This window comes from Erythrobacter sp. JB1-7, assembly GCF_057365015.1.
Window position 1 is genome coordinate 342,487 of sequence record NZ_CP200291.1, and the last position, 451,467, is coordinate 793,953.

452 protein-coding genes, 3 tRNA genes, 1 other RNA gene and 9 pseudogenes (2 of these 465 cut by a window edge) are annotated in these 451,467 nt (G+C 58.0%); 205 read left to right on the forward strand and 260 right to left on the reverse strand.

The genetic code is table 11. The annotated features are described in order from the left end of the window. Positions 1-325: the start of a putative bifunctional diguanylate cyclase/phosphodiesterase gene (locus tag AC0V6W_RS01660; RefSeq protein ID WP_486146523.1), read on the reverse strand. The gene continues 1,883 nt to the left of window position 1, outside the view; 325 of the gene's 2,208 nt are visible here — the first part of the coding sequence; it begins with the start codon at positions 323-325; its stop codon lies off the left edge, out of view. A 268-nt stretch (positions 326-593) separates the two neighbouring features. On the opposite strand from AC0V6W_RS01660, the gene AC0V6W_RS01665 reads away from it, so the two are divergent. Continuing rightward, entirely contained in the window at positions 594-2,291 is a 1,698-nt protein-coding gene (locus tag AC0V6W_RS01665; protein WP_486146525.1) for a PHA/PHB synthase family protein, read from the forward strand. Positions 2,292-2,433: 142 nt separating this feature from the next. Next, on the forward strand, positions 2,434-3,300 hold the full coding sequence (locus AC0V6W_RS01670; protein ID WP_486146527.1) for an alpha/beta fold hydrolase: 867 nt from the start codon (positions 2,434-2,436) through the stop codon (positions 3,298-3,300). 25 nt (positions 3,301-3,325) lie between these two features. Here the strand turns inward: AC0V6W_RS01670 and AC0V6W_RS01675 are convergent, their stop codons facing one another. After that, positions 3,326-4,285: a glycerophosphodiester phosphodiesterase family protein gene (locus AC0V6W_RS01675; RefSeq protein ID WP_486146529.1), complete on the reverse strand. Its 960-nt coding sequence runs from the start codon at positions 4,283-4,285 to the stop codon at positions 3,326-3,328. Positions 4,286-4,552: 267 nt separating this feature from the next. On the opposite strand from AC0V6W_RS01675, the gene AC0V6W_RS01680 reads away from it, so the two are divergent. Then, the gene (locus AC0V6W_RS01680) at positions 4,553-4,759 is read left to right on the forward strand and encodes a hypothetical protein (RefSeq protein ID WP_486146531.1); all 207 of its coding nucleotides are present in this window, start codon (positions 4,553-4,555) and stop codon (positions 4,757-4,759) included. Between the two features lie 120 nt (positions 4,760-4,879). On the opposite strand, the pseudogene AC0V6W_RS01685 reads toward AC0V6W_RS01680, so the two are convergent. The 7 genes and pseudogenes from AC0V6W_RS01685 to AC0V6W_RS01715 all read right to left on the reverse strand — a co-directional run bounded on the left by AC0V6W_RS01685 (position 4,880) and on the right by AC0V6W_RS01715 (position 12,732). Further along, a pseudogene (locus AC0V6W_RS01685) lies at positions 4,880-5,976 on the reverse strand (DUF2855 family protein). Between the two features lie 36 nt (positions 5,977-6,012). After that, positions 6,013-6,636, reverse strand: coding sequence for a glutathione S-transferase family protein (locus tag AC0V6W_RS01690; RefSeq protein ID WP_486146533.1), 624 nt, complete (start codon positions 6,634-6,636; stop codon positions 6,013-6,015). Between the two features lie 19 nt (positions 6,637-6,655). Continuing rightward, positions 6,656-7,783, reverse strand: a complete 1,128-nt coding sequence (dnaN, locus tag AC0V6W_RS01695; protein WP_486146535.1) for a DNA polymerase III subunit beta — start codon at positions 7,781-7,783, stop codon at positions 6,656-6,658. Between the two features lie 187 nt (positions 7,784-7,970). Beyond that, positions 7,971-8,735: a 3-oxoacyl-[acyl-carrier-protein] reductase gene (gene fabG, locus AC0V6W_RS01700; RefSeq protein WP_486146537.1), complete on the reverse strand. Its 765-nt coding sequence runs from the start codon at positions 8,733-8,735 to the stop codon at positions 7,971-7,973. 72 nt (positions 8,736-8,807) lie between these two features. Continuing rightward, complete coding sequence (locus AC0V6W_RS01705) at positions 8,808-10,751, reverse strand: beta-propeller domain-containing protein (RefSeq protein WP_486146539.1); 1,944 nt, start codon at positions 10,749-10,751, stop codon at positions 8,808-8,810. A 75-nt stretch (positions 10,752-10,826) separates the two neighbouring features. Then, the gene (gene fabD / locus AC0V6W_RS01710) at positions 10,827-11,765 is read right to left on the reverse strand and encodes an ACP S-malonyltransferase (RefSeq protein WP_486146541.1); all 939 of its coding nucleotides are present in this window, start codon (positions 11,763-11,765) and stop codon (positions 10,827-10,829) included. A gap of 133 nt (positions 11,766-11,898) precedes the next feature. Continuing rightward, positions 11,899-12,732, reverse strand: a complete 834-nt coding sequence (locus tag AC0V6W_RS01715; RefSeq protein WP_486146543.1) for an LD-carboxypeptidase — start codon at positions 12,730-12,732, stop codon at positions 11,899-11,901. A gap of 55 nt (positions 12,733-12,787) precedes the next feature. Between AC0V6W_RS01715 and AC0V6W_RS01720 the strand changes: the two genes are divergently transcribed. The 5 genes from AC0V6W_RS01720 (at position 12,788) to AC0V6W_RS01740 (ending at position 17,743) form a co-directional block, all read left to right on the forward strand. Continuing rightward, positions 12,788-14,212, forward strand: a complete 1,425-nt coding sequence (locus AC0V6W_RS01720; protein WP_486146545.1) for a Mur ligase family protein — start codon at positions 12,788-12,790, stop codon at positions 14,210-14,212. Further along, the gene (locus AC0V6W_RS01725) at positions 14,209-14,481 is read left to right on the forward strand and encodes a hypothetical protein (protein ID WP_486146547.1); all 273 of its coding nucleotides are present in this window, start codon (positions 14,209-14,211) and stop codon (positions 14,479-14,481) included. The genes AC0V6W_RS01720 and AC0V6W_RS01725 overlap by 4 nt, the downstream gene beginning before the upstream one ends. A gap of 84 nt (positions 14,482-14,565) precedes the next feature. Further along, positions 14,566-16,110 (forward strand): class I adenylate-forming enzyme family protein, encoded by a 1,545-nt coding sequence (locus AC0V6W_RS01730; protein WP_486146549.1) that lies wholly within the window; start codon positions 14,566-14,568, stop codon positions 16,108-16,110. A gap of 50 nt (positions 16,111-16,160) precedes the next feature. Then, a complete protein-coding gene (gene trhO / locus AC0V6W_RS01735; protein WP_486146551.1) occupies positions 16,161-17,093 on the forward strand; it encodes an oxygen-dependent tRNA uridine(34) hydroxylase TrhO in 933 nt (310 codons plus the stop codon). Beyond that, entirely contained in the window at positions 17,090-17,743 is a 654-nt protein-coding gene (locus tag AC0V6W_RS01740) for a glutathione S-transferase (protein ID WP_486146553.1), read from the forward strand. Before trhO ends, AC0V6W_RS01740 begins: the two co-directional genes overlap by 4 nt. 18 nt (positions 17,744-17,761) lie before the next feature. On the opposite strand, the gene AC0V6W_RS01745 is transcribed toward AC0V6W_RS01740, so the two are convergent. Both AC0V6W_RS01745 and AC0V6W_RS01750 read right to left on the reverse strand, forming a co-directional pair. Then, positions 17,762-18,403, reverse strand: coding sequence for a glutathione S-transferase family protein (locus AC0V6W_RS01745; RefSeq protein ID WP_486146555.1), 642 nt, complete (start codon positions 18,401-18,403; stop codon positions 17,762-17,764). Positions 18,404-18,413: 10 nt separating this feature from the next. Beyond that, on the reverse strand, positions 18,414-19,361 hold the full coding sequence (locus AC0V6W_RS01750; protein WP_486146557.1) for a DUF808 domain-containing protein: 948 nt from the start codon (positions 19,359-19,361) through the stop codon (positions 18,414-18,416). A 197-nt stretch (positions 19,362-19,558) separates the two neighbouring features. Between AC0V6W_RS01750 and rpsF the strand changes: the two genes are divergently transcribed. The 8 genes from rpsF to AC0V6W_RS01790 all read left to right on the forward strand — a co-directional run bounded on the left by rpsF (position 19,559) and on the right by AC0V6W_RS01790 (position 26,108). After that, positions 19,559-19,924: a 30S ribosomal protein S6 gene (gene rpsF / locus AC0V6W_RS01755; RefSeq protein ID WP_486146559.1), complete on the forward strand. Its 366-nt coding sequence runs from the start codon at positions 19,559-19,561 to the stop codon at positions 19,922-19,924. Beyond that, positions 19,924-20,148: a 30S ribosomal protein S18 gene (gene rpsR, locus AC0V6W_RS01760; RefSeq protein ID WP_034904833.1), complete on the forward strand. Its 225-nt coding sequence runs from the start codon at positions 19,924-19,926 to the stop codon at positions 20,146-20,148. The genes rpsF and rpsR overlap by 1 nt, the downstream gene beginning before the upstream one ends. Before the next feature lie 13 nt (positions 20,149-20,161). Next, positions 20,162-20,839: a 50S ribosomal protein L9 gene (gene rplI, locus AC0V6W_RS01765; RefSeq protein ID WP_486146561.1), complete on the forward strand. Its 678-nt coding sequence runs from the start codon at positions 20,162-20,164 to the stop codon at positions 20,837-20,839. Between the two features lie 46 nt (positions 20,840-20,885). Beyond that, a complete protein-coding gene (locus AC0V6W_RS01770; RefSeq protein ID WP_486146563.1) occupies positions 20,886-21,929 on the forward strand; it encodes a hypothetical protein in 1,044 nt (347 codons plus the stop codon). A gap of 9 nt (positions 21,930-21,938) precedes the next feature. After that, entirely contained in the window at positions 21,939-22,601 is a 663-nt protein-coding gene (locus AC0V6W_RS01775; RefSeq protein ID WP_486146565.1) for a Fe2+-dependent dioxygenase, read from the forward strand. Positions 22,602-22,675: 74 nt separating this feature from the next. Continuing rightward, entirely contained in the window at positions 22,676-24,130 is a 1,455-nt protein-coding gene (locus AC0V6W_RS01780) for an AMP nucleosidase (protein ID WP_486146567.1), read from the forward strand. A 113-nt stretch (positions 24,131-24,243) separates the two neighbouring features. Beyond that, the gene (locus tag AC0V6W_RS01785; RefSeq protein WP_486146569.1) at positions 24,244-24,606 is read left to right on the forward strand and encodes a hypothetical protein; all 363 of its coding nucleotides are present in this window, start codon (positions 24,244-24,246) and stop codon (positions 24,604-24,606) included. Continuing rightward, a complete protein-coding gene (locus AC0V6W_RS01790) occupies positions 24,603-26,108 on the forward strand; it encodes a methyl-accepting chemotaxis protein (RefSeq protein ID WP_486146571.1) in 1,506 nt (501 codons plus the stop codon). Before AC0V6W_RS01785 ends, AC0V6W_RS01790 begins: the two co-directional genes overlap by 4 nt. A gap of 37 nt (positions 26,109-26,145) precedes the next feature. On the opposite strand, the gene AC0V6W_RS01795 is transcribed toward AC0V6W_RS01790, so the two are convergent. From AC0V6W_RS01795 to trmD, 12 genes and pseudogenes are all read right to left on the reverse strand, one after another. Further along, on the reverse strand, positions 26,146-26,406 hold the full coding sequence (locus AC0V6W_RS01795; RefSeq protein ID WP_486146573.1) for a type III secretion system chaperone family protein: 261 nt from the start codon (positions 26,404-26,406) through the stop codon (positions 26,146-26,148). Beyond that, a complete protein-coding gene (locus tag AC0V6W_RS01800; protein ID WP_486146575.1) occupies positions 26,403-26,654 on the reverse strand; it encodes a hypothetical protein in 252 nt (83 codons plus the stop codon). Before AC0V6W_RS01800 ends, AC0V6W_RS01795 begins: the two co-directional genes overlap by 4 nt. Continuing rightward, complete coding sequence (locus AC0V6W_RS01805) at positions 26,651-27,574, reverse strand: DUF4019 domain-containing protein (RefSeq protein WP_486146577.1); 924 nt, start codon at positions 27,572-27,574, stop codon at positions 26,651-26,653. The genes AC0V6W_RS01800 and AC0V6W_RS01805 overlap by 4 nt, the downstream gene beginning before the upstream one ends. Beyond that, positions 27,574-29,088: a YbjN domain-containing protein gene (locus tag AC0V6W_RS01810; RefSeq protein ID WP_486146579.1), complete on the reverse strand. Its 1,515-nt coding sequence runs from the start codon at positions 29,086-29,088 to the stop codon at positions 27,574-27,576. The genes AC0V6W_RS01805 and AC0V6W_RS01810 overlap by 1 nt, the downstream gene beginning before the upstream one ends. Positions 29,089-29,150: 62 nt before the next feature. Beyond that, on the reverse strand, positions 29,151-29,918 hold the full coding sequence (locus tag AC0V6W_RS01815; RefSeq protein ID WP_486146581.1) for an alpha/beta fold hydrolase: 768 nt from the start codon (positions 29,916-29,918) through the stop codon (positions 29,151-29,153). Beyond that, positions 29,915-30,358, reverse strand: coding sequence for a GFA family protein (locus tag AC0V6W_RS01820; protein ID WP_486146583.1), 444 nt, complete (start codon positions 30,356-30,358; stop codon positions 29,915-29,917). Before AC0V6W_RS01820 ends, AC0V6W_RS01815 begins: the two co-directional genes overlap by 4 nt. Next, complete coding sequence (locus tag AC0V6W_RS01825) at positions 30,355-31,005, reverse strand: DsbA family protein (RefSeq protein ID WP_486146585.1); 651 nt, start codon at positions 31,003-31,005, stop codon at positions 30,355-30,357. Before AC0V6W_RS01825 ends, AC0V6W_RS01820 begins: the two co-directional genes overlap by 4 nt. A 21-nt stretch (positions 31,006-31,026) precedes the next feature. After that, complete coding sequence (locus AC0V6W_RS01830) at positions 31,027-31,599, reverse strand: aspartate-semialdehyde dehydrogenase (protein WP_486146587.1); 573 nt, start codon at positions 31,597-31,599, stop codon at positions 31,027-31,029. Continuing rightward, on the reverse strand, positions 31,599-32,624 hold the full coding sequence (locus AC0V6W_RS01835; RefSeq protein ID WP_486151432.1) for an aspartate-semialdehyde dehydrogenase: 1,026 nt from the start codon (positions 32,622-32,624) through the stop codon (positions 31,599-31,601). The genes AC0V6W_RS01830 and AC0V6W_RS01835 overlap by 1 nt, the downstream gene beginning before the upstream one ends. A gap of 83 nt (positions 32,625-32,707) precedes the next feature. Beyond that, positions 32,708-34,993 carry a S9 family peptidase gene (locus AC0V6W_RS01840; protein WP_486146589.1) on the reverse strand — a complete coding sequence of 762 codons (2,286 nt, stop codon included), beginning with the start codon at positions 34,991-34,993 and terminating at the stop codon, positions 32,708-32,710. A gap of 172 nt (positions 34,994-35,165) precedes the next feature. Then, positions 35,166-35,534 (reverse strand): 50S ribosomal protein L19, encoded by a 369-nt coding sequence (gene rplS / locus AC0V6W_RS01845; RefSeq protein WP_486146591.1) that lies wholly within the window; start codon positions 35,532-35,534, stop codon positions 35,166-35,168. Then, a pseudogene (trmD, locus tag AC0V6W_RS01850) lies at positions 35,531-36,369 on the reverse strand (tRNA (guanosine(37)-N1)-methyltransferase TrmD). Before trmD ends, rplS begins: the two are co-directional and overlap by 4 nt. Before the next feature lie 68 nt (positions 36,370-36,437). Here trmD and AC0V6W_RS01855 point away from each other — a divergent pair. Further along, a complete protein-coding gene (locus tag AC0V6W_RS01855) occupies positions 36,438-36,869 on the forward strand; it encodes a hypothetical protein (protein WP_486146593.1) in 432 nt (143 codons plus the stop codon). Positions 36,870-37,267: 398 nt separating this feature from the next. Here the strand turns inward: AC0V6W_RS01855 and AC0V6W_RS01860 are convergent, their stop codons facing one another. The 7 genes and pseudogenes from AC0V6W_RS01860 to AC0V6W_RS01890 form a co-directional block, all read right to left on the reverse strand. Then, entirely contained in the window at positions 37,268-38,230 is a 963-nt protein-coding gene (locus AC0V6W_RS01860; RefSeq protein ID WP_486146595.1) for a carbon-nitrogen hydrolase family protein, read from the reverse strand. Beyond that, positions 38,227-38,583, reverse strand: coding sequence for a hypothetical protein (locus tag AC0V6W_RS01865; RefSeq protein WP_486146597.1), 357 nt, complete (start codon positions 38,581-38,583; stop codon positions 38,227-38,229). Before AC0V6W_RS01865 ends, AC0V6W_RS01860 begins: the two co-directional genes overlap by 4 nt. A gap of 44 nt (positions 38,584-38,627) precedes the next feature. After that, positions 38,628-39,143, reverse strand: coding sequence for a ribosome maturation factor RimM (gene rimM, locus AC0V6W_RS01870; RefSeq protein ID WP_486146599.1), 516 nt, complete (start codon positions 39,141-39,143; stop codon positions 38,628-38,630). A 107-nt stretch (positions 39,144-39,250) separates the two neighbouring features. Beyond that, the gene (gene rpsP, locus AC0V6W_RS01875; protein ID WP_486146601.1) at positions 39,251-39,781 is read right to left on the reverse strand and encodes a 30S ribosomal protein S16; all 531 of its coding nucleotides are present in this window, start codon (positions 39,779-39,781) and stop codon (positions 39,251-39,253) included. A 46-nt stretch (positions 39,782-39,827) separates the two neighbouring features. Then, positions 39,828-41,325 (reverse strand): annotated as a pseudogene (gene ffh, locus AC0V6W_RS01880) (signal recognition particle protein). A gap of 160 nt (positions 41,326-41,485) precedes the next feature. Beyond that, positions 41,486-41,561 (reverse strand) — tRNA-Ala (locus AC0V6W_RS01885). Between the two features lie 96 nt (positions 41,562-41,657). Beyond that, positions 41,658-41,999, reverse strand: a complete 342-nt coding sequence (locus AC0V6W_RS01890) for a TIGR02300 family protein (protein ID WP_486146603.1) — start codon at positions 41,997-41,999, stop codon at positions 41,658-41,660. Positions 42,000-42,149: 150 nt separating this feature from the next. Here AC0V6W_RS01890 and aroA point away from each other — a divergent pair, with 150 nt between their 5' ends. Beyond that, on the forward strand, positions 42,150-43,469 hold the full coding sequence (gene aroA / locus AC0V6W_RS01895; protein ID WP_486146605.1) for a 3-phosphoshikimate 1-carboxyvinyltransferase: 1,320 nt from the start codon (positions 42,150-42,152) through the stop codon (positions 43,467-43,469). On the opposite strand, the gene AC0V6W_RS01900 is transcribed toward aroA, so the two are convergent. Next, positions 43,466-44,080, reverse strand: coding sequence for an NIF family HAD-type phosphatase (locus AC0V6W_RS01900; protein WP_486146607.1), 615 nt, complete (start codon positions 44,078-44,080; stop codon positions 43,466-43,468). The two genes, aroA and AC0V6W_RS01900, sit on opposite strands and share 4 nt — an antisense overlap. Here AC0V6W_RS01900 and AC0V6W_RS01905 point away from each other — a divergent pair. The 6 genes from AC0V6W_RS01905 (at position 44,079) to AC0V6W_RS01930 (ending at position 49,210) form a co-directional block, all read left to right on the forward strand. Continuing rightward, complete coding sequence (locus AC0V6W_RS01905) at positions 44,079-44,354, forward strand: CBU_0592 family membrane protein (protein WP_486146609.1); 276 nt, start codon at positions 44,079-44,081, stop codon at positions 44,352-44,354. The genes AC0V6W_RS01900 and AC0V6W_RS01905 overlap by 2 nt on opposite strands. Beyond that, a complete protein-coding gene (locus AC0V6W_RS01910) occupies positions 44,351-44,572 on the forward strand; it encodes a hypothetical protein (protein WP_486146611.1) in 222 nt (73 codons plus the stop codon). Before AC0V6W_RS01905 ends, AC0V6W_RS01910 begins: the two co-directional genes overlap by 4 nt. Further along, complete coding sequence (locus tag AC0V6W_RS01915; protein WP_486146613.1) at positions 44,569-45,195, forward strand: (d)CMP kinase; 627 nt, start codon at positions 44,569-44,571, stop codon at positions 45,193-45,195. Before AC0V6W_RS01910 ends, AC0V6W_RS01915 begins: the two co-directional genes overlap by 4 nt. A 455-nt stretch (positions 45,196-45,650) precedes the next feature. After that, entirely contained in the window at positions 45,651-47,360 is a 1,710-nt protein-coding gene (rpsA, locus tag AC0V6W_RS01920) for a 30S ribosomal protein S1 (protein ID WP_486146615.1), read from the forward strand. A 107-nt stretch (positions 47,361-47,467) separates the two neighbouring features. After that, positions 47,468-48,223 (forward strand): hydroxyacylglutathione hydrolase, encoded by a 756-nt coding sequence (gene gloB, locus AC0V6W_RS01925; protein ID WP_486146617.1) that lies wholly within the window; start codon positions 47,468-47,470, stop codon positions 48,221-48,223. Positions 48,224-48,229: 6 nt separating this feature from the next. Beyond that, positions 48,230-49,210, forward strand: a complete 981-nt coding sequence (locus AC0V6W_RS01930; RefSeq protein WP_486146619.1) for an NADPH:quinone oxidoreductase family protein — start codon at positions 48,230-48,232, stop codon at positions 49,208-49,210. A gap of 63 nt (positions 49,211-49,273) precedes the next feature. On the opposite strand, the gene AC0V6W_RS01935 is transcribed toward AC0V6W_RS01930, so the two are convergent. The 8 genes from AC0V6W_RS01935 to AC0V6W_RS01970 all read right to left on the reverse strand — a co-directional run bounded on the left by AC0V6W_RS01935 (position 49,274) and on the right by AC0V6W_RS01970 (position 56,082). Then, on the reverse strand, positions 49,274-49,807 hold the full coding sequence (locus tag AC0V6W_RS01935) for a F0F1 ATP synthase subunit B family protein (RefSeq protein ID WP_486146621.1): 534 nt from the start codon (positions 49,805-49,807) through the stop codon (positions 49,274-49,276). Beyond that, a complete protein-coding gene (locus tag AC0V6W_RS01940; protein WP_486146623.1) occupies positions 49,800-50,291 on the reverse strand; it encodes a F0F1 ATP synthase subunit B family protein in 492 nt (163 codons plus the stop codon). The genes AC0V6W_RS01935 and AC0V6W_RS01940 overlap by 8 nt, the downstream gene beginning before the upstream one ends. An 84-nt stretch (positions 50,292-50,375) precedes the next feature. Next, positions 50,376-50,603 carry a F0F1 ATP synthase subunit C gene (locus tag AC0V6W_RS01945; RefSeq protein ID WP_486146625.1) on the reverse strand — a complete coding sequence of 76 codons (228 nt, stop codon included), beginning with the start codon at positions 50,601-50,603 and terminating at the stop codon, positions 50,376-50,378. Positions 50,604-50,646: 43 nt separating this feature from the next. Continuing rightward, positions 50,647-51,411, reverse strand: coding sequence for a F0F1 ATP synthase subunit A (locus tag AC0V6W_RS01950; RefSeq protein WP_486151434.1), 765 nt, complete (start codon positions 51,409-51,411; stop codon positions 50,647-50,649). A gap of 116 nt (positions 51,412-51,527) precedes the next feature. Beyond that, entirely contained in the window at positions 51,528-51,878 is a 351-nt protein-coding gene (locus AC0V6W_RS01955; protein ID WP_486146627.1) for an AtpZ/AtpI family protein, read from the reverse strand. A gap of 226 nt (positions 51,879-52,104) precedes the next feature. Then, positions 52,105-52,494: a YdbL family probable chaperone protein gene (locus tag AC0V6W_RS01960; protein ID WP_486146629.1), complete on the reverse strand. Its 390-nt coding sequence runs from the start codon at positions 52,492-52,494 to the stop codon at positions 52,105-52,107. Between the two features lie 64 nt (positions 52,495-52,558). Continuing rightward, on the reverse strand, positions 52,559-52,747 hold the full coding sequence (locus AC0V6W_RS01965; RefSeq protein WP_486146631.1) for a YnbE family lipoprotein: 189 nt from the start codon (positions 52,745-52,747) through the stop codon (positions 52,559-52,561). A 77-nt stretch (positions 52,748-52,824) separates the two neighbouring features. Then, positions 52,825-56,082, reverse strand: a complete 3,258-nt coding sequence (locus AC0V6W_RS01970) for an intermembrane phospholipid transport protein YdbH family protein (RefSeq protein WP_486146633.1) — start codon at positions 56,080-56,082, stop codon at positions 52,825-52,827. Here AC0V6W_RS01970 and radC point away from each other — a divergent pair. After that, the gene (radC, locus tag AC0V6W_RS01975) at positions 56,069-56,917 is read left to right on the forward strand and encodes a RadC family protein (protein ID WP_486146635.1); all 849 of its coding nucleotides are present in this window, start codon (positions 56,069-56,071) and stop codon (positions 56,915-56,917) included. The genes AC0V6W_RS01970 and radC overlap by 14 nt on opposite strands. Before the next feature lie 6 nt (positions 56,918-56,923). Here the strand turns inward: radC and AC0V6W_RS01980 are convergent, their stop codons facing one another. Next, on the reverse strand, positions 56,924-59,119 hold the full coding sequence (locus AC0V6W_RS01980; RefSeq protein WP_486146637.1) for an FAD-dependent oxidoreductase: 2,196 nt from the start codon (positions 59,117-59,119) through the stop codon (positions 56,924-56,926). Between the two features lie 112 nt (positions 59,120-59,231). Further along, positions 59,232-62,048, reverse strand: a complete 2,817-nt coding sequence (locus AC0V6W_RS01985; protein WP_486146639.1) for a DUF3857 domain-containing protein — start codon at positions 62,046-62,048, stop codon at positions 59,232-59,234. A gap of 67 nt (positions 62,049-62,115) precedes the next feature. Here AC0V6W_RS01985 and AC0V6W_RS01990 point away from each other — a divergent pair, with 67 nt between their 5' ends. The 10 genes from AC0V6W_RS01990 (at position 62,116) to AC0V6W_RS02035 (ending at position 70,504) form a co-directional block, all read left to right on the forward strand. Beyond that, positions 62,116-62,247: a hypothetical protein gene (locus AC0V6W_RS01990; RefSeq protein WP_486146641.1), complete on the forward strand. Its 132-nt coding sequence runs from the start codon at positions 62,116-62,118 to the stop codon at positions 62,245-62,247. 50 nt (positions 62,248-62,297) lie between these two features. After that, complete coding sequence (gene purB, locus AC0V6W_RS01995) at positions 62,298-63,608, forward strand: adenylosuccinate lyase (RefSeq protein WP_486146643.1); 1,311 nt, start codon at positions 62,298-62,300, stop codon at positions 63,606-63,608. A gap of 139 nt (positions 63,609-63,747) precedes the next feature. Next, positions 63,748-64,116 carry a LapA family protein gene (locus AC0V6W_RS02000; RefSeq protein WP_486146645.1) on the forward strand — a complete coding sequence of 123 codons (369 nt, stop codon included), beginning with the start codon at positions 63,748-63,750 and terminating at the stop codon, positions 64,114-64,116. Continuing rightward, the gene (gene pyrF / locus AC0V6W_RS02005; protein WP_486146647.1) at positions 64,113-64,787 is read left to right on the forward strand and encodes an orotidine-5'-phosphate decarboxylase; all 675 of its coding nucleotides are present in this window, start codon (positions 64,113-64,115) and stop codon (positions 64,785-64,787) included. The genes AC0V6W_RS02000 and pyrF overlap by 4 nt, the downstream gene beginning before the upstream one ends. 20 nt (positions 64,788-64,807) lie before the next feature. Further along, positions 64,808-65,455: a phosphoribosylanthranilate isomerase gene (locus AC0V6W_RS02010; RefSeq protein WP_486146649.1), complete on the forward strand. Its 648-nt coding sequence runs from the start codon at positions 64,808-64,810 to the stop codon at positions 65,453-65,455. Beyond that, a complete protein-coding gene (gene trpB / locus AC0V6W_RS02015) occupies positions 65,452-66,687 on the forward strand; it encodes a tryptophan synthase subunit beta (protein WP_486146651.1) in 1,236 nt (411 codons plus the stop codon). Before AC0V6W_RS02010 ends, trpB begins: the two co-directional genes overlap by 4 nt. Positions 66,688-66,991: 304 nt before the next feature. Beyond that, positions 66,992-67,387, forward strand: a complete 396-nt coding sequence (locus AC0V6W_RS02020) for an endonuclease domain-containing protein (protein WP_486146653.1) — start codon at positions 66,992-66,994, stop codon at positions 67,385-67,387. Then, the gene (trpA, locus tag AC0V6W_RS02025; protein ID WP_486146655.1) at positions 67,387-68,169 is read left to right on the forward strand and encodes a tryptophan synthase subunit alpha; all 783 of its coding nucleotides are present in this window, start codon (positions 67,387-67,389) and stop codon (positions 68,167-68,169) included. The genes AC0V6W_RS02020 and trpA overlap by 1 nt, the downstream gene beginning before the upstream one ends. Beyond that, positions 68,166-69,017, forward strand: a complete 852-nt coding sequence (gene accD / locus AC0V6W_RS02030; RefSeq protein ID WP_486146657.1) for an acetyl-CoA carboxylase, carboxyltransferase subunit beta — start codon at positions 68,166-68,168, stop codon at positions 69,015-69,017. Before trpA ends, accD begins: the two co-directional genes overlap by 4 nt. Positions 69,018-69,034: 17 nt before the next feature. Continuing rightward, positions 69,035-70,504, forward strand: a complete 1,470-nt coding sequence (locus tag AC0V6W_RS02035; protein WP_486146659.1) for a bifunctional folylpolyglutamate synthase/dihydrofolate synthase — start codon at positions 69,035-69,037, stop codon at positions 70,502-70,504. Between the two features lie 96 nt (positions 70,505-70,600). Here the strand turns inward: AC0V6W_RS02035 and AC0V6W_RS02040 are convergent, their stop codons facing one another. Next, positions 70,601-71,896 carry an AmpG family muropeptide MFS transporter gene (locus AC0V6W_RS02040; protein WP_486146661.1) on the reverse strand — a complete coding sequence of 432 codons (1,296 nt, stop codon included), beginning with the start codon at positions 71,894-71,896 and terminating at the stop codon, positions 70,601-70,603. A 3-nt stretch (positions 71,897-71,899) separates the two neighbouring features. Continuing rightward, entirely contained in the window at positions 71,900-73,669 is a 1,770-nt protein-coding gene (locus AC0V6W_RS02045) for an AmpG family muropeptide MFS transporter (RefSeq protein ID WP_486146663.1), read from the reverse strand. An 83-nt stretch (positions 73,670-73,752) separates the two neighbouring features. Between AC0V6W_RS02045 and AC0V6W_RS02050 the strand changes: the two genes are divergently transcribed. Genes AC0V6W_RS02050 through rsmD form a run of 3 tightly spaced genes read left to right on the forward strand, consistent with a single transcriptional unit; the run spans position 73,753 to position 76,402 of the window. Further along, positions 73,753-74,973 (forward strand): aromatic ring-hydroxylating oxygenase subunit alpha, encoded by a 1,221-nt coding sequence (locus AC0V6W_RS02050; RefSeq protein ID WP_486146665.1) that lies wholly within the window; start codon positions 73,753-73,755, stop codon positions 74,971-74,973. A 20-nt stretch (positions 74,974-74,993) separates the two neighbouring features. Next, positions 74,994-75,797, forward strand: a complete 804-nt coding sequence (locus tag AC0V6W_RS02055; RefSeq protein WP_486146667.1) for a pseudouridine synthase — start codon at positions 74,994-74,996, stop codon at positions 75,795-75,797. 29 nt (positions 75,798-75,826) lie between these two features. Next, positions 75,827-76,402 carry a 16S rRNA (guanine(966)-N(2))-methyltransferase RsmD gene (rsmD, locus tag AC0V6W_RS02060; RefSeq protein ID WP_486146669.1) on the forward strand — a complete coding sequence of 192 codons (576 nt, stop codon included), beginning with the start codon at positions 75,827-75,829 and terminating at the stop codon, positions 76,400-76,402. A gap of 34 nt (positions 76,403-76,436) precedes the next feature. Here the strand turns inward: rsmD and AC0V6W_RS02065 are convergent, their stop codons facing one another. After that, positions 76,437-76,928 carry a hypothetical protein gene (locus tag AC0V6W_RS02065; RefSeq protein ID WP_486146671.1) on the reverse strand — a complete coding sequence of 164 codons (492 nt, stop codon included), beginning with the start codon at positions 76,926-76,928 and terminating at the stop codon, positions 76,437-76,439. An 81-nt stretch (positions 76,929-77,009) separates the two neighbouring features. On the opposite strand from AC0V6W_RS02065, the gene AC0V6W_RS02070 reads away from it, so the two are divergent. Beyond that, on the forward strand, positions 77,010-77,162 hold the full coding sequence (locus AC0V6W_RS02070; RefSeq protein WP_486146673.1) for a hypothetical protein: 153 nt from the start codon (positions 77,010-77,012) through the stop codon (positions 77,160-77,162). A gap of 74 nt (positions 77,163-77,236) precedes the next feature. Then, on the forward strand, positions 77,237-79,582 hold the full coding sequence (locus tag AC0V6W_RS02075; protein WP_486146675.1) for an ATP-dependent helicase: 2,346 nt from the start codon (positions 77,237-77,239) through the stop codon (positions 79,580-79,582). A 7-nt stretch (positions 79,583-79,589) separates the two neighbouring features. Here the strand turns inward: AC0V6W_RS02075 and AC0V6W_RS02080 are convergent, their stop codons facing one another. The 5 genes and pseudogenes from AC0V6W_RS02080 to AC0V6W_RS02100 all read right to left on the reverse strand — a co-directional run bounded on the left by AC0V6W_RS02080 (position 79,590) and on the right by AC0V6W_RS02100 (position 83,374). Further along, complete coding sequence (locus AC0V6W_RS02080) at positions 79,590-80,051, reverse strand: hypothetical protein (RefSeq protein WP_486146677.1); 462 nt, start codon at positions 80,049-80,051, stop codon at positions 79,590-79,592. Positions 80,052-80,360: 309 nt separating this feature from the next. Then, the gene (locus tag AC0V6W_RS02085) at positions 80,361-80,576 is read right to left on the reverse strand and encodes a hypothetical protein (RefSeq protein WP_486151687.1); all 216 of its coding nucleotides are present in this window, start codon (positions 80,574-80,576) and stop codon (positions 80,361-80,363) included. Positions 80,577-80,607: 31 nt separating this feature from the next. Next, a pseudogene (gene trhA, locus AC0V6W_RS02090) lies at positions 80,608-80,997 on the reverse strand (PAQR family membrane homeostasis protein TrhA); the annotation flags it as partial. A 61-nt stretch (positions 80,998-81,058) separates the two neighbouring features. Then, positions 81,059-82,483: a DEAD/DEAH box helicase gene (locus AC0V6W_RS02095; protein ID WP_486146678.1), complete on the reverse strand. Its 1,425-nt coding sequence runs from the start codon at positions 82,481-82,483 to the stop codon at positions 81,059-81,061. Between the two features lie 222 nt (positions 82,484-82,705). Next, entirely contained in the window at positions 82,706-83,374 is a 669-nt protein-coding gene (locus AC0V6W_RS02100) for a hypothetical protein (RefSeq protein ID WP_486146680.1), read from the reverse strand. Positions 83,375-83,533: 159 nt separating this feature from the next. Between AC0V6W_RS02100 and AC0V6W_RS02105 the strand changes: the two genes are divergently transcribed. Both AC0V6W_RS02105 and AC0V6W_RS02110 read left to right on the forward strand, forming a co-directional pair. Continuing rightward, positions 83,534-84,997: an FAD-binding oxidoreductase gene (locus AC0V6W_RS02105; RefSeq protein WP_486146681.1), complete on the forward strand. Its 1,464-nt coding sequence runs from the start codon at positions 83,534-83,536 to the stop codon at positions 84,995-84,997. Positions 84,998-85,138: 141 nt separating this feature from the next. Further along, complete coding sequence (locus AC0V6W_RS02110; protein ID WP_486146683.1) at positions 85,139-85,912, forward strand: SapC family protein; 774 nt, start codon at positions 85,139-85,141, stop codon at positions 85,910-85,912. A 234-nt stretch (positions 85,913-86,146) separates the two neighbouring features. Here AC0V6W_RS02110 and AC0V6W_RS02115 read toward each other — a convergent pair whose 3' ends face one another. Continuing rightward, positions 86,147-87,205, reverse strand: a complete 1,059-nt coding sequence (locus AC0V6W_RS02115) for an N-formylglutamate amidohydrolase (RefSeq protein WP_486146685.1) — start codon at positions 87,203-87,205, stop codon at positions 86,147-86,149. A gap of 156 nt (positions 87,206-87,361) precedes the next feature. Here AC0V6W_RS02115 and cpdR point away from each other — a divergent pair, with 156 nt between their 5' ends. The 4 genes and pseudogenes from cpdR to AC0V6W_RS02135 all read left to right on the forward strand — a co-directional run bounded on the left by cpdR (position 87,362) and on the right by AC0V6W_RS02135 (position 91,508). Further along, entirely contained in the window at positions 87,362-87,751 is a 390-nt protein-coding gene (gene cpdR, locus AC0V6W_RS02120; protein ID WP_486146687.1) for a cell cycle two-component system response regulator CpdR, read from the forward strand. 102 nt (positions 87,752-87,853) lie between these two features. Beyond that, positions 87,854-87,928, forward strand: a tRNA-Val gene (locus AC0V6W_RS02125). Between the two features lie 421 nt (positions 87,929-88,349). Beyond that, positions 88,350-89,571 (forward strand): annotated as a pseudogene (locus AC0V6W_RS02130) (NADP-dependent isocitrate dehydrogenase). Between the two features lie 166 nt (positions 89,572-89,737). After that, a pseudogene (locus tag AC0V6W_RS02135) lies at positions 89,738-91,508 on the forward strand (cation:proton antiporter domain-containing protein). 30 nt (positions 91,509-91,538) lie between these two features. Here the strand turns inward: AC0V6W_RS02135 and alaS are convergent. The 5 genes and pseudogenes from alaS to smpB all read right to left on the reverse strand — a co-directional run bounded on the left by alaS (position 91,539) and on the right by smpB (position 99,580). Continuing rightward, complete coding sequence (gene alaS, locus AC0V6W_RS02140; RefSeq protein WP_486146689.1) at positions 91,539-94,217, reverse strand: alanine--tRNA ligase; 2,679 nt, start codon at positions 94,215-94,217, stop codon at positions 91,539-91,541. Positions 94,218-94,546: 329 nt separating this feature from the next. Further along, positions 94,547-95,611 carry a recombinase RecA gene (gene recA, locus AC0V6W_RS02145; RefSeq protein WP_486146691.1) on the reverse strand — a complete coding sequence of 355 codons (1,065 nt, stop codon included), beginning with the start codon at positions 95,609-95,611 and terminating at the stop codon, positions 94,547-94,549. 183 nt (positions 95,612-95,794) lie between these two features. Beyond that, a pseudogene (locus AC0V6W_RS02150) lies at positions 95,795-98,234 on the reverse strand (response regulator). A gap of 175 nt (positions 98,235-98,409) precedes the next feature. Next, positions 98,410-98,931, reverse strand: coding sequence for a DUF2062 domain-containing protein (locus AC0V6W_RS02155; protein WP_486151436.1), 522 nt, complete (start codon positions 98,929-98,931; stop codon positions 98,410-98,412). 166 nt (positions 98,932-99,097) lie between these two features. Next, entirely contained in the window at positions 99,098-99,580 is a 483-nt protein-coding gene (gene smpB, locus AC0V6W_RS02160; RefSeq protein ID WP_486146693.1) for an SsrA-binding protein SmpB, read from the reverse strand. Positions 99,581-99,721: 141 nt separating this feature from the next. Between smpB and AC0V6W_RS02165 the strand changes: the two genes are divergently transcribed. After that, complete coding sequence (locus AC0V6W_RS02165; RefSeq protein ID WP_486146694.1) at positions 99,722-101,722, forward strand: alpha/beta hydrolase family protein; 2,001 nt, start codon at positions 99,722-99,724, stop codon at positions 101,720-101,722. 17 nt (positions 101,723-101,739) lie between these two features. On the opposite strand, the gene dapA is transcribed toward AC0V6W_RS02165, so the two are convergent. Continuing rightward, a complete protein-coding gene (gene dapA / locus AC0V6W_RS02170; RefSeq protein ID WP_486146695.1) occupies positions 101,740-102,621 on the reverse strand; it encodes a 4-hydroxy-tetrahydrodipicolinate synthase in 882 nt (293 codons plus the stop codon). A gap of 97 nt (positions 102,622-102,718) precedes the next feature. Between dapA and AC0V6W_RS02175 the strand changes: the two genes are divergently transcribed. The 10 genes from AC0V6W_RS02175 (at position 102,719) to AC0V6W_RS02220 (ending at position 111,294) form a co-directional block, all read left to right on the forward strand. Beyond that, the gene (locus AC0V6W_RS02175; RefSeq protein WP_486146696.1) at positions 102,719-104,698 is read left to right on the forward strand and encodes a lytic transglycosylase domain-containing protein; all 1,980 of its coding nucleotides are present in this window, start codon (positions 102,719-102,721) and stop codon (positions 104,696-104,698) included. Positions 104,699-104,704: 6 nt separating this feature from the next. Next, positions 104,705-105,187, forward strand: coding sequence for a transcription elongation factor GreB (greB, locus tag AC0V6W_RS02180; protein ID WP_486146698.1), 483 nt, complete (start codon positions 104,705-104,707; stop codon positions 105,185-105,187). Beyond that, positions 105,180-105,665, forward strand: a complete 486-nt coding sequence (locus AC0V6W_RS02185; protein ID WP_486146700.1) for an invasion associated locus B family protein — start codon at positions 105,180-105,182, stop codon at positions 105,663-105,665. The genes greB and AC0V6W_RS02185 overlap by 8 nt, the downstream gene beginning before the upstream one ends. A 56-nt stretch (positions 105,666-105,721) precedes the next feature. Further along, complete coding sequence (rlmN, locus tag AC0V6W_RS02190; RefSeq protein ID WP_486146702.1) at positions 105,722-106,981, forward strand: dual-specificity RNA methyltransferase RlmN; 1,260 nt, start codon at positions 105,722-105,724, stop codon at positions 106,979-106,981. Between the two features lie 158 nt (positions 106,982-107,139). Next, complete coding sequence (locus AC0V6W_RS02195) at positions 107,140-107,520, forward strand: hypothetical protein (RefSeq protein ID WP_486146704.1); 381 nt, start codon at positions 107,140-107,142, stop codon at positions 107,518-107,520. Positions 107,521-107,623: 103 nt separating this feature from the next. Further along, complete coding sequence (locus AC0V6W_RS02200; RefSeq protein WP_486146706.1) at positions 107,624-108,220, forward strand: class I SAM-dependent methyltransferase; 597 nt, start codon at positions 107,624-107,626, stop codon at positions 108,218-108,220. Between the two features lie 276 nt (positions 108,221-108,496). Next, positions 108,497-109,060 carry an MOSC domain-containing protein gene (locus AC0V6W_RS02205; protein ID WP_486146708.1) on the forward strand — a complete coding sequence of 188 codons (564 nt, stop codon included), beginning with the start codon at positions 108,497-108,499 and terminating at the stop codon, positions 109,058-109,060. Beyond that, the gene (locus AC0V6W_RS02210) at positions 109,057-109,848 is read left to right on the forward strand and encodes an SDR family oxidoreductase (RefSeq protein ID WP_486146710.1); all 792 of its coding nucleotides are present in this window, start codon (positions 109,057-109,059) and stop codon (positions 109,846-109,848) included. The genes AC0V6W_RS02205 and AC0V6W_RS02210 overlap by 4 nt, the downstream gene beginning before the upstream one ends. Beyond that, the gene (locus AC0V6W_RS02215; protein WP_486146712.1) at positions 109,845-110,537 is read left to right on the forward strand and encodes a cytochrome b/b6 domain-containing protein; all 693 of its coding nucleotides are present in this window, start codon (positions 109,845-109,847) and stop codon (positions 110,535-110,537) included. Before AC0V6W_RS02210 ends, AC0V6W_RS02215 begins: the two co-directional genes overlap by 4 nt. Then, on the forward strand, positions 110,530-111,294 hold the full coding sequence (locus AC0V6W_RS02220; protein WP_486146714.1) for a molybdopterin-dependent oxidoreductase: 765 nt from the start codon (positions 110,530-110,532) through the stop codon (positions 111,292-111,294). The genes AC0V6W_RS02215 and AC0V6W_RS02220 overlap by 8 nt, the downstream gene beginning before the upstream one ends. Here AC0V6W_RS02220 and AC0V6W_RS02225 read toward each other — a convergent pair. Continuing rightward, entirely contained in the window at positions 111,291-111,728 is a 438-nt protein-coding gene (locus tag AC0V6W_RS02225) for a DUF1801 domain-containing protein (RefSeq protein ID WP_486146716.1), read from the reverse strand. The genes AC0V6W_RS02220 and AC0V6W_RS02225 overlap by 4 nt on opposite strands. Before the next feature lie 83 nt (positions 111,729-111,811). On the opposite strand from AC0V6W_RS02225, the gene AC0V6W_RS02230 reads away from it, so the two are divergent. Then, the gene (locus AC0V6W_RS02230) at positions 111,812-113,059 is read left to right on the forward strand and encodes a class I SAM-dependent methyltransferase (RefSeq protein WP_486146718.1); all 1,248 of its coding nucleotides are present in this window, start codon (positions 111,812-111,814) and stop codon (positions 113,057-113,059) included. A gap of 9 nt (positions 113,060-113,068) precedes the next feature. Here AC0V6W_RS02230 and AC0V6W_RS02235 read toward each other — a convergent pair whose 3' ends face one another. Then, a complete protein-coding gene (locus AC0V6W_RS02235; RefSeq protein WP_486146720.1) occupies positions 113,069-114,457 on the reverse strand; it encodes an acyltransferase family protein in 1,389 nt (462 codons plus the stop codon). Positions 114,458-114,583: 126 nt separating this feature from the next. Here AC0V6W_RS02235 and AC0V6W_RS02240 point away from each other — a divergent pair, with 126 nt between their 5' ends. The 3 genes from AC0V6W_RS02240 (at position 114,584) to AC0V6W_RS02250 (ending at position 117,467) form a co-directional block, all read left to right on the forward strand. Then, positions 114,584-115,801: an argininosuccinate synthase gene (locus AC0V6W_RS02240; RefSeq protein ID WP_486146722.1), complete on the forward strand. Its 1,218-nt coding sequence runs from the start codon at positions 114,584-114,586 to the stop codon at positions 115,799-115,801. A 1,062-nt stretch (positions 115,802-116,863) separates the two neighbouring features. After that, the gene (locus AC0V6W_RS02245; protein WP_486146724.1) at positions 116,864-117,409 is read left to right on the forward strand and encodes a septal ring lytic transglycosylase RlpA family protein; all 546 of its coding nucleotides are present in this window, start codon (positions 116,864-116,866) and stop codon (positions 117,407-117,409) included. Then, a complete protein-coding gene (locus tag AC0V6W_RS02250; protein WP_486151438.1) occupies positions 117,384-117,467 on the forward strand; it encodes a hypothetical protein in 84 nt (27 codons plus the stop codon). The genes AC0V6W_RS02245 and AC0V6W_RS02250 overlap by 26 nt, the downstream gene beginning before the upstream one ends. A 39-nt stretch (positions 117,468-117,506) precedes the next feature. Here the strand turns inward: AC0V6W_RS02250 and AC0V6W_RS02255 are convergent, their stop codons facing one another. Then, a complete protein-coding gene (locus tag AC0V6W_RS02255) occupies positions 117,507-117,899 on the reverse strand; it encodes a hypothetical protein (RefSeq protein WP_486146726.1) in 393 nt (130 codons plus the stop codon). A gap of 355 nt (positions 117,900-118,254) precedes the next feature. On the opposite strand from AC0V6W_RS02255, the gene AC0V6W_RS02260 reads away from it, so the two are divergent. Beyond that, complete coding sequence (locus AC0V6W_RS02260) at positions 118,255-119,421, forward strand: O-antigen ligase family protein (protein WP_486146728.1); 1,167 nt, start codon at positions 118,255-118,257, stop codon at positions 119,419-119,421. A gap of 9 nt (positions 119,422-119,430) precedes the next feature. Next, positions 119,431-120,243, forward strand: coding sequence for an FkbM family methyltransferase (locus tag AC0V6W_RS02265; RefSeq protein ID WP_486146730.1), 813 nt, complete (start codon positions 119,431-119,433; stop codon positions 120,241-120,243). Here AC0V6W_RS02265 and AC0V6W_RS02270 read toward each other — a convergent pair. Next, the gene (locus tag AC0V6W_RS02270) at positions 120,179-121,180 is read right to left on the reverse strand and encodes a hypothetical protein (RefSeq protein ID WP_486146732.1); all 1,002 of its coding nucleotides are present in this window, start codon (positions 121,178-121,180) and stop codon (positions 120,179-120,181) included. The genes AC0V6W_RS02265 and AC0V6W_RS02270 overlap by 65 nt on opposite strands. Before the next feature lie 863 nt (positions 121,181-122,043). On the opposite strand from AC0V6W_RS02270, the gene AC0V6W_RS02275 reads away from it, so the two are divergent. Further along, positions 122,044-122,919 carry a hypothetical protein gene (locus AC0V6W_RS02275; protein ID WP_486146734.1) on the forward strand — a complete coding sequence of 292 codons (876 nt, stop codon included), beginning with the start codon at positions 122,044-122,046 and terminating at the stop codon, positions 122,917-122,919. Between the two features lie 35 nt (positions 122,920-122,954). Here the strand turns inward: AC0V6W_RS02275 and uvrA are convergent, their stop codons facing one another. The 6 genes from uvrA to AC0V6W_RS02305 form a co-directional block, all read right to left on the reverse strand. Then, positions 122,955-125,978: an excinuclease ABC subunit UvrA gene (gene uvrA, locus AC0V6W_RS02280; protein WP_486146736.1), complete on the reverse strand. Its 3,024-nt coding sequence runs from the start codon at positions 125,976-125,978 to the stop codon at positions 122,955-122,957. A 223-nt stretch (positions 125,979-126,201) separates the two neighbouring features. Continuing rightward, positions 126,202-127,608 carry a hypothetical protein gene (locus AC0V6W_RS02285; RefSeq protein ID WP_486146738.1) on the reverse strand — a complete coding sequence of 469 codons (1,407 nt, stop codon included), beginning with the start codon at positions 127,606-127,608 and terminating at the stop codon, positions 126,202-126,204. A gap of 39 nt (positions 127,609-127,647) precedes the next feature. After that, the gene (locus AC0V6W_RS02290; protein ID WP_486146740.1) at positions 127,648-128,031 is read right to left on the reverse strand and encodes a GCN5-related N-acetyltransferase; all 384 of its coding nucleotides are present in this window, start codon (positions 128,029-128,031) and stop codon (positions 127,648-127,650) included. A 310-nt stretch (positions 128,032-128,341) separates the two neighbouring features. Then, complete coding sequence (locus AC0V6W_RS02295; protein WP_486146742.1) at positions 128,342-129,118, reverse strand: ABC transporter ATP-binding protein; 777 nt, start codon at positions 129,116-129,118, stop codon at positions 128,342-128,344. Then, on the reverse strand, positions 129,115-130,155 hold the full coding sequence (locus tag AC0V6W_RS02300; RefSeq protein ID WP_486146744.1) for a FecCD family ABC transporter permease: 1,041 nt from the start codon (positions 130,153-130,155) through the stop codon (positions 129,115-129,117). Before AC0V6W_RS02300 ends, AC0V6W_RS02295 begins: the two co-directional genes overlap by 4 nt. Beyond that, the gene (locus AC0V6W_RS02305) at positions 130,130-131,065 is read right to left on the reverse strand and encodes an ABC transporter substrate-binding protein (RefSeq protein ID WP_486146746.1); all 936 of its coding nucleotides are present in this window, start codon (positions 131,063-131,065) and stop codon (positions 130,130-130,132) included. The genes AC0V6W_RS02300 and AC0V6W_RS02305 overlap by 26 nt, the downstream gene beginning before the upstream one ends. A 260-nt stretch (positions 131,066-131,325) precedes the next feature. Here AC0V6W_RS02305 and AC0V6W_RS02310 point away from each other — a divergent pair, with 260 nt between their 5' ends. The 15 genes from AC0V6W_RS02310 (at position 131,326) to AC0V6W_RS02380 (ending at position 149,187) form a co-directional block, all read left to right on the forward strand. Continuing rightward, the gene (locus AC0V6W_RS02310) at positions 131,326-132,660 is read left to right on the forward strand and encodes a cell wall hydrolase (protein WP_486146748.1); all 1,335 of its coding nucleotides are present in this window, start codon (positions 131,326-131,328) and stop codon (positions 132,658-132,660) included. Positions 132,661-132,865: 205 nt separating this feature from the next. Next, entirely contained in the window at positions 132,866-133,351 is a 486-nt protein-coding gene (locus tag AC0V6W_RS02315) for a hypothetical protein (RefSeq protein ID WP_486146750.1), read from the forward strand. Between the two features lie 80 nt (positions 133,352-133,431). After that, positions 133,432-135,399: a putative bifunctional diguanylate cyclase/phosphodiesterase gene (locus tag AC0V6W_RS02320; RefSeq protein ID WP_486146752.1), complete on the forward strand. Its 1,968-nt coding sequence runs from the start codon at positions 133,432-133,434 to the stop codon at positions 135,397-135,399. Positions 135,400-135,708: 309 nt separating this feature from the next. After that, the gene (gene mdh / locus AC0V6W_RS02325; protein ID WP_486146754.1) at positions 135,709-136,671 is read left to right on the forward strand and encodes a malate dehydrogenase; all 963 of its coding nucleotides are present in this window, start codon (positions 135,709-135,711) and stop codon (positions 136,669-136,671) included. 31 nt (positions 136,672-136,702) lie between these two features. After that, positions 136,703-137,161, forward strand: coding sequence for a hypothetical protein (locus AC0V6W_RS02330; protein ID WP_486146756.1), 459 nt, complete (start codon positions 136,703-136,705; stop codon positions 137,159-137,161). A 67-nt stretch (positions 137,162-137,228) separates the two neighbouring features. Further along, positions 137,229-137,696 carry a hypothetical protein gene (locus AC0V6W_RS02335; protein ID WP_486146758.1) on the forward strand — a complete coding sequence of 156 codons (468 nt, stop codon included), beginning with the start codon at positions 137,229-137,231 and terminating at the stop codon, positions 137,694-137,696. Continuing rightward, on the forward strand, positions 137,696-138,961 hold the full coding sequence (locus AC0V6W_RS02340) for a hypothetical protein (protein WP_486146760.1): 1,266 nt from the start codon (positions 137,696-137,698) through the stop codon (positions 138,959-138,961). The genes AC0V6W_RS02335 and AC0V6W_RS02340 overlap by 1 nt, the downstream gene beginning before the upstream one ends. Then, positions 138,958-139,848: a succinate--CoA ligase subunit alpha gene (gene sucD / locus AC0V6W_RS02345; RefSeq protein ID WP_486146762.1), complete on the forward strand. Its 891-nt coding sequence runs from the start codon at positions 138,958-138,960 to the stop codon at positions 139,846-139,848. The genes AC0V6W_RS02340 and sucD overlap by 4 nt, the downstream gene beginning before the upstream one ends. Before the next feature lie 63 nt (positions 139,849-139,911). Then, positions 139,912-142,716 carry a 2-oxoglutarate dehydrogenase E1 component gene (locus tag AC0V6W_RS02350; RefSeq protein ID WP_486146764.1) on the forward strand — a complete coding sequence of 935 codons (2,805 nt, stop codon included), beginning with the start codon at positions 139,912-139,914 and terminating at the stop codon, positions 142,714-142,716. Between the two features lie 30 nt (positions 142,717-142,746). Then, entirely contained in the window at positions 142,747-143,964 is a 1,218-nt protein-coding gene (odhB, locus tag AC0V6W_RS02355; RefSeq protein WP_486146766.1) for a 2-oxoglutarate dehydrogenase complex dihydrolipoyllysine-residue succinyltransferase, read from the forward strand. Positions 143,965-144,074: 110 nt separating this feature from the next. Beyond that, complete coding sequence (gene lpdA, locus AC0V6W_RS02360; RefSeq protein WP_486146768.1) at positions 144,075-145,496, forward strand: dihydrolipoyl dehydrogenase; 1,422 nt, start codon at positions 144,075-144,077, stop codon at positions 145,494-145,496. Positions 145,497-145,511: 15 nt separating this feature from the next. Continuing rightward, a complete protein-coding gene (locus AC0V6W_RS02365) occupies positions 145,512-146,492 on the forward strand; it encodes a Rossmann-fold NAD(P)-binding domain-containing protein (RefSeq protein WP_486146770.1) in 981 nt (326 codons plus the stop codon). 120 nt (positions 146,493-146,612) lie between these two features. Then, on the forward strand, positions 146,613-147,701 hold the full coding sequence (locus AC0V6W_RS02370; RefSeq protein ID WP_486146772.1) for a serine hydrolase domain-containing protein: 1,089 nt from the start codon (positions 146,613-146,615) through the stop codon (positions 147,699-147,701). Between the two features lie 152 nt (positions 147,702-147,853). Beyond that, positions 147,854-148,552, forward strand: coding sequence for a PepSY domain-containing protein (locus tag AC0V6W_RS02375; protein ID WP_486146774.1), 699 nt, complete (start codon positions 147,854-147,856; stop codon positions 148,550-148,552). Then, positions 148,549-149,187 (forward strand): trimeric intracellular cation channel family protein, encoded by a 639-nt coding sequence (locus tag AC0V6W_RS02380; protein ID WP_486146776.1) that lies wholly within the window; start codon positions 148,549-148,551, stop codon positions 149,185-149,187. Before AC0V6W_RS02375 ends, AC0V6W_RS02380 begins: the two co-directional genes overlap by 4 nt. A gap of 140 nt (positions 149,188-149,327) precedes the next feature. Here the strand turns inward: AC0V6W_RS02380 and AC0V6W_RS02385 are convergent, their stop codons facing one another. The 7 genes and pseudogenes from AC0V6W_RS02385 to rpsM all read right to left on the reverse strand — a co-directional run bounded on the left by AC0V6W_RS02385 (position 149,328) and on the right by rpsM (position 155,373). Continuing rightward, entirely contained in the window at positions 149,328-150,356 is a 1,029-nt protein-coding gene (locus tag AC0V6W_RS02385; RefSeq protein ID WP_486146778.1) for a hypothetical protein, read from the reverse strand. Positions 150,357-150,556: 200 nt separating this feature from the next. Further along, positions 150,557-151,102 carry a hypothetical protein gene (locus AC0V6W_RS02390; RefSeq protein ID WP_486146780.1) on the reverse strand — a complete coding sequence of 182 codons (546 nt, stop codon included), beginning with the start codon at positions 151,100-151,102 and terminating at the stop codon, positions 150,557-150,559. Positions 151,103-151,314: 212 nt separating this feature from the next. Continuing rightward, on the reverse strand, positions 151,315-152,724 hold the full coding sequence (locus AC0V6W_RS02395) for a serine hydrolase domain-containing protein (protein WP_486146782.1): 1,410 nt from the start codon (positions 152,722-152,724) through the stop codon (positions 151,315-151,317). A 104-nt stretch (positions 152,725-152,828) separates the two neighbouring features. After that, positions 152,829-153,263: a 50S ribosomal protein L17 gene (gene rplQ, locus AC0V6W_RS02400; RefSeq protein WP_486146784.1), complete on the reverse strand. Its 435-nt coding sequence runs from the start codon at positions 153,261-153,263 to the stop codon at positions 152,829-152,831. Between the two features lie 92 nt (positions 153,264-153,355). Continuing rightward, a pseudogene (locus tag AC0V6W_RS02405) lies at positions 153,356-154,412 on the reverse strand (DNA-directed RNA polymerase subunit alpha). Positions 154,413-154,550: 138 nt separating this feature from the next. Next, the gene (rpsK, locus tag AC0V6W_RS02410) at positions 154,551-154,943 is read right to left on the reverse strand and encodes a 30S ribosomal protein S11 (protein ID WP_486146786.1); all 393 of its coding nucleotides are present in this window, start codon (positions 154,941-154,943) and stop codon (positions 154,551-154,553) included. Between the two features lie 61 nt (positions 154,944-155,004). Continuing rightward, positions 155,005-155,373 carry a 30S ribosomal protein S13 gene (rpsM, locus tag AC0V6W_RS02415; protein ID WP_486146788.1) on the reverse strand — a complete coding sequence of 123 codons (369 nt, stop codon included), beginning with the start codon at positions 155,371-155,373 and terminating at the stop codon, positions 155,005-155,007. A gap of 536 nt (positions 155,374-155,909) precedes the next feature. Between rpsM and AC0V6W_RS02420 the strand changes: the two genes are divergently transcribed. Continuing rightward, complete coding sequence (locus AC0V6W_RS02420; protein WP_486146790.1) at positions 155,910-157,352, forward strand: H-type lectin domain-containing protein; 1,443 nt, start codon at positions 155,910-155,912, stop codon at positions 157,350-157,352. 23 nt (positions 157,353-157,375) lie between these two features. Here AC0V6W_RS02420 and AC0V6W_RS02425 read toward each other — a convergent pair whose 3' ends face one another. The 24 genes from AC0V6W_RS02425 to rplC all read right to left on the reverse strand — a co-directional run bounded on the left by AC0V6W_RS02425 (position 157,376) and on the right by rplC (position 170,938). Beyond that, the gene (locus AC0V6W_RS02425; RefSeq protein ID WP_486146792.1) at positions 157,376-158,095 is read right to left on the reverse strand and encodes an SRPBCC family protein; all 720 of its coding nucleotides are present in this window, start codon (positions 158,093-158,095) and stop codon (positions 157,376-157,378) included. 95 nt (positions 158,096-158,190) lie between these two features. Next, positions 158,191-158,835, reverse strand: a complete 645-nt coding sequence (locus AC0V6W_RS02430) for an adenylate kinase (protein ID WP_486146794.1) — start codon at positions 158,833-158,835, stop codon at positions 158,191-158,193. Between the two features lie 69 nt (positions 158,836-158,904). Beyond that, on the reverse strand, positions 158,905-160,269 hold the full coding sequence (secY, locus tag AC0V6W_RS02435) for a preprotein translocase subunit SecY (RefSeq protein WP_486146796.1): 1,365 nt from the start codon (positions 160,267-160,269) through the stop codon (positions 158,905-158,907). A gap of 117 nt (positions 160,270-160,386) precedes the next feature. Beyond that, positions 160,387-160,890, reverse strand: a complete 504-nt coding sequence (rplO, locus tag AC0V6W_RS02440) for a 50S ribosomal protein L15 (RefSeq protein ID WP_486146798.1) — start codon at positions 160,888-160,890, stop codon at positions 160,387-160,389. A 142-nt stretch (positions 160,891-161,032) separates the two neighbouring features. Continuing rightward, positions 161,033-161,893 (reverse strand): O-fucosyltransferase family protein, encoded by an 861-nt coding sequence (locus AC0V6W_RS02445; RefSeq protein ID WP_486146800.1) that lies wholly within the window; start codon positions 161,891-161,893, stop codon positions 161,033-161,035. Between the two features lie 140 nt (positions 161,894-162,033). After that, entirely contained in the window at positions 162,034-162,210 is a 177-nt protein-coding gene (gene rpmD, locus AC0V6W_RS02450) for a 50S ribosomal protein L30 (RefSeq protein WP_486146802.1), read from the reverse strand. Positions 162,211-162,216: 6 nt separating this feature from the next. Continuing rightward, positions 162,217-163,008 (reverse strand): 30S ribosomal protein S5, encoded by a 792-nt coding sequence (gene rpsE / locus AC0V6W_RS02455; protein WP_486146804.1) that lies wholly within the window; start codon positions 163,006-163,008, stop codon positions 162,217-162,219. Continuing rightward, positions 163,008-163,352: a 50S ribosomal protein L18 gene (rplR, locus tag AC0V6W_RS02460; protein ID WP_486146806.1), complete on the reverse strand. Its 345-nt coding sequence runs from the start codon at positions 163,350-163,352 to the stop codon at positions 163,008-163,010. The genes rpsE and rplR overlap by 1 nt, the downstream gene beginning before the upstream one ends. A 1-nt stretch (position 163,353) precedes the next feature. Next, complete coding sequence (rplF, locus tag AC0V6W_RS02465; protein WP_486146808.1) at positions 163,354-163,887, reverse strand: 50S ribosomal protein L6; 534 nt, start codon at positions 163,885-163,887, stop codon at positions 163,354-163,356. Beyond that, positions 163,887-164,282 (reverse strand): 30S ribosomal protein S8, encoded by a 396-nt coding sequence (gene rpsH, locus AC0V6W_RS02470; protein WP_486146810.1) that lies wholly within the window; start codon positions 164,280-164,282, stop codon positions 163,887-163,889. The genes rplF and rpsH overlap by 1 nt, the downstream gene beginning before the upstream one ends. Positions 164,283-164,293: 11 nt before the next feature. After that, positions 164,294-164,599, reverse strand: coding sequence for a 30S ribosomal protein S14 (gene rpsN / locus AC0V6W_RS02475; RefSeq protein WP_486146812.1), 306 nt, complete (start codon positions 164,597-164,599; stop codon positions 164,294-164,296). A gap of 57 nt (positions 164,600-164,656) precedes the next feature. Continuing rightward, entirely contained in the window at positions 164,657-165,235 is a 579-nt protein-coding gene (gene rplE, locus AC0V6W_RS02480; protein WP_486146814.1) for a 50S ribosomal protein L5, read from the reverse strand. Beyond that, positions 165,228-165,545, reverse strand: a complete 318-nt coding sequence (gene rplX / locus AC0V6W_RS02485; protein WP_486146816.1) for a 50S ribosomal protein L24 — start codon at positions 165,543-165,545, stop codon at positions 165,228-165,230. Before rplX ends, rplE begins: the two co-directional genes overlap by 8 nt. Positions 165,546-165,547: 2 nt before the next feature. After that, entirely contained in the window at positions 165,548-165,916 is a 369-nt protein-coding gene (gene rplN / locus AC0V6W_RS02490) for a 50S ribosomal protein L14 (RefSeq protein ID WP_142788596.1), read from the reverse strand. Positions 165,917-165,989: 73 nt separating this feature from the next. After that, entirely contained in the window at positions 165,990-166,292 is a 303-nt protein-coding gene (rpsQ, locus tag AC0V6W_RS02495; RefSeq protein WP_486146819.1) for a 30S ribosomal protein S17, read from the reverse strand. Between the two features lie 10 nt (positions 166,293-166,302). Further along, positions 166,303-166,521, reverse strand: coding sequence for a 50S ribosomal protein L29 (gene rpmC / locus AC0V6W_RS02500; protein WP_486146821.1), 219 nt, complete (start codon positions 166,519-166,521; stop codon positions 166,303-166,305). Then, positions 166,521-166,958 carry a 50S ribosomal protein L16 gene (gene rplP, locus AC0V6W_RS02505; RefSeq protein ID WP_486146823.1) on the reverse strand — a complete coding sequence of 146 codons (438 nt, stop codon included), beginning with the start codon at positions 166,956-166,958 and terminating at the stop codon, positions 166,521-166,523. The genes rpmC and rplP overlap by 1 nt, the downstream gene beginning before the upstream one ends. A 25-nt stretch (positions 166,959-166,983) precedes the next feature. Continuing rightward, complete coding sequence (gene rpsC, locus AC0V6W_RS02510) at positions 166,984-167,679, reverse strand: 30S ribosomal protein S3 (RefSeq protein WP_486146825.1); 696 nt, start codon at positions 167,677-167,679, stop codon at positions 166,984-166,986. Between the two features lies 1 nt (position 167,680). Then, complete coding sequence (rplV, locus tag AC0V6W_RS02515) at positions 167,681-168,064, reverse strand: 50S ribosomal protein L22 (RefSeq protein ID WP_486146827.1); 384 nt, start codon at positions 168,062-168,064, stop codon at positions 167,681-167,683. Continuing rightward, complete coding sequence (gene rpsS, locus AC0V6W_RS02520; RefSeq protein WP_486146829.1) at positions 168,064-168,339, reverse strand: 30S ribosomal protein S19; 276 nt, start codon at positions 168,337-168,339, stop codon at positions 168,064-168,066. Before rpsS ends, rplV begins: the two co-directional genes overlap by 1 nt. Before the next feature lie 6 nt (positions 168,340-168,345). Then, positions 168,346-169,182: a 50S ribosomal protein L2 gene (gene rplB / locus AC0V6W_RS02525; RefSeq protein WP_486146831.1), complete on the reverse strand. Its 837-nt coding sequence runs from the start codon at positions 169,180-169,182 to the stop codon at positions 168,346-168,348. Further along, entirely contained in the window at positions 169,182-169,493 is a 312-nt protein-coding gene (locus AC0V6W_RS02530) for a 50S ribosomal protein L23 (protein ID WP_486146833.1), read from the reverse strand. Before AC0V6W_RS02530 ends, rplB begins: the two co-directional genes overlap by 1 nt. Then, positions 169,493-170,131 carry a 50S ribosomal protein L4 gene (rplD, locus tag AC0V6W_RS02535; RefSeq protein WP_486146835.1) on the reverse strand — a complete coding sequence of 213 codons (639 nt, stop codon included), beginning with the start codon at positions 170,129-170,131 and terminating at the stop codon, positions 169,493-169,495. The genes AC0V6W_RS02530 and rplD overlap by 1 nt, the downstream gene beginning before the upstream one ends. A 3-nt stretch (positions 170,132-170,134) precedes the next feature. Beyond that, positions 170,135-170,938, reverse strand: coding sequence for a 50S ribosomal protein L3 (gene rplC, locus AC0V6W_RS02540; RefSeq protein WP_486146837.1), 804 nt, complete (start codon positions 170,936-170,938; stop codon positions 170,135-170,137). 77 nt (positions 170,939-171,015) lie between these two features. Between rplC and AC0V6W_RS02545 the strand changes: the two genes are divergently transcribed. Further along, the gene (locus AC0V6W_RS02545; protein WP_486146839.1) at positions 171,016-171,153 is read left to right on the forward strand and encodes a hypothetical protein; all 138 of its coding nucleotides are present in this window, start codon (positions 171,016-171,018) and stop codon (positions 171,151-171,153) included. A 56-nt stretch (positions 171,154-171,209) separates the two neighbouring features. Here the strand turns inward: AC0V6W_RS02545 and rpsJ are convergent, their stop codons facing one another. The 7 genes from rpsJ to AC0V6W_RS02580 all read right to left on the reverse strand — a co-directional run bounded on the left by rpsJ (position 171,210) and on the right by AC0V6W_RS02580 (position 178,024). Beyond that, entirely contained in the window at positions 171,210-171,521 is a 312-nt protein-coding gene (gene rpsJ / locus AC0V6W_RS02550; protein WP_061924928.1) for a 30S ribosomal protein S10, read from the reverse strand. A gap of 314 nt (positions 171,522-171,835) precedes the next feature. Then, positions 171,836-173,011, reverse strand: a complete 1,176-nt coding sequence (tuf, locus tag AC0V6W_RS02555; RefSeq protein WP_486146842.1) for an elongation factor Tu — start codon at positions 173,009-173,011, stop codon at positions 171,836-171,838. 95 nt (positions 173,012-173,106) lie between these two features. Then, positions 173,107-175,236: an elongation factor G gene (gene fusA / locus AC0V6W_RS02560; RefSeq protein WP_486146844.1), complete on the reverse strand. Its 2,130-nt coding sequence runs from the start codon at positions 175,234-175,236 to the stop codon at positions 173,107-173,109. 109 nt (positions 175,237-175,345) lie between these two features. Next, the gene (gene rpsG, locus AC0V6W_RS02565) at positions 175,346-175,816 is read right to left on the reverse strand and encodes a 30S ribosomal protein S7 (RefSeq protein WP_486146846.1); all 471 of its coding nucleotides are present in this window, start codon (positions 175,814-175,816) and stop codon (positions 175,346-175,348) included. A 173-nt stretch (positions 175,817-175,989) separates the two neighbouring features. Then, entirely contained in the window at positions 175,990-176,361 is a 372-nt protein-coding gene (rpsL, locus tag AC0V6W_RS02570; RefSeq protein ID WP_067108793.1) for a 30S ribosomal protein S12, read from the reverse strand. A gap of 476 nt (positions 176,362-176,837) precedes the next feature. Further along, entirely contained in the window at positions 176,838-177,332 is a 495-nt protein-coding gene (locus AC0V6W_RS02575; RefSeq protein WP_486146848.1) for a Pycsar system effector family protein, read from the reverse strand. Between the two features lie 2 nt (positions 177,333-177,334). Further along, positions 177,335-178,024 carry an adenylate/guanylate cyclase domain-containing protein gene (locus AC0V6W_RS02580; RefSeq protein ID WP_486146850.1) on the reverse strand — a complete coding sequence of 230 codons (690 nt, stop codon included), beginning with the start codon at positions 178,022-178,024 and terminating at the stop codon, positions 177,335-177,337. Positions 178,025-179,057: 1,033 nt separating this feature from the next. Between AC0V6W_RS02580 and AC0V6W_RS02585 the strand changes: the two genes are divergently transcribed. Together AC0V6W_RS02585 and AC0V6W_RS02590 are read left to right on the forward strand one after the other, a co-directional pair. After that, positions 179,058-179,285 (forward strand): hypothetical protein, encoded by a 228-nt coding sequence (locus AC0V6W_RS02585; RefSeq protein WP_486146852.1) that lies wholly within the window; start codon positions 179,058-179,060, stop codon positions 179,283-179,285. After that, positions 179,282-179,938: a hypothetical protein gene (locus AC0V6W_RS02590; protein WP_486146854.1), complete on the forward strand. Its 657-nt coding sequence runs from the start codon at positions 179,282-179,284 to the stop codon at positions 179,936-179,938. The genes AC0V6W_RS02585 and AC0V6W_RS02590 overlap by 4 nt, the downstream gene beginning before the upstream one ends. A 12-nt stretch (positions 179,939-179,950) precedes the next feature. On the opposite strand, the gene AC0V6W_RS02595 is transcribed toward AC0V6W_RS02590, so the two are convergent. The 4 genes from AC0V6W_RS02595 to AC0V6W_RS02610 all read right to left on the reverse strand — a co-directional run bounded on the left by AC0V6W_RS02595 (position 179,951) and on the right by AC0V6W_RS02610 (position 182,485). Further along, entirely contained in the window at positions 179,951-180,508 is a 558-nt protein-coding gene (locus tag AC0V6W_RS02595) for a GNAT family N-acetyltransferase (RefSeq protein WP_486146856.1), read from the reverse strand. Between the two features lie 488 nt (positions 180,509-180,996). Further along, positions 180,997-181,413: a DUF4345 family protein gene (locus AC0V6W_RS02600; protein ID WP_486146858.1), complete on the reverse strand. Its 417-nt coding sequence runs from the start codon at positions 181,411-181,413 to the stop codon at positions 180,997-180,999. Further along, a complete protein-coding gene (locus AC0V6W_RS02605; protein ID WP_486146860.1) occupies positions 181,410-181,982 on the reverse strand; it encodes a methyltransferase family protein in 573 nt (190 codons plus the stop codon). Before AC0V6W_RS02605 ends, AC0V6W_RS02600 begins: the two co-directional genes overlap by 4 nt. An 11-nt stretch (positions 181,983-181,993) precedes the next feature. Beyond that, positions 181,994-182,485 carry a methyltransferase family protein gene (locus AC0V6W_RS02610; protein ID WP_486146862.1) on the reverse strand — a complete coding sequence of 164 codons (492 nt, stop codon included), beginning with the start codon at positions 182,483-182,485 and terminating at the stop codon, positions 181,994-181,996. A gap of 82 nt (positions 182,486-182,567) precedes the next feature. Between AC0V6W_RS02610 and AC0V6W_RS02615 the strand changes: the two genes are divergently transcribed. Then, positions 182,568-183,008 (forward strand): MerR family transcriptional regulator, encoded by a 441-nt coding sequence (locus AC0V6W_RS02615; protein WP_486146864.1) that lies wholly within the window; start codon positions 182,568-182,570, stop codon positions 183,006-183,008. 215 nt (positions 183,009-183,223) lie between these two features. On the opposite strand, the gene AC0V6W_RS02620 is transcribed toward AC0V6W_RS02615, so the two are convergent. After that, entirely contained in the window at positions 183,224-184,057 is an 834-nt protein-coding gene (locus tag AC0V6W_RS02620; RefSeq protein ID WP_486146866.1) for a LysR family transcriptional regulator, read from the reverse strand. Between the two features lie 109 nt (positions 184,058-184,166). On the opposite strand from AC0V6W_RS02620, the gene AC0V6W_RS02625 reads away from it, so the two are divergent. After that, positions 184,167-184,706, forward strand: coding sequence for a hypothetical protein (locus tag AC0V6W_RS02625; protein ID WP_486146868.1), 540 nt, complete (start codon positions 184,167-184,169; stop codon positions 184,704-184,706). Between the two features lie 168 nt (positions 184,707-184,874). Further along, complete coding sequence (locus tag AC0V6W_RS02630) at positions 184,875-185,495, forward strand: hypothetical protein (RefSeq protein ID WP_486146870.1); 621 nt, start codon at positions 184,875-184,877, stop codon at positions 185,493-185,495. A 19-nt stretch (positions 185,496-185,514) separates the two neighbouring features. On the opposite strand, the gene AC0V6W_RS02635 is transcribed toward AC0V6W_RS02630, so the two are convergent. From AC0V6W_RS02635 to AC0V6W_RS02660, 6 genes are all read right to left on the reverse strand, one after another. Further along, a complete protein-coding gene (locus tag AC0V6W_RS02635; RefSeq protein WP_486146872.1) occupies positions 185,515-186,303 on the reverse strand; it encodes a LysR family transcriptional regulator in 789 nt (262 codons plus the stop codon). A gap of 602 nt (positions 186,304-186,905) precedes the next feature. Next, positions 186,906-187,322, reverse strand: a complete 417-nt coding sequence (apaG, locus tag AC0V6W_RS02640; RefSeq protein WP_486146874.1) for a Co2+/Mg2+ efflux protein ApaG — start codon at positions 187,320-187,322, stop codon at positions 186,906-186,908. A 183-nt stretch (positions 187,323-187,505) separates the two neighbouring features. After that, positions 187,506-188,591 carry an Rv3169 family protein gene (locus tag AC0V6W_RS02645; RefSeq protein WP_486146876.1) on the reverse strand — a complete coding sequence of 362 codons (1,086 nt, stop codon included), beginning with the start codon at positions 188,589-188,591 and terminating at the stop codon, positions 187,506-187,508. 1 nt (position 188,592) lies between these two features. Next, positions 188,593-189,681, reverse strand: a complete 1,089-nt coding sequence (locus AC0V6W_RS02650; protein ID WP_486146878.1) for a phosphotransferase — start codon at positions 189,679-189,681, stop codon at positions 188,593-188,595. Between the two features lie 11 nt (positions 189,682-189,692). Next, positions 189,693-190,313, reverse strand: coding sequence for a DsbA family protein (locus AC0V6W_RS02655; protein ID WP_486146880.1), 621 nt, complete (start codon positions 190,311-190,313; stop codon positions 189,693-189,695). Between the two features lie 65 nt (positions 190,314-190,378). Beyond that, on the reverse strand, positions 190,379-191,893 hold the full coding sequence (locus tag AC0V6W_RS02660) for a SulP family inorganic anion transporter (RefSeq protein ID WP_486146882.1): 1,515 nt from the start codon (positions 191,891-191,893) through the stop codon (positions 190,379-190,381). Between the two features lie 231 nt (positions 191,894-192,124). Between AC0V6W_RS02660 and AC0V6W_RS02665 the strand changes: the two genes are divergently transcribed. Then, complete coding sequence (locus AC0V6W_RS02665; RefSeq protein WP_486146884.1) at positions 192,125-195,520, forward strand: amidohydrolase family protein; 3,396 nt, start codon at positions 192,125-192,127, stop codon at positions 195,518-195,520. Positions 195,521-195,607: 87 nt separating this feature from the next. Here the strand turns inward: AC0V6W_RS02665 and AC0V6W_RS02670 are convergent, their stop codons facing one another. Beyond that, the gene (locus AC0V6W_RS02670) at positions 195,608-196,825 is read right to left on the reverse strand and encodes a trans-sulfuration enzyme family protein (RefSeq protein WP_486146886.1); all 1,218 of its coding nucleotides are present in this window, start codon (positions 196,823-196,825) and stop codon (positions 195,608-195,610) included. Positions 196,826-196,867: 42 nt separating this feature from the next. Beyond that, positions 196,868-197,425: a TetR/AcrR family transcriptional regulator gene (locus AC0V6W_RS02675; RefSeq protein WP_486146888.1), complete on the reverse strand. Its 558-nt coding sequence runs from the start codon at positions 197,423-197,425 to the stop codon at positions 196,868-196,870. Positions 197,426-197,504: 79 nt separating this feature from the next. Between AC0V6W_RS02675 and AC0V6W_RS02680 the strand changes: the two genes are divergently transcribed. Both AC0V6W_RS02680 and AC0V6W_RS02685 read left to right on the forward strand, forming a co-directional pair. Then, the gene (locus tag AC0V6W_RS02680; RefSeq protein ID WP_486146890.1) at positions 197,505-197,903 is read left to right on the forward strand and encodes a hypothetical protein; all 399 of its coding nucleotides are present in this window, start codon (positions 197,505-197,507) and stop codon (positions 197,901-197,903) included. A gap of 53 nt (positions 197,904-197,956) precedes the next feature. Next, positions 197,957-199,297 carry a phospholipid carrier-dependent glycosyltransferase gene (locus AC0V6W_RS02685; protein WP_486146892.1) on the forward strand — a complete coding sequence of 447 codons (1,341 nt, stop codon included), beginning with the start codon at positions 197,957-197,959 and terminating at the stop codon, positions 199,295-199,297. A gap of 51 nt (positions 199,298-199,348) precedes the next feature. Here the strand turns inward: AC0V6W_RS02685 and AC0V6W_RS02690 are convergent, their stop codons facing one another. From AC0V6W_RS02690 to AC0V6W_RS02715, 6 genes are all read right to left on the reverse strand, one after another. Next, positions 199,349-199,654, reverse strand: a complete 306-nt coding sequence (locus AC0V6W_RS02690; RefSeq protein ID WP_486146894.1) for a GIY-YIG nuclease family protein — start codon at positions 199,652-199,654, stop codon at positions 199,349-199,351. Between the two features lie 42 nt (positions 199,655-199,696). Then, positions 199,697-200,791 (reverse strand): glycosyltransferase, encoded by a 1,095-nt coding sequence (locus tag AC0V6W_RS02695; RefSeq protein ID WP_486146896.1) that lies wholly within the window; start codon positions 200,789-200,791, stop codon positions 199,697-199,699. 9 nt (positions 200,792-200,800) lie between these two features. Next, a complete protein-coding gene (leuB, locus tag AC0V6W_RS02700; RefSeq protein ID WP_486146898.1) occupies positions 200,801-201,859 on the reverse strand; it encodes a 3-isopropylmalate dehydrogenase in 1,059 nt (352 codons plus the stop codon). Between the two features lie 7 nt (positions 201,860-201,866). Continuing rightward, positions 201,867-202,469, reverse strand: coding sequence for a DNA repair protein RecO (gene recO, locus AC0V6W_RS02705; RefSeq protein ID WP_486146900.1), 603 nt, complete (start codon positions 202,467-202,469; stop codon positions 201,867-201,869). A 15-nt stretch (positions 202,470-202,484) separates the two neighbouring features. Further along, positions 202,485-202,736 carry an accessory factor UbiK family protein gene (locus AC0V6W_RS02710; protein ID WP_486146902.1) on the reverse strand — a complete coding sequence of 84 codons (252 nt, stop codon included), beginning with the start codon at positions 202,734-202,736 and terminating at the stop codon, positions 202,485-202,487. 248 nt (positions 202,737-202,984) lie between these two features. Continuing rightward, positions 202,985-203,533 carry a TspO/MBR family protein gene (locus AC0V6W_RS02715; protein WP_486146904.1) on the reverse strand — a complete coding sequence of 183 codons (549 nt, stop codon included), beginning with the start codon at positions 203,531-203,533 and terminating at the stop codon, positions 202,985-202,987. A 445-nt stretch (positions 203,534-203,978) separates the two neighbouring features. Here AC0V6W_RS02715 and AC0V6W_RS02720 point away from each other — a divergent pair, with 445 nt between their 5' ends. Both AC0V6W_RS02720 and AC0V6W_RS02725 read left to right on the forward strand, forming a co-directional pair. Next, positions 203,979-204,248, forward strand: coding sequence for a hypothetical protein (locus AC0V6W_RS02720; RefSeq protein WP_486146906.1), 270 nt, complete (start codon positions 203,979-203,981; stop codon positions 204,246-204,248). Between the two features lie 111 nt (positions 204,249-204,359). Next, positions 204,360-205,016: a DUF6969 family protein gene (locus AC0V6W_RS02725; protein ID WP_486146908.1), complete on the forward strand. Its 657-nt coding sequence runs from the start codon at positions 204,360-204,362 to the stop codon at positions 205,014-205,016. 129 nt (positions 205,017-205,145) lie between these two features. On the opposite strand, the gene AC0V6W_RS02730 is transcribed toward AC0V6W_RS02725, so the two are convergent. Then, a complete protein-coding gene (locus tag AC0V6W_RS02730) occupies positions 205,146-205,919 on the reverse strand; it encodes a TlyA family RNA methyltransferase (RefSeq protein WP_486151441.1) in 774 nt (257 codons plus the stop codon). Positions 205,920-206,118: 199 nt separating this feature from the next. Between AC0V6W_RS02730 and AC0V6W_RS02735 the strand changes: the two genes are divergently transcribed. From AC0V6W_RS02735 to AC0V6W_RS02750, 4 genes are all read left to right on the forward strand, one after another. Further along, positions 206,119-206,520 (forward strand): hypothetical protein, encoded by a 402-nt coding sequence (locus AC0V6W_RS02735; RefSeq protein WP_486146910.1) that lies wholly within the window; start codon positions 206,119-206,121, stop codon positions 206,518-206,520. Between the two features lie 624 nt (positions 206,521-207,144). Further along, entirely contained in the window at positions 207,145-208,224 is a 1,080-nt protein-coding gene (locus AC0V6W_RS02740) for a branched-chain amino acid aminotransferase (RefSeq protein ID WP_486146912.1), read from the forward strand. Between the two features lie 35 nt (positions 208,225-208,259). Further along, positions 208,260-208,637, forward strand: coding sequence for a SpoIIAA family protein (locus AC0V6W_RS02745; RefSeq protein ID WP_486146913.1), 378 nt, complete (start codon positions 208,260-208,262; stop codon positions 208,635-208,637). 22 nt (positions 208,638-208,659) lie between these two features. After that, complete coding sequence (locus tag AC0V6W_RS02750; protein WP_486146915.1) at positions 208,660-209,088, forward strand: SpoIIAA family protein; 429 nt, start codon at positions 208,660-208,662, stop codon at positions 209,086-209,088. A 29-nt stretch (positions 209,089-209,117) separates the two neighbouring features. Here the strand turns inward: AC0V6W_RS02750 and AC0V6W_RS02755 are convergent, their stop codons facing one another. Continuing rightward, positions 209,118-211,172 carry an NAD(+) synthase gene (locus AC0V6W_RS02755; RefSeq protein ID WP_486146917.1) on the reverse strand — a complete coding sequence of 685 codons (2,055 nt, stop codon included), beginning with the start codon at positions 211,170-211,172 and terminating at the stop codon, positions 209,118-209,120. Positions 211,173-211,345: 173 nt separating this feature from the next. Here AC0V6W_RS02755 and yghU point away from each other — a divergent pair, with 173 nt between their 5' ends. From yghU to AC0V6W_RS02770, 3 genes are all read left to right on the forward strand, one after another. Continuing rightward, complete coding sequence (gene yghU / locus AC0V6W_RS02760) at positions 211,346-212,203, forward strand: glutathione-dependent disulfide-bond oxidoreductase (protein WP_486146919.1); 858 nt, start codon at positions 211,346-211,348, stop codon at positions 212,201-212,203. Positions 212,204-212,278: 75 nt separating this feature from the next. Next, a tRNA-Gln gene (locus AC0V6W_RS02765) sits at positions 212,279-212,353 on the forward strand. A gap of 263 nt (positions 212,354-212,616) precedes the next feature. After that, positions 212,617-213,870, forward strand: a complete 1,254-nt coding sequence (locus AC0V6W_RS02770; protein ID WP_486146921.1) for a P-loop NTPase family protein — start codon at positions 212,617-212,619, stop codon at positions 213,868-213,870. Between the two features lie 60 nt (positions 213,871-213,930). Here the strand turns inward: AC0V6W_RS02770 and AC0V6W_RS02775 are convergent, their stop codons facing one another. The 8 genes from AC0V6W_RS02775 to AC0V6W_RS02810 form a co-directional block, all read right to left on the reverse strand. Next, positions 213,931-214,509, reverse strand: coding sequence for a recombinase family protein (locus tag AC0V6W_RS02775; protein ID WP_486146923.1), 579 nt, complete (start codon positions 214,507-214,509; stop codon positions 213,931-213,933). A 588-nt stretch (positions 214,510-215,097) separates the two neighbouring features. Further along, positions 215,098-215,337 carry a hypothetical protein gene (locus tag AC0V6W_RS02780; RefSeq protein ID WP_486146925.1) on the reverse strand — a complete coding sequence of 80 codons (240 nt, stop codon included), beginning with the start codon at positions 215,335-215,337 and terminating at the stop codon, positions 215,098-215,100. A gap of 115 nt (positions 215,338-215,452) precedes the next feature. Then, entirely contained in the window at positions 215,453-215,725 is a 273-nt protein-coding gene (locus AC0V6W_RS02785; protein ID WP_486146927.1) for a hypothetical protein, read from the reverse strand. 915 nt (positions 215,726-216,640) lie between these two features. Then, positions 216,641-216,808, reverse strand: coding sequence for a hypothetical protein (locus AC0V6W_RS02790; protein WP_486146929.1), 168 nt, complete (start codon positions 216,806-216,808; stop codon positions 216,641-216,643). A gap of 22 nt (positions 216,809-216,830) precedes the next feature. Beyond that, entirely contained in the window at positions 216,831-217,025 is a 195-nt protein-coding gene (locus tag AC0V6W_RS02795) for a hypothetical protein (RefSeq protein ID WP_486146931.1), read from the reverse strand. Between the two features lie 116 nt (positions 217,026-217,141). Continuing rightward, entirely contained in the window at positions 217,142-217,921 is a 780-nt protein-coding gene (locus AC0V6W_RS02800) for a hypothetical protein (RefSeq protein ID WP_486146933.1), read from the reverse strand. 475 nt (positions 217,922-218,396) lie between these two features. After that, on the reverse strand, positions 218,397-218,681 hold the full coding sequence (locus tag AC0V6W_RS02805; protein ID WP_486146935.1) for an antA/AntB antirepressor family protein: 285 nt from the start codon (positions 218,679-218,681) through the stop codon (positions 218,397-218,399). Between the two features lie 153 nt (positions 218,682-218,834). Continuing rightward, complete coding sequence (locus AC0V6W_RS02810; RefSeq protein WP_486146937.1) at positions 218,835-220,277, reverse strand: tyrosine-type recombinase/integrase; 1,443 nt, start codon at positions 220,275-220,277, stop codon at positions 218,835-218,837. A gap of 219 nt (positions 220,278-220,496) precedes the next feature. On the opposite strand from AC0V6W_RS02810, the gene AC0V6W_RS02815 reads away from it, so the two are divergent. Continuing rightward, positions 220,497-220,748: a hypothetical protein gene (locus AC0V6W_RS02815; RefSeq protein ID WP_486146939.1), complete on the forward strand. Its 252-nt coding sequence runs from the start codon at positions 220,497-220,499 to the stop codon at positions 220,746-220,748. A gap of 123 nt (positions 220,749-220,871) precedes the next feature. Here the strand turns inward: AC0V6W_RS02815 and AC0V6W_RS02820 are convergent, their stop codons facing one another. From AC0V6W_RS02820 to AC0V6W_RS02855, 8 genes are all read right to left on the reverse strand, one after another. Beyond that, positions 220,872-221,048 carry a C1orf53 family protein gene (locus AC0V6W_RS02820; RefSeq protein ID WP_486146941.1) on the reverse strand — a complete coding sequence of 59 codons (177 nt, stop codon included), beginning with the start codon at positions 221,046-221,048 and terminating at the stop codon, positions 220,872-220,874. Positions 221,049-221,095: 47 nt separating this feature from the next. Continuing rightward, positions 221,096-221,857 (reverse strand): SDR family NAD(P)-dependent oxidoreductase, encoded by a 762-nt coding sequence (locus AC0V6W_RS02825; RefSeq protein ID WP_486146942.1) that lies wholly within the window; start codon positions 221,855-221,857, stop codon positions 221,096-221,098. 63 nt (positions 221,858-221,920) lie between these two features. Further along, positions 221,921-222,886 carry an NAD(P)/FAD-dependent oxidoreductase gene (locus tag AC0V6W_RS02830; protein WP_486146944.1) on the reverse strand — a complete coding sequence of 322 codons (966 nt, stop codon included), beginning with the start codon at positions 222,884-222,886 and terminating at the stop codon, positions 221,921-221,923. A 10-nt stretch (positions 222,887-222,896) separates the two neighbouring features. Next, positions 222,897-223,883, reverse strand: a complete 987-nt coding sequence (gene egtD, locus AC0V6W_RS02835; protein WP_486146946.1) for an L-histidine N(alpha)-methyltransferase — start codon at positions 223,881-223,883, stop codon at positions 222,897-222,899. 4 nt (positions 223,884-223,887) lie between these two features. Beyond that, on the reverse strand, positions 223,888-225,189 hold the full coding sequence (gene egtB, locus AC0V6W_RS02840; protein ID WP_486146947.1) for an ergothioneine biosynthesis protein EgtB: 1,302 nt from the start codon (positions 225,187-225,189) through the stop codon (positions 223,888-223,890). A 181-nt stretch (positions 225,190-225,370) separates the two neighbouring features. Then, positions 225,371-226,441, reverse strand: coding sequence for a sensor domain-containing diguanylate cyclase (locus AC0V6W_RS02845; RefSeq protein ID WP_486146949.1), 1,071 nt, complete (start codon positions 226,439-226,441; stop codon positions 225,371-225,373). Positions 226,442-226,542: 101 nt separating this feature from the next. After that, on the reverse strand, positions 226,543-227,928 hold the full coding sequence (locus tag AC0V6W_RS02850) for a class II 3-deoxy-7-phosphoheptulonate synthase (RefSeq protein ID WP_486146951.1): 1,386 nt from the start codon (positions 227,926-227,928) through the stop codon (positions 226,543-226,545). Positions 227,929-228,083: 155 nt separating this feature from the next. Beyond that, complete coding sequence (locus AC0V6W_RS02855) at positions 228,084-231,080, reverse strand: M16 family metallopeptidase (RefSeq protein ID WP_486151443.1); 2,997 nt, start codon at positions 231,078-231,080, stop codon at positions 228,084-228,086. 109 nt (positions 231,081-231,189) lie between these two features. Here AC0V6W_RS02855 and AC0V6W_RS02860 point away from each other — a divergent pair, with 109 nt between their 5' ends. The 7 genes from AC0V6W_RS02860 (at position 231,190) to AC0V6W_RS02890 (ending at position 235,751) form a co-directional block, all read left to right on the forward strand. After that, on the forward strand, positions 231,190-231,771 hold the full coding sequence (locus tag AC0V6W_RS02860) for a NifU family protein (protein WP_486146953.1): 582 nt from the start codon (positions 231,190-231,192) through the stop codon (positions 231,769-231,771). Between the two features lie 23 nt (positions 231,772-231,794). Then, a complete protein-coding gene (locus tag AC0V6W_RS02865) occupies positions 231,795-232,403 on the forward strand; it encodes a malonic semialdehyde reductase (RefSeq protein WP_486146955.1) in 609 nt (202 codons plus the stop codon). Between the two features lie 84 nt (positions 232,404-232,487). Next, positions 232,488-233,156 carry a tRNA (adenosine(37)-N6)-threonylcarbamoyltransferase complex dimerization subunit type 1 TsaB gene (tsaB, locus tag AC0V6W_RS02870; RefSeq protein WP_486146957.1) on the forward strand — a complete coding sequence of 223 codons (669 nt, stop codon included), beginning with the start codon at positions 232,488-232,490 and terminating at the stop codon, positions 233,154-233,156. Then, positions 233,153-233,626 (forward strand): GNAT family N-acetyltransferase, encoded by a 474-nt coding sequence (locus AC0V6W_RS02875; protein WP_486146959.1) that lies wholly within the window; start codon positions 233,153-233,155, stop codon positions 233,624-233,626. The genes tsaB and AC0V6W_RS02875 overlap by 4 nt, the downstream gene beginning before the upstream one ends. A gap of 129 nt (positions 233,627-233,755) precedes the next feature. Further along, the gene (locus AC0V6W_RS02880) at positions 233,756-234,190 is read left to right on the forward strand and encodes a Ros/MucR family transcriptional regulator (RefSeq protein ID WP_486146961.1); all 435 of its coding nucleotides are present in this window, start codon (positions 233,756-233,758) and stop codon (positions 234,188-234,190) included. A 199-nt stretch (positions 234,191-234,389) separates the two neighbouring features. Beyond that, positions 234,390-234,812 carry a Fur family transcriptional regulator gene (locus tag AC0V6W_RS02885; RefSeq protein ID WP_486146963.1) on the forward strand — a complete coding sequence of 141 codons (423 nt, stop codon included), beginning with the start codon at positions 234,390-234,392 and terminating at the stop codon, positions 234,810-234,812. A 3-nt stretch (positions 234,813-234,815) separates the two neighbouring features. Then, the gene (locus AC0V6W_RS02890; protein ID WP_486146964.1) at positions 234,816-235,751 is read left to right on the forward strand and encodes a lysophospholipid acyltransferase family protein; all 936 of its coding nucleotides are present in this window, start codon (positions 234,816-234,818) and stop codon (positions 235,749-235,751) included. 16 nt (positions 235,752-235,767) lie between these two features. Here the strand turns inward: AC0V6W_RS02890 and AC0V6W_RS02895 are convergent, their stop codons facing one another. The 8 genes from AC0V6W_RS02895 to AC0V6W_RS02930 form a co-directional block, all read right to left on the reverse strand. Further along, a complete protein-coding gene (locus AC0V6W_RS02895) occupies positions 235,768-236,607 on the reverse strand; it encodes a LysR family transcriptional regulator (protein WP_486146966.1) in 840 nt (279 codons plus the stop codon). Between the two features lie 137 nt (positions 236,608-236,744). Beyond that, positions 236,745-237,671 carry a hemolysin family protein gene (locus tag AC0V6W_RS02900; RefSeq protein ID WP_486146968.1) on the reverse strand — a complete coding sequence of 309 codons (927 nt, stop codon included), beginning with the start codon at positions 237,669-237,671 and terminating at the stop codon, positions 236,745-236,747. A gap of 18 nt (positions 237,672-237,689) precedes the next feature. Next, positions 237,690-238,178, reverse strand: a complete 489-nt coding sequence (gene ybeY, locus AC0V6W_RS02905) for an rRNA maturation RNase YbeY (RefSeq protein WP_486146970.1) — start codon at positions 238,176-238,178, stop codon at positions 237,690-237,692. 255 nt (positions 238,179-238,433) lie between these two features. Then, positions 238,434-239,267 (reverse strand): EamA family transporter, encoded by an 834-nt coding sequence (locus tag AC0V6W_RS02910; protein WP_486146972.1) that lies wholly within the window; start codon positions 239,265-239,267, stop codon positions 238,434-238,436. A 39-nt stretch (positions 239,268-239,306) separates the two neighbouring features. Further along, positions 239,307-240,365: a PhoH family protein gene (locus tag AC0V6W_RS02915; protein WP_486146974.1), complete on the reverse strand. Its 1,059-nt coding sequence runs from the start codon at positions 240,363-240,365 to the stop codon at positions 239,307-239,309. 140 nt (positions 240,366-240,505) lie between these two features. After that, on the reverse strand, positions 240,506-241,867 hold the full coding sequence (miaB, locus tag AC0V6W_RS02920) for a tRNA (N6-isopentenyl adenosine(37)-C2)-methylthiotransferase MiaB (protein ID WP_486146976.1): 1,362 nt from the start codon (positions 241,865-241,867) through the stop codon (positions 240,506-240,508). Between the two features lie 34 nt (positions 241,868-241,901). After that, positions 241,902-242,840: a hypothetical protein gene (locus AC0V6W_RS02925; RefSeq protein WP_486146978.1), complete on the reverse strand. Its 939-nt coding sequence runs from the start codon at positions 242,838-242,840 to the stop codon at positions 241,902-241,904. A gap of 70 nt (positions 242,841-242,910) precedes the next feature. Next, positions 242,911-243,372, reverse strand: a complete 462-nt coding sequence (locus AC0V6W_RS02930) for a peptidylprolyl isomerase (protein WP_486146980.1) — start codon at positions 243,370-243,372, stop codon at positions 242,911-242,913. Between the two features lie 230 nt (positions 243,373-243,602). Between AC0V6W_RS02930 and mgtE the strand changes: the two genes are divergently transcribed. Together mgtE and AC0V6W_RS02940 are read left to right on the forward strand one after the other, a co-directional pair. Beyond that, the gene (mgtE, locus tag AC0V6W_RS02935; protein WP_486151445.1) at positions 243,603-245,045 is read left to right on the forward strand and encodes a magnesium transporter; all 1,443 of its coding nucleotides are present in this window, start codon (positions 243,603-243,605) and stop codon (positions 245,043-245,045) included. A gap of 72 nt (positions 245,046-245,117) precedes the next feature. Further along, positions 245,118-245,510 carry a DUF1489 family protein gene (locus AC0V6W_RS02940; protein ID WP_486146982.1) on the forward strand — a complete coding sequence of 131 codons (393 nt, stop codon included), beginning with the start codon at positions 245,118-245,120 and terminating at the stop codon, positions 245,508-245,510. Between the two features lie 198 nt (positions 245,511-245,708). On the opposite strand, the gene AC0V6W_RS02945 is transcribed toward AC0V6W_RS02940, so the two are convergent. The 8 genes from AC0V6W_RS02945 to AC0V6W_RS02980 form a co-directional block, all read right to left on the reverse strand. Beyond that, on the reverse strand, positions 245,709-246,251 hold the full coding sequence (locus AC0V6W_RS02945; protein WP_486146984.1) for a hypothetical protein: 543 nt from the start codon (positions 246,249-246,251) through the stop codon (positions 245,709-245,711). Between the two features lie 6 nt (positions 246,252-246,257). Then, positions 246,258-246,926: a cytochrome b/b6 domain-containing protein gene (locus tag AC0V6W_RS02950; protein WP_486146986.1), complete on the reverse strand. Its 669-nt coding sequence runs from the start codon at positions 246,924-246,926 to the stop codon at positions 246,258-246,260. Between the two features lie 27 nt (positions 246,927-246,953). Then, positions 246,954-247,457, reverse strand: coding sequence for a c-type cytochrome (locus AC0V6W_RS02955; protein ID WP_486146988.1), 504 nt, complete (start codon positions 247,455-247,457; stop codon positions 246,954-246,956). Positions 247,458-247,580: 123 nt separating this feature from the next. Then, positions 247,581-248,396, reverse strand: a complete 816-nt coding sequence (locus AC0V6W_RS02960; protein WP_486146990.1) for an SDR family NAD(P)-dependent oxidoreductase — start codon at positions 248,394-248,396, stop codon at positions 247,581-247,583. 24 nt (positions 248,397-248,420) lie between these two features. Next, positions 248,421-249,284, reverse strand: coding sequence for a DUF1295 domain-containing protein (locus tag AC0V6W_RS02965; RefSeq protein WP_486146992.1), 864 nt, complete (start codon positions 249,282-249,284; stop codon positions 248,421-248,423). Positions 249,285-249,307: 23 nt separating this feature from the next. Continuing rightward, the gene (locus AC0V6W_RS02970; protein ID WP_486146994.1) at positions 249,308-250,003 is read right to left on the reverse strand and encodes a DsbA family oxidoreductase; all 696 of its coding nucleotides are present in this window, start codon (positions 250,001-250,003) and stop codon (positions 249,308-249,310) included. Positions 250,004-250,014: 11 nt separating this feature from the next. Further along, positions 250,015-250,920, reverse strand: a complete 906-nt coding sequence (gene nudC / locus AC0V6W_RS02975) for an NAD(+) diphosphatase (protein WP_486146996.1) — start codon at positions 250,918-250,920, stop codon at positions 250,015-250,017. Continuing rightward, positions 250,920-252,248, reverse strand: coding sequence for a serine hydrolase domain-containing protein (locus tag AC0V6W_RS02980; RefSeq protein ID WP_486146998.1), 1,329 nt, complete (start codon positions 252,246-252,248; stop codon positions 250,920-250,922). Before AC0V6W_RS02980 ends, nudC begins: the two co-directional genes overlap by 1 nt. A 149-nt stretch (positions 252,249-252,397) precedes the next feature. On the opposite strand from AC0V6W_RS02980, the gene AC0V6W_RS02985 reads away from it, so the two are divergent. After that, entirely contained in the window at positions 252,398-252,619 is a 222-nt protein-coding gene (locus AC0V6W_RS02985) for a hypothetical protein (protein WP_486147000.1), read from the forward strand. Between the two features lie 22 nt (positions 252,620-252,641). On the opposite strand, the gene AC0V6W_RS02990 is transcribed toward AC0V6W_RS02985, so the two are convergent. After that, a complete protein-coding gene (locus AC0V6W_RS02990; RefSeq protein ID WP_486147002.1) occupies positions 252,642-253,688 on the reverse strand; it encodes an A/G-specific adenine glycosylase in 1,047 nt (348 codons plus the stop codon). A 29-nt stretch (positions 253,689-253,717) separates the two neighbouring features. Here AC0V6W_RS02990 and AC0V6W_RS02995 point away from each other — a divergent pair. From AC0V6W_RS02995 to AC0V6W_RS03010, 4 genes and pseudogenes are all read left to right on the forward strand, one after another. Then, a pseudogene (locus AC0V6W_RS02995) lies at positions 253,718-254,283 on the forward strand (DUF721 domain-containing protein). Beyond that, the gene (locus tag AC0V6W_RS03000; RefSeq protein WP_486147004.1) at positions 254,280-255,068 is read left to right on the forward strand and encodes a DsbA family protein; all 789 of its coding nucleotides are present in this window, start codon (positions 254,280-254,282) and stop codon (positions 255,066-255,068) included. The pseudogene AC0V6W_RS02995 and the gene AC0V6W_RS03000 overlap by 4 nt, the downstream one beginning before the upstream one ends. Positions 255,069-255,170: 102 nt before the next feature. Next, positions 255,171-255,935 (forward strand): thioredoxin domain-containing protein, encoded by a 765-nt coding sequence (locus AC0V6W_RS03005; RefSeq protein ID WP_486147006.1) that lies wholly within the window; start codon positions 255,171-255,173, stop codon positions 255,933-255,935. A 24-nt stretch (positions 255,936-255,959) separates the two neighbouring features. Beyond that, entirely contained in the window at positions 255,960-259,382 is a 3,423-nt protein-coding gene (locus AC0V6W_RS03010; protein WP_486147008.1) for a chromosome segregation SMC family protein, read from the forward strand. A gap of 9 nt (positions 259,383-259,391) precedes the next feature. Here the strand turns inward: AC0V6W_RS03010 and AC0V6W_RS03015 are convergent, their stop codons facing one another. The 5 genes from AC0V6W_RS03015 to rpmF all read right to left on the reverse strand — a co-directional run bounded on the left by AC0V6W_RS03015 (position 259,392) and on the right by rpmF (position 262,624). After that, the gene (locus AC0V6W_RS03015; protein WP_486147010.1) at positions 259,392-259,814 is read right to left on the reverse strand and encodes a MerR family transcriptional regulator; all 423 of its coding nucleotides are present in this window, start codon (positions 259,812-259,814) and stop codon (positions 259,392-259,394) included. Positions 259,815-259,864: 50 nt separating this feature from the next. Continuing rightward, a complete protein-coding gene (locus AC0V6W_RS03020; protein WP_486147012.1) occupies positions 259,865-260,164 on the reverse strand; it encodes an integration host factor subunit alpha in 300 nt (99 codons plus the stop codon). A gap of 138 nt (positions 260,165-260,302) precedes the next feature. Continuing rightward, positions 260,303-261,307 carry a beta-ketoacyl-ACP synthase III gene (locus AC0V6W_RS03025; protein WP_486147014.1) on the reverse strand — a complete coding sequence of 335 codons (1,005 nt, stop codon included), beginning with the start codon at positions 261,305-261,307 and terminating at the stop codon, positions 260,303-260,305. Next, positions 261,304-262,413: a phosphate acyltransferase PlsX gene (gene plsX, locus AC0V6W_RS03030; protein WP_486147016.1), complete on the reverse strand. Its 1,110-nt coding sequence runs from the start codon at positions 262,411-262,413 to the stop codon at positions 261,304-261,306. Before plsX ends, AC0V6W_RS03025 begins: the two co-directional genes overlap by 4 nt. A 31-nt stretch (positions 262,414-262,444) precedes the next feature. Beyond that, entirely contained in the window at positions 262,445-262,624 is a 180-nt protein-coding gene (rpmF, locus tag AC0V6W_RS03035) for a 50S ribosomal protein L32 (RefSeq protein ID WP_486147018.1), read from the reverse strand. Between the two features lie 237 nt (positions 262,625-262,861). On the opposite strand from rpmF, the gene AC0V6W_RS03040 reads away from it, so the two are divergent. Then, complete coding sequence (locus AC0V6W_RS03040) at positions 262,862-263,242, forward strand: MAPEG family protein (protein ID WP_486147020.1); 381 nt, start codon at positions 262,862-262,864, stop codon at positions 263,240-263,242. Between the two features lie 177 nt (positions 263,243-263,419). On the opposite strand, the gene AC0V6W_RS03045 is transcribed toward AC0V6W_RS03040, so the two are convergent. The 3 genes from AC0V6W_RS03045 to AC0V6W_RS03055 all read right to left on the reverse strand — a co-directional run bounded on the left by AC0V6W_RS03045 (position 263,420) and on the right by AC0V6W_RS03055 (position 265,350). Continuing rightward, a complete protein-coding gene (locus tag AC0V6W_RS03045) occupies positions 263,420-264,082 on the reverse strand; it encodes an MBL fold metallo-hydrolase (protein ID WP_486147022.1) in 663 nt (220 codons plus the stop codon). Between the two features lie 72 nt (positions 264,083-264,154). Continuing rightward, on the reverse strand, positions 264,155-264,583 hold the full coding sequence (locus AC0V6W_RS03050; protein WP_486147024.1) for a DUF3617 domain-containing protein: 429 nt from the start codon (positions 264,581-264,583) through the stop codon (positions 264,155-264,157). A 56-nt stretch (positions 264,584-264,639) separates the two neighbouring features. Next, the gene (locus AC0V6W_RS03055; RefSeq protein WP_486147026.1) at positions 264,640-265,350 is read right to left on the reverse strand and encodes a LexA family transcriptional regulator; all 711 of its coding nucleotides are present in this window, start codon (positions 265,348-265,350) and stop codon (positions 264,640-264,642) included. A gap of 169 nt (positions 265,351-265,519) precedes the next feature. On the opposite strand from AC0V6W_RS03055, the gene AC0V6W_RS03060 reads away from it, so the two are divergent. Both AC0V6W_RS03060 and AC0V6W_RS03065 read left to right on the forward strand, forming a co-directional pair. Beyond that, positions 265,520-265,777, forward strand: coding sequence for a hypothetical protein (locus AC0V6W_RS03060; protein WP_486147028.1), 258 nt, complete (start codon positions 265,520-265,522; stop codon positions 265,775-265,777). Then, positions 265,770-266,261, forward strand: a complete 492-nt coding sequence (locus AC0V6W_RS03065; protein WP_486147030.1) for a hypothetical protein — start codon at positions 265,770-265,772, stop codon at positions 266,259-266,261. The genes AC0V6W_RS03060 and AC0V6W_RS03065 overlap by 8 nt, the downstream gene beginning before the upstream one ends. Positions 266,262-266,280: 19 nt before the next feature. On the opposite strand, the gene AC0V6W_RS03070 is transcribed toward AC0V6W_RS03065, so the two are convergent. The 12 genes from AC0V6W_RS03070 to fsa all read right to left on the reverse strand — a co-directional run bounded on the left by AC0V6W_RS03070 (position 266,281) and on the right by fsa (position 277,076). Further along, on the reverse strand, positions 266,281-267,717 hold the full coding sequence (locus AC0V6W_RS03070) for an aldehyde dehydrogenase family protein (protein ID WP_486147032.1): 1,437 nt from the start codon (positions 267,715-267,717) through the stop codon (positions 266,281-266,283). Positions 267,718-267,724: 7 nt separating this feature from the next. Next, positions 267,725-268,099, reverse strand: a complete 375-nt coding sequence (locus AC0V6W_RS03075; RefSeq protein WP_486147034.1) for a hypothetical protein — start codon at positions 268,097-268,099, stop codon at positions 267,725-267,727. After that, positions 268,096-269,772 (reverse strand): acetolactate synthase large subunit, encoded by a 1,677-nt coding sequence (locus AC0V6W_RS03080; protein WP_486147036.1) that lies wholly within the window; start codon positions 269,770-269,772, stop codon positions 268,096-268,098. The genes AC0V6W_RS03075 and AC0V6W_RS03080 overlap by 4 nt, the downstream gene beginning before the upstream one ends. Before the next feature lie 92 nt (positions 269,773-269,864). After that, the gene (locus tag AC0V6W_RS03085) at positions 269,865-270,803 is read right to left on the reverse strand and encodes a D-2-hydroxyacid dehydrogenase (RefSeq protein WP_486147038.1); all 939 of its coding nucleotides are present in this window, start codon (positions 270,801-270,803) and stop codon (positions 269,865-269,867) included. Positions 270,804-270,813: 10 nt separating this feature from the next. Then, entirely contained in the window at positions 270,814-271,170 is a 357-nt protein-coding gene (locus tag AC0V6W_RS03090; RefSeq protein WP_486147040.1) for a hypothetical protein, read from the reverse strand. 64 nt (positions 271,171-271,234) lie between these two features. After that, positions 271,235-272,680, reverse strand: a complete 1,446-nt coding sequence (gene cysS / locus AC0V6W_RS03095; RefSeq protein ID WP_486147042.1) for a cysteine--tRNA ligase — start codon at positions 272,678-272,680, stop codon at positions 271,235-271,237. 154 nt (positions 272,681-272,834) lie between these two features. Further along, positions 272,835-273,494: a nitroreductase gene (locus AC0V6W_RS03100; RefSeq protein WP_486147044.1), complete on the reverse strand. Its 660-nt coding sequence runs from the start codon at positions 273,492-273,494 to the stop codon at positions 272,835-272,837. Continuing rightward, entirely contained in the window at positions 273,491-273,790 is a 300-nt protein-coding gene (locus AC0V6W_RS03105; protein WP_486147046.1) for a type II toxin-antitoxin system RelE/ParE family toxin, read from the reverse strand. The genes AC0V6W_RS03100 and AC0V6W_RS03105 overlap by 4 nt, the downstream gene beginning before the upstream one ends. Next, positions 273,787-274,074 (reverse strand): ribbon-helix-helix domain-containing protein, encoded by a 288-nt coding sequence (locus tag AC0V6W_RS03110; RefSeq protein WP_486147048.1) that lies wholly within the window; start codon positions 274,072-274,074, stop codon positions 273,787-273,789. The genes AC0V6W_RS03105 and AC0V6W_RS03110 overlap by 4 nt, the downstream gene beginning before the upstream one ends. An 84-nt stretch (positions 274,075-274,158) precedes the next feature. Continuing rightward, positions 274,159-274,572, reverse strand: a complete 414-nt coding sequence (locus AC0V6W_RS03115; protein WP_486147050.1) for an SMI1/KNR4 family protein — start codon at positions 274,570-274,572, stop codon at positions 274,159-274,161. After that, positions 274,569-276,413: a cobaltochelatase subunit CobT gene (gene cobT / locus AC0V6W_RS03120; protein ID WP_486147052.1), complete on the reverse strand. Its 1,845-nt coding sequence runs from the start codon at positions 276,411-276,413 to the stop codon at positions 274,569-274,571. The genes AC0V6W_RS03115 and cobT overlap by 4 nt, the downstream gene beginning before the upstream one ends. Positions 276,414-276,422: 9 nt before the next feature. Then, positions 276,423-277,076: a fructose-6-phosphate aldolase gene (gene fsa, locus AC0V6W_RS03125; RefSeq protein WP_486147054.1), complete on the reverse strand. Its 654-nt coding sequence runs from the start codon at positions 277,074-277,076 to the stop codon at positions 276,423-276,425. 183 nt (positions 277,077-277,259) lie between these two features. On the opposite strand from fsa, the gene AC0V6W_RS03130 reads away from it, so the two are divergent. Then, positions 277,260-277,937, forward strand: a complete 678-nt coding sequence (locus AC0V6W_RS03130) for a DUF2490 domain-containing protein (protein WP_486147056.1) — start codon at positions 277,260-277,262, stop codon at positions 277,935-277,937. A gap of 16 nt (positions 277,938-277,953) precedes the next feature. Here the strand turns inward: AC0V6W_RS03130 and AC0V6W_RS03135 are convergent, their stop codons facing one another. After that, positions 277,954-278,658: a DUF4197 domain-containing protein gene (locus tag AC0V6W_RS03135; protein ID WP_486147058.1), complete on the reverse strand. Its 705-nt coding sequence runs from the start codon at positions 278,656-278,658 to the stop codon at positions 277,954-277,956. A gap of 56 nt (positions 278,659-278,714) precedes the next feature. Between AC0V6W_RS03135 and AC0V6W_RS03140 the strand changes: the two genes are divergently transcribed. The 3 genes from AC0V6W_RS03140 to AC0V6W_RS03150 all read left to right on the forward strand — a co-directional run bounded on the left by AC0V6W_RS03140 (position 278,715) and on the right by AC0V6W_RS03150 (position 283,531). Then, positions 278,715-280,895, forward strand: coding sequence for a primosomal protein N' (locus AC0V6W_RS03140; protein ID WP_486147060.1), 2,181 nt, complete (start codon positions 278,715-278,717; stop codon positions 280,893-280,895). 15 nt (positions 280,896-280,910) lie between these two features. Beyond that, positions 280,911-282,488 carry a cryptochrome/photolyase family protein gene (locus tag AC0V6W_RS03145; protein ID WP_486151447.1) on the forward strand — a complete coding sequence of 526 codons (1,578 nt, stop codon included), beginning with the start codon at positions 280,911-280,913 and terminating at the stop codon, positions 282,486-282,488. A 293-nt stretch (positions 282,489-282,781) separates the two neighbouring features. After that, positions 282,782-283,531 carry a hypothetical protein gene (locus AC0V6W_RS03150; protein WP_486147062.1) on the forward strand — a complete coding sequence of 250 codons (750 nt, stop codon included), beginning with the start codon at positions 282,782-282,784 and terminating at the stop codon, positions 283,529-283,531. A 64-nt stretch (positions 283,532-283,595) separates the two neighbouring features. On the opposite strand, the gene AC0V6W_RS03155 is transcribed toward AC0V6W_RS03150, so the two are convergent. Next, on the reverse strand, positions 283,596-284,360 hold the full coding sequence (locus AC0V6W_RS03155; RefSeq protein WP_486147064.1) for a siderophore-interacting protein: 765 nt from the start codon (positions 284,358-284,360) through the stop codon (positions 283,596-283,598). 114 nt (positions 284,361-284,474) lie between these two features. Here AC0V6W_RS03155 and AC0V6W_RS03160 point away from each other — a divergent pair, with 114 nt between their 5' ends. The 3 genes from AC0V6W_RS03160 to AC0V6W_RS03170 all read left to right on the forward strand — a co-directional run bounded on the left by AC0V6W_RS03160 (position 284,475) and on the right by AC0V6W_RS03170 (position 287,128). Next, positions 284,475-285,119: a glutathione S-transferase family protein gene (locus tag AC0V6W_RS03160; RefSeq protein ID WP_486147066.1), complete on the forward strand. Its 645-nt coding sequence runs from the start codon at positions 284,475-284,477 to the stop codon at positions 285,117-285,119. Between the two features lie 9 nt (positions 285,120-285,128). Further along, the gene (locus tag AC0V6W_RS03165; protein WP_486147068.1) at positions 285,129-285,914 is read left to right on the forward strand and encodes an SDR family NAD(P)-dependent oxidoreductase; all 786 of its coding nucleotides are present in this window, start codon (positions 285,129-285,131) and stop codon (positions 285,912-285,914) included. 167 nt (positions 285,915-286,081) lie between these two features. Next, positions 286,082-287,128 carry a fatty acid desaturase gene (locus tag AC0V6W_RS03170; protein ID WP_486147070.1) on the forward strand — a complete coding sequence of 349 codons (1,047 nt, stop codon included), beginning with the start codon at positions 286,082-286,084 and terminating at the stop codon, positions 287,126-287,128. 11 nt (positions 287,129-287,139) lie between these two features. Here the strand turns inward: AC0V6W_RS03170 and AC0V6W_RS03175 are convergent, their stop codons facing one another. After that, on the reverse strand, positions 287,140-288,204 hold the full coding sequence (locus tag AC0V6W_RS03175; protein WP_486147072.1) for a bifunctional transcriptional activator/DNA repair enzyme AdaA: 1,065 nt from the start codon (positions 288,202-288,204) through the stop codon (positions 287,140-287,142). Positions 288,205-288,211: 7 nt separating this feature from the next. On the opposite strand from AC0V6W_RS03175, the gene AC0V6W_RS03180 reads away from it, so the two are divergent. Beyond that, positions 288,212-289,945, forward strand: a complete 1,734-nt coding sequence (locus tag AC0V6W_RS03180; RefSeq protein WP_486147074.1) for a trypsin-like peptidase domain-containing protein — start codon at positions 288,212-288,214, stop codon at positions 289,943-289,945. Between the two features lie 106 nt (positions 289,946-290,051). Continuing rightward, positions 290,052-291,548 carry a S1 family peptidase gene (locus tag AC0V6W_RS03185; RefSeq protein WP_486147076.1) on the forward strand — a complete coding sequence of 499 codons (1,497 nt, stop codon included), beginning with the start codon at positions 290,052-290,054 and terminating at the stop codon, positions 291,546-291,548. A 22-nt stretch (positions 291,549-291,570) separates the two neighbouring features. On the opposite strand, the gene AC0V6W_RS03190 is transcribed toward AC0V6W_RS03185, so the two are convergent. Beyond that, a complete protein-coding gene (locus tag AC0V6W_RS03190) occupies positions 291,571-292,398 on the reverse strand; it encodes a TauD/TfdA dioxygenase family protein (RefSeq protein ID WP_486147078.1) in 828 nt (275 codons plus the stop codon). A gap of 238 nt (positions 292,399-292,636) precedes the next feature. On the opposite strand from AC0V6W_RS03190, the gene AC0V6W_RS03195 reads away from it, so the two are divergent. The 7 genes from AC0V6W_RS03195 (at position 292,637) to AC0V6W_RS03225 (ending at position 300,700) form a co-directional block, all read left to right on the forward strand. After that, entirely contained in the window at positions 292,637-293,191 is a 555-nt protein-coding gene (locus tag AC0V6W_RS03195; RefSeq protein WP_486147080.1) for a F0F1 ATP synthase subunit delta, read from the forward strand. Between the two features lie 12 nt (positions 293,192-293,203). Then, entirely contained in the window at positions 293,204-294,733 is a 1,530-nt protein-coding gene (gene atpA, locus AC0V6W_RS03200; RefSeq protein ID WP_486147082.1) for a F0F1 ATP synthase subunit alpha, read from the forward strand. 13 nt (positions 294,734-294,746) lie between these two features. Continuing rightward, a complete protein-coding gene (locus AC0V6W_RS03205; protein ID WP_486147084.1) occupies positions 294,747-295,616 on the forward strand; it encodes a F0F1 ATP synthase subunit gamma in 870 nt (289 codons plus the stop codon). 362 nt (positions 295,617-295,978) lie between these two features. Beyond that, entirely contained in the window at positions 295,979-297,436 is a 1,458-nt protein-coding gene (gene atpD, locus AC0V6W_RS03210; protein WP_486147086.1) for a F0F1 ATP synthase subunit beta, read from the forward strand. Between the two features lie 9 nt (positions 297,437-297,445). After that, positions 297,446-297,703 carry an ATP synthase F1 subunit epsilon gene (locus AC0V6W_RS03215; RefSeq protein ID WP_486147088.1) on the forward strand — a complete coding sequence of 86 codons (258 nt, stop codon included), beginning with the start codon at positions 297,446-297,448 and terminating at the stop codon, positions 297,701-297,703. 328 nt (positions 297,704-298,031) lie between these two features. Continuing rightward, positions 298,032-300,209 carry a prolyl oligopeptidase family serine peptidase gene (locus AC0V6W_RS03220; RefSeq protein ID WP_486147090.1) on the forward strand — a complete coding sequence of 726 codons (2,178 nt, stop codon included), beginning with the start codon at positions 298,032-298,034 and terminating at the stop codon, positions 300,207-300,209. Positions 300,210-300,424: 215 nt separating this feature from the next. Then, positions 300,425-300,700, forward strand: coding sequence for a DUF1153 domain-containing protein (locus tag AC0V6W_RS03225; protein ID WP_486147092.1), 276 nt, complete (start codon positions 300,425-300,427; stop codon positions 300,698-300,700). Positions 300,701-300,721: 21 nt separating this feature from the next. Here AC0V6W_RS03225 and AC0V6W_RS03230 read toward each other — a convergent pair whose 3' ends face one another. From AC0V6W_RS03230 to glmU, 4 genes are all read right to left on the reverse strand, one after another. Then, positions 300,722-301,372, reverse strand: a complete 651-nt coding sequence (locus tag AC0V6W_RS03230; RefSeq protein ID WP_486147094.1) for an SOUL family heme-binding protein — start codon at positions 301,370-301,372, stop codon at positions 300,722-300,724. Positions 301,373-301,441: 69 nt separating this feature from the next. Next, positions 301,442-301,729 carry an HNH endonuclease gene (locus AC0V6W_RS03235; protein ID WP_486147096.1) on the reverse strand — a complete coding sequence of 96 codons (288 nt, stop codon included), beginning with the start codon at positions 301,727-301,729 and terminating at the stop codon, positions 301,442-301,444. Continuing rightward, a complete protein-coding gene (locus tag AC0V6W_RS03240; RefSeq protein ID WP_486147098.1) occupies positions 301,713-302,378 on the reverse strand; it encodes a hypothetical protein in 666 nt (221 codons plus the stop codon). Before AC0V6W_RS03240 ends, AC0V6W_RS03235 begins: the two co-directional genes overlap by 17 nt. A gap of 9 nt (positions 302,379-302,387) precedes the next feature. After that, positions 302,388-303,740, reverse strand: a complete 1,353-nt coding sequence (glmU, locus tag AC0V6W_RS03245; protein ID WP_486147100.1) for a bifunctional UDP-N-acetylglucosamine diphosphorylase/glucosamine-1-phosphate N-acetyltransferase GlmU — start codon at positions 303,738-303,740, stop codon at positions 302,388-302,390. 104 nt (positions 303,741-303,844) lie between these two features. Between glmU and AC0V6W_RS03250 the strand changes: the two genes are divergently transcribed. From AC0V6W_RS03250 to AC0V6W_RS03260, 3 genes are all read left to right on the forward strand, one after another. After that, positions 303,845-304,552, forward strand: a complete 708-nt coding sequence (locus AC0V6W_RS03250) for an HAD-IA family hydrolase (protein WP_486147102.1) — start codon at positions 303,845-303,847, stop codon at positions 304,550-304,552. 131 nt (positions 304,553-304,683) lie between these two features. Further along, positions 304,684-305,613 (forward strand): SDR family NAD(P)-dependent oxidoreductase, encoded by a 930-nt coding sequence (locus AC0V6W_RS03255; protein WP_486147104.1) that lies wholly within the window; start codon positions 304,684-304,686, stop codon positions 305,611-305,613. A gap of 34 nt (positions 305,614-305,647) precedes the next feature. Continuing rightward, positions 305,648-306,070: a hypothetical protein gene (locus AC0V6W_RS03260; protein WP_486147106.1), complete on the forward strand. Its 423-nt coding sequence runs from the start codon at positions 305,648-305,650 to the stop codon at positions 306,068-306,070. Between the two features lie 6 nt (positions 306,071-306,076). Here AC0V6W_RS03260 and AC0V6W_RS03265 read toward each other — a convergent pair whose 3' ends face one another. From AC0V6W_RS03265 to AC0V6W_RS03285, 5 genes are all read right to left on the reverse strand, one after another. Continuing rightward, positions 306,077-306,439, reverse strand: coding sequence for a DUF2794 domain-containing protein (locus AC0V6W_RS03265; protein WP_486147108.1), 363 nt, complete (start codon positions 306,437-306,439; stop codon positions 306,077-306,079). Then, a complete protein-coding gene (epsC, locus tag AC0V6W_RS03270) occupies positions 306,439-307,149 on the reverse strand; it encodes a serine O-acetyltransferase EpsC (RefSeq protein WP_486147110.1) in 711 nt (236 codons plus the stop codon). Before epsC ends, AC0V6W_RS03265 begins: the two co-directional genes overlap by 1 nt. Positions 307,150-307,214: 65 nt before the next feature. Further along, positions 307,215-307,862 carry a P-loop NTPase family protein gene (locus tag AC0V6W_RS03275; protein ID WP_486147112.1) on the reverse strand — a complete coding sequence of 216 codons (648 nt, stop codon included), beginning with the start codon at positions 307,860-307,862 and terminating at the stop codon, positions 307,215-307,217. 20 nt (positions 307,863-307,882) lie between these two features. After that, entirely contained in the window at positions 307,883-308,626 is a 744-nt protein-coding gene (locus tag AC0V6W_RS03280; protein WP_486147114.1) for a hypothetical protein, read from the reverse strand. Continuing rightward, complete coding sequence (locus tag AC0V6W_RS03285) at positions 308,532-309,191, reverse strand: hypothetical protein (protein WP_486147116.1); 660 nt, start codon at positions 309,189-309,191, stop codon at positions 308,532-308,534. The genes AC0V6W_RS03280 and AC0V6W_RS03285 overlap by 95 nt, the downstream gene beginning before the upstream one ends. A 69-nt stretch (positions 309,192-309,260) precedes the next feature. Between AC0V6W_RS03285 and purM the strand changes: the two genes are divergently transcribed. The 3 genes from purM (at position 309,261) to AC0V6W_RS03300 (ending at position 312,663) form a co-directional block, all read left to right on the forward strand. Further along, positions 309,261-310,358 carry a phosphoribosylformylglycinamidine cyclo-ligase gene (purM, locus tag AC0V6W_RS03290; RefSeq protein WP_486147118.1) on the forward strand — a complete coding sequence of 366 codons (1,098 nt, stop codon included), beginning with the start codon at positions 309,261-309,263 and terminating at the stop codon, positions 310,356-310,358. After that, a complete protein-coding gene (gene purN / locus AC0V6W_RS03295; protein ID WP_486147120.1) occupies positions 310,351-311,340 on the forward strand; it encodes a phosphoribosylglycinamide formyltransferase in 990 nt (329 codons plus the stop codon). The genes purM and purN overlap by 8 nt, the downstream gene beginning before the upstream one ends. Before the next feature lie 75 nt (positions 311,341-311,415). Beyond that, positions 311,416-312,663, forward strand: coding sequence for a sulfotransferase family protein (locus AC0V6W_RS03300; RefSeq protein WP_486147122.1), 1,248 nt, complete (start codon positions 311,416-311,418; stop codon positions 312,661-312,663). Between the two features lie 129 nt (positions 312,664-312,792). On the opposite strand, the gene ndk is transcribed toward AC0V6W_RS03300, so the two are convergent. The 5 genes from ndk to AC0V6W_RS03325 form a co-directional block, all read right to left on the reverse strand. Continuing rightward, positions 312,793-313,215, reverse strand: a complete 423-nt coding sequence (ndk, locus tag AC0V6W_RS03305) for a nucleoside-diphosphate kinase (protein ID WP_486147124.1) — start codon at positions 313,213-313,215, stop codon at positions 312,793-312,795. 166 nt (positions 313,216-313,381) lie between these two features. Continuing rightward, on the reverse strand, positions 313,382-313,870 hold the full coding sequence (locus tag AC0V6W_RS03310; protein WP_486147126.1) for a hypothetical protein: 489 nt from the start codon (positions 313,868-313,870) through the stop codon (positions 313,382-313,384). A 47-nt stretch (positions 313,871-313,917) separates the two neighbouring features. Then, positions 313,918-314,352 carry a DNA polymerase III subunit chi gene (locus AC0V6W_RS03315; protein WP_486147128.1) on the reverse strand — a complete coding sequence of 145 codons (435 nt, stop codon included), beginning with the start codon at positions 314,350-314,352 and terminating at the stop codon, positions 313,918-313,920. Further along, on the reverse strand, positions 314,349-314,483 hold the full coding sequence (locus AC0V6W_RS03320) for a DUF2256 domain-containing protein (protein ID WP_486147130.1): 135 nt from the start codon (positions 314,481-314,483) through the stop codon (positions 314,349-314,351). Before AC0V6W_RS03320 ends, AC0V6W_RS03315 begins: the two co-directional genes overlap by 4 nt. 37 nt (positions 314,484-314,520) lie before the next feature. Beyond that, the gene (locus tag AC0V6W_RS03325) at positions 314,521-315,978 is read right to left on the reverse strand and encodes a leucyl aminopeptidase (RefSeq protein ID WP_486151449.1); all 1,458 of its coding nucleotides are present in this window, start codon (positions 315,976-315,978) and stop codon (positions 314,521-314,523) included. A gap of 144 nt (positions 315,979-316,122) precedes the next feature. On the opposite strand from AC0V6W_RS03325, the gene AC0V6W_RS03330 reads away from it, so the two are divergent. From AC0V6W_RS03330 to rsmA, 4 genes are all read left to right on the forward strand, one after another. After that, positions 316,123-318,567, forward strand: coding sequence for an LPS-assembly protein LptD (locus tag AC0V6W_RS03330; protein ID WP_486147132.1), 2,445 nt, complete (start codon positions 316,123-316,125; stop codon positions 318,565-318,567). A 193-nt stretch (positions 318,568-318,760) separates the two neighbouring features. Then, entirely contained in the window at positions 318,761-320,038 is a 1,278-nt protein-coding gene (locus AC0V6W_RS03335) for a peptidylprolyl isomerase (RefSeq protein WP_486147134.1), read from the forward strand. A gap of 2 nt (positions 320,039-320,040) precedes the next feature. Next, positions 320,041-321,072, forward strand: coding sequence for a 4-hydroxythreonine-4-phosphate dehydrogenase PdxA (pdxA, locus tag AC0V6W_RS03340; protein WP_486147136.1), 1,032 nt, complete (start codon positions 320,041-320,043; stop codon positions 321,070-321,072). Then, complete coding sequence (gene rsmA, locus AC0V6W_RS03345) at positions 321,065-321,892, forward strand: 16S rRNA (adenine(1518)-N(6)/adenine(1519)-N(6))-dimethyltransferase RsmA (RefSeq protein ID WP_486151451.1); 828 nt, start codon at positions 321,065-321,067, stop codon at positions 321,890-321,892. Before pdxA ends, rsmA begins: the two co-directional genes overlap by 8 nt. Positions 321,893-321,901: 9 nt before the next feature. Here rsmA and AC0V6W_RS03350 read toward each other — a convergent pair whose 3' ends face one another. Continuing rightward, a complete protein-coding gene (locus AC0V6W_RS03350; RefSeq protein WP_486147138.1) occupies positions 321,902-324,010 on the reverse strand; it encodes a malate synthase G in 2,109 nt (702 codons plus the stop codon). A 127-nt stretch (positions 324,011-324,137) separates the two neighbouring features. On the opposite strand from AC0V6W_RS03350, the gene AC0V6W_RS03355 reads away from it, so the two are divergent. The 4 genes from AC0V6W_RS03355 to AC0V6W_RS03370 all read left to right on the forward strand — a co-directional run bounded on the left by AC0V6W_RS03355 (position 324,138) and on the right by AC0V6W_RS03370 (position 327,984). Beyond that, positions 324,138-325,343: a hydrolase gene (locus AC0V6W_RS03355; protein ID WP_486147140.1), complete on the forward strand. Its 1,206-nt coding sequence runs from the start codon at positions 324,138-324,140 to the stop codon at positions 325,341-325,343. Further along, positions 325,340-326,356, forward strand: coding sequence for an arginine N-succinyltransferase (locus tag AC0V6W_RS03360; RefSeq protein ID WP_486147142.1), 1,017 nt, complete (start codon positions 325,340-325,342; stop codon positions 326,354-326,356). Before AC0V6W_RS03355 ends, AC0V6W_RS03360 begins: the two co-directional genes overlap by 4 nt. Further along, the gene (locus tag AC0V6W_RS03365) at positions 326,353-327,603 is read left to right on the forward strand and encodes an N-succinylarginine dihydrolase (protein WP_486147144.1); all 1,251 of its coding nucleotides are present in this window, start codon (positions 326,353-326,355) and stop codon (positions 327,601-327,603) included. Before AC0V6W_RS03360 ends, AC0V6W_RS03365 begins: the two co-directional genes overlap by 4 nt. A 126-nt stretch (positions 327,604-327,729) precedes the next feature. Beyond that, a complete protein-coding gene (locus AC0V6W_RS03370; protein WP_486151453.1) occupies positions 327,730-327,984 on the forward strand; it encodes a hypothetical protein in 255 nt (84 codons plus the stop codon). Between the two features lie 96 nt (positions 327,985-328,080). Here the strand turns inward: AC0V6W_RS03370 and AC0V6W_RS03375 are convergent, their stop codons facing one another. The 4 genes from AC0V6W_RS03375 to mscL form a co-directional block, all read right to left on the reverse strand. Next, a complete protein-coding gene (locus AC0V6W_RS03375; RefSeq protein ID WP_486147146.1) occupies positions 328,081-328,401 on the reverse strand; it encodes an NUDIX domain-containing protein in 321 nt (106 codons plus the stop codon). A 29-nt stretch (positions 328,402-328,430) separates the two neighbouring features. Further along, positions 328,431-329,108: a hypothetical protein gene (locus AC0V6W_RS03380; protein ID WP_486147148.1), complete on the reverse strand. Its 678-nt coding sequence runs from the start codon at positions 329,106-329,108 to the stop codon at positions 328,431-328,433. Between the two features lie 162 nt (positions 329,109-329,270). Further along, positions 329,271-329,615: a transfer-messenger RNA gene (ssrA, locus tag AC0V6W_RS03385) on the reverse strand. Positions 329,616-329,648: 33 nt separating this feature from the next. Then, positions 329,649-330,074 carry a large conductance mechanosensitive channel protein MscL gene (gene mscL, locus AC0V6W_RS03390; RefSeq protein ID WP_486147150.1) on the reverse strand — a complete coding sequence of 142 codons (426 nt, stop codon included), beginning with the start codon at positions 330,072-330,074 and terminating at the stop codon, positions 329,649-329,651. A 163-nt stretch (positions 330,075-330,237) separates the two neighbouring features. On the opposite strand from mscL, the gene AC0V6W_RS03395 reads away from it, so the two are divergent. From AC0V6W_RS03395 to AC0V6W_RS03420, 6 genes are read left to right on the forward strand one after another with little or no spacing between them, the layout of a single operon-like run. Then, on the forward strand, positions 330,238-330,840 hold the full coding sequence (locus AC0V6W_RS03395) for a LemA family protein (RefSeq protein ID WP_486147152.1): 603 nt from the start codon (positions 330,238-330,240) through the stop codon (positions 330,838-330,840). 6 nt (positions 330,841-330,846) lie between these two features. After that, positions 330,847-331,362: a TPM domain-containing protein gene (locus AC0V6W_RS03400; RefSeq protein ID WP_486147154.1), complete on the forward strand. Its 516-nt coding sequence runs from the start codon at positions 330,847-330,849 to the stop codon at positions 331,360-331,362. Continuing rightward, the gene (locus tag AC0V6W_RS03405; protein WP_486147156.1) at positions 331,359-332,246 is read left to right on the forward strand and encodes a TPM domain-containing protein; all 888 of its coding nucleotides are present in this window, start codon (positions 331,359-331,361) and stop codon (positions 332,244-332,246) included. Before AC0V6W_RS03400 ends, AC0V6W_RS03405 begins: the two co-directional genes overlap by 4 nt. 3 nt (positions 332,247-332,249) lie before the next feature. Continuing rightward, positions 332,250-332,924 (forward strand): TPM domain-containing protein, encoded by a 675-nt coding sequence (locus tag AC0V6W_RS03410; protein ID WP_486147158.1) that lies wholly within the window; start codon positions 332,250-332,252, stop codon positions 332,922-332,924. Positions 332,925-332,949: 25 nt separating this feature from the next. Beyond that, on the forward strand, positions 332,950-333,516 hold the full coding sequence (locus tag AC0V6W_RS03415; RefSeq protein WP_486147160.1) for an NUDIX hydrolase: 567 nt from the start codon (positions 332,950-332,952) through the stop codon (positions 333,514-333,516). Between the two features lie 20 nt (positions 333,517-333,536). Beyond that, entirely contained in the window at positions 333,537-334,319 is a 783-nt protein-coding gene (locus AC0V6W_RS03420) for an SDR family oxidoreductase (protein WP_486147162.1), read from the forward strand. A gap of 116 nt (positions 334,320-334,435) precedes the next feature. On the opposite strand, the gene AC0V6W_RS03425 is transcribed toward AC0V6W_RS03420, so the two are convergent. From AC0V6W_RS03425 to AC0V6W_RS03440, 4 genes are read right to left on the reverse strand one after another with little or no spacing between them, the layout of a single operon-like run. Next, a complete protein-coding gene (locus AC0V6W_RS03425) occupies positions 334,436-334,642 on the reverse strand; it encodes a PspC domain-containing protein (protein WP_486147164.1) in 207 nt (68 codons plus the stop codon). Beyond that, positions 334,639-334,785 carry a hypothetical protein gene (locus AC0V6W_RS03430; protein ID WP_486147167.1) on the reverse strand — a complete coding sequence of 49 codons (147 nt, stop codon included), beginning with the start codon at positions 334,783-334,785 and terminating at the stop codon, positions 334,639-334,641. Before AC0V6W_RS03430 ends, AC0V6W_RS03425 begins: the two co-directional genes overlap by 4 nt. A 40-nt stretch (positions 334,786-334,825) precedes the next feature. Next, the gene (locus tag AC0V6W_RS03435; protein WP_486147169.1) at positions 334,826-334,939 is read right to left on the reverse strand and encodes an enoyl-CoA hydratase; all 114 of its coding nucleotides are present in this window, start codon (positions 334,937-334,939) and stop codon (positions 334,826-334,828) included. A gap of 34 nt (positions 334,940-334,973) precedes the next feature. Then, positions 334,974-335,087, reverse strand: coding sequence for an enoyl-CoA hydratase (locus AC0V6W_RS03440; RefSeq protein WP_486147171.1), 114 nt, complete (start codon positions 335,085-335,087; stop codon positions 334,974-334,976). A 244-nt stretch (positions 335,088-335,331) separates the two neighbouring features. Here AC0V6W_RS03440 and recF point away from each other — a divergent pair, with 244 nt between their 5' ends. Further along, positions 335,332-336,432, forward strand: a complete 1,101-nt coding sequence (gene recF / locus AC0V6W_RS03445; RefSeq protein ID WP_486147173.1) for a DNA replication/repair protein RecF — start codon at positions 335,332-335,334, stop codon at positions 336,430-336,432. On the opposite strand, the gene AC0V6W_RS03450 is transcribed toward recF, so the two are convergent. Further along, positions 336,429-337,151: an arylesterase gene (locus AC0V6W_RS03450; RefSeq protein WP_486147175.1), complete on the reverse strand. Its 723-nt coding sequence runs from the start codon at positions 337,149-337,151 to the stop codon at positions 336,429-336,431. The two genes, recF and AC0V6W_RS03450, sit on opposite strands and share 4 nt — an antisense overlap. 63 nt (positions 337,152-337,214) lie before the next feature. Here AC0V6W_RS03450 and AC0V6W_RS03455 point away from each other — a divergent pair, with 63 nt between their 5' ends. Continuing rightward, positions 337,215-337,961 (forward strand): ABC transporter ATP-binding protein, encoded by a 747-nt coding sequence (locus AC0V6W_RS03455; protein ID WP_486147177.1) that lies wholly within the window; start codon positions 337,215-337,217, stop codon positions 337,959-337,961. Further along, positions 337,958-340,495 (forward strand): ABC transporter permease, encoded by a 2,538-nt coding sequence (locus AC0V6W_RS03460; protein WP_486147179.1) that lies wholly within the window; start codon positions 337,958-337,960, stop codon positions 340,493-340,495. The genes AC0V6W_RS03455 and AC0V6W_RS03460 overlap by 4 nt, the downstream gene beginning before the upstream one ends. Positions 340,496-340,564: 69 nt before the next feature. On the opposite strand, the gene AC0V6W_RS03465 is transcribed toward AC0V6W_RS03460, so the two are convergent. After that, positions 340,565-340,972: a DUF805 domain-containing protein gene (locus AC0V6W_RS03465; protein WP_486147181.1), complete on the reverse strand. Its 408-nt coding sequence runs from the start codon at positions 340,970-340,972 to the stop codon at positions 340,565-340,567. Between the two features lie 154 nt (positions 340,973-341,126). Next, positions 341,127-343,733 (reverse strand): TonB-dependent receptor, encoded by a 2,607-nt coding sequence (locus AC0V6W_RS03470; RefSeq protein ID WP_486147183.1) that lies wholly within the window; start codon positions 343,731-343,733, stop codon positions 341,127-341,129. A gap of 350 nt (positions 343,734-344,083) precedes the next feature. On the opposite strand from AC0V6W_RS03470, the gene typA reads away from it, so the two are divergent. The 6 genes from typA (at position 344,084) to AC0V6W_RS03500 (ending at position 350,376) form a co-directional block, all read left to right on the forward strand. Then, positions 344,084-345,919: a translational GTPase TypA gene (gene typA / locus AC0V6W_RS03475; RefSeq protein ID WP_486147185.1), complete on the forward strand. Its 1,836-nt coding sequence runs from the start codon at positions 344,084-344,086 to the stop codon at positions 345,917-345,919. A 109-nt stretch (positions 345,920-346,028) separates the two neighbouring features. Next, on the forward strand, positions 346,029-347,846 hold the full coding sequence (locus AC0V6W_RS03480; RefSeq protein WP_486147187.1) for a gamma-glutamyltransferase family protein: 1,818 nt from the start codon (positions 346,029-346,031) through the stop codon (positions 347,844-347,846). Between the two features lie 107 nt (positions 347,847-347,953). After that, positions 347,954-348,355, forward strand: coding sequence for a thioredoxin family protein (locus AC0V6W_RS03485; protein ID WP_486147189.1), 402 nt, complete (start codon positions 347,954-347,956; stop codon positions 348,353-348,355). Between the two features lie 23 nt (positions 348,356-348,378). Continuing rightward, positions 348,379-349,098 carry a cytochrome c biogenesis CcdA family protein gene (locus AC0V6W_RS03490; protein ID WP_486147191.1) on the forward strand — a complete coding sequence of 240 codons (720 nt, stop codon included), beginning with the start codon at positions 348,379-348,381 and terminating at the stop codon, positions 349,096-349,098. A 58-nt stretch (positions 349,099-349,156) separates the two neighbouring features. Beyond that, on the forward strand, positions 349,157-349,558 hold the full coding sequence (locus AC0V6W_RS03495; RefSeq protein ID WP_486147193.1) for a VOC family protein: 402 nt from the start codon (positions 349,157-349,159) through the stop codon (positions 349,556-349,558). A gap of 80 nt (positions 349,559-349,638) precedes the next feature. After that, a complete protein-coding gene (locus AC0V6W_RS03500) occupies positions 349,639-350,376 on the forward strand; it encodes an extensin family protein (protein WP_486147195.1) in 738 nt (245 codons plus the stop codon). 209 nt (positions 350,377-350,585) lie between these two features. Here the strand turns inward: AC0V6W_RS03500 and AC0V6W_RS03505 are convergent, their stop codons facing one another. The 7 genes from AC0V6W_RS03505 to AC0V6W_RS03535 all read right to left on the reverse strand — a co-directional run bounded on the left by AC0V6W_RS03505 (position 350,586) and on the right by AC0V6W_RS03535 (position 356,861). Next, positions 350,586-351,206, reverse strand: a complete 621-nt coding sequence (locus AC0V6W_RS03505; protein WP_486147197.1) for a response regulator transcription factor — start codon at positions 351,204-351,206, stop codon at positions 350,586-350,588. A gap of 174 nt (positions 351,207-351,380) precedes the next feature. Beyond that, complete coding sequence (locus AC0V6W_RS03510) at positions 351,381-352,115, reverse strand: proteasome-type protease (RefSeq protein ID WP_486147199.1); 735 nt, start codon at positions 352,113-352,115, stop codon at positions 351,381-351,383. Beyond that, entirely contained in the window at positions 352,112-352,936 is an 825-nt protein-coding gene (locus tag AC0V6W_RS03515; protein ID WP_486147201.1) for a transglutaminase family protein, read from the reverse strand. The genes AC0V6W_RS03510 and AC0V6W_RS03515 overlap by 4 nt, the downstream gene beginning before the upstream one ends. Before the next feature lie 11 nt (positions 352,937-352,947). Continuing rightward, positions 352,948-353,892, reverse strand: coding sequence for an alpha-E domain-containing protein (locus AC0V6W_RS03520; protein ID WP_486147203.1), 945 nt, complete (start codon positions 353,890-353,892; stop codon positions 352,948-352,950). A 16-nt stretch (positions 353,893-353,908) separates the two neighbouring features. Continuing rightward, positions 353,909-355,360 carry a circularly permuted type 2 ATP-grasp protein gene (locus tag AC0V6W_RS03525; RefSeq protein ID WP_486147205.1) on the reverse strand — a complete coding sequence of 484 codons (1,452 nt, stop codon included), beginning with the start codon at positions 355,358-355,360 and terminating at the stop codon, positions 353,909-353,911. A 79-nt stretch (positions 355,361-355,439) separates the two neighbouring features. Beyond that, on the reverse strand, positions 355,440-356,237 hold the full coding sequence (locus AC0V6W_RS03530; RefSeq protein ID WP_486147207.1) for an esterase/lipase family protein: 798 nt from the start codon (positions 356,235-356,237) through the stop codon (positions 355,440-355,442). An 84-nt stretch (positions 356,238-356,321) separates the two neighbouring features. Beyond that, the gene (locus AC0V6W_RS03535; RefSeq protein ID WP_486147209.1) at positions 356,322-356,861 is read right to left on the reverse strand and encodes a DUF3617 domain-containing protein; all 540 of its coding nucleotides are present in this window, start codon (positions 356,859-356,861) and stop codon (positions 356,322-356,324) included. A 110-nt stretch (positions 356,862-356,971) separates the two neighbouring features. On the opposite strand from AC0V6W_RS03535, the gene uvrB reads away from it, so the two are divergent. From uvrB to AC0V6W_RS03550, 3 genes are read left to right on the forward strand one after another with little or no spacing between them, the layout of a single operon-like run. Continuing rightward, positions 356,972-359,167, forward strand: coding sequence for an excinuclease ABC subunit UvrB (gene uvrB / locus AC0V6W_RS03540; protein WP_486151455.1), 2,196 nt, complete (start codon positions 356,972-356,974; stop codon positions 359,165-359,167). A gap of 48 nt (positions 359,168-359,215) precedes the next feature. Then, a complete protein-coding gene (locus AC0V6W_RS03545) occupies positions 359,216-360,733 on the forward strand; it encodes a S10 family peptidase (protein WP_486147211.1) in 1,518 nt (505 codons plus the stop codon). Next, positions 360,730-361,431: a hypothetical protein gene (locus tag AC0V6W_RS03550; protein WP_486147213.1), complete on the forward strand. Its 702-nt coding sequence runs from the start codon at positions 360,730-360,732 to the stop codon at positions 361,429-361,431. The genes AC0V6W_RS03545 and AC0V6W_RS03550 overlap by 4 nt, the downstream gene beginning before the upstream one ends. Here AC0V6W_RS03550 and AC0V6W_RS03555 read toward each other — a convergent pair. Beyond that, entirely contained in the window at positions 361,316-363,478 is a 2,163-nt protein-coding gene (locus tag AC0V6W_RS03555) for a protein-disulfide reductase DsbD family protein (protein WP_486151457.1), read from the reverse strand. The two genes, AC0V6W_RS03550 and AC0V6W_RS03555, sit on opposite strands and share 116 nt — an antisense overlap. A 72-nt stretch (positions 363,479-363,550) precedes the next feature. On the opposite strand from AC0V6W_RS03555, the gene AC0V6W_RS03560 reads away from it, so the two are divergent. Then, entirely contained in the window at positions 363,551-364,777 is a 1,227-nt protein-coding gene (locus AC0V6W_RS03560) for an FAD-dependent monooxygenase (protein WP_486147215.1), read from the forward strand. A 15-nt stretch (positions 364,778-364,792) separates the two neighbouring features. On the opposite strand, the gene AC0V6W_RS03565 is transcribed toward AC0V6W_RS03560, so the two are convergent. From AC0V6W_RS03565 to hemC, 3 genes are read right to left on the reverse strand one after another with little or no spacing between them, the layout of a single operon-like run. Beyond that, positions 364,793-365,743: a hypothetical protein gene (locus AC0V6W_RS03565; RefSeq protein WP_486147217.1), complete on the reverse strand. Its 951-nt coding sequence runs from the start codon at positions 365,741-365,743 to the stop codon at positions 364,793-364,795. A gap of 57 nt (positions 365,744-365,800) precedes the next feature. Next, a complete protein-coding gene (locus AC0V6W_RS03570; protein WP_486147219.1) occupies positions 365,801-366,514 on the reverse strand; it encodes a uroporphyrinogen-III synthase in 714 nt (237 codons plus the stop codon). Next, the gene (hemC, locus tag AC0V6W_RS03575; RefSeq protein ID WP_486147221.1) at positions 366,511-367,461 is read right to left on the reverse strand and encodes a hydroxymethylbilane synthase; all 951 of its coding nucleotides are present in this window, start codon (positions 367,459-367,461) and stop codon (positions 366,511-366,513) included. Before hemC ends, AC0V6W_RS03570 begins: the two co-directional genes overlap by 4 nt. A 44-nt stretch (positions 367,462-367,505) precedes the next feature. Here hemC and tsaD point away from each other — a divergent pair, with 44 nt between their 5' ends. The 9 genes from tsaD (at position 367,506) to AC0V6W_RS03620 (ending at position 377,447) form a co-directional block, all read left to right on the forward strand. Next, on the forward strand, positions 367,506-368,585 hold the full coding sequence (gene tsaD, locus AC0V6W_RS03580; protein ID WP_486147223.1) for a tRNA (adenosine(37)-N6)-threonylcarbamoyltransferase complex transferase subunit TsaD: 1,080 nt from the start codon (positions 367,506-367,508) through the stop codon (positions 368,583-368,585). Beyond that, the gene (locus AC0V6W_RS03585; protein ID WP_486147225.1) at positions 368,582-369,577 is read left to right on the forward strand and encodes an NAD(P)H-dependent glycerol-3-phosphate dehydrogenase; all 996 of its coding nucleotides are present in this window, start codon (positions 368,582-368,584) and stop codon (positions 369,575-369,577) included. The genes tsaD and AC0V6W_RS03585 overlap by 4 nt, the downstream gene beginning before the upstream one ends. Before the next feature lie 73 nt (positions 369,578-369,650). After that, positions 369,651-371,138 (forward strand): lipopolysaccharide biosynthesis protein, encoded by a 1,488-nt coding sequence (locus AC0V6W_RS03590; protein WP_486147227.1) that lies wholly within the window; start codon positions 369,651-369,653, stop codon positions 371,136-371,138. 113 nt (positions 371,139-371,251) lie between these two features. Continuing rightward, entirely contained in the window at positions 371,252-372,967 is a 1,716-nt protein-coding gene (locus AC0V6W_RS03595) for a vWA domain-containing protein (protein ID WP_486147229.1), read from the forward strand. A gap of 196 nt (positions 372,968-373,163) precedes the next feature. Continuing rightward, positions 373,164-373,742, forward strand: coding sequence for a helix-hairpin-helix domain-containing protein (locus tag AC0V6W_RS03600; protein ID WP_486147231.1), 579 nt, complete (start codon positions 373,164-373,166; stop codon positions 373,740-373,742). A gap of 64 nt (positions 373,743-373,806) precedes the next feature. Continuing rightward, positions 373,807-374,172 (forward strand): response regulator, encoded by a 366-nt coding sequence (locus AC0V6W_RS03605; RefSeq protein ID WP_486147233.1) that lies wholly within the window; start codon positions 373,807-373,809, stop codon positions 374,170-374,172. A gap of 189 nt (positions 374,173-374,361) precedes the next feature. After that, positions 374,362-375,537, forward strand: coding sequence for an acyl-CoA dehydrogenase (locus AC0V6W_RS03610; protein ID WP_486151459.1), 1,176 nt, complete (start codon positions 374,362-374,364; stop codon positions 375,535-375,537). Between the two features lie 242 nt (positions 375,538-375,779). Continuing rightward, complete coding sequence (maiA, locus tag AC0V6W_RS03615) at positions 375,780-376,415, forward strand: maleylacetoacetate isomerase (protein WP_486147235.1); 636 nt, start codon at positions 375,780-375,782, stop codon at positions 376,413-376,415. A gap of 21 nt (positions 376,416-376,436) precedes the next feature. Then, positions 376,437-377,447 carry a fumarylacetoacetate hydrolase family protein gene (locus tag AC0V6W_RS03620; protein WP_486147237.1) on the forward strand — a complete coding sequence of 337 codons (1,011 nt, stop codon included), beginning with the start codon at positions 376,437-376,439 and terminating at the stop codon, positions 377,445-377,447. 72 nt (positions 377,448-377,519) lie between these two features. Here AC0V6W_RS03620 and AC0V6W_RS03625 read toward each other — a convergent pair whose 3' ends face one another. The 6 genes from AC0V6W_RS03625 to AC0V6W_RS03650 form a co-directional block, all read right to left on the reverse strand. Beyond that, positions 377,520-378,626, reverse strand: coding sequence for an S-(hydroxymethyl)glutathione dehydrogenase/class III alcohol dehydrogenase (locus tag AC0V6W_RS03625; protein ID WP_486147239.1), 1,107 nt, complete (start codon positions 378,624-378,626; stop codon positions 377,520-377,522). 64 nt (positions 378,627-378,690) lie between these two features. Next, on the reverse strand, positions 378,691-379,338 hold the full coding sequence (locus AC0V6W_RS03630) for an alternative oxidase (protein WP_486151461.1): 648 nt from the start codon (positions 379,336-379,338) through the stop codon (positions 378,691-378,693). 201 nt (positions 379,339-379,539) lie between these two features. Continuing rightward, positions 379,540-380,622: an alanine dehydrogenase gene (ald, locus tag AC0V6W_RS03635; RefSeq protein ID WP_486147241.1), complete on the reverse strand. Its 1,083-nt coding sequence runs from the start codon at positions 380,620-380,622 to the stop codon at positions 379,540-379,542. 191 nt (positions 380,623-380,813) lie between these two features. Continuing rightward, positions 380,814-380,936 (reverse strand): hypothetical protein, encoded by a 123-nt coding sequence (locus AC0V6W_RS03640; protein WP_486147243.1) that lies wholly within the window; start codon positions 380,934-380,936, stop codon positions 380,814-380,816. Positions 380,937-381,142: 206 nt separating this feature from the next. Further along, on the reverse strand, positions 381,143-382,312 hold the full coding sequence (locus AC0V6W_RS03645; RefSeq protein ID WP_486147245.1) for an alpha-hydroxy-acid oxidizing protein: 1,170 nt from the start codon (positions 382,310-382,312) through the stop codon (positions 381,143-381,145). Between the two features lie 60 nt (positions 382,313-382,372). Then, the gene (locus AC0V6W_RS03650; protein WP_486147247.1) at positions 382,373-382,762 is read right to left on the reverse strand and encodes a thiol-disulfide oxidoreductase DCC family protein; all 390 of its coding nucleotides are present in this window, start codon (positions 382,760-382,762) and stop codon (positions 382,373-382,375) included. 113 nt (positions 382,763-382,875) lie between these two features. Here AC0V6W_RS03650 and AC0V6W_RS03655 point away from each other — a divergent pair, with 113 nt between their 5' ends. The 8 genes from AC0V6W_RS03655 to AC0V6W_RS03690 all read left to right on the forward strand — a co-directional run bounded on the left by AC0V6W_RS03655 (position 382,876) and on the right by AC0V6W_RS03690 (position 393,736). Continuing rightward, positions 382,876-384,102: an efflux RND transporter periplasmic adaptor subunit gene (locus tag AC0V6W_RS03655; protein ID WP_486147249.1), complete on the forward strand. Its 1,227-nt coding sequence runs from the start codon at positions 382,876-382,878 to the stop codon at positions 384,100-384,102. A 2-nt stretch (positions 384,103-384,104) separates the two neighbouring features. Next, positions 384,105-384,845, forward strand: a complete 741-nt coding sequence (locus tag AC0V6W_RS03660; protein ID WP_486147251.1) for an ABC transporter ATP-binding protein — start codon at positions 384,105-384,107, stop codon at positions 384,843-384,845. Continuing rightward, positions 384,845-386,131: an ABC transporter permease gene (locus tag AC0V6W_RS03665; RefSeq protein ID WP_486147253.1), complete on the forward strand. Its 1,287-nt coding sequence runs from the start codon at positions 384,845-384,847 to the stop codon at positions 386,129-386,131. The genes AC0V6W_RS03660 and AC0V6W_RS03665 overlap by 1 nt, the downstream gene beginning before the upstream one ends. A gap of 35 nt (positions 386,132-386,166) precedes the next feature. Further along, positions 386,167-387,516 (forward strand): alkaline phosphatase PhoX, encoded by a 1,350-nt coding sequence (locus AC0V6W_RS03670; protein WP_486147255.1) that lies wholly within the window; start codon positions 386,167-386,169, stop codon positions 387,514-387,516. Positions 387,517-387,665: 149 nt separating this feature from the next. Continuing rightward, on the forward strand, positions 387,666-390,938 hold the full coding sequence (locus AC0V6W_RS03675) for a WD40/YVTN/BNR-like repeat-containing protein (protein ID WP_486147257.1): 3,273 nt from the start codon (positions 387,666-387,668) through the stop codon (positions 390,936-390,938). A gap of 19 nt (positions 390,939-390,957) precedes the next feature. Continuing rightward, positions 390,958-391,488, forward strand: coding sequence for a PepSY domain-containing protein (locus AC0V6W_RS03680; RefSeq protein ID WP_486147259.1), 531 nt, complete (start codon positions 390,958-390,960; stop codon positions 391,486-391,488). Positions 391,489-391,594: 106 nt separating this feature from the next. Continuing rightward, entirely contained in the window at positions 391,595-392,824 is a 1,230-nt protein-coding gene (locus tag AC0V6W_RS03685) for a methylaspartate ammonia-lyase (protein ID WP_486147261.1), read from the forward strand. Positions 392,825-392,944: 120 nt separating this feature from the next. After that, positions 392,945-393,736 carry an IclR family transcriptional regulator domain-containing protein gene (locus AC0V6W_RS03690; protein WP_486147263.1) on the forward strand — a complete coding sequence of 264 codons (792 nt, stop codon included), beginning with the start codon at positions 392,945-392,947 and terminating at the stop codon, positions 393,734-393,736. Positions 393,737-393,754: 18 nt separating this feature from the next. Here AC0V6W_RS03690 and AC0V6W_RS03695 read toward each other — a convergent pair whose 3' ends face one another. The 4 genes from AC0V6W_RS03695 to AC0V6W_RS03710 are packed head-to-tail and all read right to left on the reverse strand — an operon-like array spanning position 393,755 to position 397,144. Beyond that, the gene (locus tag AC0V6W_RS03695; protein ID WP_486147265.1) at positions 393,755-395,158 is read right to left on the reverse strand and encodes an FAD-dependent oxidoreductase; all 1,404 of its coding nucleotides are present in this window, start codon (positions 395,156-395,158) and stop codon (positions 393,755-393,757) included. Between the two features lie 3 nt (positions 395,159-395,161). Continuing rightward, positions 395,162-395,788 (reverse strand): zinc-binding dehydrogenase, encoded by a 627-nt coding sequence (locus AC0V6W_RS03700; protein WP_486147267.1) that lies wholly within the window; start codon positions 395,786-395,788, stop codon positions 395,162-395,164. A gap of 32 nt (positions 395,789-395,820) precedes the next feature. Continuing rightward, complete coding sequence (locus tag AC0V6W_RS03705; protein WP_486147269.1) at positions 395,821-396,270, reverse strand: alcohol dehydrogenase catalytic domain-containing protein; 450 nt, start codon at positions 396,268-396,270, stop codon at positions 395,821-395,823. Positions 396,271-396,310: 40 nt separating this feature from the next. Next, complete coding sequence (locus AC0V6W_RS03710) at positions 396,311-397,144, reverse strand: isocitrate lyase/PEP mutase family protein (protein WP_486147271.1); 834 nt, start codon at positions 397,142-397,144, stop codon at positions 396,311-396,313. A gap of 158 nt (positions 397,145-397,302) precedes the next feature. Here AC0V6W_RS03710 and AC0V6W_RS03715 point away from each other — a divergent pair, with 158 nt between their 5' ends. Together AC0V6W_RS03715 and AC0V6W_RS03720 are read left to right on the forward strand one after the other, a co-directional pair. Beyond that, positions 397,303-397,653 (forward strand): hypothetical protein, encoded by a 351-nt coding sequence (locus AC0V6W_RS03715; protein ID WP_486147273.1) that lies wholly within the window; start codon positions 397,303-397,305, stop codon positions 397,651-397,653. Between the two features lie 5 nt (positions 397,654-397,658). Further along, positions 397,659-398,753: a class I SAM-dependent methyltransferase gene (locus tag AC0V6W_RS03720; protein WP_486147275.1), complete on the forward strand. Its 1,095-nt coding sequence runs from the start codon at positions 397,659-397,661 to the stop codon at positions 398,751-398,753. A 7-nt stretch (positions 398,754-398,760) separates the two neighbouring features. Here AC0V6W_RS03720 and AC0V6W_RS03725 read toward each other — a convergent pair whose 3' ends face one another. Next, positions 398,761-399,921 (reverse strand): FAD-dependent monooxygenase, encoded by a 1,161-nt coding sequence (locus AC0V6W_RS03725; protein ID WP_486147277.1) that lies wholly within the window; start codon positions 399,919-399,921, stop codon positions 398,761-398,763. Beyond that, complete coding sequence (locus tag AC0V6W_RS03730) at positions 399,918-401,501, reverse strand: FAD-binding oxidoreductase (protein ID WP_486147279.1); 1,584 nt, start codon at positions 401,499-401,501, stop codon at positions 399,918-399,920. The genes AC0V6W_RS03725 and AC0V6W_RS03730 overlap by 4 nt, the downstream gene beginning before the upstream one ends. Before the next feature lie 120 nt (positions 401,502-401,621). On the opposite strand from AC0V6W_RS03730, the gene AC0V6W_RS03735 reads away from it, so the two are divergent. The 7 genes from AC0V6W_RS03735 (at position 401,622) to AC0V6W_RS03765 (ending at position 409,009) form a co-directional block, all read left to right on the forward strand. Then, on the forward strand, positions 401,622-402,974 hold the full coding sequence (locus AC0V6W_RS03735; protein WP_486147281.1) for a spinster family MFS transporter: 1,353 nt from the start codon (positions 401,622-401,624) through the stop codon (positions 402,972-402,974). After that, positions 402,961-404,457: an aldehyde dehydrogenase family protein gene (locus tag AC0V6W_RS03740; RefSeq protein ID WP_486147283.1), complete on the forward strand. Its 1,497-nt coding sequence runs from the start codon at positions 402,961-402,963 to the stop codon at positions 404,455-404,457. The genes AC0V6W_RS03735 and AC0V6W_RS03740 overlap by 14 nt, the downstream gene beginning before the upstream one ends. Positions 404,458-404,465: 8 nt before the next feature. Next, positions 404,466-405,293: an alpha/beta fold hydrolase gene (locus AC0V6W_RS03745; protein WP_486147285.1), complete on the forward strand. Its 828-nt coding sequence runs from the start codon at positions 404,466-404,468 to the stop codon at positions 405,291-405,293. A gap of 18 nt (positions 405,294-405,311) precedes the next feature. After that, positions 405,312-405,836 (forward strand): cupin domain-containing protein, encoded by a 525-nt coding sequence (locus AC0V6W_RS03750; protein WP_486147287.1) that lies wholly within the window; start codon positions 405,312-405,314, stop codon positions 405,834-405,836. A gap of 1 nt (position 405,837) precedes the next feature. Beyond that, the gene (locus AC0V6W_RS03755) at positions 405,838-406,839 is read left to right on the forward strand and encodes an ornithine cyclodeaminase family protein (RefSeq protein WP_486147289.1); all 1,002 of its coding nucleotides are present in this window, start codon (positions 405,838-405,840) and stop codon (positions 406,837-406,839) included. A gap of 89 nt (positions 406,840-406,928) precedes the next feature. After that, positions 406,929-407,807 carry an alpha/beta hydrolase family protein gene (locus AC0V6W_RS03760; RefSeq protein WP_486147291.1) on the forward strand — a complete coding sequence of 293 codons (879 nt, stop codon included), beginning with the start codon at positions 406,929-406,931 and terminating at the stop codon, positions 407,805-407,807. Between the two features lie 257 nt (positions 407,808-408,064). Next, the gene (locus tag AC0V6W_RS03765; protein ID WP_486147293.1) at positions 408,065-409,009 is read left to right on the forward strand and encodes a serine hydrolase domain-containing protein; all 945 of its coding nucleotides are present in this window, start codon (positions 408,065-408,067) and stop codon (positions 409,007-409,009) included. Here the strand turns inward: AC0V6W_RS03765 and AC0V6W_RS03770 are convergent, their stop codons facing one another. The 3 genes from AC0V6W_RS03770 to AC0V6W_RS03780 are packed head-to-tail and all read right to left on the reverse strand — an operon-like array spanning position 409,010 to position 411,407. After that, positions 409,010-409,699, reverse strand: a complete 690-nt coding sequence (locus AC0V6W_RS03770) for a glutathione S-transferase family protein (protein WP_486147295.1) — start codon at positions 409,697-409,699, stop codon at positions 409,010-409,012. After that, positions 409,696-410,430 carry a glutathione S-transferase family protein gene (locus AC0V6W_RS03775; RefSeq protein ID WP_486147297.1) on the reverse strand — a complete coding sequence of 245 codons (735 nt, stop codon included), beginning with the start codon at positions 410,428-410,430 and terminating at the stop codon, positions 409,696-409,698. Before AC0V6W_RS03775 ends, AC0V6W_RS03770 begins: the two co-directional genes overlap by 4 nt. Further along, on the reverse strand, positions 410,427-411,407 hold the full coding sequence (locus AC0V6W_RS03780) for a phytanoyl-CoA dioxygenase family protein (RefSeq protein WP_486147299.1): 981 nt from the start codon (positions 411,405-411,407) through the stop codon (positions 410,427-410,429). Before AC0V6W_RS03780 ends, AC0V6W_RS03775 begins: the two co-directional genes overlap by 4 nt. A gap of 188 nt (positions 411,408-411,595) precedes the next feature. On the opposite strand from AC0V6W_RS03780, the gene AC0V6W_RS03785 reads away from it, so the two are divergent. From AC0V6W_RS03785 to AC0V6W_RS03805, 5 genes are all read left to right on the forward strand, one after another. Further along, positions 411,596-412,801, forward strand: a complete 1,206-nt coding sequence (locus AC0V6W_RS03785; protein WP_486147301.1) for an FAD-dependent oxidoreductase — start codon at positions 411,596-411,598, stop codon at positions 412,799-412,801. Next, the gene (locus tag AC0V6W_RS03790) at positions 412,801-413,571 is read left to right on the forward strand and encodes a maleate cis-trans isomerase family protein (protein ID WP_486147303.1); all 771 of its coding nucleotides are present in this window, start codon (positions 412,801-412,803) and stop codon (positions 413,569-413,571) included. Before AC0V6W_RS03785 ends, AC0V6W_RS03790 begins: the two co-directional genes overlap by 1 nt. A 13-nt stretch (positions 413,572-413,584) precedes the next feature. Beyond that, a complete protein-coding gene (locus tag AC0V6W_RS03795; protein ID WP_486147305.1) occupies positions 413,585-414,505 on the forward strand; it encodes a polysaccharide deacetylase family protein in 921 nt (306 codons plus the stop codon). Positions 414,506-414,717: 212 nt separating this feature from the next. After that, positions 414,718-415,338 carry an alpha/beta fold hydrolase gene (locus tag AC0V6W_RS03800; protein WP_486147307.1) on the forward strand — a complete coding sequence of 207 codons (621 nt, stop codon included), beginning with the start codon at positions 414,718-414,720 and terminating at the stop codon, positions 415,336-415,338. Continuing rightward, complete coding sequence (locus AC0V6W_RS03805; RefSeq protein ID WP_486147309.1) at positions 415,331-416,077, forward strand: SDR family NAD(P)-dependent oxidoreductase; 747 nt, start codon at positions 415,331-415,333, stop codon at positions 416,075-416,077. Before AC0V6W_RS03800 ends, AC0V6W_RS03805 begins: the two co-directional genes overlap by 8 nt. Before the next feature lies 1 nt (position 416,078). On the opposite strand, the gene AC0V6W_RS03810 is transcribed toward AC0V6W_RS03805, so the two are convergent. Continuing rightward, complete coding sequence (locus AC0V6W_RS03810; protein ID WP_486147311.1) at positions 416,079-416,426, reverse strand: aldehyde dehydrogenase family protein; 348 nt, start codon at positions 416,424-416,426, stop codon at positions 416,079-416,081. Continuing rightward, entirely contained in the window at positions 416,423-417,592 is a 1,170-nt protein-coding gene (locus tag AC0V6W_RS03815) for an aldehyde dehydrogenase family protein (RefSeq protein ID WP_486147313.1), read from the reverse strand. The genes AC0V6W_RS03810 and AC0V6W_RS03815 overlap by 4 nt, the downstream gene beginning before the upstream one ends. Before the next feature lie 187 nt (positions 417,593-417,779). Here AC0V6W_RS03815 and AC0V6W_RS03820 point away from each other — a divergent pair, with 187 nt between their 5' ends. Continuing rightward, positions 417,780-419,642 carry an AMP-binding protein gene (locus AC0V6W_RS03820; RefSeq protein WP_486147315.1) on the forward strand — a complete coding sequence of 621 codons (1,863 nt, stop codon included), beginning with the start codon at positions 417,780-417,782 and terminating at the stop codon, positions 419,640-419,642. 81 nt (positions 419,643-419,723) lie between these two features. Here AC0V6W_RS03820 and AC0V6W_RS03825 read toward each other — a convergent pair whose 3' ends face one another. From AC0V6W_RS03825 to AC0V6W_RS03855, 7 genes are all read right to left on the reverse strand, one after another. Next, positions 419,724-422,081: a TonB-dependent receptor gene (locus AC0V6W_RS03825; RefSeq protein WP_486147317.1), complete on the reverse strand. Its 2,358-nt coding sequence runs from the start codon at positions 422,079-422,081 to the stop codon at positions 419,724-419,726. 370 nt (positions 422,082-422,451) lie between these two features. Then, positions 422,452-422,748 (reverse strand): hypothetical protein, encoded by a 297-nt coding sequence (locus AC0V6W_RS03830; protein ID WP_486147319.1) that lies wholly within the window; start codon positions 422,746-422,748, stop codon positions 422,452-422,454. Beyond that, the gene (locus AC0V6W_RS03835; RefSeq protein ID WP_486147321.1) at positions 422,748-423,794 is read right to left on the reverse strand and encodes a class I SAM-dependent methyltransferase; all 1,047 of its coding nucleotides are present in this window, start codon (positions 423,792-423,794) and stop codon (positions 422,748-422,750) included. The genes AC0V6W_RS03830 and AC0V6W_RS03835 overlap by 1 nt, the downstream gene beginning before the upstream one ends. Further along, positions 423,791-425,155 carry an MFS transporter gene (locus AC0V6W_RS03840; protein ID WP_486147323.1) on the reverse strand — a complete coding sequence of 455 codons (1,365 nt, stop codon included), beginning with the start codon at positions 425,153-425,155 and terminating at the stop codon, positions 423,791-423,793. Before AC0V6W_RS03840 ends, AC0V6W_RS03835 begins: the two co-directional genes overlap by 4 nt. Before the next feature lie 68 nt (positions 425,156-425,223). Next, a complete protein-coding gene (locus AC0V6W_RS03845; RefSeq protein ID WP_486147324.1) occupies positions 425,224-425,646 on the reverse strand; it encodes a hypothetical protein in 423 nt (140 codons plus the stop codon). Between the two features lie 2 nt (positions 425,647-425,648). Further along, on the reverse strand, positions 425,649-426,539 hold the full coding sequence (locus AC0V6W_RS03850; protein ID WP_486147325.1) for a serine hydrolase domain-containing protein: 891 nt from the start codon (positions 426,537-426,539) through the stop codon (positions 425,649-425,651). A gap of 114 nt (positions 426,540-426,653) precedes the next feature. Beyond that, positions 426,654-427,679 (reverse strand): PLP-dependent cysteine synthase family protein, encoded by a 1,026-nt coding sequence (locus tag AC0V6W_RS03855; protein WP_486147326.1) that lies wholly within the window; start codon positions 427,677-427,679, stop codon positions 426,654-426,656. A 105-nt stretch (positions 427,680-427,784) separates the two neighbouring features. On the opposite strand from AC0V6W_RS03855, the gene AC0V6W_RS03860 reads away from it, so the two are divergent. The 5 genes from AC0V6W_RS03860 to AC0V6W_RS03880 all read left to right on the forward strand — a co-directional run bounded on the left by AC0V6W_RS03860 (position 427,785) and on the right by AC0V6W_RS03880 (position 431,140). After that, positions 427,785-428,258, forward strand: a complete 474-nt coding sequence (locus AC0V6W_RS03860) for an Lrp/AsnC family transcriptional regulator (RefSeq protein ID WP_486147327.1) — start codon at positions 427,785-427,787, stop codon at positions 428,256-428,258. Between the two features lie 87 nt (positions 428,259-428,345). After that, on the forward strand, positions 428,346-429,035 hold the full coding sequence (locus AC0V6W_RS03865; RefSeq protein ID WP_486147328.1) for a hypothetical protein: 690 nt from the start codon (positions 428,346-428,348) through the stop codon (positions 429,033-429,035). Between the two features lie 4 nt (positions 429,036-429,039). Beyond that, positions 429,040-430,017 (forward strand): quinone oxidoreductase family protein, encoded by a 978-nt coding sequence (locus AC0V6W_RS03870; RefSeq protein WP_486147329.1) that lies wholly within the window; start codon positions 429,040-429,042, stop codon positions 430,015-430,017. Then, complete coding sequence (locus tag AC0V6W_RS03875) at positions 430,014-430,544, forward strand: YybH family protein (protein ID WP_486147331.1); 531 nt, start codon at positions 430,014-430,016, stop codon at positions 430,542-430,544. Before AC0V6W_RS03870 ends, AC0V6W_RS03875 begins: the two co-directional genes overlap by 4 nt. Further along, complete coding sequence (locus AC0V6W_RS03880; RefSeq protein ID WP_486147333.1) at positions 430,541-431,140, forward strand: carboxymuconolactone decarboxylase family protein; 600 nt, start codon at positions 430,541-430,543, stop codon at positions 431,138-431,140. Before AC0V6W_RS03875 ends, AC0V6W_RS03880 begins: the two co-directional genes overlap by 4 nt. Before the next feature lie 19 nt (positions 431,141-431,159). Here the strand turns inward: AC0V6W_RS03880 and AC0V6W_RS03885 are convergent, their stop codons facing one another. From AC0V6W_RS03885 to AC0V6W_RS03935, 11 genes are all read right to left on the reverse strand, one after another. Further along, a complete protein-coding gene (locus AC0V6W_RS03885) occupies positions 431,160-431,465 on the reverse strand; it encodes a YciI family protein (protein WP_486147335.1) in 306 nt (101 codons plus the stop codon). Between the two features lie 23 nt (positions 431,466-431,488). After that, entirely contained in the window at positions 431,489-432,283 is a 795-nt protein-coding gene (locus AC0V6W_RS03890; protein WP_486147337.1) for a hypothetical protein, read from the reverse strand. Beyond that, positions 432,280-433,194 (reverse strand): VOC family protein, encoded by a 915-nt coding sequence (locus AC0V6W_RS03895; RefSeq protein ID WP_486147339.1) that lies wholly within the window; start codon positions 433,192-433,194, stop codon positions 432,280-432,282. The genes AC0V6W_RS03890 and AC0V6W_RS03895 overlap by 4 nt, the downstream gene beginning before the upstream one ends. After that, entirely contained in the window at positions 433,191-433,967 is a 777-nt protein-coding gene (locus tag AC0V6W_RS03900; protein ID WP_486147341.1) for an enoyl-CoA hydratase/isomerase family protein, read from the reverse strand. Before AC0V6W_RS03900 ends, AC0V6W_RS03895 begins: the two co-directional genes overlap by 4 nt. Then, positions 433,964-434,833: a polysaccharide deacetylase family protein gene (locus AC0V6W_RS03905; protein ID WP_486147343.1), complete on the reverse strand. Its 870-nt coding sequence runs from the start codon at positions 434,831-434,833 to the stop codon at positions 433,964-433,966. The genes AC0V6W_RS03900 and AC0V6W_RS03905 overlap by 4 nt, the downstream gene beginning before the upstream one ends. Positions 434,834-435,064: 231 nt before the next feature. After that, positions 435,065-435,877 (reverse strand): SDR family NAD(P)-dependent oxidoreductase, encoded by an 813-nt coding sequence (locus tag AC0V6W_RS03910; RefSeq protein WP_486147345.1) that lies wholly within the window; start codon positions 435,875-435,877, stop codon positions 435,065-435,067. 3 nt (positions 435,878-435,880) lie between these two features. Then, on the reverse strand, positions 435,881-436,189 hold the full coding sequence (locus AC0V6W_RS03915; RefSeq protein ID WP_486147347.1) for an REDY-like protein HapK: 309 nt from the start codon (positions 436,187-436,189) through the stop codon (positions 435,881-435,883). A 5-nt stretch (positions 436,190-436,194) separates the two neighbouring features. Next, a complete protein-coding gene (locus AC0V6W_RS03920) occupies positions 436,195-437,355 on the reverse strand; it encodes an amidase (RefSeq protein WP_486147349.1) in 1,161 nt (386 codons plus the stop codon). Positions 437,356-437,363: 8 nt separating this feature from the next. Then, positions 437,364-438,731 (reverse strand): phenylacetate--CoA ligase family protein, encoded by a 1,368-nt coding sequence (locus AC0V6W_RS03925; RefSeq protein ID WP_486147351.1) that lies wholly within the window; start codon positions 438,729-438,731, stop codon positions 437,364-437,366. Beyond that, positions 438,728-440,029, reverse strand: a complete 1,302-nt coding sequence (locus AC0V6W_RS03930; RefSeq protein ID WP_486147353.1) for an MmgE/PrpD family protein — start codon at positions 440,027-440,029, stop codon at positions 438,728-438,730. The genes AC0V6W_RS03925 and AC0V6W_RS03930 overlap by 4 nt, the downstream gene beginning before the upstream one ends. Then, entirely contained in the window at positions 440,026-441,255 is a 1,230-nt protein-coding gene (locus AC0V6W_RS03935) for an MmgE/PrpD family protein (RefSeq protein ID WP_486147355.1), read from the reverse strand. Before AC0V6W_RS03935 ends, AC0V6W_RS03930 begins: the two co-directional genes overlap by 4 nt. A gap of 41 nt (positions 441,256-441,296) precedes the next feature. Between AC0V6W_RS03935 and AC0V6W_RS03940 the strand changes: the two genes are divergently transcribed. Further along, complete coding sequence (locus tag AC0V6W_RS03940) at positions 441,297-442,049, forward strand: GntR family transcriptional regulator (RefSeq protein ID WP_486147357.1); 753 nt, start codon at positions 441,297-441,299, stop codon at positions 442,047-442,049. A gap of 5 nt (positions 442,050-442,054) precedes the next feature. Here the strand turns inward: AC0V6W_RS03940 and AC0V6W_RS03945 are convergent, their stop codons facing one another. The 5 genes from AC0V6W_RS03945 to AC0V6W_RS03965 are packed head-to-tail and all read right to left on the reverse strand — an operon-like array spanning position 442,055 to position 446,944. Further along, entirely contained in the window at positions 442,055-443,137 is a 1,083-nt protein-coding gene (locus AC0V6W_RS03945; protein WP_486147359.1) for a CaiB/BaiF CoA transferase family protein, read from the reverse strand. Between the two features lie 6 nt (positions 443,138-443,143). Further along, complete coding sequence (locus AC0V6W_RS03950; RefSeq protein WP_486147361.1) at positions 443,144-444,346, reverse strand: CaiB/BaiF CoA transferase family protein; 1,203 nt, start codon at positions 444,344-444,346, stop codon at positions 443,144-443,146. A gap of 27 nt (positions 444,347-444,373) precedes the next feature. Further along, on the reverse strand, positions 444,374-445,561 hold the full coding sequence (locus AC0V6W_RS03955; protein ID WP_486147363.1) for an acyl-CoA dehydrogenase family protein: 1,188 nt from the start codon (positions 445,559-445,561) through the stop codon (positions 444,374-444,376). Positions 445,562-445,605: 44 nt separating this feature from the next. Next, on the reverse strand, positions 445,606-446,115 hold the full coding sequence (locus AC0V6W_RS03960; RefSeq protein ID WP_486147365.1) for a MaoC family dehydratase: 510 nt from the start codon (positions 446,113-446,115) through the stop codon (positions 445,606-445,608). After that, the gene (locus tag AC0V6W_RS03965; RefSeq protein WP_486147367.1) at positions 446,108-446,944 is read right to left on the reverse strand and encodes an HpcH/HpaI aldolase/citrate lyase family protein; all 837 of its coding nucleotides are present in this window, start codon (positions 446,942-446,944) and stop codon (positions 446,108-446,110) included. The genes AC0V6W_RS03960 and AC0V6W_RS03965 overlap by 8 nt, the downstream gene beginning before the upstream one ends. 143 nt (positions 446,945-447,087) lie before the next feature. On the opposite strand from AC0V6W_RS03965, the gene AC0V6W_RS03970 reads away from it, so the two are divergent. Both AC0V6W_RS03970 and AC0V6W_RS03975 read left to right on the forward strand, forming a co-directional pair. Continuing rightward, positions 447,088-448,035: a DUF1838 family protein gene (locus AC0V6W_RS03970; protein ID WP_486147369.1), complete on the forward strand. Its 948-nt coding sequence runs from the start codon at positions 447,088-447,090 to the stop codon at positions 448,033-448,035. 35 nt (positions 448,036-448,070) lie between these two features. Next, positions 448,071-449,537 carry a flavin monoamine oxidase family protein gene (locus AC0V6W_RS03975; protein ID WP_486147371.1) on the forward strand — a complete coding sequence of 489 codons (1,467 nt, stop codon included), beginning with the start codon at positions 448,071-448,073 and terminating at the stop codon, positions 449,535-449,537. A gap of 85 nt (positions 449,538-449,622) precedes the next feature. Here the strand turns inward: AC0V6W_RS03975 and AC0V6W_RS03980 are convergent, their stop codons facing one another. After that, on the reverse strand, positions 449,623-451,467 hold the 3' portion of the coding sequence (locus AC0V6W_RS03980; protein WP_486147373.1) for a TonB-dependent receptor. Its footprint extends 651 nt past the window's final position; 1,845 of the gene's 2,496 nt are visible here — the last part of the coding sequence; its start codon lies beyond the right edge, outside the window; the stop codon is at positions 449,623-449,625.

The following is a 451,467-nucleotide window of genomic DNA, read 5'->3' on the forward strand; positions in this document are numbered from 1 at the left end:
GCGCCGCAAACAGGAACCGCAAAGGCCGCTGCGCCTCGTCGCGCTCTGCCTCGTTATCCTCTTCGAATAAATCTGAAGCCTGCTGACCAAGCACGTCGCATTCTTCGAGCTCCAGTTTCTCCAGCGCAGCCGGAGTCATATACGTGATGCGGCCTTCGGCATCGCTCGCCCAAAACCATCCGAGCCCGGATGTCTCAAGACTGTCAAGCAAAGCAACACGGCGCGCCTGATCCTTCAGCGCAATAGGGTTGAACGCAGCTGGTTCATCCGCCGCCTCGGCCGGCGGCTCAGATCCTTTGGTAAGACGCGAAAGCAGGCTCGCCATTGTCAACTTATGCCTTGATCTGGAGGAACACTCAGTTTTGCCGGACGGGCGATAACGTGGAAGGATTTAGAAACCGTAATCCTGACTGAACCTTTTATCCGCATGCCTATCCTGGCGGGTGCGCTGTGAGCGACCGGGTTGAAATAGCTGGCATTGAGCGGCACAAGGAACCCAAAGAAGATGTTTGCGTAGAACAAGCACGATAAGCACTAAGGGCGAGTGACAAAGATCACCGCCCGCACGGGCCTGTAATGGCAGAGGGGACATAATGGCGCACGAAACAGTCAAGTTGGAGAACGAAGCAGCCCAATCCACCAATGCGCTGGGCCCGCTGGTGGGCGTTGCGCGTGAGGATTTTGTCAGCGCGGTTGCGTTGTTATTGCGCGAGACGGCTTCGGATCCCGGCAGGATCATGCGCCATGCTCAAACCATGGGTGAGGACATGGTCAAAATCATGACCGGCAAAAGCGAGCTTGCCCCCCATCCCAAAGACAAACGTTTCATGGACCCCGCCTGGCAGTTCAACCCGTTTTTCAGAGCCGGCGCGCAATATTACCTCGCCGTGCAAAAGGGGATCAGCGGCTGGATCGAAGAGCTGGAACTGGACGATCTGGAACGCAACCGCGCCAATTTCATCTCAAACATCATAATCGACAGCCTTGCCCCGACCAACACGCTGGCTGGCAATCCGATTGCGCAAAAGCAGATCATCAATTCAGGCGGCTTGTCGCTGATAAAGGGTCTGCAAAACGCCTATAACGATATCGTCCATAACAAAGGCATGGTGAGCCAGGTGGACAAGCGCCCGTTTAAGCTGGGCGAAAACATCGCGACATCCAAAGGCAATGTCGTCCACCGCACTGAAATGTACGAGCTCGTGCATTATGCACCGACCACGGATGAGGTTTACGCCACCCCGCAGCTCACCATCCCTCCGCAGATCAACAAGATGTATATCAACGATCTGTCGCCGGAAAAATCGGTGGTGAAATGGCAGGTTGATAACGGCATTCAAACCTTTGTCATTTCCTGGCGCAACCCGTCCAAGGAGCAAGGCAAGTGGGATATGGCGGACTACATCGCTTCTTGCGAAGAAGCCTTGGAGATCGTGTCCGAAATTACCAGTTCAAAGAAAGTCAACGTATCTGCCGGGTGTTCGGGCGGGCAGACCGCATCGGTGCTTGCCTCCAAGCTGGCAGCGACCGGTAATGACATCCTGGGCACGCTGACTTTGATGGTGTGCGTGCTGCATCCCAAGGCCACCGATATCGAGGCCGGATCGCTGGTCAGCCAGAACGGCATTCAGCTCGCCAAGCAGCGTGCGGCGAAGAAAGGCGTTATCAAAGCCGATGATCTGGCGCGCGGCTTTGCCTGGCTGCGGCCCAATGATCTCATCTGGAATTATGTCATCAACAATTACCTGCTGGGTATGGACCCGCCAGCCTTCGATGTGTTGTTCTGGAATGCGGATGCGACCAATCTGTCCGCCAGCCTGATGGGCGATTTTCTGACGCTGTATGAGGAATTGGCCTTTTCCACGCCCGGCAACACTGAAATGGCAGATCACAAGATTGACCTTACCAATGTGACCGCCGATCTGTTCATCCTTGGCGGGGTGACCGATCATATCACGCCGTGGAAAGCGACATATCGGTCAACCCAGCTGTTTGGCTCAAAAGATGTGACCTATGTGCTCAGCCAATCGGGCCATATGCAGGCGATCTTGAACCCGCCAACCAATCCCAAGGCGAAATATTTCGTCCAGAAAAAGCGCGGCAAATTGCCGGAAACCGCAGATGAATGGCTGCAGGGCACCGAAGAGGTTAAAGGCAGCTGGTGGCCGTTATGGATGGAATGGATCCAAAAACGCTCTGGCACCAAAAAAGCCGCTCCCAAAACTGTTGGCAGCAAAGCGCATCCCCCGCTCGAAAGCGCGCCGGGACTCTACGTTGTCGAAGAAGTCTGATATAACCGTTTCATATTAACGCGTTTACAGCTTGTGGAGAGCATCCTCGTTAGGGATCATCGAGGGTGCTCTCCAACCCGAAAAGGGCCTTATGGCAGGGATCGCCAGGGGTGCTGGAGACGCTGAAAAAGGACGGGAAAACGTGTCAGACGGTATGAAAAATGCGCATGTCAGCATGCGCGAGGTTGGCGGGCGGACGCTACGGACTGCTACGTGGCGGCTCGATAAACCGGGCGATCATCCACCCATTTTGTTCTTTAACGGGATCGGCGCCAATATCGAAGCGGTGGCTCCGCTCGCAGACGCTTTGCCCGAACGCGCCTTTATCATGTTTGACATGCCGGGCGTTGGCGAATCGCCCGATCCGCTGATGCCGTATAACCCCTTCACGATGAGCTGGACGGCGGCGCAATTGCTCGATCAATTGGGCGTTGGCACGGTTGATGTCATGGGCATAAGCTGGGGCGGAGGCATGGCGCAGCACTTTGCCATGCAGCATTCAGGCCGCACACGCCGCGTGGTGCTGATCGCGACCAGCGCAGGCATGCTGATGATGCCGGGCAGTCCGAAAGCACTCACCAAAATGGCCAATCCGCGCCGCTATATCGATCCCGATTTCATGATCGCCAATTTCGAAACGCTGTATGGCGAAGGGCTTGGCAAATCTTCGGGCAAAGGCGGGCATATGTCGCGGCTGAAGCCCCCTTCCCCGCGCGGTTATATGTATCAGCTTTTGTGCATGCTGGGCTGGTCGAGCGCGCCTGCGCTGCCGTTTTTGATGAAGCAGGACACGCTCATCATGATGGGCGATGATGATGCGATTGTGCCGCTGGCTAATGGCAAATTCCTCGACATGCTGATCCCCAATTCAGAATTGGTGGTGATGGAAGGCGGCGGACATCTGTTCCTGCTGAGCCACAAGGAAGAATGCGTGGCCGCGATGCGCGAATTCCTCGATCGTCCGGCAACCAGCGAAGAAGCCGAACGGGCCGAAAAACAGGCTGCGTAAAAGGCGGTGGTTTACAGGGGCGGTCTTACCGGCTGACCCCGCATCGCCCTGATACTGGCAATCGTTTGGCTGCCTCCAACGCTTTGGCAGCTGCGCGCGGGCGGTCCGTGGCGAGGATATCGACCCCGCCCTCGCCCAATTCTGCGTAACGTTCATCGGTTCCGAAGCGGCCGATCACATTGTCGATGGACGCAGGCGAGCGGCCCAAAGTGCCAAAGATCACTTCAACATCTGCCTCGTCCAAGGCTCGGTATAAATCAGGTTTGGGGGTGCGCGTGCCGGTAAAAGCGACAATGCGGTCTGCGGGAATGCCAGCAGAAACGGCAGCGGCCAGATCATCGGCATCGCTTATCGAAAACGAGATCAACATTTCAGGGGCAAGCGCATGCAGTTCTTGCGCCGCTTTGGTGGTGTAGGCGATCAGGATAACCGCATCAGCCATGCCGGCAGCGCGGATCATATAGATCACCGCTGCGTAATTCGCGGTCCGTTTGAAATCCACTTGCAGCACTGTGCGCCCGCGTGCCCATTCCAATGTCTGGGCCAAAGTGGGCACGCGGTAGGGTGTTTGCCATCCCGCTTCATCGACCAGGTTCAGCTGCTCAATATAGCTCCACTCACGCTCGGTCACTTTGCCAGTGCCCGTGGTGGTCCGGTCAAGCGTGCGGTCATGCATCAGATAATGCACGCCGTCGCTGCTCTGCGCGACATCAACCTCCATAATGGCGGGGATCGCGGTGAGGACGGCGTCCATCGTCTCAATCCCGTTTTCCGGCAATCCGGCAGATGGCCCGCCCCGATGCGCAGAGATCAGCGTTGTCTCTTCAGCCTCGAAGCAATCGAGCATCGCCGAAAGCCCCGTTTGCGGGACAAGCCGCCATGTCTGGTGCGCTTTTTCGGAGCGGTCCGGGGCTTGCGCAATCGCAGCAGGCGTGGCGGCAAAGGTCACAGCGGCAGCGAGGGGCGCCAAGAGGTATAGATGCATGGAAGCGGTGCCTTTTGCGAATCGAATACAGTCTTACGCGGCTATCTGGTGCGGGCGCGAATTGATCAACCTGCAATCAGCAGAGCAACGATAAAGGCAGCTACAAGGCCGCAAAAACAAACCAAAATGTAAAGAAATGTTTCAGCGTCAATATTCTTGCGCGCGTCCATTAAACCTTCATGAAATCGCCGTAACGGTGCTTTTTGACGCGGAACCGTGTTGAATTGGGACACAATGATGGCTATCGAGTGTCTAAAGGAGATCAAAATGAAGAAAACTGCTCTTATGCTCGGCGCTGTTGCACTTGCGGGTGCACCTGTTGCCGCTCAAAGCCTTCCGGTCGTTGCACCGGTCATCGATGGTGAAAACCTCGGCGGCGGCGCTGAAGGCGTGCTGATCGCAGCCCTCATCGCCGGTATTGTTGGCCTCGTTGTCCTCGCAGCAAGCGATGACGATCAGCCCACCAGCCCGTAAGGCTCACGAAATTGCCGGGCTGCTTTGACGCAGCCTACAATTGAAAGGCCCCCGCCAGATGCACTTTGTGCGCTGCCGGGGGCCTTTTCGCATCTGCAATCGGCACGGTGATGCGGGTTTTCACGGCTGGATGACAATGCCCTGCGCCGGATCAACCGAACCGCCCAGCATCTCAAGATAGACATCGCGGGCCTGCTCCAGCCCAGCGCGCGTATCAATCGTGACGCTCGCCGCAGCAACATCCAAAAACCCGCGCCAGCTTTTCGCGACCAATTCCGCGCCGCCCTGGTGCCCGTGCTCCTTGAAGAACGCAACCATGTGATCAGGCGCAAAGAACAAAGTGGGCTTGGGCCCGGGAAGGCCTTCTGCCCCGCCCATGCCTGGCCCGCGCTCTTCAATGTGGGTTGCGCCCACAAGGCATGAATATTTGAGAGTTGCCTCAAAATGAGTATGCAAGTTCGCCAATACTTTCGCATTGCCGGCAAAATCCACCGTCACGCTGGGCGCGATGACCATGCGGCCAATCTCGTCATAGCCAAACACCTTGTCATAAAGCCCCGTCTTCTCGACAAAGTCGATATTGCCGGGCGATGTCAGGCCGATACGCTTGATACCGGGAGAGTTTTGCTTTGCCACGCTGGCAAGGCCCATGGCAGTTTTGGAAGACGCACTGGTCAGGATCACCTGCTCAGCTTCAAACCAGCCTTCGTTGCGCATGAAATATTCGATCAGAAAGCCCGTTTTGAACAAAGGTCCAAAGATCATCCGCTCTGCTTCGTGCGCAGGATCGTGCTCAGGATCAGCAGCAAGGCGCGAATACTGATTATAGACCGGGCTCATCGGCTGGCGATAATCAACCGTGTCGGTAAAACCTGACGCGCTGATTTTGCCCGGCACGACATCCAGATGGCTCGCCATGGGCAGATAGCCATAGACGCGCTCTCCCTCTGCGATTTCCGGGCAATTGCTCTGGGTAACCTTCGCGTGCCCCCACATCGGCACAATGCCAAGGCCTTCCGGATCATCAGCGCGCGGGGGAAGAAATTCCAATAGCCAAAGCCATCGCCCACCACGGCATAGGTGATGTTGTTGGCCGTGACGGAGAAGCTTTCCACTTGCATCCGCACCGCCCCTTCGCCCAGCGGACCAAGATCGGCAGAGGCAAGCTCTGCGTGAGTGAGTTCGGTTTTGCGGACGTGGACCTGTGTGAGTGTCATTGCGCTGTCTCTCCTGTTTCGCCCCGTCCTAGCCGATCAGCTTTCGGTTTCCCAGCGGGTTGCCTGAATAGAAGCGCGTTTTTCGCAATCCCCCAGCCATTCCATCAAAGCCTCGCATTGGCCAATGCCCACACCGCCCTGAGGGGTCAGTTGGAGGGAGCGCATCACGGGGTAAAGGAACACATCGGCCATGGTGAAGCCAAGCGGCAGCCACGCGCCATCGCGCTGCAATTCCGCCTCGCAAAAACCCAATGCGCGGCTGATCTGCGGGAGAGCCGCGTTCATTTTCTCCGGGTCAATTGGCTGGCCGGCAAAGCGGTGCATGATCCACGGCATAACCAGCCCGCGTTCAAACAGCGGAAACAGGTAATTGTTGGCAATCGCGATCCATTTGTCGCATGCCGCGCGCGTGGCGGGGTCTGCGGGCTGCAACGCCCCGCCATTATGCGCATTGTCGATATAGCAGGCGATCGCGGCGCTTTCGATCAGTTCAAGCCCATCAATCTCCACCACAGGGACTTTGCCAAAGGGATGACGATTGGCAGGCGAATGCGCCGCCGTTGCGATGGTTTCGTGGGTTACGCCCGCTTCCTCGCACGTGATCTGAACAATGCGCGTATAGGTCGAAGTGACCGTGCCAAAGATGCGGGCCTGCGCCATAGTGCAGGTGAGCGAACCGCTACACCCGCATCGGCATCAGAACATACAAAGCAGGCGAGCTTTCATCCTTGCGGATCAGCGTCGGCGCGCCTGCATCGGCGAGGTGCAGTTCAACCTCGTCGCTGTCGATCTGATCGAGGATGTCTTTCAGGTAATTGGCGTTAAAGCCAATCTCGAACCCGTCCGACTGATATTCGGAGGCCAATTCCTCGGTCGCGGTGCCATTGTCAGGCGATGTCACAGACAAAGTAACCTTGTCCGTATCCAGCCCCATTTTCACCGCGCGCGTTTTTTCGGTCGCGATGGTGGCGACCCGGTCCACACCTGCGAACAGCAGCTTGGGATCGACTTTCAAAAGCTTGTCATTGCCCGTGGGGATAACGCGGCTGTAATCGGGGAACGTGCCATCGATCAGCTTCGAAGTCAGCACCACGCCCCCTTCACCGCCAAGAGTGAAACGGATCTTGCTCGCCGAAAGGTCAATCTGCACCGCGCCGTCCATTGCCTCATCCAGCAATTTGCGCAATTCGGCGACCGCTTTGCGCGGCACGATGACATCGGGCATGCCCTCTGCGCCATCAGGGCGTGCCAAGGTGAAGCGCGCGAGCCGGTGGCCATCGGTTGCCGCCGCTTTCAAAACAGGCGCGTCTTCATCGGTGACGTGCAGGAAGATGCCATTGAGGTAATAGCGCGTTTCCTCGGTTGAAATCGCGAACCGGGTGCGGTCGATCATTTCAGCCAATGTCTTGGCCGGAAGCTCGAACGAGGTCGGCAAATCACCTTCGACAATCACGGGGAAATCGTCGCGCGGCAGGGTCGGCAGTTTGAACCGCGAACGCCCGGCTTTGATCTCCATCCGGTTTTCTGCGGTTTCAAGGCTGACCTGGCTGCCATCGGGCAGTTTGCGAGCGATATCGAACAGCAGATGCGCGGAAACCGTAATGGCACCAGCGCTTTCCACGCCCGATGCGCTCATCGTTTCGATCACTTGTAGATCGAGATCGGTCGCCATGACTTTCACATCGCCGCTATCCGATGCCTCAATCAGGACATTGGACAGGATCGGAATGGTGTTGCGGCGTTCAACCACCGATTGAACATGGGAGAGACACCTAAGAAGCGTCGCGCGTTCGATCGTAGCCTTCATCAGCTTTGCCTATCGTTTGTGTTGCATTGGGGCTGTGACCGATGGAATCGATCCCGCCCCAAGGGAATTCATTCCAAAACCTTAGCGCCGATAACAATACGGGCAAGTTTGTAGCTTTACGAGGGGGAATTGCGCTGGGGATAAGGGGGCGGATTGCGCCTCTTGTTCCCCTTCACACCCAGCCGGATCACCCCGTCATCGCCATTCCGCCATTAACGTGCAGCGTTTGGCCCGTGACGTACCCTGCCTCGCGGCTGGCGAGATAGACAGCGGCTGCACCAATATCATCGCCCTCGCCCATTTTACCGGCTGGGATGCGCGCATTGATTGCCGCCTGCTGCTTTTCGTCGAGAGCCGATGTCATGGCCGTGCGGATAAAACCGGGGGCAAGGCAATTGGCAGTGATCCCGCGCGATGCGACTTCCTGCGCAAAGCTCTTGGTCATGCCGGTAAGGCCAGCCTTGGCGGCGGCGTAGTTCATTTGCCCTGGATTGCCCGTCGTGCCCACCACGCTGGTGATGTTGATGATCCGGCCAAAGCGCGCTTTCATCATCGGCCGGGCACTGGCGCGCATCAGGCGAAAGGCTGCTTCCAGGTTCAATTGGATCACCTGATCCCATTCCTCATCCTTCATCCGCATCGCCAGATTATCGCGCGTGATCCCGGCATTGTTGATGAGGATATCAATCCCGCCAAGCGTATCGAGCGTGGCGGGGATCAATTCCTCGACCTGAGCGGCGTCAGACAGATTGCACGTAATCTCAACATGATCGCCAGCTTCGGGTGAGCCCACTTCGCTGATTAGCTGTTCGCGAAAGGTGCGCAGCTTATCCCCGTTGGACCCTGACAAAGCGATCCGCGCGCCTTGCCCTGCAAGCGCCATTGCAATCGCCGAACCAATCCCGCCGGATGCGCCGGTAACCAGCGCGTTCATGCCTGTAAGATCGAACAAATGTGCCTCCATAAATGCATGTTCGCCCTGTTGCGCGCATGGAGGCACGCGGTCAACCGGGGAGCATGCCTGTCACCGGGCAAAGTTGATGCGTTTAATCTCCCGCATCGCCCCGCCTGCGATCTCGCCTTCGACAATCTGATCACCCATCAGCGCAAAGATGCGTGTGCCGATAAAGATCGGGCGGGCATTGCCGTACCAATCGGTGCAGGATGCCTTGCAATCGCCTTCATCGGCCAAATCCTGCATCTTTTGCGCCTCAGCCAGTGTCGTCGCATCAGGCACAGTGTCAAGTTCGCCAATAGGGGCCAGTTTGCCGTCCTCGCGCGACAGGAACGTCATGGCTGTCGATGACCCGAGAAATTCAAAGTCATACCCGTCCAATTCCTTGTTCACCGGCAGCGCCATTACGCCATTGCCGCTTTCTGCCGCATTGGCATCGGGCCGCCAGAAAAACGCATGGCTGCGGTTTTCGCCTTCATCGGTGGCGGGCAGCAGGCTGGTTGTGCCGCGCTTTGCAGGCTTTGCTGCCTCACTCAGTTCAATCGCGGTAAAGCCGAGCTGATTGTCCTTGTCCTGCCCGATCACCACCCCATCAGAGCCAAGCCGGTCAATCCGGCTGATACCGTGCGGCAATTCGATCCGCTGCGCCCAGCCTGCATCAAGCGGAGTGACATACACCTCAGGCGTTTCCCCTTCGCTGCGGTAACGCGCGCCAGAGTAAAGCAAATGCCGCCCGACATAGCGGTTTTGAACGCGCCAGCCATCGGGGCTTGGCAGACTGCGAAACAGGCCCTGCGGCAAGTTTTCTGAGCCACTGCCCATTGCGTCCAATGGCACGCGCACAAGGGCTGTATCGCCTTCGGAAAATTCACTGTCCCACATGGTTGCCCCGATGGAACTGGTGCCCGCAAAAGTGAACTCGCCGCGGGTCAGGACAAACAGGCTATCGGTGTCATCATCCTCATGGAAGGAAAACTGATCAATCGGTGCGCCCTGCACGCCCATCGCTGTCATGTCTGAACCATCATAGGGGACGCGGTAAAGCACATGGCCTTCTTTCTGATCAGTCCCGCGCCAGCGCCAACCCGCGCGCCCTTCTTCCGTCCAAAGATAAGCGGCATCCTGCGCAAAGTAATACTCGGCTGAATAGGTGCCCAGCACGGCGCGCGACGTGCAGGTCAGCTCCGGCTCCAGCACATCGCAGCGCGTGAAACCGTGCATCAGGTTAGCAGCCGGCGACACATCGCCCAGCATGCTCGCCGACAGCCCCATATTTTCAGGCACCAGATTGTCGCCCACTTTAACGCGGGTTCCATCGGGCAATCGCCGCTCCAAAAAGGGAAGCGTTTCGCGCCAGTTTTCACGAAACGGGCTTGGGGAATAGCTCCACAATTCGCCGTCAATCATGCGGGTCGCGTAATTTCGCGATGAATAATAATCGAAACTCGTCAGATAGTGCGTGTCGATATAAGACAGCGCGCCCGCATCTGACAATTTGAAACGCGAGATTTCGGTGCCGCCTTCGCCATAGGAATAACCGATGACGACGACCATGCCGTTCGACAGCAGCATTTCATCATACCACGTGTCACCGGGTGTGGGATCATCGGGCGGGAAGGCATCGATGCTGGAGACTTTCTCCAAAGCGCCCTCGCCGTGCCGCACAACATAAACGCGGCCCCGGCGCAGAATGACGAGGAATTCGCCGGTGGCTTTGACAATGCCGCCTTCGTCTATGCCTGCTTCTTGGTTGTTGGTGATCGCGACTTCTTCAACGCGAGAACCCGTGACGACGATTGACTCATCCTCTGCATATGATTGAGGCCGGGACGCGATCAGCCGTTTTTCCTCACGCTTCTGTGCGGCGATATAGGCGTCTACTTCAGCCGCATTGGCAAAGGTCGGGATGCTGCCCGGATTGCGATCAGGATCAGGCAGGCTGGCGCAGGCCGATAATCCGGCCAACAATCCGGCTGCGAACAAAGCAATTCGTGCAGGTCTTAAAATCGCCATTTGCCCCTCCCCAGTTGCTATGGGGAGAAGTAACGCAAACTTACCTGAATGCAAAATGTATCAGACGCTTAGGCCTTAGCTCAGCGATTTGGCGAAAGCCTCGATTTCTTCCATCGTGATAAGGCTGGTGGTTTGCGCATCGCCTGCGATCTTGCGGATCATGGGGGAGAGCACTTTGCCGCCCAGTTCGACAAAGCTCTCGATACCATCTGCATGCATCTGCGCCACGCTTTCACGCCAGCGCACGCGGCCTGTGACCTGCTGGACGAGCAGTGCGCGCTCTTCATTCGGATCAATGACTTTGGCAGCGGTCACATTGGCGTAAAGCGGGACAGCAAAATCAGCGAGTGGCGTTTGGGAAAGCGCTTCTCCCATACGGTCAGCGGCGGGCTGCATGAGCGAACAATGAAACGGTGCCGATACCGGCAAAAGCACGCCGCGTTTGATGCCGTGTTCTTTGACCAGCGCGGCGGCGCGTTCAATCGCGCCCTTGTGGCCGGAGAGCACGACCTGCCCCGGATCATTGTCATTGGCGATCTCGCACACCTCACCTTGAGCAGCAGCATCGGCCAGCGCGCTTGCCTTTTCGATATCAGCGCCCAGCAATGCCGCCATCGCGCCCACGCCCACGGGCACAGCCGCCTGCATCGCCTGCCCGCGCAGTTTCAGCAGGCGCGCGGTCGTCGCCAGATCAAACGCTCCGCTTGCGCACAAGGCGGTGTATTCGCCCAGCGAATGGCCCGCGACCGCTTGCGCTGTATCGGCAAGGCTGACGCCAAAATCGGTTTCAAGCACGCGCAAGGTTGCCATGGCATTGGCCATGATGGCTGGCTGTGCATTTTCGGTAAGAGTCAGTTGATCCTCTGGCCCGTCCGCCATGATCGCGGACAGTTTTTGCGACAAAGCATCATCCACTTCGGCGAAAACATCGCGGGCCGCCTGGCTGGCGGCGGCTAGGTCTGTGCCCATGCCGACTTTTTGGCTGCCTTGTCCGGGGAATACGAAAGCTTGCATGCGTTATTCTCTTTGGCTGTTCCGGGCCGCCCGCTCCCTCCACCCTTCCACCCGGAATATTTTCGGATACAATCCGGGTGGAAGGGTGGAGGGAGCGGGCGGCTTGGGGTTCTGAACAAAAGTCCCCTTTCGCCTAAGGCCGGGCAGCTGGCCCTGCAAGTCCAAAAGGCACCACATGATTATCCGCCGTGTGCCCAATACGCGCGCGGCCCAGATAGGGGATTCCTGCCCGGTCGCACCAGAACTGCGCTATCTCATCAAGGCTTTGCCCAAATTCAACGTCATTTTCAGGCACGTCGGAAACCTCGCCCAATCGCAGCCCTGCAATGCGCCCTTTCAGGCTGCCGGAAAGGTGAAAAAACAGCCGATCAACCGCATAGATATGCTCGCTCACTTCCTCCACCATCACCACATGACCGGACAGATCCGGCATCAAAGATGTGTTGGCGATCATAGCCAGAGTGTAGAGATTGAACGCGGCGGCAGGCGTTGCGCCGTTAAGGCTGGGCTCCAGCCCCGAATTGTCCCCGCCAAACCACCGGAGCACGCGCCGCACCGCTTCGCGTCCGGTTTCAGACCGGGCGCTGACCGGCATTGACCCATGCACGCTTTGCCCGATGCCAGCGCGGTACAGCGCGGCAAGCATATATCCGCAATCTGAAAAGCCCACATAGGTTTTGGCGCGCGCCGCTTCATTCATGCGCACCACTGCGGCTTCGGCGATGCGGTTGGAGCCATAGCCGCCGCGCGCAAACCACACCGCATCAAAAGCGGGATCATTCGCACATTCCAGAAACGCGGTAAGCCTTCGCAGATCATTTCCGGCAAAATGCCCTTCGCGTTCAAAGCACTGTTCGTGAAAGGTCACGCGGTGCTGGGGAAATTCGGCAGCGACCAGTTCTTCCAATGCATCAGCGGAACCGCGCGAAATCCCTCTTGCCGGGGCACAAATTGCAATATTTGTCATGTCATCAGCCTATGTCGCTTGTCAGCGTTAACGCAAGCCCATAACCGTATGCGCCATGACAGCTAAGCCGGAACGTGACGATATAACTGGGTGCCCCTTGTTCTTTTGCGGGATCGGCGGGTCGGGTATGTTGCCGCTTGCCCAGATTGCGCGGGGCATGGATCACGATGTTGCAGGCTCTGATCGCAGCTATGATCAGGGGCGCACGCCTGCCAAGTTTGAATGGCTGGCAGAAAATGGCTTTTCCCTGTCGCCGCAGGATGGAAGCGGAATTGCTGAGGGCCAGATCCTGATCGCCTCTGCCGCCGTAGAAGACACGGTGCCCGACGCCGCGCGCGCAAAAGAGCTTGGCCTTGCCCGCATGACGCGGGCTGAATTGCTGTCCGCTTTCTTCAACGATGCTGGCTATTCCATCGCAGTCGGCGGCACATCGGGCAAATCAACCGTGACAGGCATGATCGCATGGATTTTGTGCGAAGCCGGCTTTGACCCCACAGTGATGAACGGGGCGGTGATGAAAAACTTCATCTCGCCCAGCAATCCCTTTGCCAGCGCGCGGATCGGCAGGCGCGAAGTGTTTGTGAGCGAAGTGGATGAAAGCGATGGCTCCATCGCGCTGTATCGCCCAACCATCGGCGTGCTGCTCAATGTCAGCCTCGATCACAAATCCATCGAGGAATTGCGCGTCTTGTTTGGCGATTATGTCGCGGCATCAGGATGCGCGGCGATCAATTTCGACAATGAAGAAGCCCGCATGCTGGCCGCGCGCGCGCATAAATATATCAGCTTTGGGATCGAGAACACCGAAGCTGATCTGGCGATAGAGCCCGGCTCGATTGAGGAAACCGGCTTTGGCATCAGCGCCGCCATTGTCGACACTCGCAAGAAAGAGGCCTTTGCGCTCGAACTGCCAATGCCGGGGCGGCACAATCTGTCGAACGCGATGGCGGCGATTGCAGCAGTGAATGCCGCCGGCGTGGATGTGCAAAAGGCGGCCCATGCGCTTGCCTCTTTTGCAGGGCTGGCCCGCCGGTTTGATGTGGTGGGGACCAGCGCATCGGGCATTACGGTGATCGATGATTTCGGCCACAATCCGGAAAAATGCGCGGCCACATTGCGCACTTTGAAAGCGGCCGAGGGGCGCGTGATCGCGTTCTTCCAGCCGCATGGATATGGCCCCTTGAAGCAGATGGGCGATGAACTCGCAGCGGTATTTGCCGATCTGCTTGATACAGATGATGTGACGATCATGTGCGATCCTGTCTATTTTGGCGGCACAGTCGACCGCAGCGAAGGGACCGAGCGGATCATCGCCTTGATCAACGGCGCAGGCGGATCTGCTGAGCACATCCCGGACCGCGCGGATTGCGGCGCGCGCATGGCTGCTATGGCAAAACCGGGGGACCGCATCGTCATAATGGGCGCGCGCGATGATACGCTGAGCAGCTTTGCCAAAACCGTGTTTGAGCAATTGCCATGACCCTATACGCCGCCGCTGTGCGCCATGCGTGGTGGATGGCCGGATCGCTGGTGGTTGCGATCCTGTTTGTATTGGTGGTGGACCGTTTCTTTGGTCATTCTACCTTTGCTTTTGCCGCCGCGATCATTGGTCTGGTGGCGGCAAACAGAAGGATGCTGGGATTCAACTGCTCCACTTGCGGCAAAAACCTGTTTTTTCGCGGCATGTTCGTGGTGCCGTGGCCCAATCGGGTCTGCGGGCGATGCGGGACGGTCCTTGACGAGGCGTAATCGCGCGCGCCCTCACCCGCCCTCAAAAACGCGCATGGTGAGCCGGCCCATCCCGCATTAACTTTCGCGCCAAAGGAGAGAGCCATGGCGCCCCGCCCCCATTCCCACCCTCGCGATTTCTCGCTCGATACGCTGCTGCGCGTCAATGCTGCCCAATACGCGCCGCGAGAGGCGTGCGTGGATGGCGCCCAGCGGCTGACTTATGCGCAGCTTGATGTGCGGGTAGAACGGCTTTCGCATTGGCTGCTGGCGCGCGGGATTTCCTGCGGGGACAGGGTCGCGCTATTGTTAACCGATGGCGCGCCTTACCTCACCGCTTTGCTGGCCTGCGGGCGTATCGGCGCGATCGCAGTGCTGCTCAATTGGCGGCTTGCGCCTGGTGAACTTGGCTGGATCATCGGTAATGCGCAGCCTTCGATGACATTTGTGAACCCGCGTTTTGCCGATCTGCTGGCTGAAAGCGCGCCGGGGGAAACCATCGTGGTGGATGAAGCGCACGGCAAAGACGGCCTGTTTGAAAGCATCGTAAGCGCGCCTCAGCCTGCGCAACCTCTGCCCGATCTGCCGCCCGAACGCCCGCTTTATATGATGTATACCAGCGGCACGACGGGAAAGCCCAAAGGGTGCCTTCAGGCTGGCAGCGCGGTCGCGTCTTCGGCGATGGGATTTGCAGTGCGGCGCGCCTTTACCAAGGAGGAGCGGCTGCTTTCGATCAATCCGCTGTTTCATGTTGTGGGCATGCAGCAGATAGCCGCCATGCTCGCCTGCGGGGGATGCAGCGTGTTTTCCGGACGCGATATGGGCTCTGCAGAGGTGCTTGATCTGATCCACCGCGAACACTGCACCACCACCAGCGCCTTTCCTCAGATCAGCTTTCCCTGGTTCGAAATGGACGCAGTGCGCGGCGGGGTGATGCCGCTTACCAAATACACTGGCGGGTCTGGCATGGGTAAGCCGCAGATCTATGAAGGGTTTGAAAAGCAGTGGGATTGCCGCGTTGTGGGCGGATATGGCCAGACAGAAGTGTGCGGCTTTGCCACCTTTATCGACTATCCCGATATGCTCGAACATCCCCGCTCTATCGGCTGGCCGATGCCGCATGTGGAAATGGCTATTCTCGATCCCGAAGGCAACCAATTGCCCCCCGGCGAGGAAGGCGAGATTGGCCTTCGCGGTCCTTCTGTCATGCTGGGTTATTGGCGCAATGAAGCCGCGAGCGAGGCGGCGCTGGGCCATGGCTGGCTGCGCACGGGCGATTTGGGCCGGATGGATGAACGCGGGCTTGGCTATCTGCTGGGGCGAGCAAAAGAGTTGATCAAGACGGGCGGCGAAAACGTCTATCCGGCGGAAGTCGACGCGGTGTTTGCCGACATGCCCGAAGTTCTCGACGCGGGCTGTGCAGGCGTGCCTGACAAGAAATGGGGCGAAGCGGTGAAGGCTTTTGTTGTGCTGAAACCGGGCGCGCATTTGACGCGTGAGGAGATTACCGCGCGGTTCAAAGGCAAAATCGCCGGATACAAACGCCCGCGTTACATCGAATTTGTCGATCAGCTGCCGCGCGATCCGCTGGGTAAATTGCTGCGCCGCGACCTGTCAGCGCGCCCTGTAAGCGAAGATCAAGCCGCCTGAGCGGCGCACGCTCTTGTCGCGAAGCCCTGCGCCGGGTTAGGGGCGGCATTATGCCAACGCCTGAATTGCCCATCCAAGTCGCCGCGCTGTACCGCTTTGCCCCGTTTGCTGATCCTGCAGCCTTGCAGGCCCCATTGCAGGCGGTGTGCAAAAAAGCGGGCACGGCAGGCACCGTTTTGCTCGCCGGCGAAGGGATCAACGGCACAATTGCAGGCGCACCCGAAGCGGTCACCCAAGTGCTCGATCATATTCGCACCCTGCCCGATTGCGATGAATTGGATGTGAAATTCTCCTATGCCAAAACCATGCCTTTCAACCGTATGAAAGTCCGGCTGAAACGCGAAATTGTGACCATGGGAGAACCCGGCATTGATCCGCGCGCCAGCGCCGGGCGCTATGTCGATCCGCACGATTGGAACGCACTCATATCCGATCCCGACACCATCGTGATCGACACCCGCAATGATTACGAAGTTGATCTGGGCACATTTGACGGCGCGATAAACCCGCAAACTGCAGCTTTCGGCGAATTTCCGGGCTGGTTTCGCACCCACCGCGAAGAATTGCTCAGCGGCAAAAAGAAAGTCGCGATGTTTTGTACAGGCGGAATACGCTGCGAAAAATCCACCAGCTTTCTGCGATCAGAAGGGGTGGAGGATGTCTATCATCTGCATGGCGGCATTCTCAAATATCTCGAAAATGTGCCCGCTGATGAAAGCCTGTGGCGGGGCGATTGCTTTGTATTTGATGAGCGGGTGACGGTGAAACACGGGCTTGAAGTGGGCGAATATTCGCTATGCCGCGCCTGCCGCTATCCTATCAGCGATGAGGACAAGGCATCGCCCGATTATGCCGAAGGCATTTCGTGCCCACTGTGCATTGAAACCAAAACCGATGCGCAGCGCGAGCGATATGCAGAACGCCAGCGGCAGATGGAACTGGCCCGCCGCCGCGAAAGGGCAAAGAGGACGGCGGACAAATGAACGCGGCTCCCATCCTCTACAGCTTTCGCCGCTGCCCTTATGCGATGCGCGCGCGCATGGCGCTATGGACCGCTGGCATCACAGTGGAACTGCGCGAGGTAAAGCTGGCCAATAAGCCCCCGGAACTGCACGAGGCATCCGCCAAGGCGACAGTGCCCGTTCTGGTCTTGCCGGATGACACGGTGATTGATGAAAGCCTTGGCGTGATGCGCTGGGCGCTGGCCAAGAACGATCCAGATGGCTGGCTGGGCCATGATGATGCTGCTGTCATTGAGCAAAACGATGACGCATTCAAACACCATCTTGATCGGTACAAATACCCCGTTCGCTACCCGGAAGAAAACGGCGGCGATGAAACCGCGTTTCGGCTGCACCACCGCGCAAAAGGGCTGGCGATCCTTGAGCGGTTGGATGCGCAATTGGCGGGGGGCAAAAACCTGTTTGGCCCCCGCTCCACTTTTGCTGACATCGCCCTGTTCCCGTTCATTCGGCAATTCGCCAACACGGATCGCAGCTGGTTCGACGCGCTTGACCTGCCGCATTTGCAAAGCTGGCTAGAGGGGCATCTGGCATCGGATCTGTTCAAGGCGGTCATGCCCAAATTTGACCCCTGGAAAGCGGGCGATGAACCGATTTTCTTCGGGCCATAGCCAGCTTGTTGGTCAGCGCTATGCCTCCAGCGCCAATCGCCCCTTCTCCTCGCGTTCAAACGCGCGCTGATAAGCGGGGCGCTGGGTCAGGCGCGCGCGGTACGCTTTAAGGCTTTCGGGCACCCGGTCATCCAGCCCGACATTCTGCGCCAGGATCAGCGCATAGCCCACGCAGATATCCGCCACGGTGAAACGGTCCGCGCACAGATATTCGCGCGCCTCCAGCCGCCGCTCAGCCTTTATCAGGCGTTTTTCAAACCATTTGGCATAAGCCTCGCCCGCCTCTGCCCAGCCCTTGTCTTTTTCGAAGATAGCAAAGCGCATATAGACCGTTTGCGGAAACGTGATCGTGGCGTCCGCATGATAGGTGAAATCGAGGTACGCGGCATAATCCGCTTCTCCCGGCGCGATCACAAGATCGCTGGGACCGCCGCGCGTGGCAAGGTAGTGCGCAATCGCGCAGCTTTCGCTCATCTGCGCATCTCCATCCACCAGCAGCGGAACTGTGCCCAGCGGATTGGTTTCAAGATATTCGGGCGCAAGAAAACGCGGCGGAAACGGCAGGATTTTAAGCTCGATATCTACGCCTGCTTCTTCTGCTGCCCATGTTGCACGAAGGCCGCGCGACCGGGCGCAGGTGTATAGGATTGGCTTTGTCATACGCGCCGCCTTAATGCGCCTCAGCGTGTCCTACACCCATTACTTTATGCAGGACAAACGCGATCACGGCCCCCAAAGCAAGGCCGAGGACGGCAGAGATAAAGGCATAGGTGAACCAGCCAGCAATGCCCGATAATGCGCCGGTGACGCCTTTCACCCAATATTCCGCGCCGTGGGCGATGTCATAAAACAGGTCAAAGCCAACCTCGTGCGTGCCGTGAACGATAATGCCGCCGCCCACCCACAGCATCGCGACCGTACCGATCAGCGACAGTGAGGTGAGCAGAACAGGGACGAATGCGACCAGCCCTTCGCCAAATGTCTTGGCCGCAGCATTGTCACGGCCGGCCAGAGACAGGCCGATATCATCCAGCTTTACGATAATGGCGACCGCGCCGTAGACGATGACAGTCACAGCAACGCCCACCAAAGCCAGCGCAAGGCCGCGTTCCCACCATGTTGGCAAGTCCAGTTCATTCAGCACAATCGCCATGATTTCGGCTGACAGAATGAGGTCAGTGCGCACCGCGCCTGCAATGCGCTGTTTCTCAAACGCCACCGGGTCTTCGATCACATCTTCGACCGTTTTACCGTGCTTTGCCCCGCCCAGCTTCTCCATCACTTTTTCCGCGCCCTCATAGCACAAGAAAGCGCCGCCCAGCATCAATATCCAAATGATCGCCCAAGGGAGAAATTCAGACAACAGGATCGCACCGGGCAGCAGGATCACCAGCTTGTTAAACAGGCTTCCTTTGGTGATCGCCCAAATGATCGGCAATTCGCGCGCCGGCGATAATCCGGTGACGTAACTGGGCGTGACCGCGGCATCATCTATGATAACGCCCGCCGTTTTGGAGCCTGCGCGGCTGGCGGCGACAGCGATATCATCTGCCGACGCGGCAGCCGTGCGCGCAATCACTGCGACATCATCCAACAAAGCGACCAATCCTGATGGCATATTCACTAATCCCCTTTGCGCCTGTGAGACCCGCGATAAAGCGGTGCGTTCCAAAAGGAAAGAAACCTTGCATTGCAGCGGCAACACGTTATGTGCGCGCTTCTGCTTTTAACCGGGCGGAACCAAGAAAGCCGGAGGGGCCCCGTCATCCGGACGGACAAGCCAGCGATCGGCATGCAATATAAGGAACGCGAAGTATGGCTCATTATGAGCATATCTTCCTCGCGCGTCAGGATTTGAGCCAGGCTCAAGTTGATGCGCTGGCGGCCACGGCGACCGAAATCGTCGAAGCGAATGATGGCAAAGTCACCAAAACGGAGACATGGGGCCTCAAATCGCTTGCCTACAAAATTGAACGCAACCGCAAAGCGCACTTTGTGATGCTGAACATTGATGGTCCGGGCAGCGTTGTTGCTGAACTGGAACGCCAGACCCGAATCAACGAAGACGTGATCCGCTATATGACCATCCGTGTCGAAGAGCACGAAGATGGCCCATCCGTGATGATGCGCAAGAATGAACGCGACCGCAAACGCCGGTCTGACCGTGAGGAGCGCGACTGATGGCCCGCCCGTTTTTCCGCCGCCGCAAATCCTGCCCGTTTTCGGGTAACGATGCCCCCAAGATCGATTACAAAGACGTGCGCCTGCTTCAGGGTTTCATGTCTGAACGTGGTAAGATTGTGCCTTCGCGCATCACCGCCGTTTCTGCCAAGAAACAGCGCGAACTTGCCAAAGCCATCAAGCGCGCTCGCCATATCGGCCTGCTGCCCTACATCGTGAAATAAGGGAGAAGACACAATGGATATTATTCTCCTCGAACGCGTTGAGAAACTCGGCACCATTGGCGATGTTGTCAGTGTTAAAGACGGCTATGCCCGCAACTTCCTGCTGCCTCAGAAAAAAGCCCTGCGCGCCAATGACGCGAACAAGGCTGTCTTTGAAGCAAACCGTGAACGGCTTGAAAAAGACAACGCTGAAAAGCGCGGTGAAGCTGAAAAAAGCGGTGAAAAGGTTGCCGGCGCAGAAGTCGTGCTTATCCGTGCCGCATCAAACACTGGCCAGCTGTACGGCTCGGTCAATGTTCGCGACATGGTTGCAGGGCTTGAAGCTCAGGGCCACGCAGTCAACAAAAAACAGGTCATCATGGGCGCGCCGATCAAAACGATCGGCATGCACGATGTGACCGTGGCGCTTCACCCCGAAGTGCATGTGACGGTGAAAGCCAATGTCGCCCGCTCTGACGACGAAGCTGAACTGCAAAGCCAGGGCGTCGACGTGCTCGCGCAGATGTTCGCAGACGAACAGCGCGAAATCGAAGAAGCCGCTGATGCCAACCGCATCGATCCCAACCTTGAGCCGGGCGAAATCCCTGCAGAATTGCTGGAAGAAGGTGTTTCAACACCCGAAGACACCAGCGAAGCAGAAGCTCTGGTTGAGGCAACCGATCACAAAACCGAAGAGAGCGACGACGCGTAAATTCGCGCCAAGTTTTCTTTGCTGAACACGAAAGGCCGGTATCCCGATGACATTTCAATCGGATGCCGGTCTTTTTGCGCACACACTTGATGTGGCGAACGACCGCGTTCTGGTGGTCACCATGCGCGAGGCGGATTATCGCAGCGCCAGTTTCCTAGACAATCGCCTGCTGCAACCTACAGGCGGCCAACCTGCCCTGCCGATGCAATGGGCATCGTGGGACCAATTGGAAAGCGCCTCTGCCGGCATCCGCGATGATGCGCAGTTCATTTTTCACATCGGCCATGTCGGTTCAACGCTGATTGCCCGCTTGCTGGGTGAGGCGGCAGATACGCTGGCCCTGCGCGAACCGCAGATATTGCGCCAGTTTGCAGAGCTGTCCCCGCTGGAAGGGTTGCCGCATTCGCCGTGGGAGCCGGGAAAGCTAGACCAACGCCTGCAACTGGCGCTGCGCTGGTTATCGCGCACATTCGGCGCCGATCAGCGCGCTTTGGTAAAAGCCACAAGCTTTGTCAGCGATATCGCGCCGCGCATACTCGCAGGCGGTGATGTAGGGGCGCGCAAAGCGGTGTTTCTGACGCTGTCACCTGAACGGTATATCCAGACGATCCTTGCAGGAGAGGCCTCGCGCCAGGAATTGGCGGCTTTGTCTGCCGCCCGCCTCCAACGGCTGAATACGCGGCTGAGCGCGGCGGGCGGTCCACCGATCAATCTTTGGGAATTGGACGAAGCGAAGCGAGCTGCAATGGCCTGGGCATGCGAAATGACGGCCCTTGATGCAGCGCATTCAGACCGCGCCTTGTGGGTGAATTTCGACAGTTTCCTCAAAGACCCCGCCCCCGCCCTTGTGCAGATGGCGCAGTTTTTAGACATAGGCCTGGATGCAGATACAGCGCAGACGCTCACCACAGGCCCGATCATGCAGCAATATTCCAAAGCGCCAGAGCACGGGTATTCCGCCCAATTGCGCGAAGATGTGCTGGCCGATGCAGCGCGCACGCACGGCGCGCAGATCACAGCAGCACTTGATTGGCTCCAAAGTCAGGCAAACACGCATCCCATCATTGCAGCCGCGCACGAGCGGGCCTAAACACTCCCCATGTTCAGATTGATCGAAAACGTGCTGTCTGATGCGCAGCTGACCCAATTGCGCCAGATCGCAGCGCAGGCGAAATTCGTGGATGGCAAAATCAGCAATCCGCACAATAAAACCAAAAACAACCTGCATATGCATGATGAGCAATTGCAGCAGAACGCTGTGAACATCATGGCGCAGGCCTTGTTTGGCTGCGAGGATTTCGTCAATTTTGCTGTCCCTGCGCAATTCGCGCCGCCGCTTATCACGCGGTACACCAAGGGAATGAAATACGGGCTGCATCCCGATTCCACCGTGATGCAAATCGGCAATGTCTCGATCCGTTCGGATGTGTCGTGCACTCTGTTTCTCAACGATCCAGCCGATTATGATGGCGGCGCGCTGCGCATCCAGCTTGGCAGCGAAAGTGTCCGGGTAAAGGGGCCAGCAGGCTCTGCCGTGGTGTATCCATCATCCACGCTGCACGAGGTGGAAGAGGTGACCAAAGGCGAACGTCTGGTCGGCCTGACTTTCATCCAGAGCCAGATCCCCGACACGCATCACCGCGAATTGCTGTATGAACTGGGCGAAGTGGCAGCGCTCGAAGGCAATGGGATGAGCCATGAAAATTACACCCGGCTGCAAGCGGTGCAATACAACCTGAAACGAATGTGGCTGCGCGGTTAGCATTCTTGCGGGAAATTCGCGCAATCAGAATGCAGGCTTTGTAACATTCGCATTTCGCAGCTAAGGCCTGCGCGATGATTTCAATACCCGATATTCTCGCTGAGCTTCAAAAACACTATGACGATGCCGTCGATGCCCTGCGCAAAGATGTGATCGCCTATGGCCACGATGGGATTGTCCCGCCGCCTGAACGGCGAAAGGATGGCAGCTATGCCTATCCACAGATCACTCTCACTTATGCCGGGCTTGAGGCAGCAGACAGCGATCCTGACGCGGCAGACCGCAGCCGCGCATTTGGACGGCTGGAGATTGTCGGCACATATACCACCACAATCACCCGGCCCGATCTGTTCGCATCCTATCTGACTGAGCAATTGGAGCTGATTTCGGCAGCGTTTGACGTGGAAGTCACCGTTGAGCGATCCCGGCAGGAAATCCCCTTCCCCTATGTGCTCGATGGTAAAGCGGGCGCGGCGATGGTGGGGATTGCCCCGCAGGAAATCGCCGCGTTCTTTCCCTCAACCGATTTGGCGCTGATCGGCGATGAACTGGCCGATGGGATCGAATTTGACGAGGCGCAGGATATGCCCCTGTCGCTGTTCGATGGGCTGCGCACCGATTACTCGCTCGCTCGGCTGGCGCATTACACTGGCACCAATGTCGAGGATTTTCAGGACTTCATCCTGTTTACGAACTATCACCGCTATGTCGATGAATTTGTTAACTGGGGTGCCAAGCAGATCGGCACTGATGGCTATACCGGGTTAACCGGTGCGGGCGGTCTGGATATCACCATGCCGGTTGACGATGCGCAGCACCAATTGAGCGATACGGCATGGCGGCGGCACCAGATGCCCGCTTATCACCTGATGCGTGAGGATGGTCAGGGCATCACTCTTGTCAATATCGGGGTTGGCCCTTCCAATGCCAAAACGATTTGCGATCACCTCGCTGTATTGCGCCCTCATGCGTGGATGATGATCGGCCATTGCGGCGGGGTGCGTTCCAGCCAGAAGATCGGCGATTTCGTTCTTGCCCATGCTTATCTGCGCGATGACCATGTGCTCGACAATGTGTTGCCGCCCGAAATTCCAATTCCCCCCATTGCCGAGGTTCAAGTTGCACTTGCCAGCGCCGCAGAGGATGTTTCGGGCACGCAGGGCGCTGATCTGAAACAGCGGATGCGTACCGGCACGGTCGTCACCACCGATGATCGCAATTGGGAACTGCTTTATGCCAGCAGCGCGAAACGCTTCTCGCAAAGCCGCGCCATCGCGATCGAAATGGAAAGCGCCACGATAGCCGCGCAAGGATACCGTTTCCGTGTGCCCTATGGCACGTTGCTATGTGTGTCGGACAAGCCGCTGCATGGCGAGATCAAGCTGCCGGGCCAGGCGAACAAGTTTTATGAAGAGGCGATTGCCGCCCACTTGCAAATCGGTCTGGAGGCGTGTGCCCGGCTGCGCGCCGAAGGAGACCGGTTGCACAGCCGCAAATTGCGCGCCTTTAATGAACCGCCATTCCGATAGGGCCAAGATGGACAATCGCCCAACGCAGCGCGGGTCCCTATCTGCAAGGCTACGCAGTGCCCCTTAGGCAGAGACGAAGGCTACCCTAACCAAAAAGCGGGCACATGCCGGACATGATCTGGCCGCCCCCACATTTGACTCAGCCGAAATCGGCCACCACGGCGCCGTCTCAGCTGTCCAGATGGATCGGCACGGCGGGGCAAGGCGGGCTTACCCTGCTTGCATTTGTCGCTATTGCCTATGCACCGCGCAGTGGTCAGCCTGTGCTTGTGGTGCCAATTGATCAAACGGGCAAAGCCGCGCTAATCGGCGCATTCTCGCAGCCAGAAACACGCATCCTTGCACGCGCAAAATGGGCCGATGGCTTTATCGTATCCGGATGGGATCGCCAGTTTGCTCAAGAACTGCTGAACAATCACATCATCATTCTGAACGCCAACGCGCCCGGTTGCGGGCAGGTGCAACGCGCATCATGATGTTTTCAGACATTTCCGAATTGCGCTGCCGTACCATTCGCTTGATCGCCGCGGGGTGTTGGTTCGTTCCGCCCATACTATTGGGAATGGCGCTGCTGGGTCTGCATGTTGATTTGTGGCTGGTGGCCTTCAGCGCAGCGCTGAACATTGTGCCGACATTGCATTCCGTTGCGGGCCGATCAGATTTTGCTGCCAGAATGGCTGCTGGTTTTGTTGTGGTTGCCCAGCCCGCATTGATCATTTCGGGAATGCAGGATTTGGGGTGGCAGGTGGACCTGCACCTCTATTTCCTGGTCGGCATGGCGGCGCTCACGGCCTTGTGCGATGTCAGGCCAATGATCCTCGCTGCCATTCTCGTGCTTTTGCATCACCTTGTGCTTGGATTTAGCATGCCAGAAATGGTGTTTGCGGGCGGCTCAAGTTTGGGACGAATTATGATCCATGCTTTGGCTGTCGTCCTGATCTGCTCGATCCTTTGCTTTATGGGAATAAGCCTTGGGCGAATTTTACGCCGTGCAGAAAAGGCACTTCAACTCAGCGAAGAACAGGCAAAAAAGGTCGAAGAGCAAGCATCACAATTGCAAGCAGCGATGGACGCAACCGAGCGCGAACGCATGGCCCGCAAGCAGGATGAGGTGAACGTGCTACGGCTGCGCAAGGAAGAGTATGGGCAAATCGCCAGCAGCTTTGAAACCTCTATCCGCACTGTCACGACATCTGTTTTGAACACAGCCGAAGCGCTTGAAGGAATGACAAAATCGCTCGATCACCTGGCGCAGGAAACGGGCGAACAGGCCAGCCAGGTCGCGCACACCGCTTCATCAGCGCGGCAGACATCTCACCGGGTCGCAGAAGGGATCAGCGCTTTGTCGCAGTCGATTGCCAAAGTTGCTGGCGGCGTGAGCGAACAAAAGGAGTTGGCCCGGCGGGCGACTGAAAGATCGCTGCGCGGGGGCCAGGCAATGGGTTCTCTCACTCAGCATTCTGACACGATTGGCGAGGCAACCCGGGCGATAGTCCGCATTGCAGAACGCACCAATCTGCTCTCGCTCAATGCGGCCATCGAAGCGGCCAGCGCTGGCGTTGCTGGTAGAGGCTTCACAATTGTAGCGCAGGAAGTGAAAGCTCTGGCAAGCCAGGCTGGCGAAGCCGCAACAGAAATCGACGAATTTCTTGAAGGCATACGTCAAGGCAGCGTTGATGCAGAACACTCCTTTGCCGATATCGATCAGGCCGTGAGCGAGCTGAACGATGCAGCCCAAATCATCCGTCAGGACGTTGAAGCGCAGCGGCGATCCGCCAGCACAATTGAAGACACCGCGCGCGGTGCGGCTGACGAGGTAGGCGAAATGGCGGAACAAAGTCAGTCGCTTGCAACCACTGCGAGCACCGCCCGCGCGCTTTCCGCAGAGCTAGATAAGGCGGCGGCACGGTTGCTGGAAAACGTGGGGTCGCTTCAGAACACCGCACAGGAATTCGCGCAGCACCTCAAGGCGGCATAGAAAAGAGCAGCACGATCGCCTGACCGTGCCAAAATGATCAGCGCGGTGTATCGAGCGCGGTCAATTGCTCACGCAGGGCAGCCAGATCCTGACCAAAGACCAGCAATTGCGCCTGCGCATTGGCAAAGCTAATGCCGCCCGCTGCATTGAGATATCCCTGAAGGACCACGCCATTATTGGGCACCCTGTACGCCTTGGCTGACGGGTTGATGTCGTTGAAGCGATGAATGAATGCATCAAGCTCGCCGCTATTGTCCGCCGCGATGCCAGTGAAATTCGCGATGACTAGCAGGCTCAAACACCCCTTTCCTCGCCACAGGCAGCCGGAAGCGCAGTGAAATTGACCCCGCCCTCTGCGCTCGCACGGTAAATGACCTGCCCTTGCTGCGTGGCTTCTGTTTTCCAGGTTGCCTGAACGCTGAGAAGAAGGCGCGCAATCGTGGCATCATCAAACTGGGTCACGACCGGTTGGTTTTGCTGCGCGCTGGCAGGTGCGCTGGCCAAGAATAGCGCGCTGATAACGGTCCATAAAGCGAAGTGTCTCATTGCGCTGTCACCGGAATAAGGCCGTTTTGTGCAGCCATATCAACATAAAGCGCATCGCATTGCGCTTTGTCCCCTTCGCATTGCATACTTAACTGAGGCACGCGCTCTCCCGTGATATCTTCTATGACCGCATATTTAATCACACTGGGATAGAACGGGCTGCCTTTCGGCGAAAATGACCAGATGGCTTTCGACATTCGATCCTCCATGATGATCCAGCTATTCCGAGAATATTGCTCAATCCCCTCGCGCGCTCCAACAGCCTTTCGCGCCTCGGCAACAGAGGCAAATTCTATGCCTTCCTCCACGCTATCTGGCAGCGGCGGAGGCGTGTAATTGGGGCAAGATCGCGAAACGAGGTGCCAGACAAGCTCGGCCTGCAATGGGGAATTGTTGGCGGACAGGTGATCGAATGTCGCATCGTCCAATATGGCCGACTCTATCCGGTTAATGGTGAAACTGCGCGCATCAGGTGCGCGGTGCACAATCATGAAGCCGCACTGGCGCTGGGCGCGCTGGAACTTTGCGTGCGCATCAATCGCGACATAGGTGCCCGGTTTCGGGGCGTTTGGAGCATCTTTGGTCCATGTAATCTTGATACGATCGCGCGCCGTGACCGAGCCCAGGGTTTCCCGCTGCCGCGTTTGATCGGCAATAAACCTGTCGAGCGGCCAATCGCCTTGCAGCGCAGGCGACAACATGCCCCACGCTGTTTCAAGCTCGCCCTTTTCGAGCGCCTCAAAATAGCTTTTCCAGATGGCAATTGCCTCTATTTGGAGCGCTTCGGACGGGATCCAACCGGGTGTGGACCCAGCCGTTATGTTGACTTCGCGCAGGCCAGAAACATCCTGCGCGAATAGGGGAGCGGGCAAGGCCGCGCTCATCAACGCGGCGACTATCCCTAAACGGGTGATGCGCATCAGCCTGCCTGTTCCTGCGGCAAAATGGCCAGCCCATCGCCGCCTTCGCCAGCAGTTAATCGGCGCAGCACTGTGCCGCTTTCATAATCGACTTCTGCAACGGTGTTACTTGCCGTTTCCGCGACATAGATTTTCGATCCATCATCCGACCACAATATCGTCACCTGAAACCGGTCCTGCGCTTCTTTTGCGGATGACACCGCAATAGTCTTGGCAACTTTGGCTGTTGCCAGATCGATCACGCTTAATCCCCCATCGCGAAGGTTTGAGGTGACCGCGACATCGCCTTGCGGCCTGATCGCAAGGCGCAAGGGAAACCGGCCCGTTTTCACAGTTTCGCGGACCGTCATGGCCACAGGGTCCAGTTCAAAGGCCTGATCCGAACCGCGCGCTGACACCCACAAGCTTTTGCCATCAGGCGTTAATGCAATGCCTTCGGGCTCTTCTCCCACCGTCACCGACAAAGGCTCTTCACTGCCTCTCAGATCAATGCGCGTTACCGTTTTGGAGGACAAATCCGTCGTCCACGCCCAGCGGGTATCGGGCGCCACGGCAATCATGTGGCTGCCTTCTTTGGCGGTGGCGTGTTCCATCAACTGAGCATCGCCCAGCGGATTGCCGATCCAAAATATCGAATTGCGCCCTTCTGCGGTGGCGAAGATATCGCCGTCTTGGTGCCAGATGATCCCATGCGGCCGGGCGTTTTCGCCAAGGTCTATGCTTTTGACTTTCTCAAGGCTCTCCGCGCTGAAAATATCCACCGTGGTGCCGCCATAACAGCCCAGCGCAACATGCTTGCCATCGGGCGAGACTGCCAATTCGTGCGGATTGGTGCAGCTTGGCAAAGTCAGCAGGGTTTCGCCGGTGTCCAGGTCAATCTTGGTCAAGGTGTTGCCGCGTTTATTGGCGACCAGCAAAGCGCCAGCCGCGCTAGAAGCCTGTTCCTCATCCCCCTCAAACGCAAACGCGCTGAAATCATCGACGACTGAGGAATATCGCTCGACCGCCGATAGAAAAATCGCAGGATCAATGCCTTTGCCCAAAGTCAGAATGGCCCATTGAATATAGGGATCACCCTCCTCGTCCAAATAGACCGAAACATATCGATGACGCAGATTGGCCTCGCGCACTTGCGCATCGCTCATGGGTGTTTTGCGATCGAAACCGGTGGACAAGACCAATGTGTCGCAAAACCCGGCCACCGCCTCATCGCAATCGTTGAACAGGACCGCCGAGTTCCAGTCTCCCAAGGTAAAAGAGATACTGACTTCGCCCGTCTCTTCGCTGGTGAACAGTTCGTGCTGATATCCGCCAGCGTCCAATGCCTTTTGAACCGAGGCGACGCTGCGTGCGCTGACCATAGGCGGATCGGCGATTTTGGCGTCTTTTGCCGGTTCGCTTACCGGCGCGCTTGAAGTTACTGTGCCCGCATCCTGCGCGGCAAGCGGCGCGCTGAAAACCAATCCAGCAGCAGCGGCCAACCCCATGCCCATTTTTACTAAATCGCTAATCAATTGCGCGCTCCCCCTTTTGCAAGACACAGGTTTCGCCGCCTTTGTTGCGCTTGTCCAGTGCGTTATTGCGGCCCAAGAAACGCCGCAATCGCATCGCCCAATTCGCGAAATGTCACGCTGTTAAGGTGATTTCCAGGCACCTGCGCGAATGTCGCATCAGGCAAAGCGGCAGCAAGTTTTTCGCCTGCGCCATTGTCGCTATCATCCACGCCGCAAATGACCTGAGCGGGCATGGTGATATTGGCAAGCATGGCAAGATCGAACGGCTCCAGCGCGCTCAGCAACAGGCGCGCAGCCGCCCGGTCTATCCCTTGGCTTTTGAGGAAAGTGCGCGCGACATAGGCCGGATCGCCCGGCTTTATCGTGTCAAATTCATCAATCACGCGGATGAAATGCGCCGCGCGCCGTTCCCATTCGGCAAGCCCTTCTATCCCCATGCCGCAGACGGCAAGCTTGCGCGGGACAAGCACGCGCTTGGCGCAGGCATGGATCGCCGTGCGCGCGCCCAGCGAAAATCCCACGAGATCATATTCGCCTTCAGCCAGCCCCAGATGATCGACAAACGCCGCCGCATCGCGCACCAGCACATCGCCGGGATAGGCCGCCGGTTCATGGGGCGAAGGGCTGTCTCCGTGCACTCGCCAATCGAGCATAAAGGCTTCAAAACCAGCCGCCGCAAGCCGCTCATGATGGCCCCATTTGATCCAGTTCATTTGGGCAGAAGAGAACAGGCCGTGCAGCAGGATAACGGGCCGACCCTCGCCTGCCGTATGATAGGCGAGCTGCGTGCCGCCGAATGAAGCGAAGTGTGCGGTTTGCGGGTCGCTCATGCAAGAATTTCCATCCATTCTTCATTGGCTTGCGGCTGTTTGTCCCATTGCGGCAAACCGTCTTTCAACTGCAACCAGTTCTGCTTGCTGCGAACCCAGATATGAGCGGAAAGCTCAAGTTCGCCTGCATTATCCAATGAGCCGCCTTTCACGGTAATCAGCCCCGGACGATTTGCTCCCGAATGGTAAAGCCGCGTGCCGCATTGGGAGCAATAAAAGCAATCGGTGGTGGACCCGCTATCGGTTGGCCGGCTCCAGCAATTCACCTCTCCAGAAAGGTCAAATGCTGCTTCAAACACGGGCACGGAAATCCCGAATGCGCTGGCGGATTGCTTTTGGCATTCACGGCAATGGCAGGCATAGGCTTTGAGACGATCTGCGGCGATTTCATACCGCACCGCTCCGCACTGGCATCCGCCCTTATGCGGCGATGCGCTCACCTTTTGACCAGGCCCTTCTGCTCCATCCGCCAAAGCGCCATGTCTACCCGGTCCTGACCAAAGAACGGTTCGCCATCCAGCACAAGGGTCGGCACACCCCAATGTCCGGCAGCCTCCAGCGCTTGCTGGTTCGTCTCAATCTCTGCGTCAAGCGCGGCCGCATCGCTGCTGACTTCCGCCTCCATTTCGGCAAGATCGAGCCCCGCGCGCGCAGCGGCCTGCTCGAGATGATCGCTCTTGTCCCAATCATCGACTTCGCCGGAAAAGATCACGCGGCTGACCTCATCGGCAAATGCCAGCCCCTCACCCCGCCTGCTGGCGGCCTGGCCAAGGCGGCAGATACGGCGGATAAGAGGTTGATCTGGCGCAATTTCGCGCGTCGCTAAATCCTGCACCACAGGATCAGGACGCGGCCAGCGAAACGGTATGCCAAGATGCTGAGCTGCGCGGTGGCTATCCATCAAAATATAGCGCGGCGCGGCAGGATTGCCGGTGAACAGTATATCGGGATCGCGCACAGCAATCGGCCAAACGACGCGCAAGGCAATATCGAGATCATAGTCCCGCGTCATCGCCCGGTACCGGCCAACCGCAAGGTAGGAATACGGCGAGCGAAAGCTGAAAAACAGATCGGCGACAAGTGTCATAATCTCTCCTAAACCGCGTCCCTAGCGGGCAAAGCACTGCACTCCTGCATAAAGCAGCGAAACCGCATCATCTTCGACAAAGCCGCCAATCGCATCGCCCAGCGCAAATTCTTCACCCAAAGTGCTTTGCGGCACAGCCAGATAGCCGCCTGCCGCCTCCAACTCAGCGCGCGGCGTGCCCAATTGCACATCGCCCATAAGCGAGATTGGAACCGCAGGCGCGGCGTCGCCATCCTGCGCCCCTCGCAACAGCCACCCCACCAGCACGTCGTCCGAAAAGTTGAGAGTGAGCCCGCCGGCAAAATCAGTGATCTCCATCGCGCCTGTGCCGCATTCATTGTTGGCGGCACTGCGCACCGGTTCGCCCAGCAGTTTGGCCGTGGAACCGATTGCCTCATTTTTGCCCGCGCCAAAAAAGAACCCTTCCGCGCCCGCTTTCAGCCCCTTGCGTTGAAGCACCACAGCATCAGCGACCACCGGATTGGGTTCGGTAAGCCCCCTCGCCTCTCGCTCAGACGGGCTTGGCACATCATTGCTGCCGCACGCGGCGAGCGCGATGGGTGCCAAAACAACAAGGATTGCGCGCATCGCCATCACCCCTTCTTCAAATGCCGCCGCCCTAGCAATTCAGCGATCTGAACCGCATTGAGCGCAGCGCCTTTGCGCAGGTTATCCGAAACGCACCAAAGCGTCAGGCCGTTCTCAACCGTCGGGTCTTCGCGCACGCGGCTGATATAGGTTGCGCCGTCGCCTGCGCTTTCGACAGGCGTGACATATCCTTCATCCTCGCGCTTATCGATCAGCATGATGCCGGGGGCCTCACGCAGGATGTCTTGTGCTTGTTCAGCAGTGATTTCTCGCTCAAACTCGATATTCACTGCCTCAGCATGGCCGACAAAAACGGGCACGCGCACGCAAGTTGCGTTGAGTTTGATTTTGGGATCGAGGATTTTCTTCGTCTCGACCATCATTTTCCATTCTTCCTTGGTCGATCCATCGTCAAGGAAGACGTCAATATGCGGGATCACGTTGAACGCGATCTGCTTGGTGAAGGCCCGAGGCTCCACCGGATCGCCGACAAAGATTGCGCGCGATTGTTCGAACAATTCGTCCATGCCCGCTTTGCCTGCGCCCGAAACCGATTGGTAGGTCGAGACGACAACGCGCTTGATCCCCGCAGCCTTGTGCAAAGGCGCGAGCGCCACCACCAGCTGCGCGGTGGAGCAATTGGGGTTCGCGATGATGTTGCGCTTGGTATAATCGTCGATCGCATCGGGGTTGACCTCTGGCACGATCAGCGGGACGTCGGGCTCCATCCGATAGAGCGAGGAATTGTCGATCACGACGCATCCGGCAGCGGCGGCTTTGGGCGCGTATTCCTTGGCAGGGCCGCTTCCTGCGGAAAACAGCGCAATGTCCCAGCCTGCCCAATCGAAATGCTCGATATTCTTGCATTTGAGCATTTTGCCGGTGTCGCCAAATTCCACCTCAGTGCCCTGGCTGCGCGAGGAAGCAACCGCTGCAACCTCGTCACACGGAAATTCGCGCTCTGCCAGAACCTGCATCATTTCGCGCCCGACATTGCCTGTCGCGCCGACAACGGCCACCCGGTAACCCAATTCACTTACTCCTAAATCACATATTCGCCGCTGCGATAGCGTCATGCGCCGCGCGCGCAAGCGGTCATCTTATTCCGGCCCAATCACTCAGGCGGCGTTACCCCGTGGCTTTCCAAAAAGCGAAAGATCGTGTTCCACAGATGGGGCGAGATATTCTCGCCTGCCACGCGGTGCGTGTATCCGGGATAGAGCATCATTTCGAACGGCACATTGCCTTCCTGAAGCACGCTGATGAGCTCAGATGAATTTTCAAATACCACATTGTCATCCGCCATGCCGTGGATCAGCAGCAAAGGATCGCTGATTTTGGTCGCATCGGGAATGGCGCTGGCTGTCTCGTAAGCCTCGGGCACTGTGCGCGGATCACCCATAAAGCGCTCTGTGTAATGTGTGTCGTACAGCCCCCAGCGCGTAACCGGAGCGCCTGAGATACCGGCGGCATAAAGCCCGGGATCAGCCTGCAACTGCTTCAGCGTCATATACCCGCCATAGGACCAGCCATAGAGCGCGATCTTGTCCCCATCGACGAAATCGAGTGTTTTCAGAAATTCTGCGCCCGTCTTCTGGTCAACCACTTCCACCCCGCCCATCGCGCGGTAGATTGGCTGCTCAAAATCGACCCCGCGATTGGCAGTGCCGCGGTTATCGAGGGCGAAATAGATATACCCCTTATCGACCACGGCCTGCGCCAACGCGCCCTGCCAGCCTTTATCCACGATCTGCGGACCCGGCCCGGAATAGTGGTAATAGAATACGGGATATTTCTTGCCCGCCTCCATTTCTGGTTTGAGCATCATCCAATGCAGCTCTGTGCCGTCCTCCGCAGGAATAGTGCCGTATTCAGGCGTAACGTGGCTGGCGAGGAATGGCGTGTATGGATGATCCGCATCCAGAGCGTTTTCCTCTACCCAAGTGAGGCGAGTGCCATCGGCTGATGCAAGATAGCTTTGCGTGGGTTGATTGGTGGCGGAACGCGACACCAAAAGCGTGCTGCCGGTCTTATCCATTGTTGCTGAATTGGTGTATTCTGTGTCGGTCAAGGGATTGGACTCTGCTGCCTCTGAGAGGCTGGCGGAATAGACCTGTTCAGTAAGCACGCCGTCGACGGCGGTGAAGAAGAATAGGTTTTTGTCCTCATTGACCCCGACAAGCTTAGTCACGGGCTCTTTCAAAAATGTCAGCTGCTTGGACCGATTGATAAGCACTGCGATTGATCCATCAGGGTCCGTATGAACACGGTCCTCTTCAGGCAAACGATCAGTGTTCTCATAGACATAGAAGTTCCCATATCCGTCGCGCTCTGACCACCACAGCAAGGTGCCATCTTTCAGGAAACGGTAATTGTCGGACAGGTTGATCCAGTAATCCTCGCGTGCGGCTTTTTCAGAAAACCACACCTCGCTTGCGCCAGTGCTTGGGTCTACCTTGAGCATATCAAGCACTGTCTGCTCGCGGTTCTGGCGCTGGACGTAGAGCGATCCATCAGGGGCCCAATCGACCCGCGCGACGTAGATTTCGGTCTCTTCGCCCAGATCGACTTTGACGCGGTTGCCGCCATCGGGGTCCATCACAAACAGCTCGACAATCGCATTGTCAGAGCCTGCCACGGGGTATCGCTGATCAAACACCTTCGTGCCCGTCGCGCCAATCGCGGCGCGCGTCACAATGCCCACGGGGCTTTCATCGGTGCGTTGGACGGCCAGGCGGCTATCATCAGGCGACCACCAATATGCCGTCAGCCGGCCCATCTCTTCCTGGGCAACAAATTCCGCTTCGCCCCAGCGGATCGTGCCTTCTTCCTTGGGAGTGACAGGCGCGGCCTCTTGGCCCACTTCGCCGACCCACAATTGCCGCTCGCGCACGAAAGACACATAACGCCCCTTGCTCGAAAGCTTGGGGTTGAGCTCGCTTTCTTCGGTATCGGTCAACCGGGTGACGGTGCCGTCCAATTTTGCGAGGTACAGATCGCCATCAAGCGGCACCAGCACGCCCGACCCATCGCTTGCCCATTGATAGCTGATGATGCCTTTCAGGTTGCCGACACGCGCGCGCTCGCGCTGCATCTTTTCATCTTCGGAAAGCTCGCGCCCTGTGCCCAGCTTTTCGCTATCCACCAGCATCCGCCATTCCTGCGTGGCAATCTCAAAACCCCACAGATCATACCGCTCCCGGTCATCCTCGCGGTTGCGCAGAAGCGTCAAGAATTTGCCATCAGGCGAGAATTTCGTCTGGCGCGGTGCAGGGCCGTTTAGCGAAGGCGAGGCAAAGACGCGCTCGAATGTGAGATCGGTTGGGGTGGTCACGTGGTCATCCGCGATGGCTGGAGTGGCAAGGAAGGCAGCGGCGGCGGTGGCAAGGAGTATGCGCATTTCAAAAGCAGTCCTCTTTTCAATCGTCATTGCGAGCCACCGCAGGTGGCGCGGCAATCCAAGGCTCAACCATGGATTGCTTCGCATGCGCTCGCAATGACGAAATATGATCGCGAATGCAAAAAGGGCGGCCCGCTAAGACCGCCCTTTCAAATTCTCTCAGGCAAGAACCTTACGCCTTGGGCGCATTCTCACGGCGCTCAGCGATACGAGCCCGCTTACCTGTGCGGCCGCGCAGATAGTAAAGCTTCGCACGGCGCACAACGCCGCGGCGGACCACGGTGATGCTGTCAACGATCGGCGCATAAAGCGGGAACACACGTTCCACGCCTTCGCCAAAGCTCATTTTGCGAACCGTGAAGTTGGAATTGATGCTGCGGTTCGAGCGCGCAATCACAACGCCTTCAAAGTTCTGGATCCGCTCACGCGTGCCCTCGATGACTTTCACACCCACGCGCACAGTGTCGCCGGCCTGAAACTCAGGAATATCTTTGTTCGCTTTGCCGATTTCTTCGGCTTCGATTTGCTGGATCAGGTTCACTGGTCCGTTCCTTTATCTTTTCGCCGCGCGCCAGAGGCAGACTGGACCCGAGCGTCTGAATAACGCTCCCACAAGTCCGGCCTGCGTAACCGAGTGTGATCTTCCGACATGGCTTTGCGCCAAGCGGCGATCTTCGCATGATCCCCCGATCGCAGCACTTCAGGGATCGTGCGCCCTTCCCACATTTGAGGCCGGGTGTATTGCGGGTATTCCAGAAGGCCGTCCTCAAACGACTCTTCTACCCCGCTAGAAGCCGCGCCCATTACGCCGGGCAGCAGCCGAATGCAAGCATCAAGTATGGCGAGCGCAGCGGGTTCTCCCCCGAAAGGACGATATCGGCAAGGCTGACCTGCTCGATCTGAGGGCGCGCGTCGAACAGGCGCTCGTCGAACCCTTCGAAACGGCCGCAAATGAAAGCGACACCGGGGCCCGAGGCAATCTCGCGGATGCGCTCTTGCGTGATGGGTTTGCCGCGCGGGGTCATGGCGAGAATTGGGATTTCATCCTGCGGTGCCGGGCCACCCGCGCCCTCCACCCTTCCACCCGGAGCCTGCTGGACACTAATCCGGGTGGAAGGGTGGAGGGCGCGGGTGGCTTGGTTCTCTAAAACAGAATCCAACGCCGCTGCCATCACATCCGCCTTAAGCACCAGGCCCGCTCCGCCGCCTGCAGGCGTGTCGTCCACATTGCGGTGCTTGTCGGTCGCAAAATCGCGCGGGTTCACAGTGCTGAGCGACCAATCGCCGCGTTCCAGCGCGCGTCCCGCCAGCGATGCGCCCAGCGGTCCGGGAAACATCTCCGGGTAAAGCGTGAGGATGGTGGCGGCGAAGGTCATGGGACGCAGCCTGTGCCAGCCATGGCGCGATCAAGCAATTGCTAACCTAATTCGGGTAATCATCCCGCATGGAACGCAAGGGAACACTCAAGATCGGTGCCGGCGCCATTGTTGGTGCGCTGGCCCTGTGGCTGTTCCTCTATATCTCAACTCTGTTCCCCTATCTGGGCTATGGCAGCCGGAGCGAGACGTTGGGGCCGGGTGTCTCCCTTAACGCCGGGTCAAGCGATTTTGGCCTTAAAAAGATGCTTCTTTTCAAAGGGCAAACCGCCTTTATCGAATACGATGTCAGTTCAACCGAAAGCGGCAAGGTTATCCTTGATATAAAGCCGTTCACGACCTTTGGTTTCAGCGACAACATGCAAAAAGTCGAGGCGGGCACATCGGGCACTTACGAAGTCGAAATCGAGGAAACCGGGCTTTACGAATTCAGCCATGATTTCTCGCTCAACGGCATTTCGGGGACGACCAAATACCGAGTAAGCTGGGGCGCGCGCTAGAGCGGTTTTAGACCACCCGGTCCGCCCTTAGCTTACCTAAGGGCCGGTTCGTTTTCTGCGCTGCGGGATGAAGGAAAGTGCAATCCTTCGACAAGCTCAGGATGAGCGGGATTTTCATGGGTGCGAGTATTATTCTATTCTCTCGTCCCGCGATCCTTGCCGTGCACTGCCAATCCAAGCTGGAAGCCAGCAAACTGCTAAGGACAGGGTTAGGTACGGAACAATCTGTGCCTGCAACTCTAGTCCATCGGCTAGAGCCGCCCAGAAAGGCAGAGAACCGATTGAGAATGCGGTGCCACCAGTAACTATAAGTCTGTTTAGCCTAGGAAAAAGGTGGGCAGTTCCAGTTGCAACTCCAAAAGCAAGGGCAGCTAAAAGCAAAATACCGATCGGAAAGACTAATGCCAAGTGATCCCATCCTTTGCCCGTGTATCGACACTGAGCTCAAACACATCGGGCCGCGAATAGTGACCGTCTGTGTCAAGGCTAGCCAGCCCCTGCCCGATTTCGCTTAGGTCCAGCTGAGCGTGCAAAATCTCTTCACCCTCGCCTGCCTGAGCCAAAACCCGCGCATCGGGTGCGATAATCATCGAGCCGCCTCGGTTCAGCGCCTCGCTTTCAATCGCCTCGAACAGCTCCTTGGCCTCGGCCGAACCACCTACCCGCTCCAACCCATCAAACAGATCGTCACGTTTTTGCACCAACCCAGCGGCAAGCACAAAGCACCGCCCCTCCATCGCATAATGCCTTGAGGCAATCGCGTATTCCTCGCGCACTGTCGGCCATGCGGCGACATGCACATTCTCGCCCAGATTGTGCATTGCGGCGCGTGCGAGCGGCATCCAGTGCTCCCAGCAGATGAGATTGCCCGCCCTGCCCCATTCGGCCTGATGCACTCCCAGAGTCGAGCCATCGCCGCGCATCCAGATCAGCCGCTCGCCGTGCGTTGGCACCAGTTTGCGGTGGTCCAATGGCGGCTCGCCGGGGCGAAACAGCAATTGGTTGTTGTAAAGGCTCTGTCGCACCCGCTCATGCGCGCCCAGCGAAACGCACGCGCCGCTCGCATCGCACAGCTCTTGCAAAGGCAGCAGCCGTTCATCGCCTGGCACAATCGCCTGATCGAGCATGATCTGGTGCAGCGCTTTAGTCCCCGGATGATCCCACAAAGCGGCACCCGGAGCCTCATCCAGCCAGAGCGGATATCCGCCGAGGAACGTCTCCCCAAACGCCACAAACCGCGCGCCCACATCAATGGCTTCAGCGGCGAGCCGAGTGGCCTTTTCAATCCCGCCCGTGAAATCGAGAGGAATGGGAGCGGCTTGGCAGATGGCGACGGGGAGAAAAGCCGAACTTTGTGTCATTCGAACACCTCGTTCAAATCGCTTGGTGAATTGCCTTTCGCTCGAATAGCGACCGTTATCCACGCTGGTAGAAGAAAGAACACCGCAAATAGTATTCCTGTGCCTATGATTGCGCCAAGATCCCATTCAATAATCATAATCTCCCAATCAATGTACAGATCGACAAATATATCGACATCGCTGTCAAGATAGTCAGTCACTAAAAAACCAACAACCGCCGCTAACAGCGCCCTAGGATACACAAATCGATGCCGAGACAGAATACTTGTTAGAAAGGCAATCGCAGGTGTAGCAACGAGACCGCCGATCACGACAAACCAAAACAAGTTAGCGAACGCATTACCCACTGCCAATACTCGATACTCCTTGATCGCGGGTACATCGGTTACTTAACGCATCAATCTTCCACAAAATCGCTCGCAATCACAAGCTTTTCCGCGTCCCACTCGATCACCGCAGCCTTGGTCACGGGCACCATGATCGTTTTGGTGCCTTTGGAAGACGGCGGCTCACGCTTGATCTCGATAATGTCGGTGGCGCCGAAATTCTCGACCGCGATGACCTTGCCAATCGGCTCGCCCGTATCGGTTTCCGCAGCAAGTCCGATCAGATCAGCGTGGTAATATTCGCCCTCGCCCAGATCGGGCAAGCCATCGCGCGTAACTGTCAACACGGTGCCGCGCAGTTTTTCCGCCTCGTTTCGGCCAGACACTCCTGCAAAGCGCGCCACTGCGCCGCCTTTGTTATCAGAGCGGATCTTGGAGAGCTTTAATTCCCGCCCATCATCACGCGCTGTGAAAGTCTTATGCTGGGAGAGCGCGTCTACGCCCTCCCCGAACAATTTTAGGCGCACTTCGCCCGCGACACCGTGGGCGCCAGTGATCGCGGCGAGCTCAATGGGTTTGTTGCTCATAAGCCCCTCCCGCAGGCGGGAAGGGTTTGGGGTGGGCGAGGCTGGGCGCGCAGGTTCGACACGCGCCCACCCCCGGCCCCTCCCGCAGGCGGGAGGGGAGACATGGCTTACTCAGCCTTTTCTTCGCCAGCGTCTTCCGCGGGAGCTTCTTCGGCCGGAGCTTCTTCAGTTGCCGCTTCTTCAGCGGGCGCTTCTTCCGCAGGTGCTTCGGCTGCAGGCTCTTCAGCAGGAGCTTCTTCTGCAGGCGCTTCGGCTGCGGCTTTGGCTTCTTCTTCAGCAGCTTTTTTAGCTTCTTCGGCTTCTTTCAGCTTTTCCGCTTTTTCCTCAGCGCGCTCGGTCGCTTTTTCACCGGGCTTGGCTTTGTTGGGATTGTTGCGCGCCTCGCGCTCTTTGATGCCTGCAGCGTCGAGGAAACGCAGAACACGGTCGGATGGCTGCGCGCCAACGCCTAGCCAATACCGCGCGCGGTCTTCGTTCAGTGTAACGCGCTTTTCGTCATCTTTGGCGAGCAGCGGGTTGTACGTGCCGATCTGCTCCAGATATTTACCATCGCGCGGGCTGCGGCTGTCGGCTGCCACGATGCGATAATAGGGACGCTTTTTCGCGCCGCCACGAGAGAGCCTCAATGCAATTGCCATAATAGATTACCTTTCAAGTGTAACTGTCTGTATCAAATTCGAATTCTTATTTCTTAGGTTTTCCGCCAAGACCGGGGAGACCGGGCGGCAAACCGCCCATCCCGCCGCCGCCGGGACCGCCCAATCCGGGCATAGGGGGCATTCCGCCACCGGGGCCGCCACCCATTCCGCCCATCGGGCCGCCAGCACCGCCGCCGCCAAACATCGCAGCCAGCCCTTTAAGGCCGCCCATTTTCTTGATCTGCTTCATCGCGCGGCCCATTTCCTGATGCATTTTGAGCACCTTATTGACCGTCTGCACGTCCGTACCGCTGCCAGCAGCGACGCGCTTTTTGCGCTTCGCATTCATCAAGGCGGGATTGGTGCGCTCTTTTTCCGTCATCGACGTGATGATCGCATCCATATGCAGCAGCACGCGCTCATCCATGTTGGAAGCTGCCATTGCGGCCTTGGCTTTCTTCATGCCCGGCATCATGCCAGCCAGCGCGCCCAGCCCGCCCATATTGCGCATCTGTTTCAATTGCATGCGCAGATCGTTGAGGTCGAATTTGCCTTTTTCGAAATTGGCCTGAAGCTTTTCGGCTTCTTCGGCGTCGATTGTCGCAGCGGCTTTTTCAACCAGGCTGACAACATCGCCCATGCCCAGAATGCGGTCAGCAACACTGGACGGGCGGAAGGCTTCGATCGCGTCGAGTTTTTCGCCAGTGCCGGCAAATTTGATCGGCTTGCCAGTGACAGCGCGCATCGACAAAGCCGCACCGCCGCGCGCATCGCCGTCCATCCGGGTCAGGACCACGCCTGTCAGCGGCACTTCATTCGTGAAACTCTGCGCGACATTCACCGCGTCTTGCCCTGTGAGCAGAATCGACCACCAGCAACACTTCGGTTGGGGCAGACACGCCGGAGACCGCTTTCATCTCTGCCATCAGCGCTTCATCAACATGCAAGCGGCCTGCGGTATCGAGCAGCAGCACGTCAAAGTTTTGCAGCCGCGCCGCTTCCATGGCGCGCCGGGCGATATCGACCGGCTGCTGGCCTTGAACGATTGGCAGGGTCGCAACGTCCACTTGCTCGCCCAGAACCGCGAGCTGCTCTTGGGCTGCCGGGCGGTTGACATCGAGCGATGCCATCATGGATTTCTTGCCATGCTTTTCGCGCAGCATTTTGCCCAGTTTCGCCGTCGTGGTCGTCTTACCTGAACCCTGAAGGCCCACCATCATGATGACGACCGGCGGTTTGACATCCAGCGTCAGCCCTTCTGATCCGCCATCGCTATTGTCCCCGCCAAGGGTCGCGATGAGTTCGTCATGGACGATCTTGATGACCTGCTGGCCGGGCTTGACCGATTTGAGGACTTCCTGGCCCACGGCCTTTTCGGTGACGCTGTCGATAAAGCGGCGTGCGACAGGCAGCGCGACATCGGCCTCGAGCAAAGCGACGCGCACTTCGCGCATGGCATCGCGCACGTCCTGCTCTTTAAGCGCCCCGCGGCCTTTAAGCTTGTCAAAGACCCCGCCCAGGCGGTCGGACAGATTATCAAACATTCAATCCACTCCTCGCCCGCCAGCTTCGACAGGATTTAACGCGAAAAACGCCGGCGAACGAAACCTCGTTGGCCAGCGTGCGAAGCAAATGCCCCGGCTTTGTATCTAAATCCATTTTGCTGGATTTTTCGCAGGGTAAGCAGCGGAAAAGCCAGTAAAATGGTGGAGCCTAGCGGGATCGAACCGCTGACCTCAACACTGCCAGTGTTGCGCTCTCCCAGCTGAGCTAAGGCCCCTTACCATTTGTGCAGGCCCATTTTCATGGAACCCGCCTCCCCATTCTCACAGGGAGCAGCGCGATTATGAGAGCGCCTTACAAAAAGCAAGTGTTTTTAGGTGTCGTCGTCCCCATCGTCGTCGCCTTTGCCCTTGGTCACGCCAAGGTCATCGTCGCCGCCCAGATCGACATCGTTATCGGGGGAATCCTCTTCCTCATCAATATTGCCGATTTCTTCCAGCTCATCATCGCCGCCCAGATCGCTGTCTGCTTCGCCTTCTTTGGCTTTCTTGTCGGCTTCTTCAAACGGGATCGGCTGCTTGGATTTGAGCACGGGTTCCGGCGTCCAGGTTTCGCCGCATTCAATGCAGGTCACCGGGTCTTCTTTGCCCAGATCGTAAAAACGTGTCCCGCATTTGGGGCAGGAACGCTTGGTTCCCCATTCCGGCTTCGCCATTCGAAAATCCTTACATCTGTGATGCGCCTTAAAGGTGCGGCGCTGAACGTCTTAATTGGTGGGACCGGGCGGGCCGTGTTTCAAGCCTGTCCACCCGAAAGTTGCGGCGCCTTGCCATAGCGACACTGCGCTGTCAAAGACCGCCGCGCAATGGCAGCTCACACCTTCTCTCCTTCCGGCCCTTTATCGGCAAGTTTGCGCGTCCCCGGCGACAAATCGATCAGCCACCGTTCCTTGATGTTTGCAGGGCTTGCCGTGGGGCAAAGCCGGATCGAAGGGCTGCTCGAAGGCGAAGACGTGCATGCGACCGCCGCCGCCATGCGCGCGCTGGGTGCGCATGTAGAACGCACAGATGATGGCATCTGGCAGGTCGAAGGCGCAGGGCTTGGCAGCCTTTTGGAGCCGCGCGGAAGCCTTGATATGGGCAATTCGGGCACATCGACCCGGCTGCTGATGGGATTGCTGGCCAGCCATCAGATAACCGCCACTTTTACCGGCGATGCGAGCCTTTCAGGCCGTCCGATGAACCGGGTGATTGCCCCGCTCAGCCAGATGGGCGCGCAATTTGAAGCCTCAGCAGGCGGCACTCTGCCGCTGATGGTGCGCGGGGCCAATCCGCCTGTGCCGATCACGTACCGCCTGCCTGTGGCGAGCGCGCAGGTCAAAAGCGCGGTGCTGCTGGCCGGGCTGAACACGCCGGGCATCACCCGCGTGATAGAGCCTGTGCCGACCCGCGATCACACCGAACGCATGCTCAAGGGGTTTGGCGTGGAGCTGACGCTGGGCAACGAGGATGGCGCGCGCGTAATCGAAGTGCATGGCGAGGCGGATTTGCGCCCCTGCGATGTGGTGGTGCCAGGTGATCCATCCTCTGCCGCCTTTTTCATGGTCGCCGCTTTGCTGGTGCCGGGGAGCGATCTTTTAATCGAGAATGTTGGCCTCAACCCCACCCGCGCCGGTATCATCACCGTGCTGCGCCAGATGGGCGGCTCTATTGAAGACATGAACCCGCGCGAAGTTGGCGGCGAGCCGGTGGCAGACCTGCGAGTGAAGCATTCCGCGCTCACCGGGATTGATGTGGACCCGGCGATTGTGCCCAGCATGGTGGACGAATTTCCCGTACTGTTTGTCGCAGCCGCCTTGGCCAAAGGAACAACGCGGACTAGCGGGCTGGAGGAATTGCGGGTTAAAGAGAGCGACCGGATCGCGGTGATGGCCAAGGCTCTAACGCTGGCCGGTGCGCGAGTTGAGGAATGCGAGGACGGCCTTACCATTCACGGCTCAGGCGGTGAACCTCTGCCCGGCACGCCTGGAGGCGCTGAAGTTCAAACAAAGCTCGACCACCGCATCGCGATGAGCATGGCGGTCGCGGGCCTTGTCAGCAAAAACGGTGTCGAAGTCGACGACACTGCGCCGATCGCGACGAGCTTTCCGACCTTTATGGAATTGCTCGCAGCCGCTGCAGCTTAGCTCATTAAGGCTTGCGCCCTCGCCCGCCAGTCGCGTTTCTCAACCCGCCTGACATTAGGTACCTTGGCCAGGGTCGGCAGATAATGCGAAAGCAATAGCAGGTCGTCGTCTTCAGGGTCGCCCTCCCATTCCCTTGGATAGACCGCATTACCGTAGTTTTGCGCCGACTTGCTCGGGGTATCATCAAGAATAAGCACATCTTCCAGTGACCACCCGAGCCGTTTGAGCTTCACAAGCGGCTTACGGTAATTGAGGTGACTTGCAGGATCGCCATCGAAAAAACGATCACTGATCACTCGTCGCATGGTGGCTCGGCTTCGTCCCCAGACGAATTGGAGTGGGATGTCGCGGGGCCAGATTTCCTCGACAACAAGCGCGACATAGTCATCGCTCGCCGACGACCAGACTGCGAGGTGGAAAGGTTCGGCCACTGCCCGCAAAAAGGTATCGAGATGGGGGCGACGATAGATGTGGTAGTCGAAGAGACGGAAATCGGCTGGCCGCTCAAGCGGTTTTTCGGTCGCAAAGATGAGCGTTTCATCAAGGTCAAGCACCAACAATTTGCGACCATCGTTTGCCATCGCGATTGAATAAGATAGTGCATCAAGCATGTCCACCCCGCTCGACATCTATTCGCTGATCGGATTCGTCGGCACTGCCTTCATTATCGGCGCATACGCCTATCTGACCTGGGTGGATGAGCCCAACCCCTATATTCTCCACGGCACCAATCTCGCGGGCGCTGCGCTGCTGACAGTTTCCCTGTTGGTCCACACCAATTGGCCGAGCCTCGTGCTTGAAGGGTTCTGGGCGGCGATTGCGATATTCGGTCTGGTGAAAGCGGCACGGCGCAAGGCTCCCCCGCCTCCTGCGCAAACACCATGACAATCCGCCCTGCCCATCGCCGTTTGATCGCAGCCACCGTGTTGATTGGCTTTGCGATAGGATCATCGCTGTTCTGGAATGATTGGGCGTTGGAATGGGTCTCGCTTGGCACCAATCTGGCGGTGGCTTGTCTCGGCATGGTTGCGCTGCATTATCGCTGGCGCTCACGCGAAGGCCAGCGCATATCAGCCGATGAAGCCAAGGAGGAGTTTTCGTGATCATCGCCGTTGATGGCCCCACCGCTTCGGGGAAAGGCACCATTGCCAAACGGCTGGCCGATCACTTCGGCGTGCCGCATCTCGACACCGGATTGCTATACCGTGCGGTCGGCCAACAGGTGCAGATAAATGGCGGCGATGCGGATAGCGCGTCAGACGCGCTTGCCGCATGCGATTTTGTGCCCGAATTGCTCGATGATCCCGCTTTACGAAGCGAGGCGACCGGCGGATTTGCAAGCCGCGTTTCGGTGCATCCCAGTGTGCGCAAAGCGTTGTTTGAACGCCAGCGCGCCTTTGCCTTGCAACCGGGCGGCGCGGTGCTGGATGGGCGCGATATCGGCACCGTCATTGCGCCTGATGCTGATGTCAAACTGTTCATCACCGCCAGCGTGGAAGAACGCGCGCGGCGGCGCTGGCTTGAAGTGAAGGCGCGCGGAGTAAGTGCCGAATTGTCCGACATCACCGCCAGCATTGCCCGGCGCGATGCACGCGATATGGGGCGCGTTGATGCACCGCTGAAACCGGCCAGCGATGCCCTGGTGATCGACACCACCGCTTTTGACCGCGATGCCGCTTTTGAATTGGTGCGCGATGCGGTTGAAAGCGCTCTGAACGCTCGGTAACCGCTTTCCTACAATGTGCGGAGCAAGGCATAAATGCAGGGATGATGACACCCTGCCTCTCCCCCGCCCCTCTCCGCTCAAACCCGCATCCGAACAGGCAAAATGCGAAGGTTACACTTTTGCAGCGCAGTTCGGGCTCGCAGCCAAGGATTTGCGCGGGATCAGCGGTCCTTCTCAACTTTTGCAAAACCCCGCCTTACCGGTCCATGTCTCCTCTGCGCCGGAGCGAGCGAATCGGGGAAATCGCTTGCTATCGAGGCGCATTTGGCTTAGGCGCGCGCCCGTTCTCTTGCATCCTCTGGAACCGCGAAGAACCTGCGGATTTGCATTCGGCAATGCGCAGACCTCGGCCTCTTGCCCCGCAAGGCCAGCGCAATGGTGCGCCAGGCGGCGGTTTAAGACCCCGGATCAACCGGCGGCCGGTAGCAAAACGAATACAGGAACTGCCCTTACCTATGGCAACTGCACCTAACCCGACGCGCGACGATTTCGAAGCGCTACTCAACGAACAACTCGGCGGCGCCGGCGAAGATGGCTTTGAAGGCCGCGTCGTCAAAGGCACCGTCACCGCGATTGAAAACGGCTATGCCGTGATCGACGTGGGCCTCAAATCAGAAGGCCGCGTCTCGCTTAAGGAATTTGCCCGAGGTGATGAACCTCACGGCCTCACCGTCGGCGGCGAAGTCGAGGTTTATGTCGACCGTGTCGAAAACGCCGATGGCGAAGCGATGCTCAGCCGCGACCGCGCCCGCCGCGAAGCCGCCTGGGACAAGCTTGAAAACGAATTTGGCGAAGGCAAGCGCGTCGAAGGCCGCATCTTTGGCCGCGTCAAAGGCGGCTTCACCGTTGACCTTGACGGCGCCGTTGCCTTCCTGCCCGGCAGCCAGGTCGATATCCGCCCCGTGCGCGATGTGACCCCGCTGATGGAAGTGCCGCAGCCTTTCCAAATCCTCAAAATGGACCGCCGCCGCGGCAATATCGTCGTATCGCGCCGCGCAGTCCTCGAAGAGACACGCGCTGAACAGCGCAGCGAGCTGATCGACAAGCTGGCCGAAGGTCAGGTGATCGACGGTGTGGTCAAAAACATCACCGATTACGGTGCGTTCGTTGATCTGGGCGGCATTGATGGTCTGCTCCACGTCACCGACATGAGCTATAAGCGCGTCAATCACCCCAGCGAAGTGATTGCGATTGGCGACACCGTGACAGTGCAGATTGTCCGCATCAATTCCGAAACGCAGCGCATCTCGCTTGGTATGAAGCAGCTTGAAAGCGATCCCTGGGATGGCGTGGCTGCGAAATACCCGATGGGCGCAAAGCTTTCGGGCGTTGTCACCAACATCACCGAATATGGCGCGTTTGTTGAACTGGAAGCCGGCATCGAAGGTCTGGTCCACGTCTCTGAAATGAGCTGGACCAAGAAGAACGTGCATCCCGGCAAGATCGTCAGCACTTCACAAGAGGTCGATGTGATAGTCCTCGAAGTGGACAGCGAAAAGCGCCGCATTTCGCTCGGCCTCAAACAGGCTCAGCGCAATCCGTGGGACGAATTTGCAGAGAAGTTCCCGGTTGGCGCGGAAGTCACGGGCGAAGTCAAGAATGCAACCGAGTTTGGCCTGTTCATCGGGCTCGACGGCGACGTCGATGGCATGGTCCACATGTCAGACATCGCCTGGGGCATTTCGGGCGAAGACGCATTGGCGCTTCACCGCAAGGGCGAAGAAGTCAAAGCGGTTGTGCTTGATGTCGATGTCGAAAAAGAGCGTATCTCGCTGGGTATGAAGCAGCTTGAAAAAGGCGCTCCCACCGAAGCGGGTGCAGCCGCTGCTGGCTCCCTTCGCAAGAACCAGACCGTTACGGTTACCGTTCTTGAAGTGCGCGATGGCGGGCTCGAAGTGCAGGTTGGCGATGATGGCGCGACCGGGTTCATCAAACGCTCTGACCTTGGCCGTGACCGCGACGAACAACGCCCTGACCGGTTCCAGGTTGGCGCGAAAGTCGATGCGATGGTCATCGGGTTCGACCGTTCGAAAAAGCCGAACTTCTCGATCAAAGCTCGCCAGATCTCGGAAGAGAAAGAGGCAGTGGCCCAGTTCGGTTCATCCGATTCGGGTGCATCGCTCGGCGACATCCTGGGCGAAGCGCTCAAGAAGTCAGACGACTGAGCAAGCCGCCAATACGGCACTACCCGTATCGGACTAAGAAAAGGCCCGTTCTCCCAATCGGAGAGCGGGCCTTTCCTACTGGGGCTGGATCGCCTACATAGCTCGCCATGCTTACAGTTCATCAATTCCCCTGCCTCAGCGACAATTACGGCTTTCTGCTGCATGACCCTGTGAGCGGAGAAACCGCTGCGATCGACACACCCGATGCGGCTGAATACCTCAAACAGGCAGACGCCAAAGGGTGGACCATCACCCATATCTGGAACACGCACTGGCACCCCGATCATGCGGGCGGCAATGGCGACATCGTCAAAGCCACCGGCGCGCGCGTCATTGCCCCGCGCGAGGTCGAAAAGCTCTCTGCTATCGACCACGTCGTTGAGCATGGCGACACCGTAAAATTGGGTGATTTCACCGCCGATGTGATCGATGTGTCGGGTCACACCAATGGCCATGTCGCGTTCCACATTGCGGATGCCAGCATCGCTTTTGTGGGCGATGCCGTGTTCGCGCTGGGCTGCGGGCGAATGTTCGAAGGGGAACCCAAACAGTTCTGGTCAAGCCTCGACCGTATCCGCCAATGGCCAAGCGAAACCACGCTCTATTGCGCGCATGAATACACCGAAGCGAACGCCAAATTCGCCATCCACGCGGATCCGGACAACACCGCTTTGCAGGATTATGTCGCGCACATCACTGCCAAGCGGGCCAAAGGCGAGCCGACCGTCCCGACCGTCCTCTCGCGTGAGCTTGCAACCAATCCGTTCCTGCGCGCCGATGATCCGGTGCTGGCGGCGAAATGGGGCGGCGATGCCCCGCATGAGACCTTTGCCGCGCTGCGTTCGGGTAAGGACAACTTCTAAACCGCGATGCAGGCCTTACAGGTTCAATCGCTGTCGAGCGATCTTAGCGGTGCCGCGCTGATTGATGCTCCCATCCCAGTGCGCCAGCCCGGCGAAGTGTTGGTAAGCATCAAAGCGGCCTCGCTGAATTACCCCGACCTCTTGATGACGCGCGGGCAATATCAGTTCAAACCGCCCCTCCCCTTCATCAGCGGGCTCGAAGCCGCCGGAGAAGTGATCGAAGCCGGCGCACGCAGCCTGTTCAAGCCCGGTGACAAGGTTATGGGCGGCAACAAGACGGGCGCCTTTGCCGAACACGTCAGCCTGCCGGAACGCGGCCTTTCGCTTATGCCAGAGAGCGTGAGCTTTCACGCGGCCGCCGCGATGGGCGCGGCCTACTCAACCGCCTACACCGCGCTGGTCGAGCTGTGCGGGCTTAAACCCGGCCAATGGGTGCTGGTTCACGGCGCCAGCGGAGGCGTGGGTCTTGCAGCGGTCGATCTGGCCAAGGCGCTGGGCGCAAAAGTGATCGCAGCCACAGGCGTTGAGGCCAAGCGCGAGCGGATTGCGCAAAGCTACGATCCTGATGCGGTGATCCTGGCAGACGGGCGATTTCGCGAGGCAGTTGCGGACATCACCGGCGGGGCGCTGTGCGATGTCGTGTTCGACCCTGTGGGAGGCGATGTGTTTGACGAATCCACGCGCTGTGTTGCCTTTGGCGGAAAGCTTGCCGTGATCGGCTTTACCAGCGGGCGGATCGCCGATTTGGCGACCAATATTCCGCTGATCAAAGGGTTCTCAATCGTAGGCGTGCGCGCGGGCGAATATGCCCGGCGGTTTCCAGAGCGCGGTGCAGCGATCAATGCAGCGATTGCTGATCTGGCGAAAGCGGGACAGATCACCCCCGCGATTGACCGGGTGCTGCCCCTATCACGCTGGCGCGAGGGATTTGCTGCGATGGACCGGCGCGAGCTGGTAGGCAAAGTGGTGTTTGAACCGGGTTCTTGAAGAGCTGAGAGGCTAAGCTCTGCCCCGCGCCGAGCCCTTCAAAGAAAGCGTGCGATCAGCGGATCAAAGCGATCCGATAACCTCATCCGCCAGAACGGCGTCAGCCGCCTTGTCGTGGCGCTCTGCGATCAGCTTGCGCGATGCGGCAGACGCCGCCTCAACCGCTTTGGCGCGCACTTCGGCAATGGCATCGCGTTCTGCGGCTGCGATCTTGTCTTCGGCCATGCGCTCACGGCGTTTCACCATGTCAGCACTGTCGGTCTTGGCTTTGGAGATGATCGCTTCGGCTTCACGCTTGGCGCTGTCCATCATTGCCTCGGCGTCTTGTTCGGCGCCTGCGATTTTGGCTGCATATTCGTCGCGCAAAACCTCGGCTTCGGCGCGGAGGCTTTTCGCCTCGTCAAGCTGATGCTTGATCGCTTCGATCCGGCTATCGAGCCCGCCTGTGATCATGCCTGGAACTTTCTTCCAGATAAAAATCGCAATCAGCACGCCCATGGAAAGCGATACCCACTGATACGCAGCAAGGCCAAAGGCCACCGGTTCAGACGCAGCAGCAGGCGCAGCGGCGGCGAGCAGGAGCAGGGAATTATCCATTCAAAGCCTCTTTCACCGCTTTGGTCGCGTTCGCTTTGGTCACTTTGGCCCCGGCAAGCTTACTCACAATATCTTGCGCGGCCTCTGCAGCGACGCCTTCGATCTCGCTCATTGCATTGCTGCGCGCAATAGCGATGCGCGCTTCTGCCTCAGCAAATTGCGCATCCAGGCCCGCTTGCGCTTTGGCAAGGACGCTTTCGGAATTGGCAGACGCTTTCGCTTTTGCATCTGCAATCAGACCTTGTGCAGCGGCACGGTTTTCGTTTTCGCGCTGACGCCATGCCTCTTCCTGCTCATCCGCTGCATCACGAGCGGATTGCGCCGCTGCCAAATCATCGGCGATCTGCTTGTCACGCAAAGTCACCGTGTCGAGCACTTTGGGCACCATCCCGCGCCCGACGACGAAGAAAGTGATGCCGAAGAAAACCAATAGCCAGAATATCTGACTGGAATAGGTTTCAAGCAGCTGGGCTATTTGAGGCATTGAAAGGACGCTCCGCGCGGGGGCGGTCAAATGCGCAATCGCGTACAGGGCAAAGCCAACAATACGCGATTGCGCCAAACCAGTTTAGGCGACGAAGATCAGGATCATCGACACAACAAAGGCGAGCAGGCCGAGAAGTTCGGCAGCCGCAAAGCCGATGAACAAACGGCCTTGCTGGCCATCAGCCGCGCCCGGATTGCGCAGCGCGCTTTCGAGAAACGAACCGAACACATTGCCCACACCGATGGCGGCCATACCAGCACCGATTGCAGCAAGACCTGCGCCGATGAGCTTTGCAGCTTCTACTTCCATTTGAAAACTCCTTAAAAAAACTTGAAAAAAACGTGAGTGAAAATCAGTGAAGATGCTCTGCGTCGTTGATGTAGAGCGATGTCAGCAGAGCGAAAACATAGGCCTGAATCCCGGCCACCAGAATCTCGAGCGCGCTGATACCGATCATCAGAGCAAAGCTGGGCACGCCGACCAAAACGCCGAAACCTGCGCCCGCATTGGTGCTGTTGATGACGAAACTGGCGAGCACTTTCAAAAGCACGTGGCCTGCCATCATCGCCACAAACAGCCGCAAAGCGAGGCTGAACGGGCGCACGAGAAATGAAATAAGCTCAATAGGGAAAATGATCGGGATCATCGGCAGCGGCGTGCCGTGGGGCACGAACAGGCTGAAAAACTTGATGCCGTGCTTCCAAAAGCCGACAATCAGCACGATGGAGAAACTGATAACCGCAAACACGCCGGTTACGGTAAAGTGGCTGGTGAACGTGAACGGGTGAACGCCAACAAGCCCCAAGGGCAGTAGCCCAAGCAGATTTCCAAACAGGATGAACATGAAAAGCGTGAAGACATAAGGCACATATTTGCGACCTTGTTTGCCGATATTCGCCTCAAGCATGTCATCGATAAAGCCAGTGAAATATTCCACCGCCATCTGCCAGCGCCCCGGCACCAGCTGACGCTTCATCCCGCCTGCGACAAACACCACGAGCAAAACGGTCGTGATCGCCATCCACAAGGTTGAGTTTGTGAATGCGATGTTGAGACCTGTTGAACCCAATTCCCACGTGTCCGAGCCGAGCAACGGCTCGATCTCGAATTGTTTCATCGGATCGACTTTGCCTTCTTCGGCTGCCACGTCAGATCAGTCCTTATTGCATCGTTTATAGCGACGCACCCTTGCGTAAAATCGAGCCATGCCAGCAACAATTGGCGGCGGGAACATCAGCCCCCGTCACCTTTCGGTGTTTCGGCATCACTCTCAGGGCGCGCGTTTGCGCTGAGAATAACATTTCTGAAAGCGACCACTATTCCAAGGAACAGCCCCACCAACAGACCCCATGGATTGGTGTTCGTCAGATGGCCGATGCCATATCCGATCACCACTCCACCAAGAAGCCCACCGATAAGATCTGCCAAAACGCGGCTGCCGCTGCGATAATTCGCATCAGAACCCTGCACGCTTGGCTGGTTGCGTTTGTCTTCGCGCTCGCGGGCAGCTTTAAGCCGTTCCTCAAGCGCATCAATTCGCGCATCCTCAGCGATGGTTTCTCGTGCGGGTTTCTTGTCGCTCATCCGCTCATTCCTAGTTGGGAGATTGCACAAGCACAACAAACAGCCCCGCAAGAGGCGCGCACCCCTTAGAATCGGGCGTATGGCAAGTCAATGGCAGTGGACACAAGCGCGCGGCAATTATCGCGAGGTGTGTTGAATAGAATGCAAGTAAGCGGGCGCCCGATACCGTTTCGGAGCACACACATATCCCGTTATGGGACGCGCAAAAACCTAAGCCCTCACCCTTTTACGGGCAGCGTTGATCGCGCAAAGGCGGTTCGTTTGTACGCGTTTGCCAGGTGCGGTCAGGGGCCTGATACTTTTCCCCCGGAACCGTGCGCAAAATGGCCTGGCACCCAGACGCAAGCGCGTAAGCTTCCAATGTGGCGCTGTTTTCCTGCGCCTTGCGCTGATAGACCGCACGGCGCTTGATATTGATGTCATCCACCAGCCGCTGAAGCGCGGGCGTGGGATCGCCGACAATGCCAAGATATCCATCAACCTGTTCCCCAACGGTGCCCGCTGCGCGCGCGGCGGCATAGGCCGGATCACGCTGAGCGCTGGCAGGCATTGCAATCGCGCTGAGCGCCAAGGCCCCTGCTGCGAATGCCAAAGTGGTGGTGCGAAATATCATCATTGGGCTTTCCTGAACGCAATCCTTGGCTGAAACGTAAATCTTGGCCAAAAACTAAACCTTGGACTTAAAAAATGTCCTCATTTTCCTCAATCGTCTCGTCTGCATCTTCTGCAAGACGATAAATCACTTCCTGCCGAATGTTGATATTGAGATCGATGACGATGGGTTCATCGGGCGCATCAATATTGATGCATCCGCCCAAAACCGCGCTCAAACCCAGCGCCATGATCGGCGCCCATCCGGTATACTTCATTGCCCCGCCACCCTTTATTTTCTGCTTACGCCCGAGATCATTGGCGCAAGGCTTAGGCCGGGTCAATTTTGAGATGGTCATAGGCTTTCCTCGCTTTCGCCAGCTTGAACGGATGGTTCAGCCGGTCGTCTGATATCAGGCAGAACCGGCTCGGGCGCTGCTGGCGGGTTGTTGTTGTTATTGGGGTTAAGCACTTGCAGCCGCCCATCAGATCCCGGCAGCGACCCGCGATTGGCAGGATCGCCGACAAAGGCAGGATCCCAGAAAGATCGCACCATCGTAGCCAGATCATAAAAGTTTTCAGAGCGCACATTCACATTGAAGCGGATCGGCAGTTTGGCCAGGCGGCGAGTGATGAAGTTGCTTTGCGCGCCATCGCCCTGGCTTACCCCGTCAAAGGTCATATTGGTGATGATCTCGCCTGCCAGATCGCCGTTAAGCCCGATGCTCATCTGCGAGTAATCAAGGCTGCGCAGCGACTGAAAAGCGTAATTGCCCATCGCGCCCAGATCTTCATAAGTCAGTTCCCCGACATAGGCGATATTGCCGCCCGGCGGGCGTGATATAAGCAAGCCCCCTTCGATCTGGCCATTGCCGTCAGCGTCAAACACCACAGGGATGGTGCCATCAAACGCCCCCGACGCGTTCAGATTGGTCAGCTCCAGCTGAGAAATAAACTTGGACGCATCAAGCCCGACAATCTCAAATACAAAGCGCTGCTCGCCGCTGCCGCCATAGCTGAGCCGGGCCGGGCGCAGAATCAATTCGCCGCCCATAAAAGGCCAGCGCCCGTCCCGCACGTCCACCAATTCGCCATTGGTAAGCGAATAGCGAATCCGGCCTGCCAGCACCTCAATGCCCGGATTGACAGAGGCGATAGTGATTTGCTGATCGGGCGCAGTCGTCAGCGCCAACAGATCGGTGAACACAATCTCGCCGCTTAATCCTTCAACCGGGCCAAAGGCGGCGGCAAAATCAAAATCATTGGTGCTAAATTCGCCGGAACTGGTCACTGCATCCGGGGCCCAGTTGATTGTCCCGCTGCCGGCAACGGTCCCATCGGCAAAGGCGATCACACCTTCTGTAAGATAGGTGAGATCGTCAGGTTCCAGCCCCCTGCCAAATGTGACACCCGGCACATCGAGCAAAGCCTGCCCCGCCCCGCTGCCCAGATCATGCGCGACCTGAACCGCGGTTATCAATTGGCTCGAACCGGGATGGCGCAGATCAGCCGATGCGCGAATATCGCCGCCCTGCAAAGTCAGCTGCGCGCCCTCGGCGATTAGCGGGTTGAAGCGCGGGGCGCCGTCCGTGCGTTCACTGACGGTTAGGGCCGCCTCATCTACTATCAAGGCGCTGTCGGTATACCGCCACTTGCCCGCAATATCGGTAAAGCCGAGCGGCACAGGATCAATCGCAGCGCTGCCCTGTGCAAACTCACCGCGAACAAACGCGCCATCCTCGCGGTTATTGTCTGAGCCGCCTATAAAATCGCCCGTCAGGCTGGCGGCCATCAAATCAACACCGCTGGTGGGATTGCCGATGCGCACCGCGACATCGCTCAATTCGAACGGCGCGGGATATCTGAGCGCCGTTTGGCTGCTGGTAAGGGTGATCGGCGATCCGGCCAGTTCCCCGCGCAGATCGAGCCCTTCGGTCACCGCGGCGAGCTTCAAAGCGCCGGAATAGGTGACGATCGCGCGCGCTCCCAGTTCAGGACACAGCGTCAGGCTTTGCGCTTTCAAGGACAGATCATAAAGCGTCAGCGCGCCGAACTGCGCGCTCGTGCATTGTTCGCCGAGTGCGATGGCACCTTGGCGCGAAACCGTGCCCGATAGCGGCAGAGTGAGCTGATTGATCGTCCCGCCAGGAACATCGCCGCTGGCTTTCACAATGCCGGTAAAACGCATCGCGCCGTCCCGGCTCTGGCGCAGCTCGAACCGGGGCACCGCAACGCGATTGGCTCCGTCTGTATAATCGGCCATCGCCATCCGGTACGTCAGCGCCCCTCGCCCGCGTTGCTGCATGCGGCCGGTGATCTGCGGCAAACCGGCACCCCCTGTGATAAAGTTTCCGGTGAGCGAGCCAGTCCGCGCAGACCCAGCAGGAGACCAACTGACTCGCGAAAGCGCCAGCAAAGGCACGCCCGATGCGCTCACCACGCGCCCTTCGGGCACTATCAGCGCATAACCATTGCCGCTTTGCCGCACAGTCACATTGGCCGCGAGCGATGCGCCCCTTGCCTGGCTGTCGAGATTGCGTGTGGCTTTGGTCAGCAGCGGCTCCAGCATTGTGCCTGCCAGCCCTCCTTTGGCATCAGCGACCAGCGCGCTTGCCGTGGTGCCGGGGGTCAGATTGCGCCCTTTGATATCAGCGTTCCATTCGGTGTCGCCGCTGGCAAAGGCGCTGCGGAGCGATCCATCGGCGCTGACAGATTGCATACCGCCATAGGGTGTTATGAGCGTTTGAACTGCGATATCATGCGCCAGATTGGCTCCGTCCGCGTCCAGCCCCAATTGCGCAGTGCCCTTGACCGCTCCGCCCGATATTCCGGCATAGCCCAATTGCTGCGCGGCGATGACAAACCGGCCATCAAGCTTGGAAAAATCCTCCACCGTGGACAGCTCAGCGGCAATATCGGCAGAGCCAAGTTTTGCGCCCTCGCAATCCGCATCGCGCACCCGCAATGGCCCGGAAAATTGCGGCAGGCCTGCATCAATCGTGAGATCGCCATAAAGGGTCGCCTTGTCGGCTTTGCAGCTTTGCGTGCCAAAGCCGGGCGCGGTCGCGGCCAGCTTTCCCGCAAAGCCATCATCCAGCATGCCCTCGCCTTCAAGCTTCAGCCCGATCCTGCCATAATCGCTTTCAATTACGCCGCGCGCATCGACAATCGCGACATCAAGCGCGGGCAAGCCCCCTTCCCCTTCGCCATAGATAGCAGGGTCAAGCGCTCCAAAGCTGAGAACGCCATCGCGCAAAGTGCCATAAATCCGCGGATTGATCGCGGTGATGCGGCCGATTTGCGGCGCGCCCCAGCCATAATCGACCTCCGCCACAATCCGCTCAATCGTCAGATCTGGGCTGGCTTCATCACCAATGACAAAGTTTTCGATAATCTGGCGCTGCGGCCCGATTGAGACGATGTCATATGCGGCCTCAAGCTCGCTTCCTGCAAGCGCATCGTCGATCAAATTGCCTGCAATTCGCTCGCGGCTGAACCAGAACACCACGCCTGCAATCACGACAAATGCAAGGATTGCAATCGCCACGCGCCCCAGCCACCAAAAGCGCCCGCCATTGCGGCGCGGTTCGGAATTCGGAATGTCGCGATCCATATTGCGGCAAACCTTGCGCATATCGCGCGCCAAAGGCAATGAAGCATGCACGTTTTTGGCGGAAAGGATCATTTTGGCTCAGGCGGAGGATCATTTTGATTTTGGTGATGAGCCTGCCGCAAAGGCTCAAACCGAGCCGGCTAAAACCGCATCAGATGCCGGAAAAACCGCAGGATTGGGCCACCGCGCACGGCTGCGCGAACGGTTGCTGAAAGGCGGGGCAGAAGCGCTCGCCGATTATGAAGTGCTCGAATATTTGCTGTTTGCGGGCATCCGTCAGGGCGATACCAAACCTCTCGCCAAGGAACTGCTCAAACAATTTGGCACACTTGCAGGCGTGCTCAATGCTGATCCGCATGCCTTGAAACGGGTAAAAGGCGTGGGCGAAACCACCGCTGGCGCATTAAAAGCTGTCAATGTGGCCGCCCGCCGGATGGCTCGCAGCGAAGTCACGCAAAAGCCCGTTCTATCAAGCTGGCAGGCGCTGATTGATTATCTCGCGATTGATATGGCGCATCTGACGGTTGAGCGGGTGCGCATCCTTTATCTCGACACCAAGAACCGCCTGATCGACGACCATCACGCCGCCGAAGGATCAATTGATGAGGCATCTATCCATCCGCGCGAGGTTATCCGACGCGCCATGGATGTGGGCGCAAGCGCGCTTATCATGGTGCACAACCACCCCAGCGGCAATCCCGAGCCAAGCCGCGCGGATATTCAGATCACGCAGAAACTGGCTGAGGCAGGCCGGTTGCTGGGTGTGACTGTCCACGATCACGTCATTATCGGGCGCGAAGGGCATGTCTCACTGCGCGCAAAGGGCCTGATCTAAGCTGATTTAGAGCTTTTCGGTGATAAGCCGGACACCCGAATGCTGCGCAAAAAAGCTCCACAACCAATTGATGACAACCGTCACACGGTTGCGCGCGCCTGTCAGAAACCCGACATGAACCAGACCCCAAAGCCACCAGGCGCTAGAGCCCGAAAGGTGGAAGCGCCCAAAATCTGCGACTGCCGATTTGCGGCCAATGGTCGCAAGGCTGCCCTGATGTTTGTAAGCAAAGGGATCGGGCGCGCGCTTGCCCAGCAATTCGCGTTCGACGACTTTGGCAACATGCAGACCTGCCTGCTTGGCCGCCGGAGCAAGGCCGGGGACCGGATTGCCATCCCATGCCCGGCTGCCAGCCGTGTCGCCAATCGCAAAGATATCATCCGAGGCAGCCTCGCCCATTTTGACGCGCAAATGCTCATCCACTTCCACTCGTCCTGATCGGTCGCTTTCCACTCCCAGCCAGCGCGCAGCAGGCGATGCTGCAACGCCAGCTGCCCACAAAACCGTTTCGGTTTCGATCCGGCCCGCTTCGCCAATTTGCACATGGGTTTCGGCAATCTCTGTCACTCTGCTGCCGAGGCGGATTTCGACGCCCAGTGCTTTGAGCGATGCCGAAGCCTTTTCCGAGAGGTCTTCGGGAAAAGCGGGCAATATCCGCTCACCCGATTGCACCAGAATTACGCGCGCCGAAGCGGGGTCCACAGCGCGAAATTCGCGCGCGACATTGATCTTGGCCAGTTCCGCAATCGCACCTGCCAGTTCGACCCCAGTGGGCCCGGCACCGACAATCACGAAAGTCAGCAAGCGCTTGATCCTTTCAGGGTCATTGCTGGCTTCGGCCTCTTCAAAAGCGTTAAGGATCGCTCCGCGCACCGCCACGCCATCTTCGATGGTTTTGAGACCCGGCGCAAATGCGCCCCATTCATCCTTGCCGAAATAGCTGTGCGTTGCGCCCGTGGCGATTACCAGCTTGTCAAAACCGATCACCTGGCCATCGCCCATTGCGATTGATTTTGCTGCTGCATCCACCCCTGCCACTTCGCCTTTGAGCACGCGCACATTGCCATCTGCGCGGAACAGGCTGCGAATGGGGGTTGCGATATCGGCGGGGTTCAAAGTGGCGGTCGCGATCTGATAAAGCAAAGGCTGGAACAGATGATAATTGCGCTTGTCGATCAATGTGATGCGCACAGGCAATCGTTTCAGCCTGCTAACCGCTGCCAATCCGCCAAATCCTGCGCCCACCACCACAATATGCGGCCATGTATCCGGAATATCGGCATAATCGCGATCAAACAGGATGTTGCGCTCCATCCAGCCCCAGATCAACCGGTCGATAGAGAGCAGCCCTGCCCCTTTCGCTTCGTAAATGGCCAACAACAGGAACGGGAAAAAGGTCACATTGGGATGCGCGCCTGCGACCATGAACAGGCCGATGAGGAAAAACAGCGCGTATGATACAAGTCCGGCCCCGATCCCGGCGATCAAAAGCCCCGCAAAAAGAATCGCGAGCCCATCGGGAAAACCGGCAAAAATGGTGATCGGCAGCCATGTTTGGATGCTGACCGGGGGTTCGATGATATCAGCATAAGCGAGCAGCGCTGCGCCAAGCCACAGCCGCGTTATCGCCATGATTACAAGCGAAACATTATCGCGCAGCCACTCACCTGCTGCAACAACCGGACGCGCGAACGGCAAAGCGCTTTGCTTCAGTCCCGATGCCAAGACTCGGTCAAGCGAGAACGCGGCAGGGCCGTGCACCGCATACCATAGCAAAATAGCAATGATGATGAGATTAGTAGTGGTCGGCACATAAACCGCCTGCGCAATGATTGTCAGCGCCGCCATGGCAATCGCGGCAGGCCGAGTGAACAGGCCCAACAGCAAAAACGCCGGCGCGATCAGTTCAATCGTCAGACCTGTCGCCGCCGCATTTTGTGCGCTCATCCAGGTGACGGGATATTCATTGGCGGCGAGATAGACCGCCTGATCCCAGTCGCTGATTTTTACCAGCCCTGACCGCAAGAACCACAGAGCAACAAAGAACCGGATCGCGGCATCGGTGAACGGCCAGAACAGCTCCGTCCCGCCCGCATACCATTTGGCCCAGCGGCGCAAAGTCACCCGGATGAAGGGCGACAAACGCTCTTCCTGTAATATAGGCGGCACAGAACCAGCAGCCGGTAAACGAGCGCTCACCATATCGAAATCCTCCTGCCAGCGGGTTCGGAGGATCTAGAGATAAGTTACAGCTGGTTTGACAAAGCTTGCACGGCTCAGTCCAAAACAGCAGCCCGCGCGGGTGCGGTCCAACCTAAATATCAAAACCCCATTGGCGATAAACGGCGCGCAGACTGGGATCGCGTGCCAGCCCATCATCGATATCAGACTGCCCGCCCCGGTCCCCTTTGGCAAGGCGAATGATACCGCGCAGCAGCACCGATGCGGCCTGATTGGGGCTAAGCTCCAGCGCCGCGTCGACATCGCTCAAGGCTTTTTCATACATGCCATTGCGCAGGAACATCATCGCCCTGCTGTCGATGGCATTGGCGGTGTTGTCAGCGTTTTCTACCGCTTTGGTGCAGGCCGATACGCCATCATCCATGCCGATCTGCCATACGCCCATATACCAGCATTGCTGATTAAGCAGATAGGGATTATTGGGTTTATCGATCAACAGGTCCGAAATGCGCAGCAAACCCTGCTGCGGGTTCCCTTCAAGCGCTTCCACTTCGGCCAGAGCAACCGCAAGTTCCTCACGCACATTCTCATCGCCGTCTTCATATTCCAGAATTTCGCGAGCTTCATCGAGTTCGCCCAGCAATGAGAGCGTTTCAGCCAGCGCAATCGCCCGCGATGGGGTCGGATCAAGCGCATAGGCTTCTTGCAGATCGGCTTTCTGGCTTTTCTGATCGCCAAGCATTGCATGAACCGTCGAACGCTGGCCAAAAAACTCCGCCGTCGGCTCCAGCTCGACGACTTTGTCCATATCTTTCAGTGAACCGGCAAAATCAAACGTGTCGAACCGGAATGCCGCACGCAGAATGTACGGGTTCATTTCGTCCGGATCGTTTTCGATCATCTTTGCATAGGCTTTGGCCAAGGACTCCAGCGCGCTGCGATCTTTCTGGGTCGCATAACGCCAGATACGCGGTGCATCATCGGGCGCGATCAGCAGCGGCTTCTGGCGGACGAGTGCCGCTGCTTTGCGGCGTTCTTCGCGGAACGCCTCTGGCGCGGTTTCCCCGCCCAGGCTGGTCAGTTTTTCAAGCGCAGTCAATCGCATGCCGTTGAGCGCGATTGTGCGCTCATAATGCTTGCCTGCAATTGTGACATCAATCGGCTGAGCATCACGCAGTTCATACCCGCCCGGTGCATCAGGCAGCGTGAGGTCGATTGACATCTGCACGCTGCTCGGCGCGCCATTGCGCACTGGGATTTCGCGCCATTCGCGCCGGGTCCGATTCGGGGAAAAGCGCATAGCTTCGGCAAACATGCCAATCGATGCTTCCCCGCGAGGCCCATCAAATTCGAACGAAGGCGACGACACGCCCTTTATCACCATGGTCGCTTCGCTGTCATCTTCCCCGGGGATGATATCAAACTCGACCATGGCCAATTCATTGCTCATCCCGCGCGACATTGCACGTTTGCGCTCTTCGGTGATTTTCTCCGCCGCTGCGGTAAATTGGGCCGCGGCTGGGCCGTAAAACTTTGCGGTCATGGTGACCAAAGTGGGCACATCAACACCGGCCGAGGCATCGACCGTGATGGTATTGGAAACCTCAGGCGTGCGCGGCAGAACCTGCTCTATGCGCTCAATATCACCGCCGCTTGCCCGGATCGGCAGCGCGTATTCGAAATTCGGCACATTGCCGACGACATTGATGTTCGCGCCCAGCGACGTGCCATCAAGGTAATACAGATTACCGCCAATGCTCGCGCGCACCAGCACGTGATCGAACGCGCCGGGCAAAGGCAGCGACACAGGCACCAGATTGCCTCTGCGCGAGGATACCAGAACGGGTTCTGCGGCAATTCCCAGCTCATCAAGAAGAGCGAGCAGGATCACCGTCTTGGCTTTGCAATCGCCGTATTTCTTATCCCAGGTCGTGGCCACATCCTGCGGAAGGTAATTCCCGCCATCCAGCCCGTTGAGCAGATAGCGGATGTCTTCCTGCACCAGTTCGAGCGCCGCGACCGCGCGTTCCAGATCGGCGGAATATTGGGTGCGAATATCCTCCACCTTCGCGCTCAAATCATCTAATCCCGCCAGCGCGCCATCGGTTTCGTAATAGGGCGCCATCACGCTTGATACATCGGACCATGCCTGAAAAGTGCCCAATTGCAGGATCGTGCCTGCTTGATACCGCAGCGGCGCATCGCTGGGAATGTCGTCTGCTTTCTCAAGCGGCAATGTCACCTCAAGCGTGGTGAAGCCGCCCTCGTCATCGGTTGCGGGCACGTCAAAGTTTGGCCCTGCCTTATATTGAACGCCCAAACCCTTGGGCCAAGATGCGCGCACGCGGGCAAAATCGGCTTCTTGCGTGTTGCCTGAACCGCTACCGGGAAACCCGCCATTTTCCTGCTTGCGCCACAGATAAGACTGGCTTTGCACCTGATCGCCCAAAGCCTGATCGGACGTCGTCACCGAATATCGCAGGCGCAATTCATCGCCGACTTGCAATCCGGGCACTGCCATGGTCGCGGTGAGCGATCCATCGAGGATGCGCTGTTCGAGCATCCTTTCGCGGCGCAGCACCTCCATTTCCTCGCCCGCCGCGATCAGGTCGATCACTTCGCCATCACGCAAGATTGCAACTTCGTGGACGATCAGATCGCCCTTATCGGGTAGCCACTGGGCCTTTAGCGTGCCGACATTGGACAGATCGGCAAGGCTGGAGATTTTGTAGACGAGATCTTTGTATTCCCACAAACGCCCTTCGATAATGCGCAGCTGCGTGTCGTTCACCAGCATTGAATTGCCGGGATCGCGATCAATCGTATCGAGAAAGGCAGGCTCAATCCAATCGGGCGCGGGCTCATAAATCGGTTCATCGCCCGCGAGCGACGCCGAAGACCACGCCAATGCGGCAACGCAAATACCTGCGCGCCAGGTTCGAATTATCATGAATAAGCCCCAGAAATCAAAGTGTAGAATTGCAGTTTATAAGTGAAACTAGGCGAGTCAAACGGTTTTGGATATCACTCCAAAGGAGAAAAACGTCCATATCCGGTGCCAATTGGGATATTCGAACGTGCCCGTTTTCGGGGACAAGGCAGCTTATGACACCCCGCACACTCTTGCCAAGCGCGCCTGCGGACCATAGCCGCACGCCAAGCGCATTGATGCGCACCACCGCAAAGGAAAGCTGAGCCCATGGTCCCGCGTTATGCCCGCCCCGAAATGTCCGCCCTGTGGGAGCCGGAGGCGAAATTTCGCATCTGGTTCGAAATAGAGGCGCATGCGACGCAAAAGCTCGCCGACCTTGGCGTGGTGCCCGAAAGCGCGGCGAAAGCGCTGTGGGATTGGTGGGCGACCAATCCGGCCATCGATGTCGCCGCGATCGACGCCATCGAAGCGGTGACAAAGCACGATGTGATCGCCTTTCTCACCTGGGTCGCAGAACAAGTCGGCGATGAAGCCCGCTTTATGCATCAGGGCATGACCAGCTCTGATGTGCTCGATACGACGCTGTCAGTGCAATTGGCGCGCGCATCCGACATATTGCTGGCCGATCTTGATGGGCTGCTGGCCGCGATCAAGACCCGCGCTGAGGAACACAAATTCACCCCCACAATCGGGCGCAGCCACGGCATCCACGCAGAGCCAGTGACATTCGGGCTGAAACTGGCACAGGCCTATGCCGAATTTGACCGCTGCCGGGCGCGGCTGGTGGCAGCGCGCGCGGAAATTGCGACGTGCGCCGTGTCGGGCGCGGTGGGCACTTTTGCCAATATCGATCCATCGGTTGAAGAATACGTCGCCGATCAGCTGGGCCTTACCCCTGAACCCATCAGCACTCAGGTGATCCCGCGCGACCGCCACGCAATGTATTTCGCCACTTTGGCGGTGATTGCGGGCTCGATTGAGCGGTTGGCGGTGGAAATCCGCCATTTGCAGCGCACCGAAGTGCTGGAAGCCGAGGAGTATTTCTCAAAGGGGCAAAAGGGTTCATCGGCCATGCCGCACAAACGCAATCCGGTGCTGACCGAAAACCTCACTGGCCAGGCGCGCATGATCCGCAGCTATGCGATGCCCGCGCTGGAAAATGTCGCGCTGTGGCATGAACGCGATATCTCGCATTCCTCGGTCGAGCGGTATATCGGCCCCGATGCGACAATTGCGCTCGATTTCAGCCTTGCGCGGCTCACGGGTGTGGTGGAAAAATTGCTGGTCTATCCTGAGCGAATGCAAGCCAATCTTGATAGCATGGGCGGGCTTGTCCATTCGCAGCGCGTGCTGCTTGCGCTCACTCAGGCCGGGGTCAGCCGCGAGAATGCCTATGCCATCGTGCAGCGCAACGCGATGAAAGTGTGGGAAAGTTCGGGCAAACTGTCGCTGCTTGATCTGCTGAAAGCCGATGGCGAGGTAACCAACGTGTTGAGCGAGGCTGAGCTGGAGGAGAAATTCGACCTCGCCTACCATTTCAAACATGTCGAGACGATCTTTGCCCGGGTGTTTGGCTAAGCTCACTCTACTCAGCCTGGCTTTAACTGCTTGACTGGACTCAAAGAGTCTAATCAGACTTGGCCTGCCTAACTGGACTTAGCGCGCAAAAAGCCTAGGCTGAGCGCGACCGAAGCAATTCAAAACAGGGGTTCACCTCGTGCAAATCGTGCGCACTCTTATCTGGGTTTTGGTGACAGTGTTCGTCGCTATCTTCGTGCTGATCAATTATGGAGAGCCGCAGCGGGTCAAATTCTGGCCTTCTACTGACCCTGTCGGGTTCGATTGGCCGGTTGGCGTCATTGCGCTGGTTTTCTGGCTGCTTGGTGTGGTGCCGTTCTGGATCTATCATCGCGGCGTCAAATGGAGCCTTAATCGGCGCATTCGTAGCCTCGAAAGCTCAATCAAATCCAATGCCTTATCGCGCAGACCTGATATTGCACCTGAGGTAAATTCACCAGTGGATAAGCTTGTGGAAACCGCCGGGAGCGATGGGGGATTGTCACCCGGCCAAGGCGCCTCGACATGAGCAATCCGATTTATCTCGCGCTGGATGTGCCGCAGGTTGATCCCGCGCTCGCGCTTCTCAAAAAGGTGAAGTCGCATATTGGCGGAGTAAAGCTGGGGCTGGAATTTTTCTGCGCGCATGGCGGACACGGCGTGCACGAAATTGCGCATATGGGCCTCCCCATTTTTCTCGATCTCAAATTTCACGACATCCCCAACACGGTCGCCGCTGCCATGATGGCGGTGCATGTCTATGAACCTGCCATCGTCACGGTCCACGCATCGGGCGGGCGCGCGATGATGGAGGATGCCAAGGCCGCCGCCGCCGAAGGGTGCAAAGTTGTCGCGGTGACCACGCTCACCAGCCTCGACAGCAATGACCTCACTGATACGGGCATTTACGGCAGCGCTGAAACGCAAGTGATGCGCTTGGCCGAATTGGCGGAGAAAGCGGGCCTCGATGGGATTGTGTGTTCGGGCCGCGAAGTGGGCAAAGTGCACAAGCAATGGAAAGACGGTTTCTTCGTCGTTCCCGGCCTTCGTCCATCAGGCTCAGGAACTGGCGATCAAAAACGCGTCGTCACCCCCCGATCTGCCCGCGACAATGGCGCCAGCGTGCTGGTGATCGGCCGTCCAATCAGCCGAGCGGATGATCCGGTCGCGGCAGCCCGCGCGATTGAAGCGACGCTTTAACTTTTTGAGTTTTAAGACCTATGCAAATCAAAATCTGCGGGCTGAAAACCCCGCTTGCCATCAACACCGCTATTGATGCGGGTGCGACTCATATTGGCCTGGTTCACTTTGCGCAAAGCCCGCGCCACGTGGCGCTCGATATGGCGGCAACCTTGCGCGGGATGATCGCAGGAAGGGCGAAAACCGTTCTGCTGCTCGTGAATGCCTCGGTTGAGGAAACGGGGCACGCGATCGACACCGTCAAACCCGACATCGTTCAGTTTCATGGCCGCGAAACGCCCGAATGGACCGGATTGGTGCGCGAAAAAGGCAGGGTCGAAGTGTGGAAAGCGCTGGGCGTGCGCGATGCAGAAACGCTGGCGAAATCTGCCCGCTTTGAAGGCAAAGTTGACCGTTTGCTGTTCGATGCCCCAGCGCCAAAACCCAAAGATGGCAGGCAAGCTCTGCCCGGCGGCAATGGCGCCGCGTTTCGCTGGGATCTGTTGAAGGAATTTGAGCACACCGTGCCATGGGGCCTTGCAGGCGGGCTAACCCCTGAAAACGTCGCCGAAGCTATTGATCTGACAGGCGCTGATCTGGTCGATACATCATCGGGCGTGGAAACCGGCCCCGGCATCAAGGACGTGGACAAGATCAAGGCCTTCTGTCAGGCGGCGCTGCAATCATGAACAAACAACCCAATTCCTTCCGCAATCAGCCCGATGACCGCGGGCATTTTGGCGAATTTGGCGGACGCTATGTCGCTGAAACGCTGATGCCGCTGATCCTTGATCTGGAACGCGAATATCGCGCCGCGCAGGCTGATCCGGCCTTTCAGGCCGAATTTGACGACCTTCTGGAACATTATGTGGGCCGCCCTTCCCCGCTCTATTACGCCGAGCGGCTGACCGAGGAACTGCGCAAGGATACCGAAGCAGGAATGGGCGCGCAGGTCTGGTTTAAACGCGACGAGCTCAATCACACCGGCGCGCACAAGATCAACAATTGCATCGGGCAAATCCTGCTCGCGATCCGCATGGGCAAAACGCGGATCATCGCCGAGACCGGCGCAGGCCAGCACGGCGTTGCGACCGCTACGGTGTGCGCGCGGTTCGGCCTGCCTTGTGTCATCTATATGGGCGCAGAAGATGTCGCGCGCCAATCGCCCAATGTGTTCCGCATGAAACTGCTGGGTGCAGAAGTCGTCCCCGTCACCAGCGGCGGCGCGACTTTGAAAGATGCGATGAATGAAGGGCTGCGCGATTGGGTCGCGAATGTTCACGACACCTTCTATATCATCGGCACCGCCGCAGGGCCGCACCCCTACCCCGAACTCGTGCGCAATTTTCAAAGCGTTATCGGCACCGAAGCGCGCGCGCAATTGCTCGCCCGCACTGGCCGCCTGCCCGACCTGCTGATTGCATGCATTGGCGGGGGATCAAACGCTTTGGGCCTGTTCCATCCGTTCTTGGACGATACGGAGGTCAAAATGCTCGGCGTTGAGGCGGCAGGCCACGGTCTTGATGGCGATGAGCACGCGGCAAGTCTCTTGGGCGGAGCGCCCGGCGTGCTGCACGGCAACAAGACCTACCTCTTACAAGACGAAGACGGTCAGATCACCGAAGGCCACTCGATCAGCGCAGGGCTAGACTATCCCGGCATCGGCCCCGAACACGCCTGGCTGAAAGAAAGTGGGCGGGTTGAATACACTGCGGTTACTGATGATGAGGCCCTCGAAGGCTTCCAACTGCTCTGCCGCACCGAAGGGATTATCCCTGCGCTGGAGCCGTCCCATGCGCTCGCAGCTGTTGCCAAGCGGGCACCGTCGATGCGCGAGGACGAGATCATCTGCATGAACCTGTGCGGGCGCGGCGATAAGGACATTTTCACCGTGGCCGAGAGGCTTGGGGTGGAGATGTGAAGTGCGATTGGCGGTTGCTGATTGCTGCCCTTTCGGTCCTATCGTCCTTCGCGATGGGCTACTTGTACAGTTTGGCACTCATTACGCGTGTCGTCGATTGGGAGAGAAATGGAGACCCTTGCCGACGCGCGAGAGAGGACGGCATTCACTTTGGCTTTTGCCAGCCGGTAGCTCCAGAATTTGAAAGGTATCTTGCGATTGCTTGGATTGGCTTCACGATTTTAGCTCTCGGGCTAATTGTTTGGGCAATGATACGACCCAAAAAGCCCTCTCACCTTCAGGGGAGAGGGTTGGGAGAGGGGTAATGCGCGACCCTCGCCTCACGAACAGGGCAAAAGAAATGCGCAAGGTCATGCCAGAGCCCGAACGTCGGATGTGGCATCAGTTGAGAGCCGAGCGGTTCCAAGGGATCAAGTTTCGCAGGCAAAAGGTGATTGGGAACTATATCGCTGATTTTGTCTCAAACGCGCCCAAGTTGGTGGTTGAAATTGATGGTGACACTCATGCAGGCCAACAAAACTACGACGCGGCAAGAACACAATATTTGAACGATCAGGGATACACGGTGATCAGATTTTCAAACCTTGAAGTGATGGACAATATGGATGGTGTTTTGACCCGTTTGGGCGAAGTTGTGGCTGATTTGCAGGCAAGTCCCCCTCCCCCAACCCCCTCCCCTGAAGGTGAGGGGGCTTTGTGATGACCCGCCTCCAATCCGCCTTCTCCAAACCCCACCCAGCCTTCGTCGCGTTCATCACCGCTGGCGATGGCGACACGGCGGCCAATCTTGACGCGCTCGTCGCAGGGGGAGCTGACGTTATCGAGCTAGGTATGCCCTTCACCGATCCGATGGCGGACGGGCCTGCTATTCAGGCTGCTAACCTGCGCTCGCTTGGCGCCGGGACCACCACGGAGGACGTGTTCAAAATTGCGGGTGATTTTGCTCAGCGACACCCTGATGTCCCGTTGATCTTGATGGGATATGCCAATCCGATGATCCGCCGCGGTGCGCCTTGGTTTACGAAACGATGCTACCGGGCGGGCGTAGATGGCGTCATTTGCGTGGATATGCCGCCAGAGGAGAACGCAGAGCTCGCCGAAGAACTTGACGGGCATGACGTTGCATGGATCCCGCTGGCAACCCCGACCACGACGGATGAGCGCCTTCCCGCCGTGCTCACCAATGCAGATGGATTTCTCTATTACGTCTCCGTCGCCGGTATCACAGGGCTGCAACAAGCCGCGCAAAGCTCTATTGCCGATGCTGTCAAACGTCTTAAAGCGGCCACTGATCTTCCCGTCGCGGTCGGGTTCGGAGTACGCACGCCAGAGCAAGCCGCGCAGATCGCCAAAGTTGCAGATGGTGTGGTTGTTGGCTCTGCCCTCGTTGACTTGGTGGGCGAATATGGCGCAGATGCTCCGGCTAAGTTACAAGAGCTGACGGCAAACATGGTCGCTGCAATCAGGGAAGCAAAAACATGAGCTGGTTCAATCGGGTTCGCAATTCGCTCGGCTTTTCCGATGAGAAGAAGAGCACGGAAAAAGACCTTTGGATCAAATGTTCCAATTGCAAGGAAATGCTGTTTGTCGCCGAATATGAGGAGAACCTCTCGGTCTGCCACAAATGCGAACATCACGGGCGCATTGGCGCAGATGCGCGGCTTGGCCTGCTGCTTGATCCCGGTTTTGACCTGCTCCCGCAGCCGCAGGTGACCGAGGATCCGCTTAAGTTCAAAGATTCCAAGAAATACACTGACCGGCTCAAAATCGCGCGGGCAAAGAACCCGCATGATGATGCCTTTGTGGTGGGATCGGGCGCGATTGAGGGCAATCCGGCCGTCGTGGGCGTGCAGGATTTCGGCTTTATGGGCGGCTCCATGGGCATGGCGGTTGGCATGGCCTTTTGCGCCGGGGCCGAACGAGCTTTGGCGCGCAAGGCCGCCTATGTCGTGGTAACAGCGGCAGGCGGTGCGCGCATGCAAGAGGGTATTTTATCGCTCATGCAAATGCCGCGGGCCACGGTGATGACGCGCCGATTAAAGGCAGCAGGCCTGCCTTACATTGTCGTGCTGACCGATCCGACCACGGGCGGCGTGACGGCCAGCTATGCGATGCTGGGCGATGTCCAGATCGCAGAGCCGGGCGCGCTTATCGGCTTTGCCGGGCAGCGCGTCATTCAGGACACGATCCGCGAACAACTACCCGAAGGGTTCCAACGCGCGGAATATCTGCACAAGCACGGCATGGTTGATATGGTGGTGCACCGGCGCGACCTGAAAACCACCTTGGCGCAGGTGCTCGATTACATGCGGCCCTCAGCGGCAGCGTAAGGCGCTCGCCTCTAACCATGCGAGATATGGGCCGTTCGGATGATCCGCGCGTTCAGGCGCAGCTTGATCGCCTGTCGGGATTGAGCATCCAGCGCGATGTTCTGGGGCTTGATGCGGTGCGCGAATTGCTGGCGCGGCTTGGCAATCCGCATAAAAGGTTGCCGCCGGTTTTTCATGTTGCAGGCACCAATGGCAAGGGATCGACCTGCGCATTCCTGCGCGCGATGCTTGAGGCGCAGGGTTACCGGGTCCACGTAACCACTTCGCCGCATTTGGTGCGGTATAATGAGCGTTTCCGGGTAGCGGGCAAGCTGATCGAAGATGCGCGGCTGGCTGAACTGCTCGAAGAGGTCTTCGATGCAGCAGAGGGGCTTGGGTGCAGTTTCTTTGAGATAACCATCGCGGCGGCCTTTACCGAATTTGCCCGCGTGCCTGCCGATGCCTGCGTGGTTGAAGTGGGCCTTGGCGGGCGGCTCGATGCTACCAATGTGCTTGAGCCTGATGTTCTGGCGGCCTGCGGCATTGCGGCTTTGGGGATTGATCACGAGAAATTCCTGCTCGCGCCTGAAGACGGAGTGCCAAAAGAGCCGATGGCGCGGATCGCGTTTGAGAAAGCGGGGATTGCGAAGAAGGGCGTGCCTTTGGTGACTCTTTATCATCCTGAGCCGGAGTTTGATCCCCCGCTCAAGGAAATTCCTGATGGGCCACCAGAGATCGATTACGAATTGCTCGATAATGCTCCGGAGTATCAGCCGGTGGTCAATCCAACGATCGAAGATGCTGCACTTAAGGTAGGCGCGCCTCTTATCCGAAATATTGGGCAAACGGGGTGGGCTATCAAAGAGCGCCCGAATAACAAAATCGGTGTTCGCTATGTCGATCACCAGAACTACGAAGCTAAGCAAAAGTCTCATGTGCTTCCCGCGCCAAGCCTTGTTGGAGAACATCAAGTAAAAAACGCAGGATTAGCCATTGCGATGCTACGCCATCAACACAGAGTGAAGGTCTCGATGGAAGCAATAGGAAGAGGAATACAGGCAGCGGTTTGGCCAGCAAGGCTCCAAAAATTGAAACCCGGACCATTGACAGGCAAGCGCGAGGTATGGCTCGACGGTGCACACAATCCTTCTGCGGCGCGGACGTTCTGGATGCATGTACACTCGGTTATGTTTCTCGACCACTTTAGCAAAACAAGTCAGATACGCCCGCTACATCTCATTGTTGGAATGCTTCAGAATAAAGACGCAGCGGGATTTTTGGGATCCTATGCTAGATCCGAAGACAGCTTGCTTGAAACCATCACCGTCGTTCCAGTGCCAGGGCATGACAGCCACTCAGCATCCGAGTTTGGTTCAAGAGCGTCATCGGCCAATGGATTGCAGGAAGCGTTCGAAAGACTTCCGAATGACAGCCTCCCCATCTTGATCGCAGGCTCGCTCTACCTCGCTGGCGAGGCGCTCAAGTTGAATGATGAAATCCCGGATTAACGCACGCTGGTTGCAAAGCGGCCGCCCAGGTTGGCGCGGAACGCGCCCACCATCGGGTGGGCGGGCGCGGGCTCGTTGCATTCGCAGCAAGCCGTTTCAAGTCCCGCGCCCCGCACTCCCCAGTGCATCATCGACCAGCCCTGCGCGCATCATCCATGCAAACAACACGATCCCCGGCAGCGCCAAAACGGTCGTCAGCAGATAGAACTGCACATAGCCCAGCCCCTCAATCAGCGCGCCAGCGCCTGTTCCCGTAAGCAATCGCCCCACAATGCTCGCGCCCGCTGAGATCAGCGCATATTGCGCGGCGGTGAAGCGCAAGTCGCACAAAACCGAGAAATACGCGACCACCACCACGCCGCCAAATCCGCTGGCGAAATTCTCAAACCCTATCGCGCCAGCAAGGCCGAGATTGGAGTGCCCTGCCCCCGCCAATGCGGCAAAGCTGACATTCGAAACCGCCATCAGGATCAATGCCAGTAAGACAGAGCGCTTTAATCCCAGCCGCGCATAGATCACGCCGCCCGCGAATATGCCGATGATATAGGCCCAGAACCCCACGCCCACATCGTACAAAGCGATTTCGTCATTGGAGTATCCAAGATGCTCAAACAGCAGGCGAAATGTCAGGTTTGCCAGCGTATCGCCGATTTTGTGGACAAGGATAAAGGCGAGCACCAGCCACGCGCCGTGCCGGGCGAAGAACTCCGCAAATGGCCCTGCGACCGATTGCCAGATCTCCCCCAGCCCGCGCCGTGCATTCATTGCCTTTCGCCTTGCGGGTTCGCCCATAATTAACGCGGTGAGCATGGCGGGCAGAGCAAAGCCCGCACACGCCAGATAGGCCGCTTCCCACCCATACCGCGCCGCCACCACCAGCGCGATGGCGCCAGCGCCAGCAGAGCCTACGCGCCAGCCATATTGGTTCATCCCTGCGCCTGTGCCCATTTGGTCTGGGCGCAATATTTCGATCCGGTAGGCATCAATCACAATATCAAAGGTCGCCCCTGCAATTCCGACCAGCACCGCTGCTATGATGGTGGCCGTCAAGCTATCTGCCGGATCAACCAGCGCAAGGTTCACCACCGCTGCGATCACCAAAGTGCCCGCCAGCACCATCCACGAAACCCGCTGACCCAGCGCGCCCAGAACCGGCAAGCGCACTCCGTCCACGATCCATGCCCAGAACACTTTGAGATTGTAGACCAGGAAAGCGAGGCTGAAAGCCGCGACCGTTTTCACATCGATCCCGTCCTGCGCGAGCCGCGTCGTCAGCGTCGCGCCAATCATCGCATAGGGAAAGCCCGAAGAAACACCCACCGCAAAGGCGGCCAGCACTTCCTTTTCAAAATAGGCTGCGCCCGCGCTCCAAAAGGTGCGCTGCTCGCTCAAAAGTTATGCTGCCGGTTGAGAAGCGACAGGATCAGGCGTGACAATGCCCGCTTTCGCTCCGGCGCGGCTTTCGCGCATCCATTCCAGCGCGCACAAGACCACGGCAATCACACCAATGAGAGCGGTAAAGATGAAAACGAAGTAATATCCGCGATCCTCGATCATCTGGCCAAGCGCCCCTCTGCCAAGAGTGCCGATCAGCAGCGTTAGGGATGACAGCAGAGCGAATTGCACAGCCGCGTATTTCTTGGCCACAATCGAGCTGAGCCAGGCAATATAGGCAGCACCTGCTATCCCAATGGCGAGGTTTTCCCAGAAGATTGTGAAAGCCAGTTTTGCCAAACCTTCAGAAGGCGGCGACGCGGTGAAGAAGATAAAGCCCAGACCGCTCGCCATGCTTTCCACCGCCCAGCTAAATCCAATTGCATCGCTGGCCGCTTGCATCATCGCGCCGCCTTGGGCGAGCTCTGCATAGAGCAGGTTGGTGGCTGCAGCGACAGCCGCGCCAAATGTCAGCATGAACATCCGCCCGAATACGGTGATAAGCCAACCGCCCACTGCAAGACCCAGAATAATCGCAAAGATCCCAAGGATCTTGGACGCAAACGCGACATCTTCTCCCGTGTAACCCAGCTCCCCAAGGTAAAACGGATAGGCGAACACACCCCATACAGAATCGGTGATGCGGTAAGTGAGAACAAGCGCCAAGATCAGCACCAGCGACCAGCCCATGCGGCTCACAAATTCAACCAATGGCAGCACAAGCGCGCGGTAAAGATGATCGGTGAAAGTCGCAGACCTAACCTCTCCGGGTGCCTCAACCGCGAGGATAACATTGGTCCCGTCGCGCTTTTGCTTGGCCACCCATGCCGCGACAAAAGCGGGCAGAACGATGGTCGCGAGCACAATCAGAGGGCCATAGGTGGTGGTAAACAGTGTCACATCGGGGCGGTCTTCGGGCACCGATGTCATGGAACGGTACATGAAAACAACCACCGTGATGATGGCCCAGCCCCACAATACGCCCACGGTCAAAAGCGCGCGGTTGCGGGTTTTCTCATTCACTTCGCCAACCGCATTAAGCTGAGCAAATTCCTCATCGCTTGCCGCAATGGCAGTGGTCTTGTCAGAAACTTTAACATCAGGCGCAAACAGTCCTGCAAAACCGATAACCAGCATAAGGCCGCCCATAATCACATATGTTTGAGGCCAGCCGACATGTTCCGCCAAAATCAGACCAAATGCGCCGCCTACCAATGCGGCAAGGCGGAACCCCATTTGCGTGATGGTGGAAAGAATATCGAGCGTTGCGACCTCGTCAGCGACATCAATTCGCCAAGCGTTGATGGCAATATCCTGCGTGGCGCTGGCGAAAGCTCCAATCGCAGCCAATAGGCTGAACCAGCCCAAAGATGTGGCGGGGTTTAGCGTGCTCATCGTGACAAGCGCAGCGCCGACAACAAGCTGCATCGGCACCATCCACTGCTTACGCTTACCCAGCTTGCTCAGGCCGGGTATGTTCACTTTATCGAGCAGCGGGGACCACAAGAATTGAAAGGCATACATCAGCCCCACGAGCGAGAAAACGCCCATCGTTTCAAGATCGACCTCAGCCTCGCTCAACCAGGCATAAAGAGTACCCAAAAACAGCGCAGGCGGCAGCCCTTGGGCGAAGCCGAACAGGACCATGAAACCGCTCTTGGGACTGCGCAGCGAACGCAGCAATGTGCCCCAGCCCGGCTTTGCCTGATTATCTGCCGCTGCCTCTGTCAAATCTCGATCCCTTTTGCGTTTTACCCGTTTCGTGGCACACTAGCGGGGGATGAGAGGAATAGGAACGCCAGAGTGACAGCGATATGAATGCGTCCACAGCCGCGCCCCTGCCGGATGGGTCCAAAACCCCCGGAGGCTCGAAAAGTACCCGTGGCCCCAAGACCGGGCAGGCCCTGCGTCCAACACCCGGACAATTGGCGCTCGCCAAGATCATCGAGAGCGGCGAGACACGCACGGCCGACGCCATCGGAACCCTGCCCGCATCGCTTTACACCTCGCCAGATCACTTTGCGCGCGAGAAAGCGGCTTTGTTTGATCGGATGCCGCAGGTGCTGTGCCCATCGGCTTTGCTGCCCGAACCGGGCATGGCAGCCGCGCACAGCGATACCGGGCGGCCATTGCTGATCACGCGCGATGCCGCTGGAGCCGCGCATGTGTTCCTCAATGTCTGCCAGCATCGCGGCACCCGGCTGGTCGAAGGGGAGGATGTGCAGTGCACCAAGCGCCTAGTGTGCCCTTATCACGCCTGGACCTATACCCTTGATGGCAAGCTGCTTGCTCTGCCCCGGCCAGAGACATTCGCAGGGCTGGATAAATCGGAACACGGCCTTACCGAATTGCCATCACGTGAGGCAGGCGGACTGATCTGGTTTTCGCCATCGCCCGATGCCGATTTCACACATGCAGACATTTTGGGCGAAGATTTTGCCGCGTTCGGAATGCAAGACGCGCATCTGTTCCGCCGCAAAACGCATTGTGTGAACGGCAATTGGAAGCTCATCATGGATGCGTTTCTGGAAAGCTATCATGTCACCCGCCTGCATGCAGACACAATCGGGCCGTTTTTCAAAGACGGCGTGACCGCAGGCGACCAGATCGGGCCGCATCAGCGCAGCCTTGTCGGACGTGCCGAGGAGATGAATGCGAGCGACCTCACCTGTATGGCCGCTTTGCGTAAAACTGCGACGTTTGCCTATCAGCTGGTGCCTGCAACAATCATCGTGCCCAGCCCTGATTACATCAACATCATGGTGCTGATGCCGCAATCGGTGGGGCACACTATCGTCGAGGACTTCATGCTGATCCCCGAAGCGCCCGCAAGCGACAAAGCGCGCGACCATTGGGAACGCAGCTGGGCGCTGCTTGATGGCGGGGTGTTTGCATCAGAAGATTTCCGCGCAGCAGAGCTTGGCCAGGAAGGGCTTTCCTCCGGCGCGATTGAACATATTACGCTTGGCACGCTGGAGGCAGGGATCACGCGGTTTCATGCCGGCATCGCCGATCTCTTGCGGGACCACGCTTAAGCGCTTAGGCGCACCGGGATATGCCAACCAATCCTGACCGCCGCTCTGATCGCCCCGAAGGTGATCGCATCGCCAAATTGCTTGCGCGCGCTGGTGTTGCCAGCCGGCGAGAGATTGAGCGCATGATTGAGGCCGGGCGCATTACGCTGGACGGTGATCTGGTGAAAACGCCCGCAACGTTTCTTCGTGATTTGCGCGGAGTGCGGGTCGATGGAAAACCGCTTGCCCCCGAGCCCGAGGCAACGCGGCTATACACTTTTCACAAGCCCACCGGGCTTATTACCGCAGAGCGTGATCCTGCCGGACGGCCCACAATCTATGCCGCGCTCACCAATGCCCTGCCCAAGGATACGCCGCGGCTGATGCCGATTGGCAGGCTCGATCTCAACACCGAAGGGTTATTGCTGCTGACCAATGATGGCGGGCTGAAACGTCAGATGGAGCTGCCCTCCACCGGTATTCCGCGCACATACCGCGCGCGCGCGTTTGGTGATGTGCATCAAAGCCAGCTGGAAGACCTTGCCGATGGCGTGGAGATTGACGGGGTGCGTTACGGCCCGATTGATGCCAATCTTGAACGCTCAGGAGGCGGCAGCGGCGGCGGCGGGAGCAGCGCCAAAAATCAATGGATCGAAATGACCATCACCGAAGGCAAGAACCGAGAAGTTCGCAAAGTGCTCGAACATCTGGGGCTGAAAGTGAACCGGCTGATCCGCACCGCTTATGGCCCGTTTGAACTGGGCGATCTGCCGCGCGGCCAGGCAGCGATCATTCGCAAAGGCGATCTGGCGCGCTTTCAGGCAGCGCTGAAGCGCCAGAAGTGAGGATGCAATGAGGATGCAATGAGGATGCAATGAGGATTATTGCGGGCAATTGGCGCGGGCGCAAACTCACCGCGCCCAAAGGTGTTGCCACCCGGCCCACAGCCGACCGCACGCGCGAGACGCTGTTTTCCATGCTGACCAGCCGGCTGGGAAGTTTTGAAGACCTGCGCGTCGCAGACCTGTTTGCAGGGTCTGGCGCTCTGGGATTTGAAGCCTTGTCACGCGGCGCGGCGCAGTGCCTGTTTGTCGAACAGGACCGCGCAGCGCTTGATGCGATCAAAGCCAATGTGGACGCGCTGGATTCGCGCGCGCAAACGCGGATAGAGGCAGCCTCTGTCACTCGGCTTGGCCCGGCGCGCGAGCCGTACGATCTGCTGCTGCTTGATCCGCCCTATTTTACAGGCGCAGGCGCGGTGGCGCTTGACCGGTTGCAGCGCCTTGGCTGGATTAATGAAGCGACATGGATCGCGCTTGAAACCGCCGCCAAGGAAGACGTGATGGTCAAGGGCTTAGATATCGACAAAGAGCGCCGGGTCGGTAAGGCCAAGCTGACGCTTATGCGTCTTGCGCTTGGTCACACCGACCCGGCTGCCTCGCCCCAATGACCACCCATTTTGGGCAAGGCTATCCGGTTAAGGATTAGATTTCCGGTTGAGGTTCCGGCATAGGTTCTGCTTGGGGTTCTGCTTGGGGCTCAGCTTCCGGCATCACCTGCGCTTCAGGCTCTGGCTGGGCAGCGGGCGGCGGCGGGGCCGCAGCTTCCCCTTCGACCGCAGCGGCGCGCGCTTCGATCATTTGCCAGGCATTGGCGCGGTCTTCTTCGCCCATGGCGGTAAGCGAGACTTTGTTGTCATCGGTGATCCGCCAGAACAATTCCTGACGCTCTGCGGGAAGTGACCAGTAGTAATCCTGAGTTTCGGCAGGCCATCCTGAAAAAGCAGCCTGCTGATCGGCGGGCCAGCCATCATAGATCATCTGCTGTTCGTCCGTCATCGCGGAGGCAGTTTCGGTGACAACTTCGCCTTGTTCGATAGCGGCTTCATCCTGCACCATGGCAGCGACGAGGGTGGGATTGCCCATAGTCAGCGCTGCAAAACTGCCGCTGACCAGGTAGAGTGAATGGGTACGCATGAGGGTGTTCTCCAATGGAATTAGTGCGTTTTCTCCCAAGCGCGACGAACACTGCGTTTGCCCGGTTTTTGCGATCCCCTGATGACCGGGCGCATTCTTTATGCGCAGGCAACCTCGCGCTGGCCAGAGCCGCGCCGCCCCGGCACCGCGCCCATGGCACATCCCGGCGAGAGGCGTTGGAAAAGCGGGATAAATCGAAAATGGCTGCGAGTGATGACTGCGCCAGATCGGTGACGATGCCGGATAAAGCTGTGCAATGCGCCCTTGCTTGACGGGGCTTCGTTCTCTACCTGTTCACATACAGACCCATGGAAAACACCCTCCCCCAAACCGCCGACGGCCCTCCCCCGCCGCAAGGCAGCGTGCCTGCTTATGCCGCGCGGCTGAACCCGCCGCAGCGCGAAGCTGTGCTGACAACAGAAGGTCCGGTTTTGATGCTGGCGGGCGCAGGCACAGGCAAGACGGCGGCGCTGACAGCGCGCCTGGCGCATCTGGTCGCAACCGGGCGCGCTTGGCCCAGCCAGATATTGTGCGTCACTTTCACCAATAAAGCCGCGCGCGAAATGCGCGAACGCGTGGCGGGGCATTTGGACCCGTCCGGTGGCTCTGGCGGTGACGGCCCAAACGGTGCTGGAATGCCGTGGCTAGGCACATTCCATTCGATCTGCGCCAAGATGCTGCGCCGCCATGCGGAACTCGCGGGCCTCCAATCCAATTTCACGATTATCGACACCGATGATCAATTGCGGCTGTTAAAGCAGCTCATCAATGACAATGATCTGGATGAAAAACGCTGGCCCGCGCGCCAATTGGCGGGGCTGATTGATCGCTGGAAAAACCGGGGGCTGAACCCCGGTGATCTCGATGCAGCCGAAAATGAAGCCTACGCCAATGGCCGCGGCGCAGCCATGTATCAGCTGTATCAGGACCGGATAAAAGCTTTGAACGCCTGCGATTTTGGCGATCTGATGCTGCACATTCTCAACATCTTTCGCGCGCATACAGATGTGCTTGCCGGGTATCAGGACCGGTTCAAATACATTCTGGTGGACGAATATCAGGACACCAATGCAGTCCAATATCTGTGGCTGCGCCTGCTGGCTCAAACGCGCAAGAATATCTGCGTGGTGGGCGATGATGATCAGTCGATCTATTCCTGGCGCGGGGCCGAAGTTGCCAATATCCTGCGGTTTGAAAAAGATTTTCCCGGCGCGCATGTCGTGCGGCTGGAACAAAACTACCGCTCCACCTCGCATATTCTGGGGGCGGCATCCGGCCTCATCCGCGCTAATTCTGAGCGCCATGAAAAATCGCTTTGGACGCAGGCGACCGCTGGCGACAAAGTGCGCGTGATCGGCGTGTGGGACGCGCCCGAAGAAGCGCGCCGCGTGGGCGAAGAGATTGAGCGATTGGAAGGGGAAGGCGCGCCGCTCGATCAGGTCGCCATTTTGGTGCGCGCGCAATATCAGACCCGCGAATTTGAAGACCGCTTTATCCAGATCGGCGTCAATTACCGGATCATTGGCGGTTTCCGTTTTTATGAACGCGCCGAAATTCGCGATGCGCTGGCCTATCTGCGGGTGATTGCCCAGCCGCAGGATGATCTGGCGTTTGAACGGATCTATAATCAGCCCAAGCGCGGGCTTGGCGCGAAAGCCTTGGAAAAAATGCACCAGCATGCGCGCCGCACCGGGTTGCCGCTTGCTGCCGCTTCGCTGGAACTGGCGGACAGCGACGAATTGCCCAAGCGCGCGGCGAACACCATTGGCGGATTGATGCGCAGCTTTCTAAGCTGGCGGCAGGCGGCAGAGGAGATGACGCCAGCGGATCTGCTCCGTTTGGTGCTGGATGAAAGCGGGTATAGCGACATGCTCGCAAACGATCGCTCTCCTGAAAGCGCGGGCCGGGCCGAAAACCTCTCCGAACTCGCCCGCGCGATGGAAGAATATGAAACGCTGGGCGACTTTTTGGAGCATGTCAGCCTGGTCATGGACAATGATCGCGGCGACGCTGAAGAAACCGTCACCATCATGACGATGCACGCGGCCAAAGGCTTGGAATTTGACCATGTCTTTTGCGTGGGCTGGGAAGAAGGTGTGTTCCCCTCGCAGCGCGCGATTGACGAAGGGGGCCTCGCCAGCCTCGAAGAAGAACGCCGCCTTGGCTATGTCGCGATCACTCGCGCGCGGCGGCGCTGCATCATCCTGCACGCTGCCAACCGGCGCATTTACGGTCAATGGATCAGCTCGATCCCTTCGCGTTTTATCGAGGAATTGCCGGACGAACATATCGAGGCGGAAACCACGATGACGGGCGGTGCCAGCCTGTGGCAGGCAAACTGGTCGGAAAACGAAGACCCGTTCGCTCATGTCGCCGCCCAGCGCCCGGCTGCTGCTCAAACGCGCGGGCCCGGATGGCAGCGCGCGGTGGCATCGGGTTATGAGACGAAACAGGTGCGCGTGCGCGAACAGGGCCGATCCGCCGCCAGCTTCGCCAGCCCCCCGCGCCCCGACATCCGCATCGGCGCGATGGTGGAACACGCGAAATTCGGCACAGGCTGCGTGGTGGACCAGGAAGGCAACAAGCTCGAAATCGAATTTGAAGGCGTCGGCACCAAACGCGTGATCGACAGCTTTGTGACCGTGGTGGAGTAAGCGGCAATCAGGGCAATTCCCAATTGCATGTTTTGGCAACTTCACCAATTGCCGCCTTGGCACCAGTTGTATCAAAAATTGCTGTTGCCGGCGATTCATTGTAAGGAACAGTCTGCAAAACCAAACGGTCTGTCTCGACAAGAGCCTTCAAAAAACTGATACTATTCGGTGCAAATGTCGCATCGTTGTCGGTCGATATTGACCACCGCTGTCGTTTCGCGGCTGATTTCCCAATTCGCACCTCAACATATTTGAAGGCATCATACACGCTGCGGCTATCGTCTCCAAGGTAATCATGCCAGATCACGTAAACTTCAGTGGAATTTGATTGGCATCGGGCCTTCAGTTCCACTCGTTCTCCGAAGCGAGCTTGCCCTTGATCCGCAGTCAAGGACGCAACCGTGGTTTGACTATCATCGAGTGGATTGGTTCGGGACCCCACCAACCATTTTCCACGTTGGTCGCCCATTTCCGACAAGGGTGCCAGAACTGCATCACTCTCGTCGGGTGTGTCATCACCGTCTCGTTCGGTTGATCCGTTTTAGCTTTCTGCGAGCGAATCGCCAAGTATCGACAGAAAAATGAGCAGAGCAATTAGGGCCGCGCATCCAATTCCAAGCAGCTTTCCAAAATTGGTCATTCTTCTAACTCCCGAGAAACGAGACATAAATTGTATCGTTCAGCGGTTAATTTAACCTTCTCAAAAGTATACGAAATTGCATTTCGATGCGCTGGTATTGGGCCTGCTTGCCTGACTGCCCCCGCTCACCCCTCACTCTCACCCCGTCACCGCAACCCAGATGCCTGCGAAAAAGCTTGTGCCGCCCAGTGTCCCAAAGGCGTGCCAGATGGGATAGCGGTAGGCCATGCCTTTGCGGCGGTAGAACACGGTGCCTGCGGTGTAGAACAGCCCGCCTGCGGCAATTGCCCATGTCGTAAAGGGCGGCAATTGCGCCCAGAAGCTTGGCAAAGCGAACAGCGCGAACCAGCCCATGCCCAGATACGATACCAGCGACCAGCGCGAGATCCATGTCCTTGCTCACCACTTTGAAAGCGACCCCCATCAGCGCTAATATCCAGATCAAGGTAAGCAGACCGTAAGCGTAAAATGTGCCTGCCGATATTAAGAGCGGGCTGAAAGTCCCTGCAATCACGGGATAAATCGCCGCATGATCCCAGCGGCGCAATCGCGCTCTTAAATCGTGGCGCGGGTGCAGGTGATAGGCGAAAGATATGCTGATCGAAAATATCGCGGCCAGCGCATAGACGCTAACCGCCACCAGCAGCGCTGCCGATCCGCTTTGCGCGGCGCGAAAGGCAAGAACCGCGCTTGCAATGGCAAATCCTGAAAGGCTGACCGCGTGGATGATCCCATCGGCTAAGCGTTCTGCCCGCGTGGTGCTGGGATAGGCCATGGCAAACTGCTTTATCGGTTAAAGGCCGCGCAGGCGGTGTGCTGCGCGAAAATGGCCCGGTCTAACCGCCAAATCCGACATCGAGAAAGCCCGGCTTTGGTCCGTTCCATTCGCCCGGCGCGACGGGTTCGTCATCCTCATCGCGGCGGCGGCTGCGCGATTGGCGCGCAGGCTTTTCCTGTGCCCCTTCGCCTGATTTGTCATCCGAGGAAGCAGCGCGTTTGCGGCGGGGTTTGGGCGCGGTTTCGCCGTCCTCGTCACGTTTGCGATTGCGAGAGCGGGGTTTGCGCTCCTCGCGCTCCTCCCGGCTTTCCGCATCATCCCTTTGCGCGCGTTTCTTCTCGCCCGGATCGGCCAGTTCGACGCGCACATCGTCTTTGCCAAACACCTTGATCTTGGAGCCTGTCAGCTTCTCGACATTGTCGATTGCTTCAGCATCTTCCTTCGCCACAAAGGTGAAGGCGCGCCCTTTTGCCCCTGCCCGGCCCGTGCGGCCAATGCGGTGGACATAATCATCGGGGTGCCAGGGCGTGTCGAAATTGAAAACGTGAGAGACGCCTTTAATATCCAGCCCGCGCGCTGCGACGTCAGACGCGACAAGGATATTGACCTCGCCCGCTTTGAACCGCTCCAGCTCTTTCAAACGCGATCCCTGATCCATGTCGCCATGAATTTCGCTTGAGGCAAAGCCGTAGCCCTGAAGGCTCTTGTTCAGCTCGCGAACGGTCGTTTTGCGGTTGGCAAAGATAATCGCGGTATCGACCTGATCGTGAGCCAAAAGCCAGCGCAAAGTCTCGCGTTTCTTGCGCGCGTCAACGGGCACTTTGAACGCGGTGATATCTTTGTTCGTGGTGGCCGCGCGGGCGGTTTCAATCCGTTTGGGATTGGTGAGAAAGGTCTTGGCCAGCTTCTCAATCGGCGGCGGCATGGTCGCGGAAAACAGCATGGTCTGCCGGGTTTCGGGCAATTTGGAGCAGATGAATTCGATATCAGGGATAAAGCCCATATCGAGCATCCGGTCCGCTTCGTCGATCACCAGCAATTCGCATCCTGAAAGCAGGATCTTGCCGCGCTCAAACAAGTCCATCAACCGGCCTGGTGTCGCGATCAGCACGTCAACGCCTTCGTTCAGAGCTTTCAATTGGTCGCCCATCTGCACGCCGCCGATCAGCAGCGCCATTTTCAGATCGTGGTTCGCGCCGTATTTTTCAAAATTCTCCGCAACCTGTGCGGCCAATTCGCGGGTCGGCTCCAGGATAAGCGAGCGCGGCATCAAAGCCCGCCTGCGCCCGGAAGCCATCACGTCGATCATCGGCAGCACGAAACTCGCCGTTTTGCCGGTGCCCGTCTGCGCGATCCCGATCATGTCCTTCATCATCAGGATGGCGGGGATGGCTTCGGCCTGGATCGCGGTCGGCTCGGTATAGCCCGCAAGGTCCACGGCTTTCAGCAATTCAGGTGAGAGGCCGAGATCGGCAAATGTCATGCAGCGTGTTCAATCTTTGAAAAGGCGATCCCTTTGCAGGTTCTTTTGTATTAAGAAGCTGCGCCGATGATCGGTAAGAAGGCAGAAAGAATGTCTGCCGGGTATGCGCAGAGCAAGAAAGCCTCGCTCGCGACAGCGCCCCTTAGTCGTAAATTCAGCAAAAAGTCAAGAAATCGCCGTGTACGCGTATGGGCAGACCAGTGGGACAGCTGGCGCGCGGGCTTACTCGGTAACTGCGACCAATTGGCGCATCCGTTTCACTTCGCATTTCACCCCGTTGCGGGAATGCAGCCGGTCGCGTTTGACGCAAAGCTTGCCGTCCCTGTTTTTCTCAACATAGAAACCGGAATAGAAATCGCGCGCGCGGCAGGCTTTTTCGAGATTGATCGACATGATTTTCTGATTGCGCATAAACAGCAAAAGCCGATTGCCACTGCCTGTTTGCACGCCCGAAATCTTGTCCACCGCCACGCATTTATCGGTCTTGCGTTCGACATAGCGTGCATTGAGTGACCGGCGCGGCAGGCGCGAAAACAGGTCTCCGCCGCTGCTGCTGGTGCGCCGCGGCGAGATGCGGATGATAACGCGCTGTTCGATGCGGGTCTGGCGCCAGACGGCATGTTGACGGAACTGGCGAACCGGATCGCTGGCCTGTGTAAGTGTTTGCGGATCGGCCGATTTGGCCTGTGAGATGGCCTGTGAAATAGCCTGTGAGATGGCCTGTGATTTGATCTGCGCAGACGCTGCGCGCTGCTCGGATTTGTCGCCCGCATTCCCTTCAGCGGCTTCAATCGGCGCGCCCTCGCTTGCGCTCAGCTCGCCGCTAAGCCCCATGCCAATAGCTGGCACAAGCAGCACTGCGGGTGCAGCGATGGAGAACAGGCTTGGCATTGTGGTTCGGGTTCCCTCCTGAAGATCCCTTAGCCGCAATTTTCGCACGGCTGCATCGCCGCCCTAACATTGATGATTGAACAGCGGCTTAACTGCGCGCAGGCCTCGCGGTAAAAGGCTGGTCACGCGGTGTTATAATGTGGCATAGGCGCAACAATTATGGCGAGCCGCAATCCATCCGAAACTTCCCGCAGCAATGCAGCCTTTCTGGATGAGGCGGCAAAGGTGCTGGGCCCCAAGGGTTTGACGCGCGATCCTGATCTGGTTGAGCCATGGCTGACCGATTGGCGCGGGCGGTATAAGGGCCGCGCGCTTGCGCTGGCATCGCCTGCAAACACGCCCGAGGTTGCTGACATTGTCGCCCTGTGCGCCCGGCACCGGGTGGCGATTGTACCGCAAGGCGGCAATAGCGGCATGGTCGGCGGGGCAACGCCCGATGACAGCGGCGAAGCGCTCGTGCTGTCTTTGCGGCGGATGAATTCAATCCGCACCCTTGATCAGAATGCAGGCCAGGCGGTGGTGGATGCAGGCGTAATCCTCCAAACCTTTCAGGAAGCGGCAGAGGCGGCGGGCATGCGCTTTCCCTTAACGCTGGGCGGGCGCGGATCGGCGACCATTGGCGGACTGATTTCGACCAATGCGGGCGGCACTCAGGTGCTGCGCCACGGGACCATGCGCGCGCAGGTGCTGGGGATAGAAGCGGTGCTGGCCGATGGTCAGATTTACGAAGGGCTCACCGCGCTAAAGAAAGACAATCGCGGATTTGATCTGAAGCAATTGATGATCGGGTCAGAGGGGACATTGGGCATTGTCACAGCGGCAACCTTACGCCTGCTGCCGGCCCCCACTGCGCGGGCGACGGCGTGGGCGGGCCTGACCGGCATTAAAGAGGCGCGCACATTGCTTACCGCAATGCAGGCGGCGATGGGCGATACGCTCGAAGGGTTTGAAGTGGTGCCTGCCCATTGCCTCGATAGCGTGCTTGCTCATGTGCCGGGCAGCCGCTCTCCGCTTACCGGGCGGCACGAATGGAACGCGCTGATCGAATGCGTGGCGGCGCGCGGCGATGATGCCAGCCTTGGCGAAGCGCTTCAGCAGGCGTTGGCGCAGGCGATGGAACAAGGGCTGCTGGACGATGCCGCTTTTGCTGCGAGTGAGGCGCAAGCAGACGCTTTCTGGCACCTGCGCGATTCGATATCGGCGGCAGAGCGCGCTTTGGGTCCGGCGATGCAGCACGATATCTCTGTCCCTGTAGAGACAATGCCGGAATTCATCCTCGCCGCGATCCCCGCAATCGAAGCGGAATTTGCCGGCACGCGCGGCGTTGCCTTTGGTCATTTGGGCGATGGCAATGTGCATTTCCACATCCTTGCCCCTGCCAGCGCAGTGCGCGGCGAATGGGAGGAGACGCAGGGCAAAAAGATCAGCGCGCGCGTGCACGATCTGGTTACCCAGTGGGGCGGATCGATCAGCGCAGAACACGGCATTGGCCAGATGAAAGTGGATGAGCTTGGCCGCCTTGGCGATCCGGCCGCTTTGTCGATGATGCGGCGGGTAAAACACGCTCTTGATCCCGATGGCATTCTAAATCCGGGCAAGCTGGTGCCGCCTGCGCAGGCTTGATCTGCGCATAATCACAGCCGCGCTTGCACCATTTCGGATGAGCGCCTAAAGCCCTCTCCCATCCGGTGATCGGCGCGGGTTTACCCCCATGCCAACACACACCGAGACCAGTTTTTCACCTCTATTTTCGGAGACTACCCCATGGCCAGCGCGCCGCAGCCGCAACTTCCGCTGTTTTACAAAGACCTGCTTCCGCTAAACAGCCGCGATCATGGCGATTGGAAAGTCAGCGCTTTCAGCAACGCCGCTTTCCTTGCCGAAACGCACGCAATTCCGCTCACCGTCGATGAATTTGTCGATGCGCAGCGCAATTACCCCATCGTATTCACCGCTGGCGAAGATCCGTTGCCGATTGCGCTTATGGGTCTGAATGAAGGCGTGAATGTCTTTATTGGGGATGACGGACTGATGGTTTCGGACGTCTATGTCCCGGCCTATGTGCGCCGCTATCCGTTCCTGCTTGCCAAGCTGCAAAAAGACACAGACGATATGTCGCTGTGCTTTGACCCCAGCGCAGATGTCGTGAAAAAACAGGATGATGGCAATGTCCTGTTCGACAATGGCGAAGCGACCGAATACACCAAAGGCGTGCTCGAATTCTGCAAGAAGTTCGAAGAATCCGGCCAGCGCACCAAAGCGTTTCTGGAAGAGCTGAAAAAGCTCGACATTCTGATGGATGGCGAAATTGCGATTACCCGGTCAGACAATCCAGAAAAACCATTCGTCTATCGCGGCTTCAAAATGGTCGATGAGAATAAGCTGCGCGAATTGCCAGCCGAGACGGTTGAGGCGCTCAACAAAAATGGCATGCTGATGCTGATTACCGCGCATATGTTCTCGATGAACCTGATGCGCGTCATCTTTGAAAAGCAATCCGCACAAGGCAAAGTGCCTGAGCAGCAAACGATCAATTGATCGGCTTTCAGGCCTGCAAGCGATCGCGCCGCGAAAATGCTTGCAGGCCTCTTGAAGCCCCGCTTTGCGATACTTATTTTCAGGCCTGAGCGGTCCCCCCTCACTGACCGCTCTGGCGCTGCGCCTTCAGGTGCAGCCCTCCCTGAACCTAGGCCACCTCGTGCAACTTGCACGGGGTGGTTTTTTCATTCTATCAGAGTGTTAGAGGGAAAACTTAAGCCGCAGTGGCAAGAGTTATTCAGCCGCCTGCCGGGCCTGACCCTCACCGCCGAGGCGCGCCGCTTCCCCGCCCAATTCGCGCGCCAGACCGGCCAGCTTGGCTGCCAAAGGTTTCATCGCACCGGTCAGCTCGCTCAAGCGAGTGTCGAGATAGGCTGAACGGCACACTTCAATCTGCACCGCATGCAGGCCGCGCGTGGGCGATGCGTGGCGATCCAGCACATAGCCGCCGGAATAAGGCCGATTATGCGCCGCAGCGATGCCGCTTTCCTCAAGATAGCGCATAGCCCGCGCGATGAAGACATGATGGCACGATGCGCCAAACCTGTCTCCCAGAACAATTTGCGGCGCGGCATCATGCCCCACCGGCGCGCGCAAAGGCGGCATCGAATGCAGGTCAATCAGTAAAGCCGCGCCCCAGATATCGCGAATGCGCTGCAATTCCTGGCTCAAAAATTCGTGGTAAGGCCGGTGAATGCAATCAATCCGGCGATCGAGTTCGGGCCGGTCAATCTGCTGCCGCCATATCTCGCCAAATCCGGGCAAGCGGCGCGGGACCAGTCCCAAACCGCTGCGCGCGCGGCGATTGATCCCGCCAGAATGCGCGCCTGCGGTGTGAGAGCCATAATGCGATTTGCGCCGGGCGGGATCACGCTTTGCCCCCGCGATCATATCCCAATCAACATCTTCGGGCGCGCGGTTCAGATCGAGCATCGCGCGCGGGGCATGCGCCACCAGCAGCCCTGCGCCCGTGGCCTTGGCAATCTCAACCCCCAGCGCATCGACATGGCGATCCTCAAGCCGCAATTGGCCCAGCTCCTCATCACGCATATTGGCCAGCACTGATGGCGGATAAGCGCGCCCGGCATGCGGCACCGCGATCACAATCGGCAGCGGCATGCTGGTGGGCGCGATATAGGTGAACGCTGCTCCCAAAGACGCGCCATCTGCGCCGCCACCCACCTGACCGCCCTGCACTTTCGCCAATTCGCGGCGATACGATGCCGGATGAGCAGAAGTGGGCCGCGCGGCAGACGGCGGGGAGTTTTCGGGGTTGGATGGATTGTCAGCCATTTGCCGGATGTGCTGCCCCGTTTGAGCCCCCAAGTCAAAGCCGCAATGCGCGCTAAACTGTGCAATCTTTACACTTTCACGCGCGGCCATCTCAAAGTGCGACACTTGGCGTTTGAGAGAAAGATTTCTTAACAGCCGCGTGCTAATGGCTCTCGCATGACGCAAACTTCCAATCCCCGCATCCTGTTGGCCGAAGATGATGAGGCCATGCGCACCTATCTGGTGCGTGCGCTTACCAATGCTGGATATGATGTCAGCTCGGTTGACCGCGGCACCGATGCGGTGCCTATGTTGGAGGCGGAAGAGTTTGATTTGCTATTGTCCGACATTGTGATGCCGGAAATGGATGGGATTGAACTGGCGCAGCGCTGCGCGGAAATTTCGCCGCGCACAAAGGTGATGTTCATCACCGGATTTGCCGCTGTGTCGCTGCGCGCAAGCCGCGAACAGCCCCATGCCAAAGTGCTTTCGAAACCGTTTCACCTGCGCGATCTGGTGCTCGAAGTGCAGCGCGTTTTCGAAGAGCAGCGCGAAGCGAGCGTTTAGGCTCTTGCGCTTGCGCGCCAGCTTCGCTAGTTGCGCGCTTCGCTTTGGGCCAGCCAATTGGGATGACCAGTTGGTACAACCGAAGCATTTCGACGATAGTGCGGGCGTATAGCTCAGTGGTAGAGCACTGTATTGACATTGCAGGGGTCGGAAGTTCAACTCTTCCTACGCCCACCATCGTTGACGGTTTTCTGATAGATTGATCCCCGCAAGGGGCCCCATGCCGGAGATACGGTGCTGGATATGCGGTTCCGTCATGGACCGCTTTCCTACACGCCTGCGGCTGGGGTAAAGCGCCCCTCGCAATGCAAGCCGCCTGCCCTCTCCTCTTCGCGCCGATCCGCTGCCTTCAAGCAGGCGCATGCGGTGCGTTTTTGGTGGCAGAGTTTTGTTCGCCAGGACCGTGTAACATGCGGTCCATGTCTCCGGCCATGTCTCGGGCCATGTCTCGGTCCATGTCTTCTGAAGTGTCTGGGGCCTACACGAGTAATAGCCCGCACCATCTTGAACCTTCGCGCACCTCTGCTAGAGCGCGCACAGGGATCACATCAGACATCACTGTTGTGCACAATCACTCTTGTGGGATGAGCAGTTAGCTATGCAGAAAATTCAGGTCAAAAATCCGGTTGTCGAACTCGACGGCGACGAGATGACAAAGATCATCTGGCAATGGATCCGCGAAAGGCTGATCCTCCCTTATCTCGATATTGACCTGAAATATTACGATCTCTCCATCGAAAAGCGCGATGAAACAGACGACCAAATCACTGTGGATGCGGCCAATGCGATCAAGGAATTCGGCGTTGGTGTGAAATGCGCGACCATCACCCCTGATGAAGCGCGGGTGGAGGAATTCAGCCTCAAGAAGATGTGGCGTTCGCCCAATGGCACCATTCGCAACATCCTTGGCGGCGTGGTGTTTCGCGAACCCATCGTGATCGACAACGTGCCCCGCCTGGTGCCGGGCTGGACCGATCCGATTGTGGTTGGCCGCCATGCCTTTGGCGACCAATACCGCGCCACCGACACGCTGATCCCCGGCGCGGGAAAGCTGCGCTTGGTGTTCGAAGGCGAGGATGGCGAGAAAATCGACCTTGATGTGTTCGAGTTCGAGACCGCCGGTGTCGCCATGGCGATGTATAACCTTGACGATCTCGATCCGTGCCTTTGCGCGCGCTTCGATGAATTACGGGCTTGATCGCAAATGGCCAGTCTATCTGTCGACCAAGAACACCATCATGAAGAAGTATGATGGCCGCTTCAAAGACCTGTTCGAAGAAGTGTACGAAGCGGAATTTGCAGACAAGTTCAAAGAAGCCGGGATCCACTACGAACACCGCCTGATCGACGATATGGTCGCCTCTGCGCTCAAATGGTCAGGCAAGTTTGTGTGGGCGTGCAAGAACTATGACGGCGATGTGCAGTCCGATACGGTTGCGCAAGGGTTTGGCTCACTGGGCCTGATGACATCCGTGCTGATGACACCCGATGGCAAAACCGTCGAAGCCGAAGCAGCGCATGGCACTGTCACCCGGCACTATCGCCAGCACGAACAGGGCAAGGCAACCTCGACCAATCCCATCGCCTCCATCTTCGCATGGACGCGCGGATTGATGTATCGCGGCAAATTCGATGAGACACCCGAAGTGGTGAAATTCGCCGAGACACTGGAACGCGTCTGCATCGAGACAGTCGAAAAAGGCTCCATGACCAAGGATCTGGCCTTGCTGATCGGTCCGGGGCAAAACTGGCTGACGACAGAGCAGTTCTTCGAAGCGATTGTGACCAATCTTGAAAAGGAAATGCAAAAGGCAGGGTGATAACCCGCTTTCCTACCTGATAATCGGCGCGTATAGGGTGCCGGGATAAAAGGGGCGGCCATTCCTTTGGGATGGGCCGCCCTTTTCGGTTCAAACCGCATCTGTTCTGGCGCAATCGCGCGCAAGCACAGGTGACTTGGCCCTAAAGGAGCGCTAATTCCGAATTATGGCAGGCGATCTCTCCTTTTCCCCGGTAATGCAGGATGCGCTGGTGATCCTGGGCGCGGCAGGGATTGTCATTCCCGTCTTTGCCCGGTTCCGCGTCACGCCGATTATCGGTTTCATCCTGATCGGCGTGCTTGTTGGCCCCTTTGGCCTTGGCAAGCTGGTCAGCGATATCGAATGGCTGCAATATGTGACCATATCAGACCCTGACAGGCTGACCCCGTTTGCCGATTTCGGGATCATCCTGTTGCTGTTTGCCATCGGGTTGGAGCTGTCCTTCAACCGCCTCTGGCAATTGCGCAAATACGTGTTCGGCCTTGGCTCGCTGGAATTGCTGATCATCGGCACATCGGGCGCGGCGTTCCTGTTCTATGCAAGCGGGATGGATGGCACTGCGGCGCTTTCGTTGGGGTTTGCGCTGGCGTTCTCCTCCACCGCCATTGTGCTGCCGATATCGGGCACCAAAAGCCCGGTTGGCCGCGCGGCATTGTCGATGCTGCTGTTCGAAGACATCATGATCGTGCCGATTGTCTTCATCCTTGGCGCGCTTGCTCCCAATGCATCGGCAGAGGGGGTTTCAGGCCTTACCAACACGCTGATCCAGGGGGGATTGGTGGTTCTGGTCCTGCTGGTTCTGGGCCGTTATGCCCTGCCTCACCTCTTCTCGCAGGCCGCGCGCACCAAAAGCCCTGAGCTGTTTCTGGCTGCCACTTTGCTGGTGGTGATCGGAGCCAGCCTGGCCACCGCTGCCACGGGCCTGTCGCCGATTGTGGGCGCGCTGATCGCCGGACTGCTGATCGCAGAGACAGAGTATCACGGCGAGGTGGAAACGATCATCGAACCGTTCAAAGGCCTAGCGCTGGGCGTGTTCCTCATCACTATCGGGATGAGCATTGACCTCCTCCAGATCTGGGAAATGCTCGGCCCCCTAATGGTCGCGGTGGTCGGCGTGCTGACTTTCAAGGCGATTGTTACCGGTGTGCTTTTACGCCTGATGGGCGCGCGCCGTAGCACGGCGGCGGAAACGGGCGTGTTGATGGCAAGCCCTTCAGAAACAACGCTCATCGTGCTGGCAGCGGCCACCAGTGCGCTGGTGCTTGACCGGGAAACCGCACAATTCTGGCAGATCGTGACGGCGATTGGCCTTACGATCACGCCGCTGCTTGCAAAGCTTGGAAGGGTGATCGCGCGCCGGATCGAAAACGTGCCCGAATTGCCTGAAGAAGACACCGACGCATCACGCACCATCATCATTGGAGGCGGCCGGGTTGGCCGCTTGGTCGCTGATATGATGGGCGCGCATGACAAAGCCTATGTGATCCTCGATTCCGATCCCGATCTGATCGCGCGAGGTCAAACGCGATGGCTACCGCGCCACATTCGGCGATGCAGTGCGCGGGGACGCACTTTCACGGCTTGGCATTGAACAAGCGCCCGCTGTTGTCCTGACAATGGATGAACCCGTTCTGGCGCAGCGTCTGGTCACAAAGCTGCGCGGGGCCTATCCTGAGCTTCTGATCGTTGCGCGTGCACGCGACGGGGATCACGCCGCCGCGCTCTACCGCGCAGGGGCGAGCCATGCCGTGCCCGAAACACTAGAAAGCTCGCTCCAACTATCAGAGGCCGTGCTGGTCGATATCGGAGTGGCGATGGGGCCAGTGATCGCGTCCATCCACGCCAAGCGCGACGAATATCGTGAGACGTTGGAGCGTGATGGCGGTTTAAGCGAAAAGCCAAAACTGCGCAGCGCGGGTGAGGAAAGCACCGCGTAACAGCGCGGCGCTCTCGGCCTTCGGTTAATCCTACCCCACCAAAGCCGCTTTCACCGCCGCGATGGCCGCATCCGCTTTGCCGCCATCGGGACCGCCGCCTTGCGCCATATCGGGCCGTCCGCCCCCGCCCTTGCCGCCCAGCGCTTCGACCCCGGCGCGCACCAGATCGACCGCGCTGGTGCTTCCCGTCAGATCATCGGTCACTGCAACCGCAATGCTCGCCTTGCCATCATTGACAGCGACAATCGCTGCCACCCCAGAACCGAGGCGCTGCTTCGCCTCATCCAGCAGCGGCCGCAATTCCTTGGGGCTTAGGCCTTCGATCGCCTGGCCGGAAAACTTAACCCCGCCCACGTCCTCATCGGAAGCAGATGCGCCGCCCCCATCGCTGCCACCGCCGCCGCCAAGCGCCAGAGCTTTCTTCGCTTCCGCCAGCTCTTTCTCGAGCCGTTTGCGTTCTTCAAGCAAGGCGGTGATCCGCGCTGGAACCTCATCGGGAGCCGCCCGAATGGCGCTCGCAGCTGCTTTTAGCGCATCCTCGCGGGCCACCAGCCACTGGCGCGCGGCATCTCCGGTCAATGCCTCAATGCGGCGCACGCCCGATGACACGGCGCTTTCCGAAATGATGCGGAACAAAGCGATATCGCCCGTCGCGCTCACATGCGTGCCGCCGCACAATTCCACTGAGAACTCGCGACCTTCATCGCCTGCGCGGCCCATGGCCAAAACGCGCACTTCATCGCCGTATTTTTCGCCAAACAAAGCCAAAGCGCCCGCTTCGACCGCGTCATCCGGGCTCATCAAGCGGGTTGAAACGGGCTGATTGGCGCGGATTTCCTCGTTCACGTCCGCCTCAATCGCAGCGATATCGTCATCGGTTAAAGCGGAAGGATGGGAAAAATCGAAACGCAAACGGTCCTGCGCCACCAGCGATCCCTTTTGGGTCACATGTCCGCCAAGCCGATTGCGCAAGGCGGCATGGACAAGATGCGTGGCGGAATGGTTAGCGCGAATACGGTCCCGTCTGCCCGCATCAATATCAAGCTGGACATTGTCGCCCACCGCAATCTCACCCGCCTCAATCACAGCATGATGCGCGTGGAGCCGGCCGAGCGGTTTTGATGTATCGGTGACTTTCGCCGTCAGTCCTGCGGGGCTTGTGATGGTGCCGGTATCGCCCGCCTGCCCGCCGCTTTCGCCGTAAAACGGCGTTTGGTTTGTGATAATCGTCACTTCATCGCCTGCGCCAGCGCGATCAGTTTCTGCCCCGTCCTTGACCAGAGCTGACACCTTACCGCTCCCCTGCACTGCGGTGTAGCCGGTGAATTCGCTGGAGCCTTCGCGTTCCGCGATATCGAACCAGACCTCACCCGAAGCCGCTTCGCCTGACCCTTTCCATGCGGCACGCGCTGCCTCTTTCTGGCGCGCCATGGCAGCATCGAAGCCGGTTTTATCCACCCCAATCCCGCGAGCGCGCAACGCGTCTTCGGTCAAATCATAGGGAAAGCCGTAAGTGTCGTAGAGCTTGAATGCGGTTTCGCCTTCAAGCTCGCCGCCTTCGCTGAGCGACACGGTTGCCTCGTCGAGCAATTTGAGCCCCTTATCGAGCGTTTTGCGGAACTGCGTTTCCTCGCGCAGCAACACTTCTTCGATAAGCGCCTGACCGCGCGGTAATTCGGGAAAGGCCTGACCCATTTCCGTGACCAGCTGGCCTACCAATTTGTGCATCAGCGGAGCATCGGCGCCCAGCAAATGAGCATGACGCATCGCCCGGCGCATGATCCGGCGAAGGACATAGCCGCGGCCTTCATTTGACGGGAGCACGCCGTCCGCCATCAGAAAGCTGGATGAGCGCAAGTGATCCGCGATGATACGGTGGCTTGCGATCTGTTCCGAGGATGCCGCTTCGCCGGTAATGGCCTGCGATGCGGCGATCAGCGCTTTGAATGTGTCGGTGTCGTAATTGTCATGCACGCCCTGCATGACGGCGGCGACCCGTTCGAGCCCCATGCCCGTGTCGATCGACGGGCTGGGCAAATCGCGGCGCGTGCCATCGGCGCTTTGGTCGAATTGCATGAAAACGAGGTTCCAGATCTCAACGAAGCGGTCGCCATCTTCGTCCGGGCTGCCGGGAGGGCCGCCGGGTATGTGTTCGCCGTGATCGTAGAATATCTCTGAGCACGGGCCGCACGGGCCTGTATCACCCATTGACCAGAAATTGTCATTCGTGGAGATGCGGATGATGCGGTCTTCGGGGAGGCCCGCGATTTTGCGCCACAGATCGAAGGCTTCATCATCGGTGTGGTAAACAGTCGCAGTGAGTTTATCAGGCGACAGCCCCCATTCGCGGGTGAGCAGCGTCCAGGCGTTTTCAATCGCTTGTTCCTTGAAGTAGTCGCCGAACGAGAAATTGCCGAGCATTTCAAAGAATGTGTGATGCCGCGCGGTGTAGCCGACATTGTCGAGATCATTGTGCTTACCGCCTGCGCGCACGCATTTCTGCGAAGATGTCGCGCGCGGCGAAGGGGGTGTTTCAAGGCCCGTGAACACATTCTTGAACGGCACCATGCCAGCATTGACGAACATCAGCGTCGGATCGTTGTGGGGCACCAGAGGTGCGCTTGGCACAATGGCGTGATCGTCTCTGCCGAAGAACTCAAGAAATGAGCGGCGGATATCGTTGGTGGAAGTTAGAGTGCTCGAAGACATGCATCGGCAGTTAGGCAATCCAAGCCGGGCCGACAAGCCATTGCGGTCAATTCGGCACAATCGGCACGGACTACGCTGTTACCGGATGCGCAATGGCGAGCCGCTGCCCCCGCCGCAGCACCCGACACTGCCGCCGTTGCCGCCGCAACTACCGCCACCACTATCGCGAATGGGCGCGCCAAACGGAAAACCGGCCCATACCCGCAAAGGACATGAACCGGTGTTCCATTTTCCCGGACAATCGAGCGGCGCAATTTACGCCAAGACTTACGCCAGAGGGCTAAAGCGCCCTGCCCGAGCCAGCGATACGCCAGCTATCCGCTTGAAGATCAGCTGTCAGGCTCCGCGTCCGGGCCTGTCATCATCTCTTCGGCGACTTCATCGGTGCGGCCACGGATAGCGGCTTCCAATTTGTCGCAAACTTCGGGGTTTTCGGTGAGATAGGTTTTCGAATTTTCCCGGCCCTGACCGATGCGAACGCTGTCATAGGAGTACCAGCTGCCTGATTTCTCCACGAGGCCCGCTTTCACACCCAGATCGAGTATCTCACCCTTTTTGGAGATGCCCTGGCCATACATGATGTCAAATTCGACCTGCTTGAACGGCGGCGCCACCTTGTTTTTCACCACTTTGACGCGGGTGGAATTGCCGATCACTTCGTCGCGGTCCTTGATCTGGCCAGTGCGGCGAATGTCGAGGCGTACAGATGCGTAGAATTTCAGTGCATTGCCGCCCGTGGTTGTTTCCGGGTTGCCATACATCACTCCGATTTTCATGCGCAGCTGGTTGATGAAAATCACCATGCATTTCGACCGGTTGATTGACCCTGTCAGCTTACGCAGCGATTGCGACATCAGCCGGGCCTGAAGGCCAACATGACTGTCGCCCATTTCGCCTTCGATCTCTGCACGCGGAACCAAAGCCGCCACCGAATCGACCACCAGCACATCAATCGCATTGGAGCGCACCAGCGTATCGGTGATCTCAAGCGCCTGTTCGCCTGTATCGGGCTGCGAGACGATCAGTTCATCAATATCCACGCCCAGTTTCTTGGCATAGACCGGATCAAGCGCGTGTTCCGCATCGACGAAAGCCGCCGTGCCGCCTGCTTTTTGCGCCTCCGCAATAACATGCAGTGCAAGCGTGGTTTTACCGGAGCTTTCAGGGCCATAAACCTCAATCACGCGGCCTTTGGGCAGGCCGCCTATTCCAAGGGCAATATCAAGGCCGAGCGATCCGGTTGAAATCGCTTCAACCTCCATCGCCTCTTTCGAGCCCAGCTTCATCGCTGACCCCTTGCCGAAAGCCCGATCTATCTGCGAGAGCGCAGCATCGAGCGCTTTTTGACGGTCCACGCCTTTTTCCTTTTCCACCAGCTTAAGTTTCGCAGACATCGCACGGCCTCCTTAGGTTCACCAGAGCCATTAAGAGATTTTATTGGCCCCCTCTGTGGATACACTATGTACCGCGTTTGTTCCAAAAGAACAAGAGGGGAACGTATTTTTATTTCCAACACAGCGAATATCGCCTCAACGGCAGCGGTTGAAAGCGATCTAACCTATTGCGAAACAATACCTTTATGCGTCCTTGGCGGCTTGCAGCACCGCGCCGACTTTATCGCCAATCGCCGCAACGCTGAACGGTTTGGCGATGAAATGCATATCGGGAATGTCGATATCCTTGCGCAATTGTTCCTCGGCATAGCCGGACATGAACAGGATCGGCATGTCAGGCAGCCGCTCGCGGATGGCGCGAACCATGGCGGGGCCGTCCATTCCGGGCATCACGACATCGCTGACAACGAGGTCAAACGCTTTGCCTTCTCCGATCGCGGCCAGCCCTTCTTCGCCGCCGGGGCATGCGGTGACTTCGTATCCTGCGCGGGTCAAAGCGCGTTCCGCGACCGCGCGGACCATGTCCTCATCTTCCACCAGCAGGATCGATCCGCCGACTGACCAATCGGATGACGGGGCAGGCGCTTTGGCCTCTTTGCGTTTGGGAACCTCGCCGCGGTGGACGGGGAAATAGACGGTAAAGCGCGCGCCTGTTGGCTGGCCGTTCTTGTCCATCACATTGTCGGCAAAGATAAAGCCGCCCGATTGCTTGACGATGCCATAGGCGGTCGACAGGCCCAGCCCCGTGCCTTTGCCCTGTTCCTTCGTGGTGAAAAAGGGTTCGAACAATTTGGGCAGCACATGCGGGGGTATCCCGCCGCCTGTATCCTGCACCAACAGCACGGTGTAATCCGCCGCTGGCAGCACTTCGGAGCCGAGCTTCATCACCTCTTTGGCTTGCATGGACCGCGTGAACAGCGAGATGCGCCCGTCCCCGCGCCCGGTTTCCTGAATCGCATCGCGCGCATTGACAGCCAGGTTCATGATCACCTGTTCAAGCTGCTGAGGATCGGCACGCACCGCACCCAGATCGCGGTCATGCTGGACATAATAGGTGATCTGTTCGCCCAGCAGCCGCTTGATCAGCGGGCTTACCTCGCTCACCACATCGGGCAATTGCAGGATTTCCGGCCGCAGGGTCTGCTGACGCGAAAAGGCGAGCAATTGGCGGGTCAAGGACGCGGCGCGGTTGGAGTTCGCGCGGATCTGCTGGATGTCATCATAATCGCTGTCGCCCGGCGTGTGCCGCAGCAGCATCAGATCGCAGGTGCCAATAATCGCGGTCAGGACATTGTTGAAATCATGCGCAACGCCGCCTGCCAATTGGCCGACCGCCTGCATCTTGGTGGCCTGTGCGACCTGGCGTTTGAGCTGATTTTCCTCCGACGAGATCGGTCAAGCTGACAAGCACCGCTGCCTCGCCCAATCCGCGCACACCTGCCAGCGAAAGCGAGACCGGTTCATCGGGCCGCGCGGACAGACGCACCGCCATATCGCCGCTGGTCGCTGGCCCGCGGCCATGGCGGCGCACGGCATCGGACAGCGCCGCTTTATCTTCGCGCACCACCAAATCAGTAGGGAAAGATGGCAGCCCGCGCCCTTCGCGTTCGACCACGCGCAGAAATGCCTGATTGCCAAACAGGAACCGGCCATCGCGGTCTGTCATTGCAAGGCCCAGCGGCAATTGCGCAAGCAGCGCGTCAAGCTGCGATACGCCCGCTTGTGCTGATCCATCCCAGCCGCTGCCAATGCCCACACCGCTATCGACCACCAGCATCAATGTGGTCGTGTCATCCGGGCCAGCTTCGCCCGCTGATACGGGCCGGGTTTCCAGATCCACCAGCGGCACATCGATCAGCGTTTGCGGAGTGCCGCCCCGCCCTTCGCGCGTGAAGAACAGACGCTCTCTTTCATCAGAGCGCAGGAAAGAGACAAAATCCTGCCCTGCCAATGTCGCATTCGGATCGCCCGCAGCGCGTTCGGCAAAGCCGCTGCTGACGGATCGCACAATGCCATCAGCGCCAGTGATCGCGGTCTCAATCCCTGCCCGGCTGAGCATTTTGCCAAAAGCGCCGCGCAGATCGAGTTCGGCCAAAGTCTCTTCGCTTGAGGAAAGCAGTTTGGTGAACCGCCAGATCAGGTGATCCTCTCCCCGGCCGGCGCGGTGCGCAATCGCGCTCCACAAAGACAGATCGGCGGGGTTTTCGATCTCCTCAACGCCTGCCGATCCATCGCGCCAGGCTTCTCTGGCCGCTTTGGTGATCGCCTCCAGCCCTGCGCGTTCGAGCGGGAGAGCCGGCGGCGCGTTTTCGATGCCAAAGCTCTGCGCAAACGCATCATTGGCGCAGACCAGCCTGTTGGCCCTGTCGGTGATGGCGATGGCTTCTCCCGATTTCTCGCTCATCGCCTCTATCGCAGCGATAGTGACTGACCAGTCGGCGGCGCCTGCCTCGATTGGCTGAGGGGCGACGCGCATATGTTCGAGCGCAAATACTCCGCCAACAAGGATGACTAACGCAAAAGCAAACACCAGCGTCATCGCGAGGCTGGCGGTGACGACGTAAATCAGCCCTGCACTTGCCAGGATTGCGGCAAGAAAGCCTGCGACCAGAGTGCGGCCCATGACAGGCACAGGCTGAACTATACCATGGGCCAATCCAAGGCCGAGCCCCGGCTGAGCGGGTGCAGAAGATGCAGAGGGGATGGAAGACAATTTGCTCACGCGCGCCTGCTTGCTTGCGAAGGATGTTCAAACGGAAAGCTGCCCGGCTGATCCCTTCTTCGGATTGGCGATTGTCTTACTGAGAGTTGCGACGGCGGTCGAGCCGGGTTTCCATTTCTGCCAGACGTTTTGCCCGCCTGCGTGCAACCAGCACGCGCCATCCCGCGCTCGAAATCAGGTAACCCAGCGAAGATGTGACAACTGCCAGAACGACAAAGCCAAGCACGGTCGTGCCCGCAAGCTCAAAGAAATCGGTGAGCCAGCTCCACGTGTCGCTGTTCAATTCCTCCTCGGCGACGGCGTCAAATTCGATGAACAATGCGCCCACGCGGTTGGCAACGACTATCCAGAAAGGAAAAGTGAACGGGTTGGTGATGAAAGTGACCAAGGCTGCCAGCGGCACATTGGCGCGCATCGGCAAAGCCAGAAATGCAGAAAGGAATATCTGGCCCACCGGAATGATAAAGGCGGAAAACAATCCCAAAGCGACCCCGCGCGGGACTGAGCGGCGAGTGAAACGCCACAATTCAGGCGAGAGAAAACGGTGCGCAATGGGCGCGAGATATTTGTTGTTCGCCAATTGCTCACGCGATGGCATGAACCGGCGGATCGTATCCGCACCCCAGGTCTTGGAGCCTGCTTTCGAGCGTCTGGGAGCGCCGGGTTTTTGCATCAGGACATCAGCGTTTTCATGCATGCGATATGGGTAGCGCATCCCTTATGACCAGTGGGTGAATCGCGCTATTTATATTTTGCGATAAACCTCACCCTTTTTCGCGCATCAACCGTGCCTTGTCGCGTTTCCAGTCGCGTTCCTTGGTGGTGGCACGTTTGTCATGCGCCTGCTTGCCTTTGGCGAGTGCCAGTTCAACTTTCGCGCGGCCCTGCCCGTTGAAATACACCGATAAAGGCACCAGCGTCATGCCTTTGCGCTCAACCGCGCCGAACATCTTGCCAATCTCGCGTGCGTTCAGCAGCAATTTGCGCGGACGGCGCGGTTCGTGGTTCTGGCGGTTGCCGTGGCTGTATTCCGGGATGTTTGAATTGATCAGCCACACCTCGCCGCCTTTTACCTCGGCATAGCTTTCCGCAATCGTCGCCTCGCCCGCGCGCAGAGCTTTCACTTCTGTCCCCTGCAAAGCGATCCCGGCCTCAAACTTATCCTCGATATGATAATCAAAGCGCGCACGGCGATTTTCCGCGACGGTTTTGATCTTATCGAAAGTCTTGGGTTTGGGGCGTGCCATGATGAAACGCGACATAGGGATTTTGGCGCAATTGGCAAACCATGCGCGCGTTAGCTATTGATTTTACGAGTTTGTTCTTGAAACTGACACACAATTTGGCTCTACTTTGGGCTTGGGGCTATTTTCTAAGGGGTTTTACAAATGCGTTCGTCTGTTGTCGCTCTGTTGTGTGCGATGTCTTTGCCTGTGCTGTCGCTGCCAGTGGGCGCTGCGGCTGAGGATGATGCCAGCGCCGCCGCGTTGCAAATGCCCCCGCTCGAAGAATATGGCAAATTGCCCGATGTAGAGCGTACTGCGCTGTCACCATCGGGGAACCGGCATGCTCTGGTGGCGACCGTTCAGGGCCAGCGCGTGCTGCTTGCGGTTGAAAACCAGACCGACCCGATCAAAATCGTCAAAGTCGGCGATATGAAAATCCGCTCCATCCGCTGGATTGGCGAAGATCGCATTTTGATGGTGACCAGCCAGACTCAGGATCTCGGGCGCAATTTCACCACCGATAAAGCCGAATTCGACATCGCGACCGTCATCCCAATTCCTGCAGATCAAGAAAGCGCTTTGATCTTTGGCAATGTGAAAAAGGTCTACAACTCGATCATAGGAATTCACGGCATCCGCAAAATTGGCGGCACGCATTATGGCTTTTTCGGCGCATTGGAATTCAAGAAGGATCGCCGTGGGGGATCAAACACCTCGCGCTATTTTTTCGATCATGGCCGCCCGCATCTTTACAAGGTCAACCTCGAAACACTCGAAGCGACAAAAATGCAAAACGCTGCCCGTACCAATGAAGGGCGCGACTGGTTGATCGATGAAAAGGGCGAAATCGCGTTTCGGCGCGATGTCAATTACACTACAGGCGCTTGGTCCATCACCAATGCGCAAGGCAAAACGGTCGCCAAAGGTCAGCAGGAGCGCGCATCCATCGGCCTTCGCGGGCTGACCAATGACGGAAGCCGCGCGATCTACCGCGTCACTGTCGATGATGAAGACGCGCGCGGCAATTGGTTTACTATCGGTCAGGATGGCGGCACCCCCACCCCGTTCCTTGAAGGCATTGAGTGTGAGACCATTCTCTATGATCCCGCAACGGGCCGAATGATGGGTTACACCGTGGGCGAGGACGACAATGAACGCCACATCTTCACCGACAAAACCTTGCAGGAACGCGCCGAGCGGGTGCGCAAGGCGTTTGCATCGTTTGAATCATGGATGTCAGGCTGGACCAGCGATCTTTCCGATGTGATCGTGCGCACCAGCGGCAATGGCGATTCCGGTACCTATTACGCGGTCGATCTGGGCACATCGCGCGCCAATGCCATCGCTTATGAAAGGCTGGCGGTTGAACCCAAGCATGTCGGCAAAATCAGCACGTTTGAATACACCGCCTCAGATGGGCTGGAATTGGACGGCATTTTGACATTGCCGCCCGGCCGCGAAGCGAAAAACCTGCCCGTTGTCATGCTGCCCCATGGCGGACCGCATTCTTATGACACGCCAACCTTTGATTGGTGGGCGCAGGCATTTGCATCACGCGGTTATGCGGTGTTCCAACCCAATTTCAGAGGGTCAACCAATCGCACTGTGGCCTTTCGCCGCGCGGGATATGGCGAATGGGGCCGTAAGATGCAGACGGACAAATCAGACGGCCTGAATGCGCTCGCCGAAGCCGGAATTGTCGATCCCAGCCGCGCATGCATCGTGGGGGCCAGCTATGGCGGATATGCTGCCCTTGCTGGTGTCACGCTGCAACAAGGCATTTATCGCTGCGCAGTCGCGGTCGCGCCGGTCAGCGACATCAACGATATGTACCGCGAAGATTACCGCGCATCGGGCCGGGATCGCACCACCAAAATCGCGCTGCGTGAACAATTGGGCGATCCATCGCGCTGGAAAGAGGCATCCCCGCTCCAATTTGCTGATCGGGCCGATGCCCCCATCATGCTGATCCATGGCGAGGATGACACTGTGGTGCCCTATAGCCATTCGTCGAAAATGGCGGACAAGCTGAAAGACCACAAAAAGCCGTATGAAATGGTCACGCTGGAAGGCGAGGACCATTGGCTTTCGCTATCAGCCACCCGGCAGCAAATGCTGAAAAAAGCGGTCGGCTTTGTCGAAAAGCACAATCCGGCGGATTAAACACCAGTGCCTTGACGCTAAATCAGCCCGGCATGGGCGAGCGCTTCGTCAACCGCTTTGCGCGATGCATCGCTGCTGGGCACAAGCGGCAGGCGCACTTCGTCCGTGATCCCGTCAAACACCCTGCTGAGCGCATATTTTACCGGGCCGGGCGAGCTGTCTGAAAACATCGCATAATGCAGCGGGTACAAAAGGTCGTTCAATCGCCGCGCCTCCACCAGATCATTATCGCTGCACGCGGCCTGAAATTGCGCGCACAAAGCGGGCGCAACATTGGCCGTCACCGAAATGCAACCCTTGCCGCCTGCCGCGTTAAACGGCAGCGCCAGTTCGTCATTGCCCGATAGCTGGCAAAATTCATGCCCGATCCCGCGCCGGTGATCGGCTACGCGTGACAGATCCTCGCTCGCATCTTTAATCGCGATGATCCGGTCGGGGTAACGGTTGGCGAGCTCAATCGTGGTGGCAGGCGCAATATCGGTAACGGTGCGGCCCGGCACATTATAAAGCACGATGGGCAGCTCGCATTGCTCTGCCAAATAGCTGAAATGCGCGATCAGCCCCGCCTGGCTTGGCCGGTTGTAATACGGCGCGACGCACAATCCGGCAGCCGCGCCCGCTTTCTTTGAAAAAACCATGTGCATGGCCGCGTTGCGCGTATCATTGCTGCCGCAGCCCGCAATCACCGGCACCCGGCCCGCAGCCTGTTCGACGCATACCTCAATAACTCTGTGGTGTTCTGCATTGGAAAGGGTTGAAGCCTCTCCCGTTGTGCCGCATGGAACAAGCGCAGCGCTGCCCTGCTCTATTTGCCAATCCACCAGCGCGCGAAAGGTTTTCTCGTCAAATTCTCCCTCGCGAAAAGGTGTCACAAGAGCGGGTATGGACCCTGCAAACATTGTTTTATTCCAATCAGCAGTTTTAGTTTCTCACATCACCCATCAAGCGTTTCGCCCGATGCGTCGTTCAGCGCTTGATAAGGAGCCTTTTTGCATAATGTCCAGCATGGCTAACACATTGCATTCTTATCCCAAGACTTTCGCCGTTCTGATCGCTGCCGGGGCTGCTGCTCTTGCCGCGCCCTGCACGGCCCAATTTGCAAGCTCTGATGGGGCCCAGCAAAACAGCGGCAGGCAGATGGTCGCCAAACAGCCAGGCGAAGTCGCCGCCGGGATTTCGCGCTGGGAACGCCTGCAAAAAAGCCGCACCGCCAGTTTTGGCGAATATGCCAGCCTTGCGCTCGAATTTCCGACTTTCCCGCGTATGGAGATAATCCGGCTGCGCGCGGAAAAAGCCCTAGATAACGAAGCGCCCAGTTCTGCTTTGCTGCTGCAATATTTTGATCGCAATCCGCCGCTGACCAACACAGCGCGTGCAAGATATGCGCTGGCCTTGGCAGGAGCCGGACGGCCAGAGGCGCTGGAGACGGCGCGCGCTGCATGGCGCGGGGGCACGATGGCTTCATCAAGCGAGGCCTATTTGCAAAGCCTTTACGGCGCGCAACTCTCAAACGAGGACCACACTGCGCGCATGGATGCGCTGTTGTGGCAAAAGAACGGCGCGGCAGCGACCCGTCAGATGATGAATATCGGGGCTGAAGATCGCCCGCTCGCTATGGCGCGGCTCGCTCTGGTGAATGGGTCCACGCCAGCGGCCGCCGGCGTGCCCGTACCGCAAAGCGCGATGCGCGATGCAGGTTATGTCTATAACCTTGCCAGCAATCAGCGCGCGCGCCGCCAGACAGGCGCGATGATACAGACGCTTGCGAACCGGGTGCCATTTGATGCGCCTGCATTGGAAGCCGAAGAATTGGTCGAAGAAATGCTGACCGCTGCCAAGGCCGCCAGCGTTTCCGACACAGTGCGCATTGCGAGCAAAATCGACGATCTGTTTGCGCCGGGCACGGATATTTCCAAGGGTTCGTTCAAACTGCGCGACACCTACACCGATCTGATGTGGAAAGGCGGCACCAACGCTTTGTGGCGGCAGGGCGATGGCCGCGCGGCGGCGCCCTTGTTCGAACGCTATGGCAAGGGTGCGCGCACGCCTTTGACCAAATCAAAGGGCTTTTACTGGGCAGGCCGCGCCGCACGTCAGGCAGGCATGCGCGATGAGGCGAACCGCTATTTCGAAATGGCGGCGGAATATCCGCATTATTACTATGGCCAGCTGTCCATCGGCGCTTTGGGCCGGCAAATGCCCGAATTTGCGCCTCTGCCTGAAATGCGGATTTCTCCTGAAGTCAGAGCGGAATTTGACAGCCGCCCGCTCACCATGGCGATCCGCGCTATGGCGGCGAACCGGCGCGATTGGCGGACCGAGCGGCGCTTTTTCCAGGCCATCGGATCTTCTGCAAAAACGGCTGAAGACCTGATGCTCACCCATCAGCTTGCAACCGAACTTGGCATGCCGGAAATGTCGGTCGTGATCGGGATGGAAGCGGGCGCATCAGGGTTTAAGGGGTTTGAGCGGATCGGCTTTCCCACTTATCCCACGCCGCGCGTTAACGACTGGACCATGGTCCACGCGATCAGCCGTCAGGAAAGCGAATTTGACCGGACCCGCACCAGCCATGCAGGCGCTCGCGGAGTTATGCAACTCATGCCGGGCACTGCGCGCGAACAGGCGGGCAAGCTGGGGCTACGCTATATGTCGGCGAGCCTTTATTCCGACCCGTCCTACAATATCAGGCTGGGTGATGGGTATTTTGCCCGGATGATGGATTATTACGGCGGCGCTTATCCGCTGGCTGTTGGTGCCTATAATGCCGGGCCGGGCCGCGTGAACCAGTGGCTGCGCCTAAACGGTGATCCGCGCAAGGGCGAGATTGACTGGGTGACATGGGTGGAGAAAATCCCCGCCAATTTCGAAACGCGCTATTACATCATGCGCGTGATCGGCAATGGGGTGACCTACAGCCATATGTACCCGCAAGAAGCGGGCCTGCCGCGCCGGGTCGAAACCTTTCTGCCGTAACGCAAAATGGCGACGAAGCCCGGCCCGCCCATCTCGCCTGCGGGAATGGCCGCGTTAAAGGCGCGCTATGACCATTTGCTCGGCACCGAGCGCCCGGAAATCGTCGAGATTGTCAGCTGGGCCGCGGGCAATGGCGACCGAAGCGAGAACGGCGATTACCTTTATGGCCGCAAACGCATGCGCGAAATTGACCGCGAGCTGGGATATCTGGCGCGCCGGATGAAGCTGTGCCGTGTGGTCGATCCGGCGAACCAGCCTGACAAAACGCGCGTGTTCTTTGGCGCAAGGGTGGAATTGGCGGATGAGGATGATGCGCGCCAGATTGTGCAGCTTGTCGGTGATGATGAACAGGATGCCAGCAAAGGGCGGATCGGATGGAAATCGCCCATGGCAAAGGCGCTAAAAGGCGCAAGTATCGGGGATTTGCGCACAGTAAGACTTCCCGCAGGTGCGAAAGAATGGGAAGTGATGGCGATCCACTATGAATAGAGCCGCTACCCTTGCCCTTATCCTCACCGCTTTGGTGGTCGCAGCCCCTGTCGCCGCGAAGGATTCGCTGGGCGTGTATTCCAATTGGGCCGCGTTTCGTGATCCGGAGACGCCGCGGTGTTACGCCATCGCCAAGCCTCGCAATGCCAAAAAGGCAGGCAGCTTCGCCAGCATTGGCACATGGCCCCGCCGCAATATCCGCAATCAGCTGCATATCCGGCTGTCAGCAGCGGCGCGCGGAGGCACATCGGCGCGGCTTCGGATCGGCAGCGAAACTTTTGAACTTGCCACAAATGGGCGCAATGCCTGGGCCAAGGATGCGCGCATGGATGCCGCCATCACTGCCGCTGTGCGGTCTGCATCAAATATGAGCCTTTCGGTCACTGCCGCCAATGGCAGGCGCTTTACCGATCGCTACAGCCTCCAAGGGGTCGCGACTGCGATGGATGCCAGCGTCGTGGGCTGCGCCAAGCGGTAAGGCCTGCGCTGGCTAGTCAAACCATGCGCGCGCGCCTATATGCGCGGGCACACACCATGCCAGACACAACACTCATGACCATTCCGGGCGCCGATAACCCGGTCCCTGCCCCGCGCGATATCACTCCGCGCGAAGATGGGCGCGTGGATCTGATTGGCCTTGCCCGCCCGCGTATTCGCGAACTTTTTGCAGAGGCTGGCCTTGATGCGCGGCAGGCCAAATTGCGTTCCAAGCAGGTGTTTCACTGGCTCTACCACCGGGGCGTGACTGATTTTGACGCGATGACCGATATCGCAAAAACGATGCGCCCATGGCTGAAAGAGCGCTTTGTCATTGGCCGGCCCAATGTGGTCGAAGCGCAGCATTCATCCGACGGGACGCGCAAATGGCTGCTCCAAACCGATGATGGCCACGATTTTGAAATGGTCTTTATCCCTGATGAGACACGCGGAACCCTGTGCGTGTCCAGCCAGGTTGGCTGCACACTCAATTGCACGTTTTGCGCCACGGGCACGATGCGGCTTGTGCGCAATCTGACGCCGGGTGAGATTGTGGGTCAGGTGATGCTCGCGCGTGATGCCTTGGGCGAATGGCCCAAAGGCGCGATGGATTTTGGCGACGAAGAGACTGCCGCGCATTACACCTCCGATGGCCGCCTGCTCACCAATATCGTGATGATGGGCATGGGCGAGCCGCTGTATAACTTTGACCATGTGCGCGACGCGCTGCATCTGGTGATGGATGGCGATGGGCTGGGTCTGTCGAAGCGGCGCATTACCTTGTCCACCAGCGGCGTTGTCCCGATGATGGAGCGCTGCGGCGAAGAGATAGGCGTCAATCTGGCGGTTTCGCTCCACGCGGTGACCAAGCCTGTGCGTGATGAGATTGTGCCGCTTAATCGCAAATACGGCATCGAAGAATTGCTGCAGGCTTGCGCCGCTTACCCCGGCGCGTCCAATGCACGGCGGATCACGTTTGAATATGTGATGCTCAAAGACAAAAACGACAGCGATGAGGATGCGCATGAATTGGTGCGCCTGCTCAAACAGTTTGATCTGCCCGCCAAAGTGAACCTTATCCCGTTCAACCCGTGGCCGGGGGCTGATTATGAGTGCTCCGCCCCTGAACGGATCAAATCCTTCAGCGATATCGTATTCGAAGGCGGCATCAGCGCGCCTGTGCGCACCCCGCGCGGGCGCGATATTGATGCAGCTTGCGGCCAGCTGAAAACGGCAGCCGAAAAGAAAAGCCGCGCGCAAAGAGACCGCGAGGCGGCTGCAAAGGCAGCAATCAACGCGGAAATTTCGAACATATAACGACTTTAAATCAAAGGGTTATACGCTGCATTCGGCGGGGACGACCAAAAAATGAAGTCGTCTCTGTTCCTTTTGTAACGCAAACCACAAATCAGCCGAACTACTCAGTGTTACATGTGATCAAAATCACACTCCAAATTAAACAAGGAACACTGAAAATGAAAAAGACAATGATTGCTATCGCCACCGCCGCTCTCGCAGTTCTTTCAACCAATGCAGCAGCTGCTAATATTTCAATACCTCCCCCAAGCCAAACCATTACTTATAGTGTTGAGGTAAACACACCGGTTCAAACTTCGATTGAAACTGCCGAATTGCGCGGCAAGCGTTACAGCAGCCTGCGCCACAAGCGGATCGCAAAGCTCAAGCACAAAGGTTTTCACAGCAGAAAACTTCATGGGCATCACAAAGGCTTTCGCGTTCAAAAGAAAACGCATCTTAAGCACCATGATCACTTTGCGCATGACCGCAACTTTCATCATCACAATCTCAAAGCGAAGCATTTCAAGCGCAAAAGCGTAAAACGCTTCAAATACTGACTCGCAAAAAACCCATAAGACAGACGCCCGGAACCTGTGTTTCGGGCGTTAGCTTGTCACGGGGCGCTTTGTCCCTTCCCCCATAAGGGCTAGAGCAAAACGGATGATGATCGATCCAGCCACCTATGAATTCTACCAATCGCGCGCCCCGCATTTTTCGCTGAGTTCGGCGATCAGCCATTCGCGGCATCTCGACACATTTCTGGATCGTTTATCACCCGGTGCCCGCGTGCTTGAACTGGGCTGCGGCGCGGGGCGTGATGCGCACCGGATAAAGCAGCGCGGGTTCGACCTTGATGCCACAGACGGCATTCCTGCGATGATTGCCAAAGCGAATGAGCGCCACGATGTGGCCGCGCGGCTCATGCGGTTTGATGAATTGGCCGCCGATGCAGATTATGATGCGGTGTGGGCGCATGCTTGCCTGCTGCACTGTCCCCGCGCGCAATTGCCCGATATTCTTGGCCGGATCTGGAAATCACTGCGCCCGGATGGCTGGCATTATGCCAGTTTCAAGCTTGGCACCGGCGAAGGGCGCGACTTGCTGGGCCGGCTACACAATTTCCCCGATGCGAAATGGGTGCGGCGCGCCTATACAGATGCAGGTTTTGCCATAAAATCGGAGCATATCTTCGCTGGCAAAGGTTCAGATGGCACTCAGCGCGACTGGATCGCCATCACGGTTCAAAAGGAAGCTTGATCGGTGCGCCTTTCCTACGGCCCGGTTATGTGCTGCAAGAGCGTTATGGCATTCGCATTATCCCTCTCACTTTCGCCTGTTAAGCGCCGCGTGGCTGGTGACTTTTTCTTTCCAGGACCGTGTAACATGCGGTCCATGTCTCAGACTAAGGCCTTCGAACCTGAACAAGAGGCCGCAGCGTGAAAGCGCGAGATCGAGGCGATCTGCACCGGCACAGCGCGCCCCTTCAACGGGGCAGAGCTGAGCGCGATTGCGAAACGGGCGCGCAAAGGCGCAGTGCAAGTGCTCGCCGATGGCTTTGCCCCTGATGAACAGGCCGACAAGCGCGTGCATGGCGGGCCTGACAAGGCGGTCCATGTCTATCCGCTCGATCACCACGATGACTGGCGCGCTGAGCTGGAGGATGCAGCCGCAATAGCGCTGCTGGATGAACCGGGGGCGTTCGGATCGAACCTGGCGCTGCGCGGGATCACAGAAAACGCGGTGCATATCGGCGACCGCTTTCGCCTTGGCACTGCGCTGCTTGAGGTAAGCCAGCCGCGCCAGCCATGCTGGAAGGTTGATCACCGCTTTGGCGTGAAAGGCATGACAGCGCGGATCGTGAAGACAGGCAGGTCAGGCTGGTACATGCGTGTGCTGGAGGCTGGCGAGGCTGAGGCAGGCGATGTGATGGAGCGGGCCGAGCTGGGTGATGAGGCGTGGAGCGTTGAGCGCGTGTTCGGCGCGCTGATCGCAGGCAAGGCTGCCGCTGAAGAACTGGAAGCGCTCGCGCGCCTTGCTCCCCTCGCCCAGGTCATGCGCGATGCGGCAGCCAAGCGGCTTAAGGCGGTGCGGACATGAGCGCCGCTGCTGCCCAGCCTACTCTGCCGGCCGTGCTCGTCACCGGAGGCGCAACCCGCATCGGGGCCGCCATCGCGCGCGGCTTTGCCGAGGCAGGCTGGCATGTGGTGATCCACTACAAGAGCTCTGCTGAACCCGCTCAGGCACTGGCGGACACCTTGCCATCGGCTGAAGTCGCGCAGTGCGATCTCACCGATGACGCGGCGGCTGTTCGCATGATCGAAGGGCTCGCAGACGCGCTGCCCAATTGGCGGTGCCTGGTGAACTCGGCATCGGTGTTCGACTATGACGATGCGCGCCGGCTTGATCCGGCCATGAACCGGGAAGCGATGCAGATCAACGCGCTAGCCCCTGCGCGCATGGCGCAGGCCTTCCTCGCTGCCGCGCAAGGTGTCGGTGTGCGAAGCGTGATCCAGATCACCGATATGAAGATCGCCAATCCCAATCCCGACTTCTTTAGCTATACGATGTCAAAACACGCTCTGGCCTCTACCATAGCCATGCTATCCATGGGCGCGGCGGGCAAGGACGACCGGGTCTATGGCATCGCGCCAGGCGCGATCCTGGCAAGCCACGATCAAAGCGAAGAGGAAACCGACATCTCGCACACGCTCAACCTGCTTGGCCGCAAGACAGGCGCAGACGAGATCGCGGATGCTGCGCTGTTCCTCAGCACTGGCGTGATGAAGAGCGGGCAGACCCTGTTCATCGATAGCGGCCAGCACGCAATGCATCAGGATCGCGATGTCATCTACCTCGCCCGCGCGCTTGCAGGATTGCAGGTATGAAACGCCATTCGCTCATCACGAGGGTTTGGCACTGGATCAACGCGGCGGCGCTGCTTGTGCTGTTCATGTCGGGCCTTGGCATCTCAAACGCGCATCGGCACCTGTATTGGGGCGATTATGGCTATGACCCAGCAGATGCGTGGATGAGCGTGATGCGCTTTCCGGGATGGATCACGCTGCCTTCAACCTACAATCTGGCTGCATCGCGCGATTGGCATAGCATCGCGGCATGGGTGTTCGGGATCGCCTTGTTGGTGATGTGGACCGCGATGCTGGTGAACCGGCACTTTACGCGTGACATCATGGCAAGCGCGCGCGACTGGTCGCCGCGTCAATGGTGGGCAGTGCTGCGGTCGGATCCGCGCAAAGCCAAGGCACTGGATGGGGCCAAGTACAATTCGGTTCAAAAGCTGCTCTATGGCGCAGTCCTGGGCATCGGCCTGCCATTGATGATCGCAACAGGGCTGGCGATCAGTCCCGGCTTTGAACCTGCTGCCCCGTGGCTGGTTGATCTGCTGGGCGGGCGGCAAAGCGCGCGCTCGCTGCACTTCATCGCTGCTTGGGGGCTTGCAGGCTTCGCAGCGCTGCACATCACTATGGTGCTGGTGGCCGGGCCATGGCGGCTGGTGCGAGGCATGATCACAGGCGGGGCAATGCGGACTGGCAATAAGGGCTACTTTGATGAGTGAAACGGGCGGTAAAGGCATCCCGCGCAGAGGATTGCTGGCAGGCTTGGCCGCGCTGGGAACAGGGGCGTGCTCTGATCTGGGCAAGACGGATGCTGCCGGCCGCATGTTCGATGCTGCTGAAGACTGGCACCGTGCAGCTCACCGTACACTGGCCGGGAAGCAAGCGCTCGCACGTGAATATGAACTTGAGGACCGGTCACCCGATGTCAAAGGCAATGGATCAGTCACAGTCGACAGTGATCTCTACCGAGACCAGTTGACCAAAGGGTTTGCCGATTGGCGGCTTTCGGTCGGAGGCCTGGTCGAGGAGCCTTTGCGGCTGTCGCTTGACGAGCTTAAGGCCCTGCCCCAGCGCACACAGATCACGCGGCACGATTGTGTTGAAGGGTGGAGCGCTATTGCCGAATGGACGGGGCCGCAGCTTGGCACCTTGCTTGATGCGGCGCGGGTCAAGCGCGAGGCAGCGTTCATCGTCTTTCGCTGCGCAGATGTGCTGTACGGAGAACCCTACTACGAAAGCGTCGATCTGGTCGATGCCTATCACCCGCAAACGATCATCGCCCATGCTCTGAATGGCGCCCCCCTGCCCGAGAAAAACGGCGCTCCCCTGCGCATGCGGATAGAGCGGCAATTGGGCTACAAGCATGCCAAGTATCTGACCGGGATTGAGGCTGTTTCAGACCTCGCAGATATCGGCAAAGGCAAAGGCGGGTATTGGGAAGATGAATACGGTTACCAATGGTATGCGGGGATTTAGGCGGGGTATTTGCGCTCCATCGCGTTCCAGCAAATAGCAATGACCTCTTCCAAAATGGAAAGGTCAATATCGGCAAGCTTGTTCACATACACACAGCTTGCCCCCGTCTTGTGCTTGCCCATCTTGGCCAGCAATTGATCGACCCGCTCTCCGGTTGCCTCATCGCAATACCGGCCCATCAGGTAGAGCGAATGCTTGGCCTTGCGCGGACTGAACCCTGAGCGCGCGGCATCACCTTCGCGTCCGCTATCATATTTGTAGTGATAGCTGCCAAAACCAATGATGGACGGCCCCCACATATGCGCTTTCTCTCCGGTTACCCGCTCAAACAGTTCAAGAAGGATCCGCGCATCGTCGCGTTTTGAGACCGGCTCAACCGCTGCAATAAAGTCCTCAACCGCGACATCGGTTGGTTTGGTTTTAAGCTCCGCCATTTTATCCCCTCGCTTTTGTCAATTCCCCTGTAACGGATCGAGCATTTCTTTAGAACACCGTTCGACAGGTTCAGGAGACAAGTATGAGCAAGGCCCTTCTAAGACGATTTTTGTCCTCTGGCGTAAAGCAGGGGCGATTGGGCGTCGTGTTTGCTGATGGCAGCGCAGAGACATTCGGAGAGCCAGCCAAAGGCTTTCCCGAAATCGTTCTACGTCTGACCGATAGCAAAGTACCGCGCGATATCATCATGGATCCGCGCCTTGGCGCTGCCGAGGCATTTATGGATGGCCGACTGGTGATTGAGGAAGGCGATGTGATGGGCCTCGTTACGCTGCTGCGTGCAAACAATGGATGGGACCAAGGCGGCGATATCGGCCCGCCCAGCCTCTCGCGGCGGCTCATAGGTAAAGCCAGCTTTGCAATCGAACGGGTCAACAACCGTGTCTCCTCCAAAAATAACGTCGCGCACCACTATGATATCGGCAACGAGTTTTATGCGCTGATGCTCGATCCGGAGCATTGGCAATATAGCTGCGGCTATTGGCCTGATGGCGTCGAAACTCTCGGCGAGGCGCAAACGGCAAAACTTGCGCATATCGCGGCAAAGTTAGCTGTTCGGCCCGGTAATAGCATTCTGGACATTGGGTGCGGATGGGGCGGCATGTCAATCTTCCTGGCCAAAAACTACGATGTGAATGTCACCGGGATCACCCTGTCCGAAGAACAAGCGGATCTTGCCCGCCAAAAGGTGCGCGATGCGGGCCTTGCCGATAAGGTGAGCATTGAACTCGTCGATTATCGCGACTTTGCTGCTGCCAGGCGCAAGTTTGATCGGATTGTCTCGGTGGGCATGTTTGAACATGTCGGCCAGCCGCAATTCGATGCTTTCTTTGAAGCTTGCGCAAACCTGCTCCGCGACGACGGCACCATGCTGCTGCACACAATTGGGCGGATGGGATCGCCGGGATCAACCGATGCCTTCACCCGCAAATACATATTCCCCGGCGGCTATATCCCCGCGCTTTCGGAGACGGTTGCCTCGTCAGAGAAGTTTCGTCTGATTGCCACCGATGTCGAAACGCTAAGGCTGCACTACGGCAAGACCCTGCGCTGCTGGTATGCCAATTGTATGGCGAACAAGGATCAGATGATTGCCATGTATGACGAGCGGTTTTTCCGCATGTGGACGTTCTATCTGGCAGGCGCTGCGACCGTTTTTGAATATGGCAGCATGTGCAATTACCAAATCCAGTTAGCGCGCAGCCGCCACGCTTTGCCGATAACACGCGGCTATATTGAGGCGGAGGAAAAGCGGTTGCTCGCCAAGTAACGGTCGGCCTTAATTGCTCTTGGGCGCCTCGCCTTTTTGGCTTGAGCGATAGGCTGGCCCAAACCCAAGCAAAGCTGCCCCAATGAACGGCGCGGCCACAACTGAAAGGCGGATGCCGGTCCAGCTGTCTGGGCTGGCAATCGTTACGCCTGCGGTTGCGGCAAGGCCTGCGCAGATGAGCAGCACGCCAAGCACCACGCGCACTTTGGGCACAGTGCGCCCACCTCTGATCGCGGTAAAAGTGCGCTCATGCCGGGCGAAAATCGCTATCATTGGCAGCAGTGCAAGGATGTAGATGCCGAGCCACATCGGGCGCGTTGCCCACCATTCCCCGGTGCCGGGAACGCTATCGAGACCCGCGCCGCCGAATCCGAGCCACACCACCGTCATCACCAGCACAAACGCAGTGAGATGCCACAGATAGACGGTCATGATCATGCCATTCATCAGGACAGTCGCGGTCCAAACGGTCAGATTGTCTAACATTTTCTTGCCCAATGGCTCCAACGCAAGCACCAGACCTACCTGCGCCGCCCCCAATGCAAATAGCGCGAGCGTTGGCGGCAGCGAATTGGAGAAACCGCCTGGCGCAGACACCATCGAAACAGGATAGAAGCCGTATACAGTGATCAAAACCAGCACCGCGGCACTCAAACCGAACCACGCAAACGCAAAGCCGCGATTGTCAAAATGGCCTTCGCGCCAAGCATAACCCAGCTGATGGATGGCCAAAAACACCCACATGAAATTGGTGAAGTTGATGTAAGGCACACCTGCGGTGAATGTCAGCCAATCGACCGCCATCGCAATAGGAATATAGACGGCGAAACTCAGCCAGCCGAACCGGTCCCACGCTTTGCGGGTGAGCGGCGTGCAGGCAGTGACCAGCAGATACACCGCAAGGAACCAGACAGGGATCAAGGCAGCCTCTGTCGCGTCGCGGATTTGCTGGCGATCAAGCCCAACCTGCGTCATCACAACCGCCAGCACAGCCCACAAAAGCAGCACCGGAAAAGTCGGCGCGATCAGCCGCTGCACGCGGCTCGCTAGCCAGTCGCGATAGACACCTGTCTGGCCCGGTTCAGCTTTACGCAAGGTAGCGTCCCAGCTGACCCCGTTCGAATAGCCGCCGACCAGAAAGAACACCGGCATCACCTGAAAAGCCCAGGTCAACCAATGCGTCCAATTGGCGACCGACAGCAGATCACCGCGCTGCAACGCGCCCGTTTCATCGACGTACAGCCCCGCCATGAGCCAGTGCCCGAACACCACCGCCAAAATCGAGACAGCGCGCAGGAAATCAACCCAGCGATTGCGCTCTGGCGGGGCCATTTGCGCCAGCTCGCGCGCTTTCGACCACATTTTCAGCATTGCCAGCCTCCCCTGATGCGCTTCCATATCTTGGAATGGTTAAGCCCTTACGCAAGTCTTTTGGCCGCAAAACCGCTGAAACCGTTGCCGCTGGCTCTCCCCCTGCTAGCCGCGCTGCGCATCCGTTTTTCTCCCCTTTCAAGGTTTTTAGGTATGTCAGACATCAAGCGCGTCGTTCTCGCCTATTCGGGCGGTCTTGATACCTCGGTTATCGCCAAATGGTTGAGCGTCGAGCGCGGATTGGAAGTCGTGACATTCACTGCCGATCTCGGCCAAGGCGAAGAGATTGAGCCAGCGCGCGACAAGGCTCGCGCCATGGGCATTCCTGATAAGCACATCTATATCGAGGATCTGCGCGAAGAGTTCGTGCGCGATTTCGTTTTTCCGATGATGCGCGCCAATGCCCGGTATGAAGGCGATTATCTGCTCGGCACCTCGATCGCGCGCCCACTCATCTCCAAGCGTTTGGTTGAGATCGCGCATGAAACGGGCGCGGATGCGATTGCGCACGGGGCTACAGGTAAAGGCAATGATCAGGTCCGCTTTGAGCTGTCCGCTTATGCGCTTGACCCGTCGATCAAAGTGATCGCTCCTTGGCGCGAATGGGATTTGACCAGCCGCACCGCGCTGATCGAATGGGCCGAAGCGCATCAGATCGCCGTTCCGCAGGACAAGCGCGGCGAGGCACCGTTTTCTACCGATGCGAACCTGCTGCACACCTCGTCTGAGGGCAAAGTGCTCGAAGATCCGTGGGAAGAGACCCCTGATTACGTCTATTCGCGCACCGATCACCCAGAAGATGCCCCCAACACGCCTGAGTATATCGAGATCGGCTTTGAGCGCGGTGATGGCGTCTCTTTGAACGGCGCGGCGATGTCGCCAGCACAGCTTTTGACTGCTCTCAATGAGCTCGGCCGCAAGCATGGGATTGGGCGGCTTGATCTGGTCGAAAACCGCTTTGTCGGGATGAAGTCGCGCGGCATGTACGAAACACCGGGCGGTGAAATCTATGCGCGCGCGCATCGCGGGATTGAGCAGATCACGCTGGATGGCGGGGCTGCCCACCTCAAAGACGAGCTGATGCCCAAGTACGCGCAGCTGATCTACAACGGCTTCTGGTTCGCGCCTGAACGCGAGATGCTGCAGGCCGCGATTGACCGGTCGCAGGCCCAAGTCAGCGGCACAGTGCGCCTTAAACTCTACAAAGGCGTTGCCGGCATTGTCGGGCGCAAATCTGACCAGTCGCTTTATTCCGAGGCGCATGTGACTTTTGAGGACGATGCCGGCGCATACGATCAACACGATGCGGAAGGGTTCATCAAATTGAACGCCCTGCGGCTCAAACTGCTCGCCCAGCGCGATCGCGGCTGAGTTTTTCGAGTCGCGGCGATGCCTGCGACACCTTTGCGCTGACCAACGCAAGTTTCGAAAAGCGGTACTGGCCATTTCATTCCCAACGGAGTGAACGCTCTGGCGAAAAACGCCGCTCGCCAAACCCATTTGCGATAAGCCGTTCAGTTGTCCACTCTCCTCCACAAGCGATTCTGCCAAAAGTGGACAACTTGCGTTTTCGAGGCTTGTCGAAATCCGATTCCACGCGCAGTCTACAACTGTTCTTGAGGCAAAAGAGTTCGGAACAATCGGTCGCAAGACCTTGATTGAATCGGATGACTTTGAATTAAGAATACGGTGGTTACTGTCCACGCACTGTTCGAGAGACGGATTAACGACAGCGGAGGTTTTTCGGAACTGATGCTCGGATTAAGACGGATCGTTTGAGGATAGCGCGAAGTGTATCACCGTTAAGGCCAAAACGCTTGTCGGCGATTGAGGGGGCTTTGCTGGGTCAAACCAGCGCTGGATCAAACCAGAACAGCAACCGTTTGAAAGAGCAGACGCATAAGCGATTTGACCTCGGTTTGAAGGATAAGAGACGGACGAATTATGACAGCTTCGGCTGGAATGAGACGGGACCGAACTTGACCAGAAAAGCCGGATGCCGGTGCGAGCGCCGGTGAGGAAACCTGACGCCAGTTACTCCCCCGGGAGCGACGCGTTAGGCAGATACGCCGGGCGCCAAGTGCACTTCAACGGCGAAGCACCCAAGCCAGCTTGCTGGCAAAGGAGCGGAGCCGAAGCGACCACGCGCTGGTGAGAATGGGGTCGGCAGCAATGCCGGCCCCATTTGCTTTGGGCGCGCGGCTTTAGACCCAAGCAATCAGCGCCTCGCGGTCCTCACACCGCCGCAAATTCGCCGACCCTTCCGCGCCCTTCACCGCAAGTTTACGCCTGCAATCGCTACTACGCCTGCCACCGTAGCCGCTTATCTCATGCAACAATTATGGCCTTTTTGCCGCAGACTATCGGCCAATTGCGGCGCACTGGCTTGCTGGCAATTGCAACCGGTCAGTGTGCTTGGCTATAACGGCGCAGATGGGAGTAGGAAAACGCAATTTGCCGCTTATGCGTGCCGCCTTGCAGTGCGCACCACTTTTGCGGGCCGTTCTGGCCGCAACGCTTGCAGCAGCTTTGACGATCAGCCCGGCTCATGCGGTGCAGGAAGCAGCGCCGGCCACGGCGCCGGATGCCGAGCTGACCACCCAGCCTTCCTTCACCGACAGCTTTGCCCCCTATGAGAACGACGACGCGCCTGACCTGCGCATTCCCACTGATGCAGTCGATCTCACCAGTTTCAAGCCCAAGCGCGAAAAGCGCCCCAAAGTGCAGGGCGGCAGAGTTGTGCGCAGCCTTGGCACCGGGGTCGCCTCCTATTACGGGCGGCGCTTTCACGGGCGGCTGACGGCCAATGGCGAACGCTTCAACATGCGCGCCATGACGGCGGCACACAAGACACTGCCGTTTGGCACCAAGGTCCGCGTTACCAACCCGCGCAATGGCCGCGCCGTTGTGGTGCGAGATCAACGACAGGGGACCGTTTATCAGAGGCCGAACGATAGACCTGTCGCGCGGTGCAGCTGAGAAGATCGGGATGATCTCCACCGGCCATGCGCGGGTAAAGCTCGATATTGTCAGATAAGCTCGCCTTTCCAGCGCCATGCTGATCTAACCGCCTAACCTACCACTCCTGATAGCCCATTCCCAGATTGCTGGTCGTGCCGGTGATCCGAACCCGCACATGCGCTCGGGCGGTTGCCGACGTGTTGCGCAGCCAGGCCGCTTCGCCTTGCGCGAAATCGGCCTTGAACCTGTCACCCGGAGCGACTGTCGCCACCAGTGTTCTGGTGCCATCTTCCGAAGCGAAAACCTCGACACTAACATCGCCCTTGTTCTGGCCCTTAACACTGAATGCGCCAGGCTGTTTCCCGCCAAGAACGAATGTCTCCTTCGCATCGATGTAGACATTCGATGAAATCGCAGCCGATGCTATCGGCGCGGCGATAACTGCGGTAATAATCGCGCCTGCCAATGCAATCCCTATATGCGTTCGGGAGGGGAGTAGGAAAGCCATAATCAGTGTCTCCAGTTGTCGCTTATCCCACGCGCCAAGCTACGCAGTATGCTTCAGTGCGGATGCAAACGGACAGTTCGCTTGCTGTCCCACGTCAGACCAAGGTTGCAGTTTTGACTGGCAATCAGCGCGCAAGCATGGGACATGTGTTAACCAGAGAAGCACCCACCCAAACCGCACGCGAAAGGCTGCATTTCACGCGTGCTTTCAGGAGCCTACAGCAATCGCCACTCGCCATCCCACAGCCCAGCGAAGGGCGATTGCGCCTCAGCGGTCGGCTGACAAGGCGCAGTTTGCAATCGATCGCCAATGGCCCATCATCGACACCTGTCTGGTCGCGGCCGTCATTGCCGCGGTGCTGTTCAACCTCCAGATCGGATCGCTGACCCCGCTTGTCATCATCGCGTGCATCGGATCGTTCGCGGCGCTGCGGTGGGAGCGGCTCTACCCCATGGTCGCGCAGTGCTGGCCGCTGCTTGCCCTGCCCGCCTTTGTCACGCTTTCGGCGGCCTGGTCGCCTGTGCCATCTACCACGCTCTACTACGGCGCAGTCTACACGCTGACCGTCATCGCTGGCGTGATGCTGGGCGGCGGGATGCGCGCGCGCTCCTTCGTCATTGGCATGTTCGCAGCTTTCGCTTTCTACTCCATTATGAGCCTCGCTTTTGGCCGCATGGTCCACTGGGGCGATGGCGCTGGCGATGCCTTTGCCGGCCTTGCAGGGTCCAAGAACTCGTTTGGCGACTTCACCGGGCTTGCCGTGATCTCGACGGTTGCAGCAGGCGCGCTGTTCACGATCGAGCGGCGCTGGGTGCTCGCCGCGTTCTGCGCCGCGCTGATGCCGATCCTCGCGCTCAACCTGTACATGGCCAAGGCGACCTCCGCGCTTGTCTCCACCGCGCTTGCCGCAGGGTGCCTCATCGCGTTTCTCGCCTCACGCAGGCTTGAGATCCAGGCGCGTTCGGGCATTCTCATTGCCGCTGTGCTGGTCGTGCTTGGCGCGATTGCGACCATGGACTTCTGGCTGCCTCCGCTGTTCGACCTGTTCCTTGACGCGAGCGGCAAAGACCGCGGGCTGACCGGCCGGGTTGACCTGTGGGCGCATGGCCGCACCATCATGCGCGATGCCCCGGTGCTAGGCATCGGGTACAACGCGTTCTGGCTGCACGGCAACCTTGATGCAGAGCATCTGTGGCGCATGATGGGCATCTCAACCCGGATGGGCTTCAACTTCCACAACACCTTCATGGAGATCCGCGTGCACACCGGCTGGGTCGGCCTCGCGCTGTTCGTCGGTGTTTGGCTGTATGCCGCGCTGCGCGTCTTCCTGCGCGCTCTGCTCAGCCCCGCAATCCCGCTTGTCATGGCCGCTGCAATCGTCATCTTCTTCTCCATGAAGCTGCAATTTGAGGTCATCGGGTTTGAGACCATGCACTTCTCCACCATCATCGGCTTTGCCGTGCTCGCCATGGGGATGCGCAGCGCGGGCAAGGCCACCATTCCAGCGCCATCCCGGCGATAGGGGGCACCTATGGGCATTCTTGGCACAGCCAAACGCAGCGTCTTTCGCACCATCGCATCCAATCGCACCGCTTTGCCCGTGCGCGCCATGCACAAGGCTGCGACCTTCATCGATGATGCGGTCAACAACCGCGGGTCCGAGTTCCATGAGAACGGCGAGGCAGACCTGCTCAAACGCCTTTCTCCGGCCAATCTCACCACAGTGTTCGACGTCGGAGCCAATGTCGGCGAATACACCCGCGCCGCGCTTGCCGCTTTCCCATCTGCCACTGTGCACGCTTTCGAAGTTGCTCCTGAAACCGCAGCCGAGTTCGCCGCCAATCTTGCCCCCGCCATCGCTGACAAGCGCGTGCTCCTCCACCCTTACGGCTTGTCCGACCAGGCCGGCACGATGGACATGTACTACTACCCCGACAACAACCAGCTCACATCCTATTCCAAGCGTCACCCAGAGCATCGTTCGGTCAAGTTCACAGCCGATATCAGCACGTTAGACACCTATTGCGACACCCATTCGATTGACGCCATCGACTTCCTCAAGATCGACATTGAAGGGCATGAGTTCAAAGTCATCCAGGGGGCGAAACGCGTGTTTGCCAAGGGAGGAGTTGCAGCGCTCCAGTTCGAGTTTGGCGCGTTCAACACAGGGTCCAAGTTCATCATCCGCGATTACTACGAGCTGCTGCCTGACTACTGGATTGGCAAGGTCTTCCCCCGCAATGTCGACTTTCGCAAGTACAGCTGGACGATGGAGGAGTTCAGTTTCTGCAACTATGTGGCGGTTCACAAGTCGCGTCCTGATCTGCGCGATCTGCTGAGCTAGAGGCCTCTCCAGCGCCAGGTTCGGCTTTCCACCACTCGCGCTCACCCGCTTCAAAGGCGAGCAATTCAGCCCATTCTATCGCATCTGTCCGCTCGGTGCTGGTCGCGCGCTGAGCGGGGCGCATGGCGGTTTCGGGGCGGGCTGCTTCCATCGCGGACAGCCGCGCCTCCAGCGATCCGGGGCCTGTATCCGCCTCTTCCAGTGTGTCCTCCAGACTGTCAGTTTCTGGAGACATGGCCCGAGACATGGACCGCATGTTACACTGTCCTAAGGGTAAATTCTCGCCCTTCTCAGAGCCTCCCTCACCGCCGCTATCATTCGCCTCTTTCTGCGCCGCAACGGCCGCGCTGTCAGCGCATGTGGGCAGCACAATCTCGGTAAGGTCCAGCTCCACGCTCTCACGCTCCCGCCGCGCGCGGGCGCTTGCACCTGTCAACGCGCCCTCATCCGAGCCATCACTGGCGCCCTCAAACGCCGCGACCACCGCGTCAAATTCGCCCACCAGCTGCGCGACATCCTCGCTTTGCGCTTTCTTGTCGAGCCGCGCGAGATGCGCCAGCAGCAGCCGCGCATCATAGCGCCTGCGCGTCGCCACCACTTCGCCGTGGTAATAGACCTGCTCCTCCACCCCGTGCATCGCGCGGCTGGCAAGCAAGTCCTCCGCCCGCTCGCGCGCAATCACCAGCGCTGCATCAACGCCCAGCCGAAACGCCCGGCACGTGCGCCGCAGCCGATAGATCGTCTGATGCGACACAGACGCCGCCCGCGCCGCAATCCGCACTTCGCCCGTCTCCGCCAGGTTCATCAAAAACACCCCCTGCCGGGCGCGCGTAAACTGGCTCTGCTGCGGCCGAGCCGTGTCCTCAGGAAGCGCCTCAATCAAAGCCGGCAAAGACGGCGCGCGATGGCGCGGGGGGTAAGTGGGTGTGTTGGACATTGTTGGCTCCTTGGAAGTTTGGGAGCCGAACCAGTTATACGGTTTTGGGGGAGTAGGAAAATGGGGGTTGTGGGAGGTCGAGCTGCGGCCCCACTCCGCTCGTCCTGAGCCTGTCGAAGGACCGCACTTCTCTATGAGTCCGAGAGCAGAAGAAAGAACAGTCCGTTGGCAAACTCAGGACGAGCGTGGTTCAGACCCAAGCCATCACCCAAGCCATCAGCGTCATCCCCGACCCCTAGTCATTCCCGCGCAGGGCTCTCCTGAGCCTGCCGAAGGGCGGGGATCCAGCGTGATGGGCTCGGCGTGCGAGGGGTTTCGCGCAGAGAGCGCAAAGGAAAGGGAGACGCGGAGGAAGGGGTGAGCGAAGAAGCTTCGCCTCCGCGCCGACCGTCACCCCGGCGAAGGCCGGGCTCTAGAGCGGTAAGCACTGAAAGAAGAAGCTGGGTCGCGGCCTACGCCGGGATGACGAGGTTGTGTCTATTGGGAGGAGGGCCTCCAAGCCAAACCCACCCCCAACCCCTCCCGCCCGCGTGAGGGGAGCGAGGAGTCGCAGCGAAGCAGAGACGGCCGAAGGCCACCTCGCGAGCCGCTAGGCGAGCACAAACTGCCATTCGATGGCAGTCAGAAATAAGGGTGTCCTTTAAGAAAGGTCGTGCGATGCCATACACTCATTCCTCATTAAGACTGCACCGCCCAATGCCTCTCGAAGCGAATGGCTCGAAAGTTTTTCGGGTGCCGATCTGATCTGCGCGATTTGTTGGCATTGCAAAACACCTAACCACCCAAGGCAAAGCGTTAACCACAAATCAAACTCCCGCTCCTATTGCCCGAAGCAAAGGCATTAAATCAGGGGCTCAACTACCATGTTCTGGCAACGCTTTTCCCGCATTGGGCTGGTAATCAATATCAAATCGCTGCTTGTCGTCATTCTGGCAATTGCGTCCACTTGGGCCTGCCTGCGGCTCAATTTGGTAGCCGATTACCCGCTCACGATCATTTCGACCGCGGTGATCTTCCCGATCGTGTTTTCTATTGGTCACGCATACAAGCGCCGAGAATCTGCGCTGGATGATTACGGCACGATCAAAGCGCATGGCCGCGCGCTCTATTTCGCTGCACGCGATTGGCTGCCTGATGACGGCAGCGGCGCCAAAGAAGAACGTCTTCGCCATATCGAGCGCGCCTTGGCCGAATTGCTTCGGTCATGCCGCGCGATGTTCAAAAGCGACCGTGTCGATATGCCGCAGACAGAACGCGCGGTTTACGCTGCATTTTCTGACCTTTCCGGCTTTGTAAAACGGATGCGCAGCGAAGGGCTGGCAAGCGGAGAATGCAGCCGGTGCAATCAATACGTCTCCAAAATGATCGTCGCGTTTGAAAGCGTCAAACATATCTACCAATACCGCACACCGCGCACTTTGCGCGCATTCAGCGATGTCTTCATTGTGCTTTTACCGCTGATTTATGGACCGTTTTTCGCGTTTTGTGCCATCGAGTATCAGGCCCCCGTTTTGACTTATGTGATGCCGGTTTTATTTGCGGTGATCCTGACGGGATTGGACAATATCCAAACCCATCTGGAAGATCCCTTTGACCAGATCGGCCCCGATGATGTGGCCATCAATGCAGAGAAATTTGTCGAGCTTTTGGCATGCGGCGAAGATGATGAGGTATGCGATGATGCGCGCGGGCTTCAGAGCAAATTGGGCGATGCGATCGGCAGCAAAGCGGCGGCTTGAGGTTTCGCTCCGATCCGTCATCCTCCGGCCCCGGCCTACGCCGGGGCAGGCTCGTTCCCGTGTTGCGCTTTCAATAGAGGTTTCAGATATTTGCCCGTAAAGCTGCGGGGCTCGCGAACGATCTCCTCGGGAACGCCCTCCGCCACAATCTCGCCGCCGCGCACGCCGCCTTCCGGGCCCAGGTCCACGATCCAGTCGGCGGTTTTGATCACATCAAGGTTGTGCTCGATCACCACGACCGAATTGCCTTGGTCCACCAGCCTGTGCAGCACTTCGAGGAGTTTGCGCACATCTTCAAAGTGAAGCCCGGTGGTTGGCTCATCGAGGATATAAAGCGTCTGCCCGGTGGAGCGTTTCGCGAGTTCCTTCGCAAGTTTCACCCGCTGCGCTTCGCCGCCTGACAGGGTGGTCGCTTGCTGGCCGACTTTGACATAGCCCAGCCCCACCTCGTTCAGCATCCGCATTTTGTCGCGGATCGGGGGGACGGCCTTGAAGAACTCTTCCGCATCCTCAATCGTCATATCGAGCACATCGGCGATGGAGAGCCCTTTGAATTTCACTTCCAAAGTTTCGCGATTATAGCGCTTTCCGCCGCATTCTTCACAGGTTACATAAACATCGGGGAGGAAGTGCATCTCGATCTTGATGAGCCCATCGCCCGTGCATTTCTCGCAGCGGCCGCCTTTCACGTTAAAGCTGAAGCGGCCCGGCTTGTATCCTCGCGCCTGGGCCTCGGGCAGGCCTGCGAACCAGTCGCGGATATTGGTGAACGCGCCGGTGTATGTGGCCGGGTTGGAGCGCGGGGTGCGGCCAATGGGGGATTGGTCGATCTCGATCACCTTGTCGCAATATTCGAGGCCCGTGACCGCCTCATGCTTGCCCGCGATAATGCGCGCGCCGTTGAGCGTGCGCGCGGCGGCGGCATAGAGCGTGTCGATGGTGAAGGAGGATTTGCCCGAGCCTGACACGCCCGTGATGCAGGTGAATGTGCCCAGCGGGATGGAGGCTGTGACATTGTTGAGATTGTTGGCGGCCGCGCCTTTGACAGTCAGCTTGTGGCCATTGCCTTTGCGCCGCTTTTTGGGGACCGAAATCTCCCGCCGTCCGGTCAGATAATCAGCGGTGAGCGATTTCTTGGAGCGCAGGATCTGTTTGAGCGTCCCCTGCGCCACCACCTCGCCCCCGCGAACGCCGGCACCGGGTCCAAGGTCCACCACATGGTCGGCCTGGCGGATCGCATCCTCGTCATGCTCGACCACAATCACGGTGTTGCCCAGATCGCGCAGGCGCTTCAATGTTTCCAGCAGGCGGTCATTGTCGCGCTGGTGCAGGCCGATGCTGGGTTCATCAAGCACATAGAGCACGCCCGACAAACCGCTGCCGATCTGGCTCGCAAGCCGGATGCGCTGGCTTTCCCCGCCCGACAAAGTGCCGCTGGTGCGGTCAAGGTTCAGGTAATCGAGGCCGACATTGTCGAGGAAACCCAGCCGTTCATTGATCTCTTTCAGAATGGCCTTGGCGATCTGGCTTTGCTGATCGGTCAGCTTGTCATCCAGGCCAAGGAACCACGCTTTCGCATCCGACACGCTCATCGCGACGGGTTCTGCAATGTCCGTGCCCGCCACTTTCACCGCCAAGGCTTTCTCATTCAGCCGTTTGCCCCCGCACGCCTCGCACGCTTGCGAGGTCTGGAACTTGCCCAGTTCCTCCTGCATCCACGCGCTTTCGGTTTGCATCATGCGCCGGTTGAGATTGCCGATCACGCCTTCGAACGGCTTGTTCACGGTGTAGCTTTTGCGCCCATCCTTAAACGTCAGCTGCACCGGCATCCCGCCTGTGCCGTGCAGGATAATCATGCGCTGATCGGGCTCCAGATCGCGCCACGGGGTCGTCACAGTGAAATCATACGCCTTGGCGAGCGAAGTCAGCACCTGCATGTAATAAGGCGAAGGCGGGTTCGATTTCGCCCACGGAGCAATCGCGCCCTGTTTCAAAGTCAGCGCTTCATTGGGCACCACCAGCTGCTCATCAAACAGCTGTTTTTCACCAATCCCGTCGCAGGTCGGGCATGCACCCTGAGGCGAGTTGAAGGAGAACAGGCGCGGTTCGATCTCTTCAATGGTGAAGCCTGATACCGGGCAGGCGAATTTCTCCGAAAACACGATCCGGTTTTCTGGCACTCCAGCGCCTTTGAGATTCCCTCCCTTTTCCGCTCGTGCTGAGCTTGTCGAAGCACCGTCCTTCTTTTTGGAGCTGTCGGCAGAAGTGAAGGACGGCCCTTCGACAGGCTCAGGGCGAGCGGTTTTTTGGCTTTCGGCCATGGCCTCAGCCACCGTCCCATCCGCCAAATCCACATAAGCCAGCCCGTCCGCCAGCTTCAAAGCTGTCTCAAAGGAATCCGCCAGCCGCGTCTCCAGCCCGGCTTTCACCGCGAGCCTGTCCACCACAACCTCGATATCGTGCTTAAATTTCTTATCGAGCGCGGGCGCTTCTTCAATTGGGTAAAGCTCCCCGTCGATCCGCACGCGGGTAAAGCCTGCCTTTTGCCATTCGGCCATTTCCTTGCGGTATTCGCCCTTGCGCCCCCGCACGACCGGCGCGAGAAGATAGGCGCGCGTGCCCTCAGGCAGCTCCATCACCCGGTCTACCATTTGAGAAACGCTTTGCGCCTCAATCGGTTTGCCGGTCGCAGGCGAATAGGGCACGCCCACCCTCGCCCAGAGCAATCGCATATAATCGTAAATCTCAGTGACCGTCGCCACAGTAGAGCGCGGATTGCGGCTGGTCGTCTTCTGCTCGATGGAGATCGCCGGCGAAAGCCCGTCAATATGCTCGACATCGGGCTTTTGCATCATTTCAAGAAACTGCCGCGCATAAGCGGAAAGCGATTCCACATACCGCCGCTGCCCCTCAGCATAGATCGTATCGAACGCGAGAGAGGATTTACCCGAGCCCGAAAGCCCCGTCACAACAATCAAGGCATCGCGCGGAAGATCGATATCAATGCCTTTGAGATTATGCTCACGGGCACCACGAACGGAGATTTTGGTTAGGGACATGGGCGCTGTGTTCCGGAAATGTTCACATAAGTAAAGGGGCGTAGGCGTGGACGCGGTCACGTGTCCACCACTTGGATGTAAGCGGTCTGTTTTACAATGATTGGGAAACCGCAAAGCTCCCGCCAATCTCGCCTACCCCTACCCCCTCCCGCACGCGGGAGGGGCAGCAAGACTTAGAGAGCGTAAGCGAACTTAGTCGCAGCGGGGTGGGTATTCGGCGAGACTACCCGCCCACGGCTGACACAATAAGACTCAGAAGCCCCGAAAGCTTCATCACCAAAAGAAAAAGGCCGAAAGCAGACCATTTACCAAGCTGTTTGCCAAACTCTGCCTCAAGGCCTTTGAAAAACTCAGGAGAGATCTTGCGCATCTTATCAAGGCTCTGAGCGAGGCCCTTCCCCTGTTTAGCCACCTCTCCTTTCGTGGGCTGCGGCTTGTCCAAGTCCGCTTGCAGCGCAAGCAAGCGGTTATCGATAGCTTTCAATTGCTCCTCAATTTTGCCAACCGCGTCCACTGGAAATGTCAGATCATCAACCGGACCGACATCTTCAAATGCGCCGGAATTGTGACCAATGGCTGGCCGATCCATTTCATCGAGTGCATAAAGTGAGGCCTCCCGCGTCTCTTGGAGGGCTGCCTTAAGCTTTGGAATATCTTCAGCGGCAATCGTTTGGTTAGAGGTCTCGACGGCAGTCAACCGGTCCAGGATAGACTGGAGGTCAAGCTGGCCGCCCTGAGGCTCGAACGCCCCCGTGACTTTGCTAGCTTGTTGGTTTTGATTGGACAGTCTTAGAGCATCAACGAACGCGGTGATGTCTGCGTTTACTTCGCGCGGTTCGCGTCTCCACCATTCGTCGTCTTGATCGATGATCCAGCGGTAGAACTTCTCATCCGCTTCGTCGTCGAAATCGGCGAAAGCATGAGGCAGGCCCTCAAGGCGACCGTAATACCACTCGCGCCATATCGCGAAACCATGCTCTGGGCGCGAGAGCCATTGGGCTGCCCGACCCCAACTTTCTCGAAACCAATCTGGTTTTTTCCGCCAAAGCCTAGAGCGGGAGATTTTGTAGTGCGCCTCATCGATGTTCAGGGCTGCTCGGTCACCTTCAGTACTATCCCAGATATCGTCTGCCGCATAACTGGCTTCCCTAGCTGCAGACGCAGCAAATTGGACGGCGTCTGCGCCAGCGCGCGCGCGACCTTCTAAGACCTCGTCTCCCTGGAAACGATCGCTCACATGGCTAGTTACCACGACTGCGCTCATGGCGGAATCGGAGGCGTTGACTACCGCGTTTGTGGCGGCGAACTCCACCTCTCCTGGCGCAAATGAGTCTTCGTTCATACTTGATTGCGACAACCGCAAAGACCGACCGGCTCCCTCAGCTGCGGCAATGGCCCGCACATCGCCGAGCTTTGGCGCGCTATGCACAGCAGCAGCAACGGAAATAGATCGAAGGACATTCTGAACAAATGCCGGATCAACATTGTCATCGCGCCAATTTGATGGATCAAACGAAAGCGGAAGTACGCGCAAAGCACTGCGCAACGAGATTACGTCTCCAAAGTCAGGCTGTTGGTCTCTGAACCAAGCAAAAAGGTCCTCCCACTTCGGATAATCATTTTCCATCATCTACCTCATCGCCGCTTATCCCGCACACGGCAAGTCCCCTCACCCCTTCCTCCGCCACGCAAGCGAGCGCGCATTCAGCTCCCGCAAATCCGCCTCGCCGCGCGCAACGGCCTCGCCCAAAGCCACGGCCCGCTCCAGCACCTGCAGCGGCGCATTCCGGTAGGCCGGCGCTTTTACAAAATCGCGCCACTTGCCCCCGCAGGAATTGTCGAGCAACACGCGCATAAAGCAGTGATCTGCGCTGATCGGCCAGCTGCGTGTCTTTGCCAGATTGGGCAGGGTTTCACGGGTGAGCGCGAACCATCGCCGGGTCAGAGCATCGCGGCGGCCAGAATCGTTGCCCGTGCCATTGGGCGCATCATTATGCGCATCATCGCTTGGATTGCTGCCTAGATCGCTGAAGAGGTCATTTTGCCGGGTCATTGCGAAGAATCCGCTTCGTAGCTGACGTTAGGGAAACCAGCCAAGAACTTCACATGAACTTGCATATTTCGCATGCCCTTCCCAGCAAGCCCTATAGAAAACCTGTAGTCGTGAAACCCGCAGAAAACCGTACTCTCATAGTCCTCTTTGCGAGTCTTTGCTGTCGCCTTTCGGGTCGCACCTTAGGTACTTCAGACCTGTTTAAAGAGCCCGATTGCGGGCGGAATTGGCCTTCGAAAATTGGACACGTCGCGCTGGTTCTGCCCGCTTGCGGTGCGCTCGATTGCGTGATGGCCAGAATGGCAACCCGCTATCCCTTAACGATCAGAGCGCGCGCTCCCGCATCGCCGGTCCACTGCGCTTCTACTCCCCACACATCACCGATGATTTGCGGCGACAACGCGGCACCGGGCGGCCCGGCAATCGCAAGGCGTCCTTTATCGAGCACAATCACATGATCGGCATGGTTCATCGCCAAGGCCAGATCGTGCAGCACCATCACGGCGCCCGTATCCCCGCCCCCCGTGCCACCTTTCACGCAGGATTTGAGATGCGCGAGCAGATTGAGCTGGTGCGCCAGATCAAGGCTGGCGAGCGGTTCATCGGCGAGGATAAATTGCGGCTGGCCCGCCAGCACCCGCGCGAGCAGAACCCGCGCGCGTTCTCCGCCCGATAGCTGATGCGCGCGGCGGCGGCGCAAATCTGCGCAATCGAGCGCGGTTAAAGCGGCCTCCACCGCCTCCGCTCCCGCAGGTGAGCGCGCATCGCCATGCGGCATCCGGCCAAGCTTCACCAGAGCCTCGACAGTCACATCCCACGCGATCTCGGCTGATTGGGGCAGATATCCCAGTGCGCGCGCGCGGGCCTGCGCCGAATAATCGGGCAGCGCTTTGCCGCCAAATTGCACCTCGCCCTGGGATGGCTCCAACAGCCCAGCACACGCCATCAACAGCGAGGATTTGCCCGCGCCATTGGGGCCGACAATCGCGGTGATGGTGCCGGGGGTGAACTCGGCAGAGATATCCTCCAGCACGCGCTTACCCCCGCGCATCAGCGACAGCTTGCGGACCGAAAGCGGCGCGCTCATAGCTGCCCCCGGCGCATGCGGATCAGCAGCCACAAGAAAAACGGCGCGCCGATCAGCGACAGGGCAATGCCCAGCCGCAGCTCTGTCACCAAAGGCAGCACTCGCACCGCGCAATCGGCTATCAGGACAAGCGCTGCGCCCGCAAGCGCGCTGGGCACGATCAGGCTGGAAGGCATACGGTCGGTTAACGGGCGCACCAGATGCGGGACGATCAGCCCGACAAATCCGACAATGCCCGCCACCGCGACCCCTGCCCCCACAGTCAACCCCACGCCCAAAACCAGCAATACGAGCAGGCGCGCAGGGTTCACGCCCATGGAGCGCGCGGCATCCTCTCCCAAAGTCAGCGCATCGAGCGGGCGCGCCGTCAGCATCAGCGCAGCGATGCCCGCCAGCGTTAAGGGGGCGGCGATCCAGACCTCGGCCCAGGATCTGTCGGTTAAAGCCCCGTTGAGCCACAGCACGATTTGGCTCATCGCAAAGGCATTGGGCGCAAGCGTTATGGCAAGCGCGGTGAGCGCGCCTGCGAGGCTGGCAATCATCAATCCGGCCAGTGTGAACAGCGCAAGTCCGCCGCCCGCGCCCGATGATGTTCGTCCCGCTATTGCGGCTAGCAGCGCCATACCGGTGGCCGCGCCGATTAAGGCAGAGGCGGGCAGTCCGTATGCGGCCCATCCGGCGGGGAGGAGCGAGACAGCCCCGCCCGCAATTCCGGCTCCGGCCCACAGCCACATCACCGCGCCCAATGCCGCCATCGGCGCAATGCCGAACAGGCCCGGATCAGCCAGCGGATTGCGCAAATATCCCTGCATCGCGGCCCCTGCTGCTCCCAATCCTGCGCCCAGCGTCAAAGCCAGCACCGCGCGCGGCAGGCGCAGCTCCATCAGGATGAGCGCAGCATTCGCGCCGCTATCGCCGGTATGGAACGGATCAATCCACACTCTGCCCGCCAACAGCGACAGCGGCACCAGCACGGCCAGCAGCAGGCCGAGCATCAGGCACAGCGTCACATTAGTGCGCATGGCGGCTCTCATCATGGATCATGTCGCCGGGCGGGTTGAGCGCGAAATCCAGCCTGATCTGTTCCAGCCGCTCCCACGCTTTGGGCATGCTGGGGCCGCCGCAATAAAACAGCTCTGGCCCAAACCGGGCGATGCGGGTGTTATCAAGCTCCCCGAGCAGCGGATGCGTTTGCCCCGCAGCATCGCCTGCCACCAGCAGCAGGTCGGGCGGATTGGCCAATATCGCTTCCAAAGTCACGTGGTCGGCCTGACCCAGCCCCATTTGCGCCGCATGATTGGCAAGCGCGAACCGGGCCAGATGCTCCCATACAAGCGATGTTTCGCCCGCTACGATCTGCCCCGGTTGCCATACCATGGCGCTAACCTGCGAAGGATCGCCGCGCGGCTCCGCGCCAAAGGATGGAACAGCGCGCATGATGCGTGCCTCTAACGCTTTGCCCGCGCGGGTTTGCCCCGAAAGCTGTGCCAGCCGCTTAATCTGCGTCAGGCTTTCATCGAGGGTGGCCGGGCTGCCAAAGGTTTCCACGCGCAATCCCAGCTGCTCCAAAGCGGCCTTGGTTGATGGCGCGATAAAAGTGCTGGCAGCGACCAGATCGGGTTTGAGCGCGAGGATTTCCTCCGCCGTCCCTCCGGTGACGCCGTAGCGCGCGGCTACATCTGGCGCGATGGAGCTGGATGCGGGATCGCGGCTGTAATGCGACAGGGCAAGCACTTGGTCAGGACCGGCAAGCTCGACGAGAATGGCATCAAGGCACGGATTGAGGCTGACGATTGTGGGTTTATCGCCGGGCGGATTGCCCGCAGGCGCGGCGGTTTGCGGCGGGCTGCATGCCGCCAAAAAAGCCGCGAAAAGGCCCGCAAAAAGGGCGACAATCGCCTTTCGCCAGGCGAATTGCGCCGCTGATTGAGTTCGATATCCCGTCACGTTGCGGGGCAGCGTTACGCATGGTGACGCTGACAGGCAAGCAGAGCTGGCCCGGTTTACCAAACCCGTTCAACCAAGCCCCGTCCGCCAAACCCAATTAACAATCTGATGCGCCTTGTTTGCTTTTTGTACAGGTTGCATATGTTAACTCGGAGACTGCCCGGTTTCACGCTACGCGCAGCTGCGCGCCTCCGGGTGCAAGCAACACTTCAAATTCAGGACACAGAAATCCGTTTATCGGCCCCAAATTTCCAAACGCAATGACCAAAGCCCGCATCTTTGAACGCGCCAATCTGGGGATCGAAAGCGCCCCGCTCAAAGCGCCCTTTGTGGCGCCTGCGCCCGGTGATGCGGCCCCGCGCGAAACGGATGAAGCAGGCCTTGAGGAAAACGCGCAGCCTGCAAAGCCTGCTCCTGATCTTGCCGCTGGCCCTACCTCTGGCCCCCCAACCGATAGCGCCGCATCCGAGCATCCCACTTTGCGTCAGCAATTCGAAGCGGTGCCTTTCAAGAAACGCGCTTTATTGCTTGCTGCGGTCATCGCGGTGCCTGCCATGGCCGCACCGGGTGATTTTGGCGCGCTGCCTGCCGATGCGCCAACCGCCAATGATGATTTTGCCACGCGCGAAATCGTGAAGGCCGCATTGCCGTTTGAGCGGCCCGGACAAAGCTTTCCCGGATCAGCGTTCTATTATCTGGGCGATCCGCCCAAGGACAAATTGCTCGCCCTGCCGACAACCGATGCATTCGACACTGGCGCAGAAGGCGCGCGCAAGCTTGGCTCTGCGATTGATGCAGGGCCAGCGGCGCGGCCATTCTTTTCCTCCAGCACAGGCCCTGCGCATTTGCGCGCGCTTGACTGTATGGCGCAGGCCATATGGTACGAAGCGGCAAGCGAGCGTGAGGCTGGCCAGCGCGCCGTTGCGCAAGTGGTGCTGAACCGCGTTGCGCATCCAAGCTGGCCCGGCAGCGTGTGCGGAGTGGTCTATGAAGGGTCGACGCGCTCCACCGGGTGCCAGTTCAGCTTTACCTGCGATGGCAGCCTGTCACGCCGGGCACGCGGCGCAAGCTGGGACAGAGCGCGCAGATTGGCATCGGAAGCTTTGTCTGGCAGCGTTTATGCCCCGATTGGCCATGCGACCCATTACCACACGCTTTGGGTTAATCCCTATTGGGCCAGCTCGCTCGATCATGTCGGCACAATTGGGGCGCACCGCTTCTATCGCAACCGCGGCACTGCGGGCGAGAAAGCGGCCTTTACAGGCAGCTATGCCGGGGTCGAACCGGCTGTAAGCGGCCGCACAGCGCCGCGTCCTTCGGGCACGGCGGCAGCAGGCATGGTATCTGGGACGGAGCCCGGATATGTGCCCGGCATACCCGGTACCGAAGGCGCGCCTGCGGCTACCGAGAATGCACCTGCACCAACTGCCGCCGCATCGGGCACCCCGCCCGCTCCTGCAGCAACACCCAAAGCGCCCCAGACGCAGCTGTCTGATCCGGCGTTAAAGGGCTCAGGTTCGGTCAAATCAGATTTTACCAATGCGGGCCAGTGGAAGAAACGCCCCGGCGACAAGCCCGATCCGCAGCAGGATTAAGCGTCCCTCTCAGCGGCCCCTTTCAGCAGGCCCTTTCAACTCGCAAAGCCTTATACTTAAGCATCTGGTAACTGTGTTTTCACACAAAATATTAGCGGGCTCGGCGCTATCCAAAGGCTTGATTTTCAAGCACCTGTGCTCTGCGCCCCCACCCGGCCCCTAACGCCGCGAAAAGGTGCTGCGCCAAACGCGGATAGCGCCCCAAATGACCATTCATTTCGCTCCTGCAAAGGGCAAACCCAGCGCTTTGGTTTGCCATCCCATCATGGTGAGCGGGGTGGCGGACAAGCGGATTGGCAGCGCGAGGAACGCCGGCACTCATGACCGGGTCAAGTTGGGCAAACCCGCCAATGATAATCGCAAGTCAAGCCTGGTGCGCAAACCCGGCGCGGGAACCATCCCTGTGGATGCGGGGTCAGACAAAGTGATTGAGGCCGCCTTGCGCCATTTTGGCCAGCACGGCCTTGGCGCAGCACGGGCGGCACGCATCCGGGCAAAGCAGGCGTTTTTCGAAGGCGACCGCAAAGCCTATGACTGGTGGACCGCAATCACCTATGCGCTTGACCGGCGGATGATCGCAGATGCGCCCCAAAATACGCACCCGAATGGCCTCCCGAATGGCCAAAGGTTAATGAAACCAGCCAATTCCGACGATGAAACCCGCGAAGTACCACCGGGAAACGCGGGTTAACCCCTTCATATCATGCGCTCTTGTTGAATGTGGGCGGGCGTTAACTCGGGCTTGACCACTTTGCTTTAAGCATCTTCGCCATGGGCGCGATCGGGCTAATACGAAAATTAAGGACGCTGCAAACCCAGCGCACGCGCACCGATAAGGTGTCTGCGCGGGTTCGGCGTTTGCTCGTGCGCACGCTCTACACCCAACCGCTCAGCCTGGCGGTGGGTGCCTTCACGACTATCAGCGCCGCTGTCATCGCCGCGTGGGTATCGCAATCGTCCGAATTGTACGCCGCCAGCCTGATCCTGTTTCTGATTGGCGCCGCGCGCGTTGGCTGCGCTTTTGGCCTGTCGCCCGACAAAGTCGCCAATTCCACCACCATGCTCGAACTCGTCTACGAAATTGGCGCGTTCAGCTATGCTCTCGCACTGGGATGCACCGCCGCCTATACGGTGCTGATCGGGGCTGAGGCCGAGGTGGTCGTGCTGTTGGTGGCCAATGCGCTGTGCTACGGCGTGGGCGTGTCGGCCCGCAATGCTGGCCGGTTGACCATTGCGATGGGGCAATTGTGCCTTGCCGCCCTGCCCATTGCGCTCGCCTGTCTGGTCAGCGGGAAAGTCGCCTATGTCGCTTTGGGTGTGACGATTTTCGGCCTTATCGCAGGTATGCTTTCGATTGCAGTCAACATTTTCAAGGTCTTGCGCGATTCCATCGCCTCGGCTGAAACCAGCGCCCAACTGGCCGATAAAATGCAAGTGCTCGCCCGCACCGATGTCGTAACCGGCCTGTCGAACCGCGCAGGCCTCAATCATTCCATGGTCGAAACGATGATGTCGCTGGATGATGAAAGCCAGCTGGCGCTGATCTGGATCGATTTGGACAGATTTAAGGAAGTCAACGATCTCTTGGGCCATCCCATCGGCGATAGAGTGCTGACCGAGGTTGCCCGCCGTCTGCGCGATGTGTGCCCAGCGACCAGCACAGTTTCGCGGTTTGGCGGGGACGAATTTGTCGTGTTCAGCCCGATCACCGACCGCAAGAATGCCGAATTGCTCGCTTCTGAAATTCATGCAGAGATCATGCGGCCCATGCGGCTGGATGGCGAACGGCTCGAAGTGCGCGCATCTTTGGGCGTTGCGCTGCTGCCAGAGGATGGCAATGACACCGATTCCCTCATGCAATGCGCGGATCTGGCGCTGTATCATGCCAAAGTGGGCGGACGCGCGCAGACCTGCTTCTTTGACAAAAGCATGACACGCGATCTGGTACGCCGGCGGGAAATCGAGGATGAACTGCGCGCCGCCTTGCAGCGCGATGAGCTGTCTATTTTCTATCAACCCATCGTTGATCTTGAGACGGGTCAAATCCGCTGTTTCGAAGCGCTGGTGCGCTGGTTCCACCCGGAAAAGGGCGAGCTGCGCCCCGATGAATTCATCCCCGTGGCCGAAGAAACAGGCGTTATCGTTACGCTGGGCAATTGGATCACGGCGCAGGCCGCGCGCACGGCGGCGACCTGGCCTGAAGACATTACCGTTGCGGTCAATCTGTCACCGCTGCAAATCCGCGCGCCCGGCGCGGCGCTGGGTATCCGCAATGCCCTGCGCGAGGCAAAGCTTGATCCGACCCGCATGGTTCTCGAAGTGACCGAGAGCCTGTTTATCGAAGACAATCACGCGACCGCCAGTTTCATCGAGGAATTGTCGGATATCGGCATTCAATTCGCGCTCGATGACTTTGGCACCGGCTATTCATCGCTGGCGCATATCAACACATTCCCGCTGTCCAAGATTAAGGTGGATCGCAGCTTTGTATCCGGCCCCCATGTGGGCAAGAAAAGCGATGCTATCATTCGCGCTGTCGCTGAAATGGGCAACACGCTCGATATGGAAATTGTCGCCGAAGGGTTGGAGACAATTGAGCAAGTGCGCACCGTGAAAGAGGCGGGCTGCACTTTGGGACAGGGGTATTATTTCAGCCGCGCCGTTCCCGATTATCTGGCGACGATGCTGCTGGCGCAGGAACGCGAAGGCGACACGCCCAAAGTTGTCGGCGCGGATTGATCCGCGTTTTCATCCGCGCATTTTTGGCGCGCCCTATCCCGGTCCAGTTTCCGTAACGGTATTGTCGCCCGCAGCGCTTCACCCCGAGCCCATATTGCAATTGCGAACTATGTGCAGAAAAACCCGTAAACTAAGGGCTTTTGTGCATTGCAATCGGCTCCGCACCCGCCTAACCCTGCACCCGCTTTAAGGTGTCATTGCCGCTTGGGACGGGGCAAATCACCGCGCTGGCGCTTGTGTTACATTTGCCCGCTCAAAAGCAGAACCTGAAATTGCCGTCCCATGGGATCTGGGAAGGACAATCCATTTATGGCCCGCACTAAAATTGCGCTTATCGGTTCTGGTATGATCGGTGGCACCCTTGCCCACCTCGCTGCGAAGAAAGAAATGGGCGACGTCGTCCTGTTCGACATCGCCGAAGGTATGCCGCAGGGTAAAGCTCTCGATCTGTCGCAATGCGGCCCCATCGAAGGGTTCGATGCCAAAATCACCGGCTCGAATGATTACGCCGATATTGCGGGCGCGGATGTCGTCATCGTGACCGCTGGCGTGCCGCGTAAGCCCGGGATGAGCCGCGATGACCTGCTCGGCATCAATTTGAAAGTGATGAAATCGGTTGGTGAAGGCATCAAGAACAATTGCCCCGACGCGTTTGTGATCTGCATCACCAATCCGCTCGACGCGATGGTTTGGGCTTTGCGCGAATTTTCCGGCCTGCCCCACAACAAGGTTGTCGGCATGGCAGGCGTTCTCGACAGCGCACGATTTGCGACATTCCTTGCTTGGGAGTTTGATTGTTCGGTGAAAGACGTAAACGCCTTTGTGCTTGGCGGTCACGGCGACACAATGGTGCCGGTCCTGTCATATTCCACGATCAACGGCATCCCGGTAAAGGATATGGCCAAGATCAAAGGCATTTCGGAGGATCGCCTCGATGAAATCGTCAAGCGGACCCGCGCAGGCGGCGGCGAGATTGTGAAACTGCTCGGCAATGGCTCAGCCTATTACGCGCCCGCCACCAGCGCGATTTCCATGGCCGAGGCATATCTGGGCGATCAGAAACGCATCCTGCCATCTGCCAGCTATGTGACAGGCAAATACGGCGTTGACGGCATGTATGTCGGCGTTCCCACCGTCATCGGCGCAGGCGGCACTGAAGACGTGGTCGAGATTGAATTGACCGACGAAGAGAAGGCGAACCTGAAAGTGAGCACCGACGCGGTCGAGGAATTGCTCGAGGCGTGTAAGGGGCTTGATAGCTCGCTTGCGTAGTTTCTGCTCATACAAAGCGTCAATCGCAGCAGTGCTGACCCTAGCGGCCAGCACTGCTGCGCTCGCTCAAGAAAGACCGTTCATTGAAGCAACGCCTGGCCATTTCTCTGAGGCGTTTGATACCTGCGAAGAAGCAAAAACGGGCAAGGCGTTCGACACCGATAAGATTACCCAGCAAGGTTGGCGCAATCGCGGTGGTCCATCAATGTTTGGCAAACTACCGAACGGGGCGAGCATAACCATAGGCGATAGCCAGAGCGGAGAAAACGATAGCTGTGTAATCATCGGCTGGGTCAACGAAGTGTCCAGTATCGACGAGGCGAGATCAAGAATTGCAAACAAGCTAGCGTTGACTTTGGAGGAGGATCCATCCGGCGCAATAATAGCTACGCGCGATGGTTGGCACTATGCTTTTCTGAGTTTCACAAAGCCGGAAGTTACTGACCAAACGCGCATGATCATCTTAATTTCTGCTTCAAAGCCATTCTAGAATTTTGCTGGGATTTACTGTTGTCCATCGAAGTTAAAACCAACACCAAAGCCACCCGCAGCTGACAATGCGCGCGCCCCTTGCCCTTCTGGCGGTAACGCCTGCTTTGCTCACCGCGCCTGCCCATGCGCGCGAGGTGGATCGGCAGGAGGTGGCTGAGCGTTTCGATACCGAAGCGGAGCAGGAGCAGCGGCTCTATTGCCGGGACACGCAGGTTTTCAGTGTCGAGCCGGGCGTATCTTACCGCGCCTGTGTCGATTGGCGCGCGCAGAACCGCACTCGCATCATCCGTTCCTATGCGGCGCTGGACGGGCCGGAAGTCGATGACGCCGCCAATCTCGATATTGCGCGCACCTGTTTCGACATCGCCGTAGCGCGCGAAAACGATCCACATCGCGAAAGCTTTCAAAAGGACATCTTCCTTGCTGCGGCTCGCACCAATTTTGCGGTCTGTGCAGCGCAGCGTTCGCTTAGCAAAGCCGGTCAATATTCGCTGCGGGTTTATGAAACCGGCGTATGGCTGGGAGGGCGGTAATGCGCGTTTTTGCACCCTGTGCTGCCGCTTTTGCGGTGTTGGCATCACCTTTTGCCGCGCCCGCTGCCGCGCATGATACGCCGCTTGCTTTGGTTGAGGGGTTGCAGGATCACTTGCTCGACTGCCCCGCTGCCAATGGCTATCAACCTGGTGCCGATCTGCTTAGCGATGGCTGGAGTGCGCGCGAGGGGACTGACCCCGTTTTGGCGCGGAAAGCCGCCGAATTCGCCGATCCTGACACAAGCGACAAAAGCAATGTCAACATCTTCACCAAACGGGTGCAAGGGTTGGAGCTTATCCAATTTATGGGCCTGCGCACGGTAAGCGGTGATGAGGCCGGAGGCGAAGGCTTTGCCGAAAACCTCGATGCGCCCGATCCAATTGATGCAGGCGCGCGTGCGGATACGCAGGCAGAAGACCAATCAGCGGGGCAATCCGCGACCTTCCTGTGCGTCACGATGATCCCCGACCTGCCCTTTATGCCCACTGGCAAATTGCTCAGCGCGGTGTTTGGCAAGGAAGTTGACGTTGGCGCCGAAAACACGCCCGGCAACAGCCGCGATGGGGTGTGGATTTGGGACGATCTATCGCCCACGCATCTGCGTACAATCGCGCGCTTTACCAACGCGCATACGGGCCAAACCGACCTGCCTGATGATGTGTTTTACCCCGGCTTTTACCTGTTAAGCCTGCGCAAATTCACCGCTGAATATCCCGATCCGGAAACCAGGCCTTATCCGGTGAAGGATGTGCTTGCGCTGGTTCAAAACACCTGCTTCGCTCTGCCTGATCCGGCAAAGGCTCTAGAACATTTCTATTCGCTTGGCTGGTACGGCATCGGCAAATCCAGCCACCCCGGCGCGCATGGATCGCGCGCCTGGCAAAAAAATCAGGCGGCTGGCTATGACGCAGATGCCCCCGATTTCATCACAGTGATGCAGCAGGATGTCGCTGGCGAAACGCTGTATGCTGTCATCGCTCTTGCCCAAAAAGATGGCGCGAGCGTCCAGTCATGCAGCATCGTGGATTATGACGAGGCGCGCACTTTGGATGCCTCAGACATTGGCACGTTTTTTGGCGCTCCGGTCCCGGAAGCGGCCCAGGTGCATGGCCAAACAGCGCTTCAGATCGACCTCGATAACGCAGACAAGCGCGGCAAAAACGGGGCCGACCAGCTTACGATTAAATATTTCCGGCCTACGGAAAACAACCCGCTATCCGGCATTCAATTTCACACCAGCTATAAAGAAGGTGATGCACCATGAGCATTCTCATCAACAAAGACACCAAAGTCATCACGCAAGGGATGACCGGGAACACCGGTACATTCCACACGCAGCAAGCGATCGACTACGGCACCCAGATGGTGGCGGGCGTGACCCCTGGCAAAGGCGGAAGCGAGCATATCGGCGTGCCGCAATTTAACACCGTGCGCGAAGCGAAGGCGGCGACCGGCGCAACCGCAAGCTGCATCTATGTGCCGCCGCCGTTTGCCGCCGATGCAATCTGCGAAGCGATTGATGCTGAGATTGAGCTTATCATCTGCATCACCGAAGGCATCCCCGTGCTCGACATGGTGCGCGCCAAGGCTGCGCTCACCGGCAGCAATTCGCGCCTGATCGGGCCGAACTGCCCCGGCGTTCTCACTCCCGATGAATGCAAAATCGGCATCATGCCCGGCTCTATCTTCAAGAAAGGCAGCGTCGGCGTGGTCTCGCGCTCGGGCACTTTGACCTATGAGGCGGTGCACCAGACCACCATGGTGGGCCTTGGCCAGACCACAGCTGTTGGCATTGGCGGTGATCCGGTGAACGGCACCAACTTTATCGACGTGCTCGACCTGTATCTTGATGATCCCGAAACCAAGTCGATGATCATGATCGGCGAAATTGGCGGATCAGCCGAAGAGGAAGCGGCGGAATTCTTAAAGCAAGAAGCCGCCAAGGGCCGCTCCAAACCCACCGTCGGCTTTATCGCAGGCCGCACGGCGCCTCCGGGCCGCCGTATGGGCCATGCAGGCGCGATTGTGTCGGGCGGCAAAGGCGGCGCGGATGATAAAATCGCCGCGATGGAAGATGCCGGCATCCGCGTATCGCCCTCGCCATCAGAATTGGGCACGACGCTCGATGCGATGCTGAAAGAGATGGCCTGAATTTAAGGGGATACCCCGCATTTGCGCGGGGTATCCCTGCTCTCTTCCCCAGAGGCAATTGACATGAACACACAATCCCCCCGTTTCCTCCCCGAAATGTCCGATCAGGAAGGCCCGCAGCCCGGCCCTTCGTGGGGCAATCCGAAATGGCTCGATTCCGTCTCTGGCGCTGGTGAAGATCTCGCGGCTGCGATGGACCCCACGCAAATGCGGGTTCTGGTTGAGAAAGCGGCGAAAAAGGCGGGCAAACCGCTCGATCAGGATGCGCTGCAGCACGCCGCCGATATCTCGAACAAGGCGATGACGCTGGTGCGGCTCTACCGGGTGCGCGGACATATGGCCTCCAATCTCGATCCCCTTGGCCTTTCGGCGGAGCGGGAAGAGCCCGAAGACCTGAGCCTCGAATTTCACGGCCTTGCAGGGATGGAAGCCGAAGAGGTTTATGTCAGCGATGTGCTCGGCCTCGAATGGACGACAATTGGCGCGCTCTATAGCCGCCTGCGCGAAGTGTATTGCGGCAATGTCGGCCTTGAATACATGCACATTGCCGACACCGAAGAACGCCGGTTCTTGCAGGACAAATTTGAAAGCCCCGGCGATACGATCCAGTTTACGCCGGAGGGCAAAAAAGCGATCCTGGCTGCGGTTTTGCGCGGTGAGGGATACGAAGAGTTTCTCGGCAAGAAATATGTCGGCACCAAGAGATTTGGCCTCGATGGCGGGGAATCGATGATTCCAGCCCTGGAGGCTGTCATCAAGCATGGCGGTTCAGCAGGCGTGCGCGAAATCATTTACGGCATGGCGCATCGCGGGCGCTTGAACGTGCTCGCCAATGTGATGGCCAAACCGTATAAAGTGATCTTCCACGAATTTTCGGGCGGCACCGCCAACCCCGAAGATGTGGGCGGATCGGGCGATGTGAAATATCACCTCGGCACCAGCACTGACCGCGAATTTGACGGCATTTCGGTGCATATGTCTTTGACCCCCAACCCCTCGCACCTGGAAACGGTGAACCCCGTTGTGCTTGGCAAAAGCCGCGCGCAGCAGGCTATCCGCGATGATCTGGACGATAAGCAAAGCGTCCTGCCCGTCCTCATCCACGGCGATGCAGCGTTCGCTGGCCAGGGTGTGGTTTGGGAAAGCCTCTCGCTATCCGGTGTGCCCGGTTACGATACGGGCGGCTGCATCCACTTTATCATCAACAACCAGATCGGCTTTACGACCTCGCCCAAATTCGCGCGGTCCTCGCCCTACCCATCTGATGTGGCCAAAGGCGTGATGGCCCCGATCCTGCACGTCAACGGCGATGATCCCGAAGCGGTGACATTCGCGTGCAAGCTGGCGGTTGAATACCGCCAGAAATTTGGCCGCGATGTTGTGATCGATATGTGGTGCTACCGAAGGTTCGGACACAATGAAGGTGATGAACCCAAATTCACCCAGCCGCTCATGTATGAAGTGATCGGCAAACACCCCAAAGTCTCCCGCGTGTATGAAGAGCGCCTGATCGAAGAAGGCGTCATCGACGAAGGCCACCGCGAAAGCGTGGCTGCGGAATTTGCCGCGCAGCTTGAGGATGAATTTGAAGCCGCCAAAAGCTATTCCGCCAATGAAGCGGACTGGTTTGGCGGGCGCTGGGCGGGCCTTAACAAACCCGCCGATGATGAAACCGCGCGGCGCAATGTCGAAACCGCGATTGAGCCCAAGACGTTTGATGCTTTGGGCCGAACCTTAACCGACGTTCCTGAAAATGTGAATATTCACAGAACCTTGAGCCGCGTTCTTAAAGCTAAGGGCGAGATGTTCTCAAGCGGCGAAGGCTTTGATTGGGCCACCGCCGAAGCGCTCGCATTCGGCAGCCTTGTGATGGAAGGCTATAATGTCCGTCTGTCGGGTCAAGACAGCGGGCGCGGGACGTTCTCACAGCGCCATGCCGTATGGGTCGACCAGACAACCGAACACAAATATGTGCCCCTCACCACCCTGCCGCATGGCAAATTTGAGGTCTATGACAGCACTCTGTCCGAATACGGTGTGCTGGGGTTTGAATACGGCTTTGCCATGGCAGACCCCAAAAGCCTCGTCCTGTGGGAAGCGCAATTTGGCGACTTTGCCAATGGCGCGCAGATCATGATCGACCAGTATATCGCCAGCGGTGAAGCAAAATGGCTGCGCGCCAACGGCCTTGTCATGCTACTCCCCCACGGGTTTGAAGGACAGGGGCCAGAGCACTCGTCTGCCCGGCTGGAACGGTTCCTGCAATTGTGCGCGAATGACAATATTCAGGTCTGCAACATCACCACGCCGGCCAATTACTTCCACGTTCTGCGCCGCCAGATGCTGCGCAATTTCCGCAAGCCTTTGGTGATTATGACGCCCAAATCGCTGCTGCGGCACCCGCTGGCGAAATCTGCGCGCGAAGAATTTCAGGGTGATTGGCAGTTTAAGCGGATCAAATCGGACATCACCGATATTGCCGATGATAAAGTCAAACGCCTCGTGCTGTGTTCGGGCAAGGTCTATTACGACCTCTACGAAAAGCGCGAAGCCGAAGGTTTGAAAGATGTGTCCATCGTGCGGATTGAACAGCTTTACCCCTTCCCCGGTGATCCGCTGGCGATCCGGCTTGAACGGATGAAGAACCTCAAGGACGTCGTGTGGTGTCAGGAAGAACCTCGCAATAATGGCGCTTGGTTCTTTGTCGACAATCAGATCGAGGCATCGCTCACCAAGGCAGGCCATACTGGCATGCGCCCGATTTATGCAGGCCGCGATGCATCGGCATCGCCTGCCACTGGCCTTGCGAAACGTCACACCGAGCAGCAAGAGGCGCTTGTCGCCGATGCGCTTGGGCTTTCGAAATAATTCTTCAGATAAGGCTTAAGGACCAAACACATGGCCACTGAAATCACAGTTCCCGCTCTCGGCGAATCCGTCACCGAAGGCTCTATTGGCGAATGGCTCAAACAGCCCGGCGACGCGGTTGCCGTGGATGAACCGATCGTTTCGCTTGAAACTGACAAGGTCGCGGTCGATGTGCCCTCCACTGTCGCTGGCGTGTTGTCTGAACACCGCGCCGAAGTGGGCGATACAGTTGAAGTGGGCGCGGTTATCGCGGTTGTTGAAGCGGGCGCGGCGGCAAAACCTGCCGCTGCCAAAGCGGACACGCCTGCACCTGCGGCAAGCGAGGCCGCTGCAGATTCGTCGCAAACGCTTTCCCCCGCCGTGCGGCGCGCGGTGCTTGAACACGGGGTTGATCCATCCACCATCAAGGGCACTGGCAAAGGCGGGCGGATCACCAAGGAAGACGTGCTCGAAGCGGCCAAAGCAAAAAGCGACAGCCCGGCGCCTGCGCCCGCAGCCTCTCCCGCATCGGCCCCGGCCCCCGCAGCCGCAGGCGCCCCAGCTGGTGAACGCCGCGAAGAACGCGTCAAAATGACCCGTATGCGCCAGACCATCGCCAAGCGTTTGAAAGGCGCTCAGGAAGAGGCTGCTCTGCTCACGACTTTTAACGATGTCGATATGAGCGCGGTCATCGAAGCGCGCACAAAATACAAAGACCTGTTCGCAAAGAAGCACGATATCCGTCTGGGCTTTATGGGCTTTTTTGCAAAAGCAGCCTGCCTCGCGCTGAAAGATGTGCCGTCGGTCAACGCCTATATTGAGGGCGATGAGATCGTGTACCACGACTATGTCGATATCTCGGTCGCGGTCAGCGCGCCCAATGGCCTCGTCGTCCCAGTGATCCGCGATTGTCAGGACAAAGGCTTTGCCCGCATCGAGAAAGACATCGCCGATTTTGGCGCGCGCGCGAAAGAAGGCACGCTGACCATGGCCGATATGCAGGGCGGCACCTTCACCATCTCCAATGGCGGCGTGTTCGGTAGTCTTATGTCCACACCGATCATCAACCCGCCGCAATCGGCCGTGCTGGGCCTCCACCGCATCGAAGACCGCCCCGTCGCGGTAAACGGCGAAGTGGTGATCCGCCCGATGATGTATATCGCCCTGTCTTACGACCATCGCCTGATCGACGGGCGCGAGGCTGTGACAGCGCTCAAAATCATCAAGGAAGCAATCGAAGATCCCACGCGGATGCTGATTGATCTTTAACCCTCACTCCGCTCGTGCTGAGCATATCGAAGCACTGCTCTTCACTTTTGAGCGGAACACCCCAAGTGAAGGACAATCCTTCGACAAGCTCAGGATGAGCGGAGTTATTAATGGCTGAATACGATTACGATTGCCTTGTTATTGGCGCTGGCCCCGGCGGGTATGTTGCCGCCATTCGCGCGGCGCAATTGGGGCTGAAAACCGCTTGCGTGGAAAGCCGCGAGAGTTTGGGCGGCACTTGCCTCAATGTCGGCTGCATCCCTTCAAAAGCGCTTCTCCACGGCTCGGAATTGTTCGAGGAAGCCGAGGGTGGACACTTCGCCACTTGGGGTATCACAGCCAAGCCTAAGCTCGACCTTTCTGCAATGATGGCGGAGAAAACTAAAGCTGTCGGCGAATTAACAGGCGGCATCGAGTTTCTCTTCAAAAAGAACAAAGTGACCTGGATCAAGGGCCACGCCGCCTTCGAAGATGCGCACACTGTCAAAGTGAGCCCTTCGACAGGCTCAGGACAGGCGGACAAAGTCACCGCCAAAGACATCATCATCGCCACAGGCTCAAGCGTTACTCCCCTGCCCGGCGTCGAAGTCGATAACGCCGCCAAACGCATCGTTGACAGCACTGGCGCGCTCGAATTCGAAGAAGTGCCAGAACATCTCGTCGTGATCGGCGGCGGGGTGATCGGCCTTGAGCTCGGATCTGTCTGGCGGCGTTTGGGTGCGAAAGTCACTGTCATCGAATTCCTCGACCAGCTGCTCCCCGGAATGGACGCGGATGTGCGCAAGGAAGCGGGCCGCATCTTCAAGAAACAGGGCATGGAGCTGATGCTCAGTCACAAGGTCACTGGCGCTAAGGCGAGCAAAACCGGTGTGTCGCTAACGGTTGAGAAATCCGAAGGCGGTGACGAACAAACAATCAAGGCAAGCCACGTGCTCGTCTCAATCGGTAGGCGCCCCAACACCGATGGTCTTGCGCTCGATAAAATCGGTATCGAAACCAACAAGCGCGGCCAGATCGAAGTGAACCACGATTTCAGCACCGGCGTAGACGGCGTATGGGCCATTGGCGACTGTGTCCCCGGCCCCATGCTCGCTCACAAGGCTGAGGATGAAGGCATTGCATGTGCTGAAAACATCGCGGGCGAAACCGGCATCATCAATCACGCGGTGATACCCGGCGTTGTTTACACCATGCCCGAATTTGCCGATGTCGGCCTTACCGAAGCGGCTGCGAAAGAAGCGGGCCACAAAGTCAAAGTCGGCAAATTCCCCATGATGGCAAACAGCCGCTCCAAAGCGAACCGCGACACGACAGGCTTTGTCAAAGTCGTCGCCGATGCGGAAACCGACAAAGTTCTGGGCGTGCATATCGTCGCAAGCCTGGCTGGCACAATGATCGCGCAGGCAGCCCAAGCGATGGAATTCGGCGCAACGTCAGAAGACATAGCCTACACCTGCCACGCGCACCCCACTCACGCCGAAGCCTTGAAAGAGGCGGCAATGGCGGTGACGGGCAAGCCTATACATATGTGATCTGGGGAGTTCGAGATGGCCCGTTCAGCCGCGATTATCGGAGCGGGCCAGATCGGACATACAGCATCGCTTGCCTTTCGTGAGGCAGGCTGGGACGTGTGTGTCCTTGCCCGCAGCGCGCCTGCTTGGACGGCTGCTGATATCGCCCATCAGCGTTATTCAGCAGGCGAAGACCCCGCGCCAAATGCTGATGTTGTGCTCGACACTATCGCCTTTGATGATCGGGACAGCGCCCGATATGATCCTGGTAAAGTGGGCCGATACATCGCTGTCTCTTCTGCAAGCGTCTATTGCGACAGCGAAGGGCGCACATTGGACGAGGCCGCGCAAAACGGTTTTCCCAAATTCGAAGGGCCCATCAACGAGGATCAATCCACGGTCCCACCGGGAGCAGACACATACTCCACTCGCAAAGTTCGCATGGAGAACAAAGCGTTTGATGTGTTCGGAAACCGGGCGACAATCTTGCGCCCCTGTGCAGTCTATGGGCCTTACTCACGGCATCCGCGCGAATGGTGGTTTGTCAAAAGATTGTTAGACGGCCGCAGCCGCATTCCGCTGGCTTTTCATGGTGAGAGTCAGTTTCACACAACTTGTGTGCAGAAAATGGCCTCCTTCGCGCTGGCCGCAGCGCAAGGCGATCATGGCGGCGTCTTCAACATCGCCGATGATTTCGCGCCTAGCACCGCGCATATCGGCAGTAATGTTGCCGCAGAAATGAATGCCAGTTGCGAGCTCGTACCGATGGACGGTGCGCCTGTAGGAACAGTGGGGCGATCCCCTTGGTCTGTGCCTTCACCGTTTGTGTTGAGCTGCCGAAAGGCTGCCAGCATAGGATGGGATAAGTTCGCTCTCTATCCCGGAGATAACGATCCCATTGGATGGCTTTCTAACCTCAAGCCCGATGACTGGCGCACCGCCTTCCCGCATCTCGCCGGCTATCCGTGGGACTTGTTCGATTATGAGGCAGAGGACCGGTATTTCGCAGCCCAGTGAATTTCCTGAGCCCCGGACGAGTGAGTGCTGACGAGGTGAAGATATATGTGTGCTTGCATCCCTTGAGCACCATGCTACGTGTGTTATCGAATTGATACACCAACACACGTAAGGATCTTTATGCCGCTCACTCAATCGCTCGCCCGCTGTCTTGCACCGCTCGCTATCACCGCACTTTGCGCCGCTGCGCCTATGTCTGCGGTGAACGCGCAAAGCGGCGAAGAATTAGCCGCGATTGTAGAACCCGATGCACAAAGCGGCGTTTATATGGGCGCGGTGCTTGTCGCTGATGCCGATGGCGTGCAGTTGGATCAGGCATGGGGCTCTGCCGACCTTGAATGGGATATCGCAAACACCACCGAGACGAAGTTTCGCATCGGGTCAGTCACTAAGCAATTCACCGCGGTTTCCATTTTGCTGCTGCAAGAGCGCGGCTTGCTAAATGTCGATGATCCGGTTTCCAAACATATCCCAGACACTCCCGAAGCGTGGACCGGGATTACCTTGCGCGATTTGCTTGGGCACACATCGGGCATTCCCAATCTCACATCACTTGAGCAGTTCGGAACACAGAAATTTTTGCCCACTTCGCAAGATGATCTTATCGAAATGTTTGCGGATCTCCCGCTCGAATTCGAGCCGAATTCCAAATGGAGCTATTCCAACTCAAACTACGTCCTGCTGACGCGTGTGGTCGAAAACGTAGCCAAGCAAAGCTATTCTGAATTTGTGACGGCCAATTTGTTCGAACCGCTTGAGATGCAGTCCACCGGAATTGATCGGAGCGCGCAAATTCTACCAAACCGAGCGTCAGGATACACGCCTTCGGAAAACGGCGTGGTGAATGCTGAATATATGAACATGGCCATCCCTGCGGGCGCTGGCGCGCTTTATTCGACCACCGGCGACTTGCTCAAATGGCAGCGCGGTCTGTTTGGCGGCGCAGTGCTAAACGAAGAAAGCATGGCGCAGCTGACAATGCCGGGCGAATTTGAGGCGGCGGCAGGCGCAAAGTACGCCATGGGGCTGCTTGTTACGGACGGACCAAATGGCCGGATGATCTGGCACGGCGGCGGGATCGAAGGCTTTAACGCGTTTCTCGGCCATGCCCCAGCCACCCAGACAACAGTGGTGGTGCTTGCCAATTTGAACGGCGGATCGGCTGCAAAGCTTGGCATGGGATTGTTGAAAGCCGCCAGCGCTGAATGAGCGCACCGCCCTGCCTTCGCTGGCTGCTAAGTATCCCAGGCGCCTGTTCGACTGCAAAACTGAGGATCGGTTTTTCGCAGCCCGGTGATCGTCCTTCGCTTTAGGCGATATCTCCTTGCACCGCTGCGCCGCGCGCTTCAAAGGCGCAAGCTATGGCTCAACACACTATCATGCGCGCGCTGGCGAAATATCATGTCTGGCTGGGGTGGCTGGTCGGCGTGCCGATTGTCATGTGGCTGGCGAGCGGTCTGTTTATGACGCTCAAACCGATTGAAGAGGTGCGCGGGGAGCATTTGCGGCTGCCCGCTGCCGGTGCAGCTCTGGTGATCGAAGGCAGCGCTTTGGCGACGCAGGACGCGCAGCTTAAAGATATGCGCGTGACCATGCAGGATGGCCGCGCGGTGGCGATTTTGACAACGCTCGACGGGATCACCACCCGCGTTGATCTAGAAAACGGCACGCCCCTCCCCGCCCTTGACGCAGCGGCTGCACGGGCACTTGCGGCCAAGCGGATCAAGGGCGGCGACGCTGTGCGCGCGGTGACTTTCTTTGAAGCGGATGATGTGCCGTTTGATTTCCGCCGGCCTATCCCTGTGTGGCAGGTCGCGCTTGAGGATAGCACCCATGTCTATATCGGCCGCAATACCGGCCAGGTTGAGGCTGTGCGCACCCAGTGGTGGCGGTGGTTTGATCTCGCTTGGGGTTTGCACATTATGGATTTTGATGAGCGCGAGACGACGAGCCATCCGATCCTGATCCTGTTTGCAGGGCTTTCGCTTACCGGGGCGATTATCGGGTGCATCCTGATGTTCCGCCGCCGCAAAACCCGCCCTGAGCAGATGGCCAAATGAACGAGGCGATCCTTACCCCGATCCTCGACTGGCTCGATATTGTCGGCATTGCGATCTTTGCGCTGTCGGGCGCTTTGGTTGCCGCACGAGAGCGTCAGACATTTGTGACCATGGCGTTCTTTGCGCTGGTCACAGGGGTTGGCGGCGGGACGGTGCGCGATCTGCTGATTGATGCGCCGGTGTTCTGGATGACCGACCCGTGGGTCGCGCCTGTGTGCCTTGGCATGGCTCTGGTGGCGTGGTTTACGCCGGTCAAGCTGTGGGAAGGCAAGCTGCTCGATTATGCGGACGGAGTTGGGCTGGCCGCTTATGCTGTGCTGGGCAGTGCAAAGGCGATTGCTTACGGCGTGCCGCCTGTGCCCGCCATCCTAATGGGGATTATCACGGGCTGTGTTGGCGGGGTCATTCGCGATGTGGTCGCCGGGCGGCCTTCAATCATTATGCAGCCTGAATTGTATGTGACAGCGGCGGCGTTAAGCTCGGCTTTGACAGTTATCGGCATGGCATTTGCGCAAGCGATAGGGCTGATTGATGCAGCGATCTGGAGCGGCGCTTTTGTCGCAGGCTTTGCGCTGCGGGCGGCTGCGATCCGGTTTAACTGGTCGCTGCCAAGCTATGGGCGCGGCCAAGTTTAGGCAGCAAAGTATAGACGCATCCGGACCTGCAAAACTGAACGGCGAACCAACCTGCCATCATAGGCAAATCAGTCCGCCGCCAGGCACTCCGCCGCAGAGGACACTTGCGGCGAAACTTGGGTTACTGCGAGCAGCGCCGCTTAATTGCCCCAATTGGTTCCTTGTGAATTGCCCAGATCACCATCCACCGTTTCAGGAATAGTCTCGCCCGGTATCGGTCCGCCGGGATAGGCTGGCTGCGGCCCAGCAGCTTCAAAGCGGCCATTCAGCGGCTCACGCGGGTCGCCCCGGTCCACCAGAGCAATGCGCGCATTGGCATAGCGATCATCGCTCAACTGGCCCTCGGCGCGGGTCGAATAGGAACCGTCATAGGGCGCGCTCTCACGGTTCTGGAAAGCTTGGGTGCGAAACCCGTCGCGGTAATCGAGCGCTTCGATCCGACCATCATTGGAAATGCGGCAGGTGAACGGCTCGCCATTGGCAACAGTCCCGCGCACGTTCCAGCCATTGCCGCTGCGTTCGACCCCGCTGATATCACCCAAAGCTGCATCGCGGCTGACGGCGTTGCTGCACGTATCAATCGCGCCATCAATGCCAATGGGTGCGGCGGAACGGCGCTGATCTTGGGGGTCTTGGGGCACTTGCTGTTGCTGTTGCTGTTGCTGTTGCGGCAAACGCTCAGCTGCGCCGCGCCCGCGATAGGTTTCGACATCGACCCCGCGAGAGCGCAGATATTCCAGCTCGCGCTGTTGTTCGCGGTTTTGTTCGCGCAGATCGCGCAATTCGCGGTCCTGCTGGTTTTCGCGTTCCCAATCATTATGCCGATCGCGGCGGCGTTCATATCGGTCGCGGCGGTCGCGGTTGTTGTTCGCCGCGCTCGCAATGGCGGCAATCCCGCCGATAATTGCAACCCCGGCCAGCACATCACCCGCCCGCACGCCGCGCCTGTGGCCCCGGCGCCAACCGCGCCTGCCCCACCGGCCCCAGCGGCGATATTCGCTCGCCTCGCTGGCACTATCGCCCGGCAATGGCTGATGAAATTCGGTGTAAAGCGTGTTGTGTTTGGCGGTGGTATCAACCGGCAATTGCGCCGCGTGCGCCGGTGTCACAGTCATGGAGGCGGCAGCCAAAAGCCCGGCCATTGCCCCGATACGATAGTTGTGAGCCATAAGCTCCCTCCTGTTGATCGATGCGAGCGGCCACCACGCGCTCTATGTTGCACACACCCGTGTAGCATAAAGACTGAGCCTTTGCTGAACCGTATGCGCGCGGCCCTGTTTTTTCCCTTTATACCCGCACGCAAAAATGCGCCCCGAGCCTTGTAAGAAAGACCCGAGGCGCACCTCATACCCTTTGGTGGGAGGGGGTATTAGCGAAGACCGCGAATGCCGCGAAATTCTACAAAGGGGCGGCCGCGACCATCAAAGTAGCAAGTGAACCGGCCCCGGTCGAAATCACGGCGATCATATCCGCGCGCGCCTTCGACCTGGATGCGGCCTTTCACGCGGAAACCATTGCGAGTGCGGTCTACATCGCGGATCTGTGTCACATCGGCAAAGCGGTATCCGCCAAATTTGCGCGCTTGGCGTTCGGCCACTCGGACACAGCGCTCCACCGCGCGGCGGCCGTTAAAGCGGTTGCCATTAAAGCGCTGGTTGTAATGGCGGTTGTTGTGATTGCGATCATAACGGCGATCGCGGTAATGCCCGCGGCGGTTGCGATCACCGTCAAAAGCTCCGGCAAGCGCGGCAATCCCGCCGATAATAACAGCGCCCGCGATCACATCGCCTGCGTCTATTCCCCGGTCCCGGTGGCGATCATCCGCCATGGCAGGGGTCGCACTTGCCAGGGCCATCGCGCCAGCCGCGACAGTCCCGAGCGTGCCTTTGGCGAGGGTTTTTGTCAGTTTCGTCATTGGGTTCTATCCTCGGGTTTTACGAGTGGCGGAAGAATTTCCGTTCACTGTGAGAACCTTTTAGATGAACGATTCTGAGATGGGCCTGAGCGAGCCTTGCAGGCGATGTTCAGGTAAACACGCATTTTCCTGAACATACAGGTGCCGCAATACCCCCTGCGCAGGTGTTTAGTGAACAAAACCCAAGGAGCAGCCGGAGGGCCACTGCGGCCCTAATCCTCCAAGGCGGCCAGCACATCTCTGGTGAAAGCAGCGATATCGAACCGGGTGCCCACCATATCCTCTCCGCGCCGCACGATCACGACATTGCGGCTCGGCACGATGACAAGATACTGCCCGCGATTTCCGCGCGCGAGAAAAGCGTCATCGGGAATGCCATCATGCGCATCGGGCCGGCCTGGATGCTTGAATGTCCACCACCCGGCGCCATAGCCAAAATTGCCGGTTTCCGGCTGCGGGCCGCTCATCGCTGAAACATAGTCGCCCCACCCTTCGGGCAGCAGGCGCTCTCCGCTGGGCAGCACACCGTCGTTCAAATAGAGTTGGCCTAGCTTCGCAAGATCAGGCGCGGTCGTCCACACTTGGCTGGAGAGGACATAATTGCCTCTGATATCGGTTTCCGCGACCGTGTTCGTCATCCCGATTTTGCCGAAAGTTTCCGCCGGGGGATAGAATTCAAGATGCCCCTCAACCGCTTTCACCGCCATCAGCGTATCATTGTTGGCATAGCGAAATTGGGTGCCCGGCTTGGCGATCACTGGCCAATTGGTCGCGCGTTCATCAACCGTGGTCCCTCCCCAATACAGCGGATCGGTGCGGTTGCCGGTGGTGTCGGAATACCGCCCCGATGCCATGCGCAAAGCGTGATCGATGGTGATAGCGCCGCGCGGATCGGTTGAGCCGCCGCGTAGCCAGTAATTGATGCCAACCGGATCCTCGACCGCATATTCCCCCGATTGGACAGCCACACCCACAAGGGTCGCGGCGATGCTTTTGGCGACCGACCATGTGCGCTGGGGGGTATCGGGGCCAAAGCCGCCGGCATATTTCTCGCCCAGCGGCATACCACCTTGCGTGACGAAAACGGCGGTGGTGCGGCCTTCTCCATATGTTTTGCCAAGCGCATTCGAAAAGATCGGAGCAAGATCGGCTGTTGGCGGAACCAAGGCGTATTCTGATGCGCCTCGCTCGCCGTCCGCATTGTCCAAAGCGCTTTTAGGATTGCTTGCGTCCTCGGGCGCGCCCAAAGGCAGCACCGAACAGCCCGTACCCTCGCCATAATAGACCGCCAGCCTATCCGGCATATCTTGCGCCCATTCGACCTGCACATGCGCAATCCGGCCCGAGGGCCGCCTTACGATCTCATATTTCAGATCACGGACGATATCATCAAGCGGCGCCTGAATTCCGGTCAATTCCCAATCGTGAATGCTTTCCAGTGACCGCTCACCACCAGCAGCCTCGGTATGCGCCATCGCGCTGCATAGGAACAACGCCTTATATCCCGCCGCCAATGCGCGGTCATATCTGGCATCAAGGCGGTCCTGCTGCGATTGCGCCTCGGCGCAAGAAGCAGACAAAGCGAGTGCAGCGGCGGCTGCGATTACGGTGAGTGGTCTCATGCAAGCGACACTAGGGCGCACACCGCAAAAGAAAAGGGCCGGCGGATTGTACCGCCAGCCCTAAATCTTGTGCCCCAGCTTTCGCCGGAGTGATGAAGGATCCGTTACGCGGCCGCTTCCGCCTCGGCGTATTCGTCCACTTCGCTCATGTCGGGGCCGCTGTCCTGGCCTTTGGCATCGACGTCACGCTCGACAAATTCGATGATCGCCAGAGCCGACGCATCGCTTTCGCGGTAGCCTGCCTTGATGATGCGGGTGTAGCCGCCATCACGGTCGCTGTAACGCTCAGCCAGAACGTCGAACAGTTTTTTGAGCTGAGTTTCATCCTGCAAGCGGCCCATGGCGATCCGGCGGTTCGAAAGCCCGCCGCGCTTTGCCAAAGTCACCAGCTTTTCGACATAAGGACGCAGCTCTTTCGCTTTCGCCTGTGTGGTGCTGATCTGCTCATGCTTGATAAGAGCGGCCGCCATATTGCGGAACAAAGCCTTGCGATGGCCCGATTTGCGGCTGAGTTTCCGCTGTGAAATTCCATGACGCATTGTGTTTTCCTTCGTTCGTTATGGGCCCGTATCAGGTAGCCCGTAGCTGGCGGCGCTTTCTCAAAGTGAGCGGCGCGCCGCCGAAACCCGTTTTAACCCAGCAGCTCTTGCTCCAGCTTCTTGGCCATTTCTTCAATGTTCTCAGGCGGCCATCCGGGGATGTCCATGCCCAAACGCAGACCCATGCTGGAAAGCACTTCCTTGATCTCGTTCAGCGACTTGCGGCCAAAGTTTGGCGTGCGCAGCATTTCGGCTTCGGTCTTTTGGACCAAATCGCCGATATAGATGATGTTGTCGTTCTTGAGGCAGTTTGCACTGCGGACGGACAATTCCAGCTCATCGACCTTTTTGAGAAGGTAACGGTTGAGCTGGTTCGCATCGTCTTCCTGCGGTTGCGCTGCCTGGCCGATCATCGCCGATTGCGGCTGCGGGATGCCATCTTCGAAATGGACGAACAAAGTCAGCTGATCCTGAAGAATGCGAGCAGCATAAGCGACCGCATCATCCGGCGTGACAGTGCCATCGGTTTCGATCGTCAGCGACAGTTTGTCATAGTCGAGTTCCTGACCAACGCGGGCGTTTTCGACCTTATAGCTGACCTGGCGGACAGGCGAATACAGCGAGATCCACCGGGATCAGACCAATCGGCGCATCCGCCGGGCGGTTCTGCACGGCAGGCGCATACCCTTTGCCAACGTCAGCGGTCAGCTCCATGTTGAGCGTCGCGCCTTCGTCGAGATGGCAAAGGACCAGATCCTTGTTCATCACTTCGATGTCGCCAGTGACAGCAATATCGCCCGCTTTCACGGTTGCCGGGCCAGTTACGGACAGCTGAAGGCGCTTGGGCCCCTCGCCTTCCATTTTCAGCGCGATCTGTTTCACGTTGAGGACCATATCGGTCACGTCTTCGCGCACACCGGCCAATGATGAAAATTCGTGCAGCACGTTTTCAATCTTGATCGACGTGATCGCGGCGCCCTGCAATGAGGAAAGCAGCACCCGGCGCAGCGCATTGCCAAGCGTCAGGCCAAAGCCACGTTCAAGCGGTTCAGCGACAAATGTCGTCTTGCGCTGCTTGTCGCCGCCTTCCTTGACTTCGAGAGCGTTGGGTTTCTTCAGTTCCTGCCAGTTCTTCGTGTTGACGGACATGGATTTCCCCTAATTCGCTTAATTCTAAGCGGTTCAAATTTCTGAGCGAGATGCCGGGCAGTTTAGGTTCACAACTGCCTGCCAGACCCGCCCTTGCGAGTGCACGATGCCATCACAGCTTCGTGCACCAATTGCGGATCAAACGCGGCGACGCTTGGATGGCCGCACACCATTGTGCGGGATCGGCGTCACATCGCGTATGGATGTAATATTGAAGCCCACCGCTGCAAGTCCGCGCAGCGCGCTTTCGCGGCCAGAGCCCGGACCTTTCACTTCGACTTCAAGAGTGCGCACACCGTGTTCAGCGGCTTTTTTGCCCGCATCATCGGCGGCCACCTGAGCGGCATAAGGGGTCGATTTACGGCTACCCTTAAAACCCATCATGCCAGCAGAGGACCAGCTGATCGCATTGCCCTGTGCATCGGTGATGGTGATCATTGTGTTGTTAAAGCTGGCATTGATGTGCGCAACGCCGCTCGAGATATTCTTTCGGTCGCGGCGTCTTACTTTACTGCCGGGTTCGCGTGCCATTGTTCCAGTTCCTTATCTGTGCGCAAGAAGGCAAAAGCGGTCGGGGACCAGCCCCAAAAGCTTACTTCTTCTTGCCTGCAATCGGCTTGGCCTTACCCTTGCGGGTGCGGGCGTTGGTGTGCGTGCGCTGTCCGCGAACGGGCAGGCCATTGCGATGACGCAGGCCGCGATAGGAACGCAGATCCATCAAACGCTTGATATTCATCGCGGTGTCGCGGCGAAGATCACCTTCGACCTGATGGTCGCTGTCAATCGTTTCGCGAATGCGCAACACTTCTTCGTCGGTCAGATCCTGAACGCGGGCAGAATGCGCAATGCCAAGCTTGTCGGCGATTTCAACAGCCGTTGTCCGGCCAATTCCGTGAATATAGGTGAGCGCGATAATAACGCGCTTGTTTGTGGGGATATTTACCCCGGCAATACGAGCCACTTAATACTTCTCCATGCTCCACGGGGTTTATGGCCAGTATGGCCAACGCCCCCATCTCAACGCTTTCATTCGGATTGACCAACCGCCCTGACGATATCAGCGCGGCACCGATCTGTTGACAAAGCAGTCTTGCAAGACACACTGTGCAGTGAAACGGCGAAAGTCCGGGTGGAGCGCATCGAGCACATCCGGCCGGACTTAAAAGACAATCTTGAATGAAGCGCGCGCTTACGGCGATTCGCCCGGACAGTCAACCGCTTGCAAGCGATTCCTTTCCGCCGAGTGGAAATCAGCCCAATTGCGCCAAGTCCGGGCAGACTATTACAAGGCGTCTCTTGGGTCGAAAAGCCCAGCGCCAATGCTGGTTTTGGAAGACCAGAGATTTAAGTTACAATGCAATTATGCGCATCAGCCCCTCGCTTTCACACGGATACACAATTTAAGAAAAAACAGAGTTCCGATTAACCAAACTCTGGCAAACAGGACAAATGGCAAAGCATTGCGCGCCAAATCTGTATTTATTATTCGTGCGAGCAATGTCGCTCGCATGCGCTCTGGTTTTGACCTTTTTCGCAAGTCTTATCGCCGCCGCAGATCCCGCATCTGCCGGGCGCATAGAGGCTGGTACCTTCATCGCGCATGACACGCTGGGCACGAACCGAACCCCGGATTTCGTTGCGTTTCAACAGGCTTTTGATGTCCCGCCGGTGGTCATCGTCATCTCCAATTCTAATGGGGGGCAGTCTGCAAGTGTTCGGGTGACGAACATTACGACGGCGGGTTTCGATGAACTCATAGTCGAACCTGATAACTGGGATGGCCGCCATCTCGCGATGCTGACCCAATATATCGCGATAGAGCCCGGGCGGCATGTCCTTCCAGACGGAACCGTTATCGAAGCGGGCCGCTCGTCTGTTTCGGCGGTCCAGTTCGGACCTGGCTTTACCGGTGGTTCGGCAAGCTGGGCCAATGTGAATTTTTCATCCCCCCTCGCCTCGGCCGCCACGGTCATCCACCAATTGCAAACTGCAAACAGCGAGACCCGCGATGTTGCGCAGCTCACTTCTCGCCCGCACATCACGTCCATCGCACAAAACCCAAGTGCCGCCGGGTTTCAGGTCGCGATCGAGCGCAACCAGGCCAATTCCGGCCCCTTCCCCAGCACTGAGACAATCGGCTGGATCGCTTTTCCCGCTGGAGCCACAGGGTCTTTTCCCGACATCAATGGCACTACGATCAATTGGAGCGCAGTAACGAGCGGTTTCTTCCTGAGAGGCTGGGATCAAAATTGCCAAAGCACACCGATTGGGCTGACTGCTGCAAATCCGGTAGCGGTTGCCAAAAAACTATCGCGCAACAACGCCGATGGCGGATGGCTGCGAAACTGCGCCGTTGGCAGCAACTTTACAACATTGCGAGTGGATGAAGACACCGATCAGGACGGCGAACGCAGCATTGCTGCTGGTGATGCCGAACGCGTGGGCATTATCGCTTTCAGCCAAGCGTTCCACGCCAATCTGGCCGCCTCGCTTGCGGTGACCAAAGTGCGCACCAGCACCGATGATGGCACCGGCGGCGCGTTTGCAACGCCGGATGCGGTTGTAACCTATTCGATTACCGTGACCAATTCGGGCAACGCCCCGCCCAATCTTGGGAGCGTGCTTGTGACCGAGGAATTGCCGGGAGAGCTTGATCTGGTGATTGATGATTTTGCAGGGCCGGGATCAGGCCCGATTGTCTTTACCGATGGCGCCCCGCCCACCGGAATGGCCTGCACCTTTGTCGCTTTCAACAACACGGGCGACTGCTTTGCGTTTTCACAAGACGGCGCCGATTTCTCCTATGTGCCTTCTGATAGCGGCAACGGGACCGATCCCAATGTCCGCTTTATCAGAGTGCAGCCAGCGGGCTTTATGGCAGGCAATAATGGCAGCGGGCCTACGCAATTCACTTTGGGCCTGCGCGCGCGTATTCGTTAAGATCTGCGCGCAAGGTAGCCAGCTTACCCGTCTGACAGATCGCCAAAAGCATCTTTCACCGATGGGCCGCTGTTGTCCGGCGCCTCTTCTGATGCGCCATCACCGGCATCCTCTGCCGTTTCGGGCTTCGGCTTTGGCGCTGCTGGTTTTGCCCGCGGCCCGCTGACCCGGCCCAGTTTCTCCGCTAAGCCAGCCAATTGCAGGCTCATCACCCCATCGACCGACTTCGCAATATCCGCAACCTCATAACGCATTTCGCCACCGACATTGTATTCCCAAACGATACGCGTGCCCTCGTCCACTTCGCTGATCGCGATGGTTAGGATGCCCGTCACAGGCTCGCTTTGCAGAGGCCCCAAGGCGCCCGTCATGCGCAGCGCGCTTTCAGGATAGGCCTGGATGACGCGCATATGTTCCACACTGCCTTCGAGAGTGAAGCGGTCTGGTTCGTCAATTTCGGGGATTTTCTCGCAAAAGCATCCGCCGGCCTGCGGGGTGAGCGTGAGATTGGCGGCATCGGCTGACCATGTGTGCTCAGAACTCCACCAATCCGCAGGCGTTATCAGCGCCAGCCACACCTGTTTGGGCGTTGCATCCACAACGGCCTCATCGCGCGTGGTAAAACCGTTATCGCTGGTCCGGCTTACCTCGGCAGACAGCGGAGCGGCGGCAAGGCACAGCGCCGCGGCGGCGAATCCTGCGCTTGTTCGAATGGTGCGATTTGGCGCGGTCCGATATGGCATGGTCTAGCATCCTCCGATTGAAGGCCATCTCTACGCGAAGCGCTTTGCAGGGGTAAAGAGCCAAAGCGCACGGAGCGCACGAAGCGCCTCGGGCTTCAGCCAAGAATGGCGTCGACCGCCTGCGCGACCTCTTTGATGCCCGCCATGCCATCGACACGGCTCACAATGCCGCGCGCTTCATAGCCGGGCAGGATCGGCGCGGTTTCATCGCGATAAACGCCCATGCGTTTGCGCACGGTTTCCTCGTTATCATCAGGCCTGCGCTTGAATTCTGTTGCCCCGCACGTGTCGCACACGCCCTCTTTCGAAGGCGGATTGGCGGTATCATGATAAAGCGCGCCGCAGCCGGCGCACGAAAAGCGACCGCAAATGCGTTCCACCAGAGCGTCTTCATCCACGCCCAGCTCGATCACATGGTCAAGCGTGCGGCCATTCTTGGCGAGGATACGGTCGAGATCGCCGGCTTGGGCAGCGGTGCGCGGATAGCCATCAAAGATCGCGCCCTGATCTTCCGCCATAGCGGCAAGGTTTTCATCAATCAGCGACGAGACGATCTCATCCGAGACCAGCTCACCGCGATCCATGACCGCTTTTGCCTCTAACCCGACGGGGGTTTGCGCTTTCACAGCGGCCCGCAGCATATCGCCTGTGGAAAGCTGTTTCATTCCGTGGCGCTCAACGAGCCCCGCGCTTTGCGTCCCCTTACCAGCCCCCGGAGGACCAAGAAGAATGATGTTCACCAACGCTTCCCCTATTATCGCGAGCGTATTCGCTGCGCGCGTTGTTCACTTGACCTTACGGTGTGTGCGTTACCGCATCCGGCCTTTCAACTTAGCTTTCTTGATAAGATCGCCATATTGATGCGCGAGCAAATGCGATTGCACCTGGCTGAGTGTATCAACCGTAACGTTGACCACAATCAACAAACTGGTGCCGCCCAGAAACAGCGGAATGCCCGTTTGCGCGATCATATATTCAGGAATAACGCAGACCGCCGTCAGGTAAATCGCGCCCACAACGGTGATGCGGGTCAGCACATATTCAAGGTAATCCGCCGTGCGCTTACCCGGACGAATGCCGGGGATGAAGCCGCCGTTTTTCTTGAGGTTATCGGCGGTCTCTTCTGGGTTGAAGACAACCGCGGTGTAGAAGAAACAGAAGAAGATAATCCCGATCGCATAGAGCGCCATATAGATTGGCTGACCATGCGCAAGATATTGGTTGAGCGTCACAATCGCGCCGCCAAACGAGCTTTCCGTGTCAACAGAATTGCCCGCAAATTGCGAAATCGTCAGCGGCAAAAGCAGCAGCGAGCTTGCAAAAATGGGCGGAATAACGCCGGCAGTATTAAGCTTAAGCGGCAAGTGCGAACTGTCCGCCTGCATCATCCCGCGCTGTGTTGCACGCTTGGGATATTGGATCAGCAAGCGCCGCTGAGCGCGTTCAACAAAGCTGATGAGCAGGATCAGCACCACAACCATCACGATGAAGCTGATGATGATGGTGGGGGAGATCGAGCCGGTGCGCCCGCCCTCAAACAGGTTGGTCGCAAAGGTCGGGAACTGCGCGACAATACCCGCCATAATGATAAGCGAGACACCATTGCCGATCCCGCGAGAAGTGATCTGCTCACCCAGCCACAAAAGGAACATCGTGCCGCCGACAAGGCTGATAACCGCACCAACACGGAACATATAACCGGGCTGCACAACCGCCGCGATGCCATTGGCAGCGCCAAAGCTCTCAAGCCCTTGCGCGAGGAAATACCCCTGGATCGCGCACAGGAACACCGTGCCATAGCGCGTATATTGGTTGAGCTTTTGCCGCCCCGTCGCGCCCTCTTTTTTCAGCGCGGCCAGCGTCGGGTGAAGCGCGGATGCCATCTGCACCACAATCGAGGCGGTGATGTAAGGCATCACGCCCAGCGCAATCAGGCTCATCCGCTCAAGCGAGCCGCCCGAAAACGTGTTGAACAGGTCCAGAATGCCCCCTCGCCCAAGATCGGCAAGGTTTTGCAATGCCGCCGGGTTAACGCCGGGCAGCGGGACAAAGCTCAAGAAACGGAACACAATCAGCGCACCGATGGTGAACCAGATGCGCTGGCGCAATTCGGTTGCCTGAGCAAAGTTGCCCAGGTTCATATTGCTGGCGATGTTGTCGGCGCGAGATGCCATAATGCTCTATCGATCCATGTTGTCTGCTGGTGCGGTGTTCACCGAAACTCAGCACAGACACGGTAAATAGGGAGGCCAAGGGGTTTTGTCGAACCCCTTGGCCTCCCTTTTATCCGATTATTCGCCCTTGGCGGCTTTTGCAGCTTTGACCTCGGCATTGATTGGCGCGGTCACTTCGACGCTGCCGCCGGCCTTTTCGACCGCAGCAATGGCGCCCTTGGTCGCGCCTGCAACGATGAATTTCGCCTTGGCTGAAATCTCACCCTTGCCGAGCAACCGAACACCATCTTTGCCGCCGCGAACAAGGCCGCATTCACGAAGAGCTTCTTCGGTGATGTCTTTTTTGCCATCGAGCTTTTTCGCATCAATCCATTTCTGGACCATGCCGATATTCACTTCAGCGAAATCCTTGCCGAAGGGATTGTTAAACCCGCGCTTTGGCAGGCGCATGTGAAGCGGCATCTGGCCGCCTTCAAAGCCTTTGATCGCGACACCAGAACGGGACTTCTGACCCTTCTGACCGCGCGCGGCAGTTTTGCCTTTGCCAGAGCCAATGCCCCGGCCCACACGCATACGGCCCTTACGGGCGCCTTCATTGTCACGGATATCTGTAAGTTTCATAGGTTGCACTCGCTTTCGCTTTCCAGGCCCCTTCACAGGGGTTCGCGCTTGATAAAAAGAGCATATTGCTCCGATGGAAGCGCGCGCCTAGCGGGCGATCACGCATAATGCAAGCGGCATACGGCCTTTTGCGAGCGCCGCCTCAGATAAACTGAGCATCTGGCAGTATCCTTTTTTCGGGAAACCACAGCTTGCCTTCAAAGGGCTGGTTGAGCATCGCAATTCTCAAAGCGGGATTAAAGATCACCGACCACGCCGACAGGAACGATGATGTCCGGCAAAGCCACGCGCAACGCGACAGCATCAGACAATTCAGGATCGCATCACGTGCCACCGCCTGATTGCCGCTCTGGAGGTCATTGATATGAAGCGGTTTAGTGCCCGTGCTACGGATTGAATCGTCAAGCGATGTGACCGGTAATCCCGCCACTCCTGCATGCGCAGAATCGACAAATCGCGCATCATCGCTCGCAACAAAAATATTCTGAACGCCGTCCTGCGTCTCCGCATATCGCGCCACTCGATCAAGGACATCATTTACGGCCTGCTGCGGGGCTTCGGCATGTTTGTCAGTGCCGCGATAGTGAATTGCAAGCGTACCCTGTCCGACCCCATGCGCGCTAGCCAACGCTGCGACCTCTGCTTCAATATCGGCGCGGATACCGAAATGGCGATGGAACAGATCGTGCGCGGCTTTGATGTCGAGCGACTTGTAGCTTTTCTGCGGGATCGCCGATTTATGAGTTATCCGAACTGCTCCGGCCAAGGTGTCTGGTGGAGGTCCGATCGAATGGCTTTGGGTAAAGTACCGCGAAAACCAGTCCGCATCGTCACCGGGGTCGCGGTAATTTTCAGAGATGAGCGCAACTCGCAAACGCTTTGCCTCACGGTCTGCAAGATTGGCAAGCATCAGGCACACATTAAGCTGGGCGAACAATCCTTCTTTCGGATTGTCATATTCAACCGCAAAGATCTCGGAGCGTTTGTCCTTCAACGCAGTCAATATCGGCCGATGGGTTTGCCGACGCGTGCGTTCGCGCGCAAAAGGCCGAATCGAAAACATCCGCTGAAATTAACCCGAAGCCGAGCCAATCCCAACGGATGCCAACGATTTATCCAGCTTCATGAAAGCTGATGAAAGGTTTAGTCCACGACCTCAACCAGATGCGGGATTTTCGCGATTGCGCCGCGCACCTCTGGGGTGTCCTGACGTGTCACGACCTTGTGCATCTTGTTAAGCCCAAGACCGATGAGGATCTTGCGCTGGCTTTCGGGACGACGGATCGGCGAACCGATCTGTTTGATTTTTACGGTAGCCATCGTGTCTTACTCCACAAGCGCTGCGGCGTCGGCTTCTGCCTCGGCCTTGTCTGCGCCGCCGCGGCCCAACAGGTCAGCGACTTTCTTGCCCCGGCGCTGAGCCACCGACTTCGGCGAAGTCTGCGCGGTCAAAGCGTCGAATGTGGCGCGGATCATGTTATACGGGTTGGACGAACCGACCGATTTGGTCACCACGTCTGCAACGCCCAGGCTTTCAAACACAGCACGCATCGGACCACCGGCGATGATACCGGTACCCGGAGGCGCCGTGCGCACGGTCACTTTACCAGCGCCAAAACGGCCATTGGCATCGTGATGCAATGTGCGGCCCTCTTTCAGGGCAACGCGGATCATCTTCTTGCGAGCTGCAGCGGTTGCTTTGGTGATAGCCTCAGGCACTTCGCGTGCCTTACCCTTGCCAAAGCCAACGCGGCCTTGCCCGTCGCCAACAACGACCAGAGCGGCAAAGCCAAAGCGCTTACCGCCTTTGACCGTTTTGGAGACGCGGTTGATGTGGACCAGCTTTTCGATGATGCCATCATCTTCTTCCTCGCGCCGGCCGCGATTGCCATCACGGCCTCCGCGACCACGTCCGCGCCCGCCGCCATCACGATTGCTACCCCGACCGCGGTTCCCGCCGCGGCCCTGTTGCTGGCCGCCAGCTTGTTCAGCTGGAGCCGCTTCTGCTGCGGGCGCTGCTTCTGCCGCAGGCGCTGCTTCGGGAGCAGGTGCTGCTTCAGGAGTTGCAGTTTCAGCGGGTGCTGCTGTTTCTTCGGTGTTTTTCTCGTCAGCCATCATCAGAACTCCAGCCCGCCTTCGCGGGCGGCATCGGCCAGCGCTTTCACGCGGCCATGAAACAGGAACCCGCCGCGATCAAACACGACAGTCGTAACGCCAGCCTTCTTGGCAGCAGCAGCGATGTCTTTGCCGACTTGCACTGCAGCATCCATATTCGCGCCGGACGATTTACCGCCCAAAGTGGACGCAGCAGCCACGGTCTTGCCCTCGGCATCGTTGATGACCTGAGCGTAGATGTGGCGGCCGGTGCGGTGGACCGACAAACGCGGTTTATCACCCGCGCGCGCCCGAAGCGCTGTGCGCACACGCCTGCGGCGACGTTCAAAAAGAGAAAGCTTTGCCATCTTACTTCTTCTTCCCTTCCTTGCGGAAGACATACTCACCGCGATATTTGATACCCTTGCCCTTGTAAGGCTCAGGCTTACGCCATTCGCGGATCTCGGCGGCAAACTGACCAACGGCCTGTTTGTCGATGCCGGAAATTTCAACAGTGGTCTGATCGGGTGTCTTCACCTCAAGACCTTCGGGCACAGTCAGATCAACATCGTGGCTGTAACCAAGCTCAAGCTTGAGCGTCTTGCCCTGCGCTTTGGCACGGTAACCAACGCCGGAGATTTCGAGCGTCTTCGAAAAGCCCTCGGTCACCCCTTCAACCAGATTTGACACCAGCGTGCGCTGCATGCCCCAGAAGGAACGCGCTTGCTTGCTGTCATTGGCCGGCTTGACCTGGATCTCATCACCTTCGACTTTGTAATCGATAAGGTCAGACAGCCCCATGGTCAAAGTGCCCTTGGGCCCTTTCACGCTCAGCGTGCCATTGTCGATCGAAGCGGTAACACCGCCCGGGATCGCAACAGCTTTCTTACCAATGCGGCTCATCAGAATACCTCCGCGAGCACTTCGCCGCCGACCTTGTTTTCGCGCGCTTCGTTGTCCGAAAGAACACCGCGCGGGGTCGAGACGATGGTGATGCCAAGGCCGTTGCGCACAGTCGGCAGTTCTTTCGAACCCGAATAGACGCGGCGGCCCGGCTTGGAAACGCGAGCGACATGCTTGATCGCAGGCTCGCCTTCGAAATATTTCAGCTCAATCCGCAAGGCAGGGTGCTTGCCGCTCTCATCTTCGGAATAGCCACGGATGTAGCCTTCGCGAGTGAGCACTTCGAGCACATTTGCACGCAGCTTGGACGCAGGGGAGAGGACGGAGTCCTTTTTCGCCTGCTGGCCGTTGCGGATGCGGGTGAGCATATCACCCAGAGGATCGGTCATAGCCATATCTTAATTCCTCACCAGCTCGACTTGGTCAGGCCTGGGATCAGACCTTTGTTGCCGAGATCGCGCAATTCAATCCGGTTGATGCCGAACTTGCGGTAATAGCCGCGCGGGCGGCCGGTGGTGGCGCAGCGATTGCGCACGCGGGTCGGGTTTGCATTGCGCGGCAGTTCAGCCATTTTGAGGCGCGCCAACAAACGCTCGGCCTCATCCAGCGATTTGTCATTGGCAATCGCTTTCAGCTTCTCATACTTCGCTGCATATTGCTTAACGAGCTTCTTGCGGCGCTCGTTTTTGTTAATCGAACTCAGTTTCGCCATGGACTTAAGCTCTCTTCTCTTGAGTTGTCTTCATCATCATTGCTCGCAAGGCCGCCATCAGGCTGCCTGCTTCTCCTCATCATGCATGCCCTGGAACGGGAAGCCGAATTGCAGGAGAAGCTCGCGGGCTTCTTCGTCGGTTTGGGCGGTGGTGGTCACAATAATGTCCATCCCGCGCACCTTGTCGATCTGGTCATAGCTGATCTCAGGGAACACGATCTGTTCCTTCAGACCCATTGCATAATTGCCGCGCCCATCAAACGATTTGGGGTTGAGCCCGCGAAAATCGCGAATACGGGGCATGGCAACAGTGATCAGACGATCCATGAATTCAAACATCCGATCGCGGCGCAGGGTTACCTTGCAACCGATCGGCATGCCTTCGCGCAGCTTGAACTGAGCAATGGATTTCTTCGCCTTTGTGATCACGGGCTTTTGGCCAGCAATCAAAGCCATTTCAGCAGCAGCCGTCGCGACCTTTTTCTTGTCCTGGCTCGCTTCGCCCACACCCATGTTAAGGGTCACTTTTTCAAGCTTGGGCACTTGGAGCCGGTTGGTGTAACCGAATTTCTCGGTCATCGCCTTGACGATTTGGTCCTCATATTTGGACTTCATCCGGGGTGTGTAATCAGCCATCGATCGTTTCCCCGCTTTTCACAGCGACGCGCACTTTTTTGCCGTCTTTTTCTTCAATCCGCACACGTGTGGGCTTGCCATCCTTTGGATCAGCGAGCGCAACTTTGCTCATGTGCATGGGCGCCGGAAAACGGTCGATACCGCTTTGCGGGTTTGCCTGGCTCGGCTTGCGGTGACGCGTTGCGACATTGATGCCTTCAACGATCAGCTTGCCATCCTTCGGCATGATCTGCTGGACAGTGCCGGTGCGGCCCTTGTCCTTGCCGGACAGCACAACAACGCTGTCCCCTTTTTTAATCTTGGCAGCCATTGTCAGAGCACCTCCGGCGCAAGCGAAATAATCTTCATAAAGCCGCGGCCGCGCAGCTCGCGGACCACTGGGCCAAAGATACGTGTGCCGATCGGCTCTTCGCTTTTGTTCACAAGAACCGCAGCGTTGCTGTCAAAGCGAATAACGCTGCCATCTGAGCGGCGAACGTCTTTCTTGGTGCGCACGATCACCGCGCGGTGAACGTCGCCTTTTTTGACTTTAGCGCGCGGTTGAGCCTCTTTCACAGAGACCACGATCACGTCGCCCACGGAGGCAAACCGACGCTTTGACCCGCCCAGCACTTTAATGCACTGGACGCGCTTTGCGCCGCTATTGTCCGCGACGTCGAGATTGGATTGCATCTGGATCATGGATCCGTCTTCCTTCTCTTGGCTTGCTGAGACACCCGATACCGTCCGGGGCCCAGCAGTTCCTGATTACGTCTTACTCAGCGCCGGTCGGCGTTGCTTCTGCAACGTCCAGATCGGCCTCGATTGCCTGCACTCCGCCGGCCACGACACGGTCCTTAACGGCCCATGTCTTGGTTTTGGAGATCGGCTTTGTCTCTTCGATCCGAACGACATCACCCAAGGTGTATTCGTTCTTCTCGTCATGCGCGTGATACTTTTTCGAGCGGCGGATGATTTTCCCGTAAAGCGGGTGTTTCACTTTCCGCTCGACATTCACGGTTACGGTTTTGTCGGTTTTGTCGGATGTGACAGTCCCGATGAGAATACGTTTCGGCATTGTCTACTCCTTACGCCCCAGTTGCTTTTGCCGCTGCGCTGGCAGCGCGCTCGTTCTGGAGCGTTTTGATCTGAGCGATGTTGCGGCGAACCTGTTTGATCCGGGCGACACCTTCCAACTGGTTGGTCGCAGCCTGAAACCGCAGATTATATTGCTCACGCTTGAGCTCGGTCAGCTCAATTGCGAGCTGATCGTCTGTCTTGGTGCGAAGATCGGCGATATCAGCCATTATTTACCTCCTCCAAGATGCGAGGTGTCACCTAAACGGGCCACAACTTTGGTTTTGATGGGAAGTTTCATCGCCGCACGCTCAAAAGCGAGCGCAGCCAGCGGGCCATCGACACCGTCGAGTTCAAACAGGATACGGCCTGGCTTCACGCGCGCTGCCCAGTATTCGACCGAGCCTTTGCCTTTACCCTGACGAACTTCGGCAGGCTTTTTCGACACAGGCACGTCGGGAAAGACGCGGATCCACAAACGACCCTGACGGCGCATAGCGCGCGTGATTGCCCGGCGAGCAGCTTCGATCTGACGCGCGGTCAAACGATCGGGTTCCATGGCTTTCAGGCCATACGAGCCAAAGTTCAAAGTCGTACCGCCTTTGGCGTCGCCTTTGATTCGGCCCTTAAAAGCCTTGCGATATTTGGTTTTCTTCGGTTGCAGCATGTTCTGTCTCTCTTAGCGAGCCCCCTCAGCGAGCGGGGCGAACGCCCGAAGTTTGCGATTCCATCATCAAACGATCTTGCGCCGTCGGATCATGACCCAGGATCTCACCTTTGAAGACCCAGACCTTGATACCGATGATGCCATAAGCGGTCAGCGCTTCGGCTTCGGCGTAGTCGATATTTGCGCGCAGAGTGTGCAGCGGCACACGGCCTTCGCGGTATTGTTCAACGCGGGCGATCTCAGCGCCGCCCAAACGGCCGCCGCACACGATCTTGATGCCTTCAGCACCCAGACGCATCGCGGATTGCATCGCGCGTTTCATCGCCCGGCGGAAAGCCACGCGGCGGATCAGCTGATCAGCGATCCCTTGCGCAACAAGCTTCGCATCCACTTCGGGTTTGCGAATTTCGACGATGTTCAGCTTCACTTCGCTCGATGTCATGGTCGACAATTTGGCGCGCAGCTTTTCAATGTCTGCACCCTTCTTGCCGATGATCACACCGGGACGAGCCGCATAGATCGACACCCGGCACAATTTGGCTGGACGCTCAATCACAACTTTCGAAATTGCTGCCTGGGGCAGGTTTTTCGTGATGTAATTGCGGATCTTGATATCTTCTTCGAGAAGCCCTGCATAGTCACGCCCTTCAGCGTACCAGCGGCTATCCCATGTGCGGTTGATCTGAAGACGCAGACCAATTGGATTACTCTTCTGACCCATCTTATGCGTCCTCTTCGTCGTGTTCGCGAACGACAATCCGCAGTTTGCTGAATGGCTTCAGAATGCGGGTCGATTTACCACGGCCGCGCGTGTGAAAGCGCTTCATCGTGATCGATTTGCCAACCGAAGCTTCGGCCACAACCAGAGCATCGACATCCAGATCGTGATTGTTTTCAGCATTGGCGATGGCCGAGGCGAGAACTTTGCTCGCATCGCGCGCCATGGCTTTTTTCGAAAACGAGAGGATGTTCAACGCCTCTTCGGCTTTCTTGCCGCGAATGAGCTGCGCCACAAGGTTCAGCTTTTGTGCTGACCCGCGGATTTGCGTGCCAACGGCCAGAGCCTCATTTTCCGCAACGCGGCGTGGAGATTTTTCCTTGCCCATCAGCGCTTGCCCTTCTTGTCAGCCGCGTGACCCGGGAAAGTGCGTGTTGGCGAAAATTCGCCAAGCTTATGGCCAACCATCTCTTCCGACACGGACACAGGAATAAACTTGTGGCCGTTATAGACGTTGAACGTAAGCCCAACGAATTGCGGGAGAATGGTTGAACGACGCGACCAGGTCTTGATCGGCTTGGTGTTGTTTGCGTCCTGTGCCTCTTCGGCCTTCTTGAGAAGGCTGAGTTCGACAAACGGACCTTTCCAGACGGAACGTGCCATCGTGCCTTACCTCTTCTTCTTAGCGTGGCGCGAACGGATGATCATTTTGTCCGTCTGCTTGTTCTTGCGAGTGCGAGCGCCCTTCGTGGGCTTGCCCCATGGCGTAACCGGATGACGACCACCAGAAGTCCGCCCTTCACCACCACCATGCGGGTGATCGACAGGGTTTTTGGCAACACCGCGCGTCAGCGGGCGGCGGCCCTTCCAGCGAGTGCGGCCAGCTTTACCAAAGTTCTGGTTCTGGTTGTCAGGGTTAGACACCGCGCCAACCGTGCCCATGCAATCAGAGCGCAGGTAACGCTGCTCGCCTGAGTTCAGGCGCACAATCACCATCCCGCGATCACGGCCAACCAGTTGAACATAAGCGCCAGCGCTGCGAGCGATTTGACCGCCCTTGCCCGGCTTCATCTCAACATTGTGGCAGATCGTGCCAACCGGCATCTGACCCAAAAGCATGGCATTGCCAGGCTTCGTATCGGTTTTCTCACCAGCAACCACCGTGTCGCCAACAGCCAGACGCTGCGGGCAGATGATGTAGGCCAGCTCGCCATCTTCATACTTGAGCAAAGCGATGAAAGCCGTGCGGTTGGGATCGTATTCGATCCGTTCAACCGTTGCTGGCACATCCCACTTGCGACGTTTGAAGTCGATGAAGCGGTATTTCTGCTTGTGACCGCCAGCAATGCCGCGCGATGTCACGTGGCCTTTGTTGTTGCGGCCACCCGTTTTGCGCTTGCCCTCGGTCAGCGACTTAACCGGGCCGCCTTTGTGAAGGCCCGATTTGTCGACCAGGATCAGGCCGCGCCGCGCAGGGCTCGTCGGTTTATAATTCTTGAGTGCCATCAGCCTACACCCTCAGTGATGTCGATCATTTCGCCCTCAGCGAGCGTCACAATCGCTTTTTTGAAGTCCGAGCGCTTATAGGGCTTACCCCGCCAGCGCTTCGTTTTGCCCTTGGTGACAATCGTGTTCACCTTGGTGACTTTCTTGTCGTAGATCGCCTCAACCGCCTCTTTGATCTGCGGTTTCGTCGCATCATTGGCGACTTTGAAAACAACTGCGTTGCTTTCGGACGCCATGGTCGATTTTTCGGTGATGTGGGGCGCGAGGATCACGTCGTAGTGCTTCGCAGCCACTTCGGTCTTTTTAGCCATTACTTAGCCCCTCCCGGAAGGGCGAAACGCGCCTCCAGCTTGGCAACCGCGTCTTTGGTCAAAACCAAAGTGTCGTGGTTGAGGATGTCGTAGACGTTCGCGCCAGCAGCCGGCATCACATTGATGCCGATGAGGTTACCAGCAGCGCGGCTGAAACCATCGTCAACGCTTTCGCCGTCGATCACGAGCACCTTGCCATTCAGACCGCCTTTATCGAGCTGGCCTTTCAACGCTTTGGTCTTGGCGTCTTTCAGCTCGAGGCTGTCGACAACCACAAGACCGTCTTTCGCTTTGCTCGACAGAGCCATTTTCAGGCCCAAAGCGCGGATTTTCTTATTGAGCGACTGCTCAAAATCACGCTTGCGAGCGCCATGCGCTTTACCGCCGCCGATAAAGATCGGAGCAGAACGCGCACCGTGACGAGCGCCGCCTGAACCCTTTTGCGCGCCAAACTTTTTACCCGTGCGGGCAACGTCGGAACGCTCGCGTGTCGGGCGAGCCGTCGCGCGGCGATTTTCGAGCTGCCATGTGACAACCCGGTGCAGGATATCAGCGCGCGGCTCAACACCAAACACAGCATCGCTGAGCTCGATATCGCCGGACGCTTTCCCGTCGATTTTCTGGACCTTCACCTTCATGGCTTAGTCTTCCTTCTTCTCTTCTGCAGCCGGAGCATCAGCTTCCGGAGCAGGAGTGTCAGCAGCCGCTTCCACTGCGGTTTCTTCAACCGGAGTTTCCTGAGCAGGCTCGTCATTGGCAGGCGTGCCGGTTTCGACAATCGCACCCGGGAACGGAGCACCTTCAGGCGCAGGCAATTTGACCGCGTCACGAACGAGCAGCCAGCCATTCTTTGCACCAGGGACAGAACCCTTGATGAAAAGAAGACCACGATCCGCATCGGTGCGAACCACTTCGAGGTTCATCTGCGTGCGCTGGCGATCACCCATGTGACCGGCCATCTTCTTGCCTTTGAACACGCGCCCCGGATCCTGACGGTTACCCGTGGACCCGTGCGAGCGGTGAGAGATCGAAACGCCGTGCGTCGCGCGAAGACCGCCAAAGCCCCAACGCTTCATGGCGCCAGCAAAGCCTTTACCCTGCGTGTGCCCGGTGATGTCGACTTTTTGCCCAGCGATGAAGTGGTCAGCGCTGATGAGCGAGCCAACCGGCATCAAGCCATCTTCGCCTTCAACCCGGAATTCCGCCACGCGCTTTTTGAGGCCGACGCCGGCTTTCCCAAAATGCTCTCGCTGCGGCTTTGCCACGTTTTTCTGTTTTGCTTCGCCTGCACCAAGCTGAACGGCAAAGTAGCCATCCGTATCTTCGGTGCGGTGCGAGACAACCTGGCAATCTTCCAATGCCAGAACGGTAACCGGCACATGCCGTCCGTCCTCTTGGAAGAGGCGGGTCATCCCTACCTTTTTCGCGATCACGCCAGTGCGCATCGTCTTTACTCCTTACAGAGGCACCCAAGGGACCATCCCAAAGGTGCGTATTTGCCTTGCGGCCAACCCAAATTTTTATGCTGCTCGCCCCGTCCGGGCTGATGCTCGTGCAGCCAGTTGGCCGTTTGAGCGAGACGGGAGACGCAGCCCGGCACAAAACCGGCGGTATCTCTATGTCGCGATCCCAGTCAAAGCTGGGATCACTGGCCATTTAACGTCCGGCCTAAACGATGGAGACCCCCACCTTCGCGGGGGTTTCGATCAAACAGGCTTAAGCCAGTTTGATCTCAACGTTCACGCCAGCGGCCAGATCAAGCTTCATCAGCGCATCGACCGTCTGGGCGTTTGGCTGAACAATGTCCAGCAAACGTTTGTATGTGCGCACCTCGAACTGCTCACGCGACTTCTTGTCGATGTGCGGGCCGCGGTTCACGGTGAACTTCTCAATCCGCGTCGGCATAGGAATGGGACCACGAATAAGAGCACCCGTGCGACGCGCCGTTTCTGCAATCTCGCCAGTTGCCTGATCGAGAACGCGGTGGTCGAACGCCTTAAGGCGAATCCGGATATTCTGTGCTTCCATTACCTACTACCAATGCGAAAGAGCCAAAGGCAGGTTGCCCCGCCTCAAAAACAAAAGGCCGGCCCCGTATCAGTTACCGTCAACGGGCGGCCTTAGAAAATTGCGTGTGAGAGAACGAATCCTCTTACCTGAGGCGCGCGTATACGTTTGGCTCAGGATTCTGGCAACCCCAAAACGCCCGCAATTTTCGCGCAAATCTCAAGCGGCCCACAAGACCGCACAAAGCGGCAAAACAGGCCTCACATAAAAAGGGGCCCGGCGCTCATATAAGCGCCGAGCCCCTTTGAAATTCTCGCCTCAAAAGAGGCAATCACTTACTTCGTGATTTTGGCAACCACGCCCGAACCCACGGTCCGGCCGCCTTCGCGGATAGCGAAACGCAGGCCTTCATCCATGGCGATCGGTGCGATCAACTTAACGTCGATGGTCACGTTATCGCCCGGCATCACCATTTCGGTGCCTTCGGGAAGGATCACTTCGCCGGTGACGTCGGTGGTGCGGAAGTAGAATTGCGGACGGTAGTTCGCAAAGAACGGCGTATGACGGCCGCCCTCGTCTTTCGACAGAACATAAACTTCTGCCGAAAACTCGGTGTGCGGGCTAACCGAACCAGGCTTACAAAGAACCTGACCACGCTCAACATCTTCACGGCCAACACCGCGGATCAGCGCGCCGATATTGTCGCCAGCTTCACCCGAATCGAGCAGCTTGCGGAACATTTCAACGCCGGTCACGGTCGTTTTGGTGGTGTCTTTGATGCCAACGATTTCAACTTCGTCGCCAACGTTCACAACGCCCGTCTCAACACGGCCGGTTACAACCGTACCGCGACCAGAGATTGAGAACACGTCCTCAATCGGCATCAGGAAGTCCTGATCGACCGGACGGTCGGGCTGCGGGATGTAGCTGTCGACAGCTTCCATAAGAGCTTTGATCGAGTTTTCACCGATTTCAGGATCACGGCCTTCAAGCGCGGCCAGAGCCGAACCTTTAACGATAGGAATATCGTCACCGTCAAAACCATATTCGCTGAGCAGCTCGCGAACTTCGAGTTCGACCAGCTCGAGGATTTCCTCGTCGTCAACCTGATCGACTTTGTTCATGTAAACAACCAGCTGCGGCACGCCGACCTGACGGGCAAGCAGGATGTGCTCACGCGTTTGGGGCATCGGGCCGTCAGCAGCATTCACCACCAGAATTGCGCCGTCCATTTGTGCAGCGCCAGTGATCATGTTTTTCACATAGTCAGCGTGGCCGGGGCAATCGACGTGTGCGTAGTGGCGCGCATCGGTTTCGTACTCAACGTGAGCGGTCGAGATGGTGATCCCGCGCTCGCGCTCTTCAGGCGCTTTGTCGATGTTGCCGAAATCAACGGCTGCGCCCTGAACCTTGGTGATAGCCGCGGTCAACGTGGTCTTGCCGTGGTCAACGTGACCGATGGTGCCGATGTTGCAGTGCGGCTTGTTCCGCTCAAACTTTTCCTTAGCCATTTCTCATCTATACCTTTTCGTGCTGAATTTCATTTTTTGCGGGAGAAAGGGCGGCCCCGCTGAATCAGGCGCCGCACCTAGCCTTGCTTGCGCGCTTACGCAAGCTTCTCCTTAACCTCTTGTGCAACAGTCGCCGGCACTTCCTCGTAATGAGAGAACTGCATCGTGTATTGCGCGCGCCCTTGGGTGAAGGAACGCAGCTCGTTCACATAGCCGAACATGTTGGCAAGCGGCACGGTTGCTTCAACTGCCTGAGCATTTCCGCGGCTGTCAGTGCCCTGAATTTGCCCGCGGCGGCTGTTGAGATCGCCGATCACGTCGCCGAGATAATCCTCAGGAGTCACAACTTCAACCTTCATCACCGGTTCAAGCAATTTGATCCCGCCGCGATCAGCAGCTTCGCGCATCGCGCCTTTGCCGCAGATCTCGAACGCCACGGTGGACGAATCGACATCGTGATACGCACCATCGGTGACGTGGATCGTGAAGTCGATGATCGGGAAGCCGATGAGATGGCCGCTATCGGCCTGCTCACGAATACCCTTTTCGAGGCTGGGAATGTAATCACGCGGAATGTTGCCGCCTTTGATACTTTCTTCAAAGACAACGCCCTGCCCGCGCTCACCCGGTGAGAAGGTCGCTTTGGCACGCGCAAACTGGCCCGTACCGCCCGACTGTTTCTTGTGAGTGTAATCGACCTCGATCTCGCGACCGAGCGATTCCCGATACGCCACTTGCGGCGCACCAACATTCGCCTCGACCTTGAATTCGCGTTTCATGCGGTCAACCAGAATGTCGAGGTGAAGCTCGCCCATTCCTTTGATGATGGTCTGGCCGCTTTCGTGGTCGGTTGTGACACGGAAGCTTGGATCCTCTGCCGCAAGACGATTGAGCGCAACGCCCATCTTTTCCTGGTCAGCTTTTGTTTTCGGCTCCACGGAAAGCTCGATAACAGGATCGGGGAATTCCATCCGCTCCAAAACGATCGGCGCGGACGGATCGCACAGAGTGTCGCCCGTGGTGGTGGCCTTCATCCCGGCGAGCGCGACGATGTCGCCAGCCCATGCCTCTTCAATGTCCTTACGGTCATTGGAGTGCATTTCGAGAATACGGCCGATTTTTTCCTTCTTGTCCTTCACCGAGTTCAGGACAGTGCCTTTCGCCAAGTGCCCCGAATAGATGCGGGTAAAGGTGAGCGAGCCGACAAACGGATCGTTCATGACTTTAAAGGCAAGCGCAGAGAACGGCACGTCATCGCTTGATGCGCGCTCGTCTTCATCTTCGCTGTCAGGCTTGACGCCTTTAATCGCTTCCACATCGAGCGGGCTCGGCATGTAATCGACCACCGCGTCGAGCAGAGGCTGAACGCCCTTGTTCTTGAACGCAGAGCCGCACAGCACTGGCACAAAGCTTTGGTTGAGAGTGCCTTTGCGGATGAGCTTTTTGAGGGTTGGCCCATCAGGCTCCTGCCCTTCGAGATAGGCCTCCATGACATCGTCGTCCTGCTCAACAGCAAGCTCGATAAGCTTCTCACGGTATTCAGCCGCTTCATCCGCCATGTCGGCAGGAATATCGCCATAGACGTATTCCGCACCCAGATCCTCTTTCTCCCAAGTGATCGAACGCTGATTGACGAGGTCAACCAGGCCGATCAGGCTCGATTCAATGCCGATAGGAAGATACAAGACAGCAGGGGTCGCACCGAGGCGCTCGACGATGGAATTCACGCAATATTTAAAGTCAGCGCCGGTGCGATCCAATTTGTTAATGAAGCACATCCGAGGGACTTTATACTTGTCCGCTTGCCGCCAAACCGTCTCAGATTGCGGCTCAACACCTGCAACGCCATCAAAACAAGCGACCGCGCCGTCGAGCACTCGCAGGGATCTTTCAACTTCAATGGTGAAGTCGACGTGGCCTGGGGTGTCGATGATGTTGATGCGGTGTTCGGGAGTTTTGCGCAATTCTTTCGGATCGCTTTTCGGATCCATTGTCGCATCTTCCGGGTTCCAGAAACACGTTGTCGCCGCGGAAGTGATTGTAATTCCACGCTCTTGTTCCTGCTCCATCCAATCCATCGTCGCCGCGCCATCGTGCACTTCGCCGATTTTGTAGGACTTTCCCGTGTAATAAAGGATGCGCTCAGTCGTAGTCGTCTTACCGGCGTCGATATGCGCCATAATGCCGATATTGCGATAGCGCTCCAGCGGATATTCGCGAGCCATATGCCTGTTCCTTAAAGAGTTTCTGCGGGGCCAACCTCAAACGGTTCGCGCCTCATATAGTTGCAAATGTGACAAGCGGAAGTCCAACACCCCCGCCCGTCCACATTTCTTACCAGCGATAATGCGAGAACGCGCGGTTGGCATCAGCCATCCGGTGTGTGTCCTCACGCTTTTTCACCGCGTTGCCGCGGTTGTTGGCGGCATCCATCAGCTCACCCGACAGGCGCGCCGACATAGTCGTCTCCGGACGACCGCGCGCCGCCGAAATCAGCCAGCGAATTGCCAGAGCCTGCGCGCGTTCAGGACGCACTTCGACGGGCACCTGATACGTTGCACCGCCCACCCGGCGCGAGCGAACCTCAACCTGCGGCGAGACATTGCTCAGCGCATCGTGGAACAATTGCACCGGATCCGCTTTCGCTTTGGTCTCAACGGTATCAAGCGCTGAGTACACAATGCCTTCTGCGACGGCCTTTTTGCCATCCAGCATCAGGTTGTTCATGAATTTCGACAGAACCTGATCTCCAAACTTGGGATCAGGCAGGATTTCCCGCTTAGGCGGCTGACGACGACGTGACATATTTCAAAACTCCAGACTCGTGAGCGCAGCGAACTCTTAAAACGTCATCCCAGCGAAAGCTGGGATCGCTATCCAATTGCGCTCGGTCTTACTTACTTGCCTCTTGAGGTCGGTTTTGGCTGCGACCGGTCCCAGCTTTCGCTGGGATGACGGGAGCATTCCATCTCCATCCGTTATTTAGGCCGCTTGGCACCATACTTAGACCGGCTCTGCTTGCGGTCCTTGACCCCTTGCGTATCGAGCACGCCGCGCAGCACGTGGTAACGCACACCGGGAAGGTCGCGCACACGCCCGCCGCGGATCAGCACAACCGAGTGCTCCTGCAGGTTGTGCCCTTCGCCCGGAATGTAGGAGATCACCTCACGCTGGTTGGTGAGACGCACCTTCGCGACCTTGCGAAGCGCCGAGTTCGGCTTTTTCGGGGTCGTCGTGTAGACGCGGGTGCAAACGCCGCGCTTTTGCGGGTTGGCTTCCATCGCAGGGACTTTGGACTTAGCCTTCTGCGGAGTGCGGCCCTTGCGGACCAGCTGGTTGATCGTTGGCATTTTTTCTCGCTTCGCTCGTTGCGCGCCCCTTCCGGGCGCAAAACCGGTTCCCACTTTTGCTGAAGGGAGCGCGGCGGTAGCCGCAAACCTCAGCGCATGGCCGAAACCAAACTCACTTCTTGCCGCAAAAAGCGCATATGCGCCCTTCACTAAATCGGTGCGTTAGGCTGGAAGATGAAGAAAGCAGAGCCGCGCTGGCCGCCAAGGTGATCTCCTGCAAAAAGCAGAAGGCCAGGCAAAGAGGCCGTGCGATCCTGAAACACTCCACCCAAAGCCTGCAAGCCCCGGATTACTTTGCCGGCCGCCACCCCCGCCGTCATCCCAGCGAAAGCTGGGATCGTGTCCGGCGAAGAACAGACGGGAACCGCCAATGTTCAGTTCAATATCGTTTCGAGGCGTAGCGCCCTGCGTTGTGGGGGCGCTGGCCTCAAGTGAGGGCGCGCTTAGAGGGGTTTTGGTGGGGGGTCAAGGGTGAGTCAGAGAACAAGGGACAGAGCGCAAGTAGCCAAACCAGCTACTCCAAGATAAAGTGACATGCGCAGCCACTCAAACTTCTCGACACAAATTTTTGCGATTTCAACGTTATGTGCAGCTCGTTCTGCAAGAATCTCATCAATTCCTAAGGCCGAGACGCGGTCCGCGAACGCGTTCTCGGCATCGATTTTTGCGATCGACCCAAAATACATGATACCCTTCTTGTCGCCAGCCAACCTTGGTGTAATCACCCTAAAGCTATGAAACCCTGAACATATCAAAAATACTAATGAGATAAAAAGAGCAACAATCGAACAAGAGTGCTCTCGCCAGCATAAACCTTCAACGCGAGATAAATTGAAAAGCGATGCACTGGAGATCACTGCGAAAGACCATACAGCTTTGAAGTCAGCACGCTCAATATAGCGGTGAATGTAATCACTCTGGTGTGACAAAAACTGGAGTTGCTCTTTCGAGAAATCGTCAGGGGATGCCATTCTCAAATGGTCCACCTACCGATGTAGGGAAAGTACAAGTAAGGCTGATTATCTCTTCGATAAAAAAATCCAGAATCGATAGGCTGTGTCTGCTCGACCCACTTGTGATACCAATCATCTGGAAGTTGGCGAGCAAGGCGTTCTCCAACAAGAAACTCACCTTCTTTTGCTTTCGCCAACATCTTTGCGGTGATATTCGCCGTGGTCCCAACTGCGACCACAGAATTGAAGCTCCGCGGTACACCTAATCGAGCGATTGTTACCTCCCCAATATCGGCACAAATTCTAAATCTAAAAGGTTCAATTCCTAGCCGATCAAGAGTTGGATTCAGCAACTCATACGCGGTACGAAATATCGTCAGCGATGCAGTCACAACGCGCCGTGTAGCATCGACACCATCTGCATCCTCGAAGTACGCCATTAAACCATCGCCGGTGTTTTTCTCGACTACACCGCCATGGTCCTGAGTTATCCTCGTCAGCTCTGCAATGAAAAAAGCCAGGCTTTTCATCGAAACAGATTGCTCTTCCTCAGTACACATTAGCCGACTAGAAAAGCCTGATATATCTAGGAACATAACTGCAACCGTAATGTGTCGACCATCGTTGATCCGAATGCTCTCTACGCTCGGTATCGTGCGGGCCGACTTGATTTCTCGATTAAGCGCAATCTGCTGAAGAGAGTCACTCACTCTCAGCGCTTGCTTTCGAATGTATGTTGAACTTAGTCCAGTAAACGTAGCCATGGGAACTAAGTAGAACTATTTTCGCGTTTATTACTAGGCCACAGGGGACGTAATCCACTCTAATACTTGGCAGATCGGCAACACGGCGCAAAGCGCCGCGAGGGCGATCGCTCGCCTGCAGCAGGGTCGCAGCGCAACGGAGACCGTCTAAAGAGGGTGATGGCGCGGATGCGCCATCGCAAACAATAAACACCCCCTCCCTGAACAAGGGAGAGAATTAAGAGGTGAGTTCGAGGCGTTAGCCTCGTCCGCGCCAATGCTCGCTGCATGCGCAGCTCACGCGCATCCTCGATCCCCCCTCCCGCAGGCGGGAGGGGGATAATGCGCCTCTTACCCTTCCCGATTGGCGCGTGGATTCGGCCATGGATTGCCGCGTCGCTGCGCTCCTCGCAATGACGGGTCATAAGCGTGGTGAGTGGGGAGAGGAGGAGTTTTTGTTTTGCGCTCGCCCATCCGGGCGAGCATCCTCGGTGCTGTTTCAAAGCCGGGCTTCGTCCGGCTTTGAGCACCTGCGGGCGCGCGGTCGCGCTTGCGGGCCTGCGGCCCGAGCCATTCCCGGCCTTGCTACAAAGCGCCCAGACGCTTGGTGCCAGCCATCAACTTGGTCGCGGAGCACGGCGCGCAGCCGCCGCAAGCGCGACCGCGCGCCCGCAGCGCCGTAGGCGCGAGGATTTCGCACCCCGGATGGGGTGCGGACAACAAAAATCCGCGGAGCACGGCGCGCAGCGCCGCAAGCGCGACCGCGCGCCCGGAGGGGTGGCGCCGAAGGCGTCGGGCCCCCGGAGGATAGCCAAGCGCGCGGATGCGCGCGCCGGCGCTTGAGGCCAAAACGAAAACACAAAACCCCTCCCCCCGTACCTACTCCCCCGCATCGCGCCCGTCCCCACACACCCCTTCGCAAAACAAAAACCATTTTCCTACACGCGCAAAACCTGCTCAATGCCTTGGTCCTCTGCTTCAAGCCTAAAGGACATCCCCCATGCTTCACCAACGCCATGACCCGACAAAGCCGCTGCCGCCTGCGCCTCCCGGCTATGGGTCGCCCATGCTCAACCCCTACGGGCAGGGACCGCGGGACAAGCCTGCGCGCGATTGGCTTGCGCATTTGGAGGCGGGGCGCATTGGGACGCAGGTGCCGGCTGATCCAGAGGTGGTCGCCCGGCGGATGGCGAATGAGGCTGCCCTGCGCTGGGTTATGGCGCGGTGAGCAATCTTCCCGTCCGCGCCAATCCCGTCCCCTCGCGCAAACTGGCGAGGCAAGCCACCAGCCGCGTCGCTTTCGAAAGCGATCCGCTTGCACCCGATGATCCGCTGCTGGCTTTTGAGCCTTACTTGCACAAAGCGCCGCGCTCCAATTCGATCACGCCGGATTTGCAGCGCACTTTCATCGCGCATCTGGCCGCAACCGGGGTTGTGACAAGCGCGGCCCGGAAAATCGGGCGGTCGATGGAGGCTTTGTACAAGCTCAAGCAACAGCCCGGCGCGCAAGGCTTTGCCCGCGCGTGGGACCGGGCGGTGCAGATGGGGGTCGAGCGGCTGGAGGACACCGCTTTGGCCCGCGCGATTGAGGGGTCGGAGCGCAAGCTGTATCGCAATGGCGAGCTGGTGGGGACCGAGCGGTTCCACAATGAGGCTTTGGTGATGTTCTTCCTGCGCAACCGGCTGGCAGAGCGGTACTCACCCCAGGCGCATATTGCGCCGGGTCATCCGGTGTATGAACGCATCCGGCGCGAGATCGAGGAAGAGCAGCGGCGCGAGGCGAACGACCCCGCCGCGATCAAGGCCGTGCGCGACAGCATCGACCGCAAGATCGAGGCGGTGCGGCTGGAGATTGAACGGCGCAAACAGGCGGAAGGTTAGGCAGGCGGAACGTTAGGATGCTTCTGGACCATCCCCGCGGAGCATCCCATACCAATACACATCGCACAGGCCGATATGGGTGACTTCATGCGCGCGCAAATGCGCCTCGCGGGTGAAGCCCAATTGCTCGATCAGGCGGATAGAGGCCGCGTTGCGCGTGTCGACTTCGGCGGTGAGCTTGCGCGCATTGGTGGCGCTCCACAAATGCTCGATCAGAGCGGCTGAGCATTCGCGCGCCACTCCCTCGCGCTGGCGGTCCAGCCGCACGATATAGCCGATTTCGAAGACGCCCCCGTGGGTTTCGTCCGATCCAGCCGCTGCCTCTTGCGCCGGCACCGCGACAAATCGGCCTGCTACATCCCCGCCTTCATCCACCGCGATCCAGCTGAGCCCCGGCCAATCGGGCGCGGCGAGCCAGTCCCACAATTGCTCAGGGCTTTCAAACGGAGGGTGCGAGAGATAGCGGCACTGCTCAGCGTCCGAAAGCGTCGGGTAAAGCGCGCCCTCATCCCCCCGCTGCAACGGGCGCATGGTAAAGCGGGGGGTGGTAAGGGTCGGGACGCCAGCCATCTGTCCCCTATCCACTGCCGCGCGCGCTTCCGCAAGCCTGCTGCGATCCCACACAAGATGCGCGGTTCAAAGGCCGCTATCACCGGCGGGCGCGTGCCCTTCCCCGGTGCCCGAATCGAATAGTTGATTGTTTGAATTTGGCAGAACCTTTTTAATTCTGAAGCAATACAAATAGATTATCCCATTACTTCATATCAGTTCTTCCAATATTCAATAAAGCTTGCAGAAGTTTCAGTCATTGCGAGGGGCGCAGCCCCGCGGCAATCCAGAGCTGCCGCGCGCTTTGCTTTGGATTGCTTCGCTCCGCTCGCAATGACAGACCTCTATGTCTTCAATGAGCGGGAATGAGGCGAACGTGAACGCTGTAGAGAAGGGCCCGTGCGGTCACGATGCTGATTCCAGACAAATTGATTCATAAGTCCGGCCTTGCGCGACTCGTTGCAACGGTCAAATGAGGACTTCTGGGAGTGAAAGCGGACGCCTGATGTTCACCATCTACCCTCACTGGCTTTCGGATTGAAAGCCGCCAAAAACCCTAGACCGCCAAGCACAAGTTCGATGGCAGCCTCGCGTAACGGTTGGATGGTCACAAAATCTAAGCCTTCAATCCAGACCCCGCCGAGCCTGCTCAATCCCACAGAAATGAAAACAATCGCAGCAATGAGGCTGCGCTGACTTAGGGACAAATGAATGTAACCGCCGAACAGCAGGACTAGGGCTATGCCAATCTCACCGCCGCCAATCATGGCGCGCATTGCTGTGCGTGCCGATGGTTCACCGAGGTCGATAGCGTAATATTGCAGAATTTCTGGCTGAATGAGAGTGACTAACCCTAGTACTAAAAAAATGCAGCCAGAAACGGAAGGATAGTGGCGGCTGATACCATTGCGGAAGCCGTTTGTCATAGAAACCGCCTTGTCTGGCGCTTGTAGTCCAAATACTCTTCACCGTATTGCTGCTCTAACCATGGTTCCTCGAAGATGGGAGCGAGCAAATACAAGATGGCCCAGAACGCCAATAATATCCAGACAAGCAGCGTGTTGGCGAGCAAGCCCCAGCCAATCATGCCAACCCATGTAGCAACGTAGACAGGATTACGGCTTGCGCTGAACCAGCCTCGGGTCTTGAGGCCATGCTTTTCGCCAAAGGCATTGCGCCAGCCCATCTGGAAAGTGACCCAGAAAGCAAGCGAGAACCCAATCACCACCAATAAAGTGCCAATCGAATATTGCGGGAAGGAGGACGCGGGAGGCACAGGCTCGAAAAATAGAAGCGAAAGCGCCGCCAGTGGATAAAGAAACAGGCGAAACAGCGTCATGAAGGTTCGGTGCTGCCAACCCTCTTTTGACGGTGGCGGGAAGAACTTGAATTTACGACTCAAGGCCGCAAATGCAGACAGGATGACTATCGCGGAAATGGCGCAGGCCGATACGCCAAATAATATCCAAGGCGTTGACGAAGGAAGGTTGATCATCAGTGTTGCTCCTATAGCCAACGCCGTGTCTGCTTGCGATATGCGGCAAAGGCATTTCCGAACTTCTTTTCAAGAACACGCTCTTCTGGAATGATCTGAAAGACGGTCATGGAAAGTGCATAAAGCAATGCCCCGCCAAGCGCGGCGATGTTCTGTAAGGCGAAGGCTAAACCAAGTAGGACGAACAGCATGCCGAGATACATCGGGTTTCTCGTGAAGCGATACAGACCTGTTGTTACCAGCCGCTCCGCCTTTTCGGGTTCAATCGGATTTACCGTTGTCCCCGCCCTTGTGAATGATCTTACAGACAATAGCAGCACTAGCGAGCCAGCCAGAACCAACGGCACCGATAGCCAAAAGAATACTGCGGACTGGATAGTTAGGAATGGGATGTTCACCGCTAAAAAGTAACTCGCAATGCCACAAATGGCGAATTGCAAGAGCGGCGGGCAATAGAGCCTTTTGGTGTCTTTGGCAGGACTGCTTTGCGAAGATTTGCTCATCGTTTCACTCACTTGAAAATGATTCGATGTAGGTGATACAGTCTACAGCGACTGTAGAGGCAAGAGAGAAATGCATGTTCTTATGAAACCAATGACAATTGGCCGTCTATCTAACGCCGCAAACGTAAAAGTGACCACCATTCGCTACTATGAAAGCGTAGGCTTGATGGGCACTCCAGAGCGCAGCGCGAGCGGTCAAAGAATATACGGTAGCGTTGATGTGGAGCGCCTGTCATTTGTCAGGCATGCCCGTGACCTTGGTTTCTCGATGGAAGCAATCAAAGATTTGATTGGATTGCAGACCGAGCCCGATCAAGACTGTTTAGCTGTAGACACAATCGCTCAGAAGCAACTTCTTGAAGTGCAAAAGCGGCTTACTCAGCTTGAAGCCTTAGAGCGTGAGTTAAAACGCATGATCGAGAATTGCCAAGGCGGCAAAGTTGGTGGGTGCCAAGTCATGGCTGCGATCAATGACCACTCTGAATGCGAGGCCGACAGACACGAACGTTTGAAGTCACTCTAAAACGAGAATTTTCCGGCGTCCGCCTTTGGATCGCCAACCGAATGACGGCTTTCGGAAACGTATGGCGAGAAATCGGTCAAATCGTCAAAATGTGGAACCAGCTTCTTTCGCGCGTGTGAGTCAAATTTTTGGAGTGAGGTACCAAGGCCACTTTAGGGTCAGTATGCATAACAGCACATCACGTTAACGGCACACCCAAGCCCAAAAACCCGCGCCTACCCCGCCGCCGCTTGCAAGCTCTCCACCAAAGCTTCTGCCACATTGTCATCCACATCGCGCCGCCAGCACACATAGGCGGGAAAATCGAAATCGGGCGCTTTGTCGATGCGGGTTAGCTCGCCTGTTTCCACCAAAGGCTCTGCCAAGCGTTCTGGCACATAGCCTGCCATGCTGTTTGCGATCAGCCAGCGCGCGGATCTTTGTCCCAGATCGAGCACCAGCCCTGCCTCTGGCGCTATCCCTAACCGCGAGGCTATTTCCAGCCCCAGATTGCGGCCCCAATCGATCCGCACAAAATCCTCTTTCCATGCCGCCGGGTCGCCTGCTGTCACCAGCACCAGCCTGTCATCAAACAGTTTCTGCGCGGCAATATCGCGGCGAAAGACCGGATCGTGAACCACGATCACATCCAGCTCGCCCTCGGCGATGTCGCGGTTGAGCCGCGCCCATGCCCCTGCTGTGACCCGCAAAGCCAGATTGGGGATCGCGCCGCGCACATCGTCGAGCCAGCGCAAAAGCAATCGGTCCCACAGGAAATACTGCCCGCCAAAGCTGAGCGAATGGTCAAACCGCTCTGGCAGGGCGACCTCGTGCCGGGCGAGTTCCCATGCGCGCACCGCCTGGCGTGCAGGGGCCAAAAACCGCTCACCCGCCGATGTCAGCTGGCACCCGCGCTTGTCCCTGATGAACAGCGCGGTGCCCAATCGGTATTCAAGCTGCTTGATCCGTTCGGTCACGCTGGAGGGGCTGGCATTCACGCGCGCAGCAGCGCCCGCAAAGCTACCCGTGGCGGCCGCAGCGAGGAAGGTTTGAAAGGCTGTGATGTCCATTCACTTTGGATAATCCAAATTTATAATTCAGACAATCGCGTTTCTCTAAATTATTTTTCGCACCTAGAGAGGCTGCAACACACAGCCACTTTGACCAGGGAGCACAACAATGAAAACTTTCCTTATCGCCTCCACCCTCGCCCTCGCCTCGCTTACCGCGCCGAACATCGCGCTGGCGAACACCACAGAGACCGCGCCCGTGACAAGCGAAATCGTCGTATCGGGCGAGTTCCAGAAAGACTGGCAGCGCGGCAATACGCTCGAAGCTGAAGGTCTGCGCGATCTGCAAAAATCGCAGCGTAATCTGGTCAAATACAGCGCCGCTGTCGTGAATGCGCAGGATTTGCGCGACACATCGCAAAGCCGGGCCGACAATGCGCGGGCAACCTTTGACAGCCTGATCGCTCGCCCCAGCCCTGTCAGCGCGTCCGAAGCCGCGAAATGGGCCGAGCAACTGGACAGCGCCGCATCAGACTGGCGCAAATTTGAAGAGCGCCGCGACGATGCGGCCAAGGATCTGGCCAAAGCGCAAAAGCGCGCTGCCTCTGCGCAGGCTGCCGTCGATAAAGCGCAAGGCAAAGTCGATAAGGGCCGCATCATGATGGCCGATGCCGAGCGGGCGAGCACGCTGATCGCCTCGGCACAGTAAAAAGGGCTGCTGCATATGCAACGCGGATCAGCATTTAGGCAGCCAGGCAGCGGGACAGGGCGGGGAAACCTGTTTCCCGCTGCCGCTTTTGCGCGCTCTGCGCCGGGGGAAAGTCATTCTCCGGCGCTGTTTTTAACTCTAAGGCTGGCCCGCCGTCTGGCCTTGTTTATGGCGCTTCGCCTGACGCTGTATCTGGCCCTTTCATCGGCGATTTTGCTTGCATTCTGGCCTGCCGCTGCATCCGCACAAGGCCGCGCGCAGCAGGACAATCTGGGCGATGCCGCGCTGGATGCCGTGACCCAGCCGATGGCCGATCTGAACCTGCGCAGCAAGGATATCCCTCTCATCCTGCGCATTGCTGAGGCCGCGCCCTATGATCTTGAAGCCCTGCCCGATTGCAAAGCGGTGTTTGGCGAGATTGCGCGGCTGGACGAAGTGCTTGGCCCCGATGCTGACAGCGCGCCGGATGAAGCGGGCCTTTTGCGCAAGGGATTAAACCAGGGCGGCAAAATGCTGGGCGGGCTGATCCCGTTTCGCGGGATAGTGCGGCAAATCTCCGGCGCGAATGCTCAGGCGAAGAAATGGGAAGCGGCGATCAATGCAGGCTTTGCCCGGCGCAGTTTCCTCAAAGGCTATCTGGCGGGCAAGCAATGCGAGGCGGCTTTGGGTGCGGGTGCGGGTGCGGGTGCGGGCGCGGATACGGGCGCGGATGACGCGCCGGGCTCCGCGCGCGAATTGCTGGGCTTGGCAGGCGAGGAGGATGATGAGGACAGCGAAGCGGGCGAGTAAAGCCCGCTTGGGCGATGCCTCAGCCGGTCAAAAACGCGACCAGCGCTTTCACCTTTTTGCTGCGCCATTGCGGTGTTGGGGCGACCAGCCAATAGGCGCGGCGGCTTTCCTGCGGCGCATCGAGCGCGGTTAACGCCCCGCTTTCCAGCGCATTGGCAACCAGCGGCATCGGCAGCACCGTTTTGCCCATACCCGATAAGGCAGACGACAACGCCTGCCCTGCAGAGCCGGCTTTGATGCACGGCTTTACGTCTTCGGGTAAAGCGGCACCGGGCCAGTCAATCCACGCCTCTCGCGCATCGGGCGCGGTTACGGTCACCCGCTCAGCCGGGGCGAGTTGCACACCTTCCAGATCGCCCGGTCCATCAACCAGCCGGATCGCAAGATCGAGATTGGCCTCGGTAAAATCGGCATTTTCATCCGCCACAAACGAATACAAAACGCCCGGCGTGCCAGACTGAAATTCAGCAAGGCGCGGCGCGAGCCATTCGGCGTAAAATTCGCGCGGGGCGGCAATGGTATAGCGATCCGAGGATTGCCCCGCCTGCATGGCCTGCACGCTTTCTTCAAAGCGCAGAAACCCTTCGCGCAAAGGATCAAGGCCGGCCGCGCCTTCCGGTGTCAGCTCCAGCCCCTTGGACGTGCGGCGAAACAGGACAACGCCCAGATGATCTTCCAAAGCGCGGATTTGCTGGCCGACAGCAGCGGGCGTCACTGCAAGCTCATCCGCTGCGCGCGTGAATGACAAATGCCGCGCGGCAGCGTCGTAAACCCGCAAAGCGTTCAAAGGCAGATGGGTGCGTTTCATAGCAGCGCGGGGCCTAACCGCTTGGGCGGTGCGCTGCAAGATTGTTGGTTTGTTGTTTGGTGAGTCTTTGGTTTGCGAAGGCGCATCCGCGCCTTGATCCTCGGTGCTGTTTCAAAGCCGGGCTTCATCCGGCTTTGAGCACCTGCGGGCGGCCGGTCGGCCTTTGGCTCGCCTACGGCTCGCGGGGTTTTTTGTTTGGTCCCTCAAGCGCCGGGCGCGGGCCATCCGGCCCGCTTGGCTCCGCCGCATAAGCGCCGACGGGCGGTCGCCCTTGCGGGCCGCTGGCCGCGCCCCGAACCATTCCCGGCCAGCAATTAGAGCGCCCATACGCTTGGTGCCAACCATCGGCTTGGTGGCGGAGCACGGCGGCGCAGCCGCCGCAAGGGCGACCGCCCGCCCGCAGCGGGTCCGTAGCGTAGCGGAGGACGTCTAGCGAGGACGCGCGCCCGGATGGGCGTGCGCAAAACAAAAACACAAAACCCCTCCCCCGGCGCTTACTTCCCCGCATCGCGCCCAGACGCTAGGTGCAACCTCGCGGGTCTCATACCCAGACTAGCTGAGGAGTCTTTGGTTTGCGAAAGCCCGTATGGGCCCCGCCCAACTCAAGCCGCGGAGGATGGCCCTTCGGCGGTTTCGGGGGCGGCTAGTGGGAAGAAGGGGATGCGCACTTCAACAGGGGTGCCGTCTTTGCGGAAGAACGTGTAAAACCCTTCCATCGATCCATGCGCCGTCGTCAGCGGGCAGCCGGACACATAATCGTGGCTTTCGCCCGGTTCGAGCAGCGGCTGTTCGCCCACCACACCTTCGCCATCGACATGGTTGACCATGCCGCGCGCATCGGTGATCCGCCAGTGACGTGTGCGCAATTGCAGCGCTTCATAGCCGTTGTTTTCAATGCGGATGTGATACACCCAGAACCACTTACCCGCATCAGGATGCGATTGTTCCGGCAGGAAATTGACCGCGACACGCACGGTCACGCCTTCGGTGGTGGCGGCGTGTTGGAACAGTTCTTTCATACAAGATCCAAGGTAACGATTCTGGTTGCAGTCACAAGAGCCTAAACGCCCTTAATCCCGGCTGTATCCCGGAAAACTTGCGATTGTGAGAAATTGTATAAATGCTGCTCGCGTATAAACACGCAATGCTGCTGAAAAATCAGATTGATAGTAAACCAAGCCCCTATTCTTGCAGCCTAATGGCTAATAGGTTTCAAGTCCCAAGGGCGCATAGGGGCCAAGAATAAGCTGCTCGAATATTCCAATACCCCCCGGTTTTTCGCCGGTTTCGCCGGCTTTGACCGCGCAGATCATCTGGACGTGGCGGTTTTCCAATGCCGCAGGGTCCAGCGTCTCAAGCTCATAATCCTCGCGCTCGGTTGCAAGCTCGCCGTGATAAGTGCCGTGGCCCCAGACCGGGTGAGTGTAGCCAAGGCCTTTCATCTGGAACCTGCGTAGCGGGGTCAGCGTGATGCGCTGCGGCGCGCCTTCGACATCAAGGTCCAGCACAGCGCCTCTAGGCCAGCGGGTGTCGGGGGCCAGTTCGCAGGTCAACGCGCCCGTCCCTTCCGCGATTGCGCCGGGCAATCCGCCATCGGCAACATAGGCTGCGCGCGTGTTCCACGCAGTGCCGTCAGCATCGGCATTCACATGAAAGAACAGCGATCCTGATTGAAGGTTTACAGGTGTCCATTGCCAGAAGAAATTGGGCGCCATAACCCCTGGGATCGGCTGCTCATCACGCGCGCCAATCGGGCGCACGCCCCAACTTCTGTCGCGCGTGCCCAGCGTGCCCGCTGCCAGTTCCTCGCGTTTGCCATCCAGCGAAATCCAGCCAGTATAGCGCCCGTTCTGCGTCATCCGGGTGTAATCCATAAAAGCGCGCGGGCCGATCCGGTGGATAAAGCGCGGCTCTTCAATCGGGGCAGCGCGCGCATCGAAGATAAACTCGCCCGCGATCCCCTCGCATTCGTCAATCGTCACTTTCAATCGCTGAAGCGGCTGGATCACTTCGATGGCAATCGGCCCCACTTTCAGCGCCATCCGCTCCATCCCCAGAACGCAGCTGGCATGGAGGCTATATTGAGCGGTGCCCCGGATAAAACTGAAATGCGCATCAGCAATGTCGAGATGCGGATACACCCCGAATGCAAGCGCAAAAAAGCCGCTGCCATCAGGGGCATATCCGTTGAAGAAATAGCGATCGTAAAAATTGCGATCCGTCCCCGCATAGGCAACCGGTTCGGGCGTTTGGTGGATGGGGTAATCATCGCCGCGCGATAGAACCATGTCAGCTTTGCTCCTTTAATGCAGCCAGCGAATTGTGCTCAAGCGCCAGCGCGCATGCGCCGCGCGCCATGGACAGGAAATTGGCATCGCCGCGCTCGGTCCGTTCAACAAAGGCCGCGCTGAACACCGCTGTGCTCACCCCGTGCAGCGCTCCGATGGCGTAATCGCGCGCGATGCCGCTGCGTGTGAGATGCACACCGTATGCGGCCATTTGTTCGCGGTACAGATCCAGCAATTCGTCTTCATGCGCGCGGCGCAGATCATCGCCAAAACCTGCACCCATCAGATATCCGACATCCGTCATTGCATGGCCCGCCGTTACCGTCTGCCAGTCGAGCACCGCGATGGGCTGCGCGCCGCCTTTGATATCGAACAGCATATTGTCCAGCCGCAGATCGCCATGGATAAGGCATTGGGGCGCGCCGGATGAAAGCGGCAGGCGAATGTCCGACAATTTGGGCAGCGCGGCGATGGCATCGCACAGCGCCATAAATTCTGGCTCAAAACTACCCGCATATCGTTCACGAAAGACGCTGTGTGCCTGCGGGTATAATGCGTCGATTTGCTGGGACACCTGCTCCGGTGTTTTCAGCCACGCGGCGTTTGTCATAGCGTCCTTGTGCCAGCTCGATCCGTGGATTGCGGCGGCCTGGCAGATCGCCGCGCGCGCCTCTGCAAGGCTGCATCCTTCCAATTGATTGCCAATGCGCGCCGGTCCCAAATCTTCGAACAGGATGATACATTCGCTGCCATCACCTGTTACCTCGGCAAAGGCGGTTTTCGGCGTGCGCACAGCCAAATCATCTGCAATCTCGCGGTAAAAGAGCACTTCTTTGCGGTACAGTCCCATCATCGCAGCAGTGGCGCGGCTGGTTGGATTGGCGGCGGCGAATTTGCCTGCAAGAGTGCTTGATGAACCATCGGCGTGAAGCAATTCAAACCGCACGCTGTCGCCGACCTGCCCGGTGCCGATGGGCTGAAACGTGACGCTTTGGACCGGGCTTTCGGGCTGATCGGCAAAGCCCTGCGCCAAAACGGTGTTCAGCCAATCGGCGGTGACGGCATCGGGGCTTTTCGGGAAATGGTCCACCGCGCGCCTCCTTACGCTTTGGTCAATTCTTCCTCGATCTGGCCAAGGCGTTCCTTGCCGAAGAACATTTCGGTTTTGCCGCCTTTTTCGCCCACAAAAACGGTGGGAATCCCAAAAGCCCCGCGCGCCACCGCGTGATCGGTGTTGGCCGCAAGGCCCTGCTTGACTTCGTCTGTCTGGCTGCGCGCAAACAAGTCGGCTGCGTCAAATCCGGCGGCATCCACCGCTTTGCCCAGCACATCGGGATCGGTCACATCGGCTGCATCTTCCCAGATCGCGGGCAGCATTGCCTCCACAAACTGAACCCCGCGCCCGTCCTGATCGGCGGCGAAAAGCATGCGCTGCAATGTGATCGAATTGAACGGGAATTTGGGGTTGAGCCGGTATTTCGTCAGCTTGTGCGCTTCGATAAAGCGCTGCATTTCGAGGATATCGTATTCGACCTTTCCCGCGACATCCTTGTTCCGGATCATCGGCGGAGCATTGCCCGTGAGCTTGTGCATCCCGGCGAGGAAAACAGGCGTGATATCAAGCTCAGCCCCCGTGCGCCGAACGAGATCGCGCAGCGGCCACCAGATAAGATAGCCATTGGGGCTGACAAAATCGAAAATCAGCTCGGCGCGGTTTGTCATGATGTATCCCTCCCTCTTGGGCAGAGGGGTGGCATAGCGGCCTGCAACTCACAAGCCGAAAAGCATCAATGCGGCGCGAGGCCCGTTTCCAGACCCGTGCGATCTTCCAGCGCGTATTTGTCAACCAAATCGGCGCTCGCCCGGTTCAGCCCCACGATCCGCACATGGCGGCCATTGCGGCGCATCCGGTCAACCGCTTTTTCCAAGGCTCCGATGGCGGAAATATCCCAGAAATGCGCGTTTGCCACATCGATGATGACATCATCGGCCGGGTCTTCCTCTTCGCTTTCGGGGCCAAGCATGTTCTGGAACTTGTCAGAGCTTGCAAAGAATATCTCGCCTGTCACGTGATACACCGCCGAATGCGGGCGGCGCACGCGTTCCACTGTGAAAAGCGAGCGGACTTTGTTGGCGAAGAATATGCCCGACATGAACACGCCGACAACCACGCCAATCGCCAGATTATGCGTCCACACCACCACCACAACGGTGGCGATCATCACCAGCGAGCTCGACGGCGGATGGATGCGCAGATTGGGAATCGAATTCCAGCTGAACGTCCCTATGCTCACCATAATCATCACCGCGACGAGCGCCGGCATAGGCACTTGGCCGACATAGCTGCCAAGCACTGTCAGCAGGAACAGCAAAAACGCGCCTGCGGTAAAGGTCGACAAACGCCCCCTGCCCCCTGATGCGATGTTGATAACCGATTGCCCGATCATCGCGCAGCCGCCCATCCCGCCAAAGCAAGCGGCAACGATGTTGGCAACGCCTTGGCCTGCGCTCTCGCGCTGTTTGTTGCTGTCGGTGTGCGTCATATCGTCAACGATTTGCGCGGTCAGCAGGCTTTCCAGCAGACCGATCGCAGCCATCGCCAGCGCATAGGGCGCAATGATCTGCAGCGTTTCCAGCGTCAACGGCACATTCGGCAAAGCAAAGGATGGCAGGCCGTCGGGCAATTTGCCCTCACCCGCCACATTGTTGACAGGCAGGTTCCAGAACACGGCCGCCGCTGTCAGCAGGATGATCGCGACCAGCGGACTTGGCACAACCTTGGTGATGCGGGGAAAGCCGTAAATGATCGCAAGGCCAGCTGCGACCATGATATAGGTTTCCAGGCCGACCCCTTCATTCCACGGATTTAATTGCGGAATTTGTGCGATGAAAATCAGGATGGCAAGCGCGTTGACAAACCCTGTGATCACACTGCGCGAAACAAATTGCATCAGCAGATCAAGCCGCAGAACCGCTGCAATCCCTTGGAAAATTCCCATCAAAATGGTCGCGGCAAACAGGTATTCCACCCCGTGTTCGCGCACCAATGGCCCCACCACCACGGCCACCGCGGCGGTCGCGGCGGAAATCATGCCGGGCCGCCCGCCTGTCAGCGCGATAATCATCGCAATTGCAACGCTGGCATAAAGGCCAACCGACGGGTCCACCCCTGCGATCAGCGCAAAGCCGATTGCCTCGGGGATCAGCGCCAGCGCCACCACGATGCCTGCCAGAATATCGGCGCGCGGCTGGGCGAGCCAATCGCGTTTGAATGTCGCTGCAAAAGAGCGGTCTTGGACCATGGGGCGTTTCCTGAAAATGGGCAGCGCGGGTTTGGATGGATCAAAACCGCTTTAAGAGAGTGCGCGACGCGCCTAGGGATTTATGCTGCAATGCACAAGTGCGCGGGGCCATCCGCGCCAGCCAGCGTACCCCGTGCGCACGCCCGCATAGTCACCGCGCAGCAGATCGTGACAATCGCTTTCGCGGACCGTAAGGCCTTCGTTTCGGGGTCTTATACGGGAGTTTGTCACATGCGCCATTCCGCCACTCGTCCTTCTGGGACACGCCATTCAGGCACACGTCTTTCTGGCACACGCCGCTTTGCAGCCGTCTTGCTAACGGGTTCTTTCCTAGCCAGCGCCAGCGCGGCCTTGGCCGATGATCACACAGCCGCAGATAAAGAGGCATGGGATATCGAGGCGCCCAAGGGGGCAAAGATCAAACAAGTCCCCATCCAAACCGATGAAGGCACGTGGATGGATGTCGATGTGTCGCCTGATGGGCAGACAATCGCGTTCACCATGCTGGGAGATATCTACACCGTTCCCATCACCGGCGGCAGCGCGCGGCGCATTGCCAAGGGCATGGCATGGGAAGTGCATCCGCGCTTTTCCCCCGATGGCACGCGCATCGCGTTCACATCTGACCGGGGCGGCGGCAACAATATCTGGATTATGAATGCGGACGGGTCTGAGAAACGCCAGCTGACCAAGGAAAGCTTCCGCCTGCTCAATCAGCCCACATGGTCGCCCGATGGCCGGTTTATCGCAGCGAAGAAGCATTTCACCACGCAGCGTTCGCTCGGCACGGGTGAGATCTGGATGTATCACGTATCGGGCGGCGGCGGCGTGCAGGTGGTCGAACGGCGCGACACATCGCTGCAAAAGGAACTGGGCGAACCCATTTTCGCCCCCGATGGCAAAGCAATTTATTACACCCGCAACACAACCGGCGGGAACACCTTTATCTATGCGCAGGATTCCAATGCAGGCATCTTTGCAATTGAGAAACACGACCTTGAAACAGGCGAAGTGACCACAGCGGTAGATGGTTATGGCGGCGCGGTGCGCCCTGCCCCTTCGCCTGATGGTAAACAGATCGCCTTTGTCCGGCGCGACAAGGATAGCTCGCAATTGTGGACGAAGGATATCGCATCGGGGCGCGAGCGGATGATTTACGATGCGCTTGATCTGGATGTGCAAGAGACATGGGCGGTTACCGGCGTCTATCCCAATATGGATTGGACGCCTGACAGCGCGTCTATTGTGTTTTGGGCCGGCGGTAAGCTTAACCGGGTGGACCGGGACGGAGCAAACCATGCGGTCATCCCTTTCACCGTGAAAGACACGCGCGGCATCGCCGATGCGCCGCATCCGGTGATCGAGGTGTCGCCTGACAGGTTCACCACCAAGATGGCCAAATTCGGCACGCTATCGCCCGATGGCAATACGGTTGTGTTTGAAACGCTGGGCAAATTGCACACCAAATCGGCGCGCGGGCGCGATGGCGCGCGTCCGATGACAGGTGATGCAAGCGATGCGGTTGAACTGTATCCCGCCTACAGCCGCGATGGATCACGCCTCGCCTTTATCCGGTGGAGCGATGAGGGGCTTGGCGAAATTGTGGTGGCCGATGCCAATGGCCAGAACGCGCGCACGGTTTCGCCCATGCCGGGCCATTATGCCAGCCTTGCATGGTCTCCCGATGGCCAGATGATCGCGTATGAAAAGCGCACCGGCGGATACCTTACCGCGCCAGAGCAATCGGAAAATCCGGGCATTTACCTCCAGCCGGTAAGCGGCGGCGATCCGGTGATGGTATCGCGTTCAGGATCAAGCCCGCAATTTGGCGCAGGCGGTGACCGGGTGTTTATGGTCGCAAGATCGGGCGAGAAACTGGCGCTCAAATCGGCTGATCTCGATGGCGAAAAGATGCGCACCCATGCAACCGGCAGCCTCGTCAATGATTTCCGCATCGCGCCTGATGGCAAGACGATTGCGTTCCGCCAGAATTACGAAGTGTTCGCCATGCCGATGATAACGGGGGGCAAACCTGTCGATGTGAACGAGGCGAAAGGCCCCATCCCCATCACCAAGGTTTCTGATGGCGGAGCGGATTTTATCGGCTGGGCGCGCGGGGGTGAGACCCTGTTCTGGTCGCTTGGGCCAAACCTTAAACAGGCGCAGGTCAGCGATTTCTTTGCCTCCGCACCCAAAGGCAAGGGTGACAAGGGCGGCTACGAGACGCCCGGCAGCGCCATTACGATGGCGGTCACAGTCAATAAAGCGGCTCCCAGCGCAACGCTGGTTATCACAGGGGCCAAAGTGCTCACGATGGCAGCAGGCCTCGATAAAGAAGACGCAGGCGTAATTGATAACGGCGTGATCGTGATTGAGGGTGACCGGATCGCCGCGATTGGCGCGGCGGGCGATGTGAATATCCCCCAAGGCGCGACCATGATCGATGCCAGCGGCAAAGTGGTGATGCCCGGATTTGTCGATGCGCACCATCACGGCCCGCACGGCACGGGCGAGCTTATCCCGCAGCAGAACTGGAGCCTTATTCAGGATCTCGCTTTGGGCACAACGACCACGCACAACCCGTCAAGCGACGCGAGCCTGATCTTTGCCTCCGCAGAGCGGCAGATGGCGGGCACTCTGCTTGCCCCCCGCATCTTTTCCACCGGAGAGATCGTCTACGGCGCGAAAGCGCCAAGCGTCTATGCGCGGATCGACACATACGAAGAGGCGCTTGCCCATGTTCGCCGGATCAAGGCGCAAGGCGGCATCTCGATCAAGAATTACAACCAGCCACGCCGCGAACAGCGCCAGATGGTGGCGCGCGCTTCGGCGGCAGAAAACATGCTGGTGGTGGCCGAGGGCGGATCGCTGTTCGGGATGGATATGAACCTCATCGCCGATGGCAATTCGACGATGGAGCACAATGTGCCGGGCGATGTCTTTTACGAAGACGTGCTGCAATTCTTTGGCCAATCGAACACCAATTATACGCCCACTTTGGCAGTGACCTATGGCGGGCTGGCGGGCGACCCCTATTGGCGGCAGGCAACCGATGTGTTCGATCATCCGCTGATGATCCACACCCCGCCCAAAGTGCTGCTCGCGGCGACCGGACGCCGCGTGAAAGCGCCCGATTGGGCGTTCGTCGATGACAATGCCGCGCGCGAGGCGAAGAAGATTTCAGATCGCGGGATCAAGGTATCGATCGGCGCGCACGGCCAGCAACCCGGCATTGGCGCGCATTGGGAAATATGGAGCTTCGCCCGCGGCGGATTTAGCGCGGTAGAAGCGCTGAAAACCGCGACGATCTACCCCGCCCAATCGCTCGGCATGGAAAAGGATGTCGGCAGCCTTGAGGTAGGCAAGCTGGCTGATCTGATTGTGCTTTCCGCTGATCCCACCGCCAATGTGCGCGACAGCGACAAAATCGAAAGCGTGATGCTGGGCGGGCGCATGTATGATGCGAAAACCATGGCAGAGGTCGCAACCGGCACTGGCGGCAGGCGCGCTTATTGGTGGGAAAGCGGCCAGGGCGGCAATGCTGGCGGATCAACGCGCGCCACGCATGACGGCGCAGGCCACAATCACGGCGACGGAGACGGCGAAGGGGGCAGCCACTCTTATTGAGCGGAGCGGGTGGTTGGCGGATGGTTGGTGGGGGCGGCTATTCCGCACCCATCGCCCTCCTCTCCGCTTTGGCCTATCCAGCCCCGGTCAAATCCCCGCCGCGCCGAGCGCCTGGTCCATATCCTCGATCACATCGGCCACATCCTCCAGCCCCACATTGATCCGCAGGAGCCCTTCGGTAACGCCCATTTGCGCGCGCGCGTCTTCTTCCATGCCTGCATGAGTTGTGCTGGCGGGGTGGCACATCAGGCTGCGCGTATCGCCGATATTGTTGGAGATATCGACCAGTTCCAACGCATCGAGCAGCGCAAAGGCGCGCTCGCGCGTGCCCACGTCAAAGGCAAAGATTGGCCCTGTTGCCTCCATCTGATCCAGCGCCAATTGGTGGCGCGGATGGCTGGGAAGACCGGGATGCAGCATGCGCCCGCCTGTCTTTTCAATGCGAGGCTCTAAAAATTCGCCCAGCTTCACGGCATTGCCGCTTTGCCGCCGGGCGCGCAGGTCCAGCGTCTCCAGCCCCTTATGCACCACCCATGCGTTGAACGGCGACAGGTTTGGCCCAGTATTGCGCTGGAACGGCAGCAGAGTTTCGTTGATCCATTCCTCAGACCCGCAAATCGCGCCGGCCAGCACGCGGCCCTGCCCGTCCATCAGCTTGGTCGCGCTATACGCCACCACATCCGCGCCAAATTCCATCGGTCGCTGCAAAGCGGGCGAGGCGAACGCATTATCGACCACAGTGGTGATGCCGTGGGCGCGCGCCAGATCGCAGACAAATTGCAGGTCCACGATGTCGAGCGTCGGATTGGCAGGTGTTTCGAAAAAGAAAACCTTGGTGTTGGGCCGGATCGCCGCTTCCCATGCGGCGTTGTCCGCGCTGTCGATCACGGTGGTTTCAATGCCGAAGCGGGGCAGCAGATTATCGACCAGCCAGCGGCACGATCCAAATGCGGCGCGCGCGGCCACGCAGTGATCGCCTGCGGACAATTGGCACAGGAGCGATGCGGTCATCGCCGCCATCCCGCTGGCCTGAGCGCGGCATGCATCTGCCCCTTCCATAAGAGCAATGCGTTCTTCCAGCATCCCAACCGTGGGGTTCTGGAGGCGCGAATAGGTCATACCGTCGGCATCACCCGCAAAGCGGTCTGCCACGGTTTGCGCATCGTCATAGGTATAGCCTGATGTGAGGAACAAAGCCTCGCTCGTCTCACCATGTTCGGATCGCCAAGTGCCGCCGCGCACGGCCTGCGTTTGCGGACGCCATTTGCGCGTTGCGGCGCGGTTCATGCCTGTGGTTTTTTTCATATGCCCGTGGTTTTCTTCATATGGATGCCGCGCTTAACGCTCTCACAGATCGCTAGCAAGCAGACCTTCGCGCGCTGTGCCTTCGTGCCCGACTGCATCGAGCATCAAAGTGCCTTCCATGAGAGTGAGCAGGAACCGCGCGCCGCCGGCGGGATCGGGATCGTCAGCGGGCATTTGCCCTTCCAGCCAAAGGAGCTGTTTCGCAATCATCGCCTCTGCTGCATCGCGATATCCGGGCAGCCCGCGCGCGCTCCCTGCGACGATCTCCCACCAGATCGCCATAAATGGCTGCATCATGGGGTGGCGGCCCTGCTCGATCACCCGCGCAAAGCACTCGCCACGGGTTTTCGGCCGGTCCGCGCCCATCGCAGCATCGAGAGCGGCGGAATAAATGCCCGCAATATGATCGAGCAATTCGGTGATCAGCGTTTCTTTATTGCCGAAATGATAGATCAGCATCCGGTCAGACGTGCCCGCCGCTTTTGCCAGCGGGCGCAGGCTTGCCTCCCCCAATCCATGATTAAGCACATGCGCAGCCATCAGCGGCAGCAGCGTCTCTTTGGACAGTTTGGCTTTCTGGGTGGCTTTTGGAGCAGGCATGATCACTTTTCTATTGTAGCAATCGCTACATTGGATTAACAAGGCACGTAGCAGTCGCTACACAAATGGAGCCAGACCGATGAACGCTTTGCAAATCCTCTTCTTCGTCATCATCAGCGCGGGCACGCTTGCAGGCGCGTATATTCTGATCGCCAAACCGGTAAAGGGCAATGCGGCACTCGCAGGACTGCTTGGCCTTGTTTTTGCAGCCTACACCTTTGTCCAGATCGCGCGAGAGGGCGCGGTGATGTTCTTCACCAACCATTCGGCCAATCTTACCGGGCTCCAAGTGTGGTGGGATCTGGTGATGTGCGTTGTGATTGCGTTCTTCTTCATCGCCCCGCGCGCCCGCGATCAGGGGATGAATGTGATTGGCTGGGCGCTGTTTGTTGGCACCACGGCCAGCATTGGCCTTCTCGCCATGTGCGCGCGGCTCTTCTGGCTGGAGGCCCGTGCTGACCAGACGGGAGGCGCATAGGGCGCTGAATTGACTTGATGGCGCAGGCCCGCTTTGCTTTAGCGTGCCTCGCCATGTCTCAGGCTGATCCTTCCCCTGCCATCCTCGCCGAAACGAGCGGCCCGCCGCCCCGCCCCGCTGATCCCTGGCTGTGGTGTCTGGCGGTCCCAGCGGTGTTCGCAGCGATTGCTGGCATTGGTTTGGGGATACCGTCTGCGCCTTATTTTGATGAAGTGCATTATCTGCCCGCCGCGCGCGAATTGCTCGCGATTGGATCACTGCATGGGGCGCGCTATCTCAATCCTGAACATCCCTTGCTGGGTAAGGAATTGATCGCGCTGGGGATGTATCTCTTTGGCGACAATCCTCTGGGCTGGCGGATTATGCCGCTGATCTTTGGGGCGATCACTGTCGGCGCTGGCATGCGCGCATTGTGGCACGCGAGCTATGATCGGTTTGCCGTGATCGCGTTTGGGGTGCTTCTGGTGACAGGATTTCACCTGTTCATCCACGCACGCATTGCGATGCTCGATATCTTTATGGCCGCCTTTCTCAGCCTTGCTGCGTGGCAATTTGCCGCCGCCATGCGCGAGCCAGAGACGGGACGCTGGCGGCTGGCGCTTTGCGGGGTTGCGATTGGATGCGCTTTGGCAAGCAAATGGAATGCGGTGCCGCTTGCCATGGTGCCGGGACTTACGTTTTTCGCCGCACGCCTGTCTGCAGGCCGCCGCCGCCTCATCATCAGCACGCGCGGTATTCCGGTGCCGGGCATATCTTTGGCAGAGGCATTCGTGTGGCTCGGCATTGTGCCATTGAGTGTGTACGCGCTGACTTTTGCGCCGGGTTATTGGATGGGCGAATATCTGCGCCCTTCGATGCTATCAGAGCGCGGACTTATCGGGCTGCATCAAGAGATATTATCGCTTCAGCAGCAGGTGCTTACTCCTCATACCTATCAAAGCACATGGGATCAGTGGGTGCTCAATACGCGCGGGATCTGGTACTTTTACGAATTCGCCGATGGCGCGCAGCGCGGCATTTTGCTGATCGGCAATCCGGTAACGATGCTGCTGGGATTGCCCGCTTTGGCGTGGTGCCTTGGCACAGGCGTGGTGCGCGCCGATTGGGCGAAACTGGGCGCAGTGGTCAGCTTTTCAGTAAGCCTGGGCCTGTGGCTGATCGCGCCAAAGCCTGTGCAGTTCTATTACCATTATATGATGCCAAGCGTGTTTTTGCTGGCCGCGCTTGCTTTGTGTTTAAGCGAGATGCGCAAGGGTGGCTGGGGCAAATGGAGTTACGGCGTACTGGCCGCAAGCGCCGGGATATTTGCGCTGTTCTATAAGGTGCTCGCCGCAGCGCCGCTGGACGGCCCGATGAGCTTTGAGAAATGGACATGGATTGCGGGGTGGAGGTGAAGATTTCCTCATCGTCATTGCGAGGAGCGAAGCGACGACGCAATCCACGGCCTAGCCGTTCAAATCAAAGAACAAATCTCGCCATGTTGGGTTTGCACTATCAATCAATGCGACTTTCTTCTTGCGCGATCCGCCCTTGATCTGTTTTTCGCGAGCAATGGCAAGTTCCATAGTCGAATGAAATTCAAACCAAACCAAGCGCTTGCAACCGTACTTTTTCGTGAAACCGTGGATCAAACCTTCGCGGTGCTGCCAAGCGCGCTTTGCAAGGTCAGAAGTAACCCCGGTGTAAAGCGTCCCGCTTTTATGGTTCGCCATAATGTAGACGGCTGGCTGGAAGTCTGAAAATGGGTCCATGGATTGCTTCGCTCCGCTCGCAATGACGAAATTCCAACTTCATTACCCAAACCGGCCCCAGACAAACCGGCTCGACAGCGCGTAATTCCACACCGATCCCAATACGATGCCCGCCAAGGCCGCCATCGCCCAGTGCACGCCGCTGCTTTCCAGAAATGTCGCCGCTGCCACATTGGCAAAGCCGCCCACCGCGCAAGTTGCCACAAATCCCGCCCAGCCGCGCAGCACCGCGCCAAATCCGCGCAGGCGTTTATCACGGTAGGTCAGCCAATTGTTGAGCCAGAAGTTAAAGCTCATCGCGGTCAGCACAGCGGCGGCCTGTGCGCCTGTGAATGCCTCTTCAAATACGAACAACAGGCTCGTTAATACGGCAAAATGCACCAGCACGCCTGCCGCGCCGACTGTGCCGAACAGGGCAAAGCGTGTTGGAATGATATCCCCCAATATCCGGTCATAAAGGCCGGCCATAAAATCGAACAGAACCGCGCGATCAAGCTTGCTTTGCCCCTCGCGCCGGGCTGCGAAATTCAGCGGAAATTCGCGCACACGCATCTTTGGTTTGGATGTGGCGAGCAGATCGAGCAGGATTTTAAAGCCGATACCGGACAATCGCGGCACCAGATCGCGCGCGGTCTTGGCAGGCAGCATGAAGTATCCGCTCATCGGATCGGTCAGCTTGGCGCCCGTGATCCGGCGCGCAATGCCATTGGCGAAACCGGATAATCGCTCGCGTTCGGGATTGTCCCAGTCATCGGTGCTTGCCCCATCTGCAAAGCGGCTTGCCACGCAGATATCCGCCTCGCCCGATTGCAGCACGTCCAGCATTTGCGGCAGCAGCGCCGGATCATGCTGGTGATCGGCATCCATCACTGCGACGTAATCTGCCGCAGTTGCGCAAAACCCCTCAATCGCGGCGCTGGCAAGGCCGCGCCTGCCGATACGCTGGATGACCCGCACCCGCCGGTCCGACGCGGCCAGAGCGCGGCCTTCATCCGCAGTGCCATCTTTGCTGTCATCATCGATGATAAGGACTTCCCAGCCATCTGACCCAAGCGCGGTTTCAATACGCTGGACTAAAGGCGCAAGGTTTCCCGCTTCATTTAGCGTGGGCAAAATTATGGCGAGATTGAGCGACATAAACGGCGCTCACAAACGCTCCAAGACCGCATCGCCGATTGCCGCAGTGCCGTGCGTCCCGCCCAGATCGCCGCCGCGAATGCCATCGGTCAATGCGCGTTCCACTGCTGCCTCAACCCGCGCGGCTTCTTCGGCCATGCCAAAGGAATGGCGCAGCATCATCGCGAGCGAAAGGATGGTCGCCATCGGGTTTGCTTTGCCCTCGCCCGCAATATCGGGCGCGCTGCCGTGGATGGGTTCGTACATGCCGAATGTGCCATGCGCGGTCTGACGCGCGCCCATGCTGGCGCTGGGGAGCAGACCGATCGAACCGACCGCCGCGCTGGCCAAATCGGACAGAATATCGCCGAACAGGTTGCCCGTCAGCATGACAGAGAATTGCGCGGGGTTTGTGATGATCTGCATCGCGGCATTGTCGACATACATGTGCGACAATGCGACATCGGGATATTGCGCGGCTTGACTGGTCACGATGTCGCGCCAGACCTGACTGGTTTCCAGCACATTGGCTTTGTCAACGCTGGTAAGGCCCGCGCCCGCTGCCTGCGCCGCTTTGAAAGCAACATCAGCAATGCGGCGCACTTCGGGCGCGGAATAGGACATCATGTCCCACCCTTCCCGCTCGCCCGTGTCAGTGTCGCGAATGCCTTTATCACCGAAATAGACATCGCCCGTCAGCTCACGCACGATCAGCAAGTCCAGCGCCCCAGCGACTTCGTGTTTCAAGGGTGAGAGATGCTCCAGCCCGGCAAAAACCTTCGCCGGGCGCAAATTGGCGAACAGCTCCAAGTGCTTGCGCAGGCCCAGCACCGCCTGTTCAGGGCGCAAATGCCGCTCCAGCGCATCGCAGGTCGGATCGCCCACCGCACCAAACAGCACCGCATCCGCCTCGCGCGCCATCATCAAGGTTTCATCCGGCAGCGGATGGCCGTGCTTTTGGTAGGCCGCGCCGCCCACATCGCCTTCGAACAGGGTCAGGCCGGGCAGGCTCAGCGCCTCCAGCACCCGCACCGCCTCACGGCACACTTCAGGGCCGATCCCGTCGCCTGCCAGAACTGCTATTTTCATGTCGATCTTACCCCGCCATTCGCGCCAGCCGCTCTCCTAAAGCGGTGCGCGCGGCCATAACAGTCCGGGTTCTGTCTGCAAGCAGGTAGTGGCCAATGGGTTTATGAAGCTGGCGGAACGCTTCGAATTGCGCGTCAAAATCGCTCTCCATATCCGGGCGCTCGCCGCCATATCCCATTTCGCGCAACAGCATGGTTTCATAGGCGACCATCACCGCCAGCCACCCGCGCGCCGATGGCGCATGACAAATCGCGGTGAGCAGCGCATCGAGCGCTTCGTAAAGACCCGGATAGGCCTGACGTTCGGGCAAAGCGGACGTGGTGATCGCGCAGGCCCAGGTGATCGCGGCAGCGGGCAATGGCTCGCTCATCCACGGGCCAACGCTTTCCTCCAGCTCCACTTTGGCAAAAGGCAATTGCGATGCGGAGCGCGCGCGCAGTTCCAGCGCCACGCGGTTGCCGGGGATCATAACGGGCCGCATCTGCCGCCCGCGTCCGCCTGCGATAAAGCCAGCGACGAGGCCGTGTTCAGCCGTGAGCAACCGCGCAATGCACGCGGTTTCCCCGTGAGTTCGCGATGACACCAGGATTGCAGGGGCGGAAAAGTTCACGCCGCTGCCCCGCCGTTATTTCTTTGAAAGTTTCGCCTCAAGCTCAGCCACTTTCGCTTCGAGCGCGTCGGCCTGTTCGCGCGCTTTTTGCGCCATGGCTTTGACCGTGTCGAATTCTTCGCGGCTGACAAAATCCATGCCGCCCATGGCCTCGCGCATTTTCTCACGAGCATTTTCGCGCGCCTCCCGGCCCATGCCGGCCATGGTGCCAGCAGCGGAATTGGCGAGTTTGACGAAGTCGGCGATGATCGGGTTTTCGCTTTGCATGACGCGCTATTTGGCGATGCAGGGGGGATTGGGCAAGGGGGTTTTTATCTTATATTCGCTTCGCGCGTTCTTGTTTGGGCTCGCTAACGCTCGGGGCCGGACCGCCCCGCCTCCCCGCCCGTCCACCATATCCTATGGAACCCTTGGTGGACGGGCGGGGAGGCGGGGCGGTCCGGCTAAGGATTGCACGGATGTGCAGTCCGCACCCAACAAAGACTCAGGGGTTGCCAGACTAACGACAAAACACCCTATAATTCCACTCCGACCGCTGCGCCGCTTTCGCTGGTGCTGCCATCTGCGGGGTTCAGCTCGATCATGGTGTAATTGAGGAAGCCTGCAAAACAGGTCCATGCCAGATATGGCAGCAGCATCAGCGCCGCCGCTTTGCGCACGCGGGCAAAGACGACCATCACCGCAATCAGGCTGACCGCCATATATCCGACCACATACAGCCCCGTCTGCATATCCTGCATGCCGAAAAACACCGGGGTCCATGCCAGATTGCCGATAAAGTGCAGCGCAAAGACAATGATCGCCAGCGCCCGCCCGCTGGCGCCCCATGCGCTGACCACCAGTGCAAGCGCGAAACCGATCATCGCATAAAGGATCGACCAGGCGATGGGGAACGCGATGTTGGGCGGGTAAAAGTCCGGTTTGTTCAGGTTTTGAAACCACGCGGTTTGCGGGCTGCCCAATTGCGCGGAAAGAAAGCCGAGCAGGATGATAAGAGGGATCAAAAACAGCGACCACCGCATCAGGCTGGCGCGTAATTGCGATTTGGATGCAAGAGTGTTCATCACGACCTCAAATATTGCCCCTATGCGTGCCCGCTGGCGATTTTGTAACGCGCTGATGGCCTTAAAGTCATGCTCGACTGTCCAAGGCCCACTACGCGATTCGCCTGATTGACACCGCGCGTTGCCCTACACCAGCAGGGCATCAGCGCCAATTGCCGCCCACCAGCTTATCGCCAGCCGGATGTGCTTAGCGGTCAAAACTGCGGCTTTGCGTTAAAAAACAGGCGGTTTTACAAAAGTTCACGAAGACCATGTGCCTTTTGCAATCAATGTGATAGCGTCGCCACATTCTTGCCGTGATTCGGGGCGCGCCCTGGCAAGATTGCAAATCCATCGCGCCTCAAGTTGATATATGAGTTTCGATAAGGGGCTCATTTTCGGGGAAATTTACAGATGAAAAAAACCAACTTTGCATCCATGCTCGCCGTCACTGGCGGTCTCGCACTTGCAACTGCTGCTTGCTCGGCTCCTGCTGAAGAAGCTGGTGAAACTGCTGCTGACGAAACTTCTGTTGAAGAGACTGCATGCGGCGCTGATTGCGGCGCTTGCGGCGCTGATTGCGGCGCTTGCGGCGCTGATTGCGGCGCTTGCGGCGCTTGCGGTGCTGAAGGTTGCGCTGCTGAAGGTTGCGCCGCTGAAGGCTGTGCTGCTTGCGCCGCTGAAGGTTGCGAAGCTGCTGAGTAATCAGACAGCAGGCCAGTTTGATCTGGTCTGACACAATTCGGCCGATGGCAGCGTCTGCTGTTGTCGGCCGTTTTGTATCCGCCTTAATTTGCAGGCGTTTTTGCCCTGTAACTTTTGCTCCAACTGATTAGAACTTCTCCCCATGACACCGGAACAAGCCGCCCTCACCGTCATCGAGACCATCACGCAGATGGCGCAGGAGCAAAAGCCGCTGATGCTGCGCGTTGTGCCCGAAGAAGGCGCGAAGTTTTGGCAGCATTACCCCAAAGGCGATGCCCGCAGCAAAAAGTGCCAATCGCGCTGGTATTACCATGTCCATGCCGACAACAGCCGCGATGAAAACGAGCATGGCCATTTCCACTTGTTCATGCATCGCAAGCAATTGCCTGGCGGCCTTGAGCCCAAGGTATGGCCGCCGCAGGGCGAGGATGCAAAAGCGCATGTCACGCATCTGATTGGCCTGTCGATAGACACCAATGGCATTCCCAAAAGCTGGTTTGCCGTAAACCGCTATGTCACCAACGAATTTCTCTATCCGGCTGATGTGATGATCGAGCATTTGCCCGATTTCAACGTCGATGACACCAAAGCCGATGATCTGGTCAACCGCTTTGTTACCGCCATGGTTGCGCTATACCGCGATGAAATTGCTGAGCTGTTGCGAACCCGCGATGCGCGTCAGGCGGAGCTGGTGGCAGAGCATGGTGAGAAGGGTTACGAAAAGGCCAGCGGCGCAGAAGTGCTGGGCGTTATCCCGATTGATCTGGATGCAAAAATTGGCGGGATGGAATTGGAGTAGCTCGTCATTGCGAGCCGTAGGCGAAGCAATCCAGGGACCATAGCCCAAGGGTCTGATTTGATTGTCGATCTCAACCGTTGGGGCCATGGATTGCCGCGCCCGGATTGCATCCGGGCTCGCAATGACGAACTAGGCCCTGTTGGCACTGATCAAAAACTCCACATTGCCTTGTGGCCCTGTAATCGGGCTTGTCACGATGCCTTGGGTATCCCAGCCAAGTCCCTCTAACCACTCGCGAACTTCGCCGCAGACGCGCTGATGCAATGCGCTGTCACGCACCACGCCGCCTTTGCCAACTTCGTTGCGAGCCACCTCGAATTGCGGTTTGATAAGCGCGACCAGCCGGCATTCCCGCGCGGCGAGCTCCAGCGGTCGCTCCAGCACTTTGGACAACGCGATAAAGCTCGCATCGCACACCACCAAATTGCAGCTTTGCGTGATGTGATCGCGCGTCAGGATGCGCGCGCTCGTTTGTTCCAGCACAGTGACGCGCGGGTCTTCGCGCAATTTCCAAGCGAGCTGATTGGTGCCGCTGTCCACGGCAAAGACATGGGCCGCGCCCCCTTGCAGCAACACATCGGTAAATCCGCCTGTCGAACTGCCGATATCCATCGCCGCCGCCCCTGCCGGATCAATCGCAAAGTGTTCCAGAGCATGCGCCAGTTTAATCCCGCCCCGGCTGACCCACGGGTGATCGCGCCCGCGCACATCCAGCGGCATATCCTGCGCGATCTGCTGGCCGGGCTTTGCTACCTTTTCTTCGCCTGCAAACACCACACCCGCCATAATCAGCGCCTGAGCGCGGGTTCGGCTTTCAACAAGGCCGCGCTCGACCAAGAGCTGATCGGCGCGCATCTTTTTGGCTTTTACAGGTTTTTTGGGGGGATCGGTCGAATTGGTCATGGACGATGCAGGCGATAGCTTGCATTGAGCGAGCATGAAAGTGATCCAGTTGAAAACCGTGACCGCGCTGATGATGAGCTTGTCGGCCTGCGCCTGCATCCCCTCGGTCGAAGCGCCCGTGCAAACCGCAACGCCCGCCCCCGCCCCTGTGGCAGCGCCCGCACCTGCGCCCAGCCCCGCGCCTGCGCCCGCGCCCATTGTGAACGAGCGGACATACAACAATTACCTCGATGCGCCGCAAACGCCGGGGACTTGGAGTTACGAAAATCAAAGCAATGGCGGAATGGCATTGTATTCCGCGAGTGATGGCTCGGCTTTATTCATGCTGGAATGCGACCGCGTTGTCCCCGGCATCATGGTGTTCAGAAAGACAAATGGCCAAGGCCGGAGAGCCGCATCGATCACGACGGAAACGGCCACTCGATCGATTGCGATGCAAAGCAGAGGCGCTGGCCATGGCGCAATGCTAGACCCTAGCGATACCATTCTCGATGCCATGGCGATCACAAAAGGGCGCATTGCCGTTGGAGTGGAAGGTGAACGCACGCTCTACATCCCCGCATGGGTCGAAATCAGCCGCGTGATTGAGGATTGCCGGTAGCCTTTCATTTCAACTCAGAGGTGTGAAAGCTCGGACCTGTTAGGGTCCGCAAGCGCGACCGCGCGCCCGCAGCGGGCGCAGCTGTGCTGCGCGTCTAGCGAGGACGATTGCCCGGACGGGCAAGCGAAACAGCAAGACACACCGATTCTATCCGTTAATATCCACAGGGTTCTCCACCTAGTTTGCACAAGTCCCCCACAGCCAACGCGCAAAGCCGACAAGGTCGCGGCAAGAATTGCCGGACGCGCTTGGATTACAGCGATATCGGAGGGCCGTGAGTATGACGTGGGAAAAGATAAATACAAGACTTGCGCTGGCCTGCGCCATGATTCACAAATGATTGCAAGAGCCGCGGGGAACGCAGCTCTTGGCCCGCCGGTGAAACGGCCAGATTAAGGTAAGAGGTCTTGGCTAAATAGCGCGAAAGGAGGTGATCCGATGTCTCATGGTTCAGTAGCGAGGTCGGTGAAGATCCCTACGGAGCATATTCGGTAATCTCCTTACCGAGTGAGGTTTCGTGAGCGGCACTTTACGGCCGCTGACCATGAAAGGGCTGCGCGCCGAAGGGCGTTGCAGCCCTTTTCATTCTTGCCCCCCGCGCTCACTCCTTCTAACCGCTTTCCCATGAATTTCACTCGTATCCCGCATCCCTCGCCCACTTCCGACGCGGACCGCGCCGCAGCCATTGCCGATCCCGGCTTTGGCACCGCTTTTACAGATCACATGGTGGTGATCGATTATGACGAGGCCACAGGCGGCTGGCAGACACCCGTTATCGGCCCGCGCGAAGCCATCCCGCTCGATCCGGCGGCCAGCGTTTTGCATTATGCGCAGGAAGTGTTTGAGGGGATGAAAGCGTTCCCTCATGCCGATGGCGGGCTGGCGCTGTTCCGGCCAGAGGCGAATGCGCAGCGCTTTAATGCCAGCGCGCGCCGCATGGCGATGCCCGAAATTCCCGAAGACCTGTTTCTCGCCTGCGTGCGCGAAGCGGTCAGCGCGGATGCAGGCTGGATGCCGCAGGTTGATGGCGGATCGCTTTACATCCGCCCTTTCATGTTCGCATCCGAAGCGTTTTTGGGCGTGCGCCCTGCCAAGCAGTACAAATTTGTCGTGATCGTGTGCGCATCGGGCAGTTATTTCAAAGGCGGGGTAAACCCTGTCAAAATCTGGGTCGCACAAGGGTATGTCCGCGCAGCCACCGGCGGCACGGGCGCTGCGAAAACCGGCGGCAATTACGCCGCCAGCCTCGTGCCTCAGGCCCAAGCGACCAGGCAAGGCTGCGATCAGGTGGTGTTCCTCGATGCGGCTGAAAACAAATGGGTCGAAGAACTGGGCGGCATGAACCTGTTCTTCGTCCGCAAAGATGGCAGCGTCATCACCCCGCCGCTCACCGGCACAATCCTGCCCGGCATCACACGCGACAGCATGATCACAATGCTGCGCGAAGAAGGGCTGGACGTGCGCGAGGAGCCCTATTCGATCGGGCAATGGCGGACCGAGGCTGAAAGCGGCGAATTGCTCGAAACGCTCGCCTGCGGCACGGCTGCTGTTGTGACCCCGGTTGGCACCGTCGCTTCACCAGACGGCGAATTCACCATCGGCACGGGCGGGATCGGCCAAATGGCCCAAAAAATGCGGGAGCGGCTGGTTGATATTCAACATGGCCGCGCAGGCGACCGGCGCGGCTGGGTCACGAAAGTCTAACCGGTTATTTACCAGTTGCTTGTAATGCAACATGGATGACTACGCTTACCCCAACCTTTACTGTTGATCGTGATGAATTGCGACGTGAGGTGCATTACACCTTAACCGGCCTGTTCAAGATCGAAGACGTGTCGAAACTGTTCCCCGCGCTGATGAGCGCGTCACAGCCGTTCATCGAAGATCGCAAAGGCTTTCGGGTGCTGGGCGATCTCAGGGAATTTGTTGTCCAAACTCGCGAAATCAGCGAACAAATCCGCGTTTCGCAGGAAACCTCAGCCAAAGTGGGCGTCGATAAAATGGCGATTGTCTACTCTTCTGTCTTGCTGATGCAGCAGATACGCCGCGCGAGCGAGGCGCTGGATTGCCAGTTTTTCAAAGATAAGGGCGAAGCGCTGGCCTGGCTGCGCAGCTGACCTGACCTTAAGGACAAGCACCATGGCAAGTAATCAAGCTACGAGCACTCAAGCTCCCAAACCGGATGACATTTCGCTTACCCCGAAATCCTCGATCAACGTGGATTTTGATCTCAGGGAAGTGCATTTTAGCACGTCAGGCTTTTGGAAAACCGAAGACATGAAAGCATTCCTGCGCGATATGAGCGCCAAGGGGATGCCCCTGATCGGCGAAGGCAAGCCGATCTATGCGCTTGGTGATATGTCCGGTTTCGTCGCCCAGTCGCGCGCCACGGGTGATGCGATCACAAACCATCTTATGGCGGTGAAAGATGCCGGCCTAAAACGCATCGCCATTGTCGGCGCATCAGCCCTTGTCAAAGTGCAGTACAAACGCCTGAGCAAAGGCGTGGACGTTGAATTTTTCGCATCCAAACAAGATGGGTTGGCGTGGTTACGCGCCAACAGATGATAGCGATCTAGCACCGCCAGTCCGGCTGTTTACGGCAGGTTTTCGCGCAATTCCTCTACCCATACATCGGCCACCGCATCCGACGGCGCACGCCAATCGCCGCGCGGCGACAATGCCCCGTGCGAAGACACTTTGGGACCATTGGGCATCGCGCTGCGCTTAAACTGCGAAAAGGCAAAGAACCGCCACACAAATTTCTCCAGCCAATCGGCGATTTCCTCGAGCGTGTATTGGTTCTTGCGATGTTCGGGAAAGCCCGATGGCCAATCGCCCGCCCCCGCATCGCGCCATGCATGAAAGGCGAGAAACGCGATTTTTGACGGACTTTGGCCGTACCGGATCGTGTGGTGGAGGAAGAAGTCGTTGAGCTCATACGGGCCGATATGCGCCTCTGTATCCTGGATTGCGCCATCTTCGCCTGCTGGCACCAATTCGGGCGATATCACCGTGTCATACACCGCCATCAAAACTTCGCTGCAGATGGGAAGAAATTGCTCTGTCTGAACGGTCCAGCGGATAAGATAGCGGATCAGCGTTTTGGGTACGCCGGAATTGACGCCGTAATGGCTCATATGATCGCCCACGCCATAAGTGCACCAGCCCAAGGCGAGTTCGGACAAATCGCCCGTCCCCACGACAAAGCCTGAATGCTGGCCCGCAAGGCGGAACAGATAATCGGTGCGCAGCCCGGCCTGAACGTTTTCAAAGGTCACATCGTAAACTGGCTCACCCTTGGCAAAGGGGTGGCCCATATCGGTGAGCAGCTGCGTCGCGGCTGGTTTGATGTCGATCTCTTCAGCAGTGATGCCAAACGCTTCCATCAATTTCCACGCATTGGATTTGGTGCCATCAGAGGTTGCAAATCCGGGCATGGTGTAACCGCGAATGGTGGTGCGCGGCAGGCCCAGCCGGTCACACGCCTTGGCCGCGACGATCAGGGCATGGGTGCTGTCGAGCCCGCCTGAAATGCCGAGAATCAAGCTTTTCGCGCCTGTCGCATCGATCCGGCGCATCAGGGCATCGACCTGAATGTTGAACGCCTCATAACAATCTTCGTCGAGAGTTTTGGTATTGTTGGGCACAAAGGGGAACCGGCGAACCTTGCGGATCAAACCGATATCGCCCGCGTCTGCAGCATGTTCAAACACGATTTTGCGATAGGTGTCCTCGGGCCTGCCTGCCGCCTCTGCCGCATCACCCCATGTCTGATTGCGCATCCGTTCAGCGGCAATCTTGTCCAAATCCACATCGACGACGCACAATTCCGGTTCGCGATCAAAGCGCACGCTTTCAGCGAGCAATGCGCCCATTTCATACACAACGCCCTGCCCATCCCAGGCGAGGTCTGTCGTGCTTTCCCCGTGGCCGCTGGCGGAATAGACGTAAGCGCACATCGCGCGCGAGCTCATGGAACGGCAATGCATGTGCCGATCTTCAGCGCGCCCGATGGTGATGGGCGAGGCCGAAAGATTGCACAGGATCTGCGCCCCTGCGAGCGCCGCTTTGGTGCCGGGCGGATTGGGCGCCCAGAAATCCTCGCATATCTCAACGCCAAATGTGAAACCGGGCAGATTGGAGGCGGCAAATATCTGGTCCGTGCCAAACGGCACCTCTTCGCCCGCCACCGCGATCCACGCATCCTCAATACCGCGGCCATGCGTGAAATACCGCTTTTCATAAAATTCGCGGTAATTGGGCAAAAAGCTTTTGGGGATCACGCCCAGCAATTCACCGCCCGCAATGACCACCGCGCAATTGTACAGCTTACCGTTGCGGCGCAGCGGCGCGCCGATCACCAGCACCGGGGTCAATCCCTCGCTCGCCTCGGCTACCTCGGCAATTCCCGTCTCCACCCGGTCCAGCAGAGCGTTCTGCAAATGCAGATCATCAATCGCATAAGCGGACACAGTGAGCTCGGGGTAGACCAGCAGATCGACGTTCTGTTCGTGCGCCGCTTGCGCCTGTTTGATGATGCTGACCGTGTTGAACGGCACATCAGCCGGATGCACGCACGGGGTGGAAGTCGCCACCCGGACAAAGCCCTGGGTATGCAAATCGAAAAAGGGGTGCGTCTGATCGGTCATGCAAAGGGCTTTAGCCGCAAATTCTTACCGTTCCTAGCGCCCTCGCAAAGCTTTGCTTTCACCCTTGCGAGGAAAACCGCGCGCGCAGGTCAGCGCCTTTGCCTTGCGCGCAGGAAGGCGATCCCCCAAGTACCGCTCAACTGAAATTTGCCTTTTCAAAGGAGCCGCACATCATGGCCGATCCCACTTACACCCCGCCCGCCGTCTGGACCAATGACACCGAAAATGGCGGCCGCTTTGCATCAATCAATCGCCCCACGGCAGGCGCGCGAGAGGAAAAGGATTTGCCCAAGGGCGACAATCCCTTTCAACTGCATTCGCTCGCCACGCCCAATGGGGTGAAAGCCACGATCATGTTCGAAGAATTGCTGGAAGCCGGGCACACGGGCGCGGAATATGACGCGTTCACAGTGAACATTGGCGAAGGGGAGCAGTTTACCAGCGGCTTTGTCGGCATCAATCCGAACTCCAAAATTCCCGCCATGATCGACAATTCGGGCGATACACCCATTCGCGTGTTCGAATCGGGCGCAATCCTGGTGCATCTGGCGGAGAAATTTGGCGAATTCCTGCCCACAGACCCCGCCGCGCGCGCCGAGGTTTTGTCCTGGACTTTCTGGCAGGTCGCCAGCGGGCCTTTCATCGGCGGCGGTTTTGGCCATTTCTATGCCTATGCGCCTGAAAAATACGAATATCCGATCAACCGCTATGCGATGGAGACCAAGCGTATTTTCAGCGTTGCAGACCAACGCCTTGCGCAAAGCCGTTTTCTGGGCGGTGATGAATACACCATCGCAGATATCGCCAATTTCCCGTGGCTTGCCCCGTTTGTGTTCGGCGTGATTTATAACGAGGCGAAAACGTTCCTTTCGATTGATGAGTATAAAAACGTTGCCCGCTGGGTCCATGAGATCGCCGCACGACCCGGTGTGAAACGCGGGCGGATCGTCAACAAGGTGTGGGGCGATGAGGACACGCAATTGCGGACACGGCATTCGGCAGCTGATTTTGAAGGCAAGAAACTGGATTGATCTGGAAACTTCCTCGATTGCGAGGAGGTTTCCCCTTCACATATCAAAAAGGCGCGTTATATGACGCGCTTCTGCTGGGGCGTCGCCAAGTGGTAAGGCACCGCTTTTTGGTAGCGGCATTCGCAGGTTCGATCCCTGCCGCCCCAGCCATTTTTCCTTTATTCCTATTTTTCAGATACTTAAACTGAATTAGGTCACGCGCGTGTGCCATGCTTGTGGGCCAACAACGTGGATAATTGAGGACAAGGTAGCGGTCACTCTAAACCATATTGGCGCGGTGCTAGCTCCTCTTGCTCAGTCAGGTTCGGTTTTGGGCCGTTGTGTTCTAACTAATCTGCTGCGAGTATCTTACTTTGCCGAGCGCGCGGCGCGCGCCGCATCTAGTGAACAAAGCCAAAGGCAAGGAGCCTGCCATGCATAGAGATGAAGTTTTCACTGCAGGGGGGCAACCGACAGTAACCTATGTTCAGAGAGAACACGACGAGATTGAGCGGAACTTTCGCCGCGCCATTTCCACTCCAAATCAGATTGTTTCTCTTAGCGGCCCCACCAAGACAGGTAAGACTGTCCTTTGCCGCCACATTTTGCGCGACAAGCAGTTTGTCTGGATTGATGGGGGTCTCGTTGCCGACGCGAGCGACTTCTGGGACAGGGTCGCTGCTGAGCTAAACATCCCGTTTCAGGAAGAGACACAGAGTGGCAGCCAAACTGAGCTCGCTATTGAAGGGAGCGTTCCCCTCGTCACCACGGCGAGCGGTTCGCAGCTTTTCTCGAAGAACAAGAGCGAAACTCGAAGAATCGACTCGATGTCTGGTGCGCTGCGTTCTTTGATCGAAAGCAAAATTCACCTCGTGATTGATGACTTCCATTACATTCGAGATGATGATCGAACTCTCATAATGAGGAACCTTAAAGGTGCGGTATTCAACGGCCTCAAGGTGATACTGCTTTCAGTTACCCACCGGGTTTTCGAGGCCGCGAAGGCAGAGCCAGAATTGACAGGCAGGTTCACAGCGATTTCTCTTCCAGAGTGGGGCAAGGATGACCTGAAGTCGATTGCGCTGCAGGGACACGAGGCACTTAAGACTAGCTGCCCCGGCCCAATCCTTCAGCGCTTATTGGATGAAGCACAAGAGAGCCCATTCTTGATGCAAAAGTTTTGCTGGGAAATATGTTTTGATTTAGACATAGAGACCGCGAAGTTCATGGGACAGCATGAGATTCCTCGGGATTATGCGTTGGAAACGATGTTTCCGCGCCTTGCTCAAGACGCCGGACTTCCTGTTTACCAGAAGTTGGCCGCAGGACCGCAAAGTAGAAAAATACGCGAGAAACGACCGCTTAGGAACGGGGGCGCGGTAGATATATATCAAGCTGTGCTTCTTGCTATCGCGGAGACTGGCCCGAAATCTGTGATTTCATATGACGATTTACGGAACACACTATCTGGCCTCCTGATACCGGAGAAGATGCCTCAGAAACATGAGGTCACTTCTGCCCTTAAGCATCTTTCGAAGATATCTAAGGAAACGGGCTCTGGGAACGCAATCGATTGGGACGAAGACAACAGGGAGGTGTACATCACTGATCCCTACCTGCGGTTTTTTCTTCGATGGCAGGTCCGTGGAGGGCCAACTTCTGGGTCTATGCCTCTCACAAACACCTGACAAACAAAGCAGGGCATCAGGCAGGTGTATTGTTTGCATAAGACACCTTAGAACGGCTGTTCACGCGGCTGCGCAGGCTCGGCTCACGGTAGCGGGTGAGATATCAAAGTGACGCGCTGTTGCAGCAATGCTCGCGCCGTTCTCTTTCCGCCATCCCGCGACCTCTTGCGGGTCAATCTTCTGAGGCCTGCCAAGGCTTACCTTGCCCCGGTGTGTCCTGCCAGTTTCCTCAAGAGCCTTGCGCGCCCTCGCCCGCCCGTCGGCGGTGCGCTCAGCAATCCTGCGCTTCTCCATCTCAGCAACTTGAGCGAGCACCGCTAGGATCAACTCACCTACGCCCCGTCCAATAGGGCCAAGGCCGTGAACGTCCACAGTGACCCCTTGATCTATGAGGCTTCTCACGGTGCCCTGCACGTCCAACGCATCGCGTCCTAGACGGTCCACCGCATAAACGCACACAGTGTCCCCTTGGCGCACGTAGCTCAGCATCTTGGCAAAGCCGGGTCGCTGCGCTGCAGGAACGCCCCCGCTAACACCCTCGTCATTGAACTCCTGATCGAAGTTCCCGCCCATGGCATTGCGCTGGGCTTCGATGGATTGGTCTGAGGTGGATACGCGATAGTAGGCAATACGGCTCATGGGTAACTCCTTCAAAAGTTACCCTGATGATATGAGACATATCTCAAATGTCAATACCCTAACTTATGAGGCAATACAGCGAGGCCGTTTCACCCCCTCTCACAAGGTGTAAGTTTTGAGGGGGTAAGATCGGTTTACCTCAAAAAGGACTCGGCTGGACTCGGGAAGTTTCAACCATGTGGAACCATAGGTTTCGCGCTCCGCATCAAGAGGCCATGTGTCTGTTCTCAACAAAGGAGTGAAAGATGGAAAGCTATCAAGAAGAAGGCGATTTTGAGTTGGGTAGCGGAAAGCGCGCTAAGGCTGTCCACACACGGCTCGGTAAGTTCCTAGATCAGGATAACGCGGCAGTATGTCCCGGCGCAGCTACTGAACCCCACGAACGCATTGAGAGGTTCCTCGCGCGATTAAAGGCCAACCGTGCCCGGTAAGAATGCCGGGGTATTCGGCTCCCCTTTCGGCCCTTTGGATAATCTGCAGGGGACCGCGGGGAGCCGGGTAGCTTTTCTGGTAGGCATACCCCTACGGGGGGCAACCGCCATCGTCGTTAGCGTATATAGCGCTTCGGATTTTTTTCGCTGTAACCAATCAGGTTGGTGAGCGTTTCAGCAGCGAGCCTTTGGACAAAGTCCCACGCAGCGCGAACTCGATCCAGCGTGAATGCAGCGCCATTTGCGCGAACCAATCTCTCCGGTCCTCAAGCTGTTCAGCTGCAGCCGCAAAGGGATACTGCACAAAGGCATGGCGGTAGGGTGCGGAGCCGATTGTCTCCTCAGGAACCCTAATGGTCTCCCCGTGAAGCCCCCGATATTCACGATACTGTTTCACCGAACTGCTCCGCCTTTGTAGCGTGGATAAAACCGCTCATGTTCTCGCTTCTCCCGTTCTCGGTCTCGTCTCTTAATGCGCGCCGCTTCATCCTTCTTTCTCTTCTCTAGGACTGCTAGAGTTTCGGGGGGATTGGATCAGTAGTTGTGACCGCTTCGAGGACGTCCGGGCTGAACTTGTCGAACGCATCGCAGCCATGCTCAATAAGCTCGTTCATAACTTTGCGGTGAAGCGGCGGACCATTCTTCTTGTAAGCAATGGAATAGGCGCGGCTACAGTCCTTGCACTTTGCCCGGTGGCTGTTCGGGTCCGAACTCCGGTTCAAATAGAACTCGGAAAGCGGCTTTACCTCGCCGCATGTGGTGCAGCGTTTTGTTTTAATCGTCATATCGGGTGCTCCGGTGATGGTTAGCGCAAGGCTGCGATCATTAGGGCGGCTGCGAGGTTCGCTCGCAGGTTGAAGGCCAGTAGCGAGAGGCGCATCAAGTGCGGCTGCAAGTGCTCTGGGATATGCTCGAAAGGCATGGTGATCCTTCGCCAGCTTCTTAGGCTGGTCATCTGGGGGGTCTAAGGTTTCCAAAAGTGGCCTCTTTGACCCATGGTTTTCTGGGATTTTCAGGGGTGCGAAACGTCCCATGTCGCCAAGCAAGCAGGGGTAGGTGCTTAGGGGCGCGACACGGGACGCTACAGTATTAGTCTGTTCGAACCATTCTCATGCGTTGGCGGTCCTTCCAACGCTTATGCTCTGCAGCTTCAGGCGAACGGGCATTGAACCCGTGAATACCGTCTGACTTCAGAGAAGCGTTGAACTCCTCACGGCTCACTACACCCCATCCTCTCAGATTGAATTGGTGTGCGAGTTCGTCATGAGCAGCTGTAGGGTCCACTAACAGGCCGTAGGTGCGCGGCTGGGTGGAGCGAGAGCTGAATGGACCAATCAGTCCAACATAGCCTGTCTTGTGAAGAGCCTTTGAGATTGGAGACCAATGTGCAGGATCGGCCTTGCGGCCTCCCGCAGAGGCGGTCCCCCTGTGGGCTTTCTTGCGGCACGGAGTTGAACAGAAACGTGAATTAGAACGGGTGGAGCGGTAAGTTCCGCCACACTGTTCGCAGGTACGCTCGCGGCCCTTCTTCAGGTTTGAAGGGGCAACGGCGGTATCGGTAGGGATGGGATATCTCCCACTGCGGACACCAGAGCCTTTGCGGCCTGCAGGTCGTTCCAAAGGGCGCTATCGTGAGTGCTGCAGTTGGAGAATAGTTGTTCGATCAGGCTCATGGCTCTGGTCTCCTAGGTTGATGGGGTTTACTCGGGTTCTGGCTCTGGCTCTGGCTCTGGCTCAGGCTCTGGCTTGGAGCCAATCGCCGTATGGCTGACCATGCCGGGTTGGATGACTTTCGACTTCCATGCCGACGGAACTGCGCCGTCGGTTGCGATGGGTTCGAAGTCTGGCGGCGTAATGGGTGTGGTCATTGGATGTTCCTTGTATTGTGGGTTAGGTTTTGGAGCGGCCTAGACGGCTTCCAAAGGCAGGCTCGGCTTGCTCTCGCGAGACCGGGACCATGCTTGAAGGGATTGAGAGCGAAGGCTCTCCCAGTTCTCCGACGGGGTCCGAAGGGGGCTGAGGCTTGCGCTTGGCAGGCTCCATCGAAGTCACCTTGAACGGAAGCCCCACGATAGGCCGTTCCACTGGTTCACAGTGTGGGGGCTTTGGCGGGGTTGCCAATGGGGAACCTTCGGAGGGGCTGCGATAGCGTTTCCGCTTGGGCAGGTAAGAGCCGTTGCCGAGGTGCGAGTTTCTGCGCATTACGCCTTGCGCCGCTTAAGGTTAGCGATCTGCTGGGCCATGCGCTCCTTCTCTTCTTCTCGAAGGATTTCATCGGCGCGCTTCTCGGCTTCTTGGCGAAGCGCCTGCTTAGCGACCACGTCATGGATGCGGGCCGATGCGGTGGCTAGTGCCTTGTCCGCTCGCTTCTTTCCTTCGATACCTAGGGTGCCGTCAGAGTTCACGAGAAGCCGCTTGTGATGATCGAGACGGTCAATCTCCCCTTGCATCTTGTCGCGGGAGTTCTGTGAGTATCCGTGGATAGGCTCAGCAATCGGTTCACCGTTCTCGTCACGAGCTAGGCGAACATCCACAATCCGTTCCATCATCTCGACAAGGCCTGCCTTCTTGCGTTCAATGTCGCGGACCTCAGAAGCGATGGAGACAAGTTCCCGGTGGAAGTCGTTTGTGTCCGGGCTGGTGCCGATTGAGGAACGACGCTGACCTAGGTGTTGCTTCACCACAGCCGTGACCGCCTCACTCTCTTCCGTACCACGTTGCATGAGGCCGCGAGCTTCCGACTGCAGCTCAGGTGAGAGCGTGGTAAGCTTGGGCTTGAAGTTCGGATTGATCGTGTCCGACTGCACGTTTCCTCGGACCTCAAACGGGTCCATTGCGAGCAGCGCGCTAGCGTACTTCCGGTGTTCTGCGGGTATCGCCGGGGGCGCGCTGACTTGCAGGGATTTCGAGAAGCCAGTGACCACCGCGTTCATATCGCTTGCGGTGTTCGGGTTCTCGTTGGTTTGATTGTCTTCGCTCATTGAGCAACTTTCTGCCGGGATTGTCCCGGTCTCAGGGGTTGTGGGTGTGTCGAATGGACACGGCTAATCCTCGGTCACCCCGGCGGGGCTTCCGATGGATATCTGGTAGGGGGCTGAAGGAGGGCTGAGGGTTCACTGAAGCGTAGACCACACTCCAGACCACCCATCCTTGGCCAGTCTTAGGTGGCTCTTTCAGGACACTGTCAGTCTCTTACTGAAGAGCTATTGTAGGTATCTATGAAGGAGTGAGTGTAAGGGAAACTGAAAGGGAACTTTCAGAGCACTGAAAGGGTCACTGTATGTGCTCCAATTGAGAACCCAATGATCTCCTTCAGTTCCCCTTAAGAGCGCGCGCGGGGGCGTGAAGCAGGGTTTGCGATGCTCTCAAAAATGTTTCGTATCACCCGGAGTGAGGGTTTATTGAACTTCCCCGGCTCACGTCTCGAAAAAATGGTTCTTTTTCCGAGGGTCAGGGTTAATCGCAAGCCCTTGTATTTCTGCAGGTTTCTGTCTTCTCCATCTCGATGAAGTAAGACCGTGTCACGCGCCCAATCTGGGTACGCTCCACCATCGCCAGTTCCTTGGCCATGTCGAGGGTCAGGAGGTAGTCGGTTCTGGGGCGTCCTCCGGTTTTGATCCGGGTGGATGAAAAGTCCTCCCCGTCTAAGAAGCCGTAATCCTCGATCCGATTTTGCATCCATTTCTGGAATTGATCTGGACGGTGCCCCAGCCACTCATGCAGGCTCCGGGCGTCAATCATCTGATCCCCTTCGTGGTCGATGGGTGTCAGGGCTTGCTAGCGTCCCTTGTCGCGCCCCTCTGGACCCTACCTAGCTCCGTTGGCGACACGGGACGCTACACCTGCCAGAAACCCGCACAAATGCAGGGGTACAAATGGGCACTTTGGGAGAGGCTAGGTCCGCTCAAAACGGGATAGGTCAAGCCCCGGATAATCGATCATCCCAATCAGCTCCGCCTTCCGTTTCAGGGAAACGCCATCAGGGTTATATAGACCATAGGTTATGCCCCGTTCATGGCCCAGCACTTGCGCCCATTCGCTTTCCGGAACCCCTGCCCTCTCCATGCACTTGGTCACGTTCTTTCGGAAGCTATGGAAGGCCTTAGCCCTCTCAGTGTATCCCTTCGCCCGTTTGAAATACGAGAAGTCCCTCCCCGCGTCCGCGCCGGGCTTCTTGCTTGGCCCCTCTGCGTTGAACTTTGGCCACACTCGATCCTGCGGTTCACCTTCGATCTCTGCCAGCCACTCGATTTGCTTGTGCAAGGGAACCTGCCGGTTTCCTGCGGGTGTCTTTGCATCCACCACGTCAATGAAGCGAACGCCATCCTCCTCTTTGATTTGGGATAAGGTCAGGGAGGCAATCTCATCCAAGCGCATCCCCGTATGCAATGCGACCACCATGGCCTCGGTCAGGTCCACTCGCTTGGGAGGTGGGTCGAACAAATGCCGCAGCTCCTCCATTGTCCAAGGCACATAGGGGTGCTGATTTATCCCTTTCTTGATGCGCTGCTTGAACCCGTCAAACGGGTTGCGCCCTCCCACTATCTCCCTCTGGTCCGCCCACTTCCAGAGAGCCGAAAGGGTCGTCACGTGCCTGTTCAATGTCGAAGCGGATAGGCCGTTCTCATTGCCCCCGAACTCTCGAAGTAGCTCCGCCCATGATAGCTCTGCCGCCTTTGGTGACCGCGCCCAGCTAGGACGCAACCGCCGTAGCTCGTCCATGAACTCAGCAACCTCCCCGCGTTTCACGTCCCCAAGGTGTTTGTCCCCGATAAAACCCCCAAAGAGACGGAACGTCGCCTCTTTCTGTTGCCTTACGTTGGTGCCTTTAAGCCCCTGTTGGATTGCCCAAAGGTCCAGATATTTCTCAGCCAGTTCTGAGAACAATGGCTCATACTCTCGCCTGCGGGATACCTCCTTGCCTCGGCGGTCCTGTTTCGCATCATTCAGAGCGGCCAGCCGTGCCTCATCCTCTCTTGTCAGTTCGCGCGTCTGCGACCTCTCGGCAATCTTATCGATCTCGAACTCAATCCCCGTGATCTCAGGCTCCTCATCATTGTCCATGTCCACCACATACAAACCACCCGCAGCCGCCTTGCGGCCATCCTCATAAATGCTTCGCAGGTCTGCAGGAGTGTTAAAGGGGGCTGGTTGAGAGGCGTTCCATTCGGACCTTAGCCCAGCTTCCCACACTTCCGCCTCGGCTTTGGCGGAAGGCTTATCGAGCGCTTTCAGTGTCCGGTAGAGGTGTTCCCGGTCGTCGTATCGATCCTTCACTGAGACCGGGATACGCACTTTGGCCCGCCACTTATTGCCCCTGTTTTGTAGCGTTGCCATATTCACTCCGGTTTTCTGTGGGCCAGCTCTGTGGGCCAAGTATGTGGTCCATTAGGTGTTGAAATACAAGGGACTTTAGGAGTTCTGCGGGCTTGAACCCTCTCAATCTTTAGTCCCTGCCGCCCCAGCCAGAATTTTTCTGAATTGTTGTTTGACTAGGTTCTGCGGCTTTGGAACTTGTTAGCTTGTTCCTGCTTTTGGTATTGCAGGAGCGATCAAATGACATTTTCTTTCAAGATTTTCCCAGCAGCAGCATCTATGAAAGCTGCCATCATCATTGGTCTATATGCAGCAAGCTTTGGTGCATTCGAGGCTCCTGCAAGCGCGCAATCACAGCCTGCTGTCAAAATGTCTAAAAGCGGGATCTGCCACGCTAAAGGCAGCAGTTACTATTCGCGAACAAAGAATTTTAAGCCGTTCAAGAGTATGAAGGCATGTTTAGACGCCGGTGGCAGGCGACCGAAACGCTAAAACCTTCGTCATTGCGAGCGAAGCGAAGCAATCCATTGCCTGCTGTTGAATACACAAACCTCTCATCGTCCATAGATTGCCGCGTCGCCTTTCAGGCTCCTCGCAATGACGTGGAGCGCGTTTCTACCTCACATTCACATGTTCAAACGGGCAGTGCCTGCACTTGGAGCCGCAGCATGTGCCGCGCTTTTCGTGGGCGAGCCTGGTGAACACCATGTATCCCGTTTCAGGATCGATATAGCCCATCTCCCCGCGCGCGCAGGCGGCATCGTGGACGGCTTGGTAGGAAGGTTCGCTCATAGCTCGGCGTGCTAAAGCGGGATCGGCGCGCCAGATCAAGCTGACTTTTAGGGCTTACCCGCCATAGCGATGCATTGACCCGTAATCCATTCAGACGCGGGCGCGACCAAATACAGCACCAGGCCAGCAATATCCCTTGGCGTGCCAAGACGGCCTGCGGGCAGCTGCAATTGTTCCAGCAGCGGGCCAAAATCCTCATCCGACATATTGAGCGCCTTTTTCACCGTATCGGTCGGCACAAAACCGGGCATGATCGCATTCACCCGCGTCTTTGGCCCCAGCTCCATCGACAGCGTCTTGGTCATCATGTTCACGCCAGCTTTGGCAGCAGAATAGTGCGCGCTGCCGGGAAATGGTTCGAGCCCTGCGAGCGAGGAGATGTTCACCATCGCGCTGCCCTCACCCAAATGCGGCACGGCGGCCTGAACGCTGTAGAACACCGAAGACAGGTTCACCGCCAGCGTTTTGTCCCATTCATCAGGATCAAGCTCTGCCAAGGGCGCAGACACCAGCGATCCGCCCGCATTGTTAACCCAGATATCGATCCGCCCAAATTCCTCCACCGCGCGTGCGGCCAGCGCCAGCATATCGGCGCGGCTGGACACATCGGTTTTGTGCGTGATCGCGCGCGCTGCGCCGGGCGCATCATTGATGATCTTAGCCGTATGCTCGATCTGATCCATCGAGCGCGCCGCGCACACCACATTCGCGCCTGCCTCGGCCAGCAGCGTCGCGATCCCCTCGCCAATGCCGCGGCCCGCGCCCGTTACGATGGCGGTTTTGCCGGTAAGGTCGAACAAGTCTTGCATGGGCTCTCTCCGATCAATGTGAGGGAAGGATTGAGCCGTGCGGGCGCACTCGTCCACTAGCCGTTATGAGGAGCCAAGCACTTTTGCCGCCAGCTGCGTGCCCGAAATATACGCCCCTTCGACGCGGGGAGAATGGAGATAATCGCCTGCAATCCCAATCCGTGCCTCGGCATCATACCGCGCAGGCTCGCCTTTAATCGCGGCGGGCATGGCATAAAGCCAGCGATGCGCGGCGCAGTGAATGGGGCGCGCAGGCGCAGTGCCTGTTTGCGCGAAGAATTCGGCGAGCAAATGCGCCGCAGCCTCTTCCTTTGGCATATCAATGATGGCGCGCGATTTTTGAGGGCTTGCATGCAGCACCCATGTCTCTGCCCCTGCCCGGTCAGGCTTGGCAGAATTGCGCGCGGCCCAACTGATCGGCGCTTGCGGATCGCTTATGGCGTCGCTGATGGCGTCGCTGATGGCGGCGAGAGGCTCGTCAAAAGCGGCCATCACTGCCCAGCACGGCTCTGACACAACGCCTGCCGGAATAGCGGCAAGATCAGGCGCGGCATCGGCGAGCAGAGTGGCTGCCTGTTCTGCGGGAATGGCGATGAGGAGAATTGCGGCGGTGAACACATCATCGCCTGTAGCCACTCGCCAGCGGCCATCTTCGCGCACAACCCGCTCTGCCCGCACGCCCCAGCGCACATCGAGAGGCCCGGCCATTGCGCGGATCGGCCCGTTCATGCCCGGCGTGCCAACCCAAGCGGTATCCTTGCCGGTTTCCGCCGCTGCCCAGCGTTTGACCACGCCTTGCGTTTCCCATTCGCTGACCTGCGCAGCAAACCCATCATCGCGCGCGGTGAAAAACTGCGCGCCGTGATCAAAACTCACGGTTTCGCCTGCAATTTCCGCCCGGCGCGCAGCCATCCGCCCGCCCGGTCCGCGCCCTTTATCAAGCACGGTGACGTTATGCCCAGCGCCCGCCAGCTGGCCCGCGCAGGAAAGGCCCGCCATTCCGGCGCCGATGATCACAATATCGCTCATATCAGGTCCCTTATGGCGCGCTGCGATTGGGGCGCGCTTCGGCGAGGATCAGCGAGAAGCGATCCTTGCTATCGGTCCAGCGCTGCTGCGGTTCCCACCCGGATGCGAGCAGCAGCATATTGGCAGTGCGGCGGCTGAATTTGTGGCTGTTTTCGGTGTGGATCGTCTCTCCCTTGCGCATCGCAAAGCTGCGCCCCGACACAGCAAAGCTGATGCCCTTGTCCGCGACCAGATGCATTTCGATCCGCGCATAATCATCATTCCAGCGCGCCTCATGATGCAGCGCGCTTTGATCGATATCGCCTTCCAGCTCGCGATTGATGCGCGCGATTAGATTGGTGTTGAACTGGGCTGTGACACCTGCCGCATCATCATAGGCGGCAACCAGCACATCTTCATCCTTGATGAGGTCCATCCCAATCAAAAGCTGCGCGCCCGTGCCCAGCGTCTTCCGCATATTGCGCAGAAGATCGACCGCAGTGCGCGCGACCATATTGCCGATGGTGGAGCCGGGGAAAAAGCCCAGTTTGGGCATGGCAGCGCTCGCATCTGGCAGAGCAACCTGCCGCATAAAATCGGCCTCTACCGGATAGACCGGAAGGCCAGGAAACTTCGCCGCCAGATCGCGCGCGGCGGCTCTAAGAAAATCGCCCGAAATATCGAGCGGCACATAGGCCGCCGGATCAATCGCTTTGAGCAGCAAAGGCGTTTTCACCGACGAGCCTGAACCAAATTCCACCACCGCGCGGCCCTGTCCGATAAGCTCTGCAAATTCGCTACCGCGCTCGCTCAAAATCTGCGTTTCCGCCCGCGTCGGGTAATATTCGGGAAGCTGGGTGATATCCTCAAACAGCTGCGATCCGGCATCATCATAGAGCCATCGCGCAGGGATCGCCTTTTGCTCTTGGCCAAGGCCTGCCAGCACATCTTTGCGAAACGCGGTGTCTACGCCCGCTTCATCGCGTTCGACCAGCATCAGGCCGTCATTGTCTGCCATACGGTTATACGTCCTTTGCAAGCCTGAGGCCGGTAAATTGCCAGCGCTGATGCGGGTAGAAGAAATTGCGGTACGATGCGCGCGAAGACCCGCGCACCGTGGCGCAGCTTGCGCCTTTCAAGACGCACTGCCCGCTCATAAATTTGCCGTTATATTCGCCGACTGCCCCCTTGGCAGCTTCGAATTTCGGAAACGGCAGATAGGCAGAGCGGGTGAATTGCCAGCAATCGCCGAACAGGTCAGTGCCGCCTTTGGGCAGCGGAGGGGCAGCGCCATCCAGCTGATTGCCGCGCGCCGCATCATGCGCCTGCGCGCTGCCAGCGGCATCCTGTCCGCGCGCGATCGCTTCCCATTCAAATTCTGTAGGCAGGCGGTATCCCGCCCAGCTCGCAAAGGCATCTGCCTCGTAATACGAGATATGCGTGACGGGCGCATGGGCATCGCGCTTTTGCCAGCCTTGATGGGTGAAATGCTGGCCAGTGTCTTTATCCCCAGCGCCTCCTTCCGCCCCATTTTCCGCCCAGTAAAGCGGCGCGGTTATCCCGTGTTCGCGCACCCAGCCCCAGCCATCGGACAGCCAGAGCGCGGCGGACCGATAGCCGCCATCAGCGATAAATTCGGCCCATTCGCCATTGGTCACCAGCCTATCGGCCAGCGCAAAGGGTTCCAGCAGAACGCGGTGCTCAGGCCCTTCATTGTCAAAGGCGAACCCCTCCCCCTGATGGCCAATGCGCGCAACGCCGCCCGGATGCGAATGCCAGCCCATTTGGCTCAGCGGCTCAGAAGAAAGCGCCGGCGCACCATCCCACATGGCGGGGCCAAGCGGGTTCTGGAACAATGCGTGTTTGATATCGGTCAGCAGCAATTCAATATGCTGCTGTTCGTGCGCGATGCCCAGTTCGATCAGATCAGTGCAGCGCGGATCATCCAAGAGCCGCGCCATCGCAGCATCAATATGCGCGCGCCATTCGAAAATCTCATCAAGCGCCGGACGCGAAAGCATCCCGCGCGATCCGCGCGCAATCCGTGCGCCTTCCGCTTCGTAATAGGAATTGAACAGGAACGGATATTGATCGTTAAACAGGCGGTAACCCGGCGCATATTCGCGCAGCAGAAATGTCTCCCAAAACCATGTCGTGTGCGCCAGATGCCATTTCGCAGGCGAGGCATCCTCCATCGACTGAATGCTCGCATCGGCATCGCTTAACGGCTGGACCAGCGCCTGCGTTAAAGCGCGCGTGGCTGTAAAGCGTGCCGATAAAGATTGGTCATGGCCGCAAGAGGTTGCCTGTTGAGTGAGAGGCATGGGGTTCTCCGGAGCTTCTCCGTTCGCGCGCATCGGCCTGTCCTGCGGGCGAATCCCGAAACGGGACAGAGGCGCAGCGCGTCCGCAAAGCCATGCCGCAACTTGCAAGCAATTGAAAGGGTTCAGTATGTGGTGAGCAACTGGTGCCCATGCGCACAAGTAAGCCGCCGCTAAGCGGCCTCTAAGCAGCCATGCACACTTTGTTGCGGCCCGAATTCTTGGCATCATACAGCGCCTCATCCGCGCGGGCGAACAGGGTCAGCGATGTGTCATCATCCATCAAATCGGCATAGCCCATGCTGATCGTCACCGGCGGCACATCGCCCACCGCGCTTCCTGCCGCGATGGCCTGTCGCAGTCGTTCTGTCATGGTGCTGGCAAATTGGCGGCTTGCGCCTGGCACGATCCAAACGAATTCCTCCCCGCCCACGCGCCCCACCAGATCGCCATCGCGCGCCTGCTGCGAGGCAATGCGCGCCACGCGTTTGAGCACTTTGTCGCCTTGGGGGTGGCCATAGGTGTCGTTCACCGATTTGAAGTGATCGATGTCAAAGATCACCAGCACCAGCGAATGCTGTTTCTTGCGCGCCGCGACCACCAAATGATCCAGCTTTGCCATCACCCGGCGGCGATTGGCCAATCCCGTCAGCGCATCGGTATCGGCCAGATTGCGCGCGTGGTTGGCTTCCTTCACCGCAATCAGGCGCGATTTTTCCAGCTCGCGCACGCGTTCTTTTTCATCGGTCACATCGCGCAGAACTGCGACCACCCGGCTGATCGCGCCGCTGCGCCCGCGCAGATTGCACGCCTCCACCCGCAATGTGCGCATCCCGCCATCATAGCTGTGGATGTCAAAGCTTAGCGTATAAGGCCCATCGACATTGGCGCGTTTCGCCACATTGCCGATCAGATCCACATCATTGGCATAAAGCAGCGTTTCCGCATCGCCTTCGACCAGCGGATCGCTGTGGCGCACGCCAAACATTTCGCGCATTCCGGGTGACCATTGCTGCGCGCCGGTGATCGGATCATATTGCCAGATGCCCAGCCCTGCGATTTTTTCAGCCATGCCCATGGTGCGCAGCAATTCGCTCATCTTGCGCGCGCGTTCCCGCGCCAGCCTAGCGACCGTTTGCGTCTCGCGCCTTGCGGAAAACACCGTGACAAGCGCCACTGCCGCCACGCAAACCAGCGCAAGCGACAGGATGAGCAGCATGCCGGGACCAGCAAAAGGGGCGAGATCGATTTGCATCGCCCCAAGCTTTAGGAACTTACCCTTGTGAGCCTGCGCAGGTGTCCCTGCGGGCAACTACGTAGTTTACCCCCGAAACGGTGGTTTAGCGCAGCGTTCGATCAGGCCGCATCGGCGGCTGGCGCGCCCAGTTTTTCGCCCACTTCTGAATTGAGCGTTTCGGCAATCAGGAACGCCAGCTCAAGCGATTGTTCCGCATTTAAGCGCGGGTCGCAGTGGGTGCGATAGCGGTCGCCCAAAGCTTCATCGGTGATTTCAACCGCGCCGCCAGTGCATTCGGTCACGTCCTGGCCCGTCATCTCGATATGGATGCCGCCGGGATGAGTGCCTTCTGCGCGGTGGACGGCGAAGAACCCTTTCACTTCTGTCAGGATGCGGTCGAAGGGGCGCGTTTTGAAACCGCTATCCGATTTGATGACATTGCCATGCATCGGATCACAGCTCCACACCACCGGGTGCCCTTCGCGCTGAACCGCGCGCACAAGTTTGGACAGGCCGTCTTCCACCTTGTCATGGCCAAACCGGCTGATGAGAGTGATGCGCCCGGCCTCACGGTCGGGGTTCAATTGGTCGAGCAAGCGGATCAGGGCATCGGGTTCCAGCGAGGGTCCGCATTTCATGCCCAGCGGATTGCCGATGCCGCGCGCAAATTCGATATGCGCGCTGCCATCAAACCGGGTGCGATCGCCAATCCACAGCATATGCGCCGATGTCGCATACCAATCGCCTGTCAGCGAATCCTGCCGGGTCAAAGCCTGTTCGTAAGGCAGCAGCAGACTTTCATGGCTGGTGTAAAAACTGGTCCCCTGCAATTGCGGGACGGTGGCCGGATCGACCCCGCACGCTTCCATAAAATCAAGCGCTTCGCCTATGCGGCCCGCCGTTTGCGAGAATTTGTCTGCCCAGGGCGTGCGGCCCATGAAATCGAGCGTCCATTGATGCACCCGGCGCAAATTGGCATAACCGCCCCCTGCAAAAGCGCGCAGCAGGTTCAGCGTTGATGCCGCTTGGCTGTAAGCGCGCACCATGCGCATGGGATCGTTGCGGCGCTGTTCAGGAGTGAACTCTATCCCGTTGATATTGTCGCCAAAATAACTCGGCAAAGTCATGTCGCCAATGGTTTCGGTCGCTGCCGAGCGCGGCTTGGCAAACTGGCCCGCCATGCGTCCGACTTTGATCACCGGATGCTTGCTCGCAAATGTCAGCACCACCGCCATTTGCAGCAGCACGCGAAACGTATCACGGATATTGTTGGGGTGAAATTCGGCAAAGCTTTCCGCGCAGTCCCCCCCTTGCAGCAAGAACGCCTTGCCATGGGCAACCTCGGCCAGGTCCGATTTGAGCGCCCGCGCCTCACCTGCGAACACCAGCGGGGGATAGGCGGCGAGGATCTCTTCAGCCTCGGCCAGCTCAGCTGCATCTTCATAATGCGGCAGATGGCGCGCTTCGTGGGCTTTCCAGCTTTCAGGTGTCCATGTTTGAGCCATGGGAGTGGGTTCGCTTTCTCTAATTCGGGTGCGGCCTGTATTGGCGGCCTAGTGCAACAGGAGCGCGCGGCTACACGGCGCGGGTTCTATTTGTAAAGCGTATTGGCAGCGCACCGCAACTTTATTCCATTCAGATCACTGATCGAACGATCCGATCAGCGCCCTGGCGCAGCATCGGCAGTGGGCGGAGCAGACGGCGCGATACCATCTGCTGTCCCCTGCGCCAATTCCTGCCCTTCCGGGATCACTGCCAGTTTCAGCGGAGAACGCTGGGCGAAATACCGATCAGCCAGGAATTGCATGATCTGCGGGCTGGTCTGCGAATAATCCTGAAGCAAAGTGCGCAGCAGCGACACACGCTGGGGATCGGTGCTCGCGCCTTCCAGATTGTACAGCCAGAACTGATTGCCGGTCGAAGCGCGCCGCACCAATTGCGCCAGCGGCTCTGTCACGCGGGCCAATTCGTCCTGTGTCGGCGGATTGGCTGCCAGATCGCGCGCGATGCGGTCCGCTTCGGCAAAGAAGATCGGCACCAATTGAGGCTCCATCTGAGCGAGCGCGGTAATCCGGCCGCCGCCAGCAATATCGGTGGGCCAGCGCGAAAAGACCTGCGGCGAATAACTCGCGCCCAGCTTTTCACGCAAAGCCTCAAGCAGACGGTTGTTGAAAATCTGAGTGAGGATTTCGAGCTGGCGCGATTCGCGAATGGCTTTCATGCCTCCGCCCGACGGCCACGTGATAACTGCAGCCGCCTGATTGTCATCGCCGCGATGTTTCAGAACCGTGGGGCTGCTGGTGTCCTCAGGAAAGCCGGGAATGCGCGCGGCAATATCTGCCGCAATAGGTTCGCGCGCGGGCAGTGCGCCAAAGGTTTCGGCCAATTTTTGAACGATCGCATCGCGGTCAAATTCGCCAAAAATCAGCACTTCGATATTGCCCTGTTTAAGCAAAGGCTCCCACACTTCGCGAAAGCGTTCGGGCGTCACATCGCGCAAGGCATCCGGCCCCGGCGTTGCAAAGCGCGCATCGCGCCCGCTGGCGATATATTCCAGATCGCGGTTGAGGATGCCCGACGGGCTGGTGGCATAGGAATTGTAAGCCAATTCGCCCGCAGCCTTGGCGCGGATCACAGGGTCCGCATCCCAGCGCGGCATGCCCAGTTTTGCGGCGAACAGGTACAATTGATCCGCCACATCATCAGACCGGGTTTGCGCGGTAAAAGTGAACACCGCATCGCTGATCGCAAAATCAAACCCCAGCTTGCGCCCTGTGGCCAGCCGGTCAATCTCGTTCTGGCCAAGCTCGCCCAGCCCCGATCCCACCAGCGCCATATTGCCCAGCGGCGCATAGACCGCATTGCTTTCATCAAAAGCGCGGTAACCGGCACCAAAACGGACCTTTACCGTGACCCGGCCCGGCTCTGCATTGTTCGCCCACAGCAAAGCGCGTGTGCCGTTGGAGAAATTGACCTGCTCCACATCCAGAATGCCCAAAGGCTCAGCCGAGGTGACCTCGCCCGGCGTGCCGATGGCGGGCAATTCGTCAAACGATATGGTTTGCGCTGCCAGCCGCGCAGAACTGTCGCTGACCGCTGGCCGCGCAAGCGCCAGCCGCAGACTTGCCGCATCCGCTTCACCTGCTGCGGGCGTGACATAGACAGAGCGCATCACATCGCCGTCGAACAATTTCTGCGTGCGTTCGAGCACTTCTGCCGGGTTTAACCGCTGCTTCATTCCGCGAAACACATCCAGCACCACCTGAGGAGCGGCGACCGTTTCGCGGATATCGACAGCGTTGACGATATTGTCAGCCAGCTCTGATCCGGCCTGCACGCTTTCCTGTTCAACCTGATTGGCAAAAACCACGTCAAATTCGGCCACTTCGCGGTCGATCTCTTCCTGCGTTGGCGCGTTGGCCACCGCATCGGCGATCACTCCGCGCACATCGCGCAAAGCGGTCTGCCAGTCATCAGAAAGCGGCGCAAAAGATACAAATGTCGCATCGGTTGAACGCGAGATATCGTCCTGCTGCACCTGCGCATAAAGGTATGATCCCCCGGCACGCGCGCGCGTTTCCAGCCGCCTGTTGATGATCGCCTGCGCCACCGCATCAAGCAGCAGGCCTTCGTTATAGACAATCGTATCTTGAACGGGCCGCCACGGGCGCAGGATCGAATAGGTGAGATTGCGCGGCAAGTCCGCTTCCACTCCCACGGCAAGTTCGCCGATTGGCGTAGCGTCAGCGCCGTCGCTGCCCGCAGGGGGCACAGGATCGCCAAAATCGGGCGCGGTGCCTGCTTCGCCTGTGCCTTCCCAATCGCCAAACCATTGCTCAACCAGGCCCGCAAGCACTTCGGCAGGGGCATCGCCAGCGACGACGATGACGGTTTTTTCAGGACGGTACCAGCGGTCATAAAACGCCTGAACGCTGGCTCCTGTCGCCGCGTTCAATGTTTCCACCGTGCCGATGGGATTGCGCGTCGCCAGTCTTTGTCCGGCAAAGAAAGTGCGCCGCGACAGGTCTGCCACGCGCTCTGATGCGCCGCCGCGTTCACGCTTTTCCGCCAGCACAATCGGCAATTCCGCCGCGACATTGACATCGTTCAAAACGGGTTCGCGGATCATGCCGGAAAGCAGCTTGAAACTCTCAGACAATTTGGCCGGGTCGATATTGGGAATGTCGAGTTTGTACGCGGTGTGCGTGGGGCTGGTTTCCGCGTTCGCATCGCTGCCAAAGGTCGCGCCCAGACGCTGCCATGCGGCAATCGCTTCGGCGGGGCCGAGATATTTGCTTTCGCGGAACAGCATATGTTCCAGCAGGTGGGCAAATCCCTGTTCTTCGTCGCGTTCATGCAAAGAGCCTGCATCCACACGCACCCGGATCGAAACCTGTTGCGGAGGCACGCCATTGCGGCGCACGGCATAACGCAGGCCGTTGTCCATTTCGCCAAACAGCCATTGATCATCCACCGGAACATCGCTGCCGCGGTACAGCCACGGGGTTTCATCGCCGGTTTGAAGGCTGCGCGCCTCTGGCACGCCCTGGCCATAAACCTGGGGCTGAGCCGCTTCTTGAGCGTGGGCGGGGAGAGACAGCGCAAAAGGCGCTGCGAGCAATGCAAGGGCGGCTGTCGCCCGATTCAAAAGGTTCATGCCGGCCATATAGGCGAGGCGGGCCTGAAGGGATAGTGAATGTGTGCGCAAAGGCGAAATTGCGACAAGCGCCATTGCCGCGAGGCCCCACGCGCACTAGATTGTTGGCATGTTCATCGAAACCGAAACCACGCCCAACCCGTCCAGCCTCAAATTCATGCCGGGCCGCACCGTCATGCCCAGCGGCACACGCGAATTCCCCTCACCCGAAGCGGCAGAGGCAAGCCCGCTGGCTCAGGCCATTTTTGACACAGGCGAAGTTGTCAACGTGTTCTTTGGCTGGGATTTTGTGACGGTAACGGCGGCACCGGGCAGCGACTGGAGCGCGCTGAAACCGCAAGTCGTTGCAATCCTGCTCGATCATTTCGTATCCGAGGCGCCCCTGTTTGCAGGCGGCAGCGCCGATGGCATTCAAGTGCCCGCCGAAGACGAGCAGATGGCCGTCGAAGACAGCGAAGAGGATGCCGAAACCATCGCGGCCATTCATGAATTGCTTGAAACCCGCGTGCGCCCGGCGGTTGCAGGCGATGGCGGAGATATCGCCTATCGCGGGTTTAAGGACGGGGTCGTCTACCTTACCTTGCAAGGCGCATGTGCGGGCTGCCCATCCAGCACTGCAACGCTGAAACACGGCATCGAAGGTTTGTTGAAACATTATGTGCCGCAAGTTGTTGAAGTGAGAGCAGCCTAACTCATTTCAAACACAGGATTTCCATGACCACGCAATTCCACGACACCGTGCTTTCCAACGCCGCGCTCGATCAGCTTTTCAACGAAGCGCGCACCTATAATGACTGGCTGGACAAGCCTGTTTCGGATGAACAGTGCCGCGCGATCTGGGATCTGATGAAGATGGCGCCCACTTCTGCCAATATGCAGCCCGCGCGTATTGTGTGGGTGAAATCGGATGAGCAAAAAGCCAAGCTTGCCGACTGCGCGATGGATGGCAACAAAGACAAAATCAAAGCTGCGCCGGTCACCGCGATCATCGGCTATGACATCGATTTTCACGAAGAGCTTCCCTGGCTGTTCCCGCATACCGATGCCAAAAGCTGGTTTGAAGGCGATGAAGAGGGGCGCAAGGAAGGCGCGTTTCGCAATTCCTCTTTGCAAGGCGCGTATCTGATCTTGGCCGCGCGCGCTGTGGGGCTGGATTGCGGACCGATGTCAGGCTTTGATGCTGATGCGGTGAATGCTGCGTTCTTTTCCGATGAACCGCGCCACCGGGTGAATTTCATCTGCTCTATCGGCTATGGCGATCCGGAAAGCATTTTTGATCGCTCGCCTCGCCCCGATTTTGAGACGTTCAACACCGTCGTGTAGTTCGGGTGTCAGCGCAGGCTAAGGTGGGGGTGCAGACGCATCCGCGCTTGCAGCCGCCGCCGCCTTGATGCATCGGGCTTCTCGATGCGGACACTTGCCATCGAAACCGCCAGTGAAGCGTGCTCTGTTGCCCTGTTCAGCAGCGAAGGTCTGGTCGCGCACGATCACCGCGTGCTGGGCCGCGGCCATGCCGAAGCTTTGGTGCCGATGATCGCCGCGCTGCCCGGTAAAGGGCGTGCGCAGCGTATCCTTGTCTCGCTTGGGCCCGGCAGTTTTACCGGCACCCGCATCGGCATCGCGGCCGCACGCGCATTGGGCTTTGCCTGGGGCGCCCAGGTGCTGGGCTATCCCACGCTTTCCTTGCTGGCGGCGGGCGCGTCGGGGGAAAAGTGCGGCGCGCTGACCGTGTGCATGAATGGCGGGCATGGGGAATGGTTCGTGCAGAACTTTGATGGCGAGAGCCGAGCTGAAACCGAAGCGCAGTCCCTACGTCCTGAGGCGGCTGCGCAAACACGGGTGCACGAAACCATTGTCGGCAACCGCGCCGATGATTGTGCAAAGCTGTTCACCCCTCACAAACGGGCAATCCACGCCCTGCCCGATGCGCGTCACGCGGATCTGCTAAGCGATGAGGTGCTGACCGCCAATCTCGCGCCCGTTTATGGCCGCGCGCCCGATGCGACCCCGCAAAAACCCGCCCCCCAGTCGCCTGCCCAGTCGCCTCCCCAGCCCGCCGGCAAAGCCGCCCAATGATGACGCGCACCGCCCAAGTCGGTCACATCATGACGGTGATGGAAGCCGCCTTTGATCCCGCATTTGGCGAGGCATGGAATAGCCGGCAGGTCGCAGATGCCCTGTCGCTGCACAGCACGCATGCGCTGTTGATTGATGCGCGCGGCACCGCAATCACCGATGGAGAAACTGATCAAGACGCGGCGGGCTTTGTCCTGTCGCGCCATGCGGCGGATGAAGAAGAATTGCTGCTGATTGCAGTCCTGCCAGGCCTTCGCCGCACAGGCCTGGGTGATGCGCTGATGCAGGCCTTTTTTGCCGCTTCAAAAGCGCGCGGCGCTGCCCGCGTCTTCCTCGAAATGCGGCGTGGTAATCCGGCGGAGCACTTATATCTCAAGGCCGGATTTCAGCCTATTGGTGAGCGCTCCCAATATTACCGTATGTCCAATGGCTCCAGAATAGATGCTATTACTTTTGCAAAGTCACTATGATTATCTCTATTCATCGCTTTTTCGACAGATAAACATCCGGTTTCATTCGTTATCATATTGCAATGAGTGCATTCGTGGTTCATGCGCTATTTATCGGAAAAATCCGAGTAGATAACTAAAGAGGAACTCATGCAAGATTTGGAAATGGAGATGAAAGAAACGCTTATCACGCTCACCAGCGATATCGTCGCGGCTCATGTCAGCAATAATGACGTGACCGTAAACGATGTGCCTGAGCTGATTACCAGCGTTTACGGCGCCCTGTCCCATTTGGGAAATGGTCAAGCCGAAGAAGAAGTGCTGCCAGAACCGGCAGTGTCTATTCGTGCTTCGGTAAAGCCGGATTATCTGGTGTGCCTCGAAGATGGCAAAAAGCTGAAAATGCTCAAACGCTATCTGCGCACCAATTATGATATGAGCCCGGAGGAATATCGCGCACGCTGGAGCCTGCCTGCCGATTATCCGATGGTGGCGCCAAACTATGCGGAAAAACGCCGCGATCTCGCAAAGAAAATCGGCCTTGGCCGTAAACCGGGGAGCGGACGCGGACGCAATAAAGGCTGAGCGTTCTCACTCATTAAACACAACGCTGAAGGGGCGGTGGGCGCAGCCCGCTCCTTTGGCGTCGTGGCACGGTTTTGCACATCCCCTCCCCCTGCTCGATCACCATCCCTTGAGCAGCGCGCCCGGTCTGGCTAAGGACAGTTGCCAAGGGAGCGTTATGCTGGCCTGCACGGCCACGCTGTGAAATGGAGCTTGTGAGTTGAGCCAGAAAATTGACCTTGAACAATTATGCGCAGAAAAAGGCCTGCGCATCACAGAACAACGCCGTGTTATTGCCAAGGTCTTGTCTGACAGCGATGACCACCCCGATGTCGAATTGCTGCACAGCCGCGCATCAGCGGTTGATCCCAAAATCTCTATCGCCACTGTCTATCGCACCGTTCGCCTGTTTGAAGAGGCGGGCATTCTGGATCGCCACGATTTCGGCGATGGCCGCTCGCGCTATGAACCCGTGCCAGAGGCGCATCACGATCATCTGATCGATGTGGAAACCGGCAGAGTCGTCGAATTCGTTGATCCCGAAGTGGAGAGCCTCCAGCGTCAAATCGCGGAACGGCTGGGTTACCGGCTGGTCGATCACCGCATGGAATTGTACGGCGTGCGCCTCTCGCGTGAGGATTAAGGGGTGTCATCCTCCCCCACCCCAACTGGCGACAAACCGCTGACTGCATCCGCTGCACAGGCCCGCGATTGGGAATTGCGGGTCGCCGCTGCCCGCGGGGAAGCCACCCCGATTTCATTTGGCGGATGGCTGCGTTTGTCGGTGCGGGTTGCCGCGCTTGCCGTGCTGATGCTGATCTTTGTGCCGCTGCATTTTGCTTACCGTATCTTTGCCTATGGCTCGCCTTTTCCCATGCTGTTCCTGCGGTATGCCGCGCGCGTTTCAGGCGCGCGGGTTGAGACGATTGGCACCCATCTCAAACGCGATGTGTTTTATGTGTCGAACCACGTCTCCTGGATCGATATTCTCTCGCTCGCAGGGGCAAGCGGCACCGCGTTCGTCGCCAAGGCAGAGCTGGAACAATCTCCGCTGGTCGGCTGGCTTGCCTCGCTGAACCGCACCGTTTTCGTAAAGCGCGAACACCGTCTGGGCGTGGCAGATCAGATCAATCTGCTAAAAGAGGCACTGGCGGACAATTGGTCGGTCACTGTCTTTCCTGAGGGGACGACAACCGATGGCCGATCGCTGCTGCCGTTCAAAACCAGCATGCTCAGCGTTCTTGAACCGCCCCCGCCCGGCGTTCTGGTTCAGCCGGTTCTGCTCGATTATGGCGATATCGCCGAATGGATCGGATGGATTGGCGAAGAAGGTGGATTGAACAACGCCAAACGTGTGCTGGCGCGCAAGGGTACATTCAAACTGCGCGTCAATTTCCTTGAACCCTTCAGCCCCGAAGATTTTCGCGGTCGGAAAGCCATTGGCAAAGAAGCGCGCCGCCGGATCGAGGAGGCATTGATTGATGCGCTAGGCGGGCCGCTGCGCGACTTTGCCCACACCGTGCCGCCGATCCGATACGAAGCGCCGCCCAGCCCTAAAGTGCCCGACGATACGCAGGTTTGACCTGCGATGCGCTGAATTACAGCCCCGCGCGCACCAGCCAATCGTGGAACAGCCGCACAGGCCGCGTCTCAAGCGCGGTGGGCTTGCACACAAACCAGTAGCTATACGGGCTCTCGACGTCCTTTTTCGATAACTCCGTCAACCGGTTATCGGCTGCGCGGCGCATGTGATCATCATGCATGATCGCAATGCCCAGCCCCTGCGCTGCCGCCTCCAGCATCAATTGCCCGGAATCGTAATGGTCAATCGCAGAAGGCTCCATATCCTCCAGCTGATGCGCGGCTTTCCACGCGACAAAGCTTTCGGGCAATTCGTTATGAATAAGGAAGGTCTGTTTGGCGAGGCTCTGCGCGTTCACATGATCGCCAACCGTGCGCGCCACGTCCTTTGAACAGATCGCATGGACGAGATTATGGTCAAGCCGCACCGCATGCAAACCCGATGCAGGCCCGCGTGACAGGATGATCGCTGCATCCAGAGTATCTCCTACGCGGTCTTCCAGATGCGGCCCTGTGTCGATATCAATGTGGAGCAAAGGATGGCGTTTGCGCAATTCGCCAAGACGCGGGAACAGGCGCTGGCTGCCAAACAGCGGCAAAACGCCCAGCCGCAATCGCAGCAGCGAGATGTTGTCTGATTGGCTTTCCACCGCGCGCGCAAGCGCTTCCATGTGCGGGTTCACCGCTTCGTAAAACGCCTGACCCTCATCGGTGAGCTGCATGGATTGGCGCGCGCGGGTGAACAGTTTTTTGCCAACGAATTCCTCCAGATTGGTGATCCGGCGCGACAAAGCTGAAGGCGACAGGCCAATCTCCTCAGCCGCTGCACGGGCTGATCCCAAACGGACAGTGCGCATAAACGCTTCGAGCGCGCGCAAGGGGGAAGACGACGTGACGGCATGATTTTGCTCCTTTGACGAAAGAGCTACGGTTGTCGAGACTGATGGATGCAAAAAATCGAAGGAAAATGTGCGCGCGGCAGCGCTAAATGCAATTATTGCAAGTCATTCTCAACTGAAGGCGCGTGCAATCGCAGGCGCTTCACATGCGTTTCGTTGCCCGCTGTCACCTCGATCCGCCAGCCCGAAGGATGCTCCAATATCCGGCCCACTTGCGGCACCTGTTCTGCCAGCACGAATGCAAGCCCGCCCAAAGTGTCCACCGATTCAGTCACTTCGGCAAGGCGCGGATCGACTGTTTCAGCAACATCTTCCAATTCGGCGCGGGCTGCGCAGTCCCACATCCCCTCGCCTATGGGCACAATAAGAGCCTCGGGCGTCTCATCGTGTTCATCCTCAATCTCGCCGACGATTTCTTCGACAAGGTCTTCGATGGTGATGATGCCGTCTGTTCCGGAAAACTCATCAAGCACGATGGCCAGATGCACCCGGCGGCTGCGCATATCGGCAAGCACATCGAGCGCCCCGCGCGACTGCGGCACATAGAGCGGCTGGCGCATCAGCACCGTCCAATCCCTGGGCGGCGTTTTGCCCCCTGCAAGGAAGGGAAACACATCCTTGATATGGATCATGCCGATCACATCATCCAGCGTTTCGCGGTACACCGGAATGCGCGAATGGCCATGCTGCGAGAAGGTCGCGACCAGTTCATCCCAGCTGATCGAGGCATCCACTGCGACAATCTCGCCACGCGGGATCGCCACATCATCGGCGTCATGATCGGAAAAGTGCAACAGATTGCGCAGCATCTGCCGCTCAACCGCCAGCAGATCGCCATTGCCCGCCCCGCTGCCATCATCGGGCGCGGTGTTGCCGTTTTCGTCCTCGTGCTCGTCAATCGCCTCTTCGAGCTGCGCGCGCAAAGACCGATCGCCATCGTCGAGCTTTAGCAATTTGCGAAATGCGGACAACAGCCCGCTGCTACTCTCCGCTTCTCCGGCGGTGGATTGGGAATCGGGCATTGCCCCTACTGATCACTCCTATGCAGATCTGTCGTTATATGGGTCTGGAATACCCAGTTTTGCAAGAGCGCTTATCTCCAAAGCTTCCATTGCTTCGGCTTCTGCCTCGCTGGTCACATGGTCATAGCCTGCCAGATGCAGCAATCCGTGGATGATGAGATGGGCTGCGTGGTTTTCAAGCGGGATGGATTTGTCTGCCGCCTCGCGCTTGCAGGTCTCAAACGCGAGCGCGATATCGCCGAGCATTTCGGGCGGCCCATCGGCAGCGAGACCCAGCAGCGCCTCGCGCTCCAGCATGGGGAAGCTCAGCACATTTGTCGGCTTGTCGCGCTCACGCCATTCGCGGTTGAGAGCATGGACTTCAGCATCGGAGGTGAACAGCAGGCTGGTGGACAGGCGCTGATTGGCAAGTTCGGGCGCGACACCGCACACGGCCTCACTGGCACGCTTTGCCAACGCCTCCCACTCGCCCGCCGGCCAGCCTTCGATATCGGTTTCCAGCTCCATCAAGTGGCCTCAGACGCTATCAAGCGATTACAGAGGCTTAGATAAGACATGGACCGCATGTTACACGGTCCTGGCAGTAAAAAATCACCCCGCCGCGCGGTGCGCTGTCCGACCGACGAAGGGCGAACGACGGGACATGTCAAAGGGCGCATACCGAGAAACAACATAACCCAGCCCCCTATCCCAAAAATGCCGGTGTAGGAAAGCGTAACAGGTCTGCCGATCTACGCCTTCGTATTGGCGCAATCATTCTGACTATCCTGATGAAAGACAGATAACGCCGCCAGCTACAAGAGCAGTTCCGGCCAGTTTCCGCTTGGTCACTTTTTCACGCAGAGCAAACGCGCTGAATAAGGCTGCAAAAAGGATGCTGGTCTCTCGCAAAGCAGATACGCCTCCCATAGCCGTTTGCTCCATTGCCCATACCGCCACGCAATAGGAAAGTGTTGAGAGGGCCCCTGCAACAGCGATAGAAATCCCACTCCTCCCCCTCGGAAATGCGGGCAGTCTCCGGCGAATGACGATAAAAGCCAGAGGTATAAGAGAGCACGCAACAACCGCTTGCCACGCCGCATAGCCAAGCGCGTTTTCGGATCGGCGCACACCAAGCCCATCGACCACCATATAGCTCGCAATAAATGCGCCAGCTGCGAATGCGGAGAAGATCGCTTGCCTGTTTGCATCCGTCTTACCAAGGGCGAGCGCGAATATACCCAAAGACACAAGGGCAATGCCCACCAAGGCGATGTTGCTTGGCAGTTCACTAGCAAAGATAGCCGCACCAATTGTGACCAGAAGTGGAGCGCTGCCACGAGCAATCGGGTACACTTGCGCCAGATCGCCGTGGTCATATGCGCGAATGAGAAACAAGCAGTATCCAATCTGCAAGCTCGCTGAGAATGCGATGAACGGCAAGCTTTCCAATGCTGGGAGGCCAAACATGATTGCGAAAGGAATAGCCGCGATCCCTCCGAAGATTGAGATAACCGCAATCGACCAGAGCCGATCGTCATTGCCCTTCACAAGAGCGTTCCAGCCAGCATGAATGATTGCCGATGCGAGCAGCAAAGCAATAATTGTGGGGGACATGTTTAGCGCGGCATCCCACTTGCGGGATTGCTTGCCGCCCTACCCCTCATACGCCTCGACAATGCGGCCAACGATCGGGTGGCGCACCACGTCTTTTGCGCCAAATCGGATCGTACCGAAGCCGTCTGTGTGCTCCAGTTTTTCCACTGCATCGGCAAGGCCGCTCATGCGGTCCCCGCCGGGGATATCGACCTGGCGCGGATCGCCGCACACCACCATCCGGCTGTTCTGGCCAAAGCGGGTGAGGAACATCTTCATCTGTTCGCGCGTGGTGTTCTGCGCCTCATCTAGGATCACGAACGCATCGGCGAGCGTGCGCCCCCGCATAAACGCAATCGGCGCAATCTCAATCTCGCCGCTTTCGATCCGGCGCTCCACCTGTTCGGGCGGCATGCAATCATACAGCGCATCGTAAAGCGGGCGCAGATAGGGATCGACTTTGTCTTTCATATCGCCGGGAAGGAAACCCAGCTTCTCGCCAGCTTCCACCGCCGGGCGGGACAGGATCAGGCGCTGGACGCTGCCCGTCATCAGCTGGTTCACCGCCTGCGCGACCGCGAGATACGTCTTGCCCGTGCCCGCCGGGCCCAGCGCAAAGATGATGTCATCGCGCACAAGGCTGCGCATATAGGTGATCTGCGTGGCAGAGCGCGGCACAATCGTTTTGCGCCTGGTGCGGATCATGATGGGCGGTTCTTTATCATCGCCCGAAATGATGCCTTCCAATGTCGGCTCGTTCGACATAGCAATCAGGCTTTCAATCGCGCCCGCATCCAGATCCTGCCCCTGCGCCAGCCGGTCATACATGGTCGTCAGCGTATCGCGAGCGCGCGCGACATTGTCTTCGTCCCCTTCGATCAGCAATTTATCGCCGCGCGCGTGGATCATCACGGATAGCCGGTTTTCCACCTGCACAAGATTGGCATCAAATTCGCCAAACAGCGCGCCCAGATGGGCCTGATTTTCAAAGCTCAGCTCAGCTTTCGCGCGCCCTGCTTCTGCCTTGATAACAGCGGCGCTTTGCGCGGCGTCTTTTTCGGCGAGGATGGGATCGGGCAAAACTGCCGGATCAATCGAGCGGGTTGGTCTGCGGCCCATAAGTTCCTTTGCGTCTGGCCCTGTTGTCGAGTCGGAAAGGTAAGCGCCCCCGTGCGCAAAGCAAGCTTGGGCGGGGGTTATGGTGGTGGAAAGTCACGCGGCTGTCATAGCGGCCAGGACTGCGGGTGGGGCCGAAAGCGCTATCGAACAACGCCCCGCATCGCGTTTGGCCCGGCCTCGACCATGTCCACCTCGACCATATCGCCAATTGCGCTTTCCCCGCCTTCTTCCTCGGCAAACCACACGCTGGTGAGCCAGGGCGATTTGCCGAGCCATTGGCCGGGCAGCTTGCCTTTGCGTTCAATCAGGATGGTGCAGCTTTTCCCTTCAAGCGCATCGTTGAACGCGCGCTGGTCGCGGTTGAGGCGGACTTGCAGACGGGCGAGGCGATCATCCATCACCTCGCGCGGCAATTGGTTATCCATGGTCGCCGCCGGAGTTCCGGGGCGCGGGGAATATTTAAAGCTGAAGGCTTGTGAATACCGCACTTCGTCGACCAGCGCCAAAGTGTCTTCAAATTCCGCCTCGGTCTCTCCCGGAAATCCAACGATAAAATCGCCTGACAGCGCAATATCGGGGCGCGCCTCGCGGAAGCGTTCGAGCAGGCGCAGATAACTCTCCGCTGTGTGCGCTCGGTTCATCGCTTTGAGCACCCGGTCATTGCCCGATTGCACGGGCAAATGCAGATACGGCATCAATTTCGCCACATCACCATGCGCGGCGATCAGATCGTCTTCCATGTCATTGGGGTGGCTGGTGGTGTATCGAATACGTTCCAACCCATCCAATGGAGCGAGCGCGCGGATCAGGCCTGCAAGGCCAACCGCCCGGCCCTTGTCATCCTCACCCGCCCATGCGTTCACATTCTGGCCGAGCAACGTGATCTCGCGCGCGCCTGCCTCAATCAGCTTGCGAGCTTCATCAATCAGATCACTGAAAGGCCGAGATATTTCTGCGCCGCGTGTATAGGGCACCACGCAATAGGTGCAGAATTTATCGCACCCTTCCTGCACGGTGAGAAAGGCTGAAGGCGCGCGGCGTTTGCGCCCCGGCAGCGCGCCGAATTTGGCAATCGCAGGCATGTCTGTGTCGGTCGCGCGCTCGCCCTTCACCGCTTTGTCGAGCATATCGGGCAAGCGGTGATAGGCCTGCGGGCCGACGACCATGGAAACGGCAGGCGCGCGCGCCATGATCTCTTCGCCCTCTGCCTGAGCGACACATCCCGCCACCGCTATCATCGGGGCTTTTTCCTGAGTCTTACCCTTGGTCAGCCGGCCAATATCGGAGTAAATCTTCTCCGCTGCCTTTTCGCGGATATGGCAGGTGTTGAGCACCACCAGATCCGCATCCTCGCCATCGGCTGCGGGTTTGATGCCTTTCGCATCGAGCAATTCGCCCATGCGCTCACCATCATAGACGTTCATCTGGCAGCCAAAGCTTTTGACGCGGTACGTCTTGGGCGTCTCGCCGGGAGCGGTTCTAGGTTCGGTTGTCGGTTTCATTGTGCAGCGCACCTAGCGGGGAACGCGCGCGGGTTCAATTGGCGTCATCACCCTTGGCCCGCCGCGCGATATGCACGCATGGCGTTACCGGGCCGCGCTGTATGCCCGGATGCAGTTTATCGTCGGGGCCGCATTCAACCGCCGGCTTGGTAACAGCATTGGCTTTCACGATTTCAAGCGCGCCTTCATCCTCATAGGCGGCGATCCACACCAGACAATCGGCCAGCGGGCGGATCTTGTGCTTGGAAAGCGCATCTTTTTGAGGTGAGCAATTCAGCTCATACACATCGGCGGCAGGCGCTGCGTCAAACTTGGCGAGCCGCCGCAACACTTCGCCGCGTTCGTTAAAGACGGTGCGGCGGATGTCGTTTTGCATATCCTCGCCGCCGTAAAAGGGGGAGGTGTTGAACATGAACGCGCGCACTTCGGGATATTTGATCGAAACCTCGGTGGCGAGCGCCCCGCCCAGCGAATGGCCTGTTACCACCCACGGGACATTGTCGGTGAACCGTGCCGCCTCGGCTTCATAGGTCCGCACTGCGATGTCGATCTGATCATTGCGAAGCGTGCCGTAGAATATGTCGGTCAGCTCGCCAAAATCGGTCCCGCGAAATGCGAGAATGCGCGCTTTTGGCTCGCTGTCCCCGCTGCGTTCAAACTGTTCGAACAGCTCATAACCGAAGCCTTTATCGAGATAGCTTTCCATAATCGGCGAGCGCCCAATCGGCCTGAGGCGCGGGCCTGTATCGGCAAACACATCATCATCGCCCCGGTAAGCCTGCGTTGCCGCGACCACATAGGGGTAGGCTTCTACTGCCCCTTCCCGCACAAATTCGCACCACCCGCCGGGTTCAAGGCGGCAGGGCGAGCGGGATTGGGAGATGTCGGGATAGGTTGCGCAGGCGGAGAGGGTGAGGAGCAGAGCAAATAAGAAAAACGCTCGCCCTGAGCCTGTCGAAGGGCCGTACTTCACTTTGGGAACCTCGCTCTCAAAAAGAAGGACAATGCTTCGACAAGCTCAGCATGAGCGGGCTTGTGGGTGGTTACGCCACGCTCGCCTTAACAATCTTACCCGGAGCTTGCGGCGGCTCACCCTTCGGCAGCGCATGGACGTGCTCCATGCCGCTCGTCACTTGGCCCCAAACGGTGTATTGGCCGTCCAGAAACTCGGCATCTTCAAAGCAGATGAAGAATTGGCTGTTCGCGCTGTCTGGCATTTGCGAACGCGCCATCGAACACGTGCCCTCGGTGTGGGGTTCTGCGTTGAACTCAGCTTTCAGATCAGGCTTGTCCGATCCGCCCATGCCGGTGCCGGTGGGATCGCCGCCTTGCGCCATAAAGCCGGGGATCACGCGGTGGAACACGACGCCGTCATAGAACCCTTCGCCGGCGAGTTCGGTGATGCGCGCGACATGGCCTGGTGCCAGATCGGGGCGCAGTTTGATGACAACATCCTTCCCCTCGCCATCGCCTGTGTCGAGAGTGAATGTGAGTGTATCGGCCATATTGTTTCTCCAACTTCAAAAAATCCGCTCATGCTGAGCTTGTCGAAGCATCGTTCTTTTTCTTGTATGTGGGAAAAAGAAAGGACGGCCCTTCGACAAGCTCAGGGCGAACGGGGTTAATGTGTGACGGCTCTTAAGCAGTAAACACGCGCATGTCACCCACCCACGACGCCCTCAATCCCCTGCGGTAAGCGGTTGCTTTTGATGCGATGCTGCGTAAACCCGCATCCATGGTCGATCCTTCCGCTCTTGATGACGACGCGCTCACCATGGAAGCGGAGGCAGTGCGCCCGGATGACCGGGTCGATGATGAGCGTCATGATGAGGAAAACCGGCTTAAACCTGAATATGTGAACGCGGTGCGCGATGCCCTGGATGCAGGGGATAAGGCGCAGGTTTATGACCGGGTTGAACCGCTGCACCCCGCCGACATCGCCGACCTTCTCGAATTGCTGGAAAAGGATGAGCGGTCGCAGCTCGCCGCATCGATCACCGATCTGATGAGCTCGGATGTGGTCGCGGAGCTGAACGACCACGTGCGCGAGGATATGATGGAGGCCTTGGCCCCTGTCGATGTCGCCGCGATTACCGAACAGCTTGAAACCGATGATGCGGTGCAGCTGCTCGAAGATCTCGACGAGGTCGATCAGCGCGCCATCATCGCCGAACTGGAGCCGGAGACGCAGGCCGCGGTGGAAAGCGCGCTCGCCTATCCGGAAGAAACCGCTGGCCGGTTGATGAACCGCCACGTGATGGCGGTGCCCGAGCATTTGACCGTGGGCGATCTGATTGATTACCTTCGCGAAGAAGGCGATCTAACTCACGATTTCTTTGAGGTTTTCGTGATTGATGCTGCCCATCATCCGGTGGGCACATGCGCTTTGAACTGGATCCTCACCACCCCGCGCAGCGTCGCTCTCACCGATGTGATGAAACGCGACCAGACCTTGATCCCTGTCACGATGGATCAGGAAGAAGTCGCCAAGATGTTCCAGAAATACGCACTGATTTCAGCCGCAGTGGTCGATGAAAGCGGGCGTTTGGTGGGGCAGATGACCGTCGATGATGTCGTCCACATCATCTCCGAAGAAGCGGGCGAGGATGCGCTTTTGCTTTCAGGTGCAGGCGATGGCGACATTAACGAGCCGATCAAGGAAGCGTATTCCAGCCGGGTGCGCTGGCTGATCGCGAACCTTGGCACCGCCGTCGTCGCCTCTGCCATTATCGCGTTTTTCGGCGCTGCGATTGAGCAGCTGGTTGCGCTTGCCGTGCTGATGCCGATTGTTGCGAGCATTGGCGGCAATGCAGGCACGCAGACCATGGCCGTGGCCGTGCGCGCGATTGCGACCAATCAGCTCACCCGGTCGAACACCTGGCGCACGGTCTGGCGCGAATTGCGCGTTGCGGTCCTCAACGGGATTACTGTGGCGGTTTTGATCGGGATTGCCGCGGGGCTGATTTATTCGCCGATGATGGGCGCGGTGATTGCCGCAGCGATGGTTATCAATATCGCGGTGGCGGGCCTAGCCGGCGTGCTGGTGCCGGTGGTGTTTGAACGGCTGGATCAAGACCCGGCGCTTGCGTCTTCCGTGTTTGTGACGATGATCACCGACTCCATGGGCTTTTTCGCGTTTCTGGGGCTCGCGGTGCTGAGCGGGATGGTTTCGCTTTAAGCGCGCGCATTTTATCGACAAGCCTGACGGGCATCTGCTTGTCCGCACTCATTCAATCGCTACATTTGCCCCATGCCCACTCACCTGACCAAGATCGCGTTCGGCGCGACCAGCTATGCCGATATTGAAAGCTGGTATCGCGGGAACACGCGCAGTCCTTATCTGACGACCAAATACCGCCCGACCAAATGGGAGGACTGCATTGGCGGATCGCTTTATTGGATCCACCAGCACGCCATTGTCGCGCGCTCCGTCATCAACGGGTTTTCGCAAACCGATAGCGGGCGCTGGCTGATAGAGCTTGAACCGGAACTCATCCGAGTAGACCCCCGCCCCAAACGCGCCCACCAAGGCTGGCGATACCTGAAAGGCGATCCCCCGCGCGATCTTGCACCGGACGAAGATATCGGCGACGCGCTTCCGGGCAAACTGGCGGGCAAGCTGGAACGGTTGGGGTTGATTTAGGGCCAACGGACCAGTCGCCACTTACAGTCATCCCAGCGAAAGCTGGGATCGCCCACCACTATCTTGAAATCTCTCAAAGGCGTTGCTTTGCCGATAGCGATCCCAGCTTTCGCTGGGATGACGGAGGTTTAGGAGATCAAAAAGCGATACGTCGGAGGAAAGGTGCCTGGTCGGCATACCCCCCACAGACTGGCGCAGCTAAGGAACTGGTGAAAGCCAAAGCTTGCCAGTATCCATCTCGTAGCCTTTCGTATGGACAGACACAAAAGCAAGCGACCCTTTTGCTTGCGCCACTGTTCCGCAAAGGGTGTTTGCGATCGGTGTTTCGACATTGGTTTTGCCATCATTCGTTGAAACAACAGCAATTGGAACGCTCATGCCGGTTATGACCGCACGCGCTGAGCCATTGGCCTGAAAACTCAGTTCCTGACTGGCTCCGGGTAGCAAGGCCAGAGCGTTCTCCAGACGTTTCGGATCGTCAAAAGGGAAGTCCACACCATATGTTAAAGTGGCAGTGCCCTCCCTGTCAGCTTGAACCATTCGTTTGGCCCAACCACTTATGGCGCGGTTATTAAACTGCTTCTCACAAGTGCTTTGTTCCGAGGCTCGCTGAATTCCGGACGTATCGTCGCATCCGGCAAGACCAAACAGCAAGACAAGCAAAGAGAAGGCCTTTGCCGGGTTTTGAGAACCATTTATGTTTTTGATCTTTTGCTCCGTAAATGCCCAAAGACTTTCCATTCGCCATCACCCCAGCCCCGGCGCCCCAAACCACACCCAAACCGCAACACCAATCGCCGCCGCCAGCGCTGCAAAGGCCCGCGCGCCTGGTTTGCCGATGCCTTCGACCTCGGCTGGCACTGTTTTCTCGCCGCTCACCATGGGGCCGATCAGGTCGTCCATTCGCACGAAGCCGTAAAAGGCAATCGCGCTTAAGTGCAGCGCCACCATTCCCGCGATGACCCAGTAAAACCATTCATGCGTGTCGGTGAGGAAATCGGCGGTGCTGATGCTCACCAGATCATTCAATGGCCCGGTTGCGCCGTCATAAGGATCGCCTGCAAACAGCCCCATGCTCACTTGCGCCAGCATCACGCCGAGCAGCGCCAGAACCGACAAAGCCCCCAAAGGCGAATGGCCGATATTGCGCTTCACATCCCAGCGGCCCCTCAAATAATCAAGCACTGCCCCCGGCCCGCGCACAAACTGCGAGAAGCGCGCCGTGCGCGTCCCGATGAAGCCCCAGATGATTCGGAAAATCAGCAAGCCAAGCAGAACATGGCCCAGCCGCATATGCCAGCCCCAATGCGAGTTATCGGCCGTCCACCACATGGCAGGCACCAGCAAAGCAAAGCTCCAATGGCACAGCCGCACGGGCCAGTCCCACAGGCAAATGGAGTGCGTTGTTGAAGACACGAATTACACCGTCAGGCGCGCGGGCGATCAATCATCATCGACGCGGAAATTGTCGTGGCACCCCTTGCAGCTTTTGCCCACCGTGCCGACCGCTGCGCCAACCGCGGCTGCATCGCCAGCATCGGCAAGGCTCGCCATTTCGCCAGCGGCTTCGACCAAAGCCTGTGCGGCGTCTTCAAACTCTTCGGGTTTTTCCCAGATGGTCGCCAAAGCTTCAGTGTCATAGCCATCGTCGACACTGGTTCCTGCGGGGAACAAACCCTTGGCCACCTCTGCACGCGCGCCGATATCTTCAGCCGATGTCTTGATGAAGGCGAGATCGGGATTGCCTGTTTCCAGTTCCTCGCGGATGGCTTTGAAGGCATCGCCGATCTTTTCAAAATTGTCTTGTCGTTCAGCGATGGCGGGCGGCGCATCGCCTGCTGCTGTGCCGTCACCATCCCCTGTTTCGGCCGTTTCCCCGCCGCATGCGGCGAGCACGGCAATCAAGGGTGTGGCAATCAAAAGGCGCGAGAAAGAACGAGTGGTCATGCGAATAGACTCCTTGCACAAAAGCGATAGTCAATCCTGCCCGTGATCCCCCAGCGCAGCATTCGGCGAGTTAACTACACCACAAAGCCGCGCTTTGCCAAGGGCTTGCCCAGAGCAGGCCCGTTATGATTTCGTCTGAGCCCCCGCTGATCGCAGCGCCGCCATCACCGATTGCACATCGTGTTTCGCATCCTCATCCGCTGGCAGGGCGTAGCGTTTATAGCTCTCATGCAATTCATCCATCCGCTCAGCAATGCGAACCGCGTTATAGCCATGGCTGACAACAAACCGCCGCCGCGCGGTGATCTGGGGCAGGATGATGTCGATATACTCTTCCACATCCATGCCGAGTTTCATAAATTGCTCCGGGCCAAGCGGCGTGAACACCCAGCCGGGAATGATAACGCCTGCATGCACATGGGCCGGCAGATCGCCGCGCAGGCTTTCGGTCATACCCAGCACGGCATGTTTCGCCGCAATATAGGCGGCGGTTCGCGGGACAGCGCAGAAAAAGCTGTTCTCGCTTGCCGTATTGAAAACCGCGGATGGGGAATCTTGCGCGATCAGGCGCGGAGCAAAAGCTTTGCAGCCGTGCCATATGCCCCAGAAATTGACATCGAAATGCGCGCGGGCAGCCTCAGGATCGACTTCCCATAACTTGCCATGCACGCCGCTTTGCCCGGCATTGTTGATGACCAGATCAACCCGCTGGAATGTGTCAAAAGCGCTTTGGGCAAGCGCCTCGACCTGCTTAAGGTCAGCCACATCGCAAACCTGCGCGGTGATGCCGTCAAGCTTACCCGCTGCGTCCAGTTTCGCACCGGGCAAATCGGCCACCATCACCCGCACGCCCTGCCCCGCCAGCCGCTTTGCCAAAGCCAATCCGATGCCGCTTGCCCCGCCAGTGATGACGGCGGTGCGAGGCGCAAATTCACTCATCTGTCTCTCCCTTGCTGGAAGAGACTAACCCTTGGGCGGCATGGGGACCAGAGCGGGCGTGTTTTTGCGGTATTGCTGGTAGGCGGGATCATCGCCCCAGCGCTCCTCCGCCTGCTTGCTTTGCAGGTTCACACCGCTGATTTTGGTGAGGAGCAAGGTGACAAACAGCGGAGAGATCACCGCCAGCCACGCAAGTCCCGACAGCAAAGGCACGGTCATCACAAGGATACCCGTCCACAAAGTGATCTCACCAAAGTAATTGGGATGGCGCGACCATTTCCACAGGCCCACATTGATGAAATCGCCTTTGTTCGATGGGTCCGCCTTAAACCGGCGTTTCTGTTCGTCCGCGATCACTTCCCAGGCAAATCCCAAGGCCCAGATCGCCGCGCCTGCCCAAAAGAACAGGCCAATGGGCGCGCGGGTTTCGGCGGTGATGGCGACCATCGCGGCGGCGGCGGTGAAAATCACCCACACCGCCTGCAATGTCCACGCGACCAGAAAGCGCGCCGGATGCGTCTTGATCTTGTCAAAGCGGGAATCCGCACCGCCGCTCGCATGGATGCGGATAAACAGGAATGTGCCCAGCCGCACTGTCCAGATGCCGACCATCGCCGCAATCACCATACCGCGCAGATCAAGCGGGGCCGATGCCCAGCAGGCAAAGGCGGTGACGGACAAATAGGTCACCGCGCCGATAGTGTCGTAAAACGTATCCGCCTTTGCGATGGCCGATGGGACAAAGGCGGCCCAGTTCACCGCAAACGCGATCAAAGCGCACAGGAATGTGAGCGGATAGCCATAGAGCGTGCCGCTGACGCTGCCGAGAAACCACGAAAACGCCAGACCGATGGCGGTGACAATTGCGGCGACAAGGATGCTTTTCATAAGCGCAACTACGTAGCGAACCGTTAGGAAGACGCAACTTCGCGCGTTTTGGCAGCGACGCGGCGCAGGGCGTTTACATAGGTTTCGGGCGATTGCGCGCCGGGGATCATGAATTTATCATTCACAATCATCGCAGGCACCCCGGTGATGTTTAAATCCCAAGCCTGGCGTTCTTCGGCGATCACGCGCGCTTCGAGGTCGGGATCATCGAGGGCCGCCTTGGCCGCTTCGCGGTGGAGGCCAGCTTTTGCCGCAAGATCAAGCAGCATATCACGGTCCGCCAAGCTGCGGCGGTGATTGAAGTGCGCTTTGAATAGCTCAAGTTTCAGCTGCGTCTGCGCTACCGGCCCCAATTGTTCGAGCGCGAAGGCGAGCAGCTTGTGACAATCGCGGGTGTTCCACATCATCGCAGGGGGCGCATCCGCCTCCCCTTCCCCCTCATAGGACAGCGACACCCCTGCATCCGCTGCAATTTGCTTCATCTGGTTGCGCATCGCTGTGCCTTCTTCGGCAGAGCGGCGATATTTGCGCTGCAAATGCGCTTCGGCTTCTTCGCCTTGTGCGGGCATGTCGGGGTTCAGCTCAAACGGGCGCCAGCGAATATCGGCGGTAATTTCGCCGTCCAATTGGGCCAGCGCCTTGGTCAATTGTCCATGCCCGATCACGCACCACGGGCAGACCACGTCGGAATAGATGTCGATGGTGAGGTTTTGGGGCATTCTTGCAGTCCTTACTTATCGAGCCACCATGTGACCAAAGTGTGCGCGATGGCAAAGGGGCGAGGGAAAATCATCAGATCGCTGCCCTTTTCGCCCGCGCTGCGCGCCTCTTCCAATTCGGCCCGCGTGAACCAGCGCGCGTCATCAAGCTCTGTTTCATCAATCGTCAGCGCGGGATCATCGGTTTTGGACGTGCAGCCAATCATCAGCTGGCTGGGGAAAGGCCATGGCTGGCTGGCGATATATTCGACGCTGTGCGCGCGCACGCCTGCTTCTTCCCAAATCTCGCGGGCGACCGCCTCTTCGATGGTTTCGCCCGGTTCGACAAATCCGGCGAGCGCTGAATACATGCGCGGCGGAAAGCGCGGCTGGCGGCCCAGCAGCAGCTTGTCCTCATGTTCAACCAGCATGATGGTGACAGGATCAGTGCGCGGAAAATGCTGCGCGCCGCAATTGTCGCAGGATCGCTGCCAGCCGCCTTTGGCAAGCTTTGTCAGCGCGCCGCATTGGGCGCAGTGCTGGTGGCGGGCATGCCAATCGCACAGCGACCGCGCCTCGCCGTAAATCGCCAGATCATCGGGCTGGAGAAGTTGCATCACTTGCCAGCTGCGCGGGTCGGCAGGCGCATTCGCGCCGCTGCCTTTGGGCACGGGGGCAAAGTGCGCTTTGTCATCGAGCAGGCCCAGAAACACCAGCTCAGCATCCTCGGCCACATCGGCCAGAGTGCCCCATTCCAGCGCGCCTGTTTCATCTATGGCAGGCATCAGGCCATCCAGCTTGAGCACGCGCGCGCGCCAATTCATCAACCCGCCCAGCGCATCTGCATCCACACGGATATTGTCCGCCCGGTCCATCGGCGATCCGGCAAAAGCAATCGGCGGAACCTGGCTCGCCCCCTGCACTCCGATGCCTGCCATTACGCCGCTTTGCTTGCCCGCAGAGCAGCCAGATCAGCTTCCACCGCGGCAAGATATTCATCGCGCACGGGGTAAGCATCGCTGGGCAGATATTGGGTGAACAATCCGGTGCGAAGGCCCAGTCCGAAATCGACCGCTGCCAAAGTGCCGGCCGCACCGCCCCAGCCAAAGGTGCCACCAACAGATCGGCCGCCTGCGCCGTGGCCCTGACCTTCCATCCATGATCCGCTCATATCGACCGTTTTGGGCACCAGATTGGATACGCCAACGCGCACAGCGAGTTCGCCCATGATCCGTTCATTGCCCAATTTGCCGTAACCCAGCACCATGCGCAGGAAACGGTCATAATCCTTGGGGCTGCAGACCAGATCGGCTCCGCCCATCGGCGCTGTTGGCATCTCGGAATAAATCGAATTGTTCGCCTGATCTATCGGAAGGATATTGTTGAGCAGGACACCGTAATTGTCGGTAAGCCTGCCGAGCTCGCTTTGCGGAACCTGGAAATAGGTGCTTTCCATGCCCATGGGATCAAAGAAGCGGGTTTGCAGAAAATCGGGAAAGCTCATCCCTGATACCACTTCGATCACCCGGCCCAGCAGATCGATACTGGCAGAATAGCTCCACTTCGTCGCGGGCTGATACATCAGCGGCAAGGACGCGAGCCGGTCGGCCCAGATTTCAAGACTGGGCGGCGGGGTGACCGTCGGAATGCCGGGGATCGGCAGCTTGGAAACGCGGCCAGAGATAATGCCCTTTTCCTGATAGGCTTTCAGCAACGCGCCTTTGCTGGTGATATTGTAACCAAGGCCCGATGTGTGCGTGAGCAATTGGCGAATGGTGATCGGTTTGTCAGCCGGAACCGTATCCTCCAGCGCGCCTTCGGGATCGACCAGCACCTGCATTTCGGCAAAGGCGGGGATGATATCGCCCAGCGGCTGATCGAGGCCAAGCTTGCCTTCATCAATCAGCATCATGATCGCCATGCCAGTGATCGGCTTGGTCATGGAATAGATGCGATAAAGCGAATTTTCATCGACTTCTGCGGGATTGTTGAGCGCCAGAGTGCCCCCGCCCACAGTGTGCGCGTGGTTTTCCTGACCCCAGCCGAATGTGAGGAACATGTTCGCGACTTTTTTCTCGGCGACATATTTCTTGGCCATCGCGGCGACATTGGGCCACGCCTCTGACACGTCATGCGCCAGCAGGCCGCGCCCGAACGGCAGCGATGCAAAAGCCGCACCCGCCCCCAGCAATCCGCCTGCGCGAAACAGCGCGCGGCGTGACATGTCAGGGGTGATTTGGGCGGGGTCAAAGCTGCGATAGGCCATCAGGTTTCTCCGGGAATTGTTTGGTTGCCGCCTGAATGGGGCCATTCACCTGAAGCGTCAATGAAAGGGTTGCAATTTGCAATGATGCGGCGCGCAGGCATGGGCGCGGCAGGCTTGAATGCACGAGGTGTGTTACCTATATAAGGCACATGCTTAATGTGATCTCCTGGCTGATTGGCTTTGTCTGCCTTGTTCTTGGCATCCCCATGCTGCTCCCCGTTGTGGGTTTGCTCTTGTGGGTTTTGCTTCCCATCAGTGCCCTTGGTATCGTGATCGGCGCGCTTTCATCGAGCAATAGCGGGCGCAATTTCTGCATTCTGGTTTTTGTGCTGATCGTGCTGCGCATGGCGATAACGGGCGGCACCTTTTAGAAACACCCTTTAGAAGCAGCCTTTACGCCATCGCCAGCCGCGCAGCCTTGGCAAACAGAGTGGGCAGGCCAGCCTGATCGATATCGCTGATGGGCCACCATACGCCCTTGCCCGGCGGCGCTGCACTCACCGCTATCCGCTCAACCGTCAATGTCAGATGCGCATGAGTAAAGGTGTGCCGCACTGCGCCCAGTGCCTCGCGCGCGCCTGCGATCGGCGGCGCGCCTGAGCCATCACCCCTCGCGCTCCATCCATCATCAGGAAGCGCGCGCATACCGCCCAGCATTCCCGCAGCTGGTCGGGTCACAAGCCACACTTCGCGCGCGCCATTTGCCGCTTCCCGCTCAATCCAGAAAGCCGTCCCGCGCCGTTCAGGCTTGGCCTTTTTGGGCGGTTTTACCGGCAGGCGTTCAGGATCGCCCGCCGCACGCGCGGCGCATAGATCGGTGAGCGGACATAGCAGGCATTTGGGCGCTTTGGATGTGCAAATGCTGGAGCCTAAATCCATCATGCTTTGCGCAAAATCGCCTGCACGTTCGTCTGGCGTAATCGTCTCTGCGGCGGCGCGAATGGCTTTGCGCCCGCCGGGTAAAGGGTCTGTGATGGCGAACAATCGCGCCGCCACCCGTTCAACATTGGCATCGACCACAACAGCGCGCCTGCCAAACGCAATCGCAGCAATCGCAGCGGCGGTGTATGCGCCAAGGCCGGGGAGTTTGCGCAATTCCTCCTCGGTTTCGGGAAAGCCGCCCATTGCCGCCACTTCGCGCGCGCATTTCACCAGATTGCGCGCCCGCGAATAATATCCCAGCCCCGCCCAGGCGGCCATAACCTCATCCTCGCTCGCTTTGGCAAGATCGAAGACAGTGGGCCAAACTGCTGTAAACTTCCCAAAATACGGCTTTACCGCAGCCACGGTCGTTTGTTGCAGCATCACCTCAGACAGCCACACGCGGTAGGCAAAGGCGGGATCATCAGGGCGCGGGCTACAGGGCGGCACGCGCCAGGGCAGATCGCGGGCATGCGCATCGTACCAGTGGAGCAGAGTGTCAGAGATGCTGGCAGTCACGCGGCCTCTATGGCATGAGCGTGCGCATAATGGGAACAGGCACTCCAAAACCATCAACCGGCAAGAAAGCGGGCGGCAAACGCCTGAGCAAAGCGGCCAAACAATACACCCGCCCGCGCGGCGGCGGGGCCAAGGCGATTGGCGATCTCACTCCCGAAATCGGGCGCACCGCGTTTCGCCGGTTTGGCTTTGTGCAAAGCTCTGTCGTGACCCGCTGGCCCGAAATCGTTGGCCCCGCCCATGCGCGCGTGTGCAGCCCAGAGGCGATCCGTTTCCCCCCGGCGAGAAATCCGAAGGCATCCTGCAATTGGTCGTCGCGCCTGCCCATGCGCCGCTGATCCAGCAAGTGACGGCTGAGATTATGGAGCGGGTCAATCGCTTCTTTGGTTACAAGGCGGTCGCGCGGGTCAAAATCCGTCAAGGCGCGGTTAAGCCCACGCATGCAGATAAGCCTGCCAAACCGCCGCCATCGCTCAAACCCATTCCCATGTCGCTGGGTGACAGTTTGCGCGATATTGGCGATCCTGAATTGCGCACAGTGCTGGAATCGCTGGCGCGCAGCATGGGCGATAAAGACACAAAGGACGAGATGTGACGACGAAATTGCTGGCCGCCTTCGCAGCCATCGCCGCGATAGCTTTACCGATAAGCGCAGGGCCGCTTGCCGCGCAAAGCTCTGACAGCGACCAAACCAATCAGCTGAGCGATCCGCGCAGTTCCTTTGCGGATAAAAATGGCCGCAGCTGGCATGCCGAGATTGAACCAACAGAGCGCGGTTACCTGATGGGCAATCCGGATGCGGATGCGGCGCTTATTGAGTTCATCAGCTACACCTGCAGCCACTGCGCGCATTTCTCTCAAGAGGCCGATGGCGCGATTGATCTGGCGCTGCTGGCTCCCGGTCATATGAGCGCAGAAATCCGCTCGGTCATTCGCAATTCGGCTGATCTTACGATTTCGCTGCTGGTGGCTTGCGGCGATCCCAAGGGGTTCAAAAACCGCCACCGGATCGTGATGGAGAAACAGGACGAATGGCTCCCCATGCTTTTTAGCGCCCCGCAATCGCAGAAACAGGCATGGTCGCGCGGTGATCGGGCGGGCCGCATCAGCATGGCAAGCGCTGTCGGATTGGACGATATGATGGCCGATAAAGGGCTCACGCGCACTCAGATAACCCGGTGCCTTTCCGATGATGCAGCGGCGCAGAAGCTGATCGATGCCAGCAATGCCGACCGCGCGGAATTCAAAGTGAACGCAACGCCCAGCTTTGCGCTGAATGGCGATCTGCTCAGCGGCGTGCATTCATGGGGTACCCTTTACCCGGTGCTTTCGGGGCAATATGCTGCTGACCAAACTGCCTCTGGCAATGCCAATAAGTGAGCGCAACACACAGATTTTTACACAAGCACTTGGCGCTGCCCCTTGGGTGCAGGCCCGCCTCCCGCTATTTTCATTGATCAAGACACAAGGATTCTCAAAACCATGGCTCTGACCAAAGGTTCTTCTTCGCCAATGTTCTCCCGCGCTTTGGCCTTTGCCGCGCCGCTGGCTCTTGCACTGGCCGCGTGTTCAGGCTCCGGTGAAGATGGCCCGCAGAACGGCGATCCCATCGCGGCAATCCCTGCGCCTGATGGCACAACGTGGCTCGATACGGTCACGGTGAGCGAATTTGACGGCTATATCCTTGGCAATCCTGATGCACCGATCAAATTGGTTGAATATGCCTCGCACACTTGCGGGGCCTGCGGTCAGTTTGCGGAGCAGGCCAAGGAAAAACTGAAAAGCGATTACATCGCGACCGGCGTCGTCAGCTTTGAACAGCGCAATCTGGTGCGTGATCCGATTGATCTTACGATTGCCACTTTGGTGCGCTGCGGGGCGAAGGAAAACATGCAGCCGCTCTCCGATCAGGCCTGGGCCGCGCTCAATGATACCTTTGCGGCGATCAACCAAAATGGCGCCGCATACGAAGCGGCCACCACTCAGCCGCTCGAACAGCGTTTCATCACCATTGCCGAGGCAGGCGGATTGATCGATTTCTTTGCCGCGCGCGGATTGTCATCCGATCAGGCGCGCACATGCCTTGCCGATAAAGCCAAGGTTGAAGCGATTGCCGACGCATCCGGCCAGCAGGCGGAGGAATTGAACATCAACGCCACGCCGACTTTCATCATCAATGGCCGCCAGGTCGAAGAACGCAGCTGGGCCGATATTGAACCCATGCTGCAACGCGCAGGCGCGCGGTAAAGCGGCGGGGAGTTAGCTGAGCCTATGCAGATAAGCCGCCTCAAGCTCTCTGGTTTCAAGAGCTTTGTCGAACCGGCTGAACTGCGCATTGAACCCGGCTTAACCGGCGTTGTCGGGCCCAATGGCTGCGGCAAATCGAACCTGCTCGAAGCCATCCGCTGGGTCATGGGGGAAACCTCGGCCAAATCCATGCGATCAGGCGGGATGGAAGATGTCATCTTTGCTGGCACATCCACCCGGCCCGAACGCGCCTTTGCCGAAGTTGTCCTGCACGCGGCTGACGATGATAACGAAGAACTGGTCGTAACCCGCCGGATTGAGCGCGGGGCAGGCAGCGCATACCGCGTCAACGGTCAGGATGTGCGCGCCAAAGATGTCGCGCTGACCTTTGCCGATGCTGCGACCGGCGCGCATTCGCCAGCGCTCGTCAGCCAAGGTAAAATCGCGCAGGTTATCGCAGCAAAACCTGCCGAGCGCCGCCAAATGCTGGAGGAAGCCGCCGGGATTTCGGGCCTGCACGTGCGGCGCAAGGATGCCGAAAGCAAGCTAAGGTCAACCGAGGCGAACCTGGCCCGGCTCGAAGATCTGATGGCAGGGCTGGATGCCCAGATGAATTCGCTACGGCGGCAGGCGAAACAGGCGGAGCGCTACAAGGCTCTAACCGCGCAAATTCAGACGGCAGAGGCGCGGCTGATCTATGCCCGGTGGCGCGATGCCGCAGATGCCGCAAAAGAAGCGCGCGATGCAGCCCAGGGGGCCGATGACCGTGTTGCCGCAGCGCAGAAAGCGGTGGATGAAGCGCAAGCGGCGCAAACCCGGCTGGCACTGGAATTGTCGCAAGCGCGCGAGACGCTGACCGATCGCCGCGATGATGCCAGCGCGCATGGGCACCGCATGGCCGCGCTGACAGAAAAGCTGGAGGCAGCGCAAACGCGGCTGGCCGATCTTGACCGGCAGAAAACCCGGCTTGAAGAAGACCGCGAGGCCGCTGATCGTCTGACTGCGGATGCGGCGGGCGCTTTGCAGAAATTGACGCAGGAATGCGAGCGGGGCGCGCTTGCCGTGGCGGACAATGAAAAAGCGCGCCCCGCCCTTGCCGCCAAATCCGAAGACAGCGAACGCGCCAGCCGGGCGGCTGAACTTGCTCTTGCCAAAGCGACCGCAGACCATGCAGGGGTTGAAGCAGAATGGCGCGTTGCCGAAGCCGCGATAGAACAGGCAGAGCGGCGGCATTCGCGCCTCAAAGCCGAAGAAGCCCGCATTGCCGAAGCGCGCGCCGGACTGGAAAGCGAAGCGCAATCCCAGCAGGCCATGATCGCCGCGCGCAAAGCGGCAGACGAAGCCTCGAACAATCTCGCCACCCTTCGCGAAGGGTTGGAAGAAGCACAGGCGCGCAAATCGCAATTGCAAACCGCCCGCGATGATGCAGCGACCAAACTGGCCGCCGCGCGCGCGGAACTGGCCGGGGTCCAGCGCGAACACGCAGCGCTTGCCCGCGACCGGGATGCGCGCGCAAAGGCGGCCAAATCGCGCGAAGGAATGGCGGCTGCGCTCGATACGGTACGCGTTGCCAAAGGGTACGAACGCGCGCTTGCGAGCGTGCTGGGCCGCGATGGCAAATCGCCTTTGGGCACGCCTTCGCCCGATCAGGATGGGCGGTTCTGGACTGGCAGAGATGCGCCAAAGCCTGTGGCGGACGCTTTACTCGGCCACATTACCCAGTGCCCCGATGAATTGCGCGCCCGGCTGGCTCTGGTGCACTGCGCAGAAACCGATGATGGCCGCGCGCTCGCTCCCGGTGAATGGCTGGTGACGAAAGCCGGGCAATTGCGGCGCTGGGATGGCTTTGTCGCGCGCGGCGAAGGATCAGCAGAGGCAGCCAAGCTGGAAGCGGCCAACCGGCTGGCGGAGCTTGAAGAGGTGCTGCCTAGCCTGCAATCGGCGGCCAATGCTGCGGGCGAGGCCGAAGCATCCAGCCGCGAGGAACTCAAAACCCTGCAAACCGATCTGGTCGCGCGCGAACGCGATATTGCAGGCGCGATTGAGGATGAACGCCGCGCGCTGCTGCAATTGGACCGCGCCGAAGCGCAGCGCGAACGCAATGCCGCGCGCCTTACTGAACTTGCCCAGTCCGCCGAGGAACTGGCTCAGCAATTGACCGCTGCCGAAAGTGAGCGGGCCGAGGCAGAGGACAAGCGCAAATCGCTCCCCTCCCCCGATACGGGCCGCGCGACACTCGAAGCGGCGCAGGCCAAACATGAAACCGCGCGCTTGGCGGTGCAATCGGCGATGGCCGAACTCGCCTCGCACGATCAGGCGCTGGCAGTGGCGCGCGAACGGTTAGCTGCACAAAAGGCGGATCAGGCCAATTGGCAGAAACGATCAGGCGAAGCGGCAATGCGCGTTGCTGAGGCCGGACGGCGGCTGGAAGAAATTGAGGAAGAACGCAGCGTCATCGCGGCCAAGCCCCAGTCGCTGATCGCGGAGATTGAACAGGGCGATGCAGTGCGCGAGCGGCTGGCACGCGATCTGGAACAGGCGCAGGAAACGATGGACACGTGCCAAACCGCCGCAAGCGAAGCCGACAGCGCGCTGGCCTCCACCAACGAAGCCCTGATCCAAACGCGCGAGGCCCGCGCCACTCTGGCAGCGCGCGCCGAAAGCCAGGAAGCGCGCCGCACGGAAATGGCGCGCATATCGGGCGAACGGTTCCAATGCCCCCCGCCCATGCTGGCCGGCAAACACGATTTCGACGAAGCGCAAGTGGGCGGATCATCCGAAGAATCCGCCGAGCTGGAAAAGCTCAATGCCAGCCGCGAACGCATTGGCCCTGTCAATCTGGTCGCCGCCGACGAACTCGCCCGGATCGAGGAAGAGCACGGCACCAGCACATCCGAACAGGCAGAACTGACCGAAGCGGTGAACCGTTTGCGCGGCTCTATCGGCAATTTGAACCGCGAAGGGCGCGAGCGGCTGCGCGCCGCGTTTGAAGAGGTGGACGGGCATTTTCGCGTGCTGTTCACCCGGCTTTTCCAAGGCGGGCAGGCGCATCTTGCTCTGGTCGACAGCGATGATCCTTTGGAAGCGGGCCTTGAGATTTACGCCCAGCCGCCGGGCAAACGCCTGCAATCGCTATCGCTGTTGTCAGGGGGCGAACAGGCGCTCACTGCAACCGCGCTGATCTTTGCCTTGTTCCTGACCAATCCCGCGCCGATTTGCGTGCTGGACGAGGTCGATGCGCCGCTTGATGATGCCAATGTCGAACGGTTTTGCGACCTGCTCGATTCCATGGTGAGCACCACAAAGACGCGCTATCTGATCGTCACGCACAACGCTGTCACGATGAGCCGCATGCACCGCCTGTTCGGTGTGACCATGGCGGAAAAAGGGGTTTCGCGCCTTGTCAGTGTGGATCTGGGCGAAGCGGAATTGATGGCGGCCGAGTAGCTTCCCGCGTTAGGCGTCGAGCGCGCTGTCCAGCCTGTCCCGGATGCTTTTCAATTGCGCGATCATTTCCGATTTGCTGCGCTTTGACCCGTCATCATCGCTGGCGCGGCGCAGTTCTGTGGCAGCGCGGCGATCGCCCGACCGGCGATCATCGGTCCGGCGATCCAGTTCCGATTTTCCGCTGGATCGCAGGACAGCCTCTGCGCCTTTCAGCGTGTAGCCCTCTTCGTTCACGAGGCGGTTGATCGTTTCAACCAGTTCGACATCGCTGGGCCGATAATAGCGCCGTCCGCCGCTGCGCTTTAACGGTTTGAGCAGAGTGAACTGCTGTTCCCAATACCGCAAAACGTGCGATTTGATGCCGAGCGCTTCGCTAACCTCGCCAATGGTGCGCAATGCGCCATCGTCTTTGCCATCGTCGAAATCAGCCATGATTTATAATTCCCCCTAATGAATTGAGGGCTATAGATCACATTCCTAATCTATTTTCCAGCCGCGATCCGCTCTTTTAACAATTGGCTGGCCCGAAATGTCATCACCCGGCGCGGGGTAATCGGCACTTCGACCCCTGTTTTCGGGTTGCGGCCAATGCGCTCATTCTTGTCGCGAAGGACAAAGCTGCCAAAGCCTGAAATTTTGACATTTTCACCATCGGCGAGCGAATCGCACATCTTGTCCAAAATGGCTTCAACCATGTCGAGCGATTCAGCCCGGCTAAAGCCCAGCTTGCGATTGATCGTCTCTGCCAAATCGGCGCGAGTAAGCGTGCCCATGGAACGCATATTGCACATCCTCCTGTATAGGTGCGACCCTTCGAAAAGCTGCTGGCACCGTAAGCAATCGGTGCCAATTTCGCAATGGACTGGATGCCAAATGCCAATGTTTCGTAAACAAACAGCCTAACGGCGGCCCTACATACGCTACATTCTGACGAGGCTTGCCCCCCAGGTGAAGCCGCCGCCCATCGCTTCGAGCATAACCAAATCGCCCGCTTTAATCCGCCCATCGCGCCGCGCTGTATCGAGCGCAAGCGGCACCGATGCGGCCGATGTGTTCGCATGATCCTGAACTGTCATCACGACTTTTTCCGCCGGAATTCCGAGCTTTTTCGCGGTCGCATCCAGAATGCGCGCATTGGCCTGATGGGGGACGACCCAGTCAATATCCTCAACCGAAATGCCAGCTTCTTCAATCACTTCGCGCAGCACACTGGCGAGATTGACGACCGCATGGCGAAACACTTCGCGCCCTTTCATCCGCAGATGACCAACCGTTTGCGTGGTTGATGGCCCGCCATCGACATAGAGCAGATCGTGCTGGGCACCATCGGCATGAAGCCGGGTTGCAAGGACACCAGCTGGCGCGTTTTCGCTGTCCGCCTCACCTTCCAAATCGTCACTTGCATGATCGGCATCGGGCGCTGTCAAAACCACGGCCCCTGCCCCATCGCCGAACAAGACGCAGGTTGTGCGGTCTTCCCAATCGAGAATGCGGCTGAAAGTTTCTGCGCCGATCACAAGCGCATTTTTCGCCATGCCAGTGCGCAGCAGCGAATCGGCAGTGGCCAGCGCATAAAGGAAGCCCGAACACACCGCCGCCACATCAAACGCGACCCCGCCATTGCAGCCGAGCGCGTTTTGCACCTTGGTCGCGGTGGCGGGAAACGTGTTGTCGGGCGTGGCGGTTGCCAGCACAATCAGGCCGATATCGGCAGGCGTTAATCCGGCATCATCGAGGGCCTTACGCGCAGCCTCTATCGCAAGGCTCGCGGTGGTCTCTCCCTCGCCTGCAATATGGCGTTGGCGGATGCCGGTGCGTTCGACGATCCATTCATCACTTGTATCAATCCGGGACGCCAATTCGGCGTTGGTGACGCAGGTTTTGGGCAAGGCTGAGCCTGTTCCGACCAGCCGAGACCCGCTCATGCCGCCGCTCCGGTATCATCTGATTCGGTTTGCGATGGCGGCGCTGCTTTGCTCCCATTGCGGCGCAAGGCATCCTCACCCAGCTCGCCCAGATCCTCAGCGATGCGCTGGGTCAGCTTGTTTTCGAGCAGCCGCGCAGCGACTGTCACCGCATGAGCCACGCCTTTTGCAGTCGCGCTGCCATGGCTTTTGACGACCACGCCGTTGAGCCCCAGAAACACAGCGCCGTTGTGATTGTTGGGGTCAAGATGATGGCGCAGCAGCTCTGTCGCGGGTTTGGACACCAAAAATCCGAATTTCGAACGCAGCGAACTGGTGAATGCCTGTTTGAGCAAATCGGTCACAAAGCGGGCCGATCCCTCAATCGCTTTCAATGCGATATTACCGGAGAAACCATCGGTGACGACCACATCGGTTTCGCCGCGATTGATCTTGTCGGATTCGACAAAGCCATCAAACTGCATGGCAAGGCCCCCATCCGCTTTATCCGATGCCGCCTGCAACATGGCCGCAGCATCGCGCAAAGCATCGGTGCCCTTAATCTCTTCCGTGCCGATATTAAGGAGGCGCACTTTGGGTTTGTCGAAACCGTTTACAATCCGCGAATAGGCCGCGCCCATCACCGCAAATTGCACCAGATTGCGCGCATCCGCTTCGGTGTTGGCGCCCAGATCGAGCATCACGACATCGTGCGATTTCAAAGTTGGCATCAAAGCCGCCAAGGCAGGCCGATCAATTCCCGGCATCGTGCGGAGCGCGATTTTGCTCATCGCCATCAGCGCGCCGGTATTGCCAGCACTGATCGCAGCGCCTGCGCGGCCTTCTTTCACGGCATTCACCGCAAGGCCCATGCTGGTGGTTTTCGCTCGCCGGATCGCGCGGCTGGGCAATTCGTCGCCGCCAACCACATCATCGCAGTGCAGGATTTCAGAAGCGCCGCGCATATTGGGATGCGCTTCTAAAGCGGATTTGATCCGCGTTTCATCGCCAACCAGCAGAAACTGGAAATTGTCGTGATTGCGGCGCGCAAGCGCTGCGCCTTCGACCATGACACGCACGCCTTCATCGCCGCCCATCGCATCAACAGCGATACGCGGCAGGCTCATGTCATAATTCTCCGTCTAACATCGCACCGGCTTAAACGCCGACAGCGACGACCTCACGCCCATTGTAATAGCCGCAATGCGGGCACAGATTGTGCGGCCGCTTCAGCTCACCACAGTTTGAGCATTCGTGGAATGCCTCAACTTTGAGCGAATCATGCGCGCGGCGGTTTCCGCGGCGGTGGGGCGATACTTTTCTCTTTGGGACAGCCATGGCGGCACCATTTCCTCAAATAAATTCGTGTGTTTGCGCCAGTGCGCGCTGCAATATCTGCGACAGCCCCTAAGGCAAAGGCGCGCGGCGCACAAGCAAATGTGTGAGCTGCATCCTTACCAAAAGCTGGCGGGAAGCCGCGCGCTATAGCGCAAAACTCGCGCGTTGCAAGCGGTGTTGCACCCGTATAGCGAGGGGTTTGAACAAACAGGGGTCTGACACATGATAATTCTGCCAGTGACTTTAACAACAGCGGCAGCTGCGGGGATTTTGAGCATCTGGCTGATGGTGCGCATTGGCGCAATCAGGCGGGCGGAAAAGATCTTTGTCGGCGATGAAGACAGCGAGCCGTTGATCCGCCGGATGCGGGCGCAAGCGAACTTTGTCGAAAACGCGCCGTTTGCGCTGATCCTTATCGCGGCGATTGAGCTGTCGGGCAAAGGCCAGCCGTGGCTCGCTTTTGTTGCGGCGGCATTTATTCTGGGCCGCGTGGCGCATGCGTTTGGAATGGACGGCGGCGCGCTGGGCATTGGCCGGATGATCGGGACGATTGTTTCGATGCTGACGCTGCTGGGCCTGGGCGTGGTCGCCGCGCTGATTGGCGCGGGGGTGATGTAAGGAGTTTTATCTGCGCTGGCCTATCTGGGCCGGCGCGCGGCCTTGCGGCAATCTGGTCGCCAATCCGTTCTTGGTCACAGCAGTCAAAGCGCGACTGCGCGCCCGCAGGTGCTCAAACCCGGACAAAGCCGGGGTTTGAAACAGCACCGAGGAGTTCGCCCGGATGGGCGAACACACTCAAGAAAGCGCCATATCGCTCACAAACGCATTCGTCTTGCGTTCCTGCCCAAATGTGCTGGTTGGGCCGTGGCCGGGGATGAACATGATGTCCTCGCCCAGCGGCCATAGGCGTTTGGTGATGCTGTCGATCAAATCCTGATGATTGCCGCGCGGAAAATCGGTGCGGCCGATGGAGCCTTGGAACAACACATCGCCCACAATCGCAAACTTGCTTGGCCCGTGGACGAACACGACATGGCCGGGCGTGTGGCCGGGGCAATGGATCACATCGAGCGTTAGCTCGCCCACGCTCACCGTGTCGCCATGTTCCAGCCAGCGCGTGGGAGTAAAGCTTTTCGCCTCCATCCCATAGCGCGCGCCGTCATCGTCCAATTGCTCGATCCAGAACAGGTCATCCTTGTGCGGCCCTTCGATGGGCAGCCCCAGCTCATCCGCCAGCATGCCTGCCTGCCCGCAATGATCGAGATGGCCGTGGGTGATGAGGATTTTCTCCAGCGTCACGCCCGCCTTTTCGACGCCCGCTTTCAGCTTATCAAGATCACCGCCCGGATCGGTGAGCGCGGCTTTCATGGTTTTGGTGCACCAGATCAGCGAGCAGTTCTGCTGCAAAGGCGTCACCGGCAAGATCGCGGCTTTCATGGGGGGTGTGGGATTGGTCATGAGTGAGGAGATGGCTTGGACGCTAGTTCAATGCAAGAGGGCGCACAATTCGGCCAACGTGTCAGCAGCCCGTCAACAAGGCCCAGTCAGGCGGCCTATGCCCGTGTAGGTCACGCCGTTTTCGCGAATGCGCGAGGTGATCTTATAGGCTTCCTTCGAAAAAGTGACCTCCATCCGGCCATTGATCGTGATGCCGCCATCTTCGGCATAGACACACGTCGCATCCGCACTGCCGCTATTTTGAGTGATGACGACATTGCGCGTCTGGCATTCGCCATAATCAAGCTCTTCGAGAACATAATCGAAAGTGATTTTGCTTGTCGCTTCGGTCAGACATCGCTGCGATTGCTCTGCATGGATCACTTCGTCCGTGCCTGATCGAATGGTGTGGTCCGTGACCCAGCGGCCCGGCGTCAGGTCGATCACTGTCCCATTCGCAGCCCCCAGGCCAAGCCCCGCGACGACGAGAACGCCTGCTGCTTTTGTATAAGGTGGCGACATTAGAGATACTCCTGAAGCGCGAGCGGGCTGCTTTGCAAGCCGATACGCTCCTCAGGTTAAACCCGCCCGCCCTTCCACACAACCTTGCCGATAATCTCAAGCTCCTCCACCGCGACCGTTACGGGCGGATAGGCAAGGTTCTGGCTGAGCAGCGACACGCGCCCTCCGCCTGCCGCGGCCAGGCGTTTTACCATCAGCGCTTCATCAAGGCGCACCACATAGATGCCATCGCGAAAGGCGTTTTGCGCGCGGTCCACCAGAATATCATCGCCATCCTGAAGCAGCGGCTCCATCGAATCGCCCTGCACCGTGATCGAGGACAATTGCGCGCGTTCCAGCCCCTGTTCGCTCAGCCAGCGATGCGAAAACTGAAACGTGTCAAACGCCTCTTCCTCGCCTGGCAATGCGCCCGGCCCAGCGGATGCACCAATATCAAGGCGCGGCACATCGACCCAGCCTTGCCGGGGCCGAGCGGCGCGCGCACTTGGCTGCAAAACTGTCCCAATATAGGATTTATCCTTTGTTAAGGCTGCCGAAGGCGATTCGGGTGCGCCCAGCTCGCGTTCCTCCACCCCAAAGAATTGCGCCAGCGTTCTACGATCGGTCTCGCCCAGCCTGCGCGGGCTACCCTTGGTGATAAATTGTTGGAGATACGAGGGGTTACGCCCCAAAAGCTCAGACAGGCTGGCAAGGCTGGCACCGCGTTCCTGCGACAATTGCAGCAAGCGAGCACGGACGGGATCGAGGTTGAGATTTTCATTTACCATAAGAATCTTCCTACATGAAGGATTTTTCCTAGACAAGTAGGAAATTGAGTGGAACATTACAGGAACACCAAGCGATTCGCCAGTCCGCATTCGGCGCATCGAGGTGACGCAACCAAGAGGGATCATCATGCTAGTCAGAGCCGTAGAGGCCTTCCTCACACATCACGATATGGCCGCCACAAAATTTGGACGGCTTGCCGCCAGCGATCCGCGCTTTGTGCTCGATCTGAGGCTCGGCCGCATCCCGCGCGCGGCAACCGAAGCGCGCATCAGGGGGTGGATGGCTGAATATGACGTCGCCGCAAACAAGGCCGCGCGTGCAGGCCTTGTCAGAGTCACTGCTGCGCAAATCCCCGCGCCCCGCGCCGATCATCAAAGCAGCCCCGTTCAATACAAATCCAGCCCCAAGGAAACCGCCCATGTTTGAAGCCAGCCTCACCGCATTCGCGCCCGATCACGCACTCTTGCCAGCGCCAGCCGCTGCGCTGCAGGGCACATTGCCGACGTTTCCGGCGGATTTCGAAACGAAATCGGCAGACTCAGATGCAGATGCAGAAAGTGCACAAACGATAGAACGCGCCCGCCGCTATCGCCCGCGCCGCACTTTGTCAGACCGGGTGCGCGAGGCGGTCTTGTCGCTCGCCGATGGCAAGGGCGATGTGCTCAGCCATGAAGAAACCGCCTGGGCTTCGATCACCTTTGCCGGCACACGGCACGAAGTGGTGCTGGAGTTCAAAGGGGCACAGGCTGTTGCTGCGGGCGAGGAATTCATCGCCGACCTGCCCGAGCACGAATTCACCATCCCCGCCCAATTGGTCGCCGAAGCAACGGTGAGCGAGGTCGATCACCGCTTTGGCGAAACCGAGCTGATGCGAGTGACGGCAGTGCTGCTGCTGCTGGAGGAGGTGTAAGGGCAGCAGTGCCCGCGCCCTAACCCCGCCTCACCACAAGGTTCCGGATCTCGCTCATATCTTCCATGGCGAACCGGATACCTTCGCGGCCCAAGCCGGATTCCTTGACCCCGCCATAGGGCATATTGTCCACCCGGTAACTGGGCACATCATTGATAACAACGCCGCCTACATCGAGCCTGTCCCACGCATCGTACATCTTGAACAGATCGCGCGTGAAAATGCCCGCCTGAAGGCCGAATTGTGATCGGTTCACTTCGTCCAGCGCCTCATCGAAGGTGTCAAATTTCATCAGGATCGCCAGCGGGCCGAATGCCTCTTCGTTCATCGCTTTGGCATCGCGGTGGACATTTTCGAGCAATGTCGCCTCCAGCATATTGCCGCGCGACAGACCGCCGCCTGTTAGCAAAGTGGCACCCCCTTCGACCGCTTCGTCAATCCAGCCTTTCAGCCGGGTTGCCTCGCCTTCGGATATCATCGGGCCGATAAAAGTGTCGCGGTCTTTCGGATCGCCTGCGATGAGGCTTTTGGTCTTGGCGACCAGCTTGGCTTTGAACGCATCAAAGACATCGGCGTGGATGATGATGCGCTGAACCCCGATGCACGATTGGCCCGACTGATAGAACGCGCCGAAAACAACCCGCTCTAACGCATCGTCAAGGTCCGCATCGTGATCGATCACGACGGCCGCATTGCCGCCCAGTTCCAGCACGACAGGTTTCTTGCCTGCTTTCGCTTTCAACGCCCAGCCAACGCCGGGTGATCCGGTGAAAGAGAGCAATTTAAGCCGCTCATCTTCGGTGAACAGGTCCGCACCGTCGCGGGCAGCGGGCAGGATGGAGAACGCCCCTTCGGGCAGCACATCGCATTCGGCCAGAACTTCACCCATGATAAGCGCGCCCAAAGGCGTTTTGGACGCAGGCTTCATCACAAACGGGCACCCAACCGCGATGGCAGGCGCGATTTTATGCGCGGCTAGATTGAGCGGAAAGTTAAACGGCGCAATAAAGCTGCACGGGCCGATGGGCACGCGTTTCCACATGGCTGTATAGCCCCTGGCACGCTCAGAGATATCGAGCGGCATCACTTCGCCATAATTGCGCACCGCCTCTTCGCCAGCAATGCGGAATGTGTCGATCAGGCGGGTGACCTCGCCTTCTGCATCCTTGATCGGCTTGCCCGCTTCAACGCACAAGGCGTAGGCCAGCTCGTCAAAGCGTTCCTTAAACCGCGCGACGCAGTGCATCAGCACGTCCTGCTTTTCATAGGACGCAAGGCGCGCCATCGGCTCTGCCGCATGCACCGCGCCTGCAATGGCTTCATCAATGATTTCAGGCGAAGCAAGGGCAGTGCGGAACGCGGTCTCGCCTGTGTATTTATCGGTGACTTCCAGATCGGTGTTGGGCTGGACAGCCTTGTTGTTGAGGTAAAGCGGGTAAGTATCCTTGAGTTTCATGGTCCAATCATTCTCCTGGCTTTACTATTTTCACATCTGTGAAGCGCGGGTCGGCCTGCAATATGTTCCGAACTATCTCCAAAAGATCGCGACGTGGAGGACCAAGGCGTATCCACCTTATCCTATCAGCCCAAAAATACATCGTCCCCTCCTCAGCCCCCATCGCGATCAGGCATTCCACTTTGCCAAGGTTGTCTTTTAGCTTAAATCGCCAGCCATAGTCTTTGTGGTTCTCTATCTCGGATACACTTGCATCGCTGCTGAGTTCTCCAGCCAACCATTCGGCGAGCTGGCGCCCCCCCGGCGCAGTCACATTGCCATTGCTATCGAATTGCCAGTCATCAAGAGCACTGGTGCGTGCAGAAACGACTAGCCTGCTCACAAGCCTGCGCTCAGTTCCTTGATATCGTGATTGAGGATCTGGTCGTTCTCGGTGTAGTCCACGGGGCAATCGATCACATGCACACCCGGCGTATCGCGCGTCTCAGCCAAAACATCGGTTAAGTGCGCTGCCGATGTCACGCGGTGGCCGTGCGCGCCGTAGCTTTCGGCATATTTCACGAAATCGGGATTGCCATAAGTCAGGCCGTAATCGGCAAAGCCCATATTCGCCTGTTTCCACCGGATCATCCCGTAAGCATCATCGCGCAGGATCAACACGGTGAGATTGAGGCCCAGCCGAACCGCCGTCTCCATCTCCTGGCTGTTCATCATAAAACCGCCATCGCCGCAGATCGCCATCACTTTGCGATCCGGATATTGCATCGCGCTCATCATGGCCGACGGCAACCCCGCGCCCATCGTCGCCAGCGCATTATCGAGCAGCACTGTATTGGGCAGGTAGGCTGTATAATTCCGCGCAAACCAGATTTTATAAACGCCATTGTCGAGGCAGATAATCCCGTCTTCGGGCATGGCGCGGCGCACCTCGCTCACAAGATGCGGCGGGAAGATCGGGAAGCGCTCATCTTCGGCGAGCGGCTGGGTGTGCTTGGCTTCTGCGCGGCGGTAACACAGCAGGCGGTCAAAGCTCCAATGGCTTTGCGCGGTGACGCTTTCCTTGATCTGCCAGATAGCGTTGGCGATGTCGCCGATTACTTCGATCTGAGGGAAATAAACAGGGTCCACTTCGGCGGTCTTGTTAGAAACATGGATGACTTTGGTGCCGCTTGCCTTAGGATCATCAAACGCATCTTGCATAAAAAACGGTGGTTTTTCAATCACATCATGGCCGACATTGATAATGCAATCAGCGTCTTCAATCGCGCGATGGCAGAAATCGCCCGATGATAGAGCCGCGCAGCCAAGGAAAAGCGGGTGGCGCTCATCAATCACGCCTTTGCCCATTTGCGTTGTCACAAACGGAATGCCGGTTTTCTCGATAAATTCGCCGAGCATCTTGCCCGTCATCGTGCGGTTGGCCCCTGCCCCGATCACAAGCACAGGCGATGTGGCCGCTTCCAAAGCTTCGACCGCCAGCCGAACCGCTTTCACCTCGGCAGACGGGCGGCGCGCGACGCTGCGCTGGATGGGGCGGGCACTGGTTTGTTCATCGGCAATGTCTTCGGGCAGTTCGAGATGCGTTGCGCCCGGCTTTTCCTCTTCGGCCAAACGGAACGCCTCGCGCACGCGGCTGGGAATGTTGTCGCCTGAATGCAGCTGATGGGTAAACTTGGTCAGCGGACCCATCATGTCGACCACGTCGAGGATCTGGAACCGGCCCTGCTTGGAATGCTTAATCGGTTTTTGCCCGGTAATCATCAGGATCGGCATCCCGCCAAGCTGCGCGTAGGCAGCCCCTGTCACAAGATTGGTCGCACCGGGCCCAAGCGTTGCAAGGCACACGCCCGTCTTGCCCGTATGCCGGCCGTAAGTCGCCGCCATAAACGCCGCGCCCTGTTCGTGCCGGGTCAGGATCAGCTTGATCTGTTTGGAATGCGAAAGGCTTTCGAGAAGATCGAGATTTTCTTCGCCCGGAACGCCAAAGATATATTCGACACCTTCCGCTTCGAGGCATTCAACGAAAAGGTCAGATGCTTTTTGGGTGTCGCTCATTGGGGATATCCTCCTGAATTCCGCTCGCCTGAGGAGCGGAGTGCCTGCATTGTGTTGGTATACGTTTCAATCACCCAACACGTTACAGGCCGCTAATATCCGCGAGCCGGGTCAAAAATCGGCGCAACGGGCTTTCCGCTGCGATACTTCGCCAGATTATCGAGAAACCGTTCGGCAGACCGGATGAACATCTTGTCCTGCGCGCGGCCAGACAGGTGCATCGAGATATGCGCATTGTCGAGCGTCCACAGCGGGTTATCGGCGGGCAGAGGTTCGGGCGTTGTCACATCGAGGAAAGCCGCCCCGATCACGTTCTCACGCAGCGCCGTTGTCAGCGCCCCCTGATCGACCACGGTGCCGCGCGCGATATTGACGAGCACTGCATCGGATTTCATCGCGGCCAGCTCCTCCGCGCCGATCATTCCATCGGTTTCCGGTGTCGCTGGCACGGCGAGGATTACCCAATCAAATTCGCCCAATCGCCCGCGCCATTCATCGGGTTTGAGCGTGCCTTCACCGCCGCTGCGGCGCACCACAGTCACAGCCACATCAAAGGCTTCCAATCGCGGCTGGATCAGCTTTCCAATCGCGCCATAGCCCAAAAGCAGCGCTTTTGATCCGGCCAGTTCGCGCTTGCCGGGGCTGTCCAATAGCCATTCGCGCCGCTCTGCCGCGCGCATGACATCGCGGTAACCCTTCGCGATATTGAGCATGCCCATCACCGTGTATTCCGCAATGGTCACAGCGTTAATGCCTGCACCATTGGTGACCGTGATGCCCCGGTCAATCAGCACATCCATGGGCAGAAAATCGAGGCCTGCGTAAATCGAATTGAGCCATTTGAGCGAAGTTGCCGCGCGCAATGTCGCGGCCATGGCTTCTTGTTCGTACATATCGAACCAGCCGATCTCAGCATCAGGCACCGCCTCCAGCGCTTCTTCCTTGGTCATAAACCAGCGCACATCGAGGTCATCAGGAAGGCGCGGTTCGAGGAGCGGGCGGATGAGGCCGGATATGGCTAGGATGGTCATCCCAATACCCTTAGGGCCGGAATGCGAGCCAAGCCACCCCCGCTAGAAAAGGCAATCCTGCCAGATCAACCAGTGCAATTGTTTTAAGCTGCTGCGGTGCGCCCGCCTGCCAATACAATCCTAGAAAACTCACCATGCTGATACCGACAATCAGCACTGCAAGCCTGCGCCCTTCCGGTACGAATGCAGCCCATAGACACGCAATGAACACCGCAAAAAACAAGGCTGCACGGTGATGCAAAAGCAGGAAAAGCGGGTTGTCGGCCGCAACGCCATACAAAGTTGTGATGGTCGCTGGCCGAAACAACGCCAGCGCAGGCATTGCATGGATCGCAGCAAGGATGAGCCATAATATAGGTTGCAACATGCAATCTATTTAACAGATTGCTAGGCAGGAGCAAGGCCGGCCGCTCTGCTACGCCCGCCTTGCCTCAGATCAGCTTCCATTCCCAGCTCAGCGGATCGCCGTCCATCACATCGACCCCTTTGGCGGCAAGATCATCGCGGATTGCGTCGGACGCTGCGAAATCCTTTTCGGCGCGCGCGGCTTTGCGAGCAGTCAGCGCCTGCTCGATTTCAGCCTCGTCTATCTCAGCCGCTTTGGGCCGGATGCGCAAATCCTTGCGAGTGAGGTCAAACAGACCCAGCCCAAGCACGGCGTCCATATGTTCGATCACGGCGCGCTTAATCCCGGCATCCACCTTTTTGGTGCCCAGAGCATCTTCCAAAGCGGTGAGCGCCACTGGGGTGCCCAGATCATCGCTGATCGCCTCGTCAAACTTCGCCAAAGACGCTGCGAATTTGGGATGTTCAGCTTGCGGCTGCGGCTCGGCATCTGCGAGCCGCTCCGCCTGCATCACCATGCGTTTAAGCCGCGTCAAAGCCGCCTCCAGCCCTTCCCAGCTGAATTCCAGCTCTGACCGATAATGCGCTTGCAGGCACATCATCCGATAGGCGAGCGGGTGATAGCCTTTGTCGATCAGCAATTGCAGCCGCAAAAATTCGCCGGAGGATTTGGACATCTTGCCGGACCGCTCAACCAGAAAGTTGTTGTGCATCCAGATATTGGCGCCCGAATTGCGCGCTTCTGACAAGCCCCCGCAACCGCAAAACGCCTGGTTTTGCGCGATTTCATTGGGGTGGTGGATCTCGCGGTGGTCGATCCCGCCAGTGTGAATGTCGAAAGGAAAGCCCAAGAGTTTCTCGCCCATCACGGAGCATTCCAGATGCCAACCCGGCGCGCCTTTGCCCCATGGGCTGTCCCATTCCATCTGCCGCGTTTCGCCCGCCGGAGTCTTGCGCCAGATTGCAAAGTCTTGCGGGTTACGTTTGCCCTCAACCGTGTCGATGCGGCCTTCGCCATCCTCGGTTACAGCACGCGCTAGCCGCCCGTAATCCTCAATCGTCGAGACATCGAAATACAAACCGCTATCCAATTCATAGCAGTGCTTGCCAGCAATCCCTGTAGCAAACTCCAGCATCTCTTCGATATAGTCGGTTGCGATGGACCACTTGGCAGGCTCACGGATATTGAGCGCTTTCACATCGGCCCAGTAAGCTTCAGTGTAGTGCTTGGCGATGTCCCAGATGGATTGGGCGCGCTCCGCCGCCATTTTCTCCATCTTGTCTTCGCCCTCATCCGCGTCATCGGTGAGGTGCCCGACATCAGTGATGTTGATGATATGCGTGAGTTTTAGCCCCTGATGGCTGAGCGTGCGCCCCAGTACATCGGCAAACACATAGGCGCGCATATTGCCGATATGGGGGTAATTGTAGACCGTCGGCCCGCACGTATAGACCCGCGCCTCACCATCATGGACGGGGTCAAAGGTTTCGATTTCGCGGGTGAGCGAGTTGAAGAGTTTGAGGTCAGTCATTTGCGATGCGCTTTGCCCAGCCAATGGCGGGCCGTCAATTCAATCGTCATTGCGAGCGGAGCGGATGCGCAGCAGGCCACAGGCCAACCAATCCAGAGCAAAGCGCTCGACCGCTCTGGATTGCCGCAGGGCTGCGCCCCTCGCAATGACGAAGTTAAAAGCCCACGAACTTAACTTGATCGTCCAGCGGAACGCGCTCCCGCTCAAACGCATTCACCGGAGCATCAGGATCACGATACCCAATCGCCATGCCGCAAAACAGCATATATCGGTCATGGTCGAGGCCCAGAAACCCTCGGATTACATTCGCATAATAGGCCATGAATTCCTGAAAGCAGCTGTCGAGCCCCTCTTCGCGCAGCAGCAGCGCCACCGTTTGCAGCCACATGCCGGTGTCAGACCATTGCGGCTCTTTCATCAGGCGCGGGAAATAGACGAACATGACAGCGGGCGCATCAAAGCTGGTGGCGTTGCGCCCCATGGCAGCCATCCGCGCGCCCTTGTCATCGCGCGCAATGCCGAGCGCTTCGAACATGCCTTTCGAAATGCCGTGAAGGCGGGACTTGTATACGTCCTCAGCCAGTGGCGCGTTCCAATCGTATTCAAGCTCTTGCGGCGGTGTGGACGTGATTTTCGCCTGCAAATCCGCAAGCGGCTGGCCAGTGAGGACAGTCGCTTCCCAAGGCTGATAATTGCACCCCGACGCCGCCCATCGCGCGGTATCCATGACGCGGCGGATCGTGTCGAGCTCCACGGGCTTATCCAGAAATTCGCGGACAGAGCGGCGGCTGGTGACGGCTTGGGTTACGTTCATTTCTGGTCCTGTGAAAGAATGGCATCAATGTTCCGGCGTACATGCAGATAGCGCAGTATCAAGACTTCATGTTCGTTGGCTTCGAACACTACCTGATAATTGCCGCGGCGCGATCTGCGCACGTTATCTCCCCACTCTTTACGCAGGCGATAAGATTGAGGGCGTTCAATTAGGGCTGCAGAAAAGCCAATAAGTTCCTCGACGAATGTCTCAGCGCGTTCCGGGTTATCTCGAGCAATCTGTTGGGCGATATCAAGTAAATCCGAACGGGCCGCTGGCGTGATAGTGAGATTCACGCTTTTTGCCGCTGCTGCTCTTCCACCACAATTTGCCGAGTGTAAGCGCGAACCTCTTCAAACACGTCTTCGGCCGACAAAGAGCCTTCCGCTCTGGCCTCGTCCAGCATTGCGCGGAAACGGGCATTTTCGGCCTCGCGCCGCTGCTCCTCATTGGTCCAATCGCGCAGAGCTTCACGCACAACCTCGCTCGTTGTTGCGTATTCCCCGCTCTCCACCGCAGCGCGCAATTTGGCGGCCATTTCTTCGGGCATGGTGACAGTGATGCGTTCGAGTTTGCTCATGCGTATGCAGATATCATACTTTGTGTGATCACGGCAAGATCGCGGTGCCGGGCACGCGGCGGCTGGTTACGGCTTGGGTTGCGTTCATTGTTCTTCGACTCCAATCAACGGCAAGAATTCGTCAAAGCTCTCGGCAAGTTCAACAACGCTTTCGTTGAGGTCCGAGTTGCACATGTCGTATGTAACGACCGGCATGCGACCCACAAAACGAAGGTCCAAAGCAATCGCTTCGCCGCCGCCATCTCCGCCGATGACAAACAGATCGGGAAAGTGTTCTTTCAGAGAACCTTCTTGCTCAAGGTCTATGACTGCCTTCACGGGATCCAGACAGACATTCCAAGGGGCAATGGGCATAGGCCCCTCCCCTCCATCGGAAAATTTGAGAAGATCAAGGTAACTCTCCGGCAATTGCTTCGGAGCCATCTCGATCAATCGCCTTATCGATTCTTCCGAAGCACCGGGACCACCAGCCCAGTCACGATTTGCAAGTATGCTCACCGCCGCCCCCTTGCGCCGCCCTTCTCATCCTCAAACAACTCCGCGAGCTGCTCCATGATCGTGCCGCCCAATTGCTCGACATCCATGATCGTCACCGCGCGTCTGTAATAGCGCGTCACATCGTGGCCGATGCCGATGGCGACGAGTTGCACGGGGCTGACGTTTTCGATCCATTCGATCACCCCGCGCAGGTGCGCTTCCAAGTACCCTGCCGAGTTCACCGACAATGTACTGTCATCCACTGGCGCACCGTCAGAGATCACCATCAGGATGCGGCGTTCTTCGGGGCGGTGGATCAGGCGGGAATGCGCCCATAGCAGCGCCTCGCCGTCGATGTTTTCTTTGAGCAATCCCTCGCGCATCATCAGGCCGAGATTGCGGCGCGCGCGCCGCCATGGCTCGTCAGCCTGTTTGTAGAGGATATGGCGAAGATCATTGAGCCGCCCCGGCCCCTGCGGTTTGCCATCGGCCAGCCAAGCCTCGCGCGATTGCCCGCCTTTCCATGCGCGCGTTGTAAAGCCGAGGATTTCGGTCTTCACTCCGCAGCGTTCCAGCGTGCGCGCAAGGATGTCGGCGCTGATCGCGGCGATGGAAATGGGCCGCCCGCGCATTGAGCCAGAATTGTCGATCAGCAGCGTGACGATGGTGTCTTTGAACTCAACATCGCGCTCAACCTTGTAACTCAAAGCCGTGCCGGGCGAGACGATTACGCGGCTTAGGCGCGCGGCATCCAGAACGCCTTCTTCCTGATCGAAGTCCCAGCTGCGGTTCTGCTGCGCCATCAATCGGCGTTGCAGGCGGTTCGCCAGACGCGTCACCACGCCTTGCAGCCCGGTCAGCTGGCTGTCGAGATAAGCGCGAAGGCGGTCCAGCTCCTCTGCATCGCACAATTCTGGCGCTGCGATCTCTTCGTCAAAGCGGGTGGTAAAGGCCTGATATTCCAAGCCATCGGGAATATCGGCGGCAGGGCGATTGGGGCGGACGGGGGCGTTAGAGGCATCGCCTTCCTCGCCCGGTTCGCCGTCCTGCATCTCCTCTTCGGCGGCCATTTCGCCGTCAGCATCGCCTTCGCCTTCACCCTCGGCCATTTCGCCTGCGGTTTCGGCGGATTGCGGATCGGCGTCGCCTTCCTGCTGTTCATCACCGGATTGTTCGTCTTCGGAACCGTCATCTTCGTCGCCGTCATCATTGTCGGCTTCGTCAGGGGCATCGGTGGGACGGGTAAGGTCCAGATCGCGCAGCAAATCGAGCGCGAGGTCCTGGAATGCTTGTTGGTCAGAGGCGCTGTCAACGAGGCTCTCAAGCCCTTCACCCACGGTCTCCTCGATCCAGTCGCGGACCATGGAAACACCCGCTTTGGCGGCATCGGGGATCGGCTGGCCGGTCAGCTTTTCGCGCAGCATCAGGGCAAGCGCGCCTTGCAAAGGCACCTCGTCCGCCTTTTGCGCGCGAACGATGGGATCGGTGGTGAGACGCACCGATTGCGCGGCATCCAGATTGTCTGCCATTCCGGCAAAACTGTTGGAGCCAAGCGCCTCGTACCGCACCAGTTCCACCGCATCATAACAGGCGCGAGCAACCGGTTCCGGCGGCGCGTTCACCGCGTGCAGCCCTGCGTCATGATGGCGCAATTTTAACGAGAAACTGTCCGCAAATCCGCGCGCTTCGCTTACTTGTTCCGCTGGCAAATCGCGCGCCGGCAATGGCACACGGAACCTGTTGCCCGATGCGCCCGGCACATCCGCGCTCCAGGCTACTTCCACCTCTTCATCGCGCGCAATAGCGCGGCTGGCGCCGGTGAGCGCTTGCTTGAACAGATCGAGAGGGGATTCTTCGGACATATGCTCGCTTTACAGGATGGATTGCCCGGTCTTTTCCCAGTCGGCGAGAAAACCCTCAATCCCCTTATCTGTCAGGACATGGTTGAACAGCGAGTGGATCACTTTGGGCGGCGCCGTCATCACATCGGCACCGATTTTCGCAGAGGCAAGCACATGGGTGACGTGGCGCACACTGGCCACAAGGATTTCGGTTTCAAACGCGTAGTTGTCATAGATCAGGCGAATATCCTCGATCAGGTCCATCCCGTCCGTGCCGTTGTCATCATGGCGGCCCACAAATGGAGAGATAAATGTCGCGCCTGCTTTCGCTGCCAGCAGCGCCTGATTGGCTGAGAAGCAGAGCGTCACATTGACCATTGTGCCTTCGGATGTGAGCGCTTTGCAGGTTTTGAGGCCGTCCACCGTCAGCGGCACTTTGATGCAGACATTGTCCGCGATTTTGCGCAGGATTTCCGCTTCTTTCATCATAGTCGCATGATCAAGAGCGACCACTTCGGCGCTGACCGGGCCATCGACAATCCCGCAGATTTCCTTGGTCACTTCCATAAAATCGCGGCCCGATTTGGCGATCAGCGACGGATTAGTGGTGACCCCATCGAGCAAGCCTGTTGCGGCCAGATCCTTGATCGGTTCAATCTCGGCTGTGTCGACAAAGAATTTCATGCGCGCTCGTCCCTGTAATCTTTCGTTTGATTCGGTGTCGGCAAGCGATGGCATAGCTACTGGTAAGAGGCCAGATGCGCCGATGGGTTCTTGTGCGATTGTGTGGAACCTCGCGGGCGCTTTCCCATTCTTGCTACCAGAACTTTTGCCAATAGCGCGGTGTTTGCGCCGCCGGAGATTTTCATGCGTTTGCTTGCCCCCTTTGCCGCCATGGCTGCTTTGCTTGGCGTCATTGCCGCCCCTGCCGCCGCCACCGAGGATGATTTCAACATCTGGGGCGGGCAGTTTATCTTCGTCGATCTGGACAAGGATGGCGATTGGTATGTGCGCGGCGAAGCGCAAGAACGCTTTACCGATGATGCAGACAGGCTCGGCCAGCTTTTGCTCCGCAGTTTTATCGGATATCGCATCAACAAGGATGTGAATATTGGCGGCGGTTATGCTTATATCCTGACCGATCCGATTGGCCCTGCCGAGGTGAACGAGCACCGCTTTTATCAGGAGCTCAATGTCACTGTGTTCAATCGCGACGGGGTGAAACTGACCTCGCGCAATCGGCTTGAGCAGCGCACTTTTGAGGAAAGCAATGTGACCGGATGGCGTTATCGCAATCTGGTGCAATTGACCGTGCCGGTAAGCGAGAACAACAATCTTGTGCTGTATTCAGAGCCATTTATCGGCCTCAACGATGTCGCCAATAATGGCGAAGGGCTGACCGTTTGGCGCAATTTTGCAGGCGTATCGGTGCCGATCACACAGCAGGTCACCTTAACGCCCGGCTATCTCAATCAATATGTGTTCCGCGATGGGGAAGACCGGGTGCAGCACATCGCCAATATCGGTATCACCGCGCGGTTCTAAGGTTTGCCAAGACGGGCTAGAATGCGCGGCCCGCGCCCAAAACGCCGATCAGCAGGGGATCGCCTGTCGCACCGGGATCGGCGCGGATGGCCGCTTCCTCGGTCCCTATTTCTTGCCAGATCGCTTCACTAAGACTGCCCGACAGGCGCGCGGCAATGCCGCCTGCATCCACCCCGGACACTTGATTGATAAGATCGCGCACCAGCGGTTCGTTCGCAATGGCAATCGCATCGCCCAATTCGGGCACCAGAGCCTCTACCAGGCCATCGCCAAATTCGCCGCGCAGGAACCCGGTTGCCGCTGTTGGCCCGCCGCCGATGATCGCGGCGGCGTTCTCAATACCGATTGTACGCACCGCATCCACCACCAGCGGGGCTGCTTTTTGCGAGCCCTTTACGGCGATATCGGCAAATGCATCCTCCAGCCGCGATTTGAACAGCGCTGATGTGAGCACTCCGGACAGCGACCGCCCCGAAAGGCCCAACAATTGATCCACGCCCAGCCGCGCAACCTGCTCATCCCAGAACCCGCCATCCGCGGTAAGGCGCGCAAAGGCGTTTTCGCTTGATAGCAGCAAAAGCCGGCGCACTGCATCAACCAGGCTGAAACCGGGCAGCGTTGAACAGGCTGGCACAGCCAATGCCGCTGCGCCCAAAAGCCCCGCTTTCAAAACCCCGCGCCGATGCGATGGATTGCGCAATGCCTGTGGCAATTCGTTCATAGTTTCCCCTCTCACCTTGCGAACAGGCCATGTGCCAACCCATAAGGGATGCAATCATGCAACGCGTCCGTCTTCTTGTCCTTAATGCAGCACTTGGCGTGCTCGATTACAAGGTGCCAGAAGGCAAAACCATTCCTGTAGGCAGCGTGGTGATCGCGCCGCTTGGCCCGCGCACGGTGACCGGGATCGTTTGGGACGAAGGGCGATTGCCCGGTGCAGAGGTGCCAGCGGAGAAATTGCGCGCGCTTCGTGAGATTATTGATGTGCCGCCGATTGCGGAACCCTTGCGGCGGCTGATTGAATGGACCGCGCATTATTACTGCGCCAATCTCGCCAGCGTCGCGCGCATGGTTTTGTCGAGCGGCGGCGCTTTGGGCGGGCCGACCACGACGACAGAGTACAGGCTGGTCAATGGCGCGATGCCCGACCGCATGACCCCGCAGCGCGAAGCGGCAATGGAATTGCTCAGCGGCGAACAGGGCATTTTGCGCGAGCTTTCCGAGATTGCTGGCGTGTCAGCAGGGGTGCTGCGCGGATTGGTGAACCAGGGCGTGATAGAGCCTGTCGAGGTTGCCATTGACCGCCCCTACCCGCCTGCCCAGCCCGATTTTCACCTACCCGAATTGTCCGATGATCAAGCGCGCGTCGCAGGCCGAATTGTCGAGGCGGTAAAAGCGCGCGATTTTGCTCCCTTCCTGCTTGATGGGGTCACGGGGTCGGGCAAGACAGAAACCTATTTCGAACCGGTGGCGCAGGCGATCCGCGCAGGGCGTCAGGTTCTCGTCCTGCTGCCGGAAATCGCGCTGACCGAAAATTTCCTCACCCGGTTTGAACAGCGCTTTGGCAGCGCCCCTGTCCTGTGGCATTCCTCGCTTAAATCGACAGAGCGCAGGCGGGCGTGGCGCGCGATTGCCAATGGTCCGGCAGATGGCGGCGCGCAAGTGATCGTCGGTGCGCGTTCAGCCTTGTTCCTGCCCTATGCCGATCTTGGCCTGATCGTGGTGGATGAAGCGCATGAGGTCAGCTTCAAGCAGGATGACGGCGTGCGCTATAATGCGCGCGATGTTTCCGTGATGCGCGCGCGGTTTGAGAAAATTCCGGTGGTGCTCGCCAGCGCGACGCCTGCTCTGGAAAGCCTGCATATGGCCAGCACAGGCATTTACGAAAAGCTTGATCTGCCCAGCCGATTTGGCGGTGCGCAATTGCCCGATATCCAACTGGTCGATCTGACGATTGAGAAACCGGGCAATGGCCAATGGCTGTCCAAACCGGTGATTAATGGGCTGGCAGCGCGGCTGGAAAAGGGCGAGCAATCTTTGCTGTTCCTCAACCGGCGCGGCTATGCTCCGCTGACTTTGTGCCGCAATTGCGGGCACCGTTTCCAATGCCCGCATTGCAGCGCGTGGCTGGTTGAACACCGGCTGTCTGCGCGGCTGTCCTGCCATCATTGCGGATTTGAAACGCAGGTGCCCAAAGAATGCCCGGAATGCTCAGAACCGGATTGCATGGTCGCCTGCGGCCCCGGTGTGGAACGCATCGCAGACGAGGTCGCAAAGCTCTTCCCCGAAGCGCGCATCGCGGTGGCCACATCGGACACATTGGGCAATCCGGAAAAAGCGGCTGAGTTCATCGCTAAGGCCGAAGCCAAAGCGATTGATATCATCGTCGGCACGCAATTGGTGACCAAGGGCTTCCACTTTCCAGAGCTGACATTGGTGGGCGTGGTTGATGCGGACCTTGGCCTTGAAGGGGGCGATTTGCGCGCGGCGGAACGCACTTACAGCCAGGTTGCCCAAGTTGCCGGGCGCGCCGGGCGCGGGGCGAAACCGGGCGAGGTCCTCATCCAGACGCGCCATCCCGATGCGCCCGTTATCGCTGCACTTGCCAATGGGGACCGCGACGCATTCTACGCGGCTGAAACTGATGCGCGCCGCGATGCAGGCGCGCCGCCATTCGGGCGCTGGGCCGCCATCATTATCTCTTCCGAAGACGATAAAGAAGCGCGCGAGGCCGCAAACCGGCTGGGCGACACGCGGCCAAAGCGGGAAGACCTTTATATCCTTGGCCCTGCCCCTGCCCCTATGGCTTTGCTGCGCGGAAGATACCGCTATCGCTTCCTTGTGAATGCAAAGCGCAGCGCGAATTTGCAGCAAGTGCTCAACCACTGGACTGGCAATATCCAGTTCGCCCCCGGCGTGCGCGTGGGGATTGATATTGATCCGTATTCCTTCGTGTGACGTAGCTGGATGACCATGGCCAAAAACCCGATCCTCGTGCCCGTTCTGGGCGATCAGCTTACCCGCACTTTGTCCTCTTTGAGAGGCCGCGCCAAGGATGACACGGTCATCCTGATGATGGAGGTTTGGGACGAGGCGACTTATGTCAAACATCACAAGCAGAAGATCGTCCTGATCTTTTCGGCCATGCGTCATTTCGCCGCTGAACTCAGCGATGCTGGGTGGAGCGTTGACTATGTCAAACTCGATGATCCCGATAATGCTGGCAGCTTTACAGGCGAGGTTGCACGCGCGGTAGAACGCCATTCCCCTCGCGAAATTCATGTGACCGAAGCCAGCGAATGGCGGGTTCAGCGCGCCATCGAGGAGTGGGCGGACAAGTTTCCCTGCCCTGCCCAAATCCTGCCCGATGACCGGTTCTTATGTGACCACGCAAAATTCCGCGACTGGGCAGAGGACCGCAAAGCTCTCACCATGGAGCATTTCTACCGCGAAATGCGCAAGGACACCGGGCTTCTCATGGAGGACGATGGCAAACCGGTTGGCGGCAAATGGAATTATGACGCGGAAAACCGCGAGGCATTGGAAGCGGACCTTTTCGTTCCCAAAGTCCCCAAATTCACGCACGACGATATCACGCGCGAAGTAATTGAATTGGTCGAGGCGAAATTTGCAGACCATTTCGGCCAGCTCGATCCGTTTGAATGGCCCGTCACCCGCGATGAGGCAGAGAAAGCCGCCGATGCATTCTTTGCCGAGCGGATCGAGAATTTCGGACCCTATCAGGACGCGATGGTCTTCGGGTCGGATGACCTTTATCACTCCATGCTTTCAACCAGCATCAATATCGGGCTGCTTGATCCGCTGGAGCTGTGCCAGCGCGCCGAGCAAGCGTATAATGACGGCAAAGCGCCATTGAATTCGGTCGAAGGGTTCATTCGCCAGATCATTGGCTGGCGCGAATATGTGCGCGGGTTTTACTGGCACTTTATGCCGGGGCTGCAAACCGACAATCAGCTGGAGGCGGCACGCCCCCTGCCCGAATTTTTCTGGACGGGCGATACCGATATGCGCTGCCTGTCTGATTGTATCCGATCAACCCATAACAACGCGCATGCGCACCATATCCAGCGGCTGATGGTGCTGGGCAATTTCTGTCTTCTCGCCGGGATTGATCCAGCCGATGTGCAGGACTGGTATCTGGCGGTTTATGCCGATGCGTTTGAGTGGGTGGAATTGCCCAATGTTTCGGGCATGATCTTGTATGCTGATGGCGGGAAACTCGCGACAAAACCCTATGCAGCAAGCGGCAATTACATCAACAAGATGTCCGATTACTGCAAAGAATGCCGCTATAAAGTGAGCCAGAAAACGGGCGAAGACGCCTGCCCGTTCAACCCGCTCTATTGGCATTTTATGGACCGCCACCGGGACAAGCTGTCCAGCAATCACCGCATTGGCCGCATTTATGCGACATGGGACCGGATGGGCGATGAAAAGAAGCGCGATTATCTTGAAAGCGCCGATGCGTTTCTGGAAAGCCTTGAACCGGCACAGCCCGGCTGGGCGCGAGCGCAAGGTGATGAGGAATAAGCGGAATTGAGTCGGCAACAGACTAACCGCTTATACTGCTAGACGAATGCCATTTTAGCCGCCTTTTGCATGCGACTCGGCGCAGCTTACAGCAGGAGCGAAACGCTTTGCCGCGCGCACCTGACAATCGGCTGACAGGGCGTAAATCCAGCATTCAGCCAAATCATCGGCTTTCCGGGAATTTCTTAAAATCTGCATGCGCAACACGCTTGTTTCCGCACTTAGGCTTATGTGGTAATATTCTTCGCGGAGCGCTCCTACTCTACCCACCTGAAAACAGTAGGAGTAACATCATGTCCTCGTTGCTTAACCGAACAGGAATTGGCCTGGTCGCAGCCGCTCTTTGCGGCCTGTGCGCGCCCGCCAATGCCGCAAACTTCCCATGCTTTGACGAAACCGCGATGCAATCGGCGCGCATCCACGACTTGCGGATTATGCTGATGGTCAATGCGCTGAAATGCCGCGCCGCCTCGCCTGCGACTTTGCGCAAATATGGCCAATTGCTCGATGCGCGCGGGCAGGAGCTGACCTATCACGGCGATCAGGTGATGGCCGATATGGTTGGCCGTTATGGAGATCGGCAGGGGCAATTGGCCTTTGACAGATACGAAACCCGGATCAGCAATTACCATTCGAACATCCAGCCCAGCCGCGAACAATGCGAGGATGTGAAATCCTTCATCAAACTGGCGGGCCGCGCGGATGATGATGAGATGGAAACCTTGTCCAAACTGGTGACCAATCGCGCGATCAATGCCTGCATCGTGCCAGAAGGCAATGCCGCGTTTTCCGCGCCCGCTCCTGCTCCGGTTTCAGGCGAACAAGCACCCGAAATTGTCGATGGCATCCCAACCTACACCGCGCAAAACGCTTTGCCGGCGAGCGCGCCTGAACCGCTGGAGACCGTCGCGGTTGAAGCCGCCGCTGAGCCAACCGCCTCAGCGCCCGAGGAAGAAGATCGTTTGGGACAGGCCATCACCGCGCTCGATGCGGCGGCGGCTGCCTTGCGCGATTTGCGCAGCGAAGGTCCGGTCACGCCTTAAACGCGGCGCCATCCGGCAAATTCTGAGAGGGAAAGCGGTGGGCTTTCTTCTCTCAGGCTTACCATCAGCCGATGGGCGCGCTTTCCGCTTCGGCATCTTCGCGTTTGACGACTTTATACTCGGTTTCGGAAAGGCCGTGTTTCCAATAGCTTGAGATATAAAGCTCACGCGGAGTCAAACCCAGATCATCCCGCAGAAATGCGCGCAATTGCCGCATCCCTGAAAATTCGCAGGCCGCCCATGCATAAAGCGATCCCGCAGGCCGCTTAACCGCGCGCACCGCATCCGCCAGCAGATCGGGCCGCGTGCCGGGCAGCGGATTGACGATATGGCGCAGCTCCACCCCTTCGGGTGCATCAATCGCCATCGCATCATCTTCATGCTGTATTTCAAGCACCGCAACGCCGCGCGCAGATCGGTCCATCGCTTCCAGATTGGCAGTGATCGCGGGAAGTGCCGCCATGTCGCCTGCCACCAGATAAAAGTCGAAACCAGCCTGTAAAGGCTTGGGCGCGCCCACCCCTCTTATCCTTATTGCGTCGCCCGGTTTCGCTTCCAGCGCCCATGTCGTCGCCGGGCCTGCCGCATTGCCGCCATGCAGCGCGAACAGCACGTCCAGTTCGCGCGGGCGCTGGCGGCGAATGGTGTAAGTGCGCATCAAGGGCTTGCGCCGCGTGTCGCTGGCGGGTTCAAGGATAAGCTTGAAGTATCCGCCTTCATGCTCCGCTGGAAACTGGTCAAGGTCAGCCCCGCCGATCGTCACCTGATGCATGCTGGGGGAAATGCGCTGGCTATCCAGCACGGTGAGATCGCAGAAAACCTGAGCCATGCCGTGTGAACTAATGCGAATGGCTCGCAATTCAAGCGGGCGCGCGAAATTTCTCGACATGACAGCGGCAGCGCGCGAAGGGTGGCGGAACGCTTAATCAAAGGACCGCGCCCTATGCTCACCATCCACCACCTGCGCATTTCGCAATCGGAACGTATTGTCTGGCTGTGTGAGGAGCTGGGGCTGGAATATGATCTCAAACTCTACAACCGCGATCCCGAAACACGCCTCGCCCCGCCTGAATTGAAAGCGATCCATCCGATGGAGATTGCGCCGGTTATTACTGATGCCAAAGACGGACAACGCCTGGTGCTGGGCGAAAGCGGCGCGATCATGGATTACATTGTGGGCAAATACGCGCCGGACACGCATCTGGTGCCCGGCCCTGACAGCCCCGATTTTGCGCGGCATCTGTATTGGTATCACTTTGCCAATGCGACTTTGATGACGAACGGCATGATGAGCATTGCGGTGAACGCGGTTGGCGCTGAGATGCCGCCGCCGCTGGCGAAAAGGATCACCAATGCCTGGGCCGCGATTGAGGCTGGCCTTGGTGAGGCGGATTATTTTGGAGGCGCGAATTTCTCCACCGCTGACATCATGCTCGGCTTTTCGCTGACCACGGCGCGCGCGTTCAACGATATGAGCATTGAAGGCATGCCGAACCTTAAAGCGTACCTCAAACGCATCGGCGCGCGCGATGCGTATCAGGCGGCGATGGCCAAGGCAGAGCCAGGCTTTCCGCCCAAGCTTGATTGAGGCGGCGCGGTGAAAGCTTACGAGCCCCTCAGCCGGTCCATCGCTGGCCATAAAGCGCTCATCACAGGCGCAGCCAGTGGCATGGGGCGGGCAACCGCGCATTTGTTTGCAAGCGAAGGGGCGCATGTCGCGGTGACCGATCTGGATGCGGCCAAATGCGAGGCGGTGTGCGCGGAGATTGAAGCGGCTGGCTATCCCGGCTCGGCCAAAAGCTGGGCGCTTGATGTGCTGAGCGCTGATACAATCGCGGCGCGTGTCCCCGAGATTGCCCGCGCTCTTGGCGGGCTGGATATCATTATCAACAATGCGGGCTTTTCGGTCCCCAGCACGATTGAGGATGACAGCTATCCAGACGCGTGGAGCAAAAGCCTCGATGGGATGCTCACCGCGCAGCAGCGCATTATCCGCGCGGCCATGCCATTTTTGCGGCAAAGCGCGCATCCGCGCATCGTCAACATTGCCTCGACCGAAGGGCTTGGCGCGACGCCCACCAATTCGCCCTATGTCGCGGCAAAGCATGGGGTGATCGGCCTTACGCGCGGGCTGGCGGTGGATTTGGGGCGCGATGGGATAACCGTCAATTGCATTTGCCCCGGCCCGATCCTGACCGGTATCACCGAAGCGATCCCCGATGAGCACAAGGAAATCTATGCCAAGCGCCGCGTGCCCCTGCGCCGATATGGCATTCCAGAGGAAGTCGCGAATATGACGCTGTCGCTTGTCCTGCCAGCGGCGAGCTATTTGACAGGCGCGGTGATCCCAGTGGATGGCGGGCTCACGATAAAGAACGCGTGAGCGCGGGCAAAAACACTTGAGCACGAGAGCGCCCGGCACGCCTCGCCCCTTATTCCCGCAGCTTTGGCCCATTCATGTCGTGACATTGCCATACAAGCCCCCTAGCGCTTGGGAGCAAGCCAAACCAAAGGATCCCCGTGCCCTCTTCAAACGTGTCTCCTGCTAACGTGCCTTCTCCTCGCGCCAGATCGCCGAAAGATCACGGCCTTGATCCCAAGCAATTGACGCGCGATCTCAACGCCTTTCGCGATCCGCGCACCGCGCGCAGCCTGATCGAAGTCGCAATCACTCTGATCCCGTTTATGGCGGTGTTTGCCGCGATGCTGTTTGCGGTTGAGGCAGGGTATTGGGCGGCGCTGGCGCTGTTCCCTTTGGCGGGGCTGCTGCTGCTGCGCCTGTTTATCATTCAGCACGATTGCGGGCATGGTGCGTTTTTTGCGACGCGCGCGGGCAATGACTGGATGGGCCGGTTGATGGGCGTGTTCACGCTCACGCCTTATGATCCGTGGAAACGCAGCCATGCGATCCATCACGCAGGCACGGGCAATCTGGATGCGCGCGGCGTTGGCGATGTCGATACGCTGACCGTGGCTGAGTATGAAAACCTGTCTGCGTTGGGGCGGTTTGGATACCGGCTATACCGCAATCCCATTGTGCTCTTGGGGCTTGGGCCGGCTTATCTGTTCCTGCTGCGCCACCGCCTGCCTATTGGCCTTATGAAAGCGGGATCGCTTTACTGGATCAGCGCGATGGCCACCAATGCGGTGACGGGCGCGATTTTGGTGGGGCTGATGTTTGCATTCGGCATTGGGGCCACTTTGGCGGTTTTTCTGCCCGTCCTGCTGTTCGCTGCCTCTGTCGGAGTGTGGCTGTTTTATATCCAGCACCAGTTTGAAGAAGCGCATTGGGACCGCAAAGATGCATGGTCCTTTCATGAGGCTGCTTTGCTGGGCAGCACGCATCTTGATCTGCCTGCGGGGCTGCGCTGGTTTACCGGCAATATCGGCATTCACCACGTCCACCACCTCGCCAGCCGCATCCCGTTTTATCGGCTGCCCGAGGCATTGAAATCCCATCCCGGCCTTGCGCAATTGAACCGCTATACAATTGGCCAGACAATCCGCCCGCTGATCCTGACATTATGGGATGAAAACCAGCGCAAATTGGTAAGCTTCAAGGAAGCCAAGCGCGCTGGGGCCTTAACTGGCAACTAGGCCGCGAATGCTTAGAACAGCTCCGGCTGATCGCGCGCGCCCTTTACGCCCTCGCGCCTCAGCAATTCGCGCTTTATCTCAGACCCATAGGCATACCCGCCTACCCCGCCGCTGGCTGGCACCACGCGGTGGCAGGGGATCAGCACGGCGATGGAGTTCGCGCCGTTTGCACTGCCCACTGCGCGGCTGGCTTTGGGATTGCCAAGCATCGCGGCCTGCTCGCCATAGCTGCGGGTTTCACCCGGCGGGATCGTGCGAAGCGCCTCCCAACACCTTTGTTGAAAGGCCGTGCCGCGCACATCCAGCGGGATATGCGAATTGTCGCTGCCCGGCTGTTCGACCGCTGCGACAACCTCATCAAACAAAGCGCGAAAATTCTCGCCCGCGCGCACAAGTTCCGCTTTTGGGAAACGCGCGGCCAAATGCTCTTCGCCTTCTCCAAAACTTAAGCAGCACACGCCTTTGTCAGTCGCGGCGACCAGCATTTCGCCCAAGGAGGTGCCAATAACATCCCAGTGAATGCGCGCGCCTGCGCCCCCAGTGCTTGCCTCTTTTGCAGCCATGCCCAATCGTCCTTCTACCTCAGCGTAAAACCGCGATGGCGCAGAATAGCCCGCTTCGTAAAGCGCGCCGCTTACTGTGGCGCCATCCGCCAGACATGCGCGCACCCGTTCCTGCCGCAAAGCGCGCGCGAAACCGGCAGGCGACAGGCCCACGGTGCGTTTGAACAGACGCTGGAAATGCGTCGGCGAATAGCCTGTAAGGTCCGCCAGTTCATCCAGCGTCTTTGCCCCGTCCGCCCGGATTGCGGCAATCGCGGCGAGCACGCAGGCTTCTTCTGCGGACTGCGTTTTGGGAGAGCAGCGTTTGCATGCGCGCAGGCCCGCCGCTTCGGCCTGCTGCCAATCGGGATAGAACCGCACATTCTTGCGCAAAGGCGCGCGCGCAGGGCAGCTGGGGCGGCAATAAATGCCGGTTGAATGAACGCCTGTCACAAACGCGCCATCAAAGCGGCGATCTTTGGCCAGCGCAATGCGCCAGCGATCATCATCGGTTAAAGGTGTTTCTGTCTGCATAGGGCGGGTGTTTAACGCAGCTGCCGCCCATGCGCATCCCGAAGCTTGCGCTCAATCATTCGCGCCTTTTGCAAGCGGCGGGACATGCCTGCGCACAAGCCGGGTTGCAGCCGCCGCGCCGCTGGGCCATGCACGCATCATGTTGCACCGTCTTGCCGCTTATCTGCTCGCCATTTTCGCCGCCCTTGCAGCCGTGCCCGCCGCCGCCGATCAGGCCGACGTGGATGCCGCAGCGCGCGGCGTTGTGCGGGTGGTGATCATTGGCAAAGACGGTGATGAGGTCATGCCCATCTCCCACGGCAGCGGATTTGCCGTCACGTCCAATATCATCGTCACCAATGCCCATGTCATCCGCGAGGCGATCCTTGATGACACATTGCGCATCGGGATTGTGCCAAGCGAGGAAGCGCGCGCGGGCGAACCCGGCGCATTTGGTAAAGCCATCGCGGTCAGCCCGCGCAATGATCTGGCGCTGATCGAGATTGCTGAGGGCAGCCTGCGCCTGCCCCCGCTTACATTCGCTGGCACCAGCAGCGGGGATATGGGCGAGGTATCGGCGGTGGGCTATCCGATGAATGTCGATCTGGCTCAAGGGTTGGAGATCAGCGATATTTTCAACGCTCAGCCACCTGTCAAAAGCCGGGGGTTCCTCTCGGGCGAGCGGCCATCGCGCCAGTTTGATACGATCCTGCACACCGCGCCCATTGCACGCGGCAATTCGGGCGGGCCGCTGCTGGATCGCTGCGGCAGAGTGATGGGGGTCAATTCGTTTGGCGCGGATTCCGATGGATCGGATGCCGAATTTTACTTTGCCGTATCCTTGCGCGAATTGCTGCCGTTCCTGCGCGAAAACAACATTGAACCGGCCACCAACGCCCTGCCCTGCCGCTCCATTGATGAACTCAATGCAGCAGAACTGGCGCGGTTCGAAGCAGAGCGCGCCGATGCGCAGGCGAAAATTGACGCACGCGAAGAGGCTTTGCGCGAAACCCGCCAGCAGGCCTGGATCAAAGCGCAGATGGACATCATGGATGAACGCGACAATGCGATTGCGATGACGATGCTATTGCTGATCGTTGGGCTTGCCGCTGCTTTTGCCGCCACGCAATTGCGCGGATCTGAGGCCACGCGCAAATTTTCGATCATGGCCGCAGGGCTTGCAGGGGCGGCGTTTATCGCCTGCGTGCTCGTGTGGCTATCGCGGCCAACCTCGGGCGATATCGAAGACCGGGTGGCAGCAATTCTGGACGCAGGCGATGCAGGTGAGGATGGTCCGCAAACGCCCGATCTTAACGCTGCGGGCGATGGCACGCTGATCTGCACTCTGGTGTCCGAACGCAGCCGCGTGACAGGTGCGCGCACCGATGATGTGGAGTTTGACTGGGCCGCCACAGGCTGCGTCAATGGCCGCACGCAATACGGCATGGACAGCGGCACATGGAGCCGGGTGTTCGTACCCAATGACGAAGCAGCCGTCTCGATCAATTCCTACGATCCGGAAACGCGCACATTCCGCACTGACCGCTATCTGCTGGGCCGGGCCGCCATGGCCGCTGCGCGCGAGGCGCGGCGCGGATATTCGCCGCCATCCTGCGGGGTGACCGATGCCGCCCGGCTTCTCGGCGAACAGCAAGCCGCCGTCATCGCCAAATTGCCCGAGCGCGAAAACGAACGGCTGGTCTATTCGTGCGAGCCAAAACAAACGGCCGGCAATCCGGCGGTTGCCGAGCTAGAAGAGTAATTTCAATAATTCTCCTTGAGTTTGTTTACAAATCAGGCATTTTTTAGGCATCAATAGGATCTGCGCATTTAGCGGTGCGAAAAGCTATGTCTTTCAGGGGGGCATAATGATTCAACGGATTTGGCTTGTTCTTGTCGCAGCGCTCGCGTTTTGGCCTGCCACGATTAACGCGAGCGAAGCGGATATTGATGCCGCCTCGCGCGGGGTGGTGCGCGTGATTACCTTCACCATCACGCCCAACCGGCGGTTTGTCCCCCTCGGCCACGGAACAGGCTTTGCCGTTGCCGAGGACAAGTTTGTCACCAATGCGCATGTGATCGAGAGGGCGGCGCGATATAACGATGTCTATGTCGGCATAATTCCGCCCAAAGGGGACGAGCCGACGCGCGTAAGGCTTGTCTCATACAGCCGCAATCGCGACCTCGCTTTGCTCGAAGTACCAAAAAGCCTGCGCCTTCCTCCCCTGACATTTGTCAGCAATTTCACTTCGGAAAATGCCAATGTTGTCGCGGCTGGTTTTCCCGGCGCGGTCGATGACACTTTGGGCGCTGGGCGTGAGCCGACGATAACGCGCGGGATCGTTTCTCAGCAGCGTGTGACGCGCGATGTCCGCATTGTGATGCACAGCGCCGCGATTGCGCGGGGCAATTCAGGCGGCCCGCTGCTCGATGAATGCGGGCGGATTGTCGGGGTCAACACATTCGGCGCCAATTCCATCGCCAGCGAAGGCGAGTTCTTTTTCGCGGTTTCAAACGCCGAAACGCTCGCATTTCTGCGCAACAATGATGTGTCGCCCAAAACGAGCGATCTGCCGTGCCGATCCCTTGCCGAGATCGAGGAAGAGGAAAAAGAGCGAAACGCAATCGAGCAGCGCAAAGCAGATGAAGAGCTGCGCGCCGCACAGGAAGCCGAAGCGCAAGAACGCGGGCGCATCGAACGGCAAATTCAGGAAGAGCGCGAAAACATGATGGCGCTTGCCGCGATATTGCTGGTGGTGGCCGCTGGTGGCGGCGCTCTTGCTTATCAGGCTTCGCAGGCCGAGGGCGGAAAGAACCGCGCAATTGTCTTTGGCGCGGTTGGCGGCCTTGCTGCGATTGGCGCAGTCTTTAGCTGGATAACCCGGCCCAGCATTGATGATGTGGATGATCGCCTAATGGCTCAAAGCGGTGACAATTGGAGCGACGAAGAAGGGATTAGCGGGCTGCAACCCGGCCAATTCACCTGCACACTCGATACCGAGCGCAGTCGCATAACCACCGCCCCCAAACGCACCGAAGAATTTGAATGGCGCGCCGATGGGTGCCGGGGCGAATCGCAATATCAGGCGGTGGATGGCGTTTGGCGCCGCGTGTTTGTGCCGCAGGAAGATTACATGGTCCGCGTCGCCACGATTGATCTGGCCAAAGGCGAATTTCGCAATGAGCGGTATCTGCTGCCCAAGACCGAATGGCAAAAAGCGCGCGATGCCCGCATGAGCTATTCCCCGCCCAGCTGCGGCGCGCCCGATGCTTCACAAAGACTGGCAGACATGCAGGAAGGGGTGCTCGCGCAGCTGCCTGACCAGCCCAATGAGCGGCTGGTTTACACGTGTGAGAGCAGATAGCGGATTGGGCGGCGCGCAGGCGTTACGCCGCTATCGCTTCGCCTGACAAAGTGATGCGGTGCATTTCGCGGCGGTAACCGGCGTAATCGTTGATCGCATTGTGCCAGCTTGTCCGGTTGTCCCAGATCGCCACTGTGCCCGGCTTCCATTGGAGGCGGCACTGGTTGGTATCGGTCAAAGCCGCATCGCACAGCGCGTTCAAAAGCGGCAGACTTTCCTCGCGCGTTTGGCCGACGAAATTGATCGTGAAAGCGGTGTTCACATAAAGCAGCTTGCGCCCCGTTTGCGGGTGGCGGATCACGACAGGGTGCACTGCGCCTGTCTTTAGGTTCTGCCCGCGCAAATGCTCACCCATGTCGGTTTGCGCATAAAGGCCGCCTTCTTTGTAGACATGGTCAGCGGTGTGAAACGCCTCCAACCCCTCAATCCGCGCTTTCAAGTCATCGGGTAGCGCATCATAGGCCGCACCCATATGCGCCCACATCGTATCGCCGCCTTTGGGAGGCAGCTCGCGCGCGACCAGCACAGACCCCATGGCCGGGATCTGATCGTAGGAATGATCGGTGTGCCACGCGCCGCCAATATTGGTGTTTTGCGCCGGCTCTTTCTTGACGACCGAGATTTCGTCATAATCGCCCTGCTGCGGGAAGTAATTGTTCACATCCATCCCGCCCCAGCGGCGGCCAAAGGTGATGTGATCTTCGGGCGTAAATTCCTGATTTCGAAAAACCGCAACGCCGTGTTCGTAAATTGCATGTTTGATTTGTTGCAGCTCTTCATCGCTGCAACTCGCCAGCGCAATCCCCTCGATCTCGACCCCGCATTCGGGTGCCAAAGCGGTCTTTTTCATCGTATATCCCCTCCGCGGCTTTTGCCATTTTGTGTCATTGTGATGCAGATTTCGCGCGGTGACAAGTTTTGCGCGGGCAGCGGGGCCGTTTTGGTGGGCGTGAACTTGTCCAGCCCGCTTGCGTCTTTTGCATTCCCTTGCTAGGCGCGCGCCAGATTTGGCACGCAGGCTTTATGTCTGCGCACAGCCAAAACGTAACTCGACCTTTTCATACGCTCCGGCAAAGGACAATCAACGCGTGGATAATTCCGCCGGTATTCAGGCAAGCCTGCCAGGGCGTTACGCCTCCGCCCTGTTCGAATTGGCATCCGAAAACGGAACCGTGACAGCGGTTGAGAGCGATCTTGATACGCTCGGCACCGCTTTGCGCGAATCCGATGATTTGCGCGCCGCGACAACCAATCCGCAATTGTCCCGCGCTGAGCAAGGACAAGCGGTGGCGGGGATCGCGTCGCATCTTAAATTGTCGGACCTGACAACGAAATTTCTGGGCGTGCTCGCCAGCAATCGCCGGCTGAGCGCACTGCCCGCCATGATCGGCGCGTTCAAAACGATTGCTGCGGGTCAACGCGGCGAAGTGACCGCCAGCGTCACCAGCGCGCACAAATTGTCGGCCAAGCAGCTATCCGCGCTTAAAGACAAACTGACCGCGCGCGAAGGGCGCACCGTCATGCTTACATCAGATGTTGATCCTGACCTTTTGGGCGGGCTCGTCGTTACCATTGGATCGCAGCGCATTGATGCCTCGATCCGCACTCGTCTCAACTCGCTATCCCAGGCAATGAAGGCCTAAAGGACTATTCATATGGAAATCCGCGCAGCAGAAATCTCCAAGGTCATCAAGGACCAGATCGCCAATTTCGGCAGTGAAGCCGAAGTCAGCGAAGTTGGCACCGTTTTGAGCGTGGGTGACGGGATCGCCCGTATTCACGGCCTCGATAAAGTGCAGGCTGGTGAAATGGTTGAGTTTGCCAATGGCGTGCAAGGCATGGCGCTGAACCTTGAGGCGGACAATGTCGGCGTCGTGATTTTCGGCTCGGATGCTGAGATTAAAGAAGGCGACACCGTCAAGCGGACCGAAACCATTGTGGACGTTCCGGTTGGTAAGGAATTGCTGGGCCGCGTGGTTGACGCGCTTGGCAATCCGATTGACGGCAAAGGCCCCATCGCAACAACCCAGCGCAGCCGCGTTGAAGTGAAAGCGCCCGGCATCATCCCGCGCGAATCGGTTAGCGAGCCTGTGCAAACCGGCCTCAAAGCGATTGACGCGCTGGTCCCTGTGGGCCGCGGTCAGCGCGAGCTTATCATTGGTGACCGTCAGACCGGCAAAACCGCTGTCGCAATTGACACCTTCATCAACCAGAAAAACGAACATCAAGGCGATGACGAAGGCAAAAAGCTTTACTGCGTCTATGTCGCGGTTGGCCAAAAGCGTTCGACCGTTGCCCAGATCGTGAAGCAGTTGGAAGAGAACGGCGCGATGGAATATTCCATCGTTGTCGCCGCGACCGCTTCTGAGCCTGCACCGCTGCAATATCTTGCGCCTTACACTGGCTGCGCGATGGGCGAATTTTTCCGCGACAATGGCATGCACGCCGTGATCGTTTATGACGATTTGTCTAAGCAAGCCGTTGCTTACCGCCAGATGTCGCTGCTGCTGCGCCGTCCTCCGGGCCGTGAAGCCTATCCGGGCGACGTTTTTTATCTCCACTCACGCCTGCTTGAGCGTGCGGCGAAAATGAACACATCCGAAGGCGGCGGTTCTTTGACGGCTCTGCCAATCATTGAAACGCAGGCGGGCGACGTGTCGGCCTATATCCCTACCAACGTGATTTCGATCACCGATGGTCAGATCTTCCTTGAAACGGACCTGTTCTATCAAGGCATCCGGCCTGCGATTAACGTCGGGCTCTCGGTGTCCCGCGTGGGCGGTGCTGCTCAGACGAAAGCGATGAAGAAAGTGTCTGGTTCAATGAAGCTGGACCTTGCGCAATATCGCGAAATGGCGGCGTTTGCGCAGTTTGGATCTGACCTCGATCCAGCGACGCAAAAACTGCTCAATCGCGGTGCGCGCCTCACTGACCTGCTGAAACAAGCCCAGTTCTCGCCCATGCCGTTTGAAGAGCAGACCGTGTCGATCTTTGCCGGCACCAATGGCTATATCGATGATGTCGCGGTGGAGCGTGTGGGCGAATATGAAGAGCAAATGCTTGCCTTCATCCGCAGCGAACACGGCGCGATCCTCGATGATATCCGTTCCAGCGGCAAGTTCGAAGGCGATGTGAAAGACCGCACCGTCGCCGCGCTCGACGCTTTTGCCAAGCAGTTTGCATAAGGACGGCTGACACGTGCCTTCACTTAAGGAACTGAAAGATCGGATCGGGTCGGTTAAGTCCACCCAGAAGATCACCAAGGCCAAGCAAATGGTCGCTGCGGCGAAGCTTCGCCGGGCGCAGGCTGCTGCCGAAGCGGGGCGTCCCTATGCGGAGCGCCTGTCTGCGGTGATGGCCAGCCTTGCGGGTAAAGTGTCCGGCGACAGCGCGCCCAAACTGCTCAGCGGAACCGGATCAGACCAGCGCCATCTGCTGGTGGTGGTCAACACCGATAAAGGCCTGTGCGGCGGTTTGAATTCAAACATCGTCAAAGCGGCGAAATTGAAAGCGCAGGAATTGATCGCGGCCGGCAAGCAGGTGGAGTTCTACCTCGTCGGCAAAAAGGGGCGCGCGCCGCTCAAGCGCGATTATGAAAGCCACATCACTGGCGGGTATGACACCACGGTCGTCAAAACCCCGGGCTTTGAAGAAGCCGACGCCATCGCGGCTGAGCTGGTTGAAATGTTCGATGCGGGCAAGTTTGACATCGCGCATCTTGTCTTCCCGACATTCAAATCGGCGCTGGCGCAAGATCCCACGATCAACCAGCTGATCCCCGTCCCCTCGCCTGAGGTAAGCGAAGACAGCGATGCCGTGGTCGAATATGAACCGGGCGAAGAGGAAATCCTTGAAGAATTGCTGCCGCGCTATGTCAAAACGCAATTGTTCGGCGCGCTGCTCGAACGCGAGGCATCCGAACACGGCGCATCAATGACAGCGATGGACAACGCGACGCGCAATGCGGGCGATCTCATCAACAAGCTGACCATCCAATACAACCGCAGCCGCCAGGCCGCGATCACCACCGAATTGATTGAAATTATTGCAGGGGCGGAGGCCCTTTGAAGCGACTAATTGTCTGCGCTTGTCTGGTATTGATCATGACCGGATGCGTAACGACAGACTTGGAGAAGATTGGACTAAACGAACAGATCGTACTGCAAGAAGAAATTGAAGCTTGGCCCCATCTTAGCCTTGGTAAGGAGCTTCCCGGGAGTAAGCCGATTTCGATCTCTAATCTTGAATGCGAAGAGACAAGGGTAGGGAAGTTTGCGCCAGCAGATACCTACTCTTGCAAGTTCGACGTAGAAATTAAACTGCGGTCTGGAGAGACGACAAAGCGTCGCTGGGCCGGGACATATCAGAAGAATAACGATGGCGACTGGGATTCAGTCATCATCACGTAGGAAGTGAGCAAGGAAACCAAAATGGCCACCGCACCCGTATTGAACCAGACCACCAATGGCACCATTGCCCAGGTCATCGGCGCTGTCGTTGACGTGCAGTTCCCCGGCGAACTGCCCGCAATTCTCACCGCCCTTGAAACGAAGAATGGCGATAAGACGCTCGTTCTCGAAGTGGCGCAGCACCTTGGTGAAAACACCGTCCGCACCATCGCGATGGACGCGACCGAGGGTCTTACTCGCGGCGGCGAAGTGATCAACACCGGCGCGCAGATCAGCGTGCCTGTTGGCCCCAAAACGCTTGGTCGGATCATGAACGTCGTTGGCGAAGCGATTGATGAACGCGGCCCTGTGGGCGCGGATATGAGCGCTCCGATCCACGCCGAAGCCCCTCCCTTTGTGGATCAGTCCACCGATGCCGCCATTCTGGTGACCGGCATTAAAGTGATCGACCTTCTCGCTCCTTATGCAAAAGGCGGCAAGATCGGCCTGTTCGGCGGCGCGGGCGTTGGTAAAACGGTTCTTATTCAGGAACTCATCAACAACATCGCTAAGGGACACGGCGGCGTGTCTGTGTTTGCCGGTGTGGGTGAGCGGACCCGTGAAGGTAACGATCTCTACCACGAGTTTCTTGATGCAGGCGTTATCGCCAAGAACGACGCTGGCGAAGCCATCAGCGAAGGTTCGAAAGTGGCGCTGGTGTTCGGTCAAATGAACGAGCCTCCCGGCGCGCGTGCCCGTGTGGCTCTGTCGGGTCTGACCATGGCGGAATATTTCCGCGATCAAGAAGGTCAGGACGTGCTGTTCTTCGTCGACAACATCTTCCGCTTTACACAGGCTGGTTCGGAAGTGTCCGCTCTGCTGGGCCGTATTCCTTCGGCGGTGGGCTATCAGCCGACCCTGTCGACCGATATGGGTAACCTGCAGGAACGCATCACCTCGACCACCAAGGGTTCGATCACCTCGGTTCAGGCCATTTACGTGCCTGCCGATGACTTGACCGACCCTGCGCCTGCGACCAGCTTTGCGCACCTTGACGCGACCACCACGCTGAACCGCGCGATTTCGGAGCTGGGCATTTACCCCGCTGTTGACCCGCTCGATTCCACCAGCCGTGTTCTCGAACCGCGCGTTGTGGGTCAGGATCACTATGACACCGCTCGCCGGGTTCAGGAAATCTTGCAGAAATACAAAAGCTTGCAGGACATCATTGCCATTCTCGGGATGGACGAACTGTCTGAGGAAGACAAACTGACCGTTGCGCGCGCTCGCAAAATTCAGAAATTCCTCTCCCAGCCTTTCCACGTGGCAGAAGTTTTCACCGGGATCTCCGGCATCTTTGTGCAGCTTGAAGACACGGTGAAATCGTTCAAAGCGGTTGTCGACGGCGAATACGATCATTTGCCAGAGCAAGCCTTCTACATGGTCGGCGGCATTGACGATGTGGTCAAAAAAGCCGGCGAAATGGCTGAGGACGCGTAAGGTAGTTTTATGCCCCTGCATTTTGAACTCGTAACCCCGGCAAAGCTTGTCCGGTCCGAAGACGTCCATATGGTTGTCGTGCCCGGCACAGACGGGGAATTTGGTGTGCTCGAAGGGCACGCGCCGTTCATGTCCACCATTCGCGACGGCGAAGTGCAGGTCTTCAAAACCGAAGGCGCTGCGCCCGAAATGATCGCAGTGAAAGGCGGATTTGCCGAAGTGGGCGATACCGGCCTCACGGTGCTCGCGGAGCATGTTGAGGGGTAAGTTGCTCCATAATTGAAACTCAGAAAAGGCGGCCTTGTTGGCCGCCTTTTTTGCGCAAGCGATCCCGAGTTGTTTTCCTTCACTCACAGGCTGGTGTTACGGGCCATGCCTTGGCCATCAGGCGCCTGTTTCCAAATGGCAATCGATCCGCGAAATTGGCATTGGTTTTTCCATGCAAGAACCGTGCAGCCCGTATTGCGTGGGGGCTATCCCTTTCTATCGGTCAAAGCGCCTTCACAAGCGCGCCTGACCCCGGCACAAGGGGTCCATATTATCGCGCAGGAGAGACCCCTTGAAACTCGTGTCCAAAATCGCTCTGGCAGCCGCCATGAGTATCACCGCATCCACCGCCGCCAATGCCGCCAATGCCGCCAAAGCAGGCGCGCAAACCGGCGAAGACAGCCAATCAGAGAAAGCCGATATGCAAACCGCAACAGATGATGGCGTGCCCGGCCCCGAACAAGATCCCTATATCTGGCTCGAAGAAGCGCGCAGCGATGAAGCGCTTGCCTGGGTTGAAGCGGAAAACGCGCTCACTCTGGCCGCGCTGGAGGCCGACCCGCGTTTCGAAACGCTCAAAGCCGAAGCGCTTGCCATTTATGACAGCGAAGACCGCATCCCTTATGTGAGCTTTCGCCCTGATGGCCTGTATAATTTCTGGCAGGATAAACAGAACCCCAAAGGCCTGCTGCGGCGGACCACTTTGGAAAGCTATCAAAGCGATGAGCCGGAATGGGAAGTGCTGCTGGATGTGGATGCGCTGGCCGAGGCGGATGGCAAGGAATGGGTCTATAAAGGCTCCACCTGCCTGCCGCCTGCGCTCAACCGCTGCATGATCGCGCTGTCCGATGGGGGCGAAGATGCGACTATTATGCGCGAATTTGACACCGCCACCCGCACTTTTGTCGATGACGGGTTTGAGCTTTCTGAGAAAAGCCAGGGCAGCGTCCAGTGGATGGACAAAGACACCATGCTGGTCAGCCGCGATTTTGGCGGAGGGACGCTGACCGACAGCGAATATCCCTTCACCACCCGGCTATGGAAGCGCGGCACCGATATTGCGGACGCAGCTGAGATCTTTCGCGGGGATGCATCGGATGTGTGGTCAGGCGCAAGCCTGCTGCGCGATGCCGCCAGCACGGTGCATGCCACCACAGCGTTTCGCGCTGTCAGTTTCCATGAAAGCGAGAATTACTGGCGCAATCCTGAAACGATGGAATGGGTGCGGCTTGATATGCCGCTTAAGGCTTCGATTTACGGGATTGTGGACGGGCATATTCTGTTCTCCACCGATGTCGATTGGACGGTGGGGGATCAAACATTCCCCGCAGACAGCCTGATTGCAGCCGATCTGGAAGAATGGAAAGCCGATCCTAATGCGGCGGCCAAAACGCTGGTTTGGGCCCCTGCAGAGCGCCAGACAAAACGCGGCGGCGCGGTGACAGCGGGCGCGCTCTATGTGGGCCTGCTCGATAATGTCGTTGGCAAAGTGCTGAAGTTCAACTTTGCAGATGGCGCATGGGTGAGCGAGGAAGTGAACCTGCCAGGCAATGCAACTGTGGGCATCGCGGCAAGCTCTAACCAGAGCGAGCAGATCATGTTCACCGTCACAGATTTTCTCAATCCCACCACGCTTTATTACACCGATGGCAGCGCCGATCCGGCAGTGCTGAAGACCTCACCTTCCTATTTTGAAGGCGCCGGCATGGAAGTTGAACAGCACGAAGCGGTGAGCAAAGACGGGACGCGCATTCCTTATTTCATCGTCAAACCCGCCGGCATGGCGATGGACGGCGAAACCGCTGTTCTGATGGGCGGATATGGCGGATTTCAGGTGCCTCGCCTGCCCGGATATCTGGGATCAACCGGCAAGATGTGGCTGGAACGCGGCGGCGCTTATGTGCTTGCCAACATTCGCGGCGGGGGTGAATTTGGGCCCGAATGGCACCAGAGCGCCATCCGCGAAAACAAACAGCGCACCTGGGATGACTTTATCGCAGTGGGTGAGGATCTGGTGAAACGCGGCTTCACCTCTCCGGACCATCTCGGCATTCAGGGCGGCTCGCAAGGCGGCTTGCTCGTCGGCACTGCCTTTACCCAGCGGCCCGACCTGTTTGGCGCAGCGATTGTGCAGATCCCGCTGTTCGATATGCTGCGCTATCACCTGATCGGACGCGGAGCATCGTGGATTGGCGAATATGGCGATCCGCGCATCCCTGAACAGCGCGCCTGGATCGAAGGGTATTCGCCCTATCAAAAGATCGTGGAGGGGGTGGATTACCCCATGCCATTCCTCTGGGCCTCCACCGCCGATGACCGGACGCACCCTGCCCATGCCCGCAAAGGAGCGGCGCGGCTTAAGGAATTGGGCCAGCCTTATTACTACTTTGAAGATATGACCGGCGGGCATTCCGGCGGGGTCGATAACGAACAACGCGCGAAGCTTCAGGCGCTGCAATATGTGTATCTGATGCAGCGTTTGATGGATACGCGTGAGGGCGGTTAACTTCCTCATATAACTGAATAAATTGTGAACCCCGGTGCGCTGAGCATCGGGGTTTTTCACATGCCTTGTAAAGCAAACCGACAGTTTTGCCTCGCTTCACCGCAGGGCTTGCACGGGGGGTAGGATCAACGCGATTTTAACCATCTTTGGAAGGGCGTGGTTAAGTGCCAAAGCGCGATCTCAAATGCATCAGAGGGGGCACAAGGAGAAAGCGAATGACGTATCCCAATCATATGTCGATGGCTGATGTCATCAAAAGCTACGGCCTGCCCAAAAGTCACAAGGTGCACTGGTCAAAGACTCGCAAAGCAGACGTAGTGCGCGCTGTGCATGAGCGTGCGATCAGTTTCCACGAAGCGCGTGAGCGGTATCTGCTGAGCCGCAGCGAGTTTGAACAGTGGGAACGCGATTGCGGGCTTGAGCATATCGACACCAGCATGGACGCTGGCTCCGAGGCCCCTGCCCGCACCGCCCAGCTGGCCGCGGTTTGAGGGTGTGTGCGGCTGCGCGGTTTATTCCGCCGCCGCAACCTCAATCAGCACTTCGTTGCGGCGCATCGGGCCTGGCACCATGGGCGCATCGTAAAAGGCGTATTCAAAATCGCCTTTGGGCAAAAGCTGCTGCGATGCGATCCATTCGCTCAGCAAAGCTTCCATATCGGCAAGGTCTGACGCGCTGCCATTGCCGCTAAAAGTGACCGCTGCGACGCGGCGTGCGGGCACTTCGCTGAGTGTGATATCAGCAGGCGGAGTGGGAAGCGTTGCCATGGTATATTTGGCCGGCATCACAAACCGCATGCGCCATGTGCCACTGCCTGTCTCACCCTGCAAAACCGGCGATGTCATCGCAATTTTCGCATCCTGATCGGCGCGATCCTGCAGCACAGGCGATGTCATCGCGATTTTGTCGCCGCCTTCGGGACGGTCTTCGCCAAAGATGTAAGCCGCCAGCCTCCTGAAACTGCGCGAGCTTGCCTCGCGCCGCGTGCCTGAATGGGTAACCTCGGCCACGATCATGGGTTCGTATTCGCGCAGCTCAAATGCGTCCTGCTCGGTAACGACGGTGTAGGCTGGCTTTTCAATGTCGCGATATTGTGCGTAAGCGACCGCCCCGCCCAATGCGGCAGCGCTCAATCCCAAACCGATCCACTTTTTGAAACTCACCGTGCGAAACCCTTTTGCTGCTGTTGCTCTATCAGCAGTCAGGCAGCGCTTTGGTTCCCGGATGAGGCTTTACCGCCGCGTGGGCGCGTGAAAATCGGGCGGTTTGCTCGCGACCCAATTGATGAATTTCGCCAGCGCAGGATGCGCGCGAATGGCATCTGGATCATCACCAATCCGCGCCAGTTCAGCATTGGTGAAATTGGTGTGGACGGCCTTGTGACAGATCGGATGCACGGGAACGGTCGCGCGCCCCTTTTTCGATTTTGGCACAGGATGATGCCACTGGATCAGCGTTTCAAACGGGCGCCCGCACAGCCAGCAGGACAAGCATTGGATATCGTCAGTGTCGGGCCGCAAACCAATGAACCCTCCAATGGCGGAACTTCCTGGGGAAGTGCGAGGAGCGATTCTCGTCTCTAATCTCTGGAGCGCTTAGCGTTGCCAGATCAAAGCCCGGCATCGTCGCCGCCACAATCGGTGCAACGTCCTTGTCGCGTTTCACCTCAGTCCAAAGCCCTTGAATGCGGATCGGTCCTGAAAAATGGAAAGGTTCAGGCTCATCATTTTTGTACCAGCGATATTGCGCGTGCCAATCGAGAACCAATTGGCCGGGGTTCTCACCCGCTTGAAACGACACGCGGTTGTTCTCAAAATGTGGCGCATCGTTTCCATAAAAGCACTCAAATTCAATCGGGTCTTCGCCCTCAACAAAAGTTTGCCCCGCAAGATCGGCGAAACTCGTCGCGCTCCAACCACTAGGTGTAAATACAATGCGCAGCGTTGGATACAGCGCGCCGTCACCACCCGATTCCTCGTCCACTTTGATATCGACTTCCAAAGTCGCGACAGAGTGCTCAGGTCCATAATCCCAATGCCTGCGCAAAAACGGCCCCCACTTTTTTGGAGCCCAAACGTGGGTCGCAATGCAAATATGCGCCTGTGTTGCTTTCGCAGTGACAGTCCTGCCTTCAACCTCAATAGTCGTTGGGGTAAAGTCCCAGATCACGCTGCAGTCTCACCCCTTCTTTGCCGCCGCTTTCTTCTTTTTCATCGTGTCGTGGAAACGATCCGCCCAGCCATCTTTGACCAATTGTTCCGCGCGCACCATGCGCAGCTCGCCAGCGGCCACATCGCGGCTGACGGTGGAGCCTGCAGCAACAATGGAATCAGCGCCGATATTGACAGGCGCGACCAAGGCTGAATTTGAGCCGATGAAAGCGCGTTCGCCGATCACGGTCTGATACTTGAAATAACCATCATAATTGCACGTAATTGTGCCCGCGCCGATATTGGCATTCGCACCGACTGTGGCATCGCCGATATAGGACAGGTGGCTCGCCTTTGCGCCGGGGCCAAGCGTTGCTTTCTTCATCTCGACAAAATTGCCGACAAAGCTGCCCTCTTCCATCACCGCGCCAGGGCGCAGGCGGGCAAAGGGGCCGGCCTGTGCGCCTTTGCCAAGCTGTGCACCTTCGATGTGCGAATACGCTTTGATATGGACGCCATCGGCCACGCTCACGCCGGGGCCAAACACCACATGCGGATCGATGGTCACATCGCGGCCAAGCACCGTGTCGTGGCTGAAAAACACGGTGTCTGGCGCGCGCAGGCTCGCGCCCTCGGCCATGGCCTCAATGCGGCGGGCGGCCTGCCAGCGGGTTTCAACCTCGGCGAGTTCTGCGCGGCTGTTGATCCCTGCGACTTCATCGGCATCGCATTCAACCACGACGACCTTGTCCCCGCGCGCAATCGCGCCTGTGGCGACATCGGGGAGGTAATATTCGGATTGGGCGTTGTTGTTATCCACCGCGTCGAGCAGAGGCCACATATCGTCAGAATGCGCGACCAGCAGGCCCGAATTGCACAGATTGACGCTGCGCTCTTCTGGCGAAGCATCTTTGAATTCGACCATTTTGGAAACAGCGCCCGCTTCATCCGCAATAATCCGGCCATAGGCGAGCGGATCGTCCGGCCTGAACCCCAGCACGGCAACCTTTGCGCGGCCCGTTAGCGCGTCGAGCAGCAGCTGAACCGTCGCGCCTTTCACCATGGGGACATCGCCAAACGTCACCAAAATATTGCCCGAAAATCCCGCCAATGCCTCCCTCGCCTGCAATGCGGCGTGCGCGGTGCCGTGCTGGGGGTCTTGCAAAGCGGTTACAACTTCGCGCCCTTCCAAAGCGGCATCGATCTGCTCGCGCCTGTCGCCCACCACCACAACGGTGCGGCTGGGCGACAGCGCGTCAAAACTATCGAGCAAATGCATCAGCATCGGCTTACCCGCGATCGGGTGGAGCACTTTGTGCAGGTCGCTTTTCATGCGCGTGCCTTTGCCAGCGGCAAGGATGATGGCGGCAAAATCGGTCATTCAGATGGGTTTCCGTCGATTGTAACTTAAACTGCACTCTATCGCGCAGCGCTCCTGCCAGCAAATGCTTGCGGTTTGAAGTCTGTTAGACCACGCAATTCGGCATGACAGATTTCCCTTACGATAGTGTTGGTTTTGACCTTGATGGCACGCTGCTCGATACGTTCCGCGATCTGGGCGAGGCGGTGAATTATGCGTTGTCGCTAGGCGCGTATGATCCGGTGCCTGTTGAAAGCTCCAAAGACCTGATCGGCGGCGGAGCAAAAGCGATGCTGGCTCAGGCAGTGCAATCACAAGGCGGTATTGCGGGCGGGCTGGAAGGCGATGATTTCCATGCGCTGTATAAATCCATGCTGCGCTATTACGCGGACAACAATGCGGTGCATTCCGCCCCCTACCCCCATGCGCGCGAAGTGGTAGCGGACCTTGCCGCGCGCGGGGTTAAAGTAGCCGTGGTGACCAACAAGTTTGAGAAATTCGCCCGCTCCATCCTTGCGCAGTTAGACTTTATCACCCCGTTTGAAACCGTGATAGGCGGCGACACGATGGGCAAAGGGGCGGATGGCAAATTCATCTCCAAACCGCATGGCGCCCCCGTGATCGAAGCGCAAAAGCGTATGGGCGGCGGCTCCATGCTGTTTATCGGCGATTCCACCTATGATGTGGCCGCCGCGCGCGCCGCCGGTGTTCCCGTAATTGCAGCCGCCTATGGCTATTGCGACAAAGCGCCTGATGATCTGGGCGCGGATGCGGTTATCGATTCGCTCGATCAGCTGATCGGAGCCGCGCTCAAGCTTGGCGAACCGGCCTAACCCTGCGGCATGGGACGGTGCGCATGTCCCCTGTTGCATCGCCAAAGCAAAAGTGCCACGCAGCGCACTGCAAAGTTTACGCGCGCGTAAAGCGTGCTCTCCCACAGGATACATTTTGAGAGGATCAGAATATGAGCATCGATTTCAAGGATAAGGTTGCAATCGTCACCGGCGCTGGCGGCGGTTTGGGCAAAGCCTATGCGCTGGAACTGGCTAAGCGCGGCGCGAAAGTCGTCGTCAATGACCTTGGCGGATCGCGCGATGGCACCGGCACTTCTGATGCGGCCGCTGAAGTGGTTGCCGAGATTGAAGCCGCTGGCGGCGAAGCGATGGCCAATGGCGGCAGCGTCACTGAATATGAACAGATGGAAAAAATGGTCGCCGATGCCAAGCAGAAATGGGGCGGCGTCCATATCCTCATCAACAATGCAGGCGTTCTGCGCGACAAGACCTTTGTCAAAATGACACCGGCCGATTTTGAATTTGTGCTCAAAGTCCACCTTACCGGATCAGCCTTTGTCACCAAGGCATGCTGGGAAACCTTCCGCGAACAAAGCTATGGCCGCGTATTGATGACGGCATCGTCCACGGGCCTGTTCGGCAATTTTGGCCAGGCCAATTATGGCGCTGCGAAACTGGGCCTTGCCGGCCTTACCAAGACGCTTCAGCTGGAAGGCGCGAAATACAATATCCGTGTGAACTCGCTGTCGCCGGTTGCCGGCACGCGCATGACCGAAGATCTCTTCCCCGAAGAAGCGTTCAAGCTGTTCGCACCTGAAAACGTGGTGCCCGCAGCGCTTTATCTGGTCAGCGAAGATGGCCCCACCAATGCTATCGTTGGCGCAGGCGCTGGCGGTTTCCATTCATCATGGGTCGTCATGAACGATGCCGTGTGGCTGCCCGATGGCGAACGCACCGTCGAAGGTTTCGCAGCGCGCTGGGATGATATCAATTCGTTCACCAATCTGGTCGCTCCGCAATCGGGCAGCGAGCAATCGGGCGCAATCCTAAAAGCCATGCAAGAAGTGACAGGCACAGGCCCGTCTAGCGCACGCGGATAAGCGAAACCGAAAACGCAAACGCGGGAACAGCCCGATGGATTACTGGTTGGCAGCCATAACAGGCGTGGTGATGGGGGCAGTGATGCTCGCCATATGCGCCCGGCTGTCATCCAGGATCCTTGCGGCGCAAGGCATGCTCGCCCTTACGGCCATGTTGTGGATCTATGTCGGCGTGCAGCTGGCCGATGGATCGATCACCGATATCGTGTTTGAAACGATTGTCGCGCTGTTGTTTGGCGGCGGAGCTTTGCTGGCGATGCGCCGCTGGCTTCCTTCCATCGGTGCCGCGATCCTGCTCCACGGCGTCTACGATGCGATTATCGGTCCGCATACCGGCGTTGCCGAATGGTACCCGCCGCTTTGCGCAGGATTTGACCTGATCGTGGGCGCGGGGCTGATCGGGATGCTGACCCACAAAGAACGGCTTGAGAGATCAAGCCGAATAGCGGCGTATTAAAACCGCTCAGTCCTGATCCACTGCTTTCACCAGACGGCGTTCTATCGGCGCGAGGACATTGGCGAGGTCTGATCCGCGTTTCAGCACTTGGCCGTGTTCACCAAACAGGGTCCACATGCCTTGTTTGTTGCGCAGGGATGGGCGTTTTTCAACGCGGGCTTGCGGGCGCTCTGATGCGCGGCGAAAAGCGGCAAAGACCGCCACGTTCCGGTCAAAATCCATCGCATAATCGCGCCATTCCCCTGCCGCGACCATGCGGCCATACAGATCGAGAATGCGCTGTAATTCCTTGCGTTCAAACCCAACCTGGCCTGCGCGGCTGCTTGGAAAAGCGACAATTTGACCTGCTGCGCCCTGATGCGGGTCCATCAATCACTGGTCCCGCTTTTTTTGACAGCGGCCACATCAATGCCCGCCTGGCCCGCATCTTTCAGCGCGGCGATCTCTGCTTTCATCGCGGCAAGGTCGCTTTCCAGTTTTTCGATGCAATCCACACGGTTGCCTTCTGCATCTTCGCAATTGGGCGTGCCGTAGGGGATGAAATCCTTGATCCATTCCTCTGCCGGGACGAGCGTTGATCGCGCTTTCAACCCAATCATGGTCGCGCCGGCTGGCACATTGTCCATCACCACCGCGCTTGCCCCGATGCGCGCGCGTTCGCCCACAGTGACAGGGCCGATGATCTGCGCGCCTGAACCCACAATCACATTGTCTTCGAGCGTGGGATGGCGTTTGCCGCCTTTGCCATTAGTCGGATTGGTCCCGCCAAGGGTAACGCATTGGTAAATCGTGACATTGTCGCCAATTTCGGCGGTTTCCCCGATCACTGTAAAGCCGTGATCGATGAAGAAATTGCGGCCAATGCTTGCGCCGGGGTGGATATCAATCCCGGTTAAAAAGCGCGCGGTGTGATTGACCGCGCGGGCAAGGAAAAACATGCCCGCTTCGAACAGCCAATGCGCAATGCGGTGCATGCCCAAGGCCCAGACACCGGGATAGAGCAGTATCTCCCAGCGCGAACGCGGCGCGGGATCGCGCGAATGGATGGAATCCAGATAGCTTTTGAGCCGGTCAAACATCACCGATACCTTTTCACCCTTCGCCGCTACTTTTCACCATTTCGGCCAAAACGCAAATTTGCGCTCTAAAACAGGCGCTTTTGCTCTGGTCCTTGCAGCGCTTCCAAGGCGGCGCGCCATACAGACATGGTGGCAGGCACCGCCCGTTCAAGGCTGATGCGATCAATCGTCGCAACCAGATGTTCAAGGCTTGCAAAACTGCGATCCGCGCGCGGCACCAGATATTCCGCCGCCCCCGGCGGCAAAGTCAGCGCGCGGGCATGGGCAAAAGCGCGGATCAAGTCTGCCGCCATGGCGTCATCAGGCTCGCCCAGCTCAAGGTGCAGCGATCCGCCCAGCCGCGATGCAAGATCGGGCAAAGCAATATGCCACGGCATACTATCTGCGATTAGCAGCAGCGGCTCGCCCGCTTTTGATCCGCCCTGCTGGCTGGCATTCCACAGGTGGAACAATTCGGTCTCATCTTCGCGCTCAGCGGGGTCCACAACATGCACCCCCTGCCCCGCCATCCAGCGGCCCAGCAGGCTTTTGCCGGATCGCGGCGGGCCGGACAGGATGGCGGTGTTGAACGGCCAGCTTGCCGGATCGCGCAAAGCATCAATCACATGCGCATTGGCATTGCCGATCACGATTGCGCGCGCTGCGTCTTTGCCATTGCCGCTCCATTCGAGCGGCAGCGCTATTTGAGCAGAAGATGGGGCAGGTTTTGCCATCGCGTGATCCGTCCTGCGGATTAGCGGCTAATGGCGAGCGCGTTTGCGCCTTGGGTAACGGTGAACCCGCGCGCGCGCAAAGCTGCGGCCAATTGATCGAGGCTGCCGTTAAACCGTACGCTCATGACAGAGGTGCCGCCCATGGCGGTGCTGGTGACGCTTACCCCGCCAACGCCGGGACTGCCGCGCACAGCGGATAAAGCGGCATCAAAGCTGGCGGCATCGGGCGAGGCAAATTGGACGGTATAGCTAGAGGCGGCAGCAGGCGGCGGCGTGGGGGTTTGGGTGCCATCACCGCTTTCGCCTGTGTTCTCGTCGCCGCTTTGCGCGCTGGCCCGTGCGGCGGCATCGCGCGCGCGGATGGCGCGGCCGATTTCTATGAGGCGCGCAATCGCAGGGTCAGCGCTGCCGCCACCTCCCAGGTTCAATGTGGGATCGGGTTGGAGCTTGCCGCCTGTCAGGGCTTCTTCGAAAATACCGTCCATCCGCTCAACCGCCTCGCCCAGCATATCGCCCAGTGCATCGGGGCTGTCAGCGGTCAGCTCAAAGCTTTCAAGCATGGTGTTGCTTGGCCCGTAACGCGCGGTAAATGTGCCCGCGATAGGGCCGCCGGGATATTCATGCTCCAACCGGGCATAGGCCATCAGCGCATCGGCGGCGGAATATTGATCAAGCGTGGAGCGCCACCATGCGCGGCTGCGTCTGCCGGTCTGGCCAAAGTTTAGCAGCAGCGAGATCGCCCCCTGCTCCCGATGGCCGGACATAATCAATGCGGCTGGTGCCCGGGTTGAAATCAGCCCAGGCGCGCTGCCAGGGATTGCGCGTTTCAAACGCGGTGTAGGTGCCAGCGGTCGCGGTGACCGGGATCAGCAGCATGGGCGCCGACGCGCGCGCGCGCGATCCGCGGCCCAGATAGCGCCCGGCGCGCTGACGATCAAAAATCACCCCCAATGTCGCGATATAGCGGCGCGGCCCCACCCGCTCGCGCTGGATCACGATAGAGGACACCAGCGATGACAGCTGCCCATCGGAAAGCGGCGGACCATTGACGCGCTTCCACGCCTGCCTTTGCGCATCGCGCCACGCATTGTCGCGCGCATCCTCAGCATCATCGCCGCGTTCATCGACTTTGATATTGCGCACCTCGATATCGGAGCTGGAGGCAGTGGGCGCAATCCCGCGCTCTCCGCCCACTTGCGCCAGCACGGCAGCATAGCCGCCGCCCATCAGCACAAGCGCCGCCACCGCGCCCATCAACCAGCGCGGCAGGCGCAAAGCGGCTTTGGAGGCCGGTGCATCAGGTGCAGACAAGGTGAATTGCGACGCCATTGGGGAAACCATCGTCCTATTGCCCAATGCGAAGTGGAATTCCAAGCGTGAAAGAGTAAAGCTGCACGAATGAACGGAAAGAACTCCCCTTACACCTACGAAGATGCAGGTGTCTCTATCGCTGCGGGCAATGCTTTGGTCAAAGCGATCGGGCCGCTGGTGAAAGCCACAGCGCGCCCCGGCGCCACCAGCGAACTGGGCGGATTTGGCGGGTTCTTTGATCCCAAAGCGGCTGGATATTCCGATCCGCTGCTGGTCGCGGCGAATGACGGTGTGGGGACCAAGCTGAAACTGGCGATTGAGCATGACCGGCACGGCACCGTCGGCATTGATCTGGTTGCGATGTGCGTCAATGATCTGATCGTTCAGGGCGCAGAGCCTCTGTTTTTCCTTGATTATTTCGCCACCGGAAAGCTGGAAAATGGTATTGCTGAGCGGGTGGTGGCAGGCATTGCAGCGGGGTGCAAACAGGCCGGATGCGCGCTCATCGGCGGGGAGACAGCCGAAATGCCGGGCATGTATGCCGCTGGTGATTACGACCTTGCAGGGTTCTGCGTCGGCGCGGTTGAACGCGGCGAGCAATTGACGGGCGAACAGGTTCAGCCCGGCGATGTGCTGCTGGGTCTTGCTTCGTCTGGTGTGCATTCCAATGGCTATTCGCTGGTGCGCCGTTTGGCTGAGGATTTCGCGTGGAAAATGGACCGCCCTGCCCTGTTTGATGCGGACAGGCTGCTGATCGATGCTCTGATTGAACCGACGCGAATCTATGTCGCCAGCCTGCTGCCGCTGATCCGCGAAGGCCTTGTCCATGGTCTGGCGCATATTACGGGCGGCGGGCTGCTTGAGAATATTCCGCGCATTCTGCCTGATGGCGCGCACGCGGTTATCGATGCCGATAGCTGGGAACAGCCGCGCCTTATGGCATTCCTGCAAGGGCAAGGCGCGATTGAGCCGGAGGAGATGGCGCGCACATTCAATTGCGGGGTCGGCATGGTGCTGGCTGTCGAAGCCAGCTCTGCAGGCACCGTCACGGAGCGCTTGGAAAAAGCAGGCGAAACCGTCCACCGGATCGGCGTGATTGAACCGGGCCAAACCGGCTGCAGCGTGCGCGGATCGGCAGGCACATGGTCTTCGCGGCAGGCCTTTGATGCGGTCCACCATGGCTAGTTCTCCGGTGCCACCTGTGCCGGTCGCGGTGTTCATATCGGGCACCGGCACCAATATGGCTGCGCTCCTTTATGCCAGCCGCCAGACGGGCGCAGCGTTTAAGATTGTGCTGGTCGCCAGCAATGTCGCCGATGCAGGCGGGCTGGCATTTGCCCAGCTTGAAGGGATCGACACCTTTGTCCATTCGCACAAAGGCTGCACCCGCGCCCAGCAGGATGCCGCGATGGAAGCCGCCGCGATCAAAGCGGGCGCGCAGGCTATTGTGCTTGCCGGATATATGCGCATTCTCTCGCCTGAATTTACCGAGCGCTGGCAGGGGCGTATCCTCAACATCCACCCATCGCTGCTGCCCAAATATAAGGGGCTGGACACCCACAAACGCGCGATAGAGGCAGGCGACGCCCATGCCGGCGCGAGCGTGCATGTCGTCACGCCGCAGCTGGACGCGGGCGAGGTTATCGCGCAGGCCAAAGTCGCGATTGCTCCCGATGACACGCCCGAAACTCTGGCGCGCCGGGTGCAATTGGCGGAACACCAGCTTTATCCGCGCGCGGTCAATGATTACCTGTCGCGCGGCAATGATCCGGCCTTTCTGCTGGACAAGGTGCGCAAACTTGCGCTGTCGCTGCCCGAAACATCCGAGCGCGAAAGTCATGGCTCCCCCGGTTTCCGCGTCGGCGGGGAGAAATCGGGCAAATTCTTTGCCTATTTCGCAGATCGGCACCACGGCAGCGATCATATCGCGGTGCTGGTCAAAACCAGCGGCATGGATGAGCTGATGAACCTTATCGAAAACCAGCCCGAGACTTACTTCAAGCCAGCCTTTTACGGGGCGAGCGGCTGGATCGGGATAGTTCTCAACAGCTCTGGCCCCGCTGCCGGGATCGATTGGGACCATGTGGAACAATGGCTTAGACGCAGCTGGCGCGCGATTGCTCCAAAACGGATGACAAAACTGCTTGATGCAGCTGACATGTTCTGATGAGTTGCTGGCCATAGGGGAATTACCCGGCCAGCGTTCAATCATTGGGCAATGGCCGCGATAAAGGGCGCAATCATGGGCAAGCCATCGACGCGGGAACATTTGCTGGCGCGCGGCAAATTGGCCGAGAAGGCAAGCGATTTCCTGGGCAAGGCCTGGAATCGCGGCTGGCTGCCTTCGCCAGATCTGGAACCCGGCGCGCTGTGGGCCGCTGCGGTAAAAGCGGCAAGCAAGGATGTCAGCGAATTTGCCGCCGATGCAGAAACGGGCAAGCGTTCGCCTGAAGACATCGACGATTTCCGCCTGCGGCTGGAAACATTGTGCGACGCGGTCAGCGCAGAAGCAGACCTGAACCCGCTGGGCCGCGCAATGGCTTATGGCCAGTTGACCCGCGCCATCGGGCAAAGGTTATCGCTGGGCGATCTGTGGCGGCGCGAACCTGATCTGCTCAAAACAAAGCTTGCACCGCCCATTCTGGTGATCGGCCATATGCGATCAGGCACCACGCGCATTCACAAATTGCTGGCCGCAGACCCGGCCCATTCGCACACCCGGTATTGCGATGCGTGGCACCCGGTGCCGCAGAAATTTGATCTGCGCCGGGTGAAAAGCAAAGCGGAACTGATGATGATGGAGGCGCTGAACCCGTGGCTGCAATCCATTCACCCGATGGCCAGCGGCGAAGTGGAAGAAGAACTGGCGTGGCTGGCGGGCGCTCTCAACCATTCGATTTACGAATCGCAGTGGCACATTCCCAGCTTTTCCGCCTTTAGCGAGCTTGCCGATCCCGCCTCTGTCTACCGGGAATTTGAACGGATTTTGCGCACCGATGCCGCGCACCGCGATTGCGCAGATCGCCCGCGCGTGATGAAAGCGCCGCAATTTTCCGAAGATCTGGCATGCCTGCTCAAACTGTTTCCTGATGCGCGCGTTGTCGTGGCCGACAGGGACCGTGATGCGGTGCTGCGCAGCGCGGTCTCTTTGGTGGCGAACCAGATGGCGATCCAGTCAGACAGCTGCGATATTGCGCGGATCACTGAGCTGTACGAACACAAGATCGCACTGCGCGACACTCGCCGGGAAGAGGCGCTGGCGCAATTTGACGGGCCCGTTACGCGGCTGAATTTCGATGATCTGTCAGATGATTGGGAAAGCGCAATTGCAAGCGCTTACAAGGATTTGGACATCACTCTTACCAAAGAAGCGAAAGCCGCAATGCACACCGCAATGCAATCAAGCGCGAGCGGCGCGCATCTTGGCCATGCGCGCCAGCTTGAAGGGTTTGGCGCTGAAATTTCCGAAGCGCGCCGCAGTGCTGCGTAAATAGTGCCGCTTAAAGAACCGGGCCGCTACCGGTTTAACAGGCCGCCTGCCCCGCCCCACAACGCTGCCCCTTTGGGCAGACGCTGAGAAGCGCGGGCAGGTAAGCCGCGGGCAGATTGGCCAAAGCGATTAGCCGACGATTTCGTCATCGCTGAAGAAGTACGCGATTTCGATTGCAGCGTTTTCTTCACTGTCCGAACCGTGGACGGTGTTCTCGCCGATGGAAAGCGCAAATTCCTTGCGGATGGTGCCGGCATCGGCTTCTTCGGGATTGGTTGCGCCCATGATGTCGCGATTGCGCTTTACTGCGTCTTCGCCTTCGAGAACCTGCACAACCACAGGCTCGCTCATCATGAATTCAACCAGTTCGCCAAAGAAGGGGCGCTCTTTATGCACGGCATAGAAACCTTCGGCTTGCTCTTTGCTCATGTGAATACGCTTTGATGCGACCACGCGCAGGCCTGCTTCTTCAAGCTTTGCAGTGACAGCGCCTGTTAGATTGCGGCGAGTGGCATCGGGTTTGATGATCGAAAAAGTGCGGGTGACCGCCATAGAAAATTCCTTGGATTGAGAGGGAACAATTAGGTTGCGCGCGCACCTAGTCGCCAGCGCGCCTTACGGCAAGCTTTAAGCGTAGCAGAGCGGCTGCGGCGGCGGTGCTGGCAGGCGGGTGCGATGGGTGCGAGTGGCCGCGCTTCTGGCCCCGCTATTGGGGCAGCTATTGTGACAGGCCGTCAGCCAAATTGAGCATGGCGGTGGTGGTCTCGCCCGTTTCGGTAGCGTTCAAAGTGAACTGCGCGCCTTGCTTTGTCGTGCCGCCGATCATCACGGTTTCGCCCGATGTCATCTCCATTTCGATGGCATATCCCGCCGCCTGCGCCTGCTGCTTGTAATGCTCGGCAACTTTGGCGGCCTTGTCCTCGATCTGCATGGTGATGCCGACAACCAGCCCTTCGGCCTGTTCGATCCGGGTGTTCTGGACGACTTTGGCATCAGGATAGAGCGAAAAGCCATCGGGCAATTCAACCGGGACATTTTCGCCCGTGCGAAGAGTGGTGGTGCCCTCCTCGGTTTCAATCGTCGCCGAGGTTTCGCCGGTTTCCCGGTCGATGGTGTATTCGCCCTCACCTCCATTACCATCTTTTAATGTGTCCGAGGTTTCAGAGCCGCAAGAAGCCAAAATCGCGCCCCCCACCACCAAGCTCATTATCGCTGTGCTACGCATGTATTTCCTCAACTGAACTAACGGCCAAATCAGGCGACCTTAACCCATTTTGCGCCGTCCTGCCGGAAAAAAGCGCGCTCCAATTGGTCGCGATCTTGCAAAGCTTTCCAGGTCTGCCGGGCAGCTTGCAAAGTCGCCTCATCAAACAGCAGAAATGCGCGGGCGAAACCGGTTGTTTCGCGGTAAGTGCCATCGGCGAAAATGACATGGCTCGCCCCGTTCGCCGCCTCGGTTTTGTCCGATAGCAAGATGGGTTGGCGATCACTTCCCGGATCGCCCGCCTCGCCATTGGCAAGAAAGCTGTCGGCCCCCGCACTCCACAAACTGTGCGAAATGGCCGCGCGCTGGGCCGCATCTGTGCTGACGACCAGCAACCGCTCATCCTGACCAAGCACCCGGCCCGCGATCAGGGCGGTGACCTTGTCAGCGGGATCGCGCGAAAGCTGCCAGAAATCGAGCTTCATGATTTATTCCGCTTACATCGTTCAGAGCAATAAAGCACATTATCCCAATCGCGCTCCCACTTTTTGCGCCAGGTAAAAGGCAGCCCGCAGGCCGCGCAAATCTTGCTTGGCAAATCAGATTTCTTGCGCATTTTGGGGATAGCGGGGTCTCCTTATACGGCTAGGCGGTCACTTTTCAAAACCGGCGACAAACCGGTCAAGCAGGCGCGCGCCATATCCCGTTGCGCCCTTATCCCAGCTGTGCCCGGGCTTGTCTGCCCACACCATGCCAGCAATATCAAGATGCGCCCACGGCGTGCCTTTCTTGATAAAGCGCTGGAGGAATTGCGCCGCCGTGATTGACCCAGCCGGGCGAGGGCCGACATTTTTGATGTCAGCAATCGGAGAATCGATCAGCTTGTCATAGGCCGGCCCCAGCGGAAGCCGCCAGAGCTTGTCCCCCGTGCCCGCGCCAGCGCTCAGCAATTGCTCGGCCAATGTGTCATCATTGGCAAACAGCCCGCCATGTTCGTGGCCAAGCGCGATAATCATTGCGCCGGTCAAAGTCGCAAGATCAACAATGCGCGCCGGATCATATTCCTCCTGCGTCCAATGCAGCGCATCGCACAGCACCAGCCGCCCCTCTGCATCGGTGTTCAGCACTTCGACTGTTTGACCGCTCATCGTAGTGACGACATCGCCGGGGCGCATCGCTTTGCCATCGGGCATGTTTTCGACGAGGCCCATTACAGCCACGACATTGGCCTTTGCCTTGCGCCCAACAATTGCCAGCATCCCGCCAGCGACCGCACCGGCACCGCCCATGTCCCACTTCATATCTTCCATGCCGGGCGGCGGTTTCAGCGAGATACCGCCTGTGTCAAAGGTAACTCCTTTGCCCACCAGCGCGGTCGGTTTCTCTCCGTCTGCGCCGCCATTCCAGCGGATTGCCAGAAGACGCGAGGGGCGCTCTGATCCCTGACCCACGCCGAGCAAAGCGCCCATGCCCAGCTCTTCCATCTGCGCATCGTCAAGCACAGTGATTTCGGCGCCCGTGCCTTCGAATGCGGTTTTGCACACGCTGACGAAGGTTTCGGGGTAGATGACATTGGCAGGCTCAGTCACGAGCATTTTGGTCAGCTCGACGCCTTTGGCGATTGCCTCGTTTGCGGCCCAGGCTTCCTCGGTGCCTGCTGGCGCGCCTGTCACATGCACATTTTCAAGAGTGGCGCGTTTATCCTTGGCAAGTTTGGTGCGGTACATATCATGGCGAAACGCGCGCAGGCGCAGGCCGAGAAGAACTGCCGCTGCCTCGTCGCCCGAAAGGTCCGCATGGCTGAGGTCGAGCACCATTTCAATTTCGCCCGATGTCAGATATTTCGCAGTGAGCGCAGCGCCCGCCCGCTCAACATTCAAACGGCGCTTTTCCGCGTCCACTTCTCCCGCGCCGGCGAGTGCGATTCGGCGCAAAGCATCCGATTGCATGGCAAACGCTTCAAACACCTGACCCGCGCCGCCTTTGAACCGGGATGCTTTCGCGCCATCAATGATCGCGGCATCAAGCCCCGACAAGGACGAGCCTGAATTGACGATCCGCGCCGTCAAGCGAACCTGCTGCGGAGGGGATTGGGTGAAGTGAATGCGCATGAATGCTCCTGCCATTGGATCAAAGAGGCCGTGAATCTCAACCGAGCGTTCGTATTGAACGCAATAGAGCGCCAAATTGGGCCTTGTGATGAGGGCCTTAGTATTGCCGTTGCGATTACGCACCAGCGGTGCAATAGGCAAGGGATGTCGGGAGGTTCCAAGGTCGCTGCCAAGCCAAAGCTGCACCGCAATCTGCATTGCATAGGCAATCGCGGGGGGATCGCCGCTTCCTTGGCGCTTATGTGCGCCTGGCCAGTACCGGCATTCGCGCAAGATTTGGCACCCGCAGATGATGCAAAAGTCAGCGATAGCGCGCGCCAGACGTTGACTATCAATGATCCCGCCGCAACCGCCGCTGCGGCCACACCAACGCAAGACCAAACCGCGCGCGTCATCGCGTTCGAGGCTGACCAGCTTGCTTATGACAATGTCGCAAACACCGTCACTGCGCGCGGCGATGTGGTGTTGCGGAGCGAAGACCGATCCGTGCGCGCAGATGAAGTCGTATGGAACCGCACAAGCGGGCAGATTTTCGCCAAGGGTTCAATCCGCCTTGTCGATGATCGCGGCAATCAGCTGTTTACCGAAGCGCTCGAATTAACCGACACTTTCGAAGCGGGCGCGATGTCTGATCTGCTCTTGGCCCTTCGCGCTGGTGGGCGTCTGGCCGCCCGGTCTGGTGAACGCGGCGAGGATGAGACGATTGTCCTCACTGATGCCGCATACACAGCCTGCGCTGTCACGGGCGAGGATGGATGCGACAAAGACCCCAGCTGGCGCATCACCGCCGACCGAGTGACGTATGACCCCGCTGATAGCAAAGTGCGCTTTCGCGGGGCGATGCTCGAATTGTTCGGCGCGCGCATCCTGCCGCTACCCGGCCTTTCGATCCGCACAGATGGCAGCGCGGTTTCCGGCTTTCTGGTGCCCGACGTCCGCGTTACCCAAGTTAACGGGGTTGAGCTTTCCGGGCGGTATTACTGGCGGCTGGCCGACAATCAGGATCTGACCGTTCGCGGCTATGTCTTTTCGCAAGTTGCGCCGATGGTCTCTGCGCAGTGGCGGCATTTGACCGATGATGGCGCTTATCAGATCACGGGCTACCTTACCGAAAGCAGCCGTGTCACCGATTTCACCGGAGTGCCGGACACGCAAAGCGATCCGCGCGGCTATCTGTTTGCCAATGGCCGGTACCAGTTCTCTCCCGAATGGAGCGCGACCGGATCGGTGCGGCTAACCAGCGATCGCACATTCCTGCGCCGTTATGACATCAGCCGCGATGACAGGCTACGATCCACTGTGAATGTGGAGCGGATTGATGAGAATTCGTATCTCTCCATCGCCGGATGGGCAACGCAAACCCTGCGGATTAACGCTGATCAAGGCCAGATCCCCGTCGCCATTCCTGCAATTGATTATCGCCGCCATATAAAAGACCCGCTTTTGGGCGGCCGGATAGAATTGCAAGCCAACACTCTCAGCCTGCTGCGCACCGATGGCCAGGATACACAGCGCGCATTTGCTGGCGCACGCTGGGATTTGCGCAGGCTCACAGGGCTCGGCCAGGTTATCACTGTCAGCGGCCTGGTGCGCGGCGATGTCTATCACACCAGCGACACGCTTTCGACAACGACCGAGATTTATCGCGGCAATGAAGGGTGGACAGGGCGCGCCATTGGTATCGCCGCGATTGATATCGAATGGCCTTTTGTGGGCGAGGCATTTGGCGGGACACAGGTTCTCACCCCTCGAATTCAAGTGGTGGCAAGCCCGCCGATAGAAAATCTAGCCGTGCCCAATGAAGATGCGCGCGCGATTGATCTGGAGGATTCCAACCTCTTCGCGCTCAATCGCTTTAACGGATATGACCGGGTTGAAGATGGATCGCGCATCACATGGGGAGTGGATTGGCGCTTGCAAAAACCGGGCTGGCGGGTTGATACCACGATTGGCCAATCGTACCGGGTGAAAGCCGCGCGCGAGATCTTTCCTGATGGCACCGGGCTGTCAGAACGGGTGTCTGATTTCGTTGGCCGCACGCAGGTCCGGTACCGCGACTTTGTGAAATTCACGCACCGTTTTCGCCTCGATAAGGACAATTTCGCTGTGCGTCGCAATGAAATCGACGCGACTGTCGGATCGCAGCGCACCTATGCCGAAATTGGCTATCTTCGCCTCAATCGAGACATTCAAACGGTCGAAGATTTGCAGGATCGCGAAGAATTTCGCGCCGCTGTGCGCGTGGCCTTTGGCCGCAATTGGTCCGCGTTTGGATCGGGCGTGTTTAACCTTACCAGCGCAGATGAAGATCCCACCTTTGCCCCTGATGGCTTTGAACCGATCCGAACTCGGCTTGGCGTCGCTTATCAGGATGATTGCATTGAATTCGGCCTTACATGGCGGCGCGATTTTATCACCGCAGGCGATGCGGCGCGCGGCAATACGTTCCAACTGTTCTTTGCCCTGCGCAATCTGGGCTTTGAACAGGCGCACTATCCGCATATTGTGCGCCACCGCGAATTGGCACTTTTGCTCAAACCCGTTAATGGAGCCACTTACGCGGCCAAAGGCGCACTCAGCGCGGGTTAAGGCATGCTTGGCTACCGGCGCGAGGTAAGAATACAAAGAAAACGCGCCGCGATGAGGGAAAACGGCGCGAAAACGAGAAACAGACGGGATTGTATCAGTGAATTTGAATGTGTTTTTTAAGTCGGTTTTATCGCGCAGTGTCTTGAGCAGTGCCGCTTTAGGCCTTGCAGTCATTGCGGCCGCACCAGCGCCGGTGGCCGCGCAAACAGCCGGCGTGCCTACGATGGACAATCCGCTGGGCATTCCTGAAAATGTGATGATATTCGAAACGGAAAACCCCAATCAGCGCAGCGCAACCGCTGTGGTGAACGGATATGTCATCACCGGAACCGATATTGAACAGCGCGTCGCGCTCGTCACTTCGGCTGCGCAAAATCAGGTGTCTGAACAGGAAATGGCGCGCCTCCGCCTGCAAGTTTTGCGCAATCTGATTGATGAAACGCTCAAAATTCAGGCTGCAGAAGCGCTTGAGATGCGAGTGGAGCGTGCAGAGGTCAATCAAACTTATGACCAACTTGCGGCGCAAAACTTTGGCGCAGAACCTGAGAAAATGGCTGAATATCTGAGCTCAATCGGGTCTTCCGCTAACGCGCTCAAACGCCAGATCGAAGGCGAGATCGCTTGGGAAAACCTGCTGCGCCGCAATGTCACGCCGTTTGTGAATGTCAGCCAGGAAGAGGTTGAGGAATATCTCAAACGGCTCGAAGAATCGCGCGGCACCGATGAATATCACCTCGGCGAAATCTACATGAACGCAACGCGCGAAAATCGCGAAGCGGTGCTGCAAAACATGACGCAGATCATGCAGCAATTGCAGCAAGGGGGCAGCTTTGTCGCTTATGCCCGGCAATTCTCCGAAGCGTCTACCGCCGCAGTCGGTGGTGATCTGGGCTGGGTACGGCTTGGTTTGCTACCAGCATCGCTCGCCAATGCTGCGCAAAATATGCAGCCGGGCCAATTAAACGGGCCGATTGAGATCCCCGGCGGTTTCTCAATCCTGTATCTGCGCAACAAGCGGCAGGTTCTGATGGCCAATCCCAATGATGCGCTGCTTAGCCTCAAACAAATCTCAATCGATCTTGAACCGGGCATCACGCAAGCCGATGCCGAGGCCAAAATCAGCCAGTTTTCCACCTTTGTCCAATCCTTACGCGGATGTGCCGATGCGGACAGCGCGCGCGAGGCCATTGGCGCGACCGTTGTCACCAATGACCAGATCAAGGCGGGCGGATTGCCTGAACAATTGCGCGCCATCATTCTGGGCTTGCAAGTCGGACAGACCACTCCGGCCTTTGGCAGCCCCGAAGAAGGTGTGCGTGTCTTGATGCTGTGCGGGCGCGATGATCCGCAAGATAACAGCGGGCCGACGTTCCAAACGGTGATGAACCAGATCGAAGAAGAGCGCATCAACAAGCGCGCGCAGCGTTATCTGCGTGATCTTCGCAATGATGCGTATATCGAATACAACTGAGTATGACTGGCACACCCCCGCTTGCGATTACTCTGGGTGATCCGGCGGGGATCGGGCCAGAGATTATTCTTGGCGCGTATTTGCGCTTGAAGGCGAAAGGAGCAGGTGCGCCCTGCCCTGCGCTCTTCGTGGTTGGCGGGGTCGAAGTGCTGCGCGATGCGGCAAGGCAGGTTGGTCTCGATTGCCCAATTGTGCCGATTGCAGAACCAGCCGAAGCGCCCATGGCGATCCATGCTGGTTTGCCAGTGATGGCGGGATTGGATGCGCCCTATACTCCCGGAAAACCTGTGTCGGGCGGCGCGAAGGTGGCGCTGGCATCGCTAACCTATGCGACCAAATTTGCGCTCTCAGGCCTCGCATCCGGGATAGTGACCGCGCCTGTGGCCAAGGCGCAATTGATGTCGGTAGGGTTTGCGTGTCCGGGGCAGACCGAATTTCTCGCAGAGGCTTGCGGTAAACCGTACCTCGATGCGGTGATGATGCTGGCAGGTCCGCAGCTGAAAGCGGTGCCGCTGACCGTGCATGTTGCTTTGGCCGAAGTGCCCACTTTGCTATCACCCGAATTGATCATCCACAAAGCCCGTGTGGTCGCCGCCGCTTTGCAGCGCGATTTTGCGATTGAAAAACCCCGGCTCGCAATAGCAGGGCTGAACCCCCATGCAGGCGAAAGCGGCCAGTTTGGCGATGAGGAAGTGCGCATCATCACGCCCGCAATTGACGCATTGAAAGCAGACGGGCTGGATGTCACCGGCCCTGTCCCCGGCGATGCGCTGTTTACTGCGCGCGCGCGCGAAACCTATGATGCGGCGCTTTGCATGTATCACGATCAGGCATTAATCCCTGTGAAAGCGCTCGATTTTGATGAAGGCGTCAATGTGACGCTGGGCCTGCCGATTGTGCGAACATCTCCCGATCACGGTACCGCGTTTGACATTGCGGGCACGGGTAAAGCTGATCCCAGTGCCATGGTGGCCGCAATTTGTATGGCTGATGCCTGCGCTGCGGCACGATCAGGCCTCACCGCGCGTGGATGATCTGCCGCCTATTCGAGAGGTCATCAAGCGCCACGGCCTGTCCGCCTCGAGAAAGCTGGGCCAGAATTTTCTGCTTGATGAGCAATTGCTTGACCGGATCGCTGCGATTCCAGGCGATCTTAGCGGCAAACGGGTGCTGGAAATCGGCCCGGGTCCGGGCGGTCTGACGCGCGCTTTATTGCGGGCGGGCGCGCGGGTTACGGCCATAGAAATGGATGCGCGCTGCCTGCCCGCTTTGGCGGAATTGGGTGATACCTTTCCCGGCCAGCTCAGTGTGATTGAAGGCGATGCGATGGCGCTCGATCATGGCGCCGTCATGGAGGGAGAGCCGTTCCATATTGCGTCGAACCTGCCCTATAATGTGGGCACGGCCCTGTTCGTGAATTGGCTGGGCGAAGACAGCTGGCCGCCGCAATGGCTTTCGCTCACGCTAATGTTTCAGCAGGAGGTTGCCCAGCGGATCACCTCTCATCCCGATACGTCTGCCTATGGCCGTCTTGCCGTGCTGGCCCAGTGGCGCGCGAAAGCCGCGCTTGCAATGAAAGTGCATCGCAGCGCCTTTACCCCGCCGCCCAAGGTCATGAGCGCGATTGTGCATGTAACCCCGTCCGGTGCGCCCTCAGGCGTTTCAGCCAAAGTGCTCGAGCGGCTGACCCAGGCAGCATTCGGCCAGCGCCGAAAAATGCTGCGGCAAAGCCTGAAAGGGGTGACAGGAGCGCTAGATGCGATGGCGCAGCTTGGCATTGACGAAACCCGGCGCGCTGAAACGGTCAGCGTTGCCGAATTTGTCGAATTGGCGCGCAAGCTTGGGCCGGTTTAGCCCGCCTTTTTAACCTGCCTTTTTGACCTGCCGCCATTGGTGCAAAAGCGGCTCGGTATAGCCCGATGGCTGCTCCACCCCCTTGAAAATCAGATCCTTGGCCGCGCTGAATGCAGGGCCGTCTTCATTCCCAATCAGCGGGATATAGGTCGGATCGCCTGCATTTTGCGCATCGACCTTCGCCGCCATCCGCGTGAGTGCATCCATCACTTGCGCTTCGGTGACGATACCGTGCAGCAACCAATTGGCCATATGTTGCGAGGATATCCGCAAGGTCGCGCGGTCCTCCATCAGGCCGACATCGTTGATATCCGGCACCTTGGAACAACCAACCCCGGCATCAATCCAGCGCACAACATATCCGAGCAGCCCTTGCGCATTGTTATCCAGCTCATCGCGCAGTTCATCCTCGGGCCAATTGGTGTTTTCAGCCAGAGGTATAGTCAAAAGAGCATCAAGGCTTGCGGGTTCGGGCAGAGTGGACTGAATATCAAATACATTTTCAGCGTGATAGTGCAATGCATGCAAAGTCGCAGCCGTTGGCGACGGCACCCATGCGGTGTTGGCCCCAGCGCGCAAATGGCCGATTTTCTGCTCCATCATATCGCCCATCAAATCGGGCGCGGCCCACATGCCTTTGCCGATTTGTGCGGTGCCCGACAGGCCATGCGCCAAACCGATAGCGACATTGCGCGCTTCATATGCGCCAAGCCAGTCTGATCCCTTCATCGCGCCTTTGCGCATCATGGGGCCAGCCCGCATAGAGGTGTGTATCTCATCGCCCGTGCGATCAAGAAAGCCAGTGTTGATAAACACAATCCGGTCGCGAACGGCATGAATGCAAGCGGCAAGGTTGGCGCTTGTGCGGCGCTCTTCATCCATCACGCCGACTTTGATCGTATGACGAGGAAGGGTGAGCAGATCTTCGACCGCGTCGAACAGATCATTGGTGAACGCACATTCTTCGGGCCCGTGCATTTTGGGCTTCACGATATAGATCGAGCGCTGACCACTTTTGGGGTTGGAATTGCCGTATTTGGCATGGCCTTCGACGTCGAGAGTGCTGATCGCCGAGGTGAAAACCGCATCCATGATGCCTTCGGGGATTTCCGAACCATCTGCCAGCAGGATTGCAGGATTGGTCATCAAATGCCCGACATTACGCACAAACATCACGCTGCGGCCTGTGAGGCTGTGCGGGGCGCCATCGCGATCAGTATAGGCCTTGTCTCCGTTCAATTGGCGAGTGAGCCTCTTTCCGCCTTTTTCAAAGCTTTCCTGCAGATCACCGCGAATAATGCCGAGCCAATTGGTGTAAGCGAGCAGTTTATCCTCTGCATCGACAGCGGCGACCGAATCTTCGCAATCGGCAATCGTTGTGAGCGCGGATTCTACGATGATGTCAGCAATGCCCGCTTTGTCGTCTTTGCCAACGGGATGGTCACGGTCGAAAACCACTTCGAGATGCAGTCCGTTGTTCTTGAACATTAAGCCCTTGGCAGTCTTGCCGACATACTGGCTTTCATCACGCAGTTTGCCATCATTCTCATTCGCCAGATCAGCCCAGCTCTGATCGACCAGAGGCAATGCCTCATCAAGGAATTGCCGCCCGCGCGCGATTACAGCGTTGCCGCGTGCGGTGTCATAGCCGCCGGGCTTTGCCGGCGGAGCATCCAGCGCATCGGTGCCATAAAATGCATCGTATAAACTGCCCCAGCGCGCATTGGCTGCGTTAAGCAGAAAACGCGCATTCAGGATCGGCACCACCAATTGCGGGCCAGCCATCAAGGCAATCTCGGCATCGACATTTTGCGTACCGATCTGAAAATCCTCAGGCTCTGGCACCAGATAGCCTATCTCCCCCAGAAAAGCCTGATATTCGGCCGCATCATGCGGTTTTCCAGCCCTTGCAATGTGCCAATCATCGATCTGCGCCTGGAGAGTTTCGCGCTTGGCAAGCAATTGAGCATTGCGCGGTGCAAACTGGGCAACCAGCGCGCCAAAACCTTGCCAGAAGGCATCCTTATCCCGGCCAAGCGGTCCAAGAACCTCAGTATCCAGAAAAGCCGCGAGCCGTTCGTCAACAGAAAGGCCGCCGCGCGAAATCATATTGGTCATAGGGGTCCTCATACAGTCCAAAATTAAAGAGCCTGGGGAGGAGAAAGCTTGGCCGCGCTATGAGACAGGCTTTGATTCGATGCAATGGGTTGGATCAAAGCTGTCTCGCGGCTAGACGGGTGGTCGTATGACAATCATGACAGCAAAAGATTTTAACGCAGGCGCAATGCTGGATCAGGTCCAGCAATGGAGCGCGATCAACACGGGCAGCGGGCATATTGAAGGGCTGGCCCGCCAGGCTGAGGCTCTCACCGATGCCTTTGCCATGCTTCCGGGCGAAGTGGAGCTGGTAGAGCCCGCCCCCGTCACCGCAATTGCAAGCGATGGCAGCGAATTTGCCAAGCAAAATGGCAAACATCTGGTGCTGCGCGTTCGCCCGGGCGCCAATCGGCGGATCATCCTTACTGGCCATATGGATACGGTTTTCCCCAAGGATCATGCGTTTCAGGATCAAAAATGGCTCGATGATGAGACGCTTAACGGTCCCGGCGTTGCCGATATGAAAGGCGGGATCGCGGTGATCTTGCACGCGCTGATGGCGTTCGAGAATAGCAGCGCCTCACAATCGCTGGGCTATGATGTGTTGATCAACTCGGACGAAGAGACTGGATCACTCGCCAGTTCAGCGCTGATTGCCGATATGGCGCGCGGCAAGCTGGCTGCGCTCACTTATGAACCGGCAGCCCTGCCAGATGGCACTTTGGCTCATGCACGCGGGGGCACGGGCAATTATGCAATCACGTTTACTGGCCAATCCGCCCATGCAGGCCGCAATCCGCAAGACGGGCGCAACGCCTTGGTCGCAGCAGCCGAGATGATTGTGAGGCTGAAAAAGATGGAGCGCGATGATATCACTATAAACCCGGCAAAACTCGAAGGGGGCGGACCCAACAATGTCGTGCCCGACCATGCCGTTTTGCGTTTCAATATCCGCCCCAAAAGCACCTCGGCAATGGAAGGGTTTGACAGCGATTTGAATAGCCTCATCGCCGCTATTGAAACGGAGCATGATGTAGCCATTGCCCGGCACGGCGGCGTCACTCGCCCGCCCAAACCCGTCGATGCACAGGCCCAGCGCCTGTTCGATCTCGTCAAGGAATGCGGGGCCGAATTGGGACAAGACATCAAGTGGAAATCAACAGGCGGTGTGTGCGATGGCAACAATATCGCCGCTTGCGGAGTGCCCGTGGTGGACACGATGGGCGTGCGTGGGGGCGCCATCCATTCCCCGCAAGAATTTATGATCGTGCCCAGCCTTGCCGAACGTGCAGCTTTGTCGGCGCGCGTGATAGAAAAATTGGCGCTAGGGGCGCTTGAAGGGGACCAGATATGAGCTTTCGTCTGCGCGCAGCCCAACCGGGTGATCTTGAGCACCTTTACGAAATGGCAAAGCTGACAGGCGGCGGCTTCACCAATCTGCCTGCCGATCGAAAAGCTTTGGGCGAAAAGCTGGAACGCGCTGCAAACGCATTTGCGCGCGAGGAAGACAGCCTTGCCGATGAGCAATTTGTGCTCGTGCTGGAAAACCGCGAAACAGGGGTTGTGCGCGGCACCTGTCAGTTGATGGCGATGGTGGGACAGCAATGGCCGTTTTATTCCTACAGGCTCAACACGCTCACCCAATACAGCCAGGAACTGGACCGAACGGTGCGCGCTGAATTGCTCAGCCTGACGACCGATCTTGAGGGATCGAGCGAAGTGGGCGGGTTGTTCCTTCACCCCAATGAGCGTGCCGGGGGTCTGGGCCTGCTGCTTGCCCGGTCGCGCTATTTGTTTGTCGCGATGCACCGCAAACGCTTTGCTGACAAAATCCTCGCAGAACTGCGCGGCATTATAGATGAACGCGGCGGGTCACCTTTTTGGGACGGGGTTGCCGGGCGCTTTTTCGGGATGAATTTTCAGGAAGCGGATTACTTCAATGCCATCAATGGCAACCAATTTATCGCTGACCTGATGCCCAAACATCCCGTATATGTCGCGATGCTAAGCGATGATGCCCGCAGCGTTATCGGCGTCCCCCACCCCACCGGACGCGCCGCGATGCGGATGCTCGAGAACGAAGGGTTTCGCTATGAAGGCTATGTCGATATTTTTGATGGCGGGCCGAGCATGATCGCGCGCACGGACGATGTGACAAGCGTCAAGAACAGCGTTTCGGCGACCCTCACTTCTATGGATGCAAGCGAGGGAGAACGCGCTATCTTGGCAACCGGCAAATTGGCCGATTTCAGAGCCTGCTACGGTGCCCGCACATTGGATGGTGATGGCGGCGTCGCGATTGATGCGCAGTCCGCCGATATTCTCGATGTCAGCAAAGGCGATACTGTGTGGAGTGTGGCTCGATGAGCGTCATGGAGATCAATTTCGACGGGATTGTCGGGCCCAGCCACAATTACGCAGGCCTCAGCCTCGGCAATCTGGCAAGTGCGAACCACAAGGGCGATCCGTCCTACCCCCGCGCCGCCGCGCTTCAGGGTGTCGCAAAAATGCGCGGAAATTTGGACCGTCTGGGCGTGCAAGGATTTCTCCTGCCGCTGCCTCGTCCCAACAGCGCCCTGCAATCCAGTCTAGCTCTCGATGATACGGCCCCGCCACAATTGCACGCAGCGCCTTGGTCAGCCTCAAGCATGTGGACGGCCAACGCCGCCACAGTTTCGCCCGCGCCTGACACGCGCGATGGGAAGTGCCATCTGACCCCAGCCAATCTTGTCACTATGCTTCACCGCGCTCAGGAATGGCCCGAAACCAAGAGGCAATTGGACATTGCGTTTGGCAATGCCGATCATTTCGAGGTCCACGATGCAGCACCGCCCAGCTTTGGCGATGAAGGCGCGGCAAACCATATGCGCCTTTGCGAAGGACACGCCAGCAAAGGCGTGGAAGTGTTCGTCTATGGCCGGCCCGGCGGCGCTTTTCCCGCGCGCCAACACGAGCAGGCCAGCCGCCTTGTTGCGCGCGCACACGGGCTTGATCCTGCGCGGTGTGTCTTCATCGAGCAAAACCCCGCAGCAATCGAAGCCGGCGCGTTTCACAATGATGTGGTCGCGGTTGCCAATGAACGGGTGCTGTTCACCCATGCCGAAGCGTTTGCCGATCAATCAGGCGCTTATGACGCCATGCGCGCTGCTTTTCCGGCCTTGGAAGTGGTCGAAGTTCCCAGCGCCGCTGTCAGTCTGAAAGAGGCCATCAAGACGTATCTGTTCAACGCGCAATTGCTCACTTTGCCCGATGGATCGATGGCCTTGATTGTGCCCGAAGAATGCCGCGAAAGCGCCAGCGTTTGGGCGTGGTGCGAAAGCATGCTGGCAACCAACGGCCCCATTCGCGATGTCATTCCTGTCGATGTCCGCCAATCCATGGCCAATGGCGGCGGGCCGGCCTGTCTGCGCTTGCGCGTGGTGTGCGATCCTGCGGCGGTTGATCCGCGCTTTCTGCTGGACGAGGCAAAGGCTGATCAGATCGAAGCCGTCATCGCGGCGACCTGGCCCGAACAGATCGACCCTGCCGACTTGGGTTCCGAGGCGCTGGCAAAGTCCGTTATTGCCGCACGCGCGGCGCTCCTGGAAGCGCTCGATCTGCACAGCCTTGCTTAATCAAGGTTAACCCGGTTGCGCGCGGGCGTCGCCTGGGTTTACACTTGTAAAGTTGTTAACCACTCGGCCCCGCGCATTTGCGCGCTTGGCATGGGCTTTGCTGTTTTAAATGCTAACGGAGACATTATGCTACGCAAAATCTCAAGGCTGTTCGTAATCAAGAATAGGTTCGAAGCCTTTGTGATTATCTTTGCGCTTGCATTGGGCGCGATGAACCGCGGGGCGAGCTACCTTACCGAATATCCAGGAATTGGTGGGCAATTGCTGTTCTGGGCTGCCAGCGGAGCCGTGTTTTTGGGCGGCGCAGCGATCTTGGATGGGCTAAAAGCACAAAAAGAGCTGGCGCAGCTTAAGGCGAATCTAATTGTACAGAAAGACTAAGTCTTAGCGCCCTGCAGCCAGATAATCGCCTAATCGCTTTTGCAGAAAACTAATGCCGTTTGGATGGTGCAAATATTCTTGCAGATCCATCATCTGTCAGCGCTGTCCTTCATCCCCAAACCGGATACGATCAATTTCGTAGACATTAAGTGGCAATGCAAGAAAATAGCTGTCGAGTGAGTTATGGCTCGCGCCGGGGTAGCATTTGGACCAAACGACCCGCCCAGACGCTAAAGTAAGACCAAGCTCCTCTTTCACTTCTCGTAATGCACATTCTGTCGGACATTCGCTTCCTTCTCGACCTCCGCCGGGCAAATCCCATTTGCCAGGGAACGGAATGTCGGGTTTGTCGTCGCGAAGGTAGGCGACAAGCTTTTCGTGGGTATGCAAAACGATCTTTGAGCCGGAGAAATTCATCTAGCTTCGTCCGCTTGAAAGCAAATCCATCATTCGCCTCGCGGGCCGCGGTCGGCAGTCAAAAGTCTCGCCAAATCTTCTTGTAGCGGTTTGCCGTCATCATCATAGCGCGGCAGCAGCACCAGATCATCAGCATTATCCAGCACAAGCGTCACTTGCTTGCGCCGCTGGTCCAGCCTTGCCCCTAACCAAACGGCTTGCAGACGAGTTTTCCCGCGAACAACAATTCTGCGGCCGCGCATCAAAGAGCGAAAGTCGATCGTCGAAGGCTTGGCCTGCTTCTCACCCAAATCGCCTTCAACGATGATAGGCCCATCTTTGACAGCTGTTGATGCTATTGCAGACGCTTGCTGATATTCAGATTCTGGCGCTTGGGGCAATGAAGCATTCAGCAATTCGCGCGCTGTCGCCTCGTCCAATTCGATGATAATCAAATCAGGATGCGTGGGATTAGACCGTCCGCGAGGCAATCCACCAATACCATTGCGGCTGGAAGTGTTGACCCCGGCTGATCCCAACAGCTGCAAATCTTCAAAGTAGGAGCTTTCACGGTCCAGATTGTGCAGCTGGTATGTTGGGCCGTCGCGCGTGACATAGGCTACATCCATAATGACGGCCATATCACGCTTATTCTTCGCACCCAGTTTGCGCGCTTTGCGCTGAAAATCGCGCGGCTGGAGGCAATCGACAGAACAGATATCATTCAAGCGGGCTAGATAAGCATCATAGCTTTCAGCGTGTACGCTCGAAAATGGGAGAATGCTGCATGGCGCAAGGGCGCTAAAGAGAAGCCGTTTCGGTGAAAAACGCAAAGCACACTCCTATAAACTGGTGGGGAGATCCTGTTGCTACGTTCTCCCCGGACGCCCGGAATCCGCTTCTGTTGCCCGGTGGGTCCAACCGCGCTTTAGCTTTGTAAATTCAGGCCGTTAGGCCGTCACATTACGCTGCAACTGCGAGTGCTTCGTTATCGTTTGCACTTATAGGTTTTGAACAGTTTTACGGGGTTTTCAGCCCGGGCAAAAACATCGCTTTTCAGCCCACGTCGATCCTAGTTCGCCCCCGTCAAAAACCCCGCAAAACGGGAGTTATGGTGGAGACGCCGGGTACTGCCCCCGGGTCCGTTGTGCCTATTGAACGCTGCACTTTATCGCCATAGCCCACAAAAAAGCGGGCAGGACCTATATAGGCCCTGCCCGCTTAATGTGAAGTGAAACCCGTGCACCGGGCAGTTTCGCCCGAACCAGTTACTTTTTCAGCGCATCGCGAATTTCGGTCAGCAGCTCGATTTCGGTCGGGCCTGCATCCTCTTCTTCTGCAGGCTTTTCATAGCGTTCCTGAATTTTCGTCGCATAACGCACCAGCATAAAGATGATGAAAGCGAGGATGATAAAGTTGATGATCGAAGTGACAAATGCGCCCCATGCCAGCACATTCGCGCCCGCTTCGCGCGCCGCTTCAAGGCTCATGCCAGGCTCGATCAATTCCGCACCCGAAAGCACGGTGTATTTACTGGAAAAGTCCACATCGCCAAAAATCATGCCCACAATCGGCATAATCATATCGTCTGTCAGCGAAGCCACGATAACCGCAAAAGCGCCCGCGATGATAACCGCGACGGCCAGTTCCATGACATTGCCCTTGGCAATAAAATCCTTGAATTCTGTAAGCATAGTGATCCCCGTATTGCATACCCGTGCTCGCGCAATTGTTGCGCGGTGACGTCCCCTTACCAAGCTTCTAGCGCGCTTGAAAGGGCGCGGCGGTGTGCTATATCCACAATACAGGAATTTACAGGCAGTGCCGAATGCTGGCGCGCCATTTGGAGGAAACACCATGAATTTGCGCACATTCGCACGCGGCGCCGTGATCGCCGCCGTCTCACTCACTTTGGCCGCCTGCGGGATCAACTCTGTCCCCGCGGCCGAGGAAGAAGCGAAAGCGAAATGGGCCGATGTCGAAGCGCAGTTTCAACGGCGGGCAAACCTTATTCCCAACCTCGCAGAAGTTGCCAAAGGTGCTGCGGAAAATGAGCGCAACATCCTCACCGAAGTGACCGAAGCGCGCGCCAAGGCGACCAGCGTTCAGGTATCGGCTGATGATCTGGGCGATGAGGCGAAAATGGAGGAATATGCCGCAGCGCAAGCGCAAATGAGCCAGGGCATTGGCCGTCTTCTCGCCAGCTTTGAAGCCTATCCGCAGATCACGTCAACGCAGGGATACATCACGCTGCAAAGCCAGCTTGAGGGTACCGAAAACCGGATTGCGGTCGCGTTGCGCGACTATAACGAGGCGGTGCGCAAGTATAACACCACCATCCGCACTTTCCCCGATACAATTGGCGCAAATGTCATCCACGGCGCAGAGCCGCTTGCGCCCTACACAGCGACGACTGAAGGCGCGGAAGAGGCGCCGGAGCTTGATTTGACATCAGACTAACGCCGCGTGCACGCTCCCATCTTTGCCCTGTTTTCAGCGTTAGCACTGACCGCTTGCGCTGCTGGCAATTCGGAAAGCGGGCGAGAAATACCTGCGCTCACGCTGTCAGGGCGCGTTGTTGATGAAGCGCGCATCTTGTCTCCCGAATTCGAAGACAAGCTGAGCGATAAGCTTGAACAATTGGAGAAAGAGACGCTCGTGCAAATGGTTGTCGCGACAACGCCTGATCTAAGAGGCCATACAATCGAACACTACTCGCTCGAACTGGCGAGAGATTGGGGCGTTGGCAGCGCAGAGCGAAACGATGGCGTGCTTTTGCTGGTAGCCCCCAATGAAAGACGCGTGCGCATCGAAGTGGGAAAGGGATTGGAAGCTTCGATCAAAGACGAAGAAGCAGCTCTGATTATTCAAGACGGTATTTTGCCAGCTTTTCGCGGGGGTAATTACGAAACCGGGATTGATGAAGGGGTCGATCTGTTGATCACAGAGATTACACCCGCCGGTTTGAGAGAAGCCGCGTGAAACGGATCGCTTTGCTCTTTGCTGCGCTATTTGCGCTCATCGCAGCGCCCCTTGCCGCGCAGGATTTCCCGCCGCTCACCGGACGCGTGGTTGATAATGCGGATATCATCCCGGCTGATCTCGAGGCGCAGCTGACCGCTCGGCTTGAAGCGCTTGAAACCCAGACGCAGCGTCAATTGGTGGTTGTAACTGTGCCCGATTTGCAGGGCTATGACGAGCAGACTTTCACCTATCAATTGGGCCGCGAATGGGGGATTGGTGATGCTGACCGCAATGATGGCGCGATCCTGCTGGTCGCACCATCAGAACGCCGCGTGCGAATTGAGGCAGGCTATGGTCTTGAAGGGACGCTGACTGATGCGGTGTCCTCGCTTATCATTCAAAACGAGATCCTCCCGCGCTTCCGCAGTGATGACTACCCCGGCGGTATCGCGGCGGGCGCCAATGCCATCATCGCCCAATTGCAGCTTGCCCCGGACGAGGCAGCGCGCATTGCTCAGGAAGCCAGCGCCTCGCAGCAATCGCGCGAAAGTTCTGGCGGAGTTCCGGTTGGCGCACTCATCTGGTTGGGCTTCATGTTCTTTTTCATCATCCTGCCCATGATGCGCGGTGGCAAGCGGCGGCGCAAATACAGAAAACGCCGCAAGGGGCCATGGGGCAAAAGACGCGATGATGACGATGATGATTGGGATGACGATGATGATGGCTGGGGCCGAACAGCGCGCGACATTATCCTTTGGGAAGTGGGCAGCGCAGTCGTTCGCGGCGCGATGGGCGGCGGTCGCGGCGGCAGCTGGGGCGGCGGAGGCGGCTTTGGCGGAGGCGGCGGTTTCTCTGGTGGTGGCGGATCATTCGGGGGCGGCGGCGCCTCGGGGGGATGGTAGCGCATGGCCTATTTGAATGAGGCTGAACACAAGATCGTCTCCGATGCCGTGGGCGAAGCGGAGCTGGGTACTTCGGGAGAAATCCTGACTGTTCTTGCTGACCGCTCGGATGGCTACACCGATGTCGCCTTGCTGTGGGCCGCAGCGCTCGCTTTTACCGCGATGAGCGTGTTTGCAGCCTTTCCTCAGCCTTTCCTCGGTTTTTATGATGGATTGTGGGGCGGCTGGGCGCATGATTGGAGCACGGGCGAAATTGCCAGCATGACGATTGCGCTGGGCCTGATCACCTTTGCCATCACTTGGGCTGTGCAAATGTGGCAGCCGCTCAAATTCGCGCTCATCCCTGCCCCTGCCAAAACGATGCGTGTGCATGCGCAGGCGATCAAGCATTTCAAAGTCGGCGCAGAACGGCGCACCCATGGCCGAACCGGCGTGCTTATCTACCTGTCCATGCGCGAACATCGGGCCGAGATTATCGCAGATGAACCCATTGCCGCATTGGTCCCAGCCGAAGTGTGGGGTGAGGCGATGGCGGAAATGCTCGATGAAATTCGCGCTGGGCGGATTGCGCAAGGCATGGCCGTGGGCGTGCGCGATGTCGGCTTTGTCTTGTCGCAGCATTTCCCGCGCGAGGAAGATGACGAAAACGAGCTTCCCGATCGCCTAATCGAGGTATAGGGCCGCGTTCAAACGAAAGGCGCCCATGGACAACACCCAAATGATCCGCGACCGCGATGCTGACTTGCCGGAGGAAACCCGGTGGGAAGGCAAATTCATCACCGCCAAAACGCGCGGCCGGTGGGAGTATGTCGGACGTGCGCGCGGCATTCGCGCCGCCGCCATTCTTGCAATTGACGAAGATGACGATGGCACACGCCATGTCATTCTGGTGAGCCAATACCGGGTACCGCTTTCCAAATTTTGCCTGGAAGTGCCCGCAGGCCTTGTCGGCGATACCGAGGGGCATGAGGGCGAAGAGGCTTTATCCGCCGCCGCGCGCGAGCTGGAGGAGGAAACTGGATACCGTGCAGGCTCCATTGAGGTGCTGGACGAGTTTTATTCCTCGCCCGGGATGGTGTCGGAGTGCTTTACCTTGCTGCGCGCCACGAACCTTTCAAAAGTCAGTGAAGGCGGCGGGTTGGAAGATGAGAACATCGTCGTGCATCGCATCGCGTTGACCGATGTTGCACGATTTGTGGCCGAATGGCGCAAAGCCGGGCACGGTGTTGATGTGCGCATCGCGCTGTTTTTGAATTATCTGAATTGCTGAATTTTGGGAGAACACGGCCAATGACTGAACGCTGTAAAGGCAAACTCGCACTCGTAACAGGCGGCGCGCAGGGGTTGGGCCGCGCACATTGCATTCGCCTGGCGCAAGAAGGCGCGCGGGTTCTTGCGACCGATATCAATGGCGAGGGCGCCGCAGAAACCGCCGCGATCATAAATGCCGAAATGGGCGATGGCACCGCGTTTGGCATTGCCCATGACGTCACCGATCCCGCCGCATGGGAAGCCGCAGTGGATGCCGCGCGCGAGCATTTGGGCGGGCTCAATGTGCTCGTCAACAATGCCGGCATCGGTGTTGCAGGCAATATCGAAACCTGCACGTTCGAGGACTGGAACCGCTGCTTTGACATCAACGTCAACTCAATCTTTCACGGCTGTCAAAAGGCCCTACCCCTGATGCGCGAACATGCGCCGGGCTCCATTGTGAACATTTCCAGCATTGCAGGCCTGATCGCCAGCGACACAATGCCCGCTTACAATGCTTCCAAAGCGAGCGTGTGGATGCTGTCCAAATCCATTGCGCTGCATTGTGCGAAAATGAACATGCAGATCCGCTGCAATTCGGTGCATCCGACCTTTGTCGATACGCCGATCCTTGATGGCACAGCCAAGGCAGCGCAGCTCGATAAGAATGTGCTGCTTGAAAAACTCGCTCGCCAAATTCCGCTCAAATTTGTGGGCGAACCCAATGATATCGCCAACGCGGTCGTTTATCTCGCAAGCGATGAAAGCCGGTTTATGACCGGCGCAGAAATCAAACTGGATGGCGGCATATCGGCGATGTAGGTTCGAAACGCATGCGAACCACGAAAAAGGGGCCCTGATGGCCCCTTCCCGGTTGTTTGAATGTGTCGGACGCGGCTGGCCCGCTAACCGGGGTCAGCTTTTGGATGCCGCGCCCGTCAATCAGCGATCAGACCGATGGCGAGATAAATCAGCGCGGCGGTTCCAAAGCTCACCAATGCGCCAAGGACAAAGCCGACCCGGATGATCGCGGTGTCGACGTCCGTTGCATTGGCAATGCCAGAACACACACCCATAATCTTGCCATTGGGCTTATCAAGGCGAAGGCCGCCGCCACGATTGTTGTTGGGAGTTAGATTGCTCATGCCATCACTCCTGTGAAAAACGGGTTGGCGGGGCTGGCGGGCACAATTGCTGTTGCCATGAACACGGCTGACAAGAGCACCGCGCTTCCCAAAGCGGCGATCTTTGCGCCTGCCTCAGTGGTGAAATTAAAAAACGAATACATGGGTTTGATTTCCTTAAGTGCGAGGGTGAGTGAGGTTAGCTCAGGCCATCAAAGCCGGGCTTGCAGGGATGATCGCATAGGCAAAGAACGAGGCTGAAACGATCACTGACAAAGCGGCAGAGGCGAGGCGAAATCCGGTGTCATTGCTAAACATAAATTGTCTCCGATTGGGGTGTTTGAAAATGGGTTCAGGCCATCAGGGCCGGGCTGGCGGGGATGATGGCGTAAGCAAAGAAGCTGGCCGAGATGACCACTGAAAGAGCGGCATTAACGAAGCGGTTGGAAGAGTTGGCAGCGTACATTTCGTGATCTCCTGTCTAAGTTATCTGATGCCCCGTTGCTGTTTGCTTGGGACACCCAACACTCTGCAGGAGCCGTGCCAAACTCGAAAAACCGCAGAATTCTGCGGTTTACATCCTGTTACGAGACTGACAGATTGTTCATGAATCCGAAAGGTTGGGAATTTTTCCCACCTATTGGGATTGGGGATTCGCATCTCGCGCCCGCTGGCCAAATTGCCGCGCCGTGCTAACCGAGAGGCGCGCTATGGCTTTGCAGAAAATCACTCTTGAAAACTTCCGCAATCACGCGGCGAGCCAGCTGGATGACACTGCGCATTTCAATTTGCTTGTCGGCGAAAATGGCGCAGGCAAAACCAATGTCCTCGAAGCGCTTTCGCTGCTCAGTCCGGGCCGGGGTTTGCGGCGGGCGAGTATTGGAGATTTTGCCAGGCAACGCGGCGATAGGGATGGCGGCCGAGAAGCCGTCTCCCACTTTTCTATCGGGGCAAGCCTGGTGGAACAGGGGCAGACCTCAGCAAGGATCGGCACTTACACTACGCCCGACAAACCCAATCGCCGCCTTGTGCGGATCAACGGCGCCGATGCGAGCGCCAGCGCCTTGTCCGAGTGGCATGCGGTATCGTGGCTGACCCCGGCGATGGACGGCCTGTTCACTGACAGCGCAGGCGCGCGGCGGCGATTTATGGACCGAATGGCACTGGCGATTGAGCCGGGACATGCAAAGGCGATCTCCAGCCTTGAGGCAGCCTTGCGCGAACGCAATCGCTTGTTGGAGGAGAGAACCGATACCCGCTGGCTTGATGCTATCGAGGCGCAAGTCGCGCAGCATGGCGCGCTTGTCACAGCGGCACGCGCTCGGTTGGTAGCGATGCTGGGTGATGAACTGTCCGCGCTGCCGCCCGAACCGTTTGCGCGGCCCGTTCTGCATTACCGTGCCGGCGGGCCTATGGATGCAGCAGATTTGCTCGCAGAGCTCGCCCGGGCCCGCCCGCGCGATCGCGCCGCTGGCCGCGCTTTGACCGGGCCCCACCGCGACGAGCTCGAAGTGGTGATGGCCTCATCAGGGCAAGCCGCCGCATCGTGTTCAACCGGTGAACAAAAAGCGATGCTGATTGCGATCACTCTGGCTCACGGTGTCTTGGCATCGTCGGGTCGGCCCAGCATTTTGCTGCTTGATGAAGTGGCAGCGCATCTCGATCCGGTGCGCCGCGCGGCGCTGTTCGCACGCCTGCGGCAAGGCAAAGCGCAGATCTGGATGACAGGAACCGAAATGGCGCCGTTCGACGCGATCAAAGACGAAGCGGCGATTTGGCGAGTGGCAGGCGGGGCGCTGGAACGGCTTTAGCTGTCCTCGGCTTCAGGCAAGGCGGCGGCGACTTCGTCCAAAGTCGATGTCACTAATGCCTCAATCCCCTCTTCTGTCGGATGGATACGGTCGCGTTGGAACAGGCTAGCATCCTCGTAAATATCATTCAGCCAGAAAGGGATAAGCGCCGCCCCATATTCCTGCGCCACATCGGCGTAAATGGCGTCAAACTCGGCCTGATATTCCGGGCCATAATTGGGCGGCGCGCGCATTCCCATGAGCAGCACGGGAATGTCGCGGGCCGCAAGCTCGTTCATCATTGCATCAAAATTGGCGCGTGTTTCGGCAGGCGATAGGCCGCGCAAAAGATCATTGCCGCCCAATTCCAGAATGAACAGGTCAGGCTTTTCCTCCTGACTGTCGAGCGTGAATTCGAGCCTTTCCAGCCCTGCTGCGCTGGTGTCGCCCGATACGCCCGCATTGGCGATAACCGCATTGATCCCCCGGCGTCGCAGCGCGTTTTCCAGCTTTGCGGGATAGCTTTGCTCAGGCTCAAGCCCGTAGCCCGCAAACAGACTGTCACCAAAGGCAAGGATGTGCTGCTCTGGCCCCATAACCGGGATTTCAGGCAATTCAGCGGTTTCAAGCGTTTCTGCCTCATCCGCGGGAGCCGTGGCAGTTTCCCCGCCACATGCAGCAAGCAACAACAGCCCTGCGAAACCAAAGCCCATGCTCAATCGTTTCTGCCAAAACGCCATTGCAGTCTACCAACCTTCCTATCCGGTCTTGTTTCAAGACCTTTCCTAACCCATCTGGTCTTTGTGACAAATCCTTCAAGCACCCTCGCCCGTTCTGATGCCGAATTCGCGATCCATGCGCGCGGCCTGACATTAACTCTCGGCAGCGCGGACGCGCCGGTGGACATCCTGCGCGGGATCGATCTCGACATTGCGCATGGCGAGGTTGTGGCTCTGTTGGGCCCTTCTGGATCAGGCAAAAGCTCGCTTATGGCCGTGCTGTCAGGGTTGGAACGCGCATCAGGCGGCACGCTGAATGTGGCTGGTGAAGATTTCACCCGATTGGACGAGGATGGCCTTGCGCGTGCGCGGCGCGGACGGATCGGGATTGTGCTTCAGGCCTTTCACTTGCTGCCCACTATGACAGCGACAGAAAATGTCGCGACCCCGATGGAACTTTACGGCAGCGAAGACGCTACGCCGCGCGCGGTTGCTGAGCTTAAAGCCGTCGGGCTTGGCCACCGGATCGAACATTATCCCACGCAGCTATCAGGTGGCGAACAACAGCGCGTCGCCATCGCCCGCGCCACCGCGCCCCGCCCCAGCCTGATTTTCGCCGATGAACCCACCGGCAATCTGGACGTCACAACGGGCGAGGAGATTGTCGAACTGCTGTTTGCGCGCCGCGCTGAAACAGGCGCGACTTTGCTTATCATCACGCATGATCGCAGCCTTGCTGAAAAATGCGAACGTGTGCTGACCATGGCCGACGGCGTGATCGTATCGGATGAACGCACCAAAACAAACGCAGCGCACGAGGCAGCTGAGTGAGCGCCACGGCGGGCCTTTCATGGGCAAAAGCATGGCGCATAGCCCGGCGCGATCTCAATGCGCGTTTTAAGGGGCTGCGGCTTCTGGTCGTGTGCATTTTTCTTGGCACCGGCGCGCTTGCGGCGATTGGTACGCTTACCGCCTCGATTGAGCGAGAACTTCAGTCGAGCGGCCAGACTATCCTTGGCGGAGACATCGAGGTCGAAGTCTGGCAGCGCGATCTGGATTCGGCGGAAAAAGCCGCTTTGGCTGAGTACGGCACCGTATCAGGCGGCACTCGCCTGCAAGCCATGGCGAGCGCGGAAGATGGCGCAGCGCCGGTTGAACTGAAAGCGGTCGATGACAAATGGCCGATGTTTGGCACGCTGACTTTGGCTGACGGGCGTAAGGTTGGCGCACCCACTGGAAATGCCGCCTGGGTCGCGCAAGGCGTGCTGGACCGGCTTGATCTGGCCGTCGGCGACAGTTTCACGATTGGCACCAGCACGCTGGTCGCATCGGGCGTGATCGAGGAAGAGCCTGATCGCCTGTCCGAAGGTTTCCAGCTTGGCCCCAGCGTGATTGTGGCAGAAAGCGTGCCCGGCAATGCCGGATTGCTCGCACCCGGATCGCTTTATCAAAGCAAGTACCGCGTCGCATTTGACAAAGCTGCAAGCGACCCCGACGATGTGCGGGAGGCGCTGGAACAGGCGTTTCCCAATGCCGGGTTTGATTTTCGCACCCGTGACCGCGCATCGCCCGGCGCAGACCGATTTGTGCGCCAGATGAGCGATTTTCTCACTCTAGTCGGACTGGCCGCTTTGGTGATTGCTGGGATCGGGATTGCAGGCGGGGTGTCCTCTTATCTCGATCAGCGCCGCGCCAGCATTGCCACTTTGAAAGTGCTTGGCGCATCTTCGCGCGATATTGTGCGCATTTACGCTTTGCAAATCGGCGTGGCCGCATTGGTCGGCAGCGCGTTGGGGCTCGCCGCCGGCGTGCTTGTCACCCCGCTGCTCAGCACCGCTTTGCAAGGTTTGCTGCCAGTCGAAAGCGGATTTGTGGTTGAGCCTGCACCTCTGCTGCTCGCAGGTGCCTATGGTGTGCTGGTGGCTTTTGCCTTTGCCGCTGCCCCATTATTGCGCGCGCGGTCGTTCCCAGCAATGGCGCTCATGCGCTCGCGCATTGTGCCGCTGGCGCGTGATCGGCGCGCTTTGCTGGCGACCGCAATGGGGATTGGCGCGATCTGTGCGCTTGCCATTGCGACGACCAAGCAACCGATCCTTTCTGCGAGCTTCCTTGCCGGTGCAGGCGGCGCTCTGGCGCTTCTCGCGGGGCTTGGTTTTGGCATTCAGTATCTCGCGCGCAAATTGCCGCGCCCTGCCAATCCGATTTTACGCAGCGCGCTTGCCAATATCCACCGTCCCGGTGCGCCGACCGGATCGCTGGTCACAGCGCTTGGCTTTGGGCTTGCCGCATTTGTCCTTTTGGCCGCCATTCAAACCGCGATTGACGGCAATATCGAAAGCCGCGTGCCGCAAGAAGCGCCCGATTATTTCGTGCTTGATGTGCCGCTTGAGGAGGAAGAACGCTTTTCCGAGATCGTCGGGTCGCGTTTTTCTGAAAGCACCATTCGCACCGTGCCCACACTGCGCGCCGCCGTGCTTGCCTATGGGCCAGCCGATGCGATGACGCGCGTCGCTGATCTTGACGAATTGCCCGAAGGGGCATGGATGCTCAATGGCGAACGCGGCGTGACTTATGGCGATACTCTGCCTGTCGGCAACACCTTGAGCGAGGGCGAATGGTGGGATGAAGGGCATTCAGGCGAACCGCTGGTTTCCATAGACCAGCAATTCGCCGATGCGGTGGATCTGGATGTGGGTGATATGCTCACCATCGGCATCCTTGGGACAGAGCGCGATGTGCGCATCGCCAATATCCGCGAGATTGACTGGGAAAGCATGGGGTTCAATTTCACGATGGTGTTCAGCGCCAACGCCATTTCCGATGTGCCGCACAAGCTTTCCGCCACCATCATGCTGCCCGAAAATGCCGACACGGCCAGCAAAGGCGAATTGCTGCGCGAATTGGTGCAGGCGCTTCCCTCAACCTCGGTGATCGAAGTGGGCGAGGTGTTGGTCGAAGCACGCAATCTGCTGCGCCAGGTGGGCCTGGCGACGCTTGCAGCGGCGTCGGTTGCTGTGCTCGCGGGGCTTGCTGTGTTGATGGGCGCGATTGCCGCAGCGCGGGCGGCGCGCACTTACGATACCGTGGTCCTGCGCGTTCTGGGTGCGAGCCGGCGGCAGATATTGACGCTGCAGCTGGCGGAATATGGTCTGCTCGCAGTGCTGCTTGCTCTGGTTGCGCTTGGCCTTGGTTCCGCGCTCGGCTGGGTTGTTATCACGCAGATGTTCGAATTTGACTGGCTGCCGGATTGGGGCGAAGTGCTGGGCGTGCTCGGGCTTGGCCTCGCCATGGTTCTGGCATTCGCAATAGGCGGATCACTACCGCTCCTGCGAGCAAAACCAGCGCAGGCATTGCGCGAGCTTTAGCGCCGCATGCACAAAGGGCGGAAGCATCACTGCCCCCGCCCCTTCGTGTATCAAACCTAGATCGAAAGATCAGGCGAACACATCTTCATCGTATGGATTTTTGGGATCAGGGCCAAAGCGGTTTGGACCTTTAGTTCCTTCAATGCACATAAAGACAAGCATAATCAGGCCGCCCAAATAAGGGATAAAACCAAGCAGAATAAACCAGCCCGACTTATCCTGATCGTGGAACCTGCGAACCTGGCACGAGATTGAGGGAATGAAAAAAGCGCCAAGATAAACCAGCACCAAAATACCCAGAACCACTGAGCCCAATGTGCTCCCGCCGCTGTCGTTAAACGCGCCGAGCATTGCAGCTAAGCCGCCGAGGACGACTAACACAATCGTCTGAAACAAAACAAACATCCAATATTCGGTTCGCCGCGAGCGGCCTTGAAAATCAAAGTACCGCTGCAGCGGCATAATCATCCAACCCATGAGAATCTCCCCCTTTGTGAGTTGCCTCTAAGCCACCACAGCATTGCGCGCATTACAAGGCCCAATAGCGAACAATCCTCGCCAGGCACACAAAAAGGCCCCGTGCATCGCTGCACGGAGCCTTCCTGAATCAGCTGGTAGTTATACGTCCAGATCAGAACCGGAAGCGCACAACGCCGCCATAAGTGCGCGGCTGGTTCGGGTAACCCGACACGGTGCCTGCCTGTGCAACGCCATCAAACACGGTCGTGATAAACTGATCGTCCAGCAGGTTGCGTGCAAACGCACCCACTTCAAAACCATTGTTCAGCTTCAGCGTCATGGATGTGTTCACCAGATTAACTTCGCGGCTGAAGATCTGGGTGTTGCCCAGGCCAGCGTTAAAGGTTGGCAGGCCGTTATTGATCGGCGTGTTGCTTTCATGGTTGTAGTCAACGCGCGTAATCAATTGCGTGCCGCTGTCCCATTCATGCGTGTAAGTCGCGCTTGTCGCAATCGCGATTTCAGGGATACCAGCAGGCGTAACCCCTGTCAGATCGCCCAGAACGCTTCCGGGGAAATCATCAAACAGCGGATCAAGATAGGTGAGCGCAAAGGTCAGCACCAAGCCATCTGTCGGAATGATCGTGGTATCGAACTCAAAACCCGAAACCGATTGCTGACCCGCATTTTGCAGCGCAAAGCCTGTGCCGGTAAAGGCGAGACTTTGGAAGCCTTCAATCGTCTGATCGAACAGCGCGAGGTTAAAGCCAACCCCTTCCCACTGCGCTTTCAGGCCGATTTCATAAACCTCTGCCTCTTCAGGCCCTGCAAAGCGAGAACCAGAGGACAGGTTGGGAATGGCCAGCCCTGCATCAAGAATTGGCGATGATGGTGCTGCAAAAGTCGACCCGCCCGGCCCTGCGACAAAATCGGCGCTGGAAGGGCGGCTGTCACGCGACAGGTTCACCGAGCTTGCTTTGAAGCCTGTGGCATAGCTGGCGTAGACATTGACTTCGTTGGACACCTGATAGGATGCGCGCAGAAGATATGTCAGCTCATCATCGCGTGTCCGCCCATCTTCAACAGCGTTGGGAATGGTCAGGAAAGGCGGCTGAAACTGAAAGCCCTGCAGACCGATCAGCGGGTTGATCGCTGGATCAAGCGCTGCGGCCAGCAAAGCATCCTGGTTTGCCTGAGGCAATGCCTGGAATTGGTCACGCGTTGTAACCCCGCCCATGGTTGCGCCAACGATAAAGGCATCAACCAGATTGACCTGGCCCAGTGGATCAGGGCTGAGCTGTGCCAAAGCGAAGTCTTTTGAATCGTCCGTGTAGTTAAATCCGCCAGTAAACACGAGCCCGTCAACCGGCTCAAAATCTACCGTACCAAAGATTGAGTAGGACGTGTTTTCCATGCTGAATGTTTCTTGGCTCAGCAGAGGAGTGAGAAAAATACTCTCCTGCGGCAGACCAAGGCCTGCCTCGACACCGTTAAAGACGCTGGGCGCACCGCTCAGAACGTCCGCAGGGTTACCGCCAGCCAGCAATTCGAACACATCGCGAATGTCTTCGCCATTCTGGATTGCGCTGTCCTGCGTGATCGTCTCATCGAAGTAGTAGCCGCCAAGAAGGAAGTTGATGGGGCCATCAAAATCCGATGTGATCCGGAATTCCTGCGTGAACGTGTCGACCGCCTGATCGCGCGTTTCGGTTGCAAGCGACGCGCTGGTGTAATCGATGTCCGACAGGAAGAAGTTGCGCAGTTCGCGATAGGCGGTGATTGAAGTGATCGAAATCGGACCAGCCTGATAATCCATCTGAACCGACGCGCCGTAGTTTTCCACCTGGTTGGTGGGCACAAAGTTCAGAAAAGCTTCGCGATTGAAGAATTCTTCAGGTGTGCCGATTTGGCCGCCCACCGCGTTGATCGCGCCGGTTACAGGGCCAGAAACAAGCGTGCCGACCTGGCAGCATACCTCATCAATTTCAGAGTAGTCGACAATCGCGCGGATCTTAAAATCGGGTGTAGGCTCAATCAAAAGCTGACCGCGCACGCCCCAGCGATCGCGGTTGTTTTGCTCTTCATCAAGGTTGACGATCGTGGAGTAACCATCGCGGCGCTGGTAGTTTCCATCGACCGAAAAGGCGATGTTATCCGTGAGCGGGCCAGTGATGTCACCTTTCAGAACGACCGTGTTGAAGTTGCCGTAAACAGCTTCGACATTGCCGCCAAAATCAAACTGCGGCTCACGCGTCACGACCGAGATCACACCAGCCGATGCGTTTTTGCCGAACAAAGTTGATTGCGGACCATTCAGCACTTCGATGCGCTGCACATTGGGAAGATCGCCCAAAGCAGCCGCAGAGCGCGAACGGAATACGCCGTCAATAAACACACCAACCGAAGGTTCGATGCCGAAATTGTTATCACCGTTACCAAAGCCGCGAATGATAAAGGTAGATGCTGACGAGGTTTGCAGCTGGCTTACTCGCAGCGACGGGGTGACCGTTTGAAGATCGAGAACATCGCGGATTTGCGCGTTTTCCAGCGTTTCACCGCTGGTCACGGAAACCGAAATCGGCGTTTCTTGGAGCGTCTGCTCACGCTTTGATGCGGTCACAATGATGACGTTGCTGCTTTCCGGCGCTTCAAGCTCCGGCTCATCAGCGTCGGTATCCTGAGCAAAAGCCACACTCGGGCTTAGCATCGCAAGAGCGGCAGAACCCGACAAAAGGGCAAAACGGTACGACCCGGCAGAGCCGGTGAAAATAGAACGCATGGAAGCTCCTCTCCTCAATCCTACAAAATCCGAGTGCATCCCCAGATGCTGTTTTCCCCGGATGGATTGCGAGATCTAATAGGCAAGTGTTACAAATGTAACAAGCGCGAAACCGGCGGCTTTACAAGGCAAAGTCGCGTGATGTTGCAAGTCTATCACACCCTGAAACGCGCGAATTCGAAGCTTTACGCTACTGTTTCGGCGGGTCCGGCCCAATTTGGCGTTCCTCCAAGCTTTCGGTGGGTGCAAATGACGTGATGCTTGCGAGCAAAGCCGCCCTGCGCTAGGCGCGCGGCATATTTTGCAGCGCACCATCAATCAGCGCCCCTACACCCGAAAGCAATTCAGTCATGTCCCAATCCCTTCGCAATGTCGCGATCATCGCGCACGTTGACCACGGCAAGACCACTTTGGTCGATCAGCTTTTCCGCCAATCTGGCACATTCCGTGAGAACCAGCGCGTTGAAGAGCGTGCGATGGATTCAGGCGATCTGGAAAAAGAGCGCGGGATCACCATCCTTGCCAAATGCACCAGCGTCGAATGGGAAGGCGCAGATGGGAACACCACCCGGATTAATATTGTCGACACCCCCGGTCACGCTGATTTCGGCGCAGAGGTGGAGCGCATTCTCAGCATGGTCGATGGCGTCATCCTGCTGGTCGACAGCGCAGAAGGCGCCATGCCGCAAACCAAGTTTGTAACTGGTAAAGCGCTTGCCCTTGGCCTGCGCCCGATTGTGGTTGTCAACAAGATCGACCGCCCCGATGGCCGCCCGCAAGAAGTGCTCGATGAAGTGTTCGATCTGTTTGCCTCTTTGGATGCCAATGACGAACAACTCGATTTTCCCTCGCTGTGGGCATCGGGCCGCGATGGCTATGCTAGCGATGATGAAACCGCTCGTGATGGCACGCTGGCGCCTTTGTTTGAATTGATCACTAGCCACGTTCCTGCCCCTGGTCTCGATACAGATGGCAAGTTCAGCTTCCTTGCTACCTTGCTCGATCGCGACAACTTCATGGGCCGCGTGCTGACAGGACGCGTTCAATCGGGCACAATCAATGTGAACGATCCGATCCATGCCATTGATATGGATGGAAATGTGGTCGAAGTGGGGCGCGCGACCAAGCTCATGAGTTTCGATGGCCTCGACCGTGTGCCGGTCGACACCGCCAGCGCGGGCGATATCATTGCGCTTGCAGGGTTGGAGAAAGCGACCGTCGCCAACACTATCTGTGACCCCAGCGTGACCGAACCAATCGCTGCGCAGCCCATCGATCCGCCAACGCTCGCCATGAGCTTTACCGTGAACGATAGCCCGCTGGCAGGGCGCGAGGGCAGCAAGGTGACCAGCCGCATGATCCGCGACCGCTTGAACCGCGAGGCGGAAACCAATGTCGCAATCCGCATCACCGAAAGCACCGATAAGGACAGCTTCGAAGTGGCTGGCCGCGGCGAATTGCAGCTGGGCGTGCTGATTGAAACCATGCGCCGCGAAGGGTTCGAGCTTGGCATTAGCCGCCCCAAAGTGTTGTTCCGCGAAGAAGACAGCCAGCGCATGGAACCCTATGAAACGGTCGTCATAGACGTGGATGACGAACATTCCGGCACCGTTGTCGAAAAAATGCAAAAGCGAAAAGCCGACCTTGCTGAAATGCGCCCCTCTGGCCAGGGCAAAACCCGCATCACTTTTTCCGCCCCATCGCGCGGGCTGATCGGGTATCACGGCGAGTTTCTGTCTGACACGCGCGGCACAGGCATCATGAACCGTCTGTTCGAAAAATACGGCCCCTATAAAGGCGCAATCGAGGGCCGCAGCAATGGCGTGCTGATTTCCAACGGAGACGGCGAATCCAACGCTTATGCGCTCAACATGCTCGAAGAGCGCGGCGAGATGTTCGTTGGCCCATCGCAGAAAGTCTATGAAGGCATGATTATCGGCGAGAACGCCAAGCCCGATGATCTGGAAGTGAACCCGATGAAAGCCAAGCAGCTTTCCAATGTTCGCTCCACGGGCAAGGATGACGCCATTCGTCTGACCCCGCCCCGCCGGATGACGTTGGAACAATCCATCGCCTATATCGACACAGATGAAATGGTCGAGGTGACGCCCGAAAGCATCCGCCTGCGAAAAACGCTGCTGTGTCCGCACGAACGCAAGAAAGCGAAGCGCAAGAAGGAAGGGTAAGGCACTCCCCCTGCCTTCCTCGCCTGAGCAAGGGGATTGGCGGCGGCTCTCTTGCCAGCAGCCGCTCTTCAATTTAGCGCTTGCGCACACACTCTTTTGGAGAGACGCGTTGCGCATCACCCTTGCCGCTCTTGCCTGCCTTTCGCTCGCTGTCACAGCACATCCTGCTGCCGCTCAAGATAGCGCCGAGGAAACCAAGGCTCCCCGCCCAATCGCTGAACAAATCGGCCCAGGCGGCCGCCCTGTTGGCGCGCCCTGGTCGCGCAGTCCGGTTATTGCGCAGAACGGCATGGCCGCAACCGCGCACCCGCTCGCTACGCAAATTGCACTCGATATCCTGAAAGATGGCGGCAATGCGGTGGACGCAGCGATTGCAGCGAACGCAGCGCTTGGGCTGATGGAACCGACTGGCAACGGGATTGGCGGCGATCTTTTTGCGATTATCTATGACCCAAAAACGGGTGAGCTTTACGGTCTTAATGGCTCTGGCCGGTCGCCATCGGGGCAGACATTGTCGCAATTGAAAGCAAAACTGGGTGCGCGGGGCAGCATTCCGCCCATGGGCGCGCTGCCTGTTACCATTCCGGGAACCGTTGATGCGTGGTTCACTATGCACGCCCGGTTTGGCTCCAAACCCATGAGCGAAATTCTGGCCCCCACGGTCCGCTATGCGCGCGAAGGGCACCCTGTCGCACCTGTCATCGCGATGTATCTCAACAGATCGCTGCGCGCCTATGAACGCCGGCTCGAAAGCATGGATTTTGAGTTCGACAATGCCCGCGCGACCTATTTTGCAGGCGGCGCACCGAAAGCTGGCGATGTCTTCACCAACCCCGATCTGGGCGCAACCTTGGAAACCATCGGGCGCGGTGGCCGCGATGCGTTCTATGATGGCCCTCTGGCCGAGGTGATGGTCGATTACCTCCAACGTCAGGGCAGCGCTTATACCCGTGCAGACTTTGCCGCTCACACCAGCGAATGGGTCGATGTCGCCTGCGCCGCCTATCACAAGGGTTATGAGCTGTGCGAATTGCCGCCGAACGGCCAAGGCTTCGCCGCGCTGCAAATGGTCAATATCCTCAAAAACGTGGATCTTACCCAGTGGGAGCGCGGCAGTCCGCAAGTGATCCATTACATCACTGAGGCAAAACGGCTCGCCCATGCCGATGTCGCCCGCTTCTATGCCGATCCTGACTTTGCAGGCTTCCCCATGGACTTGCTCAGCGAAGAGTATGGCAAAAAGCGCTTTGCCCTCATTGATCCTGACAAAGCGACCGCGAAATTCGATCCCGGCGATCCGGCGCCTGAACCCAAATTGGAAGGTCCGGGGGACACAACCTATATGACGGTCGTTGATGGCGAAGGCCTGATGGTCAGCCTGATCCAGTCCAATTATCGCGGCATGGGCGGCGGGTTGGTGCCCGATGGGCTGGGCTTTATGCTTCAGGATCGCGGCGAGTTGTTCAGCCTCGATCCCGCGCATCCCAATGCCTATGCGCCGTCAAAGCGGCCCTTTCACACGATCATCCCGGCTTTCGTCAAAAAGGATGGCAAGCCGTATATGACGCTTGGCCTGATGGGCGGCGGGATGCAGCCGCAGGGGCATGTGCAGGTGCTTATCAACATCGCCGATTATGGGATGAATGTGCAGGAAGCAGGCGACGCCGCGCGCATCAATCATGATGGCGGACGCCAGCCAACAGACAGTCTTTCAGGGCCGATTGACGATGATCTGGGCACACTGAATGTCGAACCCGGCATTCCCAAGGCCACGCGCGAGGCGCTGTCCGCCATGGGTCATAATGTCCGCCTGGTCACCAATGGCATCATGTTCGGCGGCTATCAGGCGATTATGCGCGACGCTGAAACAGGCGTAATGCAAGGCTCGACCGAAATGCGCAAAGACGGGCAAGCGCAAGGTTACTGAGCTTCACAGCATTTTTCCAAGCTTTGTAACCGCCGCCTTGAGGCTGACGAACTCCAGACAGTAACCCGCCGGCTTGATGCTGGCCTCTACCGTTTGGAGTCTTTGATATGTTTCGTCTTTTCGTGCTGATTGCAGCCATCGCGGCGCTTGTGGTTGGCGCTATGCAATTGTCTGCGCAAGCTTCAAACAATGGCTGGCAAACCTATAATGCCGCCGATTTCATGATGGCGCAAAAGAAAGGCAAGACCATTGTGGTCGATGTGTATGCCGACTGGTGCCCCACTTGCCGGGCACAGGCCCCCATCCTCGAAGAGCTTCGCACTGAAAAACAAAGCAAGGATGTGCTGTTTGTCAAAGTGAACTTTGATGATGAGAAAGCCTTTTTGCGCGCGCATCGCGTTCCCCGCCAATCAACCGTGCTGGTGTTTGAGGGGATGACAGAAAAAGCTCGCTCCATCGCGCAAACCGACAGGGCCAAGCTTCGGCGAGTGGTTCTGGACGCGCTTTGATCCTCTTGCAGTCTTAGCGCGCCGTGCTTTCCAGCCTCATCTTATCCTTCGCCGCGGGCCTTGTGACGATCCTTAACCCCTGCGTGCTGCCGCTTGTCCCGATCCTTGTCGCTTCGGCTCTGGGCAAAAGCAGGTACGGGCCGCTCGCGCTGGCGGGGGGATTGGTGACAAGCTTTACGCTGTTCGGTTTTACCGTCATCGCGTTCGGCTATTCGCTTGGCATCAATGAGCAGTTTGTGCGGTTGATGGCAGGAGCGCTGCTTGCAGGCGCAGGCGCTGTGCTGCTAGTGCCGCGGGCGCAAGCCGCTCTCAGCGCTGCTGCTGCTCCCATCGCCAATTTCGGCAATCAGCGTTTGGCGCAGATTAGCGGTGATGGCTGGCACGGACAATTTGCCGCCGGCTTGCTGCTCGGCATAGTGTGGGCGCCGTGCGTTGGCCCGACATTGGGCGCCGCGATTGCGGCGGCGAGCATTGGCGAAGACCTTGCCTCTAGCCTTGTGATTTTCCTCACCTTTGGCCTTGGCGTTGCGACATCCATTCTGGCCTTCGCCTATGGTTCGCGCAAAGCCTTGGGAGAACGGCGCAGCACCCTGCTTAACCTGGCAAGATATGGAAAGCCGCTATTCGGCCTCGCGCTGCTGCTGGTTGGGGTGATGGTCATGACAGGGTTCGACAAAGTGATCGAGACCGCATTGCTCGATGCGCTGCCGGACAGCGTAATTGCCTTTACGACCCGCTTCTAAACTTTGCCAATTGTGATGTTTGGTTCATAGTTGAACGCAGGAAGAGGGAGATCAGGCAATGAGCAATGCAGCAGAACCGCGTGTAACCGGGCTTGGCGGTGTGTTTTATGTGGCGCAGGATACGGCAGCGACGCGCGAATGGTATCGCGATGTGCTGGGCGTGGATGGCCCTTATGGTCCGCAACTGGCGTGGAGCGAAGAGCCAAAAGCTAACCCCTATTCGCTCATCAGCCATTTCAGCGATGATGAATATATCCAGCCGGGCAAAGGCGGGTTTATGATCAATCTGCGCGTCAACGATGTCGATGGCATGGTTGAAAAACTGAAAGCCAAAGGCGTCGATGTGCTGGGTAGCGCCGATGAAGGCTATGGCAAGTTCGCCTGGCTGCTTGATCCCAATGGGATCAAGATCGAGCTTTGGGAGCAAGTGGCCGAAGAATTACCCGGCGATGAAGGCTGAGGCGAGATGCACAACGCATTATGGGCCTCGCGAACGTGGTTAGCGCGCTGTTAACTATTTGTGCGTGATAGTGCCTAGCGATGGCTTTTAAAAAGACCTTCAAAGCAGGCATGATGGCCGCCGCGCTCATCACGTTGCAGGGATGCGGCGGGTTTATCCCGTTTGGTGACGGCTCTGATCGCGGGAGCGCATCGCAAAGACCCGGCTCTGACAGTGGCTCGGCCAGAAGCGGCGTTGGCCTCGGCACAGGCTCAGGATCAAGCGCAAGAGGGCCTTCGAGCGCGCCCGCGTGTATTTCAGAATTGAGCGCCACAGGCGCGCGGTTTTCCGCGCTGCCCGATACTTACGCAGCGCCCGGTTGCAACCAATTGGGAGCCGTGCGGCTCGATGCGTTGGCAGGTGATGGATCACAATTTGAGATAACAGGACTTGGCCCTGTCAAATGCGATGTGGCCAAGGCGTTTTCTGCCTGGGCACGGTTCGGAGTGGACCGGGCAGCGCGCCAGATCCTTGGCAGCCCGCTTGCCCGGATTGAAACGATGGGAAGCTATTCGTGCCGAAATGTGGCGGGGACCAATCGCCGGTCTGCTCATGCGCGCGCAGAAGCGATTGACGTATCCGGTTTTGTGCTGGCGGACGGGCGGCGGATCGTGCTGCGCCAGGACTGGAACAGCGGCACGGCGGCGGAACGCGAATTTTTGCGTATCGTCCACCGCAGCGCCTGCAAACGTTTTGGCACAGTGCTTGGCCCCGAATACAACCGAGCCCATGCCGATCACTTCCATTTTGAAGGGACCGGGCCGAAATTCTGCCGCTAATGGGAAAGTGCTGATCCCCTAAGCCTGAATTTCCCTTTTGAATGTCAGGCGAAAAGCGAATGTCAGATGAAGACAAAATGCCAGACAAAAAGTGGCCCCGGCACCACAGGGGGGAAGGATGCCGAGGCCATATCGCCCTTTTGAGGGGGACCCAGTTTGGTGAACTGTCGTCTGCTTGTCGTTGAACCTGTCATACACGAATGTGCAGGTCACGCTTTCACAATTGGCTCCAATTTGGCTTCGAGTTTGAGCCGCACAGCTTCCGCTGCATGACGCGCACCCAGCTTGTTCATCATATTGGCGCGGTGAATTTCCACGGTCCGCGGGCTGATATCGAGTTGCCGTGCGATGACTTTGTTGCTGCTCCCTTCAGCAAGCCAATCGAGCACTTCGCGTTCACGGCCCGAAAGGCTGGAGATCCGGTCACGCGCTTCGATCATGCGGCGACGGGCCACTCCGAACAATTCAGCTTCTTTTGAGATCCGATCAAGACAGCGCCCAAATCGTTCCGTTTCCAGCGGTAACGAGAGGTAATCGAGCGCGCCTGCTTTGATTGCTTCGACGATGCGGCCTGGTCTTGGCTGAGCATCGACCGCGATCAGCGGAAGCCATATGCCCAATCGGCTTAACCGATCCAGGCTCATCGCGACCCCGCCTTCTTCGGGAGTGTCACGGGCGATGATGATACCTTCTCGTGGGGGGTGAACCGACAATTCAGACAGATCACCGTAAACCTCTGAGTGGTGACCTAGCGAGAACCCGACCCTGGCCAGTTCAGCGCGATGCCGACTGGAGGAGTCTATGAAATGGAGGGTTGCTTTGCGTGACATGCATTTGGAATGAACCGAGTTTCACTCCAAGACACGCGACGTCTCAACCGATATCGAGTGATGGCCCGTTAACTATGCAACAAACCCCCGCGATCTAGAGACAAATAAATCTCCAAAATGAACCCTTTATTTGCTGCGAGTATTTTCTCAGCAGACTAACGGACGCAAGAACCCCTATTTCGTGTTCAAATCGTAATCAGGAAGCGAATCGAAAGCGGAGCGCAAAGCATCGCCCCAGCCCGATGAAATTGTGTCAAAATACTCGTCTTCGGCTGTGATGCGGTGTTCATGCACAGGTGCAAACTCATCTTTGCCAATCACCAACAGGTCCAAAGGCAGGCCAACAGACAGGTTTGCTTTCAATGTGGAATCGAATGACACCATCAGCAGTTTGACCGCGCTTTCAAAGCTCATATCCCGATTATAACCGCGCAGGATTATCGGCCGCCCGTACTTTGTTTCTCCGATCTGGAAGAAAGGCGTATCAAGGCTCGCCTCGATAAAATTGCCTTCGGGATAGACCATGAACAATCGCGGTTCCATCCCTTTGATCTGGCCTGCAACGATCATGGATGCGGTGAAGCGCTTTGAATTGTTGGCTTGTTGCACGTCGGAAATGGTCGAGCGCAAAAGCCGCCCGATTTCGGTGACGACGTTGAACATGGTCGATCCGTTCAGCAGCGTCGTCTCGCGATCTTCGGGCTGTTTGGTCCGCTCTTCCAGCTGGCTTACCACGGCCTGCGTGGTCGCAAGATTGCCCGCAGTCATCACCGCAATCATCCGTTCACCGGGCACTTGCCAGGAAAACATCTTGCGAAAAGTGGAGATGTTGTCGACGCCCGAATTGGTGCGGGTATCGCTCATAAGGACGAGGCCCTTTTCGACCACCATCCCAACGCAATAGGTCATTGCTTGTCCTGTTCTTTCTGCTGCTCAACCGTGACATCGACGCTCAGCATCTGCTCAATCGAGCCAAAGCTTATGCCTGTCACCGGCGCGGCATCGCGGTAATCGCAGCCCGTGGCAACCCGGACATAACGCGGATCAGGACTTATACCGTTGGAAATATCGAACCCGACCCAGCCCAGCCCATCAATATGCGCCTCGGCCCAGGCGTGGGTCGCGTCTTGCTCGACCCGGTCATTCATCATCAGGTACCCGCTTACATAGCGCGCAGGGATATCGGCTGCGCGCGCCGCGCCTAGAAAGATATGCGTGTGATCCTGACAAACACCGGTTTCATTCGCGACAGCATCCTCGGCTGTTGTTTTAACTCCCGTGGTACCAGTTTCATAAGCAACGCGTTCGCGGATCATGGCGGATAGAGCGTGGAGGTAATCGAGCTTCGCATCTGCTTCTGGCCCCGGAACATCGCGCATCAAAGCGCGCATTTTCGGCCCCGGCTTGGTCAGCTTGGTCTGGCCCAGAAATGTCCAAAGCGGCAGATGGCCTGAATGACGCCCGATCACGCCTGCCTTGTCGAGCGTTTCGACCATCCCGCTGCACGTCACATTCACAACCGAAGCACCCGGCTCTACCGCTATCAGCGTGACTGTGTTGAAATGCTGATCGTCATATTCCAGTTCAGCACGCGCGTTTTCGTATGTCATCGTCCAATCGATGATGTTTTGCCCCTGCGTTGCCTTGGGCGTCAGGCGCAGGCGTTGGAGCGCGTGGATTACCGGCTGACCAAATGTGTAGCGGGTGGAATGGCGGATCGACAATTTCATGGGGTCATTCCTTAGGCCAGAAACCGGTAATCTTCGGCAATGGCATCCGCGATCGCTGCGTTGTTGTTCATGAAATCAACGAGGAATTCGTGCAGGCCCCGCTCGAAAATATCGTCAACGGTGTGATCGGCCAGATGGATATCACCGTTCTGCATTAAGTCCTGACATTGGCCCGATATACCATGCAGGCGCGACAGAGCCGAAAGATGCGTGCTCACCGCAGACCGGCAAAAGGCAAGGCTGCGCGGGAAGCGATCATCCAGCACCAGAAATTCGACAATGCCGCGCGCTTCGATCTGGCCGGGATTTAGCCAGCTGTATGCCCGCGATCCGGCAACTGAGCGCAGAACCTGATCCCATTGCCCTGTATCCAGACTTGATCCGACATAAGAAAGCGAAGGCAAAAGCAGGAAATACTTCATGTCGAGAATGCGCGCCGTGCTTTCTCCGCGTTCGATGAAAGTGCCCGCGCGGGCGAAATGAAACGCCTCATCGCGCAGCATCGTGCCATCCAATGCGCCATGCACCAGCATCCCTGCGCGGCGGATAGTGGCGACCACATCGCCCACCGCGCTCTGGCTGACGGGGCGCGAGAGCAGCTTATCCAGCTTCATCCAGCTTTCATTGACCGCTTCCCAGACATCGCCTGAGATACTGGTTCGTGCCAGCCGCGCATTGGTGCGCACAGCGCCGAACATGGCACGTACATTGGCCGGGTTGGCATTGTCGCGCAGTACGAAATTCCACGCCTGCTGCCCATCATAGCTGTCATGCGCAGCCTCATACTGCGCCCGAAGCCCAAGCGTCGTGATGACAGAGCGCCATTCATCCTGCGCGGTTGCGCTGTCTCTGGTCAAAGCCATACGCAGGCCCGCCTCGATCAAGCGCGCAGTGTTCTCGGCCCGCTCAAGATAGCGGAACATCCAGAAGGATCCGTTTGCAGTCCGGCCTAGCATGGCATTTCCTTGGCCATCAGTCTTTGAGCACCCATGTATCTTTGGTGCCGCCGCCCTGACTGGAATTGACCACCAGCGATCCCTTTTTCAGAGCAACACGGGTCAGACCGCCCGGCGTGATGTCAATTCCATCGGGCGACACCAGCACAAATGGACGCAAATCGACATGGCGCGGGGCGAGCCCTTTCTTGGTGTAAATTGGGCATGTTGACAGCGCCAAAGTTGGCTGCGCGATGTAGTTTTGCGGATTGGCGGTCAGCTTGTCGCGAAATTCGCGGATTTCCTTTTTGGAAGCGGTTGGCCCGATCAGCATGCCATATCCACCAGAACCGTGAACTTCCTTGACCACCAGCTCTTCCAGATTGTCGAGCACATAGGCCAGACTGTCCTTATCCGCACAGCGCCAAGTCTGAACATTGGGCAGCAGGGGTTTTTCGCCTGTATAAAACTCAACGATTTCCGGCATGAAGGAATAAATCGCCTTGTCATCGCAGATGCCAGTGCCCGGCGCATTGGCAATGGTGATCTGGCCCGCGCGGTACACATCCATAATGCCGGGTACGCCCAGCACGCTGTCAGGTTCGAACGTCAGCGGATCAAGGTAATCATCATCGACCCGGCGATAGATCACATCAATTGGCTGATAACCGCGGGTTGTGCGCATTTGCACTTTGCCATCGACAACGCGCAGATCGCTGCCTTCGACCAGCTCTGCCCCCATCTGGTCAGCCAGAAAAGCGTGTTCGAAATAAGCGGAATTGTAGATGCCCGGCGTCAGCACAGCGACGCGCGGTTTGCCGCCTTTGCCATTCGCGCATCCCGGCGGCGCGCATGCGGCAAGCGAGCGAGCAAGGCGGCGCGGATAATTTGAGACCGTTTCCACCGGCACCCGGCTGAACAGATCGGGGAACATCCCCATCATCGTCTCACGGTTTTCCAGCATATACGACACACCCGAAGGCGTGCGGGCATTGTCTTCGAGCACAAACCATTCATCCGGCCCGGTGCGCACCAGATCTATTCCGACAATATGCGTGTAGATCCCGCCGGGCGGGGTAAAGCCGACCATATTGGACAGCCATGCCTCGTTATCGCGAAACAGCCGTTCGGGCACGCGGCCCGCGCGAATGATTTCCTGCCGGTGGTAAAGGTCGTAAAGGAACGAGTTAAGCGCTTTCACCCGCTGTTCGATCCCGCGAGTAAGCTTGCGCCATTCGCTTGCGGTGATGACGCGCGGCACCATGTCAAACGGGATCAGCCGCTCTTCGGCTTCATCCTCGCCATAGACATTGAAAGTGATGCCAGTGCGGCGGAAACTGTCATCCGCTTCGACGTTTTTGCGTTTCAGCCAGGCCGCGTCCTGTTCATCCAGCCAACCGCAATAATCGGAATAAGCAGAGCGGATCGCGCCGCCCGGCTCGTGCATCTCGTCAAAATTGCCGCTGCTGTCGATGCCTTTGCCGGCCATGATCCCCCGCATGTCTGAAATTAAATTCGGTGCGGACCCACGTTGTAACCAGCTTCGACCAAAAGGAAACCGCTCTTTCCTAATGCCCGGCTGGGCTCTCAAGTTCCCCAAGAACGGCATTAACCGCCTCGGGGTGGTACCTGTAACCGCTATGAGTGCAGTTCACGCGGATTGCGCGATCACGCTCGCCCGGCAATCCGGCTGCGCAATGCGGGGCAATTGCGCCATCGCGCGGGCTCCACAGAGCAATGGTTTCAACCGGCGGTTTTTGTGCAAGATGCGCCTCAATCGGCGGGTCATCCACGCGAAAGCCTGTGATGAATTGATAGATACGCCACAAATTGTTGGCCCGCGGACTGCCCGAAAACGGCGAACCCATAGTGATAACCTTGGACACTTTGTCAGGATGCCGCTTGGCCAGTTCGCGCGCAAAAATCCCGCCCAGGCTCCACCCAAGCAAAACGATCTTGGCCCCTGTCGCCGCATGCAGCTGGATAAGCCGGTTTTCGAGCAGCGCAAACCGCGCTTCGGTCGGGCCCCAGTTGAACCCTGCTCCCCATTGCTTTGCCGTGTGGCCGGCTCGCTCCAATTGCTGCGCAAGATAGCGCATCCGGCGCGGCGGGGTCGCGAAACCGGGCAGGATCATCACCGTTTGCGGATTGGCCGCGCGCGAAACTTTCAGATTGCGAAACGGGCGGCGTGCAGGTTCGACCAGCAGATCAAGCTCGCGCAGCAGGCTGATGAGCTGAGGCTTACCCGCTTCGTCGCCGAAAGCCGGCTCAAACGCGAGTGCAAGCCGCCGGCCGAGTTCGCTATCGGACCAAGTGGCCGCGATGCGGGTTTCGGAAAACTGCGAGAGAGACTTGTAACGGGACATTCAGCCACAGCTAAAGCAGCGCGCTGAATGCCCCGTGAAGTCGGTGTCAGGTAGGCTTAAGGTTCCGCCCTCACCCAATTCCAATCAGGAATCGCAATCGCCAATGCGTTCCTGCGTCATATCCATTTCGATGTCAGCATCACCCATTCCGGCCATATTGCCTTTCATCGTCATTTTCATTTCCGAACGGGTGGGCGACACATTGCCTTTCATGGTCATCTCCATCGTGCCCTCGCCCTGCGCACAGCTCATCGCCATGTCGAGATCACCGCCATCAATGGTGAAGCTTTTGGTAGTGCAGCCATCTTGACCCTCAGTCAGCGATTTCTCGAAGCCTTCTTCTGCCTTTTCCGGGGTCAGACAAAACTCTGTTGTCGTGCTCATGGCCGATTTCATCATTTCCTGCATTTCAGGCGGCGCACCGGTGATCTCGGCTTTAACGACGCTCATCGTCGCTTTGTATTTGCCTGGCTCGGGTTTTATATCATCGCCTGCTGCTGCAACCGCTGCGTTCACTTCTTCGGACGTGACTTCGCCATCGCCGTCCGCATCTGCATCGGTTGCGCCGCCGCCGCATGCTGAAAGTGCCAGCGCCAAGATGCTGATTGTCGCGAATTTCTTCATGTAATGTTCCCTCCATTGGCGAGATCCCGTGATGATCCGCTCTTCGGTAGGGACGCTAGGGGCACATAGCGCACTTCACAATGGCCGCTTTGCTCCTCATATCAGGTGCCATGTCAGAACTCGTCATCCGCCGCGGTCTTGAAGAACCGGAAACCGGCGAAGAATTCACCCCGCACCGCCCAGCCCGGCCTGAAAAGTCGATGCCGGGCAAACGGTTCGAGCTTGTCTCGGACTATCAACCGGCAGGCGATCAGCCCACCGCCATTACAGAGCTCGTCGCAGGCGCGCGCGAGGATGAAAAGACGCAGACCCTTTTGGGGGTCACAGGTTCGGGCAAGACATTCACCATGGCCAAAGTGATCGAGGAATTGCAGCGCCCTGCCCTGATCCTGGCGCCCAACAAGATCCTGGCCGCACAGCTTTACGGCGAGTTCAAAAGCTTTTTCCCGAACAATGCGGTCGAATATTTCGTCAGCTATTACGACTATTACCAGCCCGAAGCCTATGTGCCGCGCTCCGACACTTACATCGAAAAAGAATCCTCGGTGAACGAGGCGATTGACCGGATGCGCCATTCGGCCACGCGGTCCCTTCTGGAACGCGATGACGTGATTATCGTCGCTTCTGTTTCGTGCCTTTACGGTATCGGCTCTGTCGAGACCTATTCGGCGATGATTTTCGACATCAAAGTGGGCGATGTCGTCGATCAGCGCGAATTGATCCGCAAGCTTGTCTCGCTGCAATACAAGCGCAACGATGCCGCCTTTCAGCGCGGCACATTCAGAGTGCGAGGCGACAATCTGGAGATTTATCCCAGCCACTATGAAGACATGGCATGGCGCATCAGTTTCTTCGGCGACGACATCGAAGGGATCAGCGAATTTGATCCGCTGACAGGGCAGACGGGCGCTGCGCTGGAAACCGTGCGCGTCTATGCCAATTCGCACTATGTGACGCCCGGCCCGACGATGAAACAGGCGGCAGATGCGATCCGGTTTGAGCTTGCAGAGCGGCTGAAAGAGTTGGAGGCGGAAGGCAAATTGCTGGAACATCAGCGCCTTGAACAGCGGACCAATTTCGACCTTGAGATGATCGCGGCGACGGGAAGCTGCGCCGGGATTGAAAACTATTCCCGCTTTCTAACGGGCCGCATTCCAGGCGAACCGCCGCCAACTCTGTTTGAATATCTGCCCGAAAACGCCTTATTGTTCGTCGATGAAAGCCACCAGACCGTGCCCCAGATCGGCGCGATGTCGAAAGGCGATCACCGGCGCAAAATCACCTTGGCAGAGCACGGGTTCCGCCTGCCCAGTTGCATCGACAACCGCCCGCTTCGCTTCAATGAATGGGACGCGATGCGCCCGCAAACCTTTGCCGTCAGCGCCACGCCCGGCAATTGGGAAATGGAGCAAACGGGCGGCGTGTTTGCCGAACAGGTGATCCGCCCCACAGGCCTGATCGATCCGCCCGTTGAAATCCGCCCGGTCGAAGATCAGGTGCAGGATTGCATTCAGGAATGCCTTGCCACGGCCAAAAAAGGGTATCGAACTCTCGTCACCACTCTTACCAAACGCATGGCCGAAGACCTCACCGAGTTTATGCACGAGGCCGGTGTGCGAGTGCGCTATATGCATTCCGACGTCGAGACGCTGGAACGCATCGAGCTGATCCGCGATCTGCGCCTTGGCGTGTATGATGTGCTGATCGGGATCAACCTGCTGCGCGAGGGGCTCGATATTCCTGAATGCGGGCTGGTCGCTATTTTGGATGCGGACAAGGAAGGTTTCCTGCGTTCGGAAACATCTCTGGTCCAGACGATTGGCCGCGCCGCGCGCAATGTCGATGGCAAAGTCATCCTTTACGCAGACCGGATAACCGGCAGCATGGAACGCGCCATGGCCGAAACCGATCGCCGCCGCGAAAAGCAAAAGGCCTACAACAAAGAACACGGCATCACGCCAGCCACGATCAAACGCGACATTGCAGACATCGTCGCGCATTCAGCCGCGCAAGACGGCGTCACCGTTGATACAGGCGATGAGGAGGTCAACAATCTCGTCGGCCACAATCTGCGCGCCTATATCGAAGACCTCGAAAAGCGCATGCGCGATGCCGCTGCCAATCTCGAATTCGAAGAGGCCGGGCGATTGCGCGATGAAATCCGGCGGTTGGAGAATGATGAACTTGGCCTGCCAGATGGCGAGAAAAAAGCGCCTAAAGTCGGCCGCTCAGACGCGGGCCGCCCCGGCACGCGCAAGACCCGTTACGGCAAAAAGCGAACAAAGTTCATGGGCGGCAAGCCTTGAGCGCTTAACTCTTGAAGCAAGCCTGATTGAGTGCCAATCATCGCAGCCATGACCAAAACCATTCTCAGCGCTTTTTCCGCCGCTGCTATCGCCTATGCCGCCAGTCCAGCCTTTGCCGATGACCATGCAAATGGCGCGGGCAAAGCTGCTGCTGCCGCCACCATCACGCCGCAGGTGAAGACGCGCAACCTTACCGGTACATTTGGCGGTGTGCGAGTGCCCTACACCGCGACCATTGCCGAGACGATCCTTTCGGGCGATGGTGGCAAGCAAGAAGCCGTCATTGTCACCACTTCTTATGTAAAGACCCCGCGCGATGCTTCGCGGCCGGTGTTCTTCATTTATAATGGCGGCCCCGGCTCCGGGTCTGTTTGGTTGCAGATGGGCGCCTTTGGCCCCAAACGCGTCGCAATTCCCTCTGATGCCCGCGATGATGGCGCCCCGCCCTATCCGCTGCTCGACAATCCTGACAGTCTGCTCGATGTGGCTGATTTGGTGTTTATAGATCCGCCGGGAACAGGCTTTAGCTATCTTACACAGGGCACTGATAAAAAGAAGTATTACGGACTTCGCCAGGACGCGCGAGCGGTTGCCGAGGTTATCCGGCGGTGGATCAATGACAATGGCCGCTGGTCCAGCCCCAAATATCTGGGCGGGGAAAGCTATGGCACCACGCGCACCGCGATGGTTGTCGATGAACTGGAAGGTTCGACTTATAACGATGTCGGGCTGAACGGTCTCATCCTGATTTCAACCATCCTCGATTTTGCTGCACGCGAACCGACGCCGGGCAATGAAATGGCCTATATCGTGACGCTCCCCAATATGGCGGCAGCCGCGCACTATCATGGCAAAGCGCAAGGCGCCTCGGTTGAGGAAATTGTGCAGGAAGCGCGCGAGTTTGCCATCGGGCCGTTCGCCGCCGCGCTGCTCAAAGGGCAGGACTTGCCCGGCGACGAACGGGCCGCGGTGCGCGCGCGCATGGCGCAGTTAACCGGCCTGTCCGAAGAATATCTCGACCGCGCCAATCTGCGCGTTACCTCGCAGCGTTTCTACAAAGAACTGCTGCGCGATAGAGGGCTAACCATTGGCCGTTTGGATGCGCGGTATACTGGCAGCGATTATGACAATGCGGGCGAATTTCCCGATGCCGACCCCAGCTTTTACGGCATTGATGCAGGCTATACCGCCTCAGTCAATCAGTGGGCGCGCGAAGGATTGGGCTTTGAAACGGATCGCCCTTACAATTCGATCGGGCGCGAGCCGGGGGCGAACTGGGATTGGTCGCTGGGCGGGTCTGGCTGGCAGCGCAATGCCTATCTCAACGTCGCGCCATTTATCGGCAAGGCGATGCGGCAAAACTCGCAGCTTCGCGTTTTCAACGCGCAAGGTTGGTATGATTTTGCGACCCCGTTTTTTGGCGCGGAATATTCGCTCAACCGCATGGGTATCCCGCAGGACAGGGTGACTTATGAATATTACGATGCGGGCCACATGATGTATGTCCGCGATGAGGACCGCCGCAAACTCAGCCAGGATTTGCGCCGCTTTATCCGCGCGCGATGAAACGCTTTGCGCTGTGTTTGATGCTGGCCGCATCGGGGTGCAAGCCGCCCCCTGGTGATGCGGCGCTGGTGCGCGAAATGCCTGAGGCAGAGCCGGTCTTTGCTTCTGCTCCCCTGCCCTCACCTGATGTGGAAGGTGCGATCTGGGTATCCAGCCAGACAGCGGGCCGGATCATCTACGGTGTGCCTGAGGAGCCTGCTTTAATGGCGCTCGAATGCAGGGATGATGCGGGCGAAGCGATGATCGAGATCACTCGCATGGCCCCTGCTGATGAAGGCGCGCAGGCGCTGCTGGCGCTGGTTGGCAATGGCGCGATTGGGCGGATCGAAGTGGACGCGGTAGAGCTTGGCAAAAGCCGCCATTGGCGCGGGCGAGTGGCGGCAAGCGATCGCAATATCGAGCCGCTGATCGGTCCGCGCAAAGTCACCGCCACGATACCAGGGGCAGGCATGGTGGAGCTTAACGCAAGCCCGCGCCCCGGACAGCTTATTGCTGCGTGCGTCCGGCCTTTGACTGAAACGTCTGAAAATGACACGCCCGAGCTGGAAGCGCCTGAGCTTGAACCTGTGCCTGAGCTTGAGATTATGGCTGAGGTTGAGCCTGAGCCTGAGCTTCAGCCGCCTCAGCCTGACCTGCCCGAGTCTGACCAGCCCGAAACTCATACGCCTGAGCCTTCTCCACCAGAAGATCCTGAGTGAGAACCTGCGGCAATTGCTCGGCCTCTGCGCCCGGCTCATACCACAGGTAAAGCGGCACCCCTGCTGCGCCCTGCTGCGTCAGGAACATAGTGATGGCCTCATCGCTCTGCGTCCAATCGCCGACAATCGCGATGACGCCCGCATCCTTGAAAGCCTTTGCCGTGGCTTCGCGTTCTATCGCGATGCTCTCATTGACTTTGCAAGTGACGCACCAATCGGCAGTAAACCACACAAACACTGGCCGACCCGAAGCGCGCGCCTCAGCCAAAGCTTCGGGCGAGAATTTCTGCGGTTCCAACAGCGATTGCGCAATTTCGCCTGACGGCTTGGCATAAAGCGAGGGCATTGCAATGGCCGCAAACGCGGCGAATGGCGCTGCGATCAGAGCGAATGCGGGCCATGCCATCTTGCCGCGCCGCTGCAACTGGCCGGTCGCCCACAAGCCCAAAATCACGCCAAAGACAAGCAGCAGCGCTGCACCTGCGAAATATCTGCCGCCAATCTGCGTGACCAGCCAGACAAGCGCCAATGCAGTCAGTCCCATCGGGATTGCCATCACGCGGCGGAATGTGTCCATCCACGCGCCGGGCTTGGGCAGCATCCGGCGAAATGCGGGCACTAAACCGATCAGCAGAAACGGCAAAGCAAGGCCAAGCCCAAGCAGCGCAAAAAGCAACAGCGCTTGCCCCGCAGGCAGCAGCAGCGCTGCGCCCATGGCTGCGGCCATAAATGGCCCTGTGCACGGTGTGGCAGCGAAGGCGGCGAGCAATCCTGTTGCAAACGCGCCGCCTGCGCCTTTTCTCGGACTAGCACTTGATCCGAATGAGGGCAGCTCAAACAAGCCGCCAAAGTTTGCGGTGATCGCAGCGGCCAGCACGAGCAGCAGCACCACGACGCCGGGGCTTTGCAATTGAAACGCCCATCCCACCTGCTCGCCCGCCGCGCGCAAAGCCAGCATGGTGCCGCCCAGCGCAACGCAGGCCAGCACTACGCCTGCGGTATAAGCAAAACCTTCGATCCGCGCTTCGGCCTCACTTCCGCCAGCCCGCGCCAAGGCAATCGCTTTCAGGCTGAGGATGGGAAACACACAAGGCATGATGTTGAGGATAAGCCCGCCAACAAGAGCGCCCAAAATCAGCGTCCATAAGGGCGGCGTGCCCCCTTGCGCGCTGTTCATGTTCACAAGCACTGCACCGCCTACCGGCACCGTGCCGGGGACCGCGGTAAAAGCGACCCCGTCTCCGCTCCCAAACGAGACAATTCCCGATACAGCGCTGGGCGTTTCGCCGCCATATTCAGCAAGCGGAATGGTGGCCGTCAGCATATCGCCTGAACGCCGGAAAGTCTGAAACGGGGGGTAATCCACAAGCCGCGCATTGGCGATAAAGACATGCGGATCAGGCAGCTCGACGCTTTGCGGCAGGGGTATGGCGAGCCTTAGATTGCCGCTGCTCACTTCAAAGCGTGTGTCTGCGCTAAGCTGCGGCGCGATACTCGCGCGCCAGCGAGCAAAATCGCCGCCCTGGCGCGCTTGCAAAACCGCATCCTGAGGCACGCACACTTCGTCGGTGCAGGCGAGGTAATCGGCAAAGCCGCTTACTCCCGTTACGCCTTCGACATCCGCATCATCAGGCACGCGCACCGGGATCAGCACGGCATATTGCCCTTCGTAAATGTGGTTCATCAAATCGCCGATCATCAGGCGCTGGGGCACGGGGTAAAGCGCCTCTCCCATTTGCCAGCCCTCGGGCAGGTTCAGCTTCACCTGCATCCCCAGCCCCGCATCACCCGGATTGGACCAATATCCGTGCCATTCGGGTGCGCTTGGAGTGAACCGCAGCGCAAGCATCCATTCCTCACCCGCTTTGGGCAGGCCATCAGCATAAAGCGCAGCTGCGATATTCGCATCGCCAAAGCGCGCCTCTTTCGTAACTTCGGCTGGCTGCTCCTGAGCGCGCAGCGGCGCGGCGATAGGTAAGGACAGCGCCAGCGATGCACACAATGCAAAGCACCATGCAGCGAAGTAACGGATGAGAGGGGCGAACATTCTTGCGTCGGACACAGCGAAACCTCTAGGACGGTCTCACGCTATTCGCAATTGCCGCGCAGAAAGTGACACATGAGCAAAGCCGACACTGAAACCAAAGACCTGTTGATCCTCGGCGGGGGACTTGTGGGTATGGCGCTGGCTTTATCGGCAGCGAAAAAGGGCATGTCTTCCCATGTGATTGACCGCGCGGACCCGGCAGAGCTGACCGCCGAAGGATTTGATGACCGGGCCACGGCTATCTCCACGGCCAGCTGGCACCTGTTCACCAATATCGGCATTGCTGACGGAATGGAGGCATTTGCCTGCGATATTGCCAGCATTGCTGTCACCGATCAAAACCGCCCCGGCAGGCTCGATTTCGTGCCGGGCGAAGGCGAAGGCACTTTGGGGCGGATGTTCCCCAATCGCCGCCTGCGCCTTGCCCTGTTCGAAGCGGCAGCAGCCGAGCCGCTTATCAATTGGGTGGCCAAGGCTGACATCGTCGAACGCCAGCGCAGCGAATTTGGTGTGGCCGCAGTCCTTGCCGATGATCGCAAGCTGAAAGGCCGCTTGATGATCGCTGCCGAAGGGCGCGGATCGCCCACCCGCGATGAAGCCGGCATTGCCATTGCCAAGTGGGATTACCACCACCGCGCGATCATCGCCGGCCTCACCCATTCCAAACCGCACAGCAATGTCGCGTGGGAAATCTTCTATCCCGCCGGCCCGTTTGCGCTTCTGCCTTTGAATGATGATGCCGATGGAACGCATCGCTCTTCGCTGGTGTGGACCGTATCCGAAGCAGATGGCAAAGCCGTAATGAAACTGGGCGACCGCGCATTTCTAGCGGAAATACAAGAACGTATGGGCGATTGTTTGGGCACGGTGGAAACAGTGGGCACGCGTTCAAGCTGGCCTTTGGGTTTCCATCATACTGCCAAGATCACTGATGAACGCCTCGCATTGATCGGTGATGCCGCGCACGGCATCCACCCGATTGCAGGGCAGGGATTGAACCTTGGTCTGCGCGATGTGGGCGCTTTGGTCGAAGTGCTGGCGGATGGCGCGCGGATCGGGCTTGATCCGGGGGATGCGCAATTGCTCAAACGCTATGAGAATTGGCGCGGGCTCGACAGCTTTATGGTGGCGCTGGCAACCGATGGCCTTACGCGGATTTTCGGTGTTCCGGGCAAAACCGCATCCGCCGTGCGCCGCCTTGGTATGGCAGGCGTGCAGCGCGCCGCGCCGTTAAAGACGTTCTTTATGGACGAAGCGCGCGGTGTTTCTGGCGATTTGCCGCAATTGCTGCGCGGTTAGGCTTAAGCGGGTGAATTAGTTTTCACCGGCGCTATCCACCGGGCTTGGCTGGCGGACGACCTCGCCTGTGCCATCGCGCAGGCCCTGCTGATCAAGCACCGCTGCGGTTTCGATGTTTTCAAGCGCGATCATCACGTCGCGGAAGCTTTCCGCATCAGTGATCCACGCCTGGGCAGCCGCTGCGCCGGGCAGCGCCTTGATCTCGTCAATCGCGTTTTGATAGCGCCCCTGCTCCATCGCAAATCGCGCGCGTTCAAGGCGCCTTTCAGGCAAAGCAGACGGCGTGCTTTCGCGCCTGATCACAAACAATTGGCGAAATTCGCGGGAGATATTGCCGAATGAAAAACCGTCCTCGCTTTCGGTCAATTGCGGGGCCAGCCCGTCCAGCCGCAGGATCAGCTGGTCAAGCCTGATCCGCGGATTGCTGCGTGCAAAGGTGATAATCGTGCTGACCGCATTGGGCCGCTCATCACCGAAACGCAGCCGCAATTGATCCGCCAGATAGCCGAGCTCATCCCCCCGCTCGATCACCCGCCTCGTGGCAAAAGCGATCAGCAAAGCTTCAGCGCGCGCGGCGTTGCCTGATGCGGCCTGCGTTTGCAGATCAATGCGGGCGATGCGCTGTTCAGCAGCCGCAATGCGCTGGTCAAGTCCGCCCTGCTGTTCGGCAACGCGGGTGACGACTTCAACCGCCTCTTCGGCATTGTCCGCTTCAATTGCATCAGCCAATTCGCCGCCTGTGGGCGATGGCGATATCACCGCGCTGGGTGTTTGCGTTGGCGACGCTCCGCCAGCACCTGCAAGCGCGGCTGGCGTATCTGCGCCTTCGGCCGCGCCGCCGCCATCAAGATTGTACCAGACGACATATCCCACCAGCGCGCCGCCAATGACAAAAGCAAATACGCTGGCCAGAAAGGGCCATTTACGAGAGCCAGTTTTGCGGCGTGAGCCGTATTTCGATTCCATTATATCCCAGACCCTGCGACCGCTTTGTGCGCGGGGGCGCGCGGTCAATCTTACCGCTTATATGCACACGTCTCGCACCATTTCCAGCAATGCTGTGTCATTGGGCGCACCGGAAACGTGGATAGCGCGCCATTCGCTCTCGCCGTCTGCGCGCGCCGGCTGCGCAATCCGTTCTCCCATGGCCGCCAGAGTTATGCGGCTCCGGTCCAAGCCTAACCGCTTGCATTCAAGCATGAATTGCCGGGTCATCGCGGCTGAATGGAGAAGGACAATGGGCTCGCAATCCAGCAGGTCTGCGGCCTCCTTCGTCATGCTTTGCGGGGTTACGCTGTAAGTTTGAACTGGTTCGAATGTGACGCCGGCGGGCAGGGAAAGTTCGACATATTCGCTGCCAACCAGCCTTAAATACCGGATCGGCGCACGCACCTGATCGATGACGCGCTGCAATCCGCCCGTGCCTGACAGGGCGACGGTAAAGCCTGCCTCTGCGGCCACGCGCGCGGTTGCATCGCCCACGCAATGGACGGGCAGATGGGTCAGGTTTGCGAGGGCATCACCGCCATGGCGGATCGCATTGGCGCTGCCCAACAAGATCGCATCAAACTGGGCGGGATCGGGCATCGCCCATTCGGCAGGCTGAACCTGCGCCAGCGCGCAGCCATGCATGGAAAGACCGATGCTGCGCCCCAGCGCCACTGTCGCAGATAATCCCGGCTCTGGCCGAATGGCAAGCACGGGCCGCGCCGAGGGGGTAAAGCCCGGCTCGTTCATGCCCCGCCGAAATGCTGCGTGATCGCAGGGCCAGCGCGCGCCAACAAATCATCGGCCAGCCTCGCAATCGCGGTGTGATCGCCGGGAGCAAAACCTGCCTCACCTGCAATACGCTCGCTTCCATCCGGGCTGAACACGGCTGCGCGCATTGTCAGCCGCGCGGCATCGCCTGTGCACAAAACCGCGACCGGGGAATGGCATGTCCCGCCAAGCCGGGCGAGCAATGCGCGTTCGGCTTCCAATTCGGCGCGCGCCTGCCCATTGTCGAGCGCTGCCAAAAGCCCATGCGTTGCCGCATCATCCGCGCGCGCTTCGAGAACAATTACCCCTTGAGCCGCAGCCGGGATCCAGTCGCTTTCATCAAGAGCCACGCCCACATCGGTTTGACCGAGCCGTTCAAGACCCGCTGCGGCCAGAAAGGTCACATCCGCCTCACCCGTCGCCAGTTTACCCAGCCTGGTTGCCACGTTGCCGCGAAAAGTCACGACTTTGCAATCGGGGCGCAAGTTAAGCAATTGCGCAGCGCGGCGCGGCGCGCTTGTGCCCACGACGGCGCCTTTAGGGATGGCGGCGATGCTGTCTGCGCCCACCAGACAATCGCGCCTGTCAGCGCGCGGCAGGCATGCGGCAAAAGCGAATATATCGGGCCGCTCGGTCTCTACATCCTTGGCCGAATGAACCGACACATCAATGCGCCCCTCAGCCAGCCATTGATCCAGTTCCTTGGTCCAGAGCGCTTTCCCGCCAATTTCTGCCAGAGGCCGATCGAGCACTTTATCGCCGCTGGCTGTTACCGGCACCAGCTCTACCGCGTCCTCCTCCCAGCCATGGGCCGCGCATAGCCGGTCGCGGGTTTCATGCGCCTGCGCCATGGCAAGCGGGGAATTGCGCGTGCCCAGTCTCAGCCGGGGTGCGCTGTTCGTATTCTCATCGGGTGACATACTCATTGCGGGCATTGCGATAGCTGCGCACAATGCCCATTGAAAGAGCCATGAGCATTGCGTCCCCATCTCGGCCTGACAAACGCCCCCGGATCGTCCTTGGGGTGGAGACAAGCTGCGATGAAACAGCGGTTGCTTTGGTCGTCCATGATCGCACCATTATCGCGCAGCAAATCGCCTCGCAAAACGAGGAGCACGCACCTTATGGCGGGGTCGTTCCCGAAATCGCGGCGCGCGCGCATGCGGTAAAATTGGCCCCAATGATCGAAGCGGTGATGAACGAGGCTGAACTGGCATTGAGCGATGTCGATGCGATTGCTGCAACCGCGGGGCCGGGGCTGATCGGCGGGGTTATGGTCGGCCTTGTCAGTGCAAAGGCGCTCGCAATGGCATCGGACAAACCTCTGATCGCGATCAATCACCTTGAAGGTCATGCCTTGTCCCCCCGCCTTGCCGATGAGCGCCTCGAATTTCCCTATCTGCTGCTGCTCGTATCGGGCGGACATTGCCAGATTTTGAGCGTTGAAGGCGTTGGCGAATACCGCCGGCTTGCCACAACCATCGACGATGCTTTGGGCGAGGCATTTGACAAGACCGCCAAGATCCTCGGCCTTGGCTATCCCGGCGGGCCGGCGGTTGAACAATTGGCGATCAAAGGGGATGCATCGGCGGTTCCCCTGCCCCGCCCGCTAAAAGGATCGAAAGAACCGCACTTCTCCTTTGCAGGTTTGAAAAGCGCGGTGCTGCGCGCGTTTGAAAGCGGACAGCACTCACCCGCTGACATCGCGGCGAGTTTTCAATCGGCTGCGATTGATTGCCTGATAGACCGGCTCGAACACGCACTCAGCGTGTCCGGCCCGTGGCCCGCGCTCGTCGTTGCTGGCGGAGTGGCGGCGAACAAATCGGTTCGCGCATCGCTTGAGGCGCTCGCGGCCCAACACGCCATGCGCTTTACCGCGCCGCCGCTATCGCTGTGTACCGATAACGCAGCGATGATCGCATGGGCCGGGCTTGAGCGCTTGGCGATTGAGCCGGGCTTCAAAGGCGATCCGCTCGATCTTAAAGCGCGCCCGCGTTGGCCGCTCGACAAAGAAGCGGAAAAAGCTCGGGGCGCAGGGGTGAAAGCGTGAGCAAACACGAAACCATCGGCGTGATTGGCGCGGGCGCCTGGGGCACGGCCTTGGCGCAAATGCTCAGCTCAGACGGGCGCGATGTCGTGTTGTGGGCGTATGAGAGCGAAGTGGCCGATGCCATCAATAAGGCCCATGAAAACCCCGTATATTTGGCAGGCGCGCAGCTTTCCAAAACAATCCGCGCGGCGGATGACCTGACAGAGCTTGCCCCGCTTGATACGCTTTTGGCTGTCACACCTGCGCAGGCTTTGGGCAGTGTTCTTAAAAACTTTAGCGCGCAGCCGCGCGATCTCATCCTGTGTTCCAAAGGCATTGAGGCGGGAACCGGACGGCTGATGAATGATGTGGCGCGCGCGGCATGTCCTAATAGCGATATCGCGGTGCTGTCCGGCCCCACTTTCGCAATCGAAGTGGCACGCGGCTTGCCCACAGCCGTTACGCTCGCTTGCGGCGGAGGCGAGGCGCAGTGGGAACGGCTTAAACCCGCCATCGCGCGGCCAGCATTCCGGCCTTATTATTCCGACGATGTCACAGGCGCAGAAATTGGCGGCGCGGTGAAAAACGTGCTCGCGATTGCGTGCGGGCTAGTCGATGGGCTTGGCCTTGGCCAGAATGCGCGCGCGGCCCTGATTGCGCGCGGATACGCAGAAATGGAGCGGTTCGGCGCAGCGCTTGGCGCGCGCAGCGAAACGCTTGCCGGGCTTTGCGGCATGGGCGATTTGGTGCTGACCTGCTCCTCCACGTCCAGCCGCAATTTCTCGCTTGGTAAAGCCTTGGGCGAAGGCGGCAAAGCGGCTGATTTGATGGCAGACCGGACCACCGTTGCAGAAGGCGCGCACACCGCGCCCGTTCTGGCTGACCTTGCCCGGAAACGCGGCATCGCAATGCCGATTGTCGCTGCGGTTGATGCCATTTTGAAAGGCGAAGATCCGCGTAAAGCGGTCGCCAGCCTGCTTGCCCGCCCGTTGAAAGCGGAAAAGCCTGCGTGAAGAGCGTTCCGCCAACCGTGCCGCCCGCCCCCCACCACAGCCCGGCGGTGAGCCCGGCGGGGATAATTCCGATATGGCCGCATTGGCCAAAGGCGGACGGCAGAACACCATGGGCTTTGTCGTGCGCCTGCTCGCGCGCATTCCGTTTCTGATTATTGCCGCACGCTATTACGGGGAAGATGCGCTGGGGCGGTTTGCCTCTGCCTTTATTCTCATTGAGATCATCGGCCTTGTGTGTTCGCTTGGCGAAAAACGCGGACTGGCGCAAAGATTGCGGCTGGGCGGGAATGACGATCCGCAGGCAGAGACCAATCTGGTCTATGATGGGCTGCTTTTGGGGCTTGTTTTTTCGAGCGTCGCAGCCCTTGCGCTGCTGATTTTCCCGCAGGTGATGTTTCCCAATGGGATGAACTCGCCGCTCGATATGTGGATGATCGCGGCCATTCCCGCCTTTGCGCTGACGGAGATTGTGCTGGCAGCGCAGGCCTATCGCTATGACATCGCAACCACAGTGCGCGCGCGCGCGATTGTTGAACCGTGGGCGATATCAATTGCGGTGGGCGTGTTCCTGTTTTTCGATGCGACCCGCGATGCAGGGCTTGGCCTTGCCTATCTGTTTTCGGTGCTGGCGGGGCTGGTGACAGCGCTGTGGCCGTTTTTGCGCACCTATGGCTTGCCAAAAGGGTGGCGACCGAATGGTAAAGCCATGCTCAAACAATCATCGTCCGCTTTCCCGCTGGTGGGCGCGGACGCGGTGGAGCGCGGCACGCGGCTGCTGGATATCTTTATCCTTGGCCTGTTCGCTCCGCCTGCCGCCGTTGGCATCTATTACGTCGCCCAACAAATCGCGAGCTTGCCGCAAAAGCTGAAAACCTCATTTGAGCCGATCCTCTCGCCCGTCATCACCAAGAATTTGAAAACCGGCAATATGGCCGCAATCGCCAGCCAGGTGCGGCAAGTGGGCTTTTGGATTATCGCAATCCAATTGGGCATTGCGCTGGCGCTGGGCATACCGGGCGAAGGGGTGATGGGCCTGTGGGGCCCGGCCTATGTTGCAGGCACGGCAGCGCTGGCATTTCTGCTCGCGGCAGAGGTTGCCGCCAGCATGGCGGTCGTTTCAGAAAGTGTGCTCGTCTATATCGCGAAAAAGCGCAATCTGGCGATATCTGTCGGGATTTTGGCGTTGCAGGCCGCCTTGACCATCACCTTCATTCTAGTCGCCAAATCCTATGAGGTCGATGCAGGGTTCGAAGCTGCCATGCCCGCTGCCGCCTTGTTCTGCGCGCTGACAGTGTCGAGCCTGGTGAAAGCATTGGTGCTCAAAACCTTGCTGAAAGCGCCCGTATCCAACTGGCGCTGGGCGCTGGTCTATGCCGCAGCGCCCGCAGTGGTGGCCGGATATGCGTTCACGTTCCTGCCCGAATGGGTGGAACTGGCAATCGGCATTCCGGTGATCCTTGCGCTTTACGGCTATGTCATCTGGAAACGCGGATTTGGTGAGGAGGACAAGGTTCTCTTCCGGCCAAATTCTGCGAAGAAGCCTGCGCAACCTGCTGAATAGATGCGCTGAAATGCCGGGCGGGCCTGCTCCTTACAACTTCCTGATAGCTCCATTCACTCAGCATTCAGTGCCATGAGCCGAGCCTCATGACGGGTAAGAAAAGGGGTTAGGGTATGAATATCGCCGCACTTAAGGGCAGAGGTTTTGTCGGTATCGCAGCGCTCAGCGTGGCGCTTGCCGGATGCGCGGGCCAGCAGTCTGGTGACCTTGGCAATGCAGGCACGGCAAAAGGTGACGATAAGACAGATATTGCGGTGGCCCCGCCGCCTCCACCGCCGCCGCCGCCCCCACCGTCTGAGCCGGTTGTGGCCGAAAACCAAACAATCACCGTTACAGCGCGCAAGCGCACAGACGGATACGCAGCGCAAGCCTTACGCACTGCGCCCTCGCCCGGCATTTACGTGCCTCCAGTGGTCGTCCCCACCGATCCGGGCCGCGAACGCTATGACGGGGAGGAAGTCTCGCCTGTCAAACTCGTCGCGAGCGAGCCTGTCTCAACTTTCAGCGTCGATGTCGACACAGGCGCTTACACCAACACACGCCGCTTCCTAACAGATGGCGCAATGCCGCCTGCTGCCTCTGTCCGAACGGAGGAGATGATCAATTACTTCCGCTATGATTATGATCGGCCAAAAACGCGCGACGTACCCTTCAGCGTCACCACCGATGTCGCCAAAACGCCGTGGAATGACAAAAGCTATCTGATGCGCATTGGCCTGCGCGGCTATGACATTGACCGGACAGAGCGGCCACCTGCCAATCTGGTGTTTCTGATGGATGTGTCAGGTTCGATGGGGTCGCCTGATAAACTGCCCTTGGTCAAAACCGCTTTGGCCGGTCTTGCGGGCGAATTGGGCGAAAAGGACCGCGTTTCCATCGTTGTCTATGCAGGCGCTGCGGGCCTGGTGCTGGAACCCACCAATGACGTGAACGAAATCCGGCGCGCGCTCGATCAATTGCGCTCTGGCGGATCGACCGCTGGCGGGGCGGGTTTGCAGCTTGCCTACAATATTGCCGAGGACAATTTCATCAAAGGCGGCGTCAACCGCGTGCTCCTTGCGACCGATGGCGATTTTAATGTGGGCCAGACCGATAATGACGCGCTGATCGAAATGATCGAGAAAAAGCGCGATACCGGCATCACATTGACCACGCTTGGCTTTGGCAGGGGCAATTACAACGAAGCGATGATGGAGCAGATCGCCAATCACGGTAATGGCAATTACGCCTATATCGACAGCGCTTTGGAAGCCAAAAAGGTGCTGGGCGATGAGATGTCCTCAACCCTTTTTACCATCGCCAAGGACGTGAAAATCCAGGTGGAGTTTAACCCGGCGATTGTCAGTCAATACCGGCTTGTCGGCTATGAAAACCGCGCGCTTCGCGAGCAGGATTTTGACAATGACGCCATTGATGCAGGCGATATTGGCGCAGGCCATCAGGTGACCGCGATTTACGAGATTGTGCCCGCGGGAACCAAAGGCTGGATCGCCCCGCGCCGGTATGAGGACAATCAGGCCGAAGCGGCAACTAGCCGCATGACAGAGGCGGCGCATGTCAAATTGCGGTTCAAACTGCCGGGTGGCGACACATCGCGCCTGATTGACACCATCGTGCGCAGCGATGCGCTGGCCACCGCCAAAGCGCCGCGCGGAGACTTTGCCTTTGCCGCATCGGTGGCCGCCTTTGGCCAGATTTTGCGGGGCGATGAGCTGATGAACGGCTTTGACCACGCCGATGTCGGCGCGCTTGCGGGCAAGCAAAGCAATTATTGGCGGCAGGAATTCCTGCAATTGAACGCGCTCGCAGAAGGAATGAAAGGCGGCTGATCGCGGCCAGCGGCAACCGCCATCGCCCAACACAATAAGGCCCGCGTAGCAGTTATGCTGGCGCGGGCCTTTTGCTGCGCCGATGCGTCATCGCATGCGGGTTTTGGCCTGCGACTGCACCGCACCACTAGCGCACGGGACAAATCCGCTGCTACACCGCGTTCGCGACATCGATTCTGAGCGGAGAGTTTTCACCATGTCTACCATTTCCATAGTGCTGCTTATCCTTGGCGTGCTCCTGTTTTTCATTGCAGCGGGCATTTTGCTGGGCCTTGGCAAATCGACCGTTGTGGTCCGCGATGCGGGTCTCACTCGCGGCGATGTGCTGGATAAAGGCGCTGCGCCTGCTGCGCGCAATCAGGCGCTGATTGATGCCGCGCCTGCGGCTGTCACTCCGAGCGTTACTCCGCCTGCACCCAAGCCTGAGCCTAAGCCTGAGCTTAAGCCTGCTCCGGCTCCCACGGCCCAACCTGCACCTGCCCCTGCACCCACTCCGAAACCTGCGCCAAAAGCCGCGCCGAAAACCACAAGCGCGCCGGATGATCTCACCACGATCAAAGGGGTCGGACCAAAACTTGCCGGTATCCTCAACGATCAGGGAATCACCAGCTTTGCCCAGATTGCCGCTTGGAGCGATGCTGACATCGAACGCATCGATTCTATGCTGGGCCGGTTCCAGGGACGCATTACGCGCGATCACTGGGTTGAGCAGGCTAAGCTGTTGGCCGCAGACGATAAATCGGGGTTTGCAGCTAAGTTCGGACAGAACACGTAAATTTGCTGCGACAATGGTGTCCAATTTGTGTTACAGTTAACGTTGCACTTAAAGGAGGACGCTGATGGCTGCACGGATATTGGTCGCTGAAGATGAATTGATCACAGGTTTCGACCTGTGCGACACCGTTGCAGAGGCCGGTTACGAGGTCGAAGGGCCATATGCTGGAATCTCGTCAGCCATGCTCGCCTTTCAAAAGGAAAAGCCTGATCTTGCCATCCTGGATATTGCTCTTGATGATGGCATTGTGTTCCCGCTGGCTGAAAAGCTGGACGCTGAAAACATACCGATCATTTTCCATTCTGGCCGCGATGCCAAGGACGAGGTCGCCAAACGCTTTCCGTCGGCGACCACTTTGGCAAAACCCTGCCCTCCGACCGCAATTCTAAGCGCGGTTAGCCAAGTGCTTGAGGCTGAGCCTGCTGAGTGATCCACCACGCATGACCGGCGCATGCGAACTGCGCCGGGAATTGCTTGCTTAGCGGGACCGCACCTGCAAGAGTCCGTGCATAAATAGTTTCAGGAGAGACTAGTGCACGGCACTGCCCCCAAATCCGCTTCCCCCTCACACAGCGCTGCATCACGCGGCGATGGAGCTGATCGCAATCCGTCGGCGGGAATTGTCCCGTTCAATTGGGAAGACCCCTTCGATCTCGATAGCCAGCTATCCGAAGAAGAGCGCATGATCCGCGATGCCGCTCGCGGCTTTGTGCAAAGCGAATTGCAACCCCGCGTCATTGATGCTTACCGCGAAGAAACAGACGCGCCCGAACTGTTTCCGCTGATGGGACAAGCGGGCCTTTTGGGCGCGACCATCCCCGAAGAATTTGGCGGAGCTGGCGCTAATTACGTCTCTTATGGCCTCATCGCGCGCGAGATAGAGCGGGTCGATAGCGGATACCGGTCCATGGCGAGCGTCCAATCCAGCCTCGTGATGCATCCGATCTATGCCTATGGTTCGGACGAACAGCGCGCGAAATACCTGCCCGGCCTTGCATCTGGCGAATTGATCGGCTGTTTTGGCCTGACCGAACCCGATGCAGGCAGCGACCCGGCTGGCATGAAAACGACCGCGCGCAAAGACGGCGATGATTACATCATTTCTGGCGCGAAAACGTGGATTTCTAATTCGCCGTTCGCCGATGTCTTTGTGGTCTGGGCCAAATCCGAAGAGCATGGCGGCGGCATTCGCGGCTTTGTTCTGGAAAAAGGGATGGCGGGGCTGTCCGCGCCCAAGATCAAAGGCAAAATCTCCCTGCGAGCCTCCACCACAGGCGGGATTGTGATGGAGGATGTGCGCGTGCCCGCATCCGCTCTGCTGCCGCATGTGCAGGGATTGAAAGGGCCATTTGGCTGCCTCAATCGCGCGCGATATGGCATCAGTTGGGGCGCGATGGGGGCGGCCGAATTCTGCCTGCATGCCGCGCGCCAATATGGCCTTGATCGCCAGCAGTTTGGCCGCCCGCTTGCAGGCACCCAGCTGTATCAGCGCAAGCTTGCTGATATGATGAGCGATATTGCCCTCAGCCTTCAGGCGAGCCTGCGCGTGGGCAGATTGATGGATGAAGGCCGCTTTAGCCCCGATATGATCTCGATCGTCAAACGCAACAATGTGGGCAAAGCGCTCGAAATCGCGCGCCAATCGCGCGACATGCATGGCGGCAATGGCATTTCCGAAGAATATCAGGTGATCCGCCATGCGGTGAACCTTGAAACGGTCAACACATATGAAGGCACCGCCGATGTCCACGCGCTGATCCTTGGCCGGGGGATCACTGGGCTGGCGGCGTTTTAACTGGCTCTTTTTCTGGCGTTTTTGGGGCAGATAACGCCCCCTGTCCTACACGCCTGTGAAAGACTAAGAGTTGGCAAATAACGGGCACAATCTGCGGCCCCAATTGTTGGATACTTGAAAGTGACACTTCGCATCGCTCAAATTGAAGATAATCGAACAAAAACTGAGCTTTGTGCGAAACTCACTATTTTGCAAAACAGGGGGGTGAGCGGTCCACGGACCGGTCAGGAAATGGCAATCATATGAAGCTTTATGGCTATTACCGCAGCTCAACCTCCTACCGCTTGCGCATCGCGCTGGCGCTAAAGGGGCTCGAATACGAGAACGTGCCGGTGAACCTGCGCGATGGGGCGCAAAAGGACAAAGCGTTCACCGCGCGCAATCCGTTTGGCTCTGTCCCAATGCTGGAAGCCAAAGGGCGCGACCGCGCGCAATCCATGGCGCTGCTGGAATGGCTGGATGAAGCATACCCCGATGCCCCAGCTTTGCTACCGGCGGATATGGAAGAGCGTTACACCGCGCGCGAGCTGTCCTATGCGATTGCGACAGAGCTGCACGCGCCGCTCAACCTGCCGGTGCTCAAATATCTGAAAGAGCCATTGGGCCATTCGCAGCGCATCATCGATTACTGGTATCGCCACTGGCTGAAACGCACGCTGGACCCGGTTGAGGAACGGCTGAAACAGCTGGGCACTGGCAGCTTCCTGTTCGATGCGCCCGGCCTGTTTGAAACGGTGCTGATCCCGCAGATCTACAATGCACGAAGGTTCCATTATGACCTGACGCTGCATCCCCGCATCACCCGAATAGAGGCCGCGTGCCTTGCCCTGCCCGCCTTTCAGGGCGCGCATCCCGACAAGCAGACAGATGCGCAATAGCGCGCAGCAAAAGGACCGTTCATGAAGCTTGCAACACTCAACGATGGAACCCGCGATGGAAAGCTGGTGGTGGTCTCGAAAGACCTCACACGGTGCTGCGCAGCAGGCTATATCGCGCCAACTCTGCAAGCGGCATTGGATGATTGGGAGCATATCGCGCCGAAGCTTGAGCTGCTTAGCGTTGATGTCGAACACGAAGCCGTGCCGTGCGAACGCTTTCACGAACGCGAGGCGCATTCGCCTTTGCCGCGCGCATACCAATGGGCGGATGGCAGCGCCTATATCAACCATGTCGAACTGGTGCGTCAGGCCCGCGGCGCCGAAGTGCCGGAGAGTTTCTACTCTGATCCGCTGATGTATCAGGGCGGCTCGGACGCATTCCTGCCCCCGCGCGGCAATATCCCCCTGGGCGATGTCAGCTGGGGCTGCGATATGGAAGGCGAGATTGCCGTTGTCACGGATGACGTGCCAATGGGTGTGTCGGCTGATGACGCGGCAGGCCACATCAAGCTTGTCATGCTAGTCAATGATGTGTCACTGCGCGGCTTGATACCGGGCGAACTGGCGAAAGGGTTCGGCTTCTTCCAGTCCAAACCGCCGACAGCCTTCTCCCCCGTTGCGGTGACACCTGATGAATTGGGCGATGCGTGGAAAGGTAACCTCGTCCATCTGCCGTTGATGGTGGACTATAATGGGGAAGCATTCGGGCGCGCTGAAGCGGGCATTGATGCCACCTTCAATCTGGCAGAGCTGGTCGCGCATGCCGCCAAGACCCGCCCGCTTTGCGCAGGCACAATCGTTGGATCAGGAACAGTGTCGAACAAGGGTGCAGATGGCGGTCCGGGCACGCCCGTGGCGGATGGCGGGCTTGGCTATTCGTGCATTGCTGAGATCCGCATGATCGAGACGATCCGCGATGGCGAGGCGGCCACTCCTTTCATGAAACCGGGCGATGCTGTGCGGATCGAAATGCGCGATGCGGACAACCATTCGATCTTTGGCGCGATTGAGCAGAACGTGGTGGCGGTCTAAACCGCTTTCCTACTTGCAAGTGCCGCGATAGTGCGGCGGCGCTCTTTCACATCGCTGCGATGTCGCCGCGCATCAGAAGACCACAACCGAACGGATGCTTTCGCCTGAATGCATGAGGTCAAAGCCTTTGTTGATCTCTTCCAGTGTCAGCTGATGCGTAATCATGGGATCAATCGCGATCTTGCCGTTCATATACCAATCGACAATTTTGGGCACATCGGTGCGGCCTTTGGCCCCGCCAAAAGCTGTCCCGCGCCAATTGCGTCCTGTGACGAGTTGAAATGGGCGGGTCGCGATCTCTTTGCCCGCTTCGGCGACGCCAATGATGATCGAGGTGCCCCACCCCTTGTGACAGCATTCGAGCGCTTGGCGCATGACGTCGGTATTGCCGGTGCAATCGAAGGAGTAATCCGCGCCGCCGTCGAGCAATTCGACCAAATGCGCGACGACATCGGCTGTCTCTTTGGGGTTCACAAAGTCGGTCATCCCGAATTTCTCACCCCATTCGCGTTTGGCAGGGTTGATATCGACGCCAACGATCCGGTCAGCGCCCGCCATCTTCGCGCCTTGGATCACATTGAGGCCAATCCCGCCGAGGCCAAAGACAACGACATTGTCTCCGGGCTCAACCTTGGCCGTATTGGTGACAGCGCCCACGCCGGTCGTGACGCCGCAGCCGACATAACACGCGCTTTCAAACGGGGCATCGGTGCGGATCTTGGCAAGCGCGATTTCGGGAAGGACGATGAAATTCGAAAAGGTCGAGCATCCCATATAGTGATAGATCGTCTCACCCTTATAGCTCATCCGCGATGTTCCATCGGGCATAAGGCCGCGCCCCTGCGTGTCGCGGATAGCGCTGCACAGATTGGTCTTGCCCGAAAGGCACATTTTGCACTGCCGGCATTCAGGCGTGTAGAGCGGGATGACGTGATCATCGGGCGCGACCGAGGTGACGCCCAGCCCCACGTCGCGCACAATGCCTGCGCCTTCATGGCCCAGCACGCTAGGAAACAACCCCTCGCTGTCCAGCCCGTCGAGCGTATAGGCATCGGTGTGGCAGATACCGGTGGCCATAATCTCGACCAGCACCTCGCCGTGTTTGGGGCCTTCGAGGTCAAGCTCGACGATCTCAAGCGGTGTTTTGGCCTCGAAAGCGACGGCGGCTCTGGTCTTCATGGATCACTCCTCCCGGTGTTTGCGCATCGCTATGCGCAGCAATCAGGAGGCGCAAGGGCGGCAATCAGGTTTCGCCGAGTTTACGCCGCTTATCGCGCGATCCCTCGCGCCGTTCATCGAGCGCATCAACAAAGCAATGATTGACATCCCGGTGCTCTGCCTCATCCGCGCGCACGGCAATGATGACATCACGCAGCCGCGCATTGGCGGGCAATTGCCAGTAATCAATCGCGATTTGCGGTGCGGCAAGGTTCTCATGACGGCCTGCATCAACCTCTGCGAGATAGGAAGTGTAGCTGATGACCGCCTCTTCCTCGAAATAGCCAACAACCCGGTGCGCGGTGCGCGGGGCGAACAGGTATAGCCAGAAGTAGAAGTTGTAGAAGATAAGCTGGACAGCGACAATCAGAGCGCGCTCAAACCTGCTGGGTTGCGCGATCTCGATAAAAGTCATCAGATGCATCCGCTCATTCTCGGCTTCATCCAGCAAAGTGCGGATCCAGCCTTCGTCGTCGCGCATGCGGCGCAGCGCGCGAAGGTGCTGCCATAATCCGCCAACCATGCCCGGAACCGCGGCAACGGTCTCCAGCACAACAGCGCGGTGGCCATAGCGTTTGGCAAAGAGGGTATCGGCGAAAAAGCGCAGCAGTTTAACAAACGAAAACGCGATCTTATCGCTCGTCGTTTCCGGGGTAACGTGGCTGTTAATCACCGCATCTTTGTTGACTTCGCGGACCAGCGGGCGGGTATCGATGTGTTTCACGGAAAAGCACTCTCAAGTGACTTCGCCCCTTCTACTCAACCCCATTGTCGAGCGCCCTGACAAAGTCTCTGTCGGCAGTTCGCATATACGTATCCGCAGCTGCGATTACCCTAAGAATGCATGCAAGCACTGTTCGGTTCCCTGCAACAACTAGAAGCCCAAACTGTCAGATACTGCAGAATTTACAATCTTCCCCTGGTGCACATTGAGGCCCGGCGCAAGATAAGGATCATCCTCGCACGCGGCGATCCCTTTATTGGCTAACGCCAATCCAAAAGGCATGGTCGCATTGTTCAGCGCATAACTTGATGTATGCGGCACTGCGCCCGGCATATTGGCGACGCAATAATGGATGATGTCATCGACGATATAAGTGGGTTCGCCATGGGTTGTCGGTTTTGACGTTTCAAAACATCCACCCTGATCGATGGCCACATCAACCAGCACCGCACGGTGCTTCATCAGGCCCAGCATATCGCGCGTCACCAATCGCGGCGCGCTGGCGCCGGGAATAAGCACAGCGCCGATCACCACGTCTGCTTCGGTGATGGCGTGTTCGATCGTGCCCGCATTCGAATAACGCGTGACGGCGCGCCCCTGAAACATATCGTCAAGTTCGCGAATGCGCGGCAAGGAGCGGTCAAGGATTTCGACATTCGCGCCTAGCCCCACTGCCATGCGCGCGGCCTGCGTGCCGACAACCCCGCCGCCGATCACAACCACTTTGGCGGGCAGAACTCCGGGAACGCCGCCCATCAGAATACCGCGTCCGCCGTGGACCTTGTGGCTGGAATGTGCGCTCGCCTCGATTGACAAGCGGCCTGCAACTTCGCTCATGGGTGCTAGCAATGGCAACGATCCATCAGGCGCAGTCACCGTTTCATAGGCAACAGCGGAAACGCCGCTTTCCATAAGCCCGCGCGCCTGATCGGGATCAGGAGCGAGGTGGAGATAGGTGAAGAGGATTTGCCCTTCGCGAAGCTGCACCCATTCTGACGGCTGCGGCTCTTTGACTTTAACGATCATTTCAGCGCGGGCGAAAACCTCTTGCGCTGTATCAACGATTTCTGCGCCAATGGCGGCGTAATCCGCATCCGTCTTGCTGATACCCAGCCCCGCGCCCGTTTCAACCAGCACCGAATGCCCTGCGGCGATGTATTCCCGCACCGCCTCGGGGGTTAGGCCGACGCGAAATTCGCTCGATTTGATTTCTTTGGGGACACCGACCAGCATGGCTCTCTCCTTATCGCAGGTGACCGCGCTGATTTAGCGGTCGCGCAACAAAGTTACAATCCATTAAAATTTGTCGGTAGGGCTGGGCTTGTGTATTCTGGCGCGCGCCTTCACCCACAGCGCCTTTGGGTAGGTTAGCGGAGGTAAAGTCCGCAATCGCGCCTGCCTAAGCTAAGGCATACCAGCACTTTTCAGCCGAGCGGCATCCAACGCGAAAGCGCATTCATCAAAGTGCTGCGCGCGGCCATCGGCCTGATACGGCCATAGCGCGCACGGCGGGCGTTTTCATCGTGCAGGCACATGGTGCGACCCATGCAGTCTGGTCCGCTGGACCAAATCGTTGGTTTTTCCATTTTCGCGTCCCCGATTCTGCGTCTTGTTAGGGATGTTACGTAACACTGAATCTGTGGAAAACTAAGCATGGATTTGAACTAAGGCGAAATTTTACATCTTCGCCAGATTCCCAATCAACCCAAATGATTCAAAGCCGCGCAAGATTATGACGCGAATTCGCAGCCAATCATTTACGGTCGGTTCGCACTGCTCCTGCTGCGCGCACGTCAGCCAATGTTGGGTAACCATTCACCGCCATCAGCAAATCCGCCTCGGCCAGAATTGAATTGAGCACAAATGCCGCACCTTCAGCTCCGCCCAAAGCCAGGCCATAGGTGTAAGGCCGCCCTACCCCCACCGCTGCCGCGCCCAATGCTATTGCCTTGATGGCATCGGTGCCGGATCGGATACCGCTGTCAAACAAAACCGGCAGATCGCCTGCAGCTGCCACAACGTCAGCCAACAGATCAATCGTCGCTATCCCGCCATTGGCTTGCCGTCCGCCATGGTTGGAGCAATAAATCGCATCGGCCCCGTGATCGGCCGCTTTTCGAGCATCATCAGGATGACATATCCCTTTCAGCACTATCGGTAGATCAGTGACTGATTTGAACCAGGCGATATCGTCCCAGGTCAGCACTTGTCCAAATGTGCCTGCCCAGATCATGATGGCGGTCTCGGGGTCTTCTTCGGGGGGTTTGGGAAGAAGCTTGAGAAATTCTGGATCGGTAAAATAATTCTGCAAAACCTTGCCGCGCAATTGCGGAAAGTTGGACGCGTTCAAATCGCGCGGTCGCCAGCCTGTGACCCATGTATCCAAAGTGACCACCAGCGCTTTATAACCCGCCGCCTCTGCCCGTCGGATCATGCTTGTGGCCACATCCTTGTTTCTCGAAGTGTAAAGCTGGAACCATGCGGGCGTATCGGCGCAGGCCTGTTTCACATCCTCCAGCGGATCATTGGACAATGTTGAAGCGCAAAACGGGACGCCCGTGGCCGCAGACGCTTTCGCTGCGGCGATATCGCCATGGCGATCCTGCGATGCTTCGCCGTTCAGACCAATCGGCGCCATAAATAACGGGCTGTGATAGGTGTCGCCAAACAGCTCAATCGACAGATCGCGGCTTTCGCAATCAACCATCATTCTGGGGATCATGCCCCAATGGTGAAACGCGCTGGCATTGGTGTCCTGCGTGTACTCATCGCCGCAACCACCAGCGACGTAATTGGTCATCATGGGGCCCAGCGCTTCGTGTGCGCGCGCTTCCAATGTCGCAAAATCCACCGGATATTCGGGCAACACGCCTTTTAGACCGGCATTGTAAATCGCGTTCTGCATCGCGCCAAAATAGGTCATCGATCGCCTCTCCTGTTTGCGGCAAGGTTGAGCGCAACAGGCCAGCAAGGGCAAGCGGTTTTAGCTGACCAAGCGCTGCAATTGAGGGCGAACCTTGAGGAACAGGACGTACAAACGCTCAAGCAACTTGAGAACAAGCCCATTGCGCGCCGCAAGCCCCAAAGGACGAAGCAACGGAATTGAGCGCCACATGGCGGCGAAGGCAGCAGCGCCGCTCAACACTTTGCCATTTTCCTCAGCATGAAAGCGCGCCAGCAGGTCGGCCTGATTGACCGGACAGGATGGATCGCCATTTTCAGAGACATCGACAAAATCAATCGCGCTATTCCGATCAAGTCTGCGCATCAGGCTTATTTCGCGCTGGCACAGCGGGCACGCTCCATCGAACCAGACTTTGAGCCGCTTGGCATCGCGCGCCACGTCATTGGTCGTTTTGTCTTTGCCCTTCATAGCAAAGCGGATGTGCGCCTTACCCTTTCGAATTCAAGGCTTGCGCGCACGCAGCGCCGCCGCCAATATTGCGGCGCGCGGCGATGCAGGGGCGGTCCGGCGGTAAAGGGGCAATGATGCAAAGCATATTTGGCTGGATAAAACGCCATCCTTTTATCACAGCCTTCATCGCGATTATCGCGCTTTTGATAGCAGCCAGTTTTCTATTCACCGGTGAGCGTGACTACGAATACGAACGCGATGAGGTGTCACGCGGCGAAGTTATCCGCGTCGTCTCTGCCAGCGGGACATTGCGCGCTTTGAACACAATCAATGTTGGCGCAGAAGTTTCCGGCCAGATCACCGCAGTATATGTCGATTTCAATTCGCCTGTCGAAAAAGGGCAATTGCTTGCGCAAATTGACCCCACTCGTCCCCGCGCTCAGGTGACGCAGGCCCGCGCGCAGGTTGATCTGGCCCGCGCCAGCCTTGCCCAGGCCGAAGCTGCCATCATCCGCGCGCGCACTGATGTCGATGTGCAAACACGCGAATTTGATCGGCGCGCAGAGCTTGCGGAAAAAGGGTTTGTATCCAGCGCTGGCCGCGATCAGGCGGAAAATGCGCTGGTCGCGGCCAAGGCATCGCTCAGCACAGCTTTGGCTCAGGCGCAGAGCGCGCGCGCCCAGATCGCGCAAAGCCTTGCCAGCCTGCGCTCTGCCGAACTGGATCTGTCGCGCACTCGCATTATTGCGCCCACTGGCGGCGTGGTGATCGACAAGCTGGTGGAACCGGGCACCACGGTTGCCGCCAGTTTTCAAACGCCCAACCTGTTCACAATCGCGGCTGACACAAGCCGTATGCAAGTCGAAGCCGCCGTGGATGAGGCCGATATTGGCCAAGTGCGCGAAGGTCAGGATGTGCGCTTTACGGTCGATAGCTATCCCGATGAAATCTTCGTCGCAAAAGTGCAGCAAATCCGCCAATCGGCAACTCAGGGTCAAAGCGCGGTGAGTTATCTGGTGATCCTTGACGTTGATAACATCAACGGGCTGCTGCTCACCGGGATGACGGCGAATGTCGATATTATCACTGGCCAGAAAGACGATGTGCTGCGCGTGCCAGTCGCTGCGACGCGGTTTTTGCCGCTGGAAGCGGATCGGCCCACCGATGAGGACGACAAGGACAACGAGACGCGCGATAAAGTGACCGTCTGGCTGCCCGGCGAAGAGCCATACCAACCCACGCGGCAGGCCATCACCACAGGGCTTAAAGGTGAGGATTTTGTCGAAGTCAAAGACGGCTTGGCCGAGGGATCGCAAGTGCTGGTCCGATCACGCGATAAAAGCGATGATGGCGGTTAATCGTGGCCAATGCTTCACCCAGCAGCACGCAGCCGCTCGTTGAAACCCGCGGGCTCGTCAAAACCTACACTTTGGGCGGAGAGACCATTCACGCGGTCAATGACGTATCGCTGACAATAGAACGCGGTGAATATGTCGCGATCATGGGCGCAAGCGGATCGGGCAAATCCACATTCATGAACATGATTGGCTGCCTTGATGTGCCAAGCCAGGGCGACGTGCTGATTGATGGCATCCCGACCCGCGAAATGTCGAGCGATGCTCTGGCTGATTTGCGCAATGCCAAGATTGGATTTGTGTTTCAGCAATTCAACCTGCTTGCCCGGACATCGTCGATTGATAACGTTGCGGTGCCGCTCATCTATGCGGGGCTCGATACGAAAAGCCGCCGCGAGAAAGCCACGCAAAAGCTGGTCGAAATGGGCCTTGGCGAGCGGCTGCTTAACACGCCCGCCAAGCTGTCAGGCGGCCAGCAACAACGTGTGGCCATAGCAAGAGCGCTTGTGACCGAACCCTTATTGCTGCTGGCAGACGAGCCGACGGGCGCGCTCGATTCAAAGACTAGCGTAGATATTATGCAAGTGTTCGAGGATCTGAATGCAGCGGGCATCACTTTGATTGTAGTGACCCATGAAAGGGAGATTGCCGATCACGCCAAGCGCCGGATCGAGTTTCGCGATGGCAAAGTGATTGAGGATCGATTGGTTGAGAACCGCACGGTTGCAAGCGAGATCGCGGCATAATGGCAACCGCATCCCCTCCCCCGGTTGCAAAGCCGAAACGCAATCTCGTCTCCAGCTGGGCGGTGAATGTCGCGATTGCCTTGACCGCGCTGCGCACCAATTTACTGCGTTCAATCCTGACAATGCTTGGCGTGCTTATCGGGGTGTTTGCTGTCACTTTGGCTGTGGCGGTGGGCAGCGGCGCGCAAGAGACGATCACCAATGCGATAAACAGGTTTGGCTCAAACATGGCCATTGTTTTGCCGCGTCCGGATGATGGGGAAGAATCCGGCCCGCCAAGGCGCGTGCGGGAACGCGGGCGCCTCACCCAGCGCGATCTAAAAGCTATCGAGAACGAAGTGCCCAATATCCGCGCGCTGGCCCCACAATTGCTGCAACCCGTGGACCTAGTCGTCGCCGGAAGCGCCACATCGACCAGCGCGGTTGGCACCACGCCCGGCTATGGATTGGTGACCACGCATCCGGCTGATCGCGGACGCTACATAACGCAGTCCGATGTCCGCTCCGCCGCACGCGTCGTGGTTATCGGCCGCACCGTGGCGGAAGATTTGTTCGGCGAATTTGATCCTGTCGGCGAAAGCGTTCGGGTCAACGGTGTTCCCTTCGTCGTCATCGGATTGCTTGAGGAAAAGGGATCAACATTGGGTGATGACAGCGATGATACGCTTATCATGCCGATCTCTACAATGCGCCAGCGCTTCTCAGGTGACAGCCTGCCCGGCCCTGATGACTTGCAGGTTGCCTTCGTCGCTTTCAACGAAAGCGCATCGCTAACCCGCGGCAAGGATGATATCGTTGCAGTCTTGAGTGACCGATACCGCGTCGAAGATGGCGAACCGACCCCCTTCACCGTTCGCACGACCGAGGAATTTGTTGAGCAGAGCAATTTCATCACCGGTATTTTGCAATCGGTGCTTGTCTCCATCGCCTCGATCTCGTTGCTCGTCGGAGGGATCGGCATCATGAACATTATGCTTGTCAGCGTGACAGAGCGGACACGCGAGATTGGGCTGCGCATGGCCTTGGGCGCAAGGCGCAGCGATATTCGCAACCAATTTCTGGTTGAGGCGGCCGTGCTGTGCGTTTTGGGCGGCGGGGTTGGTCTGGCACTCGCTTGGGGCGCAGGCGCTGCGCTGACTGCCTTTGCCGAGTTTCCCGTGCCTGTCGGGATTGGCACAGCAATTGGCGCCATTGCATTTTCAGCCTTTTTGGGGCTTGTTTTTGGCGGCTATCCCGCTGTCAGAGCTTCGCGGCTATCTCCCATCGAGGCCCTACGGACTGAATAACGAACTGAATAGCGGACTGAATAGGAAACCAAACAATGCATCTTCCCCCGGCGGGTCGCCGTCAGTTTCTCGCAGCCACAGGATCAGCCTTTGCAGCATTGCTTGCCAGCGGGTGTATGACACGCGGTGCAGCGCTTGCTCCTGCCGCTGTGCGGTTTTCTGATTATGGGCCGCTGCAGCCCGATCCTGCGGGCATGCTCGATCTGCCAAAGGGATTTTCTTACAGGGTTCTCTCCCGCTTTGGCGATAGGATGGACGACGGCGGCACTGTGCCTGACAAAGCGGATGGAATGGGCTGTCTCGATATCGGCGCAGGGCCAGATGGTCGCCCGGAAATTGTCCTGGTGCGCAATCATGAACTCATCCCCACAGATGATGCAGGCGGGCCAATAGCAAAAGGGTTTGGCACACATAACGGCGCATACACGCCGGGCGGCACGACAAATATCGTTCTCGATGCCGAAACGCTTGCGGTCAAACGCCAGTTTCGCACATTGGGCGGGACGATCCGCAATTGTTCAGGCGGTGTCACCCCATGGGGCAGCTGGCTGACATGCGAGGAAGCCCCGACAGGCCCCGGCCAAAGATATGGCGACGGCCTTGCCATCAATCACGGCTGGACATTTGAAATACCGGGCAAAGCGAGCGGCCTGATCGACCCCATCCCCTTACGCGCCATGGGCCGCTTCAATCACGAAGCTGCGTGCGTCGATCCACTTACCGGCTTTGTCTATCAGACAGAAGACCGCGATGATGGCGTCCTCTATCGCTTCATCCCCAAAGTGCCAGGCCAATTGGCAGCAGGTGGCCGCTTACAAGCGATGGTGATCGAAGGCCTGCCAGACACGCGTAATTGGGACGCAGCCGCAATGCCGATCAGGCAAAGCTATCAGGTGAGCTGGGTGGATCTCGATAATGTCGAAGCGCCCGAAGATGATCTGCGTCTGCGTGCAGCGGCCAAGGGCGCTACGCTCATCGCGCGCGGCGAAGGCATTCATATGGGCGAAGATGATCTCTACTTTTGCTCAACCAGCGGCGGGGCCAAAAAGCTTGGGCAGATTTTTCAGCTTGTTCCAGGACGCGGCAATGGGCCAGACCGGGCCGAGCTGTTCTTCGAAAGTGAAAGCATCGACCAGTTCAATTTCGGCGACAATCTGTGCGCCGCGCCCAATGGCCATTTGCTCGTCTGCGAGGATGCCTACACCGAAGTGGTCGATAACCATGTGCGCGGTATCACGCCTGAGGGCTCTCCTTATGCTTTTGCGCGTCTCAACATGCAGACAGAGCTTGCCGGCGGGTGCTTTTCTCCCGATGGCAAGTGGTTCTTTGTGAACGCATATGCTCCGGCCCGAACACTCGCGATAACCGGACCTTGGGCTGTTTGACCGGCAATTTGACCGGTCCTGTGCGCCATTGATCAAAAAGCCTGCTGCTGCGCGTTGCGCGGGGATAACAAAGACTTTAGGCTGAAATTTCGCGCGGGCACCTCGCGCGCAGGGGAAGACGCATTGCGCGCGTTTTAAGGGGCTATTGAATGAACGTGGTCAAATTTTTCGTAGGTCTTTTTCTGGCGCTCGGACTTGCCAATCCTGCTTTGGCGCAAAGCGAAAGCGGTGATGAGCAGCCCGCTCTTTCTGAAAAAACGTTCGAAGCATTCAAACTGCGCAGCATCGGCCCTGCGTTTATGTCAGGCCGGATTGCAGATATCGCGATTGTGCAGGATGACCCGGCGACCTGGTATGTCGCGGTGGGATCTGGCGGCGTTTGGAAAACCGAAAATGCTGGCACAACTTGGACCTCGCTGTTCGATGGTCAAGGTTCGTATTCCATCGGCTCACTCGGCCTTGACCCCAGCGATCCCAGCCGCATCTGGGTGGGTACGGGCGAGAACAATGGCGGGCGGCACCTTGGCTATGGCGATGGGCTGTATTTGTCCGAAGATGGCGGCAAAACCTGGACGAAGAAAGGCCTCGAAACATCTGAACGGATTGGCAAAATCATTGTCCATCCTGAAGATTCCGACACAATCTGGGTCGCTGCACAAGGGCCGCTGTGGTCTGCGGGCGGCCAGCGCGGGGTCTATAAATCCACCGATGGCGGAGAAACCTGGGCCAACGTCCTTTCCTCGGGCGAGTTTACGGGCGCAGGCGATCTGATTATCGATCCGCGCAATCCTGATCGCCTTTATGCCGCCATGTGGCAACGCCAGCGCACCGTTGCCGCCTATGTGGGCGGCGGGCCGGAAAGCGGGCTTTGGCGCAGCGAGGATGGCGGCGAAACCTGGGACGAGCTGAAAACAGGTTTGCCCAAGGGCAATATGGGCAAAATCGGCCTCGCTATTTCCCCCATGCAGCCCGATGTCGTTTACGCAGCCATTGAATTGGACCGGCGCAAAGGCGGCGTTTTCCGGTCTGACAATCGCGGATCTAGCTGGGCCAAAATGTCCGATCAGGTAAGCGGCGGCACGGGGCCACATTACTATCAAGAGCTTTTCGCCAGCCCCCATTATTTCGACCGCATCTATCTTGTCTCCAACACCAGCCAGATATCCAATGACGGCGGCAAAAGCTGGTCCGGCCTCAACAACGAATTAAAGCATGTGGACGATCACGCCATCGCGTTTCGCCCGGATGATCCTGATTACATCATGTTCGGCTCTGATGGCGGGCTGTATGAAAGCTATGACCATACCAAGACATGGCGCTTTATCAGCAATCTGCCCGTCACCCAGTTTTACAAGGTTGCAGTGGATGATGCCGAGCCGTTCTATTTCGTCTATGGCGGGACGCAAGACAACAACTCGCAAGGCGGACCATCGCGCACTGATAATCGCCACGGCATTCGCAATGATGACTGGTTCATCACTCTGTTCGCAGACGGACACCAATCCGCGACCGAGCCGGGCAACCCTGATATCATGTATGCGCAGTGGCAGCAGGGCAATCTGGCGCGCGTTGACCGGATCACGGGCGAGGTGGTTCATATCCAGCCGCAGCCTGTCCCGGGCGATGATATCCCGCGGTTCAACTGGGATGCGCCCATTCTGGTCAGCCAGCACCAACCCACGCGCATTTATCACGCCTCGCAGCGGCTTTGGCGGTCAGATGATCGCGGCGATAGCTGGCGGGCTATCTCACCTGACCTGACGCGCAATCAGAACCGCCTGCGCCTGCCCGTACAAGGCCGCCAGCAAAGCTGGGATGCGGGTTGGGATATCTATGCGATGAGCCAATACAACACGATCGCCAATATCGGGGAAAGCCCGCTGAACGAAGATCTGCTGTATGTCGGCACTGACGATGGTCTGATCCAGATCACCGAAAATGGCGGCGAAACGTGGCGGCGCGTAGAGGTCGGCTCGATGCCCGGTGTTCCCTCCACCGCTTATGTGAATGACATTCGCGCCGATCTGTTTGACGAAAACACAGTGTATGCAGCGCTCGACAATCACAAATATGGCGACTTCAAACCGTATCTTTTGAAAAGCACGGATCTCGGGCGCACTTGGCGCAGCATTGCAAGCAATATCCCTGCGCGCCATCTGGTTTGGCGTGTTGTGCAAGACCACGAAAACCCGAACCTGTTGTTCGCCGCGACGGAATTTGCGCTGTTCTTCAGCCTTGATGGCGGCCGCAAATGGGTGAGGCTGTCTGGCGATGCGCCGACCATTTCTTTCCGCGATGTCACCATTCAAAGACGCGAGGACGATCTTGTCGCAGCCAGCTTTGGCCGGGGTTTCTATATTGTCGATGATATCTCGCCGCTGCGAACTTTGTCGCAAAGCAGTCTAAACTCCGAAGCCATGCTGTTCCCCGGGCGCGATGCGCTTTGGTATATCGAGCAGCACCCGCTCGCCTTTTCGGCAGGCGGCAGCCAGGGCCATGGATATTTTCGCGCGCCCAACCCGCCCTTTGGAGCAAACTTTACCTACTATCTGGCTGACAGCATTTCGTCGCTGAAAGAGGACCGTCAAAAACGCGAGAAACCCCGCGTGAAAGCTGGGCAAGATACGCCTTTGCCAGATTTCGGAACGCTCACTGAGGAGATTCAGGAAACCGCTCCTGCCATTTGGCTGACGGTGCGCGATGCAGATGGCAATGTGGTGCGGCGGATCAAAGGACCAGCCAAGAAAGGCTTTCACCGCGTCAATTGGAACCTGCGCTTTTCCGATATGAGCGAGGCAAGCGTTACGCCGGCTGGCGGTGACGAACCGTCGGGCTTTCTGGTTTCGCCCGGCCAATACACTGTGTCGATGGCGAAGCGGGTTCGCGGTCAGACGACGCAGCTTGTTGGGCCGCAGCCTTTCACGGTGAAACCCCTGCGTTCCGGCGCATTGCCGCGGCAGAGTGATGCCGATGAATTTTGGGCACAGATCGCAGCGTTTGACCGGTCGGTCACAGCCGCCGCGCGCACCATGGCTGATGCAAAGACAAAGCTTAATCTGCTGGCAGTGGCGACATCACGCGTTCAACGCGGCGATCCAACCACGTTCGACAATCGGCTGGAAACTATCCGCAGCGAAGTAGAAGCATTGGATGAACTGCTGAACGGCAATGCCGCGCGCAATGCGATTTACGAAAGAACTCAGCCAACCGTGCGCAGCCGATTGGGCAAAATCATGACCGGATTGTTCGGATCAACCTATGGCCCCACTCAGACGCACCGCGACCAATTGGCCTATGCCAGGTCAGATTTTGACCAGGTCCGCGCCCGGCTGATGACTTTAACAGATCAGACCATCCCGGCTTTCGAGGCCGACTTGCAAGCCGCAGGTGCGCCGTGGGTTCGGGGCAGCAAGATCCCGTAACCTTGCGCCTTTTGTCATCATGAAACCCCAACGCCTTTTCCGTCAGGTTCACTACTGGCTCTCGCTTGCCGTGCTGGTTCCAGCGCTGGCAATGATTGGCGCAGGGATAATGTTGATGCTGAAAAAAGAGATCGAATGGATCCAGCCCAGCACCACTCGCGGAGTTGTCGAGGCGCAATTGCCCGCCGCTTCGTTTGAGCAAATTCTCGACGCCGCCCGCCAGCACCCCGAAGCCGGTATTCAGGCATGGTCGGACATTGACCGCATCGACCTGCGGGTTGACCGGGGCATTGCCAAATTGCGCGCAAATTCAGGCTGGGAAGTGCAAGTTGACACGCACACGGCTGAAGTTTTGAAAGTGGCCTACAGGCGCTCTGACCTGATCGAAGCAATCCATGACGGCTCGTTCTTTTCCGATGAGATCAAGCTGTATGTGTTCCTTCCAACGGGCGTTTTGCTGCTGATTATGTGGGGCACCGGGGTCTATTTGTTCCTGCTGCCGCGTATGGCGAAATCAAGAAAGGCGAAACGCAGTAAAGGTACAGGCTGATTGCCGCTCATCACCTGCCGGATAAACGCAGCTTTGCGATCACTTACGGGTGAGAAAGGCGGCAGCGCGGCAGCCGACCCCATCACCGCACCACTGGAATTGCCCAATGCCGCAAATCACTGATCTGATCCTTGCCCCTGCGATGGGGTCGTTCTTTTATGACGATCAGGCCGCCATCAGAGCCGGCGCAGGCCAAGACGGTTTCAACTATACGGGCAAGCCAGTAACGCCGGGCTTCACCCACGTCCGGCAACCTGCCACTGCGCTGAGCATTGGGTTGGTGCTGGATGATGGCGCGGTTGCCTGGGGCGATATGGTCAGTGTCCAGTATTCCGGTGCAGCGGGGCGTGATCCGCTGTTCGATCCGGAGAAAATCGCACAAATCGTCGCGGCCGATATCACCCCGCACCTCATTGGCCGCGATCCAGCTACCGCCAGGGCCAATTGCGAAGCGGTTCTTGACCGGAACGAGAGCTTGCCGATTGCGATCAAATACGGCGTCAGTCAGGCCTTGCTCAGCGCGGCGGCTCTGGCGCAGCGATGCACAATGGCTGAGGTGGTTTGCGATATCTTCGATCGCTCCTTGCCAACCGCCCCCATCTCCATTTTCGCGCAAAGCGGTGATGATCGGCGATTAAATGTCGACAAGATGGTGTTGAAGAAGGTCGATATTCTCCCGCATGGGCTCATCAATTCAGCCGAAAAATTCGGCCCCAATGGCGCGACCTTTGTCGAATATGCCGAATGGGTCGCACACCGCGCAGACCAGCTGGGCGGCAGTGACTATCGCCCGGCGCTGCATTTTGACCTGTATGGCTGGGTTGGCCTTGGTTTCAGCGATGAGCCGGCCGAAGTCGCGCAGTTTATCGCGCGATGCGCGGACCGGGTTCCCGGCTTTGATCTGCAAATCGAAAGTCCGGTTGATTACGGCGACAGGCAAAAACAAATCGACAAGTTTGCCGAGATAGTCGCCGAAATGGATAGACTGGGCACGTCAGCAAAAGTCGTAGCAGACGAACACTGCAACACTTTGCGCGATATTCGCGATTTCTGCGATGCGAAAGCTGCGCATATCGTCCAGATTAAGACCCCGGACGTTGGCAGCGTGCTGGATACAGCCCATGCAATTCAATACGCCAAAAAAGCAGGCATTGGAGCATATTGCGGCGGAACCAGCGCGGAAACCGATCTTTCCGCAAGAGCATGTGTGCATGTGGCGCTGGCGATGCAGGCGGATATGATGCTGGCGAAGCCCGGTATGGGCGTTGATGAGGCAATCTGCATTGTCGGCAATGAACAAAGCCGTGCTTTAGCGACAATCAAACGCCAGGGATGACCGCCTCAAAAGCGCGGTAAGCTTGCATCACCGTCCGAAAAATTGGACACACAAAACTGTCATAAAACTTGTGCGCTACGCTCAAAACCCGTACCCAAACATCGGACAGATGAGGTAGATATGGAAAGAGGCGTACCAGTTCGGGCCATCAGCCGGGGTTTCGCCGTGCTATCAGCGGTTAGCCGCGATGGACCGATTACATTGATGGGCATTTCGCGCAGCGCTGATGTGCCTTATGCAACCGCATGCAGGGTTGTTCAAACCTTGATGCATGAAGGTTTGATCGAACGCGAAGTGGGGCGCAAGAAATACCGCGTCACATCGCTTGTCCAGTCGCTGGCGACAGGCTTCCAGCAGGAAGATGAGCTCGCCGCTCAAGCGCGTCCGCATATGGAAGAATTGTGCCAGAAAGTCGGCTGGCCGATCTCGCTCGCCACCCGGGTTGGAACGCGCATGATGGTGCGCGAATCCACTCACAAAATGACCTCGCTCACTTTCACGAATTATTACCCCGGCTTTACGCTTCCAATCTCCGAATGCGCGACCGGAAAAGCGTATCTTGCAAATTGTGAAGAAACGGAACGCGAGATGATTAAAGACGCGTTCGAGGCAACCGACAGCGAAGCGGCGCAAACCGGCCTTCTGCTTTTGTCCGACGGCGTGGCGCTGGGAAAAATCAAAGAAGCGGGATACGCCTTACAAGCGCGCAATCAGCATAATTTTGAACCGGGTAAAACCTCTTCATTGGCCGTCCCAATGTTCGATCAGGATCGCAAATTGGTGGGTTCGATGGCGCTCATTTATTTTGCTTCTGCGATCAAACCCAATGAAGCTGCTGGCGAATTTCTGCCAATGATGCAGGAAACCGCCGAGAAAATCAGTCAAGGCCTTGGCATTAAGCAATTCGCCTGAAGCGAACGGAAATTGCAATTACCCCGCTATACTGGCTGAATGCGTGCCGGCCAATCGCCCCAAAGTCGTGGCCGTCATAAGTCCATTGCCTGCCAGATACCCATCTGCGCCCGGCCCCGATATGCCGCGTGCAGCCCCTCCGCCCGCATAGAGATTGGGAAACGATTTGCGATCGGTGCGAAGGACGCGGGCGTTTTCATCCACTTCCAATCCGCCTTGAGTGTGAAACAGGGCTCCAGTGACTTTCACGGCGTAAAAAGGTGCCGCAAGCTTCGCTTTCCCCGCGAAACTCCGCCCAAATTCATCGGGCTCGCTGCTATCCACATGCATCCATGTGTCCTCGATTGTGGCTTGAAGCCCGGCGGGGTCTATTCCTGTCTGAGCGGCAAGATCGCCAATGTCATCTGCCACTTTCAAACAGCCAGCTGACATCGCCTGCTGGTAATCGTCAAACTGCTCCATGACTTTGTGGCGGCGCTCATCATAAATGCTCCAGGCGACATGGCTGTCTTGTTTTAAAACTTCGACAGCCTGTTCGGAATATCCTGCCGCTTCGTTGGAGAACCGCTTTCCTGCGCGGTTCACTTGCACGCCGCCCTCAACGATTAAAGGCCAAAGGATCGGAATGCCATATCCAGCCGCAAGGCCGGCATGACCTTGGTATGAAGCGATATCTGCCATCGCAGCGCCAAGCGCCCGGCCCCATTCAATCGCATGCCCTTTATTGCCGGGGTGACCGTGAAAAGTCGCATGCTCAAGTTCGGGAATTAGCTCAGATACCATGGCCTGATTGCCGGCAAATCCGCAGCAGGCAAGGATCAAAGCCCCGCAGCCGATCACGTCCTCAGAGCCATCGGGCCTTGTGCACCCCACTGCGATAACTTGCTCTTCCTGGTTTACGAACAGGCGGTTCACAGTGCTTTCGGTGAAAAAGTCGACACCTGCACTTTCGCATGCGGCATACAATGCGCCCATCAATTCACCCCCTGACCGGCTAGGCATTCCATGCATACGGCGCACTGAGTGTCCGGGGTATGTAAAGCCATCGACAAGGCTTAGATCGAGGCCGTGTTTTCCCGCTAGCCAGTCGATTGTTGCCGCCGATTCTGAAACGATGTTGCGCACCATCGCCGTATCAATCAGCCCTTTTGTTTTGGCGGCGATATCCCCTGCAAACAGATCCACGCTGTCTTCAACACCTGCACTCGTTTGAATAGCGCTGCCGCAAGCCGGGATCAGACCGGTCGACATGGACGTGGTGCCAAGCGGCTGGCGATCTTGTTCAACGACCAGCACATCAACCCCCGCATCGCGCACGGCCAGTGCAGCGCACAAGCCAGTGCCTCCTCCTCCAACGACAATGACAGGAATGTCCATTATCGTATCGACCGCATCGGTCTTTACAACTGCAATCGCATCCATTGTTCAGCTTGCTCCAAATGTAAGCACAGGCTTGATGACACGGTTATTCTTCATCGCCTCGAACGCATCGGCGATGTCTTCGAACGCAAATGTTTCGATCAGTTCATCAATCGGCAATCTCCCGCTTTCGAACAATTCGAACAGGTATGGCAGGAAAGTCTCGGGCACGCTGTCGCCTTCGATTATGCCGATGATATTGGTTGTCATGAATGGCAAACCGCCGGGGTGAGGCACGGGATCTTCAAACTCGCCAGGAATGGTCAGAACACCCAAAGATCCGCCGGGCCGCAAGCTGTGCAGCGATTGTTCGAACGTCGCCTGAGCGCCCGCCGTATCGAGCACAGCTGCGACCCCTTCGGGAACTACAGATCGGATTGAGGCTGCGATGTCGCCAGTAAAGGTATAATCCGCACCCATTTGACGGGCGACGTCGCATCTTTCCTGCACAAGATCGAAAGCAATGATCGGATCGCAGCCCACAATGCGCCCCGCCAATATCGCGGACAGACCCACCGCGCCGCAACCGATGACTGCCAGGGGAAAGCCTGCCTTCAAGCCCAATTGGTTGAACACAGCGCCAGCGCCCGTTTGCACCCCGCATCCAAATGGCGCGGCTTGTACAAAACTCATCGTATCCGGGATTTTGACAATGTTGCGCGCGGTCACAATTGCATGGGTGGCAAAGCAGCTTTGCTGAAAAAAGCGCCGCCGACAGGCTCGGATAGGGGCGCTCCATCAGGTCTGGTGTAGCTCGGCCTGCCCGCCGCGCGCGAACCTTCGATATTGAGCGCGATGCCATCGACACAATAAGCCGGCCTGCCTGACCCGCAAACGGAGCATTCTCCGCAAAACCCGAAAGTGGCAGCCACGCGGTCGCCGATGGCAAAATCGGTAACCTCGCTGCCTATTTCCGCGACGATACCAGCGCCCTCATGACCAAAAACGCGCGGATTGGCAGACCATTGGGCAATGCCGATATCAGTGTGGCAAATGCCTGCTGCCTTGACCTCAATCACCAATTCATCAGGTGCAGGATCATCGAGCATAAGCGGCTCAATAACGGGAGGCGCGCCCCCGCCATTTGATATCGCGGCGAGAACCTTGCGCGGCATTACGCAGCTCCATGGCGAGCTTGAAATTCAACAACGTCATTCATGCCGAGAAGCCGGGACATTTCGGTGAAATCAAACATTGCCCTATGGTCGGTGTTGGGATCGCCATTGGCAAGCGCCTCGTAAAAATTCTGCGCCGCATGCGCCGCGCTAAGGGGGCTCCTGCGGGGTAAATGACCAGCTTGGCACCCAATTCTTCATAACGCTGCGACGACAGGATTGGCGTCACACCACCATGCGCTGCGTTCAGCAATAACGGTTTATCAAGTGCGCTCGCTGCGACCGCGATTTCCTCTTCATTCTGAGGGCCTTCCAGGAAAAGAATATCAGCGCCAGCGGCACTGTATGCGTGCAACCGGTCAATGGCGGCCTCCAGCCCCTCGGTTCGCCGTGCATCCGTGCGCGCGATGATGAGCATATCGCCATCGGCGCGCGCATCCATGGCAACACGCACGCGCTGCTCCATTTCGGCGGCCGGAACGCTGGACGCTTTTCCCACATGACCGCAAATTTTGGGGAAACCCTGATCTTCAATCTGTATCGCTGCGATGCCAGCGCGCTGATACGCCCGTACTGCGCGATCAAGATTGGTGAGACTGCCAAATCCGGTATCCGCATCGGCGATTATCGGAGCATTTGCTTTGGCCGCAAACCGCGCAAAGATGGCTAGAAAATCGGACATGCTAGCAATGCCGACATCCGGTTCGCCCAATGCAGATGCCGCATTCCAGTAGCCGGAGGCGTAGAATGCTTTGAAACCCGCCTTCTTGGCCATCAAGAGGCTCATGTGATCATAAATGCCTGGGGCGGTTATGATCGACGATTGCGCAAGCTGCGCTTTCAAACTTTGTGCTGGGACATCAGAATTTGGCATGGTCACATCACTTACAATCGGCTTTCGCCCCTGCATTGTCTGGTCGAAGCGGCTATCCAACAAGCGGATGAACCACACGGTCCGGGTCGATTAAACCCCTATCAAACTCCAACTTCATGCTATCAAGCGACAAGGAGCTGGATCAGTTGGAAGACACAGTGATGGATGAAAGCATACCGAAGGAGCTAGGCGAGGAAATCACAGGCCGCGGCCGGGTTTATTTCGAGAACGTCGTGTTCGATAACATCCTTGACGCAATCCTGGAACTGTCAGCCGCCGTCTGGTCGCATCACGACCGTGTGCTTGTTCTTGAACAAATTCTCGAGAAAAAGGGCATTTCAGTTTCGGACGAAATCGAGGCGCACATGCCTGACCAAGCTGAGATCGAGCGCCGAGCAAGCGAGCGCGATGCTTTTGTCGATCAGATTTTTGGCGCATTCTTGCGCCGTCCTACGCACAATATTGGCCAGGCAGCAGCTGAACAGCCTGCCGGTGATAATCAGGAGTGAACACCATGGATCGCGGTACAATCGGCATCCTTCCCCGTCCCACGAAACTGGCGGATGAAAGCTATCTTGAGTTCGTAACCTCGTTCCGCAAATTCGCGATCCAGCGCGGCTTTCCCGTTATGGCCGCCAATGGTGAGGCGGAACTGGAGCGAGCGATCAAGGCGGGCGAAGTTGCCCGGCCAGACGATGGTTCAGACATTCCGCTGGATCAGGTAAAGCAAGTATTTGCCAAAGTGCCATTCACACCGACCTGGCAGCGCTTTGTCCGGTCCCAGCAGGAAATGATGTGGCGCGGCACGCGCAAAAGCCTGCTGCGCAAAGGGGACCAATTGCTCGAAGAAATGGAAGCGGCCGAAAAAGCCAATCCGGGCAATATCCATTATGATCCGGACTTTGAGCCGCCCAAATACACGCGCTGCGAAATTCATTGTCAGCCGGGAGGATACACCGACGATCCCATTGGCGGCCCGGTCTTCCACTATGGCACCAAGATTTTCTACGAAGGCTTTAACGATCAGGATGAGCTTCATATCGAGCTTGCCGAAAAAGCCACCAAACCTGCTGATGGCAAAATAGCCAATGTGCTCGATATCGGGTGCTCAATCGGACAAGCCACAACGGTGCTGAAAGACCTCTATCCCGATGCTGAGGTCTGGGGTCTTGATGTCGGTCTGCCGCTCATCAAATACGCCCATATGCGCGCGACCAATCGCGGCAAGGACGTGCATTTCAAACAGGCCTTGGCTGAGGATAGCGGATTTGCGGATGGCCAGTTTGATATGGTCTTGTCGTATATTCTATTCCACGAAGTGCCGGTCAAAAAGATGAAGGAAATCATCGCCGAGACTTTCCGAGTGCTTCGCCCTGGCGGGGTCTTTTCGATCTATGAATTCCCGAACAACAATGAAGCGATGAAAGTCAGCGATGGCCACCGCTTCATGATCGACAATGACAGCCGCGACAATTGCGAGCCGTATTCGCCGGCGTTCGTGGCATCTGATTTCAGAGGGATAATCGAAGCGGCTGGCTTTGTTGTGGAGCCTGGGCCTGCGCTTGCCAATCCATTCCTGCAATCGCTGATCGCGCGCAAGCCAGCCTAGTTGCGGGCTACACTCCCAATAAAGGAGTTGTTGCCGGATTATAGGCGAAGATGCCAAGCGCATCTTCGTCCTTGATCGGTGTATCCTTGAACATGTCAGGCTTGATCGCTTGCAAGCGTTCACCGCCCAGATTGCTTTCGCGCTGAAGCAGGCTGGCGCGTTCTATCCGGGTTGCGACATAGCAATCCAGCGCTGCGTCCACATCATTACAATGTGCAAAGGCGCGCCCCAAAATCACGCCATCTTCAATCGCGCAGCTGGCCCCCTGCCCCATATAAGGCAGCATCGGATGCGCAGCATCGCCCAACAGAACCGTGCGGCCCTTGCGCCAGTTTTCCAAGGGTTCACGAATGAAAAGGCCCCAACAGAAAAGCTCGTCTTCCGGAATTTTATCAATCAATTCATGAACATAATCAGGAAACCCGGAATATTTCTTTGTCAATTCCGCCTTGTCGGCTTTGACCGCCCAGCCTTCTTCAGCCCATCCATCTGCTTTAGATAGAGCCACGACATTGACCAATTCACCCCTGCGCACGGGATAACTCACAAGGTTGCGGCCTTCATTGAGGTGATTGATATTAACCGGCTCAATGGCCCGCGATGTGACTTTTTCAGCCGGGATCAAACCGCGATAAGCAATGTGCCCGCTAAATTGCGGATCGCCTGTTTCAAACAAGGCATCGCGCACAACAGATCGCAAACCATCAGCAGCAATCACGGCATCAGCATGGGCGGTGGAGCCATCGCTGAAAGTCAGCGTCGCTGCATCATCGCCGCTTTCGATGGCAGTAAGGTCTGCACCCATTTGGCAATCGCTTGCACCAAAAGCGTCAATCAGCGCCTTTAGCAAATCAGCGCGGTGCAATTGCAGATAGGGCGCGTGATACCGCTCGCGGGTTTTGCGCCGGTCTATCGCTTGCAGCAATTCGCCCGTACCCCCGTGGCACAATTGCTGTTCGAGCGGCTCGTTCGCCGTCTCTTCCAGCCATTGCCCCAGCCCCAAGGAACGCAATCCAAGCACTGCATTTGGAGACATGGAAATGCCTGCGCCAACTTCGCCAAAAGCGGGCGCACGTTCATATATACGGACCTGCTGTCCCGCTTTTTTAAGAGCGATCCCGGCAACAAGCCCGCCGATCCCGCCGCCAATTATTGCAATCATGCTCATAGCCCCAGCGCTCCCGGATTGAGGATGCCTTGGGGATCAAGCTGCTGTTTCAGCCCCTTGATAAAGGCCAAAGCCGCAGGCTCTTTCGTCTCGGCATAGGGATACATTCGGCCAAGTTGAAAATGCGTCGCCCCATGTTTGCGCATCAGCGCTATGATGTCGGCAATCATTGTGTTTGCAAGATCGCGGCCAGGCAGGTTTTCAGGATATTCAGGCAGATCAGGCATATATCCCGGCGTCATCCGCGCGTGATATTCATACCGGGTATCGGGCCAATAAAACACAGGCTCATACAGAAACCCGGCTCCTGCGATCCCTGCAAAAAACTCCGCTATCGTCATCCCGCAGTCCGCCATCTGGGGCGTATATCTTTGTTTCAGTTCGAGATATTCTGCGTGAAAGCTGTCCATTCCATCGGGCGAGAAAATGCCATGTACAGGCACCATGCGGCGCCCATCCGGGTGTGTGACTGGCAGACGCGGAAATGGGTCAGCGCGCATCATAAGCGGGATGGTGTTGACGATTTCACTGCCGCGTCTTGCATAGCTGCGCAGCGCTTTGACACGGCTTGCAATGTCTTTGGCATCGCGTCCTTCGATCACGAAATGTGCGGTGTAGCGGGCCTTGTCCATAAAGGCGCGCCCTCCCAAAGCGACCCGCGCCATCCGCCCAAGCGCCGCCAGGGGATTGCCAGCTGAAACGCCCACTTTCCAAAGCGATCGCACATCGTTCATCAGATCGGGTGGACCGGCATTCTGCCGCGCGAAATCGGCGTCCATTGCGGTAAACTCGCTGGCCAAACGGCGCCGGGATACTTCGCCAAATAACGCCGCCATGGCCGTAAAATCGTCAAACGCGAATGACAGCCCGGTCACGCATTCAGGACGCGGTTCAATCTCGATTGTCACTGCGGTTTTGATCCCCAAAGCGCCCGCATCGTTGCAAAAGATGCCCGTGAGATCCGGGCCGAAATGCCGGTTGAATGGCTCAGTTGCGTGTGATCCATCAGACCCGGTGCGAATGATATCGCCAGTTCCGGTCACGATCTCAAAGCTCTTGACCGTGTTCGCCGAAGCGCCCGCTTGCCCGGAACCGAAAGTAACCGACCCCTGACTGAGCGATCCGCCAAGCGTCGCAATCGCGCCGGACATCGGCCCCCAGAACCGCGCGCGCATCCCCGCCTTGGCCAATGCCGCATCGAGCGCGGCCCAAGAGCACCCCGCCCCTGCTGTCACGTAATCGCGCTGCGCCGAAACCTCGCCGATCCAGCCGAGCGAGCTGGTGTCGAGCACAATAGAATTGCTGCCCCTGGGCTGGAAAGCGTCGGTGTATGACATCCCTCCGCCGCGAGGATAAATGCCAATGTCCTGCGCCGCGCACAGCTTTACGAGCGCTGACACGTCTGCCGTTTGGCGCGGGCGAATAACGGCGAGGGGCAAGTCGCCTTGAAAGAACAAATCCTGAGATTGAAAGCGGCGCTCGGCATTGTCCAAAATGACACTATCAGCACCGAGAATTGCGGAGAGCTGCTCCAGAAACGGTGCGTTACCGGGTGAGGTTTGCATTTGAGCCTGCTTCATAACAGCACCCTATCAGCAAATCCTGGCCGGGAAACGAGGTGTGGTTCAAGCGCTATCCAATAGACGGTCACACCAGGAGCGGTCAGTGGCCCTGTATCAATGTTTGGCTAGGTGGTCCTAATGGCAACACTGTACCCAGCTCAAGGACAGGCGCAGGATGCGCGCGGCATTGGCAGCCGGCCGTGGTTCGTCGTCGCAGTTCTCTCCCTTGCCGGGATTGTCGCCTATATCGACCGGCAAATCATTACCTTGCTGGTAGAGCCTATCAAAGCGGATCTGGGTGTATCGGACGTGCAAATGGGCCTTTTGATGGGCATTTCATTTGCGCTTTTTTATGCAGTGCTCGCTATCCCGCTCGCCTGGGTGGCAGACCGGCATAACCGGAAATACGTGATTTTGATCGGCCTGGTCTGCTGGTCCATGGCGACATTTGCGAGCGGACTTGCAGGTGTGTTTGTCGCTCTTTTCATTGCGCGCATGTTCATTGGCGTCGGAGAGGCGACCTTATCGCCTGCCGGATTTTCGATCATCAGTGACTATTTCTCAAAAGAAAAACTTCCCGGGCCGATCAGCGTGTTTACAGGATGCGGTTTTGTGGGATCGGGCATTGCGCTGATCCTTGGGGGGTATCTCTACTCAACACTTGCGGAAATGGGGCCGACAGCCCTTCCCTTTGGCACGTTTGAACCCTGGCAGCTGACTTTCATGTGTGTGTCGCTGCTAAGCGTGCCGCTGTTTTTCCTGATGCTGCTGATCCGCGAACCGCAGCGCAAGGATAACGGGCAGGCCGTATCGCAAGAAAACGCCCCGCCACCGCTTGAAATTCTGAGTTTCGTTTTCAAGCATTGGAACGTGTTTTTGCCCCTGTTTGTGGGCTTTTCGTGCTTTGCCGCCGCGCAATATGGGCTGGGCGCTTGGGCTCCGAGTTACTTTATCAGAGTGCATGATTGGACCCAGCTTGATGTCGGGCAGATGTTTGGACCCGTTCTGATGGTGGCAGGGCCATTTGGCGTCATCGCGGGCGGATTTGCGGCTGAGGCGCTGCTTGCCCGAGGGGTCACAGATGCAACCTTGCGCCTGCCCCTGTTTGCCGCCCTGCTGGCTTTCCCCTTTGCAATCGCGTTCCCGCTGGTTTCTTCGCCTTTGGCCGCGCTTGCCCTGCTGGGTGTAGTGACCGTTTTGGGCACAATCCCGTTTGGAGCAGGGGTCGCGACATTCCCATTGGTCACGCCCAACCGGATGCGCGCGCAGATCATGGCGGTGTATTTGCTCATCGCCAATCTCCTTAGTTATTCCGCAGGCCCCTTGTTCATCGGATATCTGACAGACCGGGTTTTCGGCGACGAAAAGGCAATCAATCTGTCTCTCGCCATTGCCGTGCCGCTCACCATCGCGGTGGGCGCTATCCTAATCACTTTCGCCATTCGCCCTTACCGCGCGATGGTCCAATCCCAATCCAATGGAGAAACCTGACACCATGGCTTTGATCGACCTTATCCCTGAAACCACCTCTTTTATCGCAAAAGACAAACGCATCCTGATCGGCGGCGGCTGGACAGATGCCAGCAGCGATACACCGATTGGCGTCATCAATCCGTCTGATGGCACACAATTGAGCGCAATCGCCGATGCCAGCGAAGCAGACGTTGACCGGGCCGTCATGGCTGCACGCAAGGCATTTGACGAAGGGCCCTGGCCCACCATGAAGCCGGGTGAGCGGGCCGCGATGATCCACGCGCTTGCAGACATCATGGCCGCGCATCATGAAGAACTTGCTCAGCTTGAAACGCTCGACACGGGCAAGCCGATCAATTCTGCGCGCGGCGAGGTTTTTGCAGCGATTGGCGCCATCCGGTATTATGCTGGCTGGGCCGACAAGATCACCGGCACGACCCACAATATCAATATGCCCGGCGATCATCACGTCTACACTCTTAAAGAGCCTGTTGGCGTCGCTGCACTGGTGGTTCCGTGGAATTATCCCATTGTCATGGCAGCGATGAAACTGGGCCCATGCCTGGCCGCAGGCTGCACTGCCGTTCTGAAACCTGCCGAAGACACCTCGCTTACCGCTTTGCGTTTGGGCGAGCTTTTCCTTGAAGCCGGTCTGCCAGAAGGCGTGCTGAACATCGTCACGGGATACGGCGCAACCGCTGGCAATGCGTTGATCCATCACAAGGGGATCGACAAGATCGCTTTCACCGGGTCAACCGTGACGGGCAAAGTCATCGCCCATGCAGCGGCAGAGGGGCTGAAAAAAGTCAGTTTGGAACTGGGCGGCAAATCGCCCAATATCATTATGCCGGATGCCGATCTGGAAAAAGCCATTCCCGCATCTGCGATGAGTATCTTCTGGAACACCGGCCAAACCTGCACCGCAGCATCGCGCCTGTATGTCCACGAGGACATCAAGGATGAAGTCATTGCCGGCGTTGCCGAGGTTGGAAAATCCCTAAAACTGGGCGCGGGCCTTGATGAGGAGACCATGATCGGCCCAATCGTGTCGGAGAAACAATTCGACAAGGTTCAGGATTACATTGAACTCGGCGCGTCAGAAGGGGCAGAGATTGCCAGCGGCGGGAAACGTCACGGCAACAGCGGTTTCTTCATCGAACCCACTGTCATTGCCAACACCACAAACGATATGCGGGTTGTGCGCGAGGAAATCTTTGGCCCCGTCCTTGTTACCCAAACATTCAAAACCGAAGACGAGGCTATTGCGCTCGCCAATGACAGCGACTTTGGTCTTGCCGGATCTGTATGGACGGGCGATGTCGCCACCGCGCACCGCATGGCGCGCCGCATTCGCGCAGGCATTATCGGTATCAATAACGCATCCGGTGCGGATTGGGATGTGCCATTGGGCGGATACAAGCAATCAGGCGTAGGCCGCGAAAATGGCCGCGATGGGCTTGAACTCTACCTCCAGACCAAATCGGTCTTCACCACATTGTGAGCAGTGATGTGACTGACGAAACAATCCCTACCGAGGTGCAACGCATCGATGTTGGTGATGCGGAAATTCACGTTGAGACAACAGGCAGCGGGCCGGATTTGCTATTGGTAGCGGGCCTTGGCGGGCGCGGAGCATTTTGGGCCAATCAGGTCCAGCACTTTGCCAAGCATTTTCGGGTGATCACATTCGATCATCGCGGCTGCGGCAACTCAACGCCTGACAAGGTTGTTTACGGCGCTGAGCACATGGCCACCGATGTGCTCACCATGATGGATGCGATGGGCATAGAAAGCGCGTATCTGGTCGGCCATTCCACTGGCGGTGCGATTGGGCAGCATATCGCGCTTGGCGCGCCTGAACGTCTTAAAAAACTGGTTTTGTCATGCAGCTGGGCCGGGCCTGATACCTATCTGACCGAGCTGTTTCGAACTCGCCGTGAAATCCTCATCAGTTGCGGTCCGCTGGCTTACCTCACGACAGGCACATACCTCGCGATGCCGCCCAGCGTTCTGCAACCGCAAATGGCCGATCCGGCCAAAGGCGCTCGCAAATTTATGGAAGAACGGGTGGCGGCATTTCCAGGGCTCGAAGTTGAACTTAGCCGCATCAATGCGGTTTACACGCACGATTTGAGAAGCCGCCTTCATGAGATCGCCACTCCCACCTTTTGTATCGGAGCAATGGACGATTCCATAACACCGCCCGGTTTCACTCAGGAAATGGGCGAATTGATTGAAGGCGCAGAGACACATCTGCTTGAACGCGGCGGCCATTTTTGCCCCATCGCGGCGAGCGTTGATTATAATCCGCGCGTCCTTGAATTTCTAACCGCTTGATAAGAAGGGCATAATGCCATGGCATCAGACCCGGTTCATCCGCCAGTAGGCCACATCACAAAAGGTCGATCTGTGATCGTGGGGCCCGATGAAGGGCGCAGCCTGTGGCAACCCATGCCCTCGCGCGGCTATGTCAATGTGAACCTGACCGCTGACAATATGCCCTATGACACCTGGTCTAGCGGCATTCAGGTGATGCCGCCCGGCGGGATGGTGCGCGAACATGGACATAAGCAAAATCATGAGCTTGTCTTCGTCTATGAAGGCACGGGCGTGGTCGATATTGACGGCGAAGAAACCGAATTTGGGCCCGGCACGACAATCCTGTTTGCACGCAACTGCACGCACTGGATAAAGAACACAGGCGACACCGACATGAAAATGTTCTGGGTGTTCTTCCCGCCAGGCCTTGAGGACTGGTTCTACGCCATCGGCAAAGACCGAACGCCGGGCGATCCCATGCCAGAACCGTTCGACAGACCTGACGATGTGGCGGACGTGATGACAAAAATGAAATTCCTCCCGCCGCGCAGCGCAGGTTAGAATGATGCGAATTGTCCCCCAATCCGCCGTTGAGAAGCTTTTGCCAGTAAGCGCATGCGTCGATGTGATGCGCGATGCGATGATCGCGGTGAGCAAAGGCGATGTTACTCTGCCTATCCGGCAGTTTATGCCAGTACCCGGCGCAGCGGGTAAAATGGCGATCATGCCCGGATCATTGGGCACCGCTGGCGAAGCGGCGGACGCATCTTTCGGGATCAAGCTGGTGTGCAAATACGAACGGCCTCAGGATGATCCCTTGGGCACGCATGTCGGCATGGTGCTGCTGTTTGACAGCGAAAAAGGCGTGCCTTTGGCAATGATTGAAGGATCATCGCTCACCGCGATCCGCACATCCGCCGCGAGCGCTTTGGCAACGCAGCTGATGGCGCGCGAGGATGCAACGCGCCTCGCGATCCTCGGCAATGGCGAACAGGCGGCTCGCCATGTTGATGCGATGATGGCCGTGCGCCCCATTGCGCAGATTGATGTGTGGGGCAGAGACCCGGAACGCGCCCGCAAATTTGCAGAAGCAGTTGCGGCCCGGGTTGGTCTTCCAGTGCAATCGCATGCGTCTCCAACACAGGCAGTGGCCAAGGCCGACATCATCTGCACTACCACTTCGGCCAAACAGCCAATTCTGCATGGGGCCGACCTGCAACCGGGACAGCATATTAACCTTGTTGGCGCGGCAATTCCTACAAGCGCAGAAGTGGATAGCCTAGCTGTATCTCGCGCGCGATTTGTGGTCGACTATCGCCCCGCAGCCATGGCAGCCGCAGGTGAGTTGCTAAATGCAATCGAAAATGGAACTGTAACGCAATCCCACATCGCCGGAGAAATCGGAGAAGTGGCTGCCGGTAAAATTCCGGGCCGAACCAGCGCGGAGCAAATAACAATGTACAAATCGCTCGGTGTAGCCGCGCAAGATTTAGCCGCAGCATACGCAGTATGGCAATCCGCCGAAGCAGCAGGAGCGGGCTCCAGCGTGGACTTGCTGAGGTGATTATCTGCGCGCGCGGGATAAGGCGGACAACCGTTCTTTGTTTGCTGCCCTTGGCCTGCGCATGTACTAACCCAACGAACAGCACGCGGATGCAGGCAATCGCTGACCGGTGCAGTGACCACCTGTCTCAAGAATATCGGACTTCCGATCTGAGAATTGCTGCGGACAACCGCGAAATCCCGATCAGTGTGTTTTTTCCTGCTGCGCCCGGAGAATACCCCGTCATCGCATTTTCGCATGGAGCACTTGCAGCGCCTGATCGCTATGCTGCAATGCTCGGCCCGCTTGCTGCGAGCGGATTTGTCGTGATTGCACCGATGCATATCGACAGCGAAGATATGAATCTGGCTCAGCCCCCTTCACCCGCTTCCCAATGGGCCACGCGCAATACAGATATGCGCCTCGCATTGGACGTGCCCGCAAGCGTGAGCGAAACGATGAATGATCAGGGCATTACAACGTCAGGGGATAAAGCGATCGCTATGGGGCATAGCTTTGGCGCGCTTATGGCCCAATTTGCGGGCGGCGCGCAGCCGATTGGCGGTGGCTCAAAGCGTGACAGTTTGCGCGCTTCGAACGTTACCGGTGTGATTGCATGGTCACCGCCGGGGTTGATCCCAGGCAGGTTGGATGAGCAAACTTGGGCAAGCATGGCCGTCCCCTCACTCACAATCACGGGCACTAACGATGTTCTGCCGGGGTTTATCGACAATTGGGAGATGCACAAAGCTAGTTTTGACTACGCCCCCAAAGGCACTGCGCAATTGTGGGTCGGCTCTGGTATCGATCATTACTTCGGAGGTATTTTCGGGCGATTAAAAGATGAAGCCACTGCCGACAATGCCGCCCTTTTCAACCGAGCGCTTGCTCGCTCGCTTCGGTTTGCGCAAAGAAATTCAGGCGTAGAGAAGCCTTGCACGCTCGGTCCCGCATTGTCCGGGGAATCACATAAGGATAATTCAGAATGACGCCGCGTTTTGGTCGCTACTCAACGATCCTAGCTATCGCTTCAATTATGCTTTCAGGGTGCGCAGCGCCCAGCGCCACGGCTCAGCTTACCACGCTATCATCCATCGACCCTCTGTATTTGGATCTCGACAATCCGACGACAATTGCTGACCTTCCGCAAAGCACTAGCGTTTTGGATGTTGAGCGATACCGCCCTACATACAAGCTAACTTCGTGCCAGTCAGAACCCATCATGCGAGCAGAGCCAAGTTTACCAATGGCTGAAGCTATTCTGGCAGCACAGGATTATTCCGATAAGCACGATGGTCTTGGATTTATCGTTTTGCGCCGTGGAATGCTATTGCATGGCAGCTTCGCTGAAGGTGTGAGAAGCAACACTCCAAGCGCATCTGCCTCGATGATGAAATCGGTGATTGCGCTCTTGTATGGCATTGCAATTGATGATGGTGTGATTGCCTCTGTCGATGACCGTGTTGGCGACTACATCGAGGAATGGAATGACGATAAGCGCGGCGATATTACCCTTAGGCAACTGATGACGATGTCGGCCGGGCTCGGTCAATCCGACTTCACGAAAATCCTTTTTGCTCCCGATAATGCAACAGAGGCCTTGCAATTGGAGCGAGTGGCCGCCCCTGACCGTGAATTCGCTTACAACAATGCAATCACTAAAGTGCTTACGATAGTATTGGATCGCGAATTGGCCAAAGCGGGCAAAGGCGGAGTGCTATCGTTTCTTCAAAGCGAATTGTGGTGCCCGCTTGGAAACGGCGAGGCTCAAGTCTGGGTTGACCAGACAGGAAAAGCGCGCGGGTATGCAGGGCTGCATGCCAGCCTTCCTGACTATGCGCGAATTGGCGAGTTAATTCGCAATGGCGGTGAGGTTGGAGGCACTCAGATCGTACCCACTGAATGGATCGCAGAAATGTCTGAGCCATCCAAAGCCAACCCGCAATATGGCTTTCATGTTTGGCTAGGTCGCAAGCACACCCCAAAACGCGCATACAGCGCTGGAAATCCGATCAAGATCCCTCATTCGGAGCCATTTGAGGATGAAGATATCATCTACTTTGACGGCTTTGGCGGTCAGCGTGTGTATATCATACCGTCGGCGGAATTGGTTGTAGCACGTTTTGGCGAAGTCAATCTTCAATATGACGACTCGGTCATACCCAACTTACTGACCCGCGCCGCAGAGTGATCAACGCCGGTTGAAAAAGGCCTTTTTCGTTTCCTCCGAAGGATTGCCGACCTTCATATCCTTTTCAAGGACCGCCATTCCCCGCTGAACGCCTGGACGAGCTTCCACCTTATCGATCCATGCAGCGACATGCGGAAAATTCGCGATATCAACTCCGTGCAATTGCTGCTGGCGAGTGTCCATCCAAGGATAAGTCGCCATGTCCACAATGCCGAACTCCATGCCGGGTGTCATCCAATCATGCATAGCCAAGTGGCGATCTACTAGACCATAAAGTCGCTGCACTTCCCCGGAATAGCGCGCGATCGCATAGGGCACCTTCTCATCCGCATAGCCGCGGAAATGCCCGCATTGGCCAAACATCGGTCCAATATTGGCGCATTGAAAAAATAGCCATTGGCGAATGACCGATTGTTCCAGCGGACTATCGGACCAAAACCTTCCTGTCTTTTCGGCCAGATACAGTAAAATGGCCCCACTTTCGAACACGGTATGAGATTTTCCATCAAGGCCATCATGATCGACAATGGCGGGTACGCGATTGTTCGGGCTTATCGCGATAAACTCGTCCGTATGCTGCTCGCCTTGGAGTATGTTGATTGGCTTGACTGTGTAATCGAGGCCGAACTCTTCCAGCGCAATAGAAATCTTGTGCCCATTGGGCGTGGGCCAGAAATAGAAGTCAATCATTTGCTATTAGCCTTTTGGGTTTCCAGCACTTCGGCAACAGCCATTTGCAACCGCCCTGCCGAGACATCGCCGGTAAAATCAACATTGTAATGCGAAGTAACCGAAGGTCGCTGAACAGCTTCATCATACCATTCCGCCAAAGCGGGTCTGCCTTCGCGCCAATCAAAGTTGGGATAAAGTGGATCCTTGGCCTCATAGAATTCTGCCCGAAAACCGAGATAGCTGATCGCGTGTAGCGTGGCTGCGTGGCCAATATCGAAATGCCCCCAGCCCTTTGCAGCTTCGCTCTCCATCCAATCGAGTACACGGATAAACTTTGGCCACATTCGCTCAAACACAAACATGTTCCATTGACCGGGCTCCTGCCATTGCTCTGCGACCATCTGGACAGTTCCTTCAAAAACCGTATCGGCCATGGCGAGCCGCGTAATGGCATCCCACCGAGCGGGCCCAGGTTTTGGGTACATCTTTGCCGCTTTGGAATTGGCATCGAGATATTCACACACCGCTTGACTGCCAAAGATGACCTGCCCGGAATTAGTAGCAAGCGTTGGCACCTTGCTCAGCGGGTTGATTGCCGCAATCGAATAGGCCTCACCCTGATCCTCTCCATCCAGGTTCTTGAACGGGAACGTCGCCACAAAATCAATGTCATCCCACAATCCGCATTCGTGCGCTGTAACAAGGACCTTATGGATGAAGGTGTGAAAGGGTGAATAAAAAAGTTTCAATGAGCGCCCACCTTTTTGTGATCGGGTGATTGGGCTTTCGCAGACAATTCCCCTGCGTCCTCTTTCTGTTTCATCTTCTTGAATGTGTCGTATTCGTTGACCCCGCCCATTTCGCGTTTCGGCCAGCGAGTTGCGAAACCGCGCGGATAGCGGCTGTCATCGTCCCTGCGACCGTCTTCGGACCACAGTAAGGGGAACAGGTCACCTTCGGGCTTTTCGCCGTCAAGCATTTCGTCAAAACTGACGCCCGCAATGTTAAGGCAATCAGGGCGCGGAGCCCAACGTATATCATCGCCGAACACGCGTTCTGAGATAGCAACACGCCAATCATTTGTCGGATTGCCAGCCGAGTAATGCAGCACCCAAGGATGCACAATCAGCATGTCTCCAGGATCCATTTGCCACTTTAGAAATCTCAGCCCTTCTTCGCCTCGCCGGCTTTCGATCTCGGGATGCGGCACTCGGTCATCAGGTTTGATCATTTTGCGCGCATTGGGACTAAACAGCCAATAGGGCACGTCGTCGTTTTGAGTGCCAGCAAGCACCTCAAGGCAGTTTTCCTCAACAATTGGGGTCAACGGGATCCAAAGCGATGGGACCATCTTGCCTTCAACAGGAAAAGCCATCCGGTCACAATGCCACAAAGTCGCCGCATCCGATTGCGGCGGCTTGGCAAAGAATTCATCGAAGAAGAACCGGATTTCTTTTGATTGGAGAACCTTGCCCGCCGCCTCAGCTACTGGACCTTCAAACATCAGCTTGCGATAATCTGGCAGACAGCGCGCCATATATCGGCCAGGAATTGTGGGGAGCAGACCCACGTCCTTTTTCTCGACGATGACCTCGCGCGCCTCGCGCAGTAGAACATCAACCCATTCCTGGTTGAGCACCTTGCGGATGCACACCGCACCGTCGCGATTGTATGTGTCAATATCGTCTTGCGTGATCTCGCGAAGTGGCGATGTATTGAGCGGCATCAATATTCTCCTGTGTTCCTTGAAATCTAGAACCTGCAGCACCTCCTAGAAGAGCGCGCGCCAATTCTAACCACCGGACGGATAACCCAGATGCGGCTTACCGCACAGCGGAGACGCTGCCCAAATTTGGCCGCTCAGATGTTCAGCAAACCTAATGAGGATTTCGAGATCTATTCTTGGAGCACTCAATGAAAGAGTATCAGACCAAAGTTGTTGTCGCGGGCGCAGGCCCGGTTGGGACCGTCGCAGCTTACCTTCTTGCACAGCGAGGCATTGAGGTTGTGCTTGTTGAAGCGCAGGAGGATTGTGCCCTGGATTTGAGAGCGTCGACTTTCCACCCGCCCACTCTGGAAATGCTTGATGATTTCGGGATTACAGAAAAGCTGATCGAAATGGGCCTGAAAGCGCCTATCTATCATTTCAGAGAGCGCCAGTCGGGCGAAGTCATCGATTTTGACCTCAGCGAGTTGTCCGACCTTACACGCTTTCCCTATCGCGTTCAGTGCGAACAATATCACCTTTCGCGCATGCTTTCGGAAGCCGTTAGAAATGCCAATGGCGCAGAAGTGCTGTTCAATCACCGCGTTGTTGGTTTTGAGCAAGACCCGAAAAGTGTTGATGTTTTCGTCGAAAGCCCGACGGAAATCGTAAAGATCAATGCAGAATATCTCATCGGGGCTGATGGCTCTAATTCTATGGTGCGAAAATGGCTTGGAACGGGCTTTGACGGGTTCACCTATCCCGAGCGCTTCTTGTGCTACACCTCAAAAGTGCCGCTCGAAGAGCACTTGGGCAACCTTTCTTATGTGAATTACGTTTCTGATCCGCAGGAGTGGATGGTGCTGCTGCGAGTGCCCTCACTCTGGCGGATCCTTGTGCCGGCCAAAGACGAGATGTCAGATGCAGAACTGCGCGGCGATGCGAAGAAGAACGAAGTATTTGATAGGCTGATCGGTGATGGTGAAAGCGTCGAAACTTTTCACCGTACTATCTACCGGGTGCATCAGCGCGTCGCCAAAGAGTTTGTTGACGGCCGCGTCGCGATCATCGGCGATGCCGCACATTTGAACAATCCAATCGGCGGGTTTGGAATGAACAGCGGCATTCATGATGCTTTCAATCTGTGCGAACGTTTGGATGGTATCTTCAACTATGGGCTTGATCCAGCTGAAGCTTTGGGCCTGTTTGACCGTCAACGCCGTACCACGACACATGACTTTATCCAGGCTCAGACCATTAAGAACATGGAATATCTGTCCGACGGTCAAGGCAATCTACATGACAAGCGCAAGGCCGATCTGCTCGCCACCAAGGACAATCCAGAACGGCGGCGTGAATTTTTGAGGCGGCAAGCTATGATCCAATGTCTGGAGGATGAAAGGGCCATAGCGTGATGCCCGGCAAACCTCGCCCTAACCCAGATGCGCTCGGTCACCGGCGGTTGTTCGGAGTGCTTGGTCCATCAACCAATACAATCGTCCAGCCAGATTTTGATGACTTACGGGTACCAGGTGTCACCAATCATTACAGCCGTATTGTCGTTGATGATGCACAAGCGATTTCGGATGAGACGTTTATGGCGGGCACGCTTGAAATCAGCCGAAATACACTGGACGCGGTAAGAGGCGTCCTGACATGCAATCCCGATTATCTCGTCATGGGAATGAGCGCGGTCACTTTTTACGGCGGCGCGAAAGGCGCAGAAGAATGGCGAAGCAATATCGAGGATGCAGCAGGCCTGAAATTGTGCACCGGATCGCAATCCTTGATTGAGGCTTTCGCGGCGTATGGCGGCCACATCAAAAAAATCGCTGTAGTATCGCCTTACTACCCCAGCGCGAACGCGCAGGTTGCCCATTTCATGTCGGATCATGGTATCGAAGTGGTGCGCGATACTTGCCTGAAATGCCCGAGCTGGACTTCCATTGCACAAGTACCGACCCAGACATTGCGGGAGGAATTGCATAGCCTTGATGGCGATGACGTGGACGCACTTGTCCAAGTCGGCACGAATTTATCGATGACAAGGCTGGCAGCGGCGGCAGAGCTTTACCTTGGCAAGCCGGTAATTGCTATCAACACGGCGACTTATTGGAACGCGCTGCGCCAAAATGGCATTACCGACAAAGTTCACGGTTTTGGCCGTCTGCTTGAAGAATTCTAAGGACCATCACACAATGTTCGAATACGATTACGTTCCTATTTCAAAGCGTGCGCCACTCAAATGGCCAGGCGGCGCAAAGGTCGCGCTGATGTTCACCTTCAATTTGGAAACATGGGACATCGTCAAGGATACCGACAAACCCTATTACGCAGGCGGTCCCGCTTTGCTGCCTAACGCTCTCGCTGGACGTATACCGGATTACCCCAACTATTCCTGGCGTGAATATGGCCAGCGCGTTGGTGTTTGGCGAATGTTTGAGATGTTCGACGAAATGGGCGCTAAGGCCGGTTGTACGACCAATGCAGTCACGTTTGAGCGACGCAAAGCCATGACCGATGCTTGCCTTGAACGTGGCTGGGAACTGGTCGCGCATAATTATGAGCAGGGCGAATTGCTCACCGATTTTCATGATGATATCGCTGCCGAGCGCGACATTATCCAGCGATCGATTGCGATCTATGAAGAACATGTGGGGCGCAAACCCAAGGTGTGGTTGTCAAGTTCGCTACGCGGAACATTGAACACACCAACGATTTTGGTGGAAGAAGGGTTCAAAGCATATTGCGACATAATGAATGACGATCAGCCCTATATGATCCGCACAGATGCCGGGCCGATCGTGGCGACACCTTATTCAAATGTCATCAATGACTTCACCATCCTCACCCGAAACAATCGCACGACTGATGAATATCGCGATCTGTTGATCGAAGAACTATCAGTGCTGCATAAAGAAGGCGAGAAAACCGGTCGGATCATGAATGTTGGGCTGCATCCGCACGTATCGGGGCGCGCCTACACCATTCGGGCTTTGCGCGAATTTATCGAATACGCCCAAGGGCTCGATGGCATTTGGTGGGCGACGCGTGAGGAAATCGCAGATTGGTACGTCGAAAACCATGAAGCGCATTTTGCGGGTCAATTGAAGACTTGAGCACAGCAATAGACAAAGCGTATGCCTCGATTGCTGAAGGACAACTTCATTTGCGGCAACGCAAAGGTTCAGATCGCGCGGCCGCTTTGGCCATGCTCCATGCTTCTCCGTCGTCTTCACGGTCGCTTGAGCCCTTGATGGAAGCGATGGACGCAGACATATCGCTCTTCGCATTTGACACCCCTTGCAACGGGCAATCCTGCGCTCCTGCAATGAACACGCCTTCAATTGCAGATTTCGCCAATATGATCGTGCGTGGGTCGATCGCCTTAGAGTTGGATACGCTCGTTCTGTACGGAACACATACTGGCGCTCATATCGCGATTGAATGGACAATCGCCCGGCCTGATCAAGTCAAAGCACTGGTGCTTGACGGCGTTGCATTATTGGATGACGCAACCCGCGACGAATTTCGTACTCACTATGCCCCGCCACAGACCGTTCAATCCAACGGCGCGCAGTTTCATTGGGCTTGGAACTTCATTCGTGATCAAATGATCTTCTTTCCTCACTACAAGAAGGATGCCGATCATATGCGCATGGGCGGTTCGCTTGATCCGGCATTGCTCCATGACCTTACACTGGATGTGCTGAACAATCTCCAAACATATCACATGCCTTATGAGGCGGTTTTCAGCCATGAGGTGCGCCGCGCGCTCACGCAGATTGATGTGCCCACTCTTGTATTGAGCGATTGTGACAATGCACTTGATCCTTCCACTGCGCAGATCGCGGCGTTGGTGCCAAACGTCCGGACTGCGTCAAACTGCACAACGCCGACCGCAAAAGCGCGAGCTATTGAAAGCTTTATGAAAGAGCTGGGAATTGGATAGGCCTGTTTATCTGGTCGCAGGCGCAAGCTCGGGAATGGGCAAAGCAACTGCACTTTACCTTGCAAAGCACGGCTCACACGTGATCGTCGCATCACGACAAGGGGACGAATGCGCGAAAATTGCAGCAATGATAGGCGACAAAGGCGGTAGCGCAAGCGCCCGATCATTTGATGGCACCGATGCACAATCATGCGCTGATCTGGTTGACTGGATTGCAGCAGAATTCGGCACTCTCAACGGCGCATTCAATAATCTTGGCGATACTCTTGGTGATGGGCCGCTGCATGAGATGCCGCTTGATCGGTGGCGCGCCAGCATTGCTGTCAATCTGGATGCCGTGTTTTATCTGATGCGGCACCAAATCCCGCTTCTCATCAAAAGCGGCGGCGGAGCGATTGTGAACAACAGCTCCACAGGGGGCTTGCGCGGGACGCGCCATATGGCGGATTATTCCGCAGCGAAGTGGGGTTTGATAGGTCTTACCAAGTCAGCTTCGATTGAATACGCATCGCAAGGCCTACGTATCAATGCGATCGCGCCCGGCATTACAGAAACTGAAAAATTTGCTCAAATTGAAAAATCAGTTCCGCAGATTTTTGAGAAACTGCGTGCAGAAACACCGATTGGCAGGTTTGGCGCAATGGACGAGATAGCCGAAACGGTGCGCTGGCTGCTGGCCGATGCGCCTAGTTACCTAAATGGTTCAGTAATCCCCATTGACGGGGCCAGAACAGCCTAACTCAATAGACTGAGCACACCGTTTTCAACTCCAGATAATTCTCAAGCGCAGCCTGCCCGCTATCCCTGCCCCAGCCTGACTGTTTCATCCCGCCAATCGGCAGTGAAGGGTCATACATTGCGTGGCTATTGATCCACACGGTGCCTGCCTTGATACGATTGGCAAGCCGCATCGCATTGGAATGACTTTCGCTCCATATGCCTGCAGCCAGACCGTAATCGCTATCATTCGCCGCTGCGACGACCTCGTCGAGATCATCAAAAGGCGTCGCAACGAGGACAGGCCCAAATACTTCCTCGCGAACAATTTCCATGTCGGGATTAACATCGGTCAACACGGTTGGTGTCACAAAGCTTGAATTGGGGCCAGCGACATCCCCCCACAAAGCACGCTGGCCCCGGCCTTGCGGCCACCTGCAATAAAGTCGCCAACCTTCGCCGAATGCTCTTTCGACGCGAGCGGTCCCATTTGGGTGGACGGATCAAGGCCATGGCCAAGCTGGATACCAGCCGCGATGCTCGCGATTCCTTCCGTCACTTTGTCGAACAAAGTGCGGTGACAATAGAGCCGGGAACCCGCAATGCACACCTGCCCGCCATTAAAGAATATCGCATTGGCTGCCCCTGCAATCGCAGCATCAACATCGGCATCGTCCATGATGATCACTGGCGATTTGCCGCCAAGCTCAAGCGTCACTTTCTTGAGATTACCCTTGGCCGCATCCAAAATACGGCGCCCGGTTGCTGTTGACCCTGTAAAGGCAACCTTATCGACACCGTGATGTGCTGCGAGCGCCTGACCTGCTTCTGCGCCAAACCCGCATACAAGATTGATCACCCCATCTGGCAGACCGGCTTCGGCCATAAGTTCAACCAATCGGACGGCCGTGAGAGAGGTGTTTTCAGCTGGCTTCAACACAACAGTGCAGCCCGCCGCCAATGCTGGTGCGAGCTTCATTGCGGTCAATACCAGGGGCGAATTCCACGGAACAATCGCGCCTACCACGCCAATTGGCTCTTTTTGCGTGTAGGCAAAAACCTCTTTGCCTTCTGGCTGATAATTGATCGATGTCGGGATGGTTGCCCCTTCGATTTTTGTTGCAAGGCCAGCGAAGTAGCGAAATTGGTTCGCAGCGCCCGGTATCTCGGCCCAGCGCCCCACATACAGCGCCTTGCCCTGGTCAAGTGTTTCAAGCTCTGCCAGCTCATCAATGTTAGCCTCGATCAGATCGGCAATTTTCCAGAGCGTCTTGCTGCGTTGCAGCGGAGTCAAACCAGACCAGCGTCCATCATCAAATGCCCGCCGAGCGGCTGTGACAGCAGCATCTACATCATTGGCACCAGATCGCGGCAATTGGCCAAGGACCTCTCCTGTCGCAGGATCCAAAGTATCAAAGGTTGTGCCGGCCTGCGCAGCAGTCCATGAACCATCGATAAAGTTCGCTTGGGACGGCCGCGCCAGAAATGCTGCTGCAGCTTTGCCCGGATCTGGCTTGTTGATCGCAATGTCTGTCATGGTCGTGCCTTATCTTATCAAGTATGCTCACCGTATTGCCACGTTCATTACGCGTGACTGATGCTCAACAGCAACTCACCGAAGGGTGGACAAGAGCGTGGCTCGCTTAGCGTAACTAACGAGGCATCGCATAACCCTCCTTGGTAAATGCAAGCGGCCCAAGATCCGCGAAAAGAGAGTTTGCCAGATGACCTATGAGAAAACCTATCAGGCCAGCATCAACGATCCAGCAGCGTTTTGGCTGGATGCCGCAAAGGCGCTCGACTGGAGCACGCCCCCAACCAATGCGTTAGAACATAATGATGCCGCATGGTTCGCAGATGGGACGCTCAATCTGTGCCATAATGCGGTCGATCGGCACGTAGATGCAGGACGCGGCGATGACACAGCGCTTATTTTTGAGAGCCCTGTAACGGGCAATTCGCACACCTACACATTCGCCCAATTGCAAACCGAAGTCGCTAAAACCGCCGGCATGATCGCGCAGCTCGGCGCATCAATGGGCGACCGGGTCATCATCTACATGCCGATGATCCCGCAGGCGATCTTTGCCATGCTTGCCTGCGCGCGAATAGGCGCTGTGCATTCGGTGGTTTTTGGAGGGTTTTCTGCTGCAGAACTGGCAAAGCGCATAGATGATTGCCACCCTGTCCTCGTCCTCACAGCCTCTTGTGGCATAGAGAGTGCTCGGGTGATCCCCTATAAGCCCATTGTTGATGAAGCGCTGGCCTTGGCGCAGTGTGAGCGGCCCAAAGTCGCCTTATGGCAGCGTCAGCAATGCGAAGTCGAATTGTCGCATGATCGCGATGTTTATTGGCAAGCAGCTTTGGAAAGAGCGGGGCCGGCCGAATGCGTGCCAGTTCCATCGGATCATCCTCTTTACATCCTCTATACGTCAGGCACGACTGGGCAGCCCAAGGGCGTGGTCCGCGAGACGGGAGGATACGGCGTAGCGCTGGCCTGGTCGATGCCCAACATCTACGGCGCAAAGCCGGGTGAAACCTATTGGGCCGCATCTGATATCGGATGGGTCGTAGGGCACAGCTACATCGTTTACGGGCCATTGTTGAACGGCAATGCCACCGTCCTGTTTGAAGGAAAGCCGGTGGGCACACCCGATGCGGGCGTGTTTTGGGAAATAGTGACGAAGCACCGCGTGCGCACCTTGTTCACCGCTCCTACCGCAATTCGCGCTATTCGCGCAGCCGATCCTGACGGCGAATTGCTCGCCAAAGCAGCACCAGAATGCCTTCGCGCACTGTTTCTCGCCGGTGAGCGCGCTGATCCTGACACGGTAGAATGGATCGGTGCCCAGCTTAATCGGCCGGTCATAGATCACTGGTGGCAAACCGAATTAGGCTGGCCAGCATTGGCGACTTGCATTGGGCTTGGCAGTCAACCTGCCGCGATTGGTGCGGCAGGGTATCCCGTACCCGGATTTGCTTTTGACGTGCTGGATGAATCTGGGCGGCCGGTCCCATCTGAAACCACCGGCAATCTCATCATTCGCAAACCGTTGCCCCCCGGCAGCTTTCGAGAGTTGTGGCAGAATAAAGCTGGTTTCGAGGGATATTTCACCGCGTTTGAAGGTGAATACGCCACTGGCGACGCAGGCTTGAGGGGCGAGGACGGTTCGTATCGTGTAATGGGCCGCACCGATGATATCATCAATGTTGCAGGCCACCGGCTGTCTACTGGCCAAATCGAAGAGGTCGTCGCGGGATGCCACTGCGTTGTCGAGTGCGCAGTCATCGGCGGCAATGATGAACTGAAAGGCGAAGTACCCGTAGTTTTCTTTGTTGCATCGCCAGGCGGAACGAAAGACCCCGTAAACCAGATCACGCAGGCCGTGCGTAACCGGATCAGCCCGATTGCAGCACCGCGCGATTGCATTGCTCTTGATGCTCTACCCAAAACGCGATCCGGTAAAATCCTGCGCAACCTGTTGCGTGCGATCACCAATGGATCGGCATTTACGGTGCCCCAAACAATCGAAAATCCCAGCGTGGTGAACCACGTTCAAGAGAGATTTGCCGCTCGCCAAAAATAGCATGTGCTGTTTGAAGCCTGCTCAAAGAAAAGGCGGCGGAGCCAAACACTCCGCCGCCTTTCTTGTCCGCGGCTCAAGGCCCTAGAAGTCGACCGAAGCGCTTACCCCCATGGTCCGTCGTTCACCAAAGAACTGGCCATATGTATTGCCGAACGGCAGCAGCACGACAAAGGCATTGGAGGTGTAAGCCTCATCCAGCAGGTTACGCGCCCAGATGCGAACTGTATAGCGATCATCGAATGTGATCCCGGCGCTTGCGTTTACAAGGAAGCGGCTTGGAATGATCGACAGGTTCGCGCTGTCAGCAAAGAACTCGCTTTGCCAGCTGGCATCACCGCGAAGGAAATAGCTGTTGGATTGTCCAAATTCCCCTTCCCACTGCGCGCCAAGTGACGCCTGTGTCGGAGCCTGGCGTTCAACTTCATTGCCGCCAATATTGCCATTAGTGTTGCAAACGACATCGTCACAAGGCGCCGAAACGCCGGGAGTACCGCGGCTGAACCTGCTATCAACCGTGTCGTCGGAATAGGTGGCTTCGGTATGGCTAAATGTCGCATCAATGCTGAAATTTTCGCTCGCTTGCCAGCGCGTGAAAAGTTCGACCCCGTAGACTTCGGCATTGCCTAGATTCAGAGTTATTGACGGCACATTCGGATCGTCAGGATTATCAGGATCTTCGTCAGCCGCATTGACCTGAATGTCGCTCCAATCTGTGTAGAAGATCGACGCGTTGAAAATGAGATCACCGTTCATCAAGGTGCTTTTCACGCCAAGCTCGTAAGTCCAGTTTTCTTCTGGATCGAAGACAGAGTCCTCCACTTGGCGTGCCGTTACATTGAACCCGCCAGCCTTAGCTCCGCGTGCAACTGAGCCGAACACAAGCACATCAGGGTTCAATTCATAGTCAACGGTAAAGCGCGGGGTGAATTCCTTGAAAGTGTCATTCAACGTTACTGATCGGCGATTGTCGATCGCGGTAATTTCAGTTTCGGAATAACGCCCTTCAGCACCAAGCGTCAGGCGTCCATCGGCTGAAGTCCAGAAAAGCTCCGCAAACACGGAGGAGACATCAGTTTCAGTGTCTTCGTTGGCAAGCACAATATTAAACGGCCCGAACACATCGAAATTGGGTGCAGGCGTGCCGTTGAAGGGTGCAAAATTATTAGGATCGGTGATGGGCGCGATGTTGATCGAGGTGAAAGTGTTTTGATCACGTCCACTTGAGATGAAGCCACCAACTGCAAATCGGATTTGATCGTTATCAAATGTCAACCGTGCTTCGTGCGTGTCATAATCGATGCTGCCAACCGGCGTTTGTTGAAAGTTACACAAAGGCACAACGATGTTCACCAAGGTGCCGCAATTAATCGGGTCTGGTTCGCCGCTTGTTCCGATATTCACGTCACCGTTCACATTGCCAAATATGTAGTTGAACGTGAGAGTGTCTGTGAGTTCTGCGTTGATCTCGGCGCGGAAAATCCCAGTTTCCGCCTGGTTTGCAAAGCTGCGTGGATCGGTCAGGACCACATCAGCAGGATCGGGAAATTCGCCCACCAAAAGCGGAGAAAAGGCGCCAAACCGCAGCGCGCCGCCATTGGTGATCGGTGTCAAGGCGAGGCTGGCTTCCGGATCAAGGATCCCGCCCGTGTTATCGCCAAAATAGCGCGACGCGCGTGCTTCGTTTTGGGTGTCGAAATAGTTGTATGATGCTGAAATCGTAACGCCAGTGAAAGGCTCTGCGATTGCAGATACGGACAGGGCCTCATTTTCCCAACCGCCAACATTTCCCTGTGTGCTCGGACCTGGAATATCGAGATCGGCAAAAGGATGCGCATTCTCCCATGAGCCATCAAAGCTGGAGTAGTCATAGCTGGCCGCAAGCGCGAAATTGTCGGTCACAGAGAAATTGAGAAATGCGCCAAAATCATACCGCTCATCGGTCCCGACGGTCCCATCGATTGTGCCCGATATGTCGCCTGTCATTTCAGCTTTGCGCGGAATGTAGTTGATCGCACCAGAAAAAGCGTTGCGTCCATAGCGCGCGCTTTGCGGACCTTTGACGATCTCAACTCGCTGCAAATTGGTCGTGCCGATATCTACGGCCCAAGAACGCGGAATGTAAACGCCGTCAAAGAAAGTCGAAACATTGGATTCCAGCGCCGTCACCCTGGACGTTGCCTGACCGCGAATGGTCGGTTGAGCAAAACCGCCAGAGAAGTCTTCAAAGCTAAACCCTGGCGTGAAACGCGCAACGTCATCCAATTCCTGTAATCCGCGGCGCTCGATATCCTCTTCGGTAAATGCGGTGATCGCAATAGGAACATCTTGCAGGTTTTCTTCGCGAAACCGTGCAGTCACGATGATCACGTTACCGTTATCTTCATCAGCAGCCGGTTCTTCCCCGTCCTGAGCCAGAGCTGCGGTGCCAGCGCCACTCATGAGAGCCGCAACAACGCCCGTGGATGCGAGCAACCGGGTTGCCTTACGAAACTTTCTTGAAACCGACATCGTGATAACCTCCGTTTAATAACGCTACAGAGCATTGGTGACTGGTCGGACAAACAGTCCTCTAGCTAATTGCCCGCATTTATCCATTCGTCGGTTAGACGGAGCTGTTTGGCGCTAAACTTTATCAAGATTCACCATTGTTCAGACAGAATGTCTGACATGGCGTGGCCGCCTTTCGCTTCGCTCGAAGCGCATACGAAGTCCGCTGGCACACTGTTACCAGGCTGACGAACATGGCTGTCAGGCCTCAATTGTAGCGTAATCTGGTTCTTGAGGGTTTTGAGCGCGGAGCGGCAGGCTGCTATTTACTTGTGTCGCCATCTGCACCCTGAAGCGCTGCCATGACATTGCCGATGATCGCTCCCATAGTTGCCGCGCTTTTAGCCTGATATGCTTCGTCAGGCTGAAAGGTATCAATTGCTTCTGATGCGACAACACCTTGTTGATCAAGCAGGGTTTCCATAACCTGGACCCGGTCGTTCAACACCGCGACTTCGCGCATCAATGTAATGAGTGCGCGCCCCAAATTGTCAATCTGCCCCTCACCAAGCAGAGCGCCATCAGGAAGGTTGAAGCTTTTGGGATCTTCAGTCGTCATTACGCAGGCTTTCTACCTTGGACGACGTGCGGATATTGCCCCTCGGCCTTGACTTCAGTGAAGCCAGAATCCCTCGCAATCGCAGCAAAATCAAGCTGAGCGCTTTCACGCCAATGCGGCTCACCACCATACTTCGCGCCTCGGTCCGCTTTCCACACTGAAAGCTTGTCCAAGTCAGCATAGCGAGTGACATCGCTCATCAGCATATCACCGCCGGGCTCGAGAACGCGGTATGCTTCGGCAAACATTGTGCGAATAGCAAGCTCAGGCATTTCATGAAGCACGATATAACTGGCAACCAGATCAAAACTGTTGTCCGCAAAACCCGTCGCTTCGGCTCCGCGTTGGTAAAGTTTCCAGTTCCAACCATTCGCGTTGGCTGTGCGCCAGGCATGCTCCATCATTTCTGCAGCGTAATCGATCCCTGTGATTTGAGCGCTGGGATACATCTTTTGCAGAGCATAAGTGAAATGGCCCGAAGAACAGCCCATATCGAGGATGCTATCGTATTGATCGCGCGGAGCCATCGCTGCAACATTAAGCCGCTGTTGAAAAATCCCGCCCGGAAATGTCTGTCCGAGCATCTTGCGATGGATGAGCTCCCCATGGATGAAACCTTGATTGGCATTGTCAGTCCAACCACCGGTTGTGCGGTGAAAATTGACTCCGTCATAGTATTCGGGAAACCGCAGATCGGGGTCATATTCGATCGTCGCTGGCCCCTTCGAAGCATCCTCAATGACCGGTGCGAGATCCTTCTCAATCTCGGCAAAAGCCTCTGCCGAGACGCGGCCATGCATGCGGCCATGCCAGTCGCCAAGCAGACGCTGCGTCGCAAAAGCATCACTGTCAGCCAGAATTTCATCCATGGCTGCATGCCGTTCATCAAGATCATCAGGAAGTGCGGTGGGATCAGGCAGTTTGGCTGCAATCTCTGCATTGACCTGAGCGAAAATCGGGCCCGATGACTTAAGCATCTGGACGAGAAAATCCACCGATGCGCGGCCACGCTGGCGTAGTTCAGGAGCATTGATGTGCTGGTTCATGAGATCGTTCCTGTACGTTTTAAGTCAGCTGATTTCTGCACGTCTTCCTCGGTAAGATCATACCCAGAAAGGAGCCAGATCGCGATAAGATTGAAAATGGTAGGCAACCACGAAACTGCAAGCAAAAGCGCCGTGTTCACATTTTCGCCTTGCTCAGCGCCAAATGGCAAATCCTTGTCAAAACCAACAACGCTCAGCGCAACGCCTACGATGAGCGGTCCGATGGCTCCCGTCAGTTTCTCGACGAAGCTGTAAAGTGCGGTGAATGCGCCTTCCCGCCGGACACCAGTCCGATTGGCATCTTCATTGATGATATCGGTGAGCATGCTCATCGCCATTACGACATTGCCGCCAAACGCGATGCCCACAATCGATGCCCTTGCCAGGATCGACCATTCTGGTTCGCCGGGGACTGCCAATGACCAACTTAGCGCGTAAGCAATATTTGCTCCCGCTGCGAGGTAGTAGGCCGCCTTTTTCCCGTAGATCTTGGAAAATTTCACCATCACCGGCGCGAACAAAATGGTCGACACTGTCACAATAATGAAAAAGATACCCAGGGTCTGAAAATCACTTTTCAGGTACTGTACAAAGAAATACAGCATCGCTGCGCCAATGGTCTGCACACCCATCAATTGCGAAAATTTGACGGCAATCAATCGGACGAAATTCCGATTACCCAAGACCGCGCTGGATTCGCGTTTCAACTGCGAAAACTTGGTTTCGGGAATGCTCTCTTCGGGCTGTGTGAAACGCGCCTTGGCTGTGCTCAGATAAGCGCCGATCAAACTTGCAAGGATGATTCCGGCGCACACGACGCCTACGATCCGCCAGCTTTCGATATCATTGGCACCCAATCCATCCAATGCGATCTTGATACCCGAACCCGCTACCATTCCCCCCAGTGCTACAAACACAATGCGGTAAGCGTGGATCGAAGAACGCTCGTGGTAGTCATCCGTCATCTCTGCCGGCATCGACATATAAGGGATGTTGAAAAGAGTGTAGCCGAAGGCATAAACACAGAGCGCACCGAAAAGATAAAGCGCTGTAAGATACTGGTTGTCGAAAATAGGCGTCGTAAAGATCATTGCGAAACTGGCCGCGCTCAAAAACGCGCCCCACGGCAAAAACGGCCTGCGCCGCCCTTTGCTTGAATGGTGCTTGTCACTCCACATCCCGACAATAGGATCGGTAACGACATCAAACAGCTTGCTCACAAAAATCACTAAACCTGCAAGCCATAGGTCAATCCCAAGAATTGTGCCGGCAAAACCCAGAATTACGCCAGAGATGCCATTCATCAATATCGCGACACCGAATGCGCCAGATGCCCAGCCTATCTTCAGTCCAATCGGCAATTTTGCTGTGGGTTGGACAATCCCCTTCCCGATGCCGCTATCAGCTGCATTATCTGCGACGCTAGCGTTCATTGAACTTGCGCCTCTGCTGGCTTAACCTGTGCCAATGGCAGAGCTTCGCCACCCTTTTCGGCCAGATCACGGATGAGAAGATTGGGAATAAAACTGTTATCCCATTCAAGCTTTTCGGGCGGACGACCGCCCAATCGCAAAACTAACATTTTTTTGGACGGAATGATGGTCACAGTTTGATTGCCATTGCCATCGAACAAAACAATGTCCTTGTCTGCATAAGGCTCAGAATGCAGCACTTTGCCATATGGATTTGAAGGGTGTGCAAAACCGCGCCGCTCTAAATAGGGGCCAGCCAGCCAAAGCCCCAACCCGTAATGCGGGTTTTCGGTGGTCCCAGTGCGCATCTGATCGGCATATCCAATTGGCAGCAGTCGCTCGCCATCCCACACCCCGTCTTGCAGCACGAGCACACCCATCTTCAAAAAGTGCGTGCAGGCAGAAGCATACAGCAACCCGAATGGGCCATCCCGCCATCGCGATTGACCCAAACAAAGCCGCCCGCAGCGCCAATCGGTTCAAGCAGCGCGCGGCTTACATACTCGGAATACCGCATACCCGTTGCTCGCTCGATAAGCGGAGCGACAAGTTCCGAAGTCGCGTTCGAATATTCGTACCGCGTGCCCGGCTCATGCGTGAGCGGGTAATCGTGAATGATAACCTCATCATGGCGCGGATGAAGATAGGCTCGGTTGAGAACATCCTGCGGATCGCGCGCAAAGCCCTGTGGCAGAAGCCCCGATCGCATATCAAGCAAGTGACGAATTAAGATTTTCTCTCGCTGCTCATCACCTCGCCATTCCGTAATGAAATCGGCCACTGGTTGATCAAGCGACTGGATGTGCCCCTGCTGCAAAGCGCGGCCAACGATCAAAGCGGTGATGGGTTTTGAAAGAGACTTTGACACCATCGCAGTCGCGGCATCAAAATCGCCAAAATACGCCTCGCGCTCGATTGCGCCATTACGCCAGACGATAAGGGCCGAACTGCTCCGTTGTTCGGCGTACTGTGTTGCTTTATCCAATGCTGCAGGTGTTACTGTCGTCGCGGTTGTGAGCTGAAACTCCTGAGGGACCGATGCGCCCTTAACAGGCTCAAGCGGATCGTATGAACCCAATCCAGCTCCTCCGCTTCCACCCTCTGCAAGCCTCTGAAACCGGGCGAGGTAAATGGCCTCTTCTGCGGCACTGTAACGGCTTGGGGCATCGCCTGCTTCATTATCTGCAGGAACAGTGGCGCATGCGCACAAAGTCAGCACCGCGCCTGATAAAACGACAATCCGGGTCATAGTCTGAAAGATGAAATGGTTCATTGCATAACCTTATGGCGCAATGACTAAACCCGGCTATGATCTTTCGGGAGATGGGCCAGGCGCTTCTCCAACTGGCGGACATTTATCTGGGCAGTGAAATCACCGCCGTCCCATTCAGAACGGTATAACCTTGGTGCTCACAATCTCGACTTCGGGCGCGATAAATCCCTGTTTGACGCATTCTGCCTTGCACAGATCAGTTGAAAGATACCGCAGCAGGCCATCGCAAAATATGGTCCCTATCGCTTTGCCATCATCGCGGGCCATGGCGAGACGGATCGCGCCGATCAGGTTTGCACCGCTTGAAATGCCCACACCCAAGCCCAGCTCTGAACACAATTTCTGGGCCATCAAGATCGCATCGCCATCATCCACCGCAATGATATCGTCAAGCTGATCGAGGTTCACGATGTCGGGAATGAATTCATCCGAGATCCCCTGAATGCGGTGCGAGCCTACTTTATGGCCCGTTGTCAGGGTTGGCGACTGGGCAGGTTCCAGCGGGTGGATGGCGATGCTGTGGCCCTGGCTTTTGAGGTAGCTGCCAACCCCCATGACTGTCCCGCCGGTGCCGACCCCTGCGACAAAAGCGCCCAGTTCGGCCTGTTGGCCTGCGATTTGTGACCACAATTCAGGGCCGGTGCCGCTGTAGTGCGCGAGGACATTGTCGCTGTTTGAAAACTGGCGCGGCAGAAACGCGCCTTGTTCGCGGCCCATCTTTTCTGCCAGCGCGATGGAGCCCAGAAATCCGCCTTCCTCTTTGGAGACCAGCACCAGATCTGCGCCGTGGCTTTTGAGCAATGCCTTGCGCTCCTGGCTCATCCAATCGGGCATGAAAATCGTGATCGGATGACCTAGTGCTCGGGCCATTGCAGCCAGCGCTATTCCCGCGTTTCCGCTTGTTGCTTCGGCTATTCTTTGGCCTGGCTGCAGCGCACCTTTTTCACTTGCCCGCTTCAGGATCATCAAGGCCATTCTGTCTTTGATGCTGCCCGAATAATTGAACATTTCCGCTTTGGCAAAGATGGTCAAATCGCGCCCGCCGAAACGAATTTCGAGGCGGATTAGCGGGGTTTTGCCGACCAGTTTTTCCAGGCAATCCCAGCCCAATTTTGCGCTGGTGGAGGTTTGATCGAGCATTGCGTTTCCTTTATCAAGTACATGCGCAGTATCGCCTTTTGTGGTGTGGGAAATCATTGCGAAAAATTCTATCAATTTGCACCGACCTGTGATAATTTCTCCTACATGGACCAAATTTCGCAAAAATTTGATGCAAACGACCGTGCCATTCTCAACGCGCTTCAAGCTGATGCCTCGGTCTCGCTCGAAGCGCTCGCGGCTGATTTAAGCCTGTCGACCAATGCTTGCTGGCGGCGCGTCAAAAAGCTGGAGGCGGCAGGCGTAATCGAACGCCGCGTCGCGATTGTTTCGCCTGAGGCGGTTGGCCTGAATGTCACCGTGTTCGTCGCCGTCAAAACCGACGATCACAGCGGCGAATGGCTGGCCAAGTTTTCGAGCGCCACCGCCAATATCGCCGAAGTTGTCGAATTTTACCGGATGGCTGGCGACACTGACTACCTGCTCAAAATCCTCGTACGTGATGTCGCGGATTATGACCGGGTCTACAAACAGATCATTGCTGCTGTTCCTTTATCGGATGTATCGGCCAGTTTCGCGATGGAGCGGATCAAGTACGAAACCGCCGTGCCCATCGCCTGAATGCCCGCATCCCAATAATCGGCGACCGGATAATTTGTCCGGACAACTCTTTTCAAGCCGGATCGGGCGCTGTAGGCTTTCGCAGTCATGACAAAAGCCATCCCCCTTATCGCCGCCGCGCTGCTTCCAGCTGCCCCGATCGCTGCTCAAGAAACACCGCAGCCTTCGCCCTCTTCCTTATCTGGAGCTACCATTCCCGCCCCCGGCATCTGGACCAATAATGAAGACGTCTATTTCGCCGAGGAAGAAGGCCGCGAACAAGGCGAATGGGCAGGCTTTGAAATCAACGAAGCCAAACAATGGCGCCGCATTGACCCATTTGGCGCTGCCACAACCGAATGGACAGATACGCCCATCCCTGACCTTTCCCCGCGCGCAGATGGCGGCTGGCAAGTGGGCGCAAGCGAGCTGCGCAAGGCCCAGCCCATGATGTGCTGGATTGCGGTGCGCAAATTTGCAGGCAAGCCCGATGGCAGTGAAGATTGGACGTTTCAGCGCAATATGCCGATATTCGACCAAGGCGGGCGCATCCATATTGCCGGCGAAGATATTTCAGGCGAAAAGCTGGCCCCCGATGTCACCATTCGCGTGCGCAATGTGACCTGGGCCAAAGGCAGCGCAAACAAACCCGTGCGTGTCATTTACATCCACAAAGACGACCCCGTTCGCGCCGAAAGTTACAGCTGGGGCGCGCCCACATCGGACATTGTCGGGATCAATCTGCGCTGGGTCCAGGCCAGTTGCAGCGCTGCTCCCACCCAAATCGAAGGTATCTGAAACCATGCAATCCACACGCGCCATCATCAAGCAAACCGGCGGCCCCGAAGTGATCGAATGGATCACTGAAGACCACCCTGCCCCCGCCCCCGGCGAAGTGACCATTGAGCACGGCGCGGTGGGCCTTAATTACATCGACACCTATCATCGGCGCGGCATTTATCCCGCGCCCCTGCCCAGCGGTTTGGGACTGGAAGCAGCAGGGCGCATCACCGCATTGGGCAGCGGCGTATCAGACTTTGCCATTGGTGACCGCGTCGCAACATTTGGCCCATTGATCGGCGCATACGCCACGCACCGCAATATCGGCGCAGAGCATCTGTTCCGTCTGCCAGACAGCATTGATGACAAGACCGCCGCTGCAGCGATCCTGAAAGCCTGCACCACCGAATTTCTGGTTGAACGCTGCGGCAAGGTGCAATCAGGCTGGCCCGTACTGGTTCACGCTGCCGCCGGCGCGACCGGATTGCTGCTGTGCCAGTGGCTGAAAGCTATCGGCGCAGAAGTTATCGGCACCGTATCAACCGAAGCGAAAGCCGAAGCCGCGCGCGCAGCAGGCGCGCATCATATCATCCATTACAAGGAAGAAGACACCGCCGCACGCACGCGCGAGATTACTGGCGGGGACGGGGTTCGCGTGACCTTTGACGGGATTGGCCGTTCGACGTGGGAAACATCATTGGATGCGACAGGCAAAAGAGGCCTTGTCATCAATTACGGCAATGCCGATGCGCCTGTGGGCGAAGTGGATGTGGGCGTTCTGGCCTTGAAAGGATCGCTGTTCAACACGCGGCCCATGCTGTTCCATTATTACGAAGACCCAGCAGAGCGCGCAGCGGGCGCGGCGCGGGTTTGGCAGATGTTCGAAACAGGCGCATTGTCCGTCACGATTGGCCAAACCTATGCTTTGCAAGATGCCGCGCAGGCTCACCGCGATCTGCAATCGGGCAAGACCACGGGATCAACGGTGCTTTTGCCATGAAAAACGCTTTTGCCCTGATACTGCCCGCCGCGCTTGCTCTGTCTGCCTGCCAGCCATCTGATGGAAGACAAGCGCAATGGAGCGCTTTGCAGGAAAGCCGCGAGGCGGAACTGGCGCAGGCAGGCGCGCAGTGGCAGCGCGCCTATAATGCGGGCGATTGGGACGCTTTGCGTGCGCTTTACGCTGATGATGCGGTTTTGATGCCGCATAATGCGCCCAAATCAGCAGGCGCAGATACGATCATCACGTTCCTCCAAAGATTATCGCGCGCAGGCGGCAGCGCGGTTTTGCAATTTGAAAACGAAGAAGTGCTGACAGGTAGCGGCGCAGGCGAGGCTGACCTGGGGTTCGTCACGGCGAAATACCGGATGGATATTGCCATTCCGGGCAAGGAGCCGCGCGTTATCGCAGGCCGTTCGCTGCTGGTTTACAAATGGCAGGATGGAGGCTGGAAAATCTGGCGCGATATGGACAATTTCTCGCCCGAGGTAACCGCAGACATGTTTGAAAAGGCCGCCCCGCAATGACCCGGATCGCGCCTGTCAAAATCGAAGATCTGCCGCCAAAAACGCGCGAGGCTTTATCCTATGCGGAAGGTATTATGGGGTTTGCGCCCAATGATGTGCTGACCATGGCGCATTGGCCCGAATTGCTCGAAGCGATGGAAGGCCTGGTGCAAGTGATTTATAGGCCGGGCGAGCTTGATCCGGTGCTCAAACGCATGATCGCCACCATCACCAGCGGCGCGGCAGGGTGCCGGTATTGTCAGGCGCACACTGCGCATGGTGCGGTGCAGATGGCAGGCGGCGATGCGGACAAGATCGCGGCTGTGTGGGAATATCAGACCAGCGATCTGTTCGATGATAGCGAACGCGCCGCGCTCGATCTGGCGCTGGCAGCAGGAACCCAGCCCAATGGCGCAAGCGATGCCCATTTCCGCGAATTGGAAGCGCATTTTTCGCAGCGTCAGATCATGGAGATTATGGGTGTGATCGGCCTGTTTGGCTTTCTCAATCGCTGGAACGACACGCTCGCCACCGAGCTGGAAGACAAACCGCTGGAATTTGCCAGCGCGGCCTATTCCGCCGATGTGTGGGAACCCGGACGGCATAAACGGGATTGATGCCCCGCTTATTGCAATATCAGTTTTTCCAGGCAGCTCCACCAACCCAATCGCCCGCCACGCCGAGGAAATGGTCAACTTTCACCTCATCCCATACGCCTGCGGCGAAATAGGGATCACCTTCGAAAGTTGCGCGCGCTTCGTCTTCGGTTTCGGCCTTGATAATCAGCAGCGAACCAATGGTCTCGCCCGCTTCTTTTAACGGGCCGGCCACCGCGATATTATCCAGCACGGTTTCGATATAGGCAAGGTGATCGGCCAGCAGCCTTTCGCGCAGGCCCGCGCTGTTTGCGCCATCGCGGCATAGGAATGCGAACAAGGTCATGTGTGGCTCTCCCCTAGCAGGCTCTATTGGGCCGGAGGGGTGAAGACCTGCGGGCCGATTGCCTCTCCGATTTGCGCCGTCTGCCACGTCACGGTGTTGCTGACAATGCCATCATACAGCAAGGTAACGCTGCGCGCCTGCACCCAGCCAGTTTCGGGAAGCGCCATGAATTGATCGTAAATCCGTTCATGAAAGCCGCGCTTGCTGTCAAATGCCATATAGCGGATCAGCCCGCTGTCGCGGTCAAAGCCGAACAGGGTTTGCGCGCCGTTAGGATCGGTGATGCGGATCAGGTGGACCGGGTTTGCGCCAATGGCGCGGTCGGGCGCGCGGCTTAAAGTGAAACCGTCATCCAGCGCGGAACGGATTATGCCAAAGCCGAAATTGCTGGCCCAATAGGCATCGGCCTTATCCTTGGCCATGATGCCGTCCTGCGTCCAGGTGGTTGCACCATCATAGCCGACCTCAAACAGGGTGCGCGTGCCGCTTTTGGCGATGATGCGCACTTTGCCATCAGCGCCGTGGGAAACGGTGCGCCCCCGTTCAAATTCGCGCCACATGCGGTAATCATCGGCAGTGGATCGCACTGCACCTGTGGCTGGATCGAAGAACGTGGCAGTGCCGGTGAGTTGCAGAGTTTTGGGATCGAGGAATATCTCGCCGCCATGCGCGGCAATCGCGCGTTTGACCACTTCGCGCGGACCGGCCTCGTCTTGCTCGCTGGCGGATTGAGCTCTGGCGTCCTGAGCTCTAGTCGATTGCGGCGCTGCAAAGGCGGTGCCTATCATGGCGATTGAGGCCAACAGCACGCGGATCATCCCCCCACCTCAACCAATTCAACCAGCTCGCCCCCGGCTCCGATAGCGGTGGCGGCGCGGCGGCCCTTATACAGCGCTCCAGCGCGGGCATCAGGCGGCGCGATCCATTCGGCATCGCACGCATCAAGATCGCTCACCGCGAGTGTGACCAGCGCATTGCCCGGCGGCAGCATCCCATCATGGCGCGGGCGCGGGGCCGCATTATCGGGGTAATCGTCAACCTCAACGATTGGCATGCGCGCGTGCTGGACCATGCTGATGGTCGTTTGCGTGTCAGCAGGCAGGCCAAAGGCGTTGTTGATCATGCTGTACGGCAAAGTGTAATCCGCCCCGCGCGCAAGGCCAAGGCGGCTAGCATACCAATCGACACTGGCATTGCGGTCAGGCGTAGCGAGCACCACGATAAAGATACGGTCCACCGGCGAACGAGCGCGCGGCAGATCAGTGCCGGGCATATCGTTCAGTACCTGGTTGAGATAGACCATCTCCTCGCCCGTCCCCAGCACCTGCATGGGGATGAAAGCGGGTTCAATATTCTCAAGCTTTTTGGGCGGGCCGACAATGGTGAAGCCTGCATCTTCGGCCACCTTAGGCCAGTGCCACACATCTTCCACCGTGCATTCAAACGCGGCCCAGCCATAGGTGCGCGTGGGCTTGAAACCGGGGTGCTGCTCTTGTTCAACCAGCCGGAACCAGCACGGGCTGCCGCTTTTTGGGCGCAGCACCGCATAGGGCGATCCGGCATTGCCATCGCATCCCCAGCTTGCGGCGAGATCGGCGGGCAATGCGCCCTCCTCCACCAGTTCCAGCCCCAGGCAATCGCGATACCCTTTCAAGGCGGCGGCAAGATCGGGGACAGTCGATAGCCCGCCCATGATGGTGCCGTGCGCGATCTCTTGTTGCGAGGTCATGGCTTAAACTCCGGCGGGCGTTTCTCAACGAAAGCGGTGGTCCCTTCGAGGAAATCTGCACCCGTAAATGCATCGCCAAACACTTTGAGCGTTTCGGCATCATCCTCTGCTTGCCCATCCAGCACCCGGCGCACAAACCGCTTTGTCTCTCGGATCGAATGCGGGCTGGCGGACAATAAAGCGGTGATGAGCGCGCGCGGCGCATCGGTTTTCTCTTCGATGAGGCCAATGCGCAAAGCTTCCTCAGCGCCCAGCAGCATGCCTGTGTAAAGCATCCGCTTCGCCTGTCCCGGACCGACCAGATCGGTCAGCAGTTTCACATCGTGCAGCGGGTATACGAGGCCCAGTTTTGCAGGCGTAATACCGAACCGCGCTTTATCGCTTACGGCAACGCGCATATCGCAGGCCAGCGCCAATCCGCACCCGCCGCCAATGCAATCCCCGCCGATTAGCGCAATGCTGGGCAATGTGAGCCGCGCCAGCTCATATTGCACCCGGTTGATCGCCGCTTGGTTTGCCGCGCGCCAGACCGCATCATCCTTGTTCGCCAGCAGCTCTTTGATATCCGCGCCTGCACAGAACGCGCCCTCTGCCTGCGAGGATCGCAGCACCAGCAATCGCACCCCGTCTGCCGCGCATACCTGTGCAAGCAAAGCGGGCATCGCCTCCCACATCGCCATGTTGAAAGCGTTGCGTTTATCCGGCCGGTCAATCAGCAAATGCGCCACCGGCCCGTCTATTTCGAGGCGGAGATTGTCAGTTTCTTCGCTCACGCAGGGTTCTCCTGCATAAAGTGATCCGCGATTGCCCTGCGCGTTGTCACCCACACATCATCATGCGCGCGCACATGCTTGAAAAACTCTTCCAAAGCCCAGATGCGCCCCGGCCTCCCGATAATGCGCAAATGCAGCCCCAGGCTCATCATTTTGGGATTGCCCTCTTCGCCTTCGCGGTAAATCTGATCGAAATTCGCCTTGGCATAATCGAGCCATTGATGCGGGGTGAGCGCGGGATCAGTCCACATTTTCATATCATTGCTGTCGAGCTGATACGGCATGATGCACATGGGAGTGCCCGTGGTCTCCCGGTCCCAAAAGGGCACGTCGCCCGAATAATCATCCATGTGATAGGAATAGCCCTCTTCCTGCAACAAGCGCCGCGTGTTGTCGGTGAGCAGATAGCGCGATAGCCAGCCATAGGGCCGCACGCCGCATGTCTTTTCAATGCTTTGCGCAGCTTTTCGGATAAAGTCTCTCTCGGTCTCTTCATCCATTTTGAACTGGTGGACCCAGCGGTATCCGTGGCTGACGGGTTCATGGCCCAGCTCTACAATCGCCTCAGCAATCTCGGGATGGTTTTCCAGCGCCAGCGCGGCCACTGTCCAACTGGCCATGATGTCATAGCGTTTGAGCAATTTCACAATCCGCGGCGCGCCCGCTTTAATCCCGTAAAGATAATTGCTTTCATTGGAATAATTGCGGATTTTCGACTTAACGAAAACGCCCAGCTCATCGACCGGCTCCATGCCCCTATCGCCGCGAGCAATCGTCATCTCGCTGCCCTCTTCGACATTGACGACAACGCTGAGCGCCATCTTCGCGCCGCCGGGCAGGTCCATACGTTCTTCTTTAAGAGTCATGTTTCCTCACTCACGTTCGGTGCGGTCAGCATATCCATGCTGACCTCGGCTCCAGTCCAGTTTCTTTTCCTCACTCACGTTCGGTGCGGATTGCACATCCGTGCAATCCTAGGTGCCGGGGCCACCCGCTCCCTCCACCCTTCCACCCGGATCGTATCCCGGAGTATCATCCGGGTGGAAGGGTGGAGGGAGCGGGTGGCACGGCCCGCGAGCGTTAGCGAGCCCGCAAAATCAATGCATTTCTTCCCCGCCGCTCACATTCAGCGCTTCGCCGGTCACATAGAATGCCTCATCGCTTGCCAGCCACAGGCACGCTGCTGCCGTGTCGCTGGGCAGGCCGGGGCGTCCCATGGGGTTTTTGGCGCTCATATTGGCGAGGTAATCTTCGACCTTTTCAAAGCCCAACAGCTTTGAGAAATATTCGTTCTGCTGCGCGCCCAGCCCGGTTGTCACATGGTTGGGGCACACGGCATTCACCGTAATCCCGTGCGCGCCCAATTCGACAGCAGAAGCGCGGGTCAGGCCGACCATGCCGTGTTTGGACGAGACATAAGCGGGCAAATGGGGAAAGCCGGTTTTGGCCGCCTGGCTGGCGATATTGATGATCCGCCCGCCTGCTCCTGCATCTACCATCGTGCGCGCGGCTGCCTGCGTGCCGTAAAAGGCTCCCGACAGATTGACAGCGATCACTTGGTCCCACTCTTCGGCGGTGTCCACTTCGAGCAATGGCTTCATTTTGAAACCGATGCCTGCATTGTTCACAAACACATCCAGCGCCCCGAAGTGCTCTAAGGTCTTGGCCACAAGCGCCTGACAATCGGCAGCTTTTGAAACATCGCATGCGATCATGGCGACTTTCGCCCCGCGCCCGCGAAGCTCTTCGGCCACAGCCTCGGCCTCATCATCAATTGTCAGATCAGAGACAACGCAATTTGCGCCTTCATCGGCAAAGGCCTGTAAAATGCCCTGACCCAGCCCTTTTTGTTTACCCGATCCGGTGACGACAATCGTTTTGCCTGTGTATTTCCCTGCTTCTTGGCTCATGGATCACAGATCCTCGGTCAGAATAAATTGCGGCGCATCGGCGTAATCCTGAAACGGAGCCGCCTTCGCCTGAAACTCCTCATCCGACACATCGGCGATAAAGGCGTCCATATCGGTGATGTCGAGTACTTCGAAATAGGCGTAAGGCGGCGGCGTATCGGGATCGCCGAACAGGCCGGTTGCCTTGTGCACGGTGAAGCTTTTGACAGAAGGCAGCGCGCTGGCAGTCGGTATATCCTTATCCTTGGCCCATGCTTCATATTCGGCGATATCGGTGCCGGGTTTGAGATTGAACGGGACGATAATACGCATCGGCTTTAGGCTCCTCTTGTAGGCGCGCGATAGGCGCTGAGTTTGGCATCAATTTGGCAGGCAAGCGCGAACAGGCCCGCTTCATGTCCGCTTGCCGCGACGATTTGCACGCCCATGGGCAGGCCACCAGATGCAGTGCCCATCGGCAGGCTGATTGCGGGCAGTCCTGCAATATTGGCAAGGCAGGTGAAATCGGCCTGCGCGGCGGGTTCGGGCTCGGTGTGGGCAAAGGCCGTGTTGGGCACAGTGGGCATGATGAGAAAGCCGTGCGCTGCGATGACTTCGCGAACTTCATCGCGGGTTTGCGCGATGATCGCCTGATCTTGTTCCCAATCTTTGGCCGTGCGTTTTGGCCCGTAAGTCAGCAGCTTAGCGAGGGCTTTTGATACGGGAACTCCGGCCAGATCCTCAGCCATAAATTTCGACACGCCGATAAAGCCTGCAAAGCGGATGCGCGATTGCGGATGGCTTAGAGCGATTTGTGCAGGTGGATGATCGAGCCCAGCGATCACCGCTTCGAATGTGGTGGCAATGGGCAAAGCGGTCTCTACCCCGCTGTGGACCAGCACCGCGCCTGCGGCTTCGATATCGCCCTCGCCAAAATCGCTGATAGTGCGCGCGGCGCGCTCCAGAATATCAAGATCGCGCGCGAGCGGGCCGATGGCATCGAGCGATGGGTCTGCGGGGATTAGCCCATTCTGGCTCACGCGCGCAGTGGCGGGTTTGAACCCAAACACTCCGCAATGCGCCGCCGGGATGCGGACAGAGCCCATCGTATCGGTGCCCAAAGCTATGTCGCACAGCCCCGCCGCCACCGCCGCGCCGCTGCCGCCTGATGATCCGCCGGGGGAATGGCCATAAAGGTGGGGGTTGTGCGTGGGGCCGAAATGCGGGTTGTCAGTCTTTGCGCCAAGCGCGCCTTCTTCCATGTTGAGAATGCCGGTGATCGCTGCGCCTGCGCCGCGCATTTTTGCGACCACATCCGCATCTGCGTCCGCGCGGCGATCCTCCCACGCGCCAATCCCTGCGTGGAATGGCATGCCTTTGACCGCGATATTGGCTTTCACGCCCACCGTCATTCCGGCCAGATCGCCCTCGCCTCGCGGCCCGTCACTGCCAGAAGCGTCATCATCGCGGTGGAGAAAGGCGTTGTAGGGATCGCTCATTGCGCGTCTTAAACGCCCCGCTCATCAATCAGGCGCAGCGGTTTTTGGCGTTTGTCGATCTCGGTCACGGCTGCGGTTTCCCCCGCTCCGCAAAGCGAAATATCAACTTCCACGCCCAGCCCCTGTTTCAACGTCGCGCCCAGTTCTTCGGCGCTGGTGCCGCCATGGCTTTCCAGCGTCACGCGCATGCTATCGCGCCCTTTTGCATCGCGGGTTAAGTGGCAGACATATTCGCCGGTCAGGTCCGAGCGGTTTTCGATGATGGCGCCGATGGCGTGCGGGAAGACGTTGATCCCGCGCAGTTTCACCATATTGTCCGACCTGCCGCGAAAGCCGGCAATGCGCTTGAACGCGATCTCGCCCCGGCCATCCAGTTCATGCGTTATGTCGTGCGTGTTGAAACGGATGCAGGGCGCGATGTCATCCTTGTAAAGGCAAGTGACGACCATATCGCCAGTTTCGCCCTGCGCAACAGGCGCGCCATCATCGACGCCCAGCAATTCGAGATATTGCGCATCTTCCCACACATACATCCCGTCTCGTTCCGGCCCCTCGCCCGCGATGGAACCTGTATCGCCCACGCCGTACCAGTCATACGCTTTTGCCCCGTGCCAGGCCTGCTCGGTTGCAGCGCGGTCTTCTGTGCCCAGATGGCCGATAATCATGCGGATATCGATTGTGTCAAACAGCCCCAGTTCCTCGGCTGTGCTTGCCAGTTTGCGAATATAATCGACAAAGCCAACCACGGCTGTGACCCCGAAATCGGCCATCAGCTGCACCTGATTGATGCTGCGCGTCTCAATCCCGGTGCCTGCGGACAGAAAGATCGAATTGGTGAATTTGGTGACGGATTCGCGGATGTAATGCCCGCCATTGATCATGCCGTGGCCATAGACCGAATGGACCACGTCTTCGCTGTCCAGCCCCATCCAGCGGTACATCCGCCCGACCAGCAAATTGCCCACTTCGCGGCCCTTTGGTCCGAACATCAGCACTTGCGGTTTGCCCGTCGTGCCGCTGGTCGTGTGAAAGACCACCGGATCGCGTGCGCTGGCGGGTTTCATCCCGTGAAAATCGCCATAAGGCGGATGCTCGGCGATGGAGGCCATCAGATCGGTTTTGTCGTAAACGGGCAGCTTGGTGATATCCTCAAGCCCCGCAATATCGCCCGGCTCAATCCCCTTTTCGCCCCACAATCGCTGGTAAAACGGAACCTGCCAGCCGCGCACCATCAGGCGTTTGAACTGCGCATCCTGAAGCGCGAACAGCTCATCGCGGCTCATGGATTTATAGCGGTCCACAAATGCCTGGCCCACGGGGTAATCCGCCAGCATCTGTTTGGCATCGAAAGCTTCGAAGTAAGTCGGATAAGTCATAGAGAATTCGCAAAGTAAGAGAGAGGGTCATCGAAAATTCTGCGGTCAGCCTCGCCGCCTGCCAGCTTGCCGCAAAGCGCGTATTTGGCGGCTGATTGGTCAGCATTCATCGGGTTTGCAATGCTGCCGAGATTGGCTGTGATAATGCGTTCCAGTGTCTCGCCAGCCTTGGTGGTAAGGACAAGGCGTTGAGGCGCCATGGCGTTGCCATCGGGATTGTCATCAAGCGTGACGGAAACCTTGGCCGCGAGCGCAACCAATTCAGCGGCATGCAGCGCGTCATCATCAAACAGCGCCGGGTCAATAATCCCGTCGCGCAGCATCAAGGGCGCAAGGATCGGCAGGCAAAGCCGTGCATAGGAAGCCGTCATATCCGGCTTGTAAGGGCGGCCAACCAGCCGTTCAATCAAGGGGGGCGCAAACAATTGAAGGCTTGCGACATCGCTCAGGCGCAGACCCCCGCGGTAAAGCGCATCCAGCTCTCCCAATGCGCCATGGCTTGCGCGGCCCGAGGGGAACGGTTTGATTGCCACTTCGGATATGCGCCAGGTTTTGCCAAGACCCGCCACATATCGCGACAGATCGAGCGGTTCGAACAGTTTGGAATAGCCAAATGGCCCCTCGAGCGCGTCGTGCGGGCCGTCCAATCCGTTTTCGACCATCGCCACTGCAGTGATGGCAGCGCGCGCGGCATTGGCGATTTGTAAAGGAAGCGCGATGGATGCCTCGACATGCGCTTGCATCGTGCCGCTCGCAAACGAATAGGCCAGCCCCATCACATCAGCATATTTGTCGCGGGGTATCCCGGTCAGCCGCGCTGCGGCCAAAGCCGCGCCGATGGCGCCTGCGGTTGCAGGGCGAAAGAATGCCATGGGGCCTGTTGCAGCGACACCAAGACCGCTCGCAATGTCCACACCCACAGCCAGCGCATTAAGAACAATTTCAGGGTTCATCCCGCCATTGTCATCACACTGCGCCATCACGGCTGCGGTTACGACCGACAAGGCATGGACCACAGCGCCTTCGTGCACCGCATCCCATTCAAGACAGTGTATCGCAAATCCATTGAAGAATGCAGCGGAGGCCGCAGGCACTTCGCCGCCGCATAACAGCCGCGCTTCGGGATCGCTTCCAAATCCCGCCAAGGCGCTGCGCACCTTTTGTGCTTCGGCAGATTGAGCGCCTGCCGCACCGCCTGCCAAAGTGTCGGCCAATAACCGCAAGGTATCCGCTCGCACGCTGTCAGGTAACACGTGATCGCCAGCGGCAAAATCAAGGATGGCCTGCGTCGCGCTCAAGACAGCCACCTTGCAAGCAGCGCATCGAGCTCGCTCGCATCATCACCGCGCAAAGCGATGCCTATCGCAGCGTCCGCTTCGCAGTCATCCAAACCGCCCCACGCCGCCAGATCGCGCATTTTGCCTTCCAATTGATAGGTGGAAACAGGGCTTTCGGGATCACCCAAAGTATCAATGATCTCAAACCCGTTCACGCGGGCGCCAAAATGATCGGGATAGCGCGCGGTGATCCACGGATTTTCGCTGACGGTTACCTGGCTGCGCAAATCCGCAAGCGCGGCAATGGCATCCGGCGTAAAATCTTCAGGTTTCGCATCGCGGCCATCGGCGATGACGGCAATGGAATGTTGCAGCGAAAACTTGGCTTCCAATTCGCTCGCTGGATTGGGCCGGTCGCAAAAAGTTAGCGCATCGGCAAAGGTTTCAACGGTAAAGGGCGCAGACAATTCGCCCGCTTCGCGCAATTGCAGCGCTGCATCAATCGCGGGATGCGCATGGCGGCAGGCGGCAAAGGGTTTGAAACTGACCGTTTCGATCAACCAGTCATCATCACGGCCAGCAAGCGATTTGGGATCTCGCGTCATCGCGGCATACAGACCCTGCGGCCCTTCCAAAATGGCCGCAGGCCCGCGCGCGCCCGCAGCGGCATGCAAAGCGGCATCGCGCCCTGTCCTTGCCGCGTGATAGATATGCCATTGCTTGGTCGAAACATCGCCTGCATGGCGCATATGCCACAGCCCGCCCGATACCGATCCGGCATTGCCCAGCGCATCTGTGTACCTGTTCGCATCAAACCCAAGCAGCGATCCCATCGCCGCTGCTGATCCAAACACACCCGCGCTCGTGGTGGGATGCCAGTGGGCATAATGATGCGCATCCAGCGATGCGCCAATGGCAATCATCGCTTCATATCCGCGCACGGCAGCTTCGAGCCTGAGGGCCATGGACGCGGGTTTAACGCTTAAAGCGGCGGGCCACACGGCGGGGCCGGGATGCAGCAAAGCGGTGCGGTGCACGTCATCCATTTCCAGCACATTGCCAAGATAGCAGGCACGCTGCCATTCCGGCGCGTCAATCCCGGCAGCAACCTTTGCCGCATCGCTGCCCAGCGCCCCTGCGACGCAGGCCAGCCAATCAAGCAGATGCAGCCGCGCACGGGCGATTTCTTTTTGCCCAATTCCGCGCGATAAGCGCTGCGAGAGTTGCGGGATCAACGGATCGCTCATACATCAACCCATAAATCTCGCTTCGGGAATAGGAGAGACCCTTGGCCAAGGCCGCCGCGCCCAAACTTGCAAAACTGCCGCGTTATATGCAGGTGGCTGGCCAATTGCGCGAAGCGATTGCGGCAGGCGATTATGCCGATGGCAAACCTTTCCCCACCGAAACGGCTTTGTGCGCGAAATATGATGTCAGCCGCTTTACCGTTCGCGAAGCTTTGAAAAGGCTTGAAAGCGAAGGGTTGATCGCTCGAAAGCGCGGTTCGGGCACCACGGTTCATCCCGCCTCCAAGCGCGGAGGAGCTTTGCATCAGCCGCTGTCCAATGTGGGTGAGCTTTTGCAATATGCGCAGGGCAGCGAAGTGGTCTATGAAGAGCGCGATCGCGGAGCTTTGCAGGATGCGGTGGCGGAACAGATCGGCGAAGACACCAAAGGCATCTGGCGCAGATTTCGCGGGGTGCGCAGGCAGTCGGCGGGGGCCAAACCGATTGCGGTCACTGATGTCTATTTTCACGAAAGACTGGCCGATACGGTGGACGAGCTGGATTTGGGCGCGGGCACTTTGTTCAGTCAGATCGAACGCATTGCGGGCGTTACAATTGGCCGGGTGACGCAGGATATTCAGGCGATCTGTGCTGACAGCCGGGTCGCGGGCTTTCTTGAGATTGACGAAGGTGAGCCGGTGCTGCGGATCATTCGCTGCTATCTCAACACCGATGCCAAGATTTACGAAATTTCGGTCAGCCATCATCCCGGCGACCGGTTCGCTTATGCGATGCATATCGACCTCGACCGCTGAGGCTCTCATTTTTTTGCCAGTTCGGGCACGGGGCCGGGGGTCCATTGCTCCCCCGCAAAACGGATCGGCGGGGCGATGTGATGCGCGCCGTCTGCGCTTTTCGCGATCAGGCCGCGCTCTTTGATATGCGGCTCGTCCAAAGCTTCACGAAAATTGAGAACGGGGGAGAATGCGACGTCTTTGTCGGCAAACCATTTCACCCATTCATCGCGGGTGCGAGCGGCAAAAGTTTCAGCGAGAAACGCGATAAGCTCGCCCTGCTCGCCCGCTTCGCGTTCTGCATGCGAGATCAAATCCTCGCGCCCCAATGCGGTGAGCAGATTGCGCGCAAATTTAATTTCGCGCCCGCCCAGAGAGACGTGCTTGCCATCGGACGTGGTGTAGACCTGATAGAAACCAGCCCCGCCCAGCGATCTTTGTCGCGCTGATACGGGGCTGGGTCCTCCTGCAATTGCACTGCCTGCGGTGTGCGCGCACCAGGGGAGCAGGCTGTCAAACATGGCGGTGTCGATATAGGCGCCCTCGCCTGTCCGGTCCCTCCCGATCAAAGCCATCAGCGTGGCCGACAATGCGGTAAGCCCGGCGGCAAGATCAGCGCTCGGCGCGCCGGGCACAACGGGCGTGCCATCAGGGCCATCATTGACGCTGAGAAACCCGGCGAGCGCTTGCACTGCCATATCATGCGCGGGATGATGAGCGAGCGCGCCGTCCTGACCGAAAGCCGAGATCGAGCAATAGACGATGTCCGGCTTGACCGCTTTAACCGCGTCATAATCAAAGCCCAGCCGCTTCATCACGCCGGGACGAAACCCTTCGACGAACACATCGGCAATGGCGCACAATTCCATCAGCGCGGCTTTGCCTTCGTCCGATTTGAGATCGAGCGTGACTGATTGCTTGCCGCGATTGAGATTGGCGAACCAGACCGAATGGCCCGCCTCAAACGGCGCTTGTTCGCGCGCAGGATCGCCCGCTTTGGGTTCAACCTTGATCACCCGTGCGCCTTGGTCGGCCATCATGACGGTCATCATGGGACCGGGCAGAAACTGCGTCAGATCGACAACGGTGATCCCTGAAAGCTTGCCCATGATCGGTTAGATAATCCCGCCAGCGCGCAATTGCGCAATATCATCAGCGTTGTAACCCAGCTCTTCCAAAAGCGCATCGCTGTCCGCGCCCAATTCCGGGGCAAGCCGATTGGGCACACGCTGCCCGTCCAGCTTGATCGGGCTGGCGAGGATTTCAATCGGGCCTTTCGTAGGATGCTCCACAGTATCGCGCATACCTGTGGTGCGCAGCCACGGATTATCGAGCGCCGCGCCAAGCTCATAGACAGGCGCAACAGGCACAAATCCTGCCAAGAGATCCTGCCAATGCGCCATCGGTTTCTGCGAAAACTCTGCATCAAGCAGCCGCGTCAAGTCATCGCGGTTCGCCAGCCTGTCTGCATTGGTGGCAAAGCGCGCATCATCGCGCAGATCATCGCGGCCCATCCGATCAACCAGAATATCCCAAAACTTGGGCAATTGGCACATCACAAACATCCAGCCATCGGCGGCTTTGAACATCTGGCTGGGCGTGGCGGACGGATGAGCAGAGCGCGGCGTGCGGCCCGTCTCATCACCTTCATTCATATACCACAGCGCGGGATAGCTGGTCTGATGGACCGCGGCTGATAGCAAATCGGTGTCCACATCGCGGCCTTTGCCTGTGCGCTGCGCATCAACCAGCGCCGCGAGCAAGCCGATGGCGAAAATGGTGCCGGTCATAAAGTCGACCATGGACAGCCCCATACGCTGGGGTTCGCCGCCGGGTTCGCCTGTGACCGAACAATACCCTGCCTCTGCCTGCATCAGATAATCATATCCGGGCCATTTCGCCCGGTCATTATCGCGGCCATAAGCGGACAGATGCGCACAAACGAGAGCGGGGTTGAGGTCTTTCAGCGCCGCATAATCCAGCCCCAGCTTCGCCGGTAAATCGCCGCGCATATTGTTCGCCACCACGTGAGCCGTCGCGGCCAATTCGCGAAAAATACGCTGACCATCATCGCTGCGCAGATCCAGCGCAATGGATTTCTTGTTGAGATTAAACGATTGGAAATACAGGCTTTCCTGATCGGAAAGGAAATGCGGGCCCACCATACGCGCGGTGTCGCCGCCGCCTTTACCACCTTTTCGCGGGGGCTCGATCTTGATGACCTCTGCGCCCATCTGCGCCAGATGCATGGTGCCGTAAGGACCAGCGCCGTATTGTTCGGCGCTGATGACTCGAAAACCCTTCAGGGGAAGATGCATGACGATACCAGTTCTGGGCCAGACCGATTAGATCTGGTTTTCTTTCAGGTGCTGTTTGGCGATAATCATCCGCTGCATTTCATTTGTTCCTTCCCCGATGCACATCAGCATGCTGTCGCGGTAATAGCGTTCAATGTCGTATTCCTTGGAATAGGAATAGCCGCCATAAATCCGCATCGCTTCCTGGCTGTTTTCCACTGCGGCTTCAGAAGCGTAGTATTTCGCAATACCCGCTTCCTTGTCGCAGCGTTCGCCTTTGTCATAAGCGATAGAGGCATCAAGCGTTAAAAGCCGGGCTGCCCGCGCCTTGGTTACCATCTCGCCCAATTTCAGCTGGATTGCCTGATGCTGCGCGATGGGTTTGCCCATGGTTTCGCGCTGCTGGGCGTATTCGGTGGCAAGCCGCAAAGCCCCCTCAGCCAGACCAACCCCGCGCGCGGCCACATTGATGCGGCCAAGTTCCAGCCCGCCAGTTGCCTGGAAGAACCCTTGTCCTTCTACGCCGCCGATCAGCTGATCTGCAGGCACGACATAGTCTTCCATGATGAGTTCGGCAGAATCGATCGCCTTGTAACCCAGCTTGTCAAATTTCTTGCCGGTCGTCAGACCCTCGCGCTTGTCAGCGATAAACAGGCTCATGCCTTTATAACGCGGGTCCGCATCGGGATCGGTCTTTACCAGCATGGCAAAGCAATCACCATTGAGCGCGTTGGAAATCCACGTCTTGGTCCCGTTCAGCACATAATCGCCATCGGCATTCTTGGTTGCAACCGTGCGGATTGATTGCAGATCGGTGCCGGCATTCGGCTCTGTCAAAGCAAGCCCGCCGCGCAGTTCGCCGCTCGCCATTTTGGGCAGCCATTTCATCTTCTGCTCAATCGTGCCGAACCGTTCAACAGCCGCCGCCATGATAAGGTGCGAATTGAATATCCCCGTGATCGCCATCCAATAGGACGAAATGCGCATCACGATTTTGGCATAAGTGGTCGCAGGAAGGCCAAGGCCGCCATATTCCTGACCGATAGTGGCACCAAACAGGCCCATCTCAGCCATTTGATGCACCAGCTTTTCGGGCCAGATATCGCCGTGATCGTGGTGCTGAACAACAGGGATAACCTCGCGTTCCAGCCACCTGTCAATCGCATCCATAAAGGCGCGTTCTTCATCCGGATCGATAGTGCGGATTTGATCGTCGAGTACTGCGGCGGTTGCCATGATGATTGTCCCTTTGTCTAAAATATCGGTGCTGTATGCGGCGTTTATTCGTCGAGACCGCCAAAGCCCCGGCGCCACACCAGAACGGTGCGTTTATAATGGCTGACCATTTCGCCGTGCTGATTTTTGGCAATGGTCTTGAATGTCACAATGCCCTGTTCGGGGCGGCTTTTGCTTTCGCGTGTTTCAAGCACTTCGCTTTCGCAATACAGCGTGTCGCCCACAAACAGCGGCTTGGTCATGCGCACTTCGTCCCAGCCCAGATTGGCAATGGCTTTGCCGCTGGTGTCAGAAACGCTCATGCCGGTCATCAGCGCGATGGTGAACGGGCTCACCACGAGCGGCTTGCCAAATTCGGTGTCTTTCGAAAGCTCGTAATCAAAATGCGCGGGATGCGTGTTCATGGTGAGCAGCGTGAACCAAACATTGTCCGCATCCGTGATCGTGCGTCCGGGACGATGCTCATAAATATGGCCGACTACGAAATCCTCAAAATACCGGCCCTGCACTTCGCGAAAACGCCCGGGGGCAACTTCGATGACACCATCACGCATGTTGTGTTCCTTCTGCCCGCGCGATGACCGCGCGATATCTCTTGATGAATGGCGCTTCTAACATGCGCCCGTTAAACCGAATGGCCCGGCCCCCTCCCGCTTCATACGCAGCAAGCGCTTCGCGGGCTTCGGCAATTTCAGCCTCGCTTGGGGCGAAAGCGGCGTTGATTGCAGGCAATTGCCGGGGATGGATCGCTGCTTTGGCGGTAAAGCCAGCGGCCTTGGCAGCCGCGCATTCAGCCTCAAGGCCCGCTTCGTCGTCAAGCGCGATAAAGGGCACATCAATTGCGGGTTTGCGCGCCTCTGCGCAGGCAAGGATAACGCTTTGCCGCGCCATCAGCAGCGGGTCCCAGGCGAGTTCGACGCCCAGTTCGCCAGAAAAATCGCCCCCGCCAAACATCACCGCCTGGACCTGTGCGTGCTGCGCGATTTCCAGCGCGTGGCGCAATCCTTTGGGTGTTTCAATCAGCGGGATGAGCGCAGGGCAATGCTCACCCAGCGCGCCAGCGACCACATCCAGTTCCGCAGCGGTTTCCACCATCGGCACCAATAGCGTTTCGGGCAGCGTTTTGGGCAAATCATCCAGCACACTGAGCGCAGCCAAATCTCGCACACCGGCGGCGCTCGTCACTGCATTGATACGGATCGCCCAGCCATCAGGCGCAGCGGCCACTTCGCCAAGGGCGGCATCGCGCGCGCTCGTTTTGTCCTCGGCGGCAACGGCATCTTCCAAATCAATCACGGTCAGCTGCGCGCCTGCCGCTTTCGCCTTGGCGAAACGATCGGGCCGGGAACCGGGCACAAACAAAAGGCTGGCAGCTGAAAACACGGGCGTTGGGTTCGCTTTCAAAAATTTCGGACACAAGTGCCATTAATGAGGCTTCACAATTTGTCCGGACAAATATAAAGTCAAGCAAGAAATAGTAATTTGTCCGGACAAATTTTGTTCCCATCCCGATTTGGAGAATTTTCATGGCCCTATTTGCGCCCAAGTTTACGTCATTTTTCGCAGCAGCAGGGATGGCCGCCAGCGCAATGACCCTTTCCAGCGGGGCAAGCGCGCAAATGCTGGACCCCAATGTCCCCGAAGAAGCGCTCGAAATTTCCAAGCGGCTGCAATGCGGCGTGTCAGCCGATGAGCCTGCGGTTTACCACTGGTCGGGCAATATTTACGGTCGCAGCCCCGGCGTGCGCGATAAATTGCTGTTCTGGGGCGAAGGGATGAACATCCGCCGCTGTGTCGAGGTGGAAGACCCGGTGCGCGGCAAAGGCTGGCGATTGATCAGCCGCGAGGTCATGCTGATGCTTGACCCGAAAACCCGCGAAGTCGTCAACACATGGGAAAACCCTTACACAGGCGAGACGGTCGATGTGATGCAAATCCACAATGACCCGGTCAATGGCCGCCCCAATTTCCCCAAAAGCGCCGATGGCAAGCCGTTCACTTTGTCGACCATGAAGGAAGCGGGCGAGTATGTCTTTATCCCGTTCGAAGTGCCTTTGTTTTACACCAATCCGCTGGCAGGCGGGTATCAGGATTATGTCGGCAACAAATATCACGCGATGGAAATCTTTGATTTTGCCGCGTTGAAAAGCGACTTGTTCGATGCCTCCAAACCCACTGCGTATCCGATGATAAGTTGGGTGCGCATTTCGCCTTGGGCACCGTGGATGGAAATGGGCGGACGGCCGGGCCAGATGGTGTTTAACGCCATGGGCCGCAAATTGCCGGGCGGTTTTGAGGAGCTGCCCGAAGTGCTGAAAACCGAAATTCGCGCCAATTATCCGATCTATGAACAGGCCCCGCCCAAGGATGACACTCGCCGCAATGAAACCACCTGGACGAAATTCAAATTGCTGAAAGACCAAGCAGCTGAAGCGGCCGGCGATGACGCAGCCGCGCCTTCTGGTGAGGAGTAAGGCTTGAGCTAGGCTTGGGCTGGCGAGCGGCTTTGATGACGACGCGGCGCGCGTTTCTGGCGGGCAGCTCTGCGGCGATTATCGCGGGCGCTGCTCCGCGCACCGCGTGGGGCCGGACCGAAGCTGATGTCCTTATCATCGGCGCAGGATTGGCGGGCCTGAATGCCGCGCGGCTATGCGAGGATGCAGGGCTTTCGGCCGTGGTCCTCGAAGGAGAGAGCCGCATTGGCGGGAGGCTCCACACGCTCGATGATCTGCCAGGCACTCCCGATGCAGGCGGGATACAGGTCGGCGCGGGATACGCCCGGCTGCACCGGATTGCGGGCGATCTTGGCGTGGGCTTGTCGAGCGATGCAGGCGCAGGCGCTGGCCGGGTGCAAGCACCGGGCAATCTGTATTGGGTCAATGGTGAGCGCTACACCGCTGATGAATGGACCGCGCGGGGGTCAGGCCCGCTGGCTGACCCGTTAGCAGGCCCTGCCCTCACCGCCGAACCTGCGCGGCTATTGCTCAAATTCGCGGGCGGTCTGCCGCGATTTGGCGCCCCATCCGATTGGCTCACCGCTGAGCCTGCGTCTGATGTCTCGGTGAAGATGGCGCTTGCGAAAGCCGGTGCCAGCCCAGAGGCACTCCGCCTGATCGAAGCCAATTTCAACGGCAATTCGCTGGCCAGCATGTCGCAGCTTCATCTGGCGCGCAGCTTTGCGATTTTTCGCGCGGGCGCTGGCCCTGTGTCCACCATTAAAGGCGGCGCGCAGCGATTGCCCGAAGCGATGGCGGAAGCGCTCAATAACGGCGTGCGGCTCACCAGCCGGGTCAAACGGATTGTGCAGGAACCCGGCGCGGTCACCGTGACACTGGCGGATGACGAGGGCCCGGGCGCGAAAACCCGCACCATCACCGCCCGCCATGTGATCTGCACCATACCCTTTGCCGCGCTCAGCCCCGAAATGATCGACGCCCCGCTCAGCGCCTCGCTCGCTTTCAGCATGGCGCATCTGCCCTATACCCGCGCCAGTTTCGCATATCTTTCCGCATCAGAGCCGTTCTGGCGCGATGATCCTTATCCGGACACTTTGTGGAGCGATGATCCGCTGATTGGCCGGGTGTTTATCCTGTCGGATGGCACTGGCAGCGGGGCCGGAAACGCGCTGCCCATGGTCAAATTGTGGACGACCGGCGCAGGGGCAGACATGCTTGACCGAATGCCGCGCGATCTGGCCGAGGCTGAAATTACCAAGCGGCTTGCCAAAATGCGCCCGTCATCGGCGGGCAAGCTTAAGCTGGAGCGTTTGTTCAGCTGGCAGCGCGAGAGGGGTGCGCGCGGAATTTATCACCATCTCGGCACCGGCATGGCGGCACATCACGCGCGCGCATGCCAGACCCTTGGCACCAATCTGCATTTTGCCGGCGAACATCTGGCGATCCAAAGCAGCGGCATGGAAGGCGCACTGGAAAGCGGCGAACGCGCGGCCAAACGGGTGTTGGCTTTGCAGGCGTAAAAAGGGCGGGCCAAAAAGAAGGAGCCCAAAAAAGAGCGGGGAAACCTAAGCCGCCCCGCCCCTTTTGCCGGTCATACCTGCGTGATTAGAACTGCAAGCGCAGAACCGCACCAAACCTTCGGCCCAAACGGTTGTTGAACTGGAAACCGCGCGATTGTCCCGCTGAACTCAGCGTAAAGCCGTTTTCGATGTTCACCCCATTGACCACCAGACTGCCATTGCCGCCGGTGGGATCAATAAAGCGCAGCACGCCCAGCGGTGCATCTTCATTGGTGAGATTGCGCGCATAAAGCGCAAGGCTGACATTATCGCCGTATTTCAGCGTGATGCGTGCATCCAGCTCAAACGCTTCCCCGGTTTCTGCCAGGTTTTGCACCTGCGCAAATCGGCTGGAGAGGTAATTGCCGTTCACCGAGAAGACGGTCGATATGGTGTCGGTAAAGAACGCTTCGTAATCGCCATAGAATGACACCTGATGGCGCGCCTGACGCGGCAGGCTTTGCCCGGTCAGATCAGGATCGCCAAACACCGCGCCCTGCGTCGCTTCGGAACCGGAGGTGAAATTGGTATCTGTCCACGCATAGCTGCCGCCCAGCGTCACACCGGGCAAAGCTGACGGGGTCCAGATCGTGTCGATCTCCACTCCGAAAATATCAACATCACCAAGGTTCGCGGTGACCGATCCCGTCGGGCTGGCCGCGCCAAGTGCGGCGAGGTTTTCGGTCAGCTGGTAATCCTGCAAAGCGGAATAATAGGCCGCGATGTTGAAAATGAGATTTCCGCCTGCAAAAGCGTTTTTCGAACCCAGCTCATATTGCCACACCGATTCTTCATCGAATGTGCCAAAGCCAAACTGGAACCCTTGCGCGCCGTTAAAGCCGCCCGGCTTTGTCCCGCGTGCAGCGCTGGCATAAAGCAGGTTGTCAGGGGTCGCTTCAAAATCGAGGATGAAACGCGGCGTGATGGCATCAAAGGTGCCTTCGACATCAAACGGTGATCCATCATTCAGCGTCGACAAAGCGCCTGTCGCAAAATCAAACACACGCAGGCGCTGGGTTTCCTCAGCCCAGCGCAATTCTGCTGTCGCGGTCAGGCGGTCAGTCAGATCGTAAGCAACCGAGCCGAACACCGAAAAGTTTTCGATCTGAAGCTCTTCGGGGTCTTCAGGGCCAATGTCGAAACCGCCGCCCAGATTGATAATCGTAAAGGCCGGCACACCCAAAGCGGCTGCGATCTGTGCGATTGTCGCCTGGCCCGATGCTTCCACCCCGGCCTGGCGTTCGGGCGTGAATGCGCCAAGCAAGCTTTCATCGCGTTCTTCATTGCGGAAATAATACCCGCCTACGCGCCAGCGAAATGGCTTGTCCTGCGGGGAATCCAGCCGAACCTCTGCGACATAGGTCGTTTGCAGATCATCATCGGTGGTGGTGAAATCAAACGGAAGCAATACGACGCCGGTTGCGCCGGGAAAGATGAACGGCGCAGGAAATGGCCCTGCGACAATCGCGGTGCCGAATGATCCGGGCTGGCCATCGCTGTCGAGTTCATCGCGAAATTCCTCGCGCGTGTAACCGACGGTTGAAAACAGCGTGTAATCGCCCAGTTCAAATTCATTGTTGAGCGAGACGAAAAACTCCTCGCGTTCAATTCCGCCGCCTTCGCCAAGAGTGTTAGTGATCTGCGGAAAGCTGCTGGGATTGGGCGCGGAAACGGGGACGACGCCTTGGAAGAACGGCTGCACGCCGCCGAGATCCGTACCGCCGGGCACATTCACATTCAGCCCGCCAAATCCGAACAGGCCAATGGGGAAATGGCCATCGTCATCCTCGTTATAGGCAACGCGCAATTTGCTGGTCCAGCCCGGTGTGGGGCGAAATTCCAAAGTACCGCCGATGCTGAAAGAGCTTTCATTGCCTAAAGACGGGTTGAT

Bases quoted from the DNA above. Each gene is read 5' to 3' on its own strand.
- AC0V6W_RS01665 (WP_486146525.1), top strand. From the start codon at position 594: ATGGCGCACGAAACAGTCAAGTTGGAGAACGAAGCAGCCCAATCCACC.
- AC0V6W_RS01675 (WP_486146529.1), bottom strand. From the start codon at position 4,285: ATGCATCTATACCTCTTGGCGCCCCTCGCTGCCGCTGTGACCTTTGCC.
- AC0V6W_RS01680 (WP_486146531.1), top strand. From the start codon at position 4,553: ATGAAGAAAACTGCTCTTATGCTCGGCGCTGTTGCACTTGCGGGTGCA.
- AC0V6W_RS01690 (WP_486146533.1), bottom strand. From the start codon at position 6,636: ATGGCGCAGGCCCGCATCTTTGGCACGGTCACTTCGACCTATACGCGC.
- dnaN (WP_486146535.1), bottom strand. From the start codon at position 7,783: ATGAAGGCTACGATCGAACGCGCGACGCTTCTTAGGTGTCTCTCCCAT.
- AC0V6W_RS01705 (WP_486146539.1), bottom strand. From the start codon at position 10,751: ATGGCGATTTTAAGACCTGCACGAATTGCTTTGTTCGCAGCCGGATTG.
- fabD (WP_486146541.1), bottom strand. From the start codon at position 11,765: ATGCAAGCTTTCGTATTCCCCGGACAAGGCAGCCAAAAAGTCGGCATG.
- AC0V6W_RS01715 (WP_486146543.1), bottom strand. From the start codon at position 12,732: ATGACAAATATTGCAATTTGTGCCCCGGCAAGAGGGATTTCGCGCGGT.
- AC0V6W_RS01720 (WP_486146545.1), top strand. From the start codon at position 12,788: ATGACAGCTAAGCCGGAACGTGACGATATAACTGGGTGCCCCTTGTTC.
- AC0V6W_RS01725 (WP_486146547.1), top strand. From the start codon at position 14,209: ATGACCCTATACGCCGCCGCTGTGCGCCATGCGTGGTGGATGGCCGGA.
- AC0V6W_RS01730 (WP_486146549.1), top strand. From the start codon at position 14,566: ATGGCGCCCCGCCCCCATTCCCACCCTCGCGATTTCTCGCTCGATACG.
- trhO (WP_486146551.1), top strand. From the start codon at position 16,161: ATGCCAACGCCTGAATTGCCCATCCAAGTCGCCGCGCTGTACCGCTTT.
- AC0V6W_RS01740 (WP_486146553.1), top strand. From the start codon at position 17,090: ATGAACGCGGCTCCCATCCTCTACAGCTTTCGCCGCTGCCCTTATGCG.
- AC0V6W_RS01745 (WP_486146555.1), bottom strand. From the start codon at position 18,403: ATGACAAAGCCAATCCTATACACCTGCGCCCGGTCGCGCGGCCTTCGT.
- AC0V6W_RS01750 (WP_486146557.1), bottom strand. From the start codon at position 19,361: ATGCCATCAGGATTGGTCGCTTTGTTGGATGATGTCGCAGTGATTGCG.
- rpsF (WP_486146559.1), top strand. From the start codon at position 19,559: ATGGCTCATTATGAGCATATCTTCCTCGCGCGTCAGGATTTGAGCCAG.
- rpsR (WP_034904833.1), top strand. From the start codon at position 19,924: ATGGCCCGCCCGTTTTTCCGCCGCCGCAAATCCTGCCCGTTTTCGGGT.
- rplI (WP_486146561.1), top strand. From the start codon at position 20,162: ATGGATATTATTCTCCTCGAACGCGTTGAGAAACTCGGCACCATTGGC.
- AC0V6W_RS01770 (WP_486146563.1), top strand. From the start codon at position 20,886: ATGACATTTCAATCGGATGCCGGTCTTTTTGCGCACACACTTGATGTG.
- AC0V6W_RS01775 (WP_486146565.1), top strand. From the start codon at position 21,939: ATGTTCAGATTGATCGAAAACGTGCTGTCTGATGCGCAGCTGACCCAA.
- AC0V6W_RS01780 (WP_486146567.1), top strand. From the start codon at position 22,676: ATGATTTCAATACCCGATATTCTCGCTGAGCTTCAAAAACACTATGAC.
- AC0V6W_RS01785 (WP_486146569.1), top strand. From the start codon at position 24,244: ATGATCTGGCCGCCCCCACATTTGACTCAGCCGAAATCGGCCACCACG.
- AC0V6W_RS01790 (WP_486146571.1), top strand. From the start codon at position 24,603: ATGATGTTTTCAGACATTTCCGAATTGCGCTGCCGTACCATTCGCTTG.
- AC0V6W_RS01800 (WP_486146575.1), bottom strand. From the start codon at position 26,654: ATGAGACACTTCGCTTTATGGACCGTTATCAGCGCGCTATTCTTGGCC.
- AC0V6W_RS01805 (WP_486146577.1), bottom strand. From the start codon at position 27,574: ATGCGCATCACCCGTTTAGGGATAGTCGCCGCGTTGATGAGCGCGGCC.
- AC0V6W_RS01815 (WP_486146581.1), bottom strand. From the start codon at position 29,918: ATGAGCGACCCGCAAACCGCACACTTCGCTTCATTCGGCGGCACGCAG.
- AC0V6W_RS01825 (WP_486146585.1), bottom strand. From the start codon at position 31,005: ATGACACTTGTCGCCGATCTGTTTTTCAGCTTTCGCTCGCCGTATTCC.
- AC0V6W_RS01830 (WP_486146587.1), bottom strand. From the start codon at position 31,599: ATGGCGATGCGCGCAATCCTTGTTGTTTTGGCACCCATCGCGCTCGCC.
- AC0V6W_RS01840 (WP_486146589.1), bottom strand. From the start codon at position 34,993: ATGCGCATACTCCTTGCCACCGCCGCCGCTGCCTTCCTTGCCACTCCA.
- AC0V6W_RS01855 (WP_486146593.1), top strand. From the start codon at position 36,438: ATGGAACGCAAGGGAACACTCAAGATCGGTGCCGGCGCCATTGTTGGT.
- AC0V6W_RS01860 (WP_486146595.1), bottom strand. From the start codon at position 38,230: ATGACACAAAGTTCGGCTTTTCTCCCCGTCGCCATCTGCCAAGCCGCT.
- rimM (WP_486146599.1), bottom strand. From the start codon at position 39,143: ATGAGCAACAAACCCATTGAGCTCGCCGCGATCACTGGCGCCCACGGT.
- rpsP (WP_486146601.1), bottom strand. From the start codon at position 39,781: ATGGCAATTGCATTGAGGCTCTCTCGTGGCGGCGCGAAAAAGCGTCCC.
- AC0V6W_RS01890 (WP_486146603.1), bottom strand. From the start codon at position 41,999: ATGGCGAAGCCGGAATGGGGAACCAAGCGTTCCTGCCCCAAATGCGGG.
- aroA (WP_486146605.1), top strand. From the start codon at position 42,150: ATGGCAGCTCACACCTTCTCTCCTTCCGGCCCTTTATCGGCAAGTTTG.
- AC0V6W_RS01905 (WP_486146609.1), top strand. From the start codon at position 44,079: ATGTCCACCCCGCTCGACATCTATTCGCTGATCGGATTCGTCGGCACT.
- AC0V6W_RS01900 (WP_486146607.1), bottom strand. From the start codon at position 44,080: ATGCTTGATGCACTATCTTATTCAATCGCGATGGCAAACGATGGTCGC.
- AC0V6W_RS01910 (WP_486146611.1), top strand. From the start codon at position 44,351: ATGACAATCCGCCCTGCCCATCGCCGTTTGATCGCAGCCACCGTGTTG.
- rpsA (WP_486146615.1), top strand. From the start codon at position 45,651: ATGGCAACTGCACCTAACCCGACGCGCGACGATTTCGAAGCGCTACTC.
- gloB (WP_486146617.1), top strand. From the start codon at position 47,468: ATGCTTACAGTTCATCAATTCCCCTGCCTCAGCGACAATTACGGCTTT.
- AC0V6W_RS01930 (WP_486146619.1), top strand. From the start codon at position 48,230: ATGCAGGCCTTACAGGTTCAATCGCTGTCGAGCGATCTTAGCGGTGCC.
- AC0V6W_RS01935 (WP_486146621.1), bottom strand. From the start codon at position 49,807: ATGGATAATTCCCTGCTCCTGCTCGCCGCCGCTGCGCCTGCTGCTGCG.
- AC0V6W_RS01940 (WP_486146623.1), bottom strand. From the start codon at position 50,291: ATGCCTCAAATAGCCCAGCTGCTTGAAACCTATTCCAGTCAGATATTC.
- AC0V6W_RS01945 (WP_486146625.1), bottom strand. From the start codon at position 50,603: ATGGAAGTAGAAGCTGCAAAGCTCATCGGCGCAGGTCTTGCTGCAATC.
- AC0V6W_RS01950 (WP_486151434.1), bottom strand. From the start codon at position 51,411: ATGAAACAATTCGAGATCGAGCCGTTGCTCGGCTCGGACACGTGGGAA.
- AC0V6W_RS01955 (WP_486146627.1), bottom strand. From the start codon at position 51,878: ATGAGCGACAAGAAACCCGCACGAGAAACCATCGCTGAGGATGCGCGA.
- AC0V6W_RS01960 (WP_486146629.1), bottom strand. From the start codon at position 52,494: ATGATGATATTTCGCACCACCACTTTGGCATTCGCAGCAGGGGCCTTG.
- AC0V6W_RS01965 (WP_486146631.1), bottom strand. From the start codon at position 52,747: ATGAAGTATACCGGATGGGCGCCGATCATGGCGCTGGGTTTGAGCGCG.
- radC (WP_486146635.1), top strand. From the start codon at position 56,069: ATGTCGCGATCCATATTGCGGCAAACCTTGCGCATATCGCGCGCCAAA.
- AC0V6W_RS01970 (WP_486146633.1), bottom strand. From the start codon at position 56,082: ATGGATCGCGACATTCCGAATTCCGAACCGCGCCGCAATGGCGGGCGC.
- AC0V6W_RS01980 (WP_486146637.1), bottom strand. From the start codon at position 59,119: ATGGTGAGCGCTCGTTTACCGGCTGCTGGTTCTGTGCCGCCTATATTA.
- AC0V6W_RS01985 (WP_486146639.1), bottom strand. From the start codon at position 62,048: ATGATAATTCGAACCTGGCGCGCAGGTATTTGCGTTGCCGCATTGGCG.
- purB (WP_486146643.1), top strand. From the start codon at position 62,298: ATGGTCCCGCGTTATGCCCGCCCCGAAATGTCCGCCCTGTGGGAGCCG.
- pyrF (WP_486146647.1), top strand. From the start codon at position 64,113: ATGAGCAATCCGATTTATCTCGCGCTGGATGTGCCGCAGGTTGATCCC.
- AC0V6W_RS02010 (WP_486146649.1), top strand. From the start codon at position 64,808: ATGCAAATCAAAATCTGCGGGCTGAAAACCCCGCTTGCCATCAACACC.
- trpB (WP_486146651.1), top strand. From the start codon at position 65,452: ATGAACAAACAACCCAATTCCTTCCGCAATCAGCCCGATGACCGCGGG.
- AC0V6W_RS02020 (WP_486146653.1), top strand. From the start codon at position 66,992: ATGCGCGACCCTCGCCTCACGAACAGGGCAAAAGAAATGCGCAAGGTC.
- trpA (WP_486146655.1), top strand. From the start codon at position 67,387: ATGACCCGCCTCCAATCCGCCTTCTCCAAACCCCACCCAGCCTTCGTC.
- accD (WP_486146657.1), top strand. From the start codon at position 68,166: ATGAGCTGGTTCAATCGGGTTCGCAATTCGCTCGGCTTTTCCGATGAG.
- AC0V6W_RS02035 (WP_486146659.1), top strand. From the start codon at position 69,035: ATGCGAGATATGGGCCGTTCGGATGATCCGCGCGTTCAGGCGCAGCTT.
- AC0V6W_RS02050 (WP_486146665.1), top strand. From the start codon at position 73,753: ATGAATGCGTCCACAGCCGCGCCCCTGCCGGATGGGTCCAAAACCCCC.
- AC0V6W_RS02055 (WP_486146667.1), top strand. From the start codon at position 74,994: ATGCCAACCAATCCTGACCGCCGCTCTGATCGCCCCGAAGGTGATCGC.
- rsmD (WP_486146669.1), top strand. From the start codon at position 75,827: ATGAGGATTATTGCGGGCAATTGGCGCGGGCGCAAACTCACCGCGCCC.
- AC0V6W_RS02065 (WP_486146671.1), bottom strand. From the start codon at position 76,928: ATGCGTACCCATTCACTCTACCTGGTCAGCGGCAGTTTTGCAGCGCTG.
- AC0V6W_RS02070 (WP_486146673.1), top strand. From the start codon at position 77,010: ATGACCGGGCGCATTCTTTATGCGCAGGCAACCTCGCGCTGGCCAGAG.
- AC0V6W_RS02075 (WP_486146675.1), top strand. From the start codon at position 77,237: ATGGAAAACACCCTCCCCCAAACCGCCGACGGCCCTCCCCCGCCGCAA.
- AC0V6W_RS02080 (WP_486146677.1), bottom strand. From the start codon at position 80,051: ATGGGCGACCAACGTGGAAAATGGTTGGTGGGGTCCCGAACCAATCCA.
- AC0V6W_RS02085 (WP_486151687.1), bottom strand. From the start codon at position 80,576: ATGGGCTGGTTCGCGCTGTTCGCTTTGCCAAGCTTCTGGGCGCAATTG.
- AC0V6W_RS02095 (WP_486146678.1), bottom strand. From the start codon at position 82,483: ATGACATTTGCCGATCTCGGCCTCTCACCTGAATTGCTGAAAGCCGTG.
- AC0V6W_RS02100 (WP_486146680.1), bottom strand. From the start codon at position 83,374: ATGCCAAGCCTGTTCTCCATCGCTGCACCCGCAGTGCTGCTTGTGCCA.
- AC0V6W_RS02105 (WP_486146681.1), top strand. From the start codon at position 83,534: ATGGCGAGCCGCAATCCATCCGAAACTTCCCGCAGCAATGCAGCCTTT.
- AC0V6W_RS02110 (WP_486146683.1), top strand. From the start codon at position 85,139: ATGGCCAGCGCGCCGCAGCCGCAACTTCCGCTGTTTTACAAAGACCTG.
- AC0V6W_RS02115 (WP_486146685.1), bottom strand. From the start codon at position 87,205: ATGGCTGACAATCCATCCAACCCCGAAAACTCCCCGCCGTCTGCCGCG.
- cpdR (WP_486146687.1), top strand. From the start codon at position 87,362: ATGACGCAAACTTCCAATCCCCGCATCCTGTTGGCCGAAGATGATGAG.
- alaS (WP_486146689.1), bottom strand. From the start codon at position 94,217: ATGTCTTCGAGCACTCTAACTTCCACCAACGATATCCGCCGCTCATTT.
- recA (WP_486146691.1), bottom strand. From the start codon at position 95,611: ATGTCTGCGAAACTTAAGCTGGTGGAAAAGGAAAAAGGCGTGGACCGT.
- AC0V6W_RS02155 (WP_486151436.1), bottom strand. From the start codon at position 98,931: ATGCCATCGCGTGAGCAATTGGCGAACAACAAATATCTCGCGCCCATT.
- smpB (WP_486146693.1), bottom strand. From the start codon at position 99,580: ATGGCACGCCCCAAACCCAAGACTTTCGATAAGATCAAAACCGTCGCG.
- AC0V6W_RS02165 (WP_486146694.1), top strand. From the start codon at position 99,722: ATGCGTTCGTCTGTTGTCGCTCTGTTGTGTGCGATGTCTTTGCCTGTG.
- dapA (WP_486146695.1), bottom strand. From the start codon at position 102,621: ATGTTTGCAGGGTCCATACCCGCTCTTGTGACACCTTTTCGCGAGGGA.
- AC0V6W_RS02175 (WP_486146696.1), top strand. From the start codon at position 102,719: ATGTCCAGCATGGCTAACACATTGCATTCTTATCCCAAGACTTTCGCC.
- greB (WP_486146698.1), top strand. From the start codon at position 104,705: ATGGCGACGAAGCCCGGCCCGCCCATCTCGCCTGCGGGAATGGCCGCG.
- AC0V6W_RS02185 (WP_486146700.1), top strand. From the start codon at position 105,180: ATGAATAGAGCCGCTACCCTTGCCCTTATCCTCACCGCTTTGGTGGTC.
- rlmN (WP_486146702.1), top strand. From the start codon at position 105,722: ATGCCAGACACAACACTCATGACCATTCCGGGCGCCGATAACCCGGTC.
- AC0V6W_RS02195 (WP_486146704.1), top strand. From the start codon at position 107,140: ATGAAAAAGACAATGATTGCTATCGCCACCGCCGCTCTCGCAGTTCTT.
- AC0V6W_RS02200 (WP_486146706.1), top strand. From the start codon at position 107,624: ATGATGATCGATCCAGCCACCTATGAATTCTACCAATCGCGCGCCCCG.
- AC0V6W_RS02210 (WP_486146710.1), top strand. From the start codon at position 109,057: ATGAGCGCCGCTGCTGCCCAGCCTACTCTGCCGGCCGTGCTCGTCACC.
- AC0V6W_RS02215 (WP_486146712.1), top strand. From the start codon at position 109,845: ATGAAACGCCATTCGCTCATCACGAGGGTTTGGCACTGGATCAACGCG.
- AC0V6W_RS02220 (WP_486146714.1), top strand. From the start codon at position 110,530: ATGAGTGAAACGGGCGGTAAAGGCATCCCGCGCAGAGGATTGCTGGCA.
- AC0V6W_RS02225 (WP_486146716.1), bottom strand. From the start codon at position 111,728: ATGGCGGAGCTTAAAACCAAACCAACCGATGTCGCGGTTGAGGACTTT.
- AC0V6W_RS02230 (WP_486146718.1), top strand. From the start codon at position 111,812: ATGAGCAAGGCCCTTCTAAGACGATTTTTGTCCTCTGGCGTAAAGCAG.
- AC0V6W_RS02235 (WP_486146720.1), bottom strand. From the start codon at position 114,457: ATGGAAGCGCATCAGGGGAGGCTGGCAATGCTGAAAATGTGGTCGAAA.
- AC0V6W_RS02240 (WP_486146722.1), top strand. From the start codon at position 114,584: ATGTCAGACATCAAGCGCGTCGTTCTCGCCTATTCGGGCGGTCTTGAT.
- AC0V6W_RS02245 (WP_486146724.1), top strand. From the start codon at position 116,864: ATGGGAGTAGGAAAACGCAATTTGCCGCTTATGCGTGCCGCCTTGCAG.
- AC0V6W_RS02255 (WP_486146726.1), bottom strand. From the start codon at position 117,899: ATGGCTTTCCTACTCCCCTCCCGAACGCATATAGGGATTGCATTGGCA.
- AC0V6W_RS02265 (WP_486146730.1), top strand. From the start codon at position 119,431: ATGGGCATTCTTGGCACAGCCAAACGCAGCGTCTTTCGCACCATCGCA.
- AC0V6W_RS02270 (WP_486146732.1), bottom strand. From the start codon at position 121,180: ATGTCCAACACACCCACTTACCCCCCGCGCCATCGCGCGCCGTCTTTG.
- AC0V6W_RS02275 (WP_486146734.1), top strand. From the start codon at position 122,044: ATGTTCTGGCAACGCTTTTCCCGCATTGGGCTGGTAATCAATATCAAA.
- uvrA (WP_486146736.1), bottom strand. From the start codon at position 125,978: ATGTCCCTAACCAAAATCTCCGTTCGTGGTGCCCGTGAGCATAATCTC.
- AC0V6W_RS02285 (WP_486146738.1), bottom strand. From the start codon at position 127,608: ATGATGGAAAATGATTATCCGAAGTGGGAGGACCTTTTTGCTTGGTTC.
- AC0V6W_RS02290 (WP_486146740.1), bottom strand. From the start codon at position 128,031: ATGACCCGGCAAAATGACCTCTTCAGCGATCTAGGCAGCAATCCAAGC.
- AC0V6W_RS02295 (WP_486146742.1), bottom strand. From the start codon at position 129,118: ATGAGCGCGCCGCTTTCGGTCCGCAAGCTGTCGCTGATGCGCGGGGGT.
- AC0V6W_RS02300 (WP_486146744.1), bottom strand. From the start codon at position 130,155: ATGATGAGAGCCGCCATGCGCACTAATGTGACGCTGTGCCTGATGCTC.
- AC0V6W_RS02310 (WP_486146748.1), top strand. From the start codon at position 131,326: ATGACCAAAGCCCGCATCTTTGAACGCGCCAATCTGGGGATCGAAAGC.
- AC0V6W_RS02315 (WP_486146750.1), top strand. From the start codon at position 132,866: ATGACCATTCATTTCGCTCCTGCAAAGGGCAAACCCAGCGCTTTGGTT.
- AC0V6W_RS02320 (WP_486146752.1), top strand. From the start codon at position 133,432: ATGGGCGCGATCGGGCTAATACGAAAATTAAGGACGCTGCAAACCCAG.
- mdh (WP_486146754.1), top strand. From the start codon at position 135,709: ATGGCCCGCACTAAAATTGCGCTTATCGGTTCTGGTATGATCGGTGGC.
- AC0V6W_RS02335 (WP_486146758.1), top strand. From the start codon at position 137,229: ATGCGCGCGCCCCTTGCCCTTCTGGCGGTAACGCCTGCTTTGCTCACC.
- AC0V6W_RS02340 (WP_486146760.1), top strand. From the start codon at position 137,696: ATGCGCGTTTTTGCACCCTGTGCTGCCGCTTTTGCGGTGTTGGCATCA.
- sucD (WP_486146762.1), top strand. From the start codon at position 138,958: ATGAGCATTCTCATCAACAAAGACACCAAAGTCATCACGCAAGGGATG.
- AC0V6W_RS02350 (WP_486146764.1), top strand. From the start codon at position 139,912: ATGAACACACAATCCCCCCGTTTCCTCCCCGAAATGTCCGATCAGGAA.
- odhB (WP_486146766.1), top strand. From the start codon at position 142,747: ATGGCCACTGAAATCACAGTTCCCGCTCTCGGCGAATCCGTCACCGAA.
- lpdA (WP_486146768.1), top strand. From the start codon at position 144,075: ATGGCTGAATACGATTACGATTGCCTTGTTATTGGCGCTGGCCCCGGC.
- AC0V6W_RS02365 (WP_486146770.1), top strand. From the start codon at position 145,512: ATGGCCCGTTCAGCCGCGATTATCGGAGCGGGCCAGATCGGACATACA.
- AC0V6W_RS02370 (WP_486146772.1), top strand. From the start codon at position 146,613: ATGCCGCTCACTCAATCGCTCGCCCGCTGTCTTGCACCGCTCGCTATC.
- AC0V6W_RS02375 (WP_486146774.1), top strand. From the start codon at position 147,854: ATGGCTCAACACACTATCATGCGCGCGCTGGCGAAATATCATGTCTGG.
- AC0V6W_RS02380 (WP_486146776.1), top strand. From the start codon at position 148,549: ATGAACGAGGCGATCCTTACCCCGATCCTCGACTGGCTCGATATTGTC.
- AC0V6W_RS02385 (WP_486146778.1), bottom strand. From the start codon at position 150,356: ATGGCTCACAACTATCGTATCGGGGCAATGGCCGGGCTTTTGGCTGCC.
- AC0V6W_RS02390 (WP_486146780.1), bottom strand. From the start codon at position 151,102: ATGACGAAACTGACAAAAACCCTCGCCAAAGGCACGCTCGGGACTGTC.
- AC0V6W_RS02395 (WP_486146782.1), bottom strand. From the start codon at position 152,724: ATGAGACCACTCACCGTAATCGCAGCCGCCGCTGCACTCGCTTTGTCT.
- rplQ (WP_486146784.1), bottom strand. From the start codon at position 153,263: ATGCGTCATGGAATTTCACAGCGGAAACTCAGCCGCAAATCGGGCCAT.
- rpsK (WP_486146786.1), bottom strand. From the start codon at position 154,943: ATGGCACGCGAACCCGGCAGTAAAGTAAGACGCCGCGACCGAAAGAAT.
- AC0V6W_RS02420 (WP_486146790.1), top strand. From the start codon at position 155,910: ATGTCGCTCGCATGCGCTCTGGTTTTGACCTTTTTCGCAAGTCTTATC.
- AC0V6W_RS02425 (WP_486146792.1), bottom strand. From the start codon at position 158,095: ATGCCATATCGGACCGCGCCAAATCGCACCATTCGAACAAGCGCAGGA.
- secY (WP_486146796.1), bottom strand. From the start codon at position 160,269: ATGGCATCTCGCGCCGACAACATCGCCAGCAATATGAACCTGGGCAAC.
- rplO (WP_486146798.1), bottom strand. From the start codon at position 160,890: ATGAAACTTACAGATATCCGTGACAATGAAGGCGCCCGTAAGGGCCGT.
- rpmD (WP_486146802.1), bottom strand. From the start codon at position 162,210: ATGGCTACCGTAAAAATCAAACAGATCGGTTCGCCGATCCGTCGTCCC.
- rpsE (WP_486146804.1), bottom strand. From the start codon at position 163,008: ATGATGGCTGACGAGAAAAACACCGAAGAAACAGCAGCACCCGCTGAA.
- rplR (WP_486146806.1), bottom strand. From the start codon at position 163,352: ATGGCAAAGCTTTCTCTTTTTGAACGTCGCCGCAGGCGTGTGCGCACA.
- rplF (WP_486146808.1), bottom strand. From the start codon at position 163,887: ATGAGCCGCATTGGTAAGAAAGCTGTTGCGATCCCGGGCGGTGTTACC.
- rpsH (WP_486146810.1), bottom strand. From the start codon at position 164,282: ATGGCTATGACCGATCCTCTGGGTGATATGCTCACCCGCATCCGCAAC.
- rpsN (WP_486146812.1), bottom strand. From the start codon at position 164,599: ATGGCGAAACTGAGTTCGATTAACAAAAACGAGCGCCGCAAGAAGCTC.
- rplE (WP_486146814.1), bottom strand. From the start codon at position 165,235: ATGGCTGATTACACACCCCGGATGAAGTCCAAATATGAGGACCAAATC.
- rplX (WP_486146816.1), bottom strand. From the start codon at position 165,545: ATGGCTGCCAAGATTAAAAAAGGGGACAGCGTTGTTGTGCTGTCCGGC.
- rplN (WP_142788596.1), bottom strand. From the start codon at position 165,916: ATGATCCAGATGCAATCCAATCTCGACGTCGCGGACAATAGCGGCGCA.
- rpsQ (WP_486146819.1), bottom strand. From the start codon at position 166,292: ATGCCGAAACGTATTCTCATCGGGACTGTCACATCCGACAAAACCGAC.
- rpmC (WP_486146821.1), bottom strand. From the start codon at position 166,521: ATGGCTGATATCGCCGATCTTCGCACCAAGACAGACGATCAGCTCGCA.
- rplP (WP_486146823.1), bottom strand. From the start codon at position 166,958: ATGCTGCAACCGAAGAAAACCAAATATCGCAAGGCTTTTAAGGGCCGA.
- rpsC (WP_486146825.1), bottom strand. From the start codon at position 167,679: ATGGGTCAGAAGAGTAATCCAATTGGTCTGCGTCTTCAGATCAACCGC.
- rplV (WP_486146827.1), bottom strand. From the start codon at position 168,064: ATGGGCAAGGAAAAATCTCCACGCCGCGTTGCGGAAAATGAGGCTCTG.
- rpsS (WP_486146829.1), bottom strand. From the start codon at position 168,339: ATGGCACGTTCCGTCTGGAAAGGTCCGTTTGTCGAACTCAGCCTTCTC.
- rplB (WP_486146831.1), bottom strand. From the start codon at position 169,182: ATGGCACTCAAGAATTATAAACCGACGAGCCCTGCGCGGCGCGGCCTG.
- AC0V6W_RS02530 (WP_486146833.1), bottom strand. From the start codon at position 169,493: ATGGCTAAAAAGACCGAAGTGGCTGCGAAGCACTACGACGTGATCCTC.
- rplD (WP_486146835.1), bottom strand. From the start codon at position 170,131: ATGAAGGTGAAGGTCCAGAAAATCGACGGGAAAGCGTCCGGCGATATC.
- rplC (WP_486146837.1), bottom strand. From the start codon at position 170,938: ATGCGCACTGGCGTGATCGCGAAAAAGGTAGGGATGACCCGCCTCTTC.
- AC0V6W_RS02545 (WP_486146839.1), top strand. From the start codon at position 171,016: ATGCTGCTCGCCCCGTCCGGGCTGATGCTCGTGCAGCCAGTTGGCCGT.
- rpsJ (WP_061924928.1), bottom strand. From the start codon at position 171,521: ATGGAAGCACAGAATATCCGGATTCGCCTTAAGGCGTTCGACCACCGC.
- tuf (WP_486146842.1), bottom strand. From the start codon at position 173,011: ATGGCTAAGGAAAAGTTTGAGCGGAACAAGCCGCACTGCAACATCGGC.
- fusA (WP_486146844.1), bottom strand. From the start codon at position 175,236: ATGGCTCGCGAATATCCGCTGGAGCGCTATCGCAATATCGGCATTATG.
- rpsG (WP_486146846.1), bottom strand. From the start codon at position 175,816: ATGTCACGTCGTCGTCAGCCGCCTAAGCGGGAAATCCTGCCTGATCCC.
- rpsL (WP_067108793.1), bottom strand. From the start codon at position 176,361: ATGCCAACGATCAACCAGCTGGTCCGCAAGGGCCGCACTCCGCAGAAG.
- AC0V6W_RS02575 (WP_486146848.1), bottom strand. From the start codon at position 177,332: ATGGCATCCCCTGACGATTTCTCGAAAGAGCAACTCCAGTTTTTGTCA.
- AC0V6W_RS02585 (WP_486146852.1), top strand. From the start codon at position 179,058: ATGCTTCACCAACGCCATGACCCGACAAAGCCGCTGCCGCCTGCGCCT.
- AC0V6W_RS02595 (WP_486146856.1), bottom strand. From the start codon at position 180,508: ATGGCTGGCGTCCCGACCCTTACCACCCCCCGCTTTACCATGCGCCCG.
- AC0V6W_RS02600 (WP_486146858.1), bottom strand. From the start codon at position 181,413: ATGACAAACGGCTTCCGCAATGGTATCAGCCGCCACTATCCTTCCGTT.
- AC0V6W_RS02605 (WP_486146860.1), bottom strand. From the start codon at position 181,982: ATGATCAACCTTCCTTCGTCAACGCCTTGGATATTATTTGGCGTATCG.
- AC0V6W_RS02610 (WP_486146862.1), bottom strand. From the start codon at position 182,485: ATGAGCAAATCTTCGCAAAGCAGTCCTGCCAAAGACACCAAAAGGCTC.
- AC0V6W_RS02615 (WP_486146864.1), top strand. From the start codon at position 182,568: ATGAAACCAATGACAATTGGCCGTCTATCTAACGCCGCAAACGTAAAA.
- AC0V6W_RS02620 (WP_486146866.1), bottom strand. From the start codon at position 184,057: ATGGACATCACAGCCTTTCAAACCTTCCTCGCTGCGGCCGCCACGGGT.
- AC0V6W_RS02625 (WP_486146868.1), top strand. From the start codon at position 184,167: ATGAAAACTTTCCTTATCGCCTCCACCCTCGCCCTCGCCTCGCTTACC.
- AC0V6W_RS02630 (WP_486146870.1), top strand. From the start codon at position 184,875: ATGGCGCTTCGCCTGACGCTGTATCTGGCCCTTTCATCGGCGATTTTG.
- AC0V6W_RS02635 (WP_486146872.1), bottom strand. From the start codon at position 186,303: ATGAAACGCACCCATCTGCCTTTGAACGCTTTGCGGGTTTACGACGCT.
- apaG (WP_486146874.1), bottom strand. From the start codon at position 187,322: ATGAAAGAACTGTTCCAACACGCCGCCACCACCGAAGGCGTGACCGTG.
- AC0V6W_RS02645 (WP_486146876.1), bottom strand. From the start codon at position 188,591: ATGGTTCTATCGCGCGGCGATGATTACCCCATCCACCAAACGCCCGAA.
- AC0V6W_RS02655 (WP_486146880.1), bottom strand. From the start codon at position 190,313: ATGACAAACCGCGCCGAGCTGATTTTCGATTTTGTCAGCCCCAATGGC.
- AC0V6W_RS02660 (WP_486146882.1), bottom strand. From the start codon at position 191,893: ATGGTCCAAGACCGCTCTTTTGCAGCGACATTCAAACGCGATTGGCTC.
- AC0V6W_RS02665 (WP_486146884.1), top strand. From the start codon at position 192,125: ATGCGCCATTCCGCCACTCGTCCTTCTGGGACACGCCATTCAGGCACA.
- AC0V6W_RS02670 (WP_486146886.1), bottom strand. From the start codon at position 196,825: ATGAAAAAAACCACAGGCATGAACCGCGCCGCAACGCGCAAATGGCGT.
- AC0V6W_RS02675 (WP_486146888.1), bottom strand. From the start codon at position 197,425: ATGCCTGCTCCAAAAGCCACCCAGAAAGCCAAACTGTCCAAAGAGACG.
- AC0V6W_RS02680 (WP_486146890.1), top strand. From the start codon at position 197,505: ATGAACGCTTTGCAAATCCTCTTCTTCGTCATCATCAGCGCGGGCACG.
- AC0V6W_RS02685 (WP_486146892.1), top strand. From the start codon at position 197,957: ATGTCTCAGGCTGATCCTTCCCCTGCCATCCTCGCCGAAACGAGCGGC.
- AC0V6W_RS02690 (WP_486146894.1), bottom strand. From the start codon at position 199,654: ATGGACCCATTTTCAGACTTCCAGCCAGCCGTCTACATTATGGCGAAC.
- AC0V6W_RS02695 (WP_486146896.1), bottom strand. From the start codon at position 200,791: ATGTCGCTCAATCTCGCCATAATTTTGCCCACGCTAAATGAAGCGGGA.
- leuB (WP_486146898.1), bottom strand. From the start codon at position 201,859: ATGAAAATAGCAGTTCTGGCAGGCGACGGGATCGGCCCTGAAGTGTGC.
- AC0V6W_RS02710 (WP_486146902.1), bottom strand. From the start codon at position 202,736: ATGCAAAGCGAAAACCCGATCATCGCCGACTTCGTCAAACTCGCCAAT.
- AC0V6W_RS02715 (WP_486146904.1), bottom strand. From the start codon at position 203,533: ATGAACACTCTTGCATCCAAATCGCAATTACGCGCCAGCCTGATGCGG.
- AC0V6W_RS02725 (WP_486146908.1), top strand. From the start codon at position 204,360: ATGACACCGGAACAAGCCGCCCTCACCGTCATCGAGACCATCACGCAG.
- AC0V6W_RS02730 (WP_486151441.1), bottom strand. From the start codon at position 205,919: ATGACCAATTCGACCGATCCCCCCAAAAAACCTGTAAAAGCCAAAAAG.
- AC0V6W_RS02740 (WP_486146912.1), top strand. From the start codon at position 207,145: ATGAATTTCACTCGTATCCCGCATCCCTCGCCCACTTCCGACGCGGAC.
- AC0V6W_RS02745 (WP_486146913.1), top strand. From the start codon at position 208,260: ATGACTACGCTTACCCCAACCTTTACTGTTGATCGTGATGAATTGCGA.
- AC0V6W_RS02750 (WP_486146915.1), top strand. From the start codon at position 208,660: ATGGCAAGTAATCAAGCTACGAGCACTCAAGCTCCCAAACCGGATGAC.
- AC0V6W_RS02755 (WP_486146917.1), bottom strand. From the start codon at position 211,172: ATGACCGATCAGACGCACCCCTTTTTCGATTTGCATACCCAGGGCTTT.
- yghU (WP_486146919.1), top strand. From the start codon at position 211,346: ATGGCCGATCCCACTTACACCCCGCCCGCCGTCTGGACCAATGACACC.
- AC0V6W_RS02770 (WP_486146921.1), top strand. From the start codon at position 212,617: ATGCATAGAGATGAAGTTTTCACTGCAGGGGGGCAACCGACAGTAACC.
- AC0V6W_RS02775 (WP_486146923.1), bottom strand. From the start codon at position 214,509: ATGAGCCGTATTGCCTACTATCGCGTATCCACCTCAGACCAATCCATC.
- AC0V6W_RS02785 (WP_486146927.1), bottom strand. From the start codon at position 215,725: ATGACGATTAAAACAAAACGCTGCACCACATGCGGCGAGGTAAAGCCG.
- AC0V6W_RS02790 (WP_486146929.1), bottom strand. From the start codon at position 216,808: ATGACCACACCCATTACGCCGCCAGACTTCGAACCCATCGCAACCGAC.
- AC0V6W_RS02800 (WP_486146933.1), bottom strand. From the start codon at position 217,921: ATGAGCGAAGACAATCAAACCAACGAGAACCCGAACACCGCAAGCGAT.
- AC0V6W_RS02805 (WP_486146935.1), bottom strand. From the start codon at position 218,681: ATGATTGACGCCCGGAGCCTGCATGAGTGGCTGGGGCACCGTCCAGAT.
- AC0V6W_RS02810 (WP_486146937.1), bottom strand. From the start codon at position 220,277: ATGGCAACGCTACAAAACAGGGGCAATAAGTGGCGGGCCAAAGTGCGT.
- AC0V6W_RS02815 (WP_486146939.1), top strand. From the start codon at position 220,497: ATGACATTTTCTTTCAAGATTTTCCCAGCAGCAGCATCTATGAAAGCT.
- AC0V6W_RS02820 (WP_486146941.1), bottom strand. From the start codon at position 221,048: ATGAGCGAACCTTCCTACCAAGCCGTCCACGATGCCGCCTGCGCGCGC.
- AC0V6W_RS02825 (WP_486146942.1), bottom strand. From the start codon at position 221,857: ATGCAAGACTTGTTCGACCTTACCGGCAAAACCGCCATCGTAACGGGC.
- AC0V6W_RS02830 (WP_486146944.1), bottom strand. From the start codon at position 222,886: ATGAGCGATATTGTGATCATCGGCGCCGGAATGGCGGGCCTTTCCTGC.
- egtD (WP_486146946.1), bottom strand. From the start codon at position 223,883: ATGGCAGACAATGACGGCCTGATGCTGGTCGAACGCGATGAAGCGGGC.
- egtB (WP_486146947.1), bottom strand. From the start codon at position 225,189: ATGCCTCTCACTCAACAGGCAACCTCTTGCGGCCATGACCAATCTTTA.
- AC0V6W_RS02845 (WP_486146949.1), bottom strand. From the start codon at position 226,441: ATGCAAATCGATCTCGCCCCTTTTGCTGGTCCCGGCATGCTGCTCATC.
- AC0V6W_RS02850 (WP_486146951.1), bottom strand. From the start codon at position 227,928: ATGGCTCAAACATGGACACCTGAAAGCTGGAAAGCCCACGAAGCGCGC.
- AC0V6W_RS02855 (WP_486151443.1), bottom strand. From the start codon at position 231,080: ATGAACCTTTTGAATCGGGCGACAGCCGCCCTTGCATTGCTCGCAGCG.
- AC0V6W_RS02860 (WP_486146953.1), top strand. From the start codon at position 231,190: ATGTTCATCGAAACCGAAACCACGCCCAACCCGTCCAGCCTCAAATTC.
- AC0V6W_RS02865 (WP_486146955.1), top strand. From the start codon at position 231,795: ATGACCACGCAATTCCACGACACCGTGCTTTCCAACGCCGCGCTCGAT.
- tsaB (WP_486146957.1), top strand. From the start codon at position 232,488: ATGCGGACACTTGCCATCGAAACCGCCAGTGAAGCGTGCTCTGTTGCC.
- AC0V6W_RS02875 (WP_486146959.1), top strand. From the start codon at position 233,153: ATGATGACGCGCACCGCCCAAGTCGGTCACATCATGACGGTGATGGAA.
- AC0V6W_RS02880 (WP_486146961.1), top strand. From the start codon at position 233,756: ATGCAAGATTTGGAAATGGAGATGAAAGAAACGCTTATCACGCTCACC.
- AC0V6W_RS02895 (WP_486146966.1), bottom strand. From the start codon at position 236,607: ATGCGCACTGTCCGTTTGGGATCAGCCCGTGCAGCGGCTGAGGAGATT.
- AC0V6W_RS02900 (WP_486146968.1), bottom strand. From the start codon at position 237,671: ATGCCCGATTCCCAATCCACCGCCGGAGAAGCGGAGAGTAGCAGCGGG.
- ybeY (WP_486146970.1), bottom strand. From the start codon at position 238,178: ATGGAGCTGGAAACCGATATCGAAGGCTGGCCGGCGGGCGAGTGGGAG.
- AC0V6W_RS02910 (WP_486146972.1), bottom strand. From the start codon at position 239,267: ATGTCCCCCACAATTATTGCTTTGCTGCTCGCATCGGCAATCATTCAT.
- AC0V6W_RS02915 (WP_486146974.1), bottom strand. From the start codon at position 240,365: ATGGGCCGCAGACCAACCCGCTCGATTGATCCGGCAGTTTTGCCCGAT.
- miaB (WP_486146976.1), bottom strand. From the start codon at position 241,867: ATGAAACCGACAACCGAACCTAGAACCGCTCCCGGCGAGACGCCCAAG.
- AC0V6W_RS02930 (WP_486146980.1), bottom strand. From the start codon at position 243,372: ATGGCCGATACACTCACATTCACTCTCGACACAGGCGATGGCGAGGGG.
- mgtE (WP_486151445.1), top strand. From the start codon at position 243,603: ATGGTCGATCCTTCCGCTCTTGATGACGACGCGCTCACCATGGAAGCG.
- AC0V6W_RS02940 (WP_486146982.1), top strand. From the start codon at position 245,118: ATGCCCACTCACCTGACCAAGATCGCGTTCGGCGCGACCAGCTATGCC.
- AC0V6W_RS02945 (WP_486146984.1), bottom strand. From the start codon at position 246,251: ATGGAAAGTCTTTGGGCATTTACGGAGCAAAAGATCAAAAACATAAAT.
- AC0V6W_RS02955 (WP_486146988.1), bottom strand. From the start codon at position 247,457: ATGACCACTCGTTCTTTCTCGCGCCTTTTGATTGCCACACCCTTGATT.
- AC0V6W_RS02960 (WP_486146990.1), bottom strand. From the start codon at position 248,396: ATGAGTGAATTTGCGCCTCGCACCGCCGTCATCACTGGCGGGGCAAGC.
- AC0V6W_RS02965 (WP_486146992.1), bottom strand. From the start codon at position 249,284: ATGAAAAGCATCCTTGTCGCCGCAATTGTCACCGCCATCGGTCTGGCG.
- AC0V6W_RS02970 (WP_486146994.1), bottom strand. From the start codon at position 250,003: ATGCCCCAAAACCTCACCATCGACATCTATTCCGACGTGGTCTGCCCG.
- nudC (WP_486146996.1), bottom strand. From the start codon at position 250,920: ATGGCAGGCATCGGAGTGCAGGGGGCGAGCCAGGTTCCGCCGATTGCT.
- AC0V6W_RS02980 (WP_486146998.1), bottom strand. From the start codon at position 252,248: ATGGCCTATCGCAGCTTTGACCCCGCCCAAATCACCCCTGACATGTCA.
- AC0V6W_RS02985 (WP_486147000.1), top strand. From the start codon at position 252,398: ATGCTTAATGTGATCTCCTGGCTGATTGGCTTTGTCTGCCTTGTTCTT.
- AC0V6W_RS03005 (WP_486147006.1), top strand. From the start codon at position 255,171: ATGGCTCTGACCAAAGGTTCTTCTTCGCCAATGTTCTCCCGCGCTTTG.
- AC0V6W_RS03010 (WP_486147008.1), top strand. From the start codon at position 255,960: ATGCAGATAAGCCGCCTCAAGCTCTCTGGTTTCAAGAGCTTTGTCGAA.
- AC0V6W_RS03015 (WP_486147010.1), bottom strand. From the start codon at position 259,814: ATGGCTGATTTCGACGATGGCAAAGACGATGGCGCATTGCGCACCATT.
- AC0V6W_RS03020 (WP_486147012.1), bottom strand. From the start codon at position 260,164: ATGCGTTCCATGGGCACGCTTACTCGCGCCGATTTGGCAGAGACGATC.
- AC0V6W_RS03025 (WP_486147014.1), bottom strand. From the start codon at position 261,307: ATGAGCGGGTCTCGGCTGGTCGGAACAGGCTCAGCCTTGCCCAAAACC.
- plsX (WP_486147016.1), bottom strand. From the start codon at position 262,413: ATGAGCCTGCCGCGTATCGCTGTTGATGCGATGGGCGGCGATGAAGGC.
- rpmF (WP_486147018.1), bottom strand. From the start codon at position 262,624: ATGGCTGTCCCAAAGAGAAAAGTATCGCCCCACCGCCGCGGAAACCGC.
- AC0V6W_RS03045 (WP_486147022.1), bottom strand. From the start codon at position 264,082: ATGACCAATCCCACACCCCCCATGAAAGCCGCGATCTTGCCGGTGACG.
- AC0V6W_RS03050 (WP_486147024.1), bottom strand. From the start codon at position 264,583: ATGTCGCCACCTTATACAAAAGCAGCAGGCGTTCTCGTCGTCGCGGGG.
- AC0V6W_RS03055 (WP_486147026.1), bottom strand. From the start codon at position 265,350: ATGGTAAATGAAAATCTCAACCTCGATCCCGTCCGTGCTCGCTTGCTG.
- AC0V6W_RS03060 (WP_486147028.1), top strand. From the start codon at position 265,520: ATGGCCGCCACAAAATTTGGACGGCTTGCCGCCAGCGATCCGCGCTTT.
- AC0V6W_RS03065 (WP_486147030.1), top strand. From the start codon at position 265,770: ATGTTTGAAGCCAGCCTCACCGCATTCGCGCCCGATCACGCACTCTTG.
- AC0V6W_RS03070 (WP_486147032.1), bottom strand. From the start codon at position 267,717: ATGAAACTCAAGGATACTTACCCGCTTTACCTCAACAACAAGGCTGTC.
- AC0V6W_RS03080 (WP_486147036.1), bottom strand. From the start codon at position 269,772: ATGAGCGACACCCAAAAAGCATCTGACCTTTTCGTTGAATGCCTCGAA.
- AC0V6W_RS03085 (WP_486147038.1), bottom strand. From the start codon at position 270,803: ATGACCATCCTAGCCATATCCGGCCTCATCCGCCCGCTCCTCGAACCG.
- AC0V6W_RS03090 (WP_486147040.1), bottom strand. From the start codon at position 271,170: ATGTTGCAACCTATATTATGGCTCATCCTTGCTGCGATCCATGCAATG.
- cysS (WP_486147042.1), bottom strand. From the start codon at position 272,680: ATGACTGACCTCAAACTCTTCAACTCGCTCACCCGCGAAATCGAAACC.
- AC0V6W_RS03100 (WP_486147044.1), bottom strand. From the start codon at position 273,494: ATGAACGTAACCCAAGCCGTCACCAGCCGCCGCTCTGTCCGCGAATTT.
- AC0V6W_RS03110 (WP_486147048.1), bottom strand. From the start codon at position 274,074: ATGAGCAAACTCGAACGCATCACTGTCACCATGCCCGAAGAAATGGCC.
- cobT (WP_486147052.1), bottom strand. From the start codon at position 276,413: ATGTCCGAAGAATCCCCTCTCGATCTGTTCAAGCAAGCGCTCACCGGC.
- fsa (WP_486147054.1), bottom strand. From the start codon at position 277,076: ATGAAATTCTTTGTCGACACAGCCGAGATTGAACCGATCAAGGATCTG.
- AC0V6W_RS03130 (WP_486147056.1), top strand. From the start codon at position 277,260: ATGCGTTTGCTTGCCCCCTTTGCCGCCATGGCTGCTTTGCTTGGCGTC.
- AC0V6W_RS03135 (WP_486147058.1), bottom strand. From the start codon at position 278,658: ATGAACGAATTGCCACAGGCATTGCGCAATCCATCGCATCGGCGCGGG.
- AC0V6W_RS03140 (WP_486147060.1), top strand. From the start codon at position 278,715: ATGCAACGCGTCCGTCTTCTTGTCCTTAATGCAGCACTTGGCGTGCTC.
- AC0V6W_RS03145 (WP_486151447.1), top strand. From the start codon at position 280,911: ATGGCCAAAAACCCGATCCTCGTGCCCGTTCTGGGCGATCAGCTTACC.
- AC0V6W_RS03150 (WP_486147062.1), top strand. From the start codon at position 282,782: ATGTCCTCGTTGCTTAACCGAACAGGAATTGGCCTGGTCGCAGCCGCT.
- AC0V6W_RS03155 (WP_486147064.1), bottom strand. From the start codon at position 284,360: ATGGCTCAGGTTTTCTGCGATCTCACCGTGCTGGATAGCCAGCGCATT.
- AC0V6W_RS03160 (WP_486147066.1), top strand. From the start codon at position 284,475: ATGCTCACCATCCACCACCTGCGCATTTCGCAATCGGAACGTATTGTC.
- AC0V6W_RS03175 (WP_486147072.1), bottom strand. From the start codon at position 288,204: ATGCAGACAGAAACACCTTTAACCGATGATGATCGCTGGCGCATTGCG.
- AC0V6W_RS03185 (WP_486147076.1), top strand. From the start codon at position 290,052: ATGATTCAACGGATTTGGCTTGTTCTTGTCGCAGCGCTCGCGTTTTGG.
- AC0V6W_RS03190 (WP_486147078.1), bottom strand. From the start codon at position 292,398: ATGAAAAAGACCGCTTTGGCACCCGAATGCGGGGTCGAGATCGAGGGG.
- atpA (WP_486147082.1), top strand. From the start codon at position 293,204: ATGGAAATCCGCGCAGCAGAAATCTCCAAGGTCATCAAGGACCAGATC.
- atpD (WP_486147086.1), top strand. From the start codon at position 295,979: ATGGCCACCGCACCCGTATTGAACCAGACCACCAATGGCACCATTGCC.
- AC0V6W_RS03215 (WP_486147088.1), top strand. From the start codon at position 297,446: ATGCCCCTGCATTTTGAACTCGTAACCCCGGCAAAGCTTGTCCGGTCC.
- AC0V6W_RS03220 (WP_486147090.1), top strand. From the start codon at position 298,032: ATGAGTATCACCGCATCCACCGCCGCCAATGCCGCCAATGCCGCCAAA.
- AC0V6W_RS03225 (WP_486147092.1), top strand. From the start codon at position 300,425: ATGACGTATCCCAATCATATGTCGATGGCTGATGTCATCAAAAGCTAC.
- glmU (WP_486147100.1), bottom strand. From the start codon at position 303,740: ATGACCGATTTTGCCGCCATCATCCTTGCCGCTGGCAAAGGCACGCGC.
- AC0V6W_RS03250 (WP_486147102.1), top strand. From the start codon at position 303,845: ATGACAGATTTCCCTTACGATAGTGTTGGTTTTGACCTTGATGGCACG.
- AC0V6W_RS03255 (WP_486147104.1), top strand. From the start codon at position 304,684: ATGAGCATCGATTTCAAGGATAAGGTTGCAATCGTCACCGGCGCTGGC.
- AC0V6W_RS03260 (WP_486147106.1), top strand. From the start codon at position 305,648: ATGGATTACTGGTTGGCAGCCATAACAGGCGTGGTGATGGGGGCAGTG.
- AC0V6W_RS03265 (WP_486147108.1), bottom strand. From the start codon at position 306,439: ATGGACCCGCATCAGGGCGCAGCAGGTCAAATTGTCGCTTTTCCAAGC.
- epsC (WP_486147110.1), bottom strand. From the start codon at position 307,149: ATGTTTGACCGGCTCAAAAGCTATCTGGATTCCATCCATTCGCGCGAT.
- AC0V6W_RS03275 (WP_486147112.1), bottom strand. From the start codon at position 307,862: ATGGCAAAACCTGCCCCATCTTCTGCTCAAATAGCGCTGCCGCTCGAA.
- AC0V6W_RS03280 (WP_486147114.1), bottom strand. From the start codon at position 308,626: ATGTCCGGCCATCGGGAGCAGGGGGCGATCTCGCTGCTGCTAAACTTT.
- AC0V6W_RS03285 (WP_486147116.1), bottom strand. From the start codon at position 309,191: ATGGCGTCGCAATTCACCTTGTCTGCACCTGATGCACCGGCCTCCAAA.
- purM (WP_486147118.1), top strand. From the start codon at position 309,261: ATGAACGGAAAGAACTCCCCTTACACCTACGAAGATGCAGGTGTCTCT.
- purN (WP_486147120.1), top strand. From the start codon at position 310,351: ATGGCTAGTTCTCCGGTGCCACCTGTGCCGGTCGCGGTGTTCATATCG.
- AC0V6W_RS03300 (WP_486147122.1), top strand. From the start codon at position 311,416: ATGGGCAAGCCATCGACGCGGGAACATTTGCTGGCGCGCGGCAAATTG.
- ndk (WP_486147124.1), bottom strand. From the start codon at position 313,215: ATGGCGGTCACCCGCACTTTTTCGATCATCAAACCCGATGCCACTCGC.
- AC0V6W_RS03310 (WP_486147126.1), bottom strand. From the start codon at position 313,870: ATGAGCTTGGTGGTGGGGGGCGCGATTTTGGCTTCTTGCGGCTCTGAA.
- AC0V6W_RS03315 (WP_486147128.1), bottom strand. From the start codon at position 314,352: ATGAAGCTCGATTTCTGGCAGCTTTCGCGCGATCCCGCTGACAAGGTC.
- AC0V6W_RS03320 (WP_486147130.1), bottom strand. From the start codon at position 314,483: ATGCGCAAGAAATCTGATTTGCCAAGCAAGATTTGCGCGGCCTGCGGG.
- AC0V6W_RS03325 (WP_486151449.1), bottom strand. From the start codon at position 315,978: ATGCGCATTCACTTCACCCAATCCCCTCCGCAGCAGGTTCGCTTGACG.
- AC0V6W_RS03330 (WP_486147132.1), top strand. From the start codon at position 316,123: ATGTCGGGAGGTTCCAAGGTCGCTGCCAAGCCAAAGCTGCACCGCAAT.
- pdxA (WP_486147136.1), top strand. From the start codon at position 320,041: ATGACTGGCACACCCCCGCTTGCGATTACTCTGGGTGATCCGGCGGGG.
- AC0V6W_RS03350 (WP_486147138.1), bottom strand. From the start codon at position 324,010: ATGACCAATATGATTTCGCGCGGCGGCCTTTCTGTTGACGAACGGCTC.
- AC0V6W_RS03355 (WP_486147140.1), top strand. From the start codon at position 324,138: ATGACAATCATGACAGCAAAAGATTTTAACGCAGGCGCAATGCTGGAT.
- AC0V6W_RS03360 (WP_486147142.1), top strand. From the start codon at position 325,340: ATGAGCTTTCGTCTGCGCGCAGCCCAACCGGGTGATCTTGAGCACCTT.
- AC0V6W_RS03365 (WP_486147144.1), top strand. From the start codon at position 326,353: ATGAGCGTCATGGAGATCAATTTCGACGGGATTGTCGGGCCCAGCCAC.
- AC0V6W_RS03370 (WP_486151453.1), top strand. From the start codon at position 327,730: ATGCTACGCAAAATCTCAAGGCTGTTCGTAATCAAGAATAGGTTCGAA.
- AC0V6W_RS03375 (WP_486147146.1), bottom strand. From the start codon at position 328,401: ATGAATTTCTCCGGCTCAAAGATCGTTTTGCATACCCACGAAAAGCTT.
- mscL (WP_486147150.1), bottom strand. From the start codon at position 330,074: ATGCTTACAGAATTCAAGGATTTTATTGCCAAGGGCAATGTCATGGAA.
- AC0V6W_RS03395 (WP_486147152.1), top strand. From the start codon at position 330,238: ATGAATTTGCGCACATTCGCACGCGGCGCCGTGATCGCCGCCGTCTCA.
- AC0V6W_RS03410 (WP_486147158.1), top strand. From the start codon at position 332,250: ATGGCCTATTTGAATGAGGCTGAACACAAGATCGTCTCCGATGCCGTG.
- AC0V6W_RS03415 (WP_486147160.1), top strand. From the start codon at position 332,950: ATGGACAACACCCAAATGATCCGCGACCGCGATGCTGACTTGCCGGAG.
- AC0V6W_RS03420 (WP_486147162.1), top strand. From the start codon at position 333,537: ATGACTGAACGCTGTAAAGGCAAACTCGCACTCGTAACAGGCGGCGCG.
- AC0V6W_RS03425 (WP_486147164.1), bottom strand. From the start codon at position 334,642: ATGAGCAATCTAACTCCCAACAACAATCGTGGCGGCGGCCTTCGCCTT.
- AC0V6W_RS03430 (WP_486147167.1), bottom strand. From the start codon at position 334,785: ATGTATTCGTTTTTTAATTTCACCACTGAGGCAGGCGCAAAGATCGCC.
- AC0V6W_RS03435 (WP_486147169.1), bottom strand. From the start codon at position 334,939: ATGTTTAGCAATGACACCGGATTTCGCCTCGCCTCTGCCGCTTTGTCA.
- AC0V6W_RS03440 (WP_486147171.1), bottom strand. From the start codon at position 335,087: ATGTACGCTGCCAACTCTTCCAACCGCTTCGTTAATGCCGCTCTTTCA.
- recF (WP_486147173.1), top strand. From the start codon at position 335,332: ATGGCTTTGCAGAAAATCACTCTTGAAAACTTCCGCAATCACGCGGCG.
- AC0V6W_RS03450 (WP_486147175.1), bottom strand. From the start codon at position 337,151: ATGGCGTTTTGGCAGAAACGATTGAGCATGGGCTTTGGTTTCGCAGGG.
- AC0V6W_RS03465 (WP_486147181.1), bottom strand. From the start codon at position 340,972: ATGGGTTGGATGATTATGCCGCTGCAGCGGTACTTTGATTTTCAAGGC.
- AC0V6W_RS03470 (WP_486147183.1), bottom strand. From the start codon at position 343,733: ATGCGTTCTATTTTCACCGGCTCTGCCGGGTCGTACCGTTTTGCCCTT.
- typA (WP_486147185.1), top strand. From the start codon at position 344,084: ATGTCCCAATCCCTTCGCAATGTCGCGATCATCGCGCACGTTGACCAC.
- AC0V6W_RS03485 (WP_486147189.1), top strand. From the start codon at position 347,954: ATGTTTCGTCTTTTCGTGCTGATTGCAGCCATCGCGGCGCTTGTGGTT.
- AC0V6W_RS03495 (WP_486147193.1), top strand. From the start codon at position 349,157: ATGAGCAATGCAGCAGAACCGCGTGTAACCGGGCTTGGCGGTGTGTTT.
- AC0V6W_RS03500 (WP_486147195.1), top strand. From the start codon at position 349,639: ATGGCTTTTAAAAAGACCTTCAAAGCAGGCATGATGGCCGCCGCGCTC.
- AC0V6W_RS03505 (WP_486147197.1), bottom strand. From the start codon at position 351,206: ATGTCACGCAAAGCAACCCTCCATTTCATAGACTCCTCCAGTCGGCAT.
- AC0V6W_RS03510 (WP_486147199.1), bottom strand. From the start codon at position 352,115: ATGACCTATTGCGTTGGGATGGTGGTCGAAAAGGGCCTCGTCCTTATG.
- AC0V6W_RS03515 (WP_486147201.1), bottom strand. From the start codon at position 352,936: ATGAAATTGTCGATCCGCCATTCCACCCGCTACACATTTGGTCAGCCG.
- AC0V6W_RS03520 (WP_486147203.1), bottom strand. From the start codon at position 353,892: ATGCTAGGCCGGACTGCAAACGGATCCTTCTGGATGTTCCGCTATCTT.
- AC0V6W_RS03525 (WP_486147205.1), bottom strand. From the start codon at position 355,360: ATGGCCGGCAAAGGCATCGACAGCAGCGGCAATTTTGACGAGATGCAC.
- AC0V6W_RS03530 (WP_486147207.1), bottom strand. From the start codon at position 356,237: ATGTCCCGTTACAAGTCTCTCTCGCAGTTTTCCGAAACCCGCATCGCG.
- AC0V6W_RS03535 (WP_486147209.1), bottom strand. From the start codon at position 356,861: ATGAAGAAATTCGCGACAATCAGCATCTTGGCGCTGGCACTTTCAGCA.
- uvrB (WP_486151455.1), top strand. From the start codon at position 356,972: ATGTCAGAACTCGTCATCCGCCGCGGTCTTGAAGAACCGGAAACCGGC.
- AC0V6W_RS03545 (WP_486147211.1), top strand. From the start codon at position 359,216: ATGACCAAAACCATTCTCAGCGCTTTTTCCGCCGCTGCTATCGCCTAT.
- AC0V6W_RS03550 (WP_486147213.1), top strand. From the start codon at position 360,730: ATGAAACGCTTTGCGCTGTGTTTGATGCTGGCCGCATCGGGGTGCAAG.
- AC0V6W_RS03555 (WP_486151457.1), bottom strand. From the start codon at position 363,478: ATGTTCGCCCCTCTCATCCGTTACTTCGCTGCATGGTGCTTTGCATTG.
- AC0V6W_RS03560 (WP_486147215.1), top strand. From the start codon at position 363,551: ATGAGCAAAGCCGACACTGAAACCAAAGACCTGTTGATCCTCGGCGGG.
- AC0V6W_RS03565 (WP_486147217.1), bottom strand. From the start codon at position 365,743: ATGGAATCGAAATACGGCTCACGCCGCAAAACTGGCTCTCGTAAATGG.
- AC0V6W_RS03570 (WP_486147219.1), bottom strand. From the start codon at position 366,514: ATGAACGAGCCGGGCTTTACCCCCTCGGCGCGGCCCGTGCTTGCCATT.
- hemC (WP_486147221.1), bottom strand. From the start codon at position 367,461: ATGAGTATGTCACCCGATGAGAATACGAACAGCGCACCCCGGCTGAGA.
- tsaD (WP_486147223.1), top strand. From the start codon at position 367,506: ATGAGCATTGCGTCCCCATCTCGGCCTGACAAACGCCCCCGGATCGTC.
- AC0V6W_RS03590 (WP_486147227.1), top strand. From the start codon at position 369,651: ATGGCCGCATTGGCCAAAGGCGGACGGCAGAACACCATGGGCTTTGTC.
- AC0V6W_RS03595 (WP_486147229.1), top strand. From the start codon at position 371,252: ATGAATATCGCCGCACTTAAGGGCAGAGGTTTTGTCGGTATCGCAGCG.
- AC0V6W_RS03600 (WP_486147231.1), top strand. From the start codon at position 373,164: ATGTCTACCATTTCCATAGTGCTGCTTATCCTTGGCGTGCTCCTGTTT.
- AC0V6W_RS03605 (WP_486147233.1), top strand. From the start codon at position 373,807: ATGGCTGCACGGATATTGGTCGCTGAAGATGAATTGATCACAGGTTTC.
- maiA (WP_486147235.1), top strand. From the start codon at position 375,780: ATGAAGCTTTATGGCTATTACCGCAGCTCAACCTCCTACCGCTTGCGC.
- AC0V6W_RS03620 (WP_486147237.1), top strand. From the start codon at position 376,437: ATGAAGCTTGCAACACTCAACGATGGAACCCGCGATGGAAAGCTGGTG.
- AC0V6W_RS03625 (WP_486147239.1), bottom strand. From the start codon at position 378,626: ATGAAGACCAGAGCCGCCGTCGCTTTCGAGGCCAAAACACCGCTTGAG.
- ald (WP_486147241.1), bottom strand. From the start codon at position 380,622: ATGCTGGTCGGTGTCCCCAAAGAAATCAAATCGAGCGAATTTCGCGTC.
- AC0V6W_RS03640 (WP_486147243.1), bottom strand. From the start codon at position 380,936: ATGGGTCGCACCATGTGCCTGCACGATGAAAACGCCCGCCGTGCGCGC.
- AC0V6W_RS03645 (WP_486147245.1), bottom strand. From the start codon at position 382,312: ATGACCTATTTTGGCGCGATGCAGAACGCGATTTACAATGCCGGTCTA.
- AC0V6W_RS03650 (WP_486147247.1), bottom strand. From the start codon at position 382,762: ATGAAGGGCAAAGACAAAACGACCAATGACGTGGCGCGCGATGCCAAG.
- AC0V6W_RS03655 (WP_486147249.1), top strand. From the start codon at position 382,876: ATGATGCAAAGCATATTTGGCTGGATAAAACGCCATCCTTTTATCACA.
- AC0V6W_RS03665 (WP_486147253.1), top strand. From the start codon at position 384,845: ATGGCAACCGCATCCCCTCCCCCGGTTGCAAAGCCGAAACGCAATCTC.
- AC0V6W_RS03670 (WP_486147255.1), top strand. From the start codon at position 386,167: ATGCATCTTCCCCCGGCGGGTCGCCGTCAGTTTCTCGCAGCCACAGGA.
- AC0V6W_RS03675 (WP_486147257.1), top strand. From the start codon at position 387,666: ATGAACGTGGTCAAATTTTTCGTAGGTCTTTTTCTGGCGCTCGGACTT.
- AC0V6W_RS03680 (WP_486147259.1), top strand. From the start codon at position 390,958: ATGAAACCCCAACGCCTTTTCCGTCAGGTTCACTACTGGCTCTCGCTT.
- AC0V6W_RS03685 (WP_486147261.1), top strand. From the start codon at position 391,595: ATGCCGCAAATCACTGATCTGATCCTTGCCCCTGCGATGGGGTCGTTC.
- AC0V6W_RS03690 (WP_486147263.1), top strand. From the start codon at position 392,945: ATGGAAAGAGGCGTACCAGTTCGGGCCATCAGCCGGGGTTTCGCCGTG.
- AC0V6W_RS03695 (WP_486147265.1), bottom strand. From the start codon at position 395,158: ATGGATGCGATTGCAGTTGTAAAGACCGATGCGGTCGATACGATAATG.
- AC0V6W_RS03700 (WP_486147267.1), bottom strand. From the start codon at position 395,788: ATGAGTTTTGTACAAGCCGCGCCATTTGGATGCGGGGTGCAAACGGGC.
- AC0V6W_RS03705 (WP_486147269.1), bottom strand. From the start codon at position 396,270: ATGCCGCGCAAGGTTCTCGCCGCGATATCAAATGGCGGGGGCGCGCCT.
- AC0V6W_RS03710 (WP_486147271.1), bottom strand. From the start codon at position 397,144: ATGCCAAATTCTGATGTCCCAGCACAAAGTTTGAAAGCGCAGCTTGCG.
- AC0V6W_RS03720 (WP_486147275.1), top strand. From the start codon at position 397,659: ATGGATCGCGGTACAATCGGCATCCTTCCCCGTCCCACGAAACTGGCG.
- AC0V6W_RS03725 (WP_486147277.1), bottom strand. From the start codon at position 399,921: ATGAGCATGATTGCAATAATTGGCGGCGGGATCGGCGGGCTTGTTGCC.
- AC0V6W_RS03730 (WP_486147279.1), bottom strand. From the start codon at position 401,501: ATGAAGCAGGCTCAAATGCAAACCTCACCCGGTAACGCACCGTTTCTG.
- AC0V6W_RS03735 (WP_486147281.1), top strand. From the start codon at position 401,622: ATGGCAACACTGTACCCAGCTCAAGGACAGGCGCAGGATGCGCGCGGC.
- AC0V6W_RS03740 (WP_486147283.1), top strand. From the start codon at position 402,961: ATGGAGAAACCTGACACCATGGCTTTGATCGACCTTATCCCTGAAACC.
- AC0V6W_RS03750 (WP_486147287.1), top strand. From the start codon at position 405,312: ATGGCATCAGACCCGGTTCATCCGCCAGTAGGCCACATCACAAAAGGT.
- AC0V6W_RS03755 (WP_486147289.1), top strand. From the start codon at position 405,838: ATGATGCGAATTGTCCCCCAATCCGCCGTTGAGAAGCTTTTGCCAGTA.
- AC0V6W_RS03760 (WP_486147291.1), top strand. From the start codon at position 406,929: ATGCAGGCAATCGCTGACCGGTGCAGTGACCACCTGTCTCAAGAATAT.
- AC0V6W_RS03765 (WP_486147293.1), top strand. From the start codon at position 408,065: ATGGCTGAAGCTATTCTGGCAGCACAGGATTATTCCGATAAGCACGAT.
- AC0V6W_RS03770 (WP_486147295.1), bottom strand. From the start codon at position 409,699: ATGATTGACTTCTATTTCTGGCCCACGCCCAATGGGCACAAGATTTCT.
- AC0V6W_RS03780 (WP_486147299.1), bottom strand. From the start codon at position 411,407: ATGCCGCTCAATACATCGCCACTTCGCGAGATCACGCAAGACGATATT.
- AC0V6W_RS03785 (WP_486147301.1), top strand. From the start codon at position 411,596: ATGAAAGAGTATCAGACCAAAGTTGTTGTCGCGGGCGCAGGCCCGGTT.
- AC0V6W_RS03790 (WP_486147303.1), top strand. From the start codon at position 412,801: ATGCCCGGCAAACCTCGCCCTAACCCAGATGCGCTCGGTCACCGGCGG.
- AC0V6W_RS03795 (WP_486147305.1), top strand. From the start codon at position 413,585: ATGTTCGAATACGATTACGTTCCTATTTCAAAGCGTGCGCCACTCAAA.
- AC0V6W_RS03800 (WP_486147307.1), top strand. From the start codon at position 414,718: ATGAACACGCCTTCAATTGCAGATTTCGCCAATATGATCGTGCGTGGG.
- AC0V6W_RS03815 (WP_486147313.1), bottom strand. From the start codon at position 417,592: ATGACAGACATTGCGATCAACAAGCCAGATCCGGGCAAAGCTGCAGCA.
- AC0V6W_RS03820 (WP_486147315.1), top strand. From the start codon at position 417,780: ATGACCTATGAGAAAACCTATCAGGCCAGCATCAACGATCCAGCAGCG.
- AC0V6W_RS03825 (WP_486147317.1), bottom strand. From the start codon at position 422,081: ATGAGTGGCGCTGGCACCGCAGCTCTGGCTCAGGACGGGGAAGAACCG.
- AC0V6W_RS03830 (WP_486147319.1), bottom strand. From the start codon at position 422,748: ATGACGACTGAAGATCCCAAAAGCTTCAACCTTCCTGATGGCGCTCTG.
- AC0V6W_RS03835 (WP_486147321.1), bottom strand. From the start codon at position 423,794: ATGAACCAGCACATCAATGCTCCTGAACTACGCCAGCGTGGCCGCGCA.
- AC0V6W_RS03845 (WP_486147324.1), bottom strand. From the start codon at position 425,646: ATGGGTGTGCTCGTGCTGCAAGACGGGGTGTGGGATGGCGAGCGACTG.
- AC0V6W_RS03850 (WP_486147325.1), bottom strand. From the start codon at position 426,539: ATGAACCATTTCATCTTTCAGACTATGACCCGGATTGTCGTTTTATCA.
- AC0V6W_RS03855 (WP_486147326.1), bottom strand. From the start codon at position 427,679: ATGCTCGATCAAACCTCCACCAGCGCAAAATTGGGCTGGGATTGCCTG.
- AC0V6W_RS03860 (WP_486147327.1), top strand. From the start codon at position 427,785: ATGGACCAAATTTCGCAAAAATTTGATGCAAACGACCGTGCCATTCTC.
- AC0V6W_RS03865 (WP_486147328.1), top strand. From the start codon at position 428,346: ATGACAAAAGCCATCCCCCTTATCGCCGCCGCGCTGCTTCCAGCTGCC.
- AC0V6W_RS03870 (WP_486147329.1), top strand. From the start codon at position 429,040: ATGCAATCCACACGCGCCATCATCAAGCAAACCGGCGGCCCCGAAGTG.
- AC0V6W_RS03875 (WP_486147331.1), top strand. From the start codon at position 430,014: ATGAAAAACGCTTTTGCCCTGATACTGCCCGCCGCGCTTGCTCTGTCT.
- AC0V6W_RS03880 (WP_486147333.1), top strand. From the start codon at position 430,541: ATGACCCGGATCGCGCCTGTCAAAATCGAAGATCTGCCGCCAAAAACG.
- AC0V6W_RS03885 (WP_486147335.1), bottom strand. From the start codon at position 431,465: ATGACCTTGTTCGCATTCCTATGCCGCGATGGCGCAAACAGCGCGGGC.
- AC0V6W_RS03890 (WP_486147337.1), bottom strand. From the start codon at position 432,283: ATGATCCGCGTGCTGTTGGCCTCAATCGCCATGATAGGCACCGCCTTT.
- AC0V6W_RS03895 (WP_486147339.1), bottom strand. From the start codon at position 433,194: ATGACCTCGCAACAAGAGATCGCGCACGGCACCATCATGGGCGGGCTA.
- AC0V6W_RS03905 (WP_486147343.1), bottom strand. From the start codon at position 434,833: ATGACTCTTAAAGAAGAACGTATGGACCTGCCCGGCGGCGCGAAGATG.
- AC0V6W_RS03910 (WP_486147345.1), bottom strand. From the start codon at position 435,877: ATGAGCCAAGAAGCAGGGAAATACACAGGCAAAACGATTGTCGTCACC.
- AC0V6W_RS03915 (WP_486147347.1), bottom strand. From the start codon at position 436,189: ATGCGTATTATCGTCCCGTTCAATCTCAAACCCGGCACCGATATCGCC.
- AC0V6W_RS03920 (WP_486147349.1), bottom strand. From the start codon at position 437,355: ATGAGCGATCCCTACAACGCCTTTCTCCACCGCGATGATGACGCTTCT.
- AC0V6W_RS03925 (WP_486147351.1), bottom strand. From the start codon at position 438,731: ATGACTTATCCGACTTACTTCGAAGCTTTCGATGCCAAACAGATGCTG.
- AC0V6W_RS03935 (WP_486147355.1), bottom strand. From the start codon at position 441,255: ATGAGCGATCCGTTGATCCCGCAACTCTCGCAGCGCTTATCGCGCGGA.
- AC0V6W_RS03945 (WP_486147359.1), bottom strand. From the start codon at position 443,137: ATGGGCAAGCTTTCAGGGATCACCGTTGTCGATCTGACGCAGTTTCTG.
- AC0V6W_RS03950 (WP_486147361.1), bottom strand. From the start codon at position 444,346: ATGCATCTTCCCCTGAAGGGTTTTCGAGTCATCAGCGCCGAACAATAC.
- AC0V6W_RS03955 (WP_486147363.1), bottom strand. From the start codon at position 445,561: ATGGCAACCGCCGCAGTACTCGACGATCAAATCCGCACTATCGATCCG.
- AC0V6W_RS03960 (WP_486147365.1), bottom strand. From the start codon at position 446,115: ATGCGTGATGGTGTCATCGAAGTTGCCCCCGGGCGTTTTCGCGAAGTG.
- AC0V6W_RS03970 (WP_486147369.1), top strand. From the start codon at position 447,088: ATGGCCCTATTTGCGCCCAAGTTTACGTCATTTTTCGCAGCAGCAGGG.
- AC0V6W_RS03975 (WP_486147371.1), top strand. From the start codon at position 448,071: ATGACGACGCGGCGCGCGTTTCTGGCGGGCAGCTCTGCGGCGATTATC.